At 47.2% G+C, this 336,765-nt stretch carries 295 protein-coding genes and 6 tRNA genes; 172 read left to right on the top strand and 129 right to left on the bottom strand.

Features of this window, described 5'->3' with window-relative positions:
* Window positions 1-36: 36 nt before the first annotated feature.
* Window positions 37-972 carry a tyrosine-type recombinase/integrase gene (locus BC343_RS30660; protein ID WP_078351628.1) on the bottom strand — a complete coding sequence of 312 codons (936 nt, stop codon included), beginning with the start codon at window positions 970-972 and terminating at the stop codon, window positions 37-39.
* Between the two features lie 210 nt (window positions 973-1,182).
* On the opposite strand from BC343_RS30660, the gene BC343_RS30655 reads away from it, so the two are divergent.
* The 3 genes from BC343_RS30655 to BC343_RS30645 all read left to right on the top strand — a co-directional run bounded on the left by BC343_RS30655 (window position 1,183) and on the right by BC343_RS30645 (window position 5,266).
* Window positions 1,183-2,721: an AAA family ATPase gene (locus tag BC343_RS30655; protein ID WP_078351627.1), complete on the top strand. Its 1,539-nt coding sequence runs from the start codon at window positions 1,183-1,185 to the stop codon at window positions 2,719-2,721.
* On the top strand, window positions 2,705-3,553 hold the full coding sequence (locus BC343_RS30650; RefSeq protein WP_078351626.1) for an HNH endonuclease: 849 nt from the start codon (window positions 2,705-2,707) through the stop codon (window positions 3,551-3,553). The genes BC343_RS30655 and BC343_RS30650 overlap by 17 nt, the downstream gene beginning before the upstream one ends.
* A gap of 222 nt (window positions 3,554-3,775) precedes the next feature.
* Complete coding sequence (locus BC343_RS30645; RefSeq protein ID WP_078351625.1) at window positions 3,776-5,266, top strand: alpha/beta hydrolase; 1,491 nt, start codon at window positions 3,776-3,778, stop codon at window positions 5,264-5,266.
* A gap of 98 nt (window positions 5,267-5,364) precedes the next feature.
* Here BC343_RS30645 and BC343_RS30640 read toward each other — a convergent pair whose 3' ends face one another.
* A complete protein-coding gene (locus BC343_RS30640) occupies window positions 5,365-6,168 on the bottom strand; it encodes a hypothetical protein (RefSeq protein ID WP_078351624.1) in 804 nt (267 codons plus the stop codon).
* A gap of 56 nt (window positions 6,169-6,224) precedes the next feature.
* Window positions 6,225-6,803, bottom strand: coding sequence for an RNA polymerase sigma-70 factor (locus BC343_RS30635; RefSeq protein ID WP_078351623.1), 579 nt, complete (start codon window positions 6,801-6,803; stop codon window positions 6,225-6,227).
* A 348-nt stretch (window positions 6,804-7,151) separates the two neighbouring features.
* Here BC343_RS30635 and BC343_RS30630 point away from each other — a divergent pair, with 348 nt between their 5' ends.
* From BC343_RS30630 to BC343_RS30620, 4 genes are all read left to right on the top strand, one after another.
* The gene (locus BC343_RS30630; RefSeq protein WP_078351622.1) at window positions 7,152-7,403 is read left to right on the top strand and encodes a helix-turn-helix domain-containing protein; all 252 of its coding nucleotides are present in this window, start codon (window positions 7,152-7,154) and stop codon (window positions 7,401-7,403) included.
* An 809-nt stretch (window positions 7,404-8,212) separates the two neighbouring features.
* Window positions 8,213-8,374 carry a hypothetical protein gene (locus tag BC343_RS31190; RefSeq protein ID WP_156088786.1) on the top strand — a complete coding sequence of 54 codons (162 nt, stop codon included), beginning with the start codon at window positions 8,213-8,215 and terminating at the stop codon, window positions 8,372-8,374.
* Window positions 8,375-8,402: 28 nt separating this feature from the next.
* Entirely contained in the window at window positions 8,403-10,859 is a 2,457-nt protein-coding gene (locus BC343_RS30625; protein WP_078351621.1) for an AAA family ATPase, read from the top strand.
* 13 nt (window positions 10,860-10,872) lie between these two features.
* Window positions 10,873-11,655, top strand: coding sequence for a hypothetical protein (locus BC343_RS30620; protein WP_078351620.1), 783 nt, complete (start codon window positions 10,873-10,875; stop codon window positions 11,653-11,655).
* 121 nt (window positions 11,656-11,776) lie between these two features.
* On the opposite strand, the gene BC343_RS30615 is transcribed toward BC343_RS30620, so the two are convergent.
* Entirely contained in the window at window positions 11,777-16,054 is a 4,278-nt protein-coding gene (locus tag BC343_RS30615; protein WP_078351619.1) for a hypothetical protein, read from the bottom strand.
* A 653-nt stretch (window positions 16,055-16,707) separates the two neighbouring features.
* Between BC343_RS30615 and BC343_RS30610 the strand changes: the two genes are divergently transcribed.
* The 3 genes from BC343_RS30610 to BC343_RS30600 all read left to right on the top strand — a co-directional run bounded on the left by BC343_RS30610 (window position 16,708) and on the right by BC343_RS30600 (window position 17,702).
* The gene (locus BC343_RS30610; protein WP_078351618.1) at window positions 16,708-17,151 is read left to right on the top strand and encodes an Hsp20/alpha crystallin family protein; all 444 of its coding nucleotides are present in this window, start codon (window positions 16,708-16,710) and stop codon (window positions 17,149-17,151) included.
* 61 nt (window positions 17,152-17,212) lie between these two features.
* Window positions 17,213-17,509, top strand: a complete 297-nt coding sequence (locus tag BC343_RS30605; protein ID WP_143822413.1) for a hypothetical protein — start codon at window positions 17,213-17,215, stop codon at window positions 17,507-17,509.
* Window positions 17,499-17,702, top strand: coding sequence for a hypothetical protein (locus tag BC343_RS30600; RefSeq protein WP_078351616.1), 204 nt, complete (start codon window positions 17,499-17,501; stop codon window positions 17,700-17,702). Before BC343_RS30605 ends, BC343_RS30600 begins: the two co-directional genes overlap by 11 nt.
* Before the next feature lie 82 nt (window positions 17,703-17,784).
* On the opposite strand, the gene BC343_RS30595 is transcribed toward BC343_RS30600, so the two are convergent.
* On the bottom strand, window positions 17,785-18,054 hold the full coding sequence (locus tag BC343_RS30595) for a DUF3072 domain-containing protein (protein WP_078351615.1): 270 nt from the start codon (window positions 18,052-18,054) through the stop codon (window positions 17,785-17,787).
* 99 nt (window positions 18,055-18,153) lie between these two features.
* Complete coding sequence (locus BC343_RS30590; protein ID WP_078351644.1) at window positions 18,154-18,837, bottom strand: DUF421 domain-containing protein; 684 nt, start codon at window positions 18,835-18,837, stop codon at window positions 18,154-18,156.
* A gap of 166 nt (window positions 18,838-19,003) precedes the next feature.
* Here BC343_RS30590 and BC343_RS31855 point away from each other — a divergent pair, with 166 nt between their 5' ends.
* The 15 genes from BC343_RS31855 (at window position 19,004) to BC343_RS30520 (ending at window position 32,900) form a co-directional block, all read left to right on the top strand.
* Window positions 19,004-19,126: a hypothetical protein gene (locus BC343_RS31855; protein ID WP_262493488.1), complete on the top strand. Its 123-nt coding sequence runs from the start codon at window positions 19,004-19,006 to the stop codon at window positions 19,124-19,126.
* A 108-nt stretch (window positions 19,127-19,234) separates the two neighbouring features.
* Complete coding sequence (locus BC343_RS30585) at window positions 19,235-19,459, top strand: helix-turn-helix domain-containing protein (RefSeq protein WP_078351614.1); 225 nt, start codon at window positions 19,235-19,237, stop codon at window positions 19,457-19,459.
* Window positions 19,460-19,790: 331 nt separating this feature from the next.
* On the top strand, window positions 19,791-22,898 hold the full coding sequence (locus BC343_RS30580; RefSeq protein WP_078351613.1) for an ATP-binding protein: 3,108 nt from the start codon (window positions 19,791-19,793) through the stop codon (window positions 22,896-22,898).
* A 457-nt stretch (window positions 22,899-23,355) separates the two neighbouring features.
* Entirely contained in the window at window positions 23,356-24,840 is a 1,485-nt protein-coding gene (locus tag BC343_RS30575) for a phytoene desaturase family protein (RefSeq protein WP_078351612.1), read from the top strand.
* On the top strand, window positions 24,837-25,673 hold the full coding sequence (locus BC343_RS30570) for a phytoene/squalene synthase family protein (RefSeq protein WP_078351611.1): 837 nt from the start codon (window positions 24,837-24,839) through the stop codon (window positions 25,671-25,673). Before BC343_RS30575 ends, BC343_RS30570 begins: the two co-directional genes overlap by 4 nt.
* Window positions 25,670-26,170, top strand: a complete 501-nt coding sequence (locus BC343_RS30565) for a hypothetical protein (RefSeq protein WP_078351610.1) — start codon at window positions 25,670-25,672, stop codon at window positions 26,168-26,170. Before BC343_RS30570 ends, BC343_RS30565 begins: the two co-directional genes overlap by 4 nt.
* Window positions 26,167-26,694, top strand: coding sequence for an isopentenyl-diphosphate Delta-isomerase (gene idi / locus BC343_RS30560; protein ID WP_143822412.1), 528 nt, complete (start codon window positions 26,167-26,169; stop codon window positions 26,692-26,694). Before BC343_RS30565 ends, idi begins: the two co-directional genes overlap by 4 nt.
* The gene (locus tag BC343_RS30555) at window positions 26,691-27,161 is read left to right on the top strand and encodes a sterol desaturase family protein (RefSeq protein WP_078351609.1); all 471 of its coding nucleotides are present in this window, start codon (window positions 26,691-26,693) and stop codon (window positions 27,159-27,161) included. The genes idi and BC343_RS30555 overlap by 4 nt, the downstream gene beginning before the upstream one ends.
* Window positions 27,158-27,877: a lycopene cyclase domain-containing protein gene (locus BC343_RS30550; RefSeq protein WP_078351608.1), complete on the top strand. Its 720-nt coding sequence runs from the start codon at window positions 27,158-27,160 to the stop codon at window positions 27,875-27,877. Before BC343_RS30555 ends, BC343_RS30550 begins: the two co-directional genes overlap by 4 nt.
* Before the next feature lie 10 nt (window positions 27,878-27,887).
* The gene (gene folE, locus BC343_RS30545) at window positions 27,888-28,535 is read left to right on the top strand and encodes a GTP cyclohydrolase I FolE (protein WP_078351607.1); all 648 of its coding nucleotides are present in this window, start codon (window positions 27,888-27,890) and stop codon (window positions 28,533-28,535) included.
* Window positions 28,532-29,245: an SDR family NAD(P)-dependent oxidoreductase gene (locus BC343_RS30540; protein WP_078351606.1), complete on the top strand. Its 714-nt coding sequence runs from the start codon at window positions 28,532-28,534 to the stop codon at window positions 29,243-29,245. Before folE ends, BC343_RS30540 begins: the two co-directional genes overlap by 4 nt.
* 1 nt (window position 29,246) lies before the next feature.
* Window positions 29,247-29,885 carry a flavin reductase family protein gene (locus BC343_RS30535; protein WP_078351605.1) on the top strand — a complete coding sequence of 213 codons (639 nt, stop codon included), beginning with the start codon at window positions 29,247-29,249 and terminating at the stop codon, window positions 29,883-29,885.
* 8 nt (window positions 29,886-29,893) lie between these two features.
* The gene (locus BC343_RS30530; RefSeq protein ID WP_162276983.1) at window positions 29,894-31,162 is read left to right on the top strand and encodes an NAD(P)/FAD-dependent oxidoreductase; all 1,269 of its coding nucleotides are present in this window, start codon (window positions 29,894-29,896) and stop codon (window positions 31,160-31,162) included.
* Window positions 31,137-32,207, top strand: a complete 1,071-nt coding sequence (locus BC343_RS30525) for an oxygenase MpaB family protein (protein ID WP_078351603.1) — start codon at window positions 31,137-31,139, stop codon at window positions 32,205-32,207. Before BC343_RS30530 ends, BC343_RS30525 begins: the two co-directional genes overlap by 26 nt.
* 18 nt (window positions 32,208-32,225) lie before the next feature.
* A complete protein-coding gene (locus BC343_RS30520; protein ID WP_078351602.1) occupies window positions 32,226-32,900 on the top strand; it encodes a MarR family winged helix-turn-helix transcriptional regulator in 675 nt (224 codons plus the stop codon).
* 1,665 nt (window positions 32,901-34,565) lie between these two features.
* Here the strand turns inward: BC343_RS30520 and BC343_RS30505 are convergent.
* The 23 genes from BC343_RS30505 to BC343_RS30395 form a co-directional block, all read right to left on the bottom strand.
* On the bottom strand, window positions 34,566-36,956 hold the full coding sequence (locus tag BC343_RS30505; protein WP_078351599.1) for an ABC transporter permease: 2,391 nt from the start codon (window positions 36,954-36,956) through the stop codon (window positions 34,566-34,568).
* Window positions 36,957-37,742: 786 nt separating this feature from the next.
* Window positions 37,743-39,821, bottom strand: a complete 2,079-nt coding sequence (locus BC343_RS30500; RefSeq protein ID WP_078351598.1) for a hypothetical protein — start codon at window positions 39,819-39,821, stop codon at window positions 37,743-37,745.
* 3 nt (window positions 39,822-39,824) lie between these two features.
* Window positions 39,825-40,622, bottom strand: a complete 798-nt coding sequence (locus tag BC343_RS30495; protein ID WP_078351597.1) for a DNA-methyltransferase — start codon at window positions 40,620-40,622, stop codon at window positions 39,825-39,827.
* A gap of 6 nt (window positions 40,623-40,628) precedes the next feature.
* On the bottom strand, window positions 40,629-41,663 hold the full coding sequence (locus tag BC343_RS30490) for a hypothetical protein (protein ID WP_078351596.1): 1,035 nt from the start codon (window positions 41,661-41,663) through the stop codon (window positions 40,629-40,631).
* Window positions 41,664-41,665: 2 nt separating this feature from the next.
* Window positions 41,666-42,670 carry a conjugative transposon protein TraM gene (locus tag BC343_RS30485; RefSeq protein WP_162276982.1) on the bottom strand — a complete coding sequence of 335 codons (1,005 nt, stop codon included), beginning with the start codon at window positions 42,668-42,670 and terminating at the stop codon, window positions 41,666-41,668.
* A gap of 5 nt (window positions 42,671-42,675) precedes the next feature.
* The gene (locus BC343_RS30480) at window positions 42,676-42,897 is read right to left on the bottom strand and encodes a hypothetical protein (RefSeq protein WP_078351594.1); all 222 of its coding nucleotides are present in this window, start codon (window positions 42,895-42,897) and stop codon (window positions 42,676-42,678) included.
* Window positions 42,894-43,511, bottom strand: a complete 618-nt coding sequence (gene traK, locus BC343_RS30475) for a conjugative transposon protein TraK (RefSeq protein WP_078351593.1) — start codon at window positions 43,509-43,511, stop codon at window positions 42,894-42,896. The genes BC343_RS30480 and traK overlap by 4 nt, the downstream gene beginning before the upstream one ends.
* Before the next feature lies 1 nt (window position 43,512).
* On the bottom strand, window positions 43,513-44,718 hold the full coding sequence (gene traJ, locus BC343_RS30470) for a conjugative transposon protein TraJ (protein WP_078351592.1): 1,206 nt from the start codon (window positions 44,716-44,718) through the stop codon (window positions 43,513-43,515).
* Between the two features lie 12 nt (window positions 44,719-44,730).
* A complete protein-coding gene (locus BC343_RS30465) occupies window positions 44,731-45,372 on the bottom strand; it encodes a hypothetical protein (RefSeq protein WP_078351591.1) in 642 nt (213 codons plus the stop codon).
* On the bottom strand, window positions 45,359-46,045 hold the full coding sequence (locus tag BC343_RS30460; protein ID WP_078351590.1) for a hypothetical protein: 687 nt from the start codon (window positions 46,043-46,045) through the stop codon (window positions 45,359-45,361). The genes BC343_RS30465 and BC343_RS30460 overlap by 14 nt, the downstream gene beginning before the upstream one ends.
* Window positions 46,032-46,694 (bottom strand): conjugal transfer protein TraI, encoded by a 663-nt coding sequence (locus BC343_RS30455; RefSeq protein ID WP_078351589.1) that lies wholly within the window; start codon window positions 46,692-46,694, stop codon window positions 46,032-46,034. Before BC343_RS30455 ends, BC343_RS30460 begins: the two co-directional genes overlap by 14 nt.
* A complete protein-coding gene (locus tag BC343_RS30450; protein WP_078351588.1) occupies window positions 46,691-46,987 on the bottom strand; it encodes a hypothetical protein in 297 nt (98 codons plus the stop codon). The genes BC343_RS30455 and BC343_RS30450 overlap by 4 nt, the downstream gene beginning before the upstream one ends.
* Window positions 46,984-49,443: a TraG family conjugative transposon ATPase gene (locus BC343_RS30445; protein WP_078351587.1), complete on the bottom strand. Its 2,460-nt coding sequence runs from the start codon at window positions 49,441-49,443 to the stop codon at window positions 46,984-46,986. The genes BC343_RS30450 and BC343_RS30445 overlap by 4 nt, the downstream gene beginning before the upstream one ends.
* The gene (locus BC343_RS30440; protein WP_078351586.1) at window positions 49,403-49,738 is read right to left on the bottom strand and encodes a DUF4133 domain-containing protein; all 336 of its coding nucleotides are present in this window, start codon (window positions 49,736-49,738) and stop codon (window positions 49,403-49,405) included. The genes BC343_RS30445 and BC343_RS30440 overlap by 41 nt, the downstream gene beginning before the upstream one ends.
* Entirely contained in the window at window positions 49,735-50,001 is a 267-nt protein-coding gene (locus BC343_RS30435) for a DUF4134 domain-containing protein (protein ID WP_238381906.1), read from the bottom strand. The genes BC343_RS30440 and BC343_RS30435 overlap by 4 nt, the downstream gene beginning before the upstream one ends.
* Window positions 50,002-50,084: 83 nt before the next feature.
* Window positions 50,085-50,627, bottom strand: coding sequence for a hypothetical protein (locus tag BC343_RS30430; protein ID WP_143822411.1), 543 nt, complete (start codon window positions 50,625-50,627; stop codon window positions 50,085-50,087).
* 950 nt (window positions 50,628-51,577) lie between these two features.
* Entirely contained in the window at window positions 51,578-51,709 is a 132-nt protein-coding gene (locus BC343_RS31850; protein WP_262493485.1) for a hypothetical protein, read from the bottom strand.
* Between the two features lie 269 nt (window positions 51,710-51,978).
* Entirely contained in the window at window positions 51,979-52,521 is a 543-nt protein-coding gene (locus tag BC343_RS30420; protein ID WP_078351584.1) for a hypothetical protein, read from the bottom strand.
* On the bottom strand, window positions 52,518-52,961 hold the full coding sequence (locus tag BC343_RS30415) for an alpha/beta fold hydrolase (RefSeq protein ID WP_078351583.1): 444 nt from the start codon (window positions 52,959-52,961) through the stop codon (window positions 52,518-52,520). Before BC343_RS30415 ends, BC343_RS30420 begins: the two co-directional genes overlap by 4 nt.
* 160 nt (window positions 52,962-53,121) lie before the next feature.
* Window positions 53,122-53,871: a hypothetical protein gene (locus tag BC343_RS30410; RefSeq protein WP_143822410.1), complete on the bottom strand. Its 750-nt coding sequence runs from the start codon at window positions 53,869-53,871 to the stop codon at window positions 53,122-53,124.
* A gap of 40 nt (window positions 53,872-53,911) precedes the next feature.
* Window positions 53,912-54,910: a type IV toxin-antitoxin system AbiEi family antitoxin gene (locus BC343_RS30405; protein ID WP_162276981.1), complete on the bottom strand. Its 999-nt coding sequence runs from the start codon at window positions 54,908-54,910 to the stop codon at window positions 53,912-53,914.
* A gap of 929 nt (window positions 54,911-55,839) precedes the next feature.
* Window positions 55,840-56,673: an RteC domain-containing protein gene (locus BC343_RS30400; RefSeq protein WP_078351580.1), complete on the bottom strand. Its 834-nt coding sequence runs from the start codon at window positions 56,671-56,673 to the stop codon at window positions 55,840-55,842.
* Window positions 56,674-56,769: 96 nt separating this feature from the next.
* Window positions 56,770-57,909, bottom strand: coding sequence for a hypothetical protein (locus BC343_RS30395; RefSeq protein WP_078351579.1), 1,140 nt, complete (start codon window positions 57,907-57,909; stop codon window positions 56,770-56,772).
* A 458-nt stretch (window positions 57,910-58,367) separates the two neighbouring features.
* Here BC343_RS30395 and BC343_RS30390 point away from each other — a divergent pair, with 458 nt between their 5' ends.
* Together BC343_RS30390 and BC343_RS30385 are read left to right on the top strand one after the other, a co-directional pair.
* On the top strand, window positions 58,368-59,333 hold the full coding sequence (locus tag BC343_RS30390) for a sensor histidine kinase (protein ID WP_162276980.1): 966 nt from the start codon (window positions 58,368-58,370) through the stop codon (window positions 59,331-59,333).
* A complete protein-coding gene (locus BC343_RS30385; RefSeq protein ID WP_078351577.1) occupies window positions 59,330-60,088 on the top strand; it encodes a LytR/AlgR family response regulator transcription factor in 759 nt (252 codons plus the stop codon). The genes BC343_RS30390 and BC343_RS30385 overlap by 4 nt, the downstream gene beginning before the upstream one ends.
* On the opposite strand, the gene BC343_RS30380 is transcribed toward BC343_RS30385, so the two are convergent.
* Window positions 60,042-63,035, bottom strand: a complete 2,994-nt coding sequence (locus BC343_RS30380; RefSeq protein ID WP_162276979.1) for a lantibiotic dehydratase — start codon at window positions 63,033-63,035, stop codon at window positions 60,042-60,044. The genes BC343_RS30385 and BC343_RS30380 overlap by 47 nt on opposite strands.
* 63 nt (window positions 63,036-63,098) lie before the next feature.
* On the opposite strand from BC343_RS30380, the gene BC343_RS32045 reads away from it, so the two are divergent.
* Complete coding sequence (locus BC343_RS32045) at window positions 63,099-63,311, top strand: CGNR zinc finger domain-containing protein (protein WP_078351575.1); 213 nt, start codon at window positions 63,099-63,101, stop codon at window positions 63,309-63,311.
* 45 nt (window positions 63,312-63,356) lie between these two features.
* On the opposite strand, the gene BC343_RS30370 is transcribed toward BC343_RS32045, so the two are convergent.
* The 6 genes from BC343_RS30370 to BC343_RS30345 form a co-directional block, all read right to left on the bottom strand.
* Window positions 63,357-64,481 carry a PAS domain-containing sensor histidine kinase gene (locus BC343_RS30370; protein WP_078351574.1) on the bottom strand — a complete coding sequence of 375 codons (1,125 nt, stop codon included), beginning with the start codon at window positions 64,479-64,481 and terminating at the stop codon, window positions 63,357-63,359.
* Window positions 64,482-64,743: 262 nt separating this feature from the next.
* The gene (locus BC343_RS32040; protein WP_078351573.1) at window positions 64,744-64,995 is read right to left on the bottom strand and encodes a winged helix-turn-helix transcriptional regulator; all 252 of its coding nucleotides are present in this window, start codon (window positions 64,993-64,995) and stop codon (window positions 64,744-64,746) included.
* 333 nt (window positions 64,996-65,328) lie between these two features.
* Window positions 65,329-65,898 (bottom strand): PAS domain-containing protein, encoded by a 570-nt coding sequence (locus tag BC343_RS30360; protein ID WP_078351572.1) that lies wholly within the window; start codon window positions 65,896-65,898, stop codon window positions 65,329-65,331.
* A gap of 158 nt (window positions 65,899-66,056) precedes the next feature.
* On the bottom strand, window positions 66,057-67,718 hold the full coding sequence (locus BC343_RS30355; RefSeq protein ID WP_162276978.1) for a sensor histidine kinase: 1,662 nt from the start codon (window positions 67,716-67,718) through the stop codon (window positions 66,057-66,059).
* 43 nt (window positions 67,719-67,761) lie between these two features.
* Window positions 67,762-68,202: a hypothetical protein gene (locus BC343_RS30350; protein ID WP_078351570.1), complete on the bottom strand. Its 441-nt coding sequence runs from the start codon at window positions 68,200-68,202 to the stop codon at window positions 67,762-67,764.
* Window positions 68,203-68,307: 105 nt separating this feature from the next.
* Window positions 68,308-69,024, bottom strand: a complete 717-nt coding sequence (locus BC343_RS30345) for a LytR/AlgR family response regulator transcription factor (RefSeq protein WP_162276977.1) — start codon at window positions 69,022-69,024, stop codon at window positions 68,308-68,310.
* Between the two features lie 157 nt (window positions 69,025-69,181).
* On the opposite strand from BC343_RS30345, the gene BC343_RS30340 reads away from it, so the two are divergent.
* The 8 genes from BC343_RS30340 (at window position 69,182) to BC343_RS30300 (ending at window position 76,869) form a co-directional block, all read left to right on the top strand.
* On the top strand, window positions 69,182-70,519 hold the full coding sequence (locus BC343_RS30340; RefSeq protein ID WP_078351568.1) for an OmpA family protein: 1,338 nt from the start codon (window positions 69,182-69,184) through the stop codon (window positions 70,517-70,519).
* A gap of 17 nt (window positions 70,520-70,536) precedes the next feature.
* Window positions 70,537-71,118: a hypothetical protein gene (locus BC343_RS30335; RefSeq protein ID WP_078351567.1), complete on the top strand. Its 582-nt coding sequence runs from the start codon at window positions 70,537-70,539 to the stop codon at window positions 71,116-71,118.
* 516 nt (window positions 71,119-71,634) lie between these two features.
* Window positions 71,635-72,201: an RNA polymerase sigma factor gene (locus BC343_RS30330; RefSeq protein ID WP_078351566.1), complete on the top strand. Its 567-nt coding sequence runs from the start codon at window positions 71,635-71,637 to the stop codon at window positions 72,199-72,201.
* A 317-nt stretch (window positions 72,202-72,518) separates the two neighbouring features.
* A complete protein-coding gene (locus BC343_RS30325) occupies window positions 72,519-73,598 on the top strand; it encodes a PAS domain-containing sensor histidine kinase (RefSeq protein WP_078351565.1) in 1,080 nt (359 codons plus the stop codon).
* Between the two features lie 1,095 nt (window positions 73,599-74,693).
* Window positions 74,694-75,074: a single-stranded DNA-binding protein gene (locus BC343_RS30315; protein WP_078351563.1), complete on the top strand. Its 381-nt coding sequence runs from the start codon at window positions 74,694-74,696 to the stop codon at window positions 75,072-75,074.
* A 39-nt stretch (window positions 75,075-75,113) separates the two neighbouring features.
* On the top strand, window positions 75,114-76,178 hold the full coding sequence (locus BC343_RS30310; protein ID WP_078351562.1) for a DUF932 domain-containing protein: 1,065 nt from the start codon (window positions 75,114-75,116) through the stop codon (window positions 76,176-76,178).
* A 55-nt stretch (window positions 76,179-76,233) separates the two neighbouring features.
* On the top strand, window positions 76,234-76,608 hold the full coding sequence (locus tag BC343_RS30305; RefSeq protein WP_078351561.1) for a hypothetical protein: 375 nt from the start codon (window positions 76,234-76,236) through the stop codon (window positions 76,606-76,608).
* Window positions 76,609-76,611: 3 nt separating this feature from the next.
* Entirely contained in the window at window positions 76,612-76,869 is a 258-nt protein-coding gene (locus tag BC343_RS30300) for a hypothetical protein (RefSeq protein ID WP_143822409.1), read from the top strand.
* A 177-nt stretch (window positions 76,870-77,046) separates the two neighbouring features.
* Here BC343_RS30300 and BC343_RS30295 read toward each other — a convergent pair whose 3' ends face one another.
* On the bottom strand, window positions 77,047-77,325 hold the full coding sequence (locus BC343_RS30295) for a BLUF domain-containing protein (RefSeq protein ID WP_078351559.1): 279 nt from the start codon (window positions 77,323-77,325) through the stop codon (window positions 77,047-77,049).
* A gap of 226 nt (window positions 77,326-77,551) precedes the next feature.
* On the opposite strand from BC343_RS30295, the gene BC343_RS30290 reads away from it, so the two are divergent.
* The 3 genes from BC343_RS30290 to BC343_RS30280 are packed head-to-tail and all read left to right on the top strand — an operon-like array spanning window position 77,552 to window position 79,302.
* Window positions 77,552-78,385 (top strand): PAS domain S-box protein, encoded by an 834-nt coding sequence (locus BC343_RS30290; RefSeq protein ID WP_078351558.1) that lies wholly within the window; start codon window positions 77,552-77,554, stop codon window positions 78,383-78,385.
* 12 nt (window positions 78,386-78,397) lie between these two features.
* A complete protein-coding gene (locus tag BC343_RS30285) occupies window positions 78,398-78,760 on the top strand; it encodes a response regulator (RefSeq protein WP_078351557.1) in 363 nt (120 codons plus the stop codon).
* Window positions 78,761-78,768: 8 nt separating this feature from the next.
* Window positions 78,769-79,302, top strand: coding sequence for a DUF892 family protein (locus tag BC343_RS30280; protein ID WP_238381905.1), 534 nt, complete (start codon window positions 78,769-78,771; stop codon window positions 79,300-79,302).
* Between the two features lie 480 nt (window positions 79,303-79,782).
* On the opposite strand, the gene BC343_RS32035 is transcribed toward BC343_RS30280, so the two are convergent.
* Window positions 79,783-79,902 (bottom strand): hypothetical protein, encoded by a 120-nt coding sequence (locus BC343_RS32035; protein ID WP_394333404.1) that lies wholly within the window; start codon window positions 79,900-79,902, stop codon window positions 79,783-79,785.
* A 64-nt stretch (window positions 79,903-79,966) separates the two neighbouring features.
* Complete coding sequence (locus BC343_RS31490) at window positions 79,967-80,230, bottom strand: hypothetical protein (protein WP_202909898.1); 264 nt, start codon at window positions 80,228-80,230, stop codon at window positions 79,967-79,969.
* A 260-nt stretch (window positions 80,231-80,490) separates the two neighbouring features.
* Between BC343_RS31490 and BC343_RS30265 the strand changes: the two genes are divergently transcribed.
* Together BC343_RS30265 and BC343_RS30260 are read left to right on the top strand one after the other, a co-directional pair.
* Window positions 80,491-80,880 (top strand): hypothetical protein, encoded by a 390-nt coding sequence (locus tag BC343_RS30265; RefSeq protein ID WP_078351556.1) that lies wholly within the window; start codon window positions 80,491-80,493, stop codon window positions 80,878-80,880.
* 14 nt (window positions 80,881-80,894) lie between these two features.
* The gene (locus tag BC343_RS30260; protein WP_078351555.1) at window positions 80,895-81,086 is read left to right on the top strand and encodes a DUF3606 domain-containing protein; all 192 of its coding nucleotides are present in this window, start codon (window positions 80,895-80,897) and stop codon (window positions 81,084-81,086) included.
* Window positions 81,087-81,391: 305 nt separating this feature from the next.
* On the opposite strand, the gene BC343_RS30255 is transcribed toward BC343_RS30260, so the two are convergent.
* Both BC343_RS30255 and BC343_RS30250 read right to left on the bottom strand, forming a co-directional pair.
* The gene (locus BC343_RS30255; protein ID WP_078351554.1) at window positions 81,392-81,877 is read right to left on the bottom strand and encodes a hypothetical protein; all 486 of its coding nucleotides are present in this window, start codon (window positions 81,875-81,877) and stop codon (window positions 81,392-81,394) included.
* A gap of 123 nt (window positions 81,878-82,000) precedes the next feature.
* Entirely contained in the window at window positions 82,001-82,858 is an 858-nt protein-coding gene (locus BC343_RS30250) for a sigma-70 family RNA polymerase sigma factor (RefSeq protein ID WP_078351553.1), read from the bottom strand.
* A 170-nt stretch (window positions 82,859-83,028) separates the two neighbouring features.
* Here BC343_RS30250 and BC343_RS30245 point away from each other — a divergent pair, with 170 nt between their 5' ends.
* Window positions 83,029-83,223 (top strand): cold-shock protein, encoded by a 195-nt coding sequence (locus BC343_RS30245; RefSeq protein ID WP_078351552.1) that lies wholly within the window; start codon window positions 83,029-83,031, stop codon window positions 83,221-83,223.
* Window positions 83,224-83,774: 551 nt separating this feature from the next.
* Here BC343_RS30245 and BC343_RS30240 read toward each other — a convergent pair.
* Together BC343_RS30240 and BC343_RS30235 are read right to left on the bottom strand one after the other, a co-directional pair.
* Window positions 83,775-84,302, bottom strand: a complete 528-nt coding sequence (locus tag BC343_RS30240) for a DUF892 family protein (RefSeq protein WP_078351551.1) — start codon at window positions 84,300-84,302, stop codon at window positions 83,775-83,777.
* A 54-nt stretch (window positions 84,303-84,356) separates the two neighbouring features.
* A complete protein-coding gene (locus tag BC343_RS30235) occupies window positions 84,357-84,716 on the bottom strand; it encodes a response regulator transcription factor (RefSeq protein WP_078351550.1) in 360 nt (119 codons plus the stop codon).
* A gap of 375 nt (window positions 84,717-85,091) precedes the next feature.
* Here BC343_RS30235 and BC343_RS30230 point away from each other — a divergent pair, with 375 nt between their 5' ends.
* The 5 genes from BC343_RS30230 to BC343_RS30210 all read left to right on the top strand — a co-directional run bounded on the left by BC343_RS30230 (window position 85,092) and on the right by BC343_RS30210 (window position 88,551).
* Window positions 85,092-85,496 carry a winged helix-turn-helix transcriptional regulator gene (locus tag BC343_RS30230; RefSeq protein ID WP_143822408.1) on the top strand — a complete coding sequence of 135 codons (405 nt, stop codon included), beginning with the start codon at window positions 85,092-85,094 and terminating at the stop codon, window positions 85,494-85,496.
* A complete protein-coding gene (locus tag BC343_RS32030; RefSeq protein ID WP_078351548.1) occupies window positions 85,393-85,740 on the top strand; it encodes a helix-turn-helix transcriptional regulator in 348 nt (115 codons plus the stop codon). The genes BC343_RS30230 and BC343_RS32030 overlap by 104 nt, the downstream gene beginning before the upstream one ends.
* Before the next feature lie 131 nt (window positions 85,741-85,871).
* Window positions 85,872-86,639, top strand: coding sequence for an SDR family oxidoreductase (locus BC343_RS30220; protein ID WP_078351547.1), 768 nt, complete (start codon window positions 85,872-85,874; stop codon window positions 86,637-86,639).
* A complete protein-coding gene (locus BC343_RS30215) occupies window positions 86,636-87,883 on the top strand; it encodes an MFS transporter (protein WP_202909897.1) in 1,248 nt (415 codons plus the stop codon). Before BC343_RS30220 ends, BC343_RS30215 begins: the two co-directional genes overlap by 4 nt.
* 89 nt (window positions 87,884-87,972) lie before the next feature.
* Window positions 87,973-88,551, top strand: a complete 579-nt coding sequence (locus BC343_RS30210) for a Crp/Fnr family transcriptional regulator (protein WP_078351545.1) — start codon at window positions 87,973-87,975, stop codon at window positions 88,549-88,551.
* On the opposite strand, the gene BC343_RS30205 is transcribed toward BC343_RS30210, so the two are convergent.
* The 3 genes from BC343_RS30205 to BC343_RS30195 are packed head-to-tail and all read right to left on the bottom strand — an operon-like array spanning window position 88,552 to window position 90,110.
* Window positions 88,552-89,058, bottom strand: coding sequence for a cupin domain-containing protein (locus tag BC343_RS30205; protein ID WP_078351544.1), 507 nt, complete (start codon window positions 89,056-89,058; stop codon window positions 88,552-88,554).
* Between the two features lie 9 nt (window positions 89,059-89,067).
* Complete coding sequence (locus BC343_RS30200) at window positions 89,068-89,460, bottom strand: DUF4267 domain-containing protein (RefSeq protein WP_078351543.1); 393 nt, start codon at window positions 89,458-89,460, stop codon at window positions 89,068-89,070.
* An 11-nt stretch (window positions 89,461-89,471) separates the two neighbouring features.
* Window positions 89,472-90,110: a Crp/Fnr family transcriptional regulator gene (locus BC343_RS30195; RefSeq protein ID WP_238381903.1), complete on the bottom strand. Its 639-nt coding sequence runs from the start codon at window positions 90,108-90,110 to the stop codon at window positions 89,472-89,474.
* A 312-nt stretch (window positions 90,111-90,422) separates the two neighbouring features.
* Between BC343_RS30195 and BC343_RS30190 the strand changes: the two genes are divergently transcribed.
* Entirely contained in the window at window positions 90,423-90,944 is a 522-nt protein-coding gene (locus BC343_RS30190) for a Crp/Fnr family transcriptional regulator (RefSeq protein ID WP_202909896.1), read from the top strand.
* Between the two features lie 59 nt (window positions 90,945-91,003).
* On the opposite strand, the gene BC343_RS30185 is transcribed toward BC343_RS30190, so the two are convergent.
* Window positions 91,004-92,536 carry an amidase gene (locus BC343_RS30185; RefSeq protein WP_202909895.1) on the bottom strand — a complete coding sequence of 511 codons (1,533 nt, stop codon included), beginning with the start codon at window positions 92,534-92,536 and terminating at the stop codon, window positions 91,004-91,006.
* A 552-nt stretch (window positions 92,537-93,088) separates the two neighbouring features.
* Here BC343_RS30185 and BC343_RS30180 point away from each other — a divergent pair.
* The 3 genes from BC343_RS30180 (at window position 93,089) to BC343_RS30170 (ending at window position 97,295) form a co-directional block, all read left to right on the top strand.
* Window positions 93,089-94,951, top strand: a complete 1,863-nt coding sequence (locus tag BC343_RS30180; protein WP_162276975.1) for an ATP-binding protein — start codon at window positions 93,089-93,091, stop codon at window positions 94,949-94,951.
* 245 nt (window positions 94,952-95,196) lie between these two features.
* Complete coding sequence (locus tag BC343_RS30175) at window positions 95,197-95,490, top strand: putative quinol monooxygenase (protein ID WP_078351540.1); 294 nt, start codon at window positions 95,197-95,199, stop codon at window positions 95,488-95,490.
* A gap of 398 nt (window positions 95,491-95,888) precedes the next feature.
* Window positions 95,889-97,295 (top strand): PAS domain S-box protein, encoded by a 1,407-nt coding sequence (locus BC343_RS30170; RefSeq protein ID WP_078351539.1) that lies wholly within the window; start codon window positions 95,889-95,891, stop codon window positions 97,293-97,295.
* Between the two features lie 288 nt (window positions 97,296-97,583).
* Here the strand turns inward: BC343_RS30170 and BC343_RS30165 are convergent, their stop codons facing one another.
* Window positions 97,584-97,955 carry a VOC family protein gene (locus BC343_RS30165; protein WP_078351538.1) on the bottom strand — a complete coding sequence of 124 codons (372 nt, stop codon included), beginning with the start codon at window positions 97,953-97,955 and terminating at the stop codon, window positions 97,584-97,586.
* Window positions 97,956-98,129: 174 nt separating this feature from the next.
* On the opposite strand from BC343_RS30165, the gene BC343_RS30160 reads away from it, so the two are divergent.
* A complete protein-coding gene (locus BC343_RS30160) occupies window positions 98,130-98,909 on the top strand; it encodes a DUF2490 domain-containing protein (RefSeq protein WP_078351537.1) in 780 nt (259 codons plus the stop codon).
* Between the two features lie 309 nt (window positions 98,910-99,218).
* Here BC343_RS30160 and BC343_RS31185 read toward each other — a convergent pair whose 3' ends face one another.
* Complete coding sequence (locus tag BC343_RS31185; RefSeq protein WP_156088785.1) at window positions 99,219-99,365, bottom strand: hypothetical protein; 147 nt, start codon at window positions 99,363-99,365, stop codon at window positions 99,219-99,221.
* Between the two features lie 340 nt (window positions 99,366-99,705).
* Between BC343_RS31185 and BC343_RS30155 the strand changes: the two genes are divergently transcribed.
* Window positions 99,706-100,059, top strand: a complete 354-nt coding sequence (locus BC343_RS30155; protein WP_078351536.1) for a hypothetical protein — start codon at window positions 99,706-99,708, stop codon at window positions 100,057-100,059.
* A 125-nt stretch (window positions 100,060-100,184) separates the two neighbouring features.
* Here BC343_RS30155 and BC343_RS30150 read toward each other — a convergent pair whose 3' ends face one another.
* Window positions 100,185-101,528, bottom strand: a complete 1,344-nt coding sequence (locus BC343_RS30150) for a tyrosine-type recombinase/integrase (protein ID WP_078351535.1) — start codon at window positions 101,526-101,528, stop codon at window positions 100,185-100,187.
* 356 nt (window positions 101,529-101,884) lie between these two features.
* Here BC343_RS30150 and BC343_RS30145 point away from each other — a divergent pair, with 356 nt between their 5' ends.
* Window positions 101,885-102,631 (top strand): DUF434 domain-containing protein, encoded by a 747-nt coding sequence (locus BC343_RS30145; protein WP_078351534.1) that lies wholly within the window; start codon window positions 101,885-101,887, stop codon window positions 102,629-102,631.
* Window positions 102,632-102,639: 8 nt separating this feature from the next.
* On the opposite strand, the gene BC343_RS30140 is transcribed toward BC343_RS30145, so the two are convergent.
* From BC343_RS30140 to BC343_RS30130, 3 genes are read right to left on the bottom strand one after another with little or no spacing between them, the layout of a single operon-like run.
* Window positions 102,640-103,002: a winged helix-turn-helix transcriptional regulator gene (locus BC343_RS30140; RefSeq protein WP_078351533.1), complete on the bottom strand. Its 363-nt coding sequence runs from the start codon at window positions 103,000-103,002 to the stop codon at window positions 102,640-102,642.
* Between the two features lie 13 nt (window positions 103,003-103,015).
* A complete protein-coding gene (locus BC343_RS30135; RefSeq protein ID WP_078351532.1) occupies window positions 103,016-103,339 on the bottom strand; it encodes a nuclear transport factor 2 family protein in 324 nt (107 codons plus the stop codon).
* Window positions 103,340-103,342: 3 nt separating this feature from the next.
* Window positions 103,343-104,131 (bottom strand): SDR family oxidoreductase, encoded by a 789-nt coding sequence (locus tag BC343_RS30130; RefSeq protein WP_078351531.1) that lies wholly within the window; start codon window positions 104,129-104,131, stop codon window positions 103,343-103,345.
* 190 nt (window positions 104,132-104,321) lie between these two features.
* Here BC343_RS30130 and BC343_RS30125 point away from each other — a divergent pair, with 190 nt between their 5' ends.
* Entirely contained in the window at window positions 104,322-105,341 is a 1,020-nt protein-coding gene (locus BC343_RS30125) for a ligand-binding sensor domain-containing protein (RefSeq protein ID WP_078351530.1), read from the top strand.
* A 62-nt stretch (window positions 105,342-105,403) separates the two neighbouring features.
* On the opposite strand, the gene BC343_RS30120 is transcribed toward BC343_RS30125, so the two are convergent.
* Together BC343_RS30120 and topB are read right to left on the bottom strand one after the other, a co-directional pair.
* Entirely contained in the window at window positions 105,404-106,672 is a 1,269-nt protein-coding gene (locus BC343_RS30120) for an Hsp70 family protein (protein WP_078351529.1), read from the bottom strand.
* Between the two features lie 65 nt (window positions 106,673-106,737).
* Window positions 106,738-108,549, bottom strand: a complete 1,812-nt coding sequence (topB, locus tag BC343_RS30115) for a DNA topoisomerase III (RefSeq protein ID WP_078351528.1) — start codon at window positions 108,547-108,549, stop codon at window positions 106,738-106,740.
* A gap of 160 nt (window positions 108,550-108,709) precedes the next feature.
* Here topB and BC343_RS30110 point away from each other — a divergent pair, with 160 nt between their 5' ends.
* Both BC343_RS30110 and BC343_RS30105 read left to right on the top strand, forming a co-directional pair.
* The gene (locus BC343_RS30110) at window positions 108,710-109,714 is read left to right on the top strand and encodes an aldo/keto reductase (RefSeq protein WP_078351527.1); all 1,005 of its coding nucleotides are present in this window, start codon (window positions 108,710-108,712) and stop codon (window positions 109,712-109,714) included.
* 9 nt (window positions 109,715-109,723) lie between these two features.
* Window positions 109,724-110,611 (top strand): helix-turn-helix domain-containing protein, encoded by an 888-nt coding sequence (locus BC343_RS30105; protein WP_078351526.1) that lies wholly within the window; start codon window positions 109,724-109,726, stop codon window positions 110,609-110,611.
* An 11-nt stretch (window positions 110,612-110,622) separates the two neighbouring features.
* Here the strand turns inward: BC343_RS30105 and BC343_RS30100 are convergent, their stop codons facing one another.
* The 5 genes from BC343_RS30100 to BC343_RS30080 all read right to left on the bottom strand — a co-directional run bounded on the left by BC343_RS30100 (window position 110,623) and on the right by BC343_RS30080 (window position 113,476).
* Entirely contained in the window at window positions 110,623-111,192 is a 570-nt protein-coding gene (locus BC343_RS30100; protein WP_078351525.1) for a dihydrofolate reductase family protein, read from the bottom strand.
* Between the two features lie 21 nt (window positions 111,193-111,213).
* On the bottom strand, window positions 111,214-111,708 hold the full coding sequence (locus BC343_RS30095) for an SRPBCC family protein (protein ID WP_162276974.1): 495 nt from the start codon (window positions 111,706-111,708) through the stop codon (window positions 111,214-111,216).
* A 13-nt stretch (window positions 111,709-111,721) separates the two neighbouring features.
* A complete protein-coding gene (locus tag BC343_RS30090) occupies window positions 111,722-112,192 on the bottom strand; it encodes an SRPBCC family protein (RefSeq protein ID WP_078351523.1) in 471 nt (156 codons plus the stop codon).
* 12 nt (window positions 112,193-112,204) lie between these two features.
* Window positions 112,205-112,510 carry an ArsR/SmtB family transcription factor gene (locus BC343_RS30085; RefSeq protein ID WP_078351522.1) on the bottom strand — a complete coding sequence of 102 codons (306 nt, stop codon included), beginning with the start codon at window positions 112,508-112,510 and terminating at the stop codon, window positions 112,205-112,207.
* 609 nt (window positions 112,511-113,119) lie between these two features.
* Window positions 113,120-113,476 (bottom strand): winged helix-turn-helix transcriptional regulator, encoded by a 357-nt coding sequence (locus BC343_RS30080; RefSeq protein ID WP_078351521.1) that lies wholly within the window; start codon window positions 113,474-113,476, stop codon window positions 113,120-113,122.
* Window positions 113,477-113,585: 109 nt separating this feature from the next.
* Between BC343_RS30080 and BC343_RS30075 the strand changes: the two genes are divergently transcribed.
* Window positions 113,586-114,329 (top strand): SDR family oxidoreductase, encoded by a 744-nt coding sequence (locus tag BC343_RS30075; protein ID WP_078351520.1) that lies wholly within the window; start codon window positions 113,586-113,588, stop codon window positions 114,327-114,329.
* Between the two features lie 232 nt (window positions 114,330-114,561).
* Here BC343_RS30075 and BC343_RS30070 read toward each other — a convergent pair whose 3' ends face one another.
* Window positions 114,562-115,140, bottom strand: a complete 579-nt coding sequence (locus tag BC343_RS30070; protein WP_078351639.1) for a hypothetical protein — start codon at window positions 115,138-115,140, stop codon at window positions 114,562-114,564.
* Between the two features lie 191 nt (window positions 115,141-115,331).
* Between BC343_RS30070 and BC343_RS30065 the strand changes: the two genes are divergently transcribed.
* The 3 genes from BC343_RS30065 to BC343_RS30055 all read left to right on the top strand — a co-directional run bounded on the left by BC343_RS30065 (window position 115,332) and on the right by BC343_RS30055 (window position 117,289).
* Window positions 115,332-115,919 (top strand): Crp/Fnr family transcriptional regulator, encoded by a 588-nt coding sequence (locus BC343_RS30065; protein ID WP_078351519.1) that lies wholly within the window; start codon window positions 115,332-115,334, stop codon window positions 115,917-115,919.
* Between the two features lie 66 nt (window positions 115,920-115,985).
* Window positions 115,986-116,690, top strand: coding sequence for an alpha/beta fold hydrolase (locus BC343_RS30060; RefSeq protein WP_238381902.1), 705 nt, complete (start codon window positions 115,986-115,988; stop codon window positions 116,688-116,690).
* Entirely contained in the window at window positions 116,687-117,289 is a 603-nt protein-coding gene (locus tag BC343_RS30055; protein ID WP_078351518.1) for a Crp/Fnr family transcriptional regulator, read from the top strand. The genes BC343_RS30060 and BC343_RS30055 overlap by 4 nt, the downstream gene beginning before the upstream one ends.
* A gap of 37 nt (window positions 117,290-117,326) precedes the next feature.
* Here the strand turns inward: BC343_RS30055 and BC343_RS30050 are convergent, their stop codons facing one another.
* The gene (locus BC343_RS30050; RefSeq protein ID WP_078351517.1) at window positions 117,327-117,929 is read right to left on the bottom strand and encodes an FMN-dependent NADH-azoreductase; all 603 of its coding nucleotides are present in this window, start codon (window positions 117,927-117,929) and stop codon (window positions 117,327-117,329) included.
* Window positions 117,930-118,020: 91 nt separating this feature from the next.
* Here BC343_RS30050 and BC343_RS30045 point away from each other — a divergent pair, with 91 nt between their 5' ends.
* Complete coding sequence (locus BC343_RS30045) at window positions 118,021-118,398, top strand: winged helix-turn-helix transcriptional regulator (RefSeq protein WP_078351516.1); 378 nt, start codon at window positions 118,021-118,023, stop codon at window positions 118,396-118,398.
* Between the two features lie 253 nt (window positions 118,399-118,651).
* On the opposite strand, the gene BC343_RS30040 is transcribed toward BC343_RS30045, so the two are convergent.
* Window positions 118,652-119,203 carry a dihydrofolate reductase family protein gene (locus BC343_RS30040; RefSeq protein WP_078351515.1) on the bottom strand — a complete coding sequence of 184 codons (552 nt, stop codon included), beginning with the start codon at window positions 119,201-119,203 and terminating at the stop codon, window positions 118,652-118,654.
* 300 nt (window positions 119,204-119,503) lie between these two features.
* On the opposite strand from BC343_RS30040, the gene BC343_RS30035 reads away from it, so the two are divergent.
* The gene (locus BC343_RS30035) at window positions 119,504-119,878 is read left to right on the top strand and encodes a response regulator transcription factor (protein ID WP_078351514.1); all 375 of its coding nucleotides are present in this window, start codon (window positions 119,504-119,506) and stop codon (window positions 119,876-119,878) included.
* Window positions 119,879-120,080: 202 nt separating this feature from the next.
* On the opposite strand, the gene BC343_RS30025 is transcribed toward BC343_RS30035, so the two are convergent.
* Window positions 120,081-121,124, bottom strand: a complete 1,044-nt coding sequence (locus BC343_RS30025; protein ID WP_078351512.1) for a family 43 glycosylhydrolase — start codon at window positions 121,122-121,124, stop codon at window positions 120,081-120,083.
* Window positions 121,125-121,228: 104 nt separating this feature from the next.
* Between BC343_RS30025 and BC343_RS30020 the strand changes: the two genes are divergently transcribed.
* The 4 genes from BC343_RS30020 to BC343_RS30005 all read left to right on the top strand — a co-directional run bounded on the left by BC343_RS30020 (window position 121,229) and on the right by BC343_RS30005 (window position 125,338).
* A complete protein-coding gene (locus BC343_RS30020; protein ID WP_078351511.1) occupies window positions 121,229-122,035 on the top strand; it encodes a helix-turn-helix domain-containing protein in 807 nt (268 codons plus the stop codon).
* A 6-nt stretch (window positions 122,036-122,041) separates the two neighbouring features.
* Window positions 122,042-122,914, top strand: coding sequence for a helix-turn-helix domain-containing protein (locus tag BC343_RS30015; RefSeq protein ID WP_078351510.1), 873 nt, complete (start codon window positions 122,042-122,044; stop codon window positions 122,912-122,914).
* 80 nt (window positions 122,915-122,994) lie between these two features.
* On the top strand, window positions 122,995-124,110 hold the full coding sequence (locus BC343_RS30010; RefSeq protein ID WP_078351509.1) for an FAD-dependent monooxygenase: 1,116 nt from the start codon (window positions 122,995-122,997) through the stop codon (window positions 124,108-124,110).
* A 67-nt stretch (window positions 124,111-124,177) separates the two neighbouring features.
* Window positions 124,178-125,338, top strand: a complete 1,161-nt coding sequence (locus BC343_RS30005; RefSeq protein ID WP_317043684.1) for an FAD-dependent oxidoreductase — start codon at window positions 124,178-124,180, stop codon at window positions 125,336-125,338.
* 148 nt (window positions 125,339-125,486) lie between these two features.
* Here the strand turns inward: BC343_RS30005 and BC343_RS30000 are convergent, their stop codons facing one another.
* The gene (locus BC343_RS30000; protein WP_078351636.1) at window positions 125,487-126,164 is read right to left on the bottom strand and encodes a hypothetical protein; all 678 of its coding nucleotides are present in this window, start codon (window positions 126,162-126,164) and stop codon (window positions 125,487-125,489) included.
* A gap of 237 nt (window positions 126,165-126,401) precedes the next feature.
* Between BC343_RS30000 and BC343_RS29995 the strand changes: the two genes are divergently transcribed.
* A complete protein-coding gene (locus BC343_RS29995) occupies window positions 126,402-127,379 on the top strand; it encodes a DMT family transporter (RefSeq protein ID WP_238381901.1) in 978 nt (325 codons plus the stop codon).
* A gap of 10 nt (window positions 127,380-127,389) precedes the next feature.
* Here the strand turns inward: BC343_RS29995 and BC343_RS29990 are convergent, their stop codons facing one another.
* Complete coding sequence (locus tag BC343_RS29990; RefSeq protein ID WP_162276973.1) at window positions 127,390-127,812, bottom strand: SgcJ/EcaC family oxidoreductase; 423 nt, start codon at window positions 127,810-127,812, stop codon at window positions 127,390-127,392.
* A 117-nt stretch (window positions 127,813-127,929) separates the two neighbouring features.
* Between BC343_RS29990 and BC343_RS29985 the strand changes: the two genes are divergently transcribed.
* Entirely contained in the window at window positions 127,930-128,739 is an 810-nt protein-coding gene (locus tag BC343_RS29985) for a helix-turn-helix transcriptional regulator (RefSeq protein WP_078351507.1), read from the top strand.
* Window positions 128,740-128,800: 61 nt separating this feature from the next.
* Window positions 128,801-129,760, top strand: a complete 960-nt coding sequence (locus BC343_RS29980) for a nitrilase family protein (protein ID WP_078351506.1) — start codon at window positions 128,801-128,803, stop codon at window positions 129,758-129,760.
* Between the two features lie 70 nt (window positions 129,761-129,830).
* Here BC343_RS29980 and msrA read toward each other — a convergent pair whose 3' ends face one another.
* The 3 genes from msrA to BC343_RS29965 form a co-directional block, all read right to left on the bottom strand.
* A complete protein-coding gene (msrA, locus tag BC343_RS29975; protein WP_078351505.1) occupies window positions 129,831-130,319 on the bottom strand; it encodes a peptide-methionine (S)-S-oxide reductase MsrA in 489 nt (162 codons plus the stop codon).
* 73 nt (window positions 130,320-130,392) lie between these two features.
* A complete protein-coding gene (locus BC343_RS29970) occupies window positions 130,393-130,785 on the bottom strand; it encodes a TraR/DksA family transcriptional regulator (RefSeq protein ID WP_078351504.1) in 393 nt (130 codons plus the stop codon).
* A gap of 125 nt (window positions 130,786-130,910) precedes the next feature.
* A complete protein-coding gene (locus tag BC343_RS29965) occupies window positions 130,911-131,819 on the bottom strand; it encodes a winged helix-turn-helix domain-containing protein (protein ID WP_078351503.1) in 909 nt (302 codons plus the stop codon).
* Between the two features lie 103 nt (window positions 131,820-131,922).
* On the opposite strand from BC343_RS29965, the gene BC343_RS29960 reads away from it, so the two are divergent.
* Complete coding sequence (locus BC343_RS29960; protein WP_078351502.1) at window positions 131,923-132,528, top strand: YceI family protein; 606 nt, start codon at window positions 131,923-131,925, stop codon at window positions 132,526-132,528.
* 4 nt (window positions 132,529-132,532) lie between these two features.
* On the opposite strand, the gene BC343_RS29955 is transcribed toward BC343_RS29960, so the two are convergent.
* Both BC343_RS29955 and BC343_RS29950 read right to left on the bottom strand, forming a co-directional pair.
* Complete coding sequence (locus tag BC343_RS29955) at window positions 132,533-133,285, bottom strand: SGNH/GDSL hydrolase family protein (RefSeq protein ID WP_078351501.1); 753 nt, start codon at window positions 133,283-133,285, stop codon at window positions 132,533-132,535.
* A gap of 179 nt (window positions 133,286-133,464) precedes the next feature.
* Window positions 133,465-134,133 carry a DNA alkylation repair protein gene (locus tag BC343_RS29950; RefSeq protein ID WP_078351500.1) on the bottom strand — a complete coding sequence of 223 codons (669 nt, stop codon included), beginning with the start codon at window positions 134,131-134,133 and terminating at the stop codon, window positions 133,465-133,467.
* Window positions 134,134-134,526: 393 nt separating this feature from the next.
* On the opposite strand from BC343_RS29950, the gene BC343_RS29945 reads away from it, so the two are divergent.
* From BC343_RS29945 to BC343_RS29915, 7 genes are all read left to right on the top strand, one after another.
* Window positions 134,527-135,792, top strand: a complete 1,266-nt coding sequence (locus BC343_RS29945) for a DUF5690 family protein (protein WP_143822407.1) — start codon at window positions 134,527-134,529, stop codon at window positions 135,790-135,792.
* Window positions 135,758-136,852, top strand: coding sequence for a zinc-binding dehydrogenase (locus BC343_RS29940; RefSeq protein ID WP_078351499.1), 1,095 nt, complete (start codon window positions 135,758-135,760; stop codon window positions 136,850-136,852). The genes BC343_RS29945 and BC343_RS29940 overlap by 35 nt, the downstream gene beginning before the upstream one ends.
* A 26-nt stretch (window positions 136,853-136,878) precedes the next feature.
* Complete coding sequence (locus BC343_RS29935) at window positions 136,879-137,559, top strand: phosphonatase-like hydrolase (protein WP_078351498.1); 681 nt, start codon at window positions 136,879-136,881, stop codon at window positions 137,557-137,559.
* Window positions 137,560-137,698: 139 nt separating this feature from the next.
* Window positions 137,699-139,294 carry a glycoside hydrolase family 31 protein gene (locus BC343_RS29930; RefSeq protein ID WP_078351497.1) on the top strand — a complete coding sequence of 532 codons (1,596 nt, stop codon included), beginning with the start codon at window positions 137,699-137,701 and terminating at the stop codon, window positions 139,292-139,294.
* Between the two features lie 329 nt (window positions 139,295-139,623).
* Window positions 139,624-148,299 carry a gliding motility-associated C-terminal domain-containing protein gene (locus BC343_RS29925; protein WP_078351496.1) on the top strand — a complete coding sequence of 2,892 codons (8,676 nt, stop codon included), beginning with the start codon at window positions 139,624-139,626 and terminating at the stop codon, window positions 148,297-148,299.
* Window positions 148,300-148,332: 33 nt separating this feature from the next.
* Window positions 148,333-149,334, top strand: a complete 1,002-nt coding sequence (locus tag BC343_RS29920; protein WP_078351495.1) for a PorP/SprF family type IX secretion system membrane protein — start codon at window positions 148,333-148,335, stop codon at window positions 149,332-149,334.
* A 21-nt stretch (window positions 149,335-149,355) separates the two neighbouring features.
* Complete coding sequence (locus BC343_RS29915; protein WP_078351494.1) at window positions 149,356-151,314, top strand: OmpA family protein; 1,959 nt, start codon at window positions 149,356-149,358, stop codon at window positions 151,312-151,314.
* Between the two features lie 251 nt (window positions 151,315-151,565).
* Here the strand turns inward: BC343_RS29915 and BC343_RS29910 are convergent, their stop codons facing one another.
* From BC343_RS29910 to BC343_RS29890, 5 genes are read right to left on the bottom strand one after another with little or no spacing between them, the layout of a single operon-like run.
* On the bottom strand, window positions 151,566-152,651 hold the full coding sequence (locus tag BC343_RS29910; RefSeq protein ID WP_078351493.1) for an alginate lyase family protein: 1,086 nt from the start codon (window positions 152,649-152,651) through the stop codon (window positions 151,566-151,568).
* A 2-nt stretch (window positions 152,652-152,653) separates the two neighbouring features.
* Window positions 152,654-153,841, bottom strand: coding sequence for a mannonate dehydratase (uxuA, locus tag BC343_RS29905; protein WP_078351492.1), 1,188 nt, complete (start codon window positions 153,839-153,841; stop codon window positions 152,654-152,656).
* A gap of 33 nt (window positions 153,842-153,874) precedes the next feature.
* Window positions 153,875-154,228: a cupin domain-containing protein gene (locus BC343_RS29900; RefSeq protein WP_078351491.1), complete on the bottom strand. Its 354-nt coding sequence runs from the start codon at window positions 154,226-154,228 to the stop codon at window positions 153,875-153,877.
* Between the two features lies 1 nt (window position 154,229).
* Window positions 154,230-155,450 (bottom strand): glycoside hydrolase family 88 protein, encoded by a 1,221-nt coding sequence (locus BC343_RS29895; RefSeq protein ID WP_078351490.1) that lies wholly within the window; start codon window positions 155,448-155,450, stop codon window positions 154,230-154,232.
* Between the two features lie 7 nt (window positions 155,451-155,457).
* Entirely contained in the window at window positions 155,458-156,057 is a 600-nt protein-coding gene (locus BC343_RS29890; protein WP_078351489.1) for a YhcH/YjgK/YiaL family protein, read from the bottom strand.
* 506 nt (window positions 156,058-156,563) lie between these two features.
* Here BC343_RS29890 and BC343_RS29885 point away from each other — a divergent pair.
* The 8 genes from BC343_RS29885 to BC343_RS29850 all read left to right on the top strand — a co-directional run bounded on the left by BC343_RS29885 (window position 156,564) and on the right by BC343_RS29850 (window position 170,471).
* Complete coding sequence (locus BC343_RS29885) at window positions 156,564-157,859, top strand: MFS transporter (RefSeq protein WP_078351488.1); 1,296 nt, start codon at window positions 156,564-156,566, stop codon at window positions 157,857-157,859.
* A gap of 89 nt (window positions 157,860-157,948) precedes the next feature.
* Entirely contained in the window at window positions 157,949-158,983 is a 1,035-nt protein-coding gene (locus tag BC343_RS29880) for a LacI family DNA-binding transcriptional regulator (RefSeq protein ID WP_078351487.1), read from the top strand.
* A gap of 208 nt (window positions 158,984-159,191) precedes the next feature.
* Window positions 159,192-159,980: a DUF4350 domain-containing protein gene (locus BC343_RS29875; protein ID WP_078351486.1), complete on the top strand. Its 789-nt coding sequence runs from the start codon at window positions 159,192-159,194 to the stop codon at window positions 159,978-159,980.
* Between the two features lie 213 nt (window positions 159,981-160,193).
* The gene (locus BC343_RS29870) at window positions 160,194-163,445 is read left to right on the top strand and encodes a SusC/RagA family TonB-linked outer membrane protein (protein ID WP_238381900.1); all 3,252 of its coding nucleotides are present in this window, start codon (window positions 160,194-160,196) and stop codon (window positions 163,443-163,445) included.
* Window positions 163,446-163,467: 22 nt separating this feature from the next.
* Complete coding sequence (locus BC343_RS29865; RefSeq protein ID WP_078351485.1) at window positions 163,468-165,339, top strand: RagB/SusD family nutrient uptake outer membrane protein; 1,872 nt, start codon at window positions 163,468-163,470, stop codon at window positions 165,337-165,339.
* A 231-nt stretch (window positions 165,340-165,570) separates the two neighbouring features.
* Window positions 165,571-166,800 (top strand): polysaccharide lyase 6 family protein, encoded by a 1,230-nt coding sequence (locus BC343_RS29860; RefSeq protein ID WP_078351484.1) that lies wholly within the window; start codon window positions 165,571-165,573, stop codon window positions 166,798-166,800.
* A gap of 141 nt (window positions 166,801-166,941) precedes the next feature.
* Window positions 166,942-168,666 (top strand): 7TM diverse intracellular signaling domain-containing protein, encoded by a 1,725-nt coding sequence (locus BC343_RS29855; RefSeq protein WP_078351483.1) that lies wholly within the window; start codon window positions 166,942-166,944, stop codon window positions 168,664-168,666.
* A gap of 104 nt (window positions 168,667-168,770) precedes the next feature.
* Window positions 168,771-170,471 (top strand): DUF6377 domain-containing protein, encoded by a 1,701-nt coding sequence (locus tag BC343_RS29850; RefSeq protein ID WP_162276972.1) that lies wholly within the window; start codon window positions 168,771-168,773, stop codon window positions 170,469-170,471.
* A 241-nt stretch (window positions 170,472-170,712) separates the two neighbouring features.
* Here the strand turns inward: BC343_RS29850 and BC343_RS29845 are convergent, their stop codons facing one another.
* The 7 genes from BC343_RS29845 to BC343_RS29815 all read right to left on the bottom strand — a co-directional run bounded on the left by BC343_RS29845 (window position 170,713) and on the right by BC343_RS29815 (window position 182,102).
* Window positions 170,713-171,780 carry a glycoside hydrolase family 76 protein gene (locus tag BC343_RS29845; RefSeq protein ID WP_238381899.1) on the bottom strand — a complete coding sequence of 356 codons (1,068 nt, stop codon included), beginning with the start codon at window positions 171,778-171,780 and terminating at the stop codon, window positions 170,713-170,715.
* Between the two features lie 17 nt (window positions 171,781-171,797).
* Entirely contained in the window at window positions 171,798-173,210 is a 1,413-nt protein-coding gene (locus BC343_RS29840) for a glycoside hydrolase family 125 protein (RefSeq protein ID WP_078351480.1), read from the bottom strand.
* Between the two features lie 293 nt (window positions 173,211-173,503).
* Window positions 173,504-174,664 (bottom strand): glycoside hydrolase family 76 protein, encoded by a 1,161-nt coding sequence (locus tag BC343_RS29835; protein ID WP_078351479.1) that lies wholly within the window; start codon window positions 174,662-174,664, stop codon window positions 173,504-173,506.
* Window positions 174,665-174,727: 63 nt separating this feature from the next.
* Window positions 174,728-175,867, bottom strand: a complete 1,140-nt coding sequence (locus tag BC343_RS29830; protein ID WP_078351478.1) for a SusE domain-containing protein — start codon at window positions 175,865-175,867, stop codon at window positions 174,728-174,730.
* A gap of 38 nt (window positions 175,868-175,905) precedes the next feature.
* Entirely contained in the window at window positions 175,906-177,558 is a 1,653-nt protein-coding gene (locus tag BC343_RS29825) for a RagB/SusD family nutrient uptake outer membrane protein (RefSeq protein ID WP_078351477.1), read from the bottom strand.
* An 11-nt stretch (window positions 177,559-177,569) separates the two neighbouring features.
* Window positions 177,570-180,905, bottom strand: coding sequence for a TonB-dependent receptor (locus BC343_RS29820; RefSeq protein WP_078351476.1), 3,336 nt, complete (start codon window positions 180,903-180,905; stop codon window positions 177,570-177,572).
* 264 nt (window positions 180,906-181,169) lie between these two features.
* Complete coding sequence (locus BC343_RS29815; RefSeq protein ID WP_078351475.1) at window positions 181,170-182,102, bottom strand: FecR family protein; 933 nt, start codon at window positions 182,100-182,102, stop codon at window positions 181,170-181,172.
* A gap of 194 nt (window positions 182,103-182,296) precedes the next feature.
* Between BC343_RS29815 and BC343_RS29810 the strand changes: the two genes are divergently transcribed.
* The 3 genes from BC343_RS29810 to BC343_RS29800 all read left to right on the top strand — a co-directional run bounded on the left by BC343_RS29810 (window position 182,297) and on the right by BC343_RS29800 (window position 185,214).
* Entirely contained in the window at window positions 182,297-183,328 is a 1,032-nt protein-coding gene (locus BC343_RS29810; RefSeq protein ID WP_078351474.1) for an SDR family NAD(P)-dependent oxidoreductase, read from the top strand.
* A 27-nt stretch (window positions 183,329-183,355) separates the two neighbouring features.
* Complete coding sequence (locus BC343_RS29805) at window positions 183,356-184,168, top strand: AraC family transcriptional regulator (protein ID WP_078351473.1); 813 nt, start codon at window positions 183,356-183,358, stop codon at window positions 184,166-184,168.
* Window positions 184,169-184,416: 248 nt separating this feature from the next.
* Window positions 184,417-185,214: an SDR family NAD(P)-dependent oxidoreductase gene (locus BC343_RS29800; protein WP_078351472.1), complete on the top strand. Its 798-nt coding sequence runs from the start codon at window positions 184,417-184,419 to the stop codon at window positions 185,212-185,214.
* A gap of 2 nt (window positions 185,215-185,216) precedes the next feature.
* Here the strand turns inward: BC343_RS29800 and BC343_RS29795 are convergent, their stop codons facing one another.
* From BC343_RS29795 to BC343_RS29770, 6 genes are all read right to left on the bottom strand, one after another.
* Window positions 185,217-185,807: an RNA polymerase sigma-70 factor gene (locus tag BC343_RS29795; RefSeq protein WP_078351471.1), complete on the bottom strand. Its 591-nt coding sequence runs from the start codon at window positions 185,805-185,807 to the stop codon at window positions 185,217-185,219.
* Between the two features lie 96 nt (window positions 185,808-185,903).
* A complete protein-coding gene (locus BC343_RS29790; RefSeq protein WP_078351470.1) occupies window positions 185,904-186,311 on the bottom strand; it encodes an RNA recognition motif domain-containing protein in 408 nt (135 codons plus the stop codon).
* A gap of 290 nt (window positions 186,312-186,601) precedes the next feature.
* Entirely contained in the window at window positions 186,602-187,990 is a 1,389-nt protein-coding gene (locus BC343_RS29785; protein ID WP_078351469.1) for an alpha-amylase family glycosyl hydrolase, read from the bottom strand.
* A 149-nt stretch (window positions 187,991-188,139) separates the two neighbouring features.
* Entirely contained in the window at window positions 188,140-189,216 is a 1,077-nt protein-coding gene (locus BC343_RS29780; protein ID WP_078351468.1) for a SusE domain-containing protein, read from the bottom strand.
* Between the two features lie 13 nt (window positions 189,217-189,229).
* Complete coding sequence (locus BC343_RS29775; RefSeq protein ID WP_078351467.1) at window positions 189,230-190,711, bottom strand: RagB/SusD family nutrient uptake outer membrane protein; 1,482 nt, start codon at window positions 190,709-190,711, stop codon at window positions 189,230-189,232.
* A gap of 5 nt (window positions 190,712-190,716) precedes the next feature.
* The gene (locus tag BC343_RS29770; protein WP_078351466.1) at window positions 190,717-193,677 is read right to left on the bottom strand and encodes a SusC/RagA family TonB-linked outer membrane protein; all 2,961 of its coding nucleotides are present in this window, start codon (window positions 193,675-193,677) and stop codon (window positions 190,717-190,719) included.
* Window positions 193,678-194,342: 665 nt separating this feature from the next.
* Here BC343_RS29770 and BC343_RS29765 point away from each other — a divergent pair.
* Window positions 194,343-195,698 (top strand): alpha-amylase family glycosyl hydrolase, encoded by a 1,356-nt coding sequence (locus BC343_RS29765; RefSeq protein ID WP_078351465.1) that lies wholly within the window; start codon window positions 194,343-194,345, stop codon window positions 195,696-195,698.
* 468 nt (window positions 195,699-196,166) lie between these two features.
* On the opposite strand, the gene BC343_RS29760 is transcribed toward BC343_RS29765, so the two are convergent.
* Window positions 196,167-198,032: an LTA synthase family protein gene (locus tag BC343_RS29760; RefSeq protein ID WP_078351464.1), complete on the bottom strand. Its 1,866-nt coding sequence runs from the start codon at window positions 198,030-198,032 to the stop codon at window positions 196,167-196,169.
* 72 nt (window positions 198,033-198,104) lie between these two features.
* On the bottom strand, window positions 198,105-199,301 hold the full coding sequence (locus BC343_RS29755) for an aminotransferase class V-fold PLP-dependent enzyme (protein ID WP_078351463.1): 1,197 nt from the start codon (window positions 199,299-199,301) through the stop codon (window positions 198,105-198,107).
* Window positions 199,302-199,390: 89 nt separating this feature from the next.
* On the opposite strand from BC343_RS29755, the gene BC343_RS29750 reads away from it, so the two are divergent.
* The 5 genes from BC343_RS29750 (at window position 199,391) to BC343_RS29730 (ending at window position 204,356) form a co-directional block, all read left to right on the top strand.
* The gene (locus BC343_RS29750) at window positions 199,391-200,851 is read left to right on the top strand and encodes an aminotransferase-like domain-containing protein (RefSeq protein ID WP_078351462.1); all 1,461 of its coding nucleotides are present in this window, start codon (window positions 199,391-199,393) and stop codon (window positions 200,849-200,851) included.
* A 149-nt stretch (window positions 200,852-201,000) separates the two neighbouring features.
* Complete coding sequence (locus BC343_RS29745; RefSeq protein WP_202909894.1) at window positions 201,001-201,219, top strand: di-heme oxidoredictase family protein; 219 nt, start codon at window positions 201,001-201,003, stop codon at window positions 201,217-201,219.
* A gap of 176 nt (window positions 201,220-201,395) precedes the next feature.
* Entirely contained in the window at window positions 201,396-202,751 is a 1,356-nt protein-coding gene (locus BC343_RS29740) for a hypothetical protein (protein ID WP_078351461.1), read from the top strand.
* A 101-nt stretch (window positions 202,752-202,852) separates the two neighbouring features.
* Entirely contained in the window at window positions 202,853-203,476 is a 624-nt protein-coding gene (locus BC343_RS29735; protein WP_078351460.1) for a hypothetical protein, read from the top strand.
* 328 nt (window positions 203,477-203,804) lie between these two features.
* Complete coding sequence (locus BC343_RS29730) at window positions 203,805-204,356, top strand: ankyrin repeat domain-containing protein (protein WP_078351459.1); 552 nt, start codon at window positions 203,805-203,807, stop codon at window positions 204,354-204,356.
* A 70-nt stretch (window positions 204,357-204,426) separates the two neighbouring features.
* Here the strand turns inward: BC343_RS29730 and BC343_RS29725 are convergent, their stop codons facing one another.
* Window positions 204,427-205,422: a hypothetical protein gene (locus BC343_RS29725; protein ID WP_078351458.1), complete on the bottom strand. Its 996-nt coding sequence runs from the start codon at window positions 205,420-205,422 to the stop codon at window positions 204,427-204,429.
* Between the two features lie 75 nt (window positions 205,423-205,497).
* Here BC343_RS29725 and BC343_RS29720 point away from each other — a divergent pair, with 75 nt between their 5' ends.
* From BC343_RS29720 to BC343_RS29695, 6 genes are all read left to right on the top strand, one after another.
* The gene (locus BC343_RS29720) at window positions 205,498-206,079 is read left to right on the top strand and encodes a TlpA family protein disulfide reductase (RefSeq protein WP_078351457.1); all 582 of its coding nucleotides are present in this window, start codon (window positions 205,498-205,500) and stop codon (window positions 206,077-206,079) included.
* A 252-nt stretch (window positions 206,080-206,331) separates the two neighbouring features.
* Window positions 206,332-206,712, top strand: coding sequence for a transmembrane 220 family protein (locus BC343_RS29715; protein WP_078351456.1), 381 nt, complete (start codon window positions 206,332-206,334; stop codon window positions 206,710-206,712).
* Window positions 206,713-206,804: 92 nt separating this feature from the next.
* A complete protein-coding gene (locus BC343_RS29710; RefSeq protein WP_078351455.1) occupies window positions 206,805-207,791 on the top strand; it encodes an aldo/keto reductase in 987 nt (328 codons plus the stop codon).
* A gap of 194 nt (window positions 207,792-207,985) precedes the next feature.
* On the top strand, window positions 207,986-208,339 hold the full coding sequence (locus tag BC343_RS29705; protein WP_078351454.1) for a YciI family protein: 354 nt from the start codon (window positions 207,986-207,988) through the stop codon (window positions 208,337-208,339).
* Window positions 208,340-208,452: 113 nt separating this feature from the next.
* The gene (locus BC343_RS29700; RefSeq protein WP_078351632.1) at window positions 208,453-209,676 is read left to right on the top strand and encodes an RNA polymerase sigma factor; all 1,224 of its coding nucleotides are present in this window, start codon (window positions 208,453-208,455) and stop codon (window positions 209,674-209,676) included.
* 154 nt (window positions 209,677-209,830) lie between these two features.
* Window positions 209,831-210,289: a hypothetical protein gene (locus BC343_RS29695; protein ID WP_078351453.1), complete on the top strand. Its 459-nt coding sequence runs from the start codon at window positions 209,831-209,833 to the stop codon at window positions 210,287-210,289.
* A 64-nt stretch (window positions 210,290-210,353) separates the two neighbouring features.
* Here BC343_RS29695 and BC343_RS29690 read toward each other — a convergent pair whose 3' ends face one another.
* Window positions 210,354-210,548: a hypothetical protein gene (locus tag BC343_RS29690; RefSeq protein WP_078351452.1), complete on the bottom strand. Its 195-nt coding sequence runs from the start codon at window positions 210,546-210,548 to the stop codon at window positions 210,354-210,356.
* 307 nt (window positions 210,549-210,855) lie between these two features.
* Between BC343_RS29690 and BC343_RS29685 the strand changes: the two genes are divergently transcribed.
* A complete protein-coding gene (locus BC343_RS29685; protein ID WP_078351451.1) occupies window positions 210,856-211,557 on the top strand; it encodes a hypothetical protein in 702 nt (233 codons plus the stop codon).
* Window positions 211,558-211,731: 174 nt separating this feature from the next.
* On the opposite strand, the gene BC343_RS29680 is transcribed toward BC343_RS29685, so the two are convergent.
* Window positions 211,732-212,142, bottom strand: a complete 411-nt coding sequence (locus BC343_RS29680) for a DUF6691 family protein (RefSeq protein ID WP_202909893.1) — start codon at window positions 212,140-212,142, stop codon at window positions 211,732-211,734.
* On the bottom strand, window positions 212,139-212,699 hold the full coding sequence (locus BC343_RS29675) for a YeeE/YedE family protein (RefSeq protein ID WP_078351449.1): 561 nt from the start codon (window positions 212,697-212,699) through the stop codon (window positions 212,139-212,141). Before BC343_RS29675 ends, BC343_RS29680 begins: the two co-directional genes overlap by 4 nt.
* A 165-nt stretch (window positions 212,700-212,864) precedes the next feature.
* Here BC343_RS29675 and BC343_RS29670 point away from each other — a divergent pair, with 165 nt between their 5' ends.
* The 10 genes from BC343_RS29670 to BC343_RS29625 all read left to right on the top strand — a co-directional run bounded on the left by BC343_RS29670 (window position 212,865) and on the right by BC343_RS29625 (window position 222,110).
* Window positions 212,865-213,659 carry a HipA family kinase gene (locus BC343_RS29670; protein ID WP_078351448.1) on the top strand — a complete coding sequence of 265 codons (795 nt, stop codon included), beginning with the start codon at window positions 212,865-212,867 and terminating at the stop codon, window positions 213,657-213,659.
* Window positions 213,637-214,020, top strand: coding sequence for a DUF3037 domain-containing protein (locus BC343_RS29665; RefSeq protein WP_078351447.1), 384 nt, complete (start codon window positions 213,637-213,639; stop codon window positions 214,018-214,020). Before BC343_RS29670 ends, BC343_RS29665 begins: the two co-directional genes overlap by 23 nt.
* Window positions 214,021-214,031: 11 nt before the next feature.
* Complete coding sequence (locus tag BC343_RS29660) at window positions 214,032-214,538, top strand: hypothetical protein (RefSeq protein WP_078351446.1); 507 nt, start codon at window positions 214,032-214,034, stop codon at window positions 214,536-214,538.
* Window positions 214,539-214,571: 33 nt separating this feature from the next.
* Complete coding sequence (locus BC343_RS29655; protein WP_078351445.1) at window positions 214,572-215,039, top strand: lipocalin family protein; 468 nt, start codon at window positions 214,572-214,574, stop codon at window positions 215,037-215,039.
* Between the two features lie 348 nt (window positions 215,040-215,387).
* On the top strand, window positions 215,388-216,236 hold the full coding sequence (locus BC343_RS29650) for a ThuA domain-containing protein (protein ID WP_078351444.1): 849 nt from the start codon (window positions 215,388-215,390) through the stop codon (window positions 216,234-216,236).
* Window positions 216,237-216,460: 224 nt separating this feature from the next.
* Window positions 216,461-217,921, top strand: coding sequence for a glycoside hydrolase family 30 protein (locus tag BC343_RS29645; RefSeq protein WP_202909892.1), 1,461 nt, complete (start codon window positions 216,461-216,463; stop codon window positions 217,919-217,921).
* A gap of 319 nt (window positions 217,922-218,240) precedes the next feature.
* Window positions 218,241-219,995, top strand: a complete 1,755-nt coding sequence (locus BC343_RS29640) for a family 43 glycosylhydrolase (protein WP_078351442.1) — start codon at window positions 218,241-218,243, stop codon at window positions 219,993-219,995.
* 152 nt (window positions 219,996-220,147) lie between these two features.
* Window positions 220,148-220,573 carry a hypothetical protein gene (locus tag BC343_RS29635; RefSeq protein WP_078351441.1) on the top strand — a complete coding sequence of 142 codons (426 nt, stop codon included), beginning with the start codon at window positions 220,148-220,150 and terminating at the stop codon, window positions 220,571-220,573.
* 33 nt (window positions 220,574-220,606) lie between these two features.
* Complete coding sequence (locus BC343_RS29630) at window positions 220,607-221,104, top strand: hypothetical protein (RefSeq protein ID WP_078351440.1); 498 nt, start codon at window positions 220,607-220,609, stop codon at window positions 221,102-221,104.
* Window positions 221,105-221,153: 49 nt separating this feature from the next.
* Entirely contained in the window at window positions 221,154-222,110 is a 957-nt protein-coding gene (locus BC343_RS29625; RefSeq protein WP_078351439.1) for an acetyl-CoA carboxylase carboxyltransferase subunit alpha, read from the top strand.
* 294 nt (window positions 222,111-222,404) lie between these two features.
* Here the strand turns inward: BC343_RS29625 and BC343_RS29620 are convergent, their stop codons facing one another.
* Together BC343_RS29620 and BC343_RS29615 are read right to left on the bottom strand one after the other, a co-directional pair.
* Window positions 222,405-223,790 carry a serine hydrolase gene (locus BC343_RS29620; protein ID WP_078351438.1) on the bottom strand — a complete coding sequence of 462 codons (1,386 nt, stop codon included), beginning with the start codon at window positions 223,788-223,790 and terminating at the stop codon, window positions 222,405-222,407.
* Between the two features lie 374 nt (window positions 223,791-224,164).
* Window positions 224,165-227,308, bottom strand: coding sequence for a glycosyltransferase family 117 protein (locus BC343_RS29615; protein ID WP_078351437.1), 3,144 nt, complete (start codon window positions 227,306-227,308; stop codon window positions 224,165-224,167).
* 214 nt (window positions 227,309-227,522) lie between these two features.
* On the opposite strand from BC343_RS29615, the gene BC343_RS29610 reads away from it, so the two are divergent.
* The 4 genes from BC343_RS29610 (at window position 227,523) to pth (ending at window position 230,073) form a co-directional block, all read left to right on the top strand.
* Window positions 227,523-227,593: transfer RNA gene (locus BC343_RS29610), tRNA-Gln, on the top strand.
* A gap of 147 nt (window positions 227,594-227,740) precedes the next feature.
* Entirely contained in the window at window positions 227,741-228,685 is a 945-nt protein-coding gene (locus tag BC343_RS29605; RefSeq protein WP_078351436.1) for a ribose-phosphate pyrophosphokinase, read from the top strand.
* A gap of 106 nt (window positions 228,686-228,791) precedes the next feature.
* Window positions 228,792-229,373: a 50S ribosomal protein L25/general stress protein Ctc gene (locus BC343_RS29600; protein ID WP_078351435.1), complete on the top strand. Its 582-nt coding sequence runs from the start codon at window positions 228,792-228,794 to the stop codon at window positions 229,371-229,373.
* 139 nt (window positions 229,374-229,512) lie between these two features.
* A complete protein-coding gene (gene pth, locus BC343_RS29595) occupies window positions 229,513-230,073 on the top strand; it encodes an aminoacyl-tRNA hydrolase (protein WP_078351434.1) in 561 nt (186 codons plus the stop codon).
* 13 nt (window positions 230,074-230,086) lie between these two features.
* Here pth and BC343_RS29590 read toward each other — a convergent pair whose 3' ends face one another.
* A complete protein-coding gene (locus tag BC343_RS29590) occupies window positions 230,087-230,791 on the bottom strand; it encodes a fibronectin type III domain-containing protein (RefSeq protein ID WP_078351433.1) in 705 nt (234 codons plus the stop codon).
* The gene (locus BC343_RS29585) at window positions 230,788-235,764 is read right to left on the bottom strand and encodes a YCF48-related protein (protein WP_078351432.1); all 4,977 of its coding nucleotides are present in this window, start codon (window positions 235,762-235,764) and stop codon (window positions 230,788-230,790) included. The genes BC343_RS29590 and BC343_RS29585 overlap by 4 nt, the downstream gene beginning before the upstream one ends.
* 227 nt (window positions 235,765-235,991) lie before the next feature.
* Between BC343_RS29585 and BC343_RS29580 the strand changes: the two genes are divergently transcribed.
* The 3 genes from BC343_RS29580 to BC343_RS29570 all read left to right on the top strand — a co-directional run bounded on the left by BC343_RS29580 (window position 235,992) and on the right by BC343_RS29570 (window position 241,410).
* Complete coding sequence (locus BC343_RS29580) at window positions 235,992-238,382, top strand: TonB-dependent receptor domain-containing protein (protein WP_078351431.1); 2,391 nt, start codon at window positions 235,992-235,994, stop codon at window positions 238,380-238,382.
* A 102-nt stretch (window positions 238,383-238,484) separates the two neighbouring features.
* Window positions 238,485-240,929: an outer membrane beta-barrel protein gene (locus tag BC343_RS29575; RefSeq protein ID WP_078351430.1), complete on the top strand. Its 2,445-nt coding sequence runs from the start codon at window positions 238,485-238,487 to the stop codon at window positions 240,927-240,929.
* Window positions 240,930-241,065: 136 nt separating this feature from the next.
* The gene (locus BC343_RS29570) at window positions 241,066-241,410 is read left to right on the top strand and encodes a Spx/MgsR family RNA polymerase-binding regulatory protein (RefSeq protein WP_078351429.1); all 345 of its coding nucleotides are present in this window, start codon (window positions 241,066-241,068) and stop codon (window positions 241,408-241,410) included.
* Window positions 241,411-241,640: 230 nt separating this feature from the next.
* On the opposite strand, the gene BC343_RS29565 is transcribed toward BC343_RS29570, so the two are convergent.
* Window positions 241,641-242,558 carry a sugar phosphate isomerase/epimerase family protein gene (locus BC343_RS29565; RefSeq protein ID WP_078351428.1) on the bottom strand — a complete coding sequence of 306 codons (918 nt, stop codon included), beginning with the start codon at window positions 242,556-242,558 and terminating at the stop codon, window positions 241,641-241,643.
* A gap of 211 nt (window positions 242,559-242,769) precedes the next feature.
* On the opposite strand from BC343_RS29565, the gene BC343_RS29560 reads away from it, so the two are divergent.
* From BC343_RS29560 to BC343_RS29530, 7 genes are all read left to right on the top strand, one after another.
* A complete protein-coding gene (locus tag BC343_RS29560; RefSeq protein WP_078351427.1) occupies window positions 242,770-243,588 on the top strand; it encodes an SDR family NAD(P)-dependent oxidoreductase in 819 nt (272 codons plus the stop codon).
* A gap of 259 nt (window positions 243,589-243,847) precedes the next feature.
* Window positions 243,848-244,738 carry a helix-turn-helix domain-containing protein gene (locus BC343_RS29555; RefSeq protein WP_078351631.1) on the top strand — a complete coding sequence of 297 codons (891 nt, stop codon included), beginning with the start codon at window positions 243,848-243,850 and terminating at the stop codon, window positions 244,736-244,738.
* Between the two features lie 1,008 nt (window positions 244,739-245,746).
* Window positions 245,747-246,694, top strand: coding sequence for a sacsin N-terminal ATP-binding-like domain-containing protein (locus tag BC343_RS29550; RefSeq protein ID WP_143822405.1), 948 nt, complete (start codon window positions 245,747-245,749; stop codon window positions 246,692-246,694).
* Window positions 246,673-247,728: a hypothetical protein gene (locus tag BC343_RS29545; RefSeq protein ID WP_078351425.1), complete on the top strand. Its 1,056-nt coding sequence runs from the start codon at window positions 246,673-246,675 to the stop codon at window positions 247,726-247,728. Before BC343_RS29550 ends, BC343_RS29545 begins: the two co-directional genes overlap by 22 nt.
* Before the next feature lie 82 nt (window positions 247,729-247,810).
* The gene (locus BC343_RS29540) at window positions 247,811-249,067 is read left to right on the top strand and encodes a hypothetical protein (protein ID WP_143822404.1); all 1,257 of its coding nucleotides are present in this window, start codon (window positions 247,811-247,813) and stop codon (window positions 249,065-249,067) included.
* Window positions 249,068-249,276: 209 nt separating this feature from the next.
* On the top strand, window positions 249,277-251,232 hold the full coding sequence (locus tag BC343_RS29535) for a M1 family metallopeptidase (protein WP_078351423.1): 1,956 nt from the start codon (window positions 249,277-249,279) through the stop codon (window positions 251,230-251,232).
* A gap of 106 nt (window positions 251,233-251,338) precedes the next feature.
* Window positions 251,339-252,025 (top strand): peptidase associated/transthyretin-like domain-containing protein, encoded by a 687-nt coding sequence (locus BC343_RS29530; RefSeq protein WP_078351422.1) that lies wholly within the window; start codon window positions 251,339-251,341, stop codon window positions 252,023-252,025.
* Here BC343_RS29530 and BC343_RS29525 read toward each other — a convergent pair.
* Window positions 252,012-253,331 (bottom strand): sensor histidine kinase, encoded by a 1,320-nt coding sequence (locus BC343_RS29525; protein WP_078351421.1) that lies wholly within the window; start codon window positions 253,329-253,331, stop codon window positions 252,012-252,014. The two genes, BC343_RS29530 and BC343_RS29525, sit on opposite strands and share 14 nt — an antisense overlap.
* 142 nt (window positions 253,332-253,473) lie before the next feature.
* On the opposite strand from BC343_RS29525, the gene rpsU reads away from it, so the two are divergent.
* The 21 genes from rpsU to rfbA all read left to right on the top strand — a co-directional run bounded on the left by rpsU (window position 253,474) and on the right by rfbA (window position 272,335).
* Window positions 253,474-253,665 carry a 30S ribosomal protein S21 gene (gene rpsU / locus BC343_RS29520; RefSeq protein WP_078351420.1) on the top strand — a complete coding sequence of 64 codons (192 nt, stop codon included), beginning with the start codon at window positions 253,474-253,476 and terminating at the stop codon, window positions 253,663-253,665.
* 95 nt (window positions 253,666-253,760) lie between these two features.
* On the top strand, window positions 253,761-254,675 hold the full coding sequence (locus BC343_RS29515) for a tyrosine-type recombinase/integrase (protein ID WP_078351419.1): 915 nt from the start codon (window positions 253,761-253,763) through the stop codon (window positions 254,673-254,675).
* Between the two features lie 12 nt (window positions 254,676-254,687).
* Complete coding sequence (hpf, locus tag BC343_RS29510; RefSeq protein WP_078351418.1) at window positions 254,688-255,035, top strand: ribosome hibernation-promoting factor, HPF/YfiA family; 348 nt, start codon at window positions 254,688-254,690, stop codon at window positions 255,033-255,035.
* Between the two features lie 520 nt (window positions 255,036-255,555).
* A tRNA-Thr gene (locus BC343_RS29505) sits at window positions 255,556-255,628 on the top strand.
* A gap of 62 nt (window positions 255,629-255,690) precedes the next feature.
* Window positions 255,691-255,771, top strand: a tRNA-Tyr gene (locus tag BC343_RS29500).
* A gap of 86 nt (window positions 255,772-255,857) precedes the next feature.
* Window positions 255,858-255,933 (top strand) — tRNA-Gly (locus tag BC343_RS29495).
* 88 nt (window positions 255,934-256,021) lie between these two features.
* A tRNA-Thr gene (locus tag BC343_RS29490) sits at window positions 256,022-256,093 on the top strand.
* A gap of 56 nt (window positions 256,094-256,149) precedes the next feature.
* Window positions 256,150-257,337, top strand: a complete 1,188-nt coding sequence (tuf, locus tag BC343_RS29485; RefSeq protein ID WP_078351417.1) for an elongation factor Tu — start codon at window positions 256,150-256,152, stop codon at window positions 257,335-257,337.
* Window positions 257,338-257,457: 120 nt separating this feature from the next.
* Window positions 257,458-257,528 (top strand) — tRNA-Trp (locus BC343_RS29480).
* A gap of 18 nt (window positions 257,529-257,546) precedes the next feature.
* Window positions 257,547-257,741, top strand: coding sequence for a preprotein translocase subunit SecE (gene secE / locus BC343_RS29475; protein ID WP_078351416.1), 195 nt, complete (start codon window positions 257,547-257,549; stop codon window positions 257,739-257,741).
* Between the two features lie 16 nt (window positions 257,742-257,757).
* Window positions 257,758-258,300 carry a transcription termination/antitermination protein NusG gene (nusG, locus tag BC343_RS29470; RefSeq protein ID WP_078351415.1) on the top strand — a complete coding sequence of 181 codons (543 nt, stop codon included), beginning with the start codon at window positions 257,758-257,760 and terminating at the stop codon, window positions 258,298-258,300.
* 191 nt (window positions 258,301-258,491) lie between these two features.
* Window positions 258,492-258,932, top strand: a complete 441-nt coding sequence (gene rplK / locus BC343_RS29465; RefSeq protein WP_078351414.1) for a 50S ribosomal protein L11 — start codon at window positions 258,492-258,494, stop codon at window positions 258,930-258,932.
* Window positions 258,933-259,036: 104 nt separating this feature from the next.
* Complete coding sequence (gene rplA, locus BC343_RS29460; protein WP_078351413.1) at window positions 259,037-259,735, top strand: 50S ribosomal protein L1; 699 nt, start codon at window positions 259,037-259,039, stop codon at window positions 259,733-259,735.
* A gap of 2 nt (window positions 259,736-259,737) precedes the next feature.
* Complete coding sequence (gene rplJ, locus BC343_RS29455) at window positions 259,738-260,256, top strand: 50S ribosomal protein L10 (protein WP_078351412.1); 519 nt, start codon at window positions 259,738-259,740, stop codon at window positions 260,254-260,256.
* A gap of 61 nt (window positions 260,257-260,317) precedes the next feature.
* Window positions 260,318-260,701, top strand: a complete 384-nt coding sequence (gene rplL, locus BC343_RS29450) for a 50S ribosomal protein L7/L12 (protein WP_078351411.1) — start codon at window positions 260,318-260,320, stop codon at window positions 260,699-260,701.
* 195 nt (window positions 260,702-260,896) lie between these two features.
* The gene (rpoB, locus tag BC343_RS29445) at window positions 260,897-264,700 is read left to right on the top strand and encodes a DNA-directed RNA polymerase subunit beta (protein ID WP_078351410.1); all 3,804 of its coding nucleotides are present in this window, start codon (window positions 260,897-260,899) and stop codon (window positions 264,698-264,700) included.
* A 129-nt stretch (window positions 264,701-264,829) separates the two neighbouring features.
* The gene (gene rpoC / locus BC343_RS29440; protein WP_078351409.1) at window positions 264,830-269,116 is read left to right on the top strand and encodes a DNA-directed RNA polymerase subunit beta'; all 4,287 of its coding nucleotides are present in this window, start codon (window positions 264,830-264,832) and stop codon (window positions 269,114-269,116) included.
* A 66-nt stretch (window positions 269,117-269,182) separates the two neighbouring features.
* Complete coding sequence (locus BC343_RS29435; RefSeq protein ID WP_078351408.1) at window positions 269,183-269,503, top strand: DUF3467 domain-containing protein; 321 nt, start codon at window positions 269,183-269,185, stop codon at window positions 269,501-269,503.
* A 93-nt stretch (window positions 269,504-269,596) separates the two neighbouring features.
* A complete protein-coding gene (fcl, locus tag BC343_RS29430; protein ID WP_078351407.1) occupies window positions 269,597-270,532 on the top strand; it encodes a GDP-L-fucose synthase in 936 nt (311 codons plus the stop codon).
* Window positions 270,533-270,591: 59 nt separating this feature from the next.
* On the top strand, window positions 270,592-271,455 hold the full coding sequence (gene rfbD / locus BC343_RS29425) for a dTDP-4-dehydrorhamnose reductase (protein ID WP_078351406.1): 864 nt from the start codon (window positions 270,592-270,594) through the stop codon (window positions 271,453-271,455).
* A 16-nt stretch (window positions 271,456-271,471) separates the two neighbouring features.
* The gene (rfbA, locus tag BC343_RS29420) at window positions 271,472-272,335 is read left to right on the top strand and encodes a glucose-1-phosphate thymidylyltransferase RfbA (protein WP_078351405.1); all 864 of its coding nucleotides are present in this window, start codon (window positions 271,472-271,474) and stop codon (window positions 272,333-272,335) included.
* Between the two features lie 88 nt (window positions 272,336-272,423).
* Here the strand turns inward: rfbA and BC343_RS31180 are convergent, their stop codons facing one another.
* From BC343_RS31180 to BC343_RS29385, 8 genes are all read right to left on the bottom strand, one after another.
* A complete protein-coding gene (locus BC343_RS31180) occupies window positions 272,424-272,582 on the bottom strand; it encodes a hypothetical protein (RefSeq protein WP_156088784.1) in 159 nt (52 codons plus the stop codon).
* A 28-nt stretch (window positions 272,583-272,610) separates the two neighbouring features.
* Entirely contained in the window at window positions 272,611-273,060 is a 450-nt protein-coding gene (locus tag BC343_RS29415) for a DUF6934 family protein (RefSeq protein WP_078351404.1), read from the bottom strand.
* Window positions 273,061-273,157: 97 nt separating this feature from the next.
* Window positions 273,158-274,066: a tRNA (adenosine(37)-N6)-dimethylallyltransferase MiaA gene (gene miaA / locus BC343_RS29410; RefSeq protein WP_078351403.1), complete on the bottom strand. Its 909-nt coding sequence runs from the start codon at window positions 274,064-274,066 to the stop codon at window positions 273,158-273,160.
* A 114-nt stretch (window positions 274,067-274,180) separates the two neighbouring features.
* Window positions 274,181-274,843: an IS1096 element passenger TnpR family protein gene (locus BC343_RS29405; RefSeq protein ID WP_078351402.1), complete on the bottom strand. Its 663-nt coding sequence runs from the start codon at window positions 274,841-274,843 to the stop codon at window positions 274,181-274,183.
* A 35-nt stretch (window positions 274,844-274,878) separates the two neighbouring features.
* The gene (locus BC343_RS29400) at window positions 274,879-276,291 is read right to left on the bottom strand and encodes a CCA tRNA nucleotidyltransferase (RefSeq protein WP_078351401.1); all 1,413 of its coding nucleotides are present in this window, start codon (window positions 276,289-276,291) and stop codon (window positions 274,879-274,881) included.
* A gap of 58 nt (window positions 276,292-276,349) precedes the next feature.
* Window positions 276,350-276,916, bottom strand: a complete 567-nt coding sequence (locus tag BC343_RS29395) for an L-threonylcarbamoyladenylate synthase (protein ID WP_078351400.1) — start codon at window positions 276,914-276,916, stop codon at window positions 276,350-276,352.
* Window positions 276,909-278,033: a glycosyltransferase family 4 protein gene (locus BC343_RS29390; protein ID WP_078351399.1), complete on the bottom strand. Its 1,125-nt coding sequence runs from the start codon at window positions 278,031-278,033 to the stop codon at window positions 276,909-276,911. The genes BC343_RS29395 and BC343_RS29390 overlap by 8 nt, the downstream gene beginning before the upstream one ends.
* Before the next feature lie 196 nt (window positions 278,034-278,229).
* Window positions 278,230-279,045, bottom strand: a complete 816-nt coding sequence (locus tag BC343_RS29385; RefSeq protein WP_078351398.1) for a 2,3,4,5-tetrahydropyridine-2,6-dicarboxylate N-succinyltransferase — start codon at window positions 279,043-279,045, stop codon at window positions 278,230-278,232.
* An 82-nt stretch (window positions 279,046-279,127) separates the two neighbouring features.
* Between BC343_RS29385 and BC343_RS29380 the strand changes: the two genes are divergently transcribed.
* Together BC343_RS29380 and BC343_RS29375 are read left to right on the top strand one after the other, a co-directional pair.
* Window positions 279,128-280,078: an ADP-ribosylglycohydrolase family protein gene (locus tag BC343_RS29380; RefSeq protein WP_078351397.1), complete on the top strand. Its 951-nt coding sequence runs from the start codon at window positions 279,128-279,130 to the stop codon at window positions 280,076-280,078.
* Window positions 280,071-280,484 (top strand): RNA-binding S4 domain-containing protein, encoded by a 414-nt coding sequence (locus tag BC343_RS29375; protein WP_078351396.1) that lies wholly within the window; start codon window positions 280,071-280,073, stop codon window positions 280,482-280,484. The genes BC343_RS29380 and BC343_RS29375 overlap by 8 nt, the downstream gene beginning before the upstream one ends.
* Window positions 280,485-280,558: 74 nt before the next feature.
* Here the strand turns inward: BC343_RS29375 and BC343_RS29370 are convergent, their stop codons facing one another.
* A complete protein-coding gene (locus BC343_RS29370; RefSeq protein WP_078351395.1) occupies window positions 280,559-281,314 on the bottom strand; it encodes an SDR family oxidoreductase in 756 nt (251 codons plus the stop codon).
* Window positions 281,315-281,445: 131 nt separating this feature from the next.
* Here BC343_RS29370 and BC343_RS29365 point away from each other — a divergent pair, with 131 nt between their 5' ends.
* Entirely contained in the window at window positions 281,446-281,844 is a 399-nt protein-coding gene (locus BC343_RS29365) for a winged helix-turn-helix transcriptional regulator (RefSeq protein WP_078351394.1), read from the top strand.
* Here BC343_RS29365 and BC343_RS29360 read toward each other — a convergent pair.
* Together BC343_RS29360 and dnaE are read right to left on the bottom strand one after the other, a co-directional pair.
* On the bottom strand, window positions 281,841-282,827 hold the full coding sequence (locus tag BC343_RS29360) for a KilA-N domain-containing protein (protein ID WP_078351393.1): 987 nt from the start codon (window positions 282,825-282,827) through the stop codon (window positions 281,841-281,843). The two genes, BC343_RS29365 and BC343_RS29360, sit on opposite strands and share 4 nt — an antisense overlap.
* 138 nt (window positions 282,828-282,965) lie before the next feature.
* Window positions 282,966-286,556, bottom strand: coding sequence for a DNA polymerase III subunit alpha (dnaE, locus tag BC343_RS29355; protein WP_078351392.1), 3,591 nt, complete (start codon window positions 286,554-286,556; stop codon window positions 282,966-282,968).
* A 267-nt stretch (window positions 286,557-286,823) separates the two neighbouring features.
* On the opposite strand from dnaE, the gene BC343_RS29350 reads away from it, so the two are divergent.
* The 3 genes from BC343_RS29350 to BC343_RS29340 all read left to right on the top strand — a co-directional run bounded on the left by BC343_RS29350 (window position 286,824) and on the right by BC343_RS29340 (window position 294,717).
* Complete coding sequence (locus BC343_RS29350) at window positions 286,824-291,950, top strand: translocation/assembly module TamB domain-containing protein (RefSeq protein WP_078351391.1); 5,127 nt, start codon at window positions 286,824-286,826, stop codon at window positions 291,948-291,950.
* The gene (gene tamL / locus BC343_RS29345) at window positions 291,947-294,205 is read left to right on the top strand and encodes a translocation and assembly module lipoprotein TamL (protein ID WP_078351390.1); all 2,259 of its coding nucleotides are present in this window, start codon (window positions 291,947-291,949) and stop codon (window positions 294,203-294,205) included. Before BC343_RS29350 ends, tamL begins: the two co-directional genes overlap by 4 nt.
* Window positions 294,206-294,291: 86 nt before the next feature.
* Window positions 294,292-294,717: an aspartyl protease family protein gene (locus BC343_RS29340; RefSeq protein ID WP_078351389.1), complete on the top strand. Its 426-nt coding sequence runs from the start codon at window positions 294,292-294,294 to the stop codon at window positions 294,715-294,717.
* 198 nt (window positions 294,718-294,915) lie between these two features.
* Here BC343_RS29340 and BC343_RS29335 read toward each other — a convergent pair whose 3' ends face one another.
* From BC343_RS29335 to BC343_RS29325, 3 genes are all read right to left on the bottom strand, one after another.
* Window positions 294,916-295,824: a tetratricopeptide repeat protein gene (locus tag BC343_RS29335; protein WP_078351388.1), complete on the bottom strand. Its 909-nt coding sequence runs from the start codon at window positions 295,822-295,824 to the stop codon at window positions 294,916-294,918.
* A gap of 80 nt (window positions 295,825-295,904) precedes the next feature.
* Window positions 295,905-296,579: a hypothetical protein gene (locus BC343_RS29330; protein ID WP_078351387.1), complete on the bottom strand. Its 675-nt coding sequence runs from the start codon at window positions 296,577-296,579 to the stop codon at window positions 295,905-295,907.
* Window positions 296,576-296,914 carry a PadR family transcriptional regulator gene (locus BC343_RS29325; protein WP_078351386.1) on the bottom strand — a complete coding sequence of 113 codons (339 nt, stop codon included), beginning with the start codon at window positions 296,912-296,914 and terminating at the stop codon, window positions 296,576-296,578. The genes BC343_RS29330 and BC343_RS29325 overlap by 4 nt, the downstream gene beginning before the upstream one ends.
* Before the next feature lie 160 nt (window positions 296,915-297,074).
* Between BC343_RS29325 and BC343_RS29320 the strand changes: the two genes are divergently transcribed.
* Window positions 297,075-297,701, top strand: a complete 627-nt coding sequence (locus BC343_RS29320) for a hypothetical protein (RefSeq protein ID WP_143822403.1) — start codon at window positions 297,075-297,077, stop codon at window positions 297,699-297,701.
* Window positions 297,702-297,793: 92 nt separating this feature from the next.
* Here BC343_RS29320 and gyrB read toward each other — a convergent pair whose 3' ends face one another.
* Window positions 297,794-299,752 carry a DNA topoisomerase (ATP-hydrolyzing) subunit B gene (gene gyrB / locus BC343_RS29315; protein ID WP_078351384.1) on the bottom strand — a complete coding sequence of 653 codons (1,959 nt, stop codon included), beginning with the start codon at window positions 299,750-299,752 and terminating at the stop codon, window positions 297,794-297,796.
* 262 nt (window positions 299,753-300,014) lie between these two features.
* Between gyrB and BC343_RS29310 the strand changes: the two genes are divergently transcribed.
* The 5 genes from BC343_RS29310 to BC343_RS29290 all read left to right on the top strand — a co-directional run bounded on the left by BC343_RS29310 (window position 300,015) and on the right by BC343_RS29290 (window position 302,791).
* Window positions 300,015-300,617, top strand: coding sequence for an OmpH family outer membrane protein (locus BC343_RS29310; RefSeq protein ID WP_078351383.1), 603 nt, complete (start codon window positions 300,015-300,017; stop codon window positions 300,615-300,617).
* A gap of 117 nt (window positions 300,618-300,734) precedes the next feature.
* A complete protein-coding gene (locus BC343_RS29305) occupies window positions 300,735-301,205 on the top strand; it encodes a nucleoside deaminase (protein ID WP_238381898.1) in 471 nt (156 codons plus the stop codon).
* Window positions 301,206-301,351: 146 nt separating this feature from the next.
* A complete protein-coding gene (locus BC343_RS29300) occupies window positions 301,352-301,849 on the top strand; it encodes a hypothetical protein (RefSeq protein WP_078351381.1) in 498 nt (165 codons plus the stop codon).
* A 160-nt stretch (window positions 301,850-302,009) separates the two neighbouring features.
* On the top strand, window positions 302,010-302,300 hold the full coding sequence (locus BC343_RS29295) for a putative quinol monooxygenase (RefSeq protein ID WP_078351380.1): 291 nt from the start codon (window positions 302,010-302,012) through the stop codon (window positions 302,298-302,300).
* A gap of 110 nt (window positions 302,301-302,410) precedes the next feature.
* The gene (locus BC343_RS29290) at window positions 302,411-302,791 is read left to right on the top strand and encodes a response regulator (protein ID WP_078351379.1); all 381 of its coding nucleotides are present in this window, start codon (window positions 302,411-302,413) and stop codon (window positions 302,789-302,791) included.
* A gap of 102 nt (window positions 302,792-302,893) precedes the next feature.
* On the opposite strand, the gene BC343_RS29285 is transcribed toward BC343_RS29290, so the two are convergent.
* Together BC343_RS29285 and BC343_RS29280 are read right to left on the bottom strand one after the other, a co-directional pair.
* Window positions 302,894-305,071: a TonB-dependent receptor family protein gene (locus BC343_RS29285; protein ID WP_078351378.1), complete on the bottom strand. Its 2,178-nt coding sequence runs from the start codon at window positions 305,069-305,071 to the stop codon at window positions 302,894-302,896.
* A gap of 100 nt (window positions 305,072-305,171) precedes the next feature.
* A complete protein-coding gene (locus BC343_RS29280) occupies window positions 305,172-305,723 on the bottom strand; it encodes a hypothetical protein (protein ID WP_143822401.1) in 552 nt (183 codons plus the stop codon).
* Window positions 305,724-305,903: 180 nt separating this feature from the next.
* Between BC343_RS29280 and BC343_RS29275 the strand changes: the two genes are divergently transcribed.
* From BC343_RS29275 to BC343_RS29265, 3 genes are all read left to right on the top strand, one after another.
* A complete protein-coding gene (locus BC343_RS29275) occupies window positions 305,904-307,322 on the top strand; it encodes an alkaline phosphatase family protein (protein WP_078351376.1) in 1,419 nt (472 codons plus the stop codon).
* A 25-nt stretch (window positions 307,323-307,347) separates the two neighbouring features.
* Window positions 307,348-308,430, top strand: a complete 1,083-nt coding sequence (locus BC343_RS29270) for a lysylphosphatidylglycerol synthase transmembrane domain-containing protein (RefSeq protein WP_078351375.1) — start codon at window positions 307,348-307,350, stop codon at window positions 308,428-308,430.
* 283 nt (window positions 308,431-308,713) lie between these two features.
* A complete protein-coding gene (locus BC343_RS29265; RefSeq protein ID WP_078351374.1) occupies window positions 308,714-309,322 on the top strand; it encodes a hypothetical protein in 609 nt (202 codons plus the stop codon).
* A 171-nt stretch (window positions 309,323-309,493) separates the two neighbouring features.
* Here the strand turns inward: BC343_RS29265 and BC343_RS29260 are convergent, their stop codons facing one another.
* The 7 genes from BC343_RS29260 to BC343_RS29230 all read right to left on the bottom strand — a co-directional run bounded on the left by BC343_RS29260 (window position 309,494) and on the right by BC343_RS29230 (window position 317,671).
* Window positions 309,494-309,916, bottom strand: coding sequence for a GCN5 family acetyltransferase (locus tag BC343_RS29260; RefSeq protein ID WP_078351373.1), 423 nt, complete (start codon window positions 309,914-309,916; stop codon window positions 309,494-309,496).
* A gap of 127 nt (window positions 309,917-310,043) precedes the next feature.
* On the bottom strand, window positions 310,044-311,780 hold the full coding sequence (locus BC343_RS29255; RefSeq protein ID WP_078351372.1) for a phospho-sugar mutase: 1,737 nt from the start codon (window positions 311,778-311,780) through the stop codon (window positions 310,044-310,046).
* 288 nt (window positions 311,781-312,068) lie between these two features.
* Window positions 312,069-313,226: a hypothetical protein gene (locus BC343_RS29250; protein WP_078351371.1), complete on the bottom strand. Its 1,158-nt coding sequence runs from the start codon at window positions 313,224-313,226 to the stop codon at window positions 312,069-312,071.
* Window positions 313,227-313,311: 85 nt separating this feature from the next.
* Entirely contained in the window at window positions 313,312-313,896 is a 585-nt protein-coding gene (locus tag BC343_RS29245) for a nucleotidyltransferase family protein (protein ID WP_078351370.1), read from the bottom strand.
* 4 nt (window positions 313,897-313,900) lie between these two features.
* A complete protein-coding gene (locus BC343_RS29240) occupies window positions 313,901-316,051 on the bottom strand; it encodes a xanthine dehydrogenase family protein molybdopterin-binding subunit (RefSeq protein WP_078351630.1) in 2,151 nt (716 codons plus the stop codon).
* Window position 316,052: 1 nt separating this feature from the next.
* A complete protein-coding gene (locus BC343_RS29235) occupies window positions 316,053-317,033 on the bottom strand; it encodes an FAD binding domain-containing protein (protein WP_078351369.1) in 981 nt (326 codons plus the stop codon).
* Window positions 317,030-317,671, bottom strand: coding sequence for a (2Fe-2S)-binding protein (locus BC343_RS29230; protein WP_078351368.1), 642 nt, complete (start codon window positions 317,669-317,671; stop codon window positions 317,030-317,032). Before BC343_RS29230 ends, BC343_RS29235 begins: the two co-directional genes overlap by 4 nt.
* A gap of 384 nt (window positions 317,672-318,055) precedes the next feature.
* Between BC343_RS29230 and BC343_RS29225 the strand changes: the two genes are divergently transcribed.
* On the top strand, window positions 318,056-320,503 hold the full coding sequence (locus tag BC343_RS29225) for a glycoside hydrolase family 95 protein (RefSeq protein ID WP_078351367.1): 2,448 nt from the start codon (window positions 318,056-318,058) through the stop codon (window positions 320,501-320,503).
* 7 nt (window positions 320,504-320,510) lie between these two features.
* Window positions 320,511-321,530 carry a zinc-binding alcohol dehydrogenase family protein gene (locus BC343_RS29220; protein ID WP_078351366.1) on the top strand — a complete coding sequence of 340 codons (1,020 nt, stop codon included), beginning with the start codon at window positions 320,511-320,513 and terminating at the stop codon, window positions 321,528-321,530.
* Window positions 321,531-321,701: 171 nt separating this feature from the next.
* Here BC343_RS29220 and BC343_RS29215 read toward each other — a convergent pair whose 3' ends face one another.
* Genes BC343_RS29215 through BC343_RS29205 form a run of 3 tightly spaced genes read right to left on the bottom strand, consistent with a single transcriptional unit; the run spans window position 321,702 to window position 324,563 of the window.
* Window positions 321,702-322,259, bottom strand: a complete 558-nt coding sequence (locus tag BC343_RS29215) for a GNAT family N-acetyltransferase (RefSeq protein ID WP_162276971.1) — start codon at window positions 322,257-322,259, stop codon at window positions 321,702-321,704.
* A 22-nt stretch (window positions 322,260-322,281) separates the two neighbouring features.
* Window positions 322,282-322,851, bottom strand: a complete 570-nt coding sequence (locus tag BC343_RS29210; protein ID WP_078351364.1) for a DUF1543 domain-containing protein — start codon at window positions 322,849-322,851, stop codon at window positions 322,282-322,284.
* On the bottom strand, window positions 322,851-324,563 hold the full coding sequence (locus BC343_RS29205; protein ID WP_078351363.1) for an FAD/NAD(P)-binding protein: 1,713 nt from the start codon (window positions 324,561-324,563) through the stop codon (window positions 322,851-322,853). The genes BC343_RS29210 and BC343_RS29205 overlap by 1 nt, the downstream gene beginning before the upstream one ends.
* A gap of 746 nt (window positions 324,564-325,309) precedes the next feature.
* Between BC343_RS29205 and BC343_RS29200 the strand changes: the two genes are divergently transcribed.
* From BC343_RS29200 to BC343_RS29160, 8 genes are all read left to right on the top strand, one after another.
* The gene (locus tag BC343_RS29200; RefSeq protein WP_078351362.1) at window positions 325,310-326,974 is read left to right on the top strand and encodes a UxaA family hydrolase; all 1,665 of its coding nucleotides are present in this window, start codon (window positions 325,310-325,312) and stop codon (window positions 326,972-326,974) included.
* Between the two features lie 15 nt (window positions 326,975-326,989).
* Complete coding sequence (locus BC343_RS29195; RefSeq protein WP_078351361.1) at window positions 326,990-327,754, top strand: SDR family NAD(P)-dependent oxidoreductase; 765 nt, start codon at window positions 326,990-326,992, stop codon at window positions 327,752-327,754.
* A gap of 11 nt (window positions 327,755-327,765) precedes the next feature.
* Window positions 327,766-328,623: a fumarylacetoacetate hydrolase family protein gene (locus tag BC343_RS29190; protein ID WP_078351360.1), complete on the top strand. Its 858-nt coding sequence runs from the start codon at window positions 327,766-327,768 to the stop codon at window positions 328,621-328,623.
* Window positions 328,624-328,673: 50 nt separating this feature from the next.
* On the top strand, window positions 328,674-329,423 hold the full coding sequence (locus BC343_RS29185) for a (Fe-S)-binding protein (RefSeq protein ID WP_078351359.1): 750 nt from the start codon (window positions 328,674-328,676) through the stop codon (window positions 329,421-329,423).
* A complete protein-coding gene (locus BC343_RS29180) occupies window positions 329,420-330,781 on the top strand; it encodes a lactate utilization protein B (RefSeq protein ID WP_078351358.1) in 1,362 nt (453 codons plus the stop codon). Before BC343_RS29185 ends, BC343_RS29180 begins: the two co-directional genes overlap by 4 nt.
* A gap of 271 nt (window positions 330,782-331,052) precedes the next feature.
* Window positions 331,053-331,748 carry a LutC/YkgG family protein gene (locus tag BC343_RS29175; protein ID WP_238381897.1) on the top strand — a complete coding sequence of 232 codons (696 nt, stop codon included), beginning with the start codon at window positions 331,053-331,055 and terminating at the stop codon, window positions 331,746-331,748.
* Between the two features lie 293 nt (window positions 331,749-332,041).
* A complete protein-coding gene (locus BC343_RS29165; RefSeq protein WP_078351356.1) occupies window positions 332,042-334,018 on the top strand; it encodes a sialate O-acetylesterase in 1,977 nt (658 codons plus the stop codon).
* 169 nt (window positions 334,019-334,187) lie between these two features.
* On the top strand, window positions 334,188-335,453 hold the full coding sequence (locus BC343_RS29160; RefSeq protein ID WP_078351355.1) for a hypothetical protein: 1,266 nt from the start codon (window positions 334,188-334,190) through the stop codon (window positions 335,451-335,453).
* A 106-nt stretch (window positions 335,454-335,559) separates the two neighbouring features.
* Here the strand turns inward: BC343_RS29160 and BC343_RS29155 are convergent, their stop codons facing one another.
* The gene (locus BC343_RS29155; RefSeq protein ID WP_078347262.1) at window positions 335,560-336,525 is read right to left on the bottom strand and encodes an IS110 family RNA-guided transposase; all 966 of its coding nucleotides are present in this window, start codon (window positions 336,523-336,525) and stop codon (window positions 335,560-335,562) included.
* Between the last annotated feature and the right edge of the window lie 240 nt (window positions 336,526-336,765).

Here is a 336,765-nt window from a genome sequence, read left to right as displayed (position 1 = left end):
TGATAATAATCAGTTATCCTGTATTCGGCGCGGATACTATTCCATCAATAGCGACAATTCATGGCGGGGATGTTTATTGATCAATATCTGCTGTTGTTTTTCCCGGTTGACCTGCGTGTATATCTGTGTAGTCGTGATCGAGCTGTGGCCTAAAAGGGATTGGATATATTTGATATCGACATCGTTCTCCAATAACAACGTGGCAAATGTGTGGCGGATAACATGTGGCGTTACCTTCTGGTTCAACTGGGCGTCCTTGGTCGTTTTTTTCACCAGGTTACGGATGGATTGGTCCGACAAAGTATTCCCTAGGCGGTTCATCCAAAAATATTCCCCGATACCATCTCCAAAAGCATCAAGATAATCTCTGAGTATCTTTAAAGTACCAGGGTTACTGATATACGCGGCCCTTTCTTTATTCCCTTTACCATGAATGGATATCAGGCCGGTGTCCAGGTTAAGGTCAGCGGTCTTTAAATTAGCGATCTCGGAAACCCGGGCACCGGTCGCGTACAGCAATTCGATGACCGCCGCATCCCGGATCTTTTCCTTGCGGGAATAGGTGCCTGTTCGTGATCTTGATAAGGCCGTGTAAGCTTGTTGCAGGATCTTGCCGGTCTCCGTTTTGGTCAGGGCTTTCGGAAGAGCCTGTGGTTCCTTGATCCTGACCTTCATTTTACGGAGGGGATTGACCAGGATGGTATCTTCATATTCCAGGTAATTGAAAAAAGCCTTTAATGTGGCGACCTTTCGCTTGATGGTCTTTGGTTTCCAACAGTGGAGTTCTTTTAAATAGTCTTTCAGGCATTGTTTATCGATCTCTGTGACATTTAATTGATAGCCATTCGTTAACAGGAAGGCATGGAACTGTTTGAGGTCGATCGTGTAAAATTTCAGTGTTTTGGGGCTCAGGTTCTTTTCATACTGGCAGTGGTTCAAGAATTCTGTAGTTGCGTTTGATAGGGACGACATAATGTGGGGAGTTGTTTTGGGGCGGGAAGATGCGATTATTCTTGGGATATGCTGGTACAAGCGAAATGAGGAATTCGCGTTTCTCCTTTCAAGGTAGAACCGGTCGCCCCCCCTTGAGTACTTTGTTCCATCATGAAAAAGAAATTGTTATTATAGATCAAAAATGACCATATTGGGGCTTCAAAACCTACCACGGCCATACCACAAATAATGGATTTCTCAATATTAGACAGATGGGGAAATTACCCCCGAAACACGAAAAACCATGTCTTTCTGACTTGGGATAACTGGAATGATTATAATTTCTACACGCTATTCGGCATATTCTATGTTGACAACAATTCGGATAAGTACGATCTCGGCGCTGTGAAAATAGGATTCAAGGGACAAAGAGCTGATGATCAGGTTTATGATGTAGGGTATAACTTCAACTATATCGGCGATGATTACTTCTCCGTTGGCACTTCTGCGGAGTATTATGAAAATCTGAAAAAGCTCGGTGCAGATCTGCAAAAGGAGATACTGGAGGGACTGAATGATATCGCTAAAAACAATGCCTTATTTCAAGAAGTCGAAAATGAATTTGTAGTGATGACCTCGTTCTTGCGATCGCTAAGCCCCTTGACAATAACAGGTCAGTTCAGGCGTATCGCGGATGGCGGGGCTAAACTTACACCCTACAATTTCTCTTTCAAGCGCTCGGCGCCCGTCGATGGTGGCGGCCTTTCGTTATCATTCGAGGTAACGCCTGAGTCGTTACCACCGACAAATGTGCATGTCTTAATAGGCAAGAATGGCGTGGGCAAGACCATGCTGATCAACAATATGATCGACTCATTGCTTTTGGATAAACCCGAGGATGCGGGCGATTTCGAATTCTATAAAGCTCGCCCTTGGGAGGAGGAAATAGGAGAATTCGTCAACTTAATCTCCGTATCGTTCAGCGCCTTTGAGGAAATGGACCCTCATCCTGAACATACTGAATTTATAAATGGGATGAAGTATGCTTATATTGGTTTAAAATTACCGGCTACTGGCGACCCCGTTTCTCCTAAAATTAAAGACCCGACCATGTTGCCCAATGAGTTTTTAGATAGCCTTATGGGTTGCAGGTCTGCAGGCATCTCCGAGCGATGGGCAAATGCGATCAAAACCTTACATTCAGACCCCTACTTTCGGGAGGCCGCTATAGATGAATTAATCGGGTTGGATGGCTCTAGGTCATCCAAGGCCAAAACGTTAAGGACCTTTAGAAGACTTAGTTCAGGACATAAGATTGTATTGCTCACCGTCACGCGGCTCATCGAAAAGCTCCAGGAACGCAGTTTAGTAATCATGGACGAGCCTGAAGCCCATTTACATCCACCTTTGCTTTCCGCGTTCATCAGGGTGGTAGCTGATCTCTTGATTGCTACAAATGGTGTAGCTATCATTGCGACCCACTCGCCGGTGATTTTGCAAGAAGTTCCTAAGAGTTGCGCCTGGAGACTGAAACGCAGCGGCTTGTTAATGGGAGCTGACCGTTTACCAAGGGAAACATTTGGCGAGAACGTGGGGGCTTTGACCAATGATGTTTTTGGGCTGGAAGTCACAGACTCCGGATTTTACACTCTTCTAAACAGGATAATCGTAGAGAAACAATATGATTTCGACGCGATTATGGAGGCATTTAACCAGCAGTTGGGGATGGAGGCACGGTCGATAGTTATGGCAATGATTAGTAATAGAGAAGATGATCAAGTTAGCTAAACCCACACTATCGACTGCCACGGTATATGCAGATTGTATAAGCTCCACGAAAAACCCAAAAAAGAAGGCTAGGATGGCCGCTTGCGCGCCATTGATCATTCAAGCGGAACAGGAACTGGATACTAAGGTCACAAAAGGTTTGGTATATACGATAGCTCATGAAACTCTTGTCAACGGTAACGTTTCAGTTGATGAACTTAAATATGTCTACACCGGGCAAATGGTCGACCATGCCAACGGCAGGGTACATTATGACAAACTGATTTTGTCTGCGCCATTTGATCTCTGCCCACTATGTGCTCACCGGGATGTTACGACCTTGGATCACTACTTGCCGAAGGCAAAATATCCGCGATTGTCGGTCGTACCTATCAATCTCATCCCAGCGTGTAAAGACTGCAATACCGGAAAACTCATGGATTATCCGAAGACACCGGATGAAGAGACCCTGCATCCATACTATGATGATATCGATGCTGATCGGTGGTTGAAAATGCGGGTTTTGCAAACGAATCCCATTTCAGTCGAGTTTTATGTCTCACGTCCTGCAGGGTGGAGCGATCTCCTTTTTAAGCGGGTAGAAGGACACTTTAAATCGTTTGGATTAAAGAAACTCTATGCTACACAGGCAGGCCGTGAGTTGGTCGGTATAAAAAAGCAACTTATCGGGATCTATGGCAAAAGGCAAAAGCAGGCAGCGGTCAAAAAATTCTTATTAGATATGGCTCGGTCTAAAGCGGATGTACATTTGAATATTTGGCAAGTCGTATTTTATAACGGACTTGCGGAAGATAACTGGTTTTGTAATGGAAATTTTCAATTGATCGGTTGATGTTTACTTCATACGCAAAAGGATCGGTGGGTTGTAGGAAACAATTGGAGTTGTTGCATAAAGAGCGCCCGTTCATTAAATTAGGGCATCCGAACATTTTTTGAAGGATGATTCTTTTGCAATGAGAGATCTATATCTGCCAAGTGATTTGACAGTACGAACTCTAATAAGTAAACGTTTATCCCGCACTATTTCAATATAAACTCAATTAAAGAATTGATCATGATGAACGGAGAATGGATTAGAAAACCCAAAGGCAAAACAACTGTCGTTTTCATTCACGGCCTATTTTCAGACGGAGGTTCGTGCTGGCTAAATGAAAATGGAACCTTCTGGCCAAAGTTGTTAACTGAGGATCCCGATTTGAAAGGCTTAGGTGTGTTTGTTTTTACCTATCAGACAGGGCTGTTCTCCAGAAATTATAGCCTAAGCGATATCGTAGACGCTTTGAAGGAGTATGTGGTCAATCTGGAAGGCCTTACCGAAGGGAAGGACATCATATTTGTTTGCCATAGTATGGGTGGTATCATAGCCCGGAAATTTATCGTAGAACGCTCGAATGATCTAATCAGTGGGAAAACAAATGTCGGTCTTTTTCTGGTCGCTTCTCCTTCGCTCGGTTCTGGGTATGCGAGCTTATTTAAGCCGGTCGCAAAGTTATTCGGTAATATACAGGTCGACACACTGCGTTTTGAGCAAAATAATTCTTGGCTGAATGACCTCGATAAAACCTTCCAAAACCTAAAAAGTGCTGGTAAACTACCGATATACGGAAAAGAACTGATCGAAGATAAATTCGTTTTCGGAGGTTCTGTGATATCGAAACAGGTGGTGGAGCCTTTCAGCGGTGCACGTTATTTCGGAGAGTCTTTCAAAGTTCCTGGATCTGACCATTTTACTATTGCCAAACCTATTGGGAAAGATGACATTCAGCATCGGCTGTTGCTGAAATTCATTGAAGATTTTATAGCCAGCACTGCGAGCACACAAGATTTGAAAGCGGAATTTGGTCAATCAGGGCACAAGCGAGTTACGATCAAAACAGCAGCTCGCAAAAAGTTGAAGTATTACATCTACATTAGCGAAGCAAAAGTCACTATGATATTAGCTCAAATGAATGACAGCGAAAAGGGTGAATATGCCGTGAGTGCCGGAGTCGAAGTGAATAAAGGCAGTTCCATCGAAGAACTGCCTTTGGAAAAAAGGCTTCTGATCGTTCTGGAATATTTGAATGAAGAAGGATCCGTTGGTACATTATCTGAACCTCGCAAATATTTCAAAGGACAGATGGGATTACGATGGGGTGTTTCAGTGGACAATTTCACCCTTCCCAATCAAATAGTTTATTTCACTGATTTTAATAATAATTTGCTTGTGGGGTTAGGCGGGTCTAGTAGGCATTTGGTCACCAATCTCGGTTATGATTTCTCTCCTGATTTGAATTCTACTACGTTTGGAATTTTGCGTTGGTTAGGTAAAGAGTTAGATAAAGACGTAAGGGGGGAGTTTTACCCTAACTATATGCGCGATGAAAGATCATATTACAGATCTGATTTGTATGCGATGCACTCTTTAGCTAGAAGTTCTCTGGGCCCGGTGCAGGAGCTTGAATTTGTAGCAAAGCGGCTTCTCGCTACCAGTATTAAAAACGATGATGGAGAGGATGTGACATACTTATTAGGCACTCCCCTATACGTTGCGATGGCTGACTAAATTTATTTGACGACAAAATCCGTCAGACTTCCAAATCTTGTATTTGAGATGGCTGGCATCTTGTTTTTTTCATAATTCAGAATTGTGAAATGCCCTAATTAAAACACCGTCTTAATGACCTTGTCCGTCCCATTGATCAGGTCTGCCACCTCAGCTTGTTCCGGTTCGCGTTTCTTGTTTTGCAGGCAAAGCTGGGCCAGTTCATGCAACAGGCCGATATGCCGGTAGGTCGGGAAATCGATCACTTCCTGCTTTTTCAGCGTTTCGTTCATTTCGGCGATGGTCTTGCGGCTGACCTTGAGTTTCCTGCGGGCACATACTTGCTCCAGGTGTTTTTCTAATACGGTAGCCGCCACGGCACCCGCTGCACGGTAGAATTTGTTTTTAGCCAATTGCCCCGCCTTGTCCAGCTCAGCATCCAACAGGTCCGCCTGGATCTCCCTGCGGATATCGAGCAGCGAAGAATCTAACGTACCCAGGATGCCGGCGATCATATGGAATTGTTGTTCGAAGGCCGGGATAGCGGCATTCGGGCCGGCGACCACTTTTTTATCGAAGCCTGTGGTGATGGTCGTATCGTTCAGGTAGTCCTCGATCACATAATTCTCTTTGGTGATCTCTTTGCGGTTCCTGGGCCTTTCGTACAGACGGATGAGGTCGTTCGCCCTCAAAGGGAGCAGCAGGCTGACAAGGGCCAGCGCTTCGCTGTACCAGGGCTGGTAGGCCGATTTGAATACGGGTAAGCTTTTCTTGAATTCCTGGTAGTTCCGTTTGAGTACATTGGTGAAATGTTCTTCCATTTCGCCCGGGAATTGTTCGTCCCGCATGGCGTTTAATAAGTTCACCCCTTGTGTGTGGAGGCGTTTTACGTCTTTCCTGATCTGCTCAACATGGTCTTTCATAGAGCCCGCAAAAATAACAGATGTTCGGGCTTTGGGAAAAGGAAGATGAGCCTATTTCATTTTTGTAGTAGGAAAACGATCCCGGCCAATATTCCCAGTTTTGTCCGCAGTATACGTAATGCCCCGTTGATCTGTTTGGAGATATTGTTCTCGGTCACCTGCAGTTCTTCGGCGATCTCTTTGTAAGACATGCCCGCACGCCTGCTCATCTCGAATATTTGCCGCATTTTAGGTGGCAATGCCTGGATCTCTTTGTCGATCTGAGCTTGTAATTCCCTTTCCCTGACCCGTTCATCTGTCGGGGCATGTTGCGTTTCGATGAATTGCTGGAGGGAGTCGAGGTATTTGGAGGCCACTTCCTGGTGCGCGAAGAGGTCGAATACCTTGTTGCGGGCGGCGGTGTAAAGGTAGCCGGCAAGGTTGGTGCTGATTTGAAGTTTTTCTCTTTTCAGCCATAGGTTCACAAAGATGTCCTGTACGATATCTCTCGCCTGGTCCTCGTCCCGGAGTTTTTTGTAGGCATGCGTGTAGATAAGGTAGAAATACCGGTTATAGATCTCGTTATAGGCGGCATGGTCCGACCTGGTCAAAAGATCGACGAGTGTATGGTCTAAAAGGGTTTTGTAACTGGCCATCCGCTAACACCTCCTTATCAGTTGTGGAAGCCTCAGCGTTGACGCAAAAACAATAGGGCCGGAAACCCACCTGTCATGTCTCGTGGCTCTGGTAAACCAAACCTCCTTAGAGGCTGTCTCCATGACATAAGCGAGCTCCGGCCCTATAGATATATAGGGTGCGGAACCACACTTACCGTCGCAGACTAAAATTTACCAGATTTTCGAGGCGAGGCTTGTATGCAGTCCTATGCTTGCTTTATTAAGTTGAGCAAAGGTATGCTATCTAAAATTATTAATGCCAAGATAAGTAAAATGTGATATATATGTCACCTTTGGCGACATTTTTTTGTATCTTTTTATAGCTGGATGGCGGGTGAACCTAATATTTCAGCAATTGAGCAGTATGTGATTGATTTCGTGATCAAATTACGGCACAAGCACAAATTAAGGCAGGAAGATATTGCTATAATATTGGATGTAGATCGAACCTTTATCACCAATGTTGAAAATATAGAAAAGCCGGCTAAGTATAATTTATCGCATATTGATAAGCTGGCAGATCATTTCCATCTTTCCCCAAAAGACTTTCTTCCCGATAAACCGCAAAATTATATTTGATCTGGGCGTTCCCTTCGGTCAGGCTCTTGTTACAAGTCCTCGTTCCTGCGGGCTTTTCACGCCGATCCTTAACGCGTTTTCCTTAATTGAAGATGTCTTACGAGTAAATTAGAAGCCTCCTCCCAATTATCTTTGTTTATTAAAGATGAATTCAATGATCATTGAACTGAAGTTTATAAAATGTCAATTGGAAAGTAATAATAAATAGTTATCCTTTATTTAATTGACTAAATAATGTTCAAGTTGCTAATCGCTAGTGCGCTTGTGTCAAATGCTTTGATGCCCATATTAACTTGATGCGGGGATAGAAGTTGAACCATTGCAAGAAGAGACGACCGAATTCGATGTGTATATATCGACTTTAAAGTGTTGTTGAATGTTGATGATGAATAAAAGGGTAACGCCTGTCGTATATAATGTTCAAATCAATCGCCGGTATCAGTTCAAACCAGCCAGGCCCAACCAACTTTTCGCAAACCAGTTTTAGGCGATACAGATAATCACGCTTACGTTTGGCTTCGACCTTAAGTGGGTTCTCTTGGACTTATTTTTGCTTCTCTTTCTTGCCATTGGTTGAAACTAGGCTATTACAAAAATAAGATGTATTTATAAATCTGCACATCGTTTAATAATTGGTTTACAGATCTTTTAAGCGTCGAGATACCCATAACTGATGATACTCGTTCAAAACTATTAACAGTGTTAAAAAAAATAACAACCAGCTTGAATTGCTATTAAGTAGCTTTGTAACAATTAATTATTTAATCCTAACCCTGTTACTGCACATTGTGCCATAAATATTATTACCGATGATCGAAGATAAAATATCTCAACAGTCCGACGCGGACATCCCGGAAAAGATATTCAAGCAATTTATTGATGAATTAAGAGGAGAAGACTTACCACCTTTTATTGCTGATAATCTTGAGCAAGTGTTATTGACCGACGGTATTGTTAATGAAACGAATTAACGCGATGCTATTACTATAAAAGAAAAAAATGATAAAGGTCAAAAGTCTTAAAATAGTAGAGTTTAGAGGCATTAGAGACCTTGAAATCGACTTTAATTCTAAAAACTTTGCTGTTTCCGGACGCAATGGTACAGGAAAAAGCGGTATTGTTGATGCACTGGAATTTGCTTTGACTGGCAGCATTTCTCGTCTTGCTGGTGCAGGAACAGGTGGCATATCTTTAAAAGAACATGCTCCACACGTAGACTCGCGAAAAAAACCTGCATCATCAAAAGTTATTGTTAAAGTACATTTATCCGAGATAAACAAAGAAGTTACCATCGAAAGGTGCGTTTCAAACCCCGATGAACCTACAGTCGTTCCCTCGTCCCCTGCAATACTGGGTGCCATTAAGGAAGTTAGCAGACACCCGGAATTTACGCTATCGCGACGAGAACTGATCAAGTACGTGCTAACAGGTCCTGGAGAACGGGCAAAAGAAATACAGGCATTGCTCAGGCTGGAGAAAATTGAACAGGTGCGCACGCTGCTCCAAAAAATTGCTAACGCAGACAAACGTGACATTTCACCATTGGCCACTATCCGAGATCAAGCAAAGCAACACCTACTTACCTCGCTTGGCCTTACATCAGCGAACACAGAGCAAATCCTTAAAATTGTAAACGAAAACCGCAAACAACTAGGACTTTCGGAACTCACAGAATTTAATAGTACAACTTCCTTCCGTGAGGGTTTAAACGTTACTAAGCAGGAACAACAAAGTGTTATTTCTAAAGTAACTGCTTTAGCAAATTTGGCCAACTTGCGACAGCAATTAAAATCCTACAATGAGGGAGCTCTAACAGACGCTTTTGACGAAGTCATCGAAAGAATTGAGGTTTTGAACGTAGACAAAGAACTGCTCAACAGCCTTAATAAAGAAAACTTTTTGAAAACCGCCCTCGCCCTGGTTGAGGATGAACATTGTCCCGTATGTGATACAATATTTGAAACACTGGAATTAAAGGCTATTATCGAAAAGAAATTGCGTGACCTGAAAACTGTTGCTAACCAGCGCAAGGAGATCGAAGATGAATTGGTTTCATTTAAAATACAACTCGATCAGCTTATTTATCAGCTACAACAAATTAAAGGCTATGGAGCATTACTAATTCCGAAAGTTGAGATTACCGCTATTGAGCAATACCTAGTCGCTTTACAAAAAAAGACTAAAGCCATTGCCGCATTTTTGCCTATAGAAGATTTAATTAGTGAATTGGGCGATTATGGTTCAGCTCCTGTGGAACTTGAACCCGTTATAGTTGCGCTCGAAAATGGTGTTAATAACATACCAGAACCATCCAAACAGGATGCTGCTAAAGAGTTTTTGATACTTGCAAACGAAAAACTAGACGCTTACCGTTCGGCCGCTGCAACTCATAAACACGCTGAAGAGAAAGAAAAAAGAAGTGCTTCCATATCAAAGAAATATGGAGATGTGGTTACTTCGGTATTAGAGCAATTATACAAGGATGTTGAAGCGAAATTTGCTGAATATTACCGTTTTATTAACCAAGATGATGAATCAGCCTTTACCGCACAGTTGACAGCATCAGCAGGTAAATTAGCTTTCAATGTAGATTTTTATGGCCGTGGATATTTTCCGCCGGGTGCATATCACAGTGAGGGACACCAGGATGGAATGGGGTTGTGCTTGTATTTGGCATTAATGAAACATTTGCTGGGAGATAAATTCACATTTGCGGTGTTGGATGATGTATTAATGTCGGTCGATTCGGGGCATCGCCGCGAAGTCTGCAAGCTCCTTAAAGAAAAATTTCCCAATACGCAATTCATCCTAACCACCCATGATAGTGTTTGGTTGAAGCATATGAAGACCGCTGGCCTAATACAATCTAAATCATCATTACAATTCAGAAAATGGGACGTAGATAATGGCCCGAACCAATGGAATGATAAAGATGTATGGCAGGAAATAGAAAACCACCTGTCATTGAATGACGTGGGAAGTGCAGCCTACGTATTGAGAAATTACCTTGAGTACATGGCCACGGAACTTAGTCATAGACTGAGAACTCGAGTCGAATTTCGCGGCGATGCACAGTTCAGCCTGGGTGACCTTTTGCCACCAGCCACCTCTCAGTTTTCCAAATTACTTGGTGACGGTATTAAAGCAGCAAAATCCTGGCAAAAAATTGACCTGGAAGAACAACTTAAGCAGCGGAAAATTGCGTTCGATCGTTTGGTAACCAAATCTATGGTAGAACAATGGCAAACCAACTCTTCTATTCATTACAATGAATGGGTGAACTTACAGGCGTCTGAGTTTAGGCCCGTTGCAGCTGCTTTTAAAGGGTTAATGGAAGGTTTTTCTTGTACCGATATTGGGTGCGATTCAACGCTTTATGTGGTACCGGAGAAAGGTGAAAGGGAAATGTTGCGTTGTTCATGCGGCTCAGTAATGATCAATCTTAAAGTAAAATAGCGCCCATCTCTAAGTGAAAAAATATCAAAGTAAAGAAATAGGAATATCTGTAGTTAAGTCACTGTTTAGTGCTGTTCCTTGGGTTGGCGGTCTTCTAAACGAAGGTTTTTTTGATTACTGGGGGAGAGTGAAGCAAGGACGCCTGAATAATTTTACGCAAATGCTTGCTGAATACTTTTCTGAAAACCCGGATATCCAACCGGAAACAATCAGAACGGAAGATTTTTGTGACCTATTTGAGTCAGTGGTGCGAAAAGTTTTACAAACTAAATCAAAAGAGAAACACCTTCGTTTTCGCAGCATTCTCATTCACCAGATACATCATCCGAGTGCAGATGCAGGCAGCGTAGAAATTTGTCTGGAACTCATAGCAAGCTTGGATGAGGTCGCCATTTCTATTCTTAAAGCGCATTTGGAATGGCATAACGCCTACTATCCGATCAAAGCTGAACAGCAAAAGGTTTTGGACGATCTGGAAGCTCAAGGGAAAGAACTTAACGAGTTAAAAATCAACGCTGCCGTGAACCAAATGCGAATTGATGAATTGACAAAGGTGTATAACGAAAACCAGGAAATAAAGGAAGCTTACAATCAAAATATATTAACTCTTCAAACTTTCCGGGAAGCAAATTATTTCCAACTAACAGACGCTGAATATTTATATTATAAGCAATCGTTGTACGCTAAAGGATTATTGATCGACAAAGGAATGGGTACTTACAGTGGTAAGATATTTTACTATATGTGGCTCACGGAATTTGGTATACGGTTTCTTGAATTTATAGTATACAATTAATCTAAGACATTCATTTTTACGAAAAATCGTGCCCCAAACTAAATAATAACAAATTATAACACCACAGACAGATCGATGATACGGTTAACTTTGTATTACATAATTAATCAAGGCCCTCTGTTTAATTGGATGAATCCTTGTCCCAAAATTTTACTGATTTATAACGACCATCTTCTTTCCAAACCAAATATTTTTGTGTCCGCCTTAGAAAAAGAATATCTTTCTCAGTTTTCAAAGTCGTTCGTTTAAACAATTCAATAAACCAAATCATTTGATAACCGGAAGTTTCAAGTCCGCTGTCAATCTTATCCGCTAAAATAAAGGTAAGCTTTTGTTCATCTTTTGTTTCCAGGTCTTCAGTATTGGTTACGAAACCGATGGTTTGATCATCCTTGTCTTTTAGTCGCTTCCCTTTTAATTGCTCAATTCCGGTAATTTCCCGTACTAATTTGGATGGGAGAAAATAATACAGTTCATCGTTATTATCCGATTTTATAACCTTTATGATTGAATGGTTAAGCCAGCAATCTTCATCGTCAATAACCAATTCTGTCTTACTGCCATTTTCAACAAGGAATTTATTCGCAACGATATTACTGGGGTTTTGATAAAAACTTCCTGAAGTATGAGCGAATAAAGTATCTAAACCGCTTGTAAAATAAATAGTTTTTGGTGATTCTTTAATGACCTTCAAAAGATCATTAAACTCGGATGGTTTAATAAGGATAGCATTTGCGGTAAGCCTACCATATACAACGCCATTTTTATCTTCGAGCATAACTTCATTGTACAGGTGTGTCCAGTCTTTACCATTATCGTCCCTATGATTTAACCAAGACGGCAAATTCAGATGTGGCTTTCCATCGATCTCATGCCGGATATTTTCGGTAAGTGAATCATTCAAAGCAACCGTCTTAACGAGGTTTTCCGGGATCACCCAAACCGGCGGAGAAAAATCATAGTAATCATTTAAGAGATTACCGTTATGCATAATGCCTTCCGACGGGTTGGGCAAATTCGTTAGTGCGCTATAAGTTTCAACAAAATGGTTATGCTGAACTAATTTCAGGTGCTCAGAAAGATACCCCTGTAGATAATACACGGACTGCCACACGTATTTTTCGGCAAAATACATGATGATGCCTTTTTCACCATGTGAGGGTAAATGGGCCATTGTGCCGGTGGTGTCTTTAAACCCGAATTTTTCTCTGATCCAGGCAATGGCCGCACCACAAGCCCAAATATGTGGCGAGAGGTTATCCAAATTGTAATTCACAGCGTAATCTTTCAAAAAATGGATAGCATGACAGTCTTCTTCTTTGAAAACTTCTGCATTATAGCTGTCCTCTAAAAACGCTTTATAACCATCATCAATAACATACCAGGCCAGATCGCTGATAATGGGATAAAATTGCTCACCAGCTTTAGAGAGGACATCTTTCGCTAATGGAATGAACCTTACCTGGTCAAAATGTAACGGCCTTGCCTTTTGTGCACCTTCGCTGGTAAGCACCCCATTTTCAAAAGCCTTTTCTACAATACTCCTGAATCCTTCCCGTATACGGCTGCTGACAAAACGGTCGCGATTTTTAAAGATATGTTCGATAGCCCACTCCGCAATTATTTTGATATCATCCGCTTTTTTTAAGGTGTGGGCTAAACCAAGCGTTACAGAGGCAAGGTCTTCTATAGTTTGCGTATCATCCAGTTCTATCATCAGGGACAATAATTTTGTCCACTCTGTGATATTTAAATTTGCCCAGTTCAGTAACGATGACCTGATCTCCCGGCGAAAGCTTCGGTTCGGAGAAGATAAGCACCATGCATAAATCAAAGGCTCCTGGTCGAAAGTATCAAATGGATAAAGGGATGTATCATAGTTGGCAAACGGGTAAATAGCTGATTCTAAGCCAACATAGCTATCTTCATTTCTTTGGCGGCGATCTGCCCAAAGAAATTTATCACGTTCAAAAACCGTAGGAATAGCGATAAGTTTGCGATGTAACCACATCGCGTTAAAATACGTCCGTAATTTTGTTGCCGGCCTGATCAGTCTGATAAACAAGTTTTGCTGGTGCCAATGCCCTGATTGAAGCCACTGGGTTACTAATGCATCATACTGTTGACCGAGCGATTCGCTGGCCACCGCCAACACCACCATTTGTAATCCCGGAATGGAATTTGGTTCCAGGTTGTTAGACAGATAGCCGTTTTCGCCTACCAATTTTCCTGTTTTTAAGAAAACTCTTTTCAGGATAGCTTCTATTATCGTTTCATTGGGAAAAATGGCCTCGGGGTCTATACGGGGTGTGCTTCGCGGGGCAACCAAGCCGCTGATAATAATTTCAGGGATATGATCGATGCGGCCCTCGATTATGCTCTTGTAAATATTCTCTGTAATAACGTGCTCAATAATGGACTGGTATGACACATAATAAATGGTCTCATGCGTTTTGATAATATCGTCTACAGCCACATGCCCGGCGGTTAGTACCGCTCTGTCTGCCAGGAAATCAAGCATGTGTTCTAATTCAGAATAAGTGAGCGACGGGATTTCTTTGGTTAATATTCCTAACAGCGCTGTTCTTTCCAACTTGTTTTTATTATAAAATTGATTGGCAATTACAGTCAGCACATCGGACACCGGTGCCGAAGAATGCGAAAAACTCCTGTCGCTGCTGTTTTTAAATTCTTCATCTAATACGTTGATCTTCTTGATAAGCAGCGAGCGGAGGTCAGTATGCACATCTTCTCTTGTAGCAAGGTCTTTTCCCTGGTACAACTCGCTGAACAGTTTCAAAGCGTACAAACTCTCGATACGAGCCATTACCGATTCACTGACATTCCGAATATTGAAATGTTGCGGGCTAAAATATATCTGTGCTGCATCCCAAACAGATACATCGCCATCGTCCGGCAGAATAACATGTTCAAAGGGAACGTCCTCGGAAAGCCTTTCATGATCGTTGAAGTATCCACGGGCTGAAAATAGAAACCTTAATCTTGGATATTCTTTAACCAAATTCTCCGTGTCATTGATACGGTCATACCAATTTACCCAGTGGTTCACATCTTCCTCCAACCCATCAACAGCGATGAGTACAATTGCCGTCTTTTTCTTATTGGGAGCTTCGAGTGCGAGCCTGCGCATTTCAAGGATTGCTAAAGCCTCCAGTGCAATAAAAAGTTCGTCAGCATTTCTTTCCGGGTATTCCAATGCCGCAGAAAGTATTTGTGTCCAGTTGTTACAGGGCGTGCCTTTCGCCGGCGTTATCAGGGCTGGTTGGTTACCGGCAAGGTGTTTTGAAGTGCAAAACGCCAGTCCTTGCGTTTTGCCCGTACCGGGGCCACCAAAAAGAATCTTAATTTTGCGCTTTAAATGGTCGCTCAATGCTGTCAAATATTGCGTTACGTGAATTTTGTGAATTTCATCAAGCGCATCAGATAGTTTTTTGACCAATGGCCGCTGGACATTGGTTGGCCTGTTACGGTCTAAAGCCAATTTTAAATTCCAAACGCCATATTCCGGCAAGGCCTTCAACTGAACTTCCTCTTTGTTTTTTTCAGTTGCATCCTTTAAAAGCATGATGTTGGCCTGGTGTTCCCCGAAACTGATGATTACATTTTCGAGGCCTTGTTTTAGCTGCTCGTCGTCTTCGACCGTGGGAATATAATGCTTGATTAAATCCTCAGCCTGGCTTAACCGCGTGGAGAGTTTATCCAGTTTCAGATTTAAATCTTCTTTAAAATCATCGCCCAGACATAATTCGTCGTAATGCGACGCAATAACACCCTCTGCATTTAGATCAGGGACATACCGCGCTTTTAGCCAGGCGTGTTTTTTTTGATTTGAAAATTTGCTTCTGAGCTTCTCTAAGGTCAAAAAGTTCCTTCCAAACCAGTAAGGTTCGATGAACTGGCAATCAGGGTTTTCTAATTGTTCAAGTAGTTGGTTACTAAACCACCAGGTTATTTTGAGATCAGGATATGTTTTTTTGACGGTTGCTTCCATGGCCTCAATCCGCTGCTGCTCATCATTAGCTGTAATCTTTTTGCCTTTAGTGCTTTTTTTAGCATTGATTTTTTTAGGCAGACAAATTATATACTCAATGATCTCAGGGCGTATTTTCAAAGCGGTTAAAATGGATGCTTTTATTTTACCAATCTGGCCGGCAGTAAGTGCGGTGCGGAACCATTTCGCCTGTAAACCAATCGTGCCATTTTGAACTACACCGTAAGCTTCTACACCACCATCGCCTCCAGCACCTGATATTGCAAAGAACTCGGATAATTCACTTTTATAAAATCGACGCAGGTGATGCTCAAAGATCTGAATACAAAATGCTTCAAAAGCATCTTCATAACTATCATTGTGCGGATTAAAGGCATTCCAGTTCATTTTTTAAAGATAGCTAACATAAGGCTCTTGAAAAAATAAAGCGTCTAAAGGCTACGGTGTAAACCTTTCATAGTCGAGGAATTTGCTATGAATGAGAATCATTACAGAGTTTTGCGATTTAATAGTAGAAAATATCCAAAAAATAGTAAAACTGTTATATAATAGATAACTGAACATTATCACCTTACTATTTAATTTATAACGTATGCATAAATTACCAGCAGAATTAATGTTTTTCGCGTGTCTATCCGGGCTGTCCACGTAATATGCCATCATCGAAACATTAACGGGCTTTGATGCAGAAAAGCAGGTCGACATATCGATAGCATCGGGCAGGCAGGGGTCTTAACTGGTGAACTTTTGTCATTCAAGCCTTGCGTTTGCGGAACAACAAATCAGTGCGATACCTTATCTCAGCCTCTGAATCCTGCCGAATTATTGCTCGGTCCTATCATAAGGATTATATATTTATATACCTAGTGTGGCTGCCGAGATCGAAGATCTGTCATTTTAAAACTGAAAAAATTTCATTTGGCCTGCAATTTTTTCAGTGGTTAGCCGATGTTTTGCACATTGGCACAGCGCTTGATCGTTCTTTACCAGTTTAATTAATTATAAGTTTTGATCATTATTAAATTAAGGAGGAAAGACCTATGACACTGGTTAAATTCAATTCTGACAAACGTAACAATGGTTCATTAATGCCAGGCTTTAATGACGTGTTCGATTCCATCTTCAACGACACCTTTTTTAATGACCGCCTGACCAGCCGGGTGCCTGCGGCGAACATCAGTGAGACCGAGGATCATTTTCATGTGGAACTTGCCGCGCCGGGCCTGAAAAAAGAGGATATCAAGCTGAACCTTGACCGAAATGTACTGAGCATCTCGGCAGAGCAGCGTACTGAGAATGGCGATCAGCAAAAGAACTACAGTAAACGCGAATTCAGCTACGCATCCTGGGTGCGTTCCTTTACGCTGCCTGAAAGCGCGGATGCCGAAAACATCGAGGCTGCTTACACGGACGGTGTATTAAAGGTCGATATCGCGAAACGCGAAGAAGCTAAAATGGTGCGCCGCCAGATCGAGATCAAGTAAAATTAAGTGTATCGTTTATTGAGAGGCCCTGCTTGCGGGGCCTTTTTATCATTAATAGCTTATGGAAGATCGGTTCTCTTTATTGCTCAGTTTAAGAACACCGGACAGTTTTATGGTATTCGGTGAATTCGGGATCGGCGATGACCCGCTGGCGGCAGCGGTTCTGTTCGACAGCTTACAGGGGAACGAGGCCCCGTCCGGAACGGCTCTGTTACATGTCGACCTGATGGAAAAAGATGGCTTGCTGCCGGTGAAAGTGCGGACAAAATGCTGTTGCCTAAACGAACTGGCCGCTAATTGCAAATTGATCACCCGCGAGGTTTTCCGCCAAAAAAATCTGAAGGCATATGAAGAATAAAAAGATCATGATACAGGCTTTAGTGATCGCGCTCGTGATCATAGGGGCCGTATGGGAGCTTACGGGCTTTATCTCCGGACATGGCCCTTCAGAAAACGCCAAACAATTGCGGGCCGCTGCCATTGTATGCTGGCTGGCCAATATACTGTTCCGCAGGCCGCAGGATGATGATGACTGGGCAGGCCAATATTAATAAAAAGCAGCCCTTAACGGCTGCTTTTTATTTGGTACTAAGTTTGAAAACTGTGCTATTAGGCATCTGAAAATCCGGATGCTCAATTATTTTCAAGCCCGCGGCCGGTTTTGTGCTGTAATTCCTCGATACGTTTAGAAGCTTCGGCCTTGGTCAGGCTTTCATCGAACGCTTCCCCTGCTTCTGTGCTCAGCGTGGTCAAATAGGAATGCTGGGCACCGGTCATCTTTTCATCTCCGGTCGTCCAGTTGTCCGGATCTTTAATGGTATTTGAACCTTGGTTCGGTGTTTCATTTGTGAGGCCCTCATCATCCCTGAAAAGTTTTTCCTCCTTATCGTTGCTCGGTATCATGGCTTGCTAATTTATTTAGTAACAATGATCCGGCAGTTGAGTTTTAAAAAAATGCAGGCCTGTTCATCAAACATTACTTCGTGGCGGATGCACGGTCTTTCAGGCCAGCCGTCGGGTATCAATAGCCGGGACCCACTCCTCATGCCCGCAGCGGTCACAAGCTGTCGCCTTGCTCAACTTCGAGACCTTACCGCAAAAGGTACATGCATATGCTCCGCGCTTGACGATGTGCTTTGTGCGCTCGCTATAAGGCTTAGGGAGAACAGGCAGGCCAGGCCTGACATCCTCATCGCTGTAATAGTAAAAACTGACCTGCCCGTTAGTTTCCAGTAGGGCGATACGGACCTGGCCGACATGTTCGATGCTGGCCGCACGCATCTCGGCAAAGAACTCGTCTTTCGCAAAAGCCTTGTGGCTTTCTTCTTCCATCGTGAACATCCCATCCTCTATGATGTACATAGGGTCGCCCTCCAATAAGCTTTCTATTTTTTCGTTACGGGCAGCAAAATAGGTCAATAACCGGTACACCCCGAGGATCAGGGCAAAGACCAGTAATGACGGGAGGATCGCCATGTCCTTATTGAACATGGGGTCGCCGGCGGCTGAACCCAGCGCGATGATGATAGCCACCTCGAAGATCGTGAGCTGCCTGACCCCTTTCTTGCCAGAAAGCCTTAACAGCAGCAATACAAAGAGGAACATGAGTACCGTCCTGATCGCGATCTCCAGGGCATAGGGAAGATCGAGGTCATTGATAAAAATGGTGTGCCAGTCTATAGCCATTTGAACAGAGATCATTTTATAGGAACACGGCATACCGGTTTTTGTTATGACCGGTCAGCAGAAATGACGCTCAGTGCCTGGCCACTTTAAAAATATCGTTCTCATGTCTTTTTCCGGAATACCTTTAGCGCCCTGGATCTGTATTTCATGCTGAAAAACCGATCTTGTGACAATTGGCTATTGGCAGGACGAGGCACCGGCTGATGTGCCCGAAAATTACTTTGAACATTTCGGCCTGCAAATAGACCAACAGAACCCCGCAACAGGCCGAATAGAAATTTACCCTTAACTAAAAAAAGAGGTGCTGTAGTATGAATTTTACTAAACCATTTAAACAGCAAATGCGTACTTAGGAAATACCAAGTTTCGAAACTTAGAACCTGCTTCATTATTTTTTATGCCATATAACGGATACATCATCGCCGAAGCCATACGCCAGAGGAGGCTCAAAGTAAATTACTCACAGGAGTATGTGGCCCAACAACTCGGCATATCTCAAAATGCCTATAGTAAATTTGAATTGGGCCAATGTAATATCACGCTGATACGAGCCTTACACGTCTGTGAAATTTTGGGCATCGGCCTCGACGAACTCTTGCTGCCGGTATTAAAAGTTGCCTGAAATAGTAGCTATCTTGACATCTGGCCGCTTTTTGTTTTAATTCAAAACATCTGTGACAGGTGATCCGGTTGCCGGTCGATCGTGATAAGGGCGGCCTAAAAACCAAATATAAATTATATAGCTTTAAGGTAGCGTTGCAGTACGCGAAGGGACGAGCAGTGTAACACCTTTTCATCGATCCTATAACAAGATCATCTATGGCCGTTTACTGATACACATTATCACCAAAAAAGTTGCTTTTGTAGTTGAACCACTCAAACATTTGCCATATTTCCGGCGTTTACCACGGCGTGCGCATAATTTCTATTATTTAACTTAAGATCTATAAAAATTGTCTGCAGCGTCCTATACTTTCCTTAACGGTGGCGGCCAGGCCGGTGGCCTGATCAGGGCGATGGATTGGACCGCTACGGCTATTGGCTCGCCGGAGCAATGGCCCGACAGCTTAAGGTCAGCGATCAGTATCAGCCTTAATTCCGGATTTCCGATCGCGATCTATTGGGGGCCGGAATTTACCCTGCTATACAATGATGCCTGGAGTTCCATTCCAGGGGATAAGCACCCCTGGGCCTTGGGTAAACCGGGTGCCGTAGTGTGGCCGGAGATCTGGGACGGGTTGAAGGACCAGTTCCATGCAGTTCTGAAGACAGGGGAGTCGATCAGGCAACCTGATGCCCTGTTGTTAATGAACCGTTACGGCTATAAAGAGGAGTGTTATTTCGATTATACGCTGTCACCCATCGTAGCTCCGGATGGCAGTGTCGGCGGCGTGTTCAATGCCGTTATCGAAACGACCTACCGGCATATCAACGAACGCCGGAATGCGCTTTTGCTTTCTTTTTGGGAGAACCTGAACCGGTCGGACAGTGTTGCCGAGGCGGCCGAACTGATCTGCGCGATCCTGGGCCTTGCAACTGATGATATCTGTTTCTGTGCGCTTTTTTCGGGCAGCGGGCCCGAAGGCCATCCCGTATCGCTAAGCGGGCATCTGTCGATCCCTGAAGAAAGCTTACCCTTTATTTCCTCGCTGATAGAAAGTACGGCGTTTTCGGGAATACCATTAGCCGTCAATGACCTGGATGCGTGTTTGCCCGGGCCTATAATGAGTTCATATAATGAGCCGGTCAAAGAAGCGGTTATCGTGCCTATTTCCAACGGCGACACGCGGCTCAGGGGCCATATGGTATTGGGCGTTTCCCCCCGCAAACGCCTCGATGATGACTATATGCAATTCATGGAGGCGGTGGGCCGGCAGGCGGGTACGATCCTCAATAATGCCTATGCGAAAGAGATCAATGAGGCTTACCTGCGGGAGCAGGCCCTGAACGAGGAACTTGGTGCAGCGAATGAAGAGCTCACGGCCACGAATGAAGAATTGCATCAGGCCCAGCAGCGGTTGAATGGCCTCACCGATGAATTAGAGGCCCGGGTCCTTGAACGCACCCGGGAACTGGAAGAAAGCTATGAAGAACAGCAGGCGTTGAACGAGGAGATCAACGCCGCCAATGAGGAACTGACCTCGGCGAACGAAGAACTCGCGGCCACGAATGAAGAGTTAGGCGAAACACAAAAACATTTGCAGCGTACGCTTGCCGGGCTGGCGGAAAGTGATGAGCGGTTCCGGAACCTGGTCAGGGATGCCTCGGTCGGCATTATCCTGGTCACCGGAAAAGACCTTACGACACTTATCGTCAATGATACTTACGCGAGGCTGATCGGCCGTACGGTAGCGGAATTAGAGAACAGGCCGCTCTTCGATATCATACCGGAAACTGCAAGTACCTTCAGGCCTGTGATAGAAAGGGTGCGTGACAATGGGGAGCCGCTTTACCTGGCCGATCAACCATATATGGCCTACAGTAACGGCGGCATGATCAATGGCTTTTTGAATGTTACTTATCAACCCTACCGCGAATCCAGTGGCCAGGTGACCGGCGTCATGGTGTTATGCCAGGACGTGACCGAGCAGTTCATCAGCAAGCGTAAATTGGAGCTAAGCGAAGAGCGCTTCCGTTTTATGCTCAATGCGATACCTCAGCAGGTCTGGACCGCGACCCCTGACGGCGCACTGAATTACGTGAACGAGGTGGTCGCCGGGGATTTCGGCGAGGACGGGGCCGCGATCGTTGGGCAGGGTTGGCAGAAATTCATACATCCTGATGACGTAGCGGCTACGCTGAGTATGTGGGAAAAGGCATTGGCCAGCGGCCGGGAATACCAGGTCGAGTTCCGTTTGAGGATGAAGAACGGTAATTACATCTGGCACCTCGCCCGTGCAGTACCCTACCGGGAAAATGGCAAGATCGTCTCCTGGCTGGGTACTAATACTAATATCGAGATCCAAAAAAGTAATGAGCAAAAAAAGGATGAGTTCTTATCGATCGCGAGCCATGAACTGAAAACACCCCTTACCAGTATCAAGGCCTTTAACCAGATCATGCGCCGGATGAATAAAGCGGAGAACCTGGGCACTTTCTTGGAGAAATCGAGCCATCATATATTCCGATTGGAGAAACTGATCAATGACCTCCTTGACGTGACGCGGATCAATGCAGGCAAGATGGTTTACGATATCCAGCCGTTCAGCTTCAGGGAAATGCTGCTGGAATCTATCGAGAGTGTGCAGTTGAAAAGTGAACGGCACGCGATCATTTTAGAAAAGGCAGATGATGTGGACTTTTCCGGCGACAGGCTCCGGCTGGAACAGGTCATGAACAATATCCTGACTAATGCTGTCAAGTATTCTCCCGAGGCCACCCGGGTCGTCGTTAACGCAACGGTGCAGGATCACGGTATCGTTGTTTCCGTTCAGGATTTTGGGATCGGGATCGCCAGAGAACATATCGAACATCTTTTTGGCCGGTATTACCGGGTCGATAACACGGCGATGCGCTTCGAGGGCCTGGGGCTTGGGCTCTATATATCCTCGGAGATCATCAAACGCCACAATGGTACTTTATGGCTAGAAAGTGCCGAAGGCGAAGGTTCTACCTTTTTTTTCCGGTTGCCCCTCCAAACCAATGAGGAAGATCGTATCACGGAGTCTGAGGGTTATTATAACGACCGGTCGATAACCATCGAACATAATGTGGCACTCTCCAGGCTGGATGTTGACTGGAAAGGTTTCCAAACCGTTGAAAGCGTGCAGCGGGGCGGCATGAAAATGTTGGAAATGCTGAAGAGGGCCGGGGTCAGTAAAGTACTGAATGACAATACTCACGTTCTGGGAAGCTGGTCAGAGGCGTCTGACTGGGCCGCACAGGTCTGGTTCCCGCAAATGGCCGCAGCCGGCCTGAGATATTTTGCGTGGGTCTATTCGCCCAGCACATTCAGCCGGATGTCCGCAGAAAAAGCTGCTGATACCACGCCGGGACTGGTCGAGACGCGATTCTTTGGCGATCCGGAAAGCGGTGCTGCCTGGCTCGAAGAGAAAGCGTAACTGTTCATAACGAGAAATATTCAAGCCACTAGTCGGTCAACTGGTGGCTTTTTTTATTGATGTCCCTGACATGATGAAACCTTAACGCGGTTCAGAATACCATCCGCCGTAACCACACATCAGTGGGAAGACATATCTTGCGCTTAAAATCACGACCAGGCCAAGCCATAGCCTTGGTTTATTTTCTTTTGTAAGCCCTTTCGGCAGCAGGATGCAGGAGAATACAAGGGCGTGAAAAAATAAAACGAATAAGATGATGCTTTTGAAGCTAAAGTTAAATGACATGCAATGCTTGTGGTCGGCCTGAAAATATTGACTCGATCTGAAGTTGTAGGCTAGTATTTGCTAATTGAGGGGCGAATTATTGTCAAATAAATATCATTTTGGTTTAATTTAATACTAAATTATTATTTATAGAACAATTATATACTAAAATTGCTTTCTCAATAAAAACTTAGTGGATACATCAAAGGTCGCGGTCATCGGTTCCGGTTTTGCAGGTTTAAGCGCAGCAGCATATTTGTCCCGTGCGGGATACCGGGTCGATATATTTGAAAAAAATGAAAGCAGCGGCGGCCGTGCCAGGCAAGCTTCTCAGCAGGGTTACATCTTTGATATGGGCCCGAGCTGGTATTGGATGCCCGATGTTTTCGAAAGATTTTTTGACGATTTCGGTTATCGCCCGGGAGATTTTTATGAATTAAAAAGGCTGGACCCCGGTTTCGTGATGGTATTCCCTGAAAATGAGGCGCTGGCGATCCCTGACAGATCTGACGAACTATATACACTATTCGAAAGTGTGGAGGCCGGAAGCGCTGAAAAATTACGGGCCTTTTTAAAAGAAGCTGCTTACAAGTATAAAGTCGGTATGGATAAGCTCGTCTACAAACCGGGCCTCTCTTATTTTGAATTCATCGATCTGGACCTTTTTAAGGGGATCTTTAAACTACAGGCCTTTACGAATTTCCGTGATCACGTACGCAAGTATTTTTCACATCCAAAGTTGATCGCGTTGATGGAGTTTCCCGTGCTTTTTCTAGGTGCCATGCCCGAAGATACACCTGCATTGTACAGTCTGATGAATTACGCAGGCCTGCAATTAGGTACCTGGTACCCAATGGGAGGGTTTGGAAAAGTGTCTGAAGCTATGAGAACCATATGTGAACGCCAAGGTGTTCGTTTCTTTGAAAATGAACCGGTGACATCATTGACGGTATCAGGACGAAAGGTCTCCACCGTGCGAACTCCATTAAGGGAGGCCGGTTATGATGGCGTCCTTGCAGCAGCAGATTATAACCACATCGAACAGCGATTGCTTCGGCCGGAACACCGTAATTATGCTGCTGAATACTGGGACAGCCGGGTGTTAGCACCTTCAGCGCTGATCTTTTACCTGGGCCTGTCATGCAGGGTAGATAAACTGGCACATCATACCCTTTTTTTTGACACCAGCCTCGAAAAACACGCGCATGAGATCTATAAGCGCCCCCAGTGGCCGTCAGATCCGCTTTTTTATGTTTGCTGCCCGTCCCGTTCTGACGATACGGTCGCACCTGTCGGACATGAGAATGTATTTATCCTGATGCCCCTGGCACCCGGCCTTGATGATAACGTGGCGCTTCGTGAGCGCTATTTTGAGAAGGTCATGGACCGTTTAGAGCGTTATGCAGGTTTGCCATTACGCGATAAAGTAGACTATAAAAGATCTTATTGTGTAAACGATTTCAAGGCCGATTATCATGCTTATAAAGGTAATGCCTATGGCCTGGCAAACACCTTAAGGCAAACCGCCAACCTTAAGCCTGCGATCAGGAATAAACATATTGATAACCTTTTTTACGCAGGCCAGTTAACCGTACCCGGCCCTGGCGTGCCGCCATCGATCATCTCTGGAAAAGTCGCTGCCGGGCAACTGATCAAATACCTCAAGCAAAAGAAATGAAAGAACGGTTCGATAAATTATCAGCGCATTGCAGCCGTGCAACAACCCGGCTCTACAGCACGAGCTTCTCACTTGGGATCTATTTCCTGGGTCAGGATATCCGCGAGCCTGTCTACGCGATATATGGATTTGTCCGGCTTGCTGACGAGATCGTCGATAGTTTTCACGACTATGATAAAAAGACGTTATTGTCGGAACTGCGCGCGGATTGCTTTCTGGCGATCGAACGCGGGATCAGCGTCAACCCAGTATTGAATTCCTTTCAGATGGTCGTTAATCAGTACCGCATACCTCACGAACTGATCGATCAGTTCTTAAAAAGCATGGAAATGGACCTGGATGAACAGGTATATACGCCGGACAAATACGAAGAATACATTTTAGGCTCCGCGCAGGTGGTCGGGCTGATGTGCCTTCAGGTCTTCACGAACGGTGACCCTGAAGATTACGGGCGGTTAAGGGAAGCGGCAATGAAACTGGGCTCTGCCTTCCAGAAAGTTAATTTCCTGCGGGACTTAAAGGCGGACCATATCAGCCTGGGACGTACCTATTTCCCCGGAGTAAATATGTCCTCGTTCTCTGACTTAGATAAAAAAGCGATCGAGAGAGATATTGAAGGCGAATTTAGGGATGCTTTACGCGGGATAAAGCTATTGCCTCGTTCCTGCCGCAAAGGCGTGTACCTGGCCTATGTTTATTATCTTAAACTTTTTAAAAAGATCACCTGCCTTCCGCCTGACCAATTGATGAGCACAAGGATACGTGTTTCGAACAGCCGCAAGCTTTGGTTAATGGCAGATTCGCTGGTGAGGATAAATTTGAATGTGTTATGAAATTGATCTTATTTTCAGTTTTCCTGTTAAGTGGGTTGATGTGGTCCCAGCCGGCTGATATTTCAAAGGTCCGCCAGCTATACCAACGTGCGGCTATTTCGGCAACCGACGCACGCATCCTTAAAAATTTATTAGTAGATGTCGACAGCAATTCCACGCCTTCCTTGTATTGTTATAAAGGCGCAGTTGAAATGGTGCAGGCTAAATATAGTATAAATCCCATGGTTAAACTGGAAAGCTTCAGCCGTGGAAAAGCCTGGATCGAACACGCGATCAGCAAGGATACGGCTAACTTAGAAATGCGGTTCATCCGGTTCTCTATCCAAAGCAACCTACCGGCTTTCTTAAATTATCGGGCAGCCACTGGTATGGACCGGAGGTTCTTATTAGAACACCTTCAGGTAACCCCTGATACCGAATTGAAAACCATGATCGTTAACTATTTAAAGACCTCTGCAAATCTTACAGCTGCGGAATTGAAAGGGCTAAGCAATTGATAGAAGAAGTGATGCTGGTGGATCATGATGATCAACGAATCGGAGTAATGGAAAAGATGGAAGCCCATCTTAAGGGAGCGTTACACCGTGCTTTTTCCATCTTCGTGTTCAACAGTTCCGGGAAGTTGCTGTTACAGCAAAGAGCATTGGAAAAATACCATTCCGGCGGCCTTTGGACCAATTCCTGCTGCGGCCACCCGCGGCCGGGAGAAGATGTTCTGGATGCCGGTAAACGGCGATTGATGGAAGAAACAGGGCTAACTTGTGAATTGGAAGAATTATTCACTTTCGTTTACCGCCATGAATTCCCTAATGGGCTGACCGAATACGAATATGACCATGTGCTGATCGGTTTTAGTGACGAAGCCCCCCGGCCTGATCCCGCAGAGATCGCAGATCACTGCTATCAAGACCCGGAAAAACTGTCGGTAGCTTTAAAAGAACAGCCGGAACTTTACACCGCCTGGCTGCAAATATGTTACGACCGGGTACTGGAAACATTTAAACAAAAACAAGGCGCATGAACTGGCTGATCTATACTTTGACCGTTTTGGCGGCCTTCCTCGGAATGGAAGGTGTGGCCTGGGTAACCCATAAATATATTATGCATGGGCTTTTCTGGACATTGCATCGCGATCACCATCACAAAGAGCATTTTGATTTCCTGGAGCGGAACGACCTGTTCTTCCTGGTCTTCGCGATCCCGGGTATCGCTGCGCTGGCAGTTGGAACCCTATCCCATTTGCCGCTTTGGACCTGTATCGGTTCAGGGATCACGCTTTACGGCGCATGTTACTTTTTCATTCATGACCTGTTCATCCATCAGCGTTTGAGGGTATTACGGAATTCTAATAACCCTTATCTGAAAGCGATCAGGCGGGCGCATAAAATGCACCATAAGCACTTGGGGAAAGAAGATGGGGAATGTTTCGGAATGTTATGGGTGCCGCTGAAATATTTTAAGGAGGTCAAAAAGGAGAAAGCCATATGAGATTCACTTATTTGCTGATCGATTTTTTTTCATTCCTCTTTCCGTTTTTGTTCTCTTTTCACCCCCGGCTGAAGTTTTACAAAAAATGGCACGCACTATTCCCGGCTATGATCATCACCGGGGCGCTTTTTATCTGCTGGGACATTTATTTTACGCACCTGAAGGTTTGGGGTTTCAACCCCGATTACCTGACCGGGCTTTTCGTTTTCAATTTACCATTAGAAGAAGTATTGTTCTTTTGGTGTATTCCTTATGCCTGCGTATTTACCTATGCCAGCTTACCTCAAAAAGGGTTCGGTAAAACAGCCGAACTGCTGCTCAGTATACTGCTCGTTGTAAGCTCCATATTGTTGTCCGCCTTCCATTATAAGCAACTGTACACCGCCTCAACTTTTGCGGCATTGGGGATACTGATATTTGCAGCGCGCTTTGTGCTGCATGTTTCCTGGTTATCCCGCTTTTACCAAACCTATCTGCTGCTCTTACTTCCTTTCCTGCTGGTCAATGGTTTGCTGACCGGTACGGGGCTTGCCGCCCCCGTTGTTTGGTATGACACCAAACAGATATTCGGCCTGCGCGTCCTTACTATCCCTGTTGAGGATGTATTCTATGGCATGTCCCTGGTGCTGCTCAATTTGATGATTTATAACCAGATACTTCAAACGCAATACCGTCAGGCTAAGAAAGACAGGAAAGCATTATTAATAATGGCCTAATTAAAAATACATGTTAACAGAAGATACGATTACAGAAAATGAACGATCTATCGCATTCGATACGCCGCTAAGGACCGATGCCTTTGAACTCGATGATGATGCTAAAATGAAGTTGATCGAACATCACTTCGCCGGGATCATGCAGGCCCTCGGGCTGGACTTGGCAGATGACAGCTTACGCGATACGCCCAGACGCGTGGCCAAAATGTATGTGAAGGAAATTTTTAGCGGGCTTGACCCGGCCAATAAACCGGTGCCGGCCTTGTTCAAGAACCCTTTTCAATACGGGCAGATGCTGGTGGAGCGGAACATCGCCGTGTTTAGCAACTGTGAACATCATTTTGTCCCTATTACCGGTAAAGCCCATGTCGCTTACATCAGTAACGGGCAGGTGATCGGCCTGTCCAAATTGAACCGCATCGTGCAGTATTGCTCCCAGAGTCCGCAATTGCAGGAAAGGTTGACCATCCAGATCGCCATGATGCTCAAGGAAGCACTGGAAACGGATGATGTGGCTGTCATTATTGACGCCCACCATCATTGTGTCTCCAGCCGTGGCGTTAAGGATACCGACAGCATGACGCTCACCGCGGAGTACAGCGGAAAGTTTTTAGAACCGGAGACGAAGAAAGAATTTTTGAGTTATATCAACTTATGAACTTTGAAGGAAAAAATATTCTGATCGCCGGTGGGAGTTCCGGTATCGGCCTGTCACTCGCCAACCTGCTGAGCGAGCTGGGTGCCCGGGTTTATGTCGTATCCAGGACGGTATCGCCGGATTGGCGGGAAGGTATGCACCACCTGCCTTTAGATATTACCGGCGATCTTGATGCAATACCTGGTTTTCTACCGGAAACATTGGACGGTTTGGTATATGCGGTCGGCAGTATCAACCTGAAACCGTTCAACCGGCTGTCGGAAGACGATTTTTTAACGGATTACCGGCTGAATGTTCTTGGTGCGGCCCGGCTGATCCAGCATTCACTCAAAATGCTTAAAGCGGCAGGCACTGCATCTATCGTATTGATCAGTTCCGTAGCTGCCCGTACCGGTATGCCGTACCACGCCAGTATATCAGCTGCCAAGGGAGCGGTAGAAGGACTGGCCTTATCGCTGGCGGCGGAGCTCGCTGCCCAGCGCATCCGCGTCAATGTGGTAGCGCCATCCTTAACAGATACGCCAATGGCAAAACAATTATTAAGCACACCTGAAAAAAAAGAAGCCTCTGCTAAAAGGCACCCGCTCGGCAAGTATGGTGAACCTGCTGATATTAGCCAGGCGATCGCATTTTTACTGGCGGAAGAGAGCGGTTGGATGACCGGGCAAGTGATCGGCATCGACGGTGGTTTAGGCAAATTAAAAACTTAATATGAAGCATATCAATAACAGCGAGATCCTGGCGATGGAGAAATTCTACCGCATCAATTTGGTCAATAGCCTGGGTGGTTACAAATCGCTTCATTTGCTGGGCACTGCCGGAGAAGATGGGGTCACTAACCTTTGCCTGGTCAGTTCCGTCTTCCACCTCGGTGCAGATCCTCCACTCATCGGGTTGGTCATGCGGCCACAGCGGGAACACAATGATACCTTGCGCAATATCCGCGCAACGGGCCAATACACCTTGAACAACGTCTTGCCGGACTGGTATGAACTAGCGCATCAGACCAGTGCCAGCTATCCCTCCGGCGTTTCAGAATTTGATGCATGCGGTTTTAAAAAACTATATTCCCCGGGGTTTAAAGCCCCTTTCGTACAGCAGTCGACAGTGCGCATCGGCCTCGAACTTCGTGAAGTGATCGATATGGAGCTGAATGCAACCACGATCCTGATCGGTGAAGTGGCACATATCCTGCTTGACGAACAGGTGATCACCGGCGACGGCACTATTGACCATATGGAGGCAGGCACAATGACGGTAGCAGGTTTGGATAGTTATTTTTCAGCGGAATTTGTCGGGCGGTTAACTTATGCTAAACCCGGCGTGCAGCCAACGAAGTTCGATCAATAATGGCACCCATGGAAAAAGGAACGGATGTACTGATCATCGGAGCCGGGCTGGCTGGCCTGACCGCGGCTAAAGTGCTTAAGGCTGCAGGTGTTCGTATTAAAATACTGGAAGCTTCTGACGGTATCGGCGGCAGGGTGAGGACCGATCAGGCAGATGGTTTTTTGCTGGACCGCGGTTTCCAGGTCTTGCTGACCGCCTATCCTGAAGCCAAACGATTTTTAGACTATGATCGGCTGGATCTGAAGGCTTTCGATCCCGGGGCGCTGATCCTTGGTGCCAAAGATGTTTCCGAGATCGGCGATCCGTTGCGGAGACCGCTATCTTTATTTCAGACATTAGCATCTTCGGCAGGAACACTTGCAGACAAATTAAAAATGTTACGGTTGAAGTTGAAACTTAGCGGAACCTCCGTAGATGAGATCTTTTCAGTTCCTGAAATACCGACTTTAGCCTATCTGAGACAAGAAGGCTTTAGCGAACAAATGATCGACAGGTTCTTTAAGCCTTTTATGACGGGCATTTTCCTGGAAACGGAATTGGCCACTTCGAGCCGGATGTTCGAGTTCGTCTTCAAAATGTTCAGCGAAGGTGATGCCGCCATCCCTGCTCAGGGAATAGGTATGATACCGAAGCAATTGGCAGATGGCCTCACTGCCGAAGAATTGATATTGAACGAAAAGGTCCGCTCGATAGAAAGAGACTGCGTAACAACTATGACGGGCAATACCTACCGTTCATCGTCAGTTCTGATCGCCACGAACGAACTGGATCTGCCGCTGCCATTTCAGAGGCCGGTAAAAAAATGGCATCAGGTAACGAATTTATATTTCGCGGCCCCAAAACCGCCATTCAACAAACCTGTCATCGCGCTGAATACGATGGAGCATCGTTTGGTAAACAATGTTGCGGTCATGAGCGAGATCTCGAAAGCTTATAGTACCGTTGGTGGTGCGCTGATATCTGTTTCTATAGTCGCAGATATTACTCATTTCAGTAACGAACGACTGCAAGCAGAGGTGATCCGCGAAATGGCGGTTTGGTACCCGGATGCGTTCAACTGGCAACACCTGAGAACATATCGTATCAATTATGCTTTGCCGCAAGATCAGCATGTAAGTAATGAACCTTATACCATCAAGTTAAATGACTACTGCTTTATCTGTGGTGACCACTTGTCTAACGGTTCCATCAATGCTGCGATGAAAAGTGGCCGCCTCGCGGCAGAGGAGATCCTTAAAACAAAACCAATTAATGATGAGACAAAAACCGCTGGATAACTCATTTATGGATAGCCAACGGTTGTTAGGCGATGCCGAAGCGGATCGATTCGTCGACGAAGTTCTATTAAATAGGGCGAATAAACAGGGTTTGCAGGCTGCGCTTAGCAATATGACGGACAATAACTCCCTCATCACGTTTCAAAATTCATATCAGGGCTATGGATTTATAGCCAATGCCAAAAAATTACCAGTTTGGGCCGAGCCGCGCAAGATGAAACAAGGAGCGGTGTTTTTCAGCAACCATGCTGAAATGATCATGAGCCTGTTAGGACTGTTGTCGCTTCCATACTGTTACAACGCAGCAAATGGTGCGATGGTCCTTTATCTCTCAGAAAAGATCAGGAACGATACCACTAAACGCTTGTTCGAAACAGCGCTGTTCGTTTGGGATGTCATGGCGCCCGATGCTTTTTCAGAGAGCGGTAAAGGATTTTCAGAGATATTAAAAGTAAGGATCATGCATGCCGCGATAAGACATCATGTCTTAAGTAACGGAAAGTGGGATCCGAAATGGGGGGTGCCGATCAACCAGGAAGATATTGCGGGGACCAACTTATCATTTTCCCTGATCGTTATTCGCGGCCTTCGTTTATTGGGTTTTACGGTCAGCCAGGAAGAATCGGAAGCTTTCATTCATCTTTGGAATGTCATCGGTTCACTCACTGGTTTACGGGATGAGCTGATATCCGAAAACCCCAAGGAAGCGCAAAAAATGGATAGGCTTATTTCCGCAAGGCAATTTACTGCATCAGATCATGGTGTCGAACTTACAAGGTCATTGACCAGGCACATTTTATCCGTCAATAAGACCAAAGCAACGGAAAATGATATTCTTGGACTTATGCGCTACCTGCTGGGAAAAGAAATTTCAGATCAATTAGGAATAACGGCGCCTGACCTGCCTGCATATAAGATCAGCCTGATACGGACTGTTAACTTCTTCAAAAGCCTAGTACCGGCAGGTGACCCGGTTGCGAACTACCGGATGGCGTACCGGTCATTTCTTGCCCAGGGAACGGTCGTTGTTAAACAAAAGCTGTAAATTTGTATTTGATATAAGATGAGATCATTTGCGCTTATTCACGAACTGCTCAACTTAGTGGAAACACTGGAGGAGGAAAACGACGGGCGCGAAGTATCCTTGCAAGATTTCACAAGTTTACTTGTAAGCAGGGTCAGTGGCCCTTTAGGCGAATTATCAAGGACAGATCCACGGTTCGGGAAAGAGGAACAATACGCTCAGGCCATGGCCTTCCAACTTGATAATGCTATCGGAAGGCTTTTCGTATATATGAGCCGCTACGCTAAATCATATATCAAAAAAACACTCGACGGTACTCCTTTACAAACAGGTGAGGATTTTACTGCTATGGCCATCCTCCTCACACATGAACACCTGTCCAAAACAGAATTGATCAGTTATAATCTCCAGGAAAAAACTTCAGGCATGGAGGTGATACGCAGGCTTATTGCTGCGGGCCTGATCAAACAATGGGACAATGCTGAAGATAAGCGTGGAAAACATATCGCGATAACAGATGCCGGCCGTAAGGTATTATACCGTGTTTTCGTCGAGATGGGGCATGTTGGAAAAATGATCTCAGGTGACCTGAGCGAGTCCGAAAAACTTAATTTGCTTTACCTTTTGCAACGGTTGGAGAATTTCCATTTTGAGCACCATCAAAAGAGAACGATCACCACTAAAGCGGACCTGGCATCATTTGAAAAAAAATAAGCGTAATAGATCAAGGATTTCATTTTATACGCTCGCATCTCACTTAGATTGAAACTCATTTTTCCATATATCTTCCCGAAAACGCTTCGTCATCTCCGCTATTTAGATGAAGGCTGATGGAACCACTTTACAGATGGTGTTTTTGTGAATAATGGGCTTGTGTGGATAAGCTTTTAAACTAATACCGATCTTTTACGTTCGCGTCGCAAACATTGGTAACGCCTTAGCGGCAGCAAGAACAATAATGTCCGCTACAGGTAACTGCGCCGGATACGTTGCATGTCCATTCGCTTTGCACCGCAGGAACAAAACGCGACTGCGTCCGCTGACTGGTCGACGACTTTAAAAGGGGGAGCTTTTTGCATCAATATCATGATTAATACTCCTCATTATAAGGTTATTATTGGGTACCCAATAATAGTAAATCGAATCAAAAACTATCATAAATTTATTCAATATCGATCAGGCGATATATTTATCTAGTACAAGATCCATGTATGGCCATTTTAGAGCTTGGTCTATTTTCCGTTCCTTAACGACAGCTCGCAAGGTTTATCAAACAGTAATATTTTGTTCTGCATGCACATTCCGATAACTTGAGCTAATAGTCGACTAGAGGAAAGTTATTGGCAATTGGCCGTATTATGGATATTAGGCTTGATCGGAGCGGAACGATAGATAAGAGCCCATGTTCGACAAGTATGATTGGAACGCGGGAAATATTAATTTTCAGTCTAACCAGTGGATATACCGGACGCACAATCTCACGCTTATTCCAGTCGCCTATATCTCTGGTAACCCGTCCCTGAATGACTTTTGTCCGTTCAAAAGACCCGCGGCCGCTCTGCAGAATTTACCGTCTTATATTTACAGCTTTACTGATCAGCTCGGCCAGCGCCGCAGTTCATCAGTGGCAGCGTTGACACTGCTGAGTAACGGTACTTACGCGGCCATGGCGGACGTGATCAGCGCGGTCGCCGGGTGTAGATGATATGTCGAATATCAGTGGTTCAAAAATTGCTGATATAAATAAATGTTGATGTCCGCTAACCAACTTTGCTGGTGATCGACGATGACCCTATTTATCATCGCGTTTTCCAAAAAAAACTTTTTTATAACAACACCTATAAGGGCGTAAGTTACAGCCTTTCCGCTGAGCAGGTCTTGGCAATGCTCATCGAATAGCGTCAGAACGCGGCTCTTTTACCGGATATTATATTTTTAGAAATGGAAATGGCAGGCTTGTGCGGAAGAACGTTTCTGCAATTTTTTGAATTCTTACATTCATCATTTATAAAAAGGATCGATATTTTCATAATATCTTCTAGTACAGATCCAAACGACAGATCTCTGACCCGTATCTATCCTTTCGTTAAAGGTTATTTTGACAAAGCTAGCGGACTTGATGCGGCTTTCAATTTACCCCAGTTTCTCCTCTGAAATGGGGATATTTTACTCAAATATCCTATCTCTAAAGGATGGTTGCCGTCAGATTTAAGATAAAGATCGTCTTCCTGTATATAGATCCTACGACCGGTCAAAGATCCTTATGTGACTTTCCACCGGTTCAGATGGATCAGAAATGAAGAGCTAAATTATCGGCTTTGTGATTTAAAGATGATGAATCATCAGTACGGCCAAGTCTATGAGCTTTTGCGTTCCAGATCAATCATTTCTTAAGCTATTCACCGGATTTGCTAAAGCTGCTTTTAGCGCTTGATAACTGATCGTGCATAAAGCGATAAATATGGCGATCAAGCCGCTACCTGCAAATATCCACCAGCCTAATGTTATTCGATAAGCAAATGTCCTGATCCAGTAATTCATCGCGAACAACGCGACAGGACAGGCTATGACCAGTGCGATAAATACAAGTGATATAAAATCTTTGGTGATCAGTGCGGTTATCCTGAACACGGACGCTCCGATGACCTTCCTTATGCCGATCTCTTTGCGCCGCTGTTTAACGCTGAATAATGCTAATCCGAAAAGCCCGAAACAGGCGATGCTGATCGCAAGCGTGGTGAACAGCCCGAACATTTGGCCGAATTTGATCTCAGCTTCATATTGTTGATCGAACTTTTCATTTAAAAAGCTGTATTCCAGAGGTCGTTGCGGCGCGATCGATTTCCATAGTTTTTCGATATCGCTGACGGTCCTTTTCACGTCGGAGGTTTCCATTTCAACAGAAAACACCCTGAATTTGGCCGGCATAATCCTCATCGCTAAAGGTTCTATCGGTTTTTGTAGTGACTGAAAATGAAAGTCACGATATATTCCTATTATTTTGGCATCGTTCGGATACATTTGAACATTCACACCAATGGCTTCATCTGCGTTTTTGAACCCGAGTTTACGCATGGCAGATTCATTAATGATCATAGACGTAGCGCTGTCAGCTGCAAATGCCGAAGAAAAGCCGCGACCAGCGACCATCGGAATATTGTACTGCTTCATGAAATTAAAATCGGTCAGGTATATCGGTAATTCCGCATGAATGGTATCTCCACCTTTTTTCGCGAATTCCATCGACCAACCACCAGAGAACGATGAACCGGGAACTTCTGATGATGCGGACACCGATCTGACGCCTTTCACACGCGATAGTTCATTCACGATAAAGTTATTTTGCTTTTGCACGGTACCGTCGCCTTCAAAATTGATCACAAGCGTCTGAGATGGTTTAAAGCCAAGGTCATGCCGCTGCATGAACTGCAGTTGGGAGTAGACTACGATAGTGCTAATGATCAAAACAATGGATATGGAAAATTGAAATACGACAAGGCCTTTCCTGATCAAAGTCCTCCGTGCCGAGGACCTCACGGTGCCTTTCAATGCGGCTATTGGATCGAATCTTGACAGGATTAATGCCGGGTAGACACCCGAGAGTATGGCGACCGTACACAGAACTAACGCTAGCGCGCTTAGATGTAACGGTGTCATCAGGTCGAACCGGATATTTTTACCGGCGAACTGATCGAATGCAGGCATTAGCATTGCTGAAGCTGCGACCGCTAATAGCAGAGCGAGGCCTACCATTAAAAACGATTCGGTAAAAAACTGAATTATCAGCGACGAGCGGCTGACACCATTCACTTTTTTTACACCGACCTCTTTCGAGCGTTCGACAGCACGGGCCGTAGACAAATTAATAAAATTTACGCAGGCTATAAGCAAGACAAATAGCGTGATAGCTGCAAACACGTACAGGCTGGTGATGTTACCGGTCTTACCCGCTTGATTCTCCCGGTCACTATGCAAATATATGTCTGTTAATTTCTCCAGGCTGTAATGGTGCTTTGTATTTGACGTGTTAGCGTTATGGCGTTCAGCAAAGTTGTCGAATTGTGCGTTCAATTCCGTGGCGCTTTCTGTATTGTTAAGCAAAACATAGGTGTAGAAATTGTTAGAGTACCAGTTGGTGAACAGCCAGTCATAACCTGAATCTTTTTTCTGCGCGGTGGACATCGATATCAGTATATCGAAAGAGAGATGTGAGTTCGAAGGGATATCTTTGATGACACCTGTCACCTTCAGGCTCTCATTATTCATGATTATACTTTTGCCTATTGGGTCAGACCCGCCAAAATATTTTCTTGCCGTAGATCCAGTTAAGACAACACTCATAGGTTCGGTCAGCGCATGGTTTGCGGTACCGTTGAGCATTGGTAGGTCAAATACCTGAAACACCTCGGGATCCGCAAAGTAAAGATGCCTTTCTTCAAATACCTTATCCTGGTACTTTACCAAAGCCTCGCCGTCAATGAAACGAACAGCATGCCTGACCTGCGGAAAATCATTTTTCAATAAAGGTGCGAGTGGGCCTGGTGAACCTGCTCCGTGCTGCATTAAGGCGTTCGTTCGTTTATCATCAACAACTCGGTATATATCCTTTGCATTTTTGTTGAATCTGTCGTAGCTCATCTCATTTTCAATATAGAGCGACATCAAAATTACAGCGGTCAAACTAACGAACAGGCCGCTTATGTTTATCGCAGTAAAAGTCTTCGAACGCATCAAATGCCTGAAAGCAAATTTTAGTTGATATCTGACCATAATAAGTATTGGTTAATGTTAGGCGGATACTATCCGTTTTAGGATTCGGTCCATAAATACCTGTTCCTTAGCAACTTACTTCATGTCTCTATCTTTGTGCCAAAAAGTCAATAAGTTGATTATTAAGTACTTGCAATTAGGCGGCAGTTCCTATGTTCGCTTCTGATACAACCTTACGCACGCTAATGATACATCAACAGCACGTGATGCGGGCCAACATGACCAGCTGGATTTAGGAAGCCGCTGGTTTAGATGAATCAGTGGCTATTTCGATACTACTACGCTGAAATTTCAGATAATAGAGACATCCCGGTATTTGATATCTATCAGCCAGGATCTTTTATATCGTCGGGGAAAGCCAATAGATCTCTAAAGCTCTTTCAGGTAATTTTCTGCAACGGTTAAACGCGATACCTTTTTTGGGATCCGAGAACAAAGCGAAAATACCTTTGACCATTGCCGGCTATTTTTGAAGGTCGGTAGCATCGAAAGAATGTATCAGCAGGTTGTCGTTCTCGATCTTTATTGGCTTTAGCATAGACGGCAAAGATAAATTGCAAGGCGGTTGAAACGCAATGACATTAAGCACAAAAAAATAAAATTGTTTTACTTTTCAAGTAGCGTGAAATAGGGAACGAATAGAAAGGCAAGTTTAAAAACAACGCCCCGCTGCACTCGCTGCAAGGGGGCGTTAACCTAAACCTTATCACAATTGACCGGCAGGTCGCCGGCTATTGGGGCAAGGTAATGTTTTTTGGAAAAATGTGATAGGATACACGGGTTATTTTAGGCGCTCATCTTATTTTGCCTGCGCGGCTTTTTTTCGGGCAGCCCCTCCTTTTGCTCCTCGTTCTTTTTTTGCGTTTTGCCGGTTTTCTGTATTTGTTCCGGTTTGAGCAGTTCTTCGCGTTTGATGCGTTTCTGTTGGTGGTCGTACAAGTCGACGGTCTTGAACTGCGGGCTGGCAGAGATATAGTATTTCTGGTCTGTACCGTTACGGTCGACGGTGATCTGCTGGACGTTGCCTTTTTTGAGCGAACGGTAGAGGTTATCGGTGCCTTCCGGCGTATTGAGTTCTTTGATGCCTTTGCCTTTGAGTACGGCGTCCAGGTCGAAGCCGTAGTTCTCGTTGAAGCGCCTGATCTCTTTGTTGCCACCCGGGGTCAGGTTCTTGTCATCCAACTGCAGCCAGGCGTGGTAACCTTCGCCTTCGCGGTTATAAAGTTGTTTGTAGACCGCCCGGCCTTCCATCAGGTTGAAGGCCTCTTTGGCGGTCACGCCATTTCCTTTATTGATGTAAAAGGTCTGGTCCTGTTGCTTGTCGGTCCCTTTGCCAAGGCTGGCGTCGAACTTGTTGAAGAAATACATTTCCTGGTTCTCACCGGCTTTGAAATGTAAGTTATAATCGACCTTCTGCTGGTTGAACTCATGCTTGGCGCTGAGGGCGAACTCGGGAACTTTGTTTTCCATGTTCTTTTCCAGTTGCTTGTTCACTTGCTCGCCGAACCCCAGGTTCAGCAGTGTTTTTTGCAAGAATTTTAGATTTTCCGTGTTCATGATCTTTTGATTTTGATTTAAAATGGTCCTGACGTCTTCCGGCGTCATGGTCGTGGATTGTACATGTTTATGATCGGGTTGTATGGGTAACCAGGTGCGGAGGAATGCAATGGCATCTGCGCAATGCACTTCCGGCTGGAAGTTTTGGCCCAGCGGGTATCTTTGCGGTTCTGCGGCGATCCGCTGCCTTAATTCAATATCGTGCGGGAGGACGAAGGCCGAGTAATAACAAGGTACGACCTGGCCTATGCCCGAGGGGCGGAACCTCAGCGTGAAGAAGAACTCAGCGTCTTTGGTCTCATCCGATGTTTTCACAAAGAACCTGCTCATTTTCTTTTCGAGCGGCTCCCGCAATTGTGCCAGCACATCAAGCCCGTCGAACCCAGTTACCGCCAATCGCTCCTGCAAGGCTTTTAATTTCGATTCGATGTCATCAGGTGCCAAATAGGACGCGATCCATTCTTTCGTTCTATCGAGCGAAAGCGGCATGGCCTGGTCGAAGCCATGTACTTCCGGGAATTTCGTCCTTTCCTTTAAGAGGTCGATGGCCATCGCTGCCGGGACATCCGGGGCGAATGTTTGGGAACGCAGGAGGTCCTGGTCGTCCTGATGGGCCAAGTAGGCAGTATAGCAGTAATGGTTCAGCCGCCCGTTCTTCGACTGGTCCAATATAATATCGTAACTGGCCATCCATTCCCCGGCCTCCCGGCCATCGACCTGTATCGTGTGATCGATCCATGGCTGGCCCGAAAATATCTCGCGTAGGGTATCTATGACCTCCGGCTGGTTGAACCCTAATGCGGCTAATTCTTCCTTCAATTCATAAAAATTGATACTGGTATCCATTTTGGCCTCCTTTGCTGTTCCGATCTTTTGTTCGCCGGTTCCCTGGGCCGATCCTGCATTTTGTATCTTCCCGGTCGCCTGGTCCAAGCGGACTTGTTCCCGTTCGACGTCTGTCAAAAAGAGCGGGATATGGCTATCGGGCACCTTGCGCCGGCCATTGGCGATGCGGGATGTGATCAGCCGCTCGGCGTCGCCCAGTGGTACGTCGCTTTCAAAGGCCAGGGTAGTGGCCGCCCGCTTCCCCTGCTGGTGCTGAAGGGTGTAGCTGAAGAGCTGGAACCGCCCGAGGTCATCCTGCCCGAGGTCAAGCGTCGCCTGGTAAGGGCCTTCCGTATAGGTGACCATCCTGGACAACTGCCCTTCATTTATGGCCTGCCGGATGGGATCGATGATCCTCGGTAAGGGGAACCCAAGTTCCTCCAGTTCCTGTTTTAACTCTGAAAAATTACGCGCCTTGTCCATAAGCTATGCGGTCTTTAAACGTTCCCGGCAGACCTCGATAAAGTCGATGGCCTCGGTCTTTAATCTTCGGCTGTGTTGGTTCTTTTCGATCCCGATGAAATGCCGGCCCTCTTTGGCGGCCGCTACAAGGAACGAGCCGCTGCCGCAGGCATTATCAAGCACGACCTGGCCGGGTTCTGTATAAGTGCGCACAAGGTATTGCCCCAGCGCGACCGGTTTTTGATTGGGATGATGGGTCTTGCCTTCCAGTTCGGCCGTATTACAGTAGACCCAGTCAGGATGGGGGTCTTCCATAAAGATGAGGTCGAGCGGGTACCGCTGACCGGTACTGGACCGGTAGACCGGTTTGTAATTACCGTAGCTGCCTGTTTGACCCGGCTTACGCCAACCTGTATCATAGGGCTTCCCCATGGTCATCTGCGGGTTATAGGTCGGCCGCTTGCGATAGAATATGCAGACATCCTCGTGCTTTTTCAGCGGCTGTTGTTTGGCCTGGAGGAAATTCGGCGCCTTGGACTTGATCCAAACGAATTTATACCGGAACATATCAGGCTGGCTCATCATCAGTTTGCCGGTGAACAGCCCGTGCCCGGTCAGGGCGATGACGCCGTTCGGCTTGATCAGCCGCTGGTAATTCTTCCATAGTTCGCCGAGGTCGATGACCTCGTCCCAGGGGTTCTGTGTGGTACCGTAAGGCAGGTCGCAGAGGATCAGGTCGATACTTTGTGCAGGTAACTGTGGCATGATATCCAGGCAATCACCTTGGATGACCTGGTCTAAGTACTCATTGAGTTCGTTCATTTGTGGTTATGATAGTTGTTGTTTACGGCGTTGTGCACGTTTGTTCTTGGTGGTGCCTTGTCCCAGCGTTCTGACACGCGGGCCAAGTTTGGCTATTTTCTGGTCCAGTTTCTCCGCGGTGGTCTGTTGCGCCTGTTCGTCAAAGAGCTTTACTGACTTGCTGTTCGGGTCGGCCTGCACCTGGATGCGGAGGTAATTCCGGCCTTGTTTCCAAAGCGCCGGCACCATTTGCCCGTTCTCCAGGTAACGGATGAGTTCGTCCTTGTTGCGTGTGATCGCGGGCAAGTCCGCCAAAGCGGCCCGGAGATCGAAACCGTTCTCCGGGGCCGAACGTTCGAGCCCGTTCTTGCCCACCTGCAACCAGCAACTGTTCCGGTGCCCTGATATATCGGTGTAATGCTGTTTCAGCGCCCGGCCTTCCAACAGGTTCCAGATCTGGTTGGAAGACAGGTCCGGCCATTCGGAAAGATCGAACACTTGTGAACGGACCGTTTCTCCTTTTTCCAGCAAACTGCCCGCTACCCGGTTGAACTGATAGTCGCCGTTCATGTCCTTTTCGAATGACAGGTCATATTTCAGGCCTTTTTCTTCATTCAGCCTAAAATCCATGGGTATCGTCACCGCGTTCATTTCCGGGTCGAGGTGCCGCTCGAGTTTACCGGCAAGGTGGCCGAAACCGGAATCCCTTAACCTGGTCTTAAGGCCGCTCATGTTGAGTTCCCTTTGTTTCGCCCGTCGGGAGAGGTACAACGGGCCATCGATAAGCCGGTCCTTTAACCGGGACAAGAGTCGCAGGAACAGGTTGGGCCGCAGTTGCCGCTCTAATTTCCTGACCTGGTTATTCAGCAGCAGGAGGAAAGGGCGCTCATCGGGCCGCGCGTATTCATTAAGCCGGTGCCGGGCTTTCCGCATATGTTCCAGTTGGAGCACCCGCACCGTCGGTTCATCGGTGTGGCCCGCCTTTAGCAAGGGCTCCAGTTCTTTTCTGCGGTCATCCCAGGCCCTGATCGCCAGGAGGACCCTGTTCGGCAATTGTTTCATGATCAGTTATTAAGTTTAAGCAGGACGGCCTGGTCATCGGAAAGCTTCACCCTGATCTTCTTTATTTTTTTACTGAACAGGCCTTTGGCGGCATTGATCCCTCCTGCCGCTGCCTGTGCCCCGAGGCTTTGGTCCATGGTCATGACCTGCATGCTTTGGATCGCATTGTCGGCCCCGTTGCTTACCGCGCCCCCCAGTTCGGCTTCGGGTGCCGGGATGCCGGGCATGCCATCGGTGCCGAAGACGGTCAGGTCGACCGGGATGATGTTGTCCCCGACCCGGATATTCCTGACCGTAATGAGTAAGCGTTGGTTCGCGACCTGTCCGACCCCGTAGAGCGCCTGCCCCGCACCGAAAAGCTGCCCTTTGATGGTCGCCGTGTCGGTCAGTTTCAATTTCACTGCGGCGCCGTCCGCCACCTTTTGCTTGCCGTCGATGGCTGCGCGTATCGCGCGGAACGGGTTTGCAGGTTCACTTTTGGGTTTCTCCTGAGGGACGGCCGCCGCCGGGTTCTGGATGGCCTGGATCTTGTCCAGCATCTTGTCCAGTTGGCGGAGTTCAGGGTCTTCGGCCTGGACATTAGGCGGTGATGTTCTTTCCGTACGCCTGTTGGGTGCGGGCTCCGAATAATAGGGCCGTTCGGCCTCCGGTACGGGGTTACCGAGCTGTCGCTGCAATGCGGCCAGTTTCTGCTGTATCAGGAGCGCTTGTTCATCCGCGCCGGGGTTCGCGGCCAAGCCGGCCGTGGTGTCTTTCTTCATGCCCAAAGACCGGAGAAAGTCGGGACTGACGCCGTCCCCGCTGGAATCACGCTGGGCGGCTTGGTAGACGGCCAGCTTACCGCCTTCTTTTTCCCGGAATTGCGCTTCAGGCAGGTCGGTATCGAGTCCCTTGGCCATTGCGGCCGGCCCGGTGCCCCGGCCACCGCCGAGGGCCCAGAAGGCCATTGTCAGAAAAGGTATCACGAGTAATGGTAATACCAGGTAGAATTTTCGTTGCTTTTCCATGGTCATTATTTTTGATGTTTGGTCGTATCGGGGAGCATTGGCCCCGAAGGGCGGCCGATGTAGGCCGGTATTTTTGCTTTGCTGAACTGGTCGAACCGGATCAGTCGGATGCCGAGCCACAGCAGGGCAAGAAAGACCGCGCAGAACGCGAACAGGTACCCGGCACGCACACTTGGTGCGCAGGCGTTATACTTGCGGCTCAATCCGTTCATGGTCTTCCTCATCATGGCTGGTTGATGTTGGTATCCCGGTTCGCAACGGTCTCCCACTTCTCGATCAGGAAACCGTGCGGATTATTGTCCGACCGTCCGACATTGCGCAGGTAGCCTTCTGTGACCAGCACCTTATGAATGGTCGATGTCGAACGGATCAGTTTTTCCAGCACGTAACAGGTGAAATGATAGGGATACTGGTCCATGTCCAGCCGGATGCTGTCGACCTGTATCTGCTGGCTGATATTGCCCGAGATCACATTATTGTAAAAGTTCTTTTCTTTGAGGCCGTTGTATTGATTTCGCGCGCTTTCATCAGCTAAGTAAAGTGCTTTGCCGATGTGCTCATCGATCACTTTTTCATCCGGGTCCAGCGTAAAGAAATATTGGTGGAACATCCGGATGTGGTCACGGGCCTCGACGGGGATGTTCTCCCGGCGGTCGGCCGCTAACGCTTCGATCACTTTTCCGTTGGCCATTACATAAACGCGGGCGTTCGCTTGCTGGTAGGCATGATAAGCGAACCAGATCGCGGCGATCATCACCGCGGCACTGCTCAGGATGACCAATGCGACGATCTTCTTGTTCTGCTGGAAGGCCGTTTCGATGTTTTTCAAATGTGTGAACATGTTATTGTTTTTTAGGGTTGCCATTGAGTTTCTCTGCCTGTTGGGCGTTCACGTCGCCGCCTGCTGACCGGTAACCTTCGAGAAAGTCCCCCGGCGCATTGGCGATATTCTTCAGCCCGTTGGCCATACGTCCGCCTGCCGAAGCACCGGCGGCCTGTGAAGTTGAACTAATATTGCCCAGGCTGACCGATGCCAGGCTGGTGATCTTGTTCAGCAAGCCATTGTTCCCGCCCGGGTTGATGATGTAGCCTGCCACAGCGGGAACTGTGAAGTAACCGACGATGCCGATGAGCAGGAAGATCAGGTAGGCGGTGTCCGTGGAGCTGAAGAATGTGTCGCCTGCACTTTGTACCTGGCTGATGTCCAGCCGGATCATATTCTCCTGGACCTTGCCGATGATGCTCCCGAAAATATTGGCGACCGGGAGCCACAGGAAAACATTCAGGTATTTGGCCAGCCAACTGGTCAGGACATGCTGGAAGCCATCGTAAACCGACAGCCCGATCACCAGCGGTCCGAGGATCGCCAGCACGATAAGGTAGAAGGTACGGATGGTATTGATACAAAGGGCGGCCGCTTCATAGATGACCTGAAGGACCTCGCTCAGCCATTGCTTGACACTGTTGCGGAAGTTATAAGCGGCCTTGTCCATTGCGAATTTCACGTCATTGCCGATACCATCGATGAAGCCTTCATTCTCGCCCTTCGGATGGGTATATTTATACCATTTATCGCGGTCTCCGCCGCCATTCTCGCCGACATACATTTGCCAGGTGCCTGTCTTTTCGATGGCGGCCTGTTTCTGTTTCAACAGTCGTTCGATGGCCGCTTCCGAACGTTGGACCATACCACCGGTCGCGGCCACGGTTGGGTTCATGATACCATTGATCAGCGCGATGACCGTTGGGAACAGGAGCACCGCCATGCCGAGGGCAAATGGCCTTAACAGCGGGTAAAGGTCCACCGGTTCCGCGTTGGCGAGGTGCCGCCAGACGCGCGCAGCGATATACCATAAGGCGCCGAAGCCGGCGATACCCCTCGCCACGCCGATCAACTGGCTGCACATCGGCAGCATCTCGTTGTAGATATTATCCAGTACGCCCTGCAGCCCGTGGATGTCACCGGACAGGTTCTGGGCATAGGAAAAAAAAGGGAATAAGGTCCCTGTGAGCGCCATCAGGGTGCTCATGATCGTTATCTTTTTCATGATGATCGTTTTTTATTTCAGGCCGTATAGGCTTTTAAGCATCCGTGTATCTTGAAGGTCCTTGCTCCGTCCAAGGCTAAGCAAAATAGCTTTGCGGTTGAACCATCGGAGGAATTGCAACTGGTCGCTGCTTTGGCTGTAGATACGTTCGATCGCCGTTAGCCTGTCGTCATCGGACATCCGGAGCTTACCCGCTGTTGCCACATCGGCCAACTGGTCCGCATTGATATTGCTTTGATGGATAAGCTGGCCATAGACCCGCTCAAAATAAGCCAGTTCCCCGGCAGCGAAACTGCCGCTTTGCCGGAAACACATAGCATAGCGTTTATACTCATTCATCAGGCCACTCTGCTGTTCGATGATCTGGGCGACCCGGGGGTTATTTCGTACGGCCGGGCTCACTGCCATCAGGCCGGTGAGGTAAACATGATGCAGGTCGAAATTCCCTTTGGAGATATTGCTGACCAAGCCATAGCCCTGCTGATAGATGGCATAGCCTTTCTTCATATCGGATAGGATCGCCTTGAACTGTGTCAGTTTTTCGATATTGAGTGCCAGCTGTTGTAATTCATCAGCCTGTGCCATCGAGCGGGTCGTGTAAGCGGACATGATGGCCATCACCATGGCCCGCCAGGTTCTGCTAAAGGTTCCCATAGAATCTTTTTGTTAATTGTATATCCTGTAGTTGCTGCCTGCGGCCGGTGGCGAAAAGTTTGACCTCAGCACTAAAGCTGGCGGCGAAACGATAATTCTCCTGCATGGCCTGGTGTATGCGGGTGATCTGCCGCAGCCTTTCCTCGTCGCTCATTTCGGCATCATTGTCCTTCAAAAGCACCTCCAGGTCATGAAGCTGGCCATCACAATCCCTGAGCAGGGCAGCGCAGACCCGGTCGAGGTAAGCGTGCTCCTCCATACTCAGGCCGGGCTGTTTTTTTATCCCGCTTGTTTTGTTCAGGATGTCCTGTTGCCGGCGGATGATCGCCTTGACCCGGGGTTCGTCCTTTACCGGTGCGCTTACGGTGCGCAAGCTATTATAGTAGTTCCGGTGCAGTTGGAACTCCCGCCCGGCGTAGTCGCCGATAGAACCGAGACCGCCTTTGGCGATCGCGTAGCCCTTTGCCGCGTATTGTTGGTAAGCCATCAAAGCACTGATCTGCTGTAGCAGGTACTTGCGCTGCGTGCTTTTTTGACGGAACCATTCCGAAAAGGTCTGGCAGCAGGCCTGCTCGTAACTAAATGCTACGGTCAACAGGGTGAAAGCCAGTAGTTTTTTGCTGCGCTGCCGCAAAGTAGCGGCGCAAGCAAAGGCTTGTTCAATGGAGGCCATAATATTTTTTTAAGGTCCGTAATTCATCCAGCCCTTTGCTGCGTTGCAGGCTGAAGGCCATATTCTGGTTATTGTACTGTTTCAGGTCAGCAAAGTTCTCCTCAAGCCGGTCGCCCGCGTCGTTTATCATTTCCAGCCTTTGCTGGTCCGTCATTTGGGTCCTCCCCGGGTTGATGACCAGCAGGATCTGCTCGAGGTTCCTGGCACTTGCGTTCAGGATGCCGAGGTAAATGCGTTCCATCTCCGCCAGCTCTTCGGGCCGGAAATGCTTGTCCGTTCGGAACAATTGCCAGGCCCGGCGGTACTCGCCGATCAGGGCGGCCTGGGTCTGGCCGAGGTCGCGTATCCGCTGGTAATAAGCGATCACCGACCGTACCTTTCGCAGTTCCTGGTAATACTCCTCGTATTGTTTTTTCTGCTTTTCCGTCCAGTTGGATATCTCGTCCAAACGGAATTTCGCTAATTCGTTCTCCAGTGTTTTTTGCGCGTTCTGAAGCCAGATGGTCTTGTTCTGCAGGCGTTGAACTTGGAGGTCTATCGCTTTGATCACCTTTTTGATGACCGTCGTGACCACCTGGTATTGCGCCTGGCTTCGTTGAACGGGTAGCAAAAGCAGCCCCATGATGCCTATTTTTAATACTTTGTTCATGGCGCTATTTTTTTGAAGTAGCGGTCGCCCAGTCGTAAACTGTCGCCATGGAAGGTGATCACCGGCGAACCGGGCTCGTCCAGGCGCCAGCGCCGGCTTTCATGCTTCCGAGCCTTTAACTCCCCATTACGGATCGGATTGAAACCAAGGCTTCGGCCGACCACCCCATCCCTGATCTCCAGGGTGTCGTCGGTCCTGAAATATTCGTTCTGGTAATGCAGGACGTACAGCCCGTCATGGCTGGGTTTCCCGCAGGCCGCGAACAGCAGCACGATACCGATCATCTTTTTCATAGCTTGTTGTTTTTCGTCGTAAGTTCTTCCTGGACGATGACCGCGATCGCTTTGCGGATATCGCCGTATTTTTGTTGATAGGCTTTGACCTTGGCTTTCTCTGCCGATTCGGTCGTATAGGTCCAGTATTCTTCCGGGCTCACTTCCGTGCGGTACACACGCGATAACTGGCCGTTCAGGCTGATGAAGACCTCTTTATAATGGTAGCGCTCGTCATTCGCGCGGTTCATGCTCATGATCATGGCGGTCTCTTTGTCCGTGATGCCCAGCAGCGCTTGTATCTTCGGAAAATCGTTCTGGTACTTGCGCTGGTCCAGCAGGATCTTGCAATCGCTGTTATTGATGATTGCCTGCTTAACCACCGGCGAACTAATGATATCCTCGATGTCCTGTGTCACCACCAGGGCCTCTCCATAGAATTTACGCACGGTCTTAAAAAGGTATTTGATATATTCGGCCATGCCTTCCCGGGCGATCGCTTTCCAAGCCTCTTCGATCAGGATCATTTTGCGGGTCGCTTTCGGCAGCTTGCGCATTTTTGACACGAACGTTTCCATGATGATCAGGGTAACGACCGGGAACAGGATCGGGTGGTCCTTGATATTGTCCAGTTCGAAGACGATGAACCGGCGGTTCAGCAGGTCGAGGTTCTCCGTAGCGTTCAGCAAGTGGTCATATTCCCCGCCCTTGTAATATGGCCTCAGTACGAACAGCAGGTTATCGATATCGAAGTGCTTGTCCTTGACCTGGCTTTGTTTCATGTTCTCATAAAAGGGGCCTTGCAGGAACTCATAGAAGGAATCGAAGCAGGCGAACTCAGGTGCGCTTTCATAGTACTGGAACAAAGCGTCCGAGATCGCGATGTACTCCGAGCGCAGTACCCCTTCGTCCTCTTTTTTCCAAAGCGCCAGGATCATGGCCTTGATGCTTTCCCGCTTTTCGGTGTCTAGGCTATCCCCATCGCTTACGTAGAACGGATTGAAACTGATCGGTTGGTCCTCCGAGTAGGTAAAGTAATAACCATCGACGAATTCGCAAAGCCCTTCATAGCTATGCCCCACATCCACCAGGACGATATGCGCGTCCTGCTCATAATAGCTGCGCAATAAATGGTTCGTGAAGAAACTTTTACCACTACCCGACGGGCCAAGGATGAACTTATTCCGGTTCGTCGTGATACCTTTCTTCATCGGTTCATCACTCAGGTCCACATGAAGGGGCTTGCCGCTCAGCCGATCGCCCAGCCGGATCCCGCAGGGCGAAAGGCTGCTGCGGTAGTTCGTTTCCAGGTTGAAAAAGCAGGCGGCTTGTTCCGCGAAGGTATCGAAGGTGTCGTTCATCGGGAAGTTCCCGCTGTTGCCGGGCAGGCCGGCCCACCAGATCTGCGGGGCGCCATCCGTTTCCTGTTTGGGCTGCGCGTCGAGTTGGGCCAGTGCCGAGCTTACTTTGTTCCTGACCTCTTTGGCCCTTGACGGGTCATCCGTCCAGGCCAGGATGTTGAAATGCGCCTTCACCGGAAGCCTTTGCTGGCCGATCGCTTCGTTCAGGAACTCCTGGGTGGCATCACGGCCGATCGCATTTTCGCGGGAGTAGGCCGAAAGCGATTGCAGGCGCAGCTTTTTGGCTTCCAGTTTTTTGATGGTTTCGGCGCTGTCTTCGATAAAGATGTACTGGTTATAAATGTGGTTACAGTTCAGCAGCGCGCCGACCGGGCTGGTGAAACCCGTACTGAATTTGGTCCGGTCGGTGCTGTACTGGTCATAAGTGATCCGCGGGCCGCAAAGCGCCGGTAAGTGTTCTGCATCGGCCAGCGTAAATAGCTGGCACCTGTCATTGCCGATCCGCAATTCATCCCGCAGGTGGATGTCTTTCAGTACCGGGGTATCGCCCTCGTTCAACAGGAAACAATACCGCTCCAAAATACCCGGGGTGCTCGCCGTACCGGCGAGTTCGTCGTCAGCCAGCCTGCGGAGCGTTACCAGCCCGCTATCCTCCAGGACCTTTTTGAATTGCCCCGCGCTATCGAGCAGCTCATTGAAAGGGCCGCTTTCGGTAGCCTGTGGCGGTGTCAGGCGCTTGCGCAGCAAACTGCTCGCCGCGGTATCGACCGCCCGGTGATGGCTTGGGCGTTTGGTCAGGATGATGTAACACTGGTGCGCCAGGTATGGCCGCTCGTTGAAGAAACGTTCACTGGCATGGCTCAGGAAGCTCCTTTGCGCGAACTCCGCAGTATATTTATCCTCCACAAAGCGGTCCTGTTTATGGAGGATACTGTGCTTCGGCAGGAGTTTGATCGCTTTTACCCAGGTCTGGTGGAAAGCCATGTATTCCTCATTGGAAAGTGTGAATAATTCCGGAAGCCTGGCCTCGAAAACGATGCTGAGTTCACCCTGCGTGGATAGCAGCGCGTCATGCTCAACTTTGTATATCGGGAATATTTGTGCTGCGTTTTTCATAGAATAATTTCCTTGAGTTGAATTTCAAATGATCCGGCAGATACCTCCGGGCATTCCTTTTCATCAGGCCATGTTCACCATACTTATGGCTCAATGCGAACACCTTGTAGAATAGCAGTCCGCCTAGCCCGCCTACGATCGGAACGCACAGGTAGACCGCAAAGCCAACGAGGTACAGGATAGCGAACAAGACCAGTAATACGACCAGGCCGCCACCCAAATAGCCGATATACTGCGCTTTGAGCCCTTTGAATTCGATGGGGCGGTTGATGCCTTTATTGATCTGGTAGCTCATACGCCAAAGAAGGATTTTAAGACCGTTGCGACGACCACCAGGAAGATGCAGGAACCGAACCAACTGGAGGCTACCTTACCGGTGTCATGTTCGCCGTCGTTCCATTTTTTGTACACTTTGATCGCCCCGACCAGTCCGACCACGGCCCCGATGGCGTACATCAGGTTCGTACCCGTCGCGAAATAGCTTTTTACCTGGGTGGTAGCCTCGTTGATACCGGCATTGCCGTCCTGGGCCATGCTGTGCTGGATGCTCAATAGCATTAGGGGAAAGAGAGCGGTGATACGCCTGGCGATCGCCGCGGCCTTTGCTTTAAAGGTCTTCATGTTCGTTGTTTTCATGATCTTTATTGAACTTCTTCTTGCCAATAGTTTTTTATTTCCTGTTCATTTAATTCGAAGGGGAACCCGGACGCGCTTTCATTGAGCAGGAGCTGGTCTATGACCTGCTGATAGGCGGTTCCGGCGACCGAAGGGTATTTCTGAATGATCAGCCGGAAGAGCATCCCGAAATCCTCTTTACTCTCATCCGAACCCCTGATCACCTTGATGAGTGTTTCGACCTCGAAGGCCATTTCGGCATGGTCACTCTCCAGAACGATAGATGCAGGGTCCCGTATCGCCTCGGCCTCATCGGGCGGAGCGAAGGAGAGTTCTTCAGGAGCAACGATGGCGGCCGCCTCCGGTAAAGCCCGGCCCATGATCTCTCCTTCCGGAAGCAGGAGATCCGTATCGCCGGCAACGGCTAACGCTTGCTTTCTGCCTGTGAACTTATGGACGGCGCGTTTGATGTCCTCCCGGTAAAAAGCAGGCAAAATGCACAGGTAATAAATGATGGTCAAAATAATGACGGTGGCCGCATAAGCGGTCCAGGTGATCTGTTGTAACATGCGCTTTGCTTTTGGCCGGCAGCCCCATTGCTGCCGGCGACAAGACAAAGGTCCGTAACACATCCCTTGGAAAGCTCCGAGTTCATCCGACTCGGAGTGCCGATCTTTTGTTCCGGGATGCACAACACCGTTATTTTACGGGAGATAAATGGGTAAAGACACCCGATATCCTTATGGACATTTATGGGATATGTACCATGTAACTTCTTTACGGGCAGCTTCTTATTCGTGCGTTTCGCGGCTTAGTGCAATTCATCTGAACTTATTACCGTCAATTATTTTTTTTGCTGGAAAAGGTTATCGCCATTATGCTTTTTATTTTAAGTATGATCTCCGTATGGCCAGTGACCTGGTCAAGACCTATTCGGAAGATCCGGTCGCACCTTTTTTTAATAGCATAGGCAGTGATCTGGAAAGCAAATACAGACAAAGGAAGAAAGATCGATCGTGGTCCCCAAAATGGACGAAATTCGAACCATTTGGTGGAACAGCTTAAGCTTTTAGGTGAATTAAAAGTTGCTTAAAGAGGTTCGGTTACTTTTTGGGCTAAGAAACCGCAATAAGAAAGTAAACGGCTTTCTTGTTTACTGGAGTTGGCGACCTTAGTGATCTGAATTAAAAAACTCCGGTTACGGGATATTGAATATGCTGGTTAAAAAATGTATTTAAAAAACTGTGATGGGTTGAGGGCTTAGCCTTAAGCTACATTCTTAGGTGTTAAGGTTGCATTGGAAACGCAGATCCCCCAATTAAGCACTTGTCGTACACGAGCACAGATCTGATGTACTTTGGTAATTTAACACCATCGGCATATAAATCCTTCGATATTTTCAAAATCATCAAAGATGTTCAACATGTGATCTGTTCCCCTTCCGTATAAGACCATCAGCTGAACTTTTTTTGAAGCAAAGCACGTAAAGGTTCATCGTACCATTTGAAACAGGCATAGGCTACTGCGATAAGAACGCGTTTTTAAAGTTGGCCTTTCCCCAACGATCACCATGCGAATAGCCGATCAAAACACCCGAAAGCAGGAAAAAGAGATCGACAGCTAGGTAGCTATGATCGATGATCTGCTCCATATGGCTTGCCTAATGGGCTTCAAAAATATGAAAAGCGACAACGATTATAGCAGCAACGCCGCGCAGGCCATCCAATATTGGGTAATGTGGTTATTTGACTTGACGGCATCCGTTGGTTTTATCAAAAGCTAAAATTAATGATTTACAACGAAGTAATTAATTACGTTTCGTTTTCGTTAAAGAACGCCATCACCAACCCCGGACTGAAGGTGAATAGTGAATGGCCGCTGATGCTAACGACGTCCAGCCACACTTTAACAAAGCCAATCTCAGCCATAGTTTATTTTCCTATCAGATCGTTTTAAAAACGTTCTGATAGCAAGTTCTGTTTCTTTTGGATTACACAGAAAAATTTGGTGATGGGAATGTCGTATCTCTTTTACCAAACAGCCCGTACATTCTTTTTTGTAACGCTGCAATTCTACTCTGTAATATTTGTACCAACGCTTTGTGCATTCTTCTGCGATCTTTTTATTGGCATTGTCAAGCAGAGAATAAGTTCTAAAACGCTCGGGGGCTGTTGGCGCATTGTTATAGATAGCCAACGATGGACATTTTATTCCTTTGTAAGTAATAGTTTTTACAGATCTTAATACTTTGTCAAAAGCAATATCTGATGTGGTGTCTTGTACAAAAAGACCATTTTTATCAAATTTACCCTGCGCATTAAGTTCGCCATCTGGAAAGTCAAAGCGATGCGTTTTGAGATCGAACTCTTTTATGTTTTTTATTGTTGGCACAAAACCACTATCAGGCTGTGGTTGTTTAGGATAGGGGGCTAAAAGAGCATCAAAATTGCCAGCGTGGTTCAAGGCAGCGTCAAGAATATAATTGCAGAAACTTTGTTTGGATATTGTCTGGCAAAAGTTGATAATTCGTCCCCAGCAATTGAGTGACCAATAAGAATTACTTTTTTCAACCGCAAACTGTCCATCACTTTCAAGATGTCCAGCAATAAAGTGTCAGTGTTAAAGCCAGTTTTTATTCTTTCCGAGTTTCCAAAACCACGTCTTGTTAAACCATAAACGTGAAAGTTGTTGGTGAATTTTGGTGCAAATTGTTCAAATATATGTGCTGTGTTTCCAAGTCCAGCTAAAAAGAAAATTGATTTTCCTTTTCCACCCCAGTCAAGTACTTCTAAACTATTATCGCTAAAACCTTTTACAAAAAATGTTTTGAATTTTTTCTGCGAATAGCCGTTTGTTGATAGTCCAAAACAAAGAAAAAATAAAAATATTTTTTTTGAGATCATATTTTTAGGGTTGTCTTTAAAATAGTTGCTAAGGCGTAGAATTTCGCTGTTATCTGCTATAGCAAATATGCAAATTACAGCTCTATATTTTTTATTATCAATAATTTATACCACGCCAGTTCAAGTGCCCTCTCAAATGTATATTACTCCCGCCCCATTCCTATGCTTTGTGTTCCTGATCCACAGAAGTTTTATCATTTAACCCATCAAGCATGGCTTGCCACCAGGTGGTCTTCCTTTCGGCCAGGATCGTGTTTATCCTCTCGCGTAAGGTTTCGGAATACAATAATAACGCTGCTATTTTTCTTCCGATGACCCTGGCACATACGAGTTGAAGATAATCATGCTGATCGGTCGCGTACATTTCCATTGTGTCAAAATGTTCCTCATAGATGTCGCCGGAATAGAGGTCGAAATAGACTCTGATGATATGCTCGATGTCGCTGATGTCTTTTGTTCTTTCCGGCCTGTCATTGTTGGATATCAATTTTAGCAGGATGATCCCTTCCATTGTACAGACCTTAATGGCCATATCCTCATTTATCTGGATAGCACTAGCGAAGGGATAGATCTCTAAAAGACCTGGCATGTTCAGGACGAAGGCAGGGTCAGTGAGTTTGACATTCCTATCTGGTCCTTCGATCGCTCCAAATGGTAACAGATCGACCTCTATCGCTTCGTGATAATACAACTTCACCGCTTCGGTCTCATGCGCGGTGAACTGCCCGGTAGCGACCAGACCGGCTTTTAATTTGTTAAATTGCCCCTCATCACTGATCAGGATGGCGAGGTCTACGTCATTTGTTTTGCGTAGCGCTATTGCGTCCGCCTCGGCTGATAAATGGATATCGCGGGCAACTGCCCCGACCACATAATAATCTATTCCAAAGTCCGTAAAAACGGCTTCCATAGCTTTTAGCATCTTAGCGATACTCGGGTGTAAGATGGGCTCAGTCAATATATTTTTGTTTTATGCGTTCTGCGGTCTCCCGGTTGCGGCTGTCGAAGTTTGTGATGAGGTCAGCATAGGCCAAAATAGGCGGTACGGTGTTCCTATGCTCCATGTTCATAGCTTCATCATCTTTCCAGAATTGTTCCAGTAACTCCACATTTCCATTGGGATCGGGTACAAGTTGCATTTTTTTCATCAGTGCGGCTTTGGGTGCCAGGGTATATATCGTGAATTTTTCAGGCCGCAAATAATTCGTCAATATGGCCCCCGCGTTCTCACCGCCCCATTTGATCCCTGCTGCATCGTGTTCTTCCCAATTGTAGTTCAGATCTTTTTTGATATATCTGAAAGTGCCCAGCATTAATTTGGGGCGTAGGGTATTCTTGAATGCTTCGGCCCACCGGTCGATCAGTTTCTCCTTATAAGCGAGGAATTGCCCATTGTGGCCACCCAATAAATACCCCTCTTTTTTTAATTCCTCCAATAGGGCGCCGACATTTCCCAACGCGATGCCTGCATCTTCTGCTATTTTCCGATAAGGCAAATTCAACAACTCCTGTTTTAAAAGTATCGCAAATATGAATTTTAACCCGGCGGCCTTCCAGAGTTTTCCTTCTGCCGGAAGCCGTATCTCCGTTACCGGTTGATCGTTGATGTAGATAAATAGCCCGCCGGCACGAATAAAACAATTGCCAGCGGCATCCAAATAATTATATTGGAGGTTCTTTAATTCTTGTTTGAGTGGCTTTGGGATGTACTGCGCGACCAACAAATGCTCAGTTCCTGCCAGGTATTTTTGTGGTAGAAAGTTCCGCACTTCATTCTTGATATTTGTAATAAAGTGTACCCGCGCATCGCCGCTTTGTATCTCTATTTCGGCATCTGCTCTATTATCATATCCGTTAACTTGAGTGGGTAGAATATTGATATCAAGGCCCGTTAAAAGCCTCAGCTTTTCGGTTGCATGATATAAGATATGATGTCCCTTTTTGTTCATTAATGTAAAAGTGTTCATGAATCATAAACAGTCAAATTTAGTGAACATCTGAATAAATATCAAGCTAATTTAATTATCTGTTCATTTTTTTATGCAAGTTCGTGATTCATGTTCAGGTATCAACATTACTCCGTGACCGCGGAGGCGTTCGCGGTCGGCTTTCCCAACCTGTTTTAGCAGCATTTTGTCGTCCCGCAGCGGTCAATAGATCGATCAGTTCTTTCTGATGGTCTGTAAATTCAGCCACCACCGTTTTCCGTCCAACTGGGTCCCCGGCCAATGTTTCATTGCCATATATTTGGTAGCTTTAAGGTCAATATCCATCATCTTGATGGACAGCTCGCCCAGCCATCCTTGGTTTTATCAGCGACATTTCTTTTCCTGGATTGATCGCAGTCACTTTCCGAAGAAGCGGCAAATAACATCGATGATAGCTATTAAGGTGATCCAGACAGGCCGCAATATTTAAAACGGTCGTTTCCAGCACTGAGCTTATTCAGCATATTCCTCCATACATTGGTCCTGACGGGATAATTAAGATCAAAGTTGATTTACCACTGATGCCAACCACCGCGTCGATCAATTCGTGGATGGGATGGATAACACTGCTCCCGGCCTGAATTTTCCTGTCGGAACATCGCCTGTTTGTCAGATCTGGACGTACAAAGTGCGGAACTTCTACCTGGTGCAGCTTCGGCCCTATACGGTGCAGCGGTACGAACGTCACCTTGCTTGGAGAATTCGCTGATCATTGTATGAGGCGCTACCCGAACCAGGGTGGCACTGTCGCCGCCGCCCTGGAGTTCTCGTTAACATACCTATATTCACATTATTTAATAGGTCGTATGGAAACTGGGTCCGTTGATGTATGAGGTCTCGAGAACAGAAGTAGAAATGCGGATATCCACTTAGTATCGTCATATTAAGCACTATTTGAGTTTCTTTTGCATCCGGAGCAAGAATGCCTCTTTCATCTCATCAATGTAGACCGTGGGGCTTGACCTGCCGCAGAGCCACTCATAGGTGTCGTAGAAATTACCCAATGATACGTTGAATGAGCGTTCAATGAACTTGGCGATGCTTTTTAGGTTCTTCTTGCCGAACGCTTCGGTAGCATGCCAGCTGTAGATCAGCTCGATCAGCGCACATTTGGTCTGCTTCCAGTCGAAATCGTAGAATTCCGCGTCCAGTTGGGTGATCGTTTCCCTTTGATTGATCCTTTGGATGGACTGCTCCAGGTGCTCCTGCAACAGCTCATTGGCCAAGACCTGGGCAAGCTTATGGTCATGGGTCGTACTGAAGGCCGGGTCGAAATCGATCATGCACTGGTCGGGGTCGAGATGGACATCGTAGGTGCCGCGGACAAAATACTGCTCGTCCAGGTAGGTCGCCTCTGTCCGGACATATTGATAAAAAGACAGGTTGCTTTCGAAGAAATGCTGGATGATCCTGATCTCGTTATGGAGGTAATCACACACCAGCTGGCCTTCGCCTACCGGTTTGCGGATCTCCAGGTTCAGGAGGGATTGGTGAAAGATCAGCTGGGCCTTGAACTTGGGCTTTATCTGTTTGAAGAAGACGATCTCTTCCTGCGGTGTGCCGGGGCCGTTCAGCTTACAATGCTCTTTTAGTTTTCGTAGATATTTTAGGCATACATGGATGGAGCGTTCCATTCTTTTGATCGCTTGCTCTTCTTCGAGCACCAGCGCATTCAGGTCCCTGGTAAGGTCCGCGTAAAGGCGATCACTAATTTTGGTTATCATCGGAATAGCGATTAGTGAAGAAGCTTTGCCACCCGCTAACAGAAACGGGTGTTTCGAACAAAGCTATTGCGTATCAATTTTCCATAGGCATCATCATCATGGGAAATAGGTTTTATTGAGGTAATTAAGCATTTTTTGTAACAGGTCACGAACGATCGCTGCGGCCGACTGGTCGTTGTCGTAGAAAGCATGGTTAAAGCTTTTTTGAGAGATATGGGATCGTTTTTTGGTCCTGAAGTGCGCCGTAAAGAAACAGGTGATCATCGCTACATTCTCGATCGGGAAACAGCCGGCCTTATAGAAGATCCGGATGAACATAGCGAATTGTGGTACCGATAAATTCAGCGGTAATTGCCAGGCCGTTGGCGCGGGTTGAGCAGGCGCGTTGGCTTGTTCACTAAGCCAGCTAAGGGCCATCTTATCGATCGGGGCCAATTCAGGATACAGGGCTTTGTCGGGATCAACATACACAGCTGAAAGCATATCGATCTGCTGCCGGAGTATGGAGCCCTTCTCTTTCTGGCCACCTGCGGCCGCAAGCGAACTGAGTATCGACGTGCGGTACCAGTTGTAAAAATGCAGAGAGTTAAGGTTCTGCCGGAACAAGGCACGGAAAAGTGCGTTCGTATCTGTTCCCAGTTCCGGCATTACGAGTTGGGAGGTCATTTCGATGACCCTTTGGCATTGATCTGCCCTGCGATAGGAAAGCGTACCGGATGATGGCTTGGAGAGCAGCTCGTCCACCGATAACACTGCGCTGCCGATTAGCATTTGGTCGATCGGCGTATCAGCGCAGTTCCTGATATCCTGGGCGATCTCGTTCACTCTCTTTCGAACCAAGCCGATATAATAGCTTGTAGCAGGATGGTCGATATCAAAGTACAGGTAGGCACGATATCGGAGAAAAGTAATGATATCCTCCAGTTCAGCTGCGATCCCCGTATACAGGTTTTGATAAGCATGCCCGTCCAGATCTGAGGCGGCCGATCTGGTCAGTGCCAGGCCGGCCTTATCGGAAAGCCGGATGATAACTGCCTGATGATATTGAACGTATCGTTTCAGCACCAGTTCACGTAAATTACTTAATAATTCACGTATCCAAAGCGCTTTCAGGGAGGAACACATCGCCTTTACGCCGGCCAAAAGTTCCGGGTAGGCCAAGGCATCGTCTATCCTGTCCGAATTCAGAATAGCATCGATATGTTCTTCCAGTGCATTGATCTCCGTTCTAAGCAAAATAAAAACAACTTGGTTTCCGTGTAGTTAATACGATCAGGTGATAACAGGCTCGGATATCTATCCTTTTTGGCCTGTTCATACTAAATGACCAACCTTTTATGGTCGAGGTGCGTATTAACTGTTGTAATAATGGTCATCGTGGTATTGGTTGGGTCAGTACCCAGGCTCGTATCGGCGGTCGGGTTAACCGACACCGTGTGTCCTTTGAAGTCACATATGGTATTGACCGTTCTGTTTAGTTTTTTTGGTTTTGTACTTTTCATGGCTTTAGTGTTTACCCAAAACTATTTGGGCTTAAAAGCCACCTGAACTTTATTACACGAAGTGGCCTTTGGTCTATGCAGAAAGCAAAAAGTGAAAATCGGATGACTACGAAAGCTAGGGTTCTTCTTCATGTTTCCCTTTGGCTGATCTTCATTGGATACGAGGTCGCCTATATTTACTTCACTGTCGGTGTGAATGCAAGTGTAGGCCACTTTGCCGTTTATTATGCGTTGAATATTGCGCTATTCTATGCTCAAGCGCACCTGGTATTGGACTTTGCATTTTTTAGGACGAACAGGCCATATATTTTCGCCTTAGGACTGACCTTTGTAGAACTTGTGGCCTATTTCTTCCTGAAACTTTTATTGGATTATCTGAGTATGAGGCCAAATGCCTCTATATCCGGTGTGCTCATCCAAAACCGCCAGTTCCTTTTGGCGAATCTTTGGCGTGGAATTTACTTTATCGGGTTCAGTATCGCTTACTGGTCTATGCGATATATGCTTAGGTATAAAGAACGAAACCACCGCATTGAGACCGAACAATTAAAGACGGAAGCAAGTAAACTGGAACTGGAAAATAAGTATATTTCGGTGGAGAACGCCTATTTGCAGAACCAGATCAGCCCCCACCTGCTGTTCAATTCGCTGAACTTTATCTATACCAAAGTATATAAAGGTTCGGAAGAGGCAGGTAAAAGCGTTTCTTTGTTGTCGGACCTGATGCGTTATTCTTTGACAAGTACCGACGATACTCGGACCGTAACCCTTAGGCGCGAACTCGAGCAAGTGCAGAACCTGATCGAACTTTGCAGGATGCGTTTCCCCGATCATTTTCATCTGAAATTCAGGAAACGGGGAAAAATGGCGCAGCTACAGATCATCCCACTGGTCCTGATCACCCTGGTCGAGAACATGATGAAGCACGGTGACCTGGGGGATGCCCGTAGCCCGGCATTGGTACGTATAGAAGTTCAGGACGGGCATATTGAATTTGAGACCAGAAATAAGAAGAAGTTGACGAAACTATATCCGGCGAGCGGCCTCGGCCTGAACAATATCAGGAAACGGCTCGCTAATTTTTACCAGGGGCGTTACCGCCTGGCAGTAAATGAAGACGAAGAGATATTTACGACACATCTAATTATCGAACTATGAATATCACTTGTTATATCGTCGATGACGAACCGGGGGCCATTACCTTGCTCTCCGAATATATCGAACGCACACCCGGACTGGAATTGGTCGGCACCGCTCTGGACCCCTTGGTGGCATTGGACCGGCTGACCGGCGCAAACGCTCCGGACATCACTTTTGTGGATGTGGATATGCGGCTGCTATCCGGGCTGGAGCTTGCCGGAATGGTTAACCTCTACACTACGGTGGTCTTTACGACCGCATTCCAGGAGTACGCCTTGCAGGCCTATGAAAAAGAAGCGTTCGATTACCTCCTGAAGCCGATCACTTATGAACGCTTCGCCAAATGCATCCAGCATGCCAAACGTAAGAAAAAGCTGTCGGTCAAGAACAATTACCCGATATATAAGGACTTTTTCACCATCAAAAGCGAGATCAAAGGGCGGGTGGTCAAGGTCAAATTCGATGAGGTGATCTACATCGAAGGTGCGGTCAATTACATCATGGTCCATACGGCCGAGGCTAAACATATGACCTACCTGACCATGAAAGAGATCGAGCAGCACCTGCCAAAGCCGCTATTCGCCCGTACCCACCGGTCCTTCCTGATCAACGTTAATTTTGTAAAAGTGATCGAACGCGGGCAGGTCAGGATGGAGAACGGCGATACGCTGGCTTTGGGCGGCCATTATAAACAACGTTTTCTGGATATGATGGATGAACACCTGGTCAGGACGGAGCGTTCTGCTTTGCGTCCGACAGGCTCCGGCCTTTGACCGACAATAAGTATTTATGGATAAAGTAGTAACAGATCATTTCCTGTTTGCGGGATTCGTCGGTAAATATCCGGTTCAGGTGCATATGGACGATACTGTACAGGTATTCTTCATCCGGCCTTGGTCCCATGTAAGCACGTATCGTTTGGAGGCTGGAGGCGAACGACCGGCCGGACTTTGCGGAACCGCATAACAAGCCGGGGTCTTCTTTTCGAAAAGCCATAAGTATGCCCGGCGCTAATTCCCGGTATTTTTTGTCCAGGCCGACCTTGATCGGGACATTCGCGAACTCGGGGAGAAAGCGTTGGAAACCCAACTGCGTGAACCTGATCTGGTCATCCTGTCCGGTGAGGAAGTGGCTCACCAATATATAGGTAGAATAGAGCGCATAAGTGTGTAAGGCCGGTGATCCTACCTTTTTGGAATGCCGGAGGTAATTCAAGGTCAGTTCGCTGCTGGCAAAAAAGAACGCCTCGGTATTTTCGATGCCGCCGGCCCTGTAGCGTTCTAATTCCCGGCTATACACATCGATCTGGAATTCCCTGATCACATGTTGCCGGATACCGTTTTCCAGTTTATTTTTGAAGGCCAGCAAAATATCATTGATCGCATCAGGTTCGACCTGCAAGCGAAGCCGGATATGTGGTGCATGGTCCTCATAACGTATAAAGAACCATTTGCGGACCTTATGGCCGCCGTAGGCTTTATAAAGCAGGGGACGCAGTCGTAACAGTAGACGGTTCACTCCGGTCCTTGGGGCATATATTTTTAGATAAAGCCAGGATGAACCGGGCAAGAACTTCCGGCGCTCTTTGCCCTTGTCATTCGAGAACAGGCCGGTCTTAGGCAATTCCAATGCCTCTTCCGGCAAGAGGTAAGCATTATACTGCTTTACAACGTCCTGTTCCGGGAACTCTTTAAGGATAGCCTCCTTCCGGTTGCGGATGCAACTTTGAAAGAATAGGACGTCCTTTTCACTTTCGCCATCGAACACTAATTCCTGATCGCCATCTGCAAGTGAATAATAACGGCAAAGCCCTATCCTGTCCCTCCATTCCCGGAAGGCTGCTATGCCACGCTCAGCCCCCGAGGACAAACCGTCGATCTGTTCGCTGTTCAATACCCAAATGGCCAAACTGAGTATGGTATTTTTGTACTCGACCCTTGGGTATGAACTGAGCCCCGGAAAGAGCTGCCGAAGATCCAGGGCCAGGCTTGAACGAGCGTACTGGTAGGAAAGGTCCGCCAGGAACCGGAATAAAGGTAAGCGGTTAAGGCTGTGATTATAGGCAGAGGTCAGCCGCGGGATAACGGCCTTTTGATGCCTTTCCGAAAAGAGAATTATCTGTGACCCCACGATCGACAAATAAAGATCAGAAAGTTGGAGTTGTTGTTCACGGGGAAGACGGGAAGCGGCGGTGATCGGTAATTCATACTTGTAAATATGGTCCCGACGGTTGATATTATCGGTATGCGGATCTGCCAAATGGAGTAACTCCGCAAAGATCACCTCCGGGTTCTGCTCTTCTAATTGCCGGGCCATTTCTTGAGCTGCGGCCGCGATCGCTTCATCGGCGAGCGTGAACCTGCCCATGAGGGCCGGCGCGTTGATACCCCCGGCATTCTCGATCAATACCTGGTCCTCGGTGAGGCGGAAGAGGACCGACATGCCCAATATCGGGTTGTCAGGGGCGTTTTTCCCCGCACGTTCAAGCAGCTCATCATTGATGCGTACAACGTTCTGCCCCGGGTCCATCCGAAGCCAGGCCTCCATGATCAGGCTATGAGTCGTCGACCAGTTTTGGTTGGTGCCCGGGGAAGATAGGTAAGGAATGTTCAAAGTCTCCAGCAGCGGATTGTTTCTTTCTATTTCCGGAAGCTGATAGCCGATGCCGGCCTCCGGGTCAAGTGCCAGGAGCAAAGGCAATGTTTGCCCCTCGAAATGCTTGTTGAAGGCAGATACGAATCGCTTTAACTCAACAGGACGGTGGTCTTGCGTTAATGAACTAAGGGCATGCAGGCCCTCACGTAGTTTTTTCCGGACCGATGCCCCGACCGCATCGCCGCGGTTGTCTTCTTTCATGATGATGCTTAATTTCTCCGTGGTATCGGACAGAGCGGGCAAAAGGCCGCTAAGCAGGCCCTCGAGGCGATCGATGGCCGCCGGGCCGATGGTCGTTGAAGATATGTTCAGTCCTTTGCTCAGCGACTGAAGCTGTTCCATGTTTCTCCCCCCTTCCGGCAGGCTTAGTATCGTCGCTGATTGCCCCTTCCCGGTAATGTTGAGCCGCCCGTGATCCACCAAAAATCGAGCGTCTATCAGGAAAGCGGTATAGTCAGCTGCCTCGGATAATTCGCATGCTGCCGCTGCTGCGATATGGGCTGTAATGTCAGTTCTTTGCCGGGGTGTTCTGCAATAATTGCTCAGGCCCCCTAAGATCCTGGTAAATGCGATGGATTGGAGCTGGTATTCCCGTTGTTGTCCGGCCTCGTTCAGCCCGGTCCGCACAAAACGGTACTCATTCATCACCCGGTAGAGCGTGGGGTTGCACTCATATTTTGCCTTCGCGCTCCCGGTTAGCTGCTCCTCCAGTTGGACAAGGAGCGGCATAGCGGTATGGACATTGGCCATAAGTGCGGAACGATCTTTGTTCTCGGAACAAGTACCCCTCCATTCGATCAGCTGCACAGCAGAGAAAAGCCCGAAAGGGGTCGGGCGGTAGCAATACCGGTTAATATATTTCTGCAACGTCAGGGCTTCTTTGGATGACAGTTCCGACCCTTCGCTTAAGTGCTTTTCCAGCTTAACGTAAAAGACCGGTGTGGCAAGCCGCACCGCTGCCATAAACAGCGGGTCTTCTAAAAAGAAAGCAAGGCCCTTGCCATAGGCAGCGGGGCTTTGGACAGGCCTGCGTAACAGCATCTTATTGAAAAAAGAATACTTCATGATGTCGTTATAGTAAATGTAGGGTCTCGATGAAAGAGAGGATGGCCAGTTCACGATACCCCAATGTTTGTTAGGCCGTGGCCCCATGACCAGTTCCGGCGCCGCCTGGATGCCACAGGGGAATTAAGTGCGATCAGGCGATGCCGTGGCTGCGCACGGCTGTTTTACGACGGCAGCAGGTCCGGACGCAAAAAATGGTGTTCAATGGCCTCTTGCGCTAACAGCCAAAAAACAAAGCGGTATTTTCGTAAAAGATGCGCCGCAGATCCAGCATAACCGTTCTAACGATCCTTTTGGAAAAGGTCAGCGGATCAGCTATCCTTAAGTGGCCAATGACCGGTTGCTTCCGGTATCGACATTTTTTAAGGTGAACCAGAACGTACTGCCGCTGCCTACTGTACTATCGACGCCGATCTTTCCGCCATGTTGTTTAATGATCTCTGAACAGATATACAATCCCAGTCCCAGGCCCGAAGGGCCTCTGCTGTCAGCAGCCCGGTAATACCGGTCGAAAAGGTGCGGTAACTTCTCTGCGGCGATGCCCTGCCCCTCGTCAGTAACAGACACGCGAATACGATCATCCTGCTGTTCCCAGTTGATAGCGATCTTTTTTGAGCCGGGTGCATATTTGATCGCATTATTTAGCAGATTAACGATGACCTGCTCGATCTTATGCGCATCGGCCAAAACCTGTAAATATGGGTCGCCCTGGCAAGTGATCTGGTAGATACCTTCTAAATTGATGTGATCAGCACATTCTTCGACCAGCGGTGCTAAAAGGAAGACGGCCGTGTTCAAGGCGGCTTGTCCTTCGGTCAGCCGCGAAGCGTTCAGGAGGTCTTCTACCAGCACACTGAGTTTACTTAAACTTGTATTGGCCTGGTCCACCAGTTTAGGCAGCATCGGCCCGGGGTTATCTTTAAGCCTGTCCAATAACTGTAGTGTCGCCTTTAGCGTGGTGATCGGTGTGCGGAGTTCGTGGCTGGCGATACCGAAGAACTCTTCTTTCTGGTGAATGGCCTGGCGGCGCTGGGTCACATCCATGAACGTACCGATCCCGCCAATGATCTCCCCTTCGTCATCCCGGATAGGGGCCGCGTTTATCGATAAGTAAAATACTTCGCCTCCCGGAGGACGGACGCCGACCTCATGATCGTACACATTTTCGCCGGTGGTCAACGTGATATACATGGGGTGTTCCTCTGCCGGTAGGAGCGAGCCGTCGAGCCTAAGATTGGTCCATTTGGCGTCATGGTAGGTCCGCTTTTTGATCTCGTCTTCCTTTAAGCCTAATATCTTTTGCGCCATCGGGTTAGCGTACAGCAATTGTCCTGCGGTGTCGATGATCCCTACACCTTCGGCCATGATCTCCAACCCCGCCAAACCGGCTTGCAACCGGGGCATTACCTTGTCCATGTTAGCATCGTCCTTGCGGTCTGGGATCATGCCGTAAATATAGTTTATATTATGATGGAACTTGCCGCCTTTTAAACTTCACGGCTTGATAAAAGTTGGCGATGCGATGATCGTCTTTAGTTCAATAAGCCCGGTCTTGTATCGCTAATATAGCAGGTGTCAAGTTTGTAGGCGGTGCGAAAATACGGACCTAAGGGAACGGCACACGCTGAGAAGGCCGGAAATTGAAAACTTTCCGTCAACCAGGCTTCATTCGCGCCTTAAGTTCGGTAATATGTGATATCATTACAACCTAATGGTCCACGGGTAGCTGAACAAAAGCTTTTTGTTCAGCTACCGTCCGGTACATGTTCCCCCATTCCCCCATGGCATTGATCACGTTATGCATCGTTTTCCCTAATTCAGTAGTAAAGTACTTCACCTTTGGAGGCACTTCCGGATAGATGACCCTGGCAATGATACCATCATGCTCCAGTTCGCGTAACTGCGCGCAGGATCTCTTTAGGGCTTGCAGCGATGTTATGCTGGAAACGCTAGGGTGCAATGTTTATATGGTACGGTAAAACTTATAAGCGGCGATAAATTGAAGGATCCTCGGGTGCTTTTGATGATTTTCCGGTATGACAGGAATGACCATCACGCCGGAGAAGGTAATGAGGGTACGGGCCGCCTCGGCTACCAACGTGGTGTTGGTTGCATAGGAGAGGCATAGATACGTATTTTTTGTTTTCGGCCGGCAAGGCCATTGTTCATATCCAGTGGGCCGGCAAGCATGTTAATGAACACTGAAGTGACGAATGTTCTAGTCTCCAGTACGGTCGGCCATCAAGCTGTGCCTGGCAATACTCGCGTGAAACCGACCAGCAAAGTCCCCCGGTCAAGCACCCGTGATGCCACGGCCCAGGGATTCCAGCTTTTCGATCGCCCGCACCGCAGCCAACAGGCTTTTTTCAAAAAAAACGGGATCGACGGCCATGCCTTTTTGCTGAAGTAATTGGAGTGTGCCTTTAATAACGGTGAGCGGTGTCCGCCATTCATGATGAAACTCTTCCGGTGCCTTAACGGGACTTGGCGCTGCCGCCCGCTGGATGCCGATCATATGGGTCACTTTTTCGTCTTCTTGTAGCCTGACCGGGGAAATGCTCAATTCGTTGCGGAATGGCGTGCCATCCTTGCGGTAATTGCGCAATATCACTGTTACCTCGCGTTTCTCCCGAAGTGCCTGTCGTAAGGCTTCCAGTTCCGGCTGCTCCTGATCATGACGTTGCAGGAAACGGCAGTTACGGCCCAGTATCTCTTCCCGGCCATAACCTGTCAGACGCTCGAAAGCCGCGTTGCAAAAAATAATAGGATCATCCGCGACCGTGTGGTCAGTAATGATAAAACTGGTATTCGTCGCCGCAACAGCGCCGGCCAGTAAAGCAAGTTCTGTATCACCAGTGAACATATGTCAGCAAATATATTTAAAAGTGATAACAAAAGCTGCGCCATCTGCTGCGGATGTTCGCCCTGCTGACCATAGAAAATCAATGTATGTTGGAAAGAACGGCCCTTTGCCCAAAACAGTACTTTGCCGGCAGCTGTCCGGCCCGGCCTTACGGGCGATCATGTTCTGGGATATGACGGCCCGTAGTCAACATTAAACGATATCGTAGTTCCTTTACCAAGTGTACTTTCCAGCACGATGTCCCCGCCTTGTTTACGAATGATCTCGCGGCAAAGGTATAATCCGAGGCCGGTGCCGGGTTTGTGGCCTTCAGCCTGATAATACGGCGTAAAAAGTTTCGCCTGCTGGTTCTTGGGTATACCGGCGCCGGTATCGTTCACGCTGACACTCAACCGCAGGCCATTCGTTAAGCGGCTACTTACTTTTATACCTCCCGCTTCGGTATATTTGATCGCGTTACTCAGCAGGTTAAGCATCACCTGTTTTAAGCGAAAACTGTCCCCGGTAACCGTAACGTTCAATTCGTCCGGTTGATCAAGCGTCAGTGTCAACCCTTTATTTTCAGCCATAAAACGCATGGCCTCCACCGCATCGGCGATCGCTTCAGCCGGAACGAACGGACCGCTCTGGCGGCTTTCGGCATAGCCTTGTTCCAGTTTACTGACGTCCAGGATATTGTTGACCGTTTCCAGGATAAGTCCTGATGCCAGATCTATGGTGTTCAGCTTTTGTTCCTGCGGCGCAGTGATCGGAGTGCGTTTAAGGGTAAACACTGCGCCGTCGATCGCCATTAGCTTGTTGCGGATCTCGTGGCTCATAATGGCCAGGATCTCCGATTTTTGACCGGCCAGTTTGATGGCCCTTTTGCTTTCTACGCGCAGCCGTCGTTCCGCCCAGCCGACGCGGCGCACATAGATCAACAATAAGACAATAAATACCAGCATGGAGATCAGGGCCACGCCGGTAAAGGTGTTCAGATCGCGGGTAGTGGAAGCGTAACTTTTGAGTGTTGCCTCCCGGCTGCGTTCGTAAGCGATCCGGTCGATATCCTGCAGTTGCCCGATCAACTGCCGGAGGCCGGTCAGCAGGTTCAAATTCGCTGATACCAAGGCCTGCCCTGACTGCGCCAGCCTGCCGTACTGGGAGCCGAGTTCTGCTAACAGGGATCTGGCATCGCGGTCAGACAAATTTTTTACAACCTTGTTTTGCTGGCGCAATGTGATGACTTTGACGGATCGAGTGGCATGGAAGGCTTCTTTTAAGCGGCTGATCAGGCTGCTTTTACTGATCTCTTTACGAGTGGAGACCACCGAATCGACCTTTAGTTGTTCTTTAGGCGTTATGTTTGAAGCCAGCGGCTTATTGCGCAGGCGCTCCATGGTGGTGACGCGCACCAGCGAGTCGAAGCTTTTGCGCAGGTTAAACAAGCTTTTGGAGATATCGAGTTTTTGCTGTAATACTTTTGACAGCTGTGTGCGGCTTTCCGGCAGGCTTGTATCCGCGCTGATCCGGTAATGATCAATGATGGCCGTTATCTGTTTAAATATAGCATCCGTTTTTTTACGGTAATCGGTCAGGTCTGTAGAATTTCCGTTACCGCTGGCTTTTTGGAAACTGTTTTCGGCCATGTCCAGGTCGAGCAGCAGTGCGCTGATCTGTGCCTGCGCGGAAGGTTGCTGCAATTGTCGGCCCATTTTATCCAGCTTGACCGTGATCGCGTGCCTTAAAATAAAAGATCCTGCGGTCACGATGAGGCTGAATAAAAGGAATATAATGACCAGGCGGTTAATGATCCCGGTGAGGTTGCTTTGTGTGGTCATAAATCGATGCGACATTAACAACCTGAAGGGCCTAAATGTTTGGTTAGCTGCTCAGCTGCAGCTTTTGGATCTTTTCTTTCGTTTTTTCGATCTCCTTGTTCAGTTCCTTGATCTTCTTTTGATCTTTCTCGACTTTTTCAGCGGCATCTTCCGCGTCGTCTGTTTCGTTAGCTGCTTTACGGGCTGCCTTAGCAGCTTTTTTAGTGTCACCGGTATCACCGCCTACGGCTGATGCGGCTGCTTTACGGCTTTTTTCCTGGGCCTTGTTCGACTCACTGGCGGCATCTTCGGCGGCTGACTGTTCGTCGGGCAAACGCTGCTGCACCTTGCTGAGTTCTTCCTGCAGGTCGCTAAGTTTTTTGTTCAGTTTTCTCACCTCCGCGTTGATCTTAGCGGTATCACGTTTGCTGGAATCCTGGGTTGTATTAGCTTTAGCGGCGGTGGCTAATCCGATAGCCAAAACCATGATCAAAAGTTTTTTCATTGTTGTTCATTTAAAATGTTGCCCAAATGAACGAACACAATGAAAATTGATAAAGTCGCTTCGACGGAAACGGTCATCCGAACGACGAAAGGCTGGTGTCAGCCGTCACAGCCAGGCGGCGAATCGGGCGCGGAACGCCTCCCGGTATTGCTCGGTGACCGGGATGATCGTTTTGCCGAATTTCACAGTGAGGTGCTGGATAGATTCGACCTTGTCGGGATTGATGATAAAGGAACGATGAACCTTTAGGAAACCATGGCCGGCGAGTTGCTCTTCCATTGCCTTTAAAGTAGATAAAGCGGTGGTCACTTTTTCGCCCGTGACTACGCGCACGTAATCTTTGGCGCTCTCCACATAACAGATATCCGGAATATTTACGCGGATCAGTTCATGTTCCACTTTAAGAAATAGATGATCCGTTTTCGGCGTAGTTTCTGCTTTAGCAGTTGATATTGTGAGCGCTTTGCAGGCAGCCCGATAGAAATCTTCGTAGGCGAACGGCTTGACCAGGTAATCCAGGGCATCGACCTTGTAACCATCCAAAGCATATTCACGCGAGCCGCTGATCAAGACGACTTTCGGCGAATTGCCCGAACCGTTAAGTTTCAGCGTACCCGCAAAGGTAACACCATCGATGCCCGGTAAATTGATATCCAGGATCAGCAGATCAACCTTTTCTTGCTGTAAAGTAGGAATTGCCGCGCCTGCACTAAAGAAATTTCCGGCAAGTTTGAGGAACTCCGTCTGCTCGACCATTTCGCAGACCAGGGCATTGACCTCCCGGTCGTCATCTATCACCAGACAATTTAAAATGCGCTCCATGCCCCTAAAATACGATAGCCGTGCGGTAACCGCAAATTCTTGGCAGGCCCCGGGCGAATGGAAGGGCGTTCTGGTCGGATGGCGGGCGGTTTTGGTCGGACGCGCTTGGCCGCAATGACAGATCATGCTTGATTTGCCCCGACAAAATTTTACCACTATGAAAAAAACATTTAAACAATTCATTATCGCCGGTTCCCTGCTGGGCTGCTCGGCAGGCGCCTATGCGCAAACTACGGCATCAGATACGGCACTGTTCGAAAAAAAAGATTTCCGCACCTGGTCGCTAGGACTTAACGCCGGTGCCTTAAGCCATTATACGCCGTTTAACAGCAGTACGAACGGCGATTTCAAAAAAACGCAGTTGGATTGGGGCTATGGCGCTTATATCAAAAAACAGATCCTCCCCGGCTTTGGCCTGCAGGCAAACTTCCTGATGGGGCATGTAAAAGGCGAAAAAGCAAATATCTTGGCATCGCCCTCAGCGGCCCAGGACGCCAGCGATTTTAATACCCGTATCGAATGGTCGGGTGACCTGAGTGCCAACTTCACCATCGCCAACATGAGCCTGAACCACAAGCGCTCTTTGCTGTCACCTTACCTGACCGCGGGTGCGGGCTATATGTCCTATAATGCCCAAACCTATAATACGCCGTCTGGACAAAACACAGGTTACCAGCGGAACTGGTTCATCCCGGTAGGCGCCGGTTTCAAGCTGGGCGTTTCGCGAGCGGTCAACATCGACCTGGGCTATACTGTGGGCTTTATGAAGACCGGCAATTTTAACGGTGTGGCCAGCGCAATGAACGACCGGTTCTCGTACGCGCATGCCGGTATTGAGATCGCCTTTGGTAAAAGGAAAGCTTCCCAACTGCAGAACTTCAGCCCGATCGCTGCCTTGCGCGAAGCGAATGCGGCCGAAAGCGCCGCGCTGCGCAGCCGTTTGGCCGCCGCGGAACAACAACGCCTGGCCGACCAGCAGCAATACGCGAGGGATATGGCCGATGAAGATAACGATGGCGTAGCCAATAAGTTTGACAAATGTCCCGGCACGGTACTGAATGACAGCACGCAGGCCGATGGTTCCGGCTGCGTGATCAAACGCATCGCCCCGGTAGTGACCGAAAAGGTAAAAGTGATCGTGACCGATGAAGACCGAAAAGTGGTGGATGAAGCCATTCATAACCTGGAATTTGACCTGGGCAAAGCAACGATCCGTGGGCGTTCTTTTGCCACTTTAAATAAAGTAGCGGCCTTGCTGGTACAGAAAAACTTCAGTTTGAAACTGGCCGGCCATACGGATAATACCGGTTCGGCTGAACTCAATATGCGTTTGTCCAAAGACCGTGCAGAAGCGGTGAAAGCTTACCTGGTGGGCCAGGGTGCCAACGCATCAAGGATCGAAGCTACCGGCTATGGCCAGGCCCAGCCCATTGCTTCCAATAAAACGGCAGCCGGCCGCCAGCAGAACAGAAGGGTAGAATTCACTTTGTACTAATTTAAAGCAAAAACGACATGAAAAGATTAAGCATATTAGCTGCACTGGCATTGGTAATGCAGACAGCACTGGTAAAAGCACAGATCCAGCAAGGCAACGTTATGGTCGGCGGAAGTTTATCTAATCTTAGCCTGGGGCTGGATGATTCCAAAGTTTTCAGTTTCGATCTGACCCCTAAGGCCGCCTGGTTCATCAAGGACAATGTCGCGCTGGGCGGTTATGCGGACCTGGGTATCCAGACAGCAAAAGCATCAGCCACCACGGTAAAATATGGTATCGGCGGATTAGGCCGTTATTACACCGGTGCAGAAATGGAAGTGGTCAAACATGGCCGCTTCTTTGGTGAGGGTACCTTGGGTCTGGGTGGTATCAATGTCAGCAACGGCGGCGGCCATACCAACGGCCTTGACTTTAGTTTCGGACCGGGTTTCGCCTATTTCGTAACCCCAAATGTTGGCCTGGAAACGATGCTGAAATATAATGGTGTCGGCGGGTTCGGCAATGCCGGTTACCAAAGCAGCCTGGGACTTTCCTTCGGCTTCCAGATCTACTTGCCCGGAAAGCGAACGCTGGACAAAGTAAAACGCGATATCAAGTAAAGAAAAGCGGGCTCGCTCACCACGTGCCCGCTTTCTTCTTAGGCCAGAACCTTTGAGCAGGTGGTTGGCAAGTTATCAGTATGTCGATCAGTTTGATCATCAGGCTTAGTTGACATGATGGTAGAGTTCGTTAGCATCTTCGTCATTATGCAAATTATGGCCCTTTCTTAACGGCCTTCTTACCTGCGACCCTTACACTTTTTTTAGGCATGTAAAGGCTCCGGTAGTGGCATGGTGGTTACTGACGGTCTGCAGCGGGTAATTCGATCATCTGCTGTTATCGCGCTTTTAAAGACTTGAAGCAAATGACCGAACAGAAAGGTGGCTCGGTCACTTTAAAAAGTGTTCAGGGTAAAGGATCAGCATTTTCGTGCCAATTACCCCCCGCCATGAGGCTGTTAAAAAGCCTTGATCACTATTATAACGTTGACCGGGTTACTTCCCATACAATACTTCCTGATGATCCACCCGAATCCGCGGGCTGATCCTTTTCGTATTTAGTGGAAAATCGACCTGATGAGAACCAAAAAGATCAAGCTGCCGGAGCCTATCCTGGTCAGGGCCTTAAAAGAAAAGGATCCGATCGGGATCAATGCGCTATATCATATGTATAGCGCTTCCTTATTTGGCGTCATTTCCCGCATCATCGATGACACCCAGTTAAGCGAAGATGTCCTGCAGGAAACGTTCATCAGGATATGGCAGGCGATCGAGCAATATGACGCTCAAAAAGGCAGTCTTTTTACCTGGATGGTCAATATCGCCCGCAATATGGCCATCGACCGCCTGCGTTCAAAAACCTACCGGAAAGATGCCAGGACGACCGGCCTGGAAGGCTGTGACGAATTCCCCGATCGTTTCGACCTCTACGAGCGGCTTGATTCCCGTTCGGTCAAATCAGCCGCTGGCCGGTTACCCGGCAAAGAGTTCTCGGTGGTGGAACTTATCTACTTTAAAGGGTATACGCACCAGGAGGCTGCAGCAGCACTTCAAATGCCTTTAGGATCCGTGAAGACCGTGCTCAGCCGTGCCATTCGCCGCCTTCGAGAATATTATCAACCATCCATGCTGCTCGCTTCCTGATCATTGCTGCTCCTGCAGCAGCTGTTTTCTACAGGCTCTTCGTTCAATATGTTCGGAATGATACGGTCGTGCAGCCAGCCTTGAGCATGAAAGTTGGTATTGCCTTTTAAATTGTCGAAGGCGGCCTAACCTTTGGATGTGATCGAGATCGTACGCCTCTGGTCCAAAGGTCGGCCACATGGAGATAAAATTCACTAAAGGTTTACAAGGCTACTGCAACCTTCGGCATTATGATCAAAATTCAAGGCTATTTGAAACTAAAATTAAGTTTTATTGTATATAGGGCTAACTTTCTATTTTCTCCTTATTGCTAACAAATGAACTTGCTATCTTTTGACCCAAGTGTTGATCCAGAACTTTTTTTTAATTCGGCACAGGATCTTTTCTGTATCGCCGGCTTTGACGGCTGTTTCAAGCAGGTGAATCCTGCTGTATGTTTCACACTCGGTTATACCGCCGAAGAATTATTTTCACGGCCGATCGATACTTTTATTCATCCTGAGGACCGCTCGGCGACCAGGCAAAAGCGTAAAGCACTCAGCGAGGGTAAACCACTGTCCAATTTTGAGAATCGGTATATCACCAAAAGCGGGGAGGCCGTCTGGCTCAGCTGGACCTCTGTGGCGAACCCGGCACAGGAAAGCGTTTTCGCTGTTGCTAAGAATATTACCGCGAGGAAGATCAAGGATATTGAACGCGAAGCCGTTCTCAATGAGCTGAGCGCGGAGCAACAGGCCTTAAAAGAATTGGTCTATACTGCCTTGCACGACCTCCGGTCGCCGATCGGTAACATGGCGTCCATTTTTAATTTGTACGGCCAGTTGAAAGAGCCTTCTACGGCTTACCGGGAACCCCTGAAGCTATTAAAAAGCAGCATCGATGACCTCAGGCACCAAATAGACAAATTTTTGGACCGCTTAGCCGGCCACGAACTGAAGAATTGCAACAGGACGGAGGTCCTTTTTTCCGCTGCGCTGGACCGGGTGAAGCAAACGCTTTATGCCCGGATAAATGAAAGCAAGGCGGAGGTCATTTCGGACTTTACAGATGCGGTAGCTGTAAGTTTTGACCAAACCTATCTGGACAGCATTATCCTTAACCTGCTTTCGAACAGCCTTAAATATTCCAGGCCAGGGGTGCCGCCAGTTATCTATTTAACAAGCCGCAAGTTGGATCAATACATTGAACTTACAATTACTGACAATGGCTTAGGGATGGAGCGATCCGTTATCGAAAGTCGTTTGTTTCGCCTTCATCAAAGATTTCATGACCATCAGGAAGGAAAAGGTATCGGCCTGTGGCTGGTCAAGAAACACCTTGATAATTATGGCGGTAAGATCTCTGTCAGTAGCCGGCCTGGGAAAGGAACTACCTTCCGTATGCTCTTCAGGAAATAGCTATGATCTTCCTGGACGTAAATCGGCTGCCAGGCCGATCGGTTGATGTAATTAGGCCTTATGACTTACTACAAATTGGTTCCTTTTATTTATATCTTACTGCATTTATAATGATCTTACCCCAGTTGCACAATAGTGATGTCCCTTTAGATATCAATACTTTTTACTGCAAACCTTCAATGGCTTTTATTAAGTAACAACATAAATTCTAAAAGAAATTTCCCGTGTTTAACAGGATGCGGTTTCCGGTAAAGCTGAAGCAGGATATAACTAATATAGTTTTCGCGGTTCTTAATATCTTCTTTATTCATTTTTACATCAATAAGGGGGCGGGCATGATCTGCTTTGCCGCTAGGCTTGTATAAGGAACAATATTTCCCAGCGCTTTTTTTAAATTTCCACGCCGACCTCTCAGAATTAAAGTTCCTGTCTCGCTTAGGCGGACCCCTCCGGGCCGAGCTCTCCGCTATATCTTTCTTCGAAAGGATGCCGCTGCGATCGCTGACCTGGTTCTTCAAGGTGCCCTGCGAAAACTTAGGTCGGCATTTTCGCTGCGCTGCTAAAGCCGCCCGTTGAGGTGCCGAGCGCCTCTTCAACGCTCACTTGTTCACCACCCTCCATGTGCATTCCGCCGGGTAAAGCGCGTTTCGCGGCTCAAGCGGCCCTCTTGGAAATTCAAGGCCCTTGCCCAGCGCGCTTCCGAAAGAACCGGAAGAAAGGCACAGCCGGGCCCTCCGGGTGCCTCGTCCGGCAATGGTAGCCGGAAGGGCAGCTGTCCTTTCTTCCTGACCAGGCCCTCTCAAGCGGAAACCTGAAGTTCGTCCATAGCCCTTCCCGGACCGCTCTTAAGTTTTTAGATGAGCTTCATTTAGCCTTTGCTTGAGGCGAATTTACCCCTCTTCAGCGGACAAGGCCAAGGCAAGTGCCGCTTAAAAAATCTCCACACCTCCGCTATGCTCCGGGTCGTATTTTTTGCGTCAGCCTTGTCCGCTCGCCCCCCGCGCAAGTATTCTGCCTCTATCAAAGGCCAAATGAGGGTTCTGCCGAAATGGTCATTGGATAACAGATTTTTTAACCATTAAAAATGTAAAGATCATGGAGATCACAGGAAGATTGGTAGCGGATGCTACCGTAAGAGCGGTGAACGCAGAGAAAAATGTAACAGGTTTCAGGGTGGCGGTCAACCGCCGTTACAGGTCACAAGGTGAGCAAAAAGAGGAGACCGCCTACATCGATTGTACCTACTGGCGTGGGGATAAGATAGCCCCGTTCCTGACCAAAGGCATGTTGGTGCAGCTGTCGGGCTTTATGACAGCCGAACCGTGGGTGAACCGTGACGGTGAACCGATGGCAAGCCTCCGTTTTCGCACCGATGAGATCAACATGCTGACCCCATCGGCTAAAAAAGCGGATAAGAAAGCAGCACAGGCAGGCGATAAAAAAGGCGTGCTAAAACCAAGTGAACAATTCAACTAAGCGGACACCATTAGTTTTTAACCCTTAAAATTTACGAAAATGGCACATAACCTTTTTTATAACGAGCAAACAGGAAAACATAGTTTTTTTAGTGTTAAGGAAAAAGCATGGCATGGCTTGGGGCAGATCGTAGAAGATTACCCGACAAGTGCGGAAGCGATACGCTTCGCAGGTTTGGATTACACCGTTGAAAAACGCCCCTTGTTCTCCAATGCCCTGAATAACGAGATCACGGATCTTGACCCTGAACTGGCCACCTCAAAGATCGGCGTACCGAATTTCTTTGCGACCGTTCGGAATGATAACGACACCGTTTTAGGTGTGGTGGGCAAAGATTACGAAGTGGTGCAGAACGTGGATGCGTTCCAGTTCTTCGATGCTATCGTCGGTGGTGATGGGATCAAATACGAGACCGCAGGGGCTTTGGGTAAAGGTGAGCGCATTTTTATCACCGCCAAATTACCGGGGCATATCAAGGTGGGCAAAGCCGACCTGATCGAACAGTACCTGTTCCTGACCACCTCCCACGATGGTTTTGGCAGTATCACCGCCGCGTTTACACCGATCCGTATCGTGTGTAACAATACCTTGAATGCCGCCATGCGCAACCACAGTAATGCGATCAAGATCAGGCACACCGCTTCGGCAGGTGACCGCTTGAAACAGGCGCATACCTTAATGGGGATCTCCAGCGAAACGGCGCAGGGACTGGAGGAACTGTTCGATCACTGGACGAAAGTCCGGATCACCGATAAGCAGGTGAAAAAATTGATACAGTTGGCGATGGCACCCAATAAAGAGGTCGTAAAGAACATTGAATTGGGGCTAATGGATAATTTGTCTACCACATACACCAATATCGTGGATAATGCCTTTGCCTATGCGATGGGTGACCCTACCCAAACGATGGAAACGACAGCGGGCACTTTGTTCGGCGCATACAATGCGGTAACAGGGTATTATCAGAACGTACGCAATTTCAAGGACGGTGAAGCCAAATTCAGGTCGGTCATGGATGGCACGGCCAAACAACGGGCGCAGGTCGCATTCGACCTCTGCCTCGGCTTTGCCCAAAATGGCGATGGTATCCTGAACCTGAATTAACGGAATATGCAGGGGAGCGATCCCCTGCTTTTTACCCACGCATAAATTATTACAGATGCAACCATTGAATTTAATGGACAACGTAGCGAAAGCGAGGCTTTTGCACAGCTTGCTGAGAGAAGAGATACCCGCCTTTTTGGCTTACCTGAACGAGCTGACAGAAACGGTACTGAATGAACAGGAACGGATCCGCCAAGAATGGGACAACGGTATGTTAAGCCCTGAAATGTGGTTCGGGCTTGCTGAACAGGTACAGGCCATCATGGCCAAATACCCTAAAGGCCTGTACCGCTCGCCCAATGTTTGTGCCGACCAGTTGTTCGATGGCTTTTTAGCCATTTTCACCCGCTATGCGCTGAACAACTATGTCGCCAACGACAGGCACGCCGACCCGAAATTCAAACCCGCAGTTGAACTTTTATTTACGTAAGCCATGAGGACAGGGAACATGACCACCGCTATATGCGGCACATGTCTGATCCTGCTTTACCTGTTCATCCGCTATCGGGTGAACAGGCGCAGGTTCGGGCGCAGGGGTATCGCAGGATTACAGCAATTCCGCAGTTACCGCCATTTCGTGGTGGTGGCGACCCTTGAAAGTATCGTAATGATAGCCGCCAAACTCTGCGGACTGGCAGGGTTGGTATTATTGGCTGCCGCAGGTTTTAACCATTTAAAAATTAAGCCATGAGCATATTAGCGAACAGGACGGAGCGGAAGGCGCTCCGCATTTTGGGCAAGGCCCTGAAATTCTTCGATCAGACCGTACTCCTCAAAATAATTTACATATACATGTCAAGAAAATAACCAAATTTTTCCGATCATTGGCGCTGTATTTTACATTAAAAAGGGGCGATCCAAAAGTCTATCAGGAGTCACCAACGGAAAAGAGAGTGATCAGGAAAGCAGTTTGGATGCAGGAGTGCGTCAACTCGACATCCTGTTCTGTTCCCTCCGGTATCTGCAAAAAGCGGCCTTGAAGTTTTACCATAGATCTGGACCCCATACGAACAAGCACACCTGTGATCTTGTATTGCTGATCATTTCTGGCGGACCCTTCCATCAGATGCAATAGGTCACTGGCCTCTAAAAGGTCCGTCGCAGGGCTTGTATAAGCCAGCGAATAAATGTTGTTTTCGGCCATCATCAAAGTATGATCATCACTGTATTTAGCAGTGATGATCGTTTGAGCTTGATATAATCAGGACCGGCTAATGATTTTTAAATATCCTGCTTAACGCATTCACAAAAGTGACCAATGTAGCCGCTGAACTGACCAGTTTGACTATTGGTAAGATCACAGTGAAACATTATACTTCGAAAAGCTATTGAAACCTATACATTTATGACACACTTTATTTTGCCGATGCCATATGAATAGAACAAAGCCCGGGGCTGTTTTTGATCTTGAGTACTTTTTTGAAATGTCGCCTGACCTGATTTGTATCACCGGTTACGACGGTTTTTTTAAAAAGATCAATCCTGCTGTATCAAAAACTCTTGGCTATTCAGAAGAGGAATTGCTGGCATCACCGGTGGATACCTTTGTTTACCCTGAAGACCGCGAGATCACGGCTGATAAACGAAGAAAGCTGATCAATGATGAACCTTTACTAAATTTTGAGAACCGCTACCTGAGTAGATCAGGTTCGGTCGTCTGGCTGACCTGGACCTCGGTACCTATCAAGCGGGATCAGGTAATTTTTGCGATAGCCAAAAACATCACTTACAGAAAGCAACTGGAAGAGTATGAGCGCATTTCGGACATCCTTGAAATGATCCACGACGATCATAGCAAACGATTTAAAAAACAGTTGCCGGTCAGTCCCAAAAAGCAGTCAAGCGCGGCACCTAATGATACTATTCCAAAAGCTGAAGAACCTTCCCACGCTGATCAATTGTGGTTAAATAAATTTGAAGCGATCGTACGTAAGCACACAGGTAAATTACATTTGAACCTGGAAATTATCGCTGACGAAATGGCGATGAGCGAAAGGCACCTTCACCGCCATGTACAACGCATTTTGGGGATCACACCCAATAAACTGGTGCGGGTGATCCGGTTGCAACTGGCCTGGGAGGCCATCGCAACAGGTAAATACCGCACGATCACTGAAATATCGAACTTGGCGGGATATAGCTCGAGAGGGCATTTCAGTAAATTATTTAAAGATATTTATGGCATTAATGTAGCTGAGCTACTTTAACTTCTACAACTGATGGCGAAAAAGATATTGGCAATTGACGACGACAAGGATATTCTAACTATTCTGGATATTATATTCAATGAAGAGGGATATGACCTGGTGTTGATGAATACTGGCGCTACAACAGAGCAGATAGCTGTACTTCATCCCGACATTATTCTGATGGACGTCCGCATAGAAGGGTTCGATAGAACAGGTGCGGAGATCTGTGCAGCAATCAAGGCAGAGTTGGCTATCGCAGAAATACCGGTCCTGCTGCTTTCTGCTGAAGATCGCCTCGGGCAACTTGCGGAAAAATGTGGCGCTGATGGTTATGTCAGTAAACCTTTTGACATCGATAGCTTAGTTTCTAAAGTAAGAGAATTTGTGACCTAAATAGCAGTATGATGATGAATATACAGCCGCAGTCCCCGGGTTCCTGGAAGAAGATCAATCTGGGCTCGGAAAAGCTCAGGAAGTTCTTTATAAAACACCTTGACCACATTTACCTCGCCAAGCAACACCTCGTATCCAAGCTACCGGCATTAATGGATAACGTGCAGTTTTCCGACCTGAAAAATGCCATGACGGAAACGACATCCTTAGTAGATAAGCAATTGGCCCGGATCGAATTGATCTACACCCTGATGGATGAATCGGTCACGGATAGGAACATGAATGGCTTGACGGGCTTGATCGATGATGCCTTTGAAGCGATCCGTGAACAGGCCCGGGAGCCTGAATTACGCGATCTTTCCATTATCTATTATTTGCAGAATATAGAAAGCGTCGAGATGGCATCATTTCAAATACTGCAGATGGCGGCCGTGAAATTGGAAAATAAGCAGATCGGGCAGTTGTTGAAGGAAAATTACGATGATGCCAAGGCCGGCAGGACATTGTTTTTACTTATCTCTTCTAAATATATTATCAGTTAAATTTGGCCGCTAGTTACTTTGTAACATGGCTGAAAAAAGTGGACTGATAAGGATGGACAATATCGGGATCGTGGTGGGATCCCTGGACAACGCCATTACTTTTTTTGAGGAGATCGGCCTGAAACTGGAAGGCCGGGGCATGGCCGAAGGTGAATGGGCTGGCCGTATCACGGGCTTAAGTGGCCAGCGTGTGGAGATCGCCATGATGGTCACACCGGGCGGGAACGGTCGTTCGGAATTGTCGAGCTTCCTTGAGCCGAAAGCAATAGAAGGCCATCGTACTGCGCCGGTAAATGCGCTGGGTTATCTCCGGGCAATGTTCACGGTAACTGATATGGACGAACTGGTCGAACGCCCGTTGGCGCAGGGGGCAGATCTGGTAGGTGAGATCGTCCAATATGAGAACGCTTACCGACTTTGCAACGTCCGTGGCGCGGAAGGCCTTTTGGTCGGCCTTAGCACAGCCACTGTAGTGAAAGACTACTTTCTGGCACTATTTAACATTTGCTTCATTGGTTGGGCCTCCCATTCTTGCCAACGAATGATACTATCAGCTAACTGCCGGACTTCCCGATATTTGGAAGCGTTCTTAATGGCCATTATCGCTGAAGAGTGATGCGGGATCTTTCCTTTCATGTATTGCCTCTCGCTAGTAACTGCTTGCTTACCAAGGCATAATAAGAACGATCAGGCTGGAGGCCACTATACCGCCATTTTGCCCTTTATTTGGATACATGCTGCGCATAACCAGTAACATGATCAAGGCCATCGGGGCAACCATTAACAAACTCATATAAAGCCTGTTCAGGCTCAAGTAGATATGACTGGTGTCATCGACGTTCAGGAACATGACGCCATAAATGATAAAAAAGACATCAGGAGAGACAAGGCAGGTTTTGGATATTGGTTTTCTTTCATAACTACTCATCTTTTTTTTGATGCTTCAGATCCTTCTTTTAGACTTTACGCTTTCAAGATCGGTCGGCTGTCGGGGTCTTAAATAAGTGATTTAACGTCGGGGACAACTGTTTTTATTATCCATCGTTTTTTGTTACGACCAAAGATGAACGGTGGACCCATTATTTATCCGTGGCATTCATTTAACCATAGTTAAATAAGTAAAATAAAAGTTAAATGTCACTTTAATAGGTTATCTTACACAAATTTACAGTCAAAAGAAGATCTATCATGAAAAACCGCTCCTATATATGCTTTTACCGTGTTTACAAGCATGACACTGTAGTAACCGAAGTAAGGTCGAATGATTTCAAGCCACGTACCAGTGCTAAGTTCGATCGCGGCTTGCCTGTAGCGCACCCTGAAGAAATGAACGGTTCTCCTCAATGTTATTATGAGCTGCCACCCGACGAGCTGATGTTCTACGGCTATCTTGATAAAGCGCTGGCCATGGAAAAAGCCAAAGCCGGCGCGCTGGCCTATATCGGCCAAATGATCAGTGATGTGGAGCAAGGCATCAAAAAATTAACTCAATACCGGCAAGATCATTACGAAGGCCTGAATATCGATCTGCTTGATGCGCAGATCCGAAAATTCCGGAATAGCATGAACATGAAATAAAAGGCCAATAGTAGATGAATAGAAGATTTAGAATAAGTACAACTGATGAGCGCTCGATCGACATCGAAGACGAATATGCGTTGGAAATGTGGAGCCGGGAATTAAATGTCACGACAGCTAGGCTTAAAGCCGCGATCGAGGTGGCGGGAACCGCGGTAGCTGATGTTAGAAAACAGCTTAAACACCAACGCACTTGGTCAAAATAAGTCCTTAGATACCTCACATATTACGCTTCCTGGCGTAATCCTTTAAGTAATCGGGTGCTTTATCTCTAGCCGCCTTACCCGTGAGCGGTTAAGGTGATTATTTTTAGGGTCATCTGATCCAACATAAATTGAAACTTCCGATTAAACCAAGCCGATCATGATCGTTAGTATAAGTTCCGCCACTGCTGTGCCGTTCTTAATTACCTTAGGTATTTTATATAAAGCAAATGTATATCACCCTGCCACGGGAAAGTGAATGTATCTGGGGCAGGCATACCAACGAAACGACCTTTGCATCTGGCAGGTTACAACTGGTCATAATACCCCTCCACCCGCTCTGTGATCTCTCTGAACACAGATGGCCGTAATTTCTCACCTGTAAGCTGATGCCATTTGCATTTGCTGTCCTGCGTTAATTCAGCGACCTGTGAGCCATTCATCCAGACGGTATAAGTGCTTTTGTCTTTCAGTATAACCTCACAAAAGATCAATTCGTCAGCCGACTGTATGCCGAAACCAAAGGCCGACATCAATTCCTGCTGATGCGGAACGGTCAGTTCTCTTAAAAAGAGCTCGATCCCGGCCTTCGCTGCATCATCGAAATTTTCGAAACCGCGAAGCGTATAATTATCATTATCCAGGGTGGCGTTCCCTATGAACATCTCGTCTTCAAATAAGAGATGCTTGCCTGTACTGATGAACTGCTGCTCGTAAAAAGCAAGTATCGTTTCCACCTGGATGTAACGTTCAAGGCCGTTGTCGTTCAGTGCAAATCCTGTCCGGTATATCATAGCTGATCATTTAATAGTTAGCAGAACATATAGTGCCAACCTGATCTTCGATCGCGTCTGCTTATCATAGCTGCATGGATATTAAATACAGCTTGACCGGCCCCGCACTTCGTTAAGATAGATTTATAGATATTTCAATAGATCAAGTTTCCTGGCTGAGTGCCGCAACTGATGGAGTGCCTTATCTTTTACCTGCCTGACCCGCTCACGGGTGAGGTGATACCGGTTTGCAATTTCTTCCAGGGTATAAGGCTGTTCCTGGCCAATTCCGAAAAAAAGGATAAGTATGCTCCGTTCTTTTTCCGTCAGGTGCTTTAAAGCGTCTTTTAGGGCTACAGACAGGGACTCCTGCATGAGCAACTCATCGGCCGCTCCGCCTTCTGCGGCCAGCAGGTCCATCAGAGAACTTTCACTTTCATCGTTAATATTGGCGTCCAATGATAAGGAACGGCGGGATTTACTCATCAGGTCAGCAATGCTTTCTGTCGATAGCTCCATGGCTGCCGCTATCTCTTCGATGGACGGTTCCCGCTCATATTGCTGCTCCAGTTGCGAGGCCTTGCGATATAGCCGGCTTAAAGCGCCGATCTGGTTGGCGGGCAAACGCACTACCCGTGATTGCTCAGCAATGGCCTGCATAATGCCCTGGCGTATCCACCAGACCGCATAGGAAATAAATTTAAAACCTTTGGTTTCATCAAACCTCCGCGCCGCCTTGATCAACCCGAGGTTTCCTTCATTGATCAGATCGTTGAGGGAAAGGCCCTGATCTTTGAATTTTTTAGAGACAGACACGACAAAGCGCAGGTTAGCAGAGGTTAATTTGTGCAGTGCCGCCTGGTCGCCGTTCCGGATCAGTCTGGTGAGCGCAACTTCCTCATCAGCTGTAACCATGCCTATCCTACTGATATCGTTCAGATATTGGTCCAGTGCCCGGCTGTCCCGGTTGGTGATCGAGGGCGTGATCTTCAGTTGCCTCATCGGTTACGGCTAAAGCCTAAGATACAAATGGTGGAAAGATTGTAATATACGTTTAGTTTGTCGATTAACCTAAAAAACAGAGAATTTAAATTTATTTTCAATTATTTTACCAAAAGTTAAATTATGCCGATTAATAAGGCTACCTTGCCGACTTACATAAAAACAATTAAATGCAAAAAGAAGGAACAGTGAAATTTTTCAACGATTCAAAAGGTTTCGGATTTATTTCACAAAGTGATACAAGAACTGATGTTTTTGTACACTCAACAGGTCTGATCGATCAGATCCGCGAAAACGATCAAGTTAGCTATGACGTAGAGAACGGTAAGAAAGGCCTGAACGCAGTAAACGTAAAAGTTATTTAATTATCACTATATCTTACTCGTAACACCTGCCCAGCGGCAGGTGTTTTTTTTTGAATTGATCTGACGTTTATTTAAAATGCCCTACCATTTTTCCAGGCCTTCTTCATTTTAATGTTTCTCAATATCACCTAACATTCGTAAATGAACTTTTCAGCAGGTAGGCCGTGAAGCGCATTTCATTTTACATTGTCAATTATAATTTTCTTCTACCATTGCACAACAGATCAACGGTGCCGTATCGATGCGATTGATCGCTGAATGATCTGCAAAAAGTGATCATGAACTTAACCATCTACGAAACGAAAAGTCGGAAGATGTATGGTGAATGTATTAGTTATCGACGATATGATATAAATACGCCGGTGATCAACTGGCTTGAACTGATCGTCGCTTCAAAGAAAAAATATCCTGTTTATTTTTACGTTGTGTGCAACCTCAAGATCTTTTTTCAACTCGTATCCGCCCAATGGGTGCTGATGCTTATGTAAGCAAAGAAGATGGCGTGTTGGTCTCTATTATTCGCCACTTATTGGTGTCATCGATGCAACAAATTACTTCGCGGTAATGTACTTCGCCGTTATTAGCAATAAAAGTGTTCTATTTGCTTTTGCTTCATCATAATTCTCTTTGATCAATTGCTGGACCTGTTTATTATTGAACTTAACAGCCGCCATCTCCAGCACCTGGAAGGAAGCCATCTCCACACTTTCAATATTTTGAAGATAAAAAGCAATAGACAGGTCTCGTAATTCAGGATCGGTTCCATGTAACCTGATGTCTTCAAAAGCATCATCGATCATGCCTGCCAAACCGCTAAAAGTTCCCCTTGATCGCTCTGCGTCAAGTAATGAATAGATGATCTCCATTCGGGTGATCTGTTTTTCCACATCTTCCAGTGTTTCCATTATAGCCAAACGCAGGTCAGAAAAATGAGCCTCATCAGCGATCTCCGGCAGATGTTTGACCAGATGATTTTTTGCAGTGTAGATCTTATCAAGATTATTAATAAAATAGGCCCTTAGTTTTTCAGGCCCGACGGTGATCTTTCCGGAGTTAGTGTGTTCTGGTCTTTCTTCCATGAGGTTGAACAAAAAACCAAATATAATAATTAGACATCATTAAGCTGCCGCTGTTTACACCAGATAGGCTTTGACCCTGAACAGCAAGTCATAAATATCAAAAGGCTTTTGAAAATACAGGTCAGCACCGCATTCATTTGCTAACATATCGAGGTCAGTTTCAGCGGAAACCAGGATAATAGGCATTTTTTTCGAATACGTGGCTTTGATCTCGGCACATATTTCGTCTCCACGTTTAGGGTAACCATCAATACGAACGTCAAGTAAGATCAGATCCGGATTGAGCATATGGATATGCTCACTGGCGTCACCACTCGTTGACACGATCACATTATAGCCTTCCTCCCGGAATATGATATGCAGAATATCCAGGATGTTTTCATCATCATCTATGATCAATATTCGCTTGCTCATACAAGCGGCTGAGCAAGATCCGTACCTGATAAATAAAGATCATCCTTTTAGATCTTACATTCTTTGCCTCATTATAACGTGGGGAAAAACGAACAGTTATGATGTGATGGTGTAGTCGACGAATGTCGACAAATAAATACTATTTGTCCTAAATCTTAACAGTAAGACCTTTCCTTTAAAACTGAATATCTGGTAGACTATTTTCCCATACGGCCATGCACGATCACCTCAACGCTCTCAGCCGCTACTCGGTCTTGGATACGCCAATGCCCACTTTTTGCTAATGAGACAAGAAGTTACCTGCTTGCAGTTCACTTACAGCGAATTAACCGTTGCTGAATATCAAAAACTTATAAAAAAGGCAATTTTATTAAAGTGCAAAAACGACCGCGACAACTGCCCGGTAAAAAATTTTTGAGCCGCGTAGGCGACAAATGGCCCATGTTAAGGGTCGTTATGCGCTCCGATCATGGCACAATTCCCTTCAAAGAATTGTCCCAACTGATCGATGCCATTTCCCCAATACTGCTAACGGAAACCCTTAAAATGCTGGAAGCGGATGCCTTACTGGAACGTAAAATGGATCCGCAGATCCCGCCTAAAATGGAATATTATACCCTGACCGCGCTCAGCGAAAGCCTGGTCCCGCCGCTCATGACCTTATATAATTGGGATAATGCCCCTAAGCCGGCGATCAAAGCCGCGCGGGAAAGGTCCGAAAGCCATTTGCGCGATCAGGAATCAGCTGATCCAAAATTTCGCAGCACCGGCGAGCCTTAAAAAGTTAGCTGCATCTACCCACATGAGCGAAAGCAAACTCAATAGGTCATTCAAACAGGTCTTTGGTCACTCATTGGGCAGTTATCACCAAAAATCACGGATCTACCGAGCGGCAGAATTGATCAGGTATCGACATTACTTCGTGACTGCGGCTGCGTTCACGGTCGGCTTTTCCAACGTGAGCCATTTTTCGCGGATATTGCCAGACATAAGGGGCAAACCTAAAATATTTTCGGCCGAGTGATCGTGTAAACTTCGTTAGCACACATCAGCCCGAACTGTATTTATTGACATTTATCACAGCGATTTATAGATAAATGTCCTCTTTGCCCAATCTCGAATGTGCCAATTTTGTGCTAAAATAGAAAATACAAAATGAAGTTAACCAACAAAGTGGCCGTTGTTACCGGTGGTAACAGCGGAATAGGTTTCGGCATAGCCGAAGCACTCAAAAACGAAGGCGCCAAAGGCGCGATCACCGGCAGGAACCAGGCGACGCTGGACAGCGCCTTAAAAGAATTAGGCGACGGTTTTATCGGTATCAAAGGCGACGTGACCAATCTCGACGACCTTGAAAATATGTTTAAAACAACTGACGAACGGTTCGGCAAGATCGATACGCTGGTGGTCAATGCCGGCGGCATTGTCGACGGCCAGCCGATGGCAGGCATCAACGAGGTGACCGAGGATAATTACGACCTGTATATGGACCTCAATCTGAAAAGCACTTACTTTTCCGTAAAAAAAGCATTGCCCTTCCTGAATGACGGCGCATCCATCATCCTTATCGGCTCGACCGCCGCGCACCGTGCTGCCCCGGGCATGACCATCTACGCTGCGGCCAAAGCGGCGGTTGTCTCGCTGGCCAAGGGCTTGTCATTGGACCTTCTGTCCAGGAGGATAAGGGTAAATACGCTGTCACCGGGTTCGATCGATACCCCCGTGTTCGGCAAGATCGTTCCGGAAGAACAGTTGGCGAGTGTCAAACAGCTTTGGGTAAACCAGATACCTATAGGCAGAATGGGCTCTCCTGTAGATATGGGCAAAGCAGCCGCTTTCCTGGCCTCGGACGATTCTGCATTTATCGTCGGCACGGAGTTGATCTCCGACGGTGGTATGACCAATATCAGCCTGATGAAATGATCTTTTTACGGGCGGTATTTGTTACCGCCCGCTCTTATTCAATTATTATGAACGATAATAGAACGCTGAACACCGCGTCCGCGACTTCGTGGAACGCGGTGTATGCATTGTCTCTTGCCGTGTCCGGCCTGATCATATCCGAGTTCTTGCCGGTAAGCCTGTTGACACCTATTGCAAAGGACCTGCTTATCGCCGAAGGGCAGGCCGGACAAGCCATATCGATCACCGCTTTGGTGGCTATGATATCCAGTCTGATAACACCGGCCGACACAGGCGGGTATGACCGGCGGAACGTATTGCTACTGCTTGGTTTGTTGCAGGTGATCGCCAACTTCTTGGTTGGTTTCGCGAATAGCTATGTGCTGTTGTTGACCGGCAGGATCATTCTTGGCATCGGTTTGGGTGGATTCTGGAGTTTATGCGTAGCGACCGTGATGCGCCTGGTACCGTCCCATTCATTGCCAACGGCCTTGTCCGTCGTTTTCGGAGCGGTTTCCGCTGCTACGGTGATCGCCGCACCGCTCAGCAGTTTCCTCGGCATCATCATCGGCTGGCGGAGCGTGTTCTTCGCCACTTCAGGTTTAGGAATGATCGCCCTGCTATGGCAGGCACTTGCATTGCCTTCCATCAGCGGTTCCAAACCTCCGGCCCTGCGCACCATCGTGTTGCTGTTTAAACGTCCCGGAATGCTGGCGGGCATGATGGCGGTTGCATTAGTATTCGCCGGCTACGGCATCTTTTTCACCTATCTGCGTCCTTTCCTGGAAACATTGACCGGTGTAAGCGGGCCGCATATAGCAACGGTGCTGCTGTGTTTCAGCCTGGCCAATCTCGCAGGAACCACTTTGGGCCGCTTCCCGCTTGAAAAGGATATTTATAAAACACTGACCTGTTGCTCCTTAATGATGGGGGCAATGGTCGGACTGACGGTAGTTTTTGCGTACCAGGTGATTGCTGTTTCCTGCCTGACGGCATTATGGGGACTGCTCTTCGGCATTGCGCAGATCGGCTGGAATATGTGGATCACCCGGACCGTGCCGGATGAGGCCGAGAGCGGCGGCGGCGCATTGGTAGCCACCATCCAGTTGGGGATCATGATCGGGGCTGCTGCCGGCGGCTTTTTCTATGACCACTTTGGCGGGAAGGTGAACTATATCACAGGAAGCGTGGTCGCGGTCGCTGCAGCCCTGACCGGCATGATCGCCTTTCAAAAGCAAAAGGGCCGGGCTGATGCTAAAAAATAAGCCTGCAGCAAGGTCATTTGAACGACATATCAGCGTTACACTTGAAATATATAGCTGCATTTGAATAGCTTTGTTAAAAAGCCGTTCGAATGTCGCCAATTTTTATAACCTATCTTCAGCAAAGCGGACAGCTGGCCCCGGATGATCTGGAACTGATCGCCAATGCTTCGTTGCTAAAAAGGGCACGGAAGGGTCAATACCTGCTGGAAGAAGGCGAGATCAGGGATTTTGTCGGGTTCGTCGTCAAAGGCAGTTTCCGCTTATTCCGTATCGGGGATGACCGGCAAGAACACATCATGCGGTTCGCCATAGAGAACTGGTGGATATCAGATTTTACCAGCTTCATGTCCGATAAGCCCTCCCAGTGTTATATCGAAGCGCTGGAGGACAGTGAGCTGATCCGCTTTTCCAAGGAGAATTGGGAGGGGTTGCTTGCCGCTTCGCCGAACTTCAGGCGGATCATCGATGTACTGACCACCCGAAATTTCGAGGCCCATCAGAACAGGATCTTCAGCAACATCAGCGATCCGGCTGAGTTGCGTTATGAAAAGTTCGTGCAGCAGTACCCAACGCTTTACAACCGCATCCCCTTGTACATGATCGCCTCTTTCCTGGGCCTGACCCGCGAAACCCTGAGCCGGGTCCGGAAGCATGCCATTAAAGGCTAACTACCGCTTATCCAGGAAATCCGGCGGATACAATAACTGCCCGTGCGATTTGGCGATGTCCTGGATCCGCTTGAGCGATGCAGTATTCATGCTCGGCGGGGGCAAAAACTGGCCTGCCGCAACAGGCTCGCCAATTTCTTCAAAAAATTCTTCCAGGCCAGCCGGCACAACGGTGCACAGCAATTTCGTCATTTGATCGCTGATATTCTTAAAGTAATGCACGACACCACCTTTGGGGATCAGGACAAAAGCGCCTTTTTTGGCGGTATAAGTTCCGGCTTCCGAGTGAACTTCCACCTCCCCGTCAACGATGTAAAAAGTTTCAAAAAAGTCGGCATGGGAATGGGGACCTGGCCCATTTTGCGGCGGCACAAGCATCTCGATAGTTGAAAAGGCTCCGCCGGTTTGCTGCCCTGACACCAGTACGCGGTAATTACCGCCTACTACCGCTAATATTTTACCGCCATCAGGACCGACTACCGTCGGCATTGATCTTACATTTTCCATGATGTGATTTTAAAGAGTTGCTTTGCCTGGTTTAGCTATTGATAACAACAGGCCGAATACAGCGCAGATCAAAATAGCGATGATATGGGGCATGGCCTGCATGACACTGTTATAAGGTTTGCTCAGCACCACCAGCATATCGTTCACCGGTATGATAGTTCCGGCCAGCAAGGTAACGCCCACAGCTTGCCGTTGTTTCAGCAGCACAAAACCGCAAAGCAGGATGCCGGAAAAGATGTCCCGGATACCTTTGATATAATGAAAGGAATGATCGCCGCCAGCATTGTAATGAATGCCGAAACCTGCGGTAGCCGCATCAGGTGCGAAGAAAAAGCGGGCCCCTAAAAAGATCATGGCTGCACCCAGCAGGCATGCCATTGCATAAGAAATTTTTGTTGTCATGGTTTTAAATATTAAATGATGACACAAATTTCCTTAACTCCGCCCCGGCATTCATGCACCTGGGTTAACAAATCATTTTTGGGAAAAAATTCTTTTACGGATACGGCTGAGGGATTGCGGCTTGACACCGACATAGGAGGCGATGTGATATTGCGACACCCGTTGCAGCAGGTCGGATGTTCGCTCATTAATTTTTGATAACGGTCTTCCGGGCTATCGGTATACAAAGAAGTTAGTGCTTGCAGCAATTGGACGAACACCTGTTCGATCACTACTCTACCAAACCGTTCGCCGCCGCTAACGGACCGATAGAAAACCTGCAGGTCTGCATGCGAGATCTGCCATAGCGCACAATCTTCCAGTGCCTGGATGATCTTGGTAGACGGCGTCTGCGTGAGGAAGCTTTCATAGTTACAGACGAAGTTATACTCCTTCCCAAAATCATAGGTCTTTTCCTCGCCGTCAGCATTGATATAATAACGAACCAGTCCTTTTTCAATGAACCCGGCGTGTTTGCATACCTGCCCGTCGTGCAGGAAAAATTCACCCTTTTTGAGTTCCCTTCTTTTGAATAACCTGCAGATCACATCTCCCTCGCCCTCGCTGACGTTGATCAAAGATCGTATACTGCTGATAAGGGCTTCCGGCATCAATGCTTCTTTTTGGTGAAGTTAATCTTTTTTTATCATATCCTTTTGGCTACAAGCTTGCGACTTTTAAATACCTTGCCATATCTCACTGATCGCGATTTGCTTTAAATAAAATAGCGAACACGGAATTATAAACTAACACCATACTCACAACTATGCCCGACTATGGTCACTGGTAAAATGATTTCGCAACATTAGTTTGAGTGCTGACGACCATAATTGCGAAGTTCATATTAGCTTTTATACATTTGAGCTATGTTTCAGGTCTTTGAAGATTATTTGCAACAATGGGTGGACATTTCTAAAGAGGACATGGACAGGATAGGTGCCGCCAGCGTAGAAAAAAAATTGCGCAAATGGCAATCTTTGCTACATGATGGTGAAGTGTGGAAGATGAACTGTTTTATCACCAGTGGCTGCTTCCGGCTATACCGGTTCAGCCCTGACGGAACAGATCATACTTTGAGGTTCGGTGTTGAGAACTGGTGGATCAGTGATCAGGAGAGTTACAATCATGACAGGCCATCGGAGTGTAATATCGAAGCGCTTACCGCTAGCACGGTCATCCTATGGCCAAAATTAAAGTGGGAAGAATTATTGCACACCATACCTGCACTTAAACTCTTCCAGGACCAGTTATTTGCACGTAGCCTGGAGATGAGTAACCGACGCATCTACTCGCTCATCAGCGGTTCTGCCGAAGAAAGATATCTGGAGTTTCAAAAGACCTATCCCAATGTTTTTAACCAGGTACCCTTACATATGGTAGCCTCATATCTGGGCATCTCCCGGGAAACGCTGAGCCGTGTCCGCGCTTCATTTACTAAAAAATAAACAGGACCTGTCTGGACAGAGTTAACAGGCCCTGTTTACAACGAACTAACGCGGTATGATCATAGATCAGGATGCAGGTCGCGGACCTTGCTCACAGATTCCAGTAAGGAAGCTACGTGCAGGATAGTGGATTCGGCCAGCCAGCTCCCCACCAGTTGTACGGCGATAGGCAACCCTTGCTCGCTGGTGCCGAAGCGCATGGCGATGCCGGGCAGCCCGGTTATATTTAATGGGACAGTTGCACCTTGTAAATAGGTAGCATCTACTTTCTGACCGTCTATTACAAATTCGACCTCGCCATGCTTGTGAGCAGGGATAGGTAGTACATGAGTAAGCAATACATCGTATTGCTGAAAGTAACCGGCAAAACCATCACGCAAGCGTTCTGCGGCTTGCTCAGCATCGATATAGTCTTTCATCGATGTATCGGGTAAGGATAGCATCGTCTTAGCCATCTTATATAACTCATCTTCACTGCGGCCTGCAGTGGCTTGTTTGAAGGCCTCTTTCATTTCCATCACATGGATGTGGTTGAATACATCGAGGGCAAAATCACGCTCTAGTGCAGGTATCCGGACCTGTTCGACCTGAAGCCCTAAGCCTTGAAGTGCTTTCGCCGCTGCTTCCACGGTAGCGGCCACTGCCGGATCAACAGGGCCAAATCCCGGACCTACCATCCAGCCGACTTTCAGTCGACGACGGGATTCTCTGCCGATCCCGGCATCAAACCGGACTGTACTAGTCGCAAAGGCATCCTGCCCGTCAGGCCCGGCAAGCACATGGTAGGCAAGTTCCAGATCGCGGATGCTGCGTGCCATTGGCCCAACGTGCCAGAAACGTCTTGGTTCACGAGGCCAGATGCCCGTCATGGGAACACGGCCATGCGTTGCTTTCAATGATACGATGCCTGTCTGAGCAGCAGGCCCCCGAACAGAAATGGCGAGGTCGGTACCCAGGCCAATAGGCGACATCCCAGCAGCAATAGCTGCCGATTCACCACCGCTGGAACCGCCCGGGGTACGGGTCAGGTCCCATGGATTATTCGAGCGGCCGCTCAGCAGGTTATCGCTCTCGATCCAGTAGGAAAATTCCGGGAGATTCGTTTTGGCGATCAGGATACCCCCGGCCTGCTTCATGCGGGCGACGCTGTTAGCGTCCGTGCTGGGGGTGCGGCCTTTGAAAATTGGTGAACCACGCTGGGTAAGTACATTGGCTGTGTCAATAGAGTCTTTCACTGTGAACGGTACACCATGTAAGGGCCCCAGGTCACCACCTTTCATCAGCTCAGCTTCCGCTCTTTTTGCAGCTTCCAGCGCGGTATCAGCGACAGTAACGATGGCATTGATCTTTGGGTTCAGGGAAGTTATGCGGTCAAGATGCCATCTCATTACCTCTACTGGCGAGATCTGGCGGCTGCGGATAAGTTGAGCTAGCGTCGTAGCATCTTGAAAATAGACGGGCATTGTTTGGTCTTTCATTTCGTTTTGATCTAACGGTAAATTATAAGCATCCTTCTTGTGAAGTGCCGAAACAAAGGTGACCAGGAGCGCTGCCTGAAAACGAAGTAAAATGACACAATTTCGCATTGACATTTGTCACTGCTTTTGCAACTCAAGGACGCTGTTGATATCCCTTACCGCCTATGTATAAAAGCCAAGGATCGCGGATCGCCAGGAGGTCACGAGACCACTGAGCTGTTCCGCTTTCTATTATTAGGCTCCTTTATGAAGGTCAACGTTCATGGATCGTCATCGTGGCCTGTTTAGTGCCAAAACTTATAGCACGACGAACAGTGTGGGTCATATATCATTTAACTTATAATATAAATTTGCTCGTTTATACAAATGATCTATATTTATAAAATACTATTGAGATTTCTTCTTTAAGTCAGCGGGAATAGAAGCAAGCGCATTTTTTTACCGGCGTTTTCATGGCTGCGACGGCAGTAGGTCTGTATTAAAATTGCTATGGAAAGGTTATCGTTATCGAAATACTACGGGCATATAATTCTCGGCACATGCCTCTTGACCTGTATCGGCTGTGACCCCGGAAGGCATTTGAGGGAAAGTGATCCATCTTTTGTCAAGGATATCAGCAAGACGATCGAGTACAATTCAAGAAATGATACTGCAGCGGTCAAGAGCATGATCACTAAATTGCTGCATAAGATATCGAGCAGATCGCCGCTTGATCGATCCAGGGCCTACGGTTTTTTGGCGGAACATGCCTTGCAGCAACGGATGTACTCCCAAGCCGAAACCTATATTGACCGCGTGCAAAAGATCCTGTACGATCAGCCGCGTTCAAAAGAGCGGGATCTTCAGTTCGCGAAAATCTACCTGCTCAAAGGGGATGTTTTGTTTGCACAGGGGCTCTACAGCTACGCTTTCCAGTATTACTACAAAAGTCGCAGGCAGGTATCCACTGAAGTAAAGACCGCTGAAGACCATGCGTTCGTCGCGCAGTACGACCAGCGGCGGGGAATGATCGCTTATAAACAAGAAAATTTTCTCATAGCTGCCCGCCATTATAAGGAAGTTCTACAGGAACTGAAATGGAGCGACCCTAATACCTTCGACCGTGTGTACGAAACACAAGGTGCGCTAAGCAATCTTTCCAGCTGTTTTTTAAAACTTGGTCATCCTGATAGCGCGCTGCATTATTACAGCTCAGCGCGTGATCTTCTCCAAGGATCGGCCAGCAAGTACCAAAATAAGAACGAATTCCTCGCTATGGCGCGTGGTGTCATCATTGGCAACATGGGCGACGCGTGGATGATGAAAAAAGATTACCGCAGGGCCGAACGTTGCTATTTGGAAGATATCCGGATCAATGACCGCCCCGGCAGGTACCAGCAGGATGCGCTGATGACCAAATTGAAGTTGGCCAGATTGTATATGCGGACGCAGCGGCTTCAGCAAGCAGGAAAGCTATTGGCTTTGGCGGGAAACTCGCCCGACCTCGCCGATTCAGAAAGCCTGATCAATTTTTTGATGACCCGCGCCGATTACGCCCAGGCGTCCGGACAACTCGCTGCGGCATTGCGCGACCTGCGCAAAAGGTCAGCGATCCGTGATTCGGTGCAGCAGGCAAGACGCAGATTGCTCAGTGCGAATATGGGAGGCATTTTCCACCTCATGGAGTTAGAGCAGGAGAAGGACACCATGGAGAAGCGCGACGATCTGAAGACCTATGCGACGATCCTGATCATACTTATGGCATCGGTCATCGCACTATTGCTTTTCAGGAACATGCAAAATGCGCGTAAACGCATCAAAGATGCAGAGGCCAGGAACGCAGAGTTGCAGTTCGCTTTAAATGCTTTGGAGGTCAGCAATAAAGAAAACGCACAAGTTTCCGGCCTGCTGGCCCATGACATCCGCAACCCATTACATGCCCTATCGACGATCATCACCCTGATGCAGGCGGAAGAAAGGACCTCGGAAGATCAGGAATTACTATCCTTGGGCAAGGAATCTATCCAAAAGATCAATTTGATCGTTGAGGATATCCTGCACCAAAAAAATGAGCTCGATCTTTCAATGCTCGACTGCCGTGAATGCGACCTGGCCGCTTTGCTACGCCATAGTGTAGCCCTGCTTCGTTTCAAAGCAGCGGAAAAGCAACAAAAGATCGAAAAGACCAGTGTGAGATCGATACACTTATTGATCGATCAGCACAAGCTTTGGCGGGTAATGAACAACATTTTAGTGAACGCTATTAAATTCAGTCCTATCGGTGCTACCATTTGGGTAGAATTAAAAGACATGGAGGATCATGTGCTCATCTGTATTCGTGACGAAGGCATAGGCATTCCAGAAGCGTTGCAGGAAAGCGTATTTCAAGGCAGCAAAACCGCACAGCGCACAGGCACCAGCGGCGAAAAATCTTTCGGGATGGGTTTGCATGCTGCCCGTCAGATCATCGAAGCCCATGGAGGAACGATCTCTTTATACAGTGATGGTCAGCAGGGAACCACATTTACCATCCGCCTGCCAAAGAATTGATGGATCGTACCGGGCCAGCCAAAGGCTGATGCCATCCTATGTCATTTTGGCAACAATAGGCCACGAGTTCGGTTTTATTATAACTTCAAGATCAAAAAATAAACACCGTCGCTGCTGCCCTAAAGCATATTATTCATTATCAATAAATTATCGCTATCTAGATCATCGATCGTGGCACTATTCGTGTGGCGATCTATAATGACGGTATATTGCCGCCAACGAACCTTCTTTTAAAATTTGATCAAATGGAAAACTTAGCGTTACTGGCCCGCTTTGAGGCTAAACCCGGTAAAGAACAGCAAGTTGCTGACTTCCTTAAAAGCGCTTTGCCTCTGGCGGAAGCTGAACCCGGCACAATTCGCTGGTATGCATGGCAGATCGGTTCTTCTACCTTTGGCATATTCGACACGTTCGCCGACGACGCCGGCCGGGATGCGCACTTAGGCGGTGAGATCGCCAAAGCGTTGTTGGCCAGCGCGGACGAATTGTTAGCCGCGCCACCGGTGATCGATAAAGTGAATATACTTGCTTTTAAGTGATCACGAATTGCAAAGCCCGGTGTCGACATTAGCTCGGCATTCGACACTGGTCGGCCGCTATTATCACACTGCTGAATATGATTGGATCGGATAGCGCTGATACCCCCCATAATTATCTGATCCAATTTTAATAAGCTCACAGTTGATCCCAGGCGCCATAACCGCCCAAGGCTTATCTTAATTCGATATGTCCGTTTACCCCTTGTCATACATCGCGATGGAGAAAAGGCCATGGATCACATATCGTAATTGAACATCTGTTATTCTTTATCAACAGTCAAGGGTCGCAGTACAGATGACAACATTCCAGATCACCATCTAAGTTATTGAAAACAACTTTTAGGAATATCTAAGTGAATTCATAACTTGCATACTGTACCCTTTATAACCTCAATGCCATGTTTACTATTTTAGCCTTTGTCCTGTTGGGATCGGTCGCGCTTGGGAGTTGGCTGATCTGTTTCCGGTTGAGGATACAGCAGAAAAATATTTCAGAAGATTACAAAAGGCTTTTCGATGGTATTCCGACACCAATGTACATTTACGACGACGAGACCTTTTGTTTCCTTGCGGTCAATGATGCAGCAGTTGAGCAATATGGTTATACCAAAGAAGAGTTCCTGCAACTCAAGCTGACAGATATTCGCCCGCCTGAGGAAATACCGGCCTTGCTCGAATTTCACAAGGATCTTCCCAAAAAACATATGGATGCCGGATGCTGGCTGCATATCAACAAGGCGGGGCAACGGTTCTATGTGAGTGTGTATATTCATTATACGATCTTTGAGGGAAAAGGTGCAAGGCAGGTCCTGGTCGTTAACATTGATGAAAAGATGCGCGCTGATCAGATCGTTAGTGAAAAATCGGCCGAAATGGAGAATATGCTCGACAGTATTACGGATGGCTTTTACGCACTGAACAATCGATGGGAAGTGACATTCATTAATAAGGCTGCAGAAGTAGCCTTGTGCTGTAAAAAAGAGGACATCATCGGTAAAAATCTCTGGGACTATTTTCCAAATAGCAGGGATGGCCGCTTCTACGCAGAATACGAGCGGGCAATGACAGAAAGGGTTAGCGTACATTTCGAGGAGCTTTATGCACCTTTGGGTGTATGGGGTTCACTGAATGTTTACCCCACCAAAAACGGTATTGCGGTTTATTTTGTAGACATCACGGAACGAAAAAAGATCCAGGAGCAGATCTACAATGACGGGCAGAACCTACGCGCGATCATCAATAACACGCGCGACCTGATCTGGTCAGTGGACCGTCTATCTAACATCATTACCGGTAACCAGGCTTTCTGGAACAGGGTTAAGGAATTGACCGGTAAGAGCGAAAGCGAGGTGACCAAAGCTGACTTCATGCAGGAAAATTTGAAGATCTTTTTTGAAAGCTATGACCGGGCGTTTGACGGTGAGGCATTCAGCCTTGTCAGACAACGCGAGTCTGATGACGAGGAAATGTATTACGAAGTAAGCTTTAATCCGATCCGTGACCTGAACGACAAGGTCATCGGTGTCAATTGTTTTCTGAGGGACATTACGGAGGCACAGAAGTATTTGATAAAGATAGAAGAACAGAACGAACGCCTGCGCCAGATCGCCTGGATCCAGTCTCACCGTGTACGCGCACCATTGGCAAGTATTCTCGGCCTTGCTCAACTTTGCCAGTTAGACGATTCGCCTAACGCGGAGATCATTCCAATGCTCAAAAGATCAGCGGATGAGTTGGATAAAGTGATCAGGGATATTACAATATTGACCGATGATGTAATAGAAACGGGTAATAATGAACAGTAATGATCGGAGCTACGGACGCGCTTTTAGAAAGATCCAAATACTCAGAAATTCACCTTCGATCATCTGTAGCTGCTGGAGGACATTAACCTGGTGTTTTTATTGATGGACTTTTGGTGATCACCGTGCGTGATCTAACAAGACAGCATGAAGACCCTGCCTCATAATTTTGTGTCAGGGCCGACGACCCGTTCCTATTCGCCGTATTAGGCCGCCTGCAGATATTTGATGATGATTTTTGTCATTGTCATCATCGCTTGCATTAACGCCGCTGATCTTCCCAGGTCAGGATCATCGAACCATATCCGGCGCCAACTGCCAGAAAACGCCATACTTATCTTTCAACCAGCCACATGGCCGGGCTTCACCGCCATCTGCGATAAGCACATCCCAGTAATGATCGATCTCCTCCTGGGGCGATGGTTCGATCGCGAAAGAAACTGATTCCGTATTTTTTGCTTCTTGACCCCAGTTGAGGTCAGTCATTTTCATGCCCAGGATTTCAAACGCGTCGGTCAATATTGATGCCGCAGGAACCGGGGCGCCATCAAGGTAATGTTCCATCGTCAGTAGCTTACCGTTAAAGGTTTTGATGTGAAATTTAGCTGCTTTTTCTTCAGCTTTATTGTTAAAAGGCAAAAATGGGATGATGCTGGCTCGCATAGGATTGCCGTTAGTGATCAACAAATTTTAAAAATAAAAACCTCTAAGCACTCGCTGCCTGGGACTTTCAACTTAAATATAATGATTTAAAGAAAACACCCGCGCTGATAAAAATGCAAACAGTTTAGGCAGTTCGCTATTTTAGATTATTTTTGTCTACTAATTTTGTAGACTTTGAAAAAGTGCCTTATCATCACAGTACTTGCCTGCGTTATTACATCTGTTTCTTATGGTCAAAAGACCTATGGTCATGGCGTTTTTTGGGCGCGGGTCGTGTTGGCCGATACGATCAACAGCAAACTCAAATGGGAAGTGTTTTTGCAAAAGCGGACACAGGACGCAGGAACCGGCAATATATTTTCTGCACCGCACTTTTTTAGCATCTGGCCGTGGTTGAGTTATACGTTATCAAAAACAACCCGCGTATCGTTATCGCTGGTAGGCTACTTCGATTCTCATCTTTTTTATAATGATCCATCAGAGGTGAAAGACGAAGGCGTTAAAGAATACCGCATCTCATTAAGGGCAGAGAACGAACAGAGATCACGGTTATTTAACTACAGCAATCGTTACAGTTTAGAATATCGCATGCGTGACCTCAAATATAATGGCGATTATTTGCCGAACTGGCGGGTGCGTTATATGTTGAAATTTGAAAAACCCTTGCTGCATGTGTTCTCTCATGAAAAGCCCTTGTCAGTTTTTGTGTCGGACGAAGTGTTTATTCAGTTTGGCGAAGCGGTAAAAAACAATCCTAATGTATTTGACCAGAACCGTATCAGCTTCGGATTCGCTTATGAGGTGGTTAAGAACATAAAATTCAGTGCAAGCTATCTGAACATCAGGCAAAGCCGTATTTCCGGTAAAGAGTTTGATAATGCAAATGCCCTTTGGATGATCGTAACTTTTGATAATCTGTTTTCTCAATTTAAAAGGCACCAAGGCAAGGGTTGAACCGTTATTCACAGACAATAAAGTAATAAGTTTAGGCCACAATGAAACAGGGGCTCAATTGTCTAAAATCATTGATCTCATCGTTTTTGGTAGTGGAGTAGTATCTCGCGTGTGGGTTCGCTGATATCATCTCTTTGGGTGATCGGATACTAACACCCTGTCGCCTAAACATAGGGGCCGTGTCGCGTACCCGACCTTATAAGAATAGGCCTCGGCCAACCTGGGTACTTTTGCCTTAAGAAATGTCCCTATTATTTAATTACGCTTTTGGCGCTTGATAGCTGCGAGACCAGCTATAACCTCATCGACTTAGGCAAACCCCAAAATAGCTGCTCTTTTGATGCGGCCTTCCAAACCTTCTTCTTGTACCTGATCGCCGGAGAGTACCAACGTATGAAATTTCCTTAACTGATCAGGAGAACACAAATCTGGAGCAAGTAAAATAATACTTCTCATTCATGGCTATGTAAAGCTTGGGTTGGTGTAATGCTCTTGTGAATTTACAAGATCGGACCCACATTAAGAGCTCCGGAGGCGTAACGTAGTAGCGGTGATCGGCCGGCAATAACGAAAAGATGTCTATACGTAATAGCGCATAAGCATTTTGGAGGAGTAGTAAGATCAGAGGTAAAAAGGCTGTCCTTTATTAGACAGGGGGCTTCCATAGCTTAGCACTCGTTGTCGTTTACGGAAGAGCAGGCTAGAATTATTTGGCCTGAAAAAGGTGTCCTTTATTACCATGAGGTGCTAGCGTAGATTTCAATGTTTAATTTTTAACCCATTAATTTTTTTAACAATGACCCGAGACCAAAAAATGTACGATGATTCCTTCCTGTACGAAGCATTCATGACACGCGCCTTTCGCACTGGAAGAGATCCAAAAAGAGGTTTTGACAATGGTGAGTTCCGCGTTTTGGAGCACATCGAGAACGGCCATCTTAAGAACGGCAACTATCAAAAACAAATGTTGAAGCTTAAAAAGCTGATCGCGAAAGCCGTTGGAAAAGTGCTGAAGTGGAAATTGACCGCAATAGAAAATGCGGATGTTTTAAGGTTTGCAGCTATGACGGAGCGTTCTATAGATGGCGATGATCTTGCAGTAGCCTTGAACGGATTACTTGATGCCACTCATCGCCTTAAAGAAGGCTGATAGGAGGTAAACAGGCCGGTTCGTTTAAAAATGACGAACCGGCCTGTTATTAGACTGAGTTAAGTTTCGGCCATAGATAACATAACACACCTTCAGCCGACTGGTGGCATCGTCACGAGCCGACGCTAAACGACCTCAACGCGCCGTGAGGCTTTACGTTTGGTACTTGTACTGGGCTTTTTGACAGCGGCTTTCTTACGGATAGTGGTTTTCGGTTCCAATGCGTCGAAATTCAGTAGCATGTCCGCCATTTCTTTCTTGGTCTCGCTTTGGAAACCTGCCCAGTAATTTTGTGTAGTGCTAAGCGTGGTATGGCCTAAGGCTTCTTGCGCGAATTCCATCCCTTGCTTTCTGGTCACTTGCGTGGTAAATGAATGTCGGGCCTCCATGGTGCCTTTAATGACCATCCCATTGGCATTGGCAAGTTTCTTCATGTGCTGATTGATGAACCTAACAAAATTCTGATTCACGCGATGACGTTCTTTGGCATCCATACCCAGCGTAAACACCGGAAATACATAGTCATTGGGTTTGCCCTTTTTATTGCCATATTTTTCGAACACGCCTTTGACAAATTCAGTGATCGGCACGATGATCGGCTTCGGGTCTTCCTTGGTCGTCCGGATCGTCTTATGCCTAAGAAATGAAAAATAGGTCCCGTGCAGATCCTTGAATTTAAGTTCAGAAATATCCCTGATATTCATGCCGTTGCATTGGTAGCTAAAAAACCAAAAAGCTTTTGCCTTCTCCTGGAATTCATTCCCTTTGGTATCAGCGTCGAACAGCTTCTTAAGGTCGGGTGACTCGATCGCTTTTTTGGTGTTCTTGCCTGTAGGGATCTTGTATTTTTTAAATGGATATAGCTCCCTGTCGATCAGTCCATCCTCTATAGCTTGATTGAATATCTTCCGGGTAGCCCGCAAATAGATACCGACCGTGGTCCTACTGTTATCTTGTGCGATCATCCAGTTCTCGTATCTATTGAGAAATTCAGGGGTGATCATATCGAAGGTAATGACCTCGACAGGGTACTTGCGCCCGGAATCTATATATTCTTTAATGGAGTTGATACTACAGGAATAGCTCGAAGAAGTACCGGTCTGTTCGTTCTTGTCCAGTTCCTTTATATATTCATTATAATGGTCAATGATATTGGTCAGCGATTGTTTGGTCGCGAACAGCATCTTCTCGAATTTCTCAAAAGTGAATACTTTCAAGTTATCGACCACCTCGTTCGCCTTGGCCTCGATCGCACTCAATTCAATCTTTAATTCTTTTAATCGGTCACCTTTTGGCTTTGCCGTGTTGTAGGAGTTGTCAAAATCCTCAGCAGAAACATAAGTACCGGTGTTGAAGAGTTTCTGCCTGCCGTAAAATACCTGGATCTTGACAGGGTAGGTGTCGTCGGATAGCTCCCTCCTGGTGTCCAGATAAAGTGAAATTTTCGCCTTTTTCGCTATTTTTTCCATATTCTCATGAAAATTTGCATACTTTATTTTTCAAATATACGAAAAAACAGCCTTAACGGTATTAAAAACGAGTTTTTTGGTTCTCAAAATTTGCATACTATTTGCATACTTTTGGTCAAAAAATAGGTAAAAATCGATAAATATCGAAAAATAAAAAAATTATAAATTGCTGATAATCAATAAACAAAAGGAAAAACCAAAAATCGAAAAGTGCCATTTTCTGACTGTTAATCAGAGGGTCGCTGGTTCGAGCCCAGCCTCAGTAGCCCATAAAGCCTCACAGAAATGTGGGGCTTTTTTATGTCTTAAATTTTCTGTTCCTCCTTTCGCCAATATTTCCGCAGCTTTGTAAAGCTATGGAAGAAGGCCTTATTGATGATGAGCGGCCCAGTGCCCGCCGGAGCCGTGGGAAAGACCCGAACGACGAAAAACTATTCGCGCCCGAAAAGCAACGCGAAAGGCTTTTGTTTGCGCTGGCCGATATGAATTATCTGCTGAGTAAAGACTACCCGCCACGTGCAACGCTATCTTTAGTGAGTAACAGGTTCCGCTTGCGGCAACGGCAAATATTGGCGTTGCAAGGTATGGCTTGCTCCGATAAGGACCTTGCGGTGCGCCGGGAAAAGGAGATAGCTCCTGAAAGTATAAAAGGGCAAACCCTTTATTTAGATGGCTTCAACATCGTTATTATACTGGAAGCATTGCTCTCGGGCGGGTATGTTTTTAAAGGGCTTGATGGCTGCTACCGCGATATATCATCGGTACATGGTTCCTATAAGCGCGTGAGGCAAACCGAAGAGGTGTTGCTGATAGTAGGTGATACTTTACAAAAACTGGCTGCCCAACGCGTTATTTGGATATTCGACGCGCCCGTATCTAACAGCGGTCGCCTCAAAACATTCTGTTATGAAACTGCCATGGCTCGCGGTTTCCCCTGGGAAATTTATCTGGATAATGCACCCGATAAATACCTGGTGGCCGAAAGCCGGCTGGTAGTAAGCTCAGATGCGTGGGTGCTTAATGGTTGTTATAAGTGGTTCAATTTGGCGGGGTATATTATCAGGGACGTTTTGGTGGGCAGAGAGATGAATATTATTGAGTAGATGTCATCTTACTCTTCCGCAGTTATCAATTTCCTTAATTTTTGCTCATGCTCGTCGCCCCACTGGCCTATGGCACTTATTACCGGGATAAGCGTTTCGCCAAATGGTGTGAGGTGGTATTCTACATGCGGCGGTAGTTCGGGGTAAACGGTTTTGGTAATTAAGTCGTGCTGCTGTAGCTCGTTCAACTGTATGGTTAATACCCGGCGCGAAGCGTCGGGTATTTTTTTGTTTAGTTGGCTGGGGCGGCGGTGCCCCTGGTTAATGAACCACAGCAATCGTATTTTCCATTTGCCGTAAAGCACCTCGCCTACAAGGTCGAGCCCGCATTGCAGGTTGAGCGGTATTTTACGGTCCGATGCTTTTTTCATATTCTTGCCGGGCTTAGCCGCTTATTTTAAGCGAGCGAATCAACCCATCCTCCAAAACAAAGTTATAATTTAAAACGATGGGGCTACCCGCAAACGTGCCCGAAATTTCCGCAGTAAGCGTGGCTTTACCCTCGGCTTCGGAATAGCTTAGTGCCTTCATGCGGGCTTGGTATTCTGCGTTGGCAGCGCTTATCCATTGCTCAATGGCTTCGCGGCCGTGATGGGTTTTGCCTTCGTCGGCCACGGTAGCATCTGCGGTGAAGCAAGCGGAGTAGGCTGGGGCGTCGTGCCTGTTTTGCGCCTCTATTAGCTGTGTGATTATATTTGGTATTTCCATGGCTTAAATAGTTGGTACGGTGCCACCATCAATGGTAAATTCGGCGCCGGTAAGGTAAGCTGCCCACGGCGATACCAGGTAGCCCACCAATTCGGCAACTTCCTGCGGCTGCGCGGGCCTGCCCATGGGGATGCCACCCAAACCATCCATAATACTTTGGCGGGCTTGTTCGACGCTGCTGCCGGCGCTTTTGGCTATACGATCTACCATGCGTTCAGATGCATCCGTCATGATCCAGCCCGGCGATACCGTGAGCACCCGCACACCTTTTGGTGCAACCTCGTTAGACAGGCTTTTACTGTAATTAACCAAGCCGGCCTTAGCGGCTGCGTAGGGCAGGGTAGAATCAAATAGTGGCAGTCTTGCTTGTATCGAGGCAATGTGAATAATAATACCTTCGCCACGCGCTACCATTTGCGGGAGCAGGGCACTATCCAGCCTTACCGGTGCCAGTAAATTGGTTTGCAGGGTTTGTTCCCAATCGGCATTGGTAAGTGCTGCAAAGCCTCCGCCCGGTGTTTCTGAGCCGCCGAGGTTATTGATGAGGATATCCAACCGGCCAAAGCGGGTTAAAATTTCGTCGGCCACTTTCTGCGTGCCGGCGGGCTGGCTAAGGTCGGCGGCTATAAAGTGCATGCGTTCGTCGGGCGAGTCGGGCGCATTTCGTGCGGTAATGATCACTGTAGCGCCGGCATCGGCAAGGCGTTTAGCAATGGCTTGCCCCGCACCCTTGGTGCCGCCTGTAACCAGGGCTATTTTACCCTGTAGTTCTGTTTCAAATTGCCTGTTCATATCTGTAGATAAATTTGTGTAAGGCAAAATTGGGGACTATGCACGAGCGCTGCAATATGGGAGAATTTTATCCCTATGGCGCATGGCATCAAAGCGTTATTTACAAAGTTTACATTTTAATTTACAGTAAAGTTTCTTCAATAAATTCCACATCAAAGTAGTTTTGAGGCATCAATAGATAGGATAAACTATGAAACATATAAACGCATTCGCACTGCTCATCATGTTTGTTTTTTATGCTTCGTACGGAAGAAGCCAAACGAGCATCCCCCAAAACTCCGTTACTTCCGTCGGGCCAAGTACAATGGTGCGTAATGTAAAACAAGGCAGCAATAGCAATATTTTGATTGCAGCGGCAAAGGGCGGTGTTCTTCGGTACGATGGAAAGACATTTACCAACTTCACAGGCAAATTAGGCCCGCGCAGATTTTGGAATGTGCTGGAAGACCGGCGCGGAACTATTTGGTTGGCTACTACCGATTCGGGCGTTTATCATTATAACGGTATCTCTTTTCGGCACTTTACAACGCGTGAGGGGCTTGCCCACAATACCGTTATGGTTATTCATGAAGATAGGGCGGGTAATATTTGGTTCGGCACAGGAGGCGGCGTGAGTAGGTATGATGGAAAAACCTTTCAAAATTTCACCACTAAAGATGGGCTTCCCAATAATGGTATTCAGGCTATCATGGAAGACAAAAGCGGTAAACTATGGTTCGGTACTACTGGCGAGGCTTGTTATTATGATGAAAAGACATTCACCGTTTTCAGGAATAAAGAGGGCAAGGGATTTAACAATGTGTGGTCGATAATAGAAGATAGGAAAGGAAATATATGGTTCGGTGCATCCATAATTGATGCCAGGCAAGGCAGTACATTGTATGTTTCAAATGGCCTTTGGCGATACGACGGCAGCGACTTTATCAAGGTGTCACCGCGGAGTGCATCCGCTATTATAGAAGATAAGCACGGAAACATTTGGACTACAGGCGCAGCAAGCGCCAATGGGGTTGGCAACTGGATACTTTCCCGGTACGATAAAAAGTCGTTAAACGATAAAAAGCCGGCAGTTACCGAAGTAATGGACACCCCAAAAATGCTTTGCGGCATTTTAGAAGCTAAGGACGGCAATATTTGGTTTGGTTCGCTGAGTGGTGTGTACCGTTACGACGGAAAAACCATTACGGATTTTAAGGAGGTCAGGGAATAGATAATTGATCCTGCTTTCTTCCATTAGGCTTGTGCGCGCGTTCCGCGCGTTCTCAAACCGCTTTACTCCCCAAACAAATAGCCGCTATACGCTAACCCCTTGGCCACACTTTTAAAGTTATCGCCCGAGTTGAGGTTCACCTGCGGGAACTTGTTTTTAAACAGCGCCTGTACGCGGTGTACCATCGAGGTACCGCCTGTTAAAAACAACGTGTCGATATCTTTTGGGTCGATGTTGTTTTCCTGCAGGAAAGTATCCAAGTAATTGGATATTCGGTTCACATCTTTATCAATGATCTGCTCGTAATCTGCTAACGAGATATCTTCCTCAATATCGATATCCATTTCGTGGTAGCTGAACGTGGTTTTATCGGTGTTGGAAAGAGCGATCTTGGTTTGCTCGATGGACTGAAAAACGGAATACCCCAGGTTGTTATCGAGCAGGGTGATCAGGTTTTTAAAACTGCGGTCGTTACCCGAGTAATAGTAGTAATCTTCTATCTCGCGTTTGATGCGTAGCCCATTAAAAAAGTTCATTTGTTCCCACGAGCAGATGTTTACGAACAGCGAGCGCGGAACGGTTAACACCTTGCCGGGTGTAGCTTCGTATTGCGTATGCTTACCGAAGTAAGGCGTACCCTTTTCCCACATAAAAGCCGAATCGAAGCTATCCCCGCCTATGTAGATACCGCCGCTGGCCATCATATCGTTCTTGCGGTCGGCACTGCCTACTTTCGCAGGGTCGAGGGTGAGGTAGGTGAAGTCGGTGGTACCGCCGCCAAGGTCGGCAACCAGTACGTTCTCTTTTTTTGCTAATGTTTTTTCGTAGGCAAAAGCCGCGCCGATGGGTTCGAACTGGAAGCGAACATCGGTAAAGCCTGCCAGTGAGGCTGCTTTGCTGAGTCGGGTTTGCGCAAGGGTATCTCTCTGCGTGTCATCATCATCGAAGAAAACCGGGCGGCCAATTACCGCCTTCTGGCAATCTACGCCGGTGATGGCATCCGCTTTTTCTTTTAACTCCTGCAGAATAATGGCCACCAGCTTTGATGCATTATAGCGCTTGTTTTGGATAAGCGTTTCGGTAAAGCTGGTTTTAGAGAGGATCTGTTTTACCGATTTAATGAAGCGGCCCTTCATTCCATCCTCCAAGTAAGCCGAAATTGCTTCTTTGCCCACCACATAGTTTTTGGGATTTAAGGCGCTGGCCTGCTGGTAAAAGTATATCAGCGAGGGAATGATGATGGTGCCGGTGATCTCTTTTTTATCTTCATCGTAAATGGCGAGTACGGAGTTGGTGGTACCAAAATCAATTCCGTATAAAAAGTTTTTCATAGCGCGGGCGTTAAACAGCTTATTTAAAGGGGCGCGAAATTATTAAAATTAATGCTCGCTCACAACTAAGCTGTTACTTTTGCCGCCATGCCCTTGCCTGAGCGAAGCAGCTCCTGCGTTATTTCGCGCGTGTAGCTTTTTATTTCCTCCTGGAAAGCCGCCACCGAAGCGCCGCCGCGGATCTCTTCCAAACGCTTTTCCCAACTGCCGGTGAGTTCGGCCTGGGCTATTTGCTGGTTCTTTACGATTTCGTAAACGGCCAGCCCGGTGGGTGTGGGTACCAGGTTCTTCTTTTCGCGGGCTATGAAGGTACGTTTCAGTAAAGTTTCTATAATGGCGGCGCGTGTGGCGGGTGTGCCCAGCCCGCCTTCTTTCATGGCCTCGCGCAGTTCCTCGTCCTCTATTTCCTTACCCGCGGTTTCCAGCGCCTTTAGCAGCGTAGCCTCGTTGTAAAGCGGCTTGGGCTTGGTTTGTTTTTCCAGTATGCCCTTATTGATAATGGGTAGCTCTTCGCCTTGTACAACCTTGGGGAGGGTGGCGTTCTCTTCGTCCTTCTTCTCCTCATCTTTATCATTAAACACGGCACGCCAGCCCGGCGTTTGAATAACGGTGCCGCTCGCCATAAATTTATTGCCCGATAGTACGGTTATCTTGGTTATCTCCTTGATACAATCCTGGTGGAAGGCCTCCAGCATGCGCCCGGCCACCATATCGTAAACAGCCTGCTGATCGGCAGATAATTGGTAGGGCTTTTCGCCGGTAGGGAGTATGGCGTGGTGGTCGGTCACCTTTTTGGCGTTAACGCTGCGCTTGCTTAGTTTGGCGCCCGATAGCAGAGCTGCTTGTTTGCCAAAATCGGCATGTTCTTTAAAGCCGTCTATCAGGGCAGGCACGCCTGCAAATACATCGTCGCCTATATACCGGCTGCCGGTACGCGGGTAGGTGACCAGTTTGCCTTCGTACAGGTTTTGCAGCAGGCTCAGGGTATGGTCGGCCGTGAAGCCTTTGCGTTTATTGGCTTCCTGCTGCAGGCTGCTCAGGTCGTGTAACAGGGGAGGCGGTTCTTTGCGGGGTTTGGCCTCTACACTTAAAATATTTCCCGTGGGTAACACGGCGTCCAGTACTACCTGCGCTTCTTCGCAGGTTTTAAAGTTTTTATCATGAATGGCCCTGAAGCTTTGCCCATCCTTATCGGGCTGTATGGCCACCTGGAAATACGTTTGCGGCACAAAATTCTTGTTCTCCAAATAGCGCGAACATATCATGGCCAGCGTAGGTGTTTGCACGCGGCCAAGCGACAATACGCCTTTATTGCCCGAGGCCAAACTTAGTGCCTGTGTAGCATTCATGCCCACCAACCAGTCCGACTGCGAGCGGCAATGCGCCGAATTGAACAACGTATCGTAATCCGTCCCCGGTTTTAAATTACGGAAGCCCTCTTTAATGGCCGCATCGGTTTGCGAGGATATCCAAAGCCGCTTAAAGGGCTTTTTGCATTTTAGGTAATAGTATATGTAGCGGAAGATGAGTTCGCCCTCGCGCCCGGCATCCGTAGCTACAATGATCTCGGTAGCTTCGTCGAACAGGGCCTTTATAATATCCAGTTGTTTTTTTACGCCCGGGTCTTCTATCATGCCATCCTTGCTTTTTACCTTGCGGATAGATAGCTTGAACTTGGGCGGCAGCATGGGCAGGTTCTGTACGCTCCAGCCAAAATAGCCGTACTCCTGCGGCGGGGCAAGCTGCAGCAGGTGGCCAAAGGCCCAGGTAAAAGTATAGCCTTTACCCTCAATATAGCCATCCTTTTTGGTAGTGGCCCCAAACACTTTGGCTATCTCGCGCCCTACAGACGGCTTTTCGGCTATAATTACTTTCATAAGCAGAGGGCAAAAATAGCAAACCCAAATAGCCGGGGCAAAGTTTGTGGAGAAAGAGTGGGGGGGAGTAAAACTGATAATAGGCTCGTAACCTTGATTTGCTTACAAGCTTCAGGGGTTTGCATACAGGCGATACATTCGTAGCGCCGACCTTTGAGCTATGGAAATAAAACAGATCACATTAGGCAGCCAGGGACTGGTTGTACCGTATATTGGTTTAGGTTGTATGGGCATGACCGGTTTTCAGGATGCCCACATGTATGGCCCGGCCGATGAGCAGGAAGCTATTGCCACCATCCACAAATCGCTGGAATTGGGCGGGAATTTTTTAGACACTGCCGACCTGTACGGACCCTTTAAAAACGAGCAGTTGATCGCTAAAGCAATAGCGGGCAACCGTGATAAATACATTATTGCCACCAAATTCGGCTGGGAAATAGATGATAACGACCAGGTGACCTGGGCCATCAACGGCAAAAAAGACTACGTAAAAAAGTCGGTAGAGCGGTCGTTGAAGAATCTGAATACCGACTACATCGACTTATACTACATGCATCGGCTGGATAAAAGCACACCGATAGAAGAAACGGTAGGAGCGATGAGCGAATTGGTGAAGGAAGGCAAGGTAGGTTATATCGGGTTATCAGAAGTATCGTCAGAAACGGTTAAGCGTGCCCATGCGGTGCACCCTGTTACCGCGGTGCAAAGCGAATACTCGTTATTCGAGCGTACAGTGGAAGAACGCGGTGTTCTGCAAACCCTAAAGGAACTGGGTATTGGGTTTGTTGCCTATTCGCCATTGGGCCGCGGGTTTTTATCTGGGCAGATCAAACAGATAGATGACCTGCCGGAGAACGATTTCCGCCGTGCCATCCCGCGTTTCCAGGGCGAGCAGTTTCAGAAGAATATAGAACTGGTGAAAGCAATAGAAGCTATTGCCACGCAAAAAGATGTAACCTCTTCGCAATTGGCACTGGCCTGGATCATCAGCAAAGGCATTCTGCCCATCCCCGGCACGAAACGCCGCAAGTACCTGGAACAAAATATAGCAGCTACGGCCATTGAACTAATGGAAGCTGATATAGTACAGTTGGAAAGCATCGTACCGTTGGGTACCGATACCGGCGCACCTTACGACGAATTCAGTATGGGCCTAATTGATTAATTTTGTGTAATGAACGCCATTAACTCCATATCCGAATTTCACAGGTTGCTATCGCTGCCCGAACCGCTTCACCCGCAGGTAAGCGTGATCAATTTGGCAGAGAGTATTTTTTTGGAAGATGAGGTTTGGAAAGGCTTTGTAAACCGCTTTTACTGCGTAGCCCTAAAGCGCGAAGCAAAAGGCAAAATAAAGTATGGCCGGCAACATTACGATTACGATAAAGGCGTACTAAGCTTTACGGCACCCAACCAGGTGCAACAACTCGACCTGCAAACTATGGAGTGCGGGTCGGGTTATTTGCTGGTTTTTCACCCCGATCTTTTGTTGAGGCACCCACTGGCCGGCAATATCCATCATTACGGTTATTTCGATTATGCCGTAAACGAGGCCCTGCATCTTTCTGCCGAAGAGGAGGACGATATAGTGGGCATTATGAAAAAGATAGACAAGGAGTGCGCCCATATTGATAAACACACGCAGGAGATCATTTTATCGCAGATAGAGCTGCTGTTAAATTACTCCAACCGTTTTTACGAAAGGCAGTTCATTACCCGTAAAAACCACAATTACGAATTGCTGGCAAGGTTCGAGAAACTGGTGGCCGACTATTTTAACAGCGATGCACAAGGCCTGCTCACGGTGCAATACATAGCCGGCCAAATGAACCTCACGCCCAATTACCTCAGTGACTTACTGCGCGTACACACCGGGCAAAACACCCAGCAACATATTCACGAAAAACTGATAGCGAAAGCCAAAGAGAAGCTTGCCACCACCAATCTTTCGGTAAGCGAGATCGCGTACGCCCTGGGGTTCGAGCACGCGCAATCCTTCAGCACCTTATTTAAAAAGAAGACCGATCTTTCGCCGTTAGAATTTAGGCAAGGGTTTAATTGAGAGGCTACCCCTTACCCCTTCAACCCACCCACATACCTATATCTATTCAACAACACTCCCGTCGGCGTAGCAGCGCTGCTCACAAACTCCAGTTCGCGGGCGGTAAATTCGTCGGTGAAGAGGCGTTTGCCACGGCCTAATATTACAGGGTAAACTATCAGTACCACTTCATCTGCCAGTCCTTCGGCAAGTAAGGCCGAAGTGAGCGATGTACTGCCCGATAGGATAAGGTCGGGGCCGTCGGTTTCTTTTAAGGCGCGGATGCCGGCAATAGCATCGGGGGCGAGGGCCTCTGCCGGTCCCCATTCCAAACCTTCGGGGCGGTGGGTGGCTACGTATTTGGTGGCGGCGTTCAGGTTATCGGCCATGGGGTTGCCCTGCATTTTTGGCCAAAAGGCGCTCCATGCGTCGTAAGTGCCGCGGCCAAGCAGCAGGTCGTATTTACTGCCGTAAGCCTCCATTAGCATACCCAGCCCTTGCGGGGTGCGGTATTTGGCGGTCCATGCGCCGTATTCGTAGTTGTCGTCGTGCTCTATCACGCCATCCAGCGAGATATGCTCAAATATCCTGATCTTTCTCATGTTGTAATTTTTGTTTGGTTGTTATTCTGCTGCCAGTAATTCATCCAGGTTGGCCAGGCTCATGGCGGTACCTTCTTTAAAGCCACCCTCGGCGAACATCCTGATGGTTGATTCATCCTCGAAGGTGATCACCGTATCCACCATCGAACGGTTGCCTTCAAGGGACGAGAATTTGTTTACCCGGTACGATTTTGGCGCGGTTTCTATCGGGTTGCCCTCAGCATCGCAAAACATACCCATGGTAGAGTAGCTGCTGCCCGCATCAATGGCTGTAAACTGCGCGTATACCCAGCGTTTGGTACCATCGGTACCTATCATGGCGTATAGCCATATGCCGCCGGTGCTAAAGTCCCAGGTTTTGGTTTCGGCGCGCCAGGGTTGCGGCGCTATCCATTTGTCCAGTAGGGCGGGTTCTGTCCATGCCCGCCATACTTTTTCAACAGGGGCGTGAAACTCGCGCTGTATGTGGATGGTTTTGGCGTTCAGATCGCTTTCGAATACAAAATTGTTCGTCATGGCTTCGTGGATTTTATAGGGAATAAGAAACAGCGTCAGCGGCCAGCAGCTCTTCCAATTGGTTAAACGATGTTGCGGTACCATTCTCAAAGCCCATATCCAGCATCATTTGCAGGCTGGCCTCGTCCTCGAAGGTAATATCTATCACCACGCGGGTTTTGCCGCCTACAGCAATAAACTTGTTATCCCAATGGCCCACACCGGTATCTGCAGCAAAACGGCTGCCCGGTTCAATAGCGGTAAAAGTGCTTTTGCTGGGGTACTTCTGCCCGTCGGGGGCTACCATGGCATAGTGCCAGCTACCGCCAACTGTAAAGTCCATCGAGGTGGTTTCGGTAGTGAAGGGTTTAGATCCCCACCATTTATCCAGCAGAGCGGGTTCGGTAAAGGCTTTCCATACTTGTTCAACAGGTGCGTTAAACTCGCGTTCGGCGTGCATGCTTTTGGCAGCAGCGTTGGTTTCAAATACAAAATTGTTCGTCATGATGTTTAGTTTTTATAAGTCGTTCAATAAATTGTCTAACTGGTTAAAGCTGTCTTCCCACATGGCGCGCAGGCGGTCCAGCCAAATGTTCACTTCTTTCATTTTTTCGGGGTTATAGTGGTAATAAATTTCTCTGCCTGCTTTTTTTTGCACCACCACTTCGCACTCCGTTAGTATTTGTATGTGCTTGGATATGGTTTGCCGCGTGCTGTCGAAATGCTCGGCAACGGCATTGGGTGTCATAGCGCCTACGGCAAGCAGGGTTAAAATAGCCCGTCGGGTAGGGTCGGCAATGGCCTGGAAAACGTCTCGTCTCATAATATGCAGTTGATTGACTGCAAATATATGTGCAGTCAATCAACTGCGCAAATTTTTGTGAAAATAATTTTTAGGGGAGGGTTGAGGGTGTTAGAGTTAGGGGAAATAAAAAAAGCCTTCGGATGGGAAGGCTTAGGTGTGGTTGGCGTAGCGATGGGTTGCGTTCATTTTCGCTCGGCGAGTCAACTCACCCGGCCGACGCTTCGCTGGGCCACCCTCTCTACTTCGTAAAGAGGGTTTTTGATAATTGCGGCGATCGGTTTTTCCGCAAGCGGAAAGATTTAGAAAAAGCAGCTCACCCTCTTTCCGCGTAGCGAAGAGAGGGTCGGGCAGCGATAGCGAACCCGGGGTGAGTTAACTCGCCGGGCGGACAATGCGTTCAAGTTTTGGGTACTTTAGATTTCAACTCTATCGCTATGGAAAAGAGTTTAAGAGCAGAGGGAAAGTGCTATTACTCTCTTGAGAGGGGTGGAGGGGTGTGTTTCGCGGGTATGCTTTGTTGCTATTACTTTGTGGCTAACACACCCCCGCCACTACACAGGCCTGCCCGCCCCCTCTCAAGAGGGGAGTTTTATGGCGCTAATCCATCGCTATTGTGCAGAGCAACCATCATCCCCGCTCCCCAACAATAACCTCCCTATGTTTTATACCCCATTCGGCCAGGTTATTAATAATGGTTTGCAGCGTGAGGCCGTATTCGGTAAGGTTATACTGCACGGTTACGGGTTGTGTATCAAGCACCGTGCGTTTAATGAGTTTATTCACCTCCAGTTCCTTTAGTTCTTTGCTCAGCATTTTGTTGGATATGCCATCCACATCGGTCAGGATATCCGAAAAACGCCTTTGGTTATAGTAGCAGATAGAGGAAATGATAGATATTTTCCATTTACCGCTCAGCACGTCCATGGCATCATGAACGGCCATAATTTCTCGTTTGTGCCCTACGTGGCAAATATAGTCGGCCATAAGTTACTTGGTTACTCGAAAGTTACTGTTACTTTTGGTTACAAAGTAACTAAAATAAATTAATACGCACTATGTTTGCATCACATTAACAGATAAAAAACATAGTAAAATGGACTTTAAAGGTAAAAACGTAGTAATAACCGGCGGGACAACCGGCATAGGATTGGCAACCGCCAAAGCATTTATAAACGCAGGTGCTACCGTATTCATCACCGGCCGCAGCGCAGGTAATTTAGAGAAGGCTGCCGCCGAAATAAACAGCCCGAACCTGAAAACCGTAGTTTCCGATACTTCGGTAGTGAGCGATATAGCAATACTGGAAAAAGCCGTTGCCGATAGCGGCGAGAAACTGGATGTGATATTCCTGAACGCAGGCATTGCGGCCTTTGCACCAATAGAGCAGGCCACCGAAGCGGAATTTGATGCGCAATTCAATACCAACGTAAAAGGCCCTTTCTTCACCCTGCAAAAATTGCTGCCGCATTTAAACGATGGTGGGGCGGTGGTTTACACCTCTTCGGTAGTGGCAACGGGTGCCGGTTTGGGCAGCAGCCTGTATTCGGCCACCAAAGGTGCATTGAACAAAATATCGCAAATTGCAGCGAACGAACTGGCAGCGCGCAAGATACGCGTGAATATTGTTAGTCCCGGCCCTATACAAACACCGGGTTTAGAGTACGCTGTTCCGGCTGAAGCTAAAGCACACCTGGCAGCAGCTACCGCACTGCAACGACTTGGCCATGCAGATGAAATTGCCAAAACGGTATTGTTCCTGGCATCAGATGCGGCAAGCTACATCAGCGGAACCGAACTGGTGGTAGATGGCGGGTACCTGACTTACGCCCTGAAATAATTTAAGGCAAGAAAGAAAGCCCCCGGGAGACCGGGGGCTTTCCGCGTTTTAAGGGGGGGCGGAATTGCGCCGTCGCTATTTAACTCACCCCGAATGCGCTCCGCTGTTCGACCCTCTCTTCCTGCGGAAAAGAGGGTGTAAGAAATAGTGCAGCTCACCCTCTTTCCGCGTAGCGAAGAGAGGGTCGGGCAGCGATAGCGAACCCGGGGTGAGTAAAATGGAGACGTTGCGATCAAGCATTATCCTTAACCGTCTTCCCCAACCTGAATGCTGCCAGTAAGTAATAGAACGCACCGAATGCAGCATAGCCTGCCAGGCTGCCAATACCCTTGGTTGGGTCGTGAGCGAAAACGATGAACGATGTACCGCCCAACATAGATTGGCCTCCGCTGATGATCATGGGCCATTGACCGCCCAACAGCTTCCTGCGCTTTAAGCCGAGTATCAATTGTATCAAGCCTGTACCTATGGCCCACACGCCAAATACGATCAATGCCTGCGGAACGCCCAGCTGTAAAGCTATACCGACTGCTACGGTAGTGACGCTGCTGATGGCCGCGTTTACATACTGCGGAGTTTTATTGCCTTCGGGATTGGCGCGGATATCTAATAAAGTACCTACCACATCCCATGCAGGATAGATCACCAGCAATATGGCGGCTGTGGTTGGCGATGTTTTAGAGAATACCGAAACGAGGATAACCCAGCTTACCGAGAATGCCGCGCGGGCGAAATAAAGTTTACGCAATGCCCGGGCGGTACTTGCCGCTTGCGGGGTTATTATAGTTGTTGCTTTTGAAATTGTTGCCATGGTTTGATCTTTGTTTTTGTTGGAACAAAGGTGCCCACGGCCGCTCAAATCAATTTTCACCTAAGTGAAAATGCCCCGGTAAACTGACGATGCCATTACAATTGTAATAGCACCGCAAAAATTCACTTAAGTTAAAATGCCGCATTTATTTTCGGTTTATATTTGGTGGGATAGACTAAGCCCGCCACCCCATGAAACACGAATTACCCCACTGGTACGCCCCGCTAAAAACTAAGTATCCTTTTGTGACCGAAGAGGAATGGCAACTGCTGCACCGTATGGCGGCGGTAAAGCACATCCGCAAGGGCGATACCTTTTTGCGCTACGGCAAGGTGGCGCGGTATGCCGCATTTGTGGTGTCGGGGTTATTCAAGTTTTCGATACTGGACGAAGAGGGGAGCGAAAAGATCATCCGCTTCGGCTTTGCTAATGATTTTTTGGCCAATTGCGAAAGTTATAATAAACGCGCACCATCAGCCGTGAGCATAACCGCACTGGAGGATGCCGTAGTGCTCCGGATAAACATCAAAAAGCTGCAGCCGCTGTATGCCCTGCACATGAATTTGCTGCACGTGAACCTCGACCTGTACCGCGAAATATCCGAACAGCAAACCGAGCATCAACACATCCTCTCGCTAAAAAGTCCGCTTGGCCGCTACCGTTACCTGCTGGAACGCCGGCCGCTCATCATCCAAAAAATAACATTAACCAATATAGCCCGTTACCTTTATATCAGCCGCGAAGCATTGAGCCGTGCAAGGTTATCGGTATTAAAGTAGTGCGTCCGTTTTGTGACTGTAGTCACAACTGCGGTTTTATGCCGCTGATAGCTTTGTTTCAAAACAATGAAGCAAACTATTATACTGTTACATGGCCTGTTCGGCGGGCTAAGCAACTGGCACGGGGTTATAAAGTATTTTGAAGGGCGATACAATATTTTGGTGCCCCAACTGCCTCTTTATCAAAAGCACGAGGGCGACACGGTTGAATACCTGGTAAACTTCCTTGTCGAAACCGTTGAAGAGGCGGGTGCACAACAGGTAGTGTTGGTGGGCAATTCGCTTGGCGGGCATATTGCTATACGGTATGCGCACCGGTCTCCGCATCGGGTTAGCAAAATGGTGCTGACGGGTAGTTCGGGCTTATACGAAAATATGCAGGCGGGCAGCTACCTGCGGCGCAGTAACTATGCCTACTTAAAAGAACGCATTGCCGCTACGTTTTATGATGCTGCTCTGGCTACCGACGAATTAGTTGCCGAAGTAATGCAGGTGACAACCGATACGTACAAATGCCTGTGCATAGTAAAAGCAGCAAAAGCAACCCAGCGCGATAAGGTGCTGGGCATACTTGCCGAAATAGAAACACCGGTGCTGTTGATATGGGGCAATAACGATACCATTACTCCGCCCGATGTAGCGCGGCATTTTTGGGATAATTTGCCAGATGCGCGGTTAGTGATGCTAAATAATTGCGGGCATGCCCCCATGATGGAGCGCCCCGATGAATTTAACAAGACTTTAGAAGATTTTTTGAACGAAGAAGAATGAGCGATAGAAACGAAGCGCTGGCACAGCACCTGAAAACCTTTGCCCCGCTAAACGATAAGGATATTTCCGAAGCGCAGCCTTACTGGAAGCCCCGCAAAATACACAAGGGTGATTTTTTTAACATGCAGAAAATGGTATGTAACGACCTTGGGCTGGTGATGAAAGGCATCTTCAGGATATACTACCGTGAGCCGGAAGGCAAGGAGGATAAGAACATTTTCTTTTTCTCGGAGAACCAATTCGTGGTATCGTTCCGCAGTTTTGTGTCGCGCAACCCTTGCTGGTATTTTATAGAGGCGATGGAAGATTCGGAGATATATTTTATCTCGTACCAGGATCTTAATCGGCTATACGACTCGCACCCCAACTGGGCCAAGTTCGGCAGGTTGCTGGCCGAATCGTTCTTTTCCATTGCCCAAACACGTACCGAAGAATTTATCTTCTTCTCGCACGAGCAACGGTACCTGCGCCTGCTGAAGGAGCACCCCAACATTATCGAACGCATACCGGCCTACCACATCTCCTCTTACCTGGGCATTACCAACCCATCGCTTAGCCGTATGCGCAAAAGGATAGAGGGGAAGAAGGACGAGAAGTAGCATCGGGGAAAGCGTTGACGTTTACCCCGAAACTATGTTAATCTATCTCAATGCTCGCAATAGCTTTATCCATGGCGTGTTCCTTTAAGCCGGGCACTTTCAAACCTTCCGCACGGAATACGGTAAGATCCGTCATGCCTAAAAAGCCAAGGAAAGCTTTCAGGTACGGTGCCACAAAATCGTTGGCTTTGCCCGGCCCTTCAGAAAATACCCCGCCGGAAGACATTGCAACGTATACCTTTTTGCCGGTAACCATGCCTATAGGGCCGCTCTCGCCATAGCCAAAGGTGATGCCTGTACGGGTAACGTGGTCTATCCATGCCTTTAGCGAGGTGGATACGGTGAAGTTGTAAAGCGGCGCGCCGATCACGATGATATCTGCCGCCATGAGTTGCGCCACCAGTTGGTCGGATAGTTTAATGGATGCTTGTTCGGCTTCGGTCAACTGGTCTTTTGGGATAAAGAAGGTACGGAGCACATCGGGGTTCAAATGTGGGATATCTATGCCCACCAGGTCTACTTCTTCTACGTTGCTTTCGGGGTATTTTTCCTGTATTTTATTGACGATGGCGTTGCCAAGTTTTATGCTGTAGGACGCTGCGCCCTGCAGACTGGATCTTAAATGCAATATGTTTTTCATGGACGCAAAGCTACCGCGGCCGCGTTGCAAAAAACAGAGACTTACCCCGAGGAAAGCGCTATGCTACAGGTAAGTGCGTATATTTGCCTTTATGAAAGTGGTTAAAAATGAGGAGCTTCCTGATAAGGATATGTGCGCCGGTTCGTTACGTAACGTGCTGGACGCCTTGTATGTGCTGAATGGCAAATGGAAGCTGGCCATCATCCTATCGCTGGTGCAGGCCGCCAAACGTTTCAACGAAATTCAGCACGAGCTGGCAGGCATCTCGCCCAAAGTATTAGCCAAAGAGTTGAAGGATTTGGAGTTGAACGATTTCATCATCCGCAAAGTTTTCCCAACTACGCCCGTAACCATTATTTACGAAGCAAGCGAGTACAGCCATACCCTCAAAAATGTATTGGCCGAGCTAAGCAACTGGGGCGCACAGCACCGCGAGCGCATCAAGCAAAGCATGCGTAAGCAATCATAGAGTATAAGCTGGTACCGGATGCTTGTGCGCGTACCGCACGTTCGTATGAAGCTATACCCGCCCGGCGAGTTTACTCACCCCGACGGCTCGTCATTCGCGAGCGTCGGCCCTCTTTACGAAGTAGAGCGGGCGGGGAAGTATGTTGAAGCTCACCCTCTTTCCGCGTAGCGAAGAGAGGGTCGGGCAGCGATAGCGAACCCGGGGTGAGTAAGATAGCGACCATCGCCCACGCTGCCCGCGAGTTCGGCACAAGCTATTTCTTCAAATAATGCATGGCCACACAACCCGGCTCCAGTATCTTAGTATCTACCAATTCAAGTTTTAAACTATCGGGCAACCCGGTTTCATCCAAAAACTTTGGCCCTTTACCTATCAGTATGGGTTGTATCACAAAGTAAAATTCATCAATAAGCCCTTCGGCTATCAGTTGCGAGCGCAGGCTGATGCCGCCTATGGATATCTTTTTGCCGGGCAATTGCTTTAGCTTACGTACCTCATCGGCAACATTGTCGCGGATGATGCGCGGGCCGCCGGGTACCTCGGGCATGGTGCGCGATACTACAATGCTTTCAATAGCCGTAATGGTGTCAGCAAAGTCGTCCGTGCCTTTTACGCCTGATCTTTCTTTGGCTGCTTCTTGCCAGTAGGGATTCATCAACTCGTACATTTTGCGGCCGCTGATGCCCAGGTCAACTTCCTTCAGCAGGTCGGCAAAGTATTGGTGTATGGCCTCGCTGCCGCTTAGTTTGGTATGGTCGTAACAGCCATCGATGCTGAGGTTCATGGCGCAGATAACGTTTCTCATTTTTAGAACTTTATTTAACGTAAAGGTAATAACGGCCCGCCGAATATAAGCGGGGGCATGCCGACAAATTATAGGCAATTAACGCCAAAACTGCACCTACGCTGCCAGAATCAACTTTTTCTTATAAGTAAAATATTTAAATATAAATTTAGGAATTATCAATTATTAACCCGATCTTTATACTGTATGGTTTGGTAATCCTGTTGACGGTCGACTTGCGAAGAGGCCCTGCTACCCGGTCTTCGAACGACTTTATCGCTTTCAGCTTTTCAAGCAAAATCGCCATACCGAAAGCGCCTTATGAAGAAGATATTGTTATTGGACGACAACGAGGATATCCTCGAGGTTGTTAACGATGTACTGGCTTACGAAAACTTCGAAGTAAAGGCCACAACCAAAAGTGTGGAATTTATGATGATAGCCGAGCGCTACCAGCCCGACCTCATTATTGTAGATTACCGCCTGGCAGACGGCAATGGCGCCGACCTGTGCCGCGCGCTAAAAAGCAACGCCAATTTGCGGCATATCCCGGTGATTTTGTTCTCTGCCTATTTTCAGCCCGGGCTTAACTTTATGGATTTTGGTTGCGATGCGGCTATTTACAAACCCTTTGATATCGAAGAACTGATATCTACCGTAAATAGCCTGATACACAACAGCCAGTTAAGCGCTTAAAGTTAGTTGCCCTTCTATTTCTTGTTCGCTAAATAGGCGGCACCTACGGAGCCAAAATACTCCTGATTCTTTGCTACAAACACGATACCCCTCTGGGGTTTGCAGGCTGATCTGCACTCCATTAGGGGTATCGTGTTTGTAGAATTTACCCATCAACAACAAGGCTCCGGAGGTGCCCCGTGTAATTAAACGCTGATATATTTTATTTTTCATCCCCCAAATAAAATCCGAAAGGTTTATCTCTGTCGCACACCAGCGTGCCGTCCTGAAACTCCAGTTCGGCGGCATGTATAGATGTGCGCTTGCTGCTGTAGGTGTAGCCGCCATCTTTATCAAGCGGGCCTTCGTCCTGGTGGGTTTTGCGGCCGGGGTGGGTGAAGTAGATGATGTAGGCATGCCCGCCGCTTACCACTACATCGGCATGGGCGCCGGTGGGGGTATCTTCGGGGCGTTTGCCGGGTTTATCAAGTAACAGGCCTTGTTTTTCCCAGCTTTTAGCATCGGTAGAGCGGTACAGGCGCAGCCCGTGCCATTCGTCGGTGATCATCCAATAGTAATTATTAAAGCGGAATATCTTGGGGCCTTCGTGCGCGCTGCCACCAATGGCAGGCTTGTCTTCGGCTTTCCAATGCTCCAGGTCGGGGCTTTCGGCGGTCATGGTTACGCTGCCCAGCTTTTGGTCTTTATACCAAACATGCCATTTGCCGTCGGGCAGTTTCATTAAAGTTGGGTCGATGATGTTATGATCGGGCAGGTTCATCGGGCCGATGTATTTCCAGTTCCACAGGTCGGTGCTGGTGTAATGCACCAGTTTGGCATCGCCTCCCCATGAGCTGCGCACGCCTTTTATGTATACTACGAACATGTGGTAAACGCCTTTGTCATAAATTACGTCTGGTGCCCAAAAGGTATTGTGCCCGGTAAAGTTATCCAGTTTCAAAGTACCTTTATACACCCAGGTATGCCCATGGTCAGTAGAGGTGGCCACGCCAATAGCCGTACCGTAGCAAAAGGCAACACCGGGCGTTTGCTGGTTGGCCAGGCGTTGGGTATAATACATTACCCACTCCTTGGCACCGCGGTTGTAGATCAGCACCGGGTCGGCAGCGCCATCGTAAATTGGGTCGCGGTAAAGCGGCGATGGTGGCTGGTTCTTTACTTCGGTGCTGGTTTGTGCTTGTAAGTTAAAGCCGATGAGCGAAAGCAGCAGCAACGCGAAAGTGATCTTTTGAATGCGGTGTATCATACAGATGAGGTGAATATTGGCAGCCTGCAATTTAAATAAATTTGCATTACGACATTACGCCCCAAACAAACAAACCTCAACTCTTGTAAATTTGCTAACACAGCATGTACCACCAGGAATTTACACCACCAGCCCAACTGAGCCAAGCCATTAAGTGCTTCTGGTATACCTGCCGCGATGCTGTGGAAGGGCAACCAGGCTTTGAGGTGGTGCCCGATGGCTATGCCGAGATCGTTTTCTGTTTCGGTGCGCTGCACTTACAAGCCGAAGATGGTAGTTTAAGGCCGCTGCCTCCGGTGTTCATGATGGGGTTGCTGGGCGCGCCTGTTACCTTTTATACCGAAGGCGTTTTTGAGGTTATCGGCATCAGGTGCTATCCATGGGCGGTATCCGGCTTATTGAATTTGCGCGCCGGCGGCGGAGGGCTGCAGCCATTAGAGCACCCAATTGCCACACTGTGGCCAACCCTTGCAAAATTGGTAGCCGAAAAAAAGATAGACGAAGCCGTTAAAATTGTAAATAATTACTTTGCGGAATGGCAAGTGAATTACGATAATATACTCAACAAAGCCAGCGCTGCCATGCGCACAGCCAACGGAAGCCTGTCCGTTAAGGGCGTCGCCGAAGCCGCCCATGCCACTGTGCGAACGCTGGAACGCAGGTTCAAGGCCTCGGCCGGGCATAGTGTTAAGGATGTTTCGGCACTGATGCGCTTTGAGCAGGTACGCAACCGCTTGTGGACCGATCCCGACGCCCATTTAGCTACCCTTGCCGCCGAATTGGGTTATAGCGACCAACCCCACCTAAGCCGCGAGTTCAAGCGCTACAGCGGTACATCGCCGGCTGCCTTTGCCCGTAAGGCAAAACAGGAGCGGGTGTTTTTTAGTGATAACCTTGTAGCATTTGTTTAAGCAACCATGCCTAAAAAAGGACAGCAGATACCCGTAAACGTTATGGCCGATGAGCCGGGCGAAGGCATAGCCATTGAGAAAATTGCTTTCGCAAATATAGAAGATATAATTCCCGCTGCGTTGGAGGCGGTGAAATTGGCTCACCGGCACGACAGGCATTCGTTCTTCCTGTTGGCCAATGGCAAGGTTGATATCGAGATAGATTTTGAGGCCTACATAATGGGGGCCCCGGCGCTCATTTACATCCATCCCGACCAGGTGCACCGAACCACCGCTTTCGAAGATGTAGTAGTATGGAGCCTGGGTATGGATAACGAAAACCTCCGCCCCGAATACCTTGCGTTGTTGCAAAGCATTAGCCCCGCAAAGCCGCTCAGTTTAGATGCAGATACTTACAGCGTGCTAACGGAAGCTTTATCCCTTTGCCTTAAACTAGTAGGCCGCAAAACCGACAGGTTGCATCATGCGCTCTTAAGAGATAGCTGTAACGCTGCCGCAGCACTGTTTATATCGCAATATGCTGCTTTGGCTACAACCGCAGATAAATTATCGCGACATGAGGGTATCAATAAAGCCTTCCGGGAATTACTGGAGAAAAATTATAGAACCGAAAAACGCCCTGCATGGTATGCCGATAGCTTGAATATATCAACCCCATACCTCAACGAGTGCGTAAAAGTGGCAACGGGGCAGCCGGTATCTTACCACATACAGCAGCGCGTAATATTAGAGGCAAAGCGCCTGCTCTACCATTCCACCAACTCCGTAAAGCAAATTGCTGCTCATTTGGGGTATGATGACTATCCTTATTTTACCCGTTTGTTCGCCAAGGTAACGGGGACTACTGCAATTGCTTTCAGAAGTAAAAACCTCGGTTAGTCCAATACCTGCTTGGCGTAGTTATTTATTGGGGGCTTATTTAGCTGTTGCTTTGCATCATCAAAACAATACGCATACAAATGGAAAAAGCAATAAATAAAACCACGCTCATATCAGGCGCAAGCATTGCCGGGCTTTCTGCCGCCTGGTTTATGAATAACTTAGGTTACAAAGTAACTGTGGTAGAAAATGCAGCAGCCTTACGCGATAGTGGTGCCGCCATCGATATCCGCGATAACACCGTAGAAATTGTGAAGCGCATGGGCATACTCGAGCAATTGAAACAATATAGCCTGCATGTAGAAAACATATCCTTCAAAAATGCCGATGATACCACCGCCGGTTCGATAACTATGCCGGAAGAAGAGGCGCATACGGACATCGAAATAGAGCGCGACAAATTTATCCGCATCGTATACGAATCTATCAAAAGCGATGTTGAGTTTATCTTCAACGATAGCATTACCGCGCTGGAACAGGCTGATGAATACATTACGGCAACTTTCAGGAATGCTGAAGAGCGCAACTTTGATCTGGTGATAGGTGCCGATGGTGCGCACTCCACGGTCAGGAGAATATGCTTCGGTCCCGAGGCGGATTATGCCCACTTTTTACAAGCCTATTTCAGCATCACTACGGTAGATAAATTGCTGATAGCCGAAAAGCAGATGCAAATGTATAACGAGCCGGATAGGGCTATTACGCTGAATGCCTACAATGGCAAAACAGATATCATCTTCTGCTTTTATGCCGATACAGAGATCGGCTACGATTATCGCGATAGCAACCGCCACAAGCAGATCATTGCCGAAGCTTTTGCCAATGTTGGCTGGCGCGCCCCTGAGTTACTGGATGAAGCACTGGCTTCGCCTAATTTCTACTTCGATAAATTTTGCCAGGTAAAAATGCCCGAATGGACAAAAGGGCGGGTTGCCCTGATAGGCGATGCCGCTTATTGCGCTTCGCCGGCGGCAGGTATGGGCGGCTCGCTGGCCATTGAAGGTGCCGCAGCTTTAGCGGATGCCTTGCAGAAATGCAATGGCGATCATGAAGTGGCGTTTCTCCACTATAATAAAACCCTTCGCCCATTTATTGAACAGGTGCAGGCACAAGCCGAGTTCAATGTGCGGAATAATTTTATCCCGCGCACCGAAGAAGCTATCCGTAAGCGAAACGAAGAAGCGAAAATGTTTTAGCGGGTATTTTGTCGCGTTTATACAAGCCTGCGCCGTGGGCTATCCGCAACTTTGTGTATCAAAACCAATGAACGATATGTTGATACACAATAAACAAATAGCCATTGTAGGCGGTGGCCCCGGTGGTTTAACCCTGGCCAGGCTTTTACAACTAAAAGGCGCCAATGTAAAAGTATACGAGCGCGATACCGACAGGTTTGCCCGCGTTGCCGGTTCGCCGTTGGATATGCACCCCGATTCGGGCATGGCGGCCATAAAGAAGGCCGGACTGGTTGAAGAACTAAAACAAAACTACCGCGCCGGTGCCGACCGTAAAGTAATTGTTGATGAGCATGCCCGGGTGTTTTTCAGCGACCATGATGAACAGGCAACCGAGGGCAGCTTTAACCCCGAAATAGGCCGTATGGAGTTACGCAACTTGCTGCTAAACTCGCTACAGCACGAAACCGTAATTTGGGATAGCCATTTTATTTCGATGGAACCGCAGGGCGAGGGCTGGCTGCTGCACTTTAAGAACGGAGTATCGGCATACGCTGACATAGTTGTAGCTTCGGATGGGGCCAACTCGAAGATACGCCCATACATTACAGATATCAAAGCCTTTTACTCGGGCATTACCATGGTGGAGGTAAATGTGCCTGATGCTGCTACAGCCGCGCCACATATTTTTAACCTGCTGAATGGCGGCAAAGTAATGGCATTCGGTAATGGCAAATGCATATTGGGCGGGCAGAAAGGCGAGGGTAGCCTTGGTTTTTACACGAGCCTCAAAATCGCCGAAGACTGGGCCAAAACCAGCGGGTTAAACTATAACCACCCGCAGCAACTGCTGCAATGGTTCAAAACCGAATATGCGGGCTGGGATGAAGTTTGGGGCGAGATATTCGCTCATGCAGCGGCACCCATAATTCCGCGCCCCATCTACTGCATGCCGCTCGATCAAACCTGGCAAGCGCTGCCCAACGCCACCATGATAGGCGATGCCGCACACGTAATGCCGCCCTTTGCCGGCGAAGGCGCCAATACCGCCATGTATGATGCTTTGCAATTGAGTGAAAACCTCATATCTGCCGACTATTCAACATTACGGGATGCCATTGCCGCTTTTGAAGCTGATATGCGTATGCGCGCCTCGGCATCGGCAAAACGTTCGCTGGAGAATGGCGAGCGCATGCACTCGGAAGGAGCCTTGCAAAAGATGCTTGCTATTTTTGGCGGGAACCATTAAAGTTTACACCCCCAAGCCCCCGGCGGATAAACTAAGCCAGCAAACATACCCCGGTAGGGGTTACCTGTTTGTAGAACTTAAGATAATAGATATTGCGCTCCGTAGGTGCGCCCTTGATATTGTATGGTTATACCCACGGCAGGCTTAATCATTGCCGGTCTGCCTTAAATGCCTTCAACCGGTAAATAAAAATGAATATCACCGTTGTGGCTATTGCACCGAAGAAGTGCCACAAAAAATGTGTACCGATGCTGAGCCATTGCCACTTATCGGCAATACGGAAGAACAGGGCCGTGGCGAATGCCAATAACGAAAACACTACCAGCCAGGCATTATGCCCCTTCATGCGGATGAGCAGCAGGGTAAGCGGCAACACGATCATGGTTACCATCACGCCATAATTCAGGCTGATGGCCAATTGCATATCGCCCAATGGCATCAGCGTACGAATACCGAATACCACCCCCACAAATACTACCAGTGCCAGTGCGCCGTAATACCATTTACCCAAAAGCTTGTACCAAAAATAAACGCTGGCCAACAGGCATAGCAGGGCAATGGGCACCCAATCCAGGTAAATAAAGAAGGCCCATCTACGCAGCCCATGATAGGTGGTGCTGCCTATGCAGGCTATCAGTAAAAAATACATGGCTATGCTCAGGAAAGTATATTGCCGGTCAAAGCCCTTCATTTTGATGATCCAGTAAAGCGCCGGTATCAGAAACAGCGCCGAGGTAACCATATTGAAGGGTTCGGGGAAAAAATGATCAAGGTTGGTTTCGGTATAAAGCATGCCGCCATCGGCAGGGCGTAACTGGAGGAGCATATGCGGGTGTTTTATTGGCTTAACGCCCAAGCTAACATTATGTTGGCTGTTAACCGAAAGATAACATGCTGCGGATAGTGTGCCCTGCCATTTCTAACAAAAATTTGTAATGAGGCATAATTTTAATACGTTTGCCGTATGCCATCGGTAATTCATAATAGCGTACTTTCTCCTCCAATAGCGTAACTTTTAGCCACAAGCTAAAACTGCTATTTATTTAAGCATGGGGTTTCTCTCATGCATATATTTCTATACCTATTATTTAATTACAAATTTTACTACCTGCACGGGCAGCGTAGTGCACAAGACAACATGAAAAAGGCATACATCCAATTACATATCGCATTAATACTCGCAGGCTTTACCGGCATATTCGGCAGGCTTATTACACTAAACGAAGGACTCATTAGCTGGTACCGCACCTTTTTTGCGGCGGTGGCCATGCTGCTTTACTTAGTTATTACCCGCAAGCTGGAGAACATCCCCATGACCAATAAGATAAGGATAGGGGCGGTAGGTGCTATCCTGGGTTTTCACTGGGTGTTCTTTTATGGTAGCATCAAATATTCAAATATTTCGGTAGGGGTAGTGTGCTTTGCACTCACCAGTTTTTTCAATGCGCTGCTGGCACCATTGCTCAATAAAAAGAGGCTTTCGGTACAGGAACTTTTCCTGAGCGGCTTAACCCTTTGCGGTATATCGCTTATTTTTGGTATGGACGCAGGTTTTCGCACAGGTATATTGCTGGGTATCATTTCGTCTATTTTCTCTGCCCTTTACACCGTTTACAACGAGCGTCTCGCAGGCACCTTTCGCAGCGAAACCATTATCCTTTATCAAATGGTGGGCGGCGTTATAGGGCTTACGGTAGTAATGCCGGTTTTCCTGTACTTTAGCCCCGCCACCACGCTAATACCCTCCCTGCCCGACTTTGGCTGGCTGCTTATACTGGCCATACTATGTACCGTGGGTTTGTACTTACTCATTGTGAGTGCGCTGAAACACATCTCATCATTCACGTTAAGCCTCACCTTCAACCTCGAGCCCCTTTACACCATACTGCTGGCCATGCTTATCTATAAGGAAAACAAGGTGCTATCGGCAAGTTTTTATATCGGGTTGTTTTTGATACTGGTTTCGCTGGCGTTGCAAATGCTACGTGTAGGGTATCAGCGAAGGTGGATGAAGGCACAGCAGTTGCCGACGGTGATGTAATTGCGGTTCTTTATTGGATCACCATATTATGAAACACCACGAACAACCACTCCCCGTTATGCTCAACAGCTACGGTATTAATTAAACCTTTGCGTGGCGGCCAGGGTTGTCCGTCGGGGCCGGTGGTGCCAATTTGCTTCCAGTTGATGTCGATAACGGCAACATCGGGTTTTATAAAACGTACGGTAGAACTTTCTACTTCGAACAGCGAACCATAGAACGACGGTACGCCCGGCGTTTGCTTACTTGCAAAAAGCGCTTCGTGCGCTTTTGCTATTTCTATGCGCCCTGTAGCGCGTTTGCCTGCTACGTTGGTAAATTCAGCATCGGTAGCGAAGCAGATTGCAAGGGCGCTTACATCGTAAGTATTCATGGCTTTGTTGAACGCACTCAACAAATGCGCGGTTTTTTGTGCCGGGGCAACATCGCTCATTATTTTCATTTTTGGTAGAGACTGTGCTACAACGCCAAATGTTACAGCCAATTAAAACTAATACCAGGCGGGGTTATATGGCTTAAACTCTATATTTGAGTATTATCAAATAAAAAAATGCAAGTACCGCCGGCGCCCGGTTTAAGAAATTATGTAAGGCATTACCTGTGGATAGAAAAAGCAGATTCCATAGATGACGAGCTGCGCATTTTTGGCGACGGTAACCCCGGCATAGTTTTTTGTTGCGAGGGCAGTATTTATGCGGATGCTTTGCGGCAACGGCCATATCCGCCGGTTTTTGGCTACGGGCAAATAAATGCCTGCCGCACTATTTATGCACCGCATAAAGTTAAATTGCTTATTGTGGTGTTACACCCATTTGCTTTATCGGCTTTGCTAAAAACTCCGGCCGGCGAACTTAACGACGAACTGCTTACCGCCGACGGCCTGTTCGCGGCAAAGTATGCAACAGAACTGGAACAAGTTATGCACGCCGCCGGCATTGCCAATAAATTGTTTCATATCAATAATATGCTTTCGAAGGTTTTTGATGATAGCCTACCCGGCGGCGAAATGCTTGTTGCCGAAACCATCAGGTTTATCCGGAAGTTAGATGGTAACGTAGATTCGGCACGCCTGAGCCATTTCTCGGGTTATAGCGAACGTTATCTCGAAAAGCAATTTAAACAATATGTTGGCATCGGCCCAAAAAAGTTCGCCCGCATTACCCGCTTGCTGGCTTATATTAAATTGTTGCAAAAGCCGCATCCGGGCCTAACGCTGAGCAGCCATGCACATCAGCTCGGGTACTTCGACCAGGCTCATCTTAACCACGACTTTAAAACACTTACCGGTATTACGCCCTCTGCCTACAGCCACAATGCCCGGGTACTCGCATTAAACCTGATCACGCTGCGCCAACCGTAAGCTGTTCGGTTTTTTACAATACTTGGGTGTCACTGCTTAGTAAGTTTGTTAAAAAAAACTTATGAAAAACCTGAAAGTTGCTACTGCGCAATTTGAGAATCAAAGCGGCGATAAAGCCTATAATTTAAAAGTGATAGACGGTATTTGCCGGGATGCCGCGGCGAAGGGGGCTGAAATTGTTGCCTTTCATGAATGCTCGGTAACGGGCTATACTTTTGCCAAAGACCTCACTAAGAACGAATTGCTTGAGTTGTTAGAATATATTCCTGAGGGGGCGAGTGTTATCGAACTATCGGCCATTGCGGCACGGCATGGCGTGCTGGTATGTGCCGGGCTTTTCGAGCGAGGTGCGGATGGCAACATATTTAAGGCCTACGTATGTGTGGATGCCAACGGGCTTGTTGCCAAATATCGTAAACTGCATCCCTTTATCCACCCCGATATTATGCCCGGCGACGGTTATTGTGTATTTGAATGGCAGGGCTGGAAAATAGGTATACTAATATGCTATGATAATAACATCATTGAGAACGTACGCGCCACCAAACTATTGGGTGCCGATATTATTTTAATGCCGCATGTAACTATGTGCACACCATCTACCCGCCCCGGGGCCGGTTTTGTAGACCCTAAACTCTGGCAGAACCGTGAGAACGACCCAACTACCCTTCGCGAAGAATTTGAGGGGCTGAAAGGCCGCAAGTGGCTGATGAAGTGGCTGCCTGCTCGCGCCTATGATAACGCCGTGTATTGCGTATTTGCCAATGCTGTTGGTATGGATGGCGGGCAGTTGAAAAACGGGCACTCCATGATCATCGACCCATTTGGAGATATACTGGCAGAATGCACCGCACTGGGGGATGAATTTGTAATTGCAACTTTGCAGTACGATAAAATAGCGCTTGCCGGCGGTACACGCTATCTTAAAGCCCGCCGGCCCGAATTGTATAGGGATATTATTGGCCAAACACACAGATCCGATCAGCAGGTATCGTGGCTGGCCGGGCAGAATGCAGAGTAATAACATACCTCTTAAACCAACAAAGCCCTTCAGCATCAACTGAAGGGCTTTGTTATTTTTGGTTAGGCCATCACAGCGCCCACTCGGGGCGCTCGTAGTGGCAGGTGTAACCGTATGGGTTCTTTTGCAGGTAAGCCTGGTGCTCTTCTTCGGCATTCCAAAAATCGCCTGCGGGTACTACCTCGGTAACAATTTTGCCGGGCCATTTGCCCGATGCATCCAATTCTGCAATTAAGGCTTCGGCGGTTTGCTTTTGCTCATCGCTCAGGTAAAATATAGCCGAGCGGTATGATGTGCCTATGTCATTCCCCTGCCTGTTGCGTGTGGTAGGGTTATGTATCATAAAAAAGTATTCGAGCAGTTTACGGTACGATAGCACCTCCGGGTCGAAAACGATCTCTATCCCTTCGGCATGCGAGCCGTGGTTGCGGTAAGTGGCGTTCTTTACGTCGCCACCGGTATACCCCACAACGGTTGATATAACGCCGGGTTGCACGCGGATGAGTTCTTCAACTCCCCAAAAACAACCGCCGGCTAAAATGGCTTTTTCTGTATTCATTATGTGTTATTTTATAACATAAAGATACCTAAACTAAAGTGGACCGAAAGTAAATTTTAAGGCCTGCCTGTGCTTAGTTCTGCTTCATTTTCGCTTCCATACTCTGCGTGGTATGCGGCACTGCCATCAGGCGTTCTTTCTGTATCAGTTTACCTGTAGAACGGCAAATGCCATAAGTTTTGTTGGCAATGCGTATCAAGGCGGCTTCTAACTGCTCTATGAATTTTTTTTGACGGCCTGCCAGTTGGTGGATAGATTCTTTTTCGAGCGTTGCTGCGCCATCTTCCAGTGTTTGGTAAGCGCCGCCGGTGTCATCAGTACCGTTAGGGTTGGCGTGGCTCAACGAAGATACAAGAGCTTCGAGTTCTTCTTTAGCTATCAGTATTTTTGATGTGATCAGGGCTTTGAACATTTCAAGGTCCTGGTCCGAATAGCGTGTTGCTGTAGGTAGAGTTTGCGTTTCCATGCAGCCAACAACGCAGAAGGCGCTTAAAGGTTTTATAAAAACAGCGTTATGCTTAATTAAATTAGTTATTAATAAATAATCGCGCTTTTACAGCAGCCAACAGGTGGTTGCTTATTGGTTCTCCATTAGGCTTTTACTTCTAATGTATACCCCTTGCCGCGTATGTTTATCAGTTGTATTGCTTCGTCAGCCTCCAATTTTTTGCGGAGTTTTGATACGAATACGTCCAGGCTGCGGCCTACTATTACGCCTTCGTCTTCCCATACTTCTTTTTGTAGCCTGGCACGTTCAACTATTTCGTTTGGCGATGCAGCCAGTATCAGCAATACCCGATTTTCTTTAAAGGTGAGTTCGGTAATATTGCCTTCAAATTTTAATGTCCGCTTTCCGGCATCAAATATGGTGTTGCCAATCGTTAGTTGTTCCTCGCGTTGTTTGTCGGTTGCCGATATGGCGACGACCTGCTGCTTAGCCGGCCTCGAAAAAAGCAAACCGATAAGCGCGAGCAATGGTATACCGCCTAACAGGTATCCTTGCTGTGCGGACGAGATGCCGTCTTTTTCAAAATTAATCTCCACCACATAGTTTCCCAGCGGCTGTGTCCTGCCCGAGCAGGGGATAAGGGCTTTATCACCGTCGGCTTTTTTATCTTCTATGATGTAAGCAAAAACCACATCCTGCGCGCCGCTTCTGCGCACATTTACCACGTGGCGATTGGTTAACCCGGCATCGGCTAAGGTACGCTCGGTTATTTTTACCAGCGAATCGGTCTTAAAAGTAAAAGCATGGGCGAATTTTAATTGGTAGGCGTTGTCATCTGTTTTAATAACCGGCAGCACACTCGAACTGCTGTCACCCAGGTAACGCAACACTTCGTGCCCAACTTTCCTGAGGGCTATTTGCTGCCGTGCCTCGCCAAAACTATCACCGCCCTTAAGGCTGAATGCCACGCAGGCCATTGCCGAATACAGCAGCAAAGTAATGCCTAATACAAACTTAGTTTTGGGCTGCGAAAGCTTTGGTAATAATGCCATTTTGTGTAAATGCTGATTTTACAAAGTTTACAATTTTATTTACAATAACGATGATTTGCAGGGAATAACATAAGGATACTTTTGGCCAACAAACCAAAATGTTATGATCAAAAAAACAACACTCGCCCTTTTACTGCTGCTACTGGCCACTGCCCCTGTATTTGCGCAGCAACACTACCGTTTAGATGTTAAAAAGAGTAAACTGCTGTGGAAGGTAGCCACAATAGGCAACCACAACGGTTACCTGCTGTTTAACGATGGCCGCATGGATGTTACCGACAAAGGCGAACCCATTACAGGCTACTTTACTATGGATATGAAAAGCATCCGCAGCCAGGACGGGAGCACCGCCGCCGACCGCGCAAAGGTTGATAAAGAGATAACTACCCCGGGTTTCTTCGATACAGAAGCTTACCCTACAGCCACTATGGAGGTAAAGCAAATAACACCAACGGGCAATGCAGGGGTTTACCGCATAAAAGGTAACCTCACCATTAAGGGCATTAGTAACCCTGTTGAACTAAGCGCTACTATCGGCAAAAACGGCGATACCATAACCGCCAAAGCCGATGCAGGCATAGACCGCAGTAAATGGCGGATCGATTTCCATGAAGAGAAAAAAGGTTGGGACCCCGTGGCTACGCTGAAAGATAACCTGATATCAAACGATATTGCCGTAACGCTCGATCTTACTTTTACCAAGCAATAAGCGCTTACTTCAGCGCTTTGGCTATCTCCTTTTCCGCCAGCGGCTCCATTATTTTATAACCGGCCAGGTTGGGGTGCACACCATCTATGGCCAGTTCTTTTTTCATATCTTTATCCGGCGCTACCATCGCGCTGTAATAATTGATAAAGCCGAGGCGGTTCTTTTCAGCGTAGGCTTTTAGCATCGTGTTGAGTTTGACGATAGATTCGCGCGGGTTGATGCTTGGTTTCCATGGAAAAGCAGCCGCGGGAAGTACTGAGGATAGTATGACCTTGATGTTATTGACCTTTGCCAGTTCGGCCATGGAATAGATATTGCCCGCTACATCTTCCAGTTTAGAAGGTCCGGTATTTTCGGCGATATCGTTTATGCCTGCTAAAATTACCACCACGGTTGGCTTCAGGTTTAGAACGTCCTCGCGGAAGCGTACCAGCATTTGCGGGGTTGTTTGCCCGCCAATACCGCGGTTAACGTAGGGGCGGCCCTTAAAAAATGCCGAATCGGTATTTATCCAGCCTTCGGTAATGGAGTTGCCCATAAATACCACGCGTTTTTCGCCGTGGGCGGGGGCAGGCAAGCGGGTGTTATCGTCCTCGTAGCGTTTTATCCAGGCCCAATCTTTATGAAAACGCTCTTCTATCATCTTCTGAAAATTGGCCCAGTCGCGGGCTTTCTTTTCTTCTTCCGCAGTTTGCTGAGCGCGGGCGGTAAGTGTGAACGATAAAAGGAGGCAGATGAGCGGAAGTAGTTTTTTCATGAGGGGCGTTTTATAAATTGGTTCCTGTAAATATAAGTAAAAAATCGATTTAGCAAAATATTTATCGTCATGCCGAACTTGTTTCGGTACCCCACACGACAGGTAACGTTCATGCAAGGCGGTTTTGCATTGTGGCTTGTATGATGGGGTCCTGAAACAAGTAATCAGGATGACGTAGTTTACCCTTGCCTCTTCACCATCTCATTTATCCAAATCGGTGCAAAGGGCGATGTGCAGCCTTTAGATACGGGGTAGTCGCGGTAAATGCCTAATCGTTCGCCTATGGCCAGTGCTCGTTCGCGGTATTCGGGGTGATTTATGCCGATGTAAGCCAGGGCGGTGTTCATGGTCCACTGTGCTTCGGGCGAGGCAGTGGGCATTTCGGTTTCTATCTGGTTAAGCAATCCTTCAATATCTAAACCTTCGGGGCTGCGGGCAATGCGCCCTGCGGTTAAGGCCCAGTAGGCACGTGCTGCCATCGGGTCGTCGCTAAGCATCCAGTGCAGGCGCAACTCTTCCTTGCCCGGGTATTCTTTCACCACGTACGACTGAAACCAATCTGCCACCTGCGTAAACCTTTCCGAGCGTACCATAGCATCTATCTCTTCGGGCCTAAGTTTTTTCGGGTCGATAATTAGGGCAGCCAGCAGTCGTGCTTCCACATTGCCCGTTTCCCAAAGCTCAAGTGCCAGTGAGTGGTCTTTCTTTATTTTATCGGCCACTTTGCGTATGTCGCCCATTTTTATGCCGTACTGGTTGTCGTGTGCGCCACGCTTCTTATTATGTGCGCGCATTTTTTCATCGCCAAGGGCTTCCAGTTTTGCAAGGGTTTCGGTGAGGGTAGCCATAGTTTTTCGGGTTTTGTTGTTCGAAAATAAGGTTATTGGCTGAAAATATCATCTCAGGGTTGGTGTTGTTTTTATACCGCCCATTCAGGCGTCCACGCCTGAATGTAAAATTCTGTCAGCGTCCACGCTGATGAAAGTCGTGAGCGTGGACGCTCAAAAACGCCCACCTCCAGGCGCGGACGCCGGGAGGGGCGTTAGTATCAATTAATAGCGATGGGTTTCAAACCCATCGCTACATAAATATTAATTCCTGTACGCTGCCCCCCAACTTCTCACACTAATTTATTGATGTAAACTTAATACGCCCGAAACATAGCATTTGTAAACTTTGTTTAGTTTTGTTAAACAAAAAATATACATCATTTCATGGGCCCTGTTAAGCGTGAGCAACGCATGCAAAAGTTATTTGCTAACCCCACCTGGGCTTTAGTGGCGGCTTTTGGCACATATTTTTGCATGTACGGTTATCGTAAACCATATACATCGGCAAGTTTTATCGATGCGGGTTTGTTTGGCTTAAGCTTTAAGTTTGGGATGGTGATTGCGCAAACGCTGGGTTATGTGCTGGCTAAATGGATAGGCATTAAATTCGTATCCGAAATAAAACCTGCCCGCCGAATTAGTGCTATTATAGCGCTTATTGGCTTTGCCGAATTAATGTTATTGCTATTCGGCATAGCATCCCGCCCCTGGAATTTGCTTTTCATGCTGCTCAACGGTTTGCCGCTTGGCGTAATATTCGGGTTGGTGCTTAGCTTTTTAGAGGGCCGCAAGCAAACCGAATTTTTGGTTGCCGGGCTTTGCGCCAGTTTCATATTATCAGATGGGGTATCAAAATCGGTTGGTGCCACACTGCTACTTTGGGGTGTAAGCGAAAACTGGATGCCTTTTATGGCGGGGCTGGTGTTTATGGTACCTACTGCTATTTTTATAGCCATGCTTGCCTGCGTGCCAAAACCAACCGAAACTGATATAAAAGCACGCAGCGAGCGCGTACCCTTAACAGGACACGACCGGCGCGCTTTCTTCAATAAGTACGCCCCCGGGCTTATCGCCATCATAGCGGTTTACCTGTTTGTTACCCTACTGCGTAGCGTACGTGCCGATTTTGCCGTAGAAATATGGGCAGGCCTCGGCTACAAACAAACGCCCGACCTGTTTACCACATCTGAGTTGCTGGTATCCCTCGGCGTTATCACCATTACCGGGTTGGCCATATTTATACGCAACCATTATATAGCCTTCCGCTTTTCACTGTTTACCAGTTTGGCGGGTTTTGCTATCCTGCTGCTCTCGTTGGGCGGCTTAAATGGCGTACTGGGCAATTTTGGCTTTATGGTGTTGGTAGGGCTGGGTGTTTACCTGCCTTATGTGGCGGTACATGCCATCATCTTCGAGCGGCTTATTGCTATTACACGCGAGCGCGCCACGGTAAGCTTCCTGATGTATATTGTTGATTCGGTAGGCTACACCGGCTATATCGGGTTAATGCTGTTTAGGTATGCCATGCCTGCCGATATTGCGGTTTTACCGCTGTTCCTTGACATTTCGCTCTTATTGGGTGTAGGCGGTGCGCTGCTTACACTGTTTTGCTACGTGTATTTCAAATCTAAACTAAAGCCCTATGTTAACCAAAACCCAAACCTCGCTATCGGGTAAGGCCATTATATTTGATGGCGCCGGTAAACCGTTTAGAACGGTTAAAGGCCATGTAAATGGCGATGCAATTAACGCTATTGTTGTAAAAAACCGCTATACCACGCTTTGTGGCAGCGATATACATACCTTTTGCGGCCACCGTAAAGAACCCGATAACGTGGTGCTTGGACATGAGATAACCGGCGACATAGTGCGCCTGCCGGAGGGGGAAATAGTAAGGGATATGCGCGGCGAAGAAGTGCAGGTGGGCGACCGCATCACCTGGTCGATATTTGCAGTGCCTGCCGGTGTGGAAGCACCGCGCGAAGATATGCCGCAAAAAAGCGGTCAGTTGTTTAAATACGGGCATGCGCCATCTTCAAAGCAAGATATGTTTAATGGCGGGCTGGCCGATTATTGCGTGCTGCGCCCCAATACGGCCTTTATAAAACTTTCGCCGGAGATACCGCTGAAAGTGGCCGCTACTATAAGCTGTGCCCATGCTACGGTAACCGGCGCGCTGCGCGTAGCCGGTGATGTGGCTGGTAAAAGTGTGTTGGTATTCGGCGCGGGCTTGCTGGGTATATCATGCGTGGCCCAATGCCGCGAGGCTGGTGCAAAATGGGTGGGACTGATAGACCGCGACCAGGCTCGCCTGAACTGGGGGAGAAAATTTGGTGCCGATGGGTTATACGCCTTTACGCCCGATACCATAGAAGGCAACTACCCCTGGCCGGAGGTTGATATAACATTTGATATGACCGGGCATGGCGAGGCCATGGTGGCAGGCTTAAAGTCGTTGGCTTTGGGCGGTACAGCGGTTTGGATAGGGGCAGTGTTCCCGGCAGCGGCAGTGCCGATTGATGCACAGCGTATGGTGCGTAGGATACTTACCATAAAAGGATTGCATAATTATAACTACGACGACTTTTTGAATGCTGCCGTTTTTATTGAAAAGAATTACCTTAAATACCCTTTTGAAAGCTTGGTAGAGAAAGAGTTTTCGCTTGCCGAGGTAGATAGGGCCTTTGCTTACGCAACCGAGTATAAACCGGTAAGGGTAGGCGTGGCCATTGGTTAAAAAAATGAACTTTTAAACTGTATAAAATGGAACAGAAAATTAAGATGGCCGTGTTTGATATGGCCGGGACGACCGTTAACGAGAACAACCTGGTATACAAAACGCTTAATAAGGCCATTAACGAAGCCGGTTTTGATTTCAACCTGGATCAGGTGCTGGAGCAGGGCGCTGGTAAAGAAAAGAAACAGGCCATCCGCGCTGTACTGGCAGCTTTTGCCGGCATTGAAGACGAGGAATTAACAGGCCGCATATATGATAACTTTATTGTACAACTAACGGATGCTTACGCTACAGAAGAAATATTGCCTCAGCCAAACGTATTAGAGCTATTTGCAGCGCTGAAGCAATTAGGAATTATTTCGGTATTGAACACCGGTTACGATAGGTTAACCGCTCAATCAATCATTGATAAACTGGGTTGGAAAGAAGGAGTTGATTTCGACGGATTAGTTACTGCCAGCGATGTGGGCCGCAACCGACCCGACCCTGCCATGATAGTTTTTGCGATGGAACGTTTCGGTATCACCAACGGTGCCGAAGTGATCAAAGTGGGCGATTCCGCCATCGATATCGAAGAAGGGCAAAACGCTGGCTGCAGCCTCAATATAGGTATCACTACAGGTGCGCATACTAAAGAGCAACTGCTGGCGGCAAACCCTACGCAGGTTATTGATAACCTGATGGAGATAGTACCCTTAGTGAGCTAAAGAACTTCCTCTATATACATTCTACGTTAGCCGGGCCTGAAGTGCAAATCAGCCCGGCTTTTTTATTTGCTGTTTAGCTTAATGCGGTTGATAAATAGCTATTTTAGTCGGGCACAACTACAAATCTCCCTTTCGTATCATGAAACGTTTTATCAAATTCATATTTGCGGTTATAATTGTGTGCGCGGCAACGCAGTTGAAAGCTCAAACTATCATCACCATTAAAGATGGCGAGCAATGGTTTGGCGGGGCCGTAAACGAGTCTCAATTAGCACCTTTTGCAGATGGCTATAGTTTGAATATGTATGCCGATACCAAGGGCAACCAGGCAGCACCCTTGCTTTTATCAACCAAAGGAAGGTTCGTTTGGAGCGAAGAGCCCTTTAAGTTTAGTATAGATAAAGGGAAGCTTGTTATTAATAATATGCTTAGCCCTTTAACTATCGATTCGGCGGGGAGGAACCTGCGCGACGCTTTTGCGAATGCATCCAAACGTTTCTTTCCATCGAAAGGTAAACTGCCCGATACTTTGCTGTTCAGCAAGCCACAGTATAATACCTGGATAGAATTGGTGTATAACCAAAACCAGCAGGATATTTTGAAATATGCCCATGCTATTATCGATAATGGTTTCCCGCCGGGGGTGTTAATGATAGATGATAACTGGGCGGATTATTATGGCAGGTTCGATTTCAGGGCAGATAGGTTTAGCAATGCCGCAGCTATGGTAGATCGCCTGCACCGGATGGGTTTTAAAGTGATGCTTTGGGTAAGCCCCTTTGTATCGCCCGATACCGAAGTGTTTCGTGATCTGTTGGCTAAGAAACTATTGTTGTTCGAAGGTGATGATGCTAAAACATGGAATAAGGCCGAGAAGCCCGCTATCATCAGTTGGTGGAATGGCTATAGTTCGGTGCTCGATTTTACCAACCCGGCAGCTATTGAATGGTTTAGCGGGAGGTTGCAGCACATGATGGATACCTATCATTTAGATGGTTTTAAGTTTGATGCCGGAGATGCGGACTTTTATCCGCCTAATAGCATTTCATACAAAAAAGTAATACCCAACGAGCACAGCAGGCTTTGGGGAGAGGTGGGGCTTCGTTATCCATTAAATGAATACCGCGCCATGTGGAAGATGGGCGGCCAGCCATTGGTGCAACGCCTGCGCGATAAAGGGCATAATTGGGAAGACCTGCAAAAGCTGATTCCGCACCTTACCACAGCAGGCTTATTAGGCTACCAGTTCACCTGCACCGATATGATAGGCGGTGGCGAGTTTGGCTCGTTCATAGGTAGAAGTAAGCTGGATGAGCTGCTGGTAGTGCGCTCAGCGCAATGCTCGGCATTAATGCCCATGATGCAGTTTTCGGTAGCGCCGTGGCGGGTATTATCGGCAGAGAACCTGGCGGCCGTTAAAAAAGCGGTGGCCATCAGGGCAAAATATACCCCTTATATTATGGCACTGGCCAAGGCCGCCGCAGCTACCGGGGAGCCCATTGTACGGAGCATGGAGTACCAGTTTCCTAACCAGGGCCTTGCCGGAGAGAAAGGGCAGTTCATGCTCGGTTCAAGGTTTTTGGTGGCTCCGGTTTTAAAAAAGGACGGGCAAAATGTAGTTCATTTACCGAAAGGAAAATGGCGCAGCGACGAGGGTAAAACCTTTAAAGGCCCCTGCGTAATTAGAGAATCCGTGGCCATAGACCGGCTGCCCGTTTATGAATTTCTGAAATAAAATTAATCAATGGTTTACTTTATTTTGATTTAGTTGACTTTGTGTTGGTTAATTAATACTAAAGTTAAGTTCAAATCGTTATTAGTTTTAGTGTTTGTTTTTCTTAGTTGAAAATAATGGTTCTCTTTTTGTAACTATAAAGAAAGTATTGTTGCGTGCCACTTAACAGTAGAGCTTATATCTGAACAAAATGAACGGCGTCCTCACCCTGTGAACGCTAACAGTTGAAGTAGCCTTATCCTGAACGAACTGTTCAAATCAAATTGAATTTCATGTCCGTAATTAGAGTCGTGTAATCACTATACATCCACCTTTAATTACATCTATGCATGAAAACCTTTACCTATTTTAGCAGGTACGTACTATTGGTATGTCTGCTAATAATCTCGGCAAGCGATCTTTTTGCACAACGAAATTTTGCAACCACCCAGGCCAGCGGCGCTACCGGTTTATTATGCGTTAATTGCATAGTTACCAACCAGGCAGCGGCAGTTGACGGCAACCTCCAAACGGCTTCCGTTGTAAACGTAACGGTTGGCCTTCTCGCCCAAACCTACCAGGAACTGATATTCCCTGCACCCGCTAAAGTGGCTGCGGGGACGCCTGTTTACATCAAACTGGGCAGCGGCGACAACCTGCTCGATGTTACTGCTTTGGGCGGTATCTCCATCCGGCCCTACAATGGCAGTTCGCCGGCGGGAGCGGCTATATCGGCCGCAACGCTGGTATCGGCCCTCAGTAACAACAACCAGGTACAGCTTATGCTTACACCATCGCAAACTTACGATAGGGTGCGCATAACGCTTAACGGCGGGCTGGTTGGTGCACTAAGCAGCATATATGTTTACGAAGCCTTTTACAATGGTCCCAACCCGGCAGCTTGTGGTACCGCGATCGACGAATTGCACGGTATATCGGCAGGGTTATTGAATTTGGGTGTGGATGTAGGCGGGGTTGCTAACCCGCAAAACGCCATAGATGGTAACATCAACACAGCATCGACCCTGAATGCCGGTATTGCTGCTGTTGGCGCTTATGCACAACAAACCATTATCTATCAAAATGCATCGGTAATTGGCGATTCGGTGAGATTGACCATGTCTATTCCGCAGGCCTTGTTGGATGCGGGTGTACTGGCCAATATCGAAATATCTACCTTTAATGGTAATACCAGCAATAACGATACCCGCTCTTTTAACGATGCGCTTATCCGCCTGCGCCTGCTCGACCTGAGCGCTAACCGCCGCAGGTTTACCATTACTTATGCGCCTACCAAGATATTTGATAGGGTACAGTTGCGTTTAGGCGGAGGAATTGCCAGCGTTTTATCGACCCTTAACCTTTTTGAGGCAGAAAGGCTGATACCTAAACCTATCATCAGGTTTAATAACGTGGTTACCAACAACGCCAATATTTGCGCCGGCAGCGGCGTTACCTTAACGGCTACCGCGGTACCTAACACGACATTTAACTGGTACGCTGCCGAAACAGGCGGCTCGCCCATATTTACCGGGGCATCATTCAGCCCAACCGTAAGCGCTACTACCACTTACTACGTAGCTGCCATGCGCGCAGGCTGTACCGATGAATCTGAACGAACAGCAGTAACCGTAACGGTGAACCAAATTCCCGTTGCACCGGTTATCACTAATAATAATATTTCGGTTTGCCCAAGCGGTACTGCAACTTTCACAGCGGCCCCTGTTGCGGGTGTAACCATAAACTGGTACACCGCAGCAACAGGTGGTACCCTGGTGGCTACCGGGAATACCTTTACCACCGGCGCTATAACCCAAACCACCAACTATTTTGCGGAAGCAGTAGCCGGCGGCACTTGTGTTAGCCCGTCACGTACACAAGTAACCGCAACCTTAAGTCCTCTGCCTGCTGCGCCTGCTTTAACCGCAGCTAACGTAACCATTTGTGCTGGCGATGTAGCCGTGCTATCCATAGGCACACCCGGCAGCGGTATTATTTATAACTGGTACACTACGGCAACAGGTGGTACCCCTGTATTTACAGGCGTAAACTTTACTACCGCGGCGCTTAATGCTAACGCGGTTTATTATGCCGAAGCCGTTAACGCGACTGGTTGCCCAAGCGCTACCCGCACACAGGCCAACGTAACCGTAGTGCCCAAACCTGCCGACCCAACCCTGGCGGTTAACAACGCAACTATCACCGCAGGGCAAACTGCTACCATTACCGTGAGCAATGCACAAACAGGTATTACTTACAACTGGTACTCGTCGGCTGCGGCATCTACCCCAATATTTACCGGCAACAGCTTTACTACGCCTGCGCTTTTCAGCACTACAAATTATTATGTAGAGGCGGTGAACAGCACTGGTTGCCGTTCGGTAAACCGTACATCGATAACTATTAATGTAACTATCAACAATAACTCGCCTTGTACTTTTGCTAATACGCAAACTACTAATATAAATGGTGTTTGCGTGCTTTGCGGCATCACCAACCCGGCACTGGCTACCGATGCCGATACTACTACGGCATCAACCATTACGGTTACAGCCGGCTTGTTAGGGGGCTATGCTGAGCAGTCGATGGTTTTCCAACAACCGGGCTTTACCGGCGATACAGTAAAGCTTGTGCTGCGCACGCCCGTTGGTTTGGCTGATGTGAATGTAGCCAGCTTGATATCCGTTGCTTTATACAATGGCAGCACATTAGTTGGCCAATATGCGCTGGATAATGCTTTGATAAAACTGCGCCTGCTGGGCGGCAGCAACCGTTACGCGGTTTACGTGCCTGCTGTAGGTAATTACGATAGGGTAGTGGTACGCCTTAACTCGGGCGTGGCCAGCTTGCTAACTTCGTTACAGGTGTATTACTCGGTACAGCAATTCCCAAGGCCGGTGTTCGACCCTGTTGCTCCCGAAGTTTGTAAGGGAAGCCCTGCTACCGTAAACATTACTACGCCAGCCAATGGCGGTACTTACAGGTGGTACACCACGCCAACAGGCGGTTCGGCAATATTTACAGGTGCTACCTTCAACACCACCGTTAGCACCAATACTACCTATTATGTAGAATACAGCCGCGGTACCTGCGTAGATGGTACCCGCTACCCGGTAACTATTTTGGTGAACGACCCGCCTGTGAAACCGGTGGTGATGCCGGCATCGGCAGCCATCTTCAGCGGGCAAACAGCTACGTTTACCGCACAGGTCGCCAGTAACGTAACCGTTAAATGGTACGAAAACCCAACCGGCGGCACATCTGTATTCACCGGCACAAGCTTCACCACACCGGCATTATCGGCAAACAAAACTTATTATGCAGAGTCATCCATTGGCGATTGCGTATCAGTTGACCGTACCCCGGTACCTGTTACCGTAACAGCTGTAGTAATACCTAATGTTGCCGTTACGCCGCCAACACAAGCGGTTAACCCTGGCACAACGGCTACGCTTACCGCATCGTCTACCACTCCAGGCGCGGTGTTCAACTGGTTTACTACCGCTACCGGCGGCACCAGTATATTTACCGGCCCGGTTTACACTACGCCATCTATATTTGCTAACACCACTTACTATGCCGAAGCCAGCATACCCGCCACCGGCGCTGTATCTGCCACAAGAGCATCGGGTGCTATTACGGTTAACTCTACCGGCACTACGCCTGTACCTTGCGACGCAGCCATTGCGCAGTCGAACGCTGTTAGCGGCACCTGTTTATTGTGTGGCATCAACAATGCGGGTGGCGCTGTAGATGGTAACCGCGATAGTTTTTCGCAAATAAATGTGCCTGTTGGCTTGCTGGGTGGTTATGCAGCTCAATCGCTTCGTTTTGCAGGAACAGGGCGTGCAGGCGATACTGTGGTTGTTGAACTGGGTATCCCCGGTACTTTAGCCAGTGTGGGCGTGCTTTCGCAAATAGAACTCGCCACCTACAATGGTACCACTTATAATAACGACCGCTTTGCATTAAACGGATCACTCATCACCATAAACCTGCTTAACGGCACCAGCCGTTTCCGTGTAGCCTTCGTAGCCACTGCCGATTTCGACAGGGTTCAGATCAGGCTTAACTCGGGCGTAGCAGGCGTTTTAAATGCGCTGAATATTTACGCATCGTACCAGGAAGTTGCTAAGCCGGTTATTGCTTCAAGTACTGTTGCAGCCTGCGTAGGTACACAAGCTACCTTAACCGCTACCGTGCCCGACCATGTTACTGTGAAATGGTACACCAGCGCAACAGGCGGCACCCCTGTGTTTACAGGTGCAACTTTTAATACCCCGGTATTAACAGCCAGCACCACTTACTATGCTGAAGCCAGCCGCACATCTGATGGCTGTACCCAAACCGTGCGCACGCCGGTGCAGGTAAACGTAACACCTGTGCCTGCCGCACCTGTGGTGCCAACATCAACCGTAACCGTTTGTTCGGGTTCGCCGGCTACCTTTGCTGCTACTGCAGTTAGCGGTGTTACCTTTAATTGGTACACTACCGCTGCGGGGGGCACACCTGTATTTACAGGCAATTCGTTCACTACCGGCTCGCTTACTGCTACTACTATGTATTATGTAGAAGCTGTTGGCGCAGGAAGCTGCGGAAGCTCTACCCGTACACAGGTTACTGCTAATGTTACTTCAACACCGCTGGTGCCTGTAGTTAGCCAAACCCCGGTGGCTACCTGCTCGGGTTCATCAGCTACGCTGAACGCGACTTCAACCCAGCCTGGTGTAACCTTCAGATGGTATAATGCCGCTACCGGTGGCACTGCCATATTCACCGGCGCACAATTTACTACGCCTGCGCTTACCGCCAGCCGCTCTTACTTTGTAGAAGCCGTTGCCGGTAGCTGCACCAGCGCCACCCGCGCCGAAGCACAGGTTACAGTTAACCCAACACCGGCTACGCCAACCGTTGTGGTAAATCCATCAGGAGCTACCATCAATTCGGGCCAAACCGCTACCATTACCGCATCGTCTACCACATCGGGCGCTACCTTTAACTGGTATACTGCGCCAACAGGCGGCACGCCAATATTTACAGGCGCCAGCTTTACCACACCTGCATTAACTACTACAACAACTTACTATGTAGAAGCTGCTTTAGCCACCGGTTGTACCAGCGCTACACGCAGGCAGGTTACCATTACCGTTAACCCTATATTCTCTACCGCCTGCGATTTTGGCTCCACCCAAACAACCGATGTTAACGGGTTGTGCGTAGGTTGTACCATCTCTAACCAAACCAATTCGGTTGACGCCGATACACTTACTGCCAGTACCATTAATGTGCCGCTGAGCGTATTAGGTGCCAACGCATCCCAAACCATAGCCTTTGCCGATGCGGGTATTTTGGGCGACACCGTAACTGTTAAGATAGGTATACCTGCCGGGTTACTGTCGGTTGGTGTGCTCGATCAAATACAAATAGCATCGTACAATGGCGCAACGTTCAACAACGACCGCACCAATTTATCCAATAGTCTCATCAGGATACAGTTATTAGCAGGGGGTACACAGGCTCTGGTGAGATTTGCACCGGGCGCTGTTTATGACAGGGTGGAGATCAGAGTGAACAGCATTGTGGCCTCCCTGCTTACTTCATTGAATGTTTTCTTCGCTACCAAACAGGTAGAAGACCCTGCGCTTGCCGCCACCACGGCTAATATTTGCGCCAATAACACCGCAACCTTTACCGTGAGCAATGCGCGCGCCGGGCTTACTTATAAATGGTATACCGCGGCAACAGGCGGCTCGCCAATATTTACCGGCGCAACCTTTACAACCGGTCCGCTTACTGCTACCACTACTTATTATGTAGAAAGCAGCCGTACCGACAACGGATGCGCCAACCCTAACCGCGTTGCTGTAACCGTAAACGTTACCCCTGCACCGGTTAACCCAACCCTTGCTGCCAATAACGTAGAGGTTTGCGCAGGCGATAACGCTATTCTTACAGTAACAAATGCAGCAGGTGCTACCGTAAGGTGGTACGATGCCGCTACCGGGGGTAATTTACTATTCACAGGCACAAGCTTTACCGTAACCCCGGTTAGCACCCAAAACTACTATGCCGGAATAACCAATGGCGATTGCAGCAGCCCAACACGCACTATGGGTACGGTAACTGTTAACCCACGCCCTGCAAAACCGGGCGTACTGTCGGCCAATGTTGATGTTTGTTCGGGCAGTGCAGCAACCCTTGCTGTTACTAACCCTGTAGCAGGTGTTACCTATCGCTGGTATACCGTTGCCACAGGTGGTACCGCGGCGTTTACAGGTGCCAGCGTTACTACAGGTGCCATCACTGCCAACACTATTTATTATGTAGAGGCAGCCAACACCACTACAAGCTGCACCAACAATGGTGGCCGCACCGCTGTAAACATTAACGTAAACAGCACCATAGCCGCACCAACGCTAAGCGCCACAACACAACAGGTTTGTAACGGTGGTAGCGCTACTATCAGCGTGAATAACCCTGTTGCAGGCCAGCAATATAACTTCTACACCGTGGCTACCGGTGGCACCCCGGTATTTACGGGTACCAGCTTTGCCGTAAATAACCTTACCGCCAATGCTACTTATTATGTAGAAGCCACAGCTAACGGATGCGCCAGTGCTACCCGCACACAAAGCGATATTACCGTACTGCCTATACCAACCTCACCGGTGGTTGCGGCACAATCGGGCAGCCTGAGTGTTTGCGAAGGCGAATCGGCAACGCTTACCGTTAGTAACCCGCAGGCCAGCCAGGTTTACCGCTGGTACGATGCCGCTACAAATGGCACGCTGCTGTTCACCGGTACCGAGTTTACCACACCTGCATTAACCGCTACTACATCTTACTATGTAGAAACATCCAGCGCGGGTAATTGTAACGCCTCGGCACGCACACAGGTAACCATTACTATTAACGCCCTGCCTGCCGACCCAACCGTTACCGCATCAAACGTATCGGTTTGTAATGGCAGTACGGCAACCTTAAGCGTAAGCGCACCTGTTGCAGGCATCACCTACCGCTGGTACGATTCACCGGCCATGACAACCGTGTTATTCACCGGTACCACGTATGTAACCGGGCCAATAACATCAACCACTAACTTCTACGTGGCTGCATTTAACGCAAGCGGCTGCGCAAGCAACAACCTGGCGCAAGTGCAGGTTACTGTAGAGCAGGCACCGGATGCCCCTGTTATAGCCAACGGCAACACCGCCGTAAGCTGCTCGGGTGGTGCGGTTACATTAAGCATCGCTAATCCGCAGGCTGGCTATACCTATAACTGGTACACCGTTGCAAATGGCGGCACACCTGTATTTACCGGTACTACCTATAATATTGCATCGGTAGCGGCTAATACCACTTACTATGCCGAAGCCGTGAGCGATGCTAACTGCTCGTCGGCAACCCGCACAACTGTTAATGTTACTATACAGGCAGCACCTGCTACGCCAACCTTATCGGCACCGCAAACTACCGTTAACAGCGGCCAAACCGCCACCATAACCGTGAGCAATGCGCAAGCGGGTGTAACCTATAACTGGTACGACGCTGCAACCGGCGGCACTCTGCTGTTCACCGGTACATCGTACACCACTGGTCCGTTAACCGCTACCACTACGTTCTATGTAGAAGGTGTAGCCGGTACCTGTACTTCGCCTGTACGCGGGCAGATCACCATCACCGTGAATAACACGCCGCCGAATGTTGTGGTAACGCCACCATCGCGTATCGTTAACTCGGGCGAGACAACTACGTTCACCGCATCGTCTACCACGCCGAACGCTACCTTTAATTGGTATACTGCGCCAACAGGTGGCACACCAATATTTACAGGCGCAATATTTACCACGCCGCCAATTACGGCTAACATTACTTACTATGCCGATGCTACCGATCCTGTAAGCGGGCTAACATCAACCACCCGCGCAACAGGTGTGGTTACTTTGGCAGGTAGCGGTACGCCGCCGAATGTTGTTGTAACACCTCCATCGCGCATCGTAAATTCGGGCGAGACTACTACGTTCACCGCATCGTCTACCACGCCGAACGCTACCTTTAATTGGTATACTACGCCAACAGGTGGTACGCCAATATTTACAGGCGCTAATTTTACCACACCTGTAATTACGGCTAACATTACTTACTATGCCGATGCTACCGACCCTGTAAGCGGGCTAACATCAACCACCCGTGCAACAGGTACAGTTACTGTAAACCCACCGGCAACGCCGCCTAACGTAACCGTTACGCCGCCAACACGCACCGTACCGGCCGGGCAAACCACTACGTTCACGGCATCATCAACCACGCCTAACGTAACCTTTAACTGGTATACCACCCCAACCGGCGGCACGCCAATATTTACGGGTGCAACGTTAACTACGCCGCCCATCACCACAGGCATTGTTTACTATGTTGATGCTACCGACCCTGTGAGCGGACTGACCACACCACAACGCGCAACAGGTACCGTTATACTGGATATTCCGGCTAATCCGCCAACTGTTGCCGTTAACCCGCCAACCCGCGATGTGGTCATTGGGCAAACCACCACGTTCACGGCATCATCAACTACGCCTAACGCCACCTTTACCTGGTATACCCAGGCAACCGGCGGGCTGGCCATAGCAGGTGGGGCAACCTTTACTACCCCTGCAATTACGGCTGATGTTACCTATTACGCCGAGGCTAAAGACCCGGTAAGCGGGCTGGTATCGGTAACGCGTGCCACAGGTGTAGTAAAAGCGCTGGGTGCGGGCATCTTTATCCCTAATGCCTTTACGCCAAATGGCGATGGTAATAACGACCAGGTGCTCATCTTCGGCGCCGACGTTGCCAGCGCTACTTTCTCCATCTACGATCAGTGGGGCGAACTGCAATTCCGCTCTACCAATAAATCCAACGGATGGGATGGTACCTACAAAGGGCACGGGCAACCGGCAGGCGTGTATGTGTATTATGCCGATATAATACTGAACAGCGGGCAGGAAGTGAAGAAGAAAGGTACCGTAACGCTCATCAGGTAATAACAAAAACGTCATCCACAAATCTCCATACCAATGAAAAAACTGTTAATTATCACAATGGCCTTACTGCTCCAGATGGGGGCAGTAAGCCGCCTGCAGGCGCAAATAGACCCGCACTTTTCGCAGTACTATGCCTACCCGCTGTACCTTAACCCGGCACTAACGGGCGTAATAAATGGCGATATGCGCGTAAATGCCAACTTTAAAAATCAGTATGCTACCATCAATAATGCTTACCAAACGGGAGCGCTATCGCTTGATTACCGACCTACTGATAAGGTTGGGCTGGGTTTAAACATTATTAACCAGGCCGCGGGCGATATTGGCTATAACTACTTTGCAGGCTATGCCTCATTCGGGTATGCTATTGCTGTATCAAACGATGGGTATAAAAAGATAAGCTTTGGTGTGAATGCTGGTATCATCAACAGGAGTTTCGATGCCAGCAAAGCGCAGTTCGGCAGCCAGTATAACCCCGGGAGCGGATTCGACCCCACCTTACCCAGCAACGAGAACTTCCTGAATACAAACGGGACGGTTTTCGATGCCGGGGCGGGTGTTTTCTTTTACGATGGCGACCCGCTGCATAATGCCAACTTCTTTGCAGGTTTCAGCGCGGCCCACTTATCGCGCTCTAAAGACCCATTTGCCTTTGATGGCACACGCAGCAAAATACCGGTAAGGTACACCGCCCACGCCGGGGTACGCATTAAGGCTTCCGATTTTTTTGATGTGATACCGCATGCCGTTTATATGAAGCAGCAGGCGGCCGAAGAGAAAGCCGTTGGCGCTTATACCGAATTAAAAATGGCTAACGACAAAGGCCTCATCTTCGGCGGCATGTACCGCTTTAAAGATGCTGCCATTGCCAATGTAGGCTACCATGTAAACAGCCTCATCATTGGCGCCAGTTACGATTTTAATACATCCTCGCTCAGGAGGGCAACCTCTGGGAATGGCGGCATTGAGCTATCCCTGAGTTACGTGTTCCGCAAACGCGTGCAGGAACCCGAACCCATCTGCCCAAGGCTATAAGAACCCTATATCTCCACCATTATGAAAAACACCGTATTAACCACGATCTTATTGCTGATGGCAGGCGCGGCGAGCGCGCAATACAAAGCCGACCCGAAAGGAATGGGCGACAAAGCCTTCGCCAATAAGGACTATTACGAGGCCGCCTTTTACTACCGGAAGGCGGCCGAGGGTTTGAGTTTGGTAACGCAGCAGGCCATACCCTATAACGCTACCGGCAAGAGCGCCAAGAAGGGTAAGCCTGCCGATAGGGCCTATGTGGAGTACCAACTGGGCGAAGCGTACCGCATGTATGAAAATTACGTAGAGGCCGAGCCCTGGTACTATAAAGTGCTGAACGAGAACGCCGAAGCGCAATACCCGCTTGCCCGCCTGTGGTACGGGGTATGCCTGCGTGCCAACCAACACTTTGATGAAGCGATAAAACAGCTGGAGCAATTTAAGCTCGGCTACAACGGCGATGCCAAATACACTGCCATTGCCGAAAAGGAAGTAGCCAATTGCAAATTTGCAAAAGAACAATACCAGTACCCTATACTGATAGAAGTGAGCAAGATGAAGGGCGGCTGGTATTCTGATGGGTCGGATTATTCGATGGTGAAGCGGGATGCTAACAGCTATTTTACTTCATCGCGTTTTGTGAAAGATGAGAAAGTGCACCTTAACCGGGTATACATGATAAGCGGTAAGGACGGAGAGCCTGCCATTGTGAAGCTGAAGGGCGACGGTAAAGAGAAAGAAGTGGAGTATGGTACGCCGTCCTTCAGCCCCAATGGCGAACGCATGTATTTCACCCGCTGGTACAAAGTAGGCTCCAAAACCTTCCATGCCATTTACTGCACCGAATTAAGTAATAACGAGTGGAAAGAGCCTGTGAAGCTGAACTCCAACGTTAACTCCGAAGGCTTTAACAGTATACAGCCTTTTATTACTGCCGATGGCAAGCGCATGTATTTTGCCTCTAACAAATCGGGCGGGCAAGGCGGACAGGATATTTGGTACAGCGACCTTGACGCAAGTGGCAGCCCGGTAAACTCCATCAACATGGGCAGCACCATTAATACCGCGCAGGATGAGCAGGCACCCTATTATGATGTAACGAGCAAACGCCTTATCTATAGCTCTAAAGGTTACACCGGTTTAGGGGGATTCGATTTTTTTGAAGCGATGTACGATGGCGAGAAATGGAGCACCCCGGTAAATATGGGCTACCCCATGAATTCGGCCAAAGACGACCTTTATTACACTCCCGACCCAACCGACGCCAATAAATTTTACATCAGTTCTGACAGGGAATCTGATTGCTGTTTGAACCTATTCGAAGCGTTCGACAGGCGGCATGTATTAACCGGGCTGGTGGTTGATTGCGATACCCGCAAAGCCCTGCCCGGCGTAAAGGTGAGTTTTGTGGATTCATTATCGAAACAAACTATAAAGTCGATGGTGCTCGGCGCTTCGGCCACGTATAACTTTGAGGTGAAAACCAAACGGCCTTATAATTTAGTGTTGGAGAAAAGCGGCTATTTTACCAAGATAGTACCTGTACCTGCCGAGGGTAAAATGAGTAACGATACGCTGTTCAACCCCGAAATATGCCTGCAGGCATTTAAGGTTGATAAGCCGATAGTGATCAAAAACGTGCTTTACGATTACAATAAGGCAACGTTGCGCCCCGAATCGAAAATAGTGCTGAATGACGTAGTGAAGATATTGAATGATAACCCTAAAATAAAGATAGAACTCGCAGCGCATACCGATTCGATAGGGAGCGATAAGTACAATAACAAACTATCGCAGGCGCGGGCGCAGGCTTGTGTTGATTATATAGTGGCCAGTGGCATAAACGAGAGCCGCATTTATGCCAAAGGTTACGGCAAACGCAGGCCAATAGCACCCAACTCGTTGCCCAATGGTAAGGACAACCCTGAAGGCAGGCAATTGAACCGCCGCACCGAGTTTACGGTACTGAAGTTAGAATAAACGAGAAAAGGATCTGATTTCAGCTAAGCTGCATCACACGGGGTGATGTGGCTTTTTTTGTGCCTTCATATTTACACCGAAGATAAGAAAGAGCGCTTTTAAGAGCGGGGGGATGGAGCGATTCCTTCCCAGGAAAGGAGGAGGAAGGGGTTTAACGGCCTTGCATGTACGCCTGGCAAGTGGCTAAACCCCTCCCTGCCTTTGCGCACATCCAGCCGCACCCCTCCCGGGGGAGGGAATTTTAACTTGCGTTATTTTCTTACCACCCCATTCAATACCATCCGCCAATTCAAATACCCGGCATCGTTTGCTGCCTTGCGGATAATTTCCTCGTAGCCCTTATCAAAATACCCGGCCAGCGCAAAGGTGTCAATGCCGTTCTTCGGTTCGAAGAGGGTGCCTGGTGCGTAGCCTTTCTCGTTGTTCTGCGCGCGCTTCAGGTCAAAGGCAACCTTACTTTTCACGAACTCGGGGTGGGTTTTCTCGCCCGTCATGTAGGGTGTCATATAGTCTACGCAGTTTTTAATGGTTGACCCGTTGGCGGTTTTCCATGTGAAATAGTTTTTGCCGTTGGCACGATAGATAGCCATAGCGGCCGACATCAGCGGCTCCAGGTCGTAAGTTTGGTAGTGGAAAGCATCGCGCTCCATCAGGTCGTGAGTGGTGCCGTCGGCGTTGAGGTTAACGTTGAGTTGTTTCTCGAGTTCAGTGATGATGGTGCTGTTGTAGCTATCATCGTGCAGAGTGTAAGCTATCAGCGTGATCATCTTTATCCGGTGCGAATTCCAGTTGTTAATGGCAGTACCTCTGCCCGGTTTTGCCGAGGCGCTGTTTACCTCCGCATCAGCCATTTGGCGCATCCAAACATCAATGGCTGTTTTGCTTTCCGGTCCGATATCATTGCGGACAAGGTCGTAGGCGGTAACCATATCCTCCAGCTTGGTATCGTTTATCGGGTCGCCGCTGCTTTTATTGGTTTTTGCCCAGGCTGCCAGAAAACTGCCGGCTTTAACAAGGTATTCCTTTTTACCAGATAGCTTGTAAGCCAGCGCCAATGCATAAGTTTTAGAAGCATCCTCAACGGCTTTCAGGCTGGCGGTTTTCCGCGGATCTCCGGCTAATAAACCTTGCGAGAGTATTTCGGCGATAGGGTTGGGCGTTTCCCTTAAAGCAGCGTCGGCAGCCTTTTGGTAAGGCACAAATGCTTTCTGATAAGCGGTATCTTGCTTTATCCGTTTCCGCAATTGCGCAAGCTCCTTGTTATTGAGGCTTACAATTTGCGCCTCGCTGCAAAAGCAAATACACAACAATACCAAACCCAATACCAGTTTCTTCATCGCTATAAATTAAAGGCACGTTTTACGCCCAGTTCCAGTCCGCGCAGTTCGGCAAGGCCGCGCAGGCGGCCAATGGCGGAGTAGCCCGGGTTTGTTTTTTTGTGCAGGTCGTCCAGCATTTTATGCCCATGGTCGGGGCGGAAGGGCATAGCCAGGTCGGTGCGGCCGGCGGCTTTGCGCTTCTGTTGTTCTTGCAGGAGGGCCTTCATTACGGCGTACATGTCTACGTCGCCATCCAGGTGGTCGGCTTCGTAAAAATTGCCATACTCATCGCGTTTGGTGGCACGCAGGTGAATGAAGTGTATGCGGTCGCCAAGGCGTTGTATCATGCCCGGTAGGTGGTTCTCGGCAATTACGCCGAATGAACCCGTGCAGAAGGTAAGCCCGTTATTAGGGCTATCAATAGCCGCATAAATGTCCCGGATATCCTGCTCATTGCTAACCACGCGGGGCAAACCCAAAATAGGGTAGGGCGGGTCGTCGGGGTGTATGCACATGCGCACGCCTGCTTGTTCGGCTGCTGGGATAACTTGTTGCAGGAAGTAAGCGAGGTTTGATTTTAAAGTGGCAGCGTCAATATCGCCATATGAGGCCAGCATCTGTAAAAACTGTTCGGTGGTATAACCTTCTTCCGAACCGGGTAAACCTGCTATAACATTCTTCACCAATTGCTGCTTTTCTGCATCGCTTAGTTTATCATGATAGGCTTTTGCTCTTACTTTTACATCATCGGCATAATCGCCATCAGCGCCGGGACGGTTTAAAATATACAGGTCGAAAGCGGCGAAGGCGGCCGTATCAAAGCGCAAGGCCGTAGAGCCATCGGGCATGGGGTATTCTAAATCAGTACGGGTCCAATCCAGTATGGGCATAAAGTTGTAGCATACTATTTCTATACCGCATTGCCCTATGTTGAGCAGGCTTTGTTTATAGTTTTCTATATACCGCTCGTAATTGCCGCTGCGCTTCTTGATATCTTCATGCACGGGTACGCTCTCGATCACCGACCATGTTAAGCCTGCAGCTTCTACGATTTGTTTGCGTTTCAGTATCTCATCAACCCGCCAAACTTCGCCGTTGGGGATATGGTGCAGGGCGGTAACTATGCCCGTTGCGCCGGCTTGCCTTGCATCTGCCAAACTCACCGGGTCGTTAGGCCCGTACCATCTCCATGTTTGTTCTAAACTCATTGTTGTTGTTTTGTGCGCCTAAATTACAAAGTATTATTTATCGCTATCGGCACTTAAAAAATCAAGGCGTGCCGGGCTAAAGGCATCTATCAATATGCCTTCTTCCAAACATACGCAGCCGTGTACAGTAAAAGGCGGCACATAATACCCGTCGCCTTTGCGGATGATGCGGACGGTTTCGCCCATCGTCATTTCAAAAACACCACTTTCTACATAAGCCACTTGTGCGTGGGCATGGTTATGCAAAGCGCCAACGCCGCCTTTGGCAAATTTTACTTTCGCCATCATTAGCGTACTATCAAAACCCATCACTTTGCGTTGTACGCCTTCGCCAACGGTTTCCCATTCGGTTTCTTCTTCTATCTGGAACAAATTGCTTTGTATCATGTCAGTTCTTTAGTTTACCCGTTTCGTTCAACACCGGCTTTTTGTTGGCCAAACGCTTTTGGCGAAGCGCGGCTTCCAGGTAGTAATAATCGGCATAAATAATGGGTACATCAATTTCGCTGTTGGCAGGTTTGTGCCCGGTGCTGTGCAGTAATAGGAAGCCGCGTGCACTATCGGGTTGCGGCTGGTAGTTGCTGCTCAGGCTATTCAGTATCTTATCCGCTGTTTTTTTATAAGCCTTTCCGTTTTTGCTGAAAGTGCTCAGTTCATACAAGGCCGAAGCTGCAATGGCGGCTGCCGATGCATCGCGCGGTTGGTTGCCCAGTTTGGCAGCATCGTAGTCCCAATAGGGAACAAGGTCGGCAGGCATTTGCGGGTTGCTGAAGATGTATTTGGCTATCTTTTCGGCTTGTTGCAGGTATATCTTGTTGCCGGTTTCGCGGTAGCAAAGGGTGTAGCCATACAGTCCCCATGCCTGCCCGCGAGCCCAGGCAGAGCTATCGGCAAATCCCTGGTGCGTTTGCCGATGAGCTACCTGCCCGGTTTCAGGGTCGTAGTCTACTACGTGGAACGAACTATTATCGGCCCTGAAGTGGTTCTTCATGGTGGTGTTGGCATGCGCCACAGCCACCTTATAAAAGCTGGAATCGCCGCTGAGTTTTGTGGCTTCGAACAGTAATTCCAAATTCATCATATTATCAATAATTACCGGGAACTTCCAGGCTTTGTTAAAATCCCACGATTTAATGCAGCCTATGGTAGGGTTAAAACGCGTAACCAGCGACTTAGCCGCAGCAATAATATCCGCCTTGTATTTATCCTCATGCGTTAGCCGGTAAGCATTGCCCACACTGTTATACACCATAAAACCAAGGTCGTGCGTACCGGTGTTAATTTTTTCGGCCTCCATCACGGTAGTGAACGGCTCCGACTGTTCCTTCCAGTATTTATCGCCCGTATATTCATACAAAAACCACAGGTTGCCCGGGAAAAATCCGCTGCACCAATCCCTCGAATTCACCAGCACCAGGTCGCCGTTAGCACTAAGCGCCCTTGGCGAAAATATGTTTGGTTTGGTTGCCGCTGCTTTGGCTTTAGCAGTTTCGGCCAGCAATACTTTGGTTTGATGCTGCGCAAAACCGAATATTTTGTCGGTGTTTTTTTGTGCCGATGCGGTTTGCACGACCGCCGCAAATGCTGTGATGAGTAAAAGCTTTTTCATAGAGATATTAGTTGGCCACTTTAATTTTTACCACCAGTTTTTTCACCACATCAAAGCCCGGTACTTTAATATTGGGCCGGTGGGCATCCTGCGGGAAGAAAAGAAAGAAGGTGCCGGGTTCGGCAGTATAATAGGTGCCTTCCGCGGTGTAGTTGGCTACATCCTTACTTTCGTCATAGGGCTTGGTTACGGTAGCCTTATCAGCAGGTGCAACGCCTATTTGCTCTTTACCGCGGATGACGTATTGAAGATCGATGTATTTTTTGTGCGATTCCCAACCCGCTTTATCAAGCTCTTTTGATGGGGCTTCGGTAACGCTTACGTAAGCATTATCTCCATCGAGCGTATGCTTGCCTATGCTTAAAGTATCAAGGTTAGTGTTTTTCAGAAAAACGAATACCTTATCCCAAAGGGCTTTGTTCTTCTGGTACTGGGCCTGAAACTCTGTAGCGTTGGTTGATGGGTGCAGGTTCAGTTTCAGCCCGTTCTTCCAGCTGCCACCGGCCATCCATTGCTGCGCGGCGGGGCTTTGGGCAAATGCGGTAGTATCTGTCATGATAAAGCAGGTTAAGGCTATCAACAGCCGGTATATGGTTTTAAAATTCATGGTTTTGAGGTAATTGGTTTGTTGTACGACGACGGTATACTGTGCGATCAGTGGCCAATATTACAAAGCAAATAGCTGAAGAAATGCGGTTTGGTTTGGGTTTTTCTACGCAAACGTTATCGTTAACGGTGAGGTGTTTTTGCTATTCCCTCCTTGGGGAGGGGTGCGGTTGCCTGAGCGCAAAGGCGGGGAGGGGTATAGCCACAATGCGAAATTTGCATGGTTCAATAAACCCCTACCTCCTCCTTCCCCAAGGAAGGAATCGCACGCACCTGCGCTTTTGGTTTAGTCAAAATATAGAAACCCTAAATTCCTCCTCTCCGATAACGTTTGCGTAGAAATACTCTCCTGCTTCCTTCAAAATCCATCCGCAGAATTGTACACTTGCCAAACAATTATAAACCATAGTTGATTCTGCCGAAAAGGCAAGGCATCTATCAAGCAATATTTTATTTAACTTGCCGCAAAGGCAGCGCCCTTTTGCATAAACCTATACATAAACCTGCATGACTAACGATACGCCAAAAACTAATTACCGTTGGGTGGTAGTCGCCCTGTTGTTTTTTGCCACTACCATTAACTACCTCGACAGGCAGGTGATCGGTTTGCTAAAGCCCACGCTCGAAAAAGAGTTCAACTGGTCGGAGCAGGATTATAAGAATATGGTGATCGCTTTTCAGGTGGCGTATGCATTGGGTTTGGTGCTTTTCGGTAATTTTATTGATAAGATAGGCACCAAATTTGGGTACACCATATCGTTAATTGTGTGGAGTGTGGCGGCAATGGCGCATGCTTTGGCAAAGTCTACCCTCGGTTTTGGCGCGGCAAGGGCTTCGTTGGGCCTTGGCGAATCGGGGAACTTTCCTGCTGCCATTAAGGTAGTTGCCGAGTGGTTTCCTAAAAAAGAGCGGGCGCTGGCTACGGGTATATTCAACTCGGGGGCCAATATAGGCGCCGTAGTTGCACCGGTTTTGGTGCCGTGGATATTAGGCGTGTATGGCTGGCAGATGGCTTTTATTATAACGGGTGCTATTGGCTTTGTATGGTTGGTATTTTGGATAATACTTTACGAAATACCCACCCGTCATAAAAAAATAAACGCTGCCGAGGTTGCTTATATCCATAGCGATAACGAAGACGTTGAAGTAGCCGAAGCCCCTGAAGCCAAGGTGAAATGGGTGGAGCTGTTAGGCATCAGGCAAACATGGACCTTTGTGGTAGGCAAATTCCTGACCGACCCTATCTGGTACTTCTTTTTGTTTTGGCTGCCTTCGTATTTCTCAACCACCTTTAAACTCGATCTGAGTAAACCAAGCCTGCCGCTGGTGCTGGTGTATACGGCTACTACTATAGGCAGTATTGGCGGAGGGTTTTTATCATCCTGGTTCATCAAAAGCGGCATGCCTATATTCAAGGCCCGCAAAACGGCCATGTTCATATTTGCACTTTGTGTGCTACCTATTTTTGCGGCGCGCTATGCCGGTAATATTTGGCAGGCAGTTGGGCTTATAGGGCTTGCGGCAGCTGCTCACCAGGCCTGGAGCGCCAATATTTTTACCACCGCATCAGATATGTTCCCTAAACGTGCCGTAAGCTCAGTAGTGGGTATTGGCAGTATGGCGGGTTCTGTGGGCGGTATTGTTTTCCCGTTTTTTATTGGCTGGGTGCTGCAATCGGCCAAAGATGCGGGTAACATTACAACGGGTTACAATATCATTTTTAGTGTATGCGCCTGTGCTTATTTAGTGGCCTGGCTGCTTATGCACCTGCTATCGCCCCGCATGAAAGTTGTAAAATTGTAGTGCGGTTTAGCTGTATTCGGCATTAATTTATTACATTGGTACTTGCTTAGCAGCCATACCCCTAAGGGTTGCCGGGCTATTGGCCAATTATGAATTTCAGCTCCATTACTATAAAAGATATCGCTTCGGCGCTAAACCTCTCTGTATCTACGGTTTCTAAGGCCCTGCGCGATAGTTACGAGATAAGCGAGAAAACCAAAGCGCTGGTAAACGAGTACGCTAAAGAACATAATTACCGCCCCAACCCCATAGCCCAAAGCCTTAAACAGGGGCGCAGCAAATCCATCGGCATTATTGTTTCTACTATAGAGAACCAGTTTTTTTCGCAGGTGATAAACGGTATCGAATCCGTTGCTTATGAGGCAGGTTTTAACGTCATCATTACCCAAACACACGAGTCGTACGATCTGGAGGTGAAGAACGTGGGGCACCTTACGCACCGCTCGATAGACGGGCTGCTGATATCGCTATCTACTGAAACCGCCGACCTCGACCACCTGCGCAGCCTGCACCGCCAGGGTTTACCTATTGTTTTCTTTGATAGGGTAGCGCACGATTTTGAAACCCATAAAGTAATAGCCGATAATTTTAAAGGCGGCTACGATGCCACCCGCCACCTGCTCGATTCGGGTTACCGTCGTATTGCACATATTACCAGTCCGCCAAATATATCTATCACCAAAGAACGCTATGCCGGTTACCAAAAAGCGCTGGAAGATGCGGGCATGGCCGTGCACCCCGACTATGTAAAGCATTGCGCCCACGGAGGCCGCGATATAGGCGAAGTAGAGAACGCGTTGAATGAACTGCTGGCGCTGGACGAAAAGCCGGATGCCATATTCACCACATCCGACAGGATAACTACCACCACACTATACCTGCTTAACAAACGCCAGCTGAAGATACCACAGGAGATGGCCTTAATTGGCTATACCAATACCACGCTGGCCGATGTGCTTAACCCTTCGCTAAGTTCGGTTTACCAGCCGGGTTTTGAAATGGGGCAGAAGGCCACCCAAAAGCTCCTCGAGATCATTTTAGCCAAACGCCCTATTTACGATTTTGAGACCATGGTATTGCCCACCCAATTGTTTACCCGCTCTTCTACCGCGCCCAAAAACTAAGGTATTTACAGGTTCATAGGCTTAGTGTTTCCAAATTTCTTTTGACGTACATCTCAACTACATCGTTTTCGTAACGTGTCGAAAACGATGTAGTAAATAAATATCCTTCAAATTAACCCTCCGTAAGCTAATCGGGGTATTTTTGGATTAGTGCAATATGCATTTTACCAATTAAAGGCCCTACTCTACCAAAATATATTATCTAAAAATGAAACGTAAGCTGCTTGCAATTATAGCCTTCGTGTATTCAGGTTTTGCATTTAATGCCTCGGCACAAACCGTAGCATTAGATTATTATTTTAACCACGAAACACGAAAAGATAAGAACGGCCAGCCCGAACGTTTCCATTACCTGTGGGAAGATACCGGTAATACAGGCTTTTCTGTATGGGGTGGTATCTTCAAAGCACAGGGCGCAACGCTAACCAGCATTGATGCTGCGCCAACCGCCGAAAACCTGAAAGGCGTATCGGCTTATATTATTGTTGACCCCGATAGCCGTAAAGAAAACCCACAGCCAAATTATGTTACGCAAGCTGATGTAGCCAACATTAGCAAATGGGTAAAACAGGGCGGCGTATTGGTGCTGATGGCCAACGATAGCGCCAATGTAGAGTTGCCGCACTTTAACCTGCTGGCAGATGCTTTTGGGCTGCACTTTAATAACGATATCCAAAACCATGTGGTTGACGATGCTCATTTTGAAGACGGCGGCATATCTACCGGCAATAGCCCCATTTTTAAAACGGCCAAAAAACCTTTTATGAAGGATGTGTGCAGCATTGCTATCAGCGGCAAAGCGCAACCGATGCTGAAAGCAGCTAACGGAACCGTAATAGCCGCCTGCACCAAATACGGCCAAGGCACGGTAATAGCCATTGGCGACCCTTGGCTGTATAACGAATACGTGAACGGCAGGCTGCCCGCCCAATTTGACAACGATAAAGCTGCGGCGGACATCACCGCCTATATTTTATCACTTGCTCGTAAGAAATAATAAACCAAAAACCAATAACCAAGTAAAACCTAACGAAGTACGCCCATGAAACAAGTATTACTCAAATAGTGGCCTAAGCCACCGGTGCCCTCTCTCTCGGCACCACTGAAGATCTCAACTCATTTTATTGAAACTAAAAAAAAATGCGGAGAAAAACCGCAGGGGAATTCTCATGCCCCAATTTTTTCAGAAACCTCATCTCTCAACGTTAATATGAACAATAAACCTCTACAAAAAAAGCTAAGGCGCGGCGCTGCGTGTTTTGCTGTATCGCTGCTGGCGGTAGGCGGAAACCTGCGTGCGCATGGCGGCACTATGCCTGTGCCGGGTAATTTGCCGGACGGAAGCACTGCCGTAAACTCTAAGCTAACGGTTGCGCAGGCTAAAATAAGCGGCGTAGTAACCGACGAAAAAAATGCCCCCCTGCCGGGTGTAAGCGTGCGTATAAAAGGCACCACTATTGGTATCACTACCGATATAAACGGTAAATTCAGCCTTGATGCCGATGCTGGTGCCACGCTGGTATTTACCTTTATTGGTTACCAAACCAAAGAAGTGGTAGTGGGTGCTGCCGCCCAATACAATGTGCAAATGGCCCCCAACTCGCGCGATCTGAACGAAGTGGTGGTAATTGGCTACGGCACCCGCGCTGTTAAAGATGTTACCGGCGCTATCACCAGCGTAAAGGCTGATAAGTTTGAGAACGATAACCCCACCAGCGTTGCCGACGTACTGCGCGGCGCGGTACCGGGTATATCCGTAGCCTTGAATACCTCTGCCAAGGGCGCCAGTGCAGGCGATTTCCAGGTACGTGGTAAGGCCAGCCTTTCGGGCAACGTGCAGCCGCTCATTGTGCTGGATGGTGTTATCTACTTTGGCGACCTTGCCGACATTAACCCTAACGACATTGACCGCGTAGACGTACTGCGCGACCCAAGCGCACTGGCGGTTTATGGTGCACAGTCGGCAGGTGGTGTGGTGGCCGTTACTACCAAAAAAGGTAAAAAGGGTGGCTCGGTAATTACACTGAATGCTAACATGGGTATTGCCCAGTTGCTGCAAAACCAGGAGTACTACCAGGGCGAGGACTTTTTGCACTGGCGTTCGGACGTGCAACGCAGCGCCAACGTAACCAAGCCCTACTATTTCTACAGCGACCCGCGTGCATTGCCCGAGGGCGTAACTGTAGACCAGTTTATGTCGGGCTCTACCGGCGACCCGGTGGATGTTTACCTGCAGCGTTTAGGCTTGTTCCCTAACGAGATAACCAATTACAAAAACAATAAGGTTACCGATTGGAGCAAACTCATCTTCAGGAACGGCGTGAGGCAGGATTATACCGCCAGCCTATCGGGCCGAAGCGAAACCGTGAGCTATTACTTCTCGGGCAACTACACCCGCAACGAGAACCTGATCAAAGGCGGCGATTATAACAACACCCGTTTCCGTGCCAATTTGGAAGGTAAGGCCGCTAAGTTTTTAACTATCGGTTTGAATGCACAATTTGCGGTGCGCGATGAAAGCCACTCGGCCAACCCTTTCAACCTTGCCGGTTACGACCTGAATGAGGCCGACTGGGGGCAAATCATCAACTCATCCCCGTACGGCGATGTGTATAAAGCTGACGGCAGCCTTACCCGTATAGCTACAGATGATAGCGGTCTGAATCAGCGTAACCCTTTCCTGGGTAACCGTTACAATCAGAACGTGTATCGCCAAAACGTGCTTTTCAGTACGCTGTTCACCCGTGTCGATCTGCCCTTTGGCTTTAAGTACACGCTGAATTTCTCGCCGCAGTTTGAGGCGTACCGTAACTTCTTCTTCCGCCCGGGTGCTAACCCTAACGAGATAGCCGTGAACGGATTAACCGGTACAGCCTATCGCTCGATGGAAGAACGTTACCGCTACAATTTGGATAACATCTTGACCTGGAACAAAACCTTTGGTATCCACTCTTTTGATGCAACCTTCCTGCTGAACAAAGAGAAATACCAAACCTGGTACACCCGCACCAACAACTCGCAGTTTAGCCCGAGCGATGTATTAGGCTATCACAACATTGGGGCCGGTACCCTGCCTGTGGAAAGCAGCGACGACCGTGTTTATAATGCCGATGGTTTGATGGGCCGTATCAACTACAACTTAATGGGTAAATACAACTTTACCTTTACCGCCCGCCGCGATGGTTTCTCGCCTTTTGGTTTAACCCAACCCCGCCAAAGCTATGCCGATGGCGCTGTTGCCTGGACTTTCAGTGATGAGAAATTCTTCAAAACCAAATTCTTCGATTGGTTGAACTATGGTAAACTGCGCTTCGGTTATGGCTCTAACGGTAACCGCTTAAGCAGCGGCACCGCCGACCCAAGTATTGCACTGGCTATTATAGCAGGCGGTAAATACCCAACCGTGTTGCCCGATGGTAGCGTGGTAAACAATAATAGCATTGCCATTACATCGCTGCAAAACAACCTGCTTACCTGGGAACGCACAACAGGACCCAACCTGGGTTTAGATTTTGCCATCCTGAAAAACCGCCTGAGTGGTTCGATAGACGTATATAACCGCAAAACTACCGGTCTGATCGTGAAACGTACCCTGCCGCCGATAATGGGCTACACCACGCCCGATGTTTACACCAACATTGGCGAGGTGAACAACAAGGGTATTGAGATACTGCTGGAAGGTAAAATTATCCAGGGCAAAAACTTCAACTGGAGCGCTAACGGTACCTTCTACCTCAACCGCAACAAACTGGTACACCTGTACGGCTCATCGACCACTACCGATGCCAACGGCAATACTACAGTGGTGCCCGAGAAGAACGACATAGGTAACGGCTGGTTTATTGGCCGCGATGTGAACGTGGTTTGGGATTACAAAGTGTTAGGCGTTTGGAAGACCGCCGAGGTTGACGAAGCCAAAAAGTACGGCGCCGTTCCCGGCGACTTTAAGCTGCAGGATATGAATGGCGACTTTAAGTTCACTAATGATGATAAGATATTCCTGGGCTCTACCAACCCTAAGTTTAGCTGGTCGTTACGTAACGATTTTAACTTCCTCAGAAACTTCGACTTCTCTTTCATGCTGGTATCAAGCATAGGGCAAATGAGGCAGTTCAACCTGGCCACTAACAACCCCGGCAGCGTGGGTAACGGTCGTATGAATGCTTATAAACTCCCATACTGGACGGCAGATAACCAGATAGATGATTATGCGAGGCTGAACTCGGGTTCGTCGGGTACTACCATCAACATCTGGCGTAAATCGTCGTTCGTGAGGCTGCAAACCGTATCATTGGGTTATACCTTCAGCCCTAACCTCATCAAAAAACTGGGTATGAGCAGCGCCAAGCTGTTCGTTAACGCAACCAACGCCGCAGTTTTCTCCGGCTGGCCTATGTGGGACCCGCAGAACAATGGCCCAACCCCAAGGTTTTTTGCCACCGGGTTTAACGTAACCTTCTAACCCCAAACAAAGAGACACAAACATGAAAAAGATAAACAAGAATATATTTGCGGGGATGGCGATGGCTGCTTTGGTGGTGGCCAACGGCTGTACCAAACGCAGCGACCTGTTCCCCGAAGCGCCCTCTAAATACACCCCGGGCAATACTTTAACTACCCCCGCTGCTTTCCGTTCGGCATTGCTGAACCTGAACCTGAGTGTAAGGTTCGAATTTTTTGGCGATTCGGCCCCCATGCTTACCGAATCGATATTTACCGACGCTGCCGTTGAGGGAACAACCGATAAAACAACCCCCGCGCAAGACCTCAATATCCGCATTACCCCAACCGCCAACCTCAACAGCGACGACTATAACAAGATAGGCCGCTACTGGCAGGTATGGTGGCAGGGCGTGCACGACGCCAACGTGGTGATCACCCGTATAAACGATATCCAGTGGACATCGCAGGATGAAAAAGATAGGGTGCTGGCTACCGCTTACTTCCACCGCGCTTACCGCTACTATCGCCTGGTGCACGAGTTTGGCGATGTACCGCTGTTGCTGAAAGAAGAAACCATTGTAAATACTTCATTCGTAAGCACCAAACGCACGGTGATCCTCACCAAAATGAAGCAGGACCTTGACTTTGCTGTAACCAAACTGGTTGATAACGGCGCTAAAGGCGAGCCATCAAAAGGTGCAGCGGCGCACTTGCTCACCAAAATAAACCTGGCTTTGGGCTTGTTTGATGATGCTATTACTTCGGCTAATATTGCCATCAATGGGCCTTATTCGTTAATGACCAGCCGCTTTGGTATTACCGCAAGCGATGCCAGCAAAAATGTGGTTTGGGACTTGCACCGCCCCGAGAACAAAGCTATAGCATCAAACACCGAAGCGCTTTATATTGTGATAGACCGCGAGAACCTAGAAGGTGCTACCACAAATGGCTCGCAGGTGATGCGTAACTGCGTGCCTATGTGGCATAACGGTACCATCCTTACGCCTGGAACGCTGAAGCCGGGTATATCGGATAAAATTACCGAGGAGTTCCCGCTTACGCTTTGGTATGGCCGCGGTATTGGTCGCCTGCGCGGTACGCCTTATGCAACCAAATACATCTGGACAGATAATACTGACTACCGTCACGCCAAAGGCATGTGGATGGACATGACCGACCTGGTATACAACCAGCCCGGGCTAAAAACAACCGATGCCGCCTGGTATGGCAAAAACCTGGAGCAATACACCGCTGCCAACGTAAACCAACGCTTTTTGAACGGCGCTAAAGATACCATTCGCGCATGGTTCGGCTGGCCGCATTATAAAGTGTTTATTGGTTCGGGTAAAACAGCACAGGACAAATGGTGGAGCCCGCCGCGCGGTACCAATACCGACTGGTACGTGTTCCGCTTAGCAGAAACCTACCTGCTGCGTGCCGAAGCTTACTGGTGGAAAGGCCAAAACGCCCTGGCCATGGCCGACATAAACAAAGTACGCGCCCGTGCCAACGCCCAGTTACTTACTGATGATAGCAAAGTGAACATAGGCACCATATTGGACGAACGCCAGCGCGAATTGTATTGGGAAGAACCCCGCAAAACCGAGCTGACCCGCATGGCTTTCATTTTTGCGCAAACAGGTAAAGCGGCTTATAATGGCAGAACCTATAGTGTGGCAAGCTTTGCTACCAACAACTTCTTTTACGACAGGATAATGGAGAAGAACGATTTTTATAAGAATCCGAACGTGGTAACCAACTCGGGCAACAAGTTCACCATTTCGCCATACCACGTGTTGTGGCCCATACCACAGGCAGATATTGACCTGAACATAAACGGGCATATCAACCAAAATGTGGGCTACGCCGGGTCGGAGAATAATATACCGCCTTTGGATAAGGTGGTGGAATAGGAACAAATGAGCTAATTCCCCTCTTGAGAGGGGGCGCAGTGGACAGTGCGGCTGCAGGGGTGTGTTAGGGGTTATGCAATAAACGCAAAGCATGGCGCCAAACACACCCCTACACCCCTCTCAAGAGGGGAACCGCACCGGCCTTTCCGCCCAGCTTCCCAAGAAAACTGCGCTTAACCCCCTTTAGTTGTACTTGTATCTTGGTTTAATTAGAAGAGCCGGGCCTGCGCAATGCGGCCCGGCTTATTTTTATTGGAGGATAAAATGATGATGAAACGCTTCACTGCAACAATGCTTTGCCTTTGCGCCCTACTATCCGGCTTTGCCAAAACCTACCGTGTAAAAACGGCAGGCGAGTTTAAACAAGCCGCAGCAGCCGTTTCGCCCGGCGATGAAATTGTTATTGCGAAGGGTACTTACACAGGCTGGAGTGTAGAACTGAAAACGAGCGGCACTGCCGAAAAACCCATTATTATAAGGGCAGAAAAAGACGGCAAAACCATTTTTACAGGCGGGGTAAGCCAAACCGTTTTCCATATTTCGGGCAGCTATATTCAGTTACGGGGCCTGAAATTTGACGGTTGTATGCTGCACAAAGGTAAAGGGCCTGAGGTTGCCTTGATAAAGCTTGATGGCGGTTCCGATTGCCGGATAACCCGATGTGTGTTCACAAAAGATACCGTTGATTCGCAGTTTATGCCTATTGTGGTGTTGGCAGGCAACGGTCAGCATAACAGGGTGGATAATTGCCGCTTTACACACAATGTAGATAATATGGATGTGCAGGTGCGGGTTACAGCTAATTCGGTGCCGCTTTATACACTGGTAGACCATAATACCTTCATGGATAAAGACAGCGTAAGCTGGAAAAATTATAACGGCGGCGAATGCGTGCAAATAGGGCAGGACCCTATTCTGCAAGGCAACCGTTATGCCTATGCAACCGTGAGGGATAACCGTTTCATCCGCTGCAATGGCGAGCCCGAGGTGGTAAGTAATAAGGCATCGGGCAATAAATACATCAATAACTATTTTGGAAATTGCCACGGCGAACTGGTAATGCGCGGCGGGCACGAATGTTTGGTTGATAGCAACACCTTTAAAGGCGGCACCGGCGGCGTACGGGTAAATGGCACCGGGCATACCATCAGCAATAATTCGTTCAAAGGCTTACCCGCAGCAATCAGGCTGATGTATGGCATGGCGAAAGGGAAGATAGATACCGGCTTTTACATTGCCGCAAGCGATTGCACGGTCAAAAACAACCGTATCAGCCATTGCACTACAGGCATTATCATAGGCGGCGGCAAAAACGCCGACTGGACGGGCAAGTTCGATACCAAACGCTACCCCTCGCGTACCGTGCAGGATATAGCGCCTTTTGATAACGAACTTATAAAGAATAAAATAACCGATACTACCACACCAACATTGACGGGGGACGCGCGTGGGGTGCAGTAGGGGGAATAGCATTGTAAATTCTGCCCTCAAAAACCTATCTTCGTTCTCATTCATTCCCCCGATTTGAGAACCTGTTACGCGTTTTTTAAAAGATATATTTGCTTTTCGCTAAAATCCGCGTTATACGGCCTTGGCTGCATAATGCTTTTGTTATTGGCGCCGGTACATCATTCAAATGCGCAAAGCAGGCTAACATTAAGCAACGCCGACACCTTTAAAATTGCCAATTACAAAGCGCTGCCCGATAAAGGTTACACGATAGAGCGGGTAGCTAACGATACCTCATTACATTTTTCTGCCGACTCGCTACGGCCGCAGCAAAGCGAATATTATTGGATAAAGCTGGTTATCAATAACCCATACCCCAATGATGAGCCGTATATATTTCAACCATTCAAGGCGTTAAACTATACGCTTTACCAATATAGCCCGAAGCATAACAGATGGGAGGGCACCGCTGCCGGGCTTGGTGCGCCCTCGGCATTCCGTAAGCCATGGCAAATGGAGGCGTCGCTATCAAAGCAAGCCGAAAATGTACTTTATGTGAAAATAAGCCTGCGCGATATTAAGCAGTACAACGTGGCGTTAAAGCCCGCCCTTATATTCACCAAACGGGTTGCATTCTATGCCGAAGAGCGTTTTACATCGTTGTTCAATCTGGTGTGTTGCATTGTGTTGATCAGTTTCTCGGTATATAACCTGTATATCTATTTTCAACTGAAGGATAAGGCGTATTTGTATTATGTATTGGTGCAAATAGGGGCGCTACTTTACCTGGTATCCGTCGGGCAGTTCCTGAACCCCGTCTTTCAGGCAAGTTTCTACAACATAAAAGCCTGGCCGGGCGGCAAGCTGCAATACATCAACCTGGATGGTTTGGTAATGCACGTTGGGGTTACCATTATTTTTTGCAGCTTTATTGAGTTCACTCGCTCGTACCTCAATACAAAACAGGCTCTGCCCGGGTATGATAAAGTGTTGAAAATATTCTCATTGGGGTATATCCTGTTAGAGGCTGTGCCGGTTATCATTACCCTATCGGGATGGGTGTATATCAATAACATCCCTGCATCCAATGTCTATATCCTGCTGATGGTAAGCACCTGTATTGGCATCGGTATAGTAGCTCATCGGAGAGGCTATAAAGCCGCCAAATATTTCCTTGCGGCTAACCTGCTCCCGCTTGTCTTTACGGTTTGTACTTCCGTTTACATTTTGTTGTACACTTTCGCCGGCTCGTTGTTGCCGCAAATGGCTATCCTCTCGCAAATACTAACCTTCGCTGTGGCTTTGGTAGCGCGTATAAAATTGGTGAACGAAGAGTTAAAGGAAAAAGAGATACATGCCATACAACTGGCAAATGATATCGAACTAACCGAAATTAAAGGCCGGCTGATAGAGGAGGAGAACAAAAATATCACTCTAACCATGCAACTCGAAAAAGAGAAGAACGAGCAACTGCAGCAAAAACTGGAGGCCAACCAGCGCGAACTGGTGGGTAATAGCCTTTACATCCACCAAAAAAACAAACTGCTGGCCGAGTTGCGCAACCAAATGCAGGACATTGATACCTTACTGCCCGATGCTAAGCCCGAAACTATCCGAAACATCCAATCGTCGTTAAAAGAGGGGCAGCATTTAGGTGAGGAGTGGGATAAATTTAAACTCCATTTTGAGCAGGTGCACCCCAGCTTTTTTAACGAATTACAGGCCTCCCATCCTAATTTAACCAAATATGAGCTGCGTTTGTACGCTTACTTCCACATCAACCTTTCTACCAAAGAAATTGCGGCATTGCTCAATATTGCACCTGCCAGCGTAAGGCAGGCCAAAGCAAGGCTGAATAAAAAGATGGGTAAGAGCTAATATTCATCCGATTTTTATGCTGATGCTTGCGTTACCGTAAATGATGTAGCAGATATTATTTAACTTTGATGCTATAGCAAAAAATGATGCAGCGGTTAACGGGAATGATGAAGCAACAAATATGGGTACGCCTGTTTTTACTTACGGGTTGCTGTATAATGCTAATGCAGGGCAAAACTTTCGCCCATAAGGATACCTGGGAGGCCATACTGAACCGCGCCATCGAAAATAAGGCGAAATACCAGGAGGCCAAGCTGCGCGATATTGAAAACATCCGGAAAGAACTTGCCGCCAATTACACTTCGCTTGATGCGCGTTACATAAATTACCAGAAGTTGTTTAGGGCGTATAAGTCCTTCGTGCACGATTCTGCCTATGTGTATTGCCAGCGGCTGAACAATGTTGCCCACCAACTGCATGACCCCGAGAAGATAAACTACGCAAAAGTGAATATGGCCTTTGTGCTGGTTTCTGCCGGGATGTTTAAGGAAGGGCTGGATACCCTGAACAAGGTTGACCCTAAAAAGCTAAATGAAAGCCAGCGCTACGAATACCTGTTTTTACAGGCCCGCAGCCATTTCGACCTGGGCGATTATGATAAGATGGTGGATTATTACGCCAGGTACAGCACCATCGGGCTGGCTTACTGCGACTCTATCATTAACTCCACTAAGCCCGGCACTTACGAGAACCTTTCGGCTGTTGGCTTAAAAGCCTTGCGCACGGGCCGCTATAAAGATGCGCTGGAACCCTATAACCAAATTATGCGCATACCGCAGGCCTACCAGGACAGCGCCATTAATTACAGTTGCCTCAGTTACATTTATAAAGAACTGAACCAGCCCGAGCGGTCCATCAGCTATCTGATGCAGGCGGCCCTCATAGATATTACACATTCTACCAAAGAAGCGGTTGCCCTCACCAACCTGGCCGAATACTACTACCAGCACGGCGATGCCAAAACGGCTTTCACCTACATTAACAGTGCTATTGATGACGCCAATTTTTACGGCGCAAGGCACCGCGAGGCACAGATAAGCAGCATAATGCCCATCATACAAACCGAACGGGTGAACGGGATAGAGAAGGAGAGGAGGTCGTTGTTGATCTATGCATCGATTATCACCTCGCTTATTGTGGTGGTTATTATTTTCGCGATCATCACATCGCGCCAGCTAAAGAAATTAAAGATAGCCGACCAGGTGATCATTAACAAAAACCAGGACCTGAACGTGGCCAACGATTCGCTTACGCAGGTAAATAAAACGCTGGATAGCGCCAACCGCACGCTCTCGCGTATTAACACCAAGTTGGACGAGGCGAACATTATCAAGGATGAATATATCGGGTACTTCTTCAATATCCATTCGGATTACATAGAGAAAATAGACCGCCTGAAACGCAGCATCGATAAAAACCTTAAAGAGAAACGTTACGAAGAAGTTGGTTTAGTGCTGAACCGACTGAATACCAACTTTGAACGCGAGAACCTGTACCACAGCTTCGACAAGGTGTTCCTGAACATCTTCCCCAATTTTATTGATGATTTCAATGCACTGTTCGAGCCGGCGCATCGCGTGCATTTTAACGAAGAACACCTGCTGAATACAGAGCTGCGCATATTCGCCCTCATCCGCCTTGGTATAGACGAGAACGAAACCATTGCCAAAATACTCAACTACTCTGTAAACACCATTTACACCTACAAAACCAAGGTGAAGAACCGCTCCTTTGTTCCCAACGACGAGTTTGAGGAACGCATTATGCTGATAAAAGCAGTGAAGGAAGTACCTGATATGGGGTAGCTGAAACGCAGGGTCCTTTTTCAAAGAGACCCTGCGGAGACATAAAAAACGATGTCATTTCGAACGAACAGAAGCGCGGGACATCGCGGGAAAGGGTGAGGAGAAATCTTCGACATATTGCATGGACACCATGCACATCCGATTAGCATGAACGCTCATCGCTCGCATAAGATTTCTCTTCGCCCTCTTGCTCTTTCCTCCCCGCCTGCTCATCGAAATGACAAAATGGAAAAGTTCGTTCCTATTTCAACGCAGCCAATCTCGAGTAGGTTTCAAGCATGGCCGATTGGTCTATCAGGCTTTTTATTTTGCGGTTGCCGAGAAGGTTTTGGCTATCGTGTTCGTTGTTCCAAACGTGTTCGGCATCGGTTAGGATGAAATTAAGGCGCGACTTATTTTTCTCTACTTTATAAAGTTCCAAATACCCGCGTATCAACACCGCGTTGAACCAGTAGTTGTTGGGCAGCTTACCGTTTTTAAAGAATACTTTTTCGGCACCTTTAGCCACGTCCATGGCGTCATCAAGGTATTTGGTATCCTTGGTAATATTATACAATATCACACCCGATTGCAGCATGGTGCCCGCATTGTAAGTGTAAAATGCCGAATCTATCTTCAGCGAAGGCAGCTGCAGGTTGTCGTAATAAACGCCTTTAGGCGATAGCAGGTTCTTCTTTGTCCAGTTGTAAACCGATATGGCGGTATCTAAATACGCCTTTTGTTTGGTGGCCTGGTAAAGGCGCAGGGCAACCAAAACACCGGGGCCGTTAGAGCAGGTATTTTTGCTTTTGAGGTTGCCTTCTTCCCAATAAAAGCCGCCGCCGCCAACCTGGTTATGGCCGGTTAGCAAAAAGCGGTATATCATTTTAGAGGTTTCGAGGTACTCTTTTTTGTGAGTGCGGGCATAAGCATCCATCAGCGCAATGGCTATCCACTCGTTATCATCGTAAAAGCGAGCATCCTGTTTTTCCTTTACTACCATGGCCTGGTAACCCGGTGCCGGTGCACGGCCCGAATAGTACTGGTTAATGGCCTTCATCACCGGGGCAATGTATTGCTTGCCCGGTTCCAGTACTTCCATTTCGTTAGCGGCCTGCAATAAAGCAGTTAATGGCCACAGGAAAGAGTGGTTGCCTTTATTTTCCTCGGCGTTGTTGGTTTCGAGGTAGAGGTTAGCGCCTTTATCATAAAAAGTTTGATAGATGTTTTTATTGATAATGCTGATACGCTCTTTATAATCGGGCGTTTGTGCCACGGCTTTAAAAGCCATGGCACAGCCCAATACCATTAAAAATGATAGTTTTTTCACAGGTATGTGTTTAATTGTTAAGCCAATAATTGCGGCTTGGTGGTATAGGTTTCCCATAGCAATTCGCCGAACAGCGTGTTTGCCCAGGCGAACCATTTACGGGTGAAATTCTTAGCGTCGTTTTTGTTGAACGATTCGTGCATAAAGCCGGTACCGCCGTGTGTTTTGCGCAACTGCTCAATACAGGCCTTTATCTCCGCATCGTCGTTACTGGTTAAAGCCAGTACAATAATGCTGATAGGCCATATCATATCCTTACCTGCGTGCGGGCCACCAATACCTTCGCCGGCCGTACCTTTAAAGAAGAATGGGTTGTTTAACGACCACAACATTTTGCGGGTATTGAGGTAAATAGGGTCGGTGTTTTTGATAGAATCCAAATACGGCATGGCCAACAGGCTTGGCACGTTGGCATCATCCATCAGGTTGAAGCTGCCGAAACCGTTTACTTCGTAAGCGTAAACTTTGCCGTATTGCGGGGTATCAATCACCGCATGTTGCTGCAGGGCGGTTTCTACCTCAGTTGCCAAAGCAAGCAATTCGGCAGAAAGGGCATCATCTTTCAAAATAGTTTTCACCATTTCTGATGATTGCTTTAAGCTGGTTACCGCAAAGAAGTTCGACGGGATAAGGAACGAATAAACCGTTGCATCATCGCTCGGGCGGAATGACGAGCATATCAAACCAACAGGTTTTACCGGGTAACCAAAACCGTTCATCGGCACGCCATCGGTAGCCCAGGCGGTTTTACGCTGGAACGAGTACGGGCCGTCGTTATCCTTACGTTGCTGCTCTTTAAAGGTTTTCAGCACGTTTTGTATGGCCGATTTCCAGTTGGCATCAAACGGCGAAGTATCACCGGTAAGCTTCCAGTATTTGTATGAAAGGCGTATAGGGTAGCAAAGCGAATCTATCTCCCACTTGCGTTCGTGCAGGCCGGGTTTCATTTTGGTCAGGTCGTCTTTCCATTCGCTTTCTTTGGTGGTATCATCATAAAAAGCGTTGGCATATGGGTCGAAGTTGATGCATTTGGCCTGGCGGTTTATTACACCTGCAACCAGGTTACGCAGCTCGGCATCCTTTTTAATAAAGGCAATGTAGGGCCAAACCTGGGCGCTGCTATCGCGCAGCCACATGGCATCAATATCGCCGGTAATTACATAAGTATCAGGTTTGCCCCCTTCGTTTTTGTAGGTAACGGTAGTATCCAAAGTGTTAGGGAAGCAGTTCTCGAACAACCAGCCCAGCTCGGGGTTTTTCACTTTGGCCTTAAACTCTTTTATGGCCGCCTCAACTGCCTTGCTGGTAAATTTGCGTTGCGATGCCGGTACACGCACCACAGGGTATGTATCTGCCGCGAACGATGCCTTGTTCATTAATAAACCTGCACCAAGCATGGCCGTGCTGCCAATAAATTGCCTTCTTTTCATATTTTCAAATAAATGTACTTATAACGGTAATAAAAACTCCCGGCAAATTAGTTAAATATGGCGGAAGATGGTGCCAAAGTTTTAAATAACGCTAACTCCCCTCTTGAGAGGGGGCGCGTTGGCAATTGCGGCTGCGGGGGTGTGTTAGCCACTATGCAATTATGTAATGCATTGTTCGCGAAAAACACACCCCTCCGTCCCTCTCAAGAGGGGAATCGCACACTCCCACCGCTTTTTCTGTGCCTCCTCATAGCGATGGGTTTTAAACGCATCGCTATGGCGGAATGGTTATCCTATAACAACCCAGCCTTATGCAATTTAGCAGCCATCTCTATCATGGTAACCCCGCTTATTTGCGTGGTAAGGTCGATAGTGCCTTGCGGTGCCGATTTCCAATCGGGGCTAACCGTCATGGCGGGGCGGCCAATGCCTTTGTTAAACAAGGTTTGGGCGTTGTATTTTAAAAACTTCACATATGCGTCTTTATTGCTCGGGGCAATATCGGGGCTTTGTATCACCTCGGTAAGGTAGCGCACCAATATCGCTTTAAACAAACCACCATCGCCCTGTCCTTCTGATTTTAGCAGTCCGCCGGGTGAAATATCGGTATCTACAATAGTGGCGCTGGCGTTGCGCATGGCATCATCAAGATAGCTTGCATCTTTGGTAACGTTATAAAGCTCCAATGCAGCGCCCATGTATACGCCCTGGTTATAAGTAAATTTATTTTTGCTTATCTGCCCGTCGTGGTTGCCGTTTATGCCATCCCAAATGATGCCTGTGGCTGGGTCAACCAAGGTTGTCTTCATCCACGCATAAAGCTGTTTGGCCAGGGTTAGATCGGCAGCGTTGTTTTTTAACCTGTACAGGCGGCAAGCAAAAATAATGGCGGGTGCGTTGGCCGGAGTGTTTTTGTAATCCAGCTGGCTTTTGCGCCAGGCAATGCCTCCACCCTGATTATCGTTTACGCCGGTTTTTATATCGGTCCATAATATGTTGGCGGCATCCAGGTAATCGTTATCGTTGGTTACCTCGTAGGCGCGCAGGGCAGCCAGGGCAAGCCATTCCATATCGTCGTAATACTCGTTAGGGTACTTGTTGCCATTGGTAATGCGCGTACCGTTCAGTAACGATTTCATGCGCTGTTTGTAGATATCGTTATTGGTGCGCTGGTAGGCATCGGTAAAAACATCAAGCGTATGTGCCTGTGGCCAATAATTGTAGTTGGTGTTGCCGCCGTTATCCTGTTTAAAATAGTTGCCGTTGGCCGATATGTAGTTGGTATACGTGGCAGTTTGCAGTGAGTCGGCCGTTTCGGCCCAGGTGTAATTAATTACCGTTGCCCCTTTATCGCCATACAGCGGGAAAGGCTTATCCTTCAGGCACGAGCTTAGCATCAGCGGCATTATTGCCACCACTGCTGCCTTGCCTATATATTTTGAATTGAACTTCATGTTGGGTTGATGTTAAGCCCCGCAAAACCTAAAGCAGCTTTGCGGGACTGGTAAATACCTTTATTATTTAACCGTAACCGAGTGGGTATAGGCAGGGCCGTTAGCACTGAAATCCACTTTAATATCTGCCGTTTTATTATCGGCAGCACCTGTGAATTTAAAGCAGTAATCGTACTGGTTGCTGTTAACAGGCACCATGTAGTAGAATGATGCAGGCGTATTGGCATCCGGGCGGCTATTGTCGGAATTTACGCTGCCGTAGTATTGGGTACTGGTGGCACCGGCGGCATCTTTAAAGGTAAAGCGGAATTTATAACGCTCGTCGCGGCCCCACGATTCCTGGTGGAACACTACCGAAGCCCCATCAATTTCCCAAACACCTGCAGCTTTGTATGGCAGGTCGTACCAAATTTTATTATCAGCTGCAAACCACAGACCTACCGATACAACCTCCGTAACTTTGAACGATGCCACGTTGAAATCAACCTCAATGCGTTGTACTTTAGTTGCGCCGGTTACCGTAGTGTTGCCTTCTTCGGTAAGTTTTGTACCATCGTACGAGAAGGTTGATGGCGTACCGGTATTCCTGTCGGCAAAGTGGTAAGTACCTGCTTTCAGCGAAGTAAAGGCCTCGAATTTACCCGGAGCGGTCAGCTTTAATTTGATGGCTTTGCTCAGATCCTCGCCGCCTTCGGTAGCAGAACCGGTCAGATAAAGTTCGGTAGGGATATCGGTGAAACCGGCAGGGCGTTGTATCTCTACAGTACGCACCTGCGCCGACTTTTGCACGTTGATACCTTTAGACGACATTACCGTCCAAATCACTTTACCCGACTCTTGTGGCTTTACGCCTGCTGAAGTGGCAATTTTGTTCAGGTCGCTAAAGCTAAGGCTTAATTTGTTGTACAAACCGTTACCGTCTGATGGTGTAGAATACAGCGGGTGCGAAAAATCGCCGCCTTCTTTATCAAAAGCAACTTCGTACAACACCAGGCCATTGTCTTCAGCACGTGCTTGCTCCCATTCGAAGGAAACCGCACCCGATGCACCCGAGGCTATCTTTACAAATTTGTTATTCTCCGGCGCGAACAGTGTGCTTACCGCCGATACATTGGTGTGGTTTAATGTTTTATCTTTTTTGCAGCCCGATACCACCATTACTGCAACAACACATGCCAAAAGGCTATAGAATATCTTTTTCATTATCTTAATTGATGAATGTTTTACAAATAGTTTAGGAATTACCAACCCGGGTTTTGTGTCAAGTTCGGGTTAACGTTACGCTCGTCGCGCGGGATAGGCCACAGGTAGGCACGGCCGGCATCAAAGCTGCGCTGGTTTGCGCGGATGTAGCCGTTATCAACCGATGTTGGGCCATACTTGGCACCATGCGCCCAGCCGTTCAATACCACTTCGGCAGTTTTCCAGCGGCGGATATCGAACACGCGCAAGCCTTCCATGGCCAGCTCTATACGGCGCTCGTTACGAACGATATCGCGCAGCACAGTTTGCCCGCCTGCAGGGAAGTTAAGCGCATCGGCAGCGGTAAAGCCTGCACGGGTGCGGATAGGTTTAATGGTTTTATCCCAGGTACCTGCGTCCAGTTGGCCCAGCTCGTTTTTAGCTTCGGCATACATCAGCAGCACATCGGCATAACGTATCATAATTAAATTCAAACCCGACTGGAAGTTGGTTAACGATGTTGGGTCGTAGTATTTACGCATGTAATAGCCCGTTGGCGAGCTAACCGCACCCGAAGCATACTCATCCGTACCACGCCCGGTGTTGGCATCCGGGTTAGGGTCCGAACCGGGTTTTATGTAGATGGTTTTTATCGAACCATCGGGTCTTTTCCATTGGTACAGGTTGTACACAACAGTATTGGTGAGGCGTGGGTCGCGGTTTACGTACGGGTTATTTTCATCGTAACCGCTGCCTGCATCACCTATCTTTTTGCCATTGGCCATCAGGTAACTATCAACCAGTTCTTGCGTCGGAGCCAAAGCATTCAGCCTGGCACCAACCGATAGCGGGGCAAAATCGAAGAAATTGTTGTAACTGCGGTTAGGCGCGCCCGATACGTATTGCAAATCGAGCATTACTTCGCTGTTATACTCGTTCTGCGGAAGGAACAAACCCTCGTACGAGTTGAACAAACTGTAGGTACCATTGGTGGTATTGCCTATCAATTGCTCGCAGGTGGTAACTACATCAGCCCAGCGGCTTTCGTAAAGTAATACCCTTGCTTTTAAAGCTATGGCAGCGCCTTTGGTAATGCGGCCACGGTCGGCTTCGGCATAAGCTGTGTTGGTTGGCAACACTGCTGCGGCAGCATCCAGTTCCTTCAGCACAAAATCAACCACCTGTGCTTTTGGCGTGCGGCTGATGGTTTTTGATTCATCAAGCGAGATGTCCTTATCAAACAAAGGCACATCGCCATACCAGTTCTCTAACTGAAAGTAGTGGTACGCGCGAATGAACCTCGCTTCGCCTTTCATGCGGGCATTCAGGTTGGCATCCATCGATGTTACCTTATCTACATTCTCTAAGAAGATGTTGCAGGTTTTTATACCCGAGTAGTGCGAGTTCCACTCATCCCGTACGCGGGCAAGCGAAGCATCATAAGTGCCGGCAGCAAGCGAAGCTACACCGCTGGCATCGCCACGGCCGTTGTAGGCATTGTCTGATGCGCCTTCGTTGTAAAAAAACCAGTCGTTATTAAACATTTGGGCGTAGGCAGTGCTCAGCACGGCGGTCGCCTTTTCGGTGGTGGTCCAGTAGGTTGCTTCGGTAAAGCGGTTCTCCGGTGCCAGGTCCAGTTTTTTACAGGCCGATGTAAATACGATCAGCATGATAAAAAACGCGGCTTTATTATAGTTTCTAATTTTTTTCATGATAGCAATATTTATAACGTTACATCAATACCAAACCCGTAGTAAATTGGCGTAGGGTATGCCCTGCCGCTGTTTGCGCCGCCCGCCTGCACATTGCTGTTAAATTCGGTGGTTTCGGGGTCGAGGAATTTGATACCCGAGAACGTAAGGATGTTTTGCCCGGTTAGGTAGGCCCTAACTTTGCGCATACCTATCTTTTTAGCTACGCCCACAGGCAGGGTGTAACCCAACTGCACATTTTTGATGCGCAGGTACGAGCCATCGAATATGTACATATCCGAACCGCGGCGGAAGTTGTTCTCGTTGCTTTGGCTGCCGTTAGCTGCTAAGCGAGGGAAACGGGCGTCGGGGTTTTGCGGGGTCCAGTAATCCAACTGATGCTGGTAAATTACCTGCGAGTAGCCAAAGTGGAAAGGCTCTACCTGTTCGCCACGGATAAATACGCTACGCTTGCCAACGCCCTGTGCAAATATGTTCAGGTCGAACCATTTGTAGGTAACGTTATAAGTAAAACCAAAGGTTAAGCGAGGGAAGCCGTTGCCTAACACAAATTTGTCGTTATCGTCTATCACGCCATCGCCGTTCACATCCACATAGCGGTTATCGCCGGGCACAACGTTCACGCCCGAAAATTTAGGGCCGTTGGTAACATCATCCAAATTCTGGAAATAGCCATCGCGTTTGTAGCCTACGTACGAGCCAATAGGCAAACCAACTTTATTGATGATCTGCATCTCGTCGTAACTGCGCAACTGGTCGCCGCCTTCGAGGCTTAACACTTTGTTTTTAGAATCGGCAACGTTAAAGGCAAATGAGTGTGCAAAGCCGCCGGTTTTAACACGGTAATTCAGGTTAACCTCCCAGCCATGGTTTTGCACCTTGCCGGCATTGTAATCGGGCAGGCCTGCGCCGTATACACCAGGTACACGCGGTGGCAGCAAAATATCGCGGGTAATTTTGTTAAAGTAATCAACCGATAAAGTCAGCGCATTATTAAAGAAGGTTGCATCGGCACCCACGTTGAAGGTTGCAGCGCGCTCCCAACGGATATCAGGGTTAGCAAAACGGATATCGGTAGTACCAACCACACCATTATTGAAGCCGTAGTAAGTGCCTGTTGATGCCTGGTAAGTGCTCAGGAATTGGTAGTCGCCTACGTTTTGGTTACCCAATATACCGTAAGAGGCACGCAATTTCAGGTCACCCACTTTGGCGCGGTAGTTCTCCATAAAATCCTCCTCGCTTAAACGGTAACCGCCAGATACAGACGGGAAGAACGCATTGCGGTTATCTTTAGCGAATCTTGAAGAAGCATCCAGCCTGAAATCGACCTCGCCATAATACTTGTTTTTATACGAGTAGCTCGCACGGCCGAAAAGCGAGTTGAGGCTGCTTTCGGTTTTGTTGTTATTGGTAGCGGTAGACGATGGGTCTATCACCGTACCTGTTACCGGGGTACCCAGTTCGGGGTCGGTATACTTCAGGTGCAAAAAGTTGCTGGTGTTAGTGGTAGATTCATTGGCTACACCTACCAGTACATCCACATTGTGGTTTTTAGCAATGGTTTTGGTGTATTGCGCTAAAAACTGGGTGTTTATGAACAGGTTCTTGTTGTTATCGTCGTCGGTATTCCTATCGGCACCATAAGTTCCTTTAGGTGCAAAGTTTACCTGTATCACGCGGCCGAACATGTGGTTGGCCAATAGCGTACCGCCAAAAACACCTTTTATTTTAAAGTCCTTAGTTACGGCCAATTCGGCATTCAGGTTACCGAAGATATTGTCGTTATCGCGTTTGCGGTAGCCGCCTTTTTCCAGGATACCGAGCGGGTTAAACTCCTGCAATACATCGTTGGTGAGGTAGTTGCCGTTGGCATCCTTTATCTGGTAATAAGTTGGCGTACGGCCGGCATCAACAATAAGGGTACCGGTACTGTACGAGTGTTCTTTTATCTCGGTACGTGCGTAAGCCAGTATGCTGGTTAATTTTAATTTGCCAAACTGGGTGGTAAGGTTCATGCGGTAGTTGTACCTGCGTAGACCATAGTTGGGCCCAACCAAATTGCTGCGTTGGTCGGTAACGCCGGCCGATACTAAATAAGTAGTATTTTCTGCGCCGCCGCTTAAAGCCAGGTTATGGTTTTGTTGCGTGGCGTTTTTCAGGATGGCATCTAAGAACCACTGGTTATCTCCCTGCTCTTGGTAGGCGCGTATTTGTGCCGGGCTGTAAATAGGCGGTAAACCGGCGTTCACTACGGTTTCGTTACGCAAAATGGCGTTCTCGTAGCTGTGTACCGGTCGGTAACCCACATGCGGCGATTGCACACCTGCTTGCCCGTTGTAGGTAAGCGTTGCAGTACCTTTTTTTCCTTTTTTGGTGGTCACCAAAATTACACCGTTTGCCGAGCGCGAACCGTAGATAGCAGCACTACCCGCATCCTTCAGTACCGATACTGTCTCGATATCCTGCGGATTCAACAGGTTAATATCGCCACCGGTAATACCGTCAATAACTATCAGCGGACCGTTGTTACCCAGCGTGCTCACCCCACGGATGTTGATGTTTTGGTAAGCACCCGGCTCGGCACTGGTTTGCTGTATGGTTAAGTTAGGTAAAGTACCCTGCAGGGCCTGCGTAAGGTTAGCTGATGGTTTGCCATCGATAGCTGATGAGCCCACCTGGTCTACCGCGCCAATAACGTTCACACGTTTTTGCGTGCCGTAGCCCACTACCACTACCTCGTTCAGCGAGGTACGCTCGGGAAGCAGTTGTGCATTTACGGTAGATTGTCCATTAAGCGGGACTTCTTTGGCGGTGAAACCGATAAACGTGAATACCAGTGTACCGTTCAGGTCGGGCGCATCCAGTATAAAGTTACCATTGATATCGGTAACGGTTGCAATACTGGTGCCTTTTAACCTAACACTTACGCCCGGTAAAGGCAGGTTGGTATCGTCGGTTACCTTACCGTTTATTTTGGCGAATTGCTTTGCCGGTTTAATAGTTGCGGCAGCAATTTCTGCTTCGGTACGTTCGCCTATAACGATAACATCATCGATAATTTTGTACGAGAGGTTAAACGGAGTTAAAACCTCATCCAATACCTGTTTTATGGTTTTGTTGCTTGCATCAACGCTCACCCTGAAGCCCGGCTTCAGCACGTTATCGGCATAAGCAAACTTCACTTGTTTATCGGCAGAAAGCTTCTCCAGCACATCGGTAAGCTTATCGTTCTTCAACTTAAGCGTTACCGGCTGCTCCAGAAACTTCTGGCCGAAAGAGTCGTTCGCAATGGCCGAGAGGCACATTAAGCAAACCACAAAACAGGCGAGCGTGGTAAATTTCATTAATATAAAAACATAACGAACTACTCCATTTGATAATAGAGATATATTCATAAATTTGAGAAATTAAAGTGTTTGAAATACAAGTGCTTCGTTCTGAATTGGACCTCTAAACGGAGTACTTCATAATAACCCGGCATTTTAATCAACCCTGTTCAAATCCCTTTGACCAGGGTTTTTTTATGGTTTTATGTCATTGTCGTCGTCGTATAATTTTTGGTTAATGGTAATTGGTTATATTTTGAATTGATCTTTTGGCTTATTCTGTTAGCATCCCTTTCCTCTCAGGCGGTAACCGTCATCTTGCTTTACCATTCTGCCTTTCACCAGTTTAGAGATTATAGCCATGATATTTTGCAGCGATACATTGGTAAAGTTTGCCGATATGGTACACTTGGTAAGGTTATCATCGGCCTTTATTTTAATGTTGTAGCGGTGCTGCAGTGCGTTCAGCACTTCGGGCAGGGCCATGTTTTTAAATACCATCCCGCCGTCTTTCCAATCGGTTAGTTCAGCCACATCCACGCCTGTATTTTTAAGCGCAACATTGGTTTGTTTATTGATGAAAACCTCTTCGGATGGAGTAAGGAAAACCGTTTGCCCTTTAGCCGGCACAACGCCTACCTTGCCCGTTAGTACGTCCACTTTAACAAAGGCATCTTCGGGATAAGCTTTTACATTGAAGCTGGTACCCAAAACCTGTGTACGGATGGCACCGGTGCGAATGATGAAAGGATTCTTGGCATCGTGCGCTACGTCTAAAAACGCCTCGCCTGTTAAAGTAACCTCACGTATACCACCACGGAATTTATCGGGATAAGTAAGTTTACTGCCACCGTTAAGCCAAACTTTAGTACCATCGGCAAGGGTGTAGTTCACCATTTGGCCGTTGGCAGCGGTAAGCTCTTTGTATTTTATAGGGTCGATGTAATTAACAATATTGTTTTGGAAACGATAGATAAGTGCCGACACGCTAACCAACGCTACTATAACCGAGGCGGCAACCATCCATTTACGCGATGAGCGGCGTGGCAGCTCGGGCTCGCCAATGGCATCGGTAATGCGCGCATACACCCTGGCGCTATCAAAGCTTGCATCATAGCCATCGGCTTTTTGTTCGGCAAGGTTTAAGTCGTCGAAGTACTTTTCTACAAGTTTTTCCTGCAGCGAGCTATCGCCGGGCGCGTTACGTTTTTTCAAGAAGGTAAACTTTATTGGTGGTTTATATATGTAGGATGCAACAGAAAGGGCTACCCCCTAAAGAATGTGAAAATATTTTTTGGAGGAGTATTCCAAACAATCTACGGTCCGCAAAACAAAGCAATTCGGCCCTTAAAACAAACCACGCCTTTTGGCATCGCCCTAACTTTGTTCCTGTTAAATAATTAAACAGCATGGAACGGCAACAAATAACAGACAATTATAACGGGGCATTACAACGCCCGCTCAACTCAGGCTTTAACGCAAAGTCAACAGCCGCAGACGTAATGCAGGACATTAGTCTTACAGGGAAAACAGCTATTGTTACCGGCGGGTACGCAGGTATAGGTTTAGAAACTGTAAAAGCTTTAGTAGCGGCAGGCGCTAAAGTGATAGTGCCGGCGCGCGATATAGCCAAAGCCGCTAAAAATCTTGAAGGACTATCGAACGTCACTGTAGAACAAATGGACTTGATGTATCCTGCATCAATAGATGCTTTCGCTAAAAAATTTATGGCGACAGGCGCCCCTTTGCACCTGCTCATTAATAACGCCGGCATTATGTGGGTGCCGATGCAACGCGATGCACGGGATTATGAGTCGCAACTGGCTACCAACCACCTCGGGCATTTTCAGCTTACTGCCGGGCTTTGGGATGCTCTTAAACTGGCTAATGGCTCAAGAGTGATAAACGTTTCCTCCTTCGGCCACCAAATTGCGCCCTTTGATTTTGAAGACCCTAATTTTGAGCATTCCGAATACGAAACGCTGCAAGGTTATGGGCGGTCGAAATCAGCCAATAATTTATTCTCGGTAGAATTAGACCACCGCGGCAAACACCTGAGCATCCGCGCCTACTCGTTACACCCCGGTTCGGTAAACGGCACAGACCTGGGTCGGGTTGCCCCGATGGCCCTGTTTCAGCAAATGGGTACGCACGATGAGCATGGAAACATTTACCCCGAAGTAGCCGAACGCCTAAAAACACCCGAACAAGGTGCCGCCACAACTTTATGGTGCGCCACCAGCCCGCAACTCAATGGCATTGGCGGCGTATATTGCGAGGATGCCGACGTTGCCGAGCTTGACCTGGGTAACATCCCTCATCAGTACGACAACCCGTCTACTCTGCGCGGCGTGAAGCCCTACTCGGTAGATGCCGAAAATGCCAAACGCCTTTGGGACCTGAGCGAAAAACTTACCGGGATCGTATTCGCCGCATTGTAATAGCGAATACTTAACTTTATACCAGCAATGGAACATCAAAGCCAATACATTCACCCTCATATCAAGCGCTCAACTTTCGGCAGTCGTTTTTTTAAGGCTGATGTACTGTTTGAGGACCATTTGCTGGTATGGCTGCTCTCAGGTGAAACCAAGATCGTTCATGGCGATAAAACTCATGTTTTTGGTGCGGGGGATACCTTGTTATTTCCCCGCCATTTGCTGGCAACAGTACTTAATTACCCTAAGAATGGATTAGCGCACCAGTCGGTAGTAATGCACCTGACCACCGAAAAGCTAAAGGACTATTACCATAAAAAACAACCTGCTGCAGATTCCTTAATGGGTTTCGAGCCCTCTTTCATTTCATTCAAAAAACATCCTTTGCTGCAAAGTTGCCTGGCATCTGTAGCACCATACTTCGATCTGCAGGAAGAATTACCCGATGCCATTGCTTCGGTAAAAATAGAGGAAGCTATACATGTTGTGCGCATGCTCGAGCCCGGTATAGATAACCTGCTGGCCAACTTCGCAGAACCCGGCAAGATAGGGTTGAGCGATTTTATGGAGCGGAACTACATGTTCAATATGCCGCTGGAGAAATTTGGCTATCTCACCGGTCGTAGCCTCACCACCTTTAAGCGCGACTTTAAAAGAGCCTTTGCCACCACGCCTCAAAAATGGCTCACCCGCAAAAGGCTCGACCTGGCCCATTACCAAATACGCGAGAAGCGCCGCAAACCATCAGAAGTTTACCTTGAAACGGGCTTCGAGAACCTCTCGCACTTTAGTTTTGCTTTTAAAAAGCAGTTCGGCTATGCACCGACGGAAGCCACGGTGTAGTAAAAGCCCTAAATAATTTCACGCAAAGACGCTAAGCCGCAAAGGTTTAAAAAAAAATCGCTTGACGTTAGAGCGAGAGGCGGTAAGTGGTTGACGAGAGTAGGCTGGCCGAAATACCATGTTCTTTCTTCTTTGCATCTTCGCGCCTTTGCGTGATAAAAAACAGACGTTATTTACCCGCTGATCTGCCGCGATTACCCCTATTTAAAAAGATTCTTTAATTTAGGTTTGCACAAAACCAATAAACCATGATGCTTCAAAATAAAAATGCGGTTATATACGGCGCAGGCGGATCGCTGGGCGGGGCCGTGGCCAAGGCTTTCGCGGCGGCAGGTGCGCGGGTATTTTTAACCGGGCACCGCATCGCATCGATGCAAAAAATAGCAGATAAGATAAATCAAAGTGGTGGCATTGCCGAAGTTGCCGAGGTAGATGGTTATGACGAAAACGCTATTAACGCGCACCTCGCTGAAGTATTGCAAAAAGCCAGAAGCATTGATATCTCCTTCAACGCTGTCGGTGTTGACGTTACCCAAGGCATGCCTTTGGTAAACATGAGCATGGATGATTTTGTACTGCCCGTAACCCAAACCTTGCACACCCGTTTCCTTACGGCAAAAGCCGCCGGCAATGCCATGATGAAACAGGGCAGCGGCGTAATACTTTTCCTAACGGCTACTCCGGGCGGTATTGGCTACCCATACACCGGCGGTTTTGCACCGGCGTGTACCGCGGTAGAAAGCCTTTCGCGTAATTTGGCGGCAGAGTTAGGGGTATACGGCGTGCGTGTAGTAACCATCCGCTCGGGTGGTTCGCCGGATTCTAAAGTATTTAGCGATGCTATCGAAAGTATACCTGATGTAATGGAGGGCGTATTGAGTAGCATGGAGAACGATACCATGTTGAAGCAGCTTCCGCTGATGGCAGATATCGCTAACACAGCAGTTTTTCTATCGTCAGAGATGGCGGGTAAAATAACCGGTTGCACTATTGATGTTACCAGCGGCACAACAGCGGGACTGAATTATAGGGTACCGAAGGTATAAGGCTATTTTAAAGCTTCTATAATAACTAAGGCCGCTACCGCCGGCAGGTAATCGCTCATACCGGTGCGCAGGTAGCGCAGGGCAATAGTCATTTGGTTTTCTACGGTTTTTATAGAGATACCCAGGCGGGCGGCTATTTCTTTATTGCTCAGGTACTCTTTACGGCTCAGGGTAAATATCTGCCGGCATTTCTCGGGCAGTTGGGCTACGCTGTCATCCAGTACCTTGCTTATATCCTGTTGCAGCAACCGGCTGTCGGCGCTGTACTTATCGGCAAGTACTTCAATGGCCGATACATCGAGCGTGGCGCGCTGGGTGCGGATGTACATTAATACGCGGTTTTTTATGGCGACCTTTAGATAGTATTCGAGCGAAGTAATATTCAGGTCGTGACGCTTGCTCCATAGGTCTACGAATAATTCCTGCACCAGGTCTTCGCAAACATCTTTATCCCTGAATAAATTGTAGGCTGCATAATAAAGTTTCGCCGAATATTTGTTGTACAGTATCTCAAATGCCTTACGGTCATCCAGCCTTAGCCTTTCTAATAATTGCGCATCAGGCCACATTTGAAATTCCTGTGGTGGGAGCATAAAACTAACGAAAAACGGTTGACGAATTGGTAATGCATAATTACAAGTTTATTTTCGAAAAGGAAAATTTTTGTAATTACAGAAATACCGTAGCCGTTATTTGCGCGGGCGCCTTGGCCTTAAACCGGGCGTGGCAGAACTTGACGAACCCGCAGAGTCGCCGGTTGGAGCACCTGAAGATGGGCGTCTTTCTTCGCGGCGATAGTTGCTTTGCTGCGGAGGGCGGCGCTGAAACGATGAAGCAGGCCTTTTTTTAACAGGTTCGTCGGCAGTTATTTTTACGGTGAGGTAGCGGTCGCCAATTGGTGCGCCGTCAAGCTCTTTTACAGCATTTTCGGCATCTTCCTGTGTGGCAACTTCTAAAAACGCATAGCCCTTGCATACGCGCGTTTTTTTATCCCTTACAATTTTGATGGTTACCACACGGGCATACGGATCGAATGCCTGTACTAACTCCATTTCTGTAATATCGAGCGAGAAACCACCTACGAATAGTTTGATCATTTTATTGAGAACGTGAAAACAGATTAATTTATACGTATTGTAAAACGTAATGGTATCTATGACTGGTAGGGGCGCGCTACAAAGGTATAATACTTTTGCAAAAAAATGCAAGCCTCTCCCAAACGACCCGATTATGTCCCCCTTGTATTGCATTAGTAATAATAATGTTACTATTTGTGGCTGAGGCATTTGTTTTGGCATCAAACAAAAAGCGCCCCGGATCTCATCCCGGGGCGCTAACCAATTAAGCATTACAAATTAACCAACTAATCTCAACTGTATCTTCAATATTATTGCGTTAACACCATGTACTTGTAAGGCGTTAGGTATAGTTTATCCGTTAACGTAACCGCTGCACCGCTGAAGGCATCCTTCCAGCCGGTTTTACTTACCGTGGCAGGCAGGTTGTAGGTTACGTTGTTGCCACGCAGGTTATCTATCACCAGTACCTTCTCTTTATCGGTCGATTTGGTGAAGGCCGCTACGTCGTCACTGCTCATTACGTTCAGGTCGCCGTTTTTGAGGGCATCGCTGCCTTTGCGGAAATTCAGGATGGCTTTGTAAGAGGCAACCAAGTCGGCATTTATGGTCCAATCTACCGGGGTATGGTCAAAAAAGTTCATATCGCGGGTGGTGCCTACTTCCTGCCCTGTGTACACCATGGGTACCCCCTTCATGTATGCAGTTACTACAAATGCAGCTAACGAGCCAGCTTTGCCGCCGTAAATATTTATCGGGCTGCCATCGGTAGTGTACACATCGTGGTTGGTGGTGTACCTCACAATTTGCGAGCCTTTGTAGGCGGTGGCATATTCGCTGGTATTCAGGTCTTGCAGAATAGTGGCCGAACCATTTGCACCGAAAACCTTACTCTCTAAATTAAAGTAGTAGCCCATGCCGTAAACCAGGTTAAAGCCCGCTTTAAAATGGTCGCTACGGGTACCTTCGGCCAGCATCAGCAATTTGTGGGTGGTGATAGTTTTCAAAGCATCGTTCGCTTCTTTCCAAAAATCGAAGGGTACAAAGTCGGCCGCATCGCAACGGAAACCGTCGATATTGGCGGTATATACCCAATATTTCATGGCATCTATCATGGCGGCACGCATATCTTTATTGGCGTAGTTTAATTGCGCAACATCGCTCCAGCCGGTACCCGGAGGGGCAATAATATCGCCTTTTGCATCCTGCTGGTACCAATCTTTATGTTGGGTTATCCAGGCATTATCCCAACTGGTATGGTTGGCTACCCAATCGAATATTACGGTCATGCCGCGGTCGTGTGCGCCGTTAACCAAAGCCTGCAGATCGGTAAGGGTACCGAACTCGGGGTTAACGCCTTTGTAGTCCTTCACAGAATACGGAGAGCCGTAGCCACCTGCAGACTTTAAAACACCTACAGGATAAACGGGCATCAGGTAAAGCACGGTGGTGCCCAGATCTTTAATAGCATCCAGCCTTGCGGTAACGCCCTTAAAGCTGGCATCGGCACTAAAGGCGCGCAGGTTAACCTGGTAAATAATGGCATCCTGCGAGCTTACCACACCAGCATAAGGCGTACCTACCTGCGGGTACGATGCATCGGGCACTATGGCCGGCGCCGTGAACTCGTTCTTTTTGCAATAGCTAAAGAAAACGATGAGGAGCAGGAGTAAGCTGTGTTTTATGTTTTGAATTTTCATTTCGTTTTATGTTAGTGGCTATTTAACCACGGAGAACACAGAGAGAAAAACGCGGAGGTTCGCAGAGAAAAAAATGATTATGCAAGGCTCTGTGAACCTCCGCGTAACCTCTGTGAACTCTGTGGTTAAAAACTCATGCATCTCCAGAATTAATTTTTCTTCAGCGTATAAGTATAATTTGTCGGGTCGTGCAGATCCAGCGTGATGGTGTAGTTACCGCTGCTTGGTACGCTCAGGTTATCCAGCGAACCATCATACCCGAATACCGGGTTATCGGCATAAGCCAGCTTGCCTTCTTTTGTTATACCAAAATCTATCACCCATTGATGGTTGGCCCTGAATTTGAACGAACCTGTAGATAGCATATCGCAAGTGAGGGTCCACACTTGTTTAGAGGCGTCGTAGGTCATATCGGTATCGCCGCCCCATCCGCCTGGTGTTGCATCGCCTATGATGCCCCATGTGGTTGGTACCGCGCTCCATGTTTTGGTGTTGAGGTTAATAGCCACCTGTATATAACCCGGGCCGGGCGAAACCAAACCGCCTGCCAAACCATCTTCGGTAATGGCACCGCCGCCGCCATCGCCATAGTTAATGTGATCCCAATCGGGCGAGCTGGTGAATTTGAAGTAATAGTTATCAGCAGCAGGCATGTACACATAGCCTTCGTATATCTTAGGTTTCAAGGCCGCTGCAACCGGCGCCGTACCCGGCGACCAGCCCTGGTAAGCACCCGGAATATACAATACCGGAATAGTTGGTGCCGCAACATACGGCGTAACCGCTAAGGTTACTGCCTTTGTATAAGCGTACTGATCCTGATAAGCGCGCACACGGAAAACTAGGTTGCCTGCTGCACCAGTTGCCAGCCCTTTGGCAATGGCAAGGTTATTCAGGTCTTTCCCTTTGTAAGCTTTGCTTAGTGCATCGTTACCAACGGTGATGTTGGTAGCGTTGGCCCAGGCATTGGCGCCTACAGTATCTGCCGGTACATCTATCTGTAAAGTATAGGTGACAGATGCCTTAACAGGATAGGTTACGGCCGGCCAGGAAAATGTTACTACCGATGTAGTATCGTTTGCCTTGCTTAGGGTTACAGCACTTGTTGATGCGGTGAGGCTCGATGGAAACGATACTGTTGCCAGCCTCGTAAGCGTTTTATCTTTTTGGCACCCATAGGCCACACAGCATAATATGGCTAAGGTGAGGTATAAAAACTTTTTCATATTGTGTTATGGTTTAATAGCCCGGATTTTGTTTTAGGTTGCTGTTGGCATTGAGCGCAGCAGTAGGTATAGCAAATATTAAACGGGTAGCTGGCGCGGCCGGAACAAAACCATGCGGCAACAAGTATTTGCCGAACCTGATCATATCCTGCCTGCGGTGGCCTTCCATGTTCAATTCAAAACCGCGTTCGTCGTAAATATTATCCAAAGTTGGTGCGGCTATATCGCCCAATCCGGCACGTTGCCTAACCTGGTTAAGGTATGGCGCAGCAGCGGCCACATTGCCCAAACGCACATTACATTCGGCCTGTATCAAAAGCACGTCGGCGTAACGGTAGATCGGGAAATCGTTAGAAGCACCGCTGGCATCGGGTTTTACCGGGAAGAATTTCACATTCCTGATACCTTCGTTAGGCGCAGCTCCGGGGCTGATCAATGAAGATACATCGCGGGTGTAGGTAACCCCACCGGCCTGCGGACCAACAAGGAACTGCTTTTTGCGGATATCCCTGTCATCATACTTATCATAAAACTCCGACGGAATAACGGTACCGTTCCAGCCTGCAAAGCCTATCAACGCTACACCGTTGGGGCTGTTAAGGCTACGGATGCCGTATATGTTACCGCTCACTACGTTCTGCGTAATAAACTCGGCCAGTATGGTTTCGTCGTTAGGGCATACATCGCCAAACAACTCGTAATACTGGTAACCCAGCGGACTGCCCGCGTTTGCCGCACCTGCGTGTAAGGAGTAACCGCCCGCAGCAACTTTAGTAGCGGCAGCTAAAGCATCTGCCCAATGTGCCGTACCTGTATAAACCTCGGCATTTAAATACACTTTGGCCAATACCATATAACCGGCCCATTTGTTAAAGCGGCCATAGTAAGCGCCACCTCTTGCTTCTGATAACAGGTCTACGTTCGCTTTCAGTTCCGAAACAATAAAGTCGTAGATCTTCGCTCTTTTTTCCTGCGGAATTTTTGATACATCGATATTGTTATCGGTGTAAAAAGGCACGTCCCCAAAGTCATCTATAGCTAAATAGTATAACCACGCACGCATGACCTTAGCCTCTGCAATTTTCGACGGATCGGCATTTGCGGCCGTTAGCTGGGTAATGGCCAGGTTGGCGCTGTAAATGGATGAGTATATCCAGTTCCAGGTGTTGTTGATGATTCCTAAAGTTGGTAATTCGGTACGGGTATAAAGCTGGGCAAAATCAAGCTGCCAGTCGCCGGTGTTACGGTGAGGTATCACCTGCTCATCTGATGCAAAGCTGTTCAGATCATACCAGCAGTTGTCGCGGCCTGCATAATTGCTGCCCCAGGTACCGGTTATTTTTCCGTACACGGTTGCCAATGCGTTATCTGCACCGGCGGCGGTACCGTAAAACGCATCGCCGGCATATTTATCATATACATTCTCATTAACCTTGGTGCAGCTTTGTGCGGCAAGGCCAACTATTAAAATACTTGTTAAAAGTTTCTTCATCATTTTAATTATTTTAAAACAACATTTAAACCGATGGAAAATGTGCGGGTGCGCGGGTAAGTACCATAGTCGCCGCTGGCTAAGCCGCCTGCGTTCACCTCAGGGTCTATCCCGCTATATTTGGTGATAACGGCCAGGTTCTGCCCGGTTAGCGATACGCGCAGCGAACTGATGTATTTTACCTTTGGCACATTGATGCGGTAACCGAACGAAAGGTTCTGGAAACGCAGGTAAGAACCATCTTCCAGCCATAGGTCCGACCCATAGCCCGACGAAGCGATGCCCAATGGCAAGGCGCTCTGCAGCAGGTTAGATTTACCCAGGTTTTCCTGAAGGCTTAATGTTTGGCGCAAGCCGTTATATATTTTGTTGCCACCGGCACCACGCCAAACCATTGATGCATCAAAGTTTTTGTAGGTGAAAGTTGGTGTAAAGGCGTAGGTGTATTTAGGTAGCGATTGCCCGGCTTCTACCCTGTCTTTACTTTGATCGCCCTGGTCAATAACGCCATTGCCATCCTGGTCAACAACCGTTTCGGCATTGTTGGCATCTTTGCCCAAATGGTGCAGGATAAGGAAGGTACCGATCGGCTTGCCTTTAATTAAGTAGGCGTTAGAGCCCAGGCCAACATAGTTGGTAGGCACATCAAGCCCCTGTATGTTACCGCCAAGGCTCATTACTTTGCTTTGTTGTAAAGCGCCATTACCGGCAAGGGTTAAGGTAGTGTTTTCGGTCCTGATAACGGTGTAGGCCAGTGCAAGCTCCAAACCGCGCGAACGTAAACTGCCAATGTTGGCCAATATGTTGTTCACAAAGAAAGAGCCTGTAACCGGTACGGTGTAGCGGAACAGCAAGTTATCGGTAGTAGCGGTATAAGCATCTACGCTACCGGTAAGCCTGTCGCCAAAAAAGCCGAAGTCTAAACCGGCGTTGGCCTGTTTCTTGGTTTCCCACCTTAAGTTAGGGTTGGCGTTTTGGGTATAAAAGTAGTTTGGTATCAGCTGGCCGCCAAAGTATACTGTAGGCGTCTGGCTGTTTAAACCAACCAGTGCAATAGAGTTTTGCGGGGTAATGCCCTGCTGGTTACCGGTAACACCATAACCCACGCGGAGTTTGAGGCTGCTGAGGGTTCTCTGGTTTTTCAGGAAACCTTCCTGGTCTACACGCCAGGCAAGCGAAGCCGATGGGAAGTTACCCCATTTGTGGTTTTCGCCAAACACGGTAGAACCATCGCGCCTGAAGCTGGCGGTAAGCAGATAACGGTTTTTATATGAGTAGTTCACCCTGCCCAGGAACGATACCAGCCTGCGGTCGTTTTTATACGATGCCACATCGCCCGATAAGGCGTTGGCCAGTGTACCCAACTGAAGCGCGTTGTAAGTAGCAATATCGTTAGCAAAACCTCTCGCGGCCGAGTAGCTGCCGTTATAGGTTTGCGCCTGCCACTCGTAAACGGCGGTAGCGTCGAAGTGATTGGCACCAAAATCCTTTTTATAGGTTAGGTTGATGTCCATCAGTTTCTCGTCCACATGGTCGTTATTAATGTGGGCCTGACCGTTGTAGTTTATAGCACTGGTTATGGTTGATGCCGCAGGTGCATAGTACCCGTTATTAGAGTCTGCTTTTCTCCAGCTGCCGAACCATCCTGCCGAAAGCCCTTTGTATATCTCCAGGTCGGCCCTTAAGCTGCCGAAAAGATTGTTAACGTTGTTGGTGTTTTGCACGGTTGTGGCAACAGCGTAAGGGTTGGTGTATTGAAACACGTTAGGGTCGCTGTAGAAAGTGCCGTTAGCGTTCAAAACCGGGTCGGTAGGCCTTGAAATATAGGTTTGGCTGATGAGGTTAGAAGTGAACGCTGCATTACCAACGCCGGTAGGGCTGTAGTCGAATTGGTTGATACCGCTGTTCACGTTCATGGTAAGCGTAAGCTTATCATCAAGAGCTTTTTGCGTTGCCACAATGCGGCCGATGTATTTTTTGTACTTCGAGTTGATAACAATACCTGTTTGGTTGATGGCCGTTAACGATGCACGGTAATTAAACTCGTTGGCACCGCCGCCAAAAGATAGTGTATGGTTTTGCGTTACGCCGTTGCGGGTAAGCAGGTTAAACCAATCGGTATTAGAGCCGTGGTTGGCTGAGGCATCTACACCTTGTGCCTGTGCCTGTGCGGTCCATTGTTCGGCTGTTAACAGTTTCAGCTTGTTGGCGATCACATCCAATGATGTATTCTCGGCATACTCCACGCTTGTTTTACCGGCCGTGCCTTTTTTTGTAGTTACGATGATAACACCCGGCGCACCGCGCGAACCATAAATGGCGGTTGCCGAGGCATCCTTCAATACGTCGATAGAGGCGATCTCGCTTGGAGGGACCTGGTTCAGCAGGTCCATGTTACCCTGTATACCATCCACAACAACCAGCGGGTCGTTACCGCCCTGTAATGATGTGATACCACGGATACGGATAGTTGGGGCTACACCCGGCTCGCTGCCTACCTGGGTAATGTTCACACCGGCCGCTTTGCCATCCAACTGCTGTAAAGGGTTGGTAACTGCACCGGGGTTAAGGTCTTTAGCGCCAACGGTTGATACCGAACCCGTAAGGTCTTTTTTCCTCACGGTACCGTAACCTACAACTACTACTTCGTTAAGCGAGCGGGCGCTGGGGTTCAAGGCGAACTTTGCAGGCTGATCTGCCGATATAGTCTTCTCCAGCGCATCAAAGCCCACAAAGTTAACGGTAATGGTTAAGGTTTGTAGGTTGCTGTTAGCGATGCTGAAAGCACCATCTTTATCGGTAACGGTAGTTGCTCCGGTTTCTTTAACGGTTACCGTAGCGCCGGGTAGCGGCAGGTTACGCTCATCTACAACTGTACCGCTAAAGCGTGCCTTTTGGGCAAAAGTTGTTAGGGTACAAAGAAGGAATAGCACAGACAGGCCGTACTTAAATAAGTAAACTTTGTTCATAGAAAATTGGTTTTAATAATTGGTTTGATAACCTTCTGATTGGGTCAGCGCGGCTTATTCAAATATAGATGGGCGCCAATGCTGAAAACAACGGCGCGGAAAAGCGATATTAAAAAAAATAGAAATTGAATTAATTTAAATAGTTAATAATCAATTAATTGCAAATTATCCGCTTGAGGTTTTATATAGATAATTGCAAGCCGCAGATGAGTAAAACAGGCATATTTCAGGCTAATTTTATCTGAAAAGATGCTGCTTTGAAAGTGAGAAAACAGCGTAAATATCCGTCCGGAGGGTTGATACTCATGATTTTTGAGCACAATTGCCATTAAAACCCGATACTGAAGGTTGCGGTTGGTTTTTGTGGCAATTTTCTTCTATTTCAGGTTAAAAATGAATCGCCAGCCAAACTCGCCTCCTGAACAGTTCATATTTTAAATGGACATTTAATCATTTTAAATATCTATATATCAATAAGTTAAAATTATATTTCTCAATTAATTTTCTATATCACTCTTTCTCGCCCTTGTTTTTAGGCTCGCCGAACGGTTGATTTGCGTTGCGCTTGTTATAGCGCGACCAATTTTAACCATGCATCCTGCAAAAATTTCATGCTCAGTGGGTCGGCCCATGAAGTTTAAGCTGCTGCATCTAACAAAACAGAAATGAAAAAAAACGTACTCCACTTATTTTTACTGAGCGCCGCCCTGCTGTTACAATTATCTAACGCCGGCGCACAGGATGCTACTGCTCCCAAACAATACGGCAAACCCTTCGCGGGCGTGCCCGACAGGCGCGATGTAACGCTTTACCAGGTAAACATGCGCACCTTCGGTAAAAACGGCGACCTGAAAGGCGTTACCGAACGGCTGGATTCTATCAAAGCATTAGGCGCCAATGTGGTTTACCTGATGCCTGTTTATCCGGTTGGGAAACTGAAAGCCGTAAACTCGCCTTATTGCATAAGCGACTACCTTACGGTAAGCCCGGAATTTGGCACCCTTGCCGACCTGCGCCAACTGGTTGATAAAGCGCACAGCCTTAAACTGGCCGTAATGCTCGATTGGGTGGGCAACCACACCGCTTTTGACCACCCCTGGACCAAAAACAAAAACTGGTACCTGCAGGATAGCACAGGCAATATACTTAGCCCTCCAAACACCGGCTGGCGCGATGTAGCGCAATTAAATTATAAGAATGCCGACATGCGCCGCGAAATGATCAAAAGCATGAAATATTGGGTACTTGCTGCCAATATAGATGGCTTCCGCTGCGATTTTTCTGATGGCCCGCCATTCGATTTCTGGAAGGAAGCCATTGATACCCTAAAACGCATCCCCAACCACAAACTGCTCATGCTATCCGAAGGCGGACGTGCCGACCATTACAAAGCAGGCTTTGATTACAATTTCGGCTTCAACTTTTTTGGCAACCTGAAGCAAGTGTTCGAGCATGGTCGTTCGGTATTGTCGATAGATAGCCTGAATGCCGTTGATGCCAAAGCAACTGCCGACGGGCAGCAAATGGTACGCTACACTACCAACCACGATGTAAATGGTTCCGACGGTACGCCGCAGCAATTATTCGGCGGGCAAAACGGCTCCATGGCGGCGTTTGTGGTTATTGCCTATATGCAAAGCATCCCCATGATCTACAACGGGCAGGAAGTAGGCACGCCTTACCAACTGGTTTTCCCCTTCACCGAAAAGAAAGTAGATTGGAGCCTGAACCCGGCTGTAACCGCCGAGTATAAAAAGATCATCGCTCTGCGGAACAGCAGCAAAGCTATTCGCAGGGGGAAATTAACTTCGTATAGTAGTGTGGATGTTTGCGCCTTTACCAAAGAAGATGGAGGCGAAAAAGTATTTGTATTGAGTAACCTGCGGAATAAAGCGGTTAGCTATACCGTGCCTTCAGCATTGGTTAATGCAAAGTGGAATAATGCTTTTAATGGTTCAAAAACGAATGTTGGTGCTGCCATAAGTTTGCAACCCTATGAGTATTTGGTGCTGAAGAATTAAAGATATCGCTTCGTCGCTCCCGAAAGCGTCCCCGCTTGTGGGCACGAGGACAGGTAACCACAATGTAGTTTCGCGCATACCGACGCCGTGGATCTGCATTGTGGCTAACCTTTGTGGTTACCTTGCATGCGGACCACAAGGGAGGCCCCTTGCGGCAGCGAAAATCCATCTTCAGATTTGACAACTTTTAAAAAGTTGTCAAATCTATTCGTGTACAACAACCACCATGTCATCGATGAGCACGCGGGGAGGAAAGAGCGGGAGAGCGAAGAGAAAACTTCGACGAAATGCATTACCGCATTATGCGACCGCTTAGCATTGCCGTTAAACTTTGTGGTTACTTTGCATGCGGACCACAAGGGAGGACCCTTGCGGCAGCGAAAAGCCATCTTCAGATTTGACAACTTTATGTCTTCGCAGGGTCTCTCGATAGAGGACCCTGCGTGCGTTTATGGCTCTCCGTTCTCCCTAAAACTTCATGTACTCCGTAAACACCTGCTGCAAAAAGGCTTTGCCTAATAGCAGTGCCTCGTCGGTTTGGGCTTGGGGCGCTTTGGGGTTTTTAACGAAGTTTACGCGGGCGCCGGCATTATCGTATGATACTGCCTGGTTGGGCAGCATAAAGCCCATACCATTATCCCAATCAAAAAAAGCAAAAGGTTTACTGTAGGGGTTTAATAGGTTCTTCGACCATTTAAATTCTTTGTGCGGAATATCCATTTGTGCCAGCAGCGTTGCAGCAAGGTCTACCTGGTTACCCAGTTTTTTAACGTGCGTGCCCCGATATTCGGGTTTTATGGCACCTCCAAAAAACAGGAAGGGGATATGGTATTTGCGTGGTTCGTAAGGTTCGGCACGGTCAAGCGGCAGGCGGTGGCCATGGTCGGCAACTAAGATGAAAAGCGTGTTGGCATACCAGGGCTGTTTTTTTGCCTCGTCGAAATATTCTTTCAGGCTCAGGTCGGTATAATAGGCCGTGCTGCGGAACTTGTTGGGCAGGTCCTCACCGGGGAACTGCGGTTTCATGGGCACCTCGAACGGTTCGTGATTGCTCAGCGTTTGTATATAGCTGAAGAAAGGCTGCTGTTGCTTGCCCAGGTATTTTACGTTGCGTTTTAGTACGATGTCATCATGAGCCCCCCATTTCGAGTTCATCTCCTTTTCGGCAAAGCTGAATTTATCAACCATGCCATCAATATTATGGCTGAGCAGGTAGGCCTTAAAATTCATAAAGTTGGCATCGCCGCCGTAAAAGTAAGAGGTACGGTAGCGCTTCTCTACCAGTACATCGCTTATGGCGGGCAGGCGTTCCTGCTTGGTGTTATCAACGATCATGGTGCGCGATGCCTGCGAAGGGAAAGCACTCAGGATGGCAATGATGCCCTTATCGGTACGGTCGCTGGCGGCGTAAACGCTATCGAATAAAACGCCTTCCTTAATAAAATCCTCAAAATTGGGTGCGTCGCCTTTTTCGCCACCCAGTGATTCTATCACATCGGCAGTAAAGCTCTCTAACTGAATAATGACGATGTTGGGCCTGTCGGTATTCAGGATATGCACCGTGGTATCTTTCTGCACCGCGTACATACTGTCAACCAGTTTGGTTGCCTCTTCCGGCGGCATAAATAAGTAGGGGTTACTCTGCGTTTTCAGGCTCTCGAAGGTGTTTTGCAACAGGTTCCACTCGGTATTAAGGGCTCCCTGGTTAAGGATAGGACGTTCCGAAAAATAAACCGTACTCTGGCTGATAGGCACCAACTGGATACCACTGCGCACAATAACGAAGTTGATGCCGAACAACAGCAGAAACAACAACGACTTTGCCCAAACCGGTGCTTTTGGTTTGCGAAAGTTATAGTCGATAATAAAGTGCGATAACACAATGCCTATAGTGAACAGAACAGCGCCAATGGCCAAACTAATTCCGATAGGCGAGGAGCCCGTTGATGCCACGGCTTCGGTAGGTGAATTTGCAGCATTGGCAAAAACGCGGAAGTTTACCTTGGTGCCCCATTCCCGGAATATGTTGAAGTTGAGTATGGTAATAAGGCAGATGAGGAAAAGCATAAAATACACATACACCCGCAACCAAACAGGTTTGATATGGTATTTAGTGAACCAGTTTACGCCGAACACCAACAAGGGGATAAGTGCAATGTACCCCGCTGCCGACATATCCATCCGCAAACCGTAAACAAAGGTTTGGAAGATATCGTAAGCGCTGCTGCCTGCAAATTTTTCCTGGAAGTACAGCTCGAATACCGCGCGGGTTATCCAGGCAAATACGATCCAGAAAAGCAGGAAACGGCAAAAACTAAAAAGGCTTTTTAACATCGGGGTACAAAAGTACGCTATTTAAAGCGGATGTTAAAAAGCCGTTAAATTAAAGGAGTGTGCTGGTGTTATTTAGCTTTTAATAGCCTCCAGTACCTCGCATAACTTATCCAATTCCTCATCGGTATTATAATAATGTACCGATGCCCGAACAATGCTTTGCAGGTGGTTTTTGTTCATGTAAATGGGGGTAGATATGGTTTTGGCTATGGACACATTAACGCCCCGCTCCGCCAGTTTACTTTTTATAGTTGCTGCATCAAAGCCCTCTACCGAGAAGGTAACTATGCCGCATTGCTCGGGGCCAAAATCGTGCACGGTTACGCCATTAATGGCACTTAGTTTTCGGCGCAGGGTATCAGCAAGGTATTGTATGCGTTGCCATATCCTGTCTACCCCAATGTTCAGGGCGTATTCAATGGCTTTGCCGAGGCCGAGGGTTAGGGCGCGGTTCTTCTCGTAAAGCTCAAAGCGGCGGGCATCGGGGCGGGGTTTAAAATCAGTTTCGCTTACCCATTCTGCCGATGCGCTGTCCATCAGTATCAATTTTAAACTATCCTGCACCTCTTTCCGTACAAATAAAAAGCCGGTGCCACGAGGTGCTCGCAGGTATTTGCGGCCCGTAACCGATAACATATCGCAGCCTATCTCCTGCACATCTACAGGTATATGTCCGGCGCTTTGGCAGGCATCAACCAAATACAAAACACCGTGCTTGCGCGCTATTTTACCTATCGCTACTATCGGCATCATGCCGCCTGCTGTGGAGGGGATGTGTGTAACAGCTATCAATTTGGTTTTGGCAGATATCAACCCCTCCAAAGCTTCGAGCGAGAAATTGCCTTGCTCATCATTCGGCACCACTTTAAATACTACGCCATGGTTCTTCTGCACATTCAGGAAACCCATCAGGTTGGTAACATACTCCATTTCGGAGGTGATCACCTCGTCGCCGGGTTTAAAACCTATGCCGTTGAACAGCAACCCCCAGCCCACGCTGGCGCTTTCTACTATGGCAACCTCTTCTTTGCGTGCATTGATCAGGCGTGCTATCAGATCATAAGTATTATCTAAGGCCGGTTGATATTTAGCCTCGGTTTCGTAACCACCCCAAAGTGCTTCTTCTTGTAGATAGTTTACTACGGTATCTACAACCACATCGGGCGGGAGGGAAGCACCTGCGTTATTGAAATGGATAAGCTTGGCGGTGCCCCGGGTTTCGGCGCGGTATTGTTGTATTTCCTGTGGGGTTAATGGCGTTGTACTCATGCGGATCGTTTTATTATTTACAAAGAAAGGTAACCCGGCTATGGCAAAACAGATGCAGAATTATTAATTTTGAGCATAACAGATTTGCCATGGCCGCCCTCCCCGCTTTTAAAGATGACGATTTTTTATACGAAAAAATAGCCCATCGTTTCCGCACGCAACTACAGCAGGGTTTGCTGAAACCCGGCGATAAGCTCCCATCGGTACGAGCGCTCAGCAGCGAACAGGGCATAAGCCTGAGCACCGCTTACAAGGCTTATGTTGAATTAGAGAACATGGGCATCATCGAAGCTCGTCCCAAATCGGGCTACTACGTAAAATTCTCGCCGCATAAATTCAGTACCCCGCCGGCCGTTAAGCCTATGGTGAAGCATGTTGCCGTGGCCAGCGTTACCGATATGATAGCCATGGTATACCAAAACATACCCGAGGAAGGTGTGATGCGGCTGTCGCGCTCTGCACCGCCGCCCAACCTCATTCCATTGGCTAAGCTCAATAGATCGATGATGGAGGCTATCCGCAAAAGCAGCGATGGTAACAGCAATTACGATAGCCTGCAGGGCAACCAGGCCCTACGTAAGCAGATAGCCAAACAGGCATTTAATTGGGGAGGCAGCATTAGTGCCGATGATGTGGTTACCACGCAAGGCTGTATGGAAGCGCTGGTGTTTTGCCTGCGCGCGGTTACACAACCCGGCGATACCGTTGCCATAGAAAGCCCTACCTACTTCGGTATTTTTAATGTGATGCTAAGCCTCGGGCTGAAGGTGCTGGAGATCCCTGTATCGCCCGAAGATGGCTTGGATATTGCCTACCTGGAACGCGCCATGGAAACCGTCGACTTAAAGGCCTGCCTGTTCGTAACCAATTTTAGCAATCCCGTAGGCAGCTGCATGCCTATAGAGAATAAACGCAGGCTGGTGCAATTGCTTACTCAAAAGCAGATACCACTTATAGAAGACGATATTTACGGCGAGATACATTTCGGCAAAACACGCCCGCATACCTGCAAAAGTTTCGATACCGAGGGTTGGGTGATGCTGTGCTCCTCGGTATCTAAATCGCTTGCGCCGGGCTACAGGGTAGGTTGGTGCATTCCCGGCCGTTTTAAAGAGCAGGTGCTGAATGCCAAAATGGTACACACCATTAGCTCGGCAACGCCAACGCAGGCAGCTATTGCCCTGTTTTTCGAGGCCGGCCGGTACGATCTGCACATGCGTAACCTGCGCCGTGCCCTGTACACGCAATGCCTGCGCTATATGCAAGGTATTGCCGAACACTTTCCCGAGGGTACAAAAGTAAGCAGGCCGCAAGGTGGCTATGTTTTGTGGGTGGAGTTAGATAAAAGCATTAACGCTTTCGAATTATACAAACTGGCCATACAGCAAAACATCAGCATTGCGCCGGGGCAAATATTTAGCACCGATGCCCGTTTCAGTAATTTTATCAGGATAAGCTTCGGCTTGCCCTATGATAGCGCTATCGACGAAAGTTTTCGGGTTTTAGGGGTTTTAATTAATGACCTTACGCACAAAACGATACAATTTTAACTTTAATCATACTTAGTCTAAATAAGCTTTTTATATTTGCAGCCTTATTAAGCCCCATGCAATTAAAAAAGTTTACTTTTCTAAGCCTCTTATTGTCTTTATTTTACCTGGTGCCGGCATCGGCGCAGGTACTCACATAGGAGGACTTCTTGGCTGGCGGGCAAGAGTGGCGTACCCCGCCGCTGTGGGGCATAGGCCTTACCCAAAAGGTGAACGGGCATACCAACTTTTTGCATGATGGCCGCGCCCGCAACCTGCTGGAGGCCGTAATGTGGCACGGCGGCGAAGCCCAGGCTGCACGCGATAAGGTAAACAGCATGCCAAAGGCCGATCGCGATGCACTGGTGGCATTTTTAGAGTCGTTATAATTTATTAGTTATCAATATTAAAGGGGTAAAAAAGAAATTTTTTACCCCTTTGCTGTTATGATTGGCCTGTAACTACCGTACTGTTTATCGGTACAAAAGGCGGGTTTACCGATAGATGATTCTAAACCTGAGTGTAATGCCCGTTTTTTATACCCTTAAAACAGCTTACACACGTAATGAAAAAACGCTCTACCATCAGTAATTTCCTTTTTATTTTGATTGCGGTTGCTTTTGCCGCCTGCTCAAAAAAAGCCGACGATACATCACTTACTCCCACGCTAATTACTATACCGGTTGTGGTTGATGCCGCAGGTACAACGGCCATGACCGGCGGATACCTAACAAGCGGTTTAGCCACTACCTATGGCGTGGTTTACAGCAGCAGTAACCACACGCCAACAGCTAATGACAAAAGTACTTCCGATACGGTTATTTATGGTTCTTACGTAAGTAAAGTAACCGGGCTTACCCCCAACACCACTTACTACTTAAGGGCCTACGCAACTTATCTCGACAATACCTCGTATGGCAACGTGATAGAGTTTAAAACCGGGGCCGATATGTCTAACGCGGGCGCAACGGTAAGCACCTTTGCGGGCCAGCTTGCAGAAGGTTTCCTGAACGGGAACGGTACAGCCGCATTGTTCTCGCACCCAATGGGTTTGGCTACAGATGCCGACGGGAATGTGTACGTTGCCGATTCGTTCAATTCGGCCATTCGTAAAATAGCTACCGATGGTACGGTAACTACCGTTGCAGGTACAGGTGCCATAGGTTTAGTGAATGGTAGCGCGGCAACGGCCAAGTTTTATGCCCCATCGGGCTTGGTGCTTGATGCAACAGGCAATATTTATGTAGCAGACAGGGGCAATAACGTTATCCGTAAAATTACCCCGGCAGGCGAAGTTACTACGCTGGCAGGCAACGGTATAGCCGGTTATGCCAACGGCACCGGTGCTGCTGCAACTTTTAACACGCCAACAGGCATTGCTATTGATGCCACCGGTAACCTCTTCGTAACCGATTATGGCAATAATATCATCCGCAAAGTTACCCCGGCGGGTGTGGTTACAACTATTGCCGGAAGCCGCACTGCTGCTTATGTTGAAGGCACAAGTACCAAAGCAAGCTTTAATAAACCAACCGGCATAGCGCTTGATGCTACAGGCAATATTTACGTTACCGAGGCGCTAAGCCACTCTATACGCGTTATAAATGCAGATACACTGGTTACTAACTTTAATGGTAGTACCCTGGGCAATAGTAAGGTAACTTCGTGGTTGGGTAGCCCTAATGCTATCGCCATTGATGCTTCGGGCAATTTTTGGATAACCGATGCTGCCGGTCGTATCCTCAAAATTGATGCGGATAGAAAATTTACTGTGCAAGCCGGCGTATCCGGCACCACCGGTTCTGCTAACGGCGTAGGTGCAGCGGCCTTATTTAATAACCCTACAGGCATAGCTGTTAGTAAGAGCGGTAGCGTATACGTTGCCGATTATGATAACAACCTCATACGTAAGTTAAATTAACACAATAGTGTATTTTATACGTTAGGCTAAACTTTATATATAAAACCTCGTTATTATATTTGCCTTGCCCTGCTTTGCGGGCAGGGCAAATTTTTTTGCCTATGAATGGTTTCTTACTAATTTTCGAGGACAGGATAAAAACTTTTTGGGAAGAGGACATGCCCGAAGCCAAAGTGCAAGAGTTGCTGAACGATATACTGGTGTATGCCAACTCCAACCCCGAAGGCTTTAAAAAAGAATTGGCTGAAGTGCAGTTCGATTATGTATTGCAGCCCTTACCGGTAGTATTAGAAGCACTTGCCAAAGACAGCGACCGCTGGGGCCAGTTTTATGTAGACATGCTGGAGATAATACTGGAGCGTACCAAAAAAAGCCGCCGACCGCAGGATATTGTAGATAACCTGATAGAGTTTGCCCACATAGAAACCCACCCCAAGCAATTTGTGAAGGACATTGCCAGGCGCCTGCAACAGGAGCTTACCAACGATAACCTATATACCAAAGCTGCGGCCATATCCATGCTTCCGCATTATTTGGATAACCCAGTGGTAGAAGATAAGGGCCCTATTTTGCACGAACTGCAAAATAAACTCAAAAACCCGAAGTGGGAAATACGTTACCTTGCGTATATATCGCTGAAACCCAATAAGCTGCCAAAAGGCTATAGGTTACCCTTTAAAGACAAGTTTTTGCGCATGTACCGCGGTAGGCCACTCACTTTCTAACTTCTTCCATTTATACCTCTGTATGTCATGGCTGTGTCATGATGTAAATTCTACTGTTTTCGTTTAAAGAAGAATCGCTGTAAACTATTATTTAAAACCGTTCGGGTTTAGAGTTTATAGCTCTGCTATAGAAGTGTATTTTTTACACATAGCCGCTGCCGCGACATTTTTGAGGCGGATTTTACTTTTAGGTAAAATTAATTTTCTAAAACGAGGGATTGTCTGTTTTATCGGGTTAATGGTGCTAAACCGACTGTAATTTTTATCCGTAATTGCATGCGAACGTATAAAAATTAACCGGCTTATGCCATAACACGAGTATTCACTAATGAAAAAAACAATTATCTTATCGGGGCTTTCCCTATTGTTTTCGCTCCCCCTTTTAGCGCAAAACATTTTTACAGCCATCGAAGCTAAAGACGTTGCTTCCGTTAAATTCCTCTTGAGCAAAGGAATTGACGCTAACACCAAAGACGAGCAAGGTGCAACCCCACTTATGAATGCCGCCAAAACCGGCCAGGAACGCATTGTACTATTATTATTGCAACGTAACGTAGATGTTGATGCACAGGACAAAGATGGTAACACTGCCCTTATTTTAGCTTCGGCACAAAAAGGCCAGGAAGATATGCTGAACCTGATCGTTCACCATTACCCTAAACTGGATGCAAAAAACAACGAAGGTACTACTGCAATTATCGCCGCTGCAAAAGCAGGCAACGCCGCAACCGTAGCCTATTTAATGAAATACGGCGCCAGCACCCAGGCAAAAGATAAACAGCATAAAGCTGCCATTGATTATGCCCGCGAGCAAAACAACACCGAATTGCTTGCTGTGCTAAATAACAGCGAAGCCACCGGCAACACAACCGGTAAATAAGGCTTTAAATTCCCCCGAAGCGTTAAGCGGGCTGCAGCAATGTGGTCCGCTTTTTTTGTTAGCTTATTTACTACCAGTTATCCTGCCTTATATCGTATCGGTCCAGGTAATTATCGCGGGTGGGTTCTTCGTTGTAAGCCAGGTAGTATATAAAGCGGTTATTTTTATCTATACCGGGCATTAGTTTGGCAATGGCTTTGCGTATAAGCAGGTTTTCTTTCTCAATAGCTGCCGTATTTTTTATGTTAATTTTGGTGATGTAAGTTAGTTGTGGGAAATTTCCTTGCCGGGTAAGCTTGTTACTGAAGCTTACCAACCTTACGCCGCCGGGCACATCATCAATAGCTATGGGGTATTTATACTTTTTGTTTGCCTCGCCGCTAACCTTATCTAAAAAACTGTAAGCCTCTTTTTCGTTATCATATACCCAGGCATCAGTTGGCCTAAAACAGGCCACGGCCAGGTTGGCATTATTCACGGCATCAAATAATTGGCCTGCTGCGTATTGCTTTTTAGCATCCAGGTAAAGTTGCTGCCCGGTTTTTCCGTTATAACCGTAGGGCTTCATATCCATAAAGCATATCTTCCAGCCGTAATTGTATTTGGCAAATACCAGCGTTACCATTTGTTTATTGGGCACATCTTTTTGGGCTGGTACCCACATGGTAAAATACATTTCGCGAGCCACAGCAGGGTAAAACAGGCTGTACGCATTTACATCTTTCAGCCCCGACCGAATGGTGTCGCGCTCAATATATTTGTTTTTAACGTAGTATTCGTCCAGCCGGGCAAAGCTATCCACCACCATGGCGTGCCCCATGTTGCGCACACGGGCATCGGTAGCGTTATCCTCTATCATCTCTTTAGAAAGCAGGTTGGTAAGCGATTTGGTGTCGCCTTTTTTGATGAAGTCGATAGCCTTGTTGTTCATCTTCTGCATATCCTCGCGCGTGCCGCTGCTTATGTCGTTATTCTTTTTGTAGCCCGGACCGCCACAGCCCAACGTGATAAATATTGAAAAGGCCAAAACAAGGCACAAGCGCGAATTAGGGGATAGGATTTTCATTGCACTAATTTAATTAATATGCGCTAATACCATAAGGGCATGTATAAATAAAATTCGCGCCGTAACTTAGCAGCCATGGCAGATCAAAAGCAGGGCATTTTTAACAGGGGGAATATTATTAATGCCATCATTATTATAGCACTGTTAGTGGTGGTGTTTGTGCCCTCGGCAAAAGCGCTGCTCATCCGCGGGTTAATGGGTGTAGGGTTTTTCCGTGCGGATGTATCAGAGCAAAAGCCCGTAGCGGTGATGAGCGATATTGCCTTTCGCGATGCTGCCGGTAAGCCGTTCAACTTAAGCGGATTGAAGGGCAAAGTAGTGTTCCTTAACTTTTGGGCCACCTGGTGCCCACCCTGCCGTGCCGAAATGCCATCGATAAACGACCTGCACCAAAAACTGAAGGCCGATACCAATATTGTTTTTATTATGGCAGATGCCGATGGGGAACTGGATAAATCGGCAGCGTTTATGAATAAGTACCAATATAGCTTACCCGTGCACGAGATAACAGGCAACGTACCCCAAACCTTTTACGGCGGTGCACTACCCACAACACTCATATTTGATAAAACAGGTGCACTGGCCTTTAAGCACGAAGGCATGGCCAATTACGATACCGGGGAGGTGGAAGAGTTTTTGAGAAAACTGGCTAATTGATTTTTACCGCAGAGAACACAGAGGTTACGCGGAGGTTCACAGAGCCTGTGTAGCTGTTAAGTTTATCACGAAAAGGCGCCAAGTTGCTAATGGAAGTCTGAACATTTGGTTTTTATTGAATTTTGCAAACCTTTTAACCACGTGCAAATCTCTCTGTGAACCTCTGCGGCACCTCCGCGAACTCCGCGGTTAATAGCCACTATAAAATAAAGCTATTTTTTCACAACTTTACTTCAACCAACTCCCAATTACATGAAAGTTTTCAACCTCGTATTTGTATTCCTTTTTATTGTTTTTGCTGCCCTGCAATACAACGACCCTGACCCTTACATTTGGGTGCCTATTTATCTGTATAGCGCTGCGCTTTGCTATTTTGCCGCGCAAAAAAAGTTTTACCCCAAAGCCTACCTGCTGGGTTTAATAGTTTATGGTGCCTACGCCATTTACTTATTTTTTGATAAAACCGGTGTTATAGACTGGGTGACCGAGCACAACCACGAAAGCATGGTACAAACCATGAAGGCCGAAAAACCCTGGATAGAAGAAAGCCGTGAATTTTTCGGGCTGGTGATACTGATAGTAGTTATCGCCGTGAATTGGGTATACATGAAGAAAGTACAGAAAGCTGCCTGAACTCGAATTAGTAATGCGGATGTAATTTGCCCGGCATTGCGCAACATTCCTCCCTTTATATCCGTCCCCTATATAAATACATTATATATACCATGAAATACAGAAATTTAGGAAATACTGATGTGCAGCTTTCGGCAACGGGTTTGGGTTGCATGGGCATGAGCCATGCTTACGGCGAGCCCGACGATGCCGAATCGATAGCTACGCTGAACCTGGCGCTTGAACTGGGTGTTAACTTTTGGGATACAGCCGATGTTTACGGCAACGGAGCTAACGAAAAGCTGATAGCAGAAGTACTAAAACCCAATCGCCAAAAAATATTCCTGGCCACTAAGTTCGGTTTCAGGGCCACGCCCGATGGTAAACTTAGCACTTTTGATGGTTCGCCGGCATACATGAAAACCGCTGTAGAGGCCAGCCTGAAACGCCTGCAAACAGATGTGATAGACCTGTACTACGCTCATCGCATAGACCCTAATGTACCTGTTGAAGAAATGGTAGGTGCCATGGCCGACCTGGTGAAGGAGGGCAAGGTACGTTACATTGGCCTTTCGGAAGCATCGGCAAATAGTATACGCCGTGCGCATGCCGTACACCCCATAGCCGCCCTGCAAAGCGAATACTCACTGCTCACGCGCGATGTGGAGGCCGAGATATTGCCGGTTTGTAAAGAGTTGGGTATATCGTTCATTCCTTTTAGTCCGCTTGCGCGCGGGTTGGTTACCAATACGCTTAACGTGTCCGAACTGAAGGAAGGTGATTTCCGCAAGACGTTGCCGCGTTACCAGCAAGATCATGCCGGTAATAACGAAAGCCTGGCGCAGGGCTTTGCAGATATTGCCGCAGGAGTTGGTTGCTCGCCTGCACAATTGGCAATTGCTTGGGTACTGGCGCAGGGCGATAACATTATCCCCATCCCCGGAACAAAAAAACGCAAGTACCTGCAGGAGAATGCCGGCAGTGTGGATGTGGTATTAAACGCAGAAACACTTTCAAGCATAGAAGCCTTGCTGAAGAAATTCCCCGATACCGGCGACAGGTATAACGAAGGAAATAAAAAGTTTGTGGATAGAAGTTAATGAACACTAATTTCACGAATTGGATCGAATGACACGAATCTGTTATCATTCAGTACTATTAGATAGCGGCGGTGGGAACACCGCCTTTTTTGTATTTTTATTTTTAAAGTTTTCAGTCTCTATTGTCCAATCCGGCAAAACTCATTTGTTATTGAGGTATAAACATTAATTCAATAACATTTAAATTTAAAACTATGAACGAGTACGCATTAATTATGAGGCACGAAGACGGCAGCAAAATTGCATCGCCCGAGCAAATGCAGGCCTGGATGAAACAAACTATGGATTGGATAGGCGGCATTGCGGTCAAAAATAAATTTGTAGGAGGCACAGGTTTACCATTTGATGGTGCAAGTGTGGTAGGCCGCGGCGGCCTGGTAACCAACGGGCCCTTCGGCGATATAAAAGAAACTATCGGCGGTTTTATTACCGTCCGTGCCGAATCGTTGGAAGAAGCCATCGAGTTTGCCAAAGGCTGCCCCGTATTGCAGGGCGAAGGTAATACGGTAGAGGTTAGGCGCATTGCCAAAAACGACGGTACGCATTAATTAAGAATATCGAATAATGAATACCCAACATCGAATGATGAAGTGGCGGATATCTGCTTTTTACTTCATTGTTCGATATTCAGCGTTCGGTATACGTTATTAATTCCTCAACCATGCAAAACGAGCTTATCCCGCATCTTTTCCGTACCGAGTTCCGCAAGATCACGGCGGTGCTATGCAAGTTGTTCGGTATAGAGAATGTAAGCATTGCCGAAGATATAGCCGGCGAAACCTTTTTGGCCGCGCTGGAAACCTGGACCTATAAAGGCCTGCCCGAAAACCCTACAGCGTGGCTTTATACCGTTGCTAAAAACAAGGCAAAGAACGTGCTGGCCAGGAACGATCTGTTCCAAAATAAAATAACACCCCTTGTACAGTCCGGCACATCCGATAATTACTTGCCGGAGATAGACCTATCGCCGCAAAACATTGCCGATAGCCAACTGCAAATGCTCTTTGCCATATGCCACCCTGTAATACCGACAGAGGCACAGATAGGGCTGGCATTGCGCATCCTTTGCGGTTTTGGGATAGAGGAAATTGCCACGGCCTTTTTATGTAACAAGGAAACCATCAATAAACGACTTTATCGAGCCAAAGAGAAGCTGCGTACGGAAAATGTGGCTATTGAATTTCCGCCGGAAGCAGAAATTACCAAGCGCTTACAACCGGTACTTACTACATTGTACCTGTTATTTAACGAGGGCTATTATTCGGAAAGTAACAACGAGTTACTGCGCAACGATCTGTGCCTGGAAGCCATGCGCCTTGCCCAAATGCTGCTGGACTATCCGCCCACCAACCTGCCCGCGGTAAATGCTTTGCTGGCGCTTATGTGTTTCCATGCCTCGCGTTTTGAGGCACGCAAAGGTGATAATGGGCAAATGATACTATACCACGACCAGGACGAAAACCTTTGGAACCGTGAACTGATAGCCAGGGGTGCCATGCATTTGAACCGGGCTTCAGTAGGAGAGCATTTTTCGAGGTATCACCTGGAGGCGGGGATAGCGTACTGGCATACCATTAAAACTGATACGGCAGAGAAGTGGGAAAACATACTGCACCTGTACAATCATTTGTTAGCGCTGGAATATTCTCCGGTGGCCGCACTAAATCGTACCTACGCACTGGCAAAAGTACAGGGCAATGAAATAGCGATTGCCGAAGCCGAACAACTAAAGCTGAGCAACAGCCCTTATTACTTTACCCTTTTAGGCGAGCTTTATAAAGGTATTGATAACCAAAAAGCGTTGGAGAATTTGCACATGGCGCTAAAGTTGGCCAAAACACAGGCGGATAGGCGGGTGATACAAGTAAGGATAGATATGCTTTAATAGCTCGTTCTCGTCATCTTATCGGTGAAATCAATAAAAATCTGTGAAATCGGTGCCCATAGGGAAAACGGCGTTAATCGGTGGAATCTCCCGTTATCGGTGCAATCGGTGCTAATAATTTAGTAGTTTTGGCGCAAACACGTACGCCATCGTTATGAATCATCCTATTATCCGCACCGGTAAGTTTTTAGTATTAGCAATTGTAGTAGCATTATCAGCATGTGATAACAAGGCCAAACAATCGGCAGAAGAAAAAGCCGACAGTACCAACGCTGCTGCTACCGAACTGCCCGATACCACTAAAGGTAAAACCGGTACGCTGATAGGCGCCTGGCACGATGAGGCCATTAAATCTGAAAAAGGCGAACAGATAGCCTATGAACTCCTCAGCTCGGGCGATAAATTCTACATTCAGGCTATCACCTTTGTAGGCAATAACTTAAAGCTGAACGATACTCCGCCGGTAACCCCATCAGCATCGGAACTAAAAAAAGACGGTGACAAATACCGCAGCGCCGAACGCCCCGAAGAATATTACCTGGTAGATAAAGACGGCGACCTGCTGATATACGACGGCGCCGAAATGGTAGCTAAGTGTAAGAAGCTGATATAACACTAATGGAGTGAACACGAATTGCACTTAATTATTCGAATTGCACAGATCGTGGTGTTTAGGTTTAATGCATTTCTTGCTTCGGGCCAAACTGCTCTATCATGTAAGCATCGGCCGCCTTATCATCCAGCCTTCGTGAATTAAGCACGAAGAAAATGCCTATGGGCCATATGATCAAGCCCCATACAAAACTATCGAAGCCGCCAATTACCCTCTTGCGGCCAATTCGGTAAAATATGTATGCGATGATAAGGTTCATAGATCGTGATTTGGGTTTGGATAAATATAACAATTCGCTGTAGAATAACCCTCTCCAAAAAATTAGTGTTCGCTCAAAACCTTTGCGCCTCTGCGTCTTTGCGTGAAATAACTTCGCCGCTATTACAAACTCTGCGAACCTCCGCGTAACCTCTGTGTTCTCCGCGGTTAAATAGCCAACTCTGCAAACTCACCTGCACTCCTCTTTGTAACAACTTTGTGTAATACCCCAATACAAGTACTTCGCTATTAAACCATCATCCGTAGTCCCCGTCTATCCTTACAAATAACCAAAAAAGGATAAAACAATGAAAAAGATACTATTGATGTTAACCCTGGCACTTGGCATAAATGCATTCGCCCAGGCACAAACCAAACAAAGGCAACACAAAACCCCTGAGCAACGTGCCGAGCGCGTTACCGGTATGCTACAGAAAAAGCTGAGCCTGAACGCAGAGCAATCTGCCAAAGTGAAAACCATTATGCTGGCACAAGCCACCCAAATGGAAAGCCTGAAAGTCAACAAAACCGGCGATAAAAAAGCCAATCGCGAAGCTTTTAAAGCCCAACTGCAAAAAACAGATACCGAGCTTGCGGCAGTGTTTACACCGGAGCAAAATAAAACTTATGCCGACTTTAAAGCTCAGCTGAAAAGCAAGTTTAAAGGCCACAAATTTGGCAAAGGTGGTATGAAAGATCCAGCCAAACGCGCCGACCACATGGCCGGCATGCTGAAAAGCAAACTTAACCTGAGCGATGATCAATCGACCAAGGTGAAAGCCATATTTGCAGCCCGTGCCGCACAGGTAGATAGCCTGAAAGCTAAAAACCCCGGCGACCGCAAAGCCAACCGCGAAGCCTTTAAAGCGCTGAAAGCAGATACCGATAAACAACTGCAGGCAGTATTAAATGCCGATCAGCAAAAAGCTTTTGCCGAGATGAAAGCTAAAATGAAAGAAAGGCACAAAGCACGCAGGGATACATCGGCAGCCCCTGTAAAACAAGGCTAAGAAATTAATTGCCGATACATTGTTAAAGAGAGGCGGGTAAACGATTGGTTTGCCCGCTTTTTTGTTTTGCATCGCAGCCCTTTTCTTCCATAACCCATCGGGATATTTTATGGGTAGCAAGGGTGAAAAGAGTAAAATAACGTTCCAGCGGAACGTTTTATGGTTTAGCGATCATCAATAGGGAAGTTTATCTCTCACCAAGCCATAAACCCACGTTCCCGCAATAGCGCTAAGCAGGGTAACGCTTACCACCAAAAAACCGCCGCCGATCTGCGCGAACAATGGCCCCGGGCATGCGCCTGTTATTCCCCAACCTAATCCGAAAAGCAAACCACCATATACATTACCCCAATGAAATGTTTTCTGCGGGATAACCACTTGTTCGCCACTGATAGTTTTGATATTGAAACGTTTGATAAGCATTATCGAAACCATGGCTACCACAATGGCGCTGCCAATAATGCCATACATGTGGAAGCTTTGCAGGCGGAACATCTCCTGTATCCTAAACCACGATACCACTTCGGATTTGATGAGGGTAATGCCGAACAGCAGCCCCAATAAAAGGAATTTCAGGTTCTTCATAAAGCCAATAAATAAGGGAGTATAAACCAAACCATAACAAAACCGCCCGCCATAAAGCAGCAGGTAGCCACCAGTGATGGCCATTGTAACGATGATATCCCCATAATAGCATGCCCCGATGTGCAGCCTCCGGCATACCGCGTACCAAAGCCAACCAAAAAGCCGCCGATAACCATAAACACAAACCCGCGCAGCGTAAGCAATTGCCCGAAGCTGAAAATATCCTGCGGCAACAGTCCGCTAAAATTGGTAATGCCTTGTTTTTGCAGCAAAGCAGTAGTGGCAGGGTTAATGGCCACCGGGGCAGGCGTAGATAGATAGTTTACGGCTATGAATCCACCCAGTGCAATACCTGCTACAAAGAACAGGTTCCAGCTTTCTTTACGCCAGTCGTATTTAAAAAACGAGATATTGGCAGGCACGCATGCCGCGCAAATATGCCTTAGCGATGATGATATGCCAAAGGCCTTATTGCCAAGTAACAGCAAGGCAGGCACAATAAGCCCGATGAGCGGGCCGGCAACATACCAAGGCCAGGGGTGTTTTAGAAGATCCATGGTAGCAAATATAGTTTTAAGTTCGAAGTCTTAAAGTCCAAGTCCAAAGTCAGGAGTCGAAAGCTGGAAGCTCAGGTTCAATAGTTTTGACTTAAGACTTCTTACTTAAGACTTCCTACTACCGACTTAACACTTTTCCCCCTATCTTAGCCTTTCATATCATATATGGCTTACATTCCACCTCAATTACGTACCGTTAATGTTACCCGCTATGTTACGCCATTGCGCGAGGGCGGGTCGCTGCCGGCTATTGCCGAGGCCGACGACGGTTTTTTATATGTACTCAAATTCCGCGGGGCAGGGCAGGGGCCTAAAGCCCTTATTGCCGAGCTCATAGGCGGCGAAATAGCCCGAACGCTCGGCTTTAAAATGCCCGAACTGGTTTTTGTGAACCTCGACGAAGCCTTCGGCCGAACCGAAGCCGACGAAGAGATACAGGATCTGCTTAAATTCAGCGTAGGGCTTAACCTGGCCCTGCATTACCTGCAGGGCGCCATCACCTTCGATCCAACGGTTACTTTTGTGGAGCCTAAGCTGGCCTCGCAGATCGTATGGCTGGATGCGCTGCTCACCAATGTTGACCGTACCGCCCGCAATACCAATATGCTGATGTGGCATAAAGAACTTTGGCTGATAGACCATGGTGCGGCCCTGTACTTCCATCACAGTATGGATAATTGGGAAGAGCAGTCGTTACGCCCCTTTGTGCAGATAAAAGACCACGTGTTGCTGCGCAAGGCCGAATTTTTAGATGAAGTGGATGCCGAATTTAAAGCGATACTAACGCCGGAAGTGATCAACACCATTGTATCTATAGTGCCCGATGAATGGCTTACCGACAGGTCGTTCGAAACGGAGGACGATCAAAGACAGGTGTATGCGCAATTTTTAAATAAGAGGCTATCGAACTCGAATATATTTGTTACGGAGGCAAAAAATGCAAGGTCGCAACTTATTTGAGTATGCCGTTATCCGCGTGGTGCCCAGGGTAGAACGCGAGGAATTTATGAACGTGGGCGTGATATTGTATTGCAGCAAACAGAAGTACCTAAAGATGGTGTACACGCTGGATAAAGAACGCCTGCTGGCTTTTTTTAAGGATATCGACCTGGAAGTGGTAGAGGAGAACCTGCGCTCGTTTCAGCGTATTGCCAATGGCGGGAATGATGCCGGACCGATAGGTTTGCTGGATGCACCATCTCGTTTCAGGTGGTTAACCGCTACACGTAGCACAGTGGTGCAAACATCAAAGGTGCATCCCGGTTTTTGTATGGACGGCGATGAAACACTGGAACGATTGTTTAAGCAATTGGTGGCGTAAATATTTTAGCCATGAGGAGCATATTTAGCAAAGGGTGGTTTCGGGGCATTTCTTTCCTCATTGTGTTTTTTTTGGTGACCTGCCATTTTGCAGACAGAACAACGCATCCCAAAGGAATTGACAAATTTTATTTGAACAGGGGAGATTGGGATGACTTCGAGATCCCGTTGATAAAACCTTATAAGGCTATCCAATTAAATGGCTTTAAAAATTGGAGCATGAATTTGGAAGTTGACGGAGTTGGTTCGGTTGATAGCATTAAACAAGTAAACGTTGTAAATAATGCCATTATCCTGCGCAGTATAAAAACCTATTACCAGCATCGCGAACCCGATAGGGAAGTTTGGACCGTGGTAATTCCTTCGAAAAAGATTGAGGAGGAGTTTTTAACACATAGAGAATACGTAGCTTACCTTAAAAAGAACGGATTTACAAACGAACCACGATTATTGGATATAGAGCGCGTTGCTGATTACGCTGCCGACTACGATATTATCGACTGGAAAAAAATTAAATAATACTATCAACTAACATATCTCAATCTCACAAACATGAAAACAAAATTCTTACTTATCCCCGTACTGGCCCTGGCGGCCTGCGCGCAACCTGCAGCACAGCAAACGGTGCCTGATGTACCGGTAACGCCTATACAGGGCACCTGGAAACTACTATCGGCACTGCAAATTACCAAAGGCGATACCGTAGTTACCTACCCGGTAAAGGGCCAGGAAGACGAAATGATCAAAGTGATCAACGGCGACCACTTTGCCTTTTTTAAACACGACTTGAAAAAGGGTGGTAAACCAACTTTCGATTCAGGGGCTGGTACCTACACCCTAACCGGCGATGATTATACCGAGAACCTGCAGTACTGCAACTACCGCGAGTGGGAGGGGCATTCGTTCAACTTCAAAGCCAGCTTTAAAGGCGACACGCTTATACAAAAAGGCATTGAGAAGATAGATAGCCTGAAAATAGACCACGAAATAGTGGAGACCTATATTAAGGTAAAGAAATAAAGACGTTTTTGTTCCCCTCTTGAGAGGGGGCGCAAAAGGGAAGAGTGAGAGGAGGGCGGTGTTAAGCTATGCATTACCGGTAAACACACCCCTCCACCCCTCTAAAGAGGGGAACCGCATAGGCCTTTCCGCGTCTAAAATTTCTATGTCCCGTTAGGGACTACCTGTTTGTAGCAATTAAACAAGCCATATTTTGTGCCCCGTTAGGGGTTACCCTTTACCAACTTGCCGAGCCATGCAAAACTGGGGTTGCACCTACGGCGCACAAATATTGTGGGGCTAATTTCTACAAACAGGTAACCCCTAACGGGGTAATTGTGATGTTCAATTATCCTAAAGCCACTACCAATGATCTCTCTAAAATACATCAAAACCTTCGCCCTCGCATTGCTATGCCTTTGCATAACCATCCAAACGCAAGCTCAAAAGAAACCACGATTCCGCGTTATCGCTTTTTACACCGCCAAAAACGATCAGGCACACATCAGCTTTGTGCACGAATCCAATAAATGGTTTCCGCAAATGGCTGCCAAATATGGCTTTGCCTACGATTCTACCAGCAACTGGAGCAACCTGAACGAGGCCTACCTGGCCAAATACAAAGTAGTTCTGTTTTTAGATACCCGCCCCGAAGCGCCGGAGCAGCGTGCCGCATTCGAGAAATATATGAAGAACGGCGGCGGATGGATGGGTTTCCATTTTTCAGCATTTGCGCTTACACCCTCGGATTTTAATGCCGATTGGGATTGGTACCACAACGAGTTTTTAGGCTCGGGCCAGTATGGCAGCAATACCTGGCGGCCAACATCGGCCATATTGCGGGTGGAAGACCGCTCGCACCCGGCTACCAAAAACCTTCCCGAAACTTTCAAGGCATCGCCAAATGAATGGTACCGCTGGGAGAAAGACCTGCGCCAAAACCCGGATATCAAGATACTGGCCTCTATCGATTCCACAAGTTTCCCCCTTGGCACCGGCCCCAAATCGCATGAGATATGGCACAGCGGCTACTACCCCGTAGTATGGACTAACAAAAATTACAAAATGATATACCTCAACATGGGGCATAACGATATCGACTACGAAGGCAAAACTAACCGCGACTTGTCGCACACGCTGGGCAACCCTACCGAAGATAAACTTATATTGGATGCTTTGGAGTGGTTGGGTACCGGAAAAAAGCTCGCCAATAAATAAAAATAAGCTTGCGATTAAGGCGAATTATACCATTTGATGCCGCCTTATAAAACTTACTGATAATTAGTGTTTTGTAATAAAGTATGCTTGTTGTTAAAGCGTATCAAAATTTATGCAATAAACTAATTATCAGTATTTTATGAAATTTTATCTTGTTTTAATTCAACAAAGTTTGATAGATTTGGTTTTCCGTTGACAACGGTGCTAACCAATTATAAACCCTAATGATGAAACAAGTACTCTTTTTAGCGGGATGCGTGTGCTTTTCGGCCGGCGTTTTGGCGCAATCGGCAAAGCCCAAAATGCTTTATTCGGCCGCCAATAAAACGGTGAAGGTATATGTTACCGAAAAAGGCTCGGACAAACGCCTTGCACCCGCGGGTACTTTAACCTTTACAGATAACCCGCAGCCACCCGAAACCGAAACGCTGGTATTTGTAGACCCCACCAAAACTTTCCAAACCATGCTGGGCATTGGCGGCGCGCTTACAGATGCCGTTGCCGAAACCTTTTATAAACTCCCGAAAGATAAACAGAAAGAATTTTTAGCCGCTTATTATGATAAGAATATAGGCATAGGCTACACACTGGCCCGTACCAATATCCAAAGCTGCGATTTCAGCAGCGGTAGCTACAGCTATGTAAGCGATAACAGTAAGGACTTGCATACCTTCGATATAGGCCACGATAGAAAATACCGCATCCCCTTTATTAAAGAAGCTACAAAAGCTGCAGGCGGCAAGCTAACCATGTTCGTTTCGCCCTGGAGCCCCCCGGCTTTCATGAAAGATAATAACGATGTGCTGCATGGTGGCAAACTCAAAAACGAATACGCACAAAGTTGGGCCAATTTCTACGTGAAGTTTATCAAAGCTTACGAAAAGGAAGGCATCCCGGTGTGGGGCCTATCGGTACAGAACGAGCCTATGGCTACCCAAACCTGGGAGAGCTGTAAATACACCGCCGAAGAAGAGCGCGATTTTGTAAAGAACTACCTCGGGCCAACTTTGGCTAAAGGCGGTATGTCCGCAAAAAAACTCATTGTTTGGGACCATAACCGCGACCTACTTTACCAACGCGCCAGCACTATTTTAGAAGATCCCGCCGCCGCCAAATACATTTGGGGCATTGGTTTCCACTGGTACGAGACTTGGACTGGCGCCGGCCAAAATTTTGAGAATACCCGCTTAACGCATGCGACCTTCCCCGATAAGAATTTGATCTTTACCGAAGGCTGTGTAGAGAAATTCGATTTTAACCGCCTTGGCGATTGGGCACTGGGCGAGCGCTACGGCCTATCTATGATGAACGATTTTAACGCCGGCACCGTTGGCTGGACCGACTGGAACATCCTGCTCGACGAAAAAGGCGGTCCTAACCACGTGGGTAACTTCTGCTTCGCACCGGTACATGCCGATACCCGCACTGGCGAACTGATCTATACCAATTCGTACTACTACATGGGGCATTTCTCCAAGTTCATCCACCCTGGTGCAAAACGTATAGCCAGCGCTGCCAGCCGGGATAAACTGCTTTCGACCGCCTACATTAACCCCGACGGTAAACTGGCCGTAGTGGTGATGAACCGCACCGACGAAAAGATAGATTACAGCCTGTGGATAAAAGGCAAAGCCGCCAAAACCACCGCCGAACCGCATTCAATAGCTACGCTCATCGTGCAATAATTTTTTAATATACTAATCAACTAAATCTCTCTCAAATTAGGGCCCGGATAATTTCGGTGCCCTTTTTTTATTTTGGAGGTGATGGTTGTGTGGCTATTTAACCACGGAGTTCACAGAGGCTACACGGAGGTTCGCGGAGGGCCTGTCCTGCGATAACTTAATTACGCAAAGTCGCTAACAAGCAAAAAAACACTATTATCTCTTTAGCCAATTTACAAAGCTCTGTGTATCTCCGCGTAACCTCCGCGCCCTCTGCGGTTGAATCGCCGCTAACCTTCGCCAAAGTATTCTATATTTGCTATTAACCAATCCTCCACCCATGAAACTCTTAAAATGTTTCCTGTTAGCATCTCTATTTTTTATAGCGATCAGTTCGTCGGCTCAAACCAAACGCCTCACGTATTGCAACCCGCTCAACCTCGATTATGGCTACACGCCTTTCGAAAATTTTGCGGCCTGGGGCAAGCACCGCGCTACTGCCGATCCTACCATGACCTTTTTTAAAGGTAATTACTACCTCTTCAGCACCAACCAGTTCGGCTATTGGTGGGCCCCGGATATGCTGCACTGGACCTTCGTTCCCCGCAAATTCGTCCGCCCCTACAACCAGGTAGCCGGCGATGAACTTTGCGCACCGGCTACGTTGGTTTTGGGCGATACCCTGCTGGTCATCGGCTCTACCTACAATAAAGATTTTACCCTGTGGATGAGTACCGACCCTACCCACGATACCTGGAAGGCCGCCAAAGATTACTTTAAAGTAGGAGCCTGGGACCCCGGCATGTTCGCCGATGACGATGGGCGCGTGTACATTTACCATGGCAGCAGCAACACTCTGCCGCTATACGGGCAGGAGATAGACCGTAAAACCTTCGAACCTATTGGTCCTAAAAAGGAGATGATAAAGCTGAACTGGGAACAGCACGGCTGGGAACGCTTTGGCGAGAACAACGACAACGTTTTCCTGACGGGATTTATGGAAGGTAGCTGGATGAACAAGCATAACGGCAAATACTACCTGCAATACGGCGCACCGGGCACCGAGGGCAAAGGCTATGGCGATGGCGTTTACGTGGGCGATAAACCGCTCGGCCCCTTCAAATACCAAAGCCATAACCCCTTCAGTTATAAACCGGGCGGCTTTGCCAAAGGTGCGGGGCATGGTGCTACCTGGGCCGATAAGTATGGCAATTACTGGCACATCAGCACGATGGTGGTGGATGTGAAGAATAACTTCGAGCGCCGTATCGGCTTTTGGCCGGCGGGTTTTGATAATGACGGTATCCTGTACACCAACACGGCCTATGGTGATTACCCGCACTATTTATCATCGGGCAAGGAAGACCACCTGAAAAGTAATTTCACGGGTTGGATGCTGCTGAATTATAATAAGCCCGTGCAGGTATCATCAACCCTTGGTGCTTATGTGCCTAATTTAGCGGTTGATGAGGATATAAAAACCTACTGGAGCGCCAAAACCGGCAACAAAGGCGAGTGGATGCAAACCGATCTGGGCGAGGTAAGCACCGTACGTGCCATTCAACTTAACTATGCCGATCAGGATGCCACTTTTATGGGGAAATCGAAAGGCGTATATCACCAATACCTCATCACCTCGTCGGTAGATGGCAAAACCTGGAAACCACTGGTAGACAAACGCCAAAATAAAACCGATGTACCGCACGATTATGTGGAATTGAAAACTCCTGCCAAAGCGCGTTACCTCAAAATAACCAATTACCGCATGCCAACGGGCAAGTTCGCTTTATCGGGTTTCCGCGTATTTGGTAAAGGTGCGGGTGCTGCGCCCGATACTGTGCGCAACCTCATTGTATTGCGCGGTAAAGAAGAAAACCGCAACTCATGGCTCCGCTGGCGACAAACCGACGGTGCCGTTGGCTACACCATTTACATGGGCGTAGCGCCGGACAAGCTGTACAACAACATTATGGTTTACAATGTAAACGAATACTACTTTAATGGGATGGAAAAAGGCGTGCCGTACTATTTCCAGATAGAGGCCTTTAACGAGAACGGGGTGAGTAAAAGGACGAAGGTGATAAAGGTGGAGTAAGAAGTATGCCTTACATAACCCTATGTCATTTCGATCGAGCAGCGGGGAGGAAATGAGCCGGGGGCGAGAGAGAAATCTTCGAAACTGAAGTATTACCGTAATGTATTACGTAAATGCAATTCCCGCAAGACATTATAATCTAAGAGGTAAACATGAAAATAATAATGTGGATATTAGGAATTGTTGCACCCTATATAGTTGCGTTCGGGCTGGATACGATGTTTTCGGGGTTGGAGCGTAGTGTGTCGGGGAACTTTACGTTTATCGCTTTATTAGCGGGTAAGGATTTTTTGATATTCTTCGCAGTGGTATTACTGAGTTGTATAATTATTCCCGCGCCAAAAAAATATGCTGCCGCAGCTTCCTGCATTTTAAACATGGTTATCATTCTCGGAATAATTATTATTGTTTATGGGGTATTTCCGGAAGGACACTCCAAACCGGCACCTGCGGTAATATTTGCTGATGCGATGGGTTCGGTTGCAGGACTCATTACCGGAGCATTTGCAGGCTATAAACTGTTTCAAAACAATGGATGGGAGCCTGAAGAGTTGGATATTACGGCAAAAGCCATCTGAACAATATTAACTCCCCCGTGTTAAATTACAGCTATGCACAAACTATACCTGCCCATCCTTTTTGTTTTCTTCGGCGTTACAGCCTTTGCGCAAACGCCCGATAGCCTGCTGAAACCATCGCCTGTAAAAACTATCAGCAACGCGGAATACGATGCTTTGCTTAAAGGGCGCGACCAATACCACATGAGCCTGGTTGCCGATTTGAATGGTTACCCATCGGCACAAAAGGCGCTTAAATACAAAAAGGAATTGGACCTGAGCCCCACGCAAACTGCAGCCCTTACCAAAATAAATACCGAATTACAGCGGAAAAAGGTAGAGATGGGAGGCTTTATAGTAAAGAACGAAGCCAAGCTGGACGAACTTTTTCAGTCGAAAAAACTGACGGAGGGAGACATATTGTTTTTCGGTAACCGAAGCGGTTTATACTACGGAGAGCTCAGGAACGCCATTTTAATGGCCGCCTATAACACCTACAAGCAGCTTGCACCTTCACAAATTAGCAAGCTTAAGGCCTTCAAAAACGAATAATTAACAATATGCCGTTTGATTTTTTTAATTTAGCGGCTCAATAATTTGTATGAAGATTTCATTTGATTTTGAAAAACCACTGGCCGAGCTTCAGGGGCAGATAGAAAAAGTGCAGCAGGTTGAAGAAAAAAACAACCTGGACATGAGCGCTACCATTGCCGAACTGGAAGCAAAAATGGAGGCCACCAAAAAAGAAATATACAGCAACCTTACCGGCTGGCAAAAGGTGCAGATATCGCGCCACCCCGAGCGCCCATATACTTTACAGTACCTGGAGCTGATGTGCGACGATTTTATCGAAATGCACGGCGATCGTACCGTAGGCGATGATAAAGCAATTATAGGCGGCTTTGGTACTTTGAACGGGCAAACGGTAATGTTCATTGGCCACCAAAAAGGCCGCAATACCAAAGAGCGCCAGTACCGCAACTTTGGTATGGCTAACCCCGAGGGCTACCGCAAAGCTTTAAGGCTAATGAAAATGGCCGAGAAGTTTGGCAAACCCATCGTAACCCTGATAGACACCCCGGGAGCATTCCCCGGCCTGGAAGCCGAAGAGCGTGGACAGGGCGAGGCTATTGCCCGCAACCTGTTAGAGATGGCAGTATTAAAAGTACCGGTTATCTGCGTCATCATTGGCGAAGGTGCATCGGGCGGTGCGTTGGGTATTGGCATTGGCGATAAGGTAATGATGCTTGATAATAGCTGGTACTCGGTTATTTCGCCCGAGAACTGCTCTACCATCCTTTTCAAAACCTGGGAGCAAAAAGAGCGCGCAGCAGAAATGCTGAAGCTTACCTCTACCGAAATGTTGAAGAACAAACTGATTGACGGTGTGATAAAAGAACCGCTTGGCGGCGCTCACCAGGACCCTGTTGCTATGGCAGCCACCCTGAAAAAACAACTGCTGAAAGACCTGAAAGCTTTAGGCGAACGCAATATTGATGAACTGGTTGCCGAGCGCATCGATAAGTTTTGCAACATGGGCGTAGTACTGGAGGATTAAATTTTAGAATCAAGAGTTAAGAGACAAGAATCAAGATAGAAGAGCAGCCGTGAGGCTGCTTTTTTGTTTGACAACCTCCCCGATGTCATTTCGAACCCTGAAGCGCTGGCAATGGGTGCGAGTGGGTGAGAAATCTTCGGTACAACGCAAAGCAACAACGCAAAGCAACAACGCAAAGCGGTCATGCAAAGTCTGCCTGTCGCTCGTATAAGTTCTCTCCCCGCCCCCTTGTACGATGACCGCGCCGCTCGTTCGAGATGGCATCGTGGTTAGGGTAGGGAGTTGTGCTTTCTTCTACTTCTTCTCCAACTCCTCAATAACCGTTTTCGCGCCGCCGTTGGTTGGATCGAGTTGCAGTGAGCGTTTGTAGTTTAATAGTGCCTTTGCTTTGTCGCCTTTGTTGTAATAGGCCTCGCCCAGGCTATCGTATACATTGCCGGAGTTGGGGAATAAGGTGATGTTATATTCGAAAACCACTATTGCTGCATCTATGTTTTTATCGCCCATAAGCGAGTAGCCAATTTCGTTAAGTGTGCTTTCGTTATCAAATGCGTATAGCTGCGGTTTGGTAGCTTTTAGGTTATGGTAAAAGGAAAGCACTTTTTCGCCGCTCAGGGTATCGAGTTGTTTCTGGAAATCGGCCAAAATAGAGCGTTTGGGCTGGCTGTAAGGTTTACCGTCGAGGATGTTTTCGATGGCAGCATCAATATCGAAAACGCTGTTTTGCTTGTTATTGGTCATGAGAATGACTGTGCGGGCTTTGGAAGAGTTACCTACTAACAGTGCCTGGTAATTGAGGCTTACACCGTCGTGCTTATGGAAAACCAGCTTACCGCCTTCCATGGTACCGCCACCCAAACCACACTGCCTGCCGGGCGCAAAAGGGGTAACCAAAACCTGCGTTGATGCGGGGCTGATGAGTTTGAAATTCTCCAGCGCCTGTTCCCATTTATAAAAGTCTTCCAACGTTACGGCTACCCAACCGGTTATAGGGTACACCAACGAGCCTTGCTTACCTTCGTTGGTGTAGGATTTTGCCATTAGCGGCGTGTTATCGTCCGGGTCAACAATGGCGGTTTTCATACCTGCGGGTGCTAACAATTTTTCTTCCACAAACTTATTGAAGGGCATGCCGCTTAACTTTTCGAGGATGCGGCGCTGCAGAAAAACGTTGTTGTTATTGTAATTGTATTTGCTGCCCGGTTCAAAATCCAGCTGTTGAAGTTTCATCAGGTCGGCCATGTTATCGGCATCGCCTTTTACGGTTTTCCATTTTACATCGGGTATGCCACTGGTGTATTGCAGCAGGTTTTTGATGCGCACTTTGGCGGCCCATGCAGGTAGTTCGGGCAGGAATTTAGATACTTTATCATCAAGGCTTAACTTGCCTTGTTCCTGCAGCATCATAATGCCTACTGCGTTAAATTCTTTGGCTATGGAGCCGATATGGAAACGGTATTTATCGGTAAGGGGTGCCGTTTTAGCAGCATCGGTGTACCCGATGCATTTTTTATAAACCACTTTGCCGCCATCAACCACTAAAATATTCCCGCTGAACAAGCCGAGGCGGTTAGTGCGCTGTATCATACTATCGATGGTAACAGCTTTGTTTTGCCCAAACAATGTGCCCGTAATAAACAGGCAAGCGAACAGTAGGGAGGTGGCAGCGTATTTCTTCATCAGGTAGTTGTTGTACCATTAAGACGAGGGGGCTGCTGTATTGTTACGCCCTGCCGCGCAACAAAAAAGCCCCCGCGGTATGCGAGGCTTGTATAGCGGGAAAAGATTTGGCCCACGATCCATGTCATTTCGATGAGCAGCGGGCAGGCGGGAGCGGGAGGGCGAAGAGAAATCTTTGGTACAATGCAAAGCAACTATGCAAAGCCCGCCTATCGCTCGTATAAGTTCTCTCCTCGCCCCTGCGCACGCAGCCTACGCCGCTCGTTCGAGATGACATAGCGGTTAGGAGGGGGCAACAAAAAAGCCTCGCGCTAGGCGAGGCTCTGATAAGATTTGACAACTTTCTAAAAGTTGTCAAATCTGCACGGTCTGTTTTACTGTCCCTGCGGCTGATTCATTAAGGCACCAAACTTGCCGCTATAATCTTTCAACTGTGCCGCAGTTTTATCGGCCCAGGCTTTTTGATTGTAGTTTTTAGTAAGGCCCTCTAAGCCGTTTAGTAAGGATAGCGAAAGTTGTACGCCGCGACTATCTACCTGGCTATCGTCTTTTTGGTAAACTGTGTAGTTGAAGCTAAGCTGATCGGTTACGTAGTTGTAAACGGTTGACACCAGTTTGTTGCCCAGCGCGCTATCGCCAACTTCGTAGGCGCTTTGTGCCAGGTAATATTTACGTATGGCCAACTCCGGCGAAAGTATCTTCTCCGGCAGGTTGTCCTGGTATTTTTTCAGGGCGTTTTTAGCTAAGTCGGTATGGCCTTCTTTTACCAAGGCATCGGCCAGGCTCGAGAACATGCGCGTAATAACCGGATAGAACAAGGTAGTTGATGTATTATCCAGGTTTTTGGCAGTCTTCATTTGGCCGTACCTGAATTTGTTTACCACGTTATTATACATCACCAGTGTGTTGCTGGCTTCCAGCGGCTGCACGGTAGTATCAGGTTTTAAAGGCATCAGGCGGTAGCAAAAGCCTTCGTTGTACATGTATTTATCAAGGCCAAGCATGTTTTCGTTGCCGGCGGTTACCGTATAATAGATAGGGCGTTTCCAGTTGTTATGCACCAAAATATCCATAATGGCCAGGTTATCTTTAGTAACATAACGGCCGGGGTAGGTAAAGTCCATCTCGGTAGCAATACGATTGCGCATAGAAGCCGGCACCGCATTGTTTTTAATTACCTCGGCAGAATCTATCGTCATTTTAAAATTCTTGGTAGGCAGGTAGTTTGCGCTTTCGCCGTTCTCGTAGGTAACCTTTGCATCAGGTGCATCAGAAGTAATTACCGAGAAAACATCCTTCAATTCGGCAGCGCCCGGTATTTTGGCATCGTTATAATAAATAACATCGCGCACGCCTGCTTTAAACTGGTCGTTGCTCATGCTGATAGGCAATGGCTCCGAGTCGTTCATTTTTTGTTTCATCTGGCGGATGTACCAATCGGTACCCAGCAGGCTCAGGTTTACTATACGTACATCCGGGCGTACGCCTTCTACCTCCTGCAAATACCAAAGCGGGTAGGTATCGTTATCTGCAAAGCAGAATAAGATGGCATTTGGCGCACAGCTGTTGAGGTAGTTATACGCCATATCGTGCGGGGTAAGCTTGGTAGAGCGGTCGTGGTCGTCCCATTCCTGGTTGGCCATTAGTACCGGTGCTGCCAGTAAGCAAACTACGCTTGCTATAATAGCGCCTGTTTTGGCGTTCAGTTTTTTACTCAGGAACTCGGCTATCATCAGCACGCCTAAACCTATCCAAATAGCAAAAGCGTAGAACGAACCTGCATAAGCATAATCACGTTCGCGTGGTTGCAGTGGGTCCTGGTTAAGGTAAAGCACAATGGCCAAACCGGTGAAGAAGAACAGTACTACCACCACACCTGCATCGCGCTGGTTGCGTTTAAAGTGGTATATCAAGCCCAGCACGCCAATAATAAGCGGCAGGAAGAATAACCTGTTATACGAATTGCTTTCGGTAACCGAAGCAGGGAGGTTTTTGCCGAAATTTAAGCCACTTAACCAGCTACCGTCGATGGTATTGCTTTGCCCGTCGAGGTCATTAGCGCGGCCGGCAAAGTTCCACAGGAAGTAGCGGGTATACATTTGGCTCACCTGCCAGGTAGCAAAAAAGCCCAGGTTTGTAGCCATGGTAGGCTGATCTTGCGGGCCCAGTTTCATCCAGTCGCGATAGAACTCGGGGTGGTTAGCCTTTTGGCTAAACATGCGCGGGAACAGCGTGTTGCGATCGTATTTGGTGATCAGCTTTCTGCCGGCTTGTTCATATTTATCAGTGCCGCGGCGGTAAAGTATAGCGCCTTCGGTTTGGTCTTCCACTTTCGAATCGAAGAACTCGCCGTAAAGCAACGGGGTTTCGCCGTATTGGTCGCGGTTAAGGTAGCTATTCAGGGCAAAGGCATCTTCCGGGTCGCTGTTATTTAAGTTGGTACCTGCTTTAGCGCGGATAACGATCATGACGAATGAGCTGTAACCGAACAGGATGAACACTGCGCAAATAAGTATTCGGTTTAAGGCAACCGGTTTCTCGCGCACATGTATCACGTATTCCAGCACGCCCAGCACAACTGCGGCACCTACAATACCGGCAATGCCCGCACTTAAGGTTAAAGCAGCAACAAATGCCACTATAGCAATAATCATGAAAGCCTGGCTTTGGCTGATGGTGTAGTAAATACCGGCAGCAAGCGTAACGGCTACCAACAAGTAGAAGGCCAAGGCACCGCTGTTAAAGCTCATGCCCAGTGTGTTCACAAAAAACAGATCTGAGAAGGCTGCGCCTTTAACGGTGAACTGTATAACACCCCACAGGATGGCAGCCACAGTTATTACCCCTAAAACAAAGGCCCAGATAGTGCCCGGGGTAGTAACATTTTTGGCGCGTTTAAAGTAGATGATAAGCGCAATGGCAGGTATAACCAGCAAGTTGAGCAGGTGTATACCAATGGAGAGGCCCATTACATAGGCTATAAAAATGAGCCATTTATCAGAACGAGGCTCATCGGCATGTGCTTCCCATTTCAGGATGGCCCAGAAAACGATGGCGGTACAAAGCGATGACTGCGCGTACACTTCCGACTCTACCGCCGAGAACCAGAATGTATCCGAAAAAGTATAAGCCAGCGAACCAACCAAACCCGAACCGATGATGAGTATCAGGTTGGTGGCGCTTACTTCTTCGCCTGCTTTTACCAGCATCTTTTTAGCTAAGGCCGTAATAGTCCAGAACAAGAACATAATGGTTGCTGCACTGGCCACTGCCGATGACAGGTTGGTGAAGTAAGCTACCTTGTTACGGTCGCCCATTGATAATAGCGAGAATACTTTACCAATGATGGTAAACAGCGGTGCGCCGGGTTGGTGGGCCACCTGCAGGCGGTAAATACAGGCAATAAACTCGCCGCAATCCCAAAAACTGGTGCTTGGTTCGAGTGTTAAAGTGTAAGTAATGGCAGCTATAGCGAAGGCTGCCCAGCCAAAAATATTATTGTACTTGTTATAGTTCATAACTTACGGTGCTGCGTAAACAGGTTTTTGAAGTGTCGAAAGTAGTAAATTATTGGGCTATTTAAGATAAATGGGGGTATGATTAACACTTTTTAACGTATGGCAGGAGGGGTGTTTACAATAAAAAATACTTTTTTTCATTTTACTTTTGACTTTCCAAAAATCGTCCTATATTTGCATTCCTTTTCGGAGCGGATGACGCGACACAGGAGATTGCCTGATAGTATAATGGTAGTACGACGGTTTTTGGTACCGTTTGTCTTGGTTCGAATCCAGGTCGGGCAACAATAAAAATTCGGATTTCGGATTTTCAATTTCGGATCAGCCGTATTGAAAGTTAGGAATCCGAAGTTGTTTATATAGCTTGCTAAGTTTACCGGGTGCAGAGGAGGGGGCGTCCCAAGTCGAACATCCGACATCCAAAATCAAAAGATGCCATTACAGTTTAATACCATTAAGCTATTTGCAGGAACCGGTTCAAAAGAACTCTCTAAAAACATTGCAGCATCTTATGGCCAGGAACTTGGCGACGTGGTGCTGTCGCGTTTCAGCGATGGCGAGTTTCAACCCCACTTTAACGAATCGGTACGCGGATGCGATGTGTTTTTGATACAGAGCACCCACCAGCCTACTGATAACCTGATGGAACTGCTGATGATGATTGATGCAGCCCGCCGCGCATCTGCCCACTACATCATTGCGGTTATACCTTACTTCGGTTTGGCCAGGCAGGACAGAAAAGATAAACCACGTGTGGCCATTGGCTCTAAACTGGTTGCCAACCTGCTGGTAGCAGCAGGCATAAACCGTATCATGACTATGGACCTGCACGCTGCGCAGATACAAGCCTTTTTTGATGTGCCGGTAGATCATTTGGATGCCAGCATCATATTTGTGCCTTACATCAAAAGCCTTGGCTTAAAAGCGCTTACCATAGCATCACCTGATATGGGTGGTAGCTACAGGGCACGCAGCTTTGCCAAGTTCTTCAACGCAGAGGTGGTAATTTGCGATAAACGCCGTAAACGCGCCAACGAGATTGAGAGCATGACCATTATTGGTGATGTAACCGACCAGGATATTGTACTGATAGATGATATTTGCGATACGGCAGGCACGCTTGCAAAAGCTGCCGGCTTAATTATGGAGCGTGGTGCACGCAGCGTTCGCGCGGTTTGTACACACCCGGTACTATCGGGCAAGGCTTACGAAACTGTAGAAGCTTCGGCCTTAACAGAACTTATAGTAACCGATACCATACCGTTGAAGCATTCAAGCCCGAAAATAAAGGTATTGAGCACTGCCGACCTGTTTGCGAAAGCGATAAGCAACGTAAACGAACACGGCTCGATAAGCCAGTTGTTTAAGGTAGATTAATTTAGAAGTCCATAGTCTATGGTCGATAGTCCATAGCCGAAGGCATTGAAAGAGAATAAAAATATCCATACCATGTTGGTGTGGCTTTGAACAAATAAATAATAAAATGAAATCATTTGCTATTAGCGGTTCTCCAAGAGAGAACGTAGGGAAACGTGACGCGAAAGAGCTGCGCTACCAAGGCTTGGTACCTGCAGTACTTTACGGTGGTTCTACCCAGACCCACTTTTCGGTGTCCGCAGCTGATTTGAGGCACGTAGTTTACACTCCCGTTGTCCATTTCATCGACATTACTGTTGCTGGTGTTACTACACAAGCAATCATTAAAGACATGCAGTTCCACCCATTGACAGAACAGCTTATCCACATCGACTTTTTACAGTTAGATGCTGCTAAACCTGTTACTATCGAGATCCCTGTAAAATTAACAGGTACTTCTCCGGGTGTGAAAGTGGGTGGTAAATTGGTACAGAAACTGCGCAAACTGCGCGTTAAAGCTTTGCCTAAAGACCACTTAGACAACATCGAAGTAAGCATCGAAGCTTTGGAAGTTGGTAAATCAGTAAAAGTTAACGAGATCAAATTCCCTAACCTTACTATCACCAATGCACAGGAAGATACCATTGTATCGGTAACTACCTCACGTGCACTGCGCCAGGCAGAACAAGAAGCTGCTAAAGGTAAGTAATTGGATTTTTGAATTTCACCGATTATTAGGTGATTCCACCGATGAAAGAATGATAGCGATGGGTTTTAAACCCATCGCTATTTTTGTATAAATAAAAACAACTATTCACCACTCACCATTTACCACTCACACGCTCGTCATGAAATACTTAATAGTTGGTTTAGGAAATATAGGGCCGGAGTACGCCGATACACGCCATAATATAGGCTTTATGGTTTTGGATGAATATGCCAAGCAGGAAGGTGCAAAATTCCACAATATGCGCCTGGCCTATTATACCGAGGTGAATTACAAAAGCCGTACGCTGTATTTGATAAAGCCCACCACCTACATGAACCTGAGCGGCAAAGCCCTAAACCATTGGATGAAGGAGCTGAAAATACCCGTGGAGAATGTGCTGGTGATTGTTGATGATATTGCCCTCCCCTTAGGTACCCTGCGCCTTAAACCCAAAGGCAGCGCCGCCGGGCACAATGGCTTAAGACATATAGAAGCCACCCTGGGCAATAACGTGTATGCACGCCTGCGTTTTGGTGTTGGCGATAATTACCCCAAAGGCCGCCAGGTTGATTATGTATTGAGCGGTTTCGACAAGGAGGAACAACCCGAGTTGCCAGCACTTATCGACAGGTCGATAGAGATGGTGAAGAGCTTTTGCACCATCGGCTCGGAGTTGACCATGACGAAGTTTAATAAGTAATACTCTTTTATATTTACTTGGTAGTAAATTCTACCAGGCCCGATGTTGATGTATTACCCTTGCTATCGCGTGTTAGCACTTTCCAATAATATTTTATACCCGCGGTTACCGCAACATCGGTTACACTCTCTGTTGAAACATTCGCCTTTAGCAGCGCCGGTGCGTTTGTTGTGCCAAAATAAACATCGTAGCCGGCAATATCGTTGTCGGTATCGCTGCCTTTCCAGCTTAGCGTAATATTTCCGGAAGCGGGTACCGTAACCGATGCGCCACTGCCGGGCAATAAGTTGTCGGCAGGGAAAGGGGCGTATGCACTAATGCCTTCCCCTGCGTTATAAAATTTCCAGGTTTCGCTATCTGCCGTACCGGTTACCACACCCGATTTTGATGTAACATACCACGAATACGGGGTATTACGCTTAAGCGAGGCTGCCACTTGCACAGCCGTTGCCGAAAGCGTTTGGGTTTCGTTGGTAAGCAGGTTTTTAATTACAATAGCATAGCTATCGGCATTGGCAGCCGCGTTCCATTTTAGTGTAACGGTACTTTGGGTAGCCGAAGTAATATCGCCGGATATACAGGTAGAGTTTTGTGCCGGAAAAACCAATTGTGCAGCTACAGGCGCTTTTGGCGCGGGTGTAGGTTCTTCTCCTTTGTTGCCGCCGCAGCTTGCAAGGGCCAGTAAAAATAAAAAGGCAGTATAAGTTAGGTGCTTCATTGTTTTATAATTTTAAATACGGCGTTGGTTTGCCCCACGGTTAATGTTAAAATGTACACGCCTTTATTAAGGCCTGCCGTGTTTATTTCTATCGGTTCGCCGTTATTAACTTGTTTTTTGCTGTAAACACGCACCCCAAAGGCGTTGGTTATATCAACATTAATGTTGGTTTCGGTAGAGCCGCCCAAATCAATGCTCACCCTGTCGGTAAACGGATTTGGGTAAATGGTTACTTTGTTCAGGTTCACAATTTTTTCTATCACGCCCTGGCATGGTTTATCGCTATAAACCTTCAGCCTGTTGGTGCCGGTGGTTAAGGGCAGGTCTATCTGGGTGCTGCTGGTTTGGTAATGCTTGTCGTTAATATCGATGGTGTAGTTATCTGCCCCCGAAAGGTTGAGTGTTACGGTATGGGCGGCCGGGTTCACTACGGTGTATAGCGTTATATCTTTTGGTTCGGTAACATTGGCATCGTAGCATCGTTTATAGCCGGCATTGCCGGTTACACTTATACAAATGTTATAAACGCCGGCAGCCAGGTTAGCCACTTTTAACGAATCGGTGAAAGAGTAATCTTTTGTACCGCCCCCGGGACTAACCACGGTTGCTTTATAACTTAATGACTGCGCGGCTTTAACGGTAATGAAACCGTTGTTACTTCCTTTACAAGTAGCGCTGTTTACCAATATGCTAAAGTTGTCTTCGGGTAGTTTAAACTCTTTTATAACAACGTTTAGCGAAGCCGATTTTCGTTGCCCCAGTTTAGGGTTCGATTCTACTACGGTAACTGTGCCCATGCCCGGGCTATCCCAGCTCACCAATGCGTTGTTGGCATTGCTGGTTACCGATGTACTGTTAGTAGCCGCGAAGCTGTAAGTGTTGCCATTGTGTATAGTAGCAACATAGGCCACATTAGCAGATTTACTTTGTGCGGTATCGGGACCGGTTAAAACAGGGTCGGGCATGTCTTCAACTATCACATCAAGCGTACGGCCGGCTGCGTTACCGCAATCGTTATAAGGTAATACCTGCAGGCTGTGGGGCCCTTCGTTTTTCCATTCAACGGTTACCTTATCGTTTTGATATTCTACCTTTTGCGCGCCCGATACCAGCCATTGGTACTTTGTATTGTATACAGGCGGCACCGAGTAAATAAATTTGCCGCCGGTAGTTGCTACGGTATCGCCCGTAATATAGCCTGCGTTTACCGGGGGTAGTGGTGCACTATTGCTCAATAGCATGGTACCGGCTTCGCCTGTTATAAATAAATGCCCGTTGTTGTAGCTTAGGCCAAATATATTTTCCCAGGTTTCGTATATTTTATTCCATGTTAACCCTGCATCGGCAGATTCATAAATTTGCTGTACGCCACCGCTCCCGTTAGTATGTAACAAATAGGCATGTGTAGGGCTTATAAACTGGAAAGCATTAGTAGTAAACCTCATGTCTGTGTAAACAGGTGCCCATGTTTCTCCGCCATCAGTTGTACGGTAAAGTGCGCCGTTTGTGCCGCCACCCATGCCAATTTTGGCATCAAAAAAGCCGAAGGATATTAACAATTTATCCTGGCCTAAATCAAATTTCTTCCAGGTGCTGCCGCCATTTGAAGTTTTATACAGCACCGAACCTACACCGCTTACATAACCGGTTTGTTCGTCGGGAAAGCTTATGGAATTGATGTAGTTAAAACCGCTGGGCGTCAAAACAGCTTTCCAACTTTCTCCTCCGTCGGTAGTTTTATAAACCTTAGCGAACGTGTTGTAATAACCAATTTGGGGAGTTACGAAATAGATCCTCTGTATACCCGATGTGCTATCTCTGCTTACCTTTTTCCAGTTGCCCGCGCCATCAGTGGTTTTATACAGGTGATAGTAATCGGTATAGAAGCCAACGTTTTCGTTTATAAAATAGCCTTTTACTGAATTAACGTAAAAGTAGTTATAAGGTAGTTCTAAACTCTTCCAGGTAATACCACCGTCGGTAGTTTTGCGGCTATACCCGCCAATAACATATCCTACGCCCGATGCAAATAAGTGCCCCGAATTATAAGTTGTATTACTTGTTAATGAGCGCTCTTCCCAATCTGCAGAACCGTTTTTCAACATAATTACGCTGCCATGTTCGCCCGATGTTCCCCAGCCTGTTCCGTTGCCCACCAGGCAAAGTTTGTCGCCTGTTTTGTTTGCAGTTACGGCAAACAAAGCGCTGTAAGCGCGTATGCCGGTTTCTGCCGCCCAGGTTTTTCCGCCATCAGTTGTTTTATATAATGTTGATGAGTTGAAGCCCGTTAAAAAATACCCGGTGTTTGCGTTTACAAAGTAGAGCTGCCCGGCCTTGCCATCGGTATTAACATTGCTTATAACCGCCCAGGTTTTACCTGCATCGGTAGTTTGCATTACAGTGCCTGTGCTGTTGACAATATAGCCTGTGGTGTTGTTTACAAACGTAACCGCACGAAACAAAGTGGAGCTACCTGCAACTATCGTTTTAGTTTCCCAGGTTTTGCCGCCATCGGTAGTATGCTGTAATGAACCCTCGTTTCCGGCTACGAATCCATTATTTTCGTCGATAAACCAGCCATCGGTTAAAGCCTCGTACTGTGTGTAGCATTTTTGCCAACTGCGCCCGCCATCTGTTGTTTTGTAAATGCCGCTGCCAAACAAATAACCGGTAGTTGATGAAATAAAATGAAAGCTGGTAAAAAAGGGATAGCTTGTTGATGGGCTAACCAGCGGGAACCAATTTTCGCCCCCGTCTTCGGTTTTATACAACAAACTGCCCGAGGCTAAAATATAGCCTGTTTTGTTGTCGGTAAAACGTATGCGCATAAGGTCCGACGTAATACCCGTTTTTATGGCGCGCCAGTTTTTGCCGTCATCTTCCGAAACTAAAATTTTGCCTTGCTCGCCAACAGCAAATATGCGCGTACCAACATACACAGCGTCTCTTAATGCTATGGCCAAGTTTTCGTAAGGGAGTATGCAAGCAGCAGGGTTTGGCGCGGCCTGTGTATTGGTTACCTGTATGCTAAATACCTTTTCGGCAGCGTTTGCCTCGCTGCCGGCTTTTACCCTAATGGTATAAGTGCTTCTAACATCAAAGTTAAGTGCGGTAGCTAATTTAAGCTGCCCGCCTTCAATTTTAAAGCTGCCATTATCGGTATCTCCCGTGCCCGCAACAAGCTCAAAACCGGGCGGGGTGTTTAGGCCCGGCAGCGCAAAGGTGCCTATAGTTGTGTTTAGTGCAGCCGTTTCGCTAATTGTGTTTTGGTTTAACGTAAAACCCGGTATGCTGTCTGCAAAAGCTATTGATTTATAAAGGCCATCGGCAACGGCGCTGGCGTTTTTTGTCGCAGTGCCTACCGCAGTGCCCTGCAAATCATTTGTAAAGTTGGTTTGCCCGCTGTTATCGTTTGTTTTGATGATGAGTTTGCCGGTAAGCTCTTCGGGCTTAAGTGGCGAATAAAGGAGGTTAAATTTTGCTGTTTGCCCGGGCAGTAAAGTGCGCTCGGGCGTGCCGTTAACATAAAACGAGTTGCCGGCAACGCTTATGTCGGCAAAAACCAGTTCCTTATTACCCAGATTTTTTACCGATACAGCAGCTGATACAGTACTATCGGCCTTTGTGCTGAACCTGTAAGGAAGGCTATTGGAAAGCGGTTGATTATTTATGGATACCTGTATTTGTGCGGCGGGTGCATTGCTCCAAAGCGTGCTCGAAACGCCGTACTTACTATCCTGAAAATAAAGTTGGTTGCCACCGTCAATAAATTGCGAAGGCCACAGCGGCTGTTGTGCCTCGATGCCGCTTTTTGCGCCATCAAAATAACATAATTGATAGTTGCCGCTAAAATATAGCTTATCGTTAAACACAACAGATCTCACCTGGTTATATAGCGGGATGGTTGAAACCTGTTTTGTCCCGCCCGCTGTTCCGTCACTTGTCCAGAGCGTATGGTCTGTTACCGCAGAGAAGTAAACTTGGCCTTTGTAAGCAATGTAATTATCTGTTGCAGAACCGGAGATGTACCATTCATATGGTTTCGATACCAGTTTTACCGTTCCCTCTGCGGTACCGTTGCTCACCCACAGTGCATCGGCCGCGCCATTCTTGTCATCGTTAGTCCTGATGGAGAAGAAGAACTTGTTGCCCACAGCGGTAATGCCCGATATATTGTTATTGCCATCGGGGGCAGCGTTAAAAGCGCCAAGTTTCACCTGAACATTATCTGTTGGGTTTAATTTGTATAGGTTTACCTTATCATGCTGGCTATTCTCAGAGGTGAAAAATACCAATTCGTTATTTACATTGGTAAGGCCTTCAACCATACCACTACCATTGTGGTCGTCCGGAATTTGCTGCGTACCCGCCGTTGTGCCGTCGCTTTTCCAAAGGGTGCGCAAGTTTTGTGTAAAATAAAGAGTATTGCCCACTAAAATGGGTTGGGTTATGCCGGTATACAAGGCATCAAAAACTTTTACGGTGCCGGCGGTCGTGCCATCGGTTTTCCATAAACTAAATTGGTTACTATCTTCTGTAGCCGTAAAATACAATAGCCCCTTATATAATATATAATTATTGGGCATCGATCCGTCGTTGCCTGAGCGCTGGGTGTTTATATTTTTTAATAAAACGGTACCCGTTGCCGTACCATCTGTTTGCCAAAGTTCATAGCCATTTATCCCGTCGCTCCCCGAAAAGTAAACCTTGTTATTGTAGGCAAATATTTTACTTGGATACTCCGCGTCGATGTAAACGGTAATGGCTTTAACCAATGTAGTGGCACCGGTTGTGCCATCGGTTTTCCAGATGCCTCTTTTGCCATTAAGGTCTTCGCCCTGAAAGAAAGTAATGTTTCCAATTTTTGTGAATGTACCAATCGCGTTGAATTTTTTAACGAGGCTTTGTGCGTTTGCCCCCAAAAACAAGCCGAAGGCTGATAAGGCAATTAAAGCAAAGGCTTTTTTTAGCATATGGAGAAAGTGGTGATAAGGTTATGTCCTGTTTAGTCGTGCTAAAATAACAAATTGTGCAGCAGCAAACAAGCTCGCGGGCAATAAAGTACCCGCTGCTTAGCTTCGGAATTGAGTATAGCGATGGTAATATCTTTGTTACCTAATTTCTTAGTTAAATTTTGTTAAATAGGGTTTTGGCTTGCAACGGAAGCGTACCTTCGCGCGTCCTATACCAAAACTATTACATGAGAATACTTCTACTGGCCGCCTTTGCCGTTTTATTAACCTTTACCTCGTCAGCACAAACAAATCAGCCTGCTATCTCCATAAAAGGCATTGTTATAGATTCGGCAGTCAATAAGCCGCTCAGTTATGTAACCGTTGCTCTTACCGACCCAGCTACCAATGCCCCTGTGCGCAGTTCGTTAAGTAAGGATGATGGCTCGTTTGAGTTTATTAACCTGCCAGCGAAGGGCTATAAACTCTCGTTAATATCTGTAGGTTATAAAACAAAAGCTATCGACCTCAAAAACGGAGCCACCGTAAACCTTGGTAAATTACTGATGGCCCCATCAAGCGCTCAGTTAAAAGAAGTATCTATCGTTGCTGCAAAACCCTTGATGAAACAGGAAGTAGACCGCCTGAGCTATGATGTGCAGGCCGACCCTGAAAGTAAAACCCTTACCGCGTTGGATATGATACGCAAAGTACCCCTGCTATCGGTAGATGGGAACGATGCTATTAAACTTCGCGGTAGCGGTAATTATAAGATATTGCTGAATGGCAAGGAGTCGGCCATTATGGCACGTAACCCTTCGGATATTTTGAAAGCCATGCCGGGTGCAAACATTGTGAAGATAGAAGTGATAACCACGCCGCCGGCTAAATACGATGCCGAGGGTTTGGCGGGTATTATCAACATCATCACCAAGAAGAATGCCGACCAGGGCTATAACATTGGTATCAACGCTAACTATAACAGTACCTTTGGCGGGAGGGCCAATGCCAACTTCACTGTTAAACAGGGTAAATTTGGTTTGAGCGGTTTCACCGGTACCGGCAGCCGGCCCGAGCGTACTACCGCTTACTACAATCAAACCGATTTCCTGAAGGAGTCATCCTCCATCATTCAGAACGGTACGCGCTTTAATGGCGGTACTAATAACTATGTAAGTACCGAATTAAGTTTCGAGGCAGATACCCTTAACCTGTTCACCGGCTCGTTCAACTATTACAAAAACACCAACCGAACAGGCAGCGACCAGCTGACGCAACAAACCGATAAAGGCGTGGAAACTGATTTTAACAGTATAAACCGCGGCAATGGTAATTTTGAAGGAAAGGATTTTGGTATTAACTATCAACTGGGTTTTAAAGGCAATAAAGAGCAGTTGCTGACAGCATCGTACAAATTCAGTGATAACCGCAGTAATACCCGGAATATGGTAACACCCGGCAACGCTACCGACTACCGCCAGTTTAACAGCTCGGGTGCTAAAGAACACACTACGCAGTTAGATTATATACAACCCTTTAAAGTAATCACGCTGGAAGCAGGCGGAAAGCTCATTGCCCGAAATAACTTTAGTGATTTCCATACCGACCTGTACGATATCCCGAGCCAAACCTACATCCCCGATGCCTCGCAGGATAACGTTTTTGATTACCACCAGGATGTTTATAGCCTTTATAACTCGTACACCCTAAAATTCAGTAAGTGGACGGCCAAAGGCGGCGTACGTTATGAGCGTACCAATATCGACGCGAATTTTTCATCTACCCATACCAACCTCGACCAGAATTTTACCAACGTAGTGCCTTCGGTATCTATCCAGCGCAGCCTAAAAAGCAGCAGCCTTACTTTTGGTTTCACACAGCGTATACAGCGCCCGGGTATATTCCAGTTGAACCCATTTGTAGATAAAAGTAACCCCAACTACATCAATACCGGTAACCCCGCATTGCGCCCGGCCGTGAACAACAACTTCGAGTTGAGTTACGGCAACTTCGCCAAAGGTTCGCTCAATATCAGCGCGAGTTATTCGTTCGCCAACAATACCATACAGCAGTTGGCCAGCGTGAACAGCACCGTTACTACCACTACCTACGCTAACGTGGGCAAGAACAAACAACTGGGGCTCGACCTGAACACCAATTACCCCATCACCCCAAAATGGAACCTCAACATTAACGCCGAGATACTACGCGTATGGTTGGAGGGTTTTTACAGCAACCAGCTATTTAAAAACCGCGGTTACCAGGGCCACGTGTTTACCAACAGCAGCTACAAGTTTGATAATGGTTACCGCGTAGGCGTAAACGTTGGCTTTGATAGCCGTTATGTGTTGCTGCAAGGCACAGACAACTACTACCTGGGTTACGGTGCCAATGCCTCAAAAGAACTGTTTAATAAACGGGCGAACATATTTGTGTATACCAACGGGCCCTTCAAGCAATTCATCAAACTCGATTTTACTACCCGTACGCAGGACTTCATTGCATCATCCTATAACTACCAACTGTTCCGCGCTTTCGGTATCGGGTTCAATTACAAGTTCGGCAAGCTGAACAGCCAGTTGAAAAAGAACCAACGCGGTATTAATAACGATGATACCAGCGGGGGAGGGAGGAATTAAAACCATCTGTATCAAAATCATTACCTGATGTGTTAGTTAATTTAACATTCACGGTGCAACGGCCGCCGGGGAAGGGCGTCTTATAGTCAAAAATCAATATACATGAGATCACCTTTCCTTGCCATAATTCTGTGCTTGTTTTCTATTTCATCGTTCGCGCAAAACGCAACTACCATTACCGTAAAAGGTGTGGTGATAGATTCGGCTGTAAATAAGCCGCTGGGCTACGCCACCATTGCCATTACAGATGCTGCCACCAACGCCCCGGTAAAAAGTACCCTGAGTAAAGATGATGGAATTTTTGCTTTCAGCGGCTTGGCAGCGAAAGCCTATAAATTATCGCTGATATCGATGGGCTACCGGACTAAAACGGTAGATATAAAAGGCGACGCAAGTATCGACTTGGGTAAACTGATGCTCAGCCCAAGCAGCAAGCAACTTAACGAAGTGTCAATTACTGCCGCCAGGCCTTTAATGAAACAGGAGGTTGACCGCATTAGTTACGACGTACTGGCCGACCCGGAGAGCAAAGCTATTTCTGCTTTGGATATGATGCGCAAAGTACCTATGCTTTCGGTGGATGCCGAAGATAAGATACAGCTAAAGGGCAGTGGCAATTATAAAATACTGATAAACGGAAAGGAATCGGCATTGATGGCCAAAAGCCCGTCGGATGTACTGAAGGCCATGCCTGCCACCAATATAGAGAAGATAGAGGTGATCACCACGCCGCCGGCCAAGTATGATGCGGAGGGCCTTGCCGGTATTATCAATATCATCACTAAAAAGAATGGCGACCAGGGCTATAACGGCAGCATCAACTCGCGCATCAATAGCGTTTTCGGGCCGGCCATTAACTTGAATGGTACCATGAAGCAGGGGAAGTTTGGTTTGTCGCTGTTCGGCGGTATAGGTAGCAATGGCAGTAATACCAGTCCCGTTAAAACATCGCAAACATTTTTTGCGCAAAACACTACCATCACCCAGGATGGCGCGAGCCTTTTTAGCGGCGATTTTAAGTATGCCAATGCCGAGGCCAGTTACGAGATAGATTCGCTTAACCTGCTTACGGCATCGTATCAAATGTACCAGGGCAACTTCGATCAGGGAGGCAGCCAAATGTCGACGCAAACCAATGGTGCCGGCGTACTGATGCAGGGCTACAACCTGCAAAGCGCCAACACCAACAACGATAAAGGGATGGACCTGAGCCTGAACTACCAGCTGGGTTTTAAAGGCCATAAAGATGAGTTGCTTACCCTGAGCTATAAATATAGCTACGGCCCGGGCACAACCAATACCGATAACCTGTTTAGCAATCGTTTTAATTACCCCGAAAGCCTGCAACCCAACTACCGCCAGTATAACCAGGCGGGTAACCGCGAGCATACATTCCAGTTAGATTATGCCTATCCTGTAAAAAAAGTAAATATAGAGGCCGGTGCCAAAGCCATCCTGCGGAATAACTTCAGCGATTTCCGTAGAGAGGACCTTGACCCGTTGACCAATGAATATGTAGTTAACGATGCCCAAACTAACGTATTCAACTACCACCAGGATGTATACAGCTTTTATAACTTGTACCAGCTGAAATTTTCCAAATTTACGGCAAAGGCAGGAGCCAGGCTGGAGCGCACACAGGTGAACGCCGATTTTTCGGGCACGCCGTTAGATAAAGGGTATAACAACCTCATCCCATCCGTATCGGTACAGCGTAGTTTTAAAAGCAGCAGCCTTAGCCTTGGTTTTACGCAGCGCATACAACGCCCGGGTATTTACCAGCTTAACCCGTTCGTAGACCGTAGTAACCCCAGGTTCATCAATACCGGTAACCCCGAACTGCGCCCCGAACTGAATAACACCTTTGAACTTACTTATAGTAATTTTTCGCACGGCTCGGTCAATGCCAGTTTGAGCTATGCGTTCTCTAATAACTCTATTCAAAACGTAAGCAGCATCAGTATTGAGAACGCAGGCACCGCGCAACCGGATACTATAACCACAACCACTTTCCAAAACCTTGGCAGCAATAAAACTTTGGGGCTTAACCTCAATACCAACTACCAGCTCACCAAAAAGCTATCGTTCAACCTGAATGCCCGCGTGAGCCATGTTTGGTTAAGAGGTACCTATAACAGCCAGTTTTACGAGAACTCCGGCTTCACCGGCAATGGCTTTGCCAGTTTAGGTTACAAATTAGAGAGCGGTTACCGCTTTGGCTTAGATGCCGGCTTTTTTAGCGCCAATGTACGGTTGCAGGGGCGCAACGGCAGCGGCTATTTCTCGTCATTCGTTACCGGGAAGGAATTTTTTAAGAAGTCGCTTACGGTATCGGTAGTGGCCAATAATCCTTATTCGAAGTTCCGCATCTTCCGTACGTACACCCTCACACCCGACTTTGAACAATCGGGTGCCTATTACAGCCCATATCGTAGCTTTGCTATACGCCTTAATTATAAATTTGGCAAGCTGAACGCAAACATTAAAAAGAACCAGCGCGGTATTAATAACGACGATACGCAGGGGAAAAGCTCACCGGCGAATTAAGGCTGTTTGAATCAGAATTTTCAGAATTTGAGGATTTTCAGAATGAAGCCAGTCGCATTACCACAAGTAAGTCAACTTTAATTCTGTTCATTCTAAAATCCCGAAAATTCTGATTCAGACAATTATCTTTACCCCCATGAAAGTATACGGCATCACCAACTGCAACACGGTAAAAAAAGCGCTCGACTGGCTAAAGGCAAATAATGTAGCTTACGAATTTCAGGACTTTAAAAAGCTTGGCGTAAGCGCCGAGAAACTTGCCGAATGGGATGCCAAAGCAGGCTACGAAAAGTTCCTGAACAAACAAGGCCTTACCTGGAAACAGCTGGACCCTGAAGTGAAAGAAAGCATCAAAACCAAAGAAGATGCCCTTGCCCTGCTGCAGCAAAAAACCAGCATGATAAAACGCCCCGTGATAGAAAAGGACGGCTTTTTATTTTTTGGTTTTGATGAGGGAGTTTATAGTAAGGAGTTGTTGTAGGAAAGATCAAATTACCGCCCGGTCAAGTGTCCACACTTGACCGAAACAAATCTATCAGCGTCCACGCTGATCACAGTTAAACGAACCGATGAACGTCAGCGAAGACGCTGACAAATGTTTGCATCCAGGCGCGGACGCCTGGATGGGCGATTTTCTCCTTTGCTAAGCATTGTGGATTTGCAAGCGGGCCACAAGCCGGGGACGCTTGCGGCAGCGAAGATTAATATTTGCTACCCCAACTTTTCCTTCATCACTTTCGCATAATTAGCAATAGCTTCGGCCGGGTCGCCAAGTTCGGGGCGCCATAGTTTTTCCCACTCAAAGCTGTAATAGCCCTTATAGCCGCCTTTGGCCAACAGGGCTACTGCTTCTAAAATGGGCACATCGCCTTGCCCTACCCACACATATTTAGGGGCAGTCCCCTCGGCAACTTTAGCATCTTTAATGTGCGTATGCTTAATGTAGGGCTTCAATGCCTTATATGCATCGGCGGGAGCTTCTTTGGTGATGCTCCACATATTGGTAACATCCCATATTAAGCCTGTATTGGGGTGGGCAGCGGCTTTCATTACGGTTTCTAAGTCGTTGATATGTACCAGGTCGCCATGTGATTCTATCAGTACGCTAACCTTGCTGCCTTTGGCATGATCGCCCAGTTCGAGCAGGCCTTTAGTGATCAGGTCTATGGTAGCGGCTTTATCCTGCCCTTTCGGGAAGTTGTTCGGGAACACGCGGACAAAAGGGCATTCCAGTTGTTGGGCAAGGTCGATATAGCGGCGGCCTTCGTCGAGGTTCTTTTGGCGTTCGGCACCTTCGGCAAAATGCAGGGTGGCTGATGACCCGAGGTCAACAAAGCGCAGTCCTTTAGCCTTCATCAGTTGCAAAGTATCTTTCCGGCTGCTTTCTGTTGCAAATTGGGGGACCTTGGTTAGGTCCATTTCGCGTTTTATGCCGCGTATCTCCAAGCCCGTAAAGCCATGTTTGGGGGCAAAATCGGTTATTTCGGTAAAGGTCCAGTCGGGGCAGCCGAGGGTAGAGAAGGAAAGGTTAAGTTGTTGCTTTTTTGATGTAAACGAAGATGACACAGCGGCCGCAGCTAAAAGCAGCGACGAAGTTTGCAGGAATTGCCGGCGTGAATATGGGTTCATAGATAGGTGGATGAATTGGTTTAGCTAAAGATAGAAAATATTTGTTTGCTGCCACAATGCCCCAGGTCGCTCGTGCGCGCGTGCCGCGCGTTCGCATAAAGCCGCGCGTTCACCATCCACACCCCGATTCTGTACCAAACCTCCCGTGTTTTGTGTAAATCTTCCCGCGCTGGCCGCTATACCTTTGGCATCAACAAATAACAAAAAAACAATGTCAAAAATAATTTTTATTACCGGTGCCTCGCGTGGTTTCGGTAAAATCTGGGCAAAGGCCCTTTTAAAACGTGGCGATAAAGTGGTAGCAACTGCCCGCAATACCGATAGCCTTAACGACCTGGTGGCCGAGTTCGGCGATGCCATATTGCCCCTGCAACTGGACGTTACCAACCGTGCCGCCAGCTTTGCTGCCGTTGCTAAGGCGAAGGAACACTTCGGCCGTATAGATGTGCTTATTAATAATGCAGGTTTCGGCTTGTTCGGCGCTATAGAAGAAACTACCGAAGAGCAGGCCCGCCAGCAAATGGAAACCAACTTCTTCGGCCTGTTGTGGGTAACGCAAGCCATTGTGCCCGTAATGCGCGAACAGCAAAGCGGCCACATTATACAGGTATCCAGCATACTCGGTTTGGTTACCCTGCCGGTGCTTGGGTTATACAATGCTTCTAAATACGCTGTGAACGGCTTAACCGAAACACTGGCGACTGAGGTAAAAGACTTTGGCATCAACGTAAGCCTAATAGAGCCTAACGGTTTCTCTACTGACTGGAGCGGTGCCTCTGCCGTGCAAACCGAAGCTATTGAAGCCTACGCGCCGGTTAAAAAAGCATTCTTTGAAGCTGCCACACCCGATAGCTGGGGTAACCCCGAGGCTACCGCAGATGCCGTACTGCAACTGATAGACAGCCAGAACCCGCCGCTGCATTTCCTGCTGGGCAAAGTTGCCTACCCCTTCATCACCAGCGTATACGCCGACAGGATAGCCCAATTTGATGAATGGAAAGAAGTGGGTGCTGCTGCGCACGGGCATTGAGTGGAGTTAGGGAGCTAAGGTTCCCCTCTTGAGAGGGGGTGCGATGGGCGGTGCGGCTGCAGGGGTGTGTTAGCCACTATGCAATAACGTAAAGCATAGTTCGCGAAACACACCCCTGCACCCCTCTCAAGAGGGGAATCGCACTTACCCCCTGCGCATTTAGAACTTGCATTCGTCACCCCCAAATCAAATTACTAACCCCCAACCACAATCTGCGTTTCAGTACGTAAATTGTGGTTGGTTTATGAGTACCCGCCAAATGAAACATTATAAGAACCTTACCGAACTGCACCGCGAGAATGGTTTCCCGCCGCCCGAAAGCCCCTTGCTGAGCATTTACCGCTGCAACCACACCTGCGGCATGGGCGACCGCGAGTTCACCAGCGATTTTTATATGATCGGGTTCAAGAAACTCAAATCAGGCACGGTGCTTTATGGCCGCACCCGGTACGATCACGAGGCTGGCCCCATGATGTTCTTCAAGCCCCGCCAGGTCATCGAGATGAAGAACCTGCAGTTCGATGAGGATGGCTTTATGATATTCCTGCACGAGGACTACCTCAACGGGCACCCGCTGCATACTGACATTAAGAAATACCACTACTTCGACTACGAGATAAACGAGGCGCTGCACCTCTCGCCCCGCGAAGAGAAGACCGTGTGGGAACTCTTCAGCATCATCGAAGGCGAATACAACAACAACCAGGACGAATACAGCCGCGAGATCATCCTCGCCAATATTGATACCATGCTGAAGTACGCCCAGCGTTTCTACAAGCGGCAGTTCATCAACCGCACCGAAATATCCGGCAAAACCGTTACCCGCTTCAACCGCGAGATAGACAACTACGTAAGCAGCGGCCTGCTTGCCCAAAAGGGCCTGCCCTCGGTACACGAAATGGCCGGCCGCCTCAACATTTCGCCCGGCTACCTAACCGACGTACTGAAACAGGAAAGCGGCAAAACCGCCCTCGAACACATCCACATCTACCTCATCTCCGAAGCCAAGAACCGCCTCCTGAGCGAGCGCCTCTCCGTCTCCGAAATAGCCTACGAACTCGGCTTCGAGAACCTCTCGTACTTCTCGCGCCTGTTCAAAAAAGAAGTAGGCATAAGCCCGAACGGGTTCAAGAAACAAATGCTGAATTGAGGGGGGGGAGGTGGAATGCATCTCAAATTCCCTCCCTTGGGAGGGGTGTGCCGGGCATGCGCGCAAAGGCGGGGAGGGGTTTACCGCCATGCATCACCACACAGCACGTTTCTCCACCATGTCATTGCGAAGCCCCAGGGCGGGAAACGAGCGATGGCGGGCTGTGGCGATCTCATAGATATGCTATTTCCGACGTGCGATGTGTGATGGGAGAGCCGTAAAGCATCGCCATTCATACAACCATTCACCACCCTCTAATCACCACTCACCAACCCCACAAAGGTTAACATAACTTAACACTTTTTGCATCTTTTATACAGTTAAGTTATTGATAATGAATTGATTGATTATTAACTATATCGTAAATGTGTTAACCTTGTTGGTTTATTGCTTTTAAATTATTGATATACAATTATTTACGAAGAAAATGTAGCCCTTGAACGCCCACCGCCGGCGCGAATATGCAGCGCAGGGAAGGAGCGGGGCGTACTCGTGACTTTCTTAGAATAGCCACCAACACAACCACTCACCACTCTCCATTCACAACGCTCCAATTAGAGCCCCCCCCGTCTCCGTAGGGGCTCTTTTAAAAAGGACCCTGCGGCAAACGGGTGCCTTCAAATGCCGCCTCAGTTTCCGGCAAGTATGCAGCGCAGGGAAGGTGCGGGGCGTACTCATGACTTTCTTCGGAATAGCCACCAACACAACCACTCACCACTCTCCATTCACAACGCACTAATTAGACCTTCTCCGTCCCCGCAGGGTCTCTTTGCAAAAGGACCCTGCGGCAAACGGATGCATTCAAATGCCGCCTCAGTTTTCGGCGCGATATGCAGAGCAGCGTACTCGTAACTTTCTTCCTTTGCATGTGGTTAGGCACGAGTACTCAGCCCACTTGGCCCACGCTGCATACTCGCGCCAGATTGGGGAACGATTGGACTTAAAAAATAGCTTGTCATATCCATATTTTTATTACCTTACGATACTTATTACCTTACACAATTAGTCATGTCAGATACCTCTCCAATGCAATCTGAGTTAGATGAATCTCAGGATGTTGATTTAATAATTCGCAGAAATAATTATAAACTCACAGCAGATAAGATTAAGCAAATACTTAGTAAAGTGCTTAATGATCCATCAAAGTCATATAGAAGATGGATTTGGGAGTTGATGCAAAATGCGAAGGACGTTCCTAATAAGAAGTTTAATCGTGTATCAATACAGGTTATTTTGAAGGAAGATGAACTGATATTTAAGCACAACGGTGATCCGTTTATGATGGGAAATATTACTGGCTTGATTCAACAAGTGAGTTCAAAGGCCTCTGATAGTTCAAACGATGAAGTAACGGGCAAGTTTGGAACTGGATTTATTAGTACTCATTTGCTTTCGGATATTATAAAGGTAAACGGGATTGTCGATTATAAAAACACACATAGAAGTTTTGAAGTGCTTCTTGATAGAGCCGGACGTACATCGGAGGAGTTATTGCCCAAAATTGAAACTGCATTAGAGCGTATAAGAAAAATAGAAGACGAAGAGATTTGTCCTATTGTAAATAATTACCCTGACACAAGAATCGAAGAATCTTACGATACTGCTTTCACTTACAGACTAACGAGTACGGAAAAACAAAAAGCAGCAAGAGCGGGGATTGAAGATTTAATTCATACACTTCCTGTTACTTTGGTTAATATACCTAAAATAAAACGAGTAGAAGTAATTAATGAACTTTCAAACACCCGCATAACATATGAATGCAGTGACGTAGAGGTGATTGAGCAAATAAGAAAAGTTAAGGTAGATATAACTGGTGGTGAAATTCCTGAAAGACTTTTCGTAGTTTATAAAGCTAAAGGTGTTTTTTTAATTAGTGAAGTTAATGATTTTGAAGAACTTGGACTAATTGACTCTTTGGTGAACAACCCAATTTGTACAGGGATTTTCCATTAATTGGTTCCGAAAAATTTTATTTTCCTTTTGCAATAAACGGAACGCATTTTTTTCCTACTGAGGATCGAGATGGGGTGTATCTCAATAGTGGGGAAGCCCCTGATGCAATAGAGAACCGAGTAATCATTGAGAATGCAATAGAAGCTTCGATTGAATTCACCAATTGGCTCGTTGCAAATGGAGCACGCAATAGATACGTCTGTGCTTATAGCCGTTTGCCGGATTATAAATGGGAGGATTTTTCGAGAAATTGGTACGAGGATTTGCAAAGAGATTGGCGTGAACAACTTTTAGACATCGATTTGGTTGAAACACAATCAGAAGAAATTATTAAATTAAAGGATGCTTTAATTCCATATTATGGAAACACTGAAGAGACCAAACTCAAATTTCATAAACTCACATCCCCTTTTATTGGTAAAGGAAAAGTTCCTCATTATGATTTACTTTTAAAATGGATAAAAGCGACGGGTCCAAAAAACGAAATAGAACAATGGGGGTCTGAAATTAGGTGCGATTTAAATGCCTTTTTGAAAAAACTTCAAGATGTCAAAACTCTCCAAAATCTTTCTGAACATTTAGATTCTGACGAAAGTAACACTAGCATTAAGTGGCTAAATAAAGTATTTAATTTTATCATAGCTGAAAAACAAAGTGACCTTTTGAATGAGTATGCAATAATTCCAAACCAATACGGTGATTTTTTCAGTTTAGACGATTTGTATTTAGAGGACTCAAATTCTCAAATTCCAGATCATTTTTTGGATATCCTGAAAACCTTGGGATTAGATTGGCGAATTGAGTTAATTGACAGAAATATAGTGTTACCCGGTTTGAACATTGATAAGAAAGATTTGTCTGAAATTTCTGAAACCATCAACGGTATACTCCAGGCCGAAAGAAAAAATGCATACAACCAAGCTGAATCTGTGTTTTTGCAGAGGAACAATGCTAAAGAAATATTAACCGATTTACTTTGTGTGAACGAATCGACTTCAAAAAAGGAAAGTTTTAAAAATCAAATTTTTTTTTAAAAGCAAACAGCTTTTTCATTTTGAACGAGATTTTATAGAAATAGAAAAATCAAGCAATTTTAATTTTGTACCTGCCATAAAATTGATGATTCAAGTTTGTAATAAGTCGATATCAAATTCAGTTGATATCGACGCTCTTGCAAGTTTACTCAATTTTGATCAGCAACAGGCAATATTATGGTTAGATAGTTATTTGAATTTGTTGGAAAGTAATACTGAGTACAAAGCCTTTTTGGAATTTGGTAATATTATTCCTAATAGAAATGGTAAATTATTAGGTTACAAAGACATTTCTAACTATGGAACTGAAGAAACACCATTAGATGATGAGCTCTTAGATATTTTAAAAGGATTTAATTCATCCAAAGAATGGAAAGATAAATTAGTTGCAGACGGTATTTCTATCACTTTACCAAATACAATAAAGTTTGAGGAGCTTGGAGCAGAATTAGAAGCTGTTGTAAAGAATATACAAGCCGAAGATGCGCATGAAAGCGGTACTATCGAAAGAAATAAGGACAATTTTTTAGACTTAATAGAGTGGTGTGGTTCTAACAATGAATTAGCTGATAAGTATTTAAGCTATTTCCAAACCGCATCAAGCAGATTATTCTTTACTCTGACATTGGGTAACAGAAGAATAAGTAAAGATGTTATTAGCCTGTTAAAAGATGAGGCAAGTATGGAATTACTTTCTGAGATATCTAAAGCTAATCTCAATCCAGAACAAATGAAAGAGTTGATTCAGATTGCTAATAGTTTAGGATCATTGGACGAAATACTTAAACATGCTAATGATTTAAAAGAGATTAAAGATGATTTCACTTTCAAATTAAAAATTGGAAAGACAGTCGAGAATTATTTCGAAGCCGCTTTATTGACTGCAGGCTTAAATGCTAAAGTTATCCCGAGAGGCATTGGATCAAGTGATTTTGAAATTAGAAATACCAATAATAACAAAGCATATTTCGTTGAGCTTAAATCTTATCTAAAAAATTCATCACTGTCCTTTCGCTTTGCTGCGAGTCAAGCTAAGCATGCTTCAAAAAATGAAGAAAATTATGCGATTGGATTTCTTGCCCGCCCAAGTAATATAAACGATGTAAATAGTGAATATATTAGGTTGAGCTTCGAATACAGAAAAAACTTGGCTGAAGTTTTTGAGCAAGGGTTATTGGACTATTTAAAGTTTAACGAGATACAGCAAAGTTCTGGTAAATCTAAGTTACACTTGGTTTTAATGGAGGAAATAAGAATAGCTGTACGTAAAGAAACTATGTTGCTGAATACTGATAACTTTAGCCATCTGATTGAGGATATTAAACATCATATATCATAATAGCTTTGTCAATTTGATAATGTAGGATAAGCTAATAACAGCACAAGTACGAAAAGTAGACAACAACACGGCGTACTTGTGCTTACCTATGATCCAAACAATTCCCCCTCCTCATTCCTTAACCCCTCGGTAACTTCCCCATTACAACAAAGGGCAATACCACCACAATTACTATACTTGCATAATATTTTATTAACCAATTTTTAAAGATGAAATTAAACCTGATAGCCGGTTGTGCGCTGGCCATTTTGGCCGCAGGGAGTGCGGCACAGGCGCAGCAAAGCCCCCCGGTTTCTAACTACAATTACCACGACGCTTTTGCGCCGCTGTTCTATACCAAAAATGGCAGCGAGTACCGCGCCGCCGACGGGCAGCCCGGCCCGAAATACTGGCAAAACCGTGCCGACTACCAACTGGCTGCAACCCTTAACGACCAAACTAACGAGATAACAGGCACCGAAGCGCTTACTTACACCAATAACAGCCCGCAAAGCCTGGGCTTTTTGTGGATGCAGCTGGATCAGAACCTGTTCAAAAAGGATTCGCGTGGTTCGGCCATTATTCCGCCTACCGGTAGCCGTAACGGTGGCCGCGGCGAAATGGCCGAGGGCGGTTATAAAATTAAGTCGGTTAAAGTGGGTGGGGTAGATGTTAAGTACCTTATTAACGATACCCGTATGCAAATATTCCTGCCCGAAGCGGTGAAACCTAACGGCGGCCAGGTGAAACTGAATATCGAGTATTCGTTCATCGCGCCCGATTATGGGTCGGATCGTACGGGTATCCTTAAAACCAAAAATGGTAACGTTTATACTATTGCACAGTGGTACCCCCGCATGTATGTGTACGATGATGTAATGGGCTGGAACGCCCTGCCATACACCGGCCCGAGCGAGTTCTACCTCGAGTACGGCGATTTCGACCTGAGCATTACCGCACCGGCCAACCACATTGTGGTAGCATCGGGCGAGTTGCAAAACCCGTCGGAAGTGTACACCGCCGAGCAACTAAAACGCTGGGCCGAAGCCGAAAAAAGCGATGCTACGGTTATCATCCGTTCGGCAGATGAGGTAACCAAAGCATCATCGCGCCCGGCAGGTAAAAAAGAACTGACCTGGAAATTCAAGATCAAAAACGCGCGCGATGTATCGTGGGGCTCGTCGGCAGCCTTTATTGTTGATGCGGCTAAAATGAACCTGCCAAGCGGTAAAAAGTCGATAGCGATATCAGCTTACCCAACCGAGAGCAACGGTAACGATGCCTGGGGCCGTTCTACCGAGTATGTGAAAAAATCGGTGGAGTACAACTCGCAAAAATGGTTCGAGTACCCTTACCCTGCGGCTACTGCCGTTGCGGGTAGTGTGGGCGGTATGGAGTACCCGGGCATTGTGTTCTGCGGGTACCGTGCTAAAAAGAGCCAGCTTTGGGGTGTTAACGACCACGAGTTCGGCCACACCTGGTTCCCCATGATCGTTGGTTCTAACGAGCGTTTGTACGGCTGGATGGATGAGGGTTTCAATACCTTTATTAATACCCTGTCGACTACCGATTTTAACAAAGGCGAATACGCGCCGCGCAAAACTGATATGCAGCGCATGGCAGCCATTGTTACCAACCCAACCTTGGAGCCGGTGTTAAGTAACCCCGAAAACCTGAAAGAGGCCAACAACGGTATACTGCTATACTTTAAACCGGGCCTGGGCCTTACCATGCTGCGCGAGCAGATACTGGGCCCCGAGCGTTTCGATTTTGCTTTCCGCACCTACATAGCGCGCTGGGCATTTAAGCACCCAACGCCCGATGATTTCTTCCGCACCATGGAGAACGCAAGCGGCGAAAGCCTGCAATGGTTCTGGAGGGGCTGGTTTGTAAACAACTGGCGTTTGGATGTTGCCGTTAACGACGTAAAATACGTAAATAGCGACCCTGCCAAAGGTGCCTACATCACCCTCACAAATATGGAGAAAATGGCTATGCCAACCCCGCTGGAAATTAAATACAAAAGCGGCAAAACCGAGCGCATAAACCTGCCGGTGGAGATATGGGAACGCAACAACAGCTTCGTAGCTAAAGTACCCACTACCGAAGAAATAGAATCGGTAACGTACGACCCCGACAAAGTAATGCCGGACTACAATGCCGACAACAATGTCTGGAAAAAGTAATAACAATATCAAAACCCGGTTTAGGCCGGGTTTTTTGTTGGCCGATGTGTTAAATATGCAAACTTTTAACAGCTACCATAAGTTACCTTAATATACACCCTGACCCATGAAAAAGCTATTTGCCATCGTTATCGCCGCAATTGCCACAACATCTATCGCCAACGCGCAAGACGTGCTTAAAGGCACCGTTTACGAGCATGGCAACAATACCAAGCTGGATAACGTGTTTATCCAGGATATTAATAACAAGCAAATAACGCTAACCGATAAAAATGGCGATTTTAATATCAAGGCGGCTACCGGCCACACGCTTATTTTTACATCGCCGGGCTACTTTCCCGATACCTTGTATTTGATTGATACCCGCCCCAAACGTATCGAACTTAGCCCGCAGTTTATATCTCTCAACCAGGTGAATGTGCGCTCTACCCGTTTATCTTTCGACCCGCGGAAGGAGTACCCCGAGGTTTATGAGAAAAGTAAGGTGTATGCCTTTTCGCCATCAACCTGGTTTAGTAAAGAGGGGAAGGATGCACGCAGGCTAAAGAAATTCTTTCAGCGCGAGGCGCAGGAAAAGCATGTGGACGAAGTATTCAACAAAGCTTATGTAGGCAGCATAATACCGCTGAAGGGGCAGGACCTGGAGAACTTCCTCACGCTTTACCGGCCCAGCTATGCTTTTCTGCGTAACAACAATGCCGAATCGTTAGTGGCGTATATAAACGATAGTTATAAAAAGTACCAGGCATTGCCGGCAGATAAACGCACTTTGCCTGCACTTACAACCCCGTAAACAGGGTAAGTTGCACCAGCGGGAGGGAGATGTAAAAGGTAGTCCCCTCGTTCTCTTTGCTGCTAAACCATATGCGGCCACCCTGCAGTTCGGTATAATCTTTACAAAGCACCAGCCCAAGCCCGGTACCCTGCTCGTTGCCCGTACCGTTTGTTGATGAAGTATTGAGCGAGAAAATATCTGCCTGCCTGCTCAGCGGGATGCCCACACCACTATCGGTAATAGATATAATGCAATGGTCGCCCTCGGCAACAGCCTTTAATATAATGCGGCCGCCGGGGCGGGTAAACTTTACTGCATTGTTCAGCAGGTTGCGTATCACTATTTGCAGCATATCCGGGTCGGCGCGTACGGTTATGCTTTGGTCGGCAATGGTGGTTAGGGTAATATCCTTTTTGGTGGCAATGTTGCTGAACAGTTCGGTAGTCTCCTGCAGGTAGGTGCCCAGGCTTATAGTTTGCAGGTGTGCAATGGTGCCGTCCATTTGGTTTTTGGCCCATTTAAGCAGGTTGGTAAGCAGGTCCTGCGTTTTGCCAATGGTTTGCAGCATGTTCTTCTCCATGTCGGCGCGTTCGGCGGCATCTATATCCAACTCCGCCATCACCTTAAAATACTGCTGAACCGATGCCAGCGGCGTACGCAGGTCGTGCGCTATAATAGAGAATAGTTTTACCTTTTCGGCGTTCAGCAGTTCCAGTGCCAGGGCCTTTTCGTCGGTAAGGTATTTTTGGCGGGCGTAGCTTTTGCGGATGGCTGCAGTACCTACATATATAAGCAGGATAGTAACCATGTACGATACAATGTTATCTAAAAACTGGTCGGCACGGGTTTCGTAGTGTTTCTGGATGAGTTCGGGATGCCAGTATTCCGACATAATGATAGCCAGCACCACGCTAACGTTAATGGCCAGCAAAAAAGGCCAAAGCTTTTTTTGCGATACCGACATGAGGATGAACAGCGAAGCAGCGAATAGGAGCAAGGCAGCACCCGTTATACCGTCATTATAATAATAGCCGATGGCCTTTAAGCCGTTTACCTCAATGGCCGATAGTATTACCGCTAATTGCAGTTTATCGGCAAAACGCGAAAGGTAGAACAGGGCGCTTTGTATAAATATTACACCGAAGGCCAGTGCTGCCGATACATATAAATGTAGCACCAGGTTCATGAAGGCCTCCATCACCACTATCAGGATCACAAAAAACGAGAAGGTATGGAAAATGCGGCTCTCCAAAGGGAAAACCTCCGGGTCGCCAACAATCAGGTGCCGATATTTTTTAAGCCAGTGCTTTACAGTAGGAGCCATGCTGCCCGGGGGAATCAATAGTTGGCTTCAAATTTATATAAAAAGGCTGCTTTATAGCAGATTAAAATAATTAAAATATTGTATTTCAGAATGCAAAAGAAATTGTACCTTTGTCGTCCCTGAAAGGAGGTATTTGGGAATTATGATCATCATCAACGTAAAAGAAGGCGAATCTTTAGATAAAGCACTGAAACGCTTCAAAAAGAAATTCGAAAAAACAGGTGTATTAAGAGAGCTTCGTAGCCGTCAGGCATTCGAGAAGAAATCTATCACCCGCAGGCACGAAATTAAACATGCCATCTACAAACAAGGTATGAATATAGAAACTGTGTAAGTTTTTCCCTCGCGGAAATAATTTTACATATTTTTCTTGTCGATATAAAAAAACTATTTGTACATTCAATTCCCACGGATGTATAAATAGTTTTTATGTTTTTAGGCAAGTTCATTCGGTATATCCAATACGAGAAACGGTACTCGCCGCATACAGTAGCTGCTTACCAGAGCGACCTGGAGCAGTTCTTCCAATTCCTGAACCCCGAAGGGCAGGAAGCAACCATAACCCATCCCGCAGAAATTACCCATCACGACATCCGCAACTGGATGACGGCGGATGAAGCCCTTGCCCCGCGCAGCCTCAACCGCAAGCTGGCCACCCTGCGCAAATACTTTAAGTTTTTATTGGCCGAGGGCGATATTAAAGTAAATCCAACATCGCGCCTAACAGCCCTCAAAACACCCAAAAACCTGCCTACCGTGGTAGAAAGCGGAAAGCTAACCGATATGCTCGACGGCAAGCTGGACGACGAGGAAAGGGGAGAAGCGATATTTTCTGATGATTTTGCCGGCATACGCGATAAAACGGTTATCGAACTTTTGTTTGGTACCGGCATCCGTTTAGCCGAACTTTTGGGCCTGAAAAAAAGCGATATAAATTTCTACGAAAACACCATAAAAGTTTTAGGTAAACGCAACAAACAGAGGATAGTACCCCTCAATAACGAGCTTGCACAACAGTTGAAGGTGTACATGGAGGCGCAGGAAAGTGAAAATTTTCATAACAATTCCTTAACCTTTATCGTTACAAATAAAGGGGAGGCAGCTTACCCAAAACTGATATACTTAATAGTGCAGAAATACCTCAGCAACATATCAACCCAAAGCAAAAAGAGCCCGCACGTGCTGCGGCACACCTTTGCTACAACCTTACTAAACAATGGGGCCGACCTTGCCGCCATTAAAGAACTTTTGGGCCATGCTAACCTTAGCGCAACCCAAATTTATACCCACAATTCAGTTGAACGTTTAAAGTCTATTTACAAACAAGCCCATCCAAGGGGTTAAAAAGGAGGAAAAATGAAAATTACAGTGCAATCTATTCACTTTACAGCAGACCAAAAATTGCTGGATTTCATTCAAAGAAAAGTTGACAAGCTGGAAACATTTTACGACCACATTATAAGTGGCGAGGTTTATTTAAAATTAGAAAATGTAAAAGACGAAGCGAACAAAATAACGGAAATAAAGCTGACCCTGCCCGGCAACCAGATATTTGCCAAAGAGAAGTGCAAAACCTTCGAAGAAGCTACCGACCTGGTAGTAGAAGGCCTGCGCCAACAAATAGAGAAACATAAAACCAAGAAAGCGATAGCTGCCGAAGCCGCCAAAAAAGCGGTACTGTTACCGGCGGAAGACGATTTTTAACGAAATAGTAATCTGAAAAGAAAGCGGCGGGTGAGAACCTGCCGCTTTTTTTTGTGAAAAGAGGTAACATTAAGCGTTATCTAACGTGTTATTATAAGCGATAGCGCGGTGTTAAAAGGCATTAATTACGAATTTGTAGGGTTGAATACGGGCAAGAGGATACATTGTGCCTTATAAAAATGCGGCTAATTAACTTCTCGCTTCCTCAGCTAAATATTGTGCTTTTACAATCTTCCAATCGCTAACCTTTTGATAATTATAGCGATATCTCATCCCTTTTTTAATCCCGATTTTATTTAAAAACAAAGCGAAACAGGGGTGTTTGCCAGCCTTGAAATTTTTTTGAAAAATAATTTTGCACGGCTATAAATTTTTGTAGATTTGCAATCCCTTTCGGAGAGGACGTTACGGCAGACGCGACGAAGGAAAAAGGTTCTTTAAAATACTAAAAGCGCAATATAAATTACCCACGGTTGAGGTAGCGGCAAAAGGCAGATACAACACCGGGAATAAAATATAAGCCTCCTTAGCTCAGCTGGTAGAGCAACTGACTTGTAATCAGTAGGTCATTGGTTCGATCCCGATAGGAGGCTCTGTTATTTCGGAGATGCGATGCTTAGCTTCCACTTAAGTATAGCAAATCCGGAATCACAATGGGGAGATACCAGAGCGGTCAAATGGGACGGACTGTAAATCCGTTGCTTCGGCTACGAAGGTTCGAATCCTTCTCTCCCCACAATTTCAGTTGGCAGTTGCCAGTTTGCAGCACGCAGTTTTACTACTGCTACTGTTAACCGGGAACTGCTAACTGATTTAAAAATTGCGGAAGTAGCTCAGTTGGTAGAGCGATAGCCTTCCAAGCTATAGGTCGCGAGTTCGAACCTCGTCTTCCGCTCCAAAAAAAAGTGGGCAGTTGGCGGTTAGCAGTTGGCAGGCACGTTGATCTACTGCAAACTGAAAGCTGATAACTGCAAACTAAAAAACAAGCCGACGTAGCTCAGGGGTAGAGCACTTCCTTGGTAAGGAAGAGGTCATGGGTTCAAATCCCATTGTTGGCTCATATTATTTAAGTATAATATTAAAAGAGTAAATTAACCTACAAACAAAATAAATCATGGCAAAAGAAAAGTTTGACCGCAGTAAACCGCACTTAAACATCGGTACTATCGGTCACGTTGACCACGGCAAAACAACCCTTACTGCAGCTATCACTAAAGTATTAGCTGATGCAGGTTTATCAGAAGCACGTTCATTCGATTCAATCGACTCTGCTCCTGAAGAAAAAGAGCGTGGTATTACTATCAATACAGCTCACGTTGAGTACTCAACTGCAAACCGTCACTACGCACACGTTGACTGCCCGGGCCACGCTGACTATGTGAAAAACATGGTTACTGGTGCTGCTCAGATGGACGGCGCGATCATTGTGGTTGCTGCTACTGATGGTCCTATGCCACAAACTCGCGAGCACATCCTTTTGGCTCGTCAGGTAGGTGTACCAGCACTTGTTGTATTCATGAACAAAGTTGACATGGTTGACGACCCAGAGTTGTTAGAACTTGTTGAAATGGAAGTTCGTGAGTTATTATCTTTCTACGATTTCCCTGGTGATGATATCCCGGTAATTCAAGGTTCGGCCCTTGGTGGTTTGAACGGCGAGCCTACTTGGGTTGCTAAAATTATGGAGTTGATGGATGCTGTAGATAGCTACATCCCAATCCCTCCACGTTTGACAGACCTTCCATTCTTGATGCCTGTTGAAGACGTATTCTCGATCACTGGTCGTGGTACTGTAGCAACTGGCCGTATCGAGCGTGGTGTTATCAACTCAGGTGAGCCTGTTGATATCCTGGGTATGGGTGCTGAGAACTTGAAATCAACCGTAACTGGTGTTGAGATGTTCCGCAAGATCCTTGACCGTGGTGAAGCTGGTGACAACGTAGGTTTATTGTTACGTGGTATTGAGAAAACTGATATCCGTCGTGGTATGGTTATCTGCAAACCAGGTTCAGTAACTCCTCACACCGATTTCAAAGCAGAAGTTTACGTATTATCAAAAGCTGAAGGTGGCCGTCACACTCCATTCTTCAACAAATACCGTCCTCAGTTCTATTTCCGCACAACTGACGTAACCGGCGAGATCTCGTTGGAAGAAGGTGTAGAAATGGTTATGCCTGGCGATAACGTTACCATCACTGTAAAATTGATCAACGCTATTGCAATGGAAAAAGGCCTTCGTTTCGCTATCCGTGAGGGTGGTAGAACAGTAGGTGCCGGCCAGGTAACTGAAATTTTAAAATAATTTCTTACCCTTAAATGGGTAACAAAACGGTTAATTTTTGTGTAAAGTACCGGAGCACTGCTTCGGTACTTTATTCACAATATAAGTAACAACAAATTTCCGCAAGGAGATTTATTATACACGGGAATAGTTCAACGGTAGAATAGAGGTCTCCAAAACCTTTGATCAGGGTTCGAATCCTTGTTCCCGTGCTTAAGTATTAATTAGATATGGCTGGCGTAGCTGAATACATAAAAGAATCATACATTGAGTTGACCGAGAAAGTAACTTGGCCAACCTGGCGCGAACTGCAAAGCAGCGCGGTATTGGTACTGGTAGCTGCTATTATTATAGCAATGGTTATCTTCGGTATGGACCAGATAATCGGTTACCTGTCAAACTTTTTTTATACATCGTTAGCCTAATAATTTTATTGTATAGATGAGCGATCAATTAAAGTGGTACGTAGTTAGGGCTATCAGCGGTAAAGAAAAAAAGGTAAAGCAATATATTGATGCCGAAGTTAGCCGTTTGGGCATTACGCACCTTGTACCGCAGGTATTGATCCCAACTGAAAAATATTATCAAATGCGCGACGGGAAGAAAATTGCGAAAGAACGCAATTATTTTCCCGGTTATGTTTTAATGGAGGCAGCCCTTGATGGCGAGCTGGAACACGTTATCAAAAACATTAACAGCGTTATTGGTTTCCTTGGGGATAAAGCAGGTAATGCTATCCCGCTTCGCCAGGCCGAAGTTAACCGCATTTTAGGCAAGGTTGACGAGATGACCACACAAGGTGAAACTATGGCTGTACCATACTACGTTGGCGAAAACGTAAAAGTAATGGATGGCCCTTTCAACGGTTTCAGCGGTGTGATAGAAGAGGTGAACGAAGAGAAGAAGAAACTGAAAGTAATGGTAAAGATATTCGGGCGCCGTACGCCGCTTGAATTGAATTACATGCAGGTAGAGAAAGAGTAGTTGGTTATTGGTGAATGGTTGATTAGTGAATAGTTGCCGAAGCCAAACCCTACTAAATAAAATATTACACATACGAGTGTTGAAGCGGAAGAAGGGAACTACTCACCATTCACAAATCAACCACTCACAAAATCTTAAATGTTACTTAGCTTCCACTTACTAACATTGAGTTATAATTAAATCAAAGTAAAATGGCAAAAGAAGTCGGTGCGATGGTGAAGCTTCAGGTAAAGGGCGGCGCTGCAAACCCATCTCCTCCAATTGGCCCTGCATTGGGTGCAAAAGGTGTGAACATTATGGAGTTTTGCAAGCAGTTCAATGCACGTACCCAGGACAAACCTGGTAAAGTGCTTCCTGTGCTTATTACTGTTTATGTCGACAAATCTTTCGATTTTATCATCAAAACCCCTCCGGTAGCTATCCAGTTGTTAGAAGCAACAGGCTTAAAGAGTGGTTCGGCAGAGCCCAACCGTAAAAAAGTTGCCAGCGTAAACTGGGAACAGGTTGAAACTATCGCCAAAGATAAAATGGTAGATTTGAATGCATTTACAGTAGAATCAGCCATGAAAATGGTGGCAGGTACTGCCCGCAGTATGGGAATCACCGTATCAGGTACGGCTCCCTGGAACTAACTTGATGTCGGATGTGAGATTTTCGATTTCGGAGTTAATTCCGAAATCTCAATTCCGAAATCCGAACTCAAAAATTATTAATTAATACAAATCAGTTTAAGACAGTGGCAAGATTAACAAAAAATCAAAAAGTGGCACTATCCAAAATTGAGGCGAACAAATCGTACTCATTAGAAGCTGCATCGGCTTTGGTAAAGGAATTAACTTTAACCAAATTCGACTCTTCTGTTGATATTGATGTACGTTTAGGTGTTGATCCACGTAAAGCCAATCAAATGGTGCGTGGTATTGCAACCTTACCTCATGGAACCGGTAAAACTGTACGTGTATTAGTTCTTTGTACTCCTGATAAGGAGCAAGAAGCTAAAGACGCAGGTGCAGATTACGTAGGTTTGGACGAATATATTGCCAAAATTGAAGGCGGTTGGACTGATGTTGATATTATCATAACTATGCCAAGCGTTATGGCTAAGGTAGGTCGTTTGGGTCGTATTTTGGGCCCTCGTAACCTTATGCCTAACCCTAAATCGGGTACAGTAACACCAGAAGTTGGTAAAGCTGTAACTGAGGTAAAAGGTGGTAAGATCGATTTCAAGGTTGACAAAACCGGTATCATCCATACTTCAATAGGAAAAGCGTCTTTCTCTGCTGACAAAATTTACGAGAATGCATTAGAAGTATTGCAAACTATCTCTAAATTGAAACCATCAGCAGCAAAAGGTACATACTTCAAGAGCATTCACATCTCTTCAACTATGTCGCCGGGTATAACAGTTGAAACTAAATCAGTAGCGGGGATCTAATCATGACTAAAGAAGAAAAATACGAATTAGTAGTGGCCCTTACTGAGCAGATCAAAGAGTACGGTAATTTCTATATTACTGATACTGCTGATCTTACAGTTGCAAAAGTTAACAACATCCGTCGTCAGTGTTTCGATGCTGATATCACAATGCAGGTAGCAAAAAATAGCTTGATCAAAAAAGCTATGGAAGCTGCAGGCGGCGATTTCAGCCCGATATATGATGTTTTGAAAGGTTCATCTTCTATCCTTTTCTCAAAATCAGCAACTGCTCCGGCAAAGTTGATCAAAGCATTAAGGAAAAAAGGCGAGAAACCTATCTTAAAAGCAGCATACATCGATTCAGCAGTGTTCATTGGTGATAACCAACTGGATACTTTAATGAAACTGAAATCGAAAGAACAGTTGATCGGCGAGATAGTAGGCTTACTACAATCACCTGCAAAAAACGTACTTTCTGCTCTACAATCAGGCGGAACTACTATTGCAGGCCTCGTAAAAACATTACAAGAAAGAGGTTAACGAACGCCTCATTACAAGTTCGAATTAAATTAAAAAGCATTAAGTAAAAAATTAAAATAAAATGGCGGATTTAAAAGCGTTTGCTGAACAGTTGGTAAACTTAACAGTAAAAGAAGTAAACGAGTTAGCTCAAATATTAAAAGACGAGTACGGTATTGAGCCAGCTGCTGCAGCTGTTGCTGTTGCTGCTGCTCCTGCAGGTGGCGATGATGCTCCTGCTGAAGCTGCTGTACAAACTGCATTCGACGTTATCTTGAAAGAAGCTGGCGGCGCTAAATTAGCAGTTGTTAAATTGGTTAAAGACCTTACTGGCCTTGGCTTGAAAGAAGCTAAAGACTTAGTTGACGGCGCTCCTAAAGAGTTGAAAACCGGTGTAACTAAAGAAGAAGCTGAATCTTTGAAAAAACAATTAGAAGAAGCAGGCGCAGTAGTTGAGGTTAAATAATTTAACCCATACCAAATAGCATCAGACTCCGACCATTTTTTGGTCGGGGTCTATTGCTGTTTATATACTTCAGATTTGAGACGCGAGATATGAGATATGATAATATCGCGTTATTAATGCAAGCGGGTTTTCATCCTGTCTCAGATCTTACATCTCATATCACATACAGGTCCAATAAACTAAAATTATAATACCTTGGCAAACAATAGCAACCAAAGAGTAAACTTTGCAACCAGCAGGAAGGTACTTGAGTACCCGGACTTTCTGGATGTACAGTTACAATCTTTCCAGGAATTTTTTCAATTGGAAACCACGTCAGACAACCGCTACAAAGAGGGGTTGTTTAAAGTATTTGCCGAAAACTTTCCAATATCTGACTCAAGGAACATCTTCGTTTTGGAGTTTCTTGATTACTTTATTGACCCGCCACGCTACGATATACGCGAGTGTATTGAGCGCGGTTTAACTTACAGTGTACCATTAAAAGCAAAACTTCGCCTGAGCTGTAACGATGCAGAGCACGAAGATTTTGAAACCATTGTGCAGGACGTTTATTTGGGTACCATCCCTTACATGACGCCGAAGGGTACATTTGTTATCAATGGTGCCGAGCGCGTAATTGTATCGCAATTACACCGTTCGCCGGGTGTGTTCTTTGGCCAAAGCCGCCACACCAACGGTACCAAATTATACTCTGCCCGCGTTATCCCTTTCAAAGGCTCGTGGATTGAGTTTGCTACCGACGTTAACAACGTGATGTATGCATACATCGACCGTAAAAAGAAATTCCCGGTTACTACCCTGCTTCGTGCAATAGGTTACGATTCTGATAAAGATATATTAGAGTTGTTTGAACTTGCCGATGAGGTTAAAGTTAGCAAAAGCGGCTTGAAGAAATTCATTGGCCGTAAACTTGCTGCAAGGGTGCTTAAAAAATGGGTGGAAGACTTTGTGGACGAGGATACCGGTGAAGTGGTATCTATCGACCGTAACGAGATCATCCTGGAGCGCGAAACCGTATTGGAAGACGACCACATAGATATGATCATTGATGCAGGTGTGAAAACCATCATCCTGAACAAGGAAGACAGCTCTACCAGCGGTGATTATACCATTATATACAATACTCTACAAAAAGATACTTCGAACTCGGAGAAAGAAGCAGTTGAGCACATCTACCGCCAGTTGCGTAACGCTGAACCACCTGATGAGGAAACTGCTCGTGGTATCATCGATCGTTTGTTCTTCTCTGATAAAAGATATGACCTGGGCGATGTGGGCCGCTACCGCATCAACCGTAAACTGAAGCTTAACACTTCTGACGAAACAAAAGTGTTAACCAAGCAGGATATTATTGCGATTGTTAAGTACCTGATCAAACTCATCAACTCAAAAGCTGAGGTGGATGATATCGATCACTTGTCTAACCGTCGTGTGCGTACCGTTGGCGAGCAGCTTTATGCTCAGTTCGGCGTAGGTTTAGCACGTATGGCACGTACCATCCGCGAGCGTATGAACATCCGCGATAACGAGGTGTTCACACCAACCGACCTGATCAACGCGCGTACCCTTTCATCGGTTATCAACTCGTTCTTCGGTACCAACCAGCTATCGCAGTTTATGGACCAAACCAACCCACTGGCAGAGATCACGCACAAGCGTCGTCTGTCAGCCCTTGGGCCCGGCGGTCTGTCACGCGAGCGTGCCGGTTTCGAGGTTCGCGACGTACACTACACCCACTACGGTAGGTTGTGTACTATCGAAACTCCTGAAGGCCCGAACATTGGTTTGATTTCATCGCTTTGCGTACACGCTAAGATCAACAACTTAGGCTTCATCGAAACTCCGTACAAACGCGTGGTTGAAGGTAAAGTACAGGTTAACGAGCCGGTTATCTATTTATCTGCTGAGGATGAAGATGGTAAAACCATTGGCCAGGCAAATGCGGTTTATGACGATAATGGCGAGTTTGCTACTCCGCGTGTAAAAGCACGTTTCGAGGGCGACTTCCCGATCATTGAGCCGGATAGGTTAGATTTGATGGACATTGCGCCAAACCAGATCACCTCTATCGCTGCATCGTTGATCCCTTTCCTTGAGCATGATGATGCTAACCGTGCCCTGATGGGTTCGAACATGCAACGCCAGGCCGTACCGCTGTTGCGCCCCGAAGCGCCAATTGTAGGTACCGGTTTGGAAGGCCGTGTAGCAAAAGACTCTCGTACCCTTATCAACGCCGAAGGCGATGGTGTGGTTGAGTATGTTGATGCCAACGAAATAAAAATTAAGTATGACCGTGATGAACTTGACCGTTTGGTTTCGTTCGAAGGCGATACTAAGAGCTATATCTTAACCAAGTTCAAGAAAACCAACCAGAGCACCACAATCAACCTGAAACCGATTGTGAAAAAAGGCCAGCGCGTAAGCAAAGGCGAAGTGCTTTGCGAAGGCTACGCTACACAAAACGGCGAGCTTGCATTGGGCCGTAACCTTAAAGTGGCATTCATGCCTTGGCAAGGTTACAACTTCGAGGATGCGATCGTTATCTCTGAGCGCGTTGTGTCTCAGGATATCTTTACCTCGCTTCACGTAGAAGAGTTTGAACTGGAAGTGCGCGATACTAAACGTGGTGAAGAAGAGCTTACACCGGATATCCCTAACGTTTCGGAAGAAGCAACTAAGGACCTGGACGAAGACGGTATCATCCGTGTTGGCGCCGAGGTTAAAGAAGGCGACATCCTGATCGGTAAGATCACTCCTAAAGGCGAATCTGACCCTTCACCGGAAGAAAAACTGTTGCGCGCCATATTTGGTGATAAAGCAGGCGACGTTAAAGATGCATCATTAAAAACTCCGCCATCAATTGCGGGTGTGGTTATTGATACCAAACTTTTCAGCCGTGCTAAGAAAACCACTAAGGCCGAAGAGAAAGCTCAGATTGAGAAACTTGATGCTAAGCACGACAGGGCTGTTAAAGAATTGAAAAATACTTTGATAGACAAGTTGTTCGAAATTGTTAACGGTAAAACTTCGCAAGGTGTTTACAACGTTTACAAAGAGCTTTACGTTGCTAAAGGTGTTAAATTCACTCAGAAAATTCTGGCCGAATTACAATACGAAAACATCAACCCAACCAAGTGGACAACTGATGATGATAAGAATGAGCAAATTAAATTGTTGCTGCATAACTACAACATCAAAGTAAACGAAGAACTGGGTGCTTACCGCCGCGATAAATTCGCGATCAGCGTGGGCGACGAGCTTCCTTCGGGCATTGTTCAGATGGCCAAAGTTTACATCGCTAAAAAGCGTAAGCTTAAGGTGGGTGATAAAATGGCGGGCCGTCACGGTAACAAAGGTATCGTAGCGCGTATCGTACGCGACGAAGATATGCCGTTCCTGGAAGATGGTACACCTGTAGATATCGTGTTGAACCCGCTGGGCGTACCTTCGCGTATGAACCTTGGGCAGATATACGAAACCGTATTAGGCTGGGCCGGTAAAGAGCTGGGCGTTAAATTCGCTACTCCTATTTTCGATGGTGCAAGCCACCACGAAGTAGAAGAGTGGATTGCCAAGGCAGGCTTACCTGAATCGGGCCGTACGTACCTGTACAACGGTTTAACAGGCGACCGCTTTGATCAGCAAACTACTGTAGGTATCATCTACATGCTGAAACTGGGCCACATGGTTGACGATAAGATGCACGCGCGTTCTATCGGGCCGTACTCGCTTATTACACAACAACCGTTGGGTGGTAAAGCACAGTTCGGTGGCCAGCGTTTTGGTGAGATGGAGGTTTGGGCACTTGAAGCATTCGGTGCATCTAACATCCTGCAGGAGATACTTACCGTTAAATCGGATGATGTTATTGGCCGTGCCAAAACCTACGAAGCTATTGTTAAAGGTGAGAACCTGCCAACGCCATCGGTTCCTGAATCATTCAACGTATTGGTTCACGAGTTACGCGGCTTAGGTTTGGATATCACGTTGGAATAAAGTTAAAAGAGTTAGAAAGGTTGTAAAGGTTACAGAAGTTAAAGCTTCCGCCTTTACAACACTTCTAACTTTTACAACACTTTTAACTTTTACAACAACTCTTCAACAACATTAAAAACAAAGGAGACTATGTCTTACAAAAAGGATAATAAGATCAAAAGTAATTTCACCACAATTACTATCAGCCTGGCCTCTCCGGAGTCTATCCTGGAGCGTTCGAGCGGTGAAGTTTTAAAGCCGGAAACCATTAACTACCGTACTTACAAACCCGAGCGCGATGGTTTGTTTTGCGAGCGTATTTTTGGCCCGGTAAAAGATTACGAATGCCATTGCGGTAAATACAAACGTATACGTTACAAAGGTATCGTGTGCGACCGTTGCGGTGTTGAAGTAACCGAAAAGAAAGTGCGCCGCGAGCGTATGGGCCACATCAACCTGGTGGTGCCTGTTGCGCACATTTGGTACTTCCGCTCGTTGCCAAACAAAATTGGCTACTTGCTGGGCTTACCAACCAAACGCCTTGATTTAATCATTTACTACGAGCGTTACGTAGTTATACAACCGGGTATTAAAGAAGCTGACGGTATATCTAAAATGGATTTCCTGACAGAAGAAGAGTACCTGGATATATTGGATACCTTACCAAAGGAAAACCAATACCTTGACGATAAAGACCCGCAGAAATTTGTGGCTAAGATGGGTGCCGAAGCGCTGGAAGACCTCCTGAAACGCCTCGACCTTGACCAGTTATCATACAACCTGCGCCACCAGGCAGCAAACGAAACTTCGCAGCAACGTAAAAACGAAGCTTTGAAACGTTTGCAGGTAGTGGAAGCTTTCCGCGATGCACAATCGAGGATTGAGAACCACCCTGAGTGGATGATCGTTAAGATCGTTCCGGTTATCCCGCCTGAGTTGCGCCCATTGGTACCACTGGAAGGTGGCCGTTTTGCAACTTCGGATTTGAACGACCTTTACCGCCGTGTAATTATCCGTAACAACCGTTTAAAACGTTTGATAGAGATAAAAGCACCTGAGGTGATCTTGCGTAACGAAAAACGTATGCTGCAGGAAGCTGTGGATTCGTTATTCGATAACTCACGTAAAGTAAACGCAGTAAAAACTGAAGGTAACCGTGCTTTGAAATCACTTTCGGATATCCTGAAAGGTAAACAAGGCCGTTTCCGCCAGAACTTATTGGGTAAACGTGTGGATTACTCGGCACGTTCGGTAATTGTTGTAGGCCCTAACTTGAAACTGCACGAGTGCGGTTTGCCAAAAGATATGGCCGCCGAGCTGTTTAAACCATTCATCATCCGCAAAATGATTGAGCGTGGTGTGGTTAAAACCGTAAAATCTGCTAAAAAGATAGTTGACCGTAAAGACCCATTAGTTTGGGACATTTTGGAAAACGTACTAAAAGGCCACCCTGTATTACTAAACCGTGCGCCTACGCTGCACAGGTTGGGTATACAAGCCTTCCAACCTAAATTGGTTGAGGGTAAAGCTATACAATTGCACCCGCTTACCTGTACCGCATTCAACGCGGATTTCGACGGTGACCAGATGGCTGTGCACGTACCACTTGGTAACGCAGCAATTTTGGAAGCCCAGGTATTAATGCTTGCATCGCACAACATCTTAAACCCTGCCAACGGTACCCCAATTACGGTACCTTCTCAGGACATGGTGCTTGGTTTGTACTACATAACCAAAGGCCGTAAAACAGATGAAACCCGTGTGGTAAAAGGCCAGGGCTTAACTTTCTACTCCGCCGAAGAGGTTATCATCGCTTACAACGAGAAGAAATTAGACCTGCACGCCTTTATTAAAGTAAAAGGCCGTGTTAAAGAGCGCGATGGCAGCATTGTAACTAAACTGATTGATACTACTGTAGGCCGCGTACTGTTCAACCAGCACGTGCCTGAAGAGGTTGGATACATCAACGAGCTATTAACCAAAAAATCACTGCGCGACATCATTGGCGATGTAGTGAAAAATACCGGTATGGCCCGTGCAGCACAATTCCTTGATGATATTAAGGAGTTAGGCTTTAGGATGGCCTTCCAGGGTGGTTTGTCGTTTAACCTGAAGGATATCAATATCCCTGAGGAAAAAGTAACGCTGATTGCTCAGGCTTCTAAAGAAGTAGAAGAGGTAATGAATAACTACAACATGGGTTTCATTACCAACAACGAGCGTTACAACCAAATCATCGATATCTGGACCCGTATCAACAACCGCTTAACTGCGAATGTGATGAACATCCTGAGCACCGATAACCAGGGCTTCAACTCTGTTTACATGATGCTTGACTCGGGTGCACGTGGTTCTAAAGAGCAGATCCGCCAGCTGGCAGGTATGCGTGGTTTGATGGCGAAACCGCAAAAATCAGGTTCGGGTGGCGAGATCATCGAGAACCCGATCTTATCAAACTTTAAAGAAGGCCTTTCGGTATTAGAGTACTTCATCTCTACCCACGGTGCTCGTAAAGGTTTGGCGGATACGGCGTTGAAAACTGCGGATGCTGGTTACCTAACCCGTCGTTTGCATGACGTTGCCCAGGATATGATTGTTGGCGAGGTAGATTGCGGTACCCTGCGTGGTATTTACACAACTGCCCTTAAAGACAACGAGGATATTGTAGAGCCACTATACGACCGCGTTTTAGGCCGTACTACCTTGCATGATGTGCATGACCCTATCACCAACGAACTTATTGTTGCTGCGGGCCAGGACATCACCGAGGAAATTGCCAAGAAAATTGAAAACTCGCCTTTAGAAGGCGTTGAGATACGTTCGGTATTAACCTGCGAAAGCCGCAGAGGTGTTTGTACCTTATGCTACGGCCGTAACCTTGCAAGCGGTAAACGCGTGCAAAAAGGCGAGGCAGTGGGTGTAATTGCAGCACAGTCTATCGGTGAGCCGGGTACACAGTTAACACTTCGTACCTTCCACGTGGGTGGTACCGCATCAAACATCGCGGCAGAATCGCAGATCAACGCTAAGTTTGATGGTATCATCGAGTTTGAAAACGTACGTACCGTAGGTTACAAAACTGAAGAAGAAGATGTTGACGTTGTATTAGGCCGTTCGGGCGAGTTCCGCATCATTGAGCCGGGTACTAACAAAGTTATCGTTACCAACAACATTCCATACGGCTCATACCTGTATGTGAAAGATGGTGCTAAGATCACTAAAGGCGACCGTATCTGTTCATGGGATCCGTACAACGCGGTTATCATATCAGAGTTTGCCGGTATTGCTACATTCGAAGCAGTATTGGAAGGCATCACTTTCCGCGAAGAAAGCGACGAGCAAACAGGCCACCGTGAGAAAGTAATTATCGATACCAGGGATAAAACTAAAAACCCTGTTATCCAAATTACCGATAACAAAGGCAATATTATAAAAGGATACAACATCCCGGTAGGTGCTCACATTTCTGTTGAAGAAGGTGAAAAACTACAAACAGGCCAGGTTATTGCTAAAATTCCTCGTTCAACCGGTAAAACCCGAGATATTACAGGTGGTTTACCACGTGTAACCGAGCTATTTGAAGCACGTAACCCATCTAACCCTGCAGTAGTAACCGAGATTGACGGTGTGGTAACTTTAGGTGGCGTGAAACGTGGTAACCGCGAGATCACCATTGAGAGCAAAGACGGACAGGTTAAAAAATACCTGGTGCCATTGTCTAAACACATCCTTGTACAGGATAACGACTTTGTGAAAGCTGGTATGCCATTGTCTGATGGTTCTATCTCGCCTGCGGATATCCTTGCCATTAAAGGCCCTGCTGCTGTGCAGGAGTACCTGGTAAATGGTATACAAGAGGTTTACCGCTTACAGGGTGTGAAAATTAACGATAAGCACTTTGAGGTTATCGTTCACCAGATGATGCAGAAAGTTGCTATTGAAGATGCAGGTGACACCCGTTTCCTTGAAAGGGAAGCTGTTGATAGCTGGGACTTCATGGTAGAGAACGACGAGATCTTCGATAAGAAAGTTGTTGTTGAGCCGGGCGATTCTACAACCCTTAAAGCAGGCCAGATCATCTCATTGCGTAAGTTGAGAGACGAAAACTCGATACTGAAACGCCGTGATGCAAGGCTGGTTGAGGTGAGGGATGCAATTGCTGCAACTTCGAGCCCGATGCTGCAAGGTATTACCAGGGCATCGTTAGGTACCAAATCGTTCATCTCTGCAGCATCGTTCCAGGAAACTACAAAAGTACTGAACGAGGCAGCTATCGCCGGTAAACGCGATAACATGCTTGGCTTGAAAGAGAACGTTATTGTGGGCCACTTAATTCCATCGGGTACCGGTTTGCGCGAATACGAAAATATCCGCGTAGGTTCTCAGGAAGAATTCGACCGCCTGATGGCTTCAAAAACCGAAGAAGTAGACGCTTAATAAGGTTTTTTTAAATACTTTTGCAAAGCCTTCTGTGAAAACAGAAGGCTTTGCTATTTTAGTACCATGGAAGAACAGAACGAAAACCAGATAAACATCGAGCTGTCGGAAGAGATGGCCGAAGGTGTTTATGCCAACCTTGCCATCATCACCCATTCTACATCCGAGTTTGTACTCGATTTTATTCGGGTAATGCCGGGTGTACCTAAGGCCAAAGTAAAATCGCGTGTAATATTAACCCCCGAACACGCTAAAAGGCTGTTAAGCGCATTGGAAGACAACGTTGAGAAATTTGAAGCAGCCAATGGCCGCATTAAAGTAGACAACGGCCAGGGCGGCGCACCGGGTTTCCCCATGAATTTTGGTGGGCCGATAGGGCAAGCGTAATTCTTAGTCCATAGCCCATGGTCGATGGTCCATGGTTTGTATGGGCGTTTTCTTTACTATGGTCTATGGACCATCGACTATTGACTAAAAGAAATGAATAAAGATTCAAAAATATATATTGCCGGTCACCGTGGAATGGTGGGTTCTGCCATTCATCGCAAGTTGGAAAAGGAGGGTTTCACCAACTTCATTACCCGTACATCAAGCGAGATCGATCTGCGCGATCAGCAACAGGTTGCTGAGTTTTTTGCTACAACAAAACCCGATTACGTGTTTTTGGCGGCTGCCAAAGTAGGGGGTATTGTGGCCAATAATACCTACCGCGCCGAGTTTTTGTATGATAACCTGATGATACAGAATAACGTTATCCAAAACTCGCACCTCAACGGGGTGAAAAAACTGATGTTTTTAGGGTCGAGCTGTATATACCCAAAATTGGCACCGCAGCCGCTTAAAGAGGATTACCTGCTTACCGGCTTGCTGGAACCAACCAACGAACCCTACGCCATAGCCAAAATTGCCGGTATAAAAATGTGCGATGCTTACCGTGCACAATACGGCTGCAACTATATATCGGTAATGCCTACAAACCTGTATGGGTATAATGACAATTACCATCCGCAAAACTCGCACGTGCTGCCGGCCATGATACGCCGCTTTCACGAAGCTAAAGAGCAAAACCTGCCAACAGTAACTATTTGGGGTACAGGTACGCCCTTACGCGAATTTTTATTTGCCGATGACCTGGCCGAAGCCTGCTACTACCTGATGCAGAATTACAACGAGCCGGGCCTGGTAAACATTGGCAGCGGCACCGAAATAAGCATTAAGGACTTGGCTTACCTGGTAAAGAAGGTAATTGGCTACGAAGGCACAATTGATTTTGATACCAGCAAGCCCGATGGTACGCCCCGCAAATTGATGGACGTTACCAAATTAGCCGAAAAAGGCTGGAAATACTCCACCCAACTGGAAGACGGTATACAAATGGCCTATCAGGATTTTTTGGTAAAACATACCGAGCGGTAACCAAACAAAACATTCCGAAAAGTGTTAGCACTGCGGTTAAACACCATATCACTCTCTAAATGACTAAAACTATCATCTTTGGCGCTTCTGGGCAACTGGGGCAATGCTTTAAAAAATTAGCTGCTGATAAAAACCTCGACTTTTTTATCTTCCCCGACGAAACAGAGGCCAATATATTGGATGTAGAAGGGCTGGCCAAACTGTTTGATAAGCACAAACCCGCTTACGCGGTTAACTGCGCTGCCTACACTGCGGTAGATAAAGCCGAAGACGAAACCGAGCTTGCCGAAAAAATAAATAAAACCGGTGTTGAGAATATAGCCAAACTATGCGGCGAGCATGGCACCACGCTAATACAGGTATCAACAGATTTTGTGTTTAAAGGCGATATATCATCTCCGCTTACCGAAGAAGATGAAACCCTGCCTATTAGTGTATATGGCCAAACCAAATTGGATGGCGAGAAAGTTATACCGCCGCTGACCGATAAGTATTTTATTGTACGCACAGCATGGCTATACTCGGAGTTTGCCAATAACTACGTTAAAACCATGCTTAAACTGGGCAGCGAACGCCCGGAGTTAAAAATCATAGCCGACCAGGCCGGTACGCCAACTTACGCTATAGATCTGGCAGATTGCATTATCACCATCATCACATCGGGCAGCACGGCCTATGGCATTTACCACTACAGTAACGAAGGTATTGCTTCGTGGTACGATTTCTCTAAAGCAATATTCGACCTATCGGGCACCGAAGTAAAAGTTATACCTATCCCTACCAGCGGTTACCCCACAAAGGCAACCAGGCCGCAGTATTCGGTAATGGATAAAACCAAAATAAAAACTACGTTCGGTATTGAAGTACCGTATTGGCGCGATAGCCTGAAAGTTTGTATAGGCAAAATAAAACAACAAAACTAAACACATTATCACCACCATGAAGGGTATCATATTAGCAGGCGGTTCGGGTACAAGGCTTTACCCCATTACCAAGGCAATAAGCAAACAGCTAATGCCAATTTACGATAAGCCGATGATATATTACCCCTTATCGGTTTTAATGCTGGCAGGGATAAATGAGATATTGATCATCACCACACCCGAGGATAATCCCGGCTTTGTGCGCCTGCTGGGTACTGGTGAAGAAATAGGCTGCAAATTTGAATATGCCATACAAGAAAAGCCGAACGGTCTTGCCCAGGCTTTTGTGATCGGTGCCGATTTTATTGGCAACGATAAAGTAGCACTGGTATTAGGTGATAACATTTTCTACGGCTCAGGTTTCAGCAAATTGGTACAAAGCTTTAATGATGTAGATGGTGCTGCCATTTTTGCTTACCCTGTTGCCGACCCGGAGCGTTACGGTGTAGTGGAATTTGATACCAACTTTCGTGCGATATCTATCGAAGAAAAACCTGCCGTTCCAAAATCAAAGTATGCCGTACCCGGGTTGTATTTTTACGGCAACAGCGTAGTAGAGATAGCCAAAAACATACAACCATCGCCCCGCGGCGAATACGAAATAACCGACGTAAACCGTGTTTACCTGGAGCAAGGCAACCTGAATGTAGGCGTAATGGACCGCGGCACCGCCTGGCTGGATACCGGCACCTTCGACTCATTAAGCGATGCTACCGAATTTGTACGCGTAATAGAAAAACGCCAGTCGCGCAAAATTGGGTGTATAGAAGAAGTTGCCTACGAAATGGGCTACATTGACGATGCACAACTAAAAGTGTTGGTGCAGAAATATATTAAAAGCGGTTACGGGGCTTACCTGCAGAGTTTGCTGGAGGAGTAGTCTGGGATTGGCAATTTGCAGTCAGCGGTTTGCAATAAGTGCGAAACAGCGTGCTTCACAAAACGTTGTGCTGGACAGCATAGCGAAGTTACTTTTGAACAGGGAGCCCAACTCTTTGAAGAGTTTTCGAGGCTTCTTCTACTTTTTTTAATACCACAGCATCATTAGCATGGCTTTTGATCGAAGCAGCATTTGACCCTTTATTAGAGTTTTTGTTAACGGCCGTATTTTTTATCATCGTTGCCATGTCTTTCGCTTTTATCAAATTTAGTTAATTATCTCTGTTTAACCAAAAAAGCCTCATAGTTAGTGTTATTGGGTTCAAATTCATACCAAATATCGTTTTTTAGCCCAAATACCTCAAAGTTCGTGCTGATTTCTTCCCATAAACCCGCTATGCCCATTTGATACAATCTTGTACGCGACGACGTGCTTCCCGTTGCATAAATGTATGGGCGGTTGTGATATTTGCTAAATTCTAATACAGTGTTAGCAACAGTAGCCAGCACTATGTCTCTATCATCGTTATTGCTATTTGCTTTATCATCTAACTGGCCTGTTTGCATATTTAGATCACCGAAAGCTAAATTATAGGCTGTAAATTCGAGATTGGGGATGAGCGAGAACGTAACCATTTTTTTGATTCTTCCTTTTGGCCCAATGCTATAAAATTCATAGTCGTGATGATCATTTCTGTTAAAGAATGGATAATGTTTTAGGTGCATAAACGTAATATAGCAATTAGTTCACCGAAAGCTGAAATTTATGCTTATACCAACAAGATAGCTATAAAGGGGGAGTTATGTTTTTACTCTGTTCGGACTACTTTTCCACTACCTTCAACATCTCCTCCAATAACCCATCTCCCAAGGCATCAACCCAAACAATATCCTTATCTTTCCTGAACCAGGTCATTTGGCGTTTGGCGAAACGGCGGGTGTTTTGTTTAATGAGGGCTATGGCAGTAGGCAGATCGTTTTTGCCGTCGAAGTAGTCGAATAGTTCGCTGTAGCCAACGGTGTTCAGGGCGTTTAAATGACGGTATGGGAGTAGCGCCTGCACTTCTTCTATCAAGCCATCGTTTACCATGATATCAACCCGGCGGTTAATACGGTCGTAAAGGGCTTCGCGCGGCATATCCATCCCCAGTTTAATAATGTTGAAGGTGCGTTTACGGGTTTGCGCCGTACGGAAAGATGAGAAGGGGATTCCAGTGCTCTCGTATACATCTAAAGCCCTTATCAGGCGCTGTGGGTTGTTTATATCCACTTCTGCATAATATACCGGGTCTGCAAGTTTTAAGCGCTCCTGCAGGTGCGCGATGCCTTTTTCAGCTAATTCGGCATTTAGCCTGTCGCGTATTTCATCGTTGGCGGTGGGCAGGTCGTCAAAACCTTCGCAAATGGCCTTAATGTATAAACCTGAGCCGCCTGCCAATATTACTACCGAGTGCTGTTGAAACAACTCCTCCAACAAAGCGAGGCCCTGCCGCTCGAAATCGCCAACCGAAAAGCTTTCCTGAATAGAATGTGAATTGATAAAATAATGCGGTGCGGCTGCAAGCTCTTCGGCATTGGGTTTTGCCGTGCCAATACTCATCTCCCTGAAAAACTGCCTCGAATCGGCCGATACCACTGCGGTATTAAAGTGCTGAGCCAGTTGAATAGCTGCTGCTGTTTTACCGGAGGCAGTAGGGCCAGCGATTACGATGAGGGTAGGGGTGGTGCTCATAATTGAAAGGAAAAATATCGAACACCGAATGCCGAATAATGAATTTCGAAGTAAAGAAAATGATGAACTTCGAAATTCGGTGTTCGAAGTTCATCATTCGATATTCAAACAATATTAATAATCGTCATTACGGCCGCCGCGTCCGCCACGGTCGTCGTCTTCGTAGTTGTCATCGTCGCCGAAGCCAAATTCGTCTTCTTCGCCCTCTTCATCTTTTTCTTCAGAATCGTCAGTGCTATCGCTATCCGTAACTTCCGAAAAATCGTCGGCATCGTCGTGGTTGTAGGCCATTTCGTTCAGGAAGTCCAGGTCTTCCTCTTCGGTAGTTGCTGCTGCGGCTGCTGCTGCCGGGTTAAACACGTTACCAAATTGCTTTGGAGCCTCGCCCACGGTACGTACTACCAGCGGGTAAGTAGCGCCTGCGGTTTCGTTGAGGATAATCTGCTTCAATTCCACATGGAAATCAAAAGGCCTGTCGAAATTGAAGGTATAGTAAAACTTTTGATGCGGATCGTCTATCTGGCTGCTCAGTTTTACCTTGTCCATTAACAGTATCTTCCTGTCAATACGTTTTTGGTTGGGCAGGTAAGTAAATTCCTCACCTTTCATCCACTGGTCGTTACTGATATAAAAAGAAGAAGGGTATTCAGGGTTGTAACCAATAGATTGGTTAATTGCATGGTGAAGGTCTTCAAATGTTTGGGTCGATCGGATATCGATATCCCTGCTTACATCATCATAATCTTCAAAAGTAACCCTGAACCTGTATAGTGCCATTTGTAGTAATTTTTGTCAAAAATATATGTTTTAAATCAATTTGTGCTTGCCACAACTTTCAAGCCAATTTCTGCGCCTTTTTCAATAGTAAAAGCTAATGCTGCCTCGCGGTTATTAGGTATATCGCCCTCCAGGATGGCTTCGCGTATCTTATTCTTGATAATTCCCACCTCGCGGCCTTCTTTTATGCCAAAAAGCTGCATAATATCGAGCCCGGTAACCGGTGGCTGCCAGTTGCGGATGTTATCGCGTTCCTCAACATCCTTCAGTTTTTGCAGTACTAACTCAAAATTGTTACGATACTTTTTAACCTTGTATTCGTTTTTGGTGGTAACGTCTGCTTTACACAACAGCATCAGCGCCTCAATGTCCTCACCTGCCTCAAACAAAAGCCTCCGCACGGCAGAATCGGTAACGATAGATTGCGACAGTACAATGGGGCGCAAATGCAACTGAACCAGTTTGGCAACGAATTTCATCTTCTCGTTTAGCGGCAGTTTCAGCTGCGCGAATATCTTGGGCACCATGCGAGAGCCTTTATCCTCGTGCCCGTGGAAAGTCCACCCATGGCCCGGCTCAAAACGTTTAGTGGCGGGCTTGGCAATATCATGCAATATGGCGGCCCAGCGTAACCAAAGGTCGTCGGTAGTTTCGCAGATATTATCAAGCACCTGCAGGGTATGGTAAAAGTTGTCCTTATGCCCCTTGCCGTTAATGATCTCTACACCGTAAAGCCCCGCCATCTGCGGGAAAATGATATGCAGCAAACCGGTATCAAACAAATAGTTGAAACCGATAGAGGGCTTTGGCGAGAGGATGATCTTGTTCAGCTCATCGGTAATACGCTCCTGTGATACTATTTTAATGCGGTGCAGATTGCTTTTAATAGCCGCTACGGCCTCATCATCTATCCTAAAGTTCAGCTGGGAAGCAAAGCGAATGGCCCGCATCATACGCAGGGGATCGTCCGAAAATGTTTCCACCGGGTTTAGCGGTGTGCGGATGAGTTTCTGCTCCATATCGGCAATGCCGCCGAAAGGGTCTACTAACACACCGTAGTTATCTTCGTTCAACGTTATGGCCAGCGCGTTGATGGTAAAATCGCGGCGCTTCTGGTCGTCGTCCAATGTACCGTTCTCCACAATAGGTTTGCGCGATTCGGATCGGTAACTTTCCTTTCGGGCACCCACAAATTCCACCTCTATATCCTGGTAGCGCAACATGGCGGTACCAAAGTTTTTGAATACCGATACCTTTACATTGAGTTTAGCGGCCACCGCCTCGGCAAAGGCGATACCGTTACCCAAAACAACCACATCAATATCCTTGGAGGGGCGATTAAGAAAGATATCTCTAACATACCCGCCAATGGCATATGCCTGCACATTTTGCGCGGCAGCAATGCCGGAAATTACAGGAAATACAGGGTGTTGCAGGTATTGTTTCATAAAAATAAAGCCGCATAGCGGCTTATGTGGTGCGTTGCAAATTTAAGAAGATAAAAAATTAACGGCGAATAAATTCAAAACTGCCGTTTGGATCCAACCGCATAATGGTTGATGGCGCCTTTTTTTCCATGCTGTGCTGATCTACATCCACCACGTAGTCAACACCATCAATAATATCCTGGCTTACCTGGCCAAAGTTTTCGGGCGAGGGCTGCCCGCTGATGTTGGCCGATGTTGATACGACAGGCTTGCGGAAACGCTGTATCAATTGCTCGCAAAACGGGTGCTTTACTACACGGATGCCCACGCTGCCATCTTCGGCAATTAAGGCCGGCGAAAGGTTTTTGGCACCGGGCATTACCAGCGTCATGGGTTTTTCGGCAAACTCTATCAGTTGGTAGGCTATCTCAGGGACTTCGGCAATATAGCTTTGCAGTTTGTTATCATTATCAACCAGCACAATCATGCTTTTGCTCTCTTCGCGCTGTTTAAGAGCGTATATTTTTTTAACGGCCTCGGTATTGGTAGCATCGCAGCCTATACCCCAAATGGTATCGGTAGGGTAGAGGATGATGCCGCCTTCCTGCAGCACTTTCAGGGCTTTGTTTACTTCGTCCTTAAGCATGGGTTATTTGTTGGTATACATTCATCAATTGCGCCGCTAAGTTACGGCCTTCAAAGCGTTGTGCATAATTTAGCCCTTCGGCTATCATTTGCTGCTGCAAAGTATCATTACCCAAAACCTCGTCAATTTGTTTGGCCAGCCCCTCTGCATCTTCAGGAGCAATATAACGGCTGTGTTCACCTCCTGCCTCTTCTAAGCACGAACCGGTAGCCGCAATAACCGGCACGCCCGATACCAGCGCCTCCAAAATAGGTATACCAAAACCCTCGTACCGTGAGGGATAAACGAACAATGTAGCCGACTGATAAATCACGGGCAGATCGTCAAAAACTACATCATGCCTAAAGTGCATCCTGTCGGTTAAATTATTGGCAGCTAAAAAAGCCTTCACTTCATCAAGATAGGGAGTAGCTTTGCCAACCACCACCACCGGCATATTAGTTTTGCTATGCAGCAAAGCTTTGGCAAGCAGCAACAGGTTCTTGCGTTCTTCAATCGTACCAACGCTCAGGATATAACTATCCGGCAAGGCATATTTTTGCTTTACAGATGTTTTTTTCTCGTCGGTTTGTAGAATACCGAACTCCGGCGCGCAGCCCTGGTAGATCACGTCTATCTTATCCGCAGAGATATTTAAAAACTCCACCAGGTCCTGTTTGGTTTTTTCGCTAATGGCTATAATCTTATCGGCTGCCTTGCATGCGCGTTTGGTTTTGGAGGTGTATATCAGCCTGTCGATAAACTTGTAGTATTTCGGGAAGCGCAGGAATATCAGGTCGTGGATGGTAACCACCGATTTGATGCCGCTGTTGGCAATACCCATAGGCAACTCGTAGCTTAGGCCATGGTAAATATCTACGCCATCGCGTTTCAGGTCGTTAACCACGCCTCTGCTGCGCCACAAAGCAGTAAGATATTTACTCGCAGGAGTAATGGTTTTGATGTTTGCGAAACCGGAGAAGAAATTGCGCCACTTATTGGGTTTAAGTTTCGGCGTATAAAGCAGGTAGGTATTTTGGGGATAATGCTCTGCCGTGGTTTTTATGAGCCAGCGGCTAAAGTTGCCCAGGCCGGTGTTGTTTAAAAAAGCACGTTTGGCATCGTATCCTATCTTCATGTTTGGTTGATTGGTGAATGGTTGATTAAGTGAGTTGTTATAGCCGTTGCTGCAATCACTCGCTTAATCAAACCAAATCAACTATCACTTTGTAATACTGGTTGATTGGTGAATGGTTAATTAGGTGAGTAGTTTTAGCTGCACATTTGTTGATGCAAAGCAACCACTCACCTAATAAACTCAATCAACCATTCACTTAAACCGCTACATTATTATCCCTCAAAGCATCGTTCAGGGATGTTTTTTTGTCGGTAGATTCTTTGCGTTTGCCAATGATGAGGGCGCAAGGCACCTGGTACTCGCCGGCAGGGAATTTTTTGGTATAGCTACCCGGAATTACCACCGAGCGGGCAGGCACACGGCCTTTATATTCTACAGGCTCTTCGCCGGTAACATCAATAATTTTGGTTGATGCGGTAAGCACCACGTTAGCACCTAATACGGCTTCGCTTTCTACGTGTACGCCTTCTACCACAATAGCGCGCGAGCCCAAAAAGCAGTTATCCTCGATGATAACAGGTGACGCTTGTACAGGTTCTAATACGCCGCCAATGCCTACACCACCACTCAGGTGAACGTGTTTGCCAATCTGCGCGCACGAACCTACAGTTGCCCAGGTATCAACCATGGTACCTTCATCTACATAAGCACCAATGTTTACGTACGATGGCATCATGATAACGCCTTTGGCCAAATAAGCGCCATAACGGGCTATAGCGTGAGGTACCACGCGCACGCCAAGCTCTTTGTAGTTGGTCTTCAGTTTCATTTTATCGTGAAACACAAAAGGGCCGGTTTTTATTTCTTCCATAGCGCGGGTAGGGAAGTAAAGGATAACCGCTTTTTTTATCCAGTCGTTGGTATGCCAGCGGTTGCCTATCATTTCCGATACACGTATCTCACCTTTATCAAGGCGTTCGATAACGGCGTTAATGGCGTTGATATAGTCGTTTTCGGTTAAGAGTGTGCGGTTTTCCCACGCTTCCTCTATCATTTTTTTAAGCTCGATCATCAGAAGAAATAAATTTTGCCCAAATTAAAGGATTTTTGGGGAGATTTGTTTGCTTCACACGCCCCCGTTTGAAATAATGATAATGGAAAGAAACTATTGGAAGGATATTTTATTTGGCGTGGCGGTTGGTGATGCATTGGGCGTACCGGTAGAATTTAAGTCGCGCGCAGAGATAGCCGCTAAGCCGGTAACGGATATGATAGGTTTTGGTACGTATAACATGCCGCCGGGAACATGGTCTGACGATAGCTCGCTCACCTTTTGCCTGGCCGACGCGCTTACAGATGGTTACGACTTGCAGGCGATAGCCAATAAATTTGCACGCTGGCTTTACGAAAACCTGTGGACACCCCGCGGCGAAATATTTGATGTAGGCATGGCCACCCAGCAAGCCATTAACCGTATTGCAAGCGGTATTAAGCCCGAATTGGCGGGAGGGATGGATAGCCAATCGAACGGGAACGGTTCGCTGATGCGGATTTTGCCGCTGCTGCTTTATATAAAAGATAAACCGGTCGAAGAGCGTTTCAGGATAACCAAAGAGGTATCATCCATCACTCACGCGCATGTGCGGTCGGTAATTGCTTGCTTTTATTACCTGGAATTTGCGCGGATGCTGCTGGTGAGTAACGATCTGGTGGCCATTTACAATGAACTGAAGACGGACATTGGCGAGTTTTTAGCATCCACCACTATTGCTGCCGAAGAAGTGGCTTTGTTCGACAGGTTGCTGAAGGGGGATATTTATAAGCTACCGGTAGATGATATTAAAAGCAGTGGTTACGTGCTGCATACGCTGGAAGCAAGCATATGGTGCCTGATGAACAGCAGCACTTATGCCGAAGCAGCGCTGAAAGCCGTAAATTTGGGGCTTGATACCGATACCACCGGAGCAGTTACCGGCGGCCTGGCAGCTTTGCAATATGGCTATGATGCCATCCCCGAGCATTGGGTGTTAATGCTGGCGCGGAATAAGGATATTGCTGCGCTGGCGGATGAATTGGATAGAAAGTATACGAGAGAAAATGCCTGAAAAAGAAAAGTTAAGAATAGATAAATACCTGTGGTCCATCCGCATGTTTAAAACCCGTACGCTGGCAACCGATGCCTGCAAGGCGGGGCGCGTTAAGCTGGGTGGTGCCAATATAAAGCCCTCGCACGAGGTGAAGATGGGCGAAACCTACCATATATCGAAAGGCCCCGAACGCAAGGTAGTCACGGTAACCGGCTTGCTGGAGAACCGTGTTGACGCCAAAACCGCCGTAAATTTTTACCGCGACGATACGCCGGTAGAGCAAACTACAGGTTTCAAATCGATGTTCCACGCGCCGGTGCTCAAGCGCGATCGTGGTACAGGCCGCCCCACCAAACGCGACCGCCGCGAAACCGACGACCTGAAGGACAATTTTTTTGACAAGGCCGAGGAGGAAGAGGATTAACATTTATCAGAATACAAAAATGCCCGGCAAGCTTTATCAACTGCCGGGCATTTCCATTTTAAAGGGGCTTGTTATTATAAATTATACATACCGCCGTCGGCTATCAGTTCGGAGCCTAACAGGAAGGTAGAATCATCCGAAGCAAAGAAGGTAACCACTTTGGCCAGTTCTTCCATGGTGCCAAAACGGCCTATTGGGATCTGTTTCAATATGCCTTCGCCCATTTGCTGTAGCTGCTCATCGCTGATGCCCAGTTTATCGGCACTGTGCAATGGAGTACCAACAGGGCCGGGGCTTACCGAGTTTACGCGTATTTTACGTGGCAATAATTCTACCGCCAGGTTTTTGGTAAGCGATAGTAAAGCTGCCTTGCTTGCTGCATAAACACTTGCGCCTGCCATACCAATATGTGCGTTGATAGAAGTGTTGAAGATGATAGAACCGCCTTCGTTAACTAATGGCAATAACTGTTGCAGGGTGAAGTAGGCACCTTTAAAGTTGATGTCCATAATATCATCGAACATCTCCTCGTCCATTTGCTCTACCGAGTTGAATTTGCCAATACCGGCGTTAATGAATATGATATCGATATTCGGGGTGATGGCTTTTACCTGTTCGCCTATGGTTTTTATTTGGGCCATGCTGCCGCTGTCGGCAATAATGCCCGAGGCATTTTCGCCAAGCTGTGCAACTGCCTCGTCAATGGCTTTTTGGTTACGCCCGGTGATGGTCACTTTTGCACCCTGGGCTATAAATTCTTGTGCTGTGGCCAGGCCTATACCACTGTTGCCGCCTGTTATTACTGCTGTTTTGTTAGCTAACTTTTTCATTATCTTTGTTTTGATGACTCAAAGGTACATCAGCCGTAAATCCTCGTCAAGAATGCACCATTTTGTATGGAGCGCACCATTTGGTAGGTTATGGGCGCATTTGCGCTAAACTCATTATCAGCTTTTTAAAGATGACAAAACAACGACATCCCGAATACACCTGTAGCATGGAAGCCGCCCTCAGCGTAATAAGCGGCAAGTGGAAAGTAAAGATATTGAACCAGCTAATGGATGGCCCAAAACGCTACAGCGAGATACGCCGCAACATTGAAGGCATGACCGAAAAGATGCTTTCGCAACAACTCCGCGAACTGGAAGAAGATAAAATAGTAGCCCGCAAAATATATCCCGAAGTACCACCACGGGTAGAGTATTCCTTCACCCCGCTGGGTAAAGAACTGGCCACCATATTTTACGCCTTAGAAAAATGGGGAGCCCACTTTTTAACCGTGAACAGCGATACCATTAAGGTGGCTGACGAGAGTTGTTATACGTTTAGGGAGGCGGTAGTTGAGATCGAGTCCCTTTAAAATAATTCGCCTGTTGAAGGCGAATCTTTTTGTTCGTCTGATCTCTCGCCTTTTGAATCTTTGTTGAGACCTTTATGTTGATTTAATTGGGGGCTTTGCTTTTCGCTATCGACAGCTTTGATATCGATTTTTTTATACTTTTCAATATTCGGGCTATCAATATACATGTCTTGTATTGCGGTACTTTTTGACAGAGATTTTAGTTGTTGTATTGCCGCCTGTCTTAGCATTAAGATCCTATCGTATTGTTTAATTCCGTTTCTGATCAACTCTGCATTTAAAGACTCCAAATTAGCAATTACAATTAATTGATGGGTGCTGCCGTAATCTCGTATGTTATGCCCTTTTTTAATTGCTTCCGGGTTTTCAGAATTCCATTCCTTGGCGGTTTTGTTAAATACTACCATATTTAAAACTTCTGCTTCGTCAGCATATATAATTCCTTCTTTATGTTTAGGTAAGTTTCGCAACGGTACCAATACCTCCTGAATGGCGTCTGTTTGAATGCGCCAATTAGCTTTAGTTAAGAAGCGCCGGAAATCCCAGACCTGTTCAATTGCACTTGCTTCTCTCTTTTTTAGATTCCGAAACTCTGTTATTAGCAAGAGTTTAAACTCAGGGCTTATATAACTGCAAAATTCGAAAGCAATATCAACTTGCGCCCATGTTCCGCTTCCGTATCGCCCCGCTTTGGCATAAACACCTATTGCATTGGTTTGCTCTACCCATTTTTTTACGGATAAAAAGTAGCTCCCCGAACCTACATTTTCCCTAATTCCCCTGAATTCCGGGGTTTTAAAATTCGTGTTATTTAGTTGTTCCCAAACGCCTAAAAAATCTACCGTAGTTTTACTATTGAGCCAACGTTCAATTAATTTAGTACCGTCTTCGATATTTGAAACCATGTCCGTCAACGATAAATAATCGTCATCATTCTGATTTATGATAGTGATATTGGTACCTTTTACTTGTATTTTGCTCATAATGATTAGGTTGATATTATACCAAGTGTGACAGGTGCGTTCTTTAGATTCTGTATTTCCTTCGTCAAATCATGGGTAGTGCTAACTTTGAACGACTTTGATATCAACGGTCAAATATTTTGTCTTTCATATCAAATCCTAAGCCAGTACCGCCGGGCTATTTGTCAAGCTTAAAATATCCGCCATCAGGTCGTCGCTGGGGTTTACTTTGTGGCTTTTGGAGGCCAGGTTCACTACCAGCGAATCTTCGCCATCGTTTATCTTAAATTTGAGTGAACAGGTGCGCGCGGGATAACGTTCGTTGTTGGTGCTCACCATCTTTAGCAGGTTTTCGATCACCTGGTTGTTCAACATGTTAATGTCCAGGTTCACGGTGATGGATTTGGTGAGCTTCTCGCGCATTTCTGATAGCAGGCACATGGCAGTTACGCGCAGGTCCCAGTTATCTTTCTGCCTGAATTTTTCTTCAATGTTTCCTTTGATGTGCAGGAAATACCCGTCTACCATCAGGTTGCGGAATTTCACATAGTCCTCGCCGAAGAAGGCGAACTCGTAAGATTCGTTATAATCCTCCAGCATAAAGGTGCCAAAAGGTTTGCCCATTTTGGTCATGCGGTGGCTTACGGTGCCTATCAGCCCGCCAATATTTATTTCGCCGCGTTTGCGCAGGTTGGCCAGGTTGTTCATTACCTCTTCGCCACCCTCTCCGGTGCGGGCTTTCTGTATATCCTTTAACTCGCTGATGGTGGTGTTGCAATATTTCTCCAGCTCTAGCTTATAGTTATCCAGCGGGTGACCGGTAAGGTAAATACCAATTACATCCTTCTCATACTTCAAACGCTCTATCAGAGGCCATTCCTCGCACTCGGGCATAGCCGGTTCGGGTATGTAAGAAGCTACTTCGCCACCGAACAGCGACGATTGCGAACTGTTCTTGGTATTTTGGTAATCGTTACCGTATTTGATCAGGCGCTCTACACCGGTTAAAAGCCCGTTCTCGGTTTTGGCGAAGAACTGCGAGCGCCTCAGCCCGAAGCAATCAAATGCACCGCCATAAACCAAATTCTCGTACGATTTACGGTTTACCGAGCGCGTGTTGCTTCGTTGCGCAAAATCGTAAACGCTGGTATAGGGGCCGCGTTCGTTGCGCTCTTCTATGATACTTTCTACGGCCTTTTCGCCCACGCCTTTTACGCCCGCCATACCAAAGCGTATCACCCCTTTTTTGTTGGCACCAAAACTCATCTCGCTCTCGTTGATATCCGGGCCCAACACCTCAACACCCATACGGCGGCACTCTTCCATAAAGAAGGTGATCTTCTCCATACTGTTCTGGTTGTTCAATACTGCAGCCATGTATTCTGCCGGGTAATGCGCTTTAAGGTATGCCGTTTGGTAGGCCACAAAGGCGTAACAGGTAGAGTGCGATTTATTGAACGCGTACTGGGCAAAAGCCTTCCAGTCTGTCCATATTTTGTTGAGTTTATCTTTAGGGTGCCCCTTGGCTACGGCCCCATCCATAAACTGGGCCTCCATTTTGTTGAGTACCTCAATTTGCTTTTTACCCATCGCCTTACGCAAAACGTCGGCATCGCCCTTACTAAAGCCAGCCAGCTTTTGCGATAAAAGCATCACCTGCTCCTGGTACACGGTAATACCATAGGTTTCGCCCAGGTATTCTTCCATGTCATCCAAATCGAACACAATGGGTTCCAGCCCGTGCTTACGTTTAATAAAGTTGGGGATGTACTCTATCGGGCCCGGGCGGTACAGAGCGTTCATGGCAATTAAGTCCTCAAATTTATCGGGCTTCAGATCGCGCAGGTACATTTGCATACCATCACTTTCAAACTGGAAAGTACCGTTGGTATCACCGCGCTGGTAAAGCTCATAAGTTTTGGTATCGTCCAGCGGGATGTAGTCTATATCTATCTCCACCCCGTGGTTGGCTTTGATCATGCGCAGTGCGTCCTTAATAATGGTAAGGGTCTTCAACCCCAAAAAGTCCATCTTAATTACACCGGCATCTTCAATTACGCGCCCATCGTACTGGGTAACCAACAGGTCCGAATCTTTGGCGGTAGCTACCGGAACGATCTCTGTTAAGTCGTATGGCGCAATAATAAGGCCCGCTGCGTGCACACCCGTATTACGTACCGAACCTTCCAGTTTTTCCGCTTCGCGAAGCACGATGCCTTTCAACTCGTCGGATTTGTGGATGGCCTGCAGTTCGGGTACCTGCTCAATAGCTTGCTTTAAGTTGATACCCAAAGTATCGGGCACCAATTTCTTCAGGGCGTTCACATCTGCAAGCGGCATGTCCAACACGCGCCCCACATCCTGTATACTGGTACGGGCGGCCATGGAGCCGTAGGTGATGATCTGCGCCACCTGGTTTTTGCCGTACTTGTCAACCACGTAGTCGATAACACGCTGGCGGCCCGAGTCGTCAAAGTCCGTATCAATATCGGGCATCGATTTACGGTCGGGGTTCAGGAAACGCTCGAAGAGGAGGTTGTACTTCATCGGGTCGATATTGGTGATACCCGTACAGTAGGCCACCACCGATCCCGCCGCCGAACCACGGCCCGGGCCTATAAATACACCCATATCGCGGCCAGCCTTAATAAAGTCGGCCACAATTAAGAAGTAACCCGCAAAACCCATAGTACGGATGGTGAACAACTCGAAGTTGATACGCTCTTCCGCCTCGGGGCTTATATCTATGTAGCGCTCTTTTGCGCCTTTAAAAGTTATGTGTTTCAGGTATTCCCACTGGTTCAGCGTATCGGCATCGGGCGTCATATCGCTGTGGATCTTAAACTCAGGGGGGATAACGTAGTTAGGCAGCAGAATGTCGCGCTTCAGCTTCAGCACATCTACCTTATCAACGATCTCGCCGGTATTATCTAACGACTCCGGGATATCGGCGAACAGCTTGCCCATTTCGGCCTGCGTTTTGAAGTAGAACTGGTCGTTAGTGAAACCAAAACGATAGCCTTTACCGCCTTCCTCGTCGGTAGCTATGGGGGTGCTCTGTAAGTCGCCGGTATTTACGCAAAGCAAAATATCGTGCGCATTCGAGTCCTGCTGGTCAACGTAATGCGAGTCGTTAGAGCAGATCACCTTTACGTTGTACTTCTTGGCAAATTTCATCAGCACGGCATTCACGGTATTCTGCTCCGGAATATCGTGGCGCTGCATCTCTATATAAAAATCCTCGCCAAAAAGGTCGAGCCACCATTTAAATTCTATTTCGGCTGCGTCTTCGCCATCACGCAAAATAGCCTGCGGTACCGATGCACCCAGGCAGCAGGTGGTGGCAATGATACCCTTGTGGTATTTTACAATAAGCTCCTTATCTATACGGGGCCACTTGCTGTAAAGGCCTTCCATGTAACCGAGCGAACAAAGCTTGATAAGGTTTTTATACCCCTCGGCATTTTTGGCCAGCATTAGCTGGTGGTAACGCTTATCTTTTTTCTCTTTAGTGAACTGCTTTTTATGGCGGTCCTCAACCACGTAAAACTCGCAGCCTACAATGGGTTTAACGCCATGCTTGCCGGCTTCGGCCACAAATTTAAACACACCGAACATGTTACCATGGTCGGTAATGGCCAGGGCCTTCATGCCGTCGGCAGCAGCCTTTTTATATAATTTGCTTATATCGGCGGCGCCGTCGAGCAGCGAAAACTGGGTGTGGACGTGTAAGTGCGAAAAATCGGGCATGGTATTCTTTCTCTCCGTATCGTGTAGAATACAAAATTACTTAAAATGAAAAGGCTGGAAAACCTTTGCGTGTCAAAAAAATTACTAACATCGTCGCCACCGGTCCCGGCTTACTGTAATATTCAAATTACAAATTTGTTAAAAGTTTAAATTATGAAGCAAATACGCCTTTGGTGCCAAACATTCTCCTGTTAGCGGTGTTGGCAAGGTACCGGGAGACAGCACATCGGCTGTAAACAATAAGTTTAACCCTAACCTTTACAGATTTTGGAACGATTTGGACGTATAGCCCTCAAGACAATATTATGGATAATTGCAAGCGTCATCTTGTTGGTGTTGCTCATCGTTATCCTTATACAGGTACCTGCCGTGCAAAATTTTGCCAAAGATAAAGCGGTGACCTTCCTGCAAAATAAAATTCATACCAAGGTAGAGATAGGGCACATTAGCCTGGGCCTGCCCAAACTGCTGGTGCTGGAAGACGTTTATTTCGAAGACCAGAAGAAAGATACCCTGATAGCCGGCGACAAGTTAAAAGTGGATATCACCCTGATGAAGCTTTTAAAGAACAAGGTAGAGATAAACGAGATAAACCTGGAGGGCATTACGGCCAACATTAGCCGCGGCCCGGATAGCCTTTTCAACTTTGATTATATTATTAAAGCATTCGTTAGCGAGCAAAAAACAGAACCTAAGCCTACCGATACTACATCTACCATGCAGTTCTCGCTGGATAAGATCATTTTAGATAAGATAAATATAAAATACAAAGATGCCACCACAGGCAACGATGTGAAGTTTTTGCTGGGGCACTTTGATACCCGCATTAAAGACTTCGATCTGGATAAGATGAAGTTCACTATCCCTAAAATAAACCTGAGCGGGGTGAATGCCAAAATTATCCAAACACCTGCCGGTTCGTCCATAGCGCAGGCAGCTACCGTTGATACCGCCGTTACGCCTTTGAATATGGACCTTACGCTGGGCGAGATAAACGTGGATAAGGTAAAGGTAGATTACCGTGCCAACGAGATGGCCGCCACGGTAAACCTGGGTAAGTTTTTGGTGAATATGGATAAGATAGACCTGCGCAACCAGCACGTGGGCGTAAAGTCTATCGAACTGAGCAATACCGATGCGGGTGTAATATTCGAGAAACCAAAAACCGTTGCCAAGGCGGTTGATAAAACCATCAAAAAAATAGATACGCTGGTATCGGCCAAACAAACCGCCAAAGGCTGGACGGCCACACTGGGCAAAATAAAACTGGTTGACGATAATATTAAGTTTGATAATGATGCACAAAAAGCCCTGCCGAAAGGTTTGGATTTTGCGCACATGAGCATCAAAAACCTGAATGCTGATGTAGAGAATATCGCCTACACGCCGGATAGCCTTTCGGGCAGGGTAAACGAGTTCACCTTTACTGAAAAGAGCGGATTGAAACTGGATAAATTCCACACCTCCTTTTTCTACGGCGCTAAAGGCGCTTACCTGAAGGACCTGCTGGTACAAACGCCAAATTCGGTTATCCAAAAGGAACTGATCGTGGGTTATCCTTCTATCGAATCGCTCACCAAAGATCTGGGCAAACTCAGCATCAATGCTAATTTAGATGGCAGTAAGCTTAGCCTGCGCGATATTTTATTGCTGATGCCTACCATGAGCAGCATGGAGCCGTTTAAGTCGTCGCCCGGTACGGTGCTGAAGGTGAACGGAAGGGTTACCGGTACGGTAGCTAACCTGCGCATCCCGAATATCGAAGTAAGCGGTTTTGGCAATACCTATGTGAAAGCATCGGCCACTGCCAAAGGATTACCTGATGTAGAGAAGGCTTATTTGGACCTGACCATAAACGATTTCCGTACCAGCCGCCGCGACATAGTAAGGTTGGCACCAAAAGGAACCATCCCGCCAACGGTAAGCATCCCCGAGAATATGGACCTGAAGGGTACCTTTAAAGGCACCATGAAGAACTTTAACACCAAAATGAACCTGCGCAGCAGCTATGGCGCGGTAGATCTGGTGGCGGCCATGAAGAGCGGCAAACGCAAAGGCAGCGAAACGTATTCGGCCAATATAAAAGCCAATAACCTTAACGTGGGGGCGCTTACCAAGCAGCCACAAATGGTGGGCATGATAACCATGAGCGCCAATATTGAAGGCGCGGGCCTCGACCCTAAAACCGCCAGCCTGAAATTTAACGGTAACGTACACAGCGCTTATGTGAAGGGGTACACCTATAAAAACTTAGTGATGAAGGGCAGCGCCCGAAATGGTGCTTATGTGGCCAACGCCCGCATGGTGGACCCTAACATCAACTTCAGCCTGGATGCCAAGGCAAACATGAACAAAAAGTACCCGGCGGTAAATGCTACGCTGATGGTAGATAGTATTGACCTGCAGAAACTGGGCTTTGTAAAAACAGTTATGCGTTTCCACGGAAAGATAGTGGCTGATGTGCCAACCGCCGATCCGGATTATTTGAATGCTAACATACTGGCTACCGAGTTGCTGGTGAACAATGCCGGTACCCGTATTAACCTTGATACGGTTAGCCTCATTTCTATGGCCAATGCCGATAGCAGCAGCCTGCGTTTGAAAACGCCGATGTTTTATGCGCACATGGGTGGTAAATACAAGCTTACCGAAATTGCCCCGGCGGTTACCGATGTAATAAACAAATATTACAACATGAATTTGGTGAGCAAAACCCCGGTAGTAAAAACCAAATACTCGCCACAGCAATTTAGTTTTGATGCCCGCCTGGTGAAAACCCCGCTGGTAGATAAATTCGTTCCCGATCTGAAACAGCTTGACCCGGTACTGCTCAACGGCCGCTTCAACAGCACCACCGGCGAGTTGGTGGTGAACGGCTCTATGCCGAAAGTGATCTATGGTACCAATATTGTAAACAACGGTAAACTTGCCATTAACACCGGCAACAATGCGCTTAACTATAGCTTGACTATTGATGAAGTAAAGGTTGGTACCTCGCTTGATGTGCTTTACCCCAGCATTACCGGCTCGGCACAAAACAACAAGCTGGGCATAAACCTGCAGGTACGCGATGCTGCCAAAAAAGAACGTTACCGCGTTGCCGGTATATTTAGCGTGATACCTAATGAATACCAGTTCAGCTTTTTGCAGGATGGCGTGATGCTTGATTATACCCCATGGGCCGTTAACCCCACCAACTCCTTTGAGTTTGGTAACAAGGGGATACTTGCGCGCAACTTCAGCCTCACCAATAGCAACCAGGTGCTTAGCATCAATACGCCATCGGGCCAGTACAACGGGCCTGTTGCGGTAGATTTTAAAAACTTCCAGATAGAAACGCTTACCAAAATGGCCAAGCAGGATTCGTTGCTGGTAGGTGGTACCATTAACGGCAATGCCACGGTGAGCAACCTGCAAACAGCGCCGGTGTTCGAAGCTGCTATCAACGTGAACGATTTCAACTTTAAAGGCGATACCGTGGGTAATATTGCCCTGAAGGTAAACAACCAAACCGCCAACGCCTACGCCGCACAAATGAGTATTACGGGCAAAGGCAACCAGGTTGATCTGACGGGGATGTATTACACGGTGCCCGAAAGCCGGTTCGACCTTAACCTGAACATTGTAAACCTGAGCATGAAGAGCATCGAAGGTTTTAGCTTCGGTAGCATACGCAATGCCAGCGGTAACATTACCGGTAACCTTAAAATAACGGGGACTACCACGGCGCCATCCGTACGCGGTAAGATTGATTTTAATAAGGTGGGCTTCAATGTATCTATGCTCAACTCTTACTTCACCATGCCGCAGGAGAGTATTACCTTCAATGATGAAGGTATCCGCTTTAACGATTTTACACTGGTGGATAGTACCAACAATAAAGCCATTATCACAGGCGCCATCTATACCAAAACCTATACCGACTTTAAATTCGGGATGGATATCAGGATGGATAACTTCCGCGTCATCAATTCTACCAAGGCCGATAATAAGCTGTTTTACGGCAAGCTGTTTATGGATGCTAACGTGAAGATACGTGGTGATATGGCCAAACCCGTGGTAGATGCCAACCTTACCGTGAACGAGAAAACCGATATGGTATTTGTGTTGCCCACTACCGACCCGGGCGTGGAAGACCGAAAGGGCGTGGTAGAATTTATAGATAAAAGCGCCCCGCAGATGGATTCGATATTGCTGGCCAAACAGCTGGATTCGCTCAAGAAATCGGAACTAACGGGCTTGGACGTAAATGCTACCGTTAACGTTGATAAGAATGCCAACTTTGCGGTTGTAATAGATGAGCGCAACGGCGACGTAGTGTACATAAAAGGCGAGGCGCACCTGAGCGGTGGGATAGACCCAAGCGGCAAGATAAGCCTAACCGGTACCTATGTAGTTAACCAGGGTTCGTACAACCTATCGTACGCTACGGTTAGCCGAAAATTCGTGTTCAAGCAAGGCAGTACTATCACCTGGACGGGTGATCCCACTACAGCAAATATAGACCTGACCGCTACTTATGTGGCCAATGTGCCGCCGATTGACCTGGTAAGCAATCAGCTACCCGATGCGGCTAACGCTACCCAATACAAGCAAAAGCTGCCTTTCCATGTTGACCTTAACCTGCGGAATGAGTTGTTGAAGCCCGAGATAAAATTCGACATTACGCTGCCCGATAGTAATTACAATGTCTCGGGCGAGGTAACCAGTACAGTAAACACCCGCCTCTCGCAGGTGCGGCAAGATCCTAACGAGTTGAACAAGCAAGTGTTGGGCGTATTGATACTTGGGCACTTTATAGGCGATAACCCGCTGCAAAGCCAGGGCGGCAGCGCCGGGGTAGAGGGTGCCATACGCAGCAGCGTGAGCAGCCTGTTATCCGACCAGCTGAACAACCTTGCGGGTGGCCTCATCTCGGGTGTCGACCTCAACTTCGGTTTAACCTCCGGGCAGGATTATTCTACCGGTACGGCGCAGAACCGAACGGACCTGAACATCGGTGTCTCCAAGCGATTCCTCAGCGATAGGTTAACGGTATCGGTAGGCAACAACTTTAATTTAGAGGGGGCGCAAGCCGGCCAAAAAACATCCAATATAGCGGGTAACGTATCTGTAGCTTACAAACTGAGTAAAGATGGCCGCTACACCCTGCGCGCTTACCGTAAGGATGAGTACGTGGTTATACAAGGGCAGATCATAGAAACCGGGCTGGGCTTCTCGCTCACGGTTGATTATAACCGCTTCCGCGAGATATTCCGCAAACGCAGCCCTGAAGAAAGAGAGATGCGCCGCAAATACCGCGAAGAGCAAAAGATAAAAGACGAGCAGGAGAAGGCCTCGCAGGAAAAAGATAAAGCAGACAGAACCAGGACCCAGACCACAACTATACAATGATAAAGCATTTAAGATACCTCATCATATTATCGTTATTCATCAGCGCGTGCAGTACTACCAAGTACGTGCCCGAGGGCGAGAAACTTTACACGGGTAGCTCGGTAAAAGTGATTGATTCGGCCATCAAGAAAAGTGATGCTAAGGCCATCAGCAGCGAATTGAATGCTACCGTGCGCCCGCAACCCAATTCTTCTATTTTGGGTTTGCGCGTAAAGCTGTGGTTCTATTTTAAAACCCGTGCACGTAAAGGCTTTATCCAAAAGTTCTTCAGCAAGTTTGGCGAACCGCCTGTATACATCAGTCAGGTAGATTTGGAGAAGAACAGCAGCATAATGCAGAACCGTCTGCAAAACGAAAGCTATTTCCAGTCGACCGTGCGTGGCGATACCATCGGCAAAAAGAAAACTGCTAAAGCGGAGTTTACCGTTAATGCCGGCCCATCGTACACCATCCGTAATGTGGAGTTCCCGATGGCTAAGGATAATAGTTTAGATACGGCCGTGCTTGGCACCATGAAAGAAACCCTACTGAAAAAAGGGGAGAAGTATAACCTGGATATCATCAAATCCGAACGTATACGTATAGATGCACGCCTGAAAGAAGAAGGTTTCTTTTTTTTCGCCCCCGAGCAACTCATTATTAAGGTAGATAGTACCATTATCGATCACCAGGTAGATCTTACCGTGAGCATCAAACCTACTACCCCGGAGCGTGCCCGCGAGATATATACCATCCGCGATATTTATGTTTATCCTAACTACTCATTGCGCGATACTTCGCTAAAGTTGGACCAGGCGAGTGGCTACCGCTGGTATAAATTGGTTGACCCGCGCAAAACCGTTAGGCCGTTCATCTTCGCTAATACCGTATTGCTGCATCCTAATGATACTTACAGCCGTACCACGCATAATAACTCGCTGAACAGGTTTATTAACCTGGGCCCGTACCAATATGTAAAGAACCGTTTTGAGGACGTAACGCCCGATTCGCCAAAACTGGACGTATATTACTTCCTGACGCCCTATAAGAAGAAATCGCTGCAATTGGAATTGCTGGGCCGTACCACATCGGCAAGCTATACCGGTTCGCAAATAAACCTGAACTGGAAGAACCGCAACGCCTTTAAAGCTGGCGAGCTGTTAACCGTTACGCTATTTGCCAGTACCGATGTGCAGGTGGGGGGCAACAACGGGGGCTTCAACGTGTACCAATATGGTATACAACCATCCATTTCGTGGCCGAGGATCATCAGTCCGTTCAACTTTAAGTCGGATAACGCTTACATACCCCGAACAACGCTGACCCTGAATTATACCTCGGTGGTCAGAAGCAAATTGTATTCGCTTAACTCGTTCAGCGGCTCATTCGGATATTCATTTAAGGGAAGCGTACACAAGTTAAATGAGTTGAACCTGTTGGAGATCACCTATGTAAAACCGCGTAACGTTAGCCAGTTATATCTGGATAGCATCAATAATCCCAATAACCGTAACCCTGCCCTTAAACACGTTATCGATCCCCAGTTTACCTGGGGCCCAAGCTACGCTTATACCTACGATAATACTACCGAAGATTACCGCACCAACAGTATCTTCTATCGTGGTAAACTAAGTTTATCGAACAACCTGTATGGTATAATAAGCGGAGCCGACACGTTAGGTGGTAACCCGAAGAAATTTTTGGGTAGCACCTTCAACCAGTATTTGAAATTAGAGACAGAAATGCGTTTCTTCCATAAACTGGGCTTGGGCAGCAAGTTCGCGGCCCGTTTATTTGCCGGTATAGGCCAGCCATATGGCAACTCTACTATATTGCCTTACAATCAGCAATTCTTTATTGGTGGTCCTAATAGCTTAAGAGGTTTCAGGGCGCGTTCGGTTGGCCCCGGTTCGGTAGATGCCAGTGCGCTTAACGGAGGCTTTATAGCCGATCAGTCGGGCGATATAAAATTGGAGGCCAACCTGGAGTACCGAGCTAAGTTATTCAGCATTGTTTACGGTGCGCTGTTTGCCGATGCCGGTAACGTTTGGAACGCCAAGCCCCACCAGGCAGGGGGCACTTTCGGTACCAACTTCCTGAAACAAATGGCGGTAGATGCCGGCTTTGGTTTAAGGTTCGATGCTACGGTATTGGTGCTGCGTACCGATGTAGGCTTTCCGTTGTTAACACCTTACATCAATAGCAGCGGCGGCCGCAGTGTACCATTGAGTTTCAACAATGCGATACTGAACATTGCCATCGGCTATCCGTTCTAAATTTGAATTAGCGATCTATTGAATTATATTGCGGCACGCGCCGGGTCGAGTGGGAGTTCGGCCGGCGCGTGTTTCGCTTTTACACCATGGCCAAAATAACCGTTCCGCTCCAAATGTTAGACCTCCACGGCGATGGCTTTCATCCCCTGCTGGATATCCAGATCTTCGATAAAACCTTTAAAGTAGTACTCGATACAGGTGCCTCCCGCACGGCGTTCGACCGCGATTTATTACTTGCCGCCAATGCCGAAGCCGACATTGTTTCAAGCGGGCGCTTATCAACAGGGCTTGGCACTAACTCCATGGAATCGGCTACGGCAGCTATCAGTAATGTACACATTGGCGACCTGCTAATAGATGAAATAGAAGTAGCCGTATTAGACCTCTCCACCATCAACATCGCCTACCGCGAATTAGGCCACCCCGAAGTGTTAGGCGTGATAGGCAGCGATATATTGATGAAGTATAAAGCCGTGATAGATTTTGGGAAGAAAGTTTTGGTGTTGAAATAGCACCAAAAAACTATGTCATTTCGAACCCTGAAGCGGTGGGCGAGAGCGGGAGAGGGTGAGAAATCTTGTTGGATGGGACAGGAACGCTTTGCATAACGACTTTGCATAATGAACAGGATTTCTCCTCACGCCCCGCACGTCCTCTGCCCGCTGTTCGTCGAAACGACATCGAGGGGAGGAGTCGCTTATGAATAAGGTTTAATCCTTCTTCAACCTTCTTCTTACCATTACAAAAGCCAGCCCGATACCTATCACCGCGCCTAAACCTGCATAAATGTAAATGCGTGTGTTACGTTTATCGTCGACAATGTTGGGGACATATTTCTTCGGTGGACGAGTGCTTTGATAAGCACAGGCTTTTATCCGCTGATCTATCAGTTTATCTGTGTAGCCGTATTCCTTAGCAAGAGCATAATCTCCCAATGCTACCTTGTAGCCGCCACGTATAAAGGTGAGGTTGCCCATATCAAACATTAGCTGCGCAACTATTTTATCTTTCGGTTTCACAAAAGATACGCGCTCGTTAAGTTGATAAAACAAAGCCGGCGACAACGAATCGAGTTCTGCTTTGCTTAAAGAACTGTGGGGGATACTATCCGTTCCAAAATCGGTGCCTAACAAAAACTTGCTGTTAATTAGCTCATCTCCTCCCAGTTTTGCTTTAAGGATATTTACATGTATCCATTCCGAATCGTAATGCGAATGCTCGTTCAACTTTACGGCCTTTTGTATCCAGAATAACGCTTGCTTGTTATCGCCAATTAACTCATAGGCCGTACCTATGTTTGATGCGGTGGAATATCGGTTAGGCGCTATCTTTTCGACGCCTTGATAAAAGGAAATGGCTTTTTTGTATTCGCCCAGAGCTATCAACACCAGCCCCTGGTCGGATAGGTAACGGATGTCTTTGGTTTGCTTATAAAGGCTATCAAGCTCTTTAAGGTCTTCCTTTTGTGCATAAAACTGATGCCCCCTTGGTACCCCTCCGGCACTACCTATATACAAGATCCCTTTTTCACCCAAATAGTAAGTGTCGCCATTGATGCAGGCAAAACTTTTTACAACGAGAAGAAATATCAGGGTTATTATAAATATTGCTTTTTTCATTTTTGGCGTGATAAGGTGCTTAAAGGTAATATACCCTTAGCGAAATACCAAAAATGAAGATGCCTGCCATTCGCTTAGCTTCAAACTCGTTTATGTTCAGTAACCGTTTTAAACTCGTCGGTATACAGTTGGTAAAGAGCCAGGTCATACACGGTACAAACCAATAAAACCATGGTGATGATGTAAGGATGCGAGCCAAACCATTCGTTAAATGTGGATGTATTGGCTATCCAAACATTTAAAAGTAAGAGCAAACGTATGGGGCCGGCGGCTAAATTGTCGAACATTTTATCGCGGGCAGATTTGCGGGTAGTACTTAAAAGGTAACCTGTATTGTACAAACGAAGCAGGTGTATGGCGCAGGGCACCAACATGGTCAATAATACCAGGATAGCCTCTATTGCAATAGCGCCCGGGTTTATTTTTGATAAAAAGTAATAGGTTTGCACAGTTGCTAAAACAGTGTACAGCAAAAGCGGGAGCTTAAAATATTGGGTAACAAACCGCAGAAACTTATTAAGCCCTTCTTTAACCATTGCGTTTTTACTTTCCGTCTCTATTTTTACCAAATTTTTAGCCCCGCCAAAATCATTGCGGATGATGTTGTTAATAGCATCTTCAAATGAAACACCCTCCGGCTGAAACTCCATTGCCGAAAGTATATGGTCGTAAATCTCCTCGTAAGTTTCGCGGTAGCTTAGCGTATCATGAAGGTAAGTTTGTAAGCTGAGTTTTTGCGCTTCGGTAGGTTTCATTTGGTTGCCGGTTTAAGGTTCAATAATGTTTGCAGCTGATCTATAAAGGCCTGCGCTTCGCTTAGCTTGCTGGTTACTTCTTTGCCCCCGGCATCGGTAAGCCGGTAGTATTTGCGTACACGGTTATCTACCACCTGTGTAAAGGTTTCCAAAAAACCATCTGCCTCCAGTTTATGCAACGCAGGGTATAAAGCGCCCTCGGTAAGCACTATGCTGCCTTCCGAAACTTCTTTAACACGCTGGGTTATTTCATAGCCATACATCTGGCTGTTATCTTCCAGCAGCTTTAATATGATGGTTTGCAGAGAGCCTTTTAACAATGGATTAGCATTCATATAAACCAAATGTATAATTAATTTATATACATAACAAATTTAGGTATATAAATTTAAAAGCTTTGCTCTGTACTCGGGATTGATCGTAGAGCTAAAAATAGCACTGTTGGTATCAGGAAGATTTCGTATTATTGAAGATAATTATCACAAACCATAATAGATGAAAAAACAACTACTATTGACTGTTCTGTTAGGAACATTTTTTTGCTTTAAAGCGTTGGCACAAGACCAGGAGGTTGGTATGGATAAACGTACCAACGTATACGGCGTGGAGACCAGGACAAACGCCTTTGAAGTAGGCGCAGACTATTTATTACCTGCCGGTAATTTTGGAAACGTATACAACAATGGTTTCGGTGGGGTTGTAAGGTATAGGTTTGGTGTTGCGCAATACAAAAGCATAATGGCCAGCGTAGGGTATAATACCTTTAAAGGAGAGGTTATTTTACCGGGCAATAACCCTAAAGCCTCGGTTCGCGCTAATTTTATCCCTATTAAAATTGGGGCCAAGTTCGGGCTTTCAAACTATTTGTATTTAGCCGGCGAAATGGGGGCTACTGTTGCCCTTGGCGTAAACGGCCGTGATAACGTTAACGAATATGTGAGGGATACATACCAGATAAAAGGCGCGCTGTTCACTGTTGCACCCTCATTTGGCGTGCTTATCCCTTCAAAAAACAAAAATTATTTCGACCTGAGCGTGCGTTACGAAGGATATAGCTACAAACAAAGTTTTACCTTTTTTACTGGCCTTAGAGCTGCTTACGCGTTTAACATAGCGCGTTAATTACACTGCTAAAATTCTAAGCAAACAAAAACGCCTCGCTTTTAGCGAGGCGTTTTTGTTTCGTATCATCTGCACATCTGCACATCCGCAGCTTATGTATCAATACGTGCGTACTTCGCGTTGCGCTCAATAAATTCGCGGCGCGGGGCTACTTCATCACCCATCAGCATGCTGAAGGTATGGTCGCACTCGGCAGCGTTCTCAATAGTGGCTTTGCGCAGGGTACGGTTGGCCGGGTTCATGGTAGTGTCCCATAATTGCTCTGCGTTCATCTCACCCAAACCTTTGTAGCGCTGTACGTGTACGCTGTCTTCTTTACCGGCACCTTTAAGGCGCTGTATGGCGGCGTCGCGTTGTTCATCGTTCCAGCAGTACTCAAACTCTTTACCTTTTTTAACCTGGTAAAGTGGTGGCGATGCAATGTAAACGTAACCATATTCTATCAACTCCTTCATGTAACGGAAGAAGAAGGTTAATATCAGCGTGGTAATGTGCGAACCATCCACGTCCGCATCCGTCATCACAATTATCTTGTGGTAACGCAGTTTGGTAAGGTTAAGCGCTTTGGCATCCTCGGGGGTACCAATACTTACACCCAAACCGGTGAACATATTTTTTATCTCTTCGTTCTCGTAAATTTTGTGCTCCATGGCTTTCTCCACGTTCAGGATCTTACCACGCAATGGCAAAATGGCCTGGAACTCGCGGTTACGGCCCTGTTTAGCGGTACCACCCGCCGAATCACCCTCTACCAGGTAAAGTTCGCAAAGGGCAGGGTCGTTATTGGCACAGTCGGATAGTTTACCCGGCAAGCCCGATCCGCTCATTACGCTCTTGCGTTGCACCATTTCGCGTGCTTTACGTGCAGCGGCGCGGGCGGTAGCAGCCAATATTACCTTTTGAACGATCATTTTGGCTTCCCTTGGGTTTTCTTCCAGGTAGTTGCCTAAAATTTCACCAACGGCCACGTTCACGGCACCACTTACCTCGCTGTTACCCAGTTTGGTTTTGGTTTGGCCCTCAAACTGAGGCTCGGCAACTTTTACAGATATAACGGCCGTTAAGCCCTCGCGGAAGTCGTCGCCGGTTATCTCAACCTTAACGTTTTTCAACAAACCCTCTTTATCGGCATAAGCCTTCAAAGTACGGGTTAAACCCATCCTGAAACCGGCCACGTGGGTACCGCCTTCAATGGTGTTAATGTTGTTCACGTAAGAGTGTACGTTCTCGGTATAGGTATCGTTATACTGCAAAGCAAGCTCTACCGGTATACCGTTTTTAATACCTTCCAAATAAATAGGGTCGGGGATGATGGCCACGCGTGTACCATCAAGGTATTTTACAAACTCCTTTAAACCACCTTCCGAGAAGTATTCTTCGCTCAGGAAGCTGCCATCGGCGTTGGTTTCGCGTTCGTCGGTAAGGGTTAATTTGATGCCCTTGTTCAGGAAAGCCAGCTCGCGCAAACGGGTAGCCAGTGTATCAAATTTGTACTCGGTGGTGGTAGTGAATATCTCCGGGTCGGGCTGGAAAGTTTGCGAAGTACCTGTCCTGTCAGATACGCCAATTTCTTTCACGTCGAACAGTGGCTTACCACGCTCGTACTCCTGCGTAAATATTTTGCCTTCACGCTCTACCACGGTTTTTACGTGGGTAGATAATGCGTTAACGCAACTTACACCCACACCGTGCAAACCGCCCGATACTTTGTAGGTATCTTTGTCGAATTTACCACCGGCATGCAGCACGGTCATTACAATTTCGAGTGCCGAACGGCCCTCTTTGCTGTTGATGCCTGTTGGGATACCGCGGCCATTATCAACTACGGTTATGGAATTGCCTTTGTGTATAGTAACGTTAATGGTATCGCAATAACCGGCAAGTGCCTCATCTATGGAGTTATCAACCACCTCGTAAACCAGGTGGTGAAGCCCTTTTACGCCTGTATCGCCTATGTACATCGACGGCCTTTTACGTACCGCCTCTAAACCTTCTAAAACCTGTATATTATCTGCTGAATAGTTCGATTTTTCCTGATTTTCTTCGCTCATAATTTATCTAAAACAATAACATACTCCGGGGTGGAGTTATATATACAAAAATACGATTTTTGCGCCACATATCTACTATGGGCAACTCTCAAAGCCCTGTTTGCATTATAATTTTTTCCACATAATTGCCTTGTATCCACACCACAGCGGGCAAAGCAGGCACAAACAAATGCACATCTGAAATTTGCACATCTGCGCATCCATCATTAGGAAACTTGATGTGAAGTTTTATCTTTGTCAAAATTTTTTTAGATAAAACATAATGAAGATCAACGCGTCAATTGTTACTAAGTCGGTTTTAGCCTTGGCACTTGCAGCAGGTGTTACTGCATGCAACCAAAACAAAACTGCCGACAAGCCTGCTGCAGCAGCAAGTACCCCCGCAGCTACGTCTGCAACAGCCGAAATAGTTTTTGTTAACCAGGACTCGTTGGGCAATAACTACGCTTACTTTAAAGACATGACCAAAAGGCTGGAAGAAAAAGCCAAAGCAGCCGATGCAGATGTAGCATCGCGCCGCCAGGCAGTACAGCGTGAGGTTGCAGAATACCAAAGGAATGCTGCTACTATGGCTGCCGACAAACGTGAGGCAACTGAAAAGCACCTGAACCAAAAAGGCCAGGAGTTTCAGCAATACCAGCAAAATGCCGGTGCAGCTTTACAGCAAGACCAGGTAACCGAGCAAAATAAACTGTACGAGAAAATAGCTGCCTTCACTAAAACCTACGCTAAAGAAAAAGGCTACAAAATGGTACTTACCTTTACCCGCGCCAACTCTACCGTGCTTTACGGCGACCCAAGCCTTGAAGTTACCGCCGATTTTGTGAAAAGGCTAAACGAAGAGTACGCGAAAGAGAAAAAATAAGCTTCGCAATGTGCAGATGTGCAAGTATGCAGGTGTGCAGATGAAAGAGCAATTAGTATAAAAATAACGAAAACCCCGGCCATTGGTTGGGGTTTTTTAATGGAAGGAGATATTGAAATGAGACACGAAGATTTTATGCAGATGGCGATTGATCTGTCGGAGTATAACGTACAGCAGGGTTTAGGCGGGCCATTCGGCGCGGTGGTGGTGAAGGATGGCATGGTGATAGCCCGCAGTGCCAACAAAGTAGTGCCCACTAACGACCCCACTGCCCATGCCGAAGTATCGGCCATACGCCTGGCCTGCCAGGAACTGGGTACTTTTAGCTTAGAGGGCTGCGAAATTTACACAAGTTGCGAGCCATGCCCCATGTGCCTGGGGGCTATATACTGGTCGCGCATTAGCAAGGTTTATTACGCCAATACCAAGGCAGATGCCGCAGCCATTGGGTTCGACGATCATTTTATTTACGACGAGTTGGAGCTGCCCATGGAGCAGCGCAAAATGCGTTTTGTGCAAATAATGCGCGATAAGGCCCAACCCGTTTTTAAACTTTGGGAAACTACCGAGAAGAAAACGGAATACTAAAGGCTTTGGGCGCTCGGGGGATATCTCGTCAGGAAAAAAGTATTTTCTATTCCCAGGTGCAGGTGTCCCCACCTGCACACTCGTAATGCTGTTTATACCCAATAGAGGGTATTGTTTTGTACGGTGGTATCAATATCTTTATCACCATGAAGCTGTTAGGCAATTTTAAAACTTTTATACTGCTTGCCTGCGTGGCCGGGTTGTTATTGGCCTGTGGTACGCAATTGCCTATTGCCAATTTAAGCAAACAGCAAAAAGTGCCGTTACAGAAAATGCTGAACATGCTACCGCCTGATTCTGCCCGCCAATCGTTTATTATTGTTTATAAAAGTGTGGAGCACGGCGATACTACCGGCACGCGCGATTTCGCCGCCATTGTTTACGATAAGGCCAGCGCACAGCGTTATTTCTTCCTGAACGAGAGCCCGAACAAGTACAACGTTATAAAACAAGCCGAGAAAACAAAGGCTTTCATCGGGCTGGATAATTTGCTTAACTATTACCTGGCGGGTAAAACAGGCTTGCTGCAACCGTTGGCAGGCAGTGCACTCTCCCGCCAAAATTCGGCACTCCCCCGTATTTACGACATCGACTTTGCCAAACATATCTCGCAGGTTTTTGAATTACCGAGTGTAACCCTATAACAGCTACACCAAAAGTTTAGCCAGTGCTAAACTTTCCCCCATTTATCGGATAATCCTCCAATCATGCGAATCATGGTTCAGAAGAATCGTTTTTACATTCCGCTTATAAACAAAGCCGCGGTTTTATTGGTTTAGCTGTTAAACCATAAAACACTTTGTTATGAGCATCAGTTTGTTGCACGCTATGCATTGTAAAAGAGATGCAGAAAGCGCGTTTGATACCGAATTGAAGAGATTGATCACCGCATCAATGAAAGAGGATGGCTGCCTTGCCTATCAACTTTACCAGGATAAAAATAAACCGGAGCGGTACGTGATAGAGGAGGAGTGGGCCAGCGAAGAAGCATTATCGCGCCATATGGCAACGCCCCATTACAAGTACTTTGTGCATATATCGCCGGCGCTGTTGGTGAAGCCCGCGCGCGTAAAAGTGCTTAACCGCTTGTTTTAAGGCATTTTTTGCTGTTGGGTGATAAACAAAACGCAGGGCTTAGTGTTAAAAATATATAGCAGCGGCTAATTTCACGGTTTAAAATCAAAACAACTTATAGGAATATTGTTATGGCCAAAAAGGTTTTAGTGATTGAGGATGATAAAGATATAAGAGATACAATGACTTATGCTTTGGAGGATGCGGGATACGAGGTGGTGTCATCCGAAACGGCCCGGGTACTAAAACGGCTAAGCGATATATCGCCCGATATTATACTGCTTGATAACTGGCTTACCGATTGGAGCAGCGATGCCAACGGCCAACAACTAAGCAAAGGCCTAAAATCCGATCCCGAAACCAGCCACATCCCGGTGGTAATAGTATCGGCAGTAAGTAACATTAAAGAAATTGCCGAGAATGGCCTGGCCGATGGCTACCTTAAAAAGCCTTTCGATATAGCGGATCTGGAAGCGGTGGTAAAGAAGTTTACTGGCCCCCCAACCCCCTGAAGGGGGAGCTTTTGAAATACTCATAAAGAAAGAGGCCCGATTCGGTTAACCGAATCGGGCCTCTTTCTTTAAATTCTACTCCCCCTTCAGGGGGCTAGGGGGCTAAAGCTTCACCCCAAACCCAATCACAAAACTTCTTCCGTCGCCGGGGAGGATGCCGGGGCCGGGGTACATGTTTATACGGCGGGTAAAGTATTTTACATTACCTACGTTATTTAAGTTAAAGTTAACGTGGTATTTCTGCAGAAAGCGGTAGTTAAATGCAAAGTCCAGCAATTTATACGCCGGAACAATACCTGTAGCCCCTGTTGGGTTCGATAGGGTGTTGTTGGCATCGCTATAGTTTTTGCCTACGTAGCTGAATAACATAGTGCTGGTTACAGCTCCACTAATGTAGGTTAAGCCAGTGCGGTTGGTCCAGGTAGGGGTGCCTTCAATTTGGTTACCTACCAGGCTTTTGTTTACGCCCGATAGGTTTATGGCGCCGGCTACATACCTGCCATGGGTATAGGCAAGGGTGTTAAACAGTTTCAGGTCGCCGCCTGCCTGCGGGTCGAGGCTGCGTAATAGCGATACTTCGGTGTAAGCTTCGATACCTTTAGCAACAGCATCGCCTACGTTGGTTAAGTACAGGTGGTTTGTGCCACCCGCATCCTGCACGGTTAGGGTACCTGCGCGGTCGTTATAACGTACGTAAAAGGCGTTCACATCAAAGCTGAAAACTTGTTTGATGCGGCCGCGGTACCCAAGGTCGATATCGTAGCCACGGCTATCTTTCATATTGGCATCAACCTGTGTTAGCTGGTCCGCAGGGGTAACGGCCGCGTACAGGTATGGGCGGTATGCCTGCGAAATATTACCGTAAAATTGGGTAGTATTAGTTGCCTGGTATTGCAGCCCTGCACCGAATAACGGGTAATTGCGTTGCTTGTGGTAATTGAGATCCAGTGTACGATTGTTTACCGCACCGGTTAGCGATGAATTGATGAACTCCATACGCGCACCCGGCGTGAATGATAGTTTGCTGGTTATACGGAACAGGTTCTCGGCAAAAAGAGCGTAATTGCGGGTTTGGGCATAAATGTCAATACCGTAATCTTTCACTAAACCCAGATCGAAATCGGTGCCGGTTGTGCCTACACCTTTTTGGCGGCGGTTGGTTTGGCTGTTAGAGTAGCGCAGGCCGGCGCTCAGGCTGCTTTTCAGCTTGCCGTCGAGAGAGTAATCGCTGCGCAAGCGAGCTTCGGTAGTAAAGCTGTCGTAGTAATCGCGGTCTACCTGGCGCGGGTTGTAGGTTAACAGGGTTTTGTTTACCGTGTCTTTTACGTTTGATGCTGCAATAAACTGCACGCTATTACGCTGGCCGCGCAGTAGGTGGCTGGTAACCTCGAGCCTGGTGTTTTTGCTGAAATTGTAATTGAATATCAATGCCGGGATATTAATAACCGGGTTAAAGAAATTACGGAAACGGGTGCTTTGGCGGCTGTTGGCCTCAAACTGTGCATCAGTTAAACCACCGGCAATTTGCTGCACATAATCCGACCGTGAGAACTGGAACGAAATACTCCCCTTGCTGTTGAACTGGTATTTGATGTTGGCATAGTAAGCATGGTAATTAAACGCTGCATCGGGGCGCCAGCCGTTGCCGCTGCGTGCATCAAAATAAGCGTAGTAGCTTATTTTACCAACCTTCCCACCAATGGCATTGTAGGTATTAAAGAAGCGGTTGCTGCCTGCGGTTTGCTCGCTTTCTAAGCCGAACGCTTTAGTGGTATCGGGGTCTTTTATTTTAAAGTTTACCATACCGCCAAATTGGTCGCCAAATTGCAGGGCCGCGGAGCCTCGCACATATTGCACCTCGCCAATGGCCTGGAAAGGCGTATTGTAATGGTTTTCGGGATAGCCGAATACATCCGAGTTGGTGTTATAGCCGTTCTGGCGCATGTTGGTTTCTATTGAGCGGTGCATATCCGTGCCCCGGGTCCCAATGTTTATTTGTAAGCCTGCGCCATCCATTTCCCAAACGTTTACGCCGGGCACCAGCGCAAATAAGGTGCGCCCCACGTTACCAGATAAATTTGCCTTGCCCGGGTCAGCATAAATTACGTTGGTTTTTTTACCGGCGAAAAGGTAGGTACCGCTTTGGTCGGGCAGGTGTTTGCTGCGGGCCTCTTTTATAATAACGCTATCGAGCTGTACGGTGTCTTTCTTAATGGTTTGTGCCTGTGCTGCGCCGCCAACAAATAATGCAGCCAGCAACATTTTATAAAAATGTTTCATGTGTATTTCGTTAAATTTTAGGGTAATAAAAAAATAGCAGCGCCCCGTCGCATCCTTGTGCGCAGGTGGTAATCAATAATAAAGCTGCATGTTTTCGGGCTTAACCTAAAATTTCGGGAGGCTGGCCTCCAATGGCAATGGTGGGGGTGGGTAAACCGGTTTGTAGCGGTTTAACTATCAATGGAGCAATATCTTCGAATTGCGCAAACTGATAAGCAATTACCGGCGCACTATACTTTAGTGTGCTGCTTGCTTTTTTAGCGGCAGCTTGGTTTTTGTCACCTTGCGGAATATCGTTTATCTGTTTAGCGTAAATGATGTTCTTTTTTATCAGGTGTGTTTTCTCGTAGTTGGGGATCACCATCAGGTAAAGCGTGTCGCGCGTTACCTTTAGCCTTACGTAATTGTAGCAATTGTTTTTGAGCTGTACCTGCCCATCGATGTTTTTGTAGTCGCCCCAGGTTTCGGTAATACCGGGGAGGTGCTGGGCTACTTTAACCTCTATCAGCGTATTGGGGTTGTAAAGGTTTTGGCTGATGAGTTCGTTCATCCGCCTGTCGGTAAGGTATTCCTGGTATTGTTGCAGCAGCAAATATCCGCCTGCATTAAACAGGTGAATGCTCAACATCACTATCACAAATATCCTTTTCAATTAACAATGGGGCTATTCAAGGGCAAGTTTAACTAAAATTTAACAAAATTCAATGGTCATTTTATGGTTACAATGTTAATCGGGCGTTTTACTCTTGTTAAATTAATTTACCTTTGCGCAAAACTGACTGAAAACTAAAATTGGTCAGCTTATTGATATTAGCTATATTAATTTTTACTGATGCAAAGCAAAAAGCGTGTGCTGTTTTATTTGGTTGACGGCGCCCATAGTGAAGTACTGCCCGAACTGATAGAACAAGGCCTGCTCCCCAATATTAAACGGATAATTGATGAGGGTACCTATCGCAAGGCTACCACTTGTTTCCCTTCTACCACCGGCCCGGCCTACCTGCCATTTTTAACAGGCCATTTCCCCGGCACGCAAGATATTACCGGTATACGCTGGTTCGATAAAAAAGAATTTAAACGCACCCGCTGGAATAAGAATGCCATGCGCAGCTATTGCGGCCCCGAGGCAGCTTGGTTCAATACCGATATGCACCCGGATAAGCCAACGTTGTTCGAACTGATGGGCGAATCGTACAATATGTACAACATGATTACCCGCAATGTGCCTGATGAGTACGACCTGGGCAAAAAAGGAAAAGGCTGGCTGTACACTAAAGCGCATTTTAAACAAATACACCACCCGGTAGACCTTCAGGGGCATGCCCGTATTATGGAGATGCTGGAATCGGGTAAAGATTTTGATTTCCTGTTCGCGGTATTCCCAAGTGTAGATTGGGATTCGCATTACCACCACATCCGCGACGAGCGCACGATAGAAGCTTATAAAATTGTTGATCGCAGCTTAGGCACCGTTCGTGCCAAGCTGGAAAGCAAGGGTTGGTGGGACGATACCCTATTTGTGATGACATCTGACCATGGGCTTACCCCAACCACCCAACACCTCGACCTGGGCGACTGGATGACCAACAACGGGCTGAAATCTGTTTACTACCCGGTGATCTGGAAACAAAACCCAAAATCGGCGGTGATGATATCGGGTAACTCATTCGGTAGTATCCACCTGCTTAACCACGAAGGCGACCATGTGCTGCGCGAAACTGAGATAGTAAACATAATGGGTGCCGAGCGTTTGGAGAAACTCATTAAGGAAGATGCTGTTGACTTTGCTATTTACCGCGGCGATGAGGAGCAAACATATATTGTGCACAACAGCGCGGGTAAAGCAAAAATTGCCGTGAAAGGTGATGTGTTCAGTTATGAACCGCTCACTGCCGATGTTTTGAAATATGGCGGTAAGATAGAAGCAACAGGCCACCGTGCTATTTTGGAGGCTACCTTCGAAACCGATTACCCGGATGCGGTTTTCCAGATATATCAATTGTTCCGCAGCCGCAGGGCGGGGGATATTGTAATAAGCGCCACCGTGGGCTACGATCTGCGCGATTTCTGGGAATACCCCGAGCACGTAGGTTCGCATGGTTCATTGCACCGCCAGCACATACACGTGCCCATGATATACAACCAAAAAGGTTGGGACACCAAGCCCGCCCGCACTGCCGACTTATTCGACAGTATACTGAAATGGAAAGGCATAACGCCCGAAAAATCAGAAGGCGAGCCTTTATTTTAATATATTTAAACCTAAACATTAGTAAATGACCGAAGTGACCGAACAGGAAGCCACAAATGCCGAGAAGCAGGAAGTAAATAAGGTATTCAACAAAAATGTGATCATTAAAGGAGCCTTATGGTTCGCGCTGATCACCGTTGCTACCATTGCCGGTATCTTCTTTTACAACAATACCGGCGATACCGTAACGGCGCTTCAGCATATCTCTTACAAGTACATTGCTATTTGTTTTGTAATGCTTTTTGTGGATCTGATGCTGGGCAGTTGGCGTAACCATATTTATGTGCGCAAACTGGCACCCGGCGTATCGCATTGGGTTAGCTTCAGGGCAAACGTCGCCAATATGTTTATGGGGGCGGTAACACCGGCACATGGCGGTGCAGGCCCGGCACAAATATTTGTGTATACCAGCAATGGCGTAAAGTTTATTGATGCCTTCGCTATCAGCCTCATCAACATGGGTGCTACACTGATATTTATGCCCTTGGCCGGCTTTGTAGCTATTATGTTGATGGATACCAGTTCGGTAAACTCCTTCGTTCCGCAGATGCTGAAGTTTGGTTTTACTTTCTTTCTGCTGTTTTTAGCAGCATTTATACTGGCATTCTGGAAACCGCTTTGGATAGGGGCTATCATTAAACAAATAGCGAAGGGCTTGTCCGCCGTCTTCCCCAAACGGAAAGAGAAATTTACGAAGTGGGCTGATAATTCCTTCACTAACATTAGCAAATACCAGCAAACCTGCAGCGTTATTATCCGCCAAAACCCGTTCTTGTTCCCATTGAGTTTGCTCATAACAACAGTGCTTTATGTAAATAAATACTGCCTGCAATGGGTTATACTGATGGGGCTTGGCGTACATGCCAATTTGGTGCAGGTTATCGCTTTCCAGGTAATTATCCAGTTCGGTATATACTTTGCACCCAGCCCGGGTGGCAGTGGCTTTGCCGAAGTGCTGATATCTAACCTGTTCGGCACTATTATACCTAAAACACTGTTGTCGATATTTACTTTGCTGCAGCGTTCATTCCTGCTGTTTTTCCCGGCTATGGTTGGGGCTTATGTGGTGATAAGTTTGTTGCGGAAGCATACGCTGAAGAAGGGGTAATATTTACCCTGGTCGAAGTTTAGCGCAGCGTAACTTCGACCTAAAACTTAGGAAGCTTCCAGCTTCCGGGTTGCCATTGGAAACATTGCATTTCATATTGTTAAGCTGAAAGCTTAACCAATTTTAGGTCGAAGTTATAAACTTCGACCAGCGGAGGATGTTTGCCGGCGTCCACGCTGGCTATCATCCCGTTAAAAAAATCCTCTTCCTGTAACATTCCCACAGCCTCCCCCGTCTGTGTAACCTGAGCAATATTGCTTGAACCGTTACACAATTTATCATCATGAAATTCAAACTTATTATTGTTGCCGCGGCCATTGGCCTGCTGGCATTTACAGCCGATGCCCTTACCCAACTAAACATCGATAGCAAGGAAGCCAACGAATATATGTTAGAGGCAGTGAAAAGGCCCGCCATCTCTTTTAAAACCGACCTGGTAGATAAGGCGCGAAGCCTGCCCGTTGATGTGCGCGTGGTCTGCACCCGCGAACTGGTACAATTAGCCAAGGCCTACACCCAAAGCGACGATTTTGCAAGCGACTACAAAAAGTTCCGCAATAAACAGCTTTATGGAAAGGTGAAACGTTTTGGTATGCCCAGCGTATCCGGCTTGCTGAACAAGGCTAAAGACAAAGTAATAAACGGCGGCAACAACGGTGAGCAAAGCTACCCCGCCGACCCGCAGGAGATGGTCAAAAAACGATTGGAAGAGTTTATGGAAACTACAGCCGATGTAAACTTCAGTGCCAAAACCGCCAACGGCGAATTTATTGACGAAGAATACCGCCGCAAACCCGACCAATGGAAAATGTACTACCGTGCCGGGCGACCGGTTATTGCCGCAGCCCGCGAAGAAGTGGCGAAGTGGATCGAGGAAATGAATAAGCAATAAGGGAAATTTACCCTGGTCGAAGTTTAGCGCAGCGTAACTTCGACCTAAAACTTAGGAAGCTTCCAGCTTCCGGGTTGCTATTCGGAACGTTGAATTTAATTTCAGTTAAGCTGGAAGCTTAACCAATTTTAGGTCGAAGTTATAAACTTCGACCAGTGGAGGAGTAATTTATCAAGCAAGCCCTCTAAGAATATCCAACCTGTTGGCTGGTGCGTCGGGGGCAAAGAAATTCAGGATAGTATTGGCCGTTCTTTTAGGGCGGTTTAGGAACTCGACCGGCCACTCTGTTAGCCGCTGCTCTTTTACATGAATATATTCTCCGGGTTCCGGTTCGCTTATGTATTCTTCCTGCAATATCAAAGCCAGTGGCTCTTCGGTTCCCGCATTATTCTCCGTAAATTCAAGTGCATCTTCGTAGTTATCAAAAACATAATAATAGTCGTCTCCTTCCTCAATATCAGGTGCGCCATTTTCAGGATGGCACCAAACACGGTATTCCAACACATCATCCCAAACATAACCACCGCCCGACTTAACAAGAGCGGGGTATGTGCCTACCAGATCAATATCTTTTACTTGAGGATATTTTGACATAGAACTAAATTAAATTGCAGAACTTAAAAAGGCTGCCTTAAACAAGCAGCCTTTTAATTTAATTCGTGAAATTCGATTTAATTCGAAGAAATTAGTGTTCACTCAATTCGAAACTATTCGAGTGTATTTACACACCCAAATCCTTCATTATCGTATCTATCTTCGCTTCTAATTGCTTTTCGGTTTCGGCGTAAGCTTCTTTGCTCTCGAGTTTGCCGTTTACACTGCAATAGAATTTGATCTTAGGCTCGGTACCCGATGGACGTGCTGAAATGATGCTTCCATCTTCGGTGATGAACTGCAATACATCTGAGGTTGGCAACTCAATAGGGGTAACCGTGCCGCTGGCTAAGTCTGTCTCCACGCGTTTTTCGTAATCTTTCAGCGTTTTTACTTTCGAGCCGCCCAGTTCGGCAGGCGGGTTGTTGCGGAATTTCTCCATCATGGCAACAATTTCTTCCGCCCCGGTTTTGCCTTTTTTGGTAAGCGATATCAGTTTTTCTTTAAAGAAGCCGTACTCCACATAAGTATCCAGCAGGGCCTCGAACAGGCTGCTGCCTTTATCTTTGTAGTAGGCGGTCATTTCGGCGATGAATGCGCTCGAAACAACGGCATCTTTATCGCGCACAAAATCGCCAATTAAATAACCGTAGCTTTCTTCGCCACCACCTATGAAGGTTTGCTGGCCTTCAAATTTGGTCATCAGTTCGCCAATGTATTTAAAGCCGGTAAGCGTGTTGTAGCAGGTTACGTTTTTGGCTTCGGCCATACGGTCGATGAGGTAGGTAGTAACAATGGTTTTTACAATGTACTCTTTGCCGGTTAGTTTGCCTTTTTCTTCCCATGCGCTAAGCAGGTAATGTATCAGCATAGTACCGGTTTGGTTACCGTTAAGCAATACAAACTCGCCGTCGGTGTTTTTAACGGCAATACCTACGCGGTCGGCATCAGGGTCGGTAGCCAGTACCAGGTCGGCATCAGTTTCCTGTGCTTTTTTAAGCGCAAGAGTAAGTGCCTCTTTCTCCTCCGGGTTAGGGTAAACTACAGTTGGGAAGTTACCGTCAGGCGTGGTTTGCTCGTCAACTAATATCACGTTCTCGAAACCGAAAAGCTCCAGCGCTTTTGGCACTAAAGTGATACCTGTACCGTGGATAGGCGAGTAAACAACTTTCAGGTCCTTTTGGCGCTTAATGGCATCCGGCGAAACGGTAAGGGTAGCAATATCTGCCAGGTAAAGTGCATCTACATCTTCGCCTATCTCCTGTATATTCGCTTCTACGCGATCGAATTTTACTTCGTCGATGCTTTTTATTTTGGCAACTTCCTCCATTACGGCAGCATCATGCGGGGCAACAAATTGTCCGCCATCATCGCCATAAGCTTTGTAACCGTTATATTCTTTAGGGTTGTGCGATGCAGTAAGCATTACACCGCTTTTGCAACCGAAGTGGCGCACGGCGTACGAAAGCTCGGGCGTAGGGCGCAGCGCATTGAAGAAGTAAACATGTATATCATTCGCCGAAAAAACGTCGGCAGTGATCTTCGAGAACAGGTCGGCGTTGTTGCGGCTATCGTGTGCGATAGCCACACTGATCTTCTCGCCGGGGTAGGTTTTCTTTAAGTAATTAGCTAAACCCTGGGTGGCCGAACCTATAGTGTATTTGTTGATGCGGTTGCTGCCCGGCCCCATAATACCGCGCAGGCCACCCGTACCAAACTCAAGGTCGCGGTAAAACGAATCGGTGAGTTCCGTATACGCTTTATCGTCTATCATTTTTTGGATCTGTGCCTTTACATCGGCATCATAATTCCCTTCGAGCCATGATTGCGCTTTTTGAAGGATGGTAGGATCTAATTCCTGCATAGTAGTATATGTAAATTTCGGTTAATAGGATTCTTCATCCAAATATGACAATAAAAATGAATTTTAAGTATGCTGCGGTATATTCTATCAAAGAATAATAACATTGGTTTAATACAAGCAACAAAGGGGGCTTTTTGTTTAGCTGGAGAGGGGATTTATTCTGTTTTTTTAGTGGCTATTTAACCGCAGAGGGCGCAGAGTTTTAAACAGAGGTTCGCTGAGTTTTTTATGGTAGAGACGCAATACTTTACGTCTCCCGAAGGACTGGCAAATTGTTAGGAGTTTTATCTACTCCACCATATCATCCACAAAAACTTCATCCAGCACCGCTTTGCCGCCATCTTTTATTTTGCCGTGGAGCATGCTTTGCCCGGTAATGCCGGGGTTGTTGCCATGGCCAAGCGGCCAACTGCCGGTGGTTTCGTCGATGCTGAGGCCGGCCAGCAGGGCGGCATTCAGGCTAAAATCGGTACAGTTGTTTTTGCTGAGGTGGTATTTTATGCCGTTGTAGTTTTTGGTAAGGGCCAGTATGCGTTGAAAGCGGCGTTTGCTGATGAATTTGCCGGCCACCTCGTCCCATTTATGCTGCCCGTCGTCGCGGAAGGTGGAGTGAGATGAGGGGAACAGTGGCGTGCCCGCAAAAGGGTGCTGTTTATTGGGATAAAAACCAAAAGAAAGCGAAACGTAGGTAGAATCGGAGTTATATTTAATAAGCGTAATAAATGTATGCCCCGAGTTGGTAAAATGGTAAACCTTGTTTTTGCCCGATACGGGTTGTTTTACATGGATAAGCATGGCATAGGCGGCGGCTTTTTTACCATCGTTAAAGGCATCGGCAATTTGGGTATAGCTTACTTTTGGGCTGCGCGGCTCTTTGGCCGTTGGCGATACCAGCAGGGCTGGGTTGTCGTTCAGTAGGGTATCGTCCTTGTCATTAAAATCAAGGTAGCGTTCATCGGGTTCATCGATATCCAATGTGTCGGCTTGAGCGTTGTACCCGTTTGCAAGAGTGTCAGCAGGTAAACTCTTCTTATCGTACTGCATCGATTTAAAGAAGCACTTCATGGCCAGCGAATACATCTTTAGCCTGGCAAATGCTCCCGCAAGGTTATATAAAAACTTCTTATGCGTTTGGTTAGCCTCGGTACCGTCTGATGGGTTTATCTCGCGCAAATGCTCCATCAATAAACGGCGCTCGGCTGGTTTGCTGATGGATAGTTGCAGTTCCTGCTGGAGGGAGGCATCTTTAAGAGCAAGGGCTTTTGTTGTAGTGTTGTTCACCACATAGCCCGGTGCTTCTTTCTGATAGGTAGCGGTATCGGTAATTACAGGTTTGCTGTAATTTACGGCAGATATTACCTGCGCTTGGGTATTTAATGCAAATGCACCCAAGACCGCAGTAATAATTAAGTTTTTTAAAAGCGAAGAAAAAATACGTCCCTCCATAGCTTCTATAGTAAATGCCTGATGAAGATAAGGAAACAGCTTAAAACATGAATAAGTTTTAACACCTATTTAACAGTTGTAGCCGTTAATTTACATTAAGACGACTAATTAGGTCGTGATAATTTTCCGCGGTATCAATATCTGTACTTCCCTCTTCAAATTCAACCTCCGCTATTTCATCTGCATAGGCGGACAATACTTTCTTCGCGCCTTCCTGTCCTTGTAATTTTAATAATTCCGGGAACAGCGAGCTATCGAACAGCACCGGCACACCCACCGTACCTTTATAACTGCACGCCACTATCGGCTTACCCACTTCCTGCCATTGCAGCTTCAAAGTCTTTAGCAAATTGCCATCCACAAAAGGCTGGTCGCAAAGCATAACGATAACGCTATCGACAGTGTGCTTCATTATTTCGGTTACGCCAAGGCGGATGGATGATGCCATGCCTTCCTGCCAATCGGGGTTGTGCAAAACAGTAACACCATCTGTGCCGAATTTTATCTTATCGGCATTTGCTCCTAAAACCACTATCACGGGGCTACAACCTGAATCCAGCGCCTCGTCAACTGCATGTTGCAATAAGGTTTTGCCTTTATACTGCAGGTTTTGCTTGGGTTGCCCCAAACGGCTCGACGAGCCGGCCGCGAGGATGATAATGCCCGTCATGCCCTTATATTAGCTTGTCGGGCGTTATCGGCAGGTCGCGCACGCGCTTGCCGGTGGCATTGTATACTGCATTGGCCACTGCGGCAGCCATACCTATCAGGGCAATTTCGCCCATGCCTTTGGCGCCTATAGGGTTAATGTACGGGTCGGGTTTGTCAATAAACAGGGCATCTATCTGCGGGATGTCGGCATTCACGGGTACGTGGTAATCGCCAAAGTTGTTGTTTACATAGCGGCCGTATCGGTGGTCTATAATGCCTTCCTCCATCAGCGCCATGCCTATGCCGCCAATAGCGCCGCCCACTACCTGGCTGCGCGCGGTTTTGGGGCTGATGATCTTGCCCGAATCGGCAACGCAAGCTACCTTATCAATCTTTACTACACCTGTTGCCGGGTGCACCAACACCTTAACAAAATGCACCGACCACGATTGCATCGAGTACTTCTCATTATCGGGCCCCGGTTGCGACCGTGTTACCGTCTCCAATTCGGTAAGGTTATTATCTTTTAATATTTTCACATAATCGGGCTTATCTGTACCGCCGTTGCCCATCAGTTTCTGGAATTTTTCTTTCAGCACCACACAAGCATCATTCACCGCCGAACCCACTGCCGATGTAGTTGCCGAACCGCCCTGCATAGGCGCAAATGGCAAAGCCGAATCGCCCATATCAAATTTTATTTTACCGGGGTCAATTCCCATTACTTTCGCGGCAATAAGTACCATGGCCGTCCCGGTGCCGGGACCTATATCGCTTACAGCAGTTTGTACGGTAAGGGTACCATCGGCTTTCATGATAGCTTTTGCCACAGTATTATCCCGGTAAGCGCCAAACATACCGCCCGCCATACCGTAACCGGCAAGCCAACCGTTTTCCATTACGCTGCCCGCATCGGCCTTGCGCTTATCCCAACCAATTTGTTTGGCACCCATAGCATAGGCCTCATCCAAATATTTACTGCTGTATTCTTTGCCGTTATCCGGGTCGACTTTGGCATAATTCTTCATGCGCAAGTCAATGGGGTCCATCTTCAAGGCGTACGATAATTCGTCCAGTGCCGATTCCAGTGCAAAAGCACCAGTAGCTTCGCCCGGCCCGCGCATCCATGTAGGCGTGTTTACATCCAGCGAAAGCAGTTTATAACGGGTGGTAACATTCGGACTAACATATAGGCCTTTGCTGGTATTGATAGGCCCTTCGGCAAAATCTTCGAAGCTGGAAGTTTGGCCAACGGCCTCGTGTGTAATGCCGACGAGCTTACCGTCTGCCGTAGCACCAATACCAATTTTTTGCCAGGTATAAGGGCGGTAGCCAACCGAAGTAAACATATCCGGCCGGCTGAGCACCAGCTTAACGGGGCGCTTCACCACCTTAGCGCCCAGTATAGCGGCAACCTCGTGCGGCCAAACCTGTAGCGCGCTGCCAAACGCACCGCCCACAAACTGCGAGTTCACCTGAACGTTTTCGGCTTTTAGGTTAAACGCTTTCGCAATATCCCCGCGTGTGGCGCGTACGCCCTGGGTTTTGTCCCAAACGGTGAGTTTATCGGGCGCATCCCAACGGGCAATAATAGCATGCAGCTCCATGGGGTTATGTATCTCGCTGGGGTGGGTGTATTCCTGCTCCAGTTTTACAGGGGCGGTTTTCCAGGCATCTACGGTGCCGCGGGTAAAGTCTTTACCGTCCCATGCACCAACGCCCCGGCTCAGGTCCTTTGGTGGTTTGGTATCGTGCGCCTGTTTATTGTAGGTGGCTTTAACCAACGATGCTGCGTATTGCGCCCGCTCGAAGGTATCTGCAACCACCATGGCAATGGGATGCCCGTTGTATAATATTTTGTTATCGTAAAATATCTTTAGCGGACCGCTTTTTGCACCCGGTTTCTGTGGTTTAGTTGCCACGTGCCCAGGTACTTTTGGCGCATTTAAATAGGTAAGTAAGGTCAATACCCCCGGCGCTTTTAAAGCAGCTTTTGTATCGATAGTGGCGATGGTGCCTTTAGTAATAGTACTGCCAACCAGTACGGCATAAGCCATATTAGGCTGGTTATATTCGGCAGAGTATTTGGCTGCGCCGGTAACTTTGGCGCGCCCGTCTACACGGCTTAGTCCGTCTGCCGATGTTGGGATGGGTTTGTTCAGTAGCGTTTCCATGTTATACCAGCCCTCCTGCATGTTTTAGCGTCTCGGCAATAGTGGCCGGGGCAAGTTTTAATTTAAACGCATTAAACTCGCGGGCCTTTGCGCCCTGCATAGCTATTTGTGCCGCTGCTTTAAAATTATCTTCGGATGGTGTTTTGCCTTCTAAAGACTTTTCGACCTCGAACAATCTCCAGGGCTTGTGCGCCACGCCGCCCATAGCTAAACGTGCCTTTTTAATGATGCCATTTTGTATATCCAATCCCGCTGCTACCGAAACCAGGGCAAAGGCGTAGGATTGCCGGTCGCGCACCTTCAGGTAGTAACTGTTTTTTGCGAAGTTATTATCGGGGATGTCTACGCCCAATATAAGTTCGCCGGGGGCAAGGTGGTTATCCATTTCGGGATGCTCGCCGGGCAGGCGGTGGAAATCGGTAAAGGGTATGCGCCTTTTGCTTTTTTTGCCTGCAATGGTTACTGTAGCATCAAGCGCTGCCAAGGCCACGCACATATCGCTCGGGTGTACGGCTATACATTGCGTGCTTGTACCAAAAATAGCATGCATGCGGTTATAGCCGCCCATGGCACCGCAGCCGCTGCCGGGCGTGCGTTTATTGCAAGGCATGGCGGTATCGTAAAAATATGCGCAACGGGTGCGCTGCATCATGTTGCCGCCTACGGTTGCCATATTGCGCAACTGCGGCGAAGCGCCCGCCTTTAAAGCCATCGCAAGCAGTGGGTGTTTATCCAGCACCAAAGAATTTTCAGACACTACGCTATTCAGCGTTAAAGCGCCTATATGCAAGCCATCCGGGCCGGTGTTTACCGTGCTCAGCGGCAGGCTGTTTATGTCGACAAGCTTATCAGGCGCGGTAACGCCTTTCTTCATCAGGTCCACCAGGTTGGTGCCGCCGGCTATTATTTTGCTGCCCGGTTTGCTGATGGCATCCAGCACGGCAGTTTGGCTGGTTGGGTGGATGTATTGAAACTGCTTCATACCGCTTGCCCTCCTGCTTTTACTTCCTGTATGGCGTTCACAATATTGGGGTAAGCGCCGCAACGGCAAATATTCCCGCTCATGTATTCCCTAATTTCCGCTTCTGAATTGGCGTGCCCCTCGCGTATACACGCCACTGCCGACATAATTTGCCCCGGCGTGCAATACCCGCATTGGAAACCATCGTGCTTAAGGAAAGCCTCCTGCATTGGGTGTAGTTCTTCGCCATTGGCTAAGCCTTCTATGGTAGTTACTTTTTTGCCGTTCACCATTACGCCGAGGGTTAGGCAGGAGTTTACCCTGCGCCCGTTTACGTGCACGGTGCAGGCACCGCATTGCCCGTGGTCGCAGCCTTTTTTGGTGCCGGTAAGGTCGAGCTGTTCGCGCAAAATATCAAGCAGGGTACTACGCGGCTCTACAGATAGGCTTCGCGGTGTGCCGTTCACTTCCATTTTTAGTGGTAGTTTTTCCAGTGCGGCGGCTATCTGCTCGTCCATGTTGTTGGTGGCAGCTTCCACCACTGTACCGGGCGTTAAGGCAACCGCCGTAAGCAGCGATGTTTGTTTGATAAAATCGCGACGGGTAGCATTGCTCGGCTCCTCGCCACCGGTTGGCGTAACAGGCTTTTTATCAGGCATAGCGGTAGGTTTTTATTAGCGAATAACAAGGTAACGCTTTTACAACTTAATAGTTGAAATAAGTTGTAGTATGGAAATGTTTTAAATAGGGGGCGTTGTGGAATGTCTGCGTCCCTATTCGACTCACCCGGCCTTCGCTATCGCTGGGCCACCCTCTCTACCTCGTAAAGAGGGTTTTAGATAGATGTATGGTTTGTGCAGCTCACCCTCTTGGCGAAGCAGAGAGGGTCGACGCCCGCGAATTGCGGACCGTCGGGGTGAGTTAACTCGCCGGGTATTCTTATCTCTCACAAAAATTCTTTCCCCCATTCCCTTTGATTTCACAAGAAACAAACGTTACTTAGGCTTTCGTTTCAATCGATTGCATTTGCCAATTTTAACCTTATGAAGAAGTTACTTTTTGCCCTGCTTTTGGCTGCGCCGGTATCGGCCTTTTGCCAGCAGCCTCTTAAATTATGGTATCAGCAACCCGCCAAACGGTGGACACAGGCCCTGCCCATTGGTAACGGCCGTTTGGGCGCCATGATATTTGGTAACGTGGGCGACGAACTTATCCAGCTTAACGAAAGCAGCTTATGGTCGGGCGGGCCGGTGAAGGGCGATATGAACCCCGACGCGCCAAAATACCTGCCGCAATTGCGCGAAGCTATTTTTGCCGGCGATTACCAAAAAGCGATAGAAATAAGCAAGAAAATGCAGGGGCATTACTCGGAAGGCTATTTGCCGCTGGGCGACCTGCGTATTCAGCAGGACTTTGGTAATGCTAAACCCGGTAATTACTACCGCGACCTAGACATTAGCGACGCAGTAGCCACCACCCGTTTTACCGTTAATGGCGTTACCTACACCCGCAGCATGTTCTCCTCAGCTCCCGGGCAGGTAATGGTTTTAAAAATAAAAGCCAGCAAACCCGGTGCGCTTAGCCTGAAGGTTTTGGCCAATACGCCGCTTAAAAACCGCAAGTCGGTTTTAGGCTCGAATGCCATCCTGATAAAAGGGCAGGCACCCACCCACGTTGACCCCAGCTACCTCGACCTGAAACGCGACCCGATGCGTTACGAAGATTCGCTCAGCAAAGGCGTGCGCTATGCCTGGGTAACTAAAGTACTCAATACCGGCGGCTCGGTTTCTGCCGATACATCGGGCATTAGCATTAAAAAAGCCAGCGAGGTAACCATCGTAATATCTGCCGCAACCAGCTATAATGGCTTCGATAAAAGCCCTGTAACCGAGGGTAAGGATGAGATGGCACTCACGCAGAAATATTTAGCCGCTGCGGTAGCCAAACCGTATGCCGCGTTGTTGGCTGCCCATGTCGCCGATTACCACAACTACTTTAACCGCGTTAGCCTCAACATTAACGGAAAAGATACCGTTGGCCTGCCTACCGATAAGCGTTTATTGGCTTACACCGAAGGCAAGAAGGATGCAGGGTTGGAAACCTTATTCTTCCAGTTCGGGCGTTACCTGCTTATCTCCAGTTCGCGCCCCGGTGGTACGGCGGCAAACCTGCAGGGGATATGGAATAACGAATTGCGCCCGCCATGGAGTTCGAATTATACCACCAACATTAACGCGCAAATGAATTACTGGCCGGCAGAAACCACCAACCTGAGCGAACTGCATCAGCCCTTGCTGAAACTCACTGCCGATTTAGCCACCACCGGCAAGCATACCGCCAAAGAGTTTTATAATTTGAACGGATGGGTGGTACACCATAACAGCGATATATGGGCCATGAGCAACCCTGTTGGCGATGGCTTTGGCGACCCCATGTGGGCTAATTGGGCCATGGGCGGCGACTGGCTAAGCCGGCACCTGTGGGATCATTACCTGTTCACCAAAGACGAAACCTTCCTGAAAGAGAAAGCTTACCCGCTGATGAAAGGCGCGGTTGATTTTACATTAGGCTGGCTGGTGAAAGATAAAGATGGGTATTGGGTTACCGCGCCAAGCGGCTCGCCCGAGAATGCTTTTAAAGACGAGCAGGGTAAGGAGGGAACCATTGCCTTGGGTAGCACCATGGATATGTCGATAATCCGCGATTTGTTCGCACACTACATTGCTGCATCCGAAAAATTAGGGGTAGATAAAGCCCTGCGCGATACCGTGATAGCCCGGCAGGCAAAATTGCTTCCTTTCCATATTGGCAAAAAAGGCAATTTGGTAGAGTGGTATAAAGACTGGGAAGAAACCGACCCGCATCACCGACACGTGTCGCACCTGTATGGCTTATACCCGGGCGAGCAAATATCGCCCGTTACCACGCCCGAACTCGCCGCCGCCGCCCGCAAAACCTTGGAGATACGCGGCGACGAAGGCACCGGCTGGAGCAAGGCCTGGAAGATAAACTTTTGGGCACGATTGCTGGATGGTAACCACGCTTACCTGATACTGCGCGGACTGCTGCACCTCACCGGCGAAGAAGGCACCAACTACGCCCAGGGCGGCGGTACCTACGCTAACCTGTTCGATGCGCACCCGCCCTTCCAGATAGATGGCAACTTTGGCGCAGCCGCCGGTATTGCCGAAATGCTGCTGCAAAGCCAAACTGATGACGTTTACCTGTTACCCGCCCTGCCCGATGCCTGGCAAAGCGGCTCTGTAAAAGGCTTAAAAGCGCGCGGTAATTTTACCGTAGATATAGATTGGGCTGGCCACAAACTAAGCAAGGCGAGCATAACTGCAGTGGCAGGCGGACTATGCAAACTGCGCAGCAACTCGCCGATAAAACTGGCGGGGAGCACTGCGCAATCTAAGAAAGACGGGGATAGCTATCTGCTAACCTTCAATTCGGTAAAGGGGAAAACTTACTTGTTCAGCAGCAATTAAAACGGGCATGAAGATATTAACTTGCACACAGCCCGGCGAATTTGCCTACGGCGATGCCCCCGCACCCGAACAGAAGGAGGGCTACGCCATCATCCGCATACGCCGCATTGGCATTTGCGGCACCGATCTGCACGCCTTTGAGGGAACGCAGCCTTTTTTTAATTATCCCAGAATATTGGGGCACGAACTTTCGGGCGAACTGATAGATACTGGTGGTGCCGAGGGTTTTGCAATTGGCGATACCGTTACCTTTATACCCTACTACAATTGCGGGCATTGCATTGCCTGCCGCAGTTATAAACCCAACTGCTGCACCCAGCTACAGGTTTGCGGTGTGCACACAGATGGCGGCATGTGCGAATATTTGCAGGTACGTGCCGACCTGCTCATCCACGGCAACGGCCTCAGCCTTGATGAACTGGCGCTTGTAGAACCTTTGGCCATTGGCGCCCATGGCGTACGCCGCGCAGGCGTACAGCATGGCGAATTTGTATTGGTAATAGGTGCCGGTCCCATTGGTTTAGGCATTATGGAACTTGCGCGCATTGCCGGCGGGCAGGTTATTGCTCTGGATGTGAACCGCCAGCGCCTAAAATTTTGCTGCGAAACGCTGCATGTACCATACACCATTAACGCAACAGATGATGATGTTGCCGAACAGTTGGCCGCCATTACGGGTGGCGATATGCCCACGGTAGTTATTGATGCCACAGGCAACCAAAAAGCCATCAACAATTCTTTTTACTACATGGCACATGGTGCGAGGTATGTACTGGTAGGTTTACAAAAAGGTGAAATTATGGTAAGCCACCCCGAGTTCCACAAACGGGAGGGTACCCTCATGAGTAGCCGCAACGCCACCCGTGCTGACTTTGAGCATGTAATATCCTCAATGAAACAGGGCTTGATAAGCCCGCAAACCTATATCACTCATCGAGTAAATTTTGATGAAGTAGCCGATAATTTTGCAAGCTGGCTGAAGCCGGAAAATGGGGTGATCAAGGCGATGGTGAGTTTGGGAGTTTGATCGGTGAATTTTACCACAAAGGACACGGAGAAAAAAGCACAAAGCCTTGCAAATGCGCTATAAGTTTTAAAGCGTATTATCAGTTATGTGTATAAATAGCCACCAAAACACTTTGTGCCTCTTTGCGAAAATCTTTGCGGCCTTTGCGGTTAAATAGCCACCAAGTAACCACTAAACCTTACGTTGCAAATGATAATGCACGCCACCCAGCAACCCTTGCTCGCCCACAATTTCAAAGCCCAACCCTTCATAAAGCATGCGTGCCTTTTCGTTCCCTTTGCTTACTAAAAGCCCAACCGTACGGTGCCCAAGCGATGTCGCCCTTTCGAACAGCGCTTTTATCAAACTTTTAGCGATGCCTTTGCCCTGGTATTGCGGGAACACGGCCAGACAATCGATATAAAATTCGCCGGGGCCGGTTTCATCTTCGGGTGTACCGGTGAAGTCTAACTGGCTGCGCGTGTAGTTCAAAAATGGCGACCGCAATTCATCCAGTTTTCCGCCATCGTAGGCTATGATCATTCCGCAAACAGCACCTCCGTCCTCGTAAAGCAAAATGTTTTCGTAGCTATACTGGTTGCCCTTCAGCGCCGCAAAACGGGCGAACAATGCTTCGGCCACAGTCGGATCGGGGTTATTGGCAAATTTAGCTGCGAGAGGCTCGCCCATGGCGAGCATAATAAGTTGGGCTATGATGGGCGCATCAGTGGGAATAGCTTGACGAATCATGGGTGAATATATATATGCTAAACTATAACTTATCCAATCTAAAATACCCCAAATGCACTTCATCTTCAAGTAAGCCCTCGGCAGGCGTTATCCCGATATGGTATTTCTCCTTTAGCTCCGGTGCAAGCATTTCTTCGATGTTGTAAATATCATCTACATCAATGCCGTACTTATCGTCGATATGCGAGTTGGCACCTTTTACGCCGGCAACGCTTGCCGTGCGGAAGAATATTGTTTTCTTGGCTTGTTGTATGGCTTGTGTTTTGTCGGTTTGTACGCTGAGCACGGTGTAATGCTGTTCTTCCAGTTTGCCCGCCTGGTAGCCGCCAAGGTTGATGAAGAACAGGCGGTTCTCGTTCGGAATTGCGGCTTCCTTCGGGATTATCGTTATCCGGTAACCATTCACATGATTTACTTCGCGCCAGCCATCAATATGTAGTGAGGAGCCTGTGTTCTTCCAGAATTTTTTGATATCGGGTACCAGTTCTTTCAACGAGCCGGCTATGCCGAAGAAAAAGTCGTGCTGCTCTACGTGCCTGCCGGGCGCTTTGGAGCCAAGCAGCAGCATAAATAGTTTGGGTTGGGTGCTCATTATACTTCTTCGAACAAGGTTTGCATGATACGTTTCGATGCTTCTTCGCAAAAATCAAGCCCCGAGTAGTCGGGGTTGTAGCCGCCAATATACGGCACCGCCATCATATACAGGCGCGGGTTGGCGTCTCCTTGCTCATTTATCACCCTAAAGTTATCATCAATGGCGATGCCGGGCACTTTAAGATGGTAATTGCCCTGTTCATCCGTTACTACATCTTTACCCTCAACTTTGGCTGCCTTTCCTTTTTCGGCATCGCGGTATTGCAACAGGGCTGGGCTAACGGTTTTGTTTTCTGTAAGGCTTTTGTAGGGCAGGTTGTTGTACGATAAGTGGGGCTGGCCCGATGCATCTACAAAGGTTTCAAAATGCTTTTCCTGCTTTTTGCCTTCCTCATCGGTGTAACGGTAAACAGCGCCTCCGTTTTTTAAAGGTTCAACCTCGCTGTCTTCGCCCACGGCAACCACATCCAACACGCCGGCCTGGTGCATGGCCATCATTTCTTCGCAGGAGCTTTGGGGCATATAGGCTATCACTACCGATATCAGCGGCAGCAAGCTTTTCTGCAACCTTTCCATATCCTCGGCACTGAAATATTTGGCGGGATAATTCATGGCGAAACTTAGAGCCCCAAGCAACTCTTTCCAGTAAACGGATGTGCGTGTTTTTATCGAGCGCTCTGCTTCTTCATATTCGGCTGCTAATAACCGGAAAGCATTGCGTTCTTCCCGTGTGCCCATCACTTCATCCACAAAATCCTCTACGCGCATATTTTTCAACCGGGCATATAACTCCGGGTCTTTATCGCGAAAGATATCTTTAAAATCTTTTTCGAAAATATAATCGAGCGAGAGGAAGCCATTGTTCTCTTTAATATGGGCGGCTATCTGTTCTTTGGTTAGCAGTTTTTTGTTTTTAAGGTGGGTATCTTCCAAATGGAACCTCACTGCCGGCAGTAAACCATGGCGCGAATGCAGTACCACTTTAAAATCGGGGCTATCCTCTGCCAAGTGAAATATACGCTTGCCATCTTTTTCTATCGTAAAATCTCCGTTGCTGCGGGCCAACGTGCGCAGGGCATCAACTGCGGTAAGCGAGGTGCCTTTTACAGCAACGGCATGGTTAGCCTTAATGCGCAGCTTGGCAGGCGGGTAGGGCGAATCGAAATAGCGCGGGATCTTCCCCTCGTGCTCGTCGGGCCAGTTGTGCCCGGTAGAGGTAACAACAGTATCAAATTGGTAATGCTCATCGCCATTCACCTCTACAGTAATTTTACCATTATCGGGCTCATCAATAATATCGGTCACCTCGCTGTTGAAGCGTACTAATGCTTCCAACCCTATCCCGGCTGCCTGTTGCTGCAGTAAAGCGAACTGGGCCGAAAGGTACTGCCCGAACAATAATCTCGGCAGCACCTTGTAGTCGTTATAGCTTTCGGGTGTTATCTCAAAATGGTCCAGCAGTTGTTTGGGCGCTGTTTTTATCCATTCGGCAACGGTTGTTACCAGCGGGGGTATCTCGTTTCCCGATACATTGGTGATGTGCTCATCATTGGCCCCGGCAGTACTGTAGGGCATACCGCTGCCCAACTGTCTGCCACGCTCAAAAATGGTTACAACGGCTTTGGTGCATTTACCATCTACCAGTTGCTTAAACAAAAATAGCGCACTCGGGCCCCCGCCCAGTATGCCAAGGTGTTTCTTAGTATTCAAATTATTATAGAAATAGGAAATGTGTTCGTGTTAATTAAATCCGGAAGAGAGGGGAATTGTTTGAGGGGGAATGAAGTATAAATTTTGCAGCTCGGATCGCGTCGATATTTAACTCACCCCGGGTTCGCTATCGCTGCCCGACCCTCTCTCCGTAAACGGAAAGAGGGTGAGCTACATTTTTTTCCTCCCTGCTTCGCAGAGAGGTGTAGCTGCGAAATATTTTCTAAACCCTCTTTACGAAGTAGAGAGGGTGGCCCAGCGATAGCGTCGGCCGGGTGAGTCAACTCGCCGAGCGGGTATTTCGCTTTCCTGCCAACTAATAAACCTAATTGCCAATAAAGTTATTATATCCTATTAGAGTTGGGCAATATCGCAGAATAATTGGCTAATAATATAAAAGTATATTTTACCCGTAAGTATTTCCTTTGTAAACAGATGGTGTTGGCGCATGGTGCTACATCGCTTTATTATTAATTTAGCGGTGCAGCTTATGAGGGCAGGATAGTTGAATGCCGCGGAAACGCTTACCTTGTTAAGTATTTTTGAGGAGAGCTAACCGGCCCGGCGGCATAAAATTATAACCTATCAATATAAAATAGATGATGGCTTATGCGGTTAAATAACCAATTCGTCCATCTTTTTTTGAATTTTATCCATTTCAGGCAATACCCCGGCAATTAATTTTACGGCTGCAGAATAAAGTCGTAAAATTAGGCGGCGGCTTATTCATCGTCAATTATACTACCATGGTAGAAGAAGATAAACGTACATTTTTACAAATACACCACAGCGATAATGTGCTGGTGGCCCTTACCGACTTACCCGCCGGAACCGTTGTGGAGCACGAAGGCAAAAGCATTACCCTTGCCAATAACGTGGCGGGTAAACACAAGTTTACCATAAATGCCCTTGCCGAAGGCGACGAGATACACATGTACGGCGTACTGGTAGGCAAAGCCAGCGAACCCATTGTAGAAGGCGGAGTTATCACCACCGAAAACGTACACCACGCTGCCGATGGTTTTAAACTGGGCAGCCGCAAAACCGAATGGAAACGGCCCGATGTTTCGGCATTTGCCAATAAAACTTTTATGGGTTACCACCGCAGCGATGGCAGCGTGGGTACGGCAAACTACTGGTTAGTTATCCCGCTGGTTTTTTGCGAGAACCGCAACATCAATACGCTGAAAAGCGCCATGCTGGAGAAATTGGGTTTTGCCAAACCGCGCGGATACGAAAACGAGGTTGACCAATTGGTAAGCATGCTGCAAACCGGCAAGTCGGTTGAGGAGATATTACAGGCCGACCTGCAGATGACGCCGGAAGGAAATGCTGCTAAAAAGATATTCGCGAATGTGGACGGCATCAAATTCCTGAACCACGATATGGGCTGCGGCGGCACCCGCTCTGATTCGGATGCGCTTTGCGGTTTGTTAGCCGGTTATATTACGCACCCCAATGTAGCGGGCGCAACGGTGCTTAGCCTGGGCTGCCAGCATGCACAAGCCAGCATTTTGCAGGATGAAATAAAAAAACGCGACCCCAATTTTGATAAGCCATTAATGATTTTGGAGCAGCAGAAACTTGGCACCGAAAGCCGCCTGCTGCACGAAGCCCTGAAACAAACCTTTGCCGGGTTGATACAGGTAAACCAGCAACAACGCGAACCTGCACCCCTGAGCAAACTGAACATTGGTTTAGAGTGCGGCGGCTCGGATGGTTTTTCTGGTATATCTGCCAACCCGGTTTTGGGCTACTTGTCGGATATTTTGGTGTCGCTGGGCGGTAGCGTAGTGCTTGCCGAGTTCCCCGAGCTTTGTGGCGTGGAGCAGGAACTGAGCGACCGCTGCGTAGACGAACCAACCGCCCTGAAATTTATGGACCTGATGCGCACCTACAATGCCAAGGCCGAGGCAGATGGCTCGGGTTTTTACGCCAATCCATCGCCGGGAAATATTCGCGATGGTTTGATAACCGATGCCATTAAATCGGCCGGGGCAGCCAAAAAAGGAGGCTCATCGCCGGTGGCAGCGGTGTTAGATTATCCTGAGAAGGTAACTAAACCGGGGCTTAACCTGCTGTGTACACCGGGTAGCGATGTGGAGAGCACCACGGCGGTAGTAGGTTCGGGTAGTAACCTGGTACTGTTTACCACAGGGCTGGGCACGCCAACAGGCAACCCTATTGCGCCGGTGGTGAAGGTATCAACCAATACCAAACTTTATAACCGCATGCCCGATATTATTGATTTTAACTGCGGCACCGTGATAGAAGGGGAGGAGAGCATTGAGCAGTCGGCACACCGCATGTTAGATTATGTGATAAGCGTTGCCAATGGCGAAGTAAAACCCAAAGCAGTACAATTAGGGCAAGACGATTTTATCCCATGGAAACGTGGGGTGTCATTATAAAACATCTATAAAAACATGTTTAGCTTAACAAACAAATCGGTTGTAATAACCGGCGGCGGCAGCGGAATTGGCAAGGCGATAGCACTGCTGTTTGCCAAACAAGGTGCAACCGTAAACATTATTGAATTGAATGCCGACGCCGCAACCGGCGTGGTAGAAGAAATTGCAGCAGCAGGCGGGCAGGCAAAAGCCTACGCCGCCAACGTGGCCGACCAGCAAGCCGTATTAGAGGTTTTTGCGCAGATAGGCAAGGTAGATGTATTGGTGAATAATGCCGGTATAGCCCACGTAGGCAACCTGGAGAAAACCACTGAAGCCGACATTGACCGTATTTACAACGTAAACGTAAAAGGCGCATACAATTGCCTGTTTGCGGCGGTGCCTGTTATGAAACAAAATGGCGGCGGCGTTATCCTCAATATGGCATCTATAGCGGCACATGTGGGTATTACCGACAGGTTTGCCTACAGCATGAGCAAGGGCGCCATTTACGCCATGACGCTATCTGTAGCGCGCGATTATATGGCCGATAATATCCGCTGCAACAGTATATCGCCGGCCAGGGTGCATACACCTTTTGTGGATGGATTTATTGCTAAAAACTACCCCGGCAAAGAGGCCGAAATATTTGAGAAACTATCAAAAAGCCAACCCATAGGCCGCATGGGCAAGCCGGACGAAATTGCTTCGCTGGCGTTGTACCTCTGCTCAGACGAGGCCGGGTTTATTACCGGTACCGATTACCCTATTGATGGCGGCTTTATTACTTTAAACAACTAAACAAACACCAAATGAAACTGATACGATACGGCAATGCCGGCGAAGAAAAAGCAGGCGTTAATATAGATGGCGTTAACTACGATGCCTCATTTTTGAACAGCGATTACGACGAGAAATTTTTTGAACGCGGTGGCCTTGCCGAACTGGAAGCCTACGTTGCTGCCCATAAAAGCGAATTGCAGCCCATCCCCGAAGGCAGCCGTTTAGGCAGCCCTATTGCCCGTCCATCAAAAATAGTTTGCATCGGCCTGAATTATGCCGACCACGCTAAAGAAACCAACGCGCCTACGCCGTCGGAGCCTATCCTGTTCATGAAAAGCACTACCTCGCTGGTTGGCCCTAATGATGATATCATGGTCCCTAAAAATTCGGTGAAAACGGATTGGGAAGTGGAGCTTGCCGTAGTTATCGGCAAAAAAGCATCTTATGTAGATGAAGCCGAAGCTGCCGACTACATTGCGGGCTATGTGTTGCACAATGATGTATCTGAACGCGAGTTCCAGTTGGAGCGTAACGGTACCTGGGATAAAGGTAAAGGCTGCGATACCTTTGCGCCGATGGGCCCGTACCTGGTAACGCCTGATGAAGCGGGCGATGTTGATGCACTGCGCCTTTGGCTAACCGTAAATGGCACCACCATGCAGGATGGCAACACCTCTAACTTTATCTTCAAAGTGCCTTTTGTAATTTCTTACATCAGCCAGTTCATGACTTTGCTACCGGGCGATGTTATTTCTACCGGTACACCTGCGGGTGTTGGGCTGGGCTTTAAGCCACCCGTATATCTTAAACCCGGCGACGTGGTTGAACTGGGTATAGATGGTTTGGGAACTTCGAAGCAGCAAGTGGTGGCCTACGCCAAAGCCTAAGCCGTACAGCACAGGATAGTTAATAGAATTAGATGCTGCAGATTTGTAAGATGAAAGTAGGCCTGTTTATCCCTTGCTATGTCGACCAGTTTTACCCCAAGGCGGCTATTGCTACTTTGGAGTTGTTGGAAAAACTTGGCGTGGAGGTTGATTACCCTGCGCAACAAACCTGTTGCGGGCAGCCTATGGCCAACTCGGGCTACGAGCATTTAACCGGCGGTTGCAACGAACTCTTTGTAGATAATTTTGCCGGGTACGATTACGTGGTATCGCCATCGGGTAGCTGCGCGTTGCATATTAAAGAGCACCTACATTCGCACGATAAAGAGGAAGCTGCAACCGGCATCCGCAATAAAATATACGAGCTTACGGAGTTCCTGACCGATGTATTGAAAGTAGAGAAACTGGATGCCCGGTTTCCGCACAGGGTGGGGCTACACCAAAGTTGCCACGGGCAGCGCGGGCTTAAGTTGGCGCAGATGACCGAACTTACAGCCGAGCCCTATTCTAAACCCGGCAGCCTGCTGAACATGGTTGATGGCGTGGAACTGGTAACCCTAAACCGTGCCGATGAATGCTGTGGCTTTGGTGGTACCTTTTGCGTTGCCGAAGAAGCCGTATCGGCAAAGATGGGGAAAGACCGCGTGGCAGACCATGAAAAGAACGGTGCCGAATACATCACCGCTGCCGACCTCAGTTGCCTGATGCACATGGAAGGCATCCTGAAAAGGCAAAAAAGCAACGTGAAGGTGATACATATTGCCGAAATATTAAATGGCGTGAAGGAGACGGTAGCATGAAGAACCACGCCGAACTTTCCGAAACGTTCAACAAAGATGAGCAACGCGTAAACTGGCACGACGAAACCCTTTGGTGGGTGCGCCAAAAGCGCGATAAGGCATCGCACCTGATACCCGATTGGGAACTGCTGCGCGAAACTGCTTCGCAAATAAAGCATAACGTACTCTCAAACCTGGGCAATTACCTCGAACAATTCGAGCAGAATGCTATCAAAAACGGCATCACCGTACATTGGGCTGCCGATGCAAAAGAGCATAACGAGATTGTGCACGGCTTGCTAAAAAAGCATGGCATTACCCAAATGGTGAAAAGCAAATCGATGCTTACCGAAGAATGCCACCTCAACCACTATTTGGAAGAGCAGGGCATTAACGTGGTAGATTCCGATTTGGGCGAACTTATTGTCCAGCTGGCAAAAGAACCGCCGAGCCATATCGTACTGCCCTGCATCCACAAAAAGAAGGAAGAGATAGGCGATATATTCCACGAACATTTGGGCAGCGCGAAAGGCGAAGCCAATCCGCAAATACTTACCGAAACGGCGCGCATACACCTGCGCAATACTTTTTTGTCACGCAGGGCGGCGCTCACCGGCGTAAACTTCGCGGTAGCCGAAACGGGTGAGTTTGTGGTTTGCACCAACGAGGGCAATGCCGATATGGGAGCACATCTGTCCGACATACATATTGCCAGCATGGGGATAGAGAAGCTTATCCCTCAGCGCAAACACCTCAGCGTGTTTTTGAGGCTGCTTACTCGTAGCGCCACGGGGCAACCCATCACCACTTACAGCAGCCACTTTAAAAAACCACGCCCGGGCCAGGAGATGCACATTGTGCTGGTTGATAACGGACGCAGTGTACAGTTAGGGCGCGAAGATTTTCGCAACTCGCTAAAATGTATCCGCTGTGGCGCTTGTATGAACACCTGCCCGGTTTACCGCCGCAGCGGTGGGCACAGCTACCATACCGCCGTGGCAGGGCCAATAGGCTCTATCCTCGCGCCGAATCTGGATATGAAACAATATTCTGATCTGCCTTTTGCCTCCACGCTTTGCGGCTCGTGCAGTAATGTGTGCCCCGTTAAAATAGATATCCATACCCAACTATATAAATGGCGGCAGGTAATTGTAAAGGCAGGCTATAGCGATAAAAAGAAAACGCTTGCTATGCACGGCATGGCCAAAACACTGGCATCGCCAACAGCATACCGCTTAGCAGGCAAAGCCGGCCGTTGGGTAATAAAACATACCCCATTCGCCGTAAGTAACCCGCTAAACCCATGGTACAAACAACGCGAAATGCCCGAGGCACCGAAGGAATCTTTCGGGGAGTGGTATAAGAAGAATAGAGGTTAGAGGCTGAAGATTAGAGATTAGGAAGAAAGCCCTTTTTACCCTCTTTGCGAAGCAGAGAGGGTCGCCCAGCGATAGCGAAGGCGGGGTGAGTGGAGTAGCAGAGCGATGGGCAACGAAGCCAAGGCGTAAAGTATTCACGGTCGCCTGTTCAAGCGTCCACGCTTGAATAATAGCGTTTGTAAGTGTCCACGCTTACTTTTTATAATTAACACGGGAGCGTGGACGCTCCAAATTATTTTCAGTCAAGCGTGGACGCTTGACCGGGCGAAATATGCAGCTCACCCTCTTTGCGAAGCAGAGAGGGTCGCCCAGCGATAGCGAAGGCGGGGTCAGTAAAATAGCCAGGCGACAAGTAATAAACAAAACCAACATGACCAGCCGCGATAGAATATTAGCAGATGTACGCCGTAACCAGCCGCCTTTAGTTGCTGCGCCGGATATTACCGCATGGGAAAATAAAGCCCATAGCGCCGAAGTGTTGCTGCAAACCTTTGCAACGGTTGCCGGTAATGTGGGCGGTAAGGTTGTATTGGTGGATAATGTGGATGACATCAAGTCGCACCTTAATATCCCCGAAGGCGGACGTGTATTAACCACTTTGCCCGAGTTGTTGGATGTTGCCGATGATGCCGCCTTATTTGCGGGTAATGCCCCTCACGATTTAGCCAACGTGGACCTTGCTATTTTACGCGCCGAATTTGGCGTTGCCGAGAACAGCGCCCTTTGGCTTACCGAAAAACTGATGGGTACCCGCGTGCTGCCCTTCATTTGCCAGCATTTAGCATTTGTAGTGAATGCGAAAGATATCGTCCCCGATATGCATGCCGCCTACGTGCGCACCGCCGGCACCGACCATGGCTTCGCCGCCTTTATAGCCGGCCCATCAAAAACTGCCGATATCGAACAATCCTTAGTACTTGGCGCCCACGGTCCACGCAGTTTGGTGATATTTGTGGTGTTGGGGTAGGAAATGTGCAGATATGCAAATGTGCGGATGTGCAGATGAAAAAGCCGCTGTGAAAGCCCCTTTGTCATTGCGAGCCGCAGCGGGAAGGGGTGAGCGAAGAGGCGGCGTGGCAATCTCAGAGGACAGTCCACAATGTAAAGCGGTAATGCTTAGCCGGAGATTGCCGCGCTTCGCTCGCAATGACAAGGCTGTAAATGGTTTTAAGTTGCTTAACCCTTTTAGCAGCACTAAAAATGATGAAATTCTCCTTTTATTTCATCAAATAAAAATGAATATTTGCCTAACTTAATATTATGAAAACCTTTCGTGCCCTCATCTTTTCAGCGCTTGCCGCTGCAAGCCTTCATGCCCAGGCTAAAATAACTTTACCATCTGTACTTACCGATAATATGGTACTGCAGCAAAAAACAAAAGCCGCCTTATGGGGAAAGGCCGAACCGGGCAAACTGGTAACCGTTAGCACCACCTGGAGCAAAAAGCAGTTCACCGCAGTTGCCGGTGCCGATGGTCAATGGAAAGTGCTACTGGCCACCCCATCATACGGTGGCCCTTACGATATTACCATAAGCGATGGTGAGGCGGTTACGCTAAAAAATGTACTGATAGGCGAGGTGTGGATAGCCTCGGGGCAGTCGAACATGGAGATGCCGGTTTCGGGCTGGTCGCAGGTGGTGAATTACCAGCAGGAACTGGCCGATGCCAATAATTACCCCAGCATCCGCCTGCTGCAGGTAGAACATATTACCAGCACCGAACCCCTGGACGATGCCAAAATAATAGGTGGCGGCTGGCTGCCTTGCGATTCAAAATCGGTGGCGCAATTCTCGGCAGTGGCCTACTTTTTTGCACGCGATATCTATAAAAAAACAGGCATCCCAATGGGTATCATCCATTCGTCGTGGGGCGGTACTATTGCCGAGGCTTGGGAAAGCGAAGGCACCGTAAAACAACTGCCCGACCTGGCCAATGCCTACAATAAAATGAAGACACTGACCAAAGACCAAAGCCTTGCCATATTCAACAAAGAAAACACCGAATGGCAGGCTAATATTGCTGCTAAGGACGGAGGTTATCAAAACGGCGTAGCCGTGTGGGCGGCTCCCGGCTTTGATGCTTCGGGCTGGAAAACCATGCAGGCACCCGGTTCATGGGAAAGCTCGGTCCTGCCCGATTTTGATGGTATCGTGTGGTTCCGTAAAAAAGTTACTATCCCTGAGAGCTGGGCAGGTAAAGATGTAAAACTGAGCCTGGGCGCCATAGATGATAATGATATCACCTTTTTCAACGGAGATAAAATTGGCGAAACAAACTTTTATGCTGCTCCGCGTAACTACACCGTCCCTGCCGATAAAGTTAAAGCCGGCGAAGCGGTAATAACCGTGCGTGCATTTGATACCGGCGGCGATGGCGGTTTTATGGGCAAAAAAGGCACTATGTTTTTAGAGTACAACGGCGAACGGATACAACTGGAAGGCGCATGGCAATACAAAGCAGCCGTCGATTTTAAAGGTTACCCAACGCCGGTACTGAATGATGGGCCTAACCGCCCTTCGGTATTATTCAATGCCATGCTGAACCCCTTTACGCAATACGCCGTGAAAGGCGCTATATGGTACCAGGGCGAAGCCAATACCAACCGCGCCCAACAATATGGTGAGATATTCCCCGCACTGATAAACGATTGGCGCCGCGATTGGAACAACCCTAAAATGCCATTCTATTTTGTACAACTGGCCAACTTTATGCCGGTAAGCCCTCAGCCCGTATCATCTGCCTGGGCCGAATTGAGGGATGTTCAGCGTTCAACTTTAGCATTGCCCTACACCGGTATGGCGGTAGCTATAGATATTGGCGAAGGCGCAGATATTCACCCGCATAATAAACAGGATGTAGGCCACCGCTTGGCGCTGATAGCCTTAGCTAAAGACTACGGACAGGGCGGCGTATACTCTGGCCCGATGTACACTTCGCAAAAAATAAACGGCAACAGCATCAGCCTTAAATTTAAAAATGCCGACGGGCTAACGGCGAAAAACGGTGAAAAGCTATCCGGCTTTGCCATTGCCGGCGACGACCAGAAGTTTTACTGGGCCGATGCTACCATCAGCGGCAACACCGTAACCGTAAGCAGTCCCGATGTAAAGAACCCGGTAGCTGTACGCTACGCCTGGGCCAACAACCCGGTTTGTAATTTATACAACGCCGCCGGTTTGCCAGCCTCGCCATTCCGTACGGATAGCTGGCAGTATACTACGTTCGGGAAGAAATAAGGGGGCGCGCAGGGTCCTCTTCGAGAGACCCTGCGGGGACTGAAAGAAATAGATAGTGAAACTTTAGAGTTGTGTTCCTCTTTTGGGCAGTCCCTCCACGTATTGCAAACTTATGTAGTTATATTGCATACTCTTACAAGTTAGCACCTACGTTAGGAAAACAACAACAATGAATGGACAAGAATTTAAAATACTATTTAGGCAAGATAAAGCATTCTTAATAGATGACAAACCTATACTGCTTGAAAAAGCTGGTTTATCAAATATTCTTAACATAGAAAAAAAGGAATTTAAACACCCTGCATACTGGACAATCAGAGTTATCAATCACAATGAAAGCGAAAAGAAAATTTATTGTGAAGTGCTTGCGTATCACATAGGCGAAACAGAATTTGAGCAAAATCAAAAGCAACTTTCACACAAACTTAACGACATAGAAATTATAACATTCCGCAATTTAGATACAGCTGGACTTTTAACAACATTATCGGGTAAGGGTTCAGGATCTTTCTATCCTTCTAAAGATGTTGTACCAGATAGAGTAAAATACCCATCCATACAATCCTCAATCGTAAATGAGCTCCCGGCAATAGAAAAACATCCATACAAGCGAACTTTAACCGAAACATTTTTTGTTCAAATAAAAAATGTTCGCTTTATTCTTGGTGGTGTTTCATTTGATAAAAAGCTACAAGGACATTACAAGCTCATTGAGTTTACAATTTCCAACCATGACATCAGAGAAGAATTTGATGCGGTAAAAAATTATTTTGCGAACGTTCCTAAAACAAAAGAAATACAAGTAACAGCAGTGGTGGAATTTACTGATGACGAGATAACATCGTCAGTCGCAAAATCCTCCGAAATTGAACAGATAAACAATAGCCTAATTGATAATGTAAAATTTGAGTTCGTTAGAGAAACTAAGAAAAAAACAAGCGTCGACATTGATAAAAATTTATTTACAATGGACGAATATTTTGAGACGTTCGCTGAAGTTAAAATCAAAAAGAATCCTTTCTACGATAACGAAAAAGATTTCATTAATGACTTGCTGAAGATTTCAAACACCAAACATTATAAACAATTAAGATTTTTGTCAAGTCAACATTTGCATGATATTATGAAATTAAGGTTTATTCAAAAACCTTTTTCTTTCATCTTCCTAATTCAAGGCGACAAAAATTATCATGTTGTTTGGGAAACACTTGACACGGAAGAAGCAACTTATATTTGGCAAATTCCAAAAAACCCGAACGTTCTCAAGTCAACTATGCGAAAATTAGAAGATATGATTAATCTAATGAAAATTCAAGGTAAAAGAGCATATATAAATGCAGCAGATGAATCATTCAGGCGAATTAATCACGACTACTCAAACCTTGTTGACGGGTTTGTTAAATGGAAAGGCGATTTGGAGAGCTATTTGAAATAAGTTTCCGTCATGCTCTAATTACTCATTGTCGCTTTGCATTGTACCTAAGATTTCTCGTCGCCCCCGTTCACGAACCGGCCCTTTGCTCGCTCGAAATGAACTGTGTTTAAAAGCAAATAATATTTGAATAATTTTCCTGATATGTTGAGTTAGTTTTAGCTATTGCAAAAGCTTGCTTTAGCAACTTATTTACGACTGCGATCAAAGCAACTTTTTTGGCTTTTCCTTTTGCCAGCAAGCGTTCATAAAGCTCCCGGCAGGCTTTATTGCAGCGTTTTGCGCTCCATGAGCATACATACAATGAGGCCCTGATCGCAGACATGCCCATTTTACATATTCTTGGCCTGCCTTTTACACTGCTGCCCGATTCGAACAGGCGCGGGCATGTCCCAATGTAAGAGCTTAATTTACTGCAATCGCCGAAACGCTCGAAACCACCGCTTACCAGGATGAGCATTATCGCTGTTTTTTTGCCAATGCCAGGTATGCTTTTCAGTCCTGATAGCATTTGCCCATAATGTTCAAGAACGATCTTTTCCATGTTAGCTGAAAGCCGTGATATAAGTTGTTTAAGGTGGCATAGCTCTTTTTGTATCGTCTGCCTCAGTGCTTTTTGCATCATTCCTGTAGCTGTAAAGCTTTCAAGCTGGTTGCTTAACACAGTATGCTGCTTGCTCAATCCTGATAAAATGGCTTCTGTTTGCTGTAATTCTACCACATGCTGCTGTGGTGGGGCCCATTGCTCCGGCTTAGCCATGGCACCATACTCTGCGATCAGGAGTGCGTCTTTCTTATCTGTTTTAGCCCGGGACATACGCATTTGGCTGTAGCGGCGAATCACCAAAGGATTTACCACACTTACCTTAATGCCCTTCGTATGCAGGAAGCAAGCAAGCCTTAAATAATATGGGCCGGATGCTTCCATCACGATATGGCTATCTGTATCCAATAGCTTTAAGAAGCCGTCGAAGCCTGTAGTTTCGTTGCTGAACTGATAATGGCGTCGGCCGGCTGATACGTCAAAGGACGCTTTTGAAATGTCTACACCAATGTAATTTGCATGAGTTTCCATAACTTTGTTTTGAGATAAATACTGTAGAAGAACCTGCTTTACTGCTTATCAATCCTACATACAGGCTCTTGTGGCCTAATGAACTGTTCAAGCTTGTAAGCAAAGGGGTAAAGTGATCTGCATTTCGAACGGCTTCCTACAGCCAATGACAACTCGTGATCTTTCTCTTTACCCTTTTTCTTCTACTTTAAATTTACTCTAAACACTTAACTTTTTCCTATAAGCAAACATAGGATGACA

Source organism: Mucilaginibacter pedocola (assembly GCF_002013915.1).
In the GTDB taxonomy this organism is placed as follows: Bacteria; Bacteroidota; Bacteroidia; order Sphingobacteriales; family Sphingobacteriaceae; genus Mucilaginibacter; species Mucilaginibacter pedocola.
Note: the sequence above shows the minus strand (reverse complement) of the source record. Positions and strands in the feature narration are given on the sequence as shown.

Excerpts from the sequence above, each read along its gene's own strand:
- BC343_RS30660 (WP_078351628.1), bottom strand. The coding sequence starts at position 972 with ATGTCGTCCCTATCAAACGCAACTACAGAATTCTTGAACCACTGCCAG.
- BC343_RS30655 (WP_078351627.1), top strand. The coding sequence starts at position 1,183 with ATGGATTTCTCAATATTAGACAGATGGGGAAATTACCCCCGAAACACG.
- BC343_RS30650 (WP_078351626.1), top strand. The coding sequence starts at position 2,705 with ATGATCAAGTTAGCTAAACCCACACTATCGACTGCCACGGTATATGCA.
- BC343_RS30645 (WP_078351625.1), top strand. The coding sequence starts at position 3,776 with ATGATGAACGGAGAATGGATTAGAAAACCCAAAGGCAAAACAACTGTC.
- BC343_RS30640 (WP_078351624.1), bottom strand. The coding sequence starts at position 6,168 with ATGAAAGACCATGTTGAGCAGATCAGGAAAGACGTAAAACGCCTCCAC.
- BC343_RS30635 (WP_078351623.1), bottom strand. The coding sequence starts at position 6,803 with ATGGCCAGTTACAAAACCCTTTTAGACCATACACTCGTCGATCTTTTG.
- BC343_RS30630 (WP_078351622.1), top strand. The coding sequence starts at position 7,152 with ATGGCGGGTGAACCTAATATTTCAGCAATTGAGCAGTATGTGATTGAT.
- BC343_RS31190 (WP_156088786.1), top strand. The coding sequence starts at position 8,213 with ATGATCGAAGATAAAATATCTCAACAGTCCGACGCGGACATCCCGGAA.
- BC343_RS30625 (WP_078351621.1), top strand. The coding sequence starts at position 8,403 with ATGATAAAGGTCAAAAGTCTTAAAATAGTAGAGTTTAGAGGCATTAGA.
- BC343_RS30615 (WP_078351619.1), bottom strand. The coding sequence starts at position 16,054 with ATGAACTGGAATGCCTTTAATCCGCACAATGATAGTTATGAAGATGCT.
- BC343_RS30610 (WP_078351618.1), top strand. The coding sequence starts at position 16,708 with ATGACACTGGTTAAATTCAATTCTGACAAACGTAACAATGGTTCATTA.
- BC343_RS30605 (WP_143822413.1), top strand. The coding sequence starts at position 17,213 with ATGGAAGATCGGTTCTCTTTATTGCTCAGTTTAAGAACACCGGACAGT.
- BC343_RS30600 (WP_078351616.1), top strand. The coding sequence starts at position 17,499 with ATGAAGAATAAAAAGATCATGATACAGGCTTTAGTGATCGCGCTCGTG.
- BC343_RS30595 (WP_078351615.1), bottom strand. The coding sequence starts at position 18,054 with ATGATACCGAGCAACGATAAGGAGGAAAAACTTTTCAGGGATGATGAG.
- BC343_RS30590 (WP_078351644.1), bottom strand. The coding sequence starts at position 18,837 with ATGGCTATAGACTGGCACACCATTTTTATCAATGACCTCGATCTTCCC.
- BC343_RS30585 (WP_078351614.1), top strand. The coding sequence starts at position 19,235 with ATGCCATATAACGGATACATCATCGCCGAAGCCATACGCCAGAGGAGG.
- BC343_RS30570 (WP_078351611.1), top strand. The coding sequence starts at position 24,837 with ATGAAAGAACGGTTCGATAAATTATCAGCGCATTGCAGCCGTGCAACA.
- BC343_RS30565 (WP_078351610.1), top strand. The coding sequence starts at position 25,670 with ATGAAATTGATCTTATTTTCAGTTTTCCTGTTAAGTGGGTTGATGTGG.
- BC343_RS30555 (WP_078351609.1), top strand. The coding sequence starts at position 26,691 with ATGAACTGGCTGATCTATACTTTGACCGTTTTGGCGGCCTTCCTCGGA.
- BC343_RS30550 (WP_078351608.1), top strand. The coding sequence starts at position 27,158 with ATGAGATTCACTTATTTGCTGATCGATTTTTTTTCATTCCTCTTTCCG.
- folE (WP_078351607.1), top strand. The coding sequence starts at position 27,888 with ATGTTAACAGAAGATACGATTACAGAAAATGAACGATCTATCGCATTC.
- BC343_RS30540 (WP_078351606.1), top strand. The coding sequence starts at position 28,532 with ATGAACTTTGAAGGAAAAAATATTCTGATCGCCGGTGGGAGTTCCGGT.
- BC343_RS30535 (WP_078351605.1), top strand. The coding sequence starts at position 29,247 with ATGAAGCATATCAATAACAGCGAGATCCTGGCGATGGAGAAATTCTAC.
- BC343_RS30530 (WP_162276983.1), top strand. The coding sequence starts at position 29,894 with ATGGAAAAAGGAACGGATGTACTGATCATCGGAGCCGGGCTGGCTGGC.
- BC343_RS30525 (WP_078351603.1), top strand. The coding sequence starts at position 31,137 with ATGATGAGACAAAAACCGCTGGATAACTCATTTATGGATAGCCAACGG.
- BC343_RS30520 (WP_078351602.1), top strand. The coding sequence starts at position 32,226 with ATGAGATCATTTGCGCTTATTCACGAACTGCTCAACTTAGTGGAAACA.
- BC343_RS30505 (WP_078351599.1), bottom strand. The coding sequence starts at position 36,956 with ATGGTCAGATATCAACTAAAATTTGCTTTCAGGCATTTGATGCGTTCG.
- BC343_RS30500 (WP_078351598.1), bottom strand. The coding sequence starts at position 39,821 with ATGGACAAGGCGCGTAATTTTTCAGAGTTAAAACAGGAACTGGAGGAA.
- BC343_RS30495 (WP_078351597.1), bottom strand. The coding sequence starts at position 40,622 with ATGAACGAACTCAATGAGTACTTAGACCAGGTCATCCAAGGTGATTGC.
- BC343_RS30490 (WP_078351596.1), bottom strand. The coding sequence starts at position 41,663 with ATGAAACAATTGCCGAACAGGGTCCTCCTGGCGATCAGGGCCTGGGAT.
- BC343_RS30485 (WP_162276982.1), bottom strand. The coding sequence starts at position 42,670 with ATGGAAAAGCAACGAAAATTCTACCTGGTATTACCATTACTCGTGATA.
- BC343_RS30480 (WP_078351594.1), bottom strand. The coding sequence starts at position 42,897 with ATGATGAGGAAGACCATGAACGGATTGAGCCGCAAGTATAACGCCTGC.
- traK (WP_078351593.1), bottom strand. The coding sequence starts at position 43,511 with ATGTTCACACATTTGAAAAACATCGAAACGGCCTTCCAGCAGAACAAG.
- traJ (WP_078351592.1), bottom strand. The coding sequence starts at position 44,718 with ATGAAAAAGATAACGATCATGAGCACCCTGATGGCGCTCACAGGGACC.
- BC343_RS30465 (WP_078351591.1), bottom strand. The coding sequence starts at position 45,372 with ATGGGAACCTTTAGCAGAACCTGGCGGGCCATGGTGATGGCCATCATG.
- BC343_RS30460 (WP_078351590.1), bottom strand. The coding sequence starts at position 46,045 with ATGGCCTCCATTGAACAAGCCTTTGCTTGCGCCGCTACTTTGCGGCAG.
- BC343_RS30455 (WP_078351589.1), bottom strand. The coding sequence starts at position 46,694 with ATGAACAAAGTATTAAAAATAGGCATCATGGGGCTGCTTTTGCTACCC.
- BC343_RS30450 (WP_078351588.1), bottom strand. The coding sequence starts at position 46,987 with ATGAAAAAGATGATCGGTATCGTGCTGCTGTTCGCGGCCTGCGGGAAA.
- BC343_RS30445 (WP_078351587.1), bottom strand. The coding sequence starts at position 49,443 with ATGAAAAACGCAGCACAAATATTCCCGATATACAAAGTTGAGCATGAC.
- BC343_RS30440 (WP_078351586.1), bottom strand. The coding sequence starts at position 49,738 with ATGAGCTACCAGATCAATAAAGGCATCAACCGCCCCATCGAATTCAAA.
- BC343_RS30435 (WP_238381906.1), bottom strand. The coding sequence starts at position 50,001 with ATGCTATTGAGCATCCAGCACAGCATGGCCCAGGACGGCAATGCCGGT.
- BC343_RS30430 (WP_143822411.1), bottom strand. The coding sequence starts at position 50,627 with ATGTTACAACAGATCACCTGGACCGCTTATGCGGCCACCGTCATTATT.
- BC343_RS31850 (WP_262493485.1), bottom strand. The coding sequence starts at position 51,709 with ATGGAGCAGATCATCGATCATAGCTACCTAGCTGTCGATCTCTTTTTC.
- BC343_RS30415 (WP_078351583.1), bottom strand. The coding sequence starts at position 52,961 with ATGATCTCAAAAAAAATATTTTTATTTTTTCTTTGTTTTGGACTATCA.
- BC343_RS30410 (WP_143822410.1), bottom strand. The coding sequence starts at position 53,871 with ATGGAAGCCGTTTTTACGGACTTTGGAATAGATTATTATGTGGTCGGG.
- BC343_RS30405 (WP_162276981.1), bottom strand. The coding sequence starts at position 54,910 with ATGAACAAAAAGGGACATCATATCTTATATCATGCAACCGAAAAGCTG.
- BC343_RS30400 (WP_078351580.1), bottom strand. The coding sequence starts at position 56,673 with ATGATAACCAAAATTAGTGATCGCCTTTACGCGGACCTTACCAGGGAC.
- BC343_RS30385 (WP_078351577.1), top strand. The coding sequence starts at position 59,330 with ATGAATATCACTTGTTATATCGTCGATGACGAACCGGGGGCCATTACC.
- BC343_RS30380 (WP_162276979.1), bottom strand. The coding sequence starts at position 63,035 with ATGAAGTATTCTTTTTTCAATAAGATGCTGTTACGCAGGCCTGTCCAA.
- BC343_RS32045 (WP_078351575.1), top strand. The coding sequence starts at position 63,099 with ATGTTTGTTAGGCCGTGGCCCCATGACCAGTTCCGGCGCCGCCTGGAT.
- BC343_RS30370 (WP_078351574.1), bottom strand. The coding sequence starts at position 64,481 with ATGATCCCAGACCGCAAGGACGATGCTAACATGGACAAGGTAATGCCC.
- BC343_RS30360 (WP_078351572.1), bottom strand. The coding sequence starts at position 65,898 with ATGTTCACTGGTGATACAGAACTTGCTTTACTGGCCGGCGCTGTTGCG.
- BC343_RS30355 (WP_162276978.1), bottom strand. The coding sequence starts at position 67,718 with ATGACCACACAAAGCAACCTCACCGGGATCATTAACCGCCTGGTCATT.
- BC343_RS30350 (WP_078351570.1), bottom strand. The coding sequence starts at position 68,202 with ATGAAAAAACTTTTGATCATGGTTTTGGCTATCGGATTAGCCACCGCC.
- BC343_RS30345 (WP_162276977.1), bottom strand. The coding sequence starts at position 69,024 with ATGGAGCGCATTTTAAATTGTCTGGTGATAGATGACGACCGGGAGGTC.
- BC343_RS30340 (WP_078351568.1), top strand. The coding sequence starts at position 69,182 with ATGAAAAAAACATTTAAACAATTCATTATCGCCGGTTCCCTGCTGGGC.
- BC343_RS30335 (WP_078351567.1), top strand. The coding sequence starts at position 70,537 with ATGAAAAGATTAAGCATATTAGCTGCACTGGCATTGGTAATGCAGACA.
- BC343_RS30330 (WP_078351566.1), top strand. The coding sequence starts at position 71,635 with ATGAGAACCAAAAAGATCAAGCTGCCGGAGCCTATCCTGGTCAGGGCC.
- BC343_RS30325 (WP_078351565.1), top strand. The coding sequence starts at position 72,519 with ATGAACTTGCTATCTTTTGACCCAAGTGTTGATCCAGAACTTTTTTTT.
- BC343_RS30315 (WP_078351563.1), top strand. The coding sequence starts at position 74,694 with ATGGAGATCACAGGAAGATTGGTAGCGGATGCTACCGTAAGAGCGGTG.
- BC343_RS30310 (WP_078351562.1), top strand. The coding sequence starts at position 75,114 with ATGGCACATAACCTTTTTTATAACGAGCAAACAGGAAAACATAGTTTT.
- BC343_RS30305 (WP_078351561.1), top strand. The coding sequence starts at position 76,234 with ATGCAACCATTGAATTTAATGGACAACGTAGCGAAAGCGAGGCTTTTG.
- BC343_RS30300 (WP_143822409.1), top strand. The coding sequence starts at position 76,612 with ATGAGGACAGGGAACATGACCACCGCTATATGCGGCACATGTCTGATC.
- BC343_RS30295 (WP_078351559.1), bottom strand. The coding sequence starts at position 77,325 with ATGATGGCCGAAAACAACATTTATTCGCTGGCTTATACAAGCCCTGCG.
- BC343_RS30290 (WP_078351558.1), top strand. The coding sequence starts at position 77,552 with ATGAATAGAACAAAGCCCGGGGCTGTTTTTGATCTTGAGTACTTTTTT.
- BC343_RS30285 (WP_078351557.1), top strand. The coding sequence starts at position 78,398 with ATGGCGAAAAAGATATTGGCAATTGACGACGACAAGGATATTCTAACT.
- BC343_RS30280 (WP_238381905.1), top strand. The coding sequence starts at position 78,769 with ATGATGATGAATATACAGCCGCAGTCCCCGGGTTCCTGGAAGAAGATC.
- BC343_RS32035 (WP_394333404.1), bottom strand. The coding sequence starts at position 79,902 with ATGGCCATTAAGAACGCTTCCAAATATCGGGAAGTCCGGCAGTTAGCT.
- BC343_RS31490 (WP_202909898.1), bottom strand. The coding sequence starts at position 80,230 with ATGAGTAGTTATGAAAGAAAACCAATATCCAAAACCTGCCTTGTCTCT.
- BC343_RS30265 (WP_078351556.1), top strand. The coding sequence starts at position 80,491 with ATGAAAAACCGCTCCTATATATGCTTTTACCGTGTTTACAAGCATGAC.
- BC343_RS30260 (WP_078351555.1), top strand. The coding sequence starts at position 80,895 with ATGAATAGAAGATTTAGAATAAGTACAACTGATGAGCGCTCGATCGAC.
- BC343_RS30255 (WP_078351554.1), bottom strand. The coding sequence starts at position 81,877 with ATGATATACCGGACAGGATTTGCACTGAACGACAACGGCCTTGAACGT.
- BC343_RS30250 (WP_078351553.1), bottom strand. The coding sequence starts at position 82,858 with ATGAGGCAACTGAAGATCACGCCCTCGATCACCAACCGGGACAGCCGG.
- BC343_RS30245 (WP_078351552.1), top strand. The coding sequence starts at position 83,029 with ATGCAAAAAGAAGGAACAGTGAAATTTTTCAACGATTCAAAAGGTTTC.
- BC343_RS30240 (WP_078351551.1), bottom strand. The coding sequence starts at position 84,302 with ATGGAAGAAAGACCAGAACACACTAACTCCGGAAAGATCACCGTCGGG.
- BC343_RS30235 (WP_078351550.1), bottom strand. The coding sequence starts at position 84,716 with ATGAGCAAGCGAATATTGATCATAGATGATGATGAAAACATCCTGGAT.
- BC343_RS32030 (WP_078351548.1), top strand. The coding sequence starts at position 85,393 with ATGCCCCTAAGCCGGCGATCAAAGCCGCGCGGGAAAGGTCCGAAAGCC.
- BC343_RS30220 (WP_078351547.1), top strand. The coding sequence starts at position 85,872 with ATGAAGTTAACCAACAAAGTGGCCGTTGTTACCGGTGGTAACAGCGGA.
- BC343_RS30215 (WP_202909897.1), top strand. The coding sequence starts at position 86,636 with ATGATCTTTTTACGGGCGGTATTTGTTACCGCCCGCTCTTATTCAATT.
- BC343_RS30210 (WP_078351545.1), top strand. The coding sequence starts at position 87,973 with ATGTCGCCAATTTTTATAACCTATCTTCAGCAAAGCGGACAGCTGGCC.
- BC343_RS30205 (WP_078351544.1), bottom strand. The coding sequence starts at position 89,058 with ATGGAAAATGTAAGATCAATGCCGACGGTAGTCGGTCCTGATGGCGGT.
- BC343_RS30200 (WP_078351543.1), bottom strand. The coding sequence starts at position 89,460 with ATGACAACAAAAATTTCTTATGCAATGGCATGCCTGCTGGGTGCAGCC.
- BC343_RS30195 (WP_238381903.1), bottom strand. The coding sequence starts at position 90,110 with ATGCCGGAAGCCCTTATCAGCAGTATACGATCTTTGATCAACGTCAGC.
- BC343_RS30190 (WP_202909896.1), top strand. The coding sequence starts at position 90,423 with ATGGACAGGATAGGTGCCGCCAGCGTAGAAAAAAAATTGCGCAAATGG.
- BC343_RS30185 (WP_202909895.1), bottom strand. The coding sequence starts at position 92,536 with ATGTCAATGCGAAATTGTGTCATTTTACTTCGTTTTCAGGCAGCGCTC.
- BC343_RS30180 (WP_162276975.1), top strand. The coding sequence starts at position 93,089 with ATGATCACTAAATTGCTGCATAAGATATCGAGCAGATCGCCGCTTGAT.
- BC343_RS30175 (WP_078351540.1), top strand. The coding sequence starts at position 95,197 with ATGGAAAACTTAGCGTTACTGGCCCGCTTTGAGGCTAAACCCGGTAAA.
- BC343_RS30170 (WP_078351539.1), top strand. The coding sequence starts at position 95,889 with ATGTTTACTATTTTAGCCTTTGTCCTGTTGGGATCGGTCGCGCTTGGG.
- BC343_RS30165 (WP_078351538.1), bottom strand. The coding sequence starts at position 97,955 with ATGCGAGCCAGCATCATCCCATTTTTGCCTTTTAACAATAAAGCTGAA.
- BC343_RS31185 (WP_156088785.1), bottom strand. The coding sequence starts at position 99,365 with ATGAGAAGTATTATTTTACTTGCTCCAGATTTGTGTTCTCCTGATCAG.
- BC343_RS30155 (WP_078351536.1), top strand. The coding sequence starts at position 99,706 with ATGACCCGAGACCAAAAAATGTACGATGATTCCTTCCTGTACGAAGCA.
- BC343_RS30150 (WP_078351535.1), bottom strand. The coding sequence starts at position 101,528 with ATGGAAAAAATAGCGAAAAAGGCGAAAATTTCACTTTATCTGGACACC.
- BC343_RS30145 (WP_078351534.1), top strand. The coding sequence starts at position 101,885 with ATGGAAGAAGGCCTTATTGATGATGAGCGGCCCAGTGCCCGCCGGAGC.
- BC343_RS30140 (WP_078351533.1), bottom strand. The coding sequence starts at position 103,002 with ATGAAAAAAGCATCGGACCGTAAAATACCGCTCAACCTGCAATGCGGG.
- BC343_RS30135 (WP_078351532.1), bottom strand. The coding sequence starts at position 103,339 with ATGGAAATACCAAATATAATCACACAGCTAATAGAGGCGCAAAACAGG.
- BC343_RS30130 (WP_078351531.1), bottom strand. The coding sequence starts at position 104,131 with ATGAACAGGCAATTTGAAACAGAACTACAGGGTAAAATAGCCCTGGTT.
- BC343_RS30125 (WP_078351530.1), top strand. The coding sequence starts at position 104,322 with ATGAAACATATAAACGCATTCGCACTGCTCATCATGTTTGTTTTTTAT.
- BC343_RS30120 (WP_078351529.1), bottom strand. The coding sequence starts at position 106,672 with ATGAAAAACTTTTTATACGGAATTGATTTTGGTACCACCAACTCCGTA.
- topB (WP_078351528.1), bottom strand. The coding sequence starts at position 108,549 with ATGAAAGTAATTATAGCCGAAAAGCCGTCTGTAGGGCGCGAGATAGCC.
- BC343_RS30110 (WP_078351527.1), top strand. The coding sequence starts at position 108,710 with ATGGAAATAAAACAGATCACATTAGGCAGCCAGGGACTGGTTGTACCG.
- BC343_RS30105 (WP_078351526.1), top strand. The coding sequence starts at position 109,724 with ATGAACGCCATTAACTCCATATCCGAATTTCACAGGTTGCTATCGCTG.
- BC343_RS30100 (WP_078351525.1), bottom strand. The coding sequence starts at position 111,192 with ATGAGAAAGATCAGGATATTTGAGCATATCTCGCTGGATGGCGTGATA.
- BC343_RS30095 (WP_162276974.1), bottom strand. The coding sequence starts at position 111,708 with ATGACGAACAATTTTGTATTCGAAAGCGATCTGAACGCCAAAACCATC.
- BC343_RS30090 (WP_078351523.1), bottom strand. The coding sequence starts at position 112,192 with ATGACGAACAATTTTGTATTTGAAACCAACGCTGCTGCCAAAAGCATG.
- BC343_RS30085 (WP_078351522.1), bottom strand. The coding sequence starts at position 112,510 with ATGAGACGAGACGTTTTCCAGGCCATTGCCGACCCTACCCGACGGGCT.
- BC343_RS30080 (WP_078351521.1), bottom strand. The coding sequence starts at position 113,476 with ATGGCCGACTATATTTGCCACGTAGGGCACAAACGAGAAATTATGGCC.
- BC343_RS30075 (WP_078351520.1), top strand. The coding sequence starts at position 113,586 with ATGGACTTTAAAGGTAAAAACGTAGTAATAACCGGCGGGACAACCGGC.
- BC343_RS30070 (WP_078351639.1), bottom strand. The coding sequence starts at position 115,140 with ATGGCAACAATTTCAAAAGCAACAACTATAATAACCCCGCAAGCGGCA.
- BC343_RS30065 (WP_078351519.1), top strand. The coding sequence starts at position 115,332 with ATGAAACACGAATTACCCCACTGGTACGCCCCGCTAAAAACTAAGTAT.
- BC343_RS30060 (WP_238381902.1), top strand. The coding sequence starts at position 115,986 with ATGAAGCAAACTATTATACTGTTACATGGCCTGTTCGGCGGGCTAAGC.
- BC343_RS30055 (WP_078351518.1), top strand. The coding sequence starts at position 116,687 with ATGAGCGATAGAAACGAAGCGCTGGCACAGCACCTGAAAACCTTTGCC.
- BC343_RS30050 (WP_078351517.1), bottom strand. The coding sequence starts at position 117,929 with ATGAAAAACATATTGCATTTAAGATCCAGTCTGCAGGGCGCAGCGTCC.
- BC343_RS30045 (WP_078351516.1), top strand. The coding sequence starts at position 118,021 with ATGAAAGTGGTTAAAAATGAGGAGCTTCCTGATAAGGATATGTGCGCC.
- BC343_RS30040 (WP_078351515.1), bottom strand. The coding sequence starts at position 119,203 with ATGAGAAACGTTATCTGCGCCATGAACCTCAGCATCGATGGCTGTTAC.
- BC343_RS30035 (WP_078351514.1), top strand. The coding sequence starts at position 119,504 with ATGAAGAAGATATTGTTATTGGACGACAACGAGGATATCCTCGAGGTT.
- BC343_RS30025 (WP_078351512.1), bottom strand. The coding sequence starts at position 121,124 with ATGATACACCGCATTCAAAAGATCACTTTCGCGTTGCTGCTGCTTTCG.
- BC343_RS30020 (WP_078351511.1), top strand. The coding sequence starts at position 121,229 with ATGTACCACCAGGAATTTACACCACCAGCCCAACTGAGCCAAGCCATT.
- BC343_RS30015 (WP_078351510.1), top strand. The coding sequence starts at position 122,042 with ATGCCTAAAAAAGGACAGCAGATACCCGTAAACGTTATGGCCGATGAG.
- BC343_RS30010 (WP_078351509.1), top strand. The coding sequence starts at position 122,995 with ATGGAAAAAGCAATAAATAAAACCACGCTCATATCAGGCGCAAGCATT.
- BC343_RS30005 (WP_317043684.1), top strand. The coding sequence starts at position 124,178 with ATGAACGATATGTTGATACACAATAAACAAATAGCCATTGTAGGCGGT.
- BC343_RS30000 (WP_078351636.1), bottom strand. The coding sequence starts at position 126,164 with ATGCTCCTCCAGTTACGCCCTGCCGATGGCGGCATGCTTTATACCGAA.
- BC343_RS29995 (WP_238381901.1), top strand. The coding sequence starts at position 126,402 with ATGCATATATTTCTATACCTATTATTTAATTACAAATTTTACTACCTG.
- BC343_RS29990 (WP_162276973.1), bottom strand. The coding sequence starts at position 127,812 with ATGAGCGATGTTGCCCCGGCACAAAAAACCGCGCATTTGTTGAGTGCG.
- BC343_RS29985 (WP_078351507.1), top strand. The coding sequence starts at position 127,930 with ATGCAAGTACCGCCGGCGCCCGGTTTAAGAAATTATGTAAGGCATTAC.
- BC343_RS29980 (WP_078351506.1), top strand. The coding sequence starts at position 128,801 with ATGAAAAACCTGAAAGTTGCTACTGCGCAATTTGAGAATCAAAGCGGC.
- msrA (WP_078351505.1), bottom strand. The coding sequence starts at position 130,319 with ATGAATACAGAAAAAGCCATTTTAGCCGGCGGTTGTTTTTGGGGAGTT.
- BC343_RS29970 (WP_078351504.1), bottom strand. The coding sequence starts at position 130,785 with ATGGAAACGCAAACTCTACCTACAGCAACACGCTATTCGGACCAGGAC.
- BC343_RS29965 (WP_078351503.1), bottom strand. The coding sequence starts at position 131,819 with ATGGCATTATTACCAAAGCTTTCGCAGCCCAAAACTAAGTTTGTATTA.
- BC343_RS29960 (WP_078351502.1), top strand. The coding sequence starts at position 131,923 with ATGATCAAAAAAACAACACTCGCCCTTTTACTGCTGCTACTGGCCACT.
- BC343_RS29955 (WP_078351501.1), bottom strand. The coding sequence starts at position 133,285 with ATGAAAAAACTACTTCCGCTCATCTGCCTCCTTTTATCGTTCACACTT.
- BC343_RS29950 (WP_078351500.1), bottom strand. The coding sequence starts at position 134,133 with ATGGCTACCCTCACCGAAACCCTTGCAAAACTGGAAGCCCTTGGCGAT.
- BC343_RS29945 (WP_143822407.1), top strand. The coding sequence starts at position 134,527 with ATGCAAAAGTTATTTGCTAACCCCACCTGGGCTTTAGTGGCGGCTTTT.
- BC343_RS29940 (WP_078351499.1), top strand. The coding sequence starts at position 135,758 with ATGTTAACCAAAACCCAAACCTCGCTATCGGGTAAGGCCATTATATTT.
- BC343_RS29935 (WP_078351498.1), top strand. The coding sequence starts at position 136,879 with ATGGAACAGAAAATTAAGATGGCCGTGTTTGATATGGCCGGGACGACC.
- BC343_RS29930 (WP_078351497.1), top strand. The coding sequence starts at position 137,699 with ATGAAACGTTTTATCAAATTCATATTTGCGGTTATAATTGTGTGCGCG.
- BC343_RS29925 (WP_078351496.1), top strand. The coding sequence starts at position 139,624 with ATGAAAACCTTTACCTATTTTAGCAGGTACGTACTATTGGTATGTCTG.
- BC343_RS29920 (WP_078351495.1), top strand. The coding sequence starts at position 148,333 with ATGAAAAAACTGTTAATTATCACAATGGCCTTACTGCTCCAGATGGGG.
- BC343_RS29915 (WP_078351494.1), top strand. The coding sequence starts at position 149,356 with ATGAAAAACACCGTATTAACCACGATCTTATTGCTGATGGCAGGCGCG.
- BC343_RS29910 (WP_078351493.1), bottom strand. The coding sequence starts at position 152,651 with ATGAAGAAACTGGTATTGGGTTTGGTATTGTTGTGTATTTGCTTTTGC.
- uxuA (WP_078351492.1), bottom strand. The coding sequence starts at position 153,841 with ATGAGTTTAGAACAAACATGGAGATGGTACGGGCCTAACGACCCGGTG.
- BC343_RS29900 (WP_078351491.1), bottom strand. The coding sequence starts at position 154,228 with ATGATACAAAGCAATTTGTTCCAGATAGAAGAAGAAACCGAATGGGAA.
- BC343_RS29895 (WP_078351490.1), bottom strand. The coding sequence starts at position 155,450 with ATGAAAAAGCTTTTACTCATCACAGCATTTGCGGCGGTCGTGCAAACC.
- BC343_RS29890 (WP_078351489.1), bottom strand. The coding sequence starts at position 156,057 with ATGAATTTTAAAACCATATACCGGCTGTTGATAGCCTTAACCTGCTTT.
- BC343_RS29885 (WP_078351488.1), top strand. The coding sequence starts at position 156,564 with ATGACTAACGATACGCCAAAAACTAATTACCGTTGGGTGGTAGTCGCC.
- BC343_RS29880 (WP_078351487.1), top strand. The coding sequence starts at position 157,949 with ATGAATTTCAGCTCCATTACTATAAAAGATATCGCTTCGGCGCTAAAC.
- BC343_RS29875 (WP_078351486.1), top strand. The coding sequence starts at position 159,192 with ATGAAACGTAAGCTGCTTGCAATTATAGCCTTCGTGTATTCAGGTTTT.
- BC343_RS29870 (WP_238381900.1), top strand. The coding sequence starts at position 160,194 with ATGAACAATAAACCTCTACAAAAAAAGCTAAGGCGCGGCGCTGCGTGT.
- BC343_RS29865 (WP_078351485.1), top strand. The coding sequence starts at position 163,468 with ATGAAAAAGATAAACAAGAATATATTTGCGGGGATGGCGATGGCTGCT.
- BC343_RS29860 (WP_078351484.1), top strand. The coding sequence starts at position 165,571 with ATGCGGCCCGGCTTATTTTTATTGGAGGATAAAATGATGATGAAACGC.
- BC343_RS29855 (WP_078351483.1), top strand. The coding sequence starts at position 166,942 with ATGCTTTTGTTATTGGCGCCGGTACATCATTCAAATGCGCAAAGCAGG.
- BC343_RS29850 (WP_162276972.1), top strand. The coding sequence starts at position 168,771 with ATGATGAAGCAACAAATATGGGTACGCCTGTTTTTACTTACGGGTTGC.
- BC343_RS29840 (WP_078351480.1), bottom strand. The coding sequence starts at position 173,210 with ATGAAAAGAAGGCAATTTATTGGCAGCACGGCCATGCTTGGTGCAGGT.
- BC343_RS29835 (WP_078351479.1), bottom strand. The coding sequence starts at position 174,664 with ATGAAGTTCAATTCAAAATATATAGGCAAGGCAGCAGTGGTGGCAATA.
- BC343_RS29830 (WP_078351478.1), bottom strand. The coding sequence starts at position 175,867 with ATGAAAAAGATATTCTATAGCCTTTTGGCATGTGTTGTTGCAGTAATG.
- BC343_RS29825 (WP_078351477.1), bottom strand. The coding sequence starts at position 177,558 with ATGAAAAAAATTAGAAACTATAATAAAGCCGCGTTTTTTATCATGCTG.
- BC343_RS29820 (WP_078351476.1), bottom strand. The coding sequence starts at position 180,905 with ATGAAATTTACCACGCTCGCCTGTTTTGTGGTTTGCTTAATGTGCCTC.
- BC343_RS29810 (WP_078351474.1), top strand. The coding sequence starts at position 182,297 with ATGGAACGGCAACAAATAACAGACAATTATAACGGGGCATTACAACGC.
- BC343_RS29805 (WP_078351473.1), top strand. The coding sequence starts at position 183,356 with ATGGAACATCAAAGCCAATACATTCACCCTCATATCAAGCGCTCAACT.
- BC343_RS29800 (WP_078351472.1), top strand. The coding sequence starts at position 184,417 with ATGATGCTTCAAAATAAAAATGCGGTTATATACGGCGCAGGCGGATCG.
- BC343_RS29795 (WP_078351471.1), bottom strand. The coding sequence starts at position 185,807 with ATGCTCCCACCACAGGAATTTCAAATGTGGCCTGATGCGCAATTATTA.
- BC343_RS29790 (WP_078351470.1), bottom strand. The coding sequence starts at position 186,311 with ATGATCAAACTATTCGTAGGTGGTTTCTCGCTCGATATTACAGAAATG.
- BC343_RS29785 (WP_078351469.1), bottom strand. The coding sequence starts at position 187,990 with ATGAAAATTCAAAACATAAAACACAGCTTACTCCTGCTCCTCATCGTT.
- BC343_RS29780 (WP_078351468.1), bottom strand. The coding sequence starts at position 189,216 with ATGAAAAAGTTTTTATACCTCACCTTAGCCATATTATGCTGTGTGGCC.
- BC343_RS29775 (WP_078351467.1), bottom strand. The coding sequence starts at position 190,711 with ATGATGAAGAAACTTTTAACAAGTATTTTAATAGTTGGCCTTGCCGCA.
- BC343_RS29770 (WP_078351466.1), bottom strand. The coding sequence starts at position 193,677 with ATGAACAAAGTTTACTTATTTAAGTACGGCCTGTCTGTGCTATTCCTT.
- BC343_RS29765 (WP_078351465.1), top strand. The coding sequence starts at position 194,343 with ATGAAAAAAAACGTACTCCACTTATTTTTACTGAGCGCCGCCCTGCTG.
- BC343_RS29760 (WP_078351464.1), bottom strand. The coding sequence starts at position 198,032 with ATGTTAAAAAGCCTTTTTAGTTTTTGCCGTTTCCTGCTTTTCTGGATC.
- BC343_RS29755 (WP_078351463.1), bottom strand. The coding sequence starts at position 199,301 with ATGAGTACAACGCCATTAACCCCACAGGAAATACAACAATACCGCGCC.
- BC343_RS29750 (WP_078351462.1), top strand. The coding sequence starts at position 199,391 with ATGGCCGCCCTCCCCGCTTTTAAAGATGACGATTTTTTATACGAAAAA.
- BC343_RS29740 (WP_078351461.1), top strand. The coding sequence starts at position 201,396 with ATGAAAAAACGCTCTACCATCAGTAATTTCCTTTTTATTTTGATTGCG.
- BC343_RS29735 (WP_078351460.1), top strand. The coding sequence starts at position 202,853 with ATGAATGGTTTCTTACTAATTTTCGAGGACAGGATAAAAACTTTTTGG.
- BC343_RS29730 (WP_078351459.1), top strand. The coding sequence starts at position 203,805 with ATGAAAAAAACAATTATCTTATCGGGGCTTTCCCTATTGTTTTCGCTC.
- BC343_RS29725 (WP_078351458.1), bottom strand. The coding sequence starts at position 205,422 with ATGAAAATCCTATCCCCTAATTCGCGCTTGTGCCTTGTTTTGGCCTTT.
- BC343_RS29720 (WP_078351457.1), top strand. The coding sequence starts at position 205,498 with ATGGCAGATCAAAAGCAGGGCATTTTTAACAGGGGGAATATTATTAAT.
- BC343_RS29715 (WP_078351456.1), top strand. The coding sequence starts at position 206,332 with ATGAAAGTTTTCAACCTCGTATTTGTATTCCTTTTTATTGTTTTTGCT.
- BC343_RS29710 (WP_078351455.1), top strand. The coding sequence starts at position 206,805 with ATGAAATACAGAAATTTAGGAAATACTGATGTGCAGCTTTCGGCAACG.
- BC343_RS29705 (WP_078351454.1), top strand. The coding sequence starts at position 207,986 with ATGAACGAGTACGCATTAATTATGAGGCACGAAGACGGCAGCAAAATT.
- BC343_RS29700 (WP_078351632.1), top strand. The coding sequence starts at position 208,453 with ATGCAAAACGAGCTTATCCCGCATCTTTTCCGTACCGAGTTCCGCAAG.
- BC343_RS29695 (WP_078351453.1), top strand. The coding sequence starts at position 209,831 with ATGAATCATCCTATTATCCGCACCGGTAAGTTTTTAGTATTAGCAATT.
- BC343_RS29690 (WP_078351452.1), bottom strand. The coding sequence starts at position 210,548 with ATGAACCTTATCATCGCATACATATTTTACCGAATTGGCCGCAAGAGG.
- BC343_RS29685 (WP_078351451.1), top strand. The coding sequence starts at position 210,856 with ATGAAAAAGATACTATTGATGTTAACCCTGGCACTTGGCATAAATGCA.
- BC343_RS29680 (WP_202909893.1), bottom strand. The coding sequence starts at position 212,142 with ATGAAGAACCTGAAATTCCTTTTATTGGGGCTGCTGTTCGGCATTACC.
- BC343_RS29675 (WP_078351449.1), bottom strand. The coding sequence starts at position 212,699 with ATGGATCTTCTAAAACACCCCTGGCCTTGGTATGTTGCCGGCCCGCTC.
- BC343_RS29670 (WP_078351448.1), top strand. The coding sequence starts at position 212,865 with ATGGCTTACATTCCACCTCAATTACGTACCGTTAATGTTACCCGCTAT.
- BC343_RS29665 (WP_078351447.1), top strand. The coding sequence starts at position 213,637 with ATGCAAGGTCGCAACTTATTTGAGTATGCCGTTATCCGCGTGGTGCCC.
- BC343_RS29660 (WP_078351446.1), top strand. The coding sequence starts at position 214,032 with ATGAGGAGCATATTTAGCAAAGGGTGGTTTCGGGGCATTTCTTTCCTC.
- BC343_RS29655 (WP_078351445.1), top strand. The coding sequence starts at position 214,572 with ATGAAAACAAAATTCTTACTTATCCCCGTACTGGCCCTGGCGGCCTGC.
- BC343_RS29650 (WP_078351444.1), top strand. The coding sequence starts at position 215,388 with ATGATCTCTCTAAAATACATCAAAACCTTCGCCCTCGCATTGCTATGC.
- BC343_RS29645 (WP_202909892.1), top strand. The coding sequence starts at position 216,461 with ATGATGAAACAAGTACTCTTTTTAGCGGGATGCGTGTGCTTTTCGGCC.
- BC343_RS29640 (WP_078351442.1), top strand. The coding sequence starts at position 218,241 with ATGAAACTCTTAAAATGTTTCCTGTTAGCATCTCTATTTTTTATAGCG.
- BC343_RS29635 (WP_078351441.1), top strand. The coding sequence starts at position 220,148 with ATGAAAATAATAATGTGGATATTAGGAATTGTTGCACCCTATATAGTT.
- BC343_RS29630 (WP_078351440.1), top strand. The coding sequence starts at position 220,607 with ATGCACAAACTATACCTGCCCATCCTTTTTGTTTTCTTCGGCGTTACA.
- BC343_RS29625 (WP_078351439.1), top strand. The coding sequence starts at position 221,154 with ATGAAGATTTCATTTGATTTTGAAAAACCACTGGCCGAGCTTCAGGGG.
- BC343_RS29620 (WP_078351438.1), bottom strand. The coding sequence starts at position 223,790 with ATGAAGAAATACGCTGCCACCTCCCTACTGTTCGCTTGCCTGTTTATT.
- BC343_RS29615 (WP_078351437.1), bottom strand. The coding sequence starts at position 227,308 with ATGAACTATAACAAGTACAATAATATTTTTGGCTGGGCAGCCTTCGCT.
- BC343_RS29605 (WP_078351436.1), top strand. The coding sequence starts at position 227,741 with ATGCCATTACAGTTTAATACCATTAAGCTATTTGCAGGAACCGGTTCA.
- BC343_RS29600 (WP_078351435.1), top strand. The coding sequence starts at position 228,792 with ATGAAATCATTTGCTATTAGCGGTTCTCCAAGAGAGAACGTAGGGAAA.
- pth (WP_078351434.1), top strand. The coding sequence starts at position 229,513 with ATGAAATACTTAATAGTTGGTTTAGGAAATATAGGGCCGGAGTACGCC.
- BC343_RS29590 (WP_078351433.1), bottom strand. The coding sequence starts at position 230,791 with ATGAAGCACCTAACTTATACTGCCTTTTTATTTTTACTGGCCCTTGCA.
- BC343_RS29585 (WP_078351432.1), bottom strand. The coding sequence starts at position 235,764 with ATGCTAAAAAAAGCCTTTGCTTTAATTGCCTTATCAGCCTTCGGCTTG.
- BC343_RS29580 (WP_078351431.1), top strand. The coding sequence starts at position 235,992 with ATGAGAATACTTCTACTGGCCGCCTTTGCCGTTTTATTAACCTTTACC.
- BC343_RS29575 (WP_078351430.1), top strand. The coding sequence starts at position 238,485 with ATGAGATCACCTTTCCTTGCCATAATTCTGTGCTTGTTTTCTATTTCA.
- BC343_RS29570 (WP_078351429.1), top strand. The coding sequence starts at position 241,066 with ATGAAAGTATACGGCATCACCAACTGCAACACGGTAAAAAAAGCGCTC.
- BC343_RS29565 (WP_078351428.1), bottom strand. The coding sequence starts at position 242,558 with ATGAACCCATATTCACGCCGGCAATTCCTGCAAACTTCGTCGCTGCTT.
- BC343_RS29560 (WP_078351427.1), top strand. The coding sequence starts at position 242,770 with ATGTCAAAAATAATTTTTATTACCGGTGCCTCGCGTGGTTTCGGTAAA.
- BC343_RS29555 (WP_078351631.1), top strand. The coding sequence starts at position 243,848 with ATGAAACATTATAAGAACCTTACCGAACTGCACCGCGAGAATGGTTTC.
- BC343_RS29550 (WP_143822405.1), top strand. The coding sequence starts at position 245,747 with ATGTCAGATACCTCTCCAATGCAATCTGAGTTAGATGAATCTCAGGAT.
- BC343_RS29535 (WP_078351423.1), top strand. The coding sequence starts at position 249,277 with ATGAAATTAAACCTGATAGCCGGTTGTGCGCTGGCCATTTTGGCCGCA.
- BC343_RS29530 (WP_078351422.1), top strand. The coding sequence starts at position 251,339 with ATGAAAAAGCTATTTGCCATCGTTATCGCCGCAATTGCCACAACATCT.
- BC343_RS29525 (WP_078351421.1), bottom strand. The coding sequence starts at position 253,331 with ATGGCTCCTACTGTAAAGCACTGGCTTAAAAAATATCGGCACCTGATT.
- rpsU (WP_078351420.1), top strand. The coding sequence starts at position 253,474 with ATGATCATCATCAACGTAAAAGAAGGCGAATCTTTAGATAAAGCACTG.
- BC343_RS29515 (WP_078351419.1), top strand. The coding sequence starts at position 253,761 with ATGTTTTTAGGCAAGTTCATTCGGTATATCCAATACGAGAAACGGTAC.
- hpf (WP_078351418.1), top strand. The coding sequence starts at position 254,688 with ATGAAAATTACAGTGCAATCTATTCACTTTACAGCAGACCAAAAATTG.
- tuf (WP_078351417.1), top strand. The coding sequence starts at position 256,150 with ATGGCAAAAGAAAAGTTTGACCGCAGTAAACCGCACTTAAACATCGGT.
- secE (WP_078351416.1), top strand. The coding sequence starts at position 257,547 with ATGGCTGGCGTAGCTGAATACATAAAAGAATCATACATTGAGTTGACC.
- nusG (WP_078351415.1), top strand. The coding sequence starts at position 257,758 with ATGAGCGATCAATTAAAGTGGTACGTAGTTAGGGCTATCAGCGGTAAA.
- rplK (WP_078351414.1), top strand. The coding sequence starts at position 258,492 with ATGGCAAAAGAAGTCGGTGCGATGGTGAAGCTTCAGGTAAAGGGCGGC.
- rplJ (WP_078351412.1), top strand. The coding sequence starts at position 259,738 with ATGACTAAAGAAGAAAAATACGAATTAGTAGTGGCCCTTACTGAGCAG.
- rplL (WP_078351411.1), top strand. The coding sequence starts at position 260,318 with ATGGCGGATTTAAAAGCGTTTGCTGAACAGTTGGTAAACTTAACAGTA.
- rpoC (WP_078351409.1), top strand. The coding sequence starts at position 264,830 with ATGTCTTACAAAAAGGATAATAAGATCAAAAGTAATTTCACCACAATT.
- BC343_RS29435 (WP_078351408.1), top strand. The coding sequence starts at position 269,183 with ATGGAAGAACAGAACGAAAACCAGATAAACATCGAGCTGTCGGAAGAG.
- fcl (WP_078351407.1), top strand. The coding sequence starts at position 269,597 with ATGAATAAAGATTCAAAAATATATATTGCCGGTCACCGTGGAATGGTG.
- rfbD (WP_078351406.1), top strand. The coding sequence starts at position 270,592 with ATGACTAAAACTATCATCTTTGGCGCTTCTGGGCAACTGGGGCAATGC.
- rfbA (WP_078351405.1), top strand. The coding sequence starts at position 271,472 with ATGAAGGGTATCATATTAGCAGGCGGTTCGGGTACAAGGCTTTACCCC.
- BC343_RS31180 (WP_156088784.1), bottom strand. The coding sequence starts at position 272,582 with ATGGCAACGATGATAAAAAATACGGCCGTTAACAAAAACTCTAATAAA.
- BC343_RS29415 (WP_078351404.1), bottom strand. The coding sequence starts at position 273,060 with ATGCACCTAAAACATTATCCATTCTTTAACAGAAATGATCATCACGAC.
- miaA (WP_078351403.1), bottom strand. The coding sequence starts at position 274,066 with ATGAGCACCACCCCTACCCTCATCGTAATCGCTGGCCCTACTGCCTCC.
- BC343_RS29405 (WP_078351402.1), bottom strand. The coding sequence starts at position 274,843 with ATGGCACTATACAGGTTCAGGGTTACTTTTGAAGATTATGATGATGTA.
- BC343_RS29400 (WP_078351401.1), bottom strand. The coding sequence starts at position 276,291 with ATGAAACAATACCTGCAACACCCTGTATTTCCTGTAATTTCCGGCATT.
- BC343_RS29395 (WP_078351400.1), bottom strand. The coding sequence starts at position 276,916 with ATGCTTAAGGACGAAGTAAACAAAGCCCTGAAAGTGCTGCAGGAAGGC.
- BC343_RS29390 (WP_078351399.1), bottom strand. The coding sequence starts at position 278,033 with ATGAAGATAGGATACGATGCCAAACGTGCTTTTTTAAACAACACCGGC.
- BC343_RS29385 (WP_078351398.1), bottom strand. The coding sequence starts at position 279,045 with ATGATCGAGCTTAAAAAAATGATAGAGGAAGCGTGGGAAAACCGCACA.
- BC343_RS29380 (WP_078351397.1), top strand. The coding sequence starts at position 279,128 with ATGGAAAGAAACTATTGGAAGGATATTTTATTTGGCGTGGCGGTTGGT.
- BC343_RS29375 (WP_078351396.1), top strand. The coding sequence starts at position 280,071 with ATGCCTGAAAAAGAAAAGTTAAGAATAGATAAATACCTGTGGTCCATC.
- BC343_RS29370 (WP_078351395.1), bottom strand. The coding sequence starts at position 281,314 with ATGAAAAAGTTAGCTAACAAAACAGCAGTAATAACAGGCGGCAACAGT.
- BC343_RS29365 (WP_078351394.1), top strand. The coding sequence starts at position 281,446 with ATGACAAAACAACGACATCCCGAATACACCTGTAGCATGGAAGCCGCC.
- BC343_RS29360 (WP_078351393.1), bottom strand. The coding sequence starts at position 282,827 with ATGAGCAAAATACAAGTAAAAGGTACCAATATCACTATCATAAATCAG.
- dnaE (WP_078351392.1), bottom strand. The coding sequence starts at position 286,556 with ATGCCCGATTTTTCGCACTTACACGTCCACACCCAGTTTTCGCTGCTC.
- tamL (WP_078351390.1), top strand. The coding sequence starts at position 291,947 with ATGATAAAGCATTTAAGATACCTCATCATATTATCGTTATTCATCAGC.
- BC343_RS29340 (WP_078351389.1), top strand. The coding sequence starts at position 294,292 with ATGGCCAAAATAACCGTTCCGCTCCAAATGTTAGACCTCCACGGCGAT.
- BC343_RS29335 (WP_078351388.1), bottom strand. The coding sequence starts at position 295,824 with ATGAAAAAAGCAATATTTATAATAACCCTGATATTTCTTCTCGTTGTA.
- BC343_RS29330 (WP_078351387.1), bottom strand. The coding sequence starts at position 296,579 with ATGAAACCTACCGAAGCGCAAAAACTCAGCTTACAAACTTACCTTCAT.
- BC343_RS29325 (WP_078351386.1), bottom strand. The coding sequence starts at position 296,914 with ATGAATGCTAATCCATTGTTAAAAGGCTCTCTGCAAACCATCATATTA.
- BC343_RS29320 (WP_143822403.1), top strand. The coding sequence starts at position 297,075 with ATGAAAAAACAACTACTATTGACTGTTCTGTTAGGAACATTTTTTTGC.
- gyrB (WP_078351384.1), bottom strand. The coding sequence starts at position 299,752 with ATGAGCGAAGAAAATCAGGAAAAATCGAACTATTCAGCAGATAATATA.
- BC343_RS29310 (WP_078351383.1), top strand. The coding sequence starts at position 300,015 with ATGAAGATCAACGCGTCAATTGTTACTAAGTCGGTTTTAGCCTTGGCA.
- BC343_RS29305 (WP_238381898.1), top strand. The coding sequence starts at position 300,735 with ATGAGACACGAAGATTTTATGCAGATGGCGATTGATCTGTCGGAGTAT.
- BC343_RS29300 (WP_078351381.1), top strand. The coding sequence starts at position 301,352 with ATGAAGCTGTTAGGCAATTTTAAAACTTTTATACTGCTTGCCTGCGTG.
- BC343_RS29295 (WP_078351380.1), top strand. The coding sequence starts at position 302,010 with ATGAGCATCAGTTTGTTGCACGCTATGCATTGTAAAAGAGATGCAGAA.
- BC343_RS29290 (WP_078351379.1), top strand. The coding sequence starts at position 302,411 with ATGGCCAAAAAGGTTTTAGTGATTGAGGATGATAAAGATATAAGAGAT.
- BC343_RS29285 (WP_078351378.1), bottom strand. The coding sequence starts at position 305,071 with ATGAAACATTTTTATAAAATGTTGCTGGCTGCATTATTTGTTGGCGGC.
- BC343_RS29275 (WP_078351376.1), top strand. The coding sequence starts at position 305,904 with ATGCAAAGCAAAAAGCGTGTGCTGTTTTATTTGGTTGACGGCGCCCAT.
- BC343_RS29270 (WP_078351375.1), top strand. The coding sequence starts at position 307,348 with ATGACCGAAGTGACCGAACAGGAAGCCACAAATGCCGAGAAGCAGGAA.
- BC343_RS29265 (WP_078351374.1), top strand. The coding sequence starts at position 308,714 with ATGAAATTCAAACTTATTATTGTTGCCGCGGCCATTGGCCTGCTGGCA.
- BC343_RS29260 (WP_078351373.1), bottom strand. The coding sequence starts at position 309,916 with ATGTCAAAATATCCTCAAGTAAAAGATATTGATCTGGTAGGCACATAC.
- BC343_RS29255 (WP_078351372.1), bottom strand. The coding sequence starts at position 311,780 with ATGCAGGAATTAGATCCTACCATCCTTCAAAAAGCGCAATCATGGCTC.
- BC343_RS29250 (WP_078351371.1), bottom strand. The coding sequence starts at position 313,226 with ATGGAGGGACGTATTTTTTCTTCGCTTTTAAAAAACTTAATTATTACT.
- BC343_RS29245 (WP_078351370.1), bottom strand. The coding sequence starts at position 313,896 with ATGACGGGCATTATCATCCTCGCGGCCGGCTCGTCGAGCCGTTTGGGG.
- BC343_RS29240 (WP_078351630.1), bottom strand. The coding sequence starts at position 316,051 with ATGGAAACGCTACTGAACAAACCCATCCCAACATCGGCAGACGGACTA.
- BC343_RS29235 (WP_078351369.1), bottom strand. The coding sequence starts at position 317,033 with ATGAAGCAGTTTCAATACATCCACCCAACCAGCCAAACTGCCGTGCTG.
- BC343_RS29230 (WP_078351368.1), bottom strand. The coding sequence starts at position 317,671 with ATGCCTGATAAAAAGCCTGTTACGCCAACCGGTGGCGAGGAGCCGAGC.
- BC343_RS29225 (WP_078351367.1), top strand. The coding sequence starts at position 318,056 with ATGAAGAAGTTACTTTTTGCCCTGCTTTTGGCTGCGCCGGTATCGGCC.
- BC343_RS29220 (WP_078351366.1), top strand. The coding sequence starts at position 320,511 with ATGAAGATATTAACTTGCACACAGCCCGGCGAATTTGCCTACGGCGAT.
- BC343_RS29215 (WP_162276971.1), bottom strand. The coding sequence starts at position 322,259 with ATGATTCGTCAAGCTATTCCCACTGATGCGCCCATCATAGCCCAACTT.
- BC343_RS29210 (WP_078351364.1), bottom strand. The coding sequence starts at position 322,851 with ATGAGCACCCAACCCAAACTATTTATGCTGCTGCTTGGCTCCAAAGCG.
- BC343_RS29200 (WP_078351362.1), top strand. The coding sequence starts at position 325,310 with ATGGTAGAAGAAGATAAACGTACATTTTTACAAATACACCACAGCGAT.
- BC343_RS29195 (WP_078351361.1), top strand. The coding sequence starts at position 326,990 with ATGTTTAGCTTAACAAACAAATCGGTTGTAATAACCGGCGGCGGCAGC.
- BC343_RS29190 (WP_078351360.1), top strand. The coding sequence starts at position 327,766 with ATGAAACTGATACGATACGGCAATGCCGGCGAAGAAAAAGCAGGCGTT.
- BC343_RS29185 (WP_078351359.1), top strand. The coding sequence starts at position 328,674 with ATGAAAGTAGGCCTGTTTATCCCTTGCTATGTCGACCAGTTTTACCCC.
- BC343_RS29180 (WP_078351358.1), top strand. The coding sequence starts at position 329,420 with ATGAAGAACCACGCCGAACTTTCCGAAACGTTCAACAAAGATGAGCAA.
- BC343_RS29175 (WP_238381897.1), top strand. The coding sequence starts at position 331,053 with ATGCAGCTCACCCTCTTTGCGAAGCAGAGAGGGTCGCCCAGCGATAGC.
- BC343_RS29165 (WP_078351356.1), top strand. The coding sequence starts at position 332,042 with ATGAAAACCTTTCGTGCCCTCATCTTTTCAGCGCTTGCCGCTGCAAGC.
- BC343_RS29160 (WP_078351355.1), top strand. The coding sequence starts at position 334,188 with ATGAATGGACAAGAATTTAAAATACTATTTAGGCAAGATAAAGCATTC.
- BC343_RS29155 (WP_078347262.1), bottom strand. The coding sequence starts at position 336,525 with ATGGAAACTCATGCAAATTACATTGGTGTAGACATTTCAAAAGCGTCC.